This window comes from Geodermatophilus sp. URMC 64, assembly GCF_053502555.1.
Genome location: NZ_CP199955.1, coordinates 2,023,647 through 2,474,144 on the forward strand (window position 1 = coordinate 2,023,647; position 450,498 = coordinate 2,474,144).

Consider the following 450,498-nt stretch of genomic DNA (forward strand, 5'->3'; position numbering starts at 1 on the left):
GCCCGTCGACCGCGCCCTCCCGCACCAGCCGCAGCACCAGGTCGTGGGTGGCGTCGAAGATCGCCGGGTCCTCCACGCGCAGCCCGGCGAGGGTGTTGATCGCGAAGAACCGCCGGTAGTTCAGGTCGGTGTCGGCGCGCCGCCAGTCGACGAGCTCGTAGTGCTGGCGGTCGTGCACCTCCTGGGGAGTCCCGCCGTCCGTGCCGGGCGCGAGCGGGAAGCGGTTGTCGTAGTACCGCAGCTCGCCGTCGACGACCTCCAGCTTCTCGACGTCGTCCGCGGAGCCCAGAACGGGCAGGCGGACCCTGCCGCCGCCGAACTCCCAGTCGATGTCGAAGGCATCCGCATGGGCACTGGTGCGCCCGTTCTTCAGCACGTCCCACCACCAGGGCGCGGCGGCGGGATCGGCGACGCCCATGTGGTTGGGCACCAGATCGAGCACCAGCCCGAGGCCGCGCTCGTGCAGCGCGGCGACGAACCGGTCGAAACCCTCCCGCCCGCCGCGCGCCTCGTCGATGTGCGCGTGGTCGACGGTGTCGTAGCCGTGGTTGCTGCCCTCGGCCGAGCGCAGCAGGGGAGAGGCGTAGCCGTGCGTCACCCCGAGGTCGGCGAGGTAGCCGGCCACGGACGCGGCGTCGTCCAGCGTGAAACCGGCGTGGATCTGCAGCCGGTAGGTCGCCGTCGGCACGCTCCGGCGGCGCTCGACGTCGTCGGTCCCCTCGGTCACGGTGCCGCGCGCAGGACGACGGTGGCGCGGGCGGCGACGGTCACCGACTCACCGGGCTTGAGCTCGTCGGGCTCGAGCTCGCCGTGCTCGGCGGTGTCCAGCACGACCGTCCAGGCGGTGGCGTACTCGCTCGTCGGCAGGGAGAACTCCATCGGCTCGTGGTGCGCGTTGAAGGCCAGGTAGAAGCAGTCGTCGAGGATCGCCTCGCCGCGCTCGTCGGTCTCCCGGATGCCGTGGCCGTTGAGGTACATGGCCAGCGACTTGGCGAAGCCGGCATCCCAGTCCTCGTCGCTCATCAGGTCGCCCGCCGGCGTCAGCCAGGCGACGTCCGGCACGGGATCGCCCTCCGCGCGCCGCACCGGCCGGCCGGAGAGGAAGCGGCGCCGGCGGAACACCGGGTGGTCGGTGCGCAGCTTGATCACCTGCTTGGTGAACTCCAGCAGCTGCTCGTCGACGTCGTCCCAGTGGATCCAGGTGAGCTCGGAGTCCTGGGCGTAGCCGTTGTTGTTGCCCTGCTGGGTGCGGCCCATCTCGTCGCCGTGCAGCAGCATCGGCACGCCCTGGGACAGCATCAGCGAGGTCAGGAAGTTGCGCTGCTGCCGGGCGCGCAGGGCGAGCACCTTCGGGTCGTCGGTCTCGCCCTCGACGCCGCAGTTCCAGCTGCGGTTGTGGCTCTCGCCGTCGTTGTTGCCCTCGCCGTTGGCCTCGTTGTGCTTCTCGTTGTAGGAGACGAGGTCGCGCAGGGTGAAGCCGTCGTGCGCGGTGACGAAGTTGATGCTCGCCACGGGGCTGCGACCGGAGTGCTGGTAGAGGTCCGACGACCCGGTGATCCGGCTGGCGAACTCCCCGATGATCGCGTCCTCGCCGCGCCAGAAGTCGCGGACGGTGTCGCGGTACTTGCCGTTCCACTCGGTCCACAGGGCCGGGAAGTTGCCGACCTGGTAGCCGCCCTCGCCGACGTCCCAGGGCTCGGCGATCAGCTTGACCTGGCTGACCACCGGGTCCTGGTGCACCAGGTCGAAGAACGCCGACAGCCGGTCGACGTCGTGCAGCTCGCGGGCCAGCGTGGAGGCGAGGTCGAAGCGGAACCCGTCGACGTGCATCTCGGTGATCCAGTAGCGCAGCGAGTCCATGATCAGCTGCAGCGCCTGCGGCGTGCGCGCGTTCAGCGAGTTCCCGGTGCCGGTGTAGTCCATGTAGTACTGCGGGTCGTCCTCGACCAGCCGGTAGTAGGCCCGGTTGTCGATGCCCTTGAACGACAGCGTCGGGCCCAGGTGGTTGCCCTCCGCCGTGTGGTTGTAGACGACGTCGAGGATCACCTCGATGCCGGCCTCGTGCAGGGTCCGGACCATGCCCTTGAACTCCTGCACCTGCTGCCCGGCGTCGGTGCTGCTGGCGTACTCGTTGTGCGGGGCGAAGAAGCCGATCGTGTTGTAGCCCCAGTAGTTGCGCAGGCCCTTCTGCTGGAGAGTGTCGTCCTGCACGAACTGGTGCACCGGCATCAGCTCGATGGCGGTCACCCCCAGCTCCTGCAGGTACTCCACGATCGCCGGGTGCGCGATGCCGGCGTAGGTGCCGCGCAGCTCCTCCGGGATCCGGGGGTGGGTCATGGTCAGGCCCTTGACGTGGGCCTCGTAGATGACCGACTGGTGGTACGGGGTCTTCGGCGGGCGGTCCACCCCCCAGTCGAAGTACGGGTTGACGACGACGGACTTCGGCATGTGCGGCGCGGAGTCCTCGTCGTTGCGCTCCTTGGTCTCGAAGTCGTAGCCGAAGACCGACGGGTTCCAGTCGACGCCGCCCTCGATCGCCTTCGCGTAGGGGTCGAGCAGGAGCTTGCTCGGGTTGCAGCGCAGCCCCTGCTCCGGGTCGTACGGCCCGTGCACCCGGTAGCCGTACTTCTGCCCGGGCTGGATGCCGGGGAGGAACGCGTGCCAGACGAAGCCGTCCATCTCCGGCAGCTCGATCCGCTGCTCGTTGCCCTCGTCGTCGAACAGGCACAGCTCGACCTTCTCGGCCACCTCGCTGAAGATCGCGAAGTTGGTGCCGGTGCCGTCGTACGTGGCACCGAGCGGGTAGGCGGCCCCGGGCCAGACCTGCGTCATGCGGTGTTCCTCCTGCGGTGGCCCTCTGCGGGCAGAGGGCAGTGGCCCCCTCTCCCGGACGGGGACAGGGGGTCGGACGGGCGTTGCTCGCGGCTGTGCCCGCGTCCACTGTTCCGCACACCTGGATCACGCGCCGGGAGACGTGTCTCACCTGCGGAGCACGCGGGAGGACGACGACGCCCCCCGCGGCGGGCCGCGAGGGGCCCGGCCGCGAGGGACGGCGTGCGCAGGTCCGGCCCGGCGGGAGGCGCCGGGGCGGGGAGAGCGGCACCCGCCGGGGTCCGACCTCGCCCGGGGACGCCGGGTGGCGCTGGTCCCCGGCGGGTACCGCTGCTGCGACGGCGAACGCTAGGGGGACACGCCGACGAGGACAAGTATCCGGGCACCGTCCGCCGTCCCGCGGGCACCAGCCCCCGCTCGGACCCGTTCTGTCACACCCGCGTCGTACCGTCGTCGGCGTGCGCGCGACCACCGACATCCGGCCCACCCAGGGGCGCTTCCGCGTCGTCAGCGAGTTCGAGCCCTCGGGTGACCAGCCGGCCGCCATCAAGGCCCTGGCGGAGCGGGTCAACGCCGGCGAGAAGGACGTCGTCCTGCTCGGTGCCACCGGCACCGGCAAGTCGGCGACCACCGCCTGGCTGATCGAGCAGGTGCAGCGCCCGACGCTGGTCATGGCGCCGAACAAGACGCTGGCCGCGCAGCTGGCCAACGAGTTCCGCGAGCTGCTGCCGAACAACGCCGTCGAGTACTTCGTCTCGTACTACGACTACTACCAGCCCGAGGCCTACGTCCCGCAGACCGACACCTACATCGAGAAGGACTCCTCGATCAACGAGGAGGTCGAGCGGCTGCGGCACTCCGCGACGATGAGCCTGCTCACCCGCCGCGACGTCGTGGTGGTGGCGACCGTCTCCTGCATCTACGGCCTGGGGACGCCGCAGGAGTACGTGGACCGGGCGCTGCGGCTGCGGGTGGGGGAGGAGCGCGACCGGGAGGACCTGCTGCGCACGCTGGTCACCGAGCAGTACACGCGCAACGACCTGTCCTTCAGCCGCGGCACCTTCCGCGTGCGGGGCGACACGATCGAGATCTTCCCGGTGTACGAGGAGCTCGCCCTCCGGGTCGAGATGTTCGGCGACGAGGTGGAGCGGCTCTACTACCTGCACCCGCTGACCGGCGAGGTGGTGCGCGAGGTCCAGGAGATCTTCGTCTTCCCGGCCACCCACTACGTCGCCGGGCCGGACCGGATGGAGCGGGCGATCCGCGGCATCGAGGCCGAGCTGGAGCAGCGGCTGGCCGAGCTGGAGCGGCAGGGCAAGCTGCTGGAGGCCCAGCGGCTGCGCATGCGGACCACCTACGACATCGAGATGATGCGCCAGGTCGGGTTCTGCTCCGGCATCGAGAACTACTCGCGGCACATCGACGGCCGCGCCCCCGGCAGCGCCGGCTCCTGCCTGCTCGACTACTTCCCTGACGACTTCCTGCTGGTCATCGACGAGTCACACGTGACCGTGCCGCAGATCGGCGGCATGTACGAGGGCGACATGAGCCGCAAGCGGACCCTGGTCGAGCACGGCTTCCGGCTGCCCTCGGCGATGGACAACCGGCCGCTGAAGTGGGAGGAGTTCACCGACCGGATCGGCCAGACGGTCTACCTGTCGGCGACCCCCGGCCCGTACGAGCTGGGCCGGACCGGTGGCGAGTTCGTCGAGCAGGTCATCCGCCCGACCGGCCTGGTCGACCCCGAGGTCGTGGTCAAGCCGACCAAGGGCCAGATCGACGACCTGGTGCACGAGATCCGGCTGCGCACCGAGAAGGACGAGCGGGTCCTGGTCACCACGCTGACCAAGAAGATGGCCGAGGACCTCACCGACTACCTGCTCGAGCTCGGCATCAAGGTCCGGTACCTGCACTCCGAGGTCGACACCCTGCGCCGGGTCGAGCTGCTCCGCGAGCTGCGCCAGGGCGAGTACGACGTGCTGGTCGGCATCAACCTGCTGCGCGAGGGCCTGGACCTGCCCGAGGTGTCGCTGGTCGCGATCCTCGACGCCGACAAGGAGGGCTTCCTGCGGTCGGGCACCTCGCTGATCCAGACGATCGGCCGCGCGGCCCGCAACGTCTCCGGCCAGGTGCACATGTACGCCGACACGGTCACCCCGTCGATGGCGACCGCGATCGAGGAGACCAACCGGCGCCGCGAGAAGCAGATCGCCTACAACACCGAGCGGGGCATCGACCCGCAGCCGCTGCGCAAGAAGATCGTCGACATCCTCGACGGCATCTACCGCGAGGCCGAGGACGCTGAGTCCGAGCTGATCGGCGGCTCGGGCCGGCAGCAGTCGCGGGGCAAGTCGCCGGTCCCCGGGCTGTCGTCGAAGAAGGCGGGCAAGGCCGGGGCGATCGACGTCCAGGGCCTGCCGCGCAACGAGCTCGCCGACCTGATCGCGCAGATGAACGAGCAGATGCTGGCCGCCGCCCGCGAGCTGCAGTTCGAGGTGGCCGCCCGGCTGCGCGACGAGCTGGCCGAGCTGAAGAAGGAGCTCCGCCAGCTCGACGCCGCCCACGCCTAGGGGGGAGCCGACGGCCCGCGTTCCTGGACGCGGCCCGAGAGGCAGTTGATCATGGGCAGCTGGCTGCGTCCGACGGCGTGTCGGTGAGCCACCTGCCGATGGTCGACTGTGCGAGAGGAGCGCCGTGGAGCGCGACGAGCTGGTCGACTACTGCCTGGGCAAGCCGGGCGCCGAGGAGACCTACCCCTGGGGCGACGCCGAGCTGGTGGCCAAGGTCGGCGGCAAGGCGTTCGCCTTCATCGGCCTGGACGGCGGCAGCGTCGGCCTCAAGTGCGGCCGCAACGCCGAGGAGGCGGCCGAGTGGCGCGAGCGGTACCCGGGCGCCATCGAGACCAGCCACTACATCGGGCGCTACGGCTGGAACTCCGTCGACTGGACCGGCAAGGTCCCCGACGACGAGGTCCGCGAGCTCATCGACGACTCCTACGAGGCGATCGTCGCCGCGCTGCCGAGGAGCAAGCGCCCGCCTGCGGGCTGATCGCCCCCGGCCAGCCCCCTGCGCGCGGCGCACGTCCCGCCGCTGCTTGCCCAGGCTCGCCCCCACCCTGATCAGCAGAAACGGCGTCGATGTGCGAGACCCAGACCGTCGCCTGCCGCATCGTCACGCGTTGTCGCGACGGGCGATGACGATCAGGTCGAGGACGACGATCGCGAGGAAGCCGACGGCCGTCACGAACCAGACGCCGAGCGACACGGACGTGAGCACGCAGATCCTCCGGGCGCCGCTTACGTGACGTCGATCGGGGAACGAGAGCACTGCTGCCAGGGAGGCATCGCCTGGAGCATCCGTAGATCAACCGACCGGAGAGCCCGAGACGGCGGCTCCCCGGGTGTGCTCAGGAACACGTGGGGAACGCGCCCGGCCCTGTCGTGCGTTGCACCGATCGGACCCCTAGGGTGTCCCGTGGATGTCCGGTGCGCTGCACCGGGTGTCCGGTCGTGGAGGGGAGTATCCCGCCCGCGGCGGAGTCGTCATCACGAGGTCTGCGACCTCCGGCCCCGCCGGTCGCCGGTGTTCCGGCGACGGGAGAGACCTCCGGTTGCTGACGCACGCCAGTCACCGGAGGTAATTGTCGTATGGATGTCCCCTTCTGGGTATGGGCGATCACCGTCGCGGTGATCGTCGCCATGCTCGTCTTCGATCTCGTCGGCCACGTGCGGACCCCGCACGCGCCGACGCTGCGCGAGGCGGCGCTCTGGTCCGCGGGCTACGTCGGCATCGCCGTCGTCTTCGGCCTGCTGATCCTGTGGTTCTACGGGGCCGAGTACGGCGGGGAGTACTTCGCCGGCTACGTCACGGAGAAGAGCCTGTCGGTCGACAACCTCTTCGTCTTCGTCCTGATCATGTCGAGCTTCGCGGTGCCGCGGGAGCTGCAGCAGAAGGTGCTGCTCTACGGCATCACCTTCGCCCTGGCGCTGCGGACGGTCTTCATCTTCGTCGGCGCCGCGGCCATCGAGCAGTTCAGCTGGGTGTTCTACCTCTTCGGCGCGTTCCTCATCTGGACGGCGGTCGCGCAGGCACGCGGCGGCCACCAGGGGGACGACGACTACAAGGAGAACGGCGTCCTCCGGCTGACCCGCCGGATCCTGCCGACGACCGAGGAGTACCACGCCGACAAGCTGACGACGAAGGTCGACGGGAAGCGCTTCATCACCCCGCTGGCGATCGCCCTCGTCGCCATCGGCAGCGCCGACGTCCTGTTCGCAGTCGACTCGATCCCGGCGATCTTCGGGCTCACCCAGGAGACGTTCCTGGTCTTCGCCGCGAACGCGTTCTCGCTGCTGGGGCTGCGGCAGCTGTTCTTCCTCATCGACGGCCTGCTCGACCGCCTGGTCTACCTGCACTACGGCCTGGCCGTGATCCTCGGCTTCATCGGCGTCAAGCTGCTGATCCACGCGCTGCACACCAACGACCTGCCGTTCCTCAACGGCGGCGAGCACGTGACGCTGCTGCCCGAGATCCCGACCTGGCTGTCCCTGGCGGTGATCCTGGGAACGCTGCTGGTGACGACGGTGGCGAGCCTGGCCAAGGACCGCCGGCACCGCGCGGAGAAGGCCGCACACGACCGGCCGGCGCACGAGACGAGTCGGGTGCCGACGGCCCCCTGACCCCCCGGCGCGGCGGGCACCACGACCCGGTGCCCGCCGTCGCCGAGACCACCCACCACCCGCCCTGCGGCCTCCGGATGCCGCAGAGCCCGGCCCCTAAGGTGTGAACCCGTGGAGCTCCCCGTCTGGTTCGAGATCTCGACGTTCGTGGGGCTCACGGTCCTGCTGTTAGCCGACCTCGCGATCGTCGCCCGCCGCCCGCACGAGCCCTCCATGAAGGAGGCCGGCCTCTGGGTCGGCTTCTACGTGGGCCTGGCGGTGATCTTCGGCGGCGTCCTGCTAGCAGTCACCAACGGCACGTTCGCCACCGAGTTCTACGCGGGGTGGCTGACCGAGTACAGCCTGTCGGTCGACAACCTCTTCGTCTTCGTGATCATCATGGCCCGCTTCCGGGTGCCGCGGCACCTGCAGCAGGAGGCCCTGATGGTCGGCATCATCATCGCGCTGGTCCTGCGCGGCCTGTTCATCCTCGCCGGCGCCGCGCTGATCAATCAGTTCACCTGGGTCTTCTACATCTTCGGCGCGTTCCTGGTGTACACGGCGATCAACCTCGTCCGGCACCGCGACGAGGAGGACGACTACGAGGAGAACGCGCTCATCCGGCGGATGCGCAAGGTGCTGCCGATGACCAACGAGTTCCGGGGCAGCAAGATCCGCATCCAGGAGGCCGGCAAGAAGCTCTGGACGCCGATGATCGTGGTCTTCCTGGCCCTCGGCACCACCGACCTGATCTTCGCGCTGGACAGCATCCCGGCGATCTTCGGCCTGACCCGCGAGCCGTTCATCGTCTTCACCGCGAACGTCTTCGCGCTCATGGGACTGCGCCAGCTCTACTTCCTGCTCGGCGGCCTGCTCAAGCGGCTGGTCTACCTGTCCCTGGGCCTGGCGGTGATCCTCGCCTTCATCGGGGTCAAGCTGGTGCTGGAGGCGCTGCACGAGAACTCGCTGCCGTTCATCAACGGCGGCGAGCACATCGACGCCGTGCCGACCATCCCGATCTGGCTGTCGCTGACGATCATCCTCGGGGTGCTCATCGTGGCCACCGTGGCCAGCCTGATGAAGACCCGGGGCCAGCTCAGCCCGGCACCGGCCCCCGAGGCCGTTTCTCCCCAGGAGGCCGACGCGGTGGGCGCCCGCGGCCCGGAGGCGCTGGCCGAGGCCAAGCCGCGGCTCGCCGCCACCGAGGACGACGAGGCCGTCCAGCGGCGCCGCGGCTGAGCTACCGGGGCCGGACGCCCGCCTCGACCGCGGCGCCGGCGGCGGCGACCAGCTCGCCGTCCCGGTAGACCTCCCGCACCCGGCCCGCCAGCTCGGTGAGGTCCTGCGGGTCGCCGTCCAGGACGACGAGGTCGGCGACCTTGCCGGGCTCGAGGCTGCCGAAGCCGTTGTCGACCCCGAGCAGCCGGGCTGCCTCGAGGGTGGTCGACCGCCACACCTGCTCCGGCGCCATCCCGACGCCGGCCATGAGGGGCAGCTCGCCGAGGTTGGTGCCGTGCGGGCCGACGCCGGTGTCGGTGCCCATCGCGATCCGCACGCCGGCCTCGGCCGCCCGCGCCACCGAGGCGTCGTGGACCTTCTGCACCGCGACCGCCTTGGCCAGCACCGCCTCGGGCAGCGAGGCGCCGGCGGCGACGGCGTCGAGGACCGCGCGCGGCGCGGAGAGCGTCGGCACCAGCCAGGTGCCGCGCTCGAGCATGAGGTCGATCGCCTCGTCGTCGAGGAAGATGCCGTGCTCGATCGAGCGGATCCCGGCGCGGACGGCGGCCTTGATGCCGGCCGTGCTCTGCGCGTGCGCCATCACCGCCACGCCCGCGGCCCGGGCCTCCTCGACCAGGACGTCGAGCTCGGCGGGGCGGAAGTGCGGGTGCTGGGGGTCGTCCCGCGCGGAGAGGACGCCGCCGCTGGTGGCCACCTTGATCACGTCGGCCCCGGCCCGCAGCAGCTCGCGGACCTTGCGGCGCATCTCGTCGGGCCCGTCGACGATCGTGTTCGGCCGGCCCGGGTGCGGCGGCATGTGCGGGACGTCGGCGCCGCAGACGTGCCAGCCGTCGCCGTGCCCGCCGGTCTGGCTGAGCATGCTGATCGCGATCTGCATCCGCGGGCCGGCGACCAGCCCGTTCCGCACCGCCTCCGCGACCCCGAGGTCCGCCCCGCCGGCGTCGCGCACGTGCGTGATGCCCTGGACCAGGGTGCGGCGCAGGTTGTGCACCGCCTCGAAGAACGGGTAGCTGAACGGCGTCTGCAGGTGCCGCAGGACGTCGACGCCGCTCATCATCACGTGCACGTGGCAGTCGAAGAACCCGGGGAAGACGGCCGCGCCGGAGCAGTCGACCGCCTCGTCGCCGTCCAGGCCGAGGCCGACCTCGACCACCCGGCCGTCCTCGACGACGACGTCCGCCTTGGTCGCGGGACCGCCCGTCCCGTCGAAGACCTGCCCACCGGTGAAGAGAACGCGGCTCACGGCCGCACTGTAGGCCTCACCCGTTAGCGGTGCTCAGGATCCACCCCGCGGCGCGCCTGGGCTAGCGTCGATCGTCATGCGGCCCACCGACCTCGCCCTGCTGCGGATCCCGGGGGTCCCCACCGTCTCCCCGGACGGCCGGATCGCGGTCGTGGCGGTGACCCGGCTGGACCTCGACGCCGACGAGTACCGCGGCCAGCTGTGGGCCGTGCCCACCGACGGCTCCGCGCCCGCCCGGCCGCTCACCACCGGCGCCCGCGACAGCGCGCCGGCGTTCTCGCCGGACGGCCGGTGGCTGGCCTACCTGTCCGCCGCGCCCGGCGGGCGGCCGCAGGTGCACGTGCTGCCCACCTCCGGCGGTGCCGCGCGGACGCTGACCGACTGCCCGCTCGGCGCCGCCGCGCCGGTGTGGTCGCCGGACTCCCGGCGAGTGGCCTTCGTCGCCCGCGTCCCCGAGCAGGGCCGCTACGGCACCGTCGACGGGGTCGGGCCGGCGGCCGAGCCGCCGCGGCTGATCACCACGCTGCAGTACCGGCGCGACGACGTCGGGTTCGTCACCGACCGGCGCAGCCAGGTCTTCGTCGTGGCACTGCCCGAGGACGGCGGGGACGACGCCACCGCGCCGCCGCGGCCGGTGCAGGTCACCTCCGGCGACGCCGACTGCACCGACGTCACGTGGCGCCCCGACGGCGCCGAGCTGGCCTTCGTGTCCTCGCGGCACGAGCGCGCCGACCGCGACCTGGTCACCGACGTGTTCGCCGTCCGCCCCGACGGCTCGCAGTTGCGGCGGGTGACGCGGTCCCGCGGCGACTGCTCCCGGCCGGCGTACGACCCGACCGGGCGGACGATCTACCTCACCGCCGTCCCCGACCTCGGACCCGACGGGCTGGGTTTCGTCGGCAGCCAGGCGACGCTGTGCCGGGTGGACGCCGCCGGCGGGCCGCTGGAGCCGCTGCTCGACCCGGAGGGGCACCACCGCGGCGACGAGTCCCCGGCGACGGTGCTCACCGAGGACGCGGCGCTGTTCGGCGTCGAGCGGCGCGGAGCGGTGGAGCTGCTCAGCGTGCCGCTGGACGGCGGCGCGCCGACGGCGCTGGTGGACGGGCCGTTCACCGTCCGCGGGGTCGGCGTCGGCGGGGGCGTCGTCGTCGCCACGGTGGCGCACGACCGGTCGGCAGGCGAGCTGATCGCGATCACCCCTGGGACGCGGCGGCTGCTCACCTCCTTCGGCTCCGGCCTCGGCGCCACCGGCCGGGTGCGCCGGATGGAGGAGCGGACGGCGACCGCGCCCGACGGCCATCCCGTGCACGGCTGGATCACGGTGCCGGACGGGCCGGGGCCGCACCCGGTGCTGCTCACTATCCACGGCGGGCCGTTCTCCCAGTACGGCTGGACGCTGTTCGACGAGACGCAGACCTACGTGTCGGCCGGCTACGCGGTCGTGCAGTGCAACCCGCGCGGCTCGTCCGGCTACGGGCAGGCGCACGGCCGCGCGATCCAGGGCCGCTGGGGCACGCTGGACGCCGACGACGTCCTGGCCTTCCTGGACGCCGCGCTCGAGGACCCGCGGCTGGACGCCGGCCGGGTCGGCGTCATGGGCGGCTCCTACGGCGGCTACCTGACCACGATGCTGCTCGGCCGGACGACGCGGTTCGTCGCCGGCATCAGCGAGCGGGCGTTCACCGACCCGGTGAGCTTCGTCGGCTCCTCCGACATCGGGTGGTTCTTCCCCGACCAGTACCTCGGCACCGACCCCGACCGGATCGCCGCGCAGAGCCCGATGACCACCGTCGAGAAGATCACGACGCCGACGATGGTGATCCACTCGGAGGAGGACTGGCGCTGCCCGGTCGAGCAGGGGCTGCGCCTCTACGTCGCCCTCAAGCGGCGCGACGTCCCCACCGAGCTGCTGCTGTTCCCCGGCGAGGGGCACGAGCTGTCCCGGTCCGGCCGGCCGCGGCACCGCCTGGCCCGGCTCGAGCACGTGCTGCGCTGGTGGGCCCGCTGGCTCCCGACCGACCGGAACCCGGGCGAGGTGGAGCTGCCGGCGGCGGTCGCGACCCCGGAGGTCGATGACGGCGAGGCGGTGGACCCGGCGCCGCTGACCGTGCGCTCGACCCGGGTCCCGTGAGCGACCTCCGCGCGGCGGCCGCCGAGCTCGCCGCCACCGCCCTGCGCACCGTGCAGGCCGAGTTCCCGTACGACCTGCGGGTGGTCTACACCGCGCCGGGCGCCGCGCCCGAGCGGCCGCGGGATCGCCACCCCGCCTTCTACGGCAGCTTCGACTGGCACTCCGCGGTCGAGATGCACTGGGTGCTGCTGCGCCTGCTCCGCCGCTTCCCCGACGAGGTCGACGCCGCCGCCGTCCGCGCCCTCCTCGACGCGCACCTGACCCCGGAGGCGATCGTCGTCGAGACGGCCTACTACGCGGCGAACCCCGGCGCGCAGCGGCCGTACGGCTGGGGCTGGGTGCTGACGCTGCACGAGGAGGCCGCGTCCTGGCCGGACGCGGCGCACTGGGCGGCGGCGCTGCGGCCGCTCGCCGACCACTTCCTCGACGCGCTGGCCGCCTGGCTGCCGGACGCGCCGTACCCGGTGCGGCACGGCGTCCACCCGAACAGCGCGTTCGGGCTGATCCGCTCCCTGCCGGCCGCCCGCCGCCGGGCGTGGACCGGGGACGACCGGGTGCTGCGGGCGATCGAGGACGCCGCGCGGCGGTGGTTCGCCGCCGACCGGGACGCCCCGGTGCGCTGGGAGCCGTCGGGGGCCGACTTCCTCTCGCCGGTGCTCACCGAGGCGGTGCTCATGGCCGACGTGCTGCCGGCGGCGGAGTTCGGGGACTGGGTCACGACGTACCTCCCTGGCATGGACAGGCAGCCGCTGTTCGAGCCCGCCGTCGTCGCCGACTCCAGCGACGGGCAGACCGCGCACCTGCACGGGCTGAACCTGAGCCGGGCGTGGGCGCTGCGCCGGCTGGCGGCACACGCGCCGGGGGCTCGCGACCTGCTGCTCGACACCGCCCGCCGGCATGCGGAGCCGGAGCTGGCCGAGGTCAGCGGCAGCGACTACATGGTTGAGCACTGGCTGGCCGCCTACGCGCTGCTCTACCTGGACGAGGACTACTGACCGGAGGCAGGGTGGGACCGTGGTCCAGCGGCGGGTCCCACGGTGGTCGGAGTTCTCCGAGCTGATCCGGCCGCGCCGATTGCCCGGCGACGCCACCGACCGGCGGCTGGCGCGGGCGGCGACGGTCGGCGACCTGCGCGAGATCGCCCGGCGGCGGGTGCCGCAGGCGGTCTTCGACTACACCGACGGGGCCGCCGGGGCGGAGGTCTCGCTGCGCCGCTCGCGGGAGGCCTTCGAGCGGGTCGAGTTCTGCCCGCGGGTGCTGCGCGACGTCAGCGTCGTCGACACCTCCACCACGCTGCTCGGCGCGCCGTCGGCCCTGCCGATGGTCTTCGCGCCGACGGGCTTCACCCGGCTCATGCACACCGAGGGCGAGACGGCCGTCGGCCGCGTCGCCGAGCGGGTCGGGATCCCGTACGCGCTGTCCACCATGGGGACGACGTCGGTCGAGGCGCTGGCCGAGGCCGCGCCCGGCGCCCGCCGGTGGTTCCAGCTCTACCTGTGGCGCGACCGCGAGGCGAGCAAGGCACTCGTCGAGCGGGCGCGGGCGGCCGGCTACGACGCGCTGGTGCTGACCGTCGACACCCCGGTCGCCGGGCCGCGGCTGCGCGACGTCCGCAACGGCTTCTCCATCCCGCCGGCGCTCACCCTGCGCACGTTCGCCAACGCCGCGGTGCACCCCCGCTGGTGGATCGACCTGCTCACCACCCCGCCGCTGGAGTTCGCGTCGCTGCGCTCGTGGGGCGGCACCGTGGCCGAGCTGGTCGACCGGGTCTTCGAACCGGCCGCCACGCTCGCCGACGTCGGCGCGCTCAAGGCGTCGTGGGGCGGCCCGCTGGTCGTCAAGGGCGTGATGGGGGCCGACGACGCCCGCGCCGTGGTGGACGCCGGGGCCGACGCCGTCGTCGTCAGCAACCACGGCGGCCGCCAGCTCGACCGCGCCCCGACCCCGCTGGAGCAGCTGCCCGCGGTCGTGCAGGCGGTCGGCGACCGCGCCGAGGTCTTCGTCGACGGCGGGGTCGTGGACGGCGCCGACGTCGTCGCCGCGGTCGCGCTCGGCGCCCGCGCCTGCCTGATCGGCCGGGCGTACCTGTACGGGCTCATGGCCGGCGGCGAGCGCGGCGTGCAGCGGGCGGCGGACATCCTCGCGCGGGAGATCGCGCGCACCATGCAGCTGCTCGGGGTGTCGACCGTGGCCGAGCTGACCCCGGAGCGGGCCCGCCTGCGGCGCTGAGGCATTGCCCCGGTGACCTGGGGCTTCCTAGGGTGGCGCATGGACGTCGTCGAGATCGTGCCCACGTTCGAGCAGTACGCGTTCACCTTCGGCGGCGTGGCCCCGCTGCGGCGCATCGCACCCGGCACGGCGCTGCGGCTGTGGTCCGACGACGCGTTCTGCGGCGTCATCCGCAAGGTCGAGGACCTCTCCAGCGAGAAGGTCGACCTGCGCTACGTCAACCCGCAGACCGGCCCCTTCTTCGTCGAGGGCGCCGAGCCCGGCGACACCCTGGCGCTGCACTTCGTCGCCATGGAGCCCGCGCGCGACTGGGGCGCCTCGGCCGCGATCCCGTTCTTCGGGGGCCTGACCAGCACCGACCGCGTCGCCATGCTGCAGGATCCGCTGCCCGACACCACCTGGATCTACGAGCTCGACCGCGCGCGGAACACGGTCACCTTCGCCGCCGGGCGCAGCGACTTCTCCGTCGAGCTGCCGGTCGCGCCGATGCTCGGCACCGTCGGCGTCGCGCCGCCCGGGGGAGAGGTGCGCAGCTCGCTGGTGCCCGAGCGCTTCGGCGGCAACATGGACACCCCGCAGATGCGGCCGGGCACCACCTGCTTCCTCGGCGTCAACGTCGAGGGCGCGCTGTTCTCGGTCGGCGACGGCCACTACCGGCAGGGCGAGGGCGAGGCCTGCGGCACCGCCGTCGAGGGCGCGATGACGACGACGCTGATCGTCGAGCTGATCAAGGGCGGGGCGCCGGCCTGGCCACGGCTCGAGGACGACGCGCACTGGATGACCGTCGGCTCCAGCCGCCCGCTGGAGGACGCCTGGCGGATCGGCCAGGTCGAGCTCGTGCGCTGGTTCGAGGAGCTGTACGGACTGCACCCGATGGACTCCTACCAGCTCCTGTCGCAGATCGCCGAGGCCCCGATCGCCAACGTCGTCGACGCCAACTACAGCGCCGTCCTCAAGGCACCCAAGGCGCTGCTGCCCTCGGCCACCGCCTACGGCGGCCTGCACGCCGACCTGCGGCAGCGCGCCGCGACCCTCTGAGAACAGGAGATCCCCATGGACCTGCAGCTCGCCGGCTCCCGCGTGCTCGTCACGGGAGGCACCAAGGGCATCGGCCGGGCGATCGTCGAGGCGTTCGCCGACGAGGGCGCCGCCGTCGAGTTCTGCGCCCGGGACTCCGCCGAGATCGAGATGACGGAGAAGGCGCTGGCCGGCCGCGGCGCCGGGGTGCGCGGCGCGCAGCTCGACGTCCGAAACGGCCCGGCGCTGGCCGCGTGGGTCGAGGACGCCGCGGAGCGGCTCGGCGGCCTCGATGCCGTCGTCGCCAACGTCAGCGCGCTGGCCGTCCCCGACACCGAGGAGAACTGGTACGCGTCCTTCGAGATCGACCTGATGCACACCGTCCGGCTGGCGCAGGCGGCGCTGCCGCACCTGGAGGCCAGCAGCAACGGGTCCATCGTCGCCATCTCCAGCGTCACCGGCCGCGAGGCCGACTTCGCGTCCGGGCCATACGGGACGATGAAGACCGCGATCGTGGGCTACATCGCCGGGCTGGCGTTCCACCTCGCCGGCCGCGGCGTCCGGGCGAACGTCGTCTCGCCGGGCAACACCTTCTTCACCGGCGGCATCTGGGACGGCATCAAGCACGGCAACCCGGACCTGTACGCCGACTCCCTCGCCCTCAACCCCACCGGCCGGATGGGCCTGCCCGAGGAGATGGCGAAGGCGGTCGTCTTCCTCTCCAGCCCCGTCTCCAGCTTCACGACCGGGACGAACCTCGTGGTGGACGGCGCGCTGACGCGGGGCATCCAGCTCTGACGCCGGTTCTCTCCACCCGGGCCCTGGGCCGGGCGATGCTCGCGCGCCAGCTGCTGCTGGAGCGGGTCGACCGGCCGGTGCCCGGCGTGCTCGAGCACCTGGTCGGGCTGCAGGCGCAGGTGCCGCGGGTGCCGCACCTGGCGCTCTGGGACCGGTTGGCCCCCTACGACCCGGCGGAGCTGGACGGGCTGCTCGTGGCCCGCCGGGCCGTGCGCACCCAGCTGATGCGGACGACGATCCACCTGGTCACCGCCGCCGACGCGCTCGCGCTGCGCCCGCTGCTGCAGCCGGTGCTCGACCGGACCGTCGCGAGCACCGCGTGGGGGCAGCGGCTGCGCGGCCAGGACGTCGCCGCGCTGGTCGAGGAGGCCGAGCGCCTGCTCGCGGAGCGCCCTATGGGCCGGGCCGGGCTGACCCGGGCCATCGCCGCCCGGCACCCGGACGCCGACGCTGAGGCCGTCGCCTTCTGCGTCAGCTACTGGGTGCCCTGGGTGCAGCCGCCTCCCCGCGGCACCTGGTCCGGCACCGGCGCGGCGGTCATGGCGCCGACGTCGGCCTGGCTGGGGGCCGGCGACGGGGCCGCGCCGGTCGAGGACGTCGTCCTGCGCTACCTGACCGCGTTCGGCCCGGCGAGCGCCCGCGACGCGCAGGTCTGGTGCGGCCTGACCCGGCTGGGCGAGGTTGTCGAGCGGCTGGGCCACCGGCTGCGGCGGTTCCGCGGCGAGGACGGCGCCGAGCTGGTCGACGTCCTCGACGCCCCGCTGCCCGACCCGGACACGCCCGCCCCCGTGCGCTTCCTCGCCGAGTACGACAACGTCACGCTCTCCCACGCCGACCGGTCGCGGGTCGTCGCGGACGCCGACCACGTGCCGGTTCCCGGCGGGCCGGGGGGCTGGACCGGCAGCCTGCTGGTCGACGGCCGGGTCTCCGCGACGTGGGGCGCGCGGCGGGACGGCGACGCGCTGGTGCTGCACGTGCGGCCGTCCCTGCCGGTGACCGCCGCGCAGCGTGACGAGATCGCCGCCGAGGGCGCCCGCCTGCTCGCCTTCCTGGCCCCGGGCCGCGACGCCGACGTCCGCTGGGCGGGCTGAGGGCGGGGGACGGACGGGCTGCGGAACGCGTTGATCACGATAGGTTCGCACCGTCCGCCCCCTGCCGCAGGAGCCGCTCGTTGACCGAAGTGCTGATCGCCCTCCTCGTCCTCGCGGTGCTCGCCGGCGTGGTGCTGCTGGTCCTGCGGGCCCGCCGGGCGCGCCCGGCTCCCCGGCGACCGCGGGTGGATCCGCTGGCGAACCAGCCGGAGCTCTACGACCCGCACAAGATCGGCGTGGGTGACGTGATCACCTACGCCGGGATCGACCACGTCGTCCGCGGCACGATCGTCCTCGAGGAGGGCGGCTTCACCTGGCGCGAGCACCTGCTCGACGGCTCGACCGGGCGGCGCTGGCTCACCGTCGAGGACGACGAGGGCGATCTGGAGATGACCCTCTGGATGCGCCGCGAGGGCACGAACCTCACGCCGGACGGCGACGTGATCCTCGACGACCGGGTGCACCGCCAGGTCGAGCGCGGCCGTGCCCGGTACACCGCCGAGGGGACCACCGGCACCGCCCCGAGCGGCGTCATGGACTACGCCGACTACAAGACCGCCGACGGCACGGGGCTGCTCGCGTTCGAGCGCTGGGCGGACACCCAGTCGTGGGAGGTCTCCACCGGCCGGGCGGTGTCGCTCGGCGAGCTGATCGTGTACCACCGGACGTCGGACGAATGACCGTTCTGCTCCTCGACGTCGTCCCCCGCGATGTGCGCGCCGAGGCGCTCGGGCTGGTCCTCGACGCCCCCGCGCCGGCCGCGCTGGCCGAGCTGACGGTGCACGACGGCCGCGGCGGGTCGCTCACCCTCGGGGTGCTCGGCGCCTCCCACGTGGTGACGGCGACGGTGCCCGGTCACGCGCTGACCGAGCAGGTGTCGTGCGACGCGGTGGCCGCCGGCGGCACGCGGCTGCCCCGCTCCGCGCGCTCGGGCGCGCACCGGCTGTCCTCCGAGGTCCGCGAGGTCGTACCGGCCGAGCTGACGGCGGTCGCCGGACGGCTGCACCGGCTGGCCGAGGGCAGCCCGGACTGGCTGTACGGGACCTTCCCCGGGGGGCCGGGGGCGGGCACGGCGCTGAGCGCGGTGGCGCTGCCCGAGGGCGGCTGGGCGTGGGAGAGCTGGCACCTGTACCCGGGGGAGGAGCGGGGCGTGATCGTGACGACGCGCAGCCGGTGGACGCCGTGAGGGCCCGCCGTTGGGTGGGCGCCCTGGCGGTCGCCCTGCTGCTCCTGGCCGGCTGCGGCAGCGGGTCGCGGGTGCGCAGCTTCCTCGACGACACGTACGGCAACGCGACCGGCTCGGGGGACACCCGGACCTACCGCTCGACCGACCCGGTCGGCACGGTGACCGCCCGCATCGCCGACGGGGTCCGCCCGGCGGCGCGCGCCGCCGACGGCGGGAACGAGTACCTGCGCTACGACGACGACATCGTGACCGTCAGCCCGGCGGCGAACGGGAGCACCATCCGGGTGGAGGACCTGGACCGGCGCTACCGCAGCGGCTTCTTCGCCTTCCTCGGTCCCGGTTTCCGCCCGGGCTCGCCGGCCGGTGGGGCGTCCGACGGCGGGCCGGGGGACGCCAAGTGACCGACCACCTGTGGAGGAACGAGTGACCGTGACCGTGCACGCCGTCGACTTCGGGACCGTGAGCGGCGGTGCCCTGGGCGACGGGGTCGTGGCCACGCTGCTCTACTTCGTCGTCGGTCTGGCCGTCCTCGTGGTGGGCTTCGCCGCCCTGGACCTGCTGACGCCCGGCAACCTGCGGGCGCAGGTCTACACCGACCGCAACCCCAACGCGGCGGTGCTGCTGGGCGGCAACCACCTGGCGCTGGCGGTCATCGTGGTGACGGCGATCCTGACCAGCGAGGACGAGCAGGGGCTGGCGCAGGGCCTGGTCGACTCGCTGGTCTACGGCTTGATCGGGGTCGTGCTGCAGGCCGTGGCGCTGCGGCTGCTCGACGCGTTCGTCCCCGGCCACCTGCGCAACCTGGTGAACGAGCCGAAGCTGGTCGGCGCGAGCTGGGCGGTCGCGGCCAGCCTGCTGGCGATCGGCGCGGTCAACGCCGCCGCGCTGTCGTGAGCCCGTGAGCACCGCCCTCGCCCCGCCGGCCCGCATCCGGCTGCTGCGGCCGCTGCTGCTGGCCGCGGTCGCCGTCTGCGCGGCCTGCGGGCTGATCTACGAGCTGGTCCTGCTCACCCTCTCCGCCAGCCTGGCCGGCGGGGGGATCACCCAGACCTCGCTCATCGTGGCCGGCTACGTCGCGGCGCTCGGCGTCGGGGCGCTGCTGGTCAAGCCGCTGCTGGGCCGTGCGGCGGCCACCTTCGTGGCGGTCGAGATCCTGCTCGGGGTCGCCGGCGGCCTCTCCGCCGTCGTCCTCTACGTCGCCTTCTCCTTCTACGGGACGAGCGGGAGCGTCCTCGTGGCCGCCACCGCCGTCCTGGGGATCCTGGTCGGCGCCGAGGTGCCGCTGCTGATGACGCTGCTGCAGTCGGGCCGCAGCGGCCTGGACGCCCGGACCTCCGGTTCGCTGCTCGCCGACCTCAACGCCGCCGACTACGCCGGCGCCCTGCTCGGCGGTCTGGCCTGGCCGTTCCTGCTGCTGCCGCTGACCGGGCAGGTGCGCGGCGCCGCGGTCACCGGCATGGTCAACCTGGGCGCGGCGGCGGTCGTCGCCGTCTTCCTGCTGCGCCCCCAGCTGGGCCCGTGGGCCCGCCGGGGCGCGGCGACCGCGCTGGTGGCGGCCGCCGCGGTGCTCGGGGTGCTGCTCGTCCAGGCCGAGGACATCGAGGTGACCGCCCGGCAACGGCTCTACGACGACCCGATCGTGGCCGCCGAGCACTCCGCCTACCAGGAGGTCGTGCTCACCGAGCGCGGCGGCGACCTGCGCCTGTACCTGGACGGCGACCTGCAGTTCTCCAGCGTCGACGAGTACCGCTACACCGAGGCGCTGGTCACCCCGGTGCTCACCCGCGACCCCCGCCGGGTGCTGGTGCTCGGTGGGGGCGACGGGCTGGCCGCGCGGGAGATCCTCCGCCACCCCTCCGTGGCGGAGGTGGTGCAGGTCGAGCTGGACCCCGCCGTCCTGCAGCTCGCCCGGACCCGGCTGGCCGAGCTGAACGCGCACGCCCTCGACGACCCGCGGGTCGAGGTGGTGGTCGAGGACGCGTTCCGCTGGCTGCGGGACCCGCCGGGGGAGCGGTTCGACGCCGTCGTCGTCGACATGCCCGACCCCGACACCCCGGCCCTGGGCCGGCTGTACTCGACCGAGTTCTACGGGCTGGTGTCCGCCGTGCTCGCGCCGGGCGGGCTGGTCGTGGTGCAAGCCGGCAGCCCGTACTCCACGCCGACCGCGTACTGGCGCACGGTCAGCACCCTGGGCTCGGCCGGGCTGGCGGTGACGCCGTACCACGTGCACGTGCCGAGCTTCGGCGACTGGGGCTTCGCGCTGGCGCATGCCGGTTCCTCGCCGCCGGAGCTCGCGCTGTCGCCCTCGGCGCCGCCGCTGCGCTCCCTGGACGAGGCCACCGTGCGGGCGGCCGGGGTCTTCCCGCCCGACCGGGCGCCGGAGACCCTGCCGCCGTCGACGCTGGACCGGCCGCGGATCGTCGACGACATGCGGCAGGGCTACGTCGGCTGACCACCCGGTCGCCGGGGACCTGCCGCGGGCCCTAGCGTGCACGGATGGCGCTCATCTACCCCGTGCAGGCCGACGCTCCAGAGCCGGAGGACGGGACCGAACCCGACTTCGCCGAGCTGGCCGCCGATCTCTCCGACACCTGGCTGGTCGAGATCGCCGTCGGCGAAGACGGGGACGACGCGTGCTTCGGCCCGCTGTCCGCGCGGGCGGCCTGGGACCTGGCCGTCGACCTCGACCAGCGGCGGCCGGCGTGGACGTTCTCGGTCGTGCCGCTGCACGTCGCGGGGACGCCGGACGAGCTGATCGACCTCTTCGAGGAGGACGACGAGGAGGAGTAGCCGCCGGCCTCAGCCGGTCACCGCCGACGTGCTGATGCTCGCCGACCGGTGCAGCCCGGCCGCCTCCAGCGCATCCCGGACGACCAGGTACGCCGCCGCCTCGGGGGTCCAGTTCTCGATGTGCCAGCTCGCGTCCAGGCGGTCCACCATCTGTCGCGCCACCTCCGCGGGCACGAAGACCTCCAGCGTGACCGCGTAGCCGGTGAGCTGCGGTGGGACGGCGGGCATGGCGTCTCCTGTCGTCGCTACGACGTACCAGAGCGGTCCCGCCCCCCCTCGCGGGGCTGCGGGCGCTGGGCCCCAGAGTGGTGGACGGCCCGTGCCCGGGATAGCCCTCCGCGTCCTCCGGGAGCGCGCCGAACAGCCGCTCCGGTCGTTCAGCCGGGTCGGCGACCGCTGGCGAGGGTGCCCCCCAGAAAGCCGGCGCCCGTCAAGAGAGCGCCGCCGAGTCGCCCAAGCCCGACCCCCAGACCGTGCCGGCCGCGCACGCGGGCAGCCCAGGAGCCGAGGAAGACGAGCGTTGCGACGCCGTTGAGACCGGCGTGCACCATGCCCACCCGCCGGGCGCCGCGGTCGGCCAGCGCCCACTCGGCCCAGCCGGCGAGCGCGGTGGGTAGTGACGCGAGGAGGCCGGCGCTCACGAGGCGGGTGGCGGCCTGCCGTGACCCGGCGTCCGGGAACAGGTCGAGGTACTGCGCGCAGAACCAGGCGCCCAACGGCACGTCGGTGAGTATCACGTGGAGGGGGATGCCGGTCGCGTCCCCGTGCAGGACCCGGCGGATGGCCTGCTTGGCCACGAGTCGCCCGGCCAGGGGTTCGACGGCGCCGATCGCCTCGTCCCACGCCTCGCTGAGTTCCAGGCGGCGCAGCAGGCGGCCGTACGGGCCGGCCGCTCGCTCCCGCCCCGCGGCGGCGGCGTCCCGGATCCCCATCGTGGACCGCTGCACGGAACTCACTTCCCTTCGCCCTGGGGCGCTACGAGAGGAGTGCGCAGCAGCGAAGTTACTACGACTGTAGTGCTCTGTCACTGCGACTATAGTGGTTCGAGTGGCGCAGACCCGGGAGCGCGCGATCGACGCCGCGATCGAACTGCTCGGAGACCAAGGTCTGCGCGCGCTCACGCATGCTCGTGTCGACGAGCGGGCCGGCCTCCCGAAGGGCTCCACGTCGAACCACTTCCGCACGCGGCAGGCGCTCCTGTCCGGCGTCGTCGAGCGGTTCGTGGAGATCCAGATGCCGCAGGCCGACGCCGCGTCCTCCGCCCGCTCGGCCGACGAGCTCGTCGATGCCCTGTGCGACCTGGTCGGGCGTGCGCTCGGTGCGGACCGCACGCGGACCGCCGCGCGGCTGGCCCTCTTCGTCGAGGCCGGGCACAACCCCGCCGTCCAGGAGGCGCTGGCGCGCGGACGCGCCGCTCTGGTGGCGCCGCTCCTCATCACGCTGGCCCGGCTCGGCGCGCGGGATCCGCACGCCGCCACGCGTGCAGTCGTGGCGTGCCTCCAGGGACTCCTCCTGGGGCACATCGCACGGCTGGATGACGTTGATCCGCGGCCGGCCCTGGACCTCGTGGTGCGGGCTGCCCTCTCCTGAACGACCTACCAGCCGCGCTCGCGCCACTCCCCGAGATGCGGCCGCTCGGTGCCCAGCGTGGTGTCCTTGCCGTGCCCGGGGTAGACCCACGTGTCGTCGGGCAGGGCGCCGAACAGCCGTTCCTCGACGTCGTCGATCAGGCTGGCGAACCGCTGCGGGTCCTGCTGGGTGTTGCCGACGCCGCCGGGGAAGAGGCTGTCCCCGGTGAAGACGTGCGTGCCGGCACCTTCGGGACCGCGCCAGACCAGCGCGATGCTGCCGGGGGTGTGGCCGCGCAGGTGCACGACCTCGAGGGTCTGCCCGCCGACGGTGACAGTGTCGCCGTGCCGCACCGGGCGCTGCACGGGCACCGGCAGGTCGCCGGCGTCGTCGGGGTGGGCGACGGTCACCGCGCCGGTCGCCTCCACCACCTGGGGCAGCGCGCGGTGGTGGTCCCAGTGCCCGTGGGTGGTGACGACGGTGCGCACGCCGGCGTCGCCGATCAGCGCCAGCACCTTGTCGGGCTCGGCCGCCGCGTCGACCAGCAGCCCCTCGCCGCTGTCGGGATCGCGCAGCAGGTAGACGTTGTTGGCCATCTCGCTGACCGCGAGCTTGCTGATGGTGAGCCCGGGCAGCTCCCGCACGTCGGCCGGTCCGCCGACCTCGACGTCCCCGGTGTAGGTCATCTGGACTCCGATCGGAAAGTGTCGTCGGCCGCGGTTAGGTTCCTTGGTCATGGACGCTAGCGGAGCCGTGGACCCCGCTCACCCGGTCGCCCGGGTCGTCGGCCTGCCGGCCACCGAGATCGCGGCCCGCGTGCGGTCGGGGGCGCTGACGGCGGTCGACGTCGTCCGGGCGCACCTCGACCACATCGCCGAGGTGGACGCGCGCGTGGGCGCGTTCCGGGTGATCCGTGCTGACGCGGCCCTGGCCGAGGCCGCCGCCGTCGACGCGGCGCCCGGCCGCGCCGACCTGCCGCTGGCGGGCGTGCCCGTGGCGGTCAAGGACAACGTCGCCGTCGCCGGTGAGGTCTGCACCGACGGGTCCCTCGCCTGCCCGCAGGAGCCGGCCGCGGCCGATCACCCGGTGGTCGCCCGGCTGCGGGCGGCGGGCGCCGTCGTCGTCGGGATCACGCGGGTGCCGGAGCTGTGCCTCTACGGCGCGACCGACGGGCCGCACGCGGTCAGCCGCAACCCGTGGGACACCGCCCTCACCCCGGGTGGCAGCTCCGGCGGCAGCGCCGCCGCGGTCGCCTCGGCGTGCGTGCCGATCGCCCACGGCAACGACGGCATGGGCTCGCTGCGCATCCCCGCCGCCGCCTGCGGGCTGGTGACCCTCAAGCCCGGGCGCGGGGTGATCCCCGCGGACCTGGGCTTCGACAGCTGGTCGGGCATGGCCGAGAACGGTGCGCTGGCCACCACGGTGGCCGACCTGGCGCTGGCGAGCTCGGTGCTGGCCGGGCGCGAGCTGGGCCCGGACGATCCCGGGCGTCCGCTGCGGATCGCGGTCTCGCTGCGCTCGCCGGTGCCCGGCGTCCGTCCGGACGCGGTCACCCGCGCGGCGGTCGAGGAGACGGCCGCCCGGCTGCGGGACGCCGGCCACGTCGTCGTCCGCAAGAACCCGGTGATCACGCCGGCCGCGGCGGCGGGCGCGCTCGCCCGGTGGATGGCCGGGGCGCACGACGACGCCGAGGACTTCGGGCTGGACCGGGAGGGGTTGCAGCCGCGCAGCCGCACCCACGCCCGGATCGGCGGGCTGGTGCGGCGGTCCGGCCTCGTCCGGGCGGCGACGGCGGAGCGCTTCCGCGAGCGGACGGCGGCCTTCTTCGACGACGTCGACGTCCTGCTGACCCCGGTCACCAACGGGCCGCCGCTGGCCGCGCGGCCGTGGCACGAGCGGTCCTTCGTGGCCAACATCACGGCCAACACCCGGTGGGCGCCGTGGGCCTCACCGTGGAACCTGGCCGGCGTCCCGGCGCTGGTCCTCCCGGTCGCGGAGCGGTCCGAGGGGCTCCCGGTGGCGGTCCAGTTCGCCGGCCCCCCTGGCGCCGAAGGGCGACTACTCTGGCTAGCCGCGGAGCTGGAACGTCGCCGGCCCTGGCGTCGTCACGCGCCGGTCTTCGACCCCGCCGTGTCATCGATGGCGTCGACCGCCTGAGCTGCACTTCCCCGAGCGGCACCGCCGCCGCACGTCGGGCGTGCCCGCGCCCGGCACCCGCACACGCTCCACCCGAACCATCCGCCCAGCGACCGACAGGGAACACATGGACCGCCTCGTCGTCCGCGGCGCCCGCGAGCACAACCTCAAGGACGTCCACCTCGACCTGCCCCGCGACGCCCTGATCGTGTTCACGGGCCTCTCCGGCTCGGGCAAGTCCAGCCTCGCCTTCGACACGATCTTCGCCGAGGGCCAGCGCCGGTACGTGGAGTCGCTGTCGGCCTATGCCCGCCAGTTCCTCGGCCAGATGGACAAGCCGGACGTCGACTTCATCGAGGGACTGTCGCCGGCGGTCTCCATCGACCAGAAGTCGACCAACCGCAACCCGCGGTCGACGGTCGGCACGATCACCGAGGTCTACGACTACCTGCGGCTGCTGTACGCGCGCGCCGGGCAGCCGCACTGCCCGAACTGCGGCAAGCCGATCTCGCGGCAGACGCCGCAGCAGATCGTCGATCAGGTCCTCGCGATGGAGGAGGGCACCCGCTTCCAGGTGCTCGCCCCGGTCGTGCGGGCCCGGAAGGGCGAGTACGTCGACCTGTTCAGCTCCCTGCAGACGCAGGGCTTCTCCCGCGTCCGGGTGGACGGCGTCGTGCACCCGCTCACCGAGCCACCGAAGCTCAAGAAGCAGGAGAAGCACACTATCGAGGTGATCGTCGACCGGCTCACCGTCAAGGAGAGTGCGAAGCGGCGGCTGACCGACTCGGTCGAGACCGCGCTCGGGCTCGCCGGCGGCCTCGTCGTCCTCGACTTCGTCGACCTGCCGGAGGACGACCCGCACCGCGAGCGGACCTACTCCGAGCACCTGGCCTGCGTGGACGACGGCCTGTCGTTCGAGGCGCTCGAGCCGCGGTCGTTCTCGTTCAACTCGCCGTTCGGCGCCTGCCCCGAGTGCACCGGCATCGGCACCCGCAAGGAGGTCGACCCGGAGCTCGTCGTCCCCGACCCCGAGAAGTCGCTGGGCCAGGGCGCGGTGGCGCCGTGGGCCGGCTCGATGAGCAACGAGTACTTCACCCGGCTGCTGACCGGCCTGGCCGACCAGCTCGGGTTCTCGATGGACACCCCCTGGGAGCGGCTGCCGGCCCGCGTGCAGAAGGCCGTGCTGCACGGCTCGCCCGACCAGGTGCACGTGCGCTACCGCAACCGGTACGGCCGCGAGCGCAGCTACTACGCGGCGTTCGAGGGCGTGCTGCCCTTCCTCGAGCGGCGGCACGAGGACACCGACAGCGACTACATGCGGGACAAGTACGAGGGCTACATGCGCGACGTGCCCTGTCCCGTCTGCCACGGCACGCGGCTCAAGCCGGAGATCCTCGCCGTCAAGCTCACCGGCCGCTCGATCGCCGACGTCACCAGCCTGTCGATCGGTGAGGCGTCGCAGTGGCTGGGGTCGCTGGAGCTGGGGGAGCGCGAGAAGGCGATCGCCGACCGGGTGCTGCGGGAGATCCAGGCCCGGCTGTCCTTCCTCGTCGACGTCGGTCTCGACTACCTGTCGCTCGACCGCCCGGCGGCGACGCTCGCCGGTGGGGAGGCGCAGCGGATCCGGCTGGCGACGCAGATCGGCTCCGGCCTGGTCGGCGTCCTCTACGTGCTGGACGAGCCGTCGATCGGCCTGCACCAGCGCGACAACACCCGGCTGATCGAGACGCTGGTCCGGTTGCGGAACATGGGCAACACGCTGATCGTCGTGGAGCACGACGAGGACACGATCAAGGTCGCCGACTGGGTCGTCGACATCGGCCCGGGCGCCGGCGAGCACGGCGGCGAGATCGTGGTCAGCGGCACCGTCGAGGACCTGCTGGCCTCGGACTCGTCGCTGACCGGCGCCTACCTGTCGGGGCGCAGGGAGATCGCCGTCCCGAAGAAGCGGCGCGAGCCGGAGCCGGGCCGCGAACTGGTCGTCAGGGGTGCCCGCGAGCACAACCTCAAGGGGGTCGACGTCACCTTCCCGCTCGGTGTCTTCACCGCCGTCACCGGCGTCTCGGGCTCGGGCAAGTCGACGCTGGTCAACGACATCCTCTACACGACGCTGGCCAACCAGCTGAACCGCGCGCGGCTCGTGGCGGGGCGGCACCGCACGATCACCGGGCTCGAGCAGCTCGACAAGGTGGTGCACGTAGACCAGTCGCCGATCGGCCGCACCCCGCGGTCCAACCCGGCCACCTACACCGGTGTGTACGACCACATCCGCAAGCTCTTCGCCCAGACCTCCGAGGCGAAGATGCGCGGCTACCTGCCCGGCCGGTTCTCGTTCAACGTCAAGGGCGGCCGCTGCGAGGCCTGCTCCGGCGACGGCACCATCAAGATCGAGATGAACTTCCTGCCGGACGTCTACGTCCCCTGCGAGGTGTGCAAGGGCGCCCGGTACAACCGGGAGACGCTCGAGGTGCACTACAAGGGCAGGACGATCGCCGAGGTCCTCGACATGCCGATCGAGGAGGCGGCGGAGTTCTTCGCGGCCATCCCGCCGATCGCGCGGCACCTGAAGACGCTCACCGACGTCGGCCTCGGCTACGTCCGGCTCGGCCAGCCGGCGCCGACCCTCTCCGGCGGTGAGGCGCAGCGGGTGAAGCTGGCGAGCGAGCTGCAGAAGCGGTCCACCGGCCGGACCATCTACGTGCTCGACGAGCCGACCACCGGCCTGCACTTCGAGGACATCCGCAAGCTCCTGCTGGTGCTCCAGGGCCTGGTCGACAAGGGCAACTCGGTCGTCGTCATCGAGCACAACCTCGACGTCATCAAGAGCGCCGACTGGATCATCGACATGGGGCCGGAGGGTGGGTTCCGCGGCGGCACGGTCGTCGCCGAGGGGCCGCCCGAGTTCGTCGCCACCGTGCCGGAGAGCCACACCGGCCGGTACCTCGCCCTGCACCTCGACCCGGACGCCGTCGCCGCCGCGGCGGCCCCGAAGAAGCGGGCCCGCAAGAAGGCCAGCTGACGCGTCGTCGTGGCCGGCCGCGACGACGCCTCAGCGCCTAGGGTCCGCGTCGGGACCCGCGGCTCCTCCGCAGGGCCTCGACGGCCCGTACGAGGGTCCAGACGCTGAAGTCTTGCGCGGCGACGCGCAGCTCCAGTTCCTGCCGGACCGCGTGCAGATCTTCGACGGTGCCGTCGTGCGCGAGGACGGCGCGCCCTTCCTCGGTGTGCCAACGGGCGGAGCGCCCCATCACCCAGCTGGCCGGCGGCCGGCCGTTCGGCGACCGTTCCTGATCGGGTCGGGCTGTCGGGTCCCCGTGCATCCGCCCAGCCTGGCACGCGGCTCCGACGGGACGACGACGTTGTCCACAGGCGTGGTGGCCTGCGGTTTTCCGCGGCGCGGACTTGCTGGTGGGTGCCTTCGAACGTATGATCGAGTGCATGAACGCCTCCGCTCCTCCCGCCGAGCCCGACGCGGCTGCGTCGGGGTCGGTATCGCCGGAGTGGCCGGTGTTCGGGCCGCCGGTGGCGCTGGCCGAGGGTCCTCTGGGGGTGGTGCAGGCGGCGGATCGGGAGATCGCCCGGCTGACCGCGGTGCGGGCGCGGGCGGTGGCGGGGTTCGCCGCCGGGCGGCCGGCGTCGGCGGATCGGGCGCAGGGGGAGCCCGGGGCGATGAGCGCGGCGCGGTGGGCGGCCCGCCCGGAGGTGCTGCGGCCGGTCAGTGAGTGGGCCACCGCGGAGTTGCAGGTGGCGCTGGCCTGCACCGAGGGGGCGGCGGCGCGGCTGCTGGAGCAGTCGCTGACCCTGGCGCAGCGGCTGCCCGGGGTGCTGGCCGCGCTGGAGTCCGGCGGGTTGCACGCCGGGCATCTGTGGCCGTGGCTGGATCTGGTCGCGCCGATCGCCGCGGACCGGGTGCGCGCGGAGGTGCAGGCGGAGCTGCTGGGCTGGGTGGCGGCCCGGGCCGCGGCGGGGGTGATCACCACGCCGCCGCAGCTGCGGGATCGGGCGCGGCGGGTGGTGGCCCGCCGCGACGCCCGGGCCGCCGCCGACCGCGCCGCCCGCGCGCTCAGGGAGCGCGGGGTGTTCCGGCAGACCGTGCGCAAGGACGACCTCGCCGCCCTGGGGGTGTACGGCTCGGAGCCGGAGATCGCCGCGCTGTCCGCGGCGCTGGGCGCCTACGCCGACGCGGTGGACGACGAGCCCGGCGCCGAGCCGCGCTCCAGGCCGCGGAAGATGCTGGACTGCCTGCTGGATCTGGTGCTGCGCCCCGGTGAGGGCGGGCGGCCGCCGGTGCAGGTGACGCTGACCCTGGTCGCCGCGGTGCAGACGCTGCTGGGCGGGGACGCCCCGGGCGAGCTGAACGGGCAGGTGGTGTCGGCGGACACGGCGCGGCAGCTGCTGCGCGCGCTGACCGGCGCCGAGCTCGGCGAGGAGGCGCTGGCCGGCTACCTCGCCGCCACCGACGGGGCCGACCCCGCCGACCGCGAATCCGCCGACACCGACGGGGCCGAAGCCGAGTCCGCCGACACCGACACCGCCGAGGCCGCGTCGGCCGGCGACGAGTGGCTGCTGGATCCGTGCCCGGACATGTCCGGTTGGACAACGCGGATGCGCGCCGCGCACGCCGCCTGGGAGGCCGAGTGGGAGCGGCGGCTGGCGGCCGGGGAGTTCGACGACCCCGACCCGCTGACCGAGGCCGAGATCATCGCCGCGGCCGAGCGGGCGATCGCCGACGGCGAGATCGACCTGGAGCTGCAGCGGGCGCTGATCGAGGCCGACGAGCGCTGGTGGGCCGACTTCGAGGCCGGCCGGATCACCGACCCCGACCTCCCGGTCGCCCGGCCGGCGGACCCGCCCCCGGCCGATCCGCCGCCCACCGCGGGCTGGTGGGCCGCGGCCGACCGGGCGGTCGAGGACGCCTCCCAGGCCCGGTATCGGGCGCAGCTGGCGCTCGGGCACGCCCGCCGGATGGTGGACACCGCCGAACGGGCCGATGCCGCCGACGAACGCGCCCGCCGGGCGAGCACGGCCGCCCGGGTCGACGCCGCCCGCGACGCCCTCACCGCGCTCGCCGCGGCGGCCGGCGCCGACCGGGCCGCGCTGGCCGAGCTGCTGGCCCGCGGCGGCGGCGGCGGGCTGGCCGACCGGCCCCGGCTCGCCCTGGTCGACGTCCTGTCCGGGGCGCTGGTCTCGCTGACCGACCTGCCCGGGCTGCGCCGGGCGGCGCATTGCGGCGCCGACGCCTGCCGCCGCGCCCCCCACACCTGCGGCCACGGCCTGACCGGCCGGCCCGGCCTGGGCGCCCCCGGCCCGACCGCTGGCTACCGCCCCTCGGCCGCGCTGGACCGGTTCGTGCGCGCCCGCGACCGCCGCTGCCGGTTTCCCGGCTGCCGCCGCCCGGTGGCCACCGGCGAGCTGGACCACCGCATCCGCTACCCCGACGGCCCGACCGCCGCAAGCAACCTGGCCGGCTTCTGCGTGGGCAACCACCGCGGCAAGCACCAGGCCCCGGGCTGGCGTTACGAGGGCACCAGCGACGGCACGCTGACCGTCACCACCCCCACCGGGCTGACCGCCGTCACCACACCGCCGCCCTACTGACACGCCCGGACCGACGCTCCGGTTGACCAGCCGGACCGCGACCGGTAGGTCCTGACCCGGCAACGGCGCCGACGGAACGAGGGGATTCGGGATGAGGACGTCCGCGGACGTGAAGCTCCTGCAGGCGGTCGACCACGTGCGGGTGGTCTACCGGCGATGGCAGCCGGACGGCGACGTCCGGGCGACGGTGCAGATCGTCCACGGGGCCTCCGAGCACTCGGCTCGCTACGGCCGCCTCGCCGACGCTCTCGTCGAGCGGGGCCTCGCGGTGTACGCGATGGACCTGCGCGGCCACGGCCGGACGGCGGAGGGCACCGGCGTCGGCCGGTTCGGCGGCCTCGGCGTGGAGCGGGTGCTGGACGACGTCTGCGGGCTGCACCGGGTGATGTCCGACGAGCACCCCGGCGTGCCGCGGATCCTCGTCGGCCACTCGATGGGCTCGATCATCGCGCTGGCCGCGGCCGAGCGGGACGGCGACGACCTCGCCGGGCTGGTGCTCTCCGGGCCGATCGGCGTCGCGCCGGAACTGGTCGACACGGTCACCGCGCTGGACGCGGCCGTGGCCTCGGGCATGGGAGACCAGGTGCTCGACGCGCTCGGCGCCTTCAACCAGCCGTTCGAGCCGGCGCGCACGCCCTTCGACTGGCTCTCCCGCGACCCCGCCGAGGTGGACGCCTACATCAGCGACCCGCTGTGCGGCGAGCAGATGCCCCTGACCCACGCCTACGCCGCCGGCGTCTTCGGCATGGCCGTCCGCGGGGCGTCCCCCGAGGCCGTCAAGGACCTGCCGGACGGCCTGCCCGTCCTGCTGCTCTCCGGCCAGCAGGACCCCGTGGGCGGCACCGACGGCAGCCGGGTCACCGCGCTCGCCGAGATGCTGCGCGACCGCGGCCTCCCCGTCGAGCAGCACGTGTACCCGGACGCCCGGCACGAGGTCTTCAACGAGACCAACCGCGACGAGGTGACCCGGGACCTGCTCGGCTGGCTCGACGCCCGGCTCGCCGGGGGCTGAGGCCGCGGGCTGGACCTTCCCGCGCGGCAAGGTCCTAGCGTCCGCAGGCGTGGACGAGGGAGACGCGCAGCTCACCATCGGCCAGCTGGCTGCCGCGACCGGCATGACCGCCAAGGCGCTGCGCCACTACGACCGGATCGGGCTGTTCACGCCCGACGACGTCGACGGCGCCACCGGCTACCGCTGGTACGCCGCCGACCGCCTCCCGCAGGCCCGGCTGATCGCCCGCCTGCGCTCGGTCGGCGTGCCGTTGGAGGGCATCGCCGAGTGCCTCGCCGCGGCCGGCGACCCGGACGTCGTCGACCGCGTGCTGAGCCAGCACCGGCGCCGGCTGGAGAGCCGGCTGGCCCGCGTCCGCGGCGACCTGCACCGCCTGTCCCACCTCGCCGACGACGAGGACGACGACCCCGAGGACGGCGGGACGGCGCCGGACCTCCCGCAGCCGCCCCCGGCCGCGAGCGCCCCGGAGGCCGCCGACGAGCGCCGGCTCGCCGTCGACCTGTTCAACGGCGTCTGGGTGCTCATGGAGACCGAGGACCGCACCCCGGCCCAGGACGACCGCATGGTGCACATGGCGCACGCCTCCCGCTACCACTGGGAGCAGGCCGGGACGGCGGTGAACCTGGCCCGCGGGGAGTGGCAGTGCTCGCGCGTCTACGCCGTCCTCGGCCGCGCCGAGCCCGCCCGGCACCACGCCCGCCGCGTCCTCGAGATCTGCCAGGAGAACGGCATCGGCGACTGGGACCTCGCCTTCGCCCACGAGGCGCTGGCCCGCGCCGCCGCGGTGGCGGGGGACCCCGAGGCGGTCGCGCGCCATCTGGCCGACGCGCGCGAGGCGGCCGAGCACATCAGCGACCCCGAGGACCGCGCCCTGCTCGAGAGCGACCTGGCGTCGATCGCCTGACCCGCTCAACCCGCGGGCGCGGCCTCCCGCCCAACCGATGTGCGCGCCTCGACCTCCTGCCAGAAGGCGTCGACCCGGGCGTTCCACCGCTCGGGCACCTCCTGGAAGGGCTGGTGCGACTCGCCGTCCCAGACCTCGAAGACCGCACCCGGGACCGCCGCGGCCACCGCCCGCCCCAGCGCAGGGCGTGCCCCCGGGTCGGCGCCGCCGGCCACCACCAGGGTGGGCACGCCGATCCGTGGCAGCCGGGCCGAGGTGTCGTGCACGAGGAGCGCGTCCAGGAACGCCTGCATGTCCTCGACCGCCTGCTTGTGCGGGAAGGCGAGCACGTCCTCGATGAGGCGCGCGACGGTGCCGTCGGCGTAGGCCCGGGGCGTGTAGATGTCGAGGTAGAAGCCTTCGAGGAAGTCCCGTTCGTCGGGTGCGACCTCGGGCAGCCACCGGACGAACCGCATCCACGCGCGGTAGTAGGGGTCCGGGACCGCCCACGTGCTCTGGAGGACGAGGCTGCGCACCAGGTCCGGTGAGCGCAGCGCGAGCTCCTGCGCCACGACGCTGCCGCCCGAGAACCCGGCCACGTGTGCCGACCGCACGCCGAGGGCGAGGAGCACGGCAGCCGCGTCGTCCGCCATCGCCTCGATGGTGAGCCGCTCGGCGGGCATCCTCGTCCGCCCCGCCCCGCGGTTGTCGAACGCGGTGACCCGATACCGGTCGCGCAGCCCGTCCAGCTGGAACTGCCACGATTCGACGGTGTCGCCCAGTCCGCCGATGAGCAGCACGTCCGGTCCCTCGCCGACCTGCTCGACCCAGACGTCCAGTCCGCCGGCCCGCACGTGTGCGCCCATCGCCGCTCCCGAGGAGTGCCCGGCCCCCGCGCGGCGCCCAGGCTGGCCCGGCGGCCGCTGCGGTGTCAACGACGTCGGCCCCGCGGGGGAACGGCCGTCCACTCGACGACGGTCCACCGCTCGCCCGGCGCGAGTGCGGTCCACCGCCGCGCGGACGACGCCAGTGCGGCGGCGGCGCCGTCCAGGAGCTCGCGCGAGTACCCGACACCAGGTCGTGCGGCAGGTCGACCCCGCCGCCGGCGCCGCGCATCCGGAACACCACGCCGTCGTCCCGCTCGACGAGCGTCTCGACCGGGCGGCGGTCGGCCATGCGCTCGAACGTGATCCGCACGCGCCCAGCATCCCGGGGGGCTCCACCGAATTACCGGCGTGTCAGACCACCGACCTAATCTGGACCCCGTGCCCGACCCGTCCACGTACCGACCGGCGGTCGGCAGCATCCCGGAGTCGCCGGGGGTCTACAAGTTCCGCGACCCGAGCGGCCGGGTCATCTACGTCGGCAAGGCCAAGAGCCTGCGCCAGCGGCTGAACAGCTACTTCGCCGACGTCGCCGGCCTGCACCCGCGCACCCGCCAGATGGTGACGACGGCGGCGAGCGTCGAGTGGACCGTCGTCGGCACCGAGGTCGAGGCCCTCCAGCTCGAGTACAACTGGATCAAGGAGTTCGACCCCCGCTTCAACGTCCGCTACCGCGACGACAAGAGCTACCCGTCGCTGGCCGTGACGCTGAACGAGGAGTTCCCGCGCCTGCAGGTCATGCGCGGTCCCAAGCGGAAGGGCGTCCGCTACTTCGGCCCGTACGCGCACGCCTGGGCGATCCGCGAGACCCTCGACACGCTCACCCGCGTCTTCCCCGCCCGCACCTGCTCCAACGGCGTCTTCAAGCGCGCCGGCCAGATCGGCCGCCCGTGCCTGCTCGGCTACATCGGCAAGTGCTCGGCTCCCTGCGTCGGCCGGGTCAGCGCCGAGGAGCACCGCGAGATCGTCGACGACTTCGTCGACTTCATGGCCGGCCGCACCGACCTCATGGTCAAGCGGCTCGAACGCGAGATGGCCGCGGCGTCGGAGGCCCTGGAGTTCGAGAAGGCCGCCCGGCTGCGCGACGACCTCGGCGCCCTGCGCCGCGCCATGGAGAAGCAGGCCGTCGTCCTCGGCGACGGCACGGACGCCGACGTCGTCGCCTTCGCCCAGGACGAGCTGGAAGCCGCCGTCCAGGTCTTCCACGTCCGCGGCGGGCGGGTGCGCGGCCAGCGCGGCTGGATCATCGACAAGGTCGAGGAGGTCACCACCGGCGAGCTGGTCGAGCAGTTCCTGCTGCAGGTCTACGGCGGGGTCGACGAGGAGACGGGGGTCGGCGAGGCGGGGGAGATGGTCCCCAAGGAGGTCCTCGTCCCGGAGCTGCCGGACGACGCCGACGTCTACGAGGAGCTGCTCAGCGAGCTGCGCGGCAGCCGGGTGAGCCTGCGGGTGCCGCAGCGCGGCGACAAGCGCAGCCTGCTGGAGACCGTCGAACGCAACGCCAAGGAGGCCTTCGCCCGCCACCGGGTGAAGCGCGCCAGCGACCTCACCGCCCGCAGCCTCGCGCTGCAGGAGCTCCAGGAGGCCCTCGACCTCCCCGACGCGCCGCTGCGGATCGAATGCATGGACGTCTCGCACGTCCAGCAGACCAACGTGGTGGCCAGCATGGTGGTCTTCGAGGACGGCCTGCCGAAGAAGTCCGACTACCGCCGCTTCTCCGTCACACACGGAACCGACGACACCGCGGCGATGGCCGAGGTGGTCCGCCGCCGCTTCGCCCGCCACCTCAAGGAGGAGGCCGACCGGCGCGACGAGCAGGGCATCGCCGCCGAGGAGGGCCGGCCGCGCAAGTTCGCCTATCCGCCGAACCTCCTCGTCGTCGACGGCGGCGCGCCGCAGGTGGCCGCGGCGGCCCGGTCGCTCGACGAACTCGGCATCGTCGACGTCGCCGTCTGCGGCCTGGCCAAGCGCATGGAGGAGGTCTGGCTCCCCGGCGAGCCCGATCCGGTGATCCTGCCGCGCACCTCGGAGGGGCTCTACCTGCTGCAGCGGGTCCGGGACGAGGCCCACCGGTTCGCGATCACCTACCACCGGCAGAAGCGGTCGACCAGCATGCTGGTGTCGCTCCTGGACGACGTCCCCGGCCTCGGGGACACCCGGCGGAAGGCGCTGATGAAGAAGTTCGGCTCGCTCAAGCGGCTGCGTGCCGCGACGGTCGAGGAGCTCATGACCGTCCCCGGCATCGGCCGGCGGACGGCGGAGGCGGTGCAGGCGGCCATCGCTGAGCCGTCGGTGGAGCCCGCCGAATCGACGCTGGCCCCCGACGGGCCGGCCGAGCGCGGCGCGCCGACCCCGGACGCCGGCGACACCGCCGAGGTGGGCCGCGTGGGAGCGGCCCGGTGACGCCGGCCGGGCAGCAGGGTCCGCAGAACGACGTCCGCCCCTCGCTCGACCCCACGTCGACCGAGACGCCGCCGCTCGAGGTCGTCGTCGTCACGGGGCTGTCGGGGGCGGGCAAGAACAGCGCCGGCCGGGTGCTCGAGGACCTCGGCTGGTTCGTCGTCGACAACCTGCCGCCGGCGCTGCTGCTGCCGATGGTCGAGCTCGGTGCCCGCGGCGACATCCGCCGCTTCGCCGCCGTCGTCGACGTGCGCAGCCGGGCGTTCACCAGCGACCTGCAGGAGGCGATCCGGGTCCTCGCGGAGGCCGGCCACCGGCCGCGGGTACTCTACGTGCACGCCCGCGACGAGGTGCTGATCCGCCGGTACGAGTCCAACCGCCGGGAGCACCCGCTGCAGGGCAGCGGTCGGCTCAGCGACGGCATCTCGGCCGAGCGGGCGCTGCTCGCCGGCATCGCGGGCGAGGCCGACCTCTGGGTGGACACCAGCGACCTCAACGTCCACCAGCTGCGCGCCACGCTGGAGAACGCCTTCGCCCGCGAGGGGCAGACCCCGCCGCTGACCGCGACCGTGCTCAGCTTCGGCTTCAAGTACGGGCTGCCGCTGGACGCCGACCTGGTGGTCGACGCCCGCTTCCTGCCCAACCCGCACTGGATCCCCGAGCTGCGGCCGAAGACCGGTCGCGACGCGGAGGTCCGCGACTACGTCCTGGGTCAGGACGACGCCACCGAGTTCCTCGACCGCTACACCGACGTGCTGCGCGTGCTCGTCCCCGGCTACCGCCGCGAGGGCAAGCGGTACCTGACGCTCGCCGTGGGCTGCACGGGCGGCAAGCACCGCAGCGTCGCCATCGCCGAGGAGTTCGCCCGCCGGCTCTCCGACGAGGGGGTCGCCGCCGTCGCCCGGCACCGCGACCTGGGCCGCGAGTGACGGGGCCGCACCCGCGGGTGGTCGCCTTCGGGGGCGGGCACGGGCTGGCCGCGGCGCTGGCCGCGTGGCGGCGGATCACGCCCGAGCTCACCGCGGTGGTCACCGTCGCCGACGACGGCGGCTCCTCCGGCCGGATCCGGCGGGAGCTGCCCGTCCTGCCGCCGGGCGACCTGCGGATGGCGCTGGCCGCGCTCGCCGGCGAGGGGGAGCGGCCCTCCTCGATCGCCGCGCTGCTGCAGCACCGGTTCGGCGGCACCGGCGTCCTGGCCGGGCACCCGGTCGGCAACCTGGTCCTCACCGGGCTGGCCGACATGTACGGCGGCGACACGGTGCGCGCTCTCGACGAGCTGTGCGCGCTCCTGGCCGCCCACGGCCGCGTCCTGCCGATGGCCGACGTCCCGCTCGACCTGGTGGCCCGGGTGGAGAGCGTCGACCCCGACGACCCCGCCCGCACGCGGACCATCCGCGGGCAGGTCGCGGTCGCGACCACGCCCGGCCGGGTCCGCGACATCCTCGTCTCGCCGCCCGACCCGCCGGTCAACGGGGCCGTCCTCGACGCGATCGCCGCGGCCGACGTCGTCTCGCTCGGCCCCGGCTCCTGGTACACCTCCGTGCTGCCGCACCTGCTCGTGCCCCGGCTGCGCGCGGCGCTGGAGCGCAGCACCGCCCGGAAGGTGGTCGTCCTGAACCTGGAGCCGCAGCCCGGTGAGACCGACGGATTCAGCCCTGAGGAGCACCTCCGCGTGCTGCAGGCACACCTCGGCGGAGTGGCGTTGCACACGGTGATCGCCGATGAGGAATCGGTGGTTGACCGCCATGGTCTCCTAACTGCAGTGCGCGAGTGCGGCGCCGAGCTCGTCCTGGCTCCGGTGGCCGAGCTCGACGGCACACCACGGCACGATCCCGAGCGGCTTGCCGGTGCCCTGGCCTCCGTGGTCGGGGCACGCTGAAGGAGTAGGTGTGCTCGGCCGGGTATCGGAACGGGCGGTGCCCGGCAGGGGTACGAGGGGGAAAGGAACTCCGCACATGGCGATGACCGCAATGGTCAAGGACGAGCTCTCACGGGTGGAGTGCACGAAGACCTCGGAGCGCAAGGCCGAGGTCACCGCGCTGCTGCGCTTCTCCGGCGGGCTGCACATCGTCGGCGGCCGGGTCGTCATCGAGGCCGAGCTGGACACCGGCTCGGTCGCCCGCCGGCTGCGCCGCGACATCAGCGAGGTGTACGGCTACACGAGCGGGGTGAGCGTGCTGGCCGGCGGCAACATCCGCCGCGGCGTGCGCTACCTGGTGCGGATCGCCAAGCACGGCGAGGGCCTGGCCCGGCAGACCGGCCTGGTCGACCAGCGCGGCCGCCCCGTCCGCGGCCTGCCGCCCGCGGTGGTCTCCGGCAGCATCAACGACGCCGAGGCCGCCTGGCGCGGCGCCTTCCTGGCCCACGGCTCGCTCACCGAGCCGGGCCGCTCCTCCTCCCTCGAGGTCACCTGCCCGGGCCCCGAGGCGGCCATGGCCCTCGTCGGCGCCGCCCGCCGGCTGGGCATCGCCGCCAAGGCCCGCGAGGTCCGCGGCGCCGACCGGGTCGTCGTCCGGGACGGCGACGCGATCAGCGCGCTGCTGACCCGCATGGGCGCCCACGACGCCGTCCTGGCCTGGGAGGAGCGGCGGATGCGCCGCGAGGTCCGGGCCACCGCCAACCGGCTGGCCAACTTCGACGACGCCAACCTGCGCCGCTCGGCCCGGGCCGCGGTCGCGGCCAGCGCCCGCGTGGAGCGCGCGCTGGAGATCCTGGCCAACGACGCGCCCGAGCACCTGCTGGTCGCCGGCCGGCTGCGCCTCGAGCACGGCCAGGCCTCCCTGGAGGAGCTCGGCCAGCGCGCCGACCCGCCGATGACCAAGGACGCCGTCGCGGGCCGGATCCGCCGGCTGCTGGCGATGGCCGACAAGCGCGCCAAGGACCTCGGCATCCCGGACACGGAGTCCGCCGTCACCGACGACATGCTGGCCCAGTAGTAGAAGGACCACCCTGCCCCCCACGCCTCGCGCGCTCGGCGCGGGTCCCTGCAGGGTGGCCGTTCCAGTTCGTCACCGGCTCGCGGCGGGACCCCGCAGGAGGGCCGCTCCAGCACGTCGCCCGGGACCGATAGGGTTTCCCGCGGAGCGAGGCCGCGCGCCATGCGCGGCCCCCTGAGGCGACGACCGCTTCCGACAGAGGCATGGAGGTTCCTCGTGACGGTCCGGGTAGGCATCAACGGGTTCGGGCGCATCGGCCGCAACTTCTATCGGGCGGCTGCCGCCAGCGGCGCCGACGTCGAGATCGTGGCGGTCAACGACCTGACCACCCCCGAGACGCTGGCGCACCTGCTGAAGTACGACAGCATCCTGGGCAAGTTCCCCGAGGAGGTCACCGCCGTCGGCGACGGGATCAAGGTCGGCGGCGCCACCCTCAAGGTGCTCGCCGAGCGCGACCCGGCCGGCCTCCCCTGGGGTGAGCTGGGCGTGGACGTCGTCGTCGAGTCCACCGGCTTCTTCACCAAGGCCGAGGACGCGCGCAAGCACGTGGACGCCGGCGGAGCCAAGAAGGTCGTGATCTCCGCGCCGGCCACCGGCGACGACCTCACGATCGTCATGGGCGTCAACGACCACCTGTACGACGGCTCGCAGACGATCATCAGCAACGCGTCCTGCACCACGAACTGCCTGGCCCCGCTGGCCAAGGTGCTCAACGACGCCTTCGGCATCGAGCGCGGCCTGATGACCACGATCCACGCCTACACCGCGGACCAGAACCTGCAGGACGGCCCGCACAAGGACCTCCGCCGGGCCCGCGCCGCCGCGCTCAACATGGTGCCGACCTCCACCGGCGCCGCGAAGGCCATCGGGCTCGTCCTGCCCGAGCTGAAGGGCAAGCTCGACGGCTACGCCATCCGCGTCCCGGTGCCCACCGGCTCGGCGACCGACCTCACCGTCCAGCTGACCCGCGAGGCCTCGGCCGAGGACATCGACGCCGCGTACCGCGAGGCCGCGGCCGGTCCGCTGGGCAAGTACCTCACCTACACGGACGCCCCGATCGTCTCCTCCGACATCGTCACCGACCCGTCGTCCTGCATCTACGACGCGAAGCTGACCAAGGTCTTCGGTCCGATGGCCAAGGTGCTCGGCTGGTACGACAACGAGTGGGGCTACTCCAACCGCCTCGTCGACTCCGTCGAGCTGGTCGGCAACTCGCTCTGATGCGTTCCCTCGACGACCTGCTCGCCGACGGGGTCTCGGGTCGGCGCGTGTTCCTGCGCGCCGACCTGAACGTCCCGCTGGACAAGAGCACGCGGGCGATCACCGACGACGGCCGGATCCGGGCCAGCCTGCCCACGCTGCGGGCGCTGCGCGACGCCGGCGCACGGGTGGTCGTCGCCGCGCACCTCGGCCGGCCGAAGGGCGCGCCGGACCCGCAGTACTCGCTGGCCCCGGTCGCCGGCCGCCTGGGCGAGCTGCTGGGTGCCGAGGTGCCGCTCGCCGGCGACGTCGCGGGGGACGACGCGCGGGCCAGGGCCGAGGGGCTGAAGGACGGCGACGTCCTGCTCCTGGAGAACGTCCGCTTCGAGGCGGCCGAGACGGCCAAGGACGACGCCGAGCGCGGCGCGCTGGCCGACCGGCTGGCCGGGCTCGCCGACGTGTACGTGGACGACGCGTTCGGCGCCGTGCACCGCAAGCACGCGTCGGTCTACGACATCGCCGAGCGGCTGCCGCACTACGCCGGGCGGCTGGTCGCCCGCGAGCTCGAGGTGCTGCAGAAGCTCACCACCGATCCCGACCGGCCCTACGTCGTGGTGCTCGGCGGCTCCAAGGTCAGCGACAAGCTCGCCGTCATCGAGGCGCTGCTGCCCAAGGTCGACCGGCTGCTGGTCGGCGGCGGCATGTGCTTCACCTTTCTCCGGGCGCAGGGCCACGAGGTCGGCAAGTCGCTGCTGGAAGCCGACCAGGTCGACACCTGCAAGCGGCTGCTCGCCGAGGCGGGCGACCGGATCGTGCTGCCGGTCGACGTGGTCTGCGCGCCGGAGTTCAGCGCCGACGCCCCGACCACCACGGTCGGCGCGGACGCGATCCCCGGCGACCAGCTGGGCTTGGACGTCGGGCCCCGCACGGTCGAGCTGTTCGGCCGCGAGCTGGCCGGGGCGCGCACCGTCTTCTGGAACGGCCCGATGGGCGTGTTCGAGCTGGCGCCGTTCGCCGCCGGGACCGAGGGCGTCGCGCGCGCCGTCGCCGCCGTCGACGGGCTCTCCGTGGTCGGGGGTGGCGACTCCGCCGCCGCGGTCCGGCAGCTCGGCCTCGACGAGTCCGCGTTCGGGCACATCAGCACCGGCGGCGGCGCCTCGCTGGAGTTCCTCGAGGGCCGCGAGCTGCCCGGCCTCGCGGTGCTGGCCGGCTGATGGCGCGCACCGCACCGGCGCCGAAGCGGGAGGGCCGCCGTCCGCTCATCGCCGGCAACTGGAAGATGCACCTGTCCCACCTCGAGGCCATCGGGCTGGTGCAGAAGCTGGTCTTCAGCCTGCCCGAGCAGGTGCTCGACACCACCGAGATGGTCGTGCTGCCGCCGTTCACCGCGCTGCGCAGCGTGCAGACGCTGGTCACCGGCGACAGGCTGCCCGTCGGCTTCGGCGCGCAGGACCTCTCGGTGCACGACTCCGGTGCCTACACCGGCGAGATCAGCGGGGCGATGCTCGCCGCGCTGGCCTGCAGCTACGTCGTCGTCGGGCACTCCGAGCGGCGGGCGCTGCACGGTGAGGACGACGCGCTGGTCGGCCGCAAGGTGCAGGCCGCCCTGCGGCACGAGCTGACGCCGATCCTCTGCGTGGGCGAGGGCCTGGACATCCGCCGCGCGCAGGAGCACGTCGGGCACTGCACCGCCCAGCTCGACGCCGCCCTCGACGGGCTGACCGCCGAGCAGGTGCGGCGCGTGGTGATCGCCTACGAGCCGGTCTGGGCGATCGGGACCGGCGAGGTGGCCACCCCGGACGATGCGCAGGAGGTCTGCGGGGCACTGCGTGCGCGGCTCGCCGAGCGCTTCGGCCCGGAGACGGGCTCGAGCGTCCGTATCCTCTACGGGGGATCGGTCAAGGCCGGGAACACGGCCGGGATCCTGGCCGGGCCGGACGTCGACGGAGCCCTCGTCGGCGGCGCCAGCCTGGACGCCGACGAGTTCGCACAGATCTGCCGGATCGCGGCCGACGGCGGCTGACCGCCGCCCCGCCGCTCCGGCGGCAGGGGGAGTGGCAGTGGGGGGCGTCCTCGAGCGCGTGCCGTCGTGGGCGCGGGGCCGGTCGCGCACCCTGGGTGTCCTCGGCGCCCTCGTGCTGGTCGTCGTGCTGGCGGTCAGCTGCAGCGGCGGGTCCAGCGGCACCGTCGACGTCCCGGTGCAGGGCGGCGGCACGAACGCCGGGATCGACGGCGTCCGCGCGCCCTCGGACGAGACCGGCGGCACGCTCCGGGTGGTCGCCGCGCAGGTCGACAGCCTCGACCCCCAGCGCTCCTACTCGCCGGGCGTGTGGAACCTCATGCGGCTCTACGTCCGCACGCTCGTCACCTACGACCCCGAGCCCGGCGCGACCGGCCGGCTCGTCCCCGACCTGGCCACCGACCTCGGCACCACCCCGGACGGCGGCTCGACCTGGACGTTCACCCTCCGCGAGGGCGTGGCGTTCGAGAACGACCGGCCGATCACCGCGCGGGACGTGAAGTACGGCATCGAGCGCTCCTTCGCCTCCGACGTCGTGGTGGGCGGCCCGACCTACGTCGTCGACCTGCTCGACGACCCGGCCAACCCCTACGCCGGCCCGTACCAGGACGAGGCCCCCGACAGGCTCGGCCTCGGGGCGATCGAGACCCCCAACGACCGGACGATCGTGTTCCACCTGCGCACACCGCAGCCGGACTTCCCGTTCGTCATGGCGCTGCCGTCGAGCAGCCCGGTGCCGATCGAGGCGGACAAGGGCGGGGACTACGGCGCCGACCCGGCCTCCTCCGGGCCGTACGTGATCACCTCGGTCGATCCGCAGACCGGGATCCTGCTCGAGCGCAACCCCAGCTGGGACCCGGCGACCGACGACGTCCGCACGGCGCTGCCCGAGTCGGTCGTCGTCCGGACCGGGCTGACCGGCGTCGAGCGCGACCAGGCGCTGCTCGCCGGCTCGGCCGACGTCGACCTCTCCGGTGCCGGCGTGCAGCCGGCGACCACCGCCCGGCTCGCCGAGGACGGCGACCCGCCGCTGGCCGACCGCGCGGACGACGTCACCACCGGGGCGATGCGGCTGCTCGCGCTGCCCACCAACGTCGCGCCGTTCGACAACCCCGACTGCCGGGCCGCGGTCGCCGCCGCCGTCGACCGCCGCGACCTGCAGAAGGTGCTGGGCGGGGCGGGCAACGCCGTCCGCAGCTCCGTCCTGTGGCCGCGCGGCCTGCCCGGCGGGCCCGAGGACCCCGACCCGCGGCCCGACCTCGACGCGGCGCGGGCCTCGCTCGAGGCGTGCGGGCAGCCCGACGGGTTCCCGACGGTCCTGGCCGTCGCCGACGCGCCGAGCAGCGTGGACCTGGCGAACGCGGTCGCCGGCCAGCTCGGCGAGATCGGCATCGAGGTCGAGGTCCGGCCGCTGGACCCGGCCACCTTCTACGCCAAGGACGTCGGCAACCCGGACAACGTGGCCGCCAACGGCTTCGGCATCGTGCTGGCCACCTGGACGGCGGACTTCCCGACCCCGGGCTCCTTCCTCGCGCCGCTGGTCGACGGGCGCAGCGTGCGGCCGGTCGGCAACACCAACTACGCGCGGCTGACCGACCCGGCCGTCGACGGCCTCGTCGACACCGCCCGGAAGGCGCCCGACGCGGAGGCGGCCCTGACGGCGTGGGCCGACGTCGCGACCGCCGCGGGGGAGACCGCCGCCTACGTGCCGCTGGCCGAGACCCGCATCCAGCTGATCGCCGGACAACGGTTGCGCAACGGGCTGGTGATGCAGCCGTACGGCGGCTACGACCTCGCCACCGCCGGGGTCCGCTGAGCGTCGGATACCCTCGTCGCCATGGTCGAGCTGATCCTGAACGTGCTGCTGGTGCTCAGCAGCCTGCTGCTGGTGGTGCTGATCCTGCTGCACCGCGGCAAGGGCGGCGGCCTGTCCTCGATGTTCGGCGGCGCGGTCTCCTCGTCGCTGGCCGGCTCCTCGGTGGTCGAGAAGAACCTCAACCGGCTCACCGTGTTCTGCGGCGTGATCTGGGCGGTGTGCATCGTCGCGCTGGGCATCCTGCTCAAGGTCTGACCGCCCGGCGCGCGCGAAACTGCGAGGGAGATCGCACGCCGAGGCCCTAGACTGCGCGCGCGGCCCCTCGTCGGCCGCCCCGTTCCAGAGATCAGGGAGCGCTCGTGGCTGGTGGCAACGCGATCCGGGGCACCCGGGTCGGAGCAGGTCCGATGGGTGAAGCCGAGCGCGGCGAGGCTGCGCCGCGGCACCGCGTCGCCTTCTGGTGCGCCAACGGGCACGAGACCCGGGTGGCCTTCGCCACGGACGCCGACATCCCCGAGCTGTGGGACTGCCCCCGCTGCGGCCTGCCCGCCGGCCAGGACCGGGAGGACCCGCCGCCGGCGCCGCGCACCGAGCCGTACAAGACCCACCTCGCCTACGTGCGCGAGCGGCGCAGCGACGCCGACGGCGACGCGCTGCTCGAGGAGGCCCTCAGCCGGCTGCAGGCCCGCCGCGGCGGCTGAGTCCTAGCGGCCGGCCCGCGCCCAGCGGGCCTCGAGGACGTCCCAGTACTCGTCGCGCGGGTGCTCGCGGCGGGGCCGCCGCACGGGCTCGCTCGCCGGTCGCGGGGCGGGGATGACAGCGGCGGCGGTCAGGGCTGCGGTCATGGCGGGATCTCCTTCGACAGTCGGGAAGTGTGGCCCGGCAACAGCGTGCGGTCGACCTCTTGTGCGGCACGTGCGGCTTTCTCGGATCACCGCCGCGCGGCGCGCGCACGCTGTCAGCGGACGCGCACCAGGTGGTCGGTGGTCAGGAACGCCCGGCGCAGGTCGTCGCTGAGGCCGTCGAACGGCGTCGCCTGCGACCGGTGCTCGGCGATCGCCGCCTCGCGGACGTCGAGGACGTCGGCCACGTCGAGGACGTCGGTCACGTCGGCGTCCGGCCGGCCGAGGACGGCGGGGTCGATCGCGTGGTAGGCGTCGTCGGCGCGGGCGGTCTGCGTCTCGGCCAGCCACCGCCGCATCAGCGAGTTGGGCAGGCAGTGCTCGTACAGCGCCGGCCCGGGAGCGCCTTCCAGGGCGCGGTGCACCGCGTCCCGCACGTGCCGGTGGTCGCGGTGCCCGTCGCTGCCGTCGAGGGTGACGACGACGGTGGGCCGCAGGTCGGCGAGCAGGCGGGCGAGGACGCCGGCGACCTCGGCCACCGGCACGGCGCACAGCGAGCCGGCCGGGGCCTCGCCGTCGAAGCCGGAGTCCCGGTAGCCGAGCAGCTCCACGCGATCGGCGCCGAGCCGGGCGGCCGCCCGGTGCAGCTCGGCCTCCCGCACCGCGCCGAGGTCGCCGCACTCCGGGGCACCGGGTCGCAGCTCCCCGGCCTCGCCGCGGGTGGCGCACGCGACGGTCACCCGGGCGCCGAGCCGGGCGGCGCGGGCGATCACCGAGCCGCAGCCGAAGGCCTCGTCGTCGGGGTGGGCCACGACGACCAGCCAGCGGTCGCCGGGCGCGATGGTGGAGAGGGGGTCCGCCTCGGTCATGGCGCCATCGTCGGCGGCGCCTCTGACGCGGCGCTTGCGGTCGGCTGATCCGCTCCGTCCGTCGCCTCCACCGCCCGAGCCCGGATCCGCTCGAGCGCCGGGACCCAGTAGCTCTCGGCGAGCTGGGCGACGGCCAGGCCCGCCTCGCAGAAGGCCAGTGCCTGCGCGGGGTCCCCGGCGCGCAGGACCACGTCGGCGAGCAGGCCGAGCAGCACGGAGCGGCCCCCGGCCAGGCCGTGCCCGACCAGCTCGGCGTGCGCCGCGCGCATCCCGGCCAGCCCGGCCGCCGGATCCTGCGCGGCCGTCAGCCAGTGCTCCGCGAAACGGACGACGGCCGACGGGTAGCGGAGGCGTTCCCACGACCCGCCCAGCGGCAGGTCGACGAGCGCCCGCACCCGGGCGCGGTCGCCGTCCATGAGGGCCAGGACGAGCGCCCAGCGGCGGGCGAACCCGGCCGCGCCCAGCCCGGCGGCCCGGCCCTCGACCAGCGCCCGGTCGGACAGCGCGAACGCCTCATCCCGGCGGCCCACGTGCCAGGAGCACAGGGCCCGCACCACCGCGATCCGGGTGGGCGGCGAGAACGCCAGCGAGCGGCTCAGGTCCACCCGGCCGCGGTCGACCAGCGCCTGGGCGCGGTCGAGGTGGGCCATCGCCTCGGCATAGCGGGCCTGTCGCCAGCGGACGACGGCGGACATGTCCTCGGTGAGGTAGCCGGCGGTGTCGTCGTCCACGGCCGCGGCCAGCCGGGCCATGCGGCCCACGCTGACGTCGGCGTCGTCCATCCGGCCGACCTGGCCCTCGAGCATGGTGGCCACCCAGAGCAGCTCCAGGTCGTCGGGCTCGGGGCCGTCCGGCTCCCAGGCGCGGACCAGCCGGCAGTACTCCCGGATGGACGGGGTGTCGTAGCCGCTGGACCACACGTCGGCGTAGGCGATCCGGCTGCGGGCGCGCAGCTCCCGGCGCCGGTCGCCCGGGCCGGCCACGGTGAGGATCTGCTCGTTCGCCTCCCGCAGCGCGTCCAGCGCGGACATGCGGACGGCCGCGTCCGAGGCCCGCTCGAGCCAGGGAAGCGCCGCGGCGCCGCCGTCCAGCGCGCGAGCGGCCAGGTGGTGGTGGGCGATCCGGGAGGCGGCCTGCGGATCGGCGCCCGCCCGCAGCTCGAGCCGCTCGGCCACGGCCCGGTGCAGCCGGGCCAGCCGGGCGCTGGACAGCGACGCCCGGAGCGCCTCCCCCACGAGGGCGTGCGCCACGGCGTAGCTGCCCTCCCCGGTGTCGGCCAGCAGCCGCGCGGCGAGGGCGGTGTCCAGCAGGTCCAGCGCCTGGTCGGCCGGGACGCCCGCCACCGCGGCCAGGTCGTCGGCGGGCAGCGGCGCGCCGGCGACCGCCGCGGCGGTCAGCAGCTCCGGCCCGCCGGGAGGCAGCCGCAGGAACCGCTGGCGCAGCACGTCGAACACCGGCGCCGGGACGCCGCCCACCGGCCGGCCCCGGCCCGCGCCCGGCGTGCCGCCGCCCGCCGCGACCCGCGCCAGCTCCAGCGCGAAGAACGGGTTGCCGTCGGCGCGGGCGACCAGGCCGGCGACCTCGTCGTCCGCGGCTCCGCGCAGCTGGCCGCGGACCAGCCGGGTGACCGCCTCGGGGGGCAGCGGCTCCAGGTCGAGGCGCAGCACCCGCGGCGGCCGGCCGAGCGCGGCCAGGGCGTCGGCGAGCGCCCGTGAGTCGCCCTCCTCGCCGGTGCGCAGCGCGAGGGCGAGGACGGTCGGCGCGGCGGCGACGTCCGCGGCCAGCGCGGTGACCAGCTGCAGGGTCGCGGGGTCGGCCGCGTGCAGGTCGTCGAAGGCGACGAGTGCGGGCGCGGCGGGGCCCACCGCCAGGGCGAGGGCGTCGGCCAGGTGGAGCAGCACCATGGCCGGGTCCACACCGCCCGCCGCGCCGGCCGGGCGCCCGCCGCGGTCGGGGAGCAGCTCCGCGAGCGGGCCGAGCGCGTCGGCCAGGCGCTGGCGTTCCTCCGGGGGCGCGCCGGCGGCCGCGGCGCGGACCATCTGCAGCACCGGCCAGAACGGGGGCGCGGCCAGCCCGTCGCGGCAGGTGGCCGAGCGGACCGTCCCGCCCGCGGCCGCCACCGCCGCGGCCAGGTGGGCGAGCAGCGCCGACTTGCCCATCCCGGCGTCGCCGGTGATCAGCACGACGCAGCCCGCGCCGCGGGCGGCCCCGGCCACCGCGTCGTCGAGCAGCGCCACCTCGGCCTCCCGGCCGACCAGCGGACCGCCCGCGACCGGGCGGGAGGGCACCGGCTCCGGCCGCGGCTGTGCCGGCGCCAGCGCGGGGTCGTGGTCGAGGATCTGTCGTTCCAGTCGCTGCAGCTCCGGCCCCGGGTCCAGGCCGAGCTCGTCGCGCAGCAGCCGGCGCCCCTCCTGCAGGACGGCGAGCGCGTCGGCCTGCCGGCCGGCGAGGTAGAGCGCCCGGGCCAGCTGGGCGCGGGCCTGCTCGCGCAGCGGCTGGGCGGCCACGTGCGGTCGCAGCTCGTCGACGGCGCGCGCGGTGTCGCCGGCGGCCAGCCGCGCGGCGGCCCGCAGCTCGACCGCGGTCAGCCGCAGGCTCTCCAGCCGCTGCACCGTGGCCTGCGCGAACTCCTCGTCGGCGAACTCGGCCAGCGCCGGGCCGCGCCAGAGCCCCAGCGCGTCGTCGAGCAGCGCCGCCGCCCGGCGCGCGTCGGTCGCGAGCAGGCCGCGGGCCCGCTCGACCAGCCCCTCGAAGCGGTCGGCGTCGGAGTCGACGTCGTCCCGGGCGATCCAGTAGCCGGCCGGGGACGTGCGGATGACCGAGTCCTCGCTGCGCGGGGCCCGCTCCGGCTGCAGCGCCCGGCGCAGGTGGGCGACCTTGGTGTGCAGCGCGGCGGTGGCCTTCGGCGGGGGCGTGCCACCCCACAGCAGGTCGACGATCCGGTCGGTGGGGACCACCTCGCCGCGGGCCACCACGAGGATGGCCAGCAGGGCCCGGTTCATCCGGGCGTTGATGTGCACGGGCACGCCGTCCCGGAGGGCCTCCAGCGGCCCGAGGACGCGCACCTCCATGTCAGGCCGCGGTGTCCAGCCGGCTCGCCGCGGCGGCGTCGAGCAGCCATCTCGTCGCGCGCCGCCCGCGGACGGCGCCGGCGGGCAGCTCCTCGCCCGGCGCCCCCCGGACGCCGCGCGCGACCGCTTCGGCCTTGCCCTCGCCGGTCACGAGCAGCCAGACCTCCTCGGCGGAGTTGATCGCCGTGAAGCCGAGGCTCACCCGCGTCGGAGGCGGCTTCGGGCAGTCGTGGACGGCGAACACCGGCCGCTCGTCCCGGGACGCGGGGGAGCCGGGGAAGATCGAGGCCACGTGGCCCTCGGGGCCCATGCCCAGCAGCAGGACGTCGAAGCGGGGGAGCGGACCGCCGTCGGCCGCCGCGGCGAGCTGCTCGGCGTACCAGGCGGCGGCCTCCTCGGGGGTGCCGAAACCGGCGTCGGAGGCGGGCATGGCGTGCACCCGCTCGGCCGGGACGCCGACCGGGTCCAGCAGCGCCCGCCGCGCACCGAGCTCGTTGCGGTCGTCGCTGCCGGCGGGCACGAAGCGCTCGTCGCCCCACCACACGTCGACCGCCGTCCAGTCGACGCGCTCGCGGGCCGGCTCGGCGGCCAGCCCGGCGACGTGCTCGAGCAGCGCGGTGCCGATCCCGCCGCCGGTGAGCACCACCGACGCGGTGCCGTGCACCGCCTGGGCGGCGGCGAGCCGTGCGACCAGCGCCGCCGCGGCCGCCCGGGCCAGCCGGTCGGCGTCGGGCTCGATGACGATGTCGGGCACCTCGACCCCGGCCTCGGCCAGCTCGGCCGCCACCCGCTCCCCCGGTGAGAGCGACATCAGCGCACCGCCTCCTCGTCGGCCGGGGCGGCGGCCGTCGCGGAGCCGGAGCCCTCGGCCCGCTTGCCGGTGGCCCGCTTGCCCGACGGGCGGCTGCCCGCCGGCCGCGTGCTCGCCGGGCGGGCGGTGCCCGGCCGGGCGCTCGCGTCCGGATCGGCCGGGTCGAACCAGACGTGCTCCCGCACGGGGGAGCGGTCGGCCAGGCCGGAGACCCCGGTCGCGGCCTCCAGCGCCTCGCTGTACGGCTCGTCGGGGTCCAGCCGGCGCAGCTCCTCGCCGATCAGGTCGCCCAGCGGCCGGTCGGGCAGCGCGACGTTGGTGTCCGGGCGGAACGGCTGGGTGATCGTCGCGCCGCCCCGCCGGTCGGCCTGCACACGGATCTCCTCGTCCTCGTCGAGCTCCAGGACGACGGCGTCGACGCCGCTCGGTCCCGGCGTGCGCTGGCCCTTGACCACGCCGACCGAGCAGCCGCAGCGCGAGGAGAGCCACCCGGCGAGCAGTTCGGCGGTGGGGTTGCCGGGGTTGCCCTCGACCCGGCCGCCGCGGACCCGCACCGGCTCGCCGCGCCGGCCGGCCACCGAGTCGACGGTGGAGGTGAGCGTGGCCCGCCATGGCGTGCTGCGGGTCCAGGCCAGGTCCGTGTCGCCGGGGGCGTAGTCGTCCGCGCGCGTCTTCAGAGCCGTGATCGGGTCGGCCGCGATCGAGCTGTCGGTGATCCGCCGGTCGGCGATGACCGCCAGCGGATCGGTGGCCATGCGCTCCGGCGGGTCGGCGTGCCACCACGTCACCACGGGGGCGTCGGCGGCCAGCAGCGGCAGCACCACGGACTCGGCGTGCAGCGCGAGCCGGCCGTACATCCGCATGACGACGGCCTCGCCGGGGCCCAGCCGGCCGCCGATGAGCACCTCGGCGTCCAGCCGCGGCTGCGGGGCGTCGATCTGCCGGCGGACGACGACGAGCAGCCGGCAGGGGTGCTGCTCGGCGGCGGCGGTGGCCGCCTCCTCGGCCTCGGCCACCCGGGACTCGTCGGCGACGACGACCAGGGTCAGCGCGACCCCGGACAGCACGGCACCGCCGGTCCGCCGCTGGGCGGCCAGCTCCTTCACGACAGCGGAACCGGTGGTGTCCCAGAGGGTCGTCATGGCCGGCGCCACCTCCTCTTCTCGGCGGCCAGCATCTCCTCGGCGGCCCGGGGACCCCACTCGCCCGCCCGGTAGAAGTGCGGGGTGGTGCCGGCCCAGAACTCCTCCAGCGGGTCGATCACCCGCCACGACGCCTCCACCTCCGCGTTGCGGGGGAAGAGCGTCGCGTCGCCGAGCAGGATGTCGAGCAGCAGCCGCTCGTAGGCCTCGGGGCTGGATTCGGTGAACTGCTCGCCGTAGAGGAAGTCCATCGCCACGTCGCGGACCTCCATGACGCTGCCGGGCACCTTCGACCCGAACTTGAGGGTGACCCCCTCGTCCGGCTGCACGCGCACGACCAGCTGGTTGTTGCCCAGCTCCTCGGTGTCGGTGGGCGCGAAGGGCAGGTGCGGCGCGCGCTGGAACATCAGCGCGATCTCGGTGACCCGGCGGGGGAGCCGCTTGCCGGTGCGCAGGTAGAAGGGCACGCCCGCCCAGCGGCGGGTCTCCACGCCGAGCCGGACGGCGGCGAACGTCTCGATGTTCGACTTCGGGTCGACGCCGTCCTCCTGCCGGTAGCCCTTGGCCCGCTGGCCGGCCAGCCAGCCCTGCTCGTACTGGCCGCGGACGGCGAAGGTCTGCAGGTCCTCGGGCAGCGAGATCGCCCGCAGCACCTTGAGCTTCTCGGTGCGGATCTCCTCGGCGGAGAACTCGACCGGCTCCTCCATGGCGGTGAGCGCGAGCAGCTGCAGCAGGTGGTTCTGCAGCACGTCGCGGGCGGCGCCGGTCTTCTCGTAGAACCCGGCCCGCCCGCCGATGCCGACGTCCTCGGCCATGGTGATCTGCACCGAGTCGACGTGGTGGCCGTTCCAGATCGGCTCGAACAGCTCGTTGGCGAACCGCAGCGCCAGCAGGTTCTGGACCGTCTCCTTGCCCAGGTAGTGGTCGATCCGGAACACGTCCTCGGGGCTGAACACCGAGTCCACCAGCGCGTTGAGCTCGCGGCTGGAGGGCAGGTCGTGGCCGAACGGCTTCTCGACGACGACCCGCCGCCAGCGCTCCGGCGTGCTCTCGGCCATCCGGGTCCGCTGCATCTGCTTGAGGACGACGGGGAACATCGCCGGCGGGATCGACAGGTAGAACGCCGCGTTGCCGCCGATGCCGTGGCTGCCCTCGAGCTCGTTGAGCGTGCCGGCGAGCTCGTCGAAGGCGTTGTCGTCGTCGAACGAGCCCATCACGAAGTGGACGCTGCTGGCCAGCTGGTCCCACACCTCCTCGCGCCACGGCGTCCGGGCGGCGTTGCGGGCGGCGTCCCGGGCCAGGTCGGCGAAGTCGGAGTCCCCCCAGTCGCGGCGGGCGAAGCCGAGCAGCGCGAAGTTGGTCGGCAGCAGGCCCCGGTTGGCCAGGTCGTAGATCGCGGGGAGCAGCTTCTTGCGGGCGAGGTCGCCGGTGATCCCGAAGACCACGAGCGCGCAGGGCTCGGGGACGCGGGGCAGCCGCCGGTCCCGCGGATCGCGCAGCGGGTTGGTGATCATGTGGTTCCTCGGGGTCGGCAGGCGGGTCCGCCGTCCGGCCCGACGGCGGGCCGGACGGCGGAACGATCAGCGGCAGGTCGGTGCGCGACGCTACTTCTGCTTCTCCAGCTCGCTCCGCACCGACTCGGTGAGCTCGTCCCAGGAGTCCACGAACTTCTGGACGCCCTCGTCCTCCAGGACCTTGAAGACGTCGTCGAGGTCCACCCCGGCGTCGGCGACCGACTTCATGACCGCGGCGGCATCGTCGTAGGCCTTCTGCACCGGGGTGCCGGGCTCGCCGTGGTCGGCGTAGGCCTTCATCGTCTTCTCCGGCATCGTGTTGACCGTGCCGGGCGCGATCAGCTCGGAGATGTAGAGGGTGTCCGAGTAGTCCGGGTTCTTCACGCCGGTCGAGGCCCACAGCGGCCGCTGCGGTACCGCGCCCTTCGCCTCCAGCGCGCGCCAGCGGTCGGAGGAGAAGACCTCCTCGTAGGCCTGGTAGGCCAGCTGCGCGTTGGCGACGCCGGCCCTGCCCTTCAGCGAGGGGTCGGCGCCGGCCTTGTCGAGCCGCTTGTCGATCTCGGTGTCGACCCGGGAGACGAAGAACGACGCCACCGAGGCGATGCCCTCGAGCGACCCGCCGTTCTCGATCCGCTTCTCCAGCCCGGCCAGGTAGGCGTCCATGACCGCCCGGTAGCGGTCGAGACTGAAGATCAGGGTGACGTTGACGCTGATACCGTTGGCGATCGTCTCGGTGATCGCCGGCAGGCCGGCCTCGGTCGCCGGGATCTTGATGAACAGGTTGGGCCGGTCGACCAGCCACCACAGGTGGGCGGCCTCCGCTGACGTCGCGTCGGTGTCGTGGGCCAGGCCCGGGGCCACCTCGAGCGACACCCGGCCGTCGCCGGGCTGACGGTCGGCGACCGGCCGGAGCAGGTCGCAGGCGTCGCGCACGTCGGCGGCGGTGATGGTGCGCAGCGCCTCCTCGCCGCTCACGCTCCGGACGGCCAGCGCGTGCACCTGGTCGTCGTAGGAGTCCGAGCCGCTGATCGCCGCGGCGAAGATCGTCGGGTTCGTGGTCACGCCGACGACGCTGTACTCGTCGACCAGCGACTGCAGGTTCCCGCTCCGGATCCGGTCACGGGAGAGGTCGTCGAGCCAGATCGAGACCCCGGCCGCCGAGAGCTCGGCGAGCCGCTTGTTCTGTGCCATGTCACTGCCTTTCTACGGTCGAGCGGCCCCGCTGCAGGGGCCCGCCGCGAGCTTGCGAGTGGTGGGGGACAGCGGGGTCCTTCTTTCAGCGGTCGCCGGTGGCGTGCGAGAGGCCGCCGGTGGCGGGCACCGGGCCGGCCGGGACGGCGGCGCCGGATCGCGCGGCCTCGATGCTCTCCCGGGCGGCGGCGACGACCGCCTCGTGCGTCAGCCCGAACTCCTCGTACAGAACGCTGTAGGCGGCGCTGGCCCCGTAGTGGGTGAGGCCCACGATCCGCCCGGCGTCGCCGACGAACTCGCGCCAGCCCATGGGCACGCCGGCCTCGACGCTCACGCGGGCCCGCACCGACGGCGGCAGCACCTCGTCCTTGTAGGCCTGGTCCTGGTCGGCGAACCACTCGACGCAGGGCACCGAGACCACGCGGGTCGGGACGCCGTCGGCCTCCAGCTGCTCGCGGGCGGCCACGGCGATCTGCACCTCGGAGCCGGTGCTCAGCAGGATCACCTCGGGCTCGCCGTTCGAGGCGTCGGCCAACACATAGGCACCACGTGCCACGCCCTTGGCGGAGTTCATCACCGTGCGGTCGAACACCGGCAGGTTCTGGCGGGACAGCAGCAGCCCGGCCGGGCGGTCGTTGTGCTCGAGGATCGTCCGCCAGGCCACCGCGGTCTCGTTGGCGTCGGCCGGGCGGACGACGTCCAGTCCCGGCATCGCGCGCAGCGCGGCGTAGTGCTCGATCGGCTGGTGGGTCGGGCCGTCCTCGCCGAGACCGATCGAGTCGTGGGTCCAGACGTAGATCACCGGCAGCTGCATGAGCGCGGCCAGCCGGACCGCGCCGCGCATGTAGTCGGAGAAGGTGAGGAACGTGCCGCCGTAGACGCGGGTGCCGCCGTGCAGCGCGATCCCGTTCATGATCGCGCCCATCGCGTGCTCGCGGACGCCGAAGTGCAGCGTGCGGCCGTACGGACCGCCCGACCACATCTTCGTCTGCCGGTTGGCGGGCAGGAACGACGGTTCGCCCTTGACGGCGGTGTTGTTGCTCTCCGCGAGATCGGCCGACCCGCCCCACAGCTCGGGCAGCGCTGGGTAGAGCGCGGCCAGGACCTCGCCGGAGGCCTTGCGGGTGGCCACGCCCTTCGGGTCGGCGTCCCAGCTGGGCAGCTTCTCCGCGAAGCCCTCGGGCAGGGAGCGGGTGGTCATGCGCTCGAGCAGCGCGGCGCCGTCGGCGTTGTCCGCGGCCCAGGCGTCGAAGCGTTCCTGCCAGGCGGCGTGCTCCTTCCGGCCGCGGTCGACGACCTGGCGGGCGTGCTCGAGGACCTCCGGGGCGACCTCGAAGGTCTGCTCCGGGTCGAAGCCCAGGATCTGCTTGGTGGCCTTGACCTCGTCCTCGCCGAGCGCCGAGCCGTGCGCGGCGCCGGTGTTCTGCTTGTTCGGTGCGGGCCAGGCGATGATCGTCCGCAGCACGATGATCGACGGCCGGCCGGTCTCGGCCTTGGCGGCGGCGAACGCGGCGTCGATCGCGGCGAGGTCCTCGCCGTCGTGGACGTGCTGGACGTGCCAGCCGTAGGCCTCGTAGCGCTTGCCGACGTCCTCGGTGAAGGCGACGTTCGTGTCGTCCTCGATCGAGATCCGGTTGTCGTCGTAGACGAGGACCAGATTGCCCAGCTGCTGCGTGCCGGCCAGGGACGACGCCTCGCCGCTGACGCCCTCCTCCAGGTCGCCGTCGGAGGCGAAGACCCAGATGGTGTGGTCGAAGAGGCTCTCGCCCTCGGGGGTGTCGGGATCGAACAGGCCGCGCTCGCGGCGGGCGGCCATGGCCATGCCCACCGCGTTGCCCACGCCCTGGCCCAGCGGGCCGGTGGTGGTCTCGACGCCGGGGGTGTGGTTGACCTCGGGGTGGCCCGGCGTCTTCGACCCCCACGTACGCAGAGCGCGCAGATCGTCCAGCTCGAGGCCGTAGCCGGAGAGGAAGAGCTGGATGTAGAGGGTCAGGCTGGAGTGGCCCATCGACAGCACGAACCGGTCGCGGCCGACCCAGTTCGGGTCGCTGGGGTCGTGCCGCAGCCACTTCTGGAAGAGCAGGTAGGAGGTGGGCGCCATGCTCATCGCCGTGCCGGGGTGGCCGTTGCCGACCTTCTGGACGGCGTCCATGGCCAGCACGCGGACCGTGTCGATGGCGCGGCGGTCGAGCTCGCCGAAGCCCTCGGGCAGCGTGGGGTTCGGCTGACGGGGCGCGCCGGTCGGGGCGTCGGTGGCGGCCTCGGCCGGGGCCTCGGACTCGGTGCTCTGCGTTCCCATGTCGGTTCGGTGCTCCCTCGGGTCGGGCCTGCGGGCCGCCCGGACGGCCGGTCGGGCCGGGCACCCGGGCGGACGACGGTGCGCGGGGCGGCGGCGGCCTGCGGCACCGTCGTCGTCGACGTCGGCCCTACCCGCTGCACGCGCAGCATCAACGTGACCGAACCCTAGTCATCCCGGCCGGTCCGGCGATGGGCCGAGGGCTACAGTTGGCCCGTTCTCATCCCCGCCTCGAAGGGACCCCCGTGCTGTTTCCCCGCCCGGTGGGGCCCTGCGTCGCTGCGGGGGAGGGTCCCAGGTGACGGCGGTCTCGGAGCGGCCGGCGGTCGCGACCCGCCGGGCCTCCGCGGTGCTGCGCGCCTACGTGGCGCTGACGAAGCCGCGGATCATCGAGCTGCTGCTGGTCACGACGGTGCCCGCGATGATGCTGGCCGCCCGCGGCTGGCCGTCGTGGGGACTGCTGGTGCCCACGCTGGTGGGCGGCACGCTCGCGGCCGGCGCGGCCAACGTTTTCAACTGCTGGTACGACCGCGACATCGACCGGCTGATGCACCGCACCGAGCGGCGGCCGCTGCCGATGGGCGAGATCAGCGCGCGCGGCGCCCTGGTCTTCGGCCTGGTGCTCACCGTCGTGTCGACGGCGCTGCTCGCCGCCACCACGACGCTGCTGGCGGCGGGCCTGGCACTGGGGGCGATCGCCTACTACGCCGTGATCTACACGATGGTGCTCAAGCGGCACACCCGGCACTCGACGCTGTTCGGCGGCGTCCCCGGGGCGGCGCCGGTGCTCATCGGCTGGGCGGCGGTGACCGGCTCGCTGGCCTGGCCGGCCGTCGTCTTCTTCGGGGTCGTCTTCTGCTGGCAGCTGCCGCACTTCTGGGCGCTGGCGATGCGGTTCCGCGCCGACTACGCGCGCGCCGAGGTGCCGATGCTGCCGGTGGTGGCGACCCCGCTGTCGGTGGGCCGGCAGACCGTCGCCTGGACCTGGGCCACCGTCGCCGTCTCATTGCTGCTGTGGCCCGTGGCGGGCGGCTACGGGATCGGCTGGCTCTACACCGCGGCGGCCGCGGGCCTCGGGCTGTGGTTCGCGATCGAGGCGCACCGGCTGCTCTCGCGGATCCGCCGCGACGCCGAGACCCGCCCGATGCAGCTGTTCCACATCTCGATCTCCTACATGGCGCTGCTCAGCGTCGCGATCATCGTCGACGTCCTGCTCTGAGCTCCGCCCCGGGGACGCCGGATTGACGGCGCGGTGACGGGTGCGCACCTACAGTGCGGCGTTCCCGTCCGCAAGGAGCCGGCGATGCGTACTCGGCGATGGGCGACCCTGCTCTTCTCGGCGGCCCTGGTGCTCACCGCCCCGGCGGTGGCCCAGGCCCATGAGCGTCATGGCGGGCCGGCCGAGCCGCATCTGCTCGTGAAGTTCTCCGACGCCGGCTCGGGGAGCACGATCGGTCCCGACGGCGCCCTGTACGTCACGGAGCCCACCGCGGGCGAGGTGTCCCGCATCGACCGCCGGACCGGCAGGGTGACCGTCGTCGCGACCTGTCTGCCGGTCCGGGGCGCGACGGCCTCCAACGGCGGCGCGATGGACGTGGCGTTCCTGAACGGCCGGATGTACGTCCTGGTCGGGCTGCTGCCCCCCGGGGCCACCGAGGCCACCGGGATCTACCGGGTCGACGACGTGAACAGCTGCCGGGTCGTCGCGGACACCGGCGCCTTCTCCATGGCAAACAAGCCCCCGGTGGGCGGCGAGGCAGCCCGTGGCGTGCCGTACGCGATGGAGCCGTTCCGCGACGGCTTTCTGGTCACCGACGGCAACCACAACCGGGTGCTGCGCGCCGAGATCGGCGGGCGCGTGCGCTCGGTCCTGCAGCTGGGCAACGTGGTGCCGACGGGTCTGGACGGCGACGGCCACCGGGTCCACCTCGCGCTGGCCGGGCCCGCGCCGCACCGACCGCAGGACGGGCGCATCGTCTCCTTCCGCGTCGGTTCGGACCGCGTGCGCGACGTCGCGTCGGGCGCCCCGCTCCTGGTCGACGTGGAGTTCGGGCGGCACGACGAGTACGCGCTGTCGCAGGGCGTCTTCCCCGCGGGCGGGACGCCGGCCACGCCCGCCACGCCGGACACCGGGCAGCTGCTGCGCGTCGACGACGGCGGCTTCGACGTCGTCGCCGAGCGGCTGGACCGGCCCACCTCCCTGGAGCTGACCCGCGGCAAGGCCTACGTGGTGACCTACGACGGCGAGGTCTGGCGGGTGGACCTGTCGTAGCCGGGCGCCGGGGCCTCGAGCGGCAGCTCGGACGCCGGGCCGCGCACCGACCACACCAGCCGCGCCGTGTACGCGGCGATCAGCGCCGCGCCGAGCATGTGCAGCAGGACGACGGCGATCGGCAGGGACAGGAAGAACTGCACGTAGCCGATGACGCCCTGCGCCAGCTGGACGATCAGCAGGTCGCGGGCCGCGCGACGCACGCGGCCGGGGGAGTCGGTGGCGTAGAGGGCGACCATCAGCGCGACGGTCAGCCCGATCAGCAGGAAGACGACGTCGGCGTGCAGCTGGCTGACCAGCTCGGGGTCGAAGCCGGTGCGCCCGGCCTTCGGGTCGCCGCTGTGCGGCCCGCTGCCGGTGACGACGGTGCCGATGACCAGGACGAGCGCCGTGACGACGGCGATGCCCGTCACCAGCAGCGGCAGCGGACGGCGGACGAGCAGCTGGCCCACGCCGGGCTCGCGCGAGCGCAGCCACAGGGTCGTGGCCAGCGCGACGAGCACCATCGACAGCAGGAAGTGGACGGCCACGGTCCACGGGTTGAGCCCGGTGAGCACCGTGATGCCGCCGAGCAGCGCCTGCACCGGGATGCCGAGGAAGCTCAGGACGGCGAGCGGGCGCAGGTCGCGCCGGGCGGAGCGCCACACGACCACCAGGACGGCGACCGCGGTGATCGTCAGCAGGAACGTGAGCGTGCGGTTGCCGAACTCGATCACGCCGTGCCCCGCGAGCTCCGGCGTCGGCACGAAGCTCTCGTCGGTGCACCGCGGCCACGTCGGGCAGCCCAGCCCGGACCCGGTCAGCCGCACCGCGCCGCCGGTGACCACGATCAGCACGTTGGCGATCGCATTGGCGAGGGCCACGCGCGAGACGACGGCGGGGGAGAAGGACCGAGGGAGAACCGGCACGGCCCGATGCTAGACAAAGGACCCTCCTGCCCCCCGCCACTCGCAGGCTCGCGGCGGGACCCTGCCGGAGGGCCGGCCGGGGCGGACCCCGCTGGTTGCACGTTGCCGGAAATAGGTCACACTTGTGTTGTGGAAACCAGCTCGGCCGCTCCGGTCCGCTCGTCGGCGGGTGCCGACGACGGCCGCACGCGCCGGCGGGTGACCGCGCTGCTGCTCGAGCGCGGGCCGCAGACCGCCGCCGAGCTCGCCGCCGACCTCGGCATCTCGTCGGCCGCCGTCCGCCGGCACCTCGACGCCCTCGTGGCCGCCGGCCGGGTGGAGGAGCGGGCCACCCACGACCCGCACCGGGGGCGCGGCCGCCCGGCGCGGCACTTCCGGCTGACCGAGGCCGGTCGCGCGACCTTCCCGCACGCCTACGACGACCTGGCCCTGACCGCCCTGCGTCACGTGGCCGCGGTCGGTGGACCGGACGCCGTCCGCGCCGTCGCCGAGGCGCAGATGGCCGGGCTGGAGGCGCGCGCCTCCAGTGCGGTCGCCACCGCCACGAGCGGCGGGACGGCAGGCGACGAGGCGCCCGTCGACCGGGCCCAGGCCCTGGCCGCGGCCCTCACGGCCGAGGGCTACGCTGCGACGGCCTCGGCGATCCGCAGCGGCGGCCAGCTCTGCCAGCACCACTGCCCGGTCGCGCACGTGGCGGCGGAGTTCCCCCAGCTGTGCGAGGCCGAGACGGCGGTGATCGGCCGGCTGGTGGGTACGCACGTGCAGCGCCTGGCCACGATCGCGCACGGCGACGGGATCTGCACCACACACATCCCCGGCACGCCGCCGGCCGGGAACAGAACGACCCTCGCAGGCCCTGTACCGAGGGAGCGGCGGGCGCACGCACGCCTCGCCCCGTCCCCCAGCTCGACCCCCCAGACGCACCGGGAGATGACGCACGCATGACCAGCACCCAGCAGCCGGTGGGCACGCCGCTGACGCAGGACGAGCAGATCGACCAGCTCGGCCGCTACAAGTTCGGCTGGGCCGACACCGACGTCGCCGGGGCCTCTGCGCGCCGCGGCCTCTCGGAGGAGGTCGTCGCCGACATCTCCGCTCGCAAGAACGAGCCGGAGTGGATGCTCGAGCGACGGCTCAAGGCGCTGAAGCTGTTCGAGCGCAAGCCGATGCCCGACTGGGGTTCGGACCTCTCCGGCATCGACTTCGGCAACATCAAGTACTTCGTGCGCTCCACCGAGGCCCAGGCGGCCTCGTGGGAGGAGCTGCCCGACGACATCAAGAACACCTACGACAAGCTGGGCATCCCGGAGGCGGAGAAGCAGCGGCTGGTCTCGGGTGTCGCGGCGCAGTACGAGTCCGAGGTCGTCTACCACCAGATCCAGAAGGAGCTGGAGGACCAGGGCGTCATCTTCCTCGACACCGACACCGCGCTCCGCGAGCACGAGGACATCTTCAAGGAGTACTTCGGCTCGGTGATCCCGTCCGGGGACAACAAGTTCGCCGCGCTGAACACCGCGGTGTGGTCCGGGGGCTCGTTCATCTACGTGCCGAAGGGCGTGCACGTCGAGATCCCGCTGCAGGCCTACTTCCGGATCAACACCGAGAACATGGGCCAGTTCGAGCGGACGCTGATCATCGTCGACGAGGGCGCCTACGTGCACTACGTCGAGGGCTGCACCGCGCCGATCTACAAGTCGGACTCGCTGCACTCCGCCGTCGTCGAGATCATCGTGAAGAAGAACGCCCGCTGCCGGTACACGACCATCCAGAACTGGTCGAACAACGTCTACAACCTCGTCACCAAGCGCGCGCTGGCGCACGAGGGCGCGACGATGGAGTGGGTCGACGGCAACATCGGCTCCAAGGTCACGATGAAGTACCCGGCGGTCTGGATGGTCGGCGAGCACGCCAAGGGCGAGGTGCTCTCCATCGCCTTCGCCGGCGAGGGCCAGCACCAGGACGCCGGCGCCAAGATGGTGCACGCGGCCCCGAACACCTCCTCGACGATCGTGTCGAAGTCGGTGGCGCGCGGCGGCGGCCGCACCTCCTACCGCGGTCTGGTGCAGATCGACGAGGGCGCGCACGGCTCGAAGTCGACGGTGAAGTGCGATGCGCTGCTCGTGGACACGATCAGCCGGTCGGACACCTACCCGTACGTCGACGTCCGCGAGGACGACGTCGCCATGGGCCACGAGGCGACCGTCTCCCGGGTCAGCGAGGACCAGCTGTTCTACCTGATGAGCCGCGGCCTGTCCGAGGACGAGGCGATGGCCATGGTGGTGCGCGGGTTCGTCGAGCCGATCGCCCGTGAGCTGCCGATGGAGTACGCCCTCGAGCTCAACCGCCTCATCGAGCTGCAGATGGAAGGTGCCGTCGGCTGATGCCGAACCCCGACAACACGACCGGCCTCACCACGGAGTCGGCCACCCTGGCCGGCGAGCTCTTCGCCGAGGGGGTCGGTGCCCAGGCCGGGCCCCCGACCACCCCGGCGGCGGGCACCGGCACCGCCGGCCAGGCCGCCCCGGGCGCGCACTCGCACGGCGGGCCGGCGCCGACCGGCTCGCCGGCCGAGCGGTTCACCTCGACCGACCCCGAGGCGTTCGGCAAGCCGTCCGGCCGCGAGGAGGACTGGCGCTTCACCCCGATGCGCCGGGTCCGTCCCCTGCTGAACGGCGAGCCGTCCGACGCGCACCTGACCTGGGACACCGACCTGCCGGAGGGCGTCGAGCTCTCCCGCGTCGAGGCCGACGACCCGCTGCTCAAGGGCCTGCCCGAGCCGGCCGACTACCTCGCCGCGCTCACCCGGCAGCGCAGCGGCGGCGCCGCCGTGGTCCGCGTGCCCGCCGAGGCGCAGCTGGACCGGCCGGTCACCCTGCGGCTGTCCGGCACCGGTGCCGACGACGTCGTGTGGGGCCAGCTGGTGATCGAGGTCGGCGCCTTCGCCAAGGCGACGATCGTGCTCGACCACGCCGGCCTGGCGAGGTACTCCGGCGGTGTCGCCGTCCTCGTCGGTGACGGCGCGCAGGTCACGCTCGTGTCCGTGCAGGACTGGGCGCCGGGTGCGCTGCACGGCGGCCAGTACGACGCCGTCGTCGGCCGCGACGCCACCTTCAAGCAGATCGTGGTGACCCTCGGCGGCGACCTCGTCCGGCTGGTCAGCAACGTGCAGTACGCCGGCCCCGGCGCCGAGGCCGAGCTGTTCGGCGTCTACTTCGCCGACGAGACCCAGCACCAGGAGCACCGGCTCTGGGTCGACCACGCCGTGCCGCACTGCCGCAGCAACGTCCTCTACAAGGGCGCGCTGCAGGGCGAGGACGCGCACTCGGTCTGGATCGGCGACGTCCGCATCCGGCCCGCCGCGATCGGCACCGACACCTACGAGCTCAACCGAAACCTGGTGCTCACCGACGGCGCCCGCGCCGACTCGGTGCCGAACCTGGAGATCGAGACCGGCGAGATCGTCGGCGCCGGCCACGCCAGCGCCACCGGCCGGTTCGACGACGAGCAGCTGTTCTACCTCTGCTCGCGCGGCATCGACGCCGAGACCGCGCGTCGCCTCGTCGTCCGCGGCTTCTTCGCCGACGTCGTCCAGCACATCGGCGTCCCGGAGCTGCAGGACCGCCTGATGGGCACCGTCGAGGCCCGCCTCGGTGCGCTGCCCGGCCTCGACGACCAGCCGGTCGAGGTGGCCTGACATGGCCTTCGAGCGGGTGTGCGCGCTGAGCGACGTCCCCGAGCCCGGCGCGCTGCGCGTGGAGCTCGCGGACGTCGACGTCGCCGTCGTCCGCTTCGATGGCGAGGTCTACGCCCTCGAGGACCTGTGCTCGCACGCCGAGGTGCCGCTCTCCGAGGGCGACGTCGAGGAGTTCAGGGGCGCCCCGACCATCGAGTGCTGGCTGCACGGGTCGTGCTTCGACCTGCGCACCGGCGAGCCCACCAACCTGCCGGCCACCGAGCCGGTCTCCGTCTACCCGGTCCGCGTGGAGGGGGAGGACGTGTACGTCGACACCGAGAGCGACGGCAGCCTCCCGCTCGCGGCCAACAACTGAGGAGCACGACGAGTTGTCCGTCCTGGAGATCCGCGACCTGCACGTCACCGTGGGTGAAGGAGGGCCTGGTTCCGACAATGGGGCCAAGGAGATCCTCCGCGGCGTCGACCTGACCGTCCGCTCCGGTGAGACCCACGCGATCATGGGGCCGAACGGGTCGGGCAAGTCGACCCTGGCCTACTCGATCGCCGGCCACCCCAAGTACACGATCACCGGCGGCACGGTGACCCTCGACGGCGAGGACGTCCTCGCGATGAGCGTCGACGAGCGGGCCCGCGCCGGCCTGTTCCTCGCCATGCAGTACCCGGTCGAGGTCCCCGGCGTCTCGGTGTCTAACTTCCTGCGCACCGCCGCCACCGCGATCCAGGGCGAGGCGCCGAAGCTGCGCACCTGGGTCAAGGACGTCAAGAGCGAGATGTCCGCGCTGGACATGGACCCGGCGTTCGCCGAGCGCAACGTCAACGAAGGGTTCTCCGGCGGTGAGAAGAAGCGCCACGAGATCCTGCAGATGCGGCTGCTCAAGCCGAAGATCGCGATCCTCGACGAGACCGACTCCGGCCTCGACGTCGACGCGCTGCGCGTGGTCTCCGAGGGCGTCAACCGCAGCCGCGAGGACAGCGACGTCGGCGTCCTACTGATCACGCACTACACGCGGATCCTGCGTTACATCAAGCCCGACTTCGTGCACGTCTTCATCGCCGGAAAGATCGTCGACGAGGGCGGCCGGGAGCTCGCCGACAAGCTCGAGGAGCAGGGCTACGCCGCGTACGTGGCCGGCTCGAAGGAGACCGCGAAGGCATGACCGCGACCGTCTCGCGTCCCGCTCCCGGGGCGCAGAAGCCGCCCCTGCCCCTGGACGTCGAGGCGATCCGCAAGGACTTCCCGATCCTGTCCCGGACGGTCCGGAACGGGAAGAAGCTGGTCTACCTCGACTCCGGCGCGACCGCGCAGAAGCCGCGCGCCGTCCTCGACGCCGAGCGGGACTTCTACGAGAACCACAACGCCGCCGTGCACCGCGGCGCGCACCAGCTGGCCGAGGAGGCGACCGACCTCTACGAGGAGGCCCGCCGAAAGGTCGCGCGCTTCATCGGCACCGCCGACGAGCGCGAGGTCGTGTTCACCCGCAACACGACCGAGTCCATCAACCTCGTCGCCTACGCCCTCTCCAACGCCGCCACGGCGAAGGAGGAGGAGTTTCGCACGTACGCTGTCGGCCAGGGCGACGAGATCGTGGTGACCGAGATGGAACACCACGGCAACCTCGTGCCCTGGCAGCAGCTGTGCGAGCGGACCGGGGCCACCCTGCGCTGGCTGGGCCTCACCGACGACGGCCGGCTGGACCTCTCCGACCTGGAGACGGTGGTCAACGAGCGGACCAGGCTGGTCGCGGTCACCCACCAGTCCAACATCCTCGGCACGATCAACCCGCTCGCGCCGATCGTGGCGCGGGCGCGGGAGGTCGGCGCCCTGGTCCTGGTCGACGGCGCGCAGTCGGTGCCGCACCAGCCGGTCGACGTCACCGAGCTCGGCGTGGACTTCCTCGCCTTCTCCGGCCACAAGATGCTCGGCCCCTCGGGCATCGGCGTCCTGTGGGGCCGGTACGAGGTGCTGGACAAGCTGCCGCCGTTCCTGACCGGCGGGTCGATGATCGAGGTCGTGCGGATGGAGGGCAGCACCTTCGCCGCCCCGCCGCAGCGCTTCGAGGCCGGCGTCCCCATGACCGCGCAGGTCATCGGCCTGGGCGCCGCCGTCGACTACCTCGACGCGCTCGGCATGGACAAGGTCGAGGAGCACGAGAAGGCGCTCACCGGCTACGCGCTGGAGAAGCTCGCCGAGATCCCCGGCGTCACCGTGATCGGCCCGCCCGACACCGTGGCCCGCGGGGGAGCGGTTTCCTTCACCGTCGAGGGCATCCACCCGCACGACGTCGGCCAGGTCCTCGACGACCTCGGCATCGCCGTCCGGGTGGGCCACCACTGCGCCTGGCCGGTGGTCCGCCGCTACGGCGTCCCGGCGACGACCCGTGCCACGTTCTACGTGCACACCGGCTACGACGACATCGACGCGCTCGCCGACGGCGTGCGGGAAGCTCAGCGCTTCTTCGGCGTTGTTCCGACGCAGGAGGGCTGAGCATGCAGCTGGAGTCGATGTACCAGGAGATCATCCTGGACCACTACCGGAACCCGCACGGCCGCGGTCTGCGCGAGCCGTACGAGGCCGAGGTGCACCACGTCAACCCGACCTGCGGGGACGAGGTGACCCTGCGGGTGCACCTGGAGGGCGACACGATCGCCGACGTCTCCTACGAGGGCATGGGCTGCTCGATCAGCCAGGCCTCGGTGTCGGCGATGTACGACCTGGTGATCGGCAAGACGGTGCCGCAGGCGCTGGAGACCGGCGAGCACTTCATGACGTTGATGCAGAGCAAGGGCGACGCGTCGGTGGCCGAGAAGCTCGAGGACGAGCTGGAGGACGCCGTCGCGTTCGCCGGCGTGTCGAAGTACCCGGCGCGGATCAAGTGCGCGCTGATGAGCTGGATGGCGCTCAAGGACGCCAGCGCTCGAGCCTGGGGAGGAGCCAAGTGAGCGAGACGACCGAAGAGACCCCCGCCGAGCTGCCGCCGTACAAGTCGGCACTCATCGAGGACGTCGAGGAGGCCATGCGCGACGTCGTCGACCCCGAGCTGGGTGTCAACGTCGTCGACCTCGGCCTGGTCTACGGCATCGACGTCGACGAGAACAACGTCGCCGTCCTGGACATGACCCTGACGTCGGCGGCCTGCCCGCTGACCGACGTCATCGAGGACCAGGCGCGCCAGGCGCTGACCGGCGGCCCCGGCCCCGGGCTGGTCGACGACATCCGGATCAACTGGGTCTGGATGCCGCCGTGGGGACCGGACAAGATCACCGAGGACGGCCGCGAGCAGCTGCGCGCCCTGGGCTTCCGCGTCTGAACCGGCTCCTGGCCCGGCTCGCCGCGGGCGATGCCCCTCCGGCGGATGCCAGCGTGACAGTGCTGCTCGCGCCCCTCGGGGCGCGGGCAGTCGTCGTCGGGGGGACGGCGTGGCACGTCGTCGCCGCGGACGTCGACCCCGCGTGGGTGGCCGCCGAGGTCGCGCACGACCCGATCGCGGCACCGCTGGGCGCCCGCTTCCTCGCCGCGCTGGCCGACCGCGTGGGCGCCGAACCCGGCGTCCTCGACGCCGTGCTGGTCGCGCCGTCCGCCCCCGTCTCGCCGGGGCTCGACCTCGTCCCGGCCGAGGTGGACCACCCCCGGGTGGAGCGGGCGCTGCTGCACCGCCGCGACGTCCGGGTCTGGCGCACGCCCGACTGCGCCGGTCTGGTCACCGTCGGCCGCGGCGTCGCCGGGCGGTGGGAGACGTCGATGGAGGTCGACCCCGCCGCCCGCGGCCGCGGCCTGGGGACGGCGCTGGCCGCCGCCGCGCCCGCCCTCGTGCCGGACGGTGCGCCGCTGTGGGCGCAGGTCGCCCCCGCCAACACCGCCTCGCTGCGCGCCTTCCTCGCCGCCGGCTACCGCCCCGTCTGCGCCGAGGTCCTCTTCGGCCCCTGAGGCCGCCGCCGGACCAGGGAGACTCAGCTCTCCGTTGGCGGCTTCTGACTGGGATCGGTGGGCAAAAAGTCTGCCACATTGTTGAGGAAGCTCACGACGGCTGTGATCAAGGCGGCTAGGCAAGAGTATCCGAAGGTCTCCCAATATCCTGCGCCGAGTATGGCCTGCCCCGGCCCCGCGGCGGGAAATGCCGCGGCTATTCCTTGGATGAGGGTACGGAGGGCGCGCAACGCCGCCAGTCGGACCTTGAGAGGCCAGCCACCTGGTTCGCCACTCCCCCCAGGAGAACTACCGAAGACCACAGCAAGTGTGCTGGCCATTGCGTTCCTCCCCGTTCGCCGCAGATGCCGAGCAGGATGGCGCAATTGAGAAAATCTCGGTAGTCGGATGCGCTTCCTCTTTCGAGCTGTGTTCGCGGCGTTACGGGAGGCGAACTCGTGACAACACTCCAACGTCGTGATGCCTCAGCGGGGCTCCTATCGTGATTGCCCTCCGCGCGGAACGGGATTGTTCGCCTCGCGTTCGGCGGTCAGGCTTCAGCGCAGCTCGGCCAGGCGGGAGGCGAAGAAGGGCGTCGGCGACTGTTCGCGGCGGGCGCCGACGCCGACCAGGACCGCGCCGATCACCAGGGCAGCGGCGACCGGCCAGAGCAGCGTCGCCAGCGCCAGGGCGAGGGCCGTGCCCACGGCGGTCGCCGCGCCGATGACCAGCGGCGCCCGCACACCAGCCGCCCCGGCGGCCACCATCGCGACCGCGCACGCCGTCAGGACGACGACGGGGCGGGTGCTGCCCGGCAGCACCACGGCCATGGCGGCCGACGGCACCGCCGCCACCAGCAGGGCGGGACCCCACGCCGGCCAGGACGGTCCCTCGGCCAGCCGCGGCCCCTGGGCGAGCAGCAGCCCCGTCGCGAGCGGCAGGGTGTACCCCTCGAGCACCTGCACGTCCCGGGTGGCGACGGCCAGCCACGTGGCCACGGTCAGCTGTGCGGCGCTCACCCACCAGGCGGCCGACGGCAGGAACTCGCCGGCCGGCCGGGTGGTCCACACGGCGAACTCCCCGGTCAGCACGCCCTGCGCGCCGAGCGCCACCGCCAGCGACGGCAGCCCCGCCGACGCGGCCAGCCCCAGCGCGGCGACGGCCGCGGCGGCGGACACCACCAGCGTCGGCGGCCGGTCGGCGACCGCGAGCGGCGCACTCGCGACGAGCCCGGCGCCGTACAGGCCGGTGAGCACGGCGGCGGCCGGCAGCGGGTCCAGGATCCCGGCCGGCACCGCGAGCAGCGCGGCCGCGGCCAGGCAGCCGACGGCCCACGGCACGGACGTCGGCCGCTCGCCCGGGCGCCGTGCGGCGATGAACACGCTCGGCACCGCGGTGAGCAGGAACAGCAGCGACAGCGCCGCCCAGTCCGCGCGGGTCGACAGCTGGATCAGCGCCGCCAGCGCCATGGCCGAGCCCGCGGCGGTCGCGGCCGGCCCCAGCAGCCCACGCCGCCACCCGCTCAGGTGGTGCGGCACCGTCGTTGCCAGCAGCACGCCGGCGTAGCCGGCCGCGGTGATCCCGGGGGAGCCCAGCGCGGCCAGCGACCCGGCGACCCCGGCCCCGGCCACGGCCCCCGCCAGCAGCGGAACCGCGACCGGCGGGCCCAGCAACGCATCGAGGTCCGCCCGCAGCCGCGCCGGCAGCAGCCCGGCCGCCGCCGCGACGAGCAGCAGCGCGGCCAGGTGCCGCGACAGCCCGGGCCCGGTCCAGGCGGTCACCGTCCCGCCGACGACGCCGGCGACCCACCACGGCGCCGTCGTGACCAGGGCGACCCGCGCGACGACCCGGCGGCCCCACAGCGCGATGCCCAGGCCGACCAGCGCGACGGCGAGGAACAGGGACGCGGGCAGCGGATCCGGGACGTCGTCCACCGCGCGCAGGACCGCGACCTGCAGCGCGAACCAAGAGGCCAGCGGCCACGCGGCCGTCGACCGCGCGCGGACGTGCAGCCCGAGGCAGACCACCGCGACCGCGGCCGGCGCGGCGGGGTTGCTCTCCCCGAGCGCGCTCGCGGTCAGGCCGACGCCGGCGGCGCAGGCGGCCAGGGTCTCCTCGGTGCTGCGCAGCCCCTCGAGCGCCGCCAGCAGCGAGAACGCGGCGGCGACGACGGCCAGCAGCAGCAGCGCGAGCCGGGCGGCCACGCCGCCGAACGCGCCCACGACCGCCGCGGCCGCGCTGACCACCAGCACCGCACCCACGCCGAGCAGGACCTGCAGCGGCCGGGCGCGGTAGGGCAGGGGAGGAGTGCCCATGCGCTCACCGTAGGGGTGCGCCGGGCCCGGGGCAGCGGGTCAGCGCATCTGCGCGACCCAGGCCACCGCCTCCCGCGCCTGCTGCCGCCGCCGCTCGTACGTGGCGCCGACGAGGAGCAGCAGCAGTCCCGCGGCGGTGAGCGTGATCCAGCGCGGCAGCAGCGGCGCGTAGGGCCCCAGCCGGCCGATCACGACGAACGCCAGCGAGGCGGCGCCGACCACGAACGGCGACTGCCGGTGGGTCAGCACCCCGGCAACGGTGAGCACCGCCGCTGCCGCGACGACCAGCACCAGCCGGAGGGTGGTCGGCTGGGTGACCACCAGGAACGCCGACGGCGCCAGGCCGACCGCGACGGCCGGTCCCTCGGCCGCCCACGACGCGCCCCGCGCGAGCAGCCGGGGCAGCCCGACGAGCAGCAGGCCGGCGGCCGCCGGGAGGGTGTACGCCTCGGCGGTGTCGACGCGGGCCCCGGCCAGGGCGATCCAGGCCGCGATCACCAGGTCCGCCACGGCGACCAGGCCGATCCAGCTGCGCCTGGCCACCAGCGCGTAGCAGGCGGCGGCGGCGCCGGCCACGGCCAGCTGCAGCCCGACCTGCCCCCACGCGTCGACCGTCGCGCTCGTCCCGGCGGCCAGCAGCCCCGCCAGGCCGGCGCCCGCGGCCAGCGGCGTCTCCTCCGGCCGGGCCGCCCGCAGCGCGGCCAGCCCGAACGCCGTCGCGGCGACGAGGACCAGCAGCAGGCCCGCGACCGTCGCCGGCAGCAGGTCCCCGCCGCGCGCGACCAGGACGGCGACCACCGGGGCCAGCACCGCCGCGGCGGCGGCGGGGACCCGCAGCCGGGGCAGCAGGACGGCGGCCAGCGCGGCCGGGACGGTGGCGGCCAGGACGACCAACGACAGCGGCAGCGCGCGACCGTCGGTGGCCAGCAGCCCGACGCCGACGACCCCGGTGGCGGTGCCGCCGGCGACCAGACCCGCGGCCGCCACCCGGGATCCGGCGAGCGGCACGGCGGCGGTGAGCAGGGCGACGCCGGCCGCGGCGGCGACCACCGGGCCGGACTCGCCCGCAATGTCCAGGGAGAAGCCGAGCGCCAGCCCGGTGACGCCCGCGCCCGCCGCCGCCACGAGCGGGGCGCCCGGTAGGAGCGACGCCACCGGCGGCACGCGGAGCAGCAGCAGTGCCGCGGCGGCGGCGACCGCCAGGACGGCCGTCGCCGTCCAGGAACCGGCCGGCGGATCCACGGCCGCGACCGCGACGCCGCCGCCCGCGCCCACGACCAGCCACAGCGGCGCCAGGGCGGCAGGAACCGGCCGCAAGGGGCCCCGCAGCGCCAGCAGCACGGCCACGTCCAGGCCCGCCGCCCCGAGCGCGGCGGCCACCCCGGCCGGGCCGAGCATCGCGTCCTGGGTCAGCAGCAGGAACGGCACCGGCTGGACGGCGAGCAGCGCGACCAGCGGCCAGGTCGCCGTCGTCCGGGTCAGCCGGCCCAGCCCGGCGGCGAGGAGGACGACGATCCCGCAGGCGATCGCCGACCACAGCCGCAGCGGCAGCTCGTCCACGCCGAGCAGGCCCTTGCCGTAGGCGGCGCCGAGGTCGACGGCGAGCAACGCGGCCCCGGCGGCCGCGAGGGCCTCCTCGGTGGCGCGCAGCCCGCGGCGTGCGGTCCAGGCCGACGTGGCGCAGGCCGCCGCCGTCACCAGCACCATGACCGTCGCCTGGAAGGCCAGGCCGAGGCGGGTCCACGCCAGCGCGACGAAGGCCACGGCGCCGGCGACGAGCAGCAGCGCACCGAGGCCGAGCAACACCTGCTGGGGGCTCAGCCGGGGGCGGGGCGGAGCGGGCGGCTCCGGTGCCACCCACTGCGGTGGCGCGTAGTGAGGGGCTGGAGCCGGGGGCGGTGTGGTCGGCGGCGGCGGCGCGTAGACGGGGGGCGGGGGTGCGTGGACGGGTGCCGGCGCCGGCTCGGCGGCACCGGGCGCCGCGGCGCGCAGCGAGGCGAGCAGCGCGTCCCGGTCGCGGGTGAGCTCGGCCAGCGTCGCGCCGATGCGGGCGACGACCAGCGCGGCGTGGCCGACGGCCGGCAGGCCGCAGGTGGTGCACGGGATGCCGGCCGGTCCGGTCGCGAGGGTGCCGCAGACCGGACAGGGCAGCGCAGGAGGCCCGGGCGGTTGCATGGGCGCATCGTGACGCGTCCGCAGCCGCCGCAGAAGCGTTGTCCACATCCCGGGTGACACCGCGCACGAACCGCGAAATGCGGTCGGTGGATCGCCGGCGAGCGCCTACCCTGGGGTCAGTGATCACGACGACCGGCCTCGAGCTGCGCGCCGGCGCCCGCATCCTCATCAGCGACGCCACCCTGCGCGTGCAGCCCGGCGACCGCATCGGGCTGGTCGGGCGCAACGGCGCGGGCAAGACGACGACGCTCACCACGCTCGCCGGCGAGCGGCTGGCGCACGCCGGCAAGGTCGAGGTCAGCGGGGAGATCGGCTATCTCCCGCAGGACCCGCGCAGCGGCGACCTCGACATCACCGCCAGCGACCGCGTGCTCTCCGGCCGCGGCCTCGACGTCCTCCGGGCCCAGATGGTCAAGGCGCAGATCGCGATGGCCGAGCCCGCCGACGACGCGGAGCGCGACCGCGCCGTCCGCCGCTACGGCCGGCTGGAGGACCAGTTCGCCGCCCTCGGCGGCTACGCGGCCGAGAGCGAGGCCGCCCGCATCTGCACCGCTCTCGGCCTGCCCGACCGGGTGCTGGTCCAGCCGCTGCGGACCCTCTCCGGCGGCCAGCGGCGGCGGGTGGAGCTCGCGCGGATCCTGTTCTCCGACGCCGAGACGCTGCTGCTCGACGAGCCGACCAACCACCTCGACGCGGACTCGATCACCTGGCTGAAGAGCTTCCTCGCCGCGCACAAGGGCGGGCTGATCGTCATCAGCCACGACGTCGAGCTGCTCGACGCCGTCGTCAACAAGGTGTGGCACCTCGACGCCAACCGCGCCACCGTCGACGTCTACAACCTCCGCTGGAAGCCCTACCTCGCGCAGCGCGAGACCGACGAACGCCGCCGCCGGCAGGAGCGGGCCAACGCCGAGCGCAAGATCGAGGCGCTCACCGCGCAGGCCGACAAGATGCGCGCCAAGGCGACCAAGGCGCGGGCGGCGCAGAGCATGGACAAGCGGGCCGCGCGGCTGGCCGCCGGCCTGGAGGAGGTCCGGGTCCACGACCGGGTGGCCAAGCTCCGCTTCCCGACGCCGGCCGCCTGCGGTCGCACGCCGCTCATGGCCGAGGGCCTGTCGAAGAACTACGGCTCGCTCGAGGTGTTCACCGACGTCGACCTGGCCGTGGACCGCGGCGCGCGGGTCGTCGTCCTCGGGCTCAACGGCGCGGGGAAGACGACGCTGCTGCGGATCCTCGCCGGCGCGGAGGCCCCCGACACCGGCGAGGTCAAGCCCGGGCACGGGCTGCGGATCGGCTACTACGCGCAGGAGCACGAGACGCTCGACCTGGACCGCACGCTCCTCGAGGTGATGCGCTCGGCCGCCCCCGAGAGCACCGACACCGAGCTGCGCCGCATCCTGGGCGCGTTCCTGTTCTCCGGCGAGGCGGTCGACCAGCGGGCCGGCACGCTCTCCGGCGGCGAGAAGACCCGGCTCGCGATGGCCACGCTGGTGGTCTCCGGCGCGAACGTGCTGCTGCTCGACGAGCCCACCAACAACCTCGACCCGGCCAGCCGCGAGCAGGTGCTGCAGGCGCTGCGCACCTACACCGGCGCCATCGTGCTGGTCACCCACGACGAGGGCGCCGTCCGGGCACTCCACCCCGACAAGGTCATCCTGCTGCCCGACGGCACCGAGGACGCCTGGAGCGAGGACCTCGCCGATCTGGTCGAGCTCGCCTGAGGTGACACGGTCGGCCCAGCGGCCGACACCGGGTTTCGCGTGGCCGTGTCGCAGCTCGTGGGTGATCATGGCTCCGGGATGCCGGTGCCAGCAGGGGCCCCGGCGCCCAGGGGACGAGCTGCCACCACCGGGCCGGCGCGTGCGCCGGGAACGGTCGGCGCCGACACGGAGGGGAGTCATGGCCGACTCGAACACGGCGGACCTCGGCAAGGGCAAGCGCATCACGGGTGGAGACCGGACGTCGCTCGCCGACGAGTTGCGCAAGCGCTACGACGGCGGCGAGAGCATCCGGTCCCTGGCGACCTCGACGAACCGCTCGTACGGCTTCGTGCACCGGCTGCTGTCGGAGTCCGGGGCGTCGCTGCGCAGCCGCGGTGGGGCCAACAGGAGCGCCAAGAAGGCCGGGTAGATATACAGGGCCGTGTGACAGACACGAGTCCTGACGGCTGGGTCCGCACCGACCGGGACGGCGCCGTCCTCACGGTCACCCTGGACCGGCCCGAGCAGCTGAACGCGCAGACGCCGGCGACCTGGGCGGCCCTGCGCCGCGTCGCCGAGACCCTGGACGACGACGTCCGCGTGGTCGTCGTCCGGGGCGCGGGCCGCGCGTTCTCGGCCGGGCTGGACCGCAGCCTGTTCAGCACCGAGGCGGGCGCGGGCACCCTCGGCGAGCTGGCGGCCATGCCCGTCGGCCTGGCCCAGCAGCGGATCCGCGGCTACCAGAGCGCGTTCCGCTGGCTGCGCTCGCCGGGCGTGGTGTCCGTCGCCGCGGTGCAGGGCCACGCGATCGGCGCCGGCGCCCAGTTGGCGCTCGCCTGCGACCTGCGGATCCTCGCCGAGGACGCCCAGCTGCGGCTGCCGGAGGCCACCCTGGGCCTGGTGCCCGACCTCACCGGCACCAGCAACCTGGTCGACCTCGTCGGCTACGCCCGCGCCATGGAGATCTGCCTCACCGGGCGGGCCGTCGGCGCGACGGAGGCGCGGGCGATCGGCGCCGCCAATCTCGTCGTCCCGCTCGCCGAGCTCGACGCCGCGGTGGCCGACCTCGTCGCCGCGCTGCTGGCGCCGCCGGCCGGGGCCCTCCGCGAGACGGCGGAGCTCATCCGGTCGGCCGTGCACAACGACCACGAGACCCAGGACGCCGCCGAGCGGGAGGCCCAGGTGCGCCGCATCGCCGATCTCGTCAGCGGTCGCTGAGACACTGCGTCCCGGGCTTTCTGTACCGAAAGCCCGCGGAACAGACCCGGCCACCGCCGTGTTGGCCGGGCGGAGAGGAGGCGGTGTGGACATGAGCAGTCCCATGACCTCCATGGCGGCGATGCGGTCCTTCCGGCGCGATCCGTCGGTGACCGCCCGCGAGCTGCCCAAGGGCACGGTCCGGCGGATCCTCGGGGTCGCCCGGCCCTACCGGCGGGAGCTGACGTTCTTCCTGCTGCTGGTGGTCGGCTCCTCGGTGATCGGCGTGCTGACCCCGCTGCTGGCCGGCGACATCGTCAACCGCATCGCCCGGCTCGACGGCACCGCGGGGGCGATCGTGCGGATCGCGCTGGTCATCGCGGGCCTGGCCGTCCTCGACGCCGGCATCTCGCTGGCCACCCGCTGGTACTCCGCGCGCATCGGCGAGGGCGTCATCTACGACCTGCGCAGCAAGGTGTTCGAGCACGTGCAGCGGATGCCGGTCGCGTTCTTCACCCGCACGCAGACCGGTGCGCTGGTCAGCCGGCTCAACAACGACGTCATCGGCGCGCAGCAGGCGTTCACGTCCACGCTGTCCGGCGTCGTCTCCAACGCGATCGGCCTCGTGCTCACCGCCGGCGTCATGTTCTCGCTGTCCTGGCAGATCACCCTGCTCTCGCTGGTGATGGTGCCGCTGTTCGTGCTGCCGGCCCGCCGGATCGGCAAGCGGCTGCAGGAGATCACCCGGGAGTCCTACGGGCTCAACGCCTCGATGAACGCGACGATGACCGAGCGGTTCAACGTCGCCGGCGCGTTGCTGGTCAAGCTGTTCGGCCGGCCGCAGGCCGAGGCGGAGTCCTTCCGCGGCCGCGCGGCCCGGGTGCGCGACATCGGCGTGCTGTCGGCCATGTACGGCCGGACCTTCTTCACCGCGCTGACCCTGGTCGCGGCGCTGGCCACCGCGCTGGTCTACGGCCTCGGCGGATGGCTGGCGTTCAACGGCACCCTGAGCCCCGGCGACGTCGTCGCGCTGGCGCTGCTGCTGTCCCGGCTCTACGGCCCGCTGACCGCGCTGTCCAACGTCCGCGTCGACGTGATGAGCGCGATGGTCAGCTTCGACCGCGTCTTCGAGGTCCTCGACCTGCCGCCGATGATCAAGGAGGCGCCGGACGCCGTCCCGGTGCCGGCCGACGACCGGTCGATCGAGTTCGACTCCGTGTCGTTCAGCTATCCGTCGGGCGCCGACGTCTCGCTCGCGTCGCTGGAGGAGGTGTCGCTGCCCGAGCACGGCGGGCCGACGGCGGTGCTGCACGACGTGTCGTTCCGGGTGGAGCCGGGGCAGCTGGTCGCCCTCGTCGGGCACTCCGGCGCCGGCAAGTCGACCATCGCCCACCTGGTGCCGCGGCTCTACGACGTCACCGGCGGGACCGTGCGGGTGGGCGGCATCGACGTCCGGCGGGCGACGCTGGCCTCGCTGCGCGACAGCATCGGCGTCGTCAGCCAGGACGCGCACCTGTTCCACGACACGATCCGCGCCAACCTGCTCTACGCGCGGCCCGAGGCGACCGAGGACGAGCTCTGGGCTGCCCTCACCGGCGCCCGGATCGCCGCCCTCGTGCGCTCGCTGCCCGACGGGCTGGACACGGTGGTCGGCGACCGCGGCTACCGGCTCTCCGGTGGTGAGAAGCAGCGGCTGGCGATCGCCCGCGTGCTGCTCAAGGGCCCGGGCATCGTGATCCTCGACGAGGCGACCGCGCACCTGGACAGCGAGAGCGAGCTGGCCGTGCAGCACGCCCTGGACACCGCCCTGACCGGCCGGACGTCGCTGGTCATCGCGCACCGGCTGTCCACGATCCGGGATGCCGACCGCATCCTCGTGGTGGACGACGGTCGCATCGTGGAGTCGGGCACGCACGAGGAGTTGCTGGCGCTCGGGGGCAGGTACGCCGACCTCTACCGCACCCAGTTCACCGGCGGAGAGCCGCAGACGGTCGACGCCGCCTGACCACTAGCGTCACTCCTGTCCCAGCACGATGAGGAGTTCCGAGTGACTGCCGCCCACCCGCACGACGCCCAGATCCGCACGCTGTACGTCCAGCTGCTCGACGGCTGGAACCGGCGCAGCGGCGCGGGGGTCGCGGCGGCGTTCGCCGACGACGGCGACATCATCGGGTTCGACGGCAGCCACCACAGCGGCCGGCTGTCGATCGCCTCGGACCTGCGGCGCATCTTCGGCAGCCACCAGACGCCGGCCTACGTGGGGCTGATCCGGGCGGTCCGGCCGATCGCCGAGCGGGTCGCCGTCCTGCACGCCCACGCGGGCATGATCCCGCCCGGCGGCAACGACCTGGACCCGGCGCTGCTGACGGTGCACACGCTGGTGGCGGTCGAGGAGTCGCCGGGCCGCTGGAAGATCTCGCTGTTCCAGAGCACGCCCGCGGCCTGGGACGGCCGGGAGGACGCCCGGCAGGCGCTGCTGGCCGAGCTGCGGGGCCTGCTGGCGCCGCAGTGAGCGTGCTGGTCGGCGCCGCTGAGCTGGCGGCCGCGTCCGATCGGCCGGTGCTGCTCGACGTCCGCTGGGCGCTGGGCGACGACCGCGGCCACGACCGCTACCTGGAGGGCCACCTGCCCGGTGCGGTGTTCGTCGACCTCGACGCCGAGCTGGCCGATCCGCCGTCCCCCGAGCGCGGCCGCCACCCGCTGCCGTCGCTGCAGCGACTGCAGTCGGCGGCCCGGCGCTGGGGCATCCGGGCCGGCGACCGGGTCGTCGCCTACGACGACTCCGGCGGCGCCGCGGCCGCCCGGGCGTGGTGGCTGCTGCGCTGGGGCGGCCTGGCCGACGTGCGGCTGCTCGACGGCGGGCTGGCCGCCTGGCGGCGCGCCGGTGGCCCGGTGGAGACCGGCGAGGTCGTGCCCGAGCCGGGGGACGTCGTCCTGAGCGAGGGCGGCATGCCGGTGCTGGAGCTCGAGGAGGCGGCGGCCCTGCCGCGGGACGGCGGCCTGCTCCTCGACGCCCGCGCCGGGGAGCGCTACCGGGGCGAGCTCGAGCCGGTCGACCCCCGCGCCGGGCACGTGCCGGGGGCGGTCAGCGCGCCGACGACCGCCAACCTCGCCGACGACGGGACCTTCCTTCCAGTCACTGCACTGCGGGCGCGGTTCGCCGATCTCGGCGCGGATCCCGGCCGGCGCGTCGGGGTCTACTGCGGCTCGGGGGTCACCGCGGCGCACGAGGTCGCCGCCCTGGCCGAGGCCGGCATCGAGGCCGCGCTGTGGCCGGGCTCGTGGTCGCAGTGGTCGGCGGACCCGGCGCGTCCTGCGGCGACCGGTCCCGAGCCGGGATGACCAGCCCGTCCACCGGCACCTGGGTCGTGGCCGGGGTCTCCGGGGCGGCGCACGGCCTGGTCGGCGTGTTGTACCTGGCCTCCGGGCTGGTGGCCCCGCTCTGGGCGATCGTGCTGCTCGTCGCCTGCTGGGTGCTGCTTGCCGTCCTCCTGATCCGGCTGGCGCGGCGCGGCTCGTGGTGGACGCCGGTCGTCCCCGCCGCCGCGCTGGCCACCTGGTACGCCGTCCTCACGCTGGGGGAGCGGCTGCTGGGCTGGACCGCCTGAGCGCCCTCCTCTCCGGGATCTCCAGCCGGCCGCCGCGCAGCGCCAGCACCCAGCCCACGATGACGACGTTGAGCCCCAGGTCCGTCGCCGTGGCGTAGCGCGCGGCGCGCTCGTCAGCTGCCCGGGTCTGCTCCAACGACGCGCAGAGCCCCGTGCACGTGCCGGCATCCGGCGCCCGCACCTGGTTCCCCGCCGCGTGCGTCGCGTGGATCCGCGCCACCAACTCGGACTGCAGGCGGTAGTCGTAGACCGCGCTGGTCACCACCGCGCCGAAGCCGACCAGGGTGCCGGCCGCGGCGACGAGGAGTGCTGCCGCCACGATCCGCCGTCCGGACCGCAGCGCCGGACCGAGGCGCCGGCGGGCGTGCGCCAGCGCAGCGAGCACGGCGAGCAGGTACACCGGCAGCAGGAGCGTGGAGCTCAGCAGCCAGGTGGCGAACGGCGACTGGGCCCGTTCGATCGCGCCGACCGCGCCCTGGATCGACGTCAACACGAATCCGTCGGCGTAGGCCATGAGCGCGGCGAGCGCGACCACGGTCGGCCAGGGGACCGGCCTCGGCCGCAGCGCCGCGAGGGCCCGCCGGGGGACGGTGCGGAGTGACATCGTGTCCACCGGCTACGGCTTTATCGACCAGCCGAACATCATGGCGTGGTCCTCGTGCGCGAGGTTGTGGCAGTGCGCCACGTACTCCCCGACGAAGTCGCGGAACCTGCGGAAGACGATCACCGACTCGCTCGGGTCCAGGGCCGCCAGGTCCTCACGGGCCTTGTCGTCCGGGTGCCCCGGGTCCGGTCGCTCGGAGACGTCCCGGCCGTTGCGCATGACCGTGCGGTGCTCCTCCTGGTGCAGGTGGACGGGGTGCACCCAGCCGCCTCCGCCGTTGCGGAGCTCCCAGAGGGCCCCGTCGGGGCCCCTCTTCATGGCGGCCACCGGCTGCTGGCCCGCCGGGTTCTTCAGGCTCTTCAGGTCGACGACCGGGTCGAAGGCCTTGCCGTTGATGAGCCACTCGAGCTCGCCGCCGGCGCTGCCGCGCTGCACCTCGAAGATGTGCCGGCCGGAGAGCAGGTCCCGCCAGTTGGCCGGCAGGGTCGGCAGCGGCCGCAGCGGGGTCTGGGCCGTCGGCAGCACACTGTTGTCCTCTGCGTCCCCCGCGATGACGAACTTCAGCAGCGGCACCTTGTACCGGGGATCGGGGGAGAAGCGGGTGGAGCTCGACCACATCCGGCCGGTGGGCATCTTCATGACGTTGGCCAGGTAGATCACGTCGTTGATGCTCGTCGTCTTGCCGTCCATCCAGTGGGCGAAGTCGACGATCACCTCGCGCCGCTTGGCCGGCCACAGCTCGAACGAGTCCCGCGTGATGGCGAACGGCAGCAGCCCGCCATCGGTGGCGATCTCGGTGAACCGCATGCACTGCTGGCCGTCCGGGATGCGGTACTGGCCCTGCAGCTCGTCGTCCGCGAGCCCCAGCGACACCGCGGACTTCGGGCCCTGGGTGGAGGTCATCAGCTTCAGCTCGTAGATCCGGGCGATCGAGGCGTCGAGGAACCTCAGGCGGTACTTGCGTCGCTTGACCTGCATGACGGGGTAAGCCACCCCGTTGACGGTGAAGATGTCACCGACGAACCCGTGGTTGGGGAAGTGCTTGTAGAAGGACTTCCCCCACCACTCCGGGTGCGCCCGGTTGCCGGGCACGGGGTACTCCTGGTCGTGGATGTCGTGGTGCGTGGTGACGCCGTCGTCCAGCCGGACGTCGAAGAGCGCCAGCGGGACGTCGTACTCGACGTCGAAGGAGCCGTCGCCGTAGTCGGTGCGAACACCGGGCAGCCGCAGGCCTTGGCGCTCGTCACCGCCGTCGGTCATGCCCGCGTTGCCCAGGGGCTTGGGGTCGTAGATCGGGTAGAGGCCGACCAGACCCTTGTAGACGTTGGCACCGGTGTGGTCGATGCGGTGGTCGTGGAACCAGAAGAAGCTCTGCTTCTCGGCGTCGTCGTTGCCGGCCGGGAAGTTCAGGTACAGGTTGTCGACGTACTTCCCCGGTGGGTAGCCGTGGACGTCCGGCCCGTAGTGGACCCCGAAGAAGTGCGGATTGCCGTCGCTCTCCGGCGCGGTGTGCCCGTTGTGCAGGTGGATCAGGAACGTGCGGTCCGGGGCGCCGAAGTCCTGGATGTCGAGGTCTCCGTCGTTCAGCTGGTTCCTGAGCCGCACGAGGACCGGCTTGCCGTACTCGGCGTTGATCCGCGGCCCCGGGAAGATGCCGTTGAAGCCGAAGATGACGCTCGGCGGCAGCGCGATGCCGACGGCGGGGTCCACGTCGACCCGCTGGCCGTTCGGGCCGAATGCGTTGGTCGGCTTCCCGTCGGCCGTGATCGGCAGGACCCTCAGGGGCCGTGCCGGGTCCTGCCTCTGGTCGACGAACCGGTGCTCGGCCAGCTGCACCGTGACGTCGTAGAGCATCGGCTCGAAGCGGGTGGGGAAGAAGGCCGGGCCCGGGGGAGTCGGGGGGATCTGGTGGCTCTGGATCTTGCCCTTGTTGTCGAGCAGGTCCGTCTGCGCCGTCAGGGACGGTGCCGGACTCATACTCGTAGCGGGGCGCAGCGCCTTGGGGTTCGTGATCTCGTCGGTGAACGGCTCGAGGATCAGCGGGCTGGTCGGGAACACCTCGGTGTAGATGGAATCGGCCCACGCCGTCGAGGCGGCGCCGAAGACACCGTCCGGTGTCCAGAGGCCGCGCTGCCGCAGGGACGGCTCCAGGATTGACCGGGCGGTGTAGAAGCCGACGGCGGCGGTGCCCAGGGCCCCGACGCGGAGGAAGGTCCGCCGGGTGACCCCGCGGTCCTCAGGGACGGCAGGGGCGTCCGGAGCGGATGGGGATGCGGGAGCTGCGGTGTGCTGGTCAGGAGTCATGGAGGTCCTCTCCATCGGTGCGTGCGGGCTCGGCCCGCACGCGGCGCAGCGGCCGGAAGATCTGTGTTCGGTCGCCCCAGGAGGGGCGCGGCGGAGGTGTCCCTCGGTGCCGCTGATCTGCTGCGGTCAGCGCACCGGCAGGCACCCCGCGGGTAGGGCCGCGGGTCGTCCTTCGCGTCGTCGTCGGTGCCGTCGAGCGGCGGGTTTCAGCCCCGGAGCGCGCGGCGCGATCGCCCGCGGAGGCGGCGGTCGGCGTGTCTGTGCGGGAGCCGGCCTCGCCGGCTGAGTGAGGCGTCGTCCATACGAGCCCCAGTGGATCGGAACGTCTCCCCCGACAGCGAGCAACTGTGTCTCGCAGGAGAGAAAGTTGGTAGCCGCAATCTGGTGGGGTATTCCGGCCCTGTTGTGGAGCGTCGCCACGCGGCGCGCTCGGGATGATGCGCAAGGTCTCGAGCGAGTGGACGCGGGCCAGATGCTAGGGATCGGCTCGAACTCAACTCACCGCGGGTCGATGCCGCCCTGACCGACCTCCATCTGGAACATCAGGTCGTGGTCCTCGTGGTCGGCGTTGTGGCAGTGCTGCATGTACGTGCCCTCGTGTCCCACGAAGTCGCCGATGAGCCGGGCCGTCTCGTTCTCGCAGGTGGACAACGTCCCTGCCACCGCTCTCCTGCGGCGCCGGCGGTCGGCTGAACCGGCTGAACGGGGTCGGTCGCTGCCGGTGGAGCAGCGACCGACCCCGGACGACGGGCAGGTCTCAGAGACCGATCTCCGTGTTCGACCTAGGAGGCGCGGCCAGCCGGGGGTCTGGACCGTCCAACGAGCCGTCCGCCGAACGCACCCAGAACTGGAACATCATGTCGTGGTCCTCGTGTGAGGTGTTGTGGCAGTGCATCATGTACCGGCCGTCGTGCGGTCCGAACCTCATGATGAGGCGGATCCGCTCGCCCTCCCCGAGGTAGACGACGTCCTTGGGGCCCTGCTCGTACGGTGCCGGTGGCCGGCCGTTGCGGTCGACGACCTTGAAGTCCACCAGGTGGATGTGGATCGGATGGAACCAGCCGCCGGAGTTGTTCTGCAGCTCCCACACCTCCGTCGCGCCGAGCCCGGGGTCGGCGATGAAGTCCGTGAACCCGGACGCCTCGACCTCCTCCCACGTGTGCCCGTTGATCGTCCACTCGCCGTTCTGGCGCTCGAAGCGGAGCCGGCGCACCGGCAGGCCGTTCGGCGTGAGGGCCATCAGATCGCGCGTCTCGGGGCTGACCTGAAGCGTCGCGGGCACCGGGCTGCTGTCGTCGGTCACCGTCCCGCCGGCGACGACGAACCGCATCACCTTGCCGGTGTTGTCGAAGTCGACGTTGTTGGGCAACCGGCCGTTGAGGACCTCGAAGCGCCGCCCCTGGAGGCCCGCGAAGTCGATCACCACGTCGTAGCGCTCGGCCATGCCGAGCTTGAGCCGGGACACCGTCGGCGGGGTGGGCAGCAGGCCGCCGTCCGTCGCGATGACCTTCATCTGCAGACCGTTGGTCAGTGACAACAGGTAGCTACGCGCCACGGAGGCGCCCAGGATCCGGAAGCGGTAGCGGCGCGGCTGGACGGTGATCTCGGGCCACGGCAGGCCGTTGACCAGGATGATGTCCCCCATCGGCCCCGACTGGCTGCGGTCGTCGAACAGCAGCTGACCGTCGCCGTCGAGGGCGACGTCGCTGATGATCAGCGGGATGTCGAACTCGCCGCGCGGGAACCGCTGGTCGGGTGCCAAGGGGTCTTCGAGGTGGTACTGCGCGGCCAGTCCCGTGTAGACGTTGTTCGCGGTGTGGTGCACGGCGTGGTCGTGGTACCACAGCGTCCGCGCGTCCTCGGTGTTGTCGTACAGGTAGTCCTTGAACTGCCCCGGGTCGGAGGTGTCGTTGGCGTAGCCGTCGTACTGCGGCAGGGACGGCGATCCATGCAGGTGCGTCGAGGTGGTGAACCTGTAGCCGAAGATCGGGTGGTTCTCCGGCATGTTGTTGATCTGCCGCACGGTCACCCGCTGGTTGCGGCTCACCTTGATGGTCGGCCCGGGGAAATGACCGTTGTAGCCCCACATCTGCGTGTCGATGTCGGGCACCAGCTGGGCGGTGAAGGCGCCTTGTTCGACCACAAAGAGGTCCCGCGGCGGCGCCGTCGGGTCCACCTCGTCGGGCACGGTTCCCGACGGACCCAGCACGGGTGGGACGAACTCGTCCATGCCGTGCGGGACGTAGGGCCGTGGCATCAGATTGCGCGGCAGTTCGGAGCTCTGCGCCGCTCTCAACGAGGGCGCGAACGGGATCGCCAGCACCGTGGCACCCACGGCGGACAGCTTGAGGACATCACGACGGGAGAGGGTGTCATCGGCCATGTTCTGAGCCCAGGGTGTCGTGCTTGTCCCCCGACGGCGGGAATACTGACGCTTTCGGAACGGAAGTCGTAGTACCTCAACCTGGTGAGGTCGTAGGTCCCTGGTCTGTCGAGCGCCGCCACGAGGCGCGTCGGATCGTGATACGCAACGTGCTGTGGGGGAAGCCTCCTCGCCGGCGGGGTGACCGGGTGTCCCGGCGGACTCACCGTGGGACGTCCCGCGGCGCGATGCCCCAGGCGGCCACGACCGCGTTGACCGCGAGATCGGCCGTAGCGGACGCTCGCTGGTCCGCTGCGCAGGCGTTCGGCCCGCGTCGTCAGGCCGGGACGGCGACCGGGACGGCGTGCGGCGCGGGCCGGCGACGGCGGGCGGCCAGGGCACCCGCGCCGATGAGGACCAGCCCCCCGGCGCACCAGGTGACGAGCACGAGCAGGGGCGCGCCGGCGCCCGCCCCGTCGAACCAGGAGACCGACCGCAGCAGCGTGCCCGTCGCCCCGGGCGGCAGCAGCTGGCCGAGGGTGCCCCAGCCGCTCGGCAGCAGCTCGGGCGCGCTCGTCAGCCCCGAGAGCGGGTTGCCGAGGAGGACGACCGCGGCGGCCCCGAGTCCGAGGCCGGGGGCGCCGGCCAGCGACTCCAGGCCCAGCAGCGCCAGCGCCGTGGCGGCCATGCCGAGGGCGACCACACCCGTCGTCGTCCACCAGCCGCTCTCCAGCGAGCCGAGCCAGGTGCCGAGCACCGTGGCGGTCACCATGCCGCCGGCCACCGCCATGGCGAGCGCTGCGACGACGCGGAGGCCGGTGCGGCGCATCAGCCGGGCCACCAGGGCGGCGGTGACGATGCCGCCGAGGGCCAGCGGCAGGGCGGCCGCCGCCAGCCCCGCGCCGCGGGGATCGCTTTCCGGCGTCGGGACGACGTCCTCCACCGGCACGGCCGTCCCCGACGCCGCGCCGAGCCCCGCGGCCACCTGGCGCAGGGACTGGGCGACCAGCGGCGAGGCGGCGGAGGCGACCAGCAGCCGCGGACCGCCGGCGTCGACGACCACGGCGCCGTAGATCTCCCGGTCCTCGATGGCCGCGCGGGCCGCCGGCTCGTCGGGGAGGGAGCGGACGTCGAAGGCGCCCGGCTCGGCCTCGCCCAGTGCGGCCGAGACCTGGGCGGTGGCCGCGGCCGGACCCGCCACGGCGATGGGGAGGTCGTGGGGTGCCGAGCGCACGGCGGGCCACGCGAAGGCGGTGAGCACCACGGTGAGGACGACGGAGACGAGCACGACGAGCGGCACCAGCCGGGCGGCGTCGTGGCGGGGAGCGGGATGCGACATGACGACCTGCCAAAACGAATGACCGTTCGCTTACGGCCCTGAGGTTCCTCCCTCACGGGTGTGCTGTCAAGAACGACCGTTCGTTTTACTATGGCGGGGTGCCCCGCGTCCCCGAGTCCCACCTGACCGCGCGCCGCGACCAGATCCTCGACGCGGCCACCGCGCGGTTCGCCATCAACGGCTTCCAGGCCACCGGGATGGCCGACGTCATCGCGGCCTCCGGGCTCTCCGCCGGCGCGGTGTACCGCTACTTCCGCAGCAAGGACGAGCTGATCGAGGCGATCGTCGACCGCGTCCTGGGCCGCGCGGCGGAGCGCTTCGAGCGGCTCCTGGAGGAGGGGCACGCCCCGGATCCGGCCGAGGCCGTGGCCACGGCCGTGGACCTGGTGGTCACGGTGGGGCAGGCCGGGCCGGTGGACGTGACCCGGGTCGCCGTCCAGGCGTGGGCGGAGTCGCTGCGCAACCCCGCGGTGGCCGCCGTCGCCGGCACCGCCTACGGCACGATGCGCGGCTACTTCGTGGAGGTCGTCCGCCGCGCGCAGCGGACCGGCCGGCTGCCCGCCGACGCCGACCCGGCGTCCCTGGGGGCGGCGCTGTTCTCCCTGGTGCTGGGCTTCCTGCTGCAGCGGCTGCTGCTCGGCGACGTCGAGCCCGAGGCCTACGTCGCCGCGGTCGGCGTGCTGGTCGCCCGGCCCGCGACGGCCGCGTCGTAGCGGTCGAGCAGCACGGCGGCGATGCGCTCGTCGGGCAGCAGGGGCGCGGTCACCGCGTCGGCGCCGGCCGCGGCCAGCTTGCCGGCGAAGTGGCCGGGCGCGAGCAGATAGGCCGCGACGACGACCCGCCCGGCGCCGCCGCGGCGGGCCAGGGCGACGGCGTCCGGCACCGTCGGCCGCGCCGCCGAGCCGAAGCCGGTGGACACCGGGCCGGCCCAGCGCCGCTGCAGCAGATCGGCGGTGTGCGCCACGTCGGCCCCCGAGCGCGGATCGCTGGACCCGGCGGCGGCCAGCACGACGGCGGTGCGCGGATCGCCCGGATCCGCGTCGGCGGCGAGCAGCCGGTCGTGCAGCACCTCGACCAGCCGCTCGTCGGGGCCCAGGGGACGGGCCGCGACCGCGCCGGGATGGGCGGCCACCGCGCCGGCGATGTCGACGTGCACGTGGTAGCCGCCGGAGAGCAGCAGCGGGACGACGACGGCCGGCCGCCCCTCGGCGGCGAGCCCCGCCACGACGTCGACCACCGTCGGCGGCTGCACGTCGACGAAGGCCGCCGTCGTCACCAGGCCGGGGCGCAGCCGGCGAGCGGTGAGGGCGAGCTCGGCGACCAGCCGGCGGCCGGTGGCGTTGCGGGTGCCGTGCGCGCACGCGACCAGCACCGGCTCCCTCATGGTGACCGCAGGCGCCCGCCGTCGACGGCGACGACCGTGCCGGTCACGTAGGACGCGGCGGGGGAGAGCAGGAACGCCGCCACCCGGCCGAATTCCTCCGGCTGCCCGATCCGGCGCAGCGGGATGCCGGCCTCGGTGCCCTTCCGCGCCGCCTCCGGATCGCCGGACGAGGCCCACAGCGAGGTCATCCGGTCGGTGGCGATGGAACCCGGCATCACCCCGAGCACGCGGATCCCCCGCGGTCCCAAGTCGTCGGCGAGCGACTTGATGGTCATCGCCAGGCCCGGCCGCAGCGCATTGGAGATGGCCAGCCCGCGCAGCGGCTCGCGCACCGACGTGGACAGGACGAAGCCGATCGCGGCACCCTCGCCGAGGTGCGGGACCAGCGCGCGGACCAGCCACAGCGGCCCGAGGACGACGCTGTCGTAGGCGGCGCGCCACTGCTCGGGCGTCGTCTCGAAGATCTCGCCGGCCGCGGGACCGCCGACCGAGATCAGCGCGCCGTCCAGCCGGCCGAGCCGCTCGGCCGCCTCGGCGGCCAGCCGCTGCACGGCCTCGCCGTCGGCGAGATCGGCGGTCGTGCCGAACGCCGCCGGCTCGCCGCCGAGATCGGAGACCGCCTTCTCCACCGACTCGGCGCCGCGCGAGCTGAGCAGCACGCGCGCGCCGTCGTCGACCAGGGCCCGGGCGGTCGCGAACCCCAGCCCCCGGCTCGCGCCGGTGAGCAGGAAGCCGCGACCGCCCAGCCCCAGGTCCATGCCGGGATCAGCCCTGCCGCAGGGAGCGCAGGACGTACTGCATGATGCCGCCGTTGCGGTAGTAGTTCGCCTCTCCCGGGGTGTCGATGCGCACCCGGGCGTCGAACTCCACGTCGCCGGCCTTGACCTTCACCGTGCGCGGCGTCTCGCCGTCGTTGAGCGCGGTGATCCCGGTGATGGTGAACTCCTCGTCGCCGGTCAGGCCGAGCGACTCGCGGTTCTGGCCCTCGGGGAACTGCAGCGGCAGCACCCCCATGCCGATCAGGTTCGAGCGGTGGATCCGCTCGTAGCTCTCGGCGATGACTGCCTTGACCCCGAGCAGCGCCGTCCCCTTGGCCGCCCAGTCGCGGGAGGAACCGGAGCCGTACTCCTTGCCGGCCAGCACGACCAGCGGGATGCCCTGCTGCTGGTAGGCCTCGGAGGCCTCGTAGATGGACGTCGTCTCGCCGGTCAGGTGGTTCTTCGTGACGCCGCCCTCGGTGCCGGGCACCAGCTGGTTTCGCAGCCGGATGTTGGCGAACGTGCCGCGGATCATCACCTCGTGGTTCCCGCGCCGGGAGCCGTATGAGTTGAAGTCGCGCCGCTCCACGCCGTGCTCGCGCAGGTACTTCCCGGCCGGGCTGTCGGCCTTGATGGAGCCGGCCGGCGAGATGTGGTCGGTCGTGACCGAGTCGCCGAGCACCGCCAGCGTGCGCGCGCCCTCGATGTCGGTCACCGGGGCCGGGGTCTCCGGCATGCCCTCGAAGTACGGGGGCTTGCGCACGTAGGTGCTCTCCGGGTCCCAGGCGAAGGTGTCGCCGGTGGGCGTCGGCAGGTTCTGCCACTGCTCGGTGCCGGCGAAGACGTCGGCGTAGTCCTGGGCGAACATCTCCGCCGAGATGGCCTCGTCGATCACCCGCTGGACCTCCTGCGGCGAGGGCCAGATGTCGCGCAGGTAGACCCCCTGCCCGTCCTTGCCGGTGCCCAGCGGCTCGCTGGTCAGGTCCAGGTCCATCGAACCGGCCAGCGCGTAGGCGACCACCAGCGGCGGGGACGCCAGGTAGTTCATCTTGACGTCGGGGTTGATCCGGCCCTCGAAGTTGCGGTTGCCCGACAGCACCGACACCACGGCCAGGTCGGCGTCGTTGACCGCGGCCGACACCGGCTCCGGCAGCGGACCGGAGTTGCCGATGCAGGTGGTGCAGCCGTAGCCGACGAGGTGGAAGCCCAGCTTCTCCAGGTACGGGGTGAGCCCGGCCTTCTCGTAGTAGTCCATGACGACCTTCGACCCCGGCGCCAGGGAGGTCTTCACCCACGGCTTGGTCGTCAGGCCGGCCTCGACCGCCTTCCGGGCCAGCAGCGCGGCGCCGATCATCACCTGCGGGTTGGAGGTGTTCGTGCAGGAGGTGATCGCGGCGATCACGACGTGGCCGTGGTCGATCTCGGTCTCCGTGCCGTCCTCCATGACGACCTTGGTCGGCCTCGAGGCGCGCTGCACCGGCCCGGCGGTGACCGCGCCGTGCGGCCGGCCGGCCTCGCCATCGCCGTGCGCGAACGGGCTGGCCGGGTCGGACGCCGGGAAGGTCTCCTCCACCGACTCGTCGACGCTGGACACCGCCTCCGGGGCGACGTCGGGGTCGTGCGAGATCTCCTCGACCTTCGCGTAGGCGGGCAGCGCGTCCCGGAAGGCCGCCTTGGCGTCGGAGAGCGCCACGCGGTCCTGGGGGCGCTTCGGGCCGGCGATCGACGGGACGACGGTGGCGAGGTCCAGCTCCAGGTACTCGGAGAAGGCGGGCTCGCGGGCCGGGTCGTGCCAGAGGCCCTGCTCCTTGGCGTAGGCCTCGACCAGCGCCACCTGCTCGGCCGAGCGGCCGGTGAGCGTCAGGTAGTTGATCGTCTCCTCGTCGATGGGGAACATCGCCGCGGTCGAGCCGAACTCCGGGCTCATGTTGCCGATCGTGGCCCGGTTGGCCAGCGGGACGGCGGAGACGCCCTCGCCGTAGAACTCGACGAACTTCCCGACCACGCCGTGCTGGCGCAGCATCTCGGTGATCGTGAGGACGAGGTCAGTGGCGGTCGATCCCTCGGGCAGCTCACCGGTCAGCTTGAAGCCCACGACCCGGGGGATGAGCATCGACACGGGCTGGCCGAGCATGGCCGCCTCGGCCTCGATGCCGCCGACGCCCCAGCCGAGGACGCCGAGACCGTTGACCATCGTGGTGTGGGAGTCGGTGCCCACGCAGGTGTCGGGGTAGGCGACGACGCGGTCGCCGTCCTGGCGCGGGAAGACCACGCGGGCCAGGTGCTCGACGTTGACCTGGTGCACGATGCCCATGCCCGGCGGGACGACCTTGAAGTTGTCGAAGGCGCCCTGGCCCCAGCGCAGGAACTGGTAGCGCTCGCCGTTGCGCTGGTACTCGATCTCCACGTTGCGCTCGAACGAGTCCGGGGTGCCGAACACGTCGACGATCACCGAGTGGTCGATGACCATCTCGGCCGGCGCGAGCGGGTTGATCTTCTGCGGGTCGCCGCCGATCTCGGCCATCGCCTCGCGCATGGTGGCTAGGTCGACGATGCAGGGCACGCCGGTGAAGTCCTGCATGACCACCCGGGCCGGGGTGAACTGGATCTCCTGGTCCGGCTCGGCGGACGGGTCCCAGTTCGCCAGCGCCCGGACGTGGTCGGCGGTGATGTCCTCGCCGTCCTCGGTGCGGAGCAGGTTCTCCAGCAGCACCTTCAGGCTGAAGGGCAGCTTGTCGGCGCCCTCCACCGCGTCGAGCCGGTAGATCTCGTAGTCGGTGCCCTCGACGCTCAGCGTCGCCCGTGCTCCGAAGCTGTCCTTGCTGGCTGCCACTTGTGCGCCTCACCCTCGCTGGTCGCTCGCGCTCGTTACCACCCTGGATCATCCCAGTCGCGGTCGCAGGGCGGGTCCCCGGGCCGGGCGCGGGTCACCCGTGACCTGCGACACCGGCCCTACGGTGGACGGCGTGAACGGCGAGGTGCCCGATCCGCTGCCCGGCTGGCTGACCGCCGCCGGCCGGATCACCGTCCTGACCGGCGCCGGGATCTCCACGGACAGCGGCATCCCGGACTTCCGCGGGCCGCAGGGCGTGTGGACCCGCGACCCCGAGGCGGAGAAGCTCTCGACGCTGCAGTACTACGTCGCCGACCCGGAGATCCGCCGCCGGGCCTGGCAGGAGCGCCGGCGGCACCCGGCGTGGACCGCCGAGCCGAACGCGGCGCACGCCGCCCTGGTCGACCTCGAGCGCCAGGGCCGGCTGCGGTCGCTGGTCACCCAGAACATCGACGGCCTGCACCAGAAGGCCGGGTCGTCGCCCGCGAGGGTCATCGAGGTGCACGGCACCGTGCACGAGGTGGCCTGCCTGTCCTGCGGCGACCGGACGACGATGCGCAGCGCGCTCGACCGCGTCGACGCCGGCGAACCGGACCCGGCCTGCCTCGTGTGCGGCGGCATCCTGAAGTCCGCGACGATCAGCTTCGGCCAGGCGCTCGACCCCGACGTCATCGACGCCGCCGTGGCGGCCGCCGCCGACTGCGACGTCTTCCTGGCGGTCGGCACGTCGCTGACCGTCCACCCGGCCGCCGGTCTCACCGACGTCGCCGCGCGGTACGGCGCCCGCGTGGTCGTCGTCAACGCCCAGCCGACGCCGTACGACGACCTCGCCGACCTCGTCGTGCGCGAGCCGATCGGCACCGCCCTGCCGCGGCTGCTCGCGGGATAACGTGACGGGGACCACGTCGAGCGGCCGGTCCGCCGGGCCGGCCCTGGCCACCGGGAGCCGGCATGCGCGTGCCCTTGACCACCCGTGACTTCCTCGACCGCGCCGAGCTGATCTACGGCGACCGGGTGGGCATCGTCGACGAGCCCGACCAGCCCGCGCCGTCGCTCGGCGAGGTGACCTACCGCGAGGTGGCCCGCCGCGGCCGGGCGTTCCAGGCCGCCCTCGACGGGCTCGGCATCGCCGAGGGTGAGCGCATCGCCATCGTGAGCCACAACTCCGCCCGGCTGCTGGAGCTGCTGCTCGCCGTCCCCTCGTCCGGCCGGGTGCTGGTGCCGATCAACTTCCGGCTCTCCGAGGAGGAGGTCCGCTACATCGTCGGGCACTCCGGCGCGCGGATGCTGCTGGTCGACCCGGAGCTGGAGACCTCGCTCAAGGGCGTGGACGCCGAGCACAAGTTCGGCACGGGGGAGGAGTACGAGCAGCTGCTGCGCTTCGACACCGAGCCGCGGCCGTGGGCGGAGCCGGACGAGGACGCCACCGCCACGATCAACTACACCAGCGGGACGACGGCCCGGCCCAAGGGCGTGCAGATGACCCACCGCAACATCTGGGTCAACGCGGTCACCTTCGGCATGCACATGCAGGTCAGCGACCGCGACGTCCTGATGCACACCCTGCCGATGTTCCACTGCAACGGCTGGGGCATGCCCTACACGGTCACCGGCCTCGGCGGGCGGCACATCGTGATCCGCAAGATCGACGGCGCGGAGATCCTCCGCCGGGTCGAGCGGCACGGCGTCACGCTGATGTGCGGGGCGCCGGCCGTGTGGAACGCCGTCCTGGAGGCCGCCCAGCACTGGGACGGCGAGATCCCCGGCCGCGACCGCGTCCGGATCGTCGTCGCCGGCGCCCCGCCGCCGTCGCGGACCATCGCCCGGGTCGAGTCCGAGCTGGGCTGGCAGTTCAACCAGATCTACGGCCTCACCGAGACCGCGCCGCTGCTCACCATCAACCGGCCGCGGGAGGAGTTCGACGCCCTCGACGCCGAGGATCGGGCGAAGAAGCTCTCCCGGGCCGGCGTCCCGGCGCTCGGCATCCGGCTGGAGACGAGCGAGGGCGGCGAGGTGCTGGCCCAGGGCAACGTCGTCCTCGCCGGGTACTGGCAGAACCCCGACGCCTCCGCCGAGGCGCTCGACGGCGGCTGGTTCCACACCGGGGACGGCGGCTCGATCGACGACGACGGCTACCTCACGATCTCCGACCGCAAGAAGGACGTGATCATCACCGGCGGGGAGAACGTCTCCTCGATCGAGGTCGAGGACGTCGTCTTCAGCCACCCGGCGGTCGCCGAGGTCGCGGTCATCGGCATCCCCGACGACAAGTGGGGCGAGCTCGTGACGGCCCTCGTCGTCCCCGCCGAGGGTCAGCAGGTCACCGCGGAGGAGATCATCGCCCACTGCCGCGGCAAGATCGCCGGGTACAAGATCCCCAAGCGGGTCGAGTTCCGCGACGAGCTCGCGCGCACCGCCACCGGCAAGATCCAGAAGTTCAAGCTCCGGGAGAGCTTCTGGTCGGCGTCCGAGCGCCAGGTCAACTGACGGTTCGCCTCTTCGTGAGCCCTCACCCCTCGGGGTGAGGGCCACTCCACCGCGCTCCCGATCGATCCGATCTTCGATGCGGTGCCTCCGTGGGGGCGCCGTGTCCGAGGTCGGCGTGCGCACCCCTGGGAGGGCTGCGCACCGGTGGAGAAGAGGTCGGTTTTCGTGCGTGCGCGCAGAGCTCCTGGGCGCGTGGTGGGGACGGCGACCGGCGTCCTGCTGACCGCTGCGCTCACCCTCGGCGTCACCGCCGGACCGGCCTCGGCCGCTCCCCGGCGGCCCACCGACACCCAGGTGCAGCAGGCGCAGGCCGCCGCCGACGCCGCCGCCGACCGGATCGACGCGCTGTCGGCCGAGCTGGCCGACGCACGGACCGCCGTCTCCCGCGCGCAGGCCTCCTCGGCCATCGCGCTGGACGACTACCAGGCCAAGCAGGCCGGCTTCGAGGCCGCGCAGGCCGCCGCGGAGCAGGCCGCGGCCGCTGCCGCGCAGGCCGAGGCCGACGAGCAGGCGGCCGAGGACGCGCTGATCGCGTTCGCCCGCCGCAGCTTCATGTCGCACAGCACCTACGCCGGGGCGGCCGCGCTGGTCACCTCGGCCGACCCGGCCGAGCTCGTCGAGCGGGCCGCCCTGCTCGACGCCGCGGGCGCGCACCGCACCGACGAGGTCGACCGCTTCGCCGTGGCGCGCGAGCAGGCCGACCGGGCCGACGCCGCCGCCCGGAGCTCCCTGGCCGAGGCCGACGTGCTGAAAGAGCAGGCGGCCCAGGCGCTGACCGTGGCCCAGGACGCCGAGCGCGAGGCCCGCGCGAAGGCGGCCGAGGTCGCCGCCGAGCAGGCCGATCTGCAGGACGAGCTCGACCGGGCGGAGGCCGAGCTGGTCGAGCTCGTCGGCGAGCAGCAGGCCGCCGACCGCTTGGCCCGCCAGGTCTCCTCCACCGCGACGGCCGGCTCGAACGCCGACCCGGTCGACCGGACGGAGGCCGGCCCGGGCTCGGCGTCCGCCGCGCAGGCGGCGATCGACGCCGGCATGGCCTACCTCGGCACCCGCTACTCGTGGGGCGGCGGCGGCGCGCACGGCCCGGGCCTCGGCATCGACCTGGACGCGAACGTGGTCGGGTTCGACTGCAGCGGCCTGACCCAGTACGCCTACTACCAGGCGGGGATCTCGATCCCGCGCAACAGCCGGGCGCAGTACGCGGACCTGCCCAAGGTGGCCAGGTCCGACCTGCAGGCGGGTGACCTGGTGTTCTGGGCGAACGACCCGGCCGACCCCGGCACGATCCACCACGTGGCGATCTGGCTGGGCGACGGCACGGTGCTGCAGGCGCCGGAGAGCGGCGACGTCGTCAAGGTCTCGAGGATGTGGTGGACCGGGTACGCCGGCGCGGTGCGCCCGAGCGCATGAACTCGCGCTGACCGGGCCACAAAGACAAAGGGCGTCGGGCAGCCACGGGGGGAGCTGCCCGACGCGGAATCCAGGCTAGCAGTGATCGCGCCCTCCCCGGCAGGGGTGTGCACACACGTCGTGTCGCCCCGGAGGCACAGCGCTCGCTCAGGAACCTGTAGGACACTGGCCGTCGACGGGCACGCCGCCCGTCGACGGCCTTCTGCGCGGAAGGTCGCGGATCGGCAGGACCAGGGAGCCACGTGACCAGCGCCGCCAGCACTCCGCTCGAGACCCCCTCCGGCAGTTCGCCGTCCGGCAGCTCCGCTGTCGGAGCGGGCGCGCCGGTGCCCCCCTCGGCGGACGCGGCGCGGCTGGAGCGGGTCCTGTTCGAGATCAAGCGGGTCATCGTCGGTCAGGACCGGCTGGTGGAGCGCATGCTCGTGGCGCTGCTCGCCCGCGGCCACGTCCTGCTCGAGGGCGTTCCCGGTGTGGCCAAGACCCTCGCCGTCGAGACCCTGGCCACCGTCGTCGGCGGCACGTTCGCCCGCCTGCAGTTCACCCCCGACCTGGTGCCGGCCGACATCATCGGCACCCGCATCTACAAGGCCGGTCAGGACACCTTCGCCACCGAGCTCGGCCCGGTGTTCGCCAACTTCGTGCTCACCGACGAGATCAACCGTGCGCCGGCGAAGGTGCAGTCGGCGCTGCTCGAGGTCATGGCCGAGCGGCAGGTCTCCATCGGCGGCGTCACGCATCCGCTGCCCGACCCGTTCCTGGTGCTGGCCACGCAGAACCCGATCGAGTCCGAGGGCGTCTACCCGCTGCCCGAGGCGCAGCGGGACCGGTTCCTCATGAAGGTGCTCGTCGACTACCCCAGCCCCGAGGAGGAGCGCGAGATCATCTACCGGATGGGCTCGGAGCCCCCGGTGGCCGACACCGTGCTCGAGCCCGGCGACCTGCTGCGCATGCAGAAGACCGCGTCGCACGTCTTCGTGCACCACGCCCTCGTCGACTACGTCGTCCGGCTGGTCGTGGCCACCCGGTCGCCGCGCCAGCACGGCATGGACGACGTCGCGACCTGGGTGTCGTACGGGGCCAGCCCGCGCGCCTCCCTCGGCCTGATCGCCGCGGCCCGTGCGCTGGCGCTGATCCGGGGCCGCGACTACGTGCTGCCGCAGGACGTCCTGGACGTCACCTCCGACGTGCTCCGGCACCGGCTGGTGCTCTCCTACGACGCGCTGGCCGACGGCGTGCCGGCCGACCACGTGGTCAAGCGGATCGTGCAGACGGTCCCGCTGCCGCAGGTGGCGCCGCGCCAGCGGGCCGCCGGCTACGGCGCGAGCGCGCCGGGCGGCCCGCACGTGCCGCAGGGCCCCGTGTTCCCCGTGCCGCCGGCCGGGCCGGTGCACTACGGCCCGCCGGGTCCGCAGGCGGCCGGCCCGCAGCCGCCGACGGCCCCGAACGGCGCGCCCGCTCCGCAGGGCAACGGCTTCGTCCAGGGTCCGCAGAGCTCCCAGGGCTCGTGACCCCGCTGTTCCGCCGGGGTGGCGCACCCGAGGAGGCGCCGCCGGCCGGACCGGCCCATCCCGGGCTGCTGCTGCACGCCGCCGCGGGAACGCCGGGCTCCGGCATCGACCCGGGGGCCGGCGACGGCGCGCCGCCGCGGTTCACCGACGGTCCCGCCGACGTGCTGCTGCGCCGGCTGGAGCTGACCGTCCGCCGCCGCCTCGACGGGCTGCTGCAGGGCGACCACCTCGGCCTCGTGCCCGGCTCGGGCAGCGAGGCCGGCGACTCGCGGACCTACCACCCCGGGGACGACGTCCGGCGGATGGACTGGCCGGTCACCGCGCGCACCCAGGTGCCGCACGTCCGCGAGACGATCGCCGACCGCGAGCTGGAGACCTGGGCGGTCGTCGACCTGTCGGCCAGCCTGGACTTCGGGACGGCGAACTGCCAGAAGCGCGACCTGGTCATCGCCGGGCTGGCCGCGGTCAGCCACCTGACCGTGCACGGCGGCAACCGGCTCGGCGCGGTGGTCACCACCGGCGAGCGGGTGGACCGCTACCCGGCGATGAACGGCCGGCTGGCGGCGGAGCGGCTGCTGCGCTCGGTCGTGGCGACGCCGCGGGCCTCCGGCGGCCGCCGCGGCGACCTGGCCGCGGCGCTGGAGACGCTGCGCCGTCCGCACCGCCGCCGCGGGCTGGTCGTCGTCCTCTCCGACTTCCTGGGCGACAGCGACTGGGAGCGGCCGCTGCGCGGCCTGTCGGCCCGGCACGAACTGCTCGCCGTGGAGGTGGTCGACCCGCGCGAGCTCGAGCTGCCGGACGTCGGCGACCTGACGGTGGTCGACCCGGAGAGCGGGCAGACCCTGGAGGTGCCGACGGGCAACGCGGAGTTCCGCCGGCGCTTCGCCGAGGGGGCCGCCGCGCAGCGCCAGGCGATCGCCGCCGCACTGCGGCGGGCCGGCGCCGGGCACCTGCAGCTGCGCACCGACCGCGACTGGCTCATGGACGTCGTTCGCTTCGTCGCCGACCGCCGGCGCGCCGGCACCGGAGGTGCCTCCCGATGAGCTTCCAGTCCCCGGTCTGGCTGCTGCTGCTCCTGGCGGTCGCCGCGCTGGTCGGCCTGTACGTGTGGCTGCAGCTGCGCCGCAAGCGCTACGCCGCGCGGTTCACCAACGTCGCGCTGCTGGGCACGCTGGTTCCCAAGCGGCCGGGCTGGCGCCGGCACCTGGCCTTCGGGCTGGTCGCGCTGGCGCTGGCGGCGCTCGTGGTGTCCCTCGCCGTCCCGAGCAGCGAGGTCCGCGTCCCGCGGGAGCGGGCGACGGTGATCATGGCGGTCGACGTGTCGCTGTCGATGAAGGCCACCGACATCGAGCCCACCCGGTTCCAGGCGATGCAGACCGCGGCCAAGCAGTTCGTCGACGTGCTGCCGGAGCGGATCAACCTGGGGCTGGTCTCGTTCGCCGGCTCGGCGACCACGCTGGTGCCGCCGACCACCGACCGCGCGCAGGTGCGGGCCGCGATCGACCACCTGGAGCTGGCCGAGGCGACGGCGATCGGTGAGGCGGTGTTCACCTCCCTGACCGCGATCGAGAACTTCCAGGACAGCCTGGACACGCCCAGCAAGGACCTCCCGCCGGCCCGCGTCGTGCTGCTCTCCGACGGCTACAACACCGTCGGCCGCGACGACACCCAGGCGATCGACGCGGCGACCGCCGCGCAGATCCCGGTCTCGACGATCGCGTTCGGCACCGACTACGGCACGCTCGACCTCAACGGCGAGACGGTGCCGGTGCCGGTGGACCGGGCGACGCTGAAGAAGATCGCCGACGAGACCGGCGGCAGCTACAGCGAGGCGGCCAGCGCCGCGGAGCTGGAGAAGGTCTACGCCGACCTCGGCAGCCAGATCGGGTACACGACCGAACCGCACGACATCAGCCCGTGGTTCGTGCGGGTCGGCGTTCTCCTGGCCTTCCTCGGCGCCGTCCTCAGCCTGCTCTGGACCAGCCGCCTGCTCTAGCGCGAGGGGTCCAGGACCAGCTTGCCGGTGGTGCGGCGGGCGAGCAGGTCCTGGTGCGCCTCGCGGACGGCGGACAGCGGGTAGCGCCCGCCGCCGACCGGCTTCAGCACGCCCTCGGCGACCATCGGCAGCAACTCCTCCATGGCCGCGTCCATCATCTCGGGACGGCTCATGCAGTGGGCCAGCCAGAAGCCGATCACCGCTCGGCTGGTCCCCATGAGGGACGGCGCGTTGATCGGCTTCGGGGGCACCCGGCCGGCCATCCCGTAGGCCACGAGGCGACCGAAGGGAGCCAGCGCGGACATCGACCCGTCGAAGACGTGGCCGCCGGTCATCTCCAGCACGATGTCGACGCGGTGCCCGCCGTTGGCCTCCCGCAGCGCGGCGGTGAACTGCTTCGGGTCGTCGTCGGCCAGCGCGGGATCGACGCTGGCGTCGGCGCCGAGTTCCTCGGTGAGCGCGCGCTTCTCCGGGCTCGACGCGGTGGCGATCACCCGGCCGGCGCCCCAGTGCTTGGCCAGCTGGACCGCCAGTGATCCGACGCCGCCCGCCCCCGCGATCACCACGACCGACTCGCCGGGCTGCAGGTGTGAGCAGGTCCGCAGCATGTGCCAGGCCGTCGCGCCCTGCACCACCAACGCGAGTGCCTGCTCGTCGCTGACCGCGTCCGGGACCTCCCAGGTCAGGCGCGGCGGCGCGACCACCTTCTCGGCGTAGCCACCGGCCGGGGCGAGCCCGACCACCCGCGGACCGTCGCCGGCGCGGCCGACGAACTCGGTTCCCGGGATCAGCGGCAGCTCCTGGGCGGCGAGGTAGCTGTTCTCGGTCTGGTGGGTGTCGGCGTAGTTGATGCCGGCGGCGGAGACGTCGTAGAGCTCTTCACCCTCCCCGGGCGTCGGATCGGGGAGGTCGACGACGTCGAGGACCTCGGGGCCGCCGAAGCGGGTGATCTGCACGGCACGCATGGAGGTGAGGCTAGGGCGTGGCCGCGCGGGCCTGCGTCGAGGCGCAGTGCCGCTGTCTCTCGCACCACATCGGGCCGACACGCCGGTCGCCCACCTCCCCTCTGGGTAGTGGCGGCGGATGCCGCAGCCGAAGTTGAAGCCAGTCCGCGATCAGGTCGTCGTCGTGATGGGTGCATCCAGCGGGATCGGTCGCGCGACCGCGGCCACGTTCGCCGCGGAAGGGGCGAAGGTCGTCGTCGCCGCGCGCGGGGAAACCGGACTCCGGTCGCTGGTCGAGGAGATCCGGGCCCGCGGAGGCACGGCCTGCCTCGAGGTCGCGGACGTGACCGACCCCGCCCAGACGCGACGGGTGGCACAGCGTGCGGTGACCGAGTACGGCCGGCTGGACACGTGGGTGCACGCCGCCGCCGTCCTGCTCGTCGCCCCGTTCGAGCAGACGACAGCGGAGGAGTTCCAGCGGGTCGTCGACGTGAACCTGATGGGGCAGGTCCACGGCGCCATGGCCGCTCTCCCGCACCTGAAGCGGCAGGGCGGGGCGCTGATCCACATCTCGTCGATGGGTGCCAAGCGGGGCGTGCCCCTGCAGACCGCCTACTGCGCCTCCAAGCACGGCCTCGACGGGTTCCTCGAGACGCTGCGGACCGAGGTGCGCCGTGACGATCTGCCGGTCAGCGTCACCAACGTCATGCCGGCGACGATCAACACGCCGTTGTTCGACCAGGCCCGGACGAAGATCGGGGTCAAGCCCGTCGCGCCGCCGCCGATCTACCAGCCGGACGTGGTGGTCGACGCGATCCGGTACGCCGCGGAGAACCCCGTCCGGGATCTGGTCGTCGGCGGGTCGGCGAAGGTCCTCATCCTCGGCGAGAAGCTCGCGCCGCGCCTGATCGACGGGCTCATGGTCCGGCTCGGTTTCGAGGCGCACGACACCGGGGAGCCGAAGCCGGCCGATGCGCCGGACAACCTCTTCGCCCCGCTGGACGGCCACGACACCGCACGGGACGGCTTCGACGACAGTGCCTGGCCGCGCAGCCTCTACACGTCTCTGCGGCGGCAGCCGATCGTGAAGCGGATCCCCTTGGCGGCCGAGGCGCTGGCGGTGGCGGGATTCGTCCTGCGGCCGTTGATCCGGTAGTCCATGCAGGCCACGTCCGTCCCACCGCGACCACCCCGCGGCGTCACCCGTCGCCGGCCGTCGCCGCGGCCTCGTCCACGAGGCGGATCACCCGCCCCGGGACGTCGGCGATCCCGCTGTGGCCAGCGAAGGGAAGCACGCGGAATCGGGCGCCGGGCACCAGCACCGCCAGCCACGCGGCCTGGCTCAGCGTCACGACGTCGTGCGTCCCTGTGCGATGAGGAGCAGGCAGCCGACGTCGTGGTAGTCCAGCGTGACCTCGGGCAGGACGGCGTGGCGCAGCAGACGCCAGAAGTCCTCCGCCTCCGCGAAGCCGCGGACCAGATCCGTCGCCTCGTCGGCCGACGTCCGCCATCCACGGGCGCGCGGGAGGCCCAGCGCTGCCGTGCGGAGGACCGCGGAGCGCAGGAGCGGGTCAGCAGCCGGCGCGAGGCCGCTGTGGCCGAGTCGTGCCGCCGCGAGCGCCGCCGCCTGGTGAGCGCGCTCGAGCGGGCTCAGCGGTCCGGTCGGCGCGATCGCGACCACCGTGCGTGCCCGGTGGCGCCGAGCCAGCTCCAGGCCGAGGCGGCCACCGAGGGACGAGTCCAGGACGTGCGGCGGGGGGCACCGCCGGCGACCGCCCCTGCCCCGGCAGGTCGAGAGCCAGGACGTCGTAGCGTCGGGCGAGCGCCGGCGTCACGGCTCGGAACTCCGCCAGGGTGCTGGCCAGCCCGGGCAGGAGCACCAGGGGCGGCCCGCTGCCTTGAACGCAACCCCGATCGGCGCGCCGATCGAGCCCCGGCCGTCGGGTAGGGGGCCGGTGTTCCCGCGTCGAGCCCGCGCATGCGCTCCGGGGGACGCGCCGGCCTCTCCTACCCGACGCCCGCTGTCGCCGACCCTGACGGCGCGCTGGGGATCAGCGAGTGATCGGGATGCGGCGACGCCGGTTCTGCGAGGACTTCGGAACCCGGACGGTCAGGACGCCGTCCCGGAGCGAGGCCTCGACGTGCTCGTCGTCGACCTCGGCCGGGAGGGTCACCGCGTAGTGGAACTTGCCCACCTTGCGGGTGCGCCGGTGCAGGATGCCGGTGCGCTTCTTCTCCTGGATCTCCCCGGAGACGGTCAGGACCCGGTCGTCGAGCTGCACGTCGACGTCGTCACGTGCCAGGCCCGGCACCTCCAGCTCGACGACGTAGGCGTCATCGGTCTCCTCCAGGTCGCCCAGCGGGACCCAACGATCCAGGGCGCTGAGCGGGCCGGCCTCCCACAGCTTCGCGACGCGGTCGTACAGCTCGTCCAGCTCACGGAAGGGGCCCCACCGTTCCGGAGCCCTCTGTCGGTTCAGCACAGGCAGCGTCATCTGGAGTCCTCCTCTCGGAGTGGTCGATACCTACGTACACGAAAACTTCTAGCAGCCGCTGCAGATTCCCGTGTGCGCGCGCGGCGGGCGGAGGCATCCCGGCCGGTCGCAGGGGCTCGGCAGCATCGTCGTCATCCCAGTCCTCCGTCAGCGAGCCTGCTGGGCTGCCCCCAGGTGCTGGTCGAGCCAGCGCTGGATGGTGGTCGCGGGCTGGGCGCCGACGAGCCGTGCCTGCTCCCGGCCGTCGACGAACAGCAGCAGCGTCGGGATGCCGCTCACCCGGAGTCGTGAGCTCACGGCGGGCGCGGTGTCGGCGTCGACCTTGGTCACCTTGAGCCGCCCGGCCCGATCCCGCGCCAGCTGCTCCACGATCGGGGCGACGGTGCGGCACGGCCCGCACCAGGGCGCCCAGACGTCCACCAGCACCGGCAGACGGCTCTCCGTCACGACGGCATCGAAGTCGGCGTCCCCCGCCGCGACCAGCCAGGGCAGGTCGGCGTGGCAGGCCGAGCAACGGGGCCTGCCCCGTGCGGCGGCGGGAAGCCGGTTGCGCCGTCCGCAGCTCGGGCAGATGGTCAGAGCAGGCCGTGCCGTGCCAGTGCCCATCGCAGCTCCCTCCCGGTCGGTTGCTCGAGCCACTGCCCGCCGACGTTCACGACCGGATGGCGCAGGACGCCGCCGGTCATCCAGCGAAGTCGGCGCCCGGCCTCCGGGTGGAGATCGAGGTCGACGTACTGGTAGGGCACCCCGGCGCGGTCGAGGAGCCGGCGGGTCATCTGGGTGATCCCGCACCACCGGTTGCCGTAGACGGTGACCGGCGCGGTCGCGACGGCCGGCCGCACGGTGACGGCCGGTTGCATCGGGACCATGTACGTGGTCGTCATCGAGTCCTCCTTCGGATGTCGCGGCGCCTCCGACGTCAGGCCGCCGCCCGGCGGCCGGCGACCTCGTCGAGCGCGGTGAAGAGTTCGTAGATGTCGGGCAGGTGGTCCACCTGCGGTGAGACGTGCGCCCAGCGGATCACCCCGTCGGCGTCCACCACGTAGAGAGCCCGCTCGCTGAAGCCGTCGGACTCCCGCCACACGCCGTACCGGCGAGCGACCTCTCCGCGTGGGTGGAAGTCCGACAGCAGCGGGAAGGTCAGCCCCCGGACCGCGGCCCACGCGCCGTGGCTGTACAGCGAGTCCACCGAGATGCCCACCAGGGCGGCACCCCGGCGCTCGAACTCCGCGAGTTCCTGCTGGTAGAGCTCCAGCTGCCGACTGCAGCCGGGGCTCCAGTCGAGCGGGTAGAACACCAGCACCACGGGCCGGCCACGGAAGTCCGACAGGCTCACCGGCCGGCCGTCCGCGTCCGGGAGGGTGAAGTCGGGCGCCCGGGTGCCGACGGCCAGGCCGGCCGACTCCGCCGCCCCTCCCATCGGCGGGGCGGTCAGGTAGAGGTCCGCGACATCGCGGAGCGTGGTCTCGCCGTCCGCCGCTGCACCGGTCGCGGAAGAGCCACCGTCGGATGCAGACCGGCTCGCCACCTCCTGCACCATCGCGTGCAGGACCGAGAGCGCCTCGGTCACCGGCGAGTCGTCGAGCCGTTCACCGAGCTCGGCGAAGCGCTGTTCCAGCCGGGCCATCCGGGTCGAGCCCGCCACCGGCCCGGAGATCGTCGTTGCCATCAGCAACCCCCTTGCCAGGTCGTCGCGTTTGCGCGCGACCACCCTTACCTCGATCTTGCGCCATAGGAAACCTATAGTTGGCGCAGGAATTTCCTCGGCCCGTGCAACGTCTGTCGAGGTGCTGCGACAGGGGTTCGGCGAACGTGCCCGGCGGCAGGAAAGGAGTGCAGGCCGATGGCCATGACCGCGGAGTGGCTGGACAAGGACTACTACCGCGTGCTCGGCGTCGAGGCGTCCGCCTCGGACAAGGAGATCACCCGCGCCTACCGCCGCCTGGCCCGCGAGCTGCACCCGGACACGAATCCGGATGCCGGGGACGGGGAGCGGTTCCGGGAGGTCACGTCGGCCTACGAGGTGCTGCACGACCCCGCCCGCCGCCGCGAGTACGACGAGGTCCGCCGACTCGCCCGCACCGGCCGACCGACGGGCGGCCACGACTGGCCGCACGGTCAGTCCGTGCGGGTCACCCGGCGCGGCCCACGGGCGGAGGGACGCCGGGTCACCGTCGAGGACCTGTTCGGCCACGTCACCGCCGAGGACGGCGGGTGGAGTGCTGCCCGACCCCGCCGCGGAGCCGACCTCGAGACCTCGGTGGAACTGCCGTTCGAGGAGGCCGTCCGGGGCACCACGCGCCGGCTCCGGCTGGGGGCGCGCAGCGTCACCGCCCGGATCCCGCCGGGGATCGCCGACGGACAGACCGTCCGGCTGGCCGGACGGGGGCAGCCGGGGGAGAACGGTGTGCCGCCCGGTGACCTGGTGGTCCGCGTGCGGGTGGCACCGCACCCGTACTTCCGGCGGGACGGCCGCGACCTCGCGCTCACCGTGCCGGTGACCTTCCCCGAGGCCGCCCTGGGCGCCGACGTGCGGGTGCCGACGATCGACCGCCCGGTCACGGTCCGCGTCCCGCCCGGGACCAGGAGCGGGACCACCTTCCGGGTCCACGGCCGCGGTGTGCCGGCCCCCGGCGGCGCGGGAGACCTGCTGGTGACCGTCGACGTGGACGTGCCGAGAGAGCTGGACGAGCGCCAGCGGGCTGCCGTGCAGGCACTGGCGGCGGCGATCCCCGGGTCGCCGCGAGCCCATCTGGGGGTGTGAGCCACCGGCTCACACCCCGCCACCCAGACCCCACGACCGTGAGGAGGTGCTCCACCGTGGCCAGCGCATTCGACCCCACCCGCTGGACACGCAAGACCCAGGAGGCCGTCCAGGCCGCCGTCGAGCGGGCTCGGGACGAGTCGCATCCGGAGGTCACGCCCGACCACCTGGTCGCCGCGCTCCTCGGCCAGGACGACGGCGTTGTCCTGCCGCTGCTGCAGAAGGCCGGGATCGGCATCCCGGCGTTGCGTGGGCGCGTGACCGAGGCCCTCGACCGCCTGCCGCACGCCTACGGGTCCGAGCCGCAGATCGGTCGCGAACTGCGTACCGCGATCGAGGAGGCCGACCACGCGCGCCAGCAGCTGCACGACGAGTACGTCTCCACCGAGCACCTGCTGCTGGCCCTCGCCGACCACCTGCAGGTCGCCAGGGAGCAGTTGCTCGCCGGGCTCCAGCAGGTCCGCGGCAGTCACCGCGTCACCTCGCAGGACGCCGAGGAGCAGTACCAGGCGCTGGAGAAGTACGGCCGCGACCTGACCGAGGAGGCCCGCAAGGGCAAGCTCGACCCGGTCATCGGCCGCGACGAGGAGATCCGCCGCGTCGTCCAGGTGCTGTCCCGCCGGACCAAGAACAACCCGGTCCTGATCGGTGAGCCCGGCGTCGGCAAGACCGCGATCGCCGAAGGGCTGGCCCGCCGGATCGTCGAGGGGGACGTCCCGGAGAGCCTGAAGAACAAGCGGCTGATCGCGCTCGACCTCGCCTCGATGGTGGCCGGCGCCAAGTACCGGGGTGAGTTCGAGGAGCGGCTCAAGGCCGTGCTGCAGGAGATCGCCGACGCCGAGGGACAGGTGATCACCTTCCTCGACGAGATGCACACCGTGATCGGTGCCGGCTCGGCCGAGGGCTCGATGGATGCCGGCAACATGCTCAAGCCGATGCTCGCCCGCGGGCAGCTGCGCATGATAGGCGCCACGACGCTGGACGAGTACCGCAAGCACATCGAGAAGGACCCGGCTCTGGAGCGCCGCTTCCAGCAGGTCTTCGTCGGCGAGCCGTCGGTGCAGGACGCGATCGCGATCCTGCGCGGCCTCAAGGAGCGCTACGAGGTGCACCACGGCGTCCGCATCCAGGACGCCGCGCTGGTGGCCGCCGCGGTGCTCTCCCACCGGTACGTCACCGGCCGGTTCCTGCCCGACAAGGCGATCGACCTGATCGACGAGGCGGCCAGCCGGCTGAGGATCGAGATCGACTCCCTGCCCACGGAGATCGACGTCATCGAACGGCGGGTCCGGCAGCTGGAGATCGAGCGGCTGGCGCTGGCCAAGGAGACCGACGACGTCAGCCGCGAGCGCCTGGAGGGGCTCGACCGCGAGCTGGCGGAGCTGCGCGAGCAGTCGGCGTCGATGAAGGCGCACTGGCAGGCCGAGAAGGAGGCGATCGGGCGGATCCGCGGGCTCAAGGAGGAACTGGAGACCCTGCGCGGCGAGGTCGAGCGGGAGACCGACCTGAACCGGGCGGCGGAGATCCGCTACGGCCGCATCCCGCAGCTGGAGCGCGAGGTCGAACAGGCCACCGAGCGGCTGGCCGAGCTGCAGGCGACCCAGAAGATGCTGAAGGAGGAGGTCGACGAGGAGGACGTCGCGGAGGTCGTCAGCCGCTGGACCGGCATCCCGGTCGCGCGCCTCATGCAGGGTGAGGTCGCCAAGCTGGTGCGCATGGAGGACGTCCTGCACGCCCGCGTGGTCGGCCAGCACGCCGCCGTCCGGGCCGTCGCCAACGCCATCCGGCGAAGCCGCTCGGGACTGGCCGACCGCAACCGGCCCATCGGCAGCTTCCTGTTCCTCGGCCCCACGGGGGTGGGCAAGACCGAGCTCGCCCGCAGCCTGGCGGAGTTCCTGTTCGACGACGAGCGGGCGATGGTCCGGATCGACATGAGCGAGTACATGGAGAAGCACTCCGTGTCCCGCCTGGTCGGAGCACCGCCGGGCTACGTGGGTTACGACGAGGGCGGCCAGCTCACGGAGACGGTCCGCCGGCGTCCGTACGCCGTCGTCCTGCTGGACGAGATCGAGAAGGCGCACCCCGACGTCTTCAACATCCTCCTGCAGGTCCTGGACGACGGGCGGCTCACCGACGGCCAGGGCCGGACGGTGGACTTCACGAACACCGTGCTGATCATGACCTCGAACCTGCCCGGCGACCCGGCCGACTTCTTCAAGCCGGAGTTCATCAACCGGGTCGACGAGATCGTGCGGTTCCGGTCGCTCACCGAGGACGACATCGCGCAGGTCCTGGAGATCCAGCTCCGTCAGCTGGAGACGCGGATGGCCGAGCGGAAGCTCGTCCTCGAGGTCAGCGACGACGCCCGACGCTGGCTGGCCCGACGCGGCTACGACCCGGACTACGGCGCGCGGCCGCTGAAGCGGCTGATCCAGCACGCGATCGTCGACCCGCTGGCCCTGGAACTGCTCTCGGGGGTGTACCGGGACGGCGACACGGTCCACGTCGACATCGCCGGTGACGACATCGTCCTGAAGTGATCGTCCTGAAGTGATCGTCCCGGCGTGACGTCACCGCCACGGTCCTGCGGGCGCGGGTCGCAGGGCCGTGGCCGGTGCCGACCACGATGCATCGAAGGAGGAACCGCCCATGGCAGAGATCGGAAGCCGGCTTCCCGAGGACGTCCGCAAGACGGTGGGGGAGTCCCTGCAGGGTGCCGTCGTCGACCTGATCGACCTCGGCCTGGTCGCCACGCAGGTGCACTGGACGGTGGTGGGATCCCACTTCCGCAGCGTGCACCTGCAACTGGACGACGTCGTGGCCACCTCCCGCCAGTACTCCGACACGCTCGCCGAACGGGCGGCCGCGATCGGCGTGCTGCCCGATGGCCGGGTGACGGCCCTGCAGGAGCAGTCCGGTCTCTCGCAGCCGCCACTCGCCTGGATCCCGGCCGGCGAGGCGATCAGCTTCTTCGTCCAGGCCTTCGACGAGGTGATCGGGCGGATGCGAGAACGCATCGACGCGACGCGGGACGATCCCGTGTCGCAGGAGCTCCTGATCGAGGTCACGGGGGTGCTGGAGAAGCACCACTGGATGTGGCAGGCGGAGAACGAGCCCCGCTGAGGCCGGAGCGCCGGGCACCCCGTACCCCGCGACCGGGGCCAGGTGCACCCGTCAGTAGCTGCGCGGGAGGCCCAGCACCTGCGTGCCGATGTGGGCGAGGACGAGCTCCTCCGCGACCGGGATGTTCTTGCCGATCCGCGCGTCGCGGAAGAGCCGCTCCACCGGGAACTCCTTGCTGTAGGCCATGCCGCCGAAGACCTGGAACGCCCGGTCGGCCGCCTCCCACGCCGCCTGCGCGCCGGTCAGCTTGGCCACGTTCGTCTCGGTGCCGCACGGCAGGCCCTGGTCGAACAGCCACGCCGCCTTGTAGGTCATGAGGCGGGCGAGCTCCGTCTTGGCCTTGATCTGCGCGAGCGGGAACTGGACCGCCTGGTTGGCGCCGATCGGCCGGCCGAACACCTGCCGCTCGCGGGCGTAGTCGCACGCCACCCGCAGGGACGCCTCGGCCGAGCCGACACCCCCGGCGGCGGCCAGGATCCGCTCCGGGTTCAGGACGTCCCACAGCACCTCGAAGCCGCGGTCCACCGCGCCCAGCACCCGGGACGCCGGCACGCGGACGTCGTCGAACCAGACCTGGCTCGACGTGACGACGTTGCCGCCTAGCTTGCGGATCGGCGTGTAGGTCAGCGTGCCGGCGGCCACCGCCTCCGCCACGTCGACGAGGAACAGGGTGAAGCCGGAGGTGCGCGGCTTGGCCTCCGGGGCGGGCGTCGTCCGGGTGACGGCGATCATCCAGCGCGCGTTCTCGATCCCCGAGATCCAGACCTTCTGCCCGCGCAGCAGGAAGTCGTCGCCGTCCCGCCGCGCCGACGTCGTGATCTCGAGGGCGTTGCTGCCGGCGTCGGGCTCGGTCAGGGCCAGGCAGAACTGGACGTCGCCGGTGGCGACGCCGGGCAGGATCGCCTCCCGCTGCTCCGCGGTGCCGTGCCGGGCCAGGGTCATCGCCCCGAAGCCGGGCGTGAGGATGTACAGGAAGATCCCGGCGGTCCCGCCGGAGGCGGCGAGCGTCTCGCAGGCCACCGCGAGCTCCAGCATCCCCTGGCCGCCCCCGCCGTACTCCTCCGGCACCGACAGCCCGATCCATCCGCCGTCGGCCAGGTCGCGCCAGGCCTCGACGGGGAAGCGGTGCTCGTCCTCGCAGCGGGACCAGTACGCGTGGTCGTACCGGGCCGCGACGGCGCCGACGCCGTCGCGCACGGCGAGGGCGGTGTCGGGCAGAGTGAAGTCCATGGGGCTCTCCGGCAGGCTCGGGAACGATCCGCTCGTGTCCCAGGGAGGGAACGCCGACGGTACGGCGATGCCCGACGCGGCGCGGCGCAACCACTGGAACAACCACGTCGAGCGGCACGGCTTCGCGGTCCCGGACCGCCCGGCCTTCCGGTTCCAGGGCCGGACGACGACGTGGGCGCAGCTGCGCGACCGCGTGCGGGCGCTGGCCGACGCGATGAGCCGCCGCGGCGTCGCCGCCGGTGACCGAGTCGCCGTCCTCATGGGCAACCGGCCGGAGTTCATGGAGACGGTGCTCGCCGCCAACCGGCTGGGTGCCCTCGCCGTCCCGGTGAACTTCCGGCTCACCGGGCCGGAGGCTGCCTACATCCTGGAGAACTCCGGCGCGCGGCTGCTCGTCGTCGACGGCACCACCGCGGCCCTGGGCCGCGACGCGGTGGACCGGCTGCCCGAGCCGCTGCCGACCGTGGTGGTCGACGGCCCGGGCCGGCCCGGCATGGAGCCGTACGAGTCGCTGATGGAGGAGAGCGGTCCGCCCGCTCCGCCGGTCGACGTGCCCGAGGACAGCCCCGCGCTGATCATGTACACCTCCGGCACGACGGGGAGGCCGAAGGGCGCCGTCCTCACCCATCAGAACCTGCAGTGCCAGGCGCTGACGATCATCCGTGCCTTCCAGCTGAACGGGGAGGGCGAGGTCAACCTGGTGGCCGCCCCGATGTTCCACATCGGGGCGATCGGCTCGATCGTGCCGCTGATCCTCATCGGCGGAACGCTCGTCGTGCTGCCCAGCGGGGCGTTCGACGCCGGGCACGTCCTCGACCTGTTCGAGCGGGAGCGGATCACCAGCGTCTTCCTCGTGCCCACCCAGTGGCAGGCGCTCTGCGCCGACCCGACCGTGGCCGGCCGCGACCTCTCCGCCCTGCGGGTGACCTCGTGGGGCGCGGCGCCCGCGTCGGACACCCTGCTGCGCCGCATGGCCGAGGTGTTCCCCGACGCCCTGAACGTCGCCGTGTTCGGGCAGACGGAGATGTCACCGGTCACCTGCGTGCTGGAGGGGAAGGACGCGGTGCGCAAGCTGGGGTCGGTCGGGCGGCTGGTGCCCACCGTCGCGGCGCGGGTGGTGGACGGCGAGATGAACGACGTCCCCCCGGGCGCGGTGGGCGAGATCGTCTACCGGGGGCCGACCCTCATGGAGGGGTACTGGCAGAACCCGGAGGCCACGGCCGAGGCCTTCGCCGGCGGCTGGTTCCACTCGGGCGACCTGGTGCGGGTCGACGAGGAGGGGTTCCTCTACGTGGTGGACCGCGCCAAGGACATGATCATCTCCGGCGGCGAGAACGTGTACTGCGCCGAGGTGGAGAACGTCCTCGAGGGGCATCCCGCCATCCGCGAGGTCAGCGTCGTGGGCCGTGCCCACGCCACGTGGGGCGAGACCCCGGTGGCCGTGGTCGCGCTGCACGATGCGGCGGCCTCCCTCGACATCGAGGAGCTGCGCTCCTGGGCCTCGCAGTTCCTGGCCCGCTACAAGCTGCCCACCGACCTCGCGGTCGTCGACGCGCTGCCGCGCAACGCCTCGGGCAAGGTGGTCAAGGACGTGCTGCGGCAGCGGGTCGGGCAGGCACCGCCCGCCTGAGATCACTCCGTCGCGGCGGCGAGCACCGCCCGGACGGCTGTGGCGAGGGCCTCCGGCGCCTCCAGCGGCGCGAAGTGCCCGATGCCGGGCAGCGGCGTGACCGCCACGTCGGCGAAGAACTCGCCGAGCCGGTCGCCCCACGCCGGCGGGAACAGCGGGTCGTACTCCGGCCACAGGACCCGCGTCGGCGGGCGGATGCGGTCGGCGGGCTCCGGCGGCCGCTCGGCGAGGGCCGTGGCCACGGTTCCGGAGCCGGCGCGGTACCAGCCGATCGACGCCGTGAACGCGCCGGGCGCGGCGTAGCGGTCGACCAGCCGGTCGAGGTCCTCGTCGGCGAGCGCGAACGCCGGCCCGGACCAGTGGTCCCAGAAGTGGCGGAGGTAGACGCGCAGGGCGTCCCGGCGGCCGTCGAGCAGATGCTCGGCCAGTGGCAGCCGGTGGAAGGGCTGGTACCAGAACTCGCGCTGCGCCTCGGGCGTGAGCACCCGCCGGCCGACACCGGGGACCGGCGGCGTGACCACCAGGGCCCGCACGCGCTCGGGCCGGTCGCGGGCCACCGCCTGCGCCGTCCGGCTGCCGATGTCGTAGCCGACGAGGACGACGCGGTCGAGGCCCAGCTCGTCGAGCAGGCCGACGACGGTGCGCGCCTGCGCCACGGCCGAGTAGGCCTCGCTCGGTTCGGCCGGGAGCCGGTCGGAGTCGCCGAATCCGCGCAGGTCGGGGACGACGACGTCCGCCGCGTCGACGAGCAGCGGCACGAGCGCGCGGTAGTCGGTGCGCCCGCCGGGCCAGCCGTGCAGGAGCACCACCGGCGGGCCCGCGCCCGCGCGGTCGTAGGCGAGCGAGAAGCCGTCGATCGGGGACGAACGCAGCACGGGCGGACCGTAGCCGCCGAGGCCCGGGTCGTCCGCCGCCGACGCCAGGCCGATCCGGCGTCCGGTGGCGACCCGCCCTGACCGTCGATGCACGGGTGGCGACCATCGGCGCGGACACGCGCGGACGGGACGGTTCCGCAGAGGTCGGAGGTCCCGGCCGCGGGCAGGCAGGTGTTGACCGTCCCGGGGAGTGCCCTCACCCTGTGCGCCGGCCAGAGCCGCGCACGGGGCGCGGCCGGCCGGTTCCATGGGGGAGGACGTCATGTCCCATCTCGAGAAGCACCCGGTGATGAAGAAGTCGCTCGCGGCGACCCTGATCGCGTGCGGCCTCATCGTCGGCGGTGCCGGCCCGGCGCTCGCGGACCCGGACTTCGGCCCGGGCAACAGCCAGAAGGGTCCGCATGACCCGGGCGCGAAGTGCCACCCGCCCGGTCAGACCGTCGACGAACCAGGCTGCAAGTAGCACCGCGCCTGATCATCTGACGCGTTCCGGGCCGATCGCTGATCGGTGACCGGCGCGCCGGTCGAGCGGCCCTCGCCCGAGAGCTTCGCGGTTCGCGTGCGAGGGCCGTCGCCTGTCTCGGGCAGGTGTGACCTGTGACCACCCACTAGGTTCGGCTGCTGACGGGTCGTCCGGCGCAGGGGAGTGGCACGTGGGCAGGTCGGTGCTGGTGACCGGTGGCAACCGCGGGATCGGGCTGGCCATCGCCCGCTCGTTCGCCGAGAACGGCGACTCGGTTGCGGTGACCCACCGCGGCAGCGGCGCGCCGGAGGGGCTGTTCGGCGTCCGGTGCGACGTCACCAGCGCCGAGGACGTCGACCGGGCGTTCACCGAGGTCGAGGAGCACCAGGGCCCGGTCGAGGTGCTGATCAGCAACGCCGGCATCACCCGCGACGGGCTGCTGATGCGCATGAAGGAGGACGACTTCGCCGACGTCCTCGACGCGAACCTGACCGCCGCGTACCGGGTGGCCAAGCGTGCCGCGACGCGGATGGTCCGCAACCGCTGGGGGCGGATGGTCTTCATCTCCTCGGTGGTCGGGCTGCTCGGGTCGGCCGGGCAGACCAACTACGCCGCGAGCAAGGCCGGCCTGGTGGGGCTGGCCCGCTCGATCGCCCGCGAGCTGGGCAGCCGCAGCATCACGGCGAACGTGGTGGCGCCGGGCTTCGTGGCCACCGACATGACCGCGGAGCTGCCGGAGGCGCGGCAGAAGGAGATCCTGGGGCAGGTCCCGCTCGGCCGGTACGCCGACGCGGACGAGATCGCCGGCGTCGTCCGCTTCCTGGCGAGCGACGCGGCGGCCTACATCACCGGGGCGGTCGTCCCGGTCGACGGCGGACTGGGGATGGGGCATTGAGCATGGGGATCCTCGAGGGCAAGAAGGTCCTCGTCACGGGGGTGCTGACCGAGGCATCGATCGCCTTCGCGACGGCGCGCCTCGCGCAGGAGCAGGGCGCCACCGTCGTCCTGTCCAACTTCGGCCGGGCCCTGTCGCTGTGCCAGCGGATCGCCAAGCGGCTGCCGCAGGAGGCGCCGGTCGTGGAGCTCGACGTCACCAACACCGAGCACCTGGCCACCCTGGCCGACCGGCTGCGCGAGCACGTCGGCGACACCCTCGACGGCGTCGTCCATTCGATCGGCTTCGCGCCGCAGGAGGCCATGGGCGACGGCTTCACCGAGGTCGCGTGGGAGCACGCCGCGACGGCGTTCCAGGTGTCGACCTGGTCGATGGCCTCGCTGACCCAGGCCTGCCGGCCGCTGTTCGGTTCGTCGGCCTCGGTCGTGGGGCTCACCTTCGACGCGAGCGTCGCCTGGCCGGTCTACGGCTGGATGGGCGCGGCCAAGGCGGCGCTGGAGTCGACCTCGCGCTACCTCGCCCGCGAGCTCGGGCCGGAGGGCGTGCGGGTCAACCTGGTCGCCGCGGGCCCGCTGCGCAGCATGGCGATGAAGTCGATCCCCGGCAGCAAGCAGTTCGAGGACGCGTGGGAGACGCGCGCGCCGCTGGGCTGGTCGGTCACCGACACCGAGCCGGCCGGCAAGGCCGTCGTCGCGCTGCTGTCGGACTGGTTCCCGGCGACCACCGGGGAGATCGTGCACGTCGACGGCGGGTTCCATGCCGTCGGCGTCTGACGTCGAGATCCACCCCGGCCAGCGACCGGACGAGGAGCCGTCGCTCGCCGTCCGCAACAACGGGGGGACGCCGCCCTCCGCCGAGCCCGCCCCGCCCGGACGGCGGGAGGCGCTGCTCGTGCTCTCCTTCGGCGGCCCCGAGGGCCACGACGACGTCATGCCGTTCCTGGAGAACGTCACCCGCGGCCGCGGCATCCCGCGCGAGCGGCTCGAGGCGGTCGCCGAGCACTACCACCACTTCGGCGGGGTCAGCCCGATCAACGAGCAGAACAAGGCGCTGATCGCCGCGGTCGAGGCCGACCTCGCGGCCCACGGCGTCGACCTGCCCGTGTACTGGGGCAACCGCAACTGGGCGCCCTACGTCGAGGACACCTGGCGGCAGGTGACCGACGACGGCATCGAGCACGTCTACGTGTTCGCCACCTCGGCCTACGCCTCGGCGTCGGGTTGCCGGCAGTACCACGAGGACATCGCCCGCGCCCGCGCGGCGACCGGCGGGGGCCCGACGGCGGAGAAGCTGCCGCACTACTTCGACCGGCCCGGCTTCGTCCGCGCCAACGCCGACGCCCTGGCCGCGGCGCTCGCCTCGCTGCCCCTCGAGCACCGGGACACCGCCCGGCTGGTCGCCACCGCCCACAGCATCCCGAACGCGATGGCCGCCGTCGCCGGGCCGCGGGGGCACGCCTACGAGGACGAGCTGCGGGCGACCGCGCAGGCCGTGGTCGACGCGGTGGCCCCGGGGCGGGGATTCGACCTGGTGTGGCAGAGCCGCAGCGGCCCGCCGTCGGTGCCGTGGCTGGAGCCCGACGTCAACGACCACCTGAAGGCGCTGGCCGGGGCGGGGGAGAAGGCCGTCGTCCTCTTCCCGGTCGGGTTCGTCAGCGACCACCTCGAGGTGATCTGGGACCTCGACAACGAGGCGCGGCAGACCGCGACGGACCTGGGGCTGGCCTTCGCCCGGGCGGCGACGGCGGGCACCCATCCCGCGTTCGTCGCCACCGTGCGGGAACTGGTCGAGGAGCGCCGCGCCGGCACCGCACCCCGCCTGGGCACGAACTGCCCCGCAGCGTGCTGCTTCGTCGCCCGCCCGAGCCGCCGTTAGCGGGCTTTCGGTACAGAAAGCCCGCTAACGGGGGACGGCGTTGAAGCTGGCCGTGACCGCCTCGCGGACGGCCTGGGCGAGCGGGCGCAGCGCGTCGTCGCGGGCGGCGGCCTGGGCGTGGTTGACCGCACCGCCCGGTGCGTCGGTCAGCGCCAGGTCGAGCACCGCGGCCAGCCGCTGCGCCCGGCCCAGCACCGAGAGCGCGAGCGGGTCGTGGTCGCCCGGGAGCCCCGGCGCCTTCGTGCCCTTCGCCAGCCCGGCGAGCAGCGCCGGCACCTCCGGGTGCCAGCGGGCGAGGTCGAGCTCGGCGAGGGTGCGCGCGGCGTCGCCGACGGCGAGGTCCAGCGCCCCGGACACCGACCGCAGGGAGCCCTCGGCCGCCGGCGGCACCGGCGAGGCGCCGTCCAGGGGGAACGCCGTCCACGCGACCGCCTCCGGGCCGAGCGCCTCGGGCACCAGCGCGAGCCGCTCGCCCACCGCCGCCTGACCGGACTCCAGCGCCAGCGCGGCCAGCCCGGGGACCCGCGGCAGCCCGCGGACGTCGCCGGGCACCGGCAGCACCAGCCGGAAGCGGCGCTCGCCCAGGCCGCGCAGCGCGGTCAGCGCCCAGCCGAGCGGCACCGCCTCGTCGGTGCCGGGCAGGCCGGCGACCCGGTGCGCGGTGTCGCCGAGCAGGGCGTCGAGGGCCTCGTCGTAGGAGGCACGGCCGGAGAGCCAGGCGGTCGCCCAGACCGCGAACCGGCCGGCGGGGAAGTCGTGCACGCGCCGAGGCTACGTCGTGACCCCCACGAGACCATTCCGGTGAGAAACTCCGGGCGTGGACCCGTGGGTGCTCTGGCTGATCGCGTCCGGCCTGTTCGCGGCCGGCGAGCTGGTCAGCCTCGACCTCGTGCTGCTGATGTTCGCCGGCGGCGCGCTCGGCGGCATGGTCGTGGCGCTGGTCGGCGGGGCCGTGGTGTTCCAGCTGGTCGCTTTCGTGGCGGTGTCCCTGGCGCTGCTCGCCGTCGTCCGGCCGATCGCGAAGCGCCACCTGGAGCAGAGCACGCCGCTGCAGCTCGACGGCGTGGACACCCTGATCGGGAAGACCGCGCGGGTGACGCAGGCGGTCGACCGGCACAGCGGGCGGATCAAGCTGGGCGCCGACGAGTGGAGCGCCCGCAGCCAGTTCGACGGCGACGCGTTCGCCATCGGGCAGACGGTGCGGATCCTCAAGGTCGAGGGCGCCACCGCCCTCGTCGGCGACGCGTTGGAGTGACTCGCGCGCACGGATCGTGACCACGGCGGACGCGGCGGGGCAGGATCGCAGGTGACCGCAGAGAAAGGGGATCCGCCGTGGAGCCCGCCCTCATCGCCCTGCTGGTGGTCGCCCTGCTGGTGATCATCGTGGTGGCCAAGAGCATCACCATCGTCCCGCAGGCGCAGGCGAAGGTCGTCGAGCGCCTCGGCCGCTACAGCCGCACGCTGTCGCCGGGCCTGAACCTGCTCGTGCCCTTCGTCGACCGGATCCGCGCCACCATCGACCTCCGCGAGCAGGTCATCTCCTTCCCGCCGCAGCCGGTGATCACCGCCGACAACCTGCAGGTCGGCATCGACACCGTCGTCTACTTCCAGGTGACCGACCCGCGGCTGGCGGTGTACGGCATCGCGAACTACATCACCGGCATGGAGCAGCTGACGACGACGACCCTGCGCAACGTGGTCGGTGGGCTGAACCTCGAGGGCGCGCTCACCGGCCGCGAGAGCATCAACAGCCAGCTGCGCGAGGTGCTCGACGGCACCACCGGCCCGTGGGGTCTACGCGTGGCCCGCGTCGAGATCAAGGCGATCGAGCCGCCGGCGTCGATCCGCGACTCGATGGAGAAGCAGCTGCGCGCCGACCGCGACAAGCGGGCCATCATCCTCACCGCCGAGGGCGCGCGGCAGTCGGCGATCACCACCGCCGAGGGCCAGAAGGCCGCGGCGATCCTCTCCGCCGAGGGCAAGAAGCAGGCCGCGATCCTCGAGGCGGAGGCCGAGCGGCAGAGCCGGATCCTGCGCGCCGAGGGTGAGCGCGCCGCCCTGTTCCTGCAGGCGCAGGGCCAGGCGAAGTCGATCGAGACGGTGTTCCAGGCCATCCACGAGGGCAAGCCCGACCAGGGGCTGCTGGCCTACCAGTACCTGCAGACGCTGCCGCAGATCGCCCAGGGCGACGCCAACAAGATGTGGATCGTCCCCAGCGAGTTCAGCAAGGCGCTGGAGGGGCTGGCCCGCCTCGGCGGCGCGGACAGCGAGAAGTCCTTCCTCGACGTCCCGGCGTCCGGCAACGGCGGCGGCCCCGCCGGCGACCGGATCGACACCAGCGGCTGGTTCGAGTCCCAGCTGCCGCCCGCGGCCGCGCAGCCGGAGGCGAAGATCGAGCTGCACAGCATCGCCGACCAGGGGCTGCAGATGCCGGCCCCGCCGTCCCTGGCGCAGGTGACCGAGGAAGCGCGGGAGGACGACGTGGCGGCGGCTCTGCCCCCCGCTCCGCCCGCGCCCGGCCAGCCGAGCGCGTGACCGGCGCCCTCGGCGCCGAAAGCCGGCCGGCTTTCGGCGCCGAGGGCAAGGCTCAGTCCTTGAGCAGTCCCTCGCGGAGCTTGGCGAGGGTCTGCGACAGCAGCCGCGAGACGTGCATCTGCGAGATGCCGATGTCGGCGGCGATCTGCGACTGCGTCATGTTCCCGAAGAACCGCAGGATGAGGATGCGGCGCTCGCGGGCGGGGATCGTCGCCAGCAGCGGCTGCAGCGACTCGCGGTACTCCACGCCCTCCAGCGCGGCGTCCTCCTCGCCCAGCGTCGCGGCGAGGGTGGGGGAGTCGTCCTCGCCGGAGAGCCGCTCGTCGAGCGAGCTCGACCGGTAGGCGTTGGCGACGGCGAGGCCCTCCAGGACCTCGGCCCGCGGGATGCCCAGGTGCTCGGCCAGCTCGCTCGGCGTCGGCGCCCGGCCGTTCTTCTGCGCCAGCTCGCCGACCGCCGCGTTGAGCGACAGGTGCAGCTCCTGCAGCCGCCGCGGCACCCGCACCGACCAGCCCTGGTCGCGGAAGTGCCGCTTGATCTCCCCGGTGATGGTCGGGACGGCGAAGGAGAGGAACTCCACCCCGCGGGTCGGGTCGAACCGGTCGATCGCCGCGATCAGGCCGAGCGTGCCGACCTGCAGCAGGTCGTCGAACGGCTCGCCGCGGTTGCTGAACCGCCGCGCGAAGTGCCGGACCAGCGGCAGGTGCTCCTCGACCAGGATCTCCCGCAGCCGCTCCCGGCGCGGGTCGTCCTTCGCCAGCGTCGCCAGCTCGGCGAACAGCGGCGCGGTGCGCTCGGCCCGCCGTCGGTTGTCCGACACCGGCGTGCTGTCGGCCTCCGCCGGCGTCTCCGTCCCGGTGTCCGGATCGTCGTCCGATGCCCGGTTCGACCGGGTGGCCCGCGTGGCCTCCTCGTCGGGAACCTCGACCGGCTGCTCGTGTGCAGGAATGTCGTCCTCCGCCGCTCGGGGGATCACGGACAGCCCCTTCGGGAGGGTGTCCTCGTCGCCGGGAGCTACCCGTGTCACCGCGGTACCGAGAGGTTCTGTCCGGCCCCGCTCACGACCTCGGGGGGCCGCTGGCCGGGCAGGTACTTGTCCATGGAGATCACCGCGACCGGTTCGGCGGTGCCGTTGCCGGCCGGGACCTCGGCCTGGGTGGCCGGCCGGCCCGACACGTTGTCGACCAGGGTCTGCAGCACCGCCCAGCCGAAGCCGTCGCGCGGCACGTCCGCGCCCTCGGCGGTGGGCACCCACGCGTCGATGTGCAGCCCGGCACGGCTGGTCTCGAACACCACGGTCAGCGGCTCGTCGCCCGCGGCCACCAGCACCAGCGTGGCGCACGCCTCGTCGACGGCGAGGCGGAGGTCCTCGACGGAGTCGAGGTCGTAGTCCATCCGCATGGCCAGGTCACCGGCCATCGCCCGCACGGCCGGCAGCTGGGTCGGCGTCGTGGGCACCCGCAGCTCCAGCCGTTCCACGCGCCGTCCGTCCTGCGCGAGGGCACCCCTCGAGTCCGCCATCCGTGTCCGCCCTTTCGTCGCCTGTCGTCGGTGGTCGCACGGGTGCCAGCCCGCGGCTCGACCACCCATCCTGCCGGATCGCCGGGCGCACCCGGTCGGGCGCGCGCGGGCAGCGAACCGGGCTCGCGCCCGAGGGGATGCCATACCCGTGCTGCCGTCGCCGGCAAACGTGGTGCTGAGCACGGTGGAGGTTGCCTCGGGCGCGGTTGCCGACCCCTGCCCGGTGTTGTTGTCTGGCCGCAAATGAGTGCCAGTCCGGGGAGCGCGCCGCCGCCGACCCCACCCGGGGATGCAGGGACGGCCGTCCTGGTCCAGGCGATGGAGTCGGCACCCGCCGGCATCTGGTTCATCGCCGGCGCCGGCGGCGAGCCGGTGTGGGCCAACGCGCGCGCCCGGGCGCTCGGCAGCCGGCCCGGCGAGCTGCCGGTCGTCGGTGGGCACCGGGTGGCCGACCTGGTGGCGAGCGCGCTGCGCACCGGCCGGCCGGAGAGCGTGCACGGTCCGGTCGGGGACGGCGGCCCGGTCGCCAGCGCCGTCGTCCGCCCCCTGCCGACCGCCGGCGGGACGGGCGTCCTGCTGATCGTCGAGCCGCAGGACGCCGGTGGCGAGCAGCCCTGGCCCAGCCCGGAGGCCGACGTCGTCGAGAAGGTGCAGCACACCCTGCTGCCGCCCTCGCTGCCGCTCCTGCCGGATCTGTGGCTGTCCGGCAGCTACCACCGCGCCAGCTCGGTGCGCGCGGCCGGCGGTGACTGGTACGACGCCGTCCCGCTGGGCCGCGGCCGGCTGGCCCTGGTGGTCGGTGACGCGGTGGGGCACGGCGTGCCCGCCGCCGGCGCCATGAGCCGGCTGCGCGGCGCCCTGCGCTCGTGCGCGCTGCTGGACCCCTCGCCGGCCGCGGTGATCCGGGCGCTGGACGCCTTCGCCGGCCAGATGGACGACGTCGAGGGGGCATCGGTCTTCTACGGCGTGCTGGACGCCGCGACGGGACGGCTCAGCTATGCCGCCGCAGGCCATCCCGCGCCGCTGGTCGTCGGCAGGGACGGGCGCAGCTGCTTCCTGCCCGTGGTCCACCGGCCGCCGCTGGGCAGCGTGCCCGACGCGGTCACCCACGTCTCGGAGCACCAGCTCGAGCAGGGCGCCACGCTGGTCCTGTTCTCCGACGGGGCGGTGGTCGGGGCGGCGCAGCCGGGCGACGGGCTCTCCCGGCTGGCGCAGGTGGCGACCGAGGTCCTGACCACGAGCGAGGCGCTGGATGCGGGCGCCTCCGCCGAGCTCGCCGCCGCCGTCGCCGAGGGGGTGCGGACGCCCCAGGGCTGGCCGGACGACGTCGCCGTCCTGGTGGCCCACCGGCGCGCGACGTCCCCGGAGCCGGTGCACCTCGACCTGCCCGCGGTGCCGGCGTCCCTTCCCGGGGTGCGGCGCCGGCTGGGCGGCTGGCTGGCCGACCTGGGCATGGGCGAGCAGGACCGGGTCGGCGTGATGGTCGCCGTCGGGGAGGCGTGCGCCAACGCCGTCGAGCACGCCTACCGCGGCCAGGAGCCCGGCCGGATGTACCTGCGCGCGGGCGTCGACGTCGACGGCGTGCTCACGGTCAGCGTCCGGGACGAGGGCACCTGGCGGCCGCCCGACCGGGATCCGGGTGACCGCGGCCGCGGGCTGCTGATCATGCGGCAGATGGTGGACCGGGTCGTGCTCCAGGAGGAGCAGCACGGGACGACGGTGACGCTCAGCATCCGGCTGCGCCGCACCCCGGAGCTCGACGTCGAGCGCGCGGTGGCCGACGCCGCCGCGAGCGTGACCGTCGACCGCAACGGTGCCCGCCCCGTGGTCCGGGTGGAGGGCGCCGTCGACCAGGTCAGCGCCGAGCTGATGCGCATCCGGCTGCTCGAGGCGAGCGCCGGGGGGACCGCGCCCGTCGAGCTCGACCTCACCGGCGTGGGCCTGTTCACCAGCGCCGGGGTCCGGGTGGTGCTGGCGATCGCCCGCATCGCCCGCGACGAGCACTGGCGGCTGGCCGTGCACTCCCCGGAGGGCGGGATCACCCGGCACATCCTCGAGATCAGCGGCCTGGAGGGGCTCGTCGACCTGCACTGACGGAGGACAGCAGTACGCCGGCGGTTTGGGGAACGGCCCCGGTGCGCATCCCTTGCGGGTGAGACTGCGGCGCAGCGACGTGAACGGCCCCGGCTGGCGGCGTCGCCGTGCGGGCAAGGGCTTCGCCTACTTCGACATCGACGGCTCGCTGATCAAGGACGACCGGCTGGACCGGGTCCGGTCCCTCGCCATCCCGCCCGCCTGGCGGGACGTGTGGATCTGCCCCTGGCCCAACGGGCACATCCAGGCCACCGGCGTCGACGCGGCGGGCAGGCGGCAGTACCGCTACCACGACGAGTGGCGCGCGCGCCGCGACGCGGAGAAGCACGAGCGGGTGCTGGAGATCGCCCACCAGCTGCCCGACGTCCGCGACGCCGTGGTGGACGCGATCACCGGGAGCGGCCTGACCCGGGACCGGGTGCTGGCGGCCGCGGTCCGGCTGCTCGACCTGGGTGCGTTCCGGGTGGGCAGCGAGCAGTACGCCGAGGACAACGGCACCTTCGGCCTGGCGACGCTGCGCCGGGACCACGTCCGGGTGCGCGGGGAGAAGGTGTTCTTCGCGTTTCCTGCCAAGGGCGGCAAGGACTGGGAGCTCGAGCTCAAGGACAAGCCGACGGCCGACGTCGTCCGGGAGCTGCTGAAGCGGCCCGAGGACACGGGGGAGGACCTGCTCGGCTACTGGCTGGACGATCCCGCGGGGGGTGACCCGGTGTGGCACGACGTGACCAGCACCGAGATCAACGCCTATCTCAAGGAGGTCAGCGACGCCGAGATCACCGCGAAGGACTTCCGCACCTGGAACGCCACGGTGCTCATGGCCGCGGCCCTCGCCGAGACCCCGACGCCGCCGTCGAAGACCGCGCGCAAGCGGGTGGTGAAGGCTGCCTACGAGCGGGTCTCGGACTCGCTGGGCAACACGCCCGCGGTCTGCAAGGCCTCCTACGTCGACCCGCGGGTGGTCGACCGGTTCGAGTCCGGCGAGACGATCGCCGAGGCGCTCGAGGAGGCGCAGCACGCACCGGACGACCGGACCCAGCAGCGGGTGCTGGAGCAGGCGGTCTGCCGGATGCTCACCAGCGCCTGAACACGACGAGGGGCCCCGCCGGAACCGGCGGGGCCCCTCGTCGATGGTTCAGCTGGTGGCGCTGTCCGCGATGGTGAACAGGTCGATCAGGCCGGTGACCTCGAGCGGGCGGGTCACCGCGCGGGTGGTCGCGATCAGCCGCAGGCCCACGTCGCGGGAGCGGGCGGCCTTCTGCGTCTCCACCAGGACGGCCAGGCCTGCCGAGCCGAGGAACTGCACGCCCGAGAGATCGATCACCAGCTCGCGCGGCTGCTGCTCCAGCTGGCTGTCCAGGGAGGAGCGCAGCACGGGGGCGGTGAAGGTGTCCACCTCGCCGACGACGGTCACCGTGACCGCGCCGTCCTCACCGGTGGAGGTCGAGAGCGTGATGACGTCGTCGAAGGGCGCCTCCGTGCCCTCGGCCGGCACGTCGCGCTGACCCTCGGCGGGCAGGTCGGAAGTCGTCACGGACAGCAGCTCCTCTCAGCGGCAGAACCCGGCGGCGGTGCCGCACGGTCAATCTACCGCTGCCCGTTCCGGGGACGTCGGCGCCCCGGAACAGGCCTGATCGAACGTGTTACCTGCCGGAACGTGGCGCTCCGGCACGAGACGGCTGCTTCTTCAACCGCAAACCCAAACGTAGACAACCAGATCTTCCCACGCCAACCCGCCCCGGGCGTCCCTCCAGGGGAGGACCCCCGGGGCGGGGAGGGGTCGCGCCGGCTCTAGTCGGTGAGGTGGACCGCACGCTCCTCGGCGCTCTCGCCGCCGACCGGCCGGTCGGCGGTCGCCTCGACGTCGTCGGCGGTGCGGTTGGTGCCGGAGTCGGTGTCCGGCGTGGTGCTCGTGTCCTGCTCGTACTGCGCCATCGCCCGGTCGGGGCTCTCCGACGGGCGGACGTCGGCGGCGTCGTCCGGGATCTCCCGGGCCAGCCGGCCGGTGAGGGACTCGCCCTCCGACTGCTCGAAGGCGGTCGTGCCGAAGTCGACGGTGGCCGTCGGGCGCTCGCCGGGCTCCGGGGCGAACTCCGGGTCCTCGTTCTCGTAGATCGTCGGTGAGTCGTCCTGCGAGATGTCGGGGATCCCGTTGTCCTCGGGGAAGATGTCGCGGGCGGTCTGGCCCTCGGGCTCGCTCATCGCGGAAGTGCCTCCTTTGCACGGTTCGCCCTCCGCCTACCCGCCGGTCCGGCTCTCATGCGGACGCCGGCTCGTGGCATGCCCGGCCGATCGCGCGGGTAGCGGCCCCCCATGGCGATCGGCGAGGAGGTGCAGCGGTTGGGTGATCCAGTTCGTCGCTGGGCCCGGACCCAGAAGCGCGAGTACGCACGGGGTGCCGAGCGCCCCCTCGAGGGGGACCTCGGCGCGATGGGCGTCTACGCGGGGCTGGTCGCCGCGGGCGCGGCCGCGATCCGGGCCTCGGGCCGGGAACTCCCCACCCGCATCCCCCTCGGCGACGCCGTGCTGCTCACCGTCGCCACCTTCCGGCTCGCGCGTCGGCTGGCCAAGGACCCCGTGACCAGCCCGATCCGCGCGCCGTTCACCGCGTTCCAGGGTCCGTCCGGGCACGCCGAGGTCGCGGAGGAGGTGCGCGAGCACGGCGGTGTGAAGCACGCGGTGGGGGAGCTGCTCACCTGCCCCTTCTGCCTGGCCCAGTGGGTGGGGACGGCGTTCGTCTTCGGCTACGCGACCGCGCCGCGGGCGACCCGGCTCGCGGCGCTGACGATGACGACCGTCGCAGGCTCCGACGTCCTGCAGTTCGTGTACGACGCCATCCAGAACGGCGCGCTGCACGGGGACGGCGAGGCCTCCTGAAAGGCGCCGCGAGGAGGACGATGGGGGCCTCCGTCCGGTCCGCGCAGGGCAGGGCGGTCCATGCCCAGGATCACCACCCGGTGACCTCTTCCCCCGAGGGCGTGTCCCTCGTCCGGGGGAGACCGGCGGCCGGTCGACCTGCCGCGGGCACCCGCCCGCCCCTATCCTGCGGATCTTGACCTTCGGCTGGTCTCCCGGGCTGGGTCGCGGAGTGCGTTTTGGGGAAGGGGCGGCATGCGATCGATCTGGCGCGGGGCGGTGTCGTTCGGCCTGGTCAGCATCGGCGTGAAGCTGTACTCCGCCACCGAGGACAAGGACATCCGGTTCCACCAGGTGCACGTGACCGACGGCGGGCGGATCAAGTACAAGCGCGTCTGCTCGATCGACGGGGACGAGGTCGAGTACTCCGACATCGGCAAGGGCTACGAGCTGCCCGACGGCCAGCTGGTGATCCTCACCGACGAGGACTTCGACGAGCTGCCGCTCTCGACGCGGCGGGAGATCGACGTCCTGCAGTTCGTCGACCAGGAGCAGATCGACCCGATCCACTTCGAGAAGACCTACTACCTGGAGCCCGACGGCCCCGCGACGCGGCCCTACGTGCTGCTGCGCGACGCGCTGGAGAACGCCGGCCAGGTCGCGATCACCAAGATCGCCCTGCGGCAGCGGGAGTCGCTGGCCGCGCTGCGGGTGCGCGACGGCGTCCTGGTGCTGCACACCATGCGCTGGCCGGACGAGATCCGCACGCCCGACTTCGGCTTCCTCGACGAGGACATCTCGGTGCGGCCGCAGGAACTGCAGATGGCCGAGGCGCTGATCTCCTCGATGTCGGGTGCCTTCGACCCGGGCGAGTTCACCGACGACTACCGCGCCGCCATGGAGGCCCTGCTCGAGGCCAAGACCAGCGGCGGGGAGGTGCAGCCGGTCCCGGAGGTCGCCGACACCGGCGCGGCGGTCGTCGACCTGATGAGCGCGCTGCGGGCCAGCGTCGAGCGGGCGCGCGGCGGCGGCGACGCGGAGGAGAAGCCGGCCCCGCGCGCGACCGCGGCGAAGAAGGCCGCGCCGGCCAAGAAGGCGGCGCCGGCGAAGAAGACCGCCGCGCGCAGCACGGCCGCGAAGAAGACGACCGCCAAGAAGACGGCGGCCGCCGACAAGCCGGCCAAGCGCGCCCGCCGCAGCGCCTGACGTGCCCGCCCGCCGCACCGCGGCCGCCGATCCGCTCGCCGAGTACCGCGCCAAGCGGGACCCGGCCCGCACCGCCGAGCCGGTGCCGGCGGAGGGGCAGCCGCTGCCCGCGGGGGACGACGACACGTTCGTCGTCCAGGAGCACCACACGCCCCGCGGCCGGGGCGAGCGGGTGCACTGGGACCTGCGGCTGGAACGCGACGGCGTCCTGAAGAGCTGGGCGGTGCCCAAGGGGCCGCCGCTCGAGCCCGGGGTCAACCGGCTCGCCGTCCCCACCGAGGACCACCCGCTGGAGTACGCGTCGTTCGAGGGCGCGATCGCGGCCGGCGAGTACGGCGGCGGGCAGGTCGCCATCTGGGACGCCGGCAGGTACGAGACCGAGAAGTGGGACGACCGGCACGTCATCGTGCACTTCAGCGGCCGCCGGCTCACCGGCCGCTACGTCCTCTTCCCGCTCGCCGACGGCACCTGGAACCTCAAGCGGCTCGACCCCTCCACCGAGCGGCTGCCGGCGCGGGTGACCCGGGAGGGCTTCACGCCGATGCTCGCCACCCCTGGCGAGCTGCCCCCGGCCGCCGAGGACGACCGGTGGGGCTACGAGTTCAAGTGGGACGGCGTCCGCGCGGTCGCCTACGTCTCCGGCGGGCGGCTGGCTCTGCGGTCGCGCAAGGGCGACGACATCACCGTCCGCTACCCCGAGCTCGGCAGGCTGCCGGAGAGCCTGGCCGGGCACGACGTGGTCGTCGACGGCGAGGTCGTGGCCCTCGACGAGCAGGGGCGCCCCGACTTCGGGGCGCTGCAGAACCGCATGCACCGCACCGGCCCCGAGGTGCCGAAGATGGCCGCCGACAAGCCGGTGACCTACCTGGTGTTCGACCTGCTCGCCGAGGACGGCGAGGACCTCCTCGACCTGCCCTACCGCGAGCGGCGGGCACGGCTGGACGCGCTCGCCCCGAGCGGGCACCGCTGGGGTGCCACGCCGTGGTTCGCCGGCGGCGGGGCGAGCATCGCCGCGGCCAGCCTGGAGAGCGGGCTGGAGGGCGTCGTCGCCAAGCGGCTGGACTCCCCCTACCGCCCCGGCGTGCGCGGGCCGGAGTGGCTCAAGGTCAAGAACTTCCGGACCCAGTCGGTCGTCGTCGGCGGGTGGCGGCCCGGCAAGGGCCGGCGGGCCGGCGGGATCGGCTCGCTGCTGTTCGGCGTCCACGACGACGAGGGCAGGCTCGTGTACGCCGGCCACGTCGGCACCGGCTTCACCGACGCCGACCTGCGCGAGCTGGAGGGGCTGCTGACCCGGCGGCGGAGCTCGCCGTTCGACGGCCCGCTGCCGCGGGACGTCACGCGCGACGCGCACTGGGTGGAGCCCACCCTGGTCGGCGAGGTCGCCTACGGGGTGTGGACGGCGGACGGCCGGCTGCGCCACCCGTCGTGGCGGGGGATCCGCGACGACCTGGATCCGGACGACGTGGTCGTCGAGTGGTGATCCTGGGCATGATCACCTCGTGAACCGCCAGCGGGTGCGGGTCGACGGCCGTCAGCTGACCGTCTCGAACCTGGACAAGGTCCTCTTCCCGGACATCTCGTTCACCAAGGCCCAGGTGATCGACTACTACGTGCGCATCGCGCCGGTGCTGCTGCCGCACCTCTCGGGCCGCCCGGTGACCTTCACCCGGTGGCCCGACGGCGTCGAGGGCCAGGCGTTCTTCGAGAAGAACAGCGCCCGCCACGCGCCGGACTGGGTGCGGCGGGTGACCGTCCCCAGCCCCGGCAGCTCCAAGGGCCGGGAGATGCTCGACATGGTGCTGCTCGAGACGGTCGCCGACCTGGCGTGGGCGGCCAACCTCGCGGCGCTGGAACTGCACGTGCCGCAGTGGCAGATCGGCAGCAAGCGGCAGCCGGCCCTGCCCGACCTGCTCGTGCTCGACCTCGACCCCGGCCCGAACGCCGGCATCTTCGAGTGCTGCGAGGTCGCGGAGCGGCTGCGCGAGCGGCTCGTGGCCGACGGGCTGGACCCGGTGGTGAAGACGTCGGGCTCCAAGGGCATGCAGGTCTACGCCCCGATCCGGGTGAGCGACCGCGAGCACCCCAGCCGCTACGCCAAGCACCTGGCCCAGGAGCTGTCCGCGGAGACGCCGGAGCACGTCGTCTGGCGGATGGAGAAGGTGCTGCGGCCGGGCAAGGTGCTGGTCGACTGGAGCCAGAACAACCCCGCGAAGACGACCGTGGCGCCCTACTCGCTGCGGGCCCGGCCCGACGCCACGGTGTCCGCGCCGATCGGGTGGGACGAGGTGGACGCCGTCCTGCAGGGCGACGCCGAGCCGGGCTCGCTGCGCTTCCGCACCGAGGAGGTGCTGGAGCGGGTCGAGGAGTACGGCGACCTGTTCGACGTCGCCGACCGGCAGCGGGCCGGGCTGCCTGCCGTTTGAGACCATGCCCCGCGTGTCAGCACCCGTTCAGCCCGAGGGCCGGTTCCGCGACGTGGGACGCCTCGTCGTCCGCTGCCCCGACCGCCCGGGGATCGTCGCCGTCCTCTCCCGGCTGCTGGCCGACGTCGGGGCGAACATCATCGAGTCGCAGCAGCACTCCTCGGACCCGACCGGCGGCACGTTCACGCTGCGGCTGGAGTTCGTCCTGCCCGGCCTCGCCACCCACCGGCAGCACCTCGAGGGCGCGCTGAGCCTGCTCGCCCGCCAGTGGCAGATGACCTGGCGGCTCAGCGAGGCCGTGCACCGGCCCACGGTCGCGGTGTTCGTCAGCCGGACCGACCACGTGCTGCAGGAGCTGATCTACCGCGTGCGCGCCGGCGACCTGCGCGCCGACATCACCGCGGTCGTCTCCAACCACCCGGACCTCGAGCCGGTCGCGAAGGCCGCCGGCATCCCGTTCCACCACGTGCCGGTTCCGCCCCACGGGAAGGCCGAGGCGGAGGCGCGGGCCCTGGAGCTGATCGGGGACGTCGACCTCGTCGTCCTCGCCCGGTACATGCAGATCGTGTCCGAGGACTTCTGCAGCCGCTTCCCCGAGCGGCTGATCAACATCCACCACAGCTTCCTGCCGGCGTTCGTCGGGGCGAACCCGTACCAGGCCGCGCACGACCGCGGCGTGAAGCTCATCGGCGCGACCGCCCACTACGTCACCCCGGAGCTCGACGCCGGCCCGATCATCGAGCAGGAGGTCGCCCGGGTCGACCACCGCGCGACCGTCGAGGACATGCGCCGGGTGGGCCGCTACGTCGAGCGGCAGGTGCTGGCCCAGGCGGTCACCTGGCACGTCGAGGACCGGGTGATCGTCGAGGGGCACCGCACGATCGTCTTTGCGTAGCGCCCACCGAGGCTTCCTGTACCGAAAGCCCGGCTGGCCGCGTTGTTTTGACTCGTTCAAGAAAAGCTGGTTGGGTGGACGGCGATGGACACGCCGTGGACGCACCAGCTGCGCGCCGCCGGGCTGCGGGTGACCCGGCCCCGGCTCGCGGTGCTGGAGGTCCTGGCGACCCATCCGCACGCCGACGCCGACACCGTCGTCACAGCCGCACGGGACGCGCACCCGTCCCTGTCTCCTCAGGCGGTCTACGGCGTGCTGAAGGCCCTCGTCGACGGGGGCCTGGCCCGCCGCATCGAGCCCGCCGGCGCGCCGGCGCTGTTCGAGCTGCGGGTCGGCGACAACCACCACCACCTGGTCTGCCGGGGGTGCGGGCTCGTCGCCGACGTCGACTGCGCGGTGGGTGGCGCGCCCTGTCTGACGCCGTCGGACACGGCCGGCTTCGTCGTGGACGAGGCCGAGGTCGTGTTCTGGGGTCTGTGCCCGCGGTGTCGGAACGAGAAGAAGCACACATCGGGAAGAGGAGAAGCATGACCGACGTCGCATCGCAGGGACCGGCGCCCAGCGAGGCCGACCGCCCGATCCTGACCAACCGTCAGGGTCATCCCATCTACGACAACCAGAACCAGCGGACCGTCGGCGCCCGTGGGCCCGCGACCCTGGAGAACTACCAGTTCCTCGAGAAGATCAGCCACTTCGACCGGGAGCGCATCCCCGAGCGGGTCGTGCACGCCCGCGGCGTGACCGCCTACGGGTACTTCGAGGCCGACGGCACCGTCGGCGACGAGCCGATCGCGAAGTACACCCGCGCCAAGCTCTTCCAGGAGAAGGGCAAGCGGACCGACGTGGCGCTGCGGTTCTCGACCGTCGCCGGCGGCCGGGACTCCTCGGAGATGGCGCGCGACCCGCGCGGCTTCGCGGTGAAGTTCTACACAGAGGATGGCAACTGGGACCTCGTCGGCAACAACCTGGGCGTCTTCTTCATCCGCGACGCGATCAAGTTCCCCGACTTCATCCACTCGCAGAAGCCCGATCCGGTCACCTTCGAGGCCAACGTCGCCGAGCGCGCGTTCGACTTCTTCAGCCAGACCCCCGAGGCCATGCACATGATCACGCTGGTCTTCAGCCCGCGTGGCATCCCGGCCTCGTACCGGCACATGCAGGGCTTCGGCGTGAACACCTACAAGTGGGTCAACGCCCAGGGTGAGACCGTCCTCGTCAAGTACCACTGGCTGCCGAAGCAGGGCGTGAAGTCCTACACGTCCGCCGACGCCTCCGCCGTCCAGGCGCGGTCGACCGGTTCGCACACCAAGGACCTCTACGACTCGATCGCGGCCGGGGACCACCCGTCGTGGGACCTCTACGTGCAGCTCATGAGCGACGACGAGCACCCCGAGCTGGACTTCGACCCGCTCGACGACACCAAGGTGTGGCCGGAGGAGGTCTTCCCGCTCCGCAAGGTCGGCACGATGACCCTGAACCGGATGCCGGAGGACTTCTTCGCCGAGAACGAGCAGATCGCGTTCGGCACCGGCGTGCTGGTCGACGGCCTGGACTTCTCCGACGACAAGATGCTGGTCGGCCGCACGTTCAGCTACTCGGACACCCAGCGCTACCGGGTGGGCCCGAACTACCTGCAGCTGCCGGTGAACCGGCCGAAGGCCTCGGTCCGCACCAACCAGCAGGGCGGCCAGATGTCCTACGGCCGCGACGACGTGGGCACGAACCCGCACGTGAACTACGAGCCGTCGATCCTCGGCGGCCTGCGGGAGGCGGAGTACCCGACCCACGACGAGCAGGGCCCGGTCATCACCGGCCGGCTCACCCGCAAGCGGATCCCGCGGACCAACGACTACGCGCAGGCCGGCGAGCGCTACCTGCTGTCGGAGCAGTGGGAGAAGGACGAGCTCGTCGCCAACCTGGTGGCCGCGCTGCAGCAGTGCAACCGCGAGATCCAGGAGCGCATGGTCTGGCACTTCCTCATGTGCGAGGACGAGCTGGGCCAGCGGGTCGGCGACGGCCTGGGCATCACTGCGGACGACGTCCGCGGCCTGGCCCCGCTGCAGTCGCAGACCCTCTCCGAGGAGGAGCAGCAGCGCGCCGCCAACCTCGGCAAGAACGGTCGGCGCGACGTCAGCGGTCACCAGATGACGCACTGCGTCCCGAACGAGCGCGTGGTCGTCGCGGGCTGACCGCAGCACCTGCACCCTGACGGCGGGCCGCGACCGGGCTTCCCGGTCGCGGCCCGCTGGTCCTACGGTTCGGCGGCATGAGCTGGATCTCGACGCCGGGCGAGGACGACGGCGGACCGGTCTCGGCGGCCTACGACCGTGACCGCGCCACCCTCGGCTACGTCGCCAACTACACGAAGGTGTTCGCGCACCGGCCGGCGGTCTACGAGGCGTGGCGCGGCCTCAACACCGCGATCAAGGCGTCGATGGACCCGCGCCGCTACGAGCTGGCCACGCTGGCGGCCGCGCTGCGGCTGCGGTCGAGCTACTGCTCGCTGGCGCACGGGAAGGTGCTCGCCGAGCAGCTCGACGCCGCGGCGACGCTGCCCGCGCTGACAGGGAACCCCGCCGCGGCGGAGCTCGACCCGGTGGAGCGGGCGGTGGTGCGGCTGGCCGACGCGGTCGCCGCCGGGGCCGCGGACATGTCCGAGGACGACCTCGCCGAGCTGCGCGGCCTCGGGTGGGACGACGCCGAGATCCTCGGCGTCGTCCTCGCCGCCGCGGCGCGGTGCTTCTTCAGCACCGTGCTCGACGCCACCGGCACGGAGCCGGATCCGGCCTTCCGGTCGCTCGAGCCGGGGATGCGCGACGCCCTGACGGTGGGCCGGCCGATCGCCGCCGGCTGATCAGTCGCGCGGCCGCTTGCGGTCCTGGTCGGCGAGGAAGCGCTCGAACTCGCTGGCCAGCTCCTCGCCGCTGGGCAGGTCACCGGACGTGCCGAGCAGGCCGTTGTCCTCGCGTGCGGCCTGGAAGGCGTCGAACTGCTGCTCCAGCGCGGCGACGACGGCCGTGTTCTCGGGGGACCGGGCGATCTGCTCGTCGATCTCGGTGCGGTTGGTCTCGGCGGCCTCGCGCAGCGACTCCACCGGCAGGTGCAGGCCGGTCAGCGTCTGGAGATGCTCGAGCAGGGTCAGCGAGGCGGCCGGGAAGGTGGTCTGCGCGAGGTAGTGCGGCACGTGCGCGGCCACCCCTAAGGCGTCGACGCCGGCCTCGCCCAGGCGCAGCTCCAGCAGCGCCGAGATGTGGGCCGGGATGCGCATCTCGCCCCAGTAGACGGGATACGACGCGATCAGCTCCCGGCGGCTGGCGTGCGCGGTGACGGTGACCGGCCGGGTGTGCGGCACCGGCATGGGGATCGCCTGCAGCGCCACCGCCGAGGTGACGCCCAGCCGCTCGACCAGGTCGAGGACGGCGGTGGCGAAGCGCTGCCACGCGAAGTCCGGCTCCGGCCCGTGCAGCAGGAGGAACGGCTCGCCGGCGTCGTCCTCCATCGCGTACAGGTCGATCTCCGGCGCGGTGAAGGACTCGTAGTGGTCGCTCTGGAACGTGACCCGCGGGCGGTGCGCGCGGTAGTCGACCAGGCTGTCGACGTCGAACCGGGCGATCCGCCGGTGCGGGAGGCCGGCCAGCAGGTGCGCCCCGGCGAGGGCGGCGGCGTGGGCCGCGTCGAAGTCGCCGGCGAGGTCGTGCACGAGCACCAGGCCGCGGCGCTCCTCGGGCGCGCGCACGGCCGCCTCCCGGGCGAGGAACGGCTCCGCCTCGGGGAGTAGCTCGACGAGCTCCTCCGGTCGCTGTGCCACGGTCCCACCTCCTGCTCGACGGCTCCGTTGTCACCGGTGCCGGTCGGTTCAGCCGACGCGGGGGACGGCGCATTCCCATCGTCCCCCGCGGGGGTCAGAGGCGGTCGTCGTCCGGGGTGCCGGCGGGTTCGGCGACCAGCCGGGTGCCGGTCTCGTCCCCCGCGACCCGGGCGACCGTGCCGTCCTCGGCCACCTCGGGTTCTCGGCGGTCCAGTTGATCGCGCACGTACCGGTAGACGACGGCGATCAGCGCCGCGATCGGCACGGAGAGGAAGGCGCCGATGATGCCGGCCAGGCTGCTGCCCGCGGTCACCGCCAGGATCACCACGGCCGCGTGCAGGTTGAACCCGCGGCCCTGGATGATCGGCTGCAGGACGTTGCCCTCGATCTGCTGCACGACCAGCACGATGATCAGCACGATCAGGGCATCGGTGGGTCCCTCGCTGACCAGCGCGATGAGGACGGCGAACGCCCCCGCGACGAACGCACCGATGATCGGGATGAACGCGCCGAGGAAGGTGATCACCGAAAGCGGGATCACCAGGGGCACCCCCAGCACGAGCAGGCCGACGCCGATGAAGAAGGCGTCGACGAAGCCGACCAGCGCCTGCTGCTTGATGAACTCCGACAACGTCGACCACGCCTGCTGGGACAGCGCCGCGACGTGCGGAGCGGCGCGCGGGCCGGTCTGCGCGGCGAGCCACGGCGTCCAGCGCGGGCCGTCCTTGAGGAAGAAGAAGCTCAGCACCAGGGCCAGCACCAGGTTGATCAATCCGTTGCCGATGGCGGAGGCGGTGGTGAGGGCGTAGCCGGCGATGCTGGTCGCGTTCTCCTGCAGCCGGCCGATGACGGTGTCGATCGCGTTGCCGATCTGGTCCTCGCCGATGTTGAACGGCGGCCCCTGCAGCCACTGCTGCACGTCCTCGAGCGCCTGGACCGTCTGGTCGGCGAGCTCGCCGGCCTGGTCGGCCACCTGCGGCGCGATGACCGCGATCAGCCCGCCGAAGAGGGCGAGGAAGCCCACCAGCACCACGCTGGCGGCCAACGCGGGTGGCCAGCCGTGCCGGCGCAGGAAGCGGGTGGGCGGCCACAGCACCGTGGTGAACAGCAGCCCGAGGACGACGGGCAGCAGGACCACCCACAGCTTGCCCAGCACGTAGCCGATGACGATGACCCCGGCCACGATCAGCAGCAGCTGCGCGCACGCGATCGCCAGGGTGCGGGTCGCCGACCGCACCCGCTCGCCGCGACCCGGCGCGGGTGCCGGCGCGACGGTCGGCCGGGTGCTGCCCGCGCCGGCGTCGGGCATCCGGTCCGCCGTCGCGGGCGGCTGCTCGGCGTCCGTCGCGGCGTCGTCCGGCTCCGTCCGGGAGCCGGGTCGAGGAAGCCTCATGGGCATGATCACAACACAGATGCGGCCCACCCACCGGACGGTGAGCTGTCCCCCCGGCGTCGTAGCGTGCGGCACATGCCCAAGACCGCGACCGCCGACCGCGTCGACCGCGAGACCCTGCTCGAGTTCCTCCGTCCCCGCCACCGCGCCGTCCTGGTCACCCGGCGCGGCAGCGGGGGCCCGCAGCTGTCCCCGGTGACCTTCGGGGTCGACGGCGCCGGCCGCGTCGTGATCTCCACCTATCCGCAGCGGGCCAAGGTCGCCAACGTCCGGCGCGACCCTGCGGTGTCGCTGTGCGTCCTCTCCGACGACTGGGACGGCCCGTGGGTGCAGCTCGACGGCGAGGCGGAGGTGCTCGACCTGCCCGACGCGCTGGAGCCGCTGGTCGAGTACTTCCGGGTGATCAGCGGCGAGCATCCCGACTGGGACGAGTACCGGGCGGCCATGGTCCGCCAGGGCAAGTCGCTGCTGCGGATCGGCATCACCGGGTGGGGCCCGATCGCGACCGGCGGCTTCCCCGCCGAGGTCATCGACAAGCTCTGATCCTTGCTCCGCATGAAGAAAGCTGTCAGGCTTGCGGGGTGCCGTACGTGCTGACCGTCGACCAGCGGGCGAGCCGCCGCGGTCCGGACCGGGTCGCGGATGCGCTGCGCCGGCTGGAGGGCGTGGTGCCCGTGCTGCTGCCCTTCGAGCGGACCGCCGGCGACGAGTTCCAGGGCCTGCTCGCCGAACCGGCGGACGTCGTCGAGGCCGTGCTGCGGCTGGTGCGGCTGGGCGGCTGGAGCATCGGGGTGGGCGCCGGTCAGGTGCAGACGCCGCTGCCGGACAGCACGCGGGCGGGCTCGGGGCCGGCGTTCCTGGCCGCCCGGCGGGCGGTGGACGCCGCCAAGCAGCGGCCGTTCCGGCTGGCCGTGCGCGGCGCCGTGCCCCCGGAGGCGGCCGACGCCCAGGCGGTGCTGAGCGCGCTCGCGGCGCTGGTGGACCGGCGCAGCGAGCAGGCGTGGCAGGCGATCGCCCTGGTGGAGGAGGGGCGCACCCAGGCCGACGCGGCGACCGCGCTCGGCATCTCGCGGCAGGCCGTGGGCCAGCGGCTGGCGGCGGGCATGTGGGAGCTGGAGCGCGAGCTGCGGCCGACGGCGGCCCGCCTGCTCGCGCGGGCGGCGGGATGAGGGGGAGGGCATGACGGTCGCCGTCCTCACGCTGGTGGCGCTCACCGGGGCGGGCGGGCTGGCGCTCACCGCGCTCGGCGAGCGCGTGCGCCCGGCCTGGACCGCGCTGGTGCTCGTCGTGGCCCTGGGGCTCGCGGCCGTGCTGGCGTGGGTGGCCGGCCCGCCGTCGGACGGGATCGTCCAGGCCTCGACGTTGCTGGCCGTGCTCGCCGCGGTCGCCGGCGGCGGTCCCGTCGCGACGGCGGTGCTGCGCTCGGCCGACCCGACCTCGGCGTCCACGGCCGGCGGTCCCGGTGATCCGGAGGTGCTGCGCGGCGGGGCCTGGATCGGGGTGCTCGAGCGGGTCGCGATCGCCGGCACCCTGCTGGCCGGCTGGCCCGAGGGCCTGGCGGTGCTGCTCGCGGTCAAGGGACTGGGGCGCTTCGCCGAGCTCAAGGCGCCCGCCGCGGCCGAGCGGTTCATCCTCGGCACGCTCGCCAGTGCGCTCTGGGCGATCGCCTGCGTCGGCGTCGTCGTCCTGCTGCGGCGGTGAGGCGTTCACGCTTTCGGGTGAGCGCCTCACCTGCGCGTTCGCCCCGGTGACCGGCGGGGAAGGCTGCCCGCCGATCCCTGACCGAGGAGGACCCCGTGAGCCAGGACGACCCGCGCCCGCTCTCGCCCGAGGAGCTCGCCGCCGAGACCGCGGCGCCGCTGCCGGACAAGGAGGTCATCTCGCTGCTCGACCTCAACGCCGACCTGGACCTGGCGATCGACGCGGCGGCGCCGATCGACCTCGCCGTGGCGGCGAACGCCAACGTGGCCGCCCCGATCGACGCCGCGGTCGGTGCGAACGTGCTGTCGGTGGACTCGACCGCGCAGGCGCTGTCCGACCAGGGGGCGCTGATCGACCAGGGCATCACCGGTTCGGCGACCGCGACCGCCCCGCAGGACTCGGCCATCGACCAGGTCGGCAACGACGCCGCCGCGGGCGACGCACCGACCGACCCCGCTCCCGACCCGGGCACCACCGACGCCGGGACCACCACGGTCGGCGACCCGCTCTCCGGCGACCTGCTCGACGTGGACGTCAACGTGAACGCCGACGCCGACATCGCCGCTCCGATCGCCGGCGCGGTGGCCGCGAACGCCAACGTGGCCGCCCCGATCGACGCCGCGGTCGCCGCGAACGTCGGCTCGATCGGCTCCGAGGCGACCGCGGTCTCGCAGCAGGACGCGATCATCACGCAGAACATCGACGCCGACGCCACCGCGACGGCGGACCAGTCGTCCACCATCGACCAGTGACCGCGCGCGGATGAGCGATCCGCGCACCCGGCCGATCGTCGTCCCCGCCGCGCCCCCCACGGCCGCGGCGGGGCCCGACGGCGAGGTGCTCGTGCGCGCCGACGGCGTCGAGCTGCTCGGCGAGGTGCCCGGCTCGGGCTACCGGCGCCCGCCCGCGCTGGCCCGGCGGGGGGACGGCCAGGTCGTGACGCTGACGCCGCTGCTGCAGCAGGTCCTCGCCGCGGTCGACGGCCGCCGGACGGTCGCCGAGGTCGCCGAGGCGGTGGGGACGGCCTCCGGGCGGCTGGTCCGGCCCGACGACGTCCGCGAGCTGGTCGACCGGTCGCTGCGGCCGCTGGGCCTGCTCCGGCTCGCCGACGGCAGTGAGCCCGCGGTGCGGCGGGCCGACCCGCTGCTCGCGCTGCGGTTCCGCCGGGTGGTGACCGATCCGGCGGTGACCCGGCGGCTGACCGCGCCGTTCGCCGTCCTCTTCTCCCCGCTCGTCGTCGTGCCGGTCGTGCTGGCCTTCGCCGCGGTGTCGTTCTGGGTGCTGTTCCGGGAAGGCCTGGCCGCCGCGACGGCGCAGGCGTTCTCGTTCCCGGGCCTGTTCCTCGCCGTCGTCCTGGTCACCGTGCTGTCGGCGGGCTTCCACGAGTTCGGGCACGCGGCGGCGGCCCGCTACGGCGGGGCCACGCCGGGGGCGATGGGCTTCGGCCTCTACCTGTTCTGGCCGGCGTTCTACACCGACGTCACCGACAGCTACCGGCTCGGCCGGGCCGGCCGGGTGCGCACGGATCTCGGTGGCCTGTACTTCAACGCGATCGTCGTCCTGCTCGCCTTCGGCGTGTGGTGGCTGACCGGGTGGCACGCCGTCCTGCTGATCGTCGCCACGCAGGTCCTGCAGATGATCCGGCAGCTCGCACCGCTGCTGCGCTTCGACGGCTACCACGTGCTCGCCGACGTCACCGGGGTGCCCGACCTGTACCAGCGCATCGGCCCGGTGCTCGCCGGACTGCTGCCGGGGCGGTGGCGGCAGCCGGAGGCGACCGCGCTCAAGCCCTGGGCGCGGGTCGTGGTCATGCTGTGGGTGCTGGTCGTCGTCCCGCTGATGGCGGCGTCGTTCCTGCTGATGGTCCTCTCGCTGCCGCGCCTGGTGGGCACGGCCGGGGCGGCGCTGCAGCAGCAGGGCACCTTCTTCACACGGGCCGTCGGGGACGGCGACATCCTGGCCGCGCTGGCCCGCGCGCTCGCCGTCGTCGCGATCGTGCTGCCGCTGCTCGGCATCGCGCTGGTGCTGCTCCGGCTGGTGCGGCGGACGGCCACCGGCGCGTGGCGGCGGACGTCGGGCCGGCCGGTGCTGCGCGGGCTCGCCCTCGCCGTCGCGGCCGCACTGCTGGCGGGGCTGAGCTGGGCCTGGTGGCCGCAGGACGGCCGGTACCGCCCGGTGCGGCCGTACGAGGGCGGCACCGTGCTCGACGCGATCCCCGCCGCGCGGAGCAGCGCCCTGGGCGTGGCCGAAGGGGAGCCGGGGGCAGGGCTGACCATCTGGCCCGACGACGGCCCACTGCCGACCGCGGACGACCCCGCCCTGGCGCTCGTCCTCACCCCCGCCGGTGCCGCCGGCTCCGGGGGTCCGGGCGCGCCGTCCACCGCCGACGCGCCGACCTGGGTCTTCCCGTTCGACCGGCCGCTGCCGCCAGGGGACGGCGACAACCAGGCGCTGGCGGTGAACACCGAGGACGGGTCCGTGCAGTACGACGTCTCCTTCTCCCTGGTCTGGGCCGACGGCGACACCGCGGTCAACCGCAACGAGGCCTACGCGCTCGCCAGCTGTTCCGGCTGCCGCACCGTGGCCGTCGCCTTCCAGGTCGTCGTGCTGCTCGGGTCGGTGGACGTCGTCGTGCCGGAGAACCTGTCGGCCGCGGTCAACTACGCCTGCGTCGACTGCGTGACCTACGCGCTCGCCACCCAGCTCGTGGTCAGCGCGCCCGGCCCGCTGGACGAGCAGGCCGCGCGCGACCTGGCCGCGGTGTGGGCGCGGCTGCAGGCCTTCGGCGAGCAGATCGAGGGCGTGCCGCTGTCCGAGCTGCGGGCGCGGCTCACCGGGTTCGAGGAGGAGATCCTGGCGATCGTGCGGCGGAGCGCGGAGGAGCAGCCGGAGCCGGCACAGGAGCCGGCCGGGGATGTCCCGACCGAGGAGGCATCCGGCGGCGCGGCCGACCCGACCGGCGACGAGCCGGCGTCCACCGAGGTGGCCGCGACGTCCGGCGCGTCGTCGTCCCCGGCGGACGGCGGGACCGGGACGGCGCCGGCGACCACGGAACCGAGCCCGACCGGCACCGTCCCGGCCGAGGAGTCCGGCGCCGCCGCCACCGCCACCGCCACCGGCTGACCGAGCGGGCGGGTCGCCCCGCACCGAGAATGGGCCGGACCGACGTCGTCCGACCCTGGAGGTCCCGTGTCCGAGTCGCCCGCCGCCGGCGGTATCCGCAACCCCGACCTCCTGGGGATCTACTGCAACGACCACCTGATGGCGGCGACCGGGGGGATCGAGCTGGTCAGCCGGATGCTCGGCACGCACCGCGGCAAGCCGTACGAGCCGCACCTCGAGCGGCTGCTCGGCGAGCTCCGCGAGGAGAAGACGGCGCTGCTGACCACCATGCAGGCGCTCGGGTTCCCGGTCCGGCAGTACAAGCAGGTGGCCACCTGGGTGGGGGAGAAGTTCTCCCGGCTCAAGCTCAACGGCCGGCTGCTGTCCCGCTCGCCGCTGTCCGACCTGATCGAGTTCGAGTTCATCGCGACCGCCGTCCTCGGCAAGCGGGCCGGCTTCGAGACCCTCCGCGAGGTCGCCGAGGTCGACGACCGGATCGACAAGGCGCTGCTCGAACGGCTGATCAACCAGGCCGACAAGCAGCACGAGTGGCTCTCCGAGGCTCGCCGCGAGGTGGCCGCGCGGGTCTTCGGCGGCCGGCCCGAGCCGGCCAGCGAGACCGCCGGCGGCTGACCGCGCGGCGCCCGGGCGGCGGCGGTAGAACCGGGGCATGTGCCACGACCAGGACAGTCGCCCGCCCGCGCCGCCCCGGACCGGTGAGGTCGCCGAACGCGGCACCCTCACCCTGACCGCCGCCGACGGCACCGAGTTCTCCGCGGCGTACGCCGCGCCGGCCGGGGAGCCCCGGGCGGGGATCGTCGTGCTGCCCGACATCCGCGGCCTGCACCCGTACTACGTGGCGCTCGCCGAGCGGTTCGCCGAGGCCGGGCTGCCGGCGGTCGCGATCGACTGGTTCGGGCGGACGGCGGGGCTGGCCGGCGGCGGGAGCGGCACCGGTGTCCGCGAGGCCGACTTCGACTGGCAGAGCCACATCCCGCAGACGAAGCCGGAGGCGATCGACGCCGACATCACCGCCGCGATCGGCTACCTGCGCGAGCGCACGCGGCCCGACCTCCCGGTGGTCACCGTCGGCTTCTGCTTCGGTGGCAGCCACTCCTGGCGGCAGGCCGGCGGGGACCTCGACCTGGCCGCCTGCATCGGCTTCTACGGGCGGCCGGCGATGGTGGGCGACGCGGCCGGCCGGGCGCGCAAGCCGACGCTCATGTTCATCGCCGGTGCCGACGCCGCCACCCCGGTCGAGGACCAGCTGGCCCTCGCCGAGACCATGCGGTCGGCGGGCGCCGACGTGGAGACGGCCGTCTACGACGGCGCGCCGCACTCGTTCTTCGACCGCGCGTTCGGCGAGTGGGAGGACGCCTGCGGCGACGCGTGGCGGCGGATGCTCGCGCTGATCGACCGGGTCTCCGCCGGTTGACCGCGATATCGGCCGCGCTGCAGGGTCCCGCCGCGAGCGTGCGAGCGGTGGGGGGGCAGTGGGGTCCTTCCACGGCTCGACGTCTCGAACGGCCCTAGGCTGACTCGTGTGAGCGAGCCCATCGATCCGGAGGTCATCGCCCTGGCGGGCCGTGTCTTCGACCTGGCCCGCGCCGGCGCCACCGACGCCCTCCTGGGCTACCTCGACGCCGGGGTGCCGGTCAACCTGACCAACGACAAGGGGGACACGCTGCTGATCCTCGCCGCCTACCACGCGCACCCGGAGACGGTGGCCGCGCTGCTCGACCGCGGGGCCGACCACAGCCGCGCCAACGACCGCGGCCAGACCGCCCTGGCCGCCGCGGTGTTCCGCCAGTCCGCCGAGGCGGTGCGGCGGCTGCTGGCCGCGGGCGCGGACCCGGACGCCGGCGGGCAGAGCGCCCGCGCCACGGCGCAGTTCTTCGACCTGCCCGAGATGATCGCGCTGCTGGACGGCGCCCGCCGCTGACGGCGCTCACGAGGGAGAACGATGGTCGCGCAGCCGAATCTGCCCGGTCACCGGCTGCCGCCGGCCCACGAGGCGGCGGCGCCGGCCCGCCCGCCCGTGACACGGGCGGAGCCCGCGGCCGACGCCGCGCCGGAGGTGCTCGAGACGCCGGCCGACGCGGTCGAGAGCGCTGCGGCGGCCGCCGCGCCGGTTCCCGAGCCCCCGCCGGCCGGCGGTCTGCCGCGCTGGCTGCTGCTGCTCGTGGGCGGCGCCACCGCGACGATCGCGATCGCCGGGCTGCGCGAGATCTCCTGGCTGGTCGCCCCCGTGCTGCTCGCACTGGTCGTCGTGATCGCGCTCGCGCCGGTGCAGAGCTGGCTGATGCGGGCCGGCTGGCCGCGCTGGGCCAGCGCCACCGTCCTGCTCGTCCTCGTGTGGACCGTGCTGCTCGCCTTCGTCGGCCTGCTCGTGCTGTCGATCGCCCAGCTCGCCGCCCTGCTGCCCGACTACGCCGGCCGCGCCGAGGTGCTCATCGGCGGCGTCGTGGCCGATCTCAACGACGCCGGCGTGGTCTCCGGGCAGCTCTCCGACCTGATCCAGGACATCGACTACAGCCAGCTGGTCGGCGTCGCCACCGGCCTGCTGGCCCGGCTCACCGACGCCGCCAGCACGCTGCTGCTGCTGCTCTCGGCGCTGGTCTTCCTCGCGATCGAGTCCGGCGGCTTCGGCCGGCGGCTGGCGCTGGTCGCGGCCGAGCGCCCGCACCTGCCGATCGCCCTCGGCCTCTTCGCCCGCGGCACCCGCAGCTACCTGCTGGTCAGCACCGTCTTCGGGGCGATCGTGGCGGTCGGCGACGCGATCGGGCTCGCGCTGCTCGGCGTCCCCGCGGCGGTGCTGTGGGGCCTCCTGTCGTTCATCACCAACTACGTGCCCAACATCGGCTTCGTCCTCGGCCTCATCCCACCGGCGCTGCTGGCCCTGCTTGCCGGCGGGTGGGGCAAGCTGATCGCGGTCGTCGTCCTGTACTGCGTGCTCAACTTCGTCGTCCAGACGCTGGTCCAGCCCCGGTTCGTGGGCGATTCGGTGGGCCTGTCGATGACGGTGACGTTCGTGGCCCTGCTGTTCTGGGGCTGGGTGATGGGCGCGCTGGGCGCCCTGCTGGCCATCCCGCTCACGCTGCTGGTCAAGGCGCTCCTGGTCGACGTCGACCCGCGGGGGCACTGGCTCGACGTGCTGCTGCGCGAGGAGCCGCGGGCGCCGCGGACCGACCGCGCCCGCCGCCGGACGCACGCCCGGCGCGCGGCGCTGGCCTCCGTCCGGGCCCTGCACCCGCACCGGCGGACGCATCCGACGGAGCCCCAGGAACACCCCTGACACGCGTCGCGACCTGCGAAAACGGAATGTCGTACCCCCTCCGTACGTTGTGCATGTGTCGGGTGGACGCACCGCTCGGCAGTCGAGGAGGACGGACATGAAGGGCGACCGTGTGGAGGTCGTCATCGACGCCGGTGACGACACCCGTACCTACGAGATCGAGGCCACCCGCGCCGGCCGACGGGTGGAGATCACCCACGGCCGGGGGCTCGTGGAGGTCACCGAGACCACCCGCGGCGGCACGAGGGTGCGCACCGCGCGGTTCATGGCCAACCGCGTGCTGGCCCTGGTGGAGCACCCGGCGTCCCAGGACGCGCTCGCGGACGACGCGGCGGTGACGCAGCTGCGCCAGCCGGCGTGAAGGCCGCGCCCGCGGAGCTCGTCGTCATGACCGGGCTCCAGGGGTGCGGGAAGTCGACGTGGGTGGCCGCGCACCTGGCCGGCACCCATGTCGTCGTCAGCAAGGACCACTGGCCGCGTGCCCGGCGGCGCGAGGCGCGGCAGCGGCGGGTCGTCGCCGAGCTGCTCGCCGCCGGCCGCAGCGTGGTCGTCGACAACACGAACCCGTCGGTCGAGGAGCGGTCGGCGCTGATCGAGGCCGCGCGCGAGGCGGGGGTGCCCGTCCGCTGCGTGTGGGTGGACGCGCCCCTCGCGCCTGCCTGGAACGCAACGAGGCACGTCAGGGCCGGGCCCGGGTGCCGCTGGTCGGGGTCTACGCGACGCGGGGACGGTTCGTCGCGCCCACGCCGGGGGAGGGCTTCGACAGGGTCGACGTCGTCCGGCCGTAACGTGTCGGTCGCCACGAAGCAGACGACCCGACACCGCCCTGCGAGGAGCCGTGACCGCGAAGAGGACCGACGAGGTCGCCGCGGCGCCGGATGCGCCCGCCGCCCCGCTGGGTCCGCTGGCCATCCTGCGGATCCGGCCGTTCCTGGTGCTCTACCTCAACGCCGCGGTCGTCTTCCTCGGCGTGATGGGGCAGGTCGTCGCCCGTACCTGGCTGGCCTTCGAGCTCACCGGCTCCAACGCCGCGCTCGGCGGCGTGCTGCTCTCGTTCGGCGTCACGATGCTGATCGCCACCCCGTGGGGCGGGGTGGCCGCCGACCGGCTGCCGAAGCGGTTCGTGCTGCAGGTGTCCGTGGCCGTGCTGGCCGCGTCCAGCGCCTGGATCGGGCTCGCCGTCGCCTTCGGCGTCATCCAGTACTGGATGCTGCTGGGCGCCGGTGTGCTGCAGGCGATCGGATTCGCCCTGTTCAACCCCGCGCGCATGGCGTTCCTCGCCGAGATCGTGCCCGAGGCGTCGGTGTCCGGCGCGGTGTCGCTGCTGCTGGTGAACGCGGAGGTCAACCGCGTCGTCGGCCCGGCCGTGGCCGGGGTGGTCATCGGGGCGGTGAGCTTCGGCACCGAGGCGGTGTTCCTCGCCGCCGCGATCCTGTCCACGGTCGGCGTGCTGCTGACCGGCGCGCTGCCGCCCGGACGACGCCGGGGCGAGCCGCCGGACCGTTCCCCGATGGGGGAGCTGGCCGACGGCGTCCGCTACGTGCGCCGCCGCCCCGCCCTGGCCGCCCTGCTGTGGTGCGGCATCGGCGTGACGATGGCCGGCCTGCCCTACCTCGCCTTCCTGCCGACCGTGGCCAGCGACCTGTTCGGCCTGGGGCCGGCCGGGTACGGCGTCCTCTCCGCGACCTCCGCGATCGGCGCCGTGGTCACCGGGCTGGTGCTCGGCCGCCGGTCGTACCGGGGCCGGGAGAACCGGGTGCTCATCGTGTCGGGGGCCGTCTTCGGGCTCGGGCTCGTCGCGCTCGCGGTGGCGCCGGTCTTCGCCGTCGCCGTCGCCGTCCTGCTGGTGATCGGCGGCGGGATGCTCGCCTTCCAGACCACCAACCAGTCGATGCTGATCGCGCTGTCGGACATGGAGTACCACGGCCGCATCCAGGGGCTGATCATGCTCAGCTTCGGGGCCTTCGGGATCGCCGCGCTGCCGCTCGGCGTGCTGGCCGACCGGGTGGGCCTGCGCCTGACCTTCGGCGCCATGGGCGCGGCCGTCGTCCTGATCACCGGGCTGTACGCGCTCGTCGGCCGGCGGCGGATCGCGCGCGCCGGCCGGCTGCGCGACCTGGGCTGAGGCCGTCGCCGCTCAGCGCCGCCAGTCGACGCCCGGCAGGGTGGCGCTCCACGACTCGACGATCCGGCCGCCGGCGAGCCGGTGCACGATCAGCCAGGTCACCACGTTGGTCTCCCCGGTGTCGAGGTTGACGCCCTGCGTCGTGGCGCGGGTCCACACCTTGTCGCCGTCGGCGACCTGGTCCTCGATCGTCGTGGCCGGGTCGTGCAGCAGCTGCCAGGCCTCCTTGAGCTCCCGCTTGAACTCCGCCCGGCTCAGCGACCGCGTGCCGGCGGAGGAGTGCCGCACGTAGGGGTCGCCGATCAGCTCGTCGACCACGCCGAGGTCGCGGCGGTGCCAGAGCCCTTCCCAGTACCGGGCGACGATCGTCCGGGGGTCCTCGTCCACGGCCGCGGATCCTAGGGCTCGCCACGCCGGGGGTCCCCGTCCGGTGTGTCGTGGTGGACACCCCGACGGCTCCGGGGGAGGGCTTCGGCGGGGACGGCGTCGTCCGCCCGTACCGTGTCGGGTACGTGCGCGGCCGCGCCGGGCGACGGCGCCCGGTGGCAGGCCGGCAATCAGGACGAAGGGAACGCAATGAGCGAGGCAGGTACGGCCCGCGTGGCCGTCGTGACGGGGGCCGCCCGGGGCATCGGTGCGGCGACGGCCCTGCGGCTGGCCCAGGACGGGTTCGCCGTGGCCGTGCTGGACCTGAACGAGGCCGACGCCAAGAACACCGTCGCGGCCATCGAGGCGATCGGCGGCCGGGCCCTGGCCGTGGGCGCCGACGTCAGCGACACCGAGCAGGTCCAGGCCGCGGTCGACCGGATCGCCGCCGAGCTGGGCGGTCCCACGGTGCTGGTCAACAACGCCGGCGTCACCCGGGACAACATGCTGTTCAAGATGACCGAGCTCGACTGGGACACGGTCATGAACGTGCACCTGCGCGGTGCCTTCCTGATGACCCGCGCGGTGCAGAAGTACATGACCGAGGCCAAGTGGGGCCGGGTCGTCAGCCTGTCCAGCGTCTCGGCGCTGGGCAACCGCGGCCAGGCCAACTACTCGACGGCCAAGGCGGGTCTGCAGGGCTTCACCAAGACGGTCGCGATCGAGCTGGGCAAGTTCGGCGTCACCGCGAACGCCATCGCCCCCGGCTTCATCGAGACCGAGATGACCAAGGCGACCGCCGAGCGCATGGGCATCCCGTTCGACGACTTCATCAAGGGCGCCGCCGCGCAGATCCCGGTGCAGCGCGTCGGCCAGCCCGAGGACATCGCGCACCTGGTGAGCTTCCTCGTCAGCGAGGGCGCGGGCTTCGTGTCCGGCCAGGTCATCTACGCGGCCGGCGGCCCGCGCGCCTGAGACCGCTCGGGGCCCGGACGACCGCGCGTCGTCCGGGCCCTGCGCGTTGTGCTCGCGCGTGGGGTAATGGACCGGCGTGGGACCCATTCCTCTTCAGCTGGCCGTGCTCGGTGACTCCATCGGCTACGGGCAGGGCGCCCGCCGTCCGGAGGACCGGCTCGGCCCGCGGCTGGCGGCCGACCTGACCGCCGAGGGCTTCGCCGTCGACCTGCACGTGCTCGCCGTTCCGCGGTCGGTCTCCGCCGACCTGGCCGCGCAGGTCCGCCGGGCGGCACCGCTCGCGCCCGACCTCGCCGTCGTCGTCATCGGCGCGAACGACCTGGCGCGGTTCGTCCCCCCGGCCGACGCGGCCCGCTCGCTCGCCGACGCCGTGGCCGGGCTGCAGGCCGCAGGGAGCGACGTCATCGTCGTCCCGGCACCGGACATGTCGGTCGTGCCGTTCGTCCCACCGGCGTTCCGGGCGGTGGTGCAGGCGGCGTGCTCGGTGCTGCAACGGCAGCAGGAGGCGGTCACGCGTGCGGCCGGCGCGATCTTCGCCGACGTCGGCCCGGAGGTCGGCGCCGCGTTCGCGGCCGATCCGAACCTGTTCTCCGCGGACCGCTTCCACCCGTCCTCGGCCGGCTACGCCCGCATCGCCGAGGCCCTGGCGCCCACCGTGCTCGCCGCCGCCCGCGCCCGCCGCGACGCGGCCGCCTGACGCGGGCCGGCCTCAGGCGGTGGCGGTCTGCTCGCCGTCCACGTCGAAGCGGCCCTGCTCGACGGCGAGGAACCGGAACTCCTCAGGGGCCGGCCACTCCGCGGAGCCGGCCACCGGCTTCGGCCGCGGCCGCCGGGGCACCGACGCGCCCGCGCCGCCGCCGCGGCCGCGGTAGACCAGCAGGCCGCTCACCCGATCGGGCACCGCGTCGAGCGCGGCGCGGACGGCGGGCAGGTCGCGGTAGCGCTCCAGCGGCTCGTCCTCGGCGAAGACCAGTTCGAGGACGACGCCCCACCGGGTCTCGTGCCACTCCCAGTACAGGGCGCCGTGCGTGACCGCGGCCTCGACGAGGTCGTTGCCGTGGGCGTGCTGCCACAGCGACGCCGGGAAGCCCTCGGCGTCGAGCACCTCGATCGTGAGCCACTCGGCCACGCGGCAACCGTAGATCTGCACCGTTCCCGCGGTCCAGACCCGGTCGGTCCTGACACGCGCTCAGCGCGATCGAGCGCCATCCGGTGTCCCGCTCGCGGAGGCAAATGCTTTGCTCGTGGAATCGACCACCCTGTGTCGAGGAGGCGTTCCGTGCTCATCGACTCCTTCGCCGGCACGAGCCCGCCGACGCGGCCGCTCGGCGACGTGGCGGACGCGCTGCGCGACCTCACCACGGCTGGGTGACGACCGGTGCCGAGGACGCGCTACGCGCACAACGGGGACACGTCCATCGCCTACCAGGTCATCGGCTCCGGGGACTTGGACCTGGTCATGGTGCCCGGCTTCGTGTCCCACTTGGACTGGTTCTGGTTGGGCAGAGGACCGCGCCACCTGATGGAGCGCATGGCGGAGTTCAGCCGGTTGATCGTGTTCGACAAGCGCGGCACCGGGCTCTCAGATCCCGTGTCCGAGCCCGGCACGCTGGAAGAGCGTGCGGACGATCTGCGCGCGGTCATGGACGCCGCTGGCTCGGAGCAGGCGGCCGTGTTCGGCACCTCGGAGGGGGCCGCCATGGCGATGCTGTTCGCAGCGGCGCACCCCGAACGCACCCGGGACCTGGTCCTCTACGGCGCGACGCCGAGGTTCAGCCGCGCAGCTGATTACCCGTGCGGACGGGACGAAGCTGAGCTGGTCCGGTTCCTGGACGCCTTGGTCGCCGGTTGGGGCGCAGGGGTCGGGCTGGAGGTGTTCGCCCCCAGTCACATCGGTGATCCCGAGTTCGAGGAGTGGTTCGCGAGCGCTCAGCGCTCCGGTGCCAGCCCGGCCATGGTCCGCCAGCTCTTCAGCCTGTGGACGCGCATGGACGTGCGGGACGTGCTCAGCGCGATCCACGTCCCGACGCTTGTGCTGCACCGCCGCGGTGACCGCCTGTTCGACGTGTCGGTCGGCCGCTACCTGGCCGACCACATCCCCGGCGCCCGGTACGTGGAGCTCGACGGCATCGACCACGTCCCGTTCTCCGGCGACATCGACCAGCTGACGGCCGAGGTCCAGGAATTCATCACCGGCTCGAGGCCCCGCCTGGCGGTCATCGACCGGGTGCTGGCGACCGTGCTGTTCGTCGACATCGCCGGCTCCACCGAGACGGCGGCACGCGTGGGCGACGCCGTTTGGGCGGCCATCCGGACGAGGTTCCTGGTAGCGGCTCGCGCCGAGCTGGCCCGGTACGACGGCACGGAGGTCGACGTGGCCGGCGACGGGTTGTTCGCGACGTTCACCGGTCCCGCACGGGCCATCCGCTGCGCACTTGCCATCCGGCACACGGTGGCGGACATCGGGATACGGGTGCGCGCCGGGGTGCATGCCGGCGAGGTGGAGCGGGAGGACGGCCGAGGTGTCTCCGGCCTCGCCGTGCACATCGGCGCCCGGGTGATGGCTGCGGCCGAGCCCGGGGAGGTGCTCGTGTCGGGCACCGTGAAGGACCTCGTTGTCGGCTCCGGTCTGGACTTCGCCGACCGCGGTTTGCGCCAGCTGCGCGGTGTCCCCGGGAGCTGGCCGCTCTTCGCCGTCGCGACGTGAGGGCCGCCCGGGGGAGCGCGGCCCGGACTCCCCCCTCCCGATCGGTGGTCCAAACGCGGTCCCGTGATCGAGCGCAGGTGTGCGCCGGCGGGGGCTCGTCGTCGAGGCCGATGACTACAGCGGGCCGTGCGGTTCTACCGCGACGTCCTGGGCATGCCGAGGGAGGGTGCCTTCGCGGCGCCCGGCGGGGCGCACGTGCGATCCTCGACGCCGGCCGAGCCACGCTGGAGCTGGCCGACCCCGCGCAGAAGCGCTACATCGCCGAAGTCGAGGGCGGCCGCCCGGTCCCGCCCGGGCTGACCCGCCCGGCGAGCAGCTCGGCCAGGTGCACGCCCCGACGGCCGGCGAGCTGGTCGAGCTGGGTACGACAGGAGAAGCCGTCGGCGAGCACGACGGCGCCAGGCCCGAGCCCGCGGACGGCGGGCAGCAACTGCTGCTCGGCGATCGCCACCGACACCTCGTGGTGGCCGCGCTCGACGCCCCAGTTGCCGGCCAGCCCGCAGCAGCCGCCCAGCCGGGTGACGGTCGCGCCGGCGCGGTGCAGCAGCCGCTCGTCGGCCGCCCAGCCCAGCACCGACGCGTGGTGGCAGTGCGGCTGGGCCACCACCTCGAGGCCCTCGAGCGACGGCGGCGCCCAGCCCTCGGTGGCGGTCATCAGCTCGGCCAGGGTCCGGGTGGCTGCCTTCACCCGCGCGGCCGCGGGGTCGTCGAGCAGCTCCACGGCCTCGCCGCGCAGCACCGCCGTGCACGAGGGCTCCACCCCGACGATCGGCACGCCGGCGTCCGCCAGCGGCGCGAGGGCCCGCACGGTGGCGCCGAGGATCCGCTGCGCCGCGTCGAGCTGGCCGGTGGTGATCCAGGTGAGCCCGCAGCAGGTGTCGGCGTCCGGGACCTCGACCCGGTAGCCGGCCCGCTCCAGCACCTCGACCGCCGCCCAGGCGACCGACGGCGCGAAGTGGTCGGTGAACGAGTCCACCCACAGCGCCACCGGGGCGCCCGCACCCCCGGACGGCGGCCGGCCCGCCCACTCGTCCCGGAACGTCCGGACGGCGAACGGCGGCAGCTCGCGCCGCTGGTCCATGCCGGCCGACCACTTCGCCAGCCGCCCGCCCAGCCGCGAGCCCATGACCGCGTTCACCGCCCGCGGCGCCCGCGCGGCGAGGTCGGCCCAGCGGGGCAGCCACCCGAGCGTGTAGTGCGGCCGCGGCCTGATGCGGGGGATGGGCCGGCGCCGGTAGGACTGGTGCAGCACCTCGGCCTTGTAGCTGGCCATGTCCACGCCGGTGGGGCAGTCCCGCGAGCAGCCCTTGCAGGACAGGCACAGGTCCAGCGCGGCGTGCACCTCCGGGGAGCGCCAGTCGCGCACCGGTCCGCCCGGCGCGAGCATCTCCTGCAGCACCCGGGCGCGGCCGCGGGTGGTGTCCTTCTCCTCCCGGGTGGCCGGCCAGGAGGGGCACATGACGCCGCCGGCGGACTGCAGGTCGGCCCGGCACTTGCCGACGCCGGTGCAGCGGTGCACCGCCGCGGCGAAGTCGCCGCCGTCGTGCGGGTACGCCAGCGCGAGCCGCTCCCGCCGCGGGCGCACGGCGGCCACCCGGACGTCCTCGTCGAAGCGGGCCGGGCGCACCAGCACGCCGGGGTTGAGCACGTCGTCCGGGTCGAAGAGACCCTTCACCCGCTCGAAGAGCGCCAGCGCGGCCGGTGTGTACATGTGCGGCAGCAGCTCGCTGCGCGCCCGCCCGTCCCCGTGCTCGCCGGAGATGGACCCACCGTAGCCCGCGACCAGACGGGCGGCGTCCTCGATGAACGCGCGGTAGGCCTTGCGGCCCCGGTCGGGCTCGCGGTCGAAGGGGAAGTCGATCCGCACGTGCACGCAGCCGTCGCCGAAGTGCCCGTACGGCACGCCCTGCAGGTCGTGCTCGGTGAGCAGCGCCTCGAAGCCGCGCAGGTACGAGCCCAGCGCCTCCGGCGGGACGGCGGCGTCCTCCCACCCGGCGTGCGCGGGCCGGCCGTCGGACGTGCGGGCGGCCAGCCCCGCGCCGTCCTCGCGGATCCGCCAGATCGCCGCGGCCTGCGCCGGCTCGGTGACGACCAGCGAGTCCAGCGCGGCGGCGTCGGCGAGCACCCCGCGGGCCTTGGCCTCCACCTCGGCCACGGTGTCGCCGGTCAGCTCCACGATCAGCCAGCCCTCGCCGCGCGGCAGCTCCGGGACCGTCGCCGCGGGGACGTCGCGCAGCCGCTGCACGATCCGGGCGTCGAGGCCCTCGACGGCGGTGGGGGCGTGCGGCAGCAGCCCGGGGGTCGCGTCGGCGGCATCGGCCATCGTCGGGTAGCCGAGCACCACCAGCCCGCGCACGGGCGCGTCGGCGACCAGCCGCACGGTCGCGCCGAGCACCAGTGCCAGCGTCCCCTCGCTGCCGACCAGCGCGCGCGCCACGTCGAAGTGCCGCTCCGGCAGCAGGTGCTCCAGCGAGTAGCCCGAGACCTGCCGGCCGAACCGGCCGAGCTCGGTGCGGATCGTGGCCAGCTCGCCGTCCACCAGCCGGCGCAGCTCGTCGAGGACGCCGCCCGGGCCTCCCGGCGCCAGGTGCAGCCGCTCCCCGCCGCCGGTGACCACGTCGAGCGCGACGACGTTGTCCGACGTCCGGCCGTAGCCCAGGGCCCGCGAGCCGCACGCGTTGTTGCCGATCATCCCGCCGACGGTGCAGCGGTTGTGCGTGCTCGGGTCGGGGCCGAAGCGCAGGCCGTGCGGCCGGGCGGCGGCCTGCAGCGCCGCCTGGACCACGCCGGGGTCGACGACGGCGGTGCGGGCCTCCGGGTCGATCGCCGAGATCCCGTGCAGGTGCCGGCTGGTGTCGAGGACGACGCCGGGGCCGACGGCGTTGCCGGCGATCGACGTCCCGGCGCCCCGGGCGGTGAGCGGGACGCCGAGCTCGCGGCACACCTCGAGCGTCGCCACGACCTCGTCGGGATGCCGCGGCCGGACCACCGCGCGCGGCAGCACGCGGTACAGCGAGGCGTCCGACGAGTACAGCGCGCGGGCCAGCCCGGAGTCGTCGACGTCGTCCACTCCGGCCCGGCGCAGTGCCTCGCGCACGCCGACGGTGTCGATGGCCGGCTGCTGCGTCGTCACCCGGCCAGTCTCCGGCCCGGGCCGGGCCGGTGCCTACGGGACCCCGGCGGAGATCTCCGACTGCGGCAGGTTGGCCCGGGCCCAGAGCGCCGCGGACGTGCGGTCCCGGACGCCGATCCGCTGGAACACGCTGGTCAGGTGCGCCTTCACGGTGCCCTCGCGGATGCCGAGGATGCGGGCGATCTGCTTGTTGGCCAGGCCCTGGCCGACGAGGGCGAGCACCTCCTGCTCGCGCTCGGTCAGGTCGCCGGCGGGGGAGGCCGCCCTCCGGTCGCGCAGCAGCGTGCGGGCCACCCGCGGGTCCAGCGGCGAGTCGCCCCGCGCCACGGAGCGGATCGCCTCCAGCAGATCCGCCGGTGCGGCGTCCTTGAGCACGTACCCCAGGGCGCCGGCGTCCAGGGCCTCCACGACCCGGTCGCGGTCGGAGAAGGAGGTGAGCACCAGGACCGCCACCTCCGGGTGGTCCGCGGTGATCCGGGCGGTCGCGGCGATGCCGTCCATGACCGGCATGGACAGGTCCATGAGGACCACGTGCGGGCTCGACGCCGCCACGGCCTCGAGCGCCTGGGCGCCGTCGGCGGCCGTGCCCACGACGCGCATGTCCTCGGCGCCGCTGATCAGCCCGGCCAGGCCGGCGCGCATCAGGGCGTGGTCGTCGACCAGCAGGACGTCGATCACGGCTGGGTCACCTCCAGTCGGGTGCTGGTGCCGGCGCCGGGTGCGGTGCGCAGGTGGAGCCGGGCGCCGGCGGTGGTCGCCAGGTCCTGCAGGACGCTCAGGCCCAGGTGCCCCGACCGGCCGCGGCGGCGCACCGCGTCGAGGTCGAAGCCGATCCCGTCGTCGGTGATCTCGAGGACGACGCGCTTGGTCAGCCGGGTCACCGTCACGTCCACGTGCGTCGCCTGCGCGTGCTTCGCCACGTTGAGCAGGCTCTCCTGCGCCACGCGGAACAGCAACGTCGCCGTGTCCAGGGGGACGTCGAGGGGGTCGGGGACGCGGACCCGGACGTCGATGCCGCGGGAGCCCAGCCGGTCGGCGAGGTCGTCGAGGGCGGTGGCCAGGCCCGCCCGCTCCAGCGTCGGCGGGTAGATCTCGACGAGCAGGGAGCGCAGCGAGCCCGCCGATTCGCGCAGCGCGGTCGCGGCGTCCCCGAGGACACCGGCCACCTCGCAGTTGCCGCGGCCGTCCTCCCGCAGCCGGTCCGCGGCGCCGGCGACGAGCAGCGCGGAGGCCGAGACGTCCTGGACGATCCCGTCGTGCAGGTTGCCCGCGATGCGCCGCCGCTCCTCGGTGGAGGCGTCGAGCGCGCGGGTCTGCAGCAGCTCACGCTCACGATGGGTCGCCCGCAGCTGCGTGACCATCCGGTGGGCGAGGGGCAGCTGCATCGCCAGGAACGCCAGCAGGACCGCCATCGAGATGGGCGCGAACCGCCACCAGATGTCGGACCGCCGCTCGATCACGAGGTCGAACGGGGAGTAGGTCTCCAGCCCGAGGCGCTGGCCGGTCGGCGTCTCGACGGCCCGGTAGACCTCGAGCAGCTTGCCGTTGGCCTTCTCGAACAGGTTCTCGTCCCGGCTGAGGTCGCTGACCTGGGCCTGCGTCGTCCCGTCGGCCAGCGCCCGCCGGTCCTCGTCGTCGAGGGTGAACCGCTGACCGATCAGGCGCTTCTCGTCCGAGTAGACGACCAGGCCGCCGGGCGTCCAGATCTTGACCCGGACGAGGCCGACCTCCTCGCGCCCCGCGAGGACCTGGTCCAGCCGGGCGATCGCGGCCCGGTTCGCCGGGGTCCCCGGCTCGAGCAGCCCCTCGGTGAGGTTGGGCTCCACGACCAGGACGGCGAGGGTGTCGGTCCGCTGCCGGGCGTCGGCGATGCCTTCCTCCTCGGCCGCGGCCCGGCTCGCCCAGATGCTGCCGGTGAGCAGCAGCAGGACCGCGACCACGTTGGCGGCGAGGAAGCGCCCGACGACCCGCCGGGTCGAGGGCAGCGCGCGGGAGCGGCCCGAGGCCTGGCCGTCGACGAGCGCCGTCCAGGGGAGCGGGGTGCGGCCGTCCACGGGCCGGTTGAGCACCAGCGAGTGTTGGCCCACGCCCGGCCCTCCTCGTCGCGTTCGCGTGCGGGATGTCGTGACAGATGGTGACTGGTCCGCGGGCCGGAGCAGATCCCCGAACCGGGGGGTCAGCGGTGCAGCGGCCGCAGGGCGGGTCGCCCGGGCGCCGCCCTGCCCGGCGACCGCCCGGGTGGTCGCGCGCGGCGGCGGGCACCGCCCCGCGGTGCGTCGCGGGCGGCGCCGCCCTCGAGGACGGCGACGATGGCCATCGCCAGGCCCACCGCGTCGTCGGCCGAGACGACCAGGCTCATGGGCTGCCGGCGCCGGGAGTCGAACCGCTCGAAGCAGGACTGGACGGCCGGGGCGGCGCTCGCGCCGGTGAGGACGTCGAGCAGGAGCGCGGGCTCCTCGGCGGCGGCCTCCGGCTCGACCCGGCGCGGCAGGACGAGGGCGCTGCTCGAGCCCGCCGCCTCGGTGGACGCCGGCCCGTGGAAGTGGATCCGGTCCTGCAGGGACAGCGCGCGCACCTGCGCCCGCAGGTCCTCCTCGAGAGGGCCCTCGCCGACCAGGTCCAGGTGCAGGTTCGGGCGGTCGGCGGCGAGCATGCCGAACGCCGTCACCAGCGTGTCGACGCCGAACCCGGCCACCATCGGGGACACGCACAGCACTCGCTGCGGAGACGGCGCGCCGGACGATTCCTGTGCAGGCATCGTTGCCCCTCCTTCGGTCGGCCCCCCGGTGTCGGGGACAGATCATCAGGTCAGGGGTCCAGAACGCCCTTGGACGCCAGTCCTACGACCCGCGGCGGAGGGCCCGGCGCGGGGTGGATCCGCCGGCCGGATCCACCCCGCGTCGCTCACTCGGCGGGCGGCTCGTCCCGGCCGGACTCCTCGGCCTCGTCGGCCTCCTCCTTGGTCCTGTGCACCGCGCCGTCGGCGTGCTCCGGCGGGCCGTAGACGGTGTAGAGGATGAGCGGGTTCTCGCCGGTGTTGAGGAAGTTGTGCTTCGCGCCCGCCGGGACGACGACCAGGTCGCCCTGCGCCACCTTCTTGGTGTTGCCCGAGACGCGGGCCTCGCCGGTGCCGCTGACGAAGGTGAGGATCTGGTCGGTGTCCTCGTGCACCTCCTCGCCGATCTCCCCGCCCGGCGGGATCGTCATGATCACCAGTTGGGTGTTCTTGCCGGTCCAGAGCACGCGGCGGAAGTCCGGGCTCTTCTCGGCCTCGGTCGCGATGGTGTAGCTGATGACGGACGCCATGGGCGAACTCCTCGTCTTCGGACGAACGGTCTCGCCGCTGGTCCTATCCCAAGATCGCGAGGCCTACGCGTCGGGCAGCCGGTGTCCCCCGACCGGGGTCAGCCGTGGTGTTCGAGCAGGCGGAGGAGGACGGCCGCGGCCACGTCGGCGTCCTCGGTCACGCGCTCGGCCTCTCCGCGCTCGACGCGGGTGAGCACGAGCTCGTTGATGCCGCCGACGGCGGCCAGCACCAGCTCGCGGCTGACCGGCCGGATCTCGTCGGGGTGCGCCTCCCGCAGCTCCTCGGCGACCTCGATCAGCAGGTCGACGTAGCGGTCCACCACCGCGCGCCGCAGCTCCAGCGCGGCGCGCCCGGCCGCCTGCACCTCGACGAGGGCGGCCCAGGCCACCGCGGGCCCGGCCGCGAGCACGGCCAGGTAGGCCTCGACGCCCGAGCGCACGCGGTCCCGCCACGGCAGCCCGGCGGCCCGTGCGTCGTCCTGCGCGCGGCGGACCGAGTCGAGCATCGCGTCCGTGGCCCGCCCGTACAGCTCGAGCAGGCACTGCTCCTTGTCCCGGAAGTGGGCGTAGACCACCGTCTTGGAGACCTGGCCGACCCGCGCGATGTCGGACATCGTCGTGGCGCGGTAGCCCTTCTCGGCCATGCACGTGGCGAGAGCCCGGAGGATCCGGCCGCGACGATGTCCGTCGTCCACGGCCGGGTCGTCCACGACCGGTGCGGCTGAGACCCCTGCCCCCATCGGCCCGACTGTATCGGGAACCACCCGTTCCAGGTGCTTCGCGAACCGCCGTGGCGGGCATAGGTCGCGCGTGACCTCATCGCCTGCCAGCCGTTCCGCCCGGCCCGTCCCCGTCCGGACGATCCTGGCCGTCATCGGGCTGGTGCTGGCCACGGCGCTGCTGCTGTACCTGGTCATCGAGACCCGCCGCGTGCTCACCTGGATCGTGATCGGGGCGTTCTTCGCCGTGGCCCTGGCCCCGCTCACCGGCTGGGTGCAGCGGCGGCTCCTGGGCGGCCGGCGGCGGGCACTGGCCACCTTCCTCGTCTTCCTCGTCGTGTTCCTCGTGCTCGCCGGGCTGATCACCGCGTTCGCCGTCCCGCTGGTCCAGGAGGGCACGAAGTTCGCCGGTCAGCTGCCCGGCCTGATCGACGACGCGCGCAACGGCCGCGGACCGGTCGGCGACCTGCTCGAGCGCACGAACGCCCTCCAGTGGGTGCAGGACAACCAGGACCGGATCGGCGAGTTCGCCCAGGGGCTGACCGCCCCCGCCGCCGGCGTGATCGGCAGCGTCGCCACCGGCCTGGCCGGGCTGGCCACCGTGCTGGTGCTCGCCTACCTCATGGTGCTCGAGGGCCCGAAGCTCGTCGACGGCGTGATCAACCTGTTCCCGCCGGAGCGCGGGGAGCGGATCCGGCGGGTCGGCCACGACTGCGCCAAGTCGGTGACCGGCTACATCTCCGGGAACCTGCTGATCAGCTTCATCTGCGGGGGGCTGACCTACGTGGTGCTGCTGATCGCCGGCGTGCCCTTCGCCGGCCTGGTCGCGCTGTTCGTCGGCCTGGCCGATCTGATCCCGCTGGTCGGCGCGACGATCGGCGGCGTCGTCGCGGTCGTCGCGGGGTTCGTGCACTCGGTGCCCGCGGGCATCGCCGTCCTGGTCTTCTTCCTGCTCTACCAGCAGCTGGAGAACCACCTGCTGCAGCCGCTGATCTTCGCCCGGACGGTGAAGCTGAACCCGCTCACCGTGATCGTCGCGATCCTCCTCGCGGTGGAGCTGATGGGTGTCCTCGGCGCGCTGCTGGCGATCCCGGTGGCGAGCATGATCCAGGTGATCCTGCGCGACGTCTGGGACCACCGCCGCGGCCGGCCCAAGGCCGAGCCGACCGTCGGCGAGGAGCGCGACCCGGTCGGGGCGGACGGCGTGGGCAATGTCACCGGCGACGGCGGAAGGATCGGTGCCGCGCACGCGTCGTCCTCAGGGTGACGACGGTGACCGCCCCGACGCCCGTTCGTGCCCCTGCCCGCGCCTACGCGGTGTGGCTGGTCGGCCTGTTCGCCTACGCGGTGGCGGTGTTCCACCGCGGCTCGCTCGGGGTCGCCGCGGTCGAGGCGCAGCACCGCTTCGACGCCGGGGCCTCGGCGATCTCGCTGTTCCTGGTGCTCCAGCTCGCCGTCTACGCCGCGATGCAGGTGCCCGTGGGCGTCGCGCTGGACCGGTTCGGCTCGCGGGCGCTCATCGTCTCGGGCGCGGTGACCATGGCGGCGGGGCAGCTGATCCTGGCGCTGGCCACCGACGTCCCGACCGCCGTCGCCGCCCGCGTGCTGATCGGGGCCGGCGACGCGATGACCTTCATCAGCCTGCTGCGGGTGATCGGGCTGTGGTTCCCCGGCCGCACCGTTCCGCTGATCACCCAGCTCACCGGCATCCTCGGCCAGCTCGGGCAGATCGCCGCCGCCTACCCGCTGGTCGCGCTGCTGCACGCGACGTCGTGGCGCAGCACGTTCCTCGGCGCGGCCGCCGCCGGCGTCCTGGCCGCCGTCCTCGTGCTCGCGGCGCTGCGCGACGCCCCGCCCGGGACGCCGCGCCCCGGGGCGGCCGACCTGGCCGAGGTGCGCCGCCGGCTGGCGGACACCTGGCGCGAGCCGGGCACCCGGCTGGGCCTCTACACGCACCTGGTCACCCAGTTCTCCGGCACCGTCTTCGCGCTGCTGTGGGGCTATCCGTTCCTGGTCGTGGGGCAGGGGCTGAGCCCGAACACCGCGGCCGGCCTGCTCACCCTGCTGGTCGTCGTCGGCATGGGGGTCGGCCCGCTGCTGGGCCGGCTGTGCGGGTACTGGCCGCTGCGCCGGTCCAACCTCGTCTTCGGCATCCTGATGGCGACGGCGACCATGTGGACCGTCGTCCTGCTCTGGCCCGGCCGCGCGCCGCTGTGGCTGCTGGTGCTGCTGGTCGTCGTGCTCGCGACCAACGGACCCGGCTCCATGATCGCCTTCGACTACGCGCGCACCGAGAACCCGGCCGAGCGGATGGGCAGCGCCAGCGGCGTGGTGAACGTGGGCGGCTTCGTCGCCTCCCTGCTCACCATCCTCGCCGTCGGGGCGGTGCTGGACCTGCTCACGCCGGGTGGCTCGACCGCCTACGACCTCGGCGCGTTCCGGGCCGCGTTCGCCGTCCAGTACGTGTTCTGGGCGATCGGGCTGGTCGGCGTGCTGCGGCACCGCCGTCAGGTGCGCGCCCGGATGGCCCGCGACGGCGTGGTGCTGGTCCCGCTGCGCGTGGCCGCCGGGGCCCGGCTGCGCGGGCGGTCGGCCTACCGCTGACCCTGGCCCGCCGCCCGGGAACGGAAGTCGCCGCGACCGGTGTCGTTGCGCCAGTGGGCGAACGACTCACCGCTCAGCTCCTCGAGCAGCGCGATGTCGTCGAGCAGCGGCGCGAGCACCTCGCGCCGCACCTCCACCGGCAGGGGCGGTCGCTTCGCGTGCCCCGCGTGCAGCGCCGCGATCAGCGGCCGGCCGGCCAGCCGCCAGACCTGCGGGGGAGCGAACGCGCCGAGCGCCGCGCCGGCGCGGGCGACGCGGGCCAGTGCCCGGTAGCGCGCCCCATCGGCGACGTAGGGCTTGACGTTCTCCGGCGGGACGGCGTGCGCCTGCCCCCCGGCGACACCGAGGAAGGCGCAGACCCGGTCGAGCGTCTGCTGCGGGGTGTCGACGAGTTCCCGGTAGCGCAGGAGCAGCACGTGCTCGCGCGGGAAGTGGGTCAGCAGGTCCCGCAACTGCTCGCCGTAGCGCCCCAGCCCGCGGTAGTGCCAGAACGGCGCCCACCCGTCGGCGATCCGCCGCTCCTCGGCCCGGACGGCGGTCAGGAAGTCGGCCTCCGGCTCCAGCCCGTCGGCGCGCAGGTGCACCCAGTTGGAGACCGCCCGGTCGACCGGGTCGCGGACGACGAGCACGATCCGGGCGTCAGGCACGTCGGCAGCGATCCGGGCGTGCGCGTCGCGGTCGTACAGGTAGAACGGCGTGCTCTCGCCGCGGACGGCCCTGGCCGGGGCACCCGCGAAGAGGGCGACGTACCGCTCGCGCCGCCAGATCCACTCGCGAGCGCTGTGCGCGTCGCCCGGCCCACGCTGGCGGGAGCGGTCCGGCGGCCGCCCGCCGGTGAGGTAGTACTTCGGCTCCTTGACCGGGGAGAGGTACAGCCCCGGGTGCGTCGCGAGGGCCGCGTGCAGCGCCGTCGTCCCCGCCTTGGGGGCGCCGGCGATGAAGAACTGGGGCAACCGCTCGGCCATGGCGCTATTTCTACCAACTCCACCGTGATGATGCGGATTCTGAGGTACTAACCTGCAGGTACCGCCACCGTCGCCGGGGAGCCGCACGTTGACCAGCAGTCTGTCGTCCGGTTCCGACCTCGTGCCCCCGGCGGGCAGTCTGTTGGCCCAGACCGACCGCTTCTGGGACGACGCCGTGGTGGCCGTCGTCCCCGAGGACGCCCGGCCCGGCGCCTGGGCCGGCGGCCCGTCCGCGCAGCTGGTCGACGGGGTCTGGTGGCTGGCCTACCGCCTGCGCCGTCCGGTGGGCGAGGGCCGCGGGTACGCCAACGTCGTCGCCCGCTCGGCCGACGGCGTCACCTTCGAGCAGGTCGTGCGGATCGCCCGGGACGACTTCGGCGCCGAGTCCCTCGAGCGCCCGGCCCTGGTGCACACCCCGGAGGGGCGGTGGCGGCTCTACGTCAGCTGTGCCACCCCGGGGACGAAGCACTGGCGGGTCGATTGCCTGGAGGCCGACTCGGTCGAGAACCTCGCCGCTGCCGAACACCGGACGGTGCTGCCCGGTAGTGCGACGGCCGCGGTGAAGGACCCGGTGGTCCGCCTCGTCGACGACCGCTGGCACCTGTGGGCGTCGGTGCACCCGCTCGACGACCCCGACGCCACCGACCGCATGACCACCGAGCACGCGACCAGCCCCGACGGGCGGGCGTGGACGTGGGAGGGCACCGCGCTGGCCGGCACCCCGGGCACCTGGGACGCCCGCGGCGTCCGGTTCGCCACGGTGCTCCTCGGCCCCGGAGGTCCCGACGACCCGGCCACCTGGGCGGTCTACGACGGGCGGGCCACCGCGGCGGAGAACTGGGAGGAGCGCAGCGGCGTGGCCCGGGCCACCGGCGACGGCGGCCGCTTCGCCGCCGACCCCGACGGGCCGGCGCTGACCAGCCCGCACGCGCCCGGCGGCCTGCGCTACGCCGACGCCGTTCCGCTGCCCGACGGCACCACCCGCTGGTTCTACGAGGCGACCCGCGCCGACGGCGCGCACGAGCTGCGGACGGTCCTGCTGCCGTCCTGATCGCGGCGCGGACCGCGCGTTCGAGGGGCACACTCCCGGTATGACGTGGGTCACACGGGCCGCAGCAGCCGGCCTCTCCGCCCTGGGCGCGGTGGCCGCCCGCGACCTCCTGCAGCGCGAGCACACCCTGCTGCGCAACTTCCCGATCGTCGGGCACGCGCGCTACCTCATCGAGGCGATCGGCCCCGAGCTGCGCCAGTACCTCGTCGCCGGCAACAACGAGGAACGGCCGTTCACCCGCGACCAGCGGCGGTGGGTGTACGCGTCGGCGAAGAAGCAGAACAACTACTTCGGCTTCGGTACCGACAACGACCTCGAGTACACGGCCGGGTACCCGATCATCAAGCACAAGACCTTCGGCCGGGCGGTGCCCACCACCAACGTGCACGCCGGCAGCGAGGTGGCGCTGCCGTGCGCCAAGGTGCTCGGCGCCGCCCGCGGCCGGGCGCAGGCGTTCCGCCCGGCGTCGGTCGTGAACATCTCGGCGATGAGCTTCGGCTCGCTGTCCGGCCGCGCGGTCGAGGCGCTCAACCGCGGCGCGGCGCTGGCCGGCTGCCTGCACAACACCGGCGAGGGCGGGCTGTCGGTGCACCACCGGCACGGCGGCGAGCTGGTCTTCCAGATCGGCACCGCCTACTTCGGCTGCCGCGACGAGCACGGCCGCTTCGACCTCGCCCGGCTCAAGGACCTGGTCGCGTCGGCACCGGTGCGGGCGCTGGAGATCAAGCTCAGCCAGGGCGCGAAGCCGAGCCTGGGCGGGGTGCTGCCGGCGGCCAAGGTGTCGGCGGAGATCGCCGCGGCGCGCGGTGTGCCGGAGGGCGTGGACTGCATCAGCCCGTCCCGGCACGCGGAGTTCTCCGATCCCGACAGCCTGCTCGACTGGGTGGAGCTGCTCGCGGCGGAGACCGGCCTGCCGGTCGGGATCAAGTCCGCGGTGGGCGACATGGCCTTCTGGCAGGAGCTCACCGAGCTGATGGCCACCACCGGCCGCGGCGTCGACTTCGTGACCGTGGACGGCGGCGAGGGCGGCACCGGCGCCGCGCCGCTGATCTTCACCGACTCGGTGTCGCTGCCGTTCCAGCTCGGCTTCGCCCGGGTCTACTCGGTCTTCGCCCGCGCCGGGCTGCACGAGCAGGTGGCGTTCATCGGCGGGGGCAAGCTCGGCCTGCCGGACAACGCCGTCGTCGCCTTCGCGCTCGGCTGCGACCTGGTCAACGTCGCGCGCGAGGCCATGCTCGCCATCGGCTGCATCCAGGCGCAGAAGTGCCACACCGACACCTGCCCCACCGGCGTCGCCACGCAGAGCCCCTGGCTGGCGCACGGGCTGGACCCGGCCCTGAAGTCGGTGCGCGCGGCGACCTACATCAGCACGCTGCGGCGGGACCTGCTCAAGATCGCCGAGGCCTGCGGCGTCGAGCACCCAGGGCTGATCGACACCTCGTCGGTCGAGGTGCTCACCGGGCGGACGGCGTCGCGTCCGCTGCGCGAGGTCTACGACTACGCGCCGGAGTGGGGCCTGCCGTCGGCGGCCGACCGCGCGGAGATCGTCCGGCTGATGACGGCGGATGCGCCGCAGGGGGGCAGCGCACCGCCGTCCCCCACCGCCGTCGGCTGACCGCCCCGGGAGGAGCTCGGGGGCGGCCACCGGGTGGCGCGCTACCGTCGTCGCGACCTGGGACGAGAGGTTCGCGGCTCATGATGCGGCGAGGGAACCGGTCGGGGGCATGCCCGACCCTGCCCACCGCCGGGCCGTCCGGGGGGCCGTCGTCGCAGGCCCGTGGATGAGCGAACCGACCCTGACGGGACCGGGCGAGACGACGGCGGCGCAGCTGGCGCGCTACCGCGCCCCGGTCGAGCAGGCGCCCGACGCCATCGTCATCCTCGACGTCGGGCTGGGCCGCTTCGTCACCGTCAACCGCGCCGCGGAGGAGCTGTTCGGCCTGGCCCGCGAGCAGCTGCTGCAGTTCGGCCCGGTGGACGTCAGCCCTCCGGTGCAGCCCGACGGCCGCGCGTCGGCCGACGCCGCCCGGGACCACGTCCAGGCCGCGGTTGCCGGGGGCCGGCCGCGCTTCGAGTGGACGCACTGCCGGGCCGACGGCAGCCACCTGCCCTGCGAGGTCACGCTGCTTCGGCTGCCGGCAGAGGACCGCGTGCTCGTCCGGGGCAGCGTCCTCGACGTCAGCGATCGGCTCGCCGCGGACGCCGGCCGCGCCGCCGCGGCGGCCGAGCAGGCGCCGCGGCGCCACCCTCGACGACGGGCTCGCCCGGCTGGCCGCGGCCGCCCGGCCGGCGCGCGGCACCGGGGTGGCCGGGCTGGTCGACGTCGTCCTGGCCGCGCTGCTCCCCGCCGCCCGCGCCGAGGACGACGTCGCCGTCCTGGCCGCCCGGCTGCTGCCGGCCGATCCGGCGCGGCTGCGGGACCTGCGGCGGTCGGTGGCCGGCTGGGCGGAGGAGGCGGGGCTCGGCCCGCGCACGACCGGCGACCTCCAGCTCGCCCTGGGGGAGACCGTCGCCAACGCCGTGGAACACGCCTACGGCACCGGGGCCGGGGCCGGGGCCGTGCGCGTGGCCGCGGCCGCCGAGGACGACGCCGTCGCGGTCACCGTCACCGACGCCGGGACGTGGCGGCCGGTGCCGGCCGACCCGGGGTTCCGCGGCCGCGGGCTGCAGATCATCCGTGAGCTGGCCGACGCGGTGCGGCTGCAGCCGGGGCCGCACGGGACCACGGTCGGCTTCCGGGTCCCGCTGTACTCGGCGCCGGAAGCCGCCGGGGGGTGGGCGCCCGATCGCCCCGCGCGGCCGGCCGAGGTGCGTGTGATCGAACGGGGCGGCGGGCGCTGCGTCGAGGTCGCCGGCGACCTGGACATGGACGGGGTGGGGGCGGTGCGCGAGGACCTGCTGCGGGAGGCCGGCGCGTCCGGCCCGGTGCTGCTCGACCTCACCGGCCTGGGCCACCTCACCAGCATCGGCATCGGCCTGCTCGACGAGCTGGTGCGCGGCACGCCGGGGCTCGACGTCGTCCTGCCGGGCGGCGGACCGCCGGCACCCCTCGTCACCCGGCGAGAGCCGGAGGTAGCGACGCGCGAGCGTGCGTGATCCCGCTCCGGGACACGGGGGTCGCAGTCGGCACCGGGACCGCTAGCTTCGCCTCTTCACCGAGCGCGGTCCGAACCCGTGGGGGCATTCGATTTGGCCGGCTACGTGTACCGGTGCGGGACGTGCGGTCCCTGGGAGGTCCACCGGCCGATCGGGACGGCGGAGCCGACGAGCACGTGCCCCCGCTGCGGTGCGGCGGGGCGACGGATGTACACGCCGCCGCTGGTGAGCCGGGGATCGGGCCCGGTCGCGGCGGCACGGCTGCGCGACGAGGCGAGCAGCGACGCGCCGGAGGTGACGACCGCGATCCCGCCGGCGGCGCGGCGGTCGGCGCCGGCGGACCCGAGGTGGCAGGCCCTGCCGCGACCGTAGCGGCGGGCACCGGTCAGACCGCAGGGAGTGCGGGGGCTCCGCGAGACGGAGAAGGGAGGTCTTCCTCGCCCACCCAGACGGTCCGCTCCGGCGGACCGGACCCTGCAGCGGTAACGAAGATCGGAGAGTGGGGGACATGCCAGACGTCGTCTTCACCGTCGATCAGGCGAAGTCGATGCGCGACCAGGCCGTACCCGGGCACAACCGCTGGCACCCGGACATCCCGGTCGCCACGATGGTGCGGCCCGGACAGACCTTCCGCGTCGAGTGCCGGGAGTGGACCGACGGCCAGATAGGCAACAACGACTCGGCCAACGACGTCCGCGACGTCGACCTGACGCGCGCGCACATGCTCAGCGGGCCGATCGGCGTCGAGGGCGCCGAGCCCGGCGACCTGCTGGTCGTGGACATCCTCGACCTGGGCCCGGTGCAGGCGCCGCAGGAGTACGGCGACGCGCCCGGCCAGGGCTGGGGCTACACCGGCATCTTCGCCAAGGTCAACGGCGGCGGCTTCCTGACCGACTACTTCCCGGACGCGTACAAGGCGATCTGGGACTTCTCGGGTCAGGTGGCCACCTCCCGGCACATCCCGGGGGTCCGCTACACCGGGCTGACCCACCCGGGGCTGTTCGGCACCGCGCCGTCGGCGGAGCTCCTCGCCCGCTGGAACGCCCGGGAACGGGCGCTGATCGACACCGATCCCGACCGGGTGCCCCCGCTGGCGCTCCCGCCCCTGGAGCAGAACACCCTGGGCGGCAGTGCCTCCGGAAGCGATCTGGAGGGGATCGCGCGGGACGGGGCACGCACGGTGCCGGCGCGCGAGAACGGCGGCAACCACGACATCAAGAACTTCAGCCGTGGTTCCCGCGTCTTCTACCCGGTGCACGTGAAGGACGCCAAGCTCTCCGGCGGCGACCTGCACTTCAGCCAGGGCGACGGTGAGATCACCTTCTGCGGCGCCATCGAGATGGGCGGGTTCATCGACTTCCACGTCGACCTGATCAAGGGCGGCATGGACACCTACGGCGTGACCACGAACCCCGTCTTCATGCCGGGCAACGTCGAGCCCCGCTACTCGGAGTTCCTGACGTTCATCGGCGTCTCGGTGGACCACGACAGCAACACGAACAAGTACCTGGATGCCACGCTCGCCTACAAGCGGGCGTGCCTGAACGCCGTCGAGTACCTGAAGAAGTTCGGCTACTCGGGCGAGCAGGCCTACCTGCTGCTCGGCTCCGCCCCGATCGAGGGCCGGATCAGCGGCATCGTGGACATCCCGAACGCCTGCGCGTCGCTGTACCTGCCGACCGCGATCTTCGACTTCGACGTCCGGCCGTCGGCGTCGGGGCCGGTCAAGGCCGACCGGGGGCAGTGCGCCGTCACGTCCTGATCGATCACGGGGCTCGGCGGTCACCCTGCGGTCGACCGCCGCGTCCGCCGCTGTTCAGGACGGGTCCTGGCCCTCATGGGTCCGGACGGTGGGCCGGGCGGTCACGACGACCGGTCCACCGCAGTTCCAGCACCGGGGGCTGGCCCCTCCAGCCCTCGGTGCGTCCTGTCCGGCCACTTCGCAGGGAGGGCAGGTCCAGCACACCTCGACCCGGGTCTCCACGGATCGCTCGCTCCTTCGCCGGTTCCGTGCGGCCCCTGCTGGCTGGGGAGCCGCCGGAGGCATACCCACCCGGAGCCGCCGACTCACCCTGGGTGCGGACACCCCGCACGAGGCGGTCGGCGCGGTGGGCCCCGGGGGAGGAGACTCGGCCCGTGCCCGACGAACACCTGCCGATCGAGCGGCACGAGGCGGTCGACCGGTTCGGCAAGGCCGCGCTGCGGACGGCGCACGACCTCTCCGACGCGCTGGCCGAGGAGGACGGCGGCCCGGCCGAGCCGGTGGTGCTGCGGACCGACGGGCCGCACCGGAGCCTGGCCGGGCTGGCGGCGGTGCTGGATGCGGCGCTCGCCGACGAGGGGGACGACGCCGCGCGCTGACGGCGGCGCTCGTGCGGACCGCGTGCCGGCCCGCACACCCGGTGAGGACGCGCGGGTACGGCGGCGCACCGGCCGGCCGGTGCGGGGCAGACGTTGACTCCGCGCGGCGGTCGGCAAGATCGTCGTCCCGCAGCGGTCGGCAGCGGCGCCGGGCCGCGGGCGCGGCGCATGACCGACCGACAGGGAGGTCGGCGGCCCATGTCCGCAGTCAGGGACACGTGGGGGCGCCGCTGTGGGGGCCCGGGTCCGCGGGCTGGCGCCGGTTCCGCGCGCCGCCGACCCGGCCCGGGAGGTCCGGACGTCCTGGGCCGTCCGGCGCGTCCCGTCGTCTGGCGCGTCGTCGCCACACCGACACGGGGGACCTTTCCGCACCGTCTGGGCACGCAAGGAGATGAGTGCACGTGGGACCTGTCGGACTGCTCTACGTAGGGCCCGTGCTGATCGTCAACGGGCTGATGCTGCTGGGCCGGGTCGACGCCCGGGCGGCCGCGCCGCTGAACCTGTTCGTCGGCGCGCTGCAGGTGGTCACCCCCACCGTCCTGATCCTCACCTCGGGCGGCGATCCCGACGTGATCCTCTTCGCCGCGGGGATCTACCTCTTCGGCTTCACCTACCTGTACGTGGGGATCAACCTGCTGGCCGGCCTGGACGGCACCGGGCTGGGCTGGTTCTCGGCCTTCGTGGCGTGCGCCGCGGTCACGTACTCCCTGCTGAACTTCTTCTTCGCCAACCCGCTGTTCGACAACGGCTTCGGCGTCATCTGGCTCTACTGGGCGGTGCTCTGGGGGCTGTTCTGGGTGGTGCTCGGTCTCGGGCGCGAGGAGTACGGCCGGTACACCGGTGCGATCGCGGTCGTCGCCGGGGTCTTCACCTGCGCGGTCCCGGCGTTCCTGATCCTCACCGGCTCGTGGACGACGAACGTGAACACCTGGGCGGTCGTCCTGGCCATCGTCGAGGTGGGCTCGCTGGTGGCGCTCTCCCCGCTGCTGCGGGCTCGCGCGGCGGTCACGCCGGAGACCTCGGAGTTCGCCGAGGGCGTGCCGGAGGGCATGCCGCTGCCCCGCACAGCCGCGGACCAGCAGCGCTACGGGTCGGAGTCCGGCTCGCGCTGAGCCGGTGCTCCGGGCGGAGCAGAGGGCGGTGCGCCGTCCCCTGCTCCGACGCGGGTCAGTTGCCGCGGAGCAGCTCCTCGAAGGACGGGGTGCCGCCGAACGGGCCCTCGAGCGTGTCCGCGGGAGGAGCGGTCGGCAGGCCGGCGATGAGGTCGGCCAGCTCGCCGGCGGCCCGGCGGACGCGCTCGCCCAGCGCCCGGCTGACGCCGTCCCCACCGGCCCAGTCCTCGGAGGCCGCGAAGACCGCCGTCGGCGCGACCGCCGCCCGCAGGTAGGCGAACAGCGGGCGCAGCGCGAACTCCAGCGCGAGGGAGTGGCGGGCGGTGCCGGCGGTCGCGGCCAACAACGTCGGCTTGCGGGTCAGCGCATCCCGGTCCAGGACGTCGAAGAACGTCTTGAACAGGCCGCTGTAGGAGGCGGAGAAGATCGGCGTGACGGCGATCAGGCCGTCGGCGCCGGTCACGGTCTCCACCGCCGCCCGCAGCGCGGCGTTCGGGAAGCCGGTCACCAGGTTGTCGGCCAGGTCGCGGGCGTGCTCGCGCAGCTCGACGACCTCTACGGTGGCGGTGACGCCGCGCTCGCGCAGCGCCTCGACCGTGGCGGCGGTGAGCCGGTCGGCCAGGAGCCGGGTGGACGACGGGACGGACAGGCCGGCGCTGACGACGGCGAGCGTGCGGGTGGTCATCGCACCTCCACCTCCTCGGCCTCCTCGCCGCGCACCTGACCGGTCACGTCGTCGGCCGGCGCGTGGACCGTCGAGTCCTTGGCCCCGCCGGCGGCGGCGACCAGGCTCGCGTGGGTCGGCGCGTCCGGGACGTGCGCGGGCTTGAGCGCGGCGAACTCGCGGCGCAGCACCGGCACGACCTCCTCGCCGAGCATGTCCAGCTGCTCGAGGACGGTCTTCAGCGGCAGGCCGGCGTGGTCGACGAGGAACAGCTGGCGCTGGTAGTCGCCGACGTAGTCGCGGAAGCCCAGGGTGCGCTCGATGACCTGCTGCGGGCTGCCGACGGTCAGCGGCGTCTCGGTGCTGAACTCCTCCAGCGACGGGCCGTGGCCGTAGACGGGGGCGTTGTCGAAGTACGGGCGGAACTCGTTCACCGCGTCCTGGCTGTTCCTGCGCATGAACACCTGCCCGCCCAGGCCGACGATGGCCTGGTCGGCCGCGCCGTGGCCGTAGTGCTCGAAGCGGCGGCGGTAGAACTCGACCATCCGCTGGGTGTGCTCCGGCGGCCAGAAGATGTGGTTGTGGAAGAAGCCGTCGCCGTAGTAGGCGGCCTGCTCGGCGATCTGCGGGCTGCGGATCGAGCCGTGCCACACGAACGGCGGCACGCCGTCCAGCGGGCGGGGCGTCGAGGTGAAGCCCTGCAGCGGGGTGCGGAAGCGGCCCTGCCAGTCGACGACGTCCTCGCGCCAGAGCCGGCGCAGCAGCGCGTAGTTCTCCACCGCCAGCTCGATGCCGTTGCGGATGTCCTGTCCGAACCACGGGTAGACCGGCCCGGTGTTGCCGCGGCCCATCATCAGGTCGACCCGGCCGTCGGCCAGGTGCTGCAGCATCGCGTAGTCCTCGGCGATCTTCACCGGGTCGTTGGTGGTGATCAGCGTGGTCGCCGTCGACAGCTGCAGCGTCGTCGTCTGCGCCGCGATGAAGCCCAGGGTGGTCGTGGGGGAGGACGAGAAGAACGGCGGGTTGTGGTGCTCGCCCAGCGCGAAGACGTCCAGCCCGACCTCCTCGGCCTTCTTCGCGATCGTGATGATCGCCTTGATCCGGTCCGCCTCGCTCGGCGTGCGGCCGGTCGTCGGGTCGGTCGTGATGTCGCTGACCGAGAAGATCCCGAACTGCATGACAGTCTCCGTTGCTAGTTGAGAGTGCAACTACCTTCGCCCGGCACAACGTAGCCGCACTCTCCTCTATGCCCGCGGCCGCCTGCCCCACCCGGAGAGGTGCTCAGCGACGCCGGTCGAACCGGAAGCGGGCCGCCTGCGGCTCGGAGACATCGGCCCACCGCCGGTGCGCCGCGGCCGGCGTCATCCGCGGGCCTCGGCGCGCCGCTGGATGCCGAGCGGGATCGCGCTGCCTGACGGTGTCGACCAGCGGCACCACGCCGACGAGCCGCAGCATCCAGGCCGGCTGGTAGGGGGCCGAAGCCGGACCTCCTCGCGGACGGTGCGCTCGTTACGGGTAAACCGGGAGCCGCGTATCGAGATACGGACTCCAGTAGTTGTCCTGGGTGTTCTCGTCGAACGCCCAGTAGTAGTCCCAGCATCCCTGCGGATCCCCTGCGTTGTAGCCGTAGTCCGGCATCCCGGAGAACCCGACCAGGAACGCTCCGGCGCGCTCCTCCTTCAGCCCGTGGTCCGGACGCTGTCCCGGCAGCTCGCCGCCTGCGTATGCGGCGGTGAGAGCCTCGTCCAGGTCTCCGGGCGCCAGCAGCTCGCGGTATCCGACGCTGGCGGCCCACACGCCCGCCAGGCAGTCCGCGATCAGTTCGCTCATCGGCTTCTCGGGACGAGTGAATCCGGCTTGCTTGACCATCTCGTCCACGATGTGGTGTCCGTACTCGTGAGCCACCACGTAGGCCGCGGCAAAGTCACCCGGGATCGTGCCCGGAAAGACCTGCGCGTTGTAGATCGCGGCCATCATGCCGACCGGCAGGTAAAGCCCTCCGTCATAGAGGTGCCCGTCCGCACCCAGTGTCTGCTGGTTGCCGCAGTAGAAGACGTTGGGGTAGTTGGTTTCGACCAGGAACGGGATCGATCCCGTGTATGGGTCGATGCAGTTGGCCGACTCCACCTGCCCCGCCGAGATGACGAAGTACATCAGGTCGGGCTCGTTGTAGCCGCTGTTCAGGAACCAGGGCACCCAGACGGCCTCCAGATCAGCCATGATCGTGTGGAGGTAGTCCTCGAGAGTCGCGAACTGCTCCTCGCCGACGATCGCCGAGATCTCCTTGTCCGGACGAGGCGGTTCGGGCACCGCATCGTCCGGAGGAGCCGCCAGACCCTTCAGTTCCTCGATCGGCGCTCGACTCGGGGACGGAGCGGACGCAGTCGCGGCCTCGATCTCGGTCGGTTCCGTCGTCGAGGCCGGTGCTTCGGTGGCGTCGCCTCCGCCGCTCGCCGAAGTCGTACCGCTGCATGCGGTGAGGAGAAGGCTTGCCGTGACGGTGAGGGTGATGAGTGTCTTGCGCGGACGGGTCATGGTCCGCTCCGATGCGGTAGGCGACAGGTGCCAGGCCGGATACCGTAAACACGGACCACAGCATTGTGCAAACCTTTGCGGACGGCACCGGGAAGATTACTCAGCATGACGGACTGCTGTATGCAAGAGCTCGCACGGCGGTCCGGGCAACTTTCTTCGACCTGCTCGATCAAGCGGCACTTCTCACGGCATCGCGGAGCAGATCCGGGCAGTTCCGGCGAACCGCTTCGAGACAGATCCGTCTCGCCGAAACTGCCTTTCTCGATTCCACGCGCGGGTGACCAATCGAAGTTCTGCATCGGATAGTCAGGCGGGACGCGAGATCGTCGCCAACGCCTCCGCCGTGATCACGTACCTGCCCGCTCCGCTGCGGGAGGCGCTGTCCGAGATCCCGCGAAGCCGATGCGCACTCGCCGAGGACGACGGCGAGCGATCCGCGGCGGGTGGCGGAAGCGGACGCCGCCGCGCTCACGGTGCGACGAGCCGGCCGACCAGGTCCCGGGCCCACCGCCGCGCCCGCTCGAGCTCGCCGTCCTTCACCGGCCCCTCGGTGCCGGTGACCGCGAAGCCCTCCGGCTCGGCGGCGAGCTCGTAGCCGGCCCTGCGCAGCCGCTTGGCGATCCCCTTGGCCGCGCTGCCGGCCAGAGGCTTGGCAACCCGCGTGGTGAAGGCCGCCGCGAGCGCGCCGGCCGGGGCGGGCGGCAGCGCGTCGAGCCATTCCCGCACGCCGGTCGCGCTGGCGTGCGCGGCGTCGGCGGCGGCGACGTCCTGCTGCCGGCCGCTCGCGCGCGTCGAGGCGCGGCTCATCCCGAAGGCATGCGTGGGGCCGCCGACCAGCAGCAAGCCGGCCGAGGACACGCGCTCAGGCGGCGCGTCGTCCACCGGCAGCACCGTGACGCGCGCCTGCGGGTCGGCGTCCTGCACCCCCGCGGCCAAAGCGTCCGCGACCGACCGGGTGGTGCCGAAGAGCGTCTCGTACACGATCGCGACGTCCATGCGACGACGCTGGCCGGAAGGCCGCGGCCGCTCCAGGGGGCATACGTCCCGAACCGCGGGCGGAGGGTCCCGTCGTGACCGGATCGTGACCTGGGAGTCCCCGATCGACCACGAGCCGTGACGGCAGCGGCACCGCACGCGTAGCTACGCCGGGGCGGCGTCCGACGCGCCCGTGAGGTCGCGCGGCCGTCGCGGCGTGTCTGTCACTGTGCGGGAAGGTCAGCACGATCCCAGGAGGCGGTAGCCGCATGTTCCGACGCACCGAGGTCGCCAGCGGCGCGGGCCGAGAGCCGGAGGCCCCGACCCCGGCGGGGGCGACCGCCGCGGGCAACTTCGTCGTCGACGACCCCTCGTGGCCCAACTTCTCCGGCGACCTGCACGCGCTGTTCACGACGGCGCCGGTGTTCCGGACGGCGGTGCGCGGCTACGACCGCCTCGAGGTGGACAACTACGTGGCCTGGGCCGAGGCCGAGCTGCGCGCGATGCGGCGGGAGACCGACGACCTGGTCGAGCGCTACGGCCGGGCCTCGGCCGAGCTCGAGATGGCCCGGCGGCTGCTGGCCCGGTCGCCCGAGGGCCAGGAGATGAGCGTCCTCTCCGAGCGCATGGGCCGGATGCTGCGCATGGCGGCCGACGAGGCGGCGGAGCTCACCGCGGCCGGTGCGGCGGAGGCCGAGCAGATCCTCGCCGACGCGCGGATCGAGGCCGACGCCCGGCTGCGCAAGGCGCACGAGATCAAGCAGATGGCGATCGAGGCCGGCGACCGCATCCGCGAGGAGGCGCGGCTGGTCCGCGCCGAGGCCGCGGCCGAGCTGGAGCGGGCGCGGGCGGAGGCGGCCGATCTGCTGCGCGCCGCCGCGGCCGAGCGCGAGCGGCTGGACCGGGAGGCGGCGGAGGCGCGTTCCCGGGCCGAGGCGGACATGGCCCGGTGGCTGGCCGACACGCGCGCCGCGGCCCGGCGGGAGCGGGAGGAGGCGGCCGCCGCCGCCGAGGCGGCGCTCGCCGAGGCGCAGGGGGAGCTCGACGAGCTCCAGCGCCGCCGCGAGCGGGCGTGCGAGTCGCTGCTGCGGCTCGACGAGCAGATCGGCGTCGCCCTGCAGACGGTCGCGGGCGTGGGCGACCTCGGCGACCTCGCCGCGGCGGGGCCGGCGGGCCGCACCGCGATCTAACGCGGCGGGCGCGCCGGGCCGCGCCGTCGCTGGTCAGGCCGACGTCAGCAGGACGTCGTTCCACATGTCGAGGATGTCGTCGACCCGGGCCCGGCACGCGGCCACCCGCAGCCGGGCGGTTGGGGTGTCGTCGGCCCGCGCGGCCCGCTGCGCCTCGGCCAGCTCCAGCCGGGCCAGGTCGAAGTCCAGCTGGATGCTGTCCTCCAGGCTCACGTCGTCCAGGCTTCCGTCGTCGTCGTGCATGGACCCTCCGCATACACACGCTGACGCCGTGATCCTCCACCCGTCGGCCACCGGAACCCAAGGCCCCGGCCACCTCGGTCGCGTGGTCGCCCTGCACGGCATGCCCATTCCGTCGGATTCGTCCGCTTGCCGGCCAGCCTCTGAGCGCGGCTCGTCTCCGGCACCACGGCGTCCGGATAGGTGCCACCCTTGACGCGCTCCGCGTCCATTCCTGGCCGCTATCAGTGAAGTGTCCGGCGCGGGAGAACGGAGGGAGATCGGGCCATGGGAGGGGAATTCCTGATCCCGTTTCCGTCCTGGCCGGGCGGTCCGGTCCCCGGCACTGTCATCTGGGATCAGGCATACCTCACCACGCTCCTCCAGATCGTTCCCGCAACGGTGGTGGCGGTGTTCGTCTTCGCCGCGGCCACCGTGTTCGTCATCGCTCAGGTCATCCACTCGCCGCTCGGCTCCCGTGGCGTCGAGGTACTGCTGAGCAGCAGGCGCAGCCGCTTCGTGCTTCGCGCCGGAGTACTGCTGTTGATAGCCAGCTTGCTCTTCGCGGTCTTCGCGCCGGGCGTACCGAGGGATGACGCCGCGATACGTGGTGTGCCTGCCGTTCTGGCCACAGCTCTGGCTGCGGCAACCGCGCTGTACGCGGGCTGGGCCGTCGTCGTGATCTTCGGCTTGCTGCGGGATTTCGTGCAGCCCGAGCGTTACGCCGACCGGCTGTGCCGTCCCGACGAGCAAGGGTTCCTGGAGTCCGAGGATGCGTACAGGAGCGTCCGCACCATCCGCCAGTGGCTGCGTACCGCGTGCGGCAGCGGGGAGAGCCGTGACATCACCCTTGCCCTCGTGGCCATGCGCAACTTGGTCGAGTGGTACATCCGATCAGCCACCGGCGAGCACAGGCCGGAGAGCGAACAGAACGAGCTGCGTTGCCTACCTCCCCAGGAGTACAAGAAGACCCGAACGGTCGTCGACACGCATTGGCAGGACATCTGGACGCCATCGCCTGAAGTGGCGAACGCGTCGGAAAGCCACGACGAGAGGGGGCGGGACAAAGGCTGGTTCGGCGGTGAGGTCGGTCGTGCCGTGGTGCGCTCGCTGGAGACGGGGATCCGGGCGAGGACGCTTCTCGTTCGTGATGCCGACCGGATCCTGGGGACGACGTTCTGGGCGATTGAGCAGCTTCACGAAGACGGTGTCGGTGTCCTCTGCGAGGAGGTGGAACTCCTCATCGACCGGGTCGCCGAGATCGGTTTGTTCCGCGAGATCGCGGAGGACGGCCTGTATCAGACATGGTGCACGCAGGGCAGCGCCGAGATATTGCGCAACATCGCGTGCAAGATGCTCGATCCTGCGTCTGCAGGCATGCCGGCGGAGATGGAGGCGGAGGCTCGTCGTCGACGATTGCGTGACCGTGCCGTCGCCGGATGGCTACTGATCAAGTACGACACGTACACCCTGCAAGAAGTCCCTGCGCCGCCGGCGAGTGCGGGCGCTGGATCCGTGATCCCCGTGACCTGCAGCCGGTCGGAGAGCACGACCGGGTGGAGGGGAGGGTGGCGTGCCTGGTCCGACATCGAGGGAAGAGCCTGGGGCCTAGCAGTTCCCGACCGCCCCGTCACCTCACCGACCGACGATGAGTCGGACCCGGTCGACAGCGACATGAAGGAGATCCTCCGGCTGGTCTTGCAAGGGGATGCAGCTCAGCCGTCCGAACTGGGGGAGATCACACAACTCGCTCGTCGGATGCTGGACGACCTGTCGTGGTTGGCGGCTCTCCAGCGGGAGCGGCAGAAGACCCCTCGCACGGGAGCCCAGCCGAAGACCCTCGAGGACTTCATCAGAGACATGGCCGCAGAGCTGATGGGTGGCGCTGCGCAGGCTTCGTACGCCAGAGCTGCAGGGGAGGCCGGACAGCAGAGCAACGCTGCTGAGCTGCCGACCAACTGACCCGTCCTCGGCGGCCCGCACGGGTCGAGGGACGACGGCCTGCATCCGCCGGCCCGAGCAGCGCGCAGCAGCACCTCCGTATGACGTCGTGTCGGCACGTCGACATGTCGACGCGGCCCGGCGCCGATCAGAACGCGGCGAGCCGTCGTCCGGGTCGGGGGACGCGGACCGCAGGTCTGGCCGGACGGGGTCTGACAGAAGGTGCTGGCCGTAGCCGGCGCCGCCTCAGGCCGACCAGGTCCAGTCGCGCACCTCGGGCAGGTCCTCCAGCGCCTCGACGACGTAGGAACGGTGCCGGTCCAGCTGCTCGCGGCACAGGCGGGCCAGCCGGTCGCCGCCCTCGGGCACCCGCCGCGAGCGGCGCAGCGCCTCCAGGACGAGGTCGTAGCGGCTCATCCGGTTGAGCACCACCATGTCGAACGGCGTCGTCGTCGTGCCGTGCTCGGTGAACCCGCGGACGTGGAAGCGGTCGACGTCCGGCCGGCCGTGCAGCAGCGGGTGGATCGCCGGCGGGTGGCCGTGGAACGCGACGACGACGTCGACGGTGTCGGTGAACAGGTCGGCGAAGTGCTCGGGGGAGAAGGCCGACGGGTGCGCCCCGGGCGGGAGCAGGCCCATCAGGTCCACCACGTTCACCACCCGCAGCCGCAGGTGCGGCACGTGCTCGCGGATCAGCTGCGCCGCGGCGAGCACCTCCATCGTCGGGACGTCGCCGATCGCGGCCAGGACGACGTCCGGCAGGTCGGCGCGCGACCGGCCGGGCTCCTCGGTACCGGCCCACTCCCACACCGCGGCCCCGGCGGAGACCAGCGTGCGGGCGCCGTCGAGGTCGAGGTACTGCAGGTGCCGCTGCTTGTCGACGACGATCAGGTTCAGCTGCCCGCGGCCGGCGAGGCACTCCCCGGCGACGACCAGCGCGCTGTTGGCGTCCGGCGGGAACCAGATGCGGGTGACGTCGGGCGCCAGCGGGGCCACGGTGTCGATCAGGCCCGGGCCCTGGTGCGAGAAGCCGTTGTGGTCGTTGCGCCACGTCGTGCTGGTCAGCAGCACGTTCAGCGACGGCACCGGCGTCCGCCCCGGGTGGTGCACCGCCAGCTGCAGCCACTTGGCGTGCTGCACGATCATCGAGGCGCTGACCATGGCGAACGCCTCGTACGTGGCGAACAGCCCGTGCCGGCCGGTGAGCGTGTAGCCCTCCAGCCAGCCCTCGCAGAGGTGCTCGCTGAGCACCTCCATGACCCGGCCGTCGGGGCCGAGGTGGTCGTCGCCCGGCAGCCGCGGCAGCTGCCAACAGCGGTCGGTGGCCTCGAACACCGCACCGAGCCGGTTGCTGTTGGTCTCGTCGGGGGAGAAGAGCCGGAAGTCGCCGCCCCCGTCGGTCCGGCTGGTGCGGGTGATCAGGTCGCGCAGCAGCTCACCGAGCGGCCGGGTGGTCTCGTGCTCGAGGACGCCGGGGGAGGGCACCTCGAGCGCGTAGTCCTCCAGGTCGGGCATCGGCAGGGGCCGCACGCGGAAGCGCGGGCCGCCGGCTCGGGGGCTGGCGGAGATGCGCAGGTCGCCTTCGGGCACCAGCGCGGCCAGCTCCGGGACGAGCCGGCCGTCGTCGGTGAAGCACTCCTCGGGCCGGTAGGACCGCAGCCAGTCCGACAGCTGCGCCAGGTGGGCCGGGTTGTCCCGGACGCCGGAGAGCGGCACCTGGTGGGCCCGGAAGGTCCCCTCGACCGGCACGCCGTCCACCTCGCGCGGCCCGGTCCAGCCCTTCGGCGTCCGCAGCACGATCACCGGCCACGGCGAGGTCTCGCCCCCTCCGTCCCCCGACCGGGCGCGTGCCTGGGTGGCGCGGATCGCAGCGTGGGCGCCGGCCAGCGCGGACTCCAGGGCGGGGAAGACCACCGCCGGGTCGTCGCCGGCGACGACCACCGGGTCCCAGCCCTGGCTGCGCAGGAACGCGCAGACGTCCTCGTCCGAGGTGCGGCCGAAGATCGTCGGCCCGGAGATCTTGTACCCGTTGAGGTGCAGGATCGGCAGGACCGCGCCGTCGCGGCGCGGGTTGAGGAACGCCGGCAGCCGCCACGACGCCGCCAGCGGCCCCGTCTCGGCCTCGCCGTCCCCGATCACGCAGGCGACCAGCAGCTCGGGGTCGTCGAAGGCGGCGCCCGCGGCGTGCACCAGCGCGTACCCCAGCTCGCCGCCCTCGTGGATGCTGCCCGGGATGTGGATGCCGGCGTGGCTGCTCACCCCGCCGGGGGTGGAGAACTCCCGGACCAGGCGGATCAGCCCGGGCAGGTCGCGGCTCACCTGCGGGTGCACATCGCTGTAGGTGCCGTCGAGGTAGGCGCCGGCCAGCACGGCCGGGCCGCCGTGCCCGGGACCGGTCACCAGCAGGACCTCGCTGCCGGTGCGCCGGATCAGCCGGTTGAGCAGCGCGTAGACCATGGTCAGGCCCGGGCTGGTGCCCCAGTGGCCGAGCAGCCGCGGCTTGACGTGCTCGCGCCGCAGCGGTTCGCGCAGCAGCGGGTTGTCGCGCAGGTAGATCTGGGCGGCGGTGAGGTAGTTGGCGGCCGCCCACCAGCGCAGGTCCAGGTCGAGCTCGTCGGCGGAGTAGCCCGTGGCGGCCGGTGCGGCTTCGGTGGCGGTCATGGCCCGATGCTGTCGGAACCGGCCGGTCCACGTCCGGGGGCTTTCGTCCCCGACCGACCTGCTTGCGCCCCGAAGGGGGACGACGGCAGCGCGGACGGGACCTTCGACCCTGCGCCGACCGGGACCTCGTGCACCTAGCCTCTGCAGGTCATGAGCGGGGATGCAGCGGCGGCCATCACGGTGTTCCTCCTCGACGACCACGAGGTCGTGCGCCGCGGGGTCGCCGACGTGCTCGAGAGCGACCCGGGCATCTCGGTCATCGGCGAGGCGAAGAACGTGGCGGAGGCGCTGGCCCGCGTGCCGGCGCTGCGCCCGGACGTCGCGATCCTCGACGTCCGGCTGCCCGACGGGGACGGCGTGTCGGTCTGCCGCGAGCTGCGCTCCCGCATGCCCGAGCTCAAGGTCATCATGCTGACCAGCTACAGCGACGACGAGGCGCTGTTCGAGGCGATCATGGCCGGCGCCGCCGGCTACCTGCTCAAGCAGATCCTGGGGCAGGACCTGGTCACCGCCGTGCGGACGGTCGCCGCGGGCGGGTCGCTGCTCGACCCCACCGCCACGACGGTGGTGCTGGAGCGGATGCGCCGCGCGGCCGAGCCGGCCGGCCCGCTGGCCAAGCTCAGCGAGCAGGAGCGCACCGTCCTCGAGCTCATCGGGGAGGGCCTGACCAACCGGCAGATCGGCGAGCGGATGTTCCTCGCCGAGAAGACCGTCAAGAACTACGTCTCCCACCTGCTGGCCAAGCTGGGTCTCGAGCGCCGCACGCAGGCCGCCGTCCTCGCGACCGAGCTGCGCGGCGCGCCGCCGACCCCTCGCTGAGCGCGGTCAGCGCAGCGGTGCCGACCAGCGCAGCCGGGTGCCGCCCTCGGGCAGCGGCTCGACCGACGCCTCGCCGCCGTGCTTCTCCGCGCGCCGTTCGAGGTTGCGCAGCCCGCTGCGGGCGGCCCGGGGGTCGATGCCCCGCCCGTCGTCCACCACCTCGAGCACCACCTCGTCGGCGACGTCCAGGGTGACGGTCACGTGCCGGCCGCCGGAGTGGCGGGCGGCGTTGCTGACCCCCTCCCGGGCGACCGCCTCGACGTCGGCGGCGAGGTCCCCCGTGACCAGGTGGTCGACGGCGCCGGACATGCGCACCGTGGGTTCCAGGCCCACGGCGGTCTGCGTGACGATGTCGAGCAGCCGCCGGCGCAGGCTGTCGCCGGTCGCGACCGCGCCGGTCGTGTGCAGGTCGAAGATCGTGGTGCGGATGTCCCGAACGGTCTCGTCGAGCTGCCCGACCACGAACGCGATCCGCTCGCACACCTCCGGATCGGCGATCCGCGGGAGCACCGCCTGCAGGGCGAGGCCCGAGGCGAAGACCCGCTGGATCACGTGGTCGTGCAGGTCGCGGGCGATGCGGTCGCGGTCCTCGTACACGTCGAGCTGGTGGGCCAGCAGCTGCCGCGCGGCCATGTCGAGCGCGGCGGTGGCCTGGTCGGCGAAGGCGGTGACCAGCGGCAGGACCGACTCGTCGAACGGCGCGGCGCCGGCCCGGCGGCAGGCAATGACGAGGGCGTTCTCGGCGTGCGTCCCGCGCAGCGGGATCGCGATGCACGGGCCCCACTGGCCGACGAGGTCACGGTCCCCGAACTCGACGGCGGTCAGGTCGAGGGTGACGACCCCACCGGCGGCCTCCACAGCCGCCAGCACCGGGTTGGTGGCGGCCGACGTCCGCTCGCCGGTCAGGTCGCGCAGCCCCCGGCGGCTCTGGGCCGCGATGGTGTAGGTCCCGCTGCCGGGCTCGGGACCCAGCAGCAGCCAGGTCGCGTCGGCCTCGGTCAGCTCGGTCAGCCGCTCGGCGATGAGGACCAGGGCGGCCCCGGCCGACGGCGCGTCCAGCAGCACCGCGCGGACGTCGGCGATCGCGGCCAGCCAGCGCCGGCGCACCTCGCTCTCCTCGTAGAGGTGCGCGTTGTCGATGGCGATGCCGGCGGCGCCGGCCAGCGCGGTGAGCACCGCCTCGTCCTCGGCGGTGAACTCCCCGTGCCGCTTCTCGGTCATGTACAGGTTGCCGAACACCTTGCCGCGGACCAGCACCGGCACCCCGAGGAAGCTCTTCATCGGCGGGTGGTGCGGCGGGAACCCGACCGAGCTGGGGTGCCGGCCGAGGTCGCGGATCCGCAGCGGGTAGGGCTCGCTGATCAGCTGCCCGAGCACGCCCTTGCCCTCGGGCAGAGCGCCCATCCGCGCGGCCAGTTCGTCGTCGACCCCGACGTGGAGGAACGCGGCCAGGCCGTCGCCGTCCTGGCGCAGCACGCCCAGGGCGCCGTACTGGGCGTCGACCAGGTCGACCGCCGCCTCGACGAGCCGGCGCAGGGTGCTCGGCAGGTCCAGGCCGGTGGAGACGCTGAGGAAGGCGTCGAGGAGGTGCTGCACCCGGGCCTGCGCCCGCGCCACCGAGGACAGCCGGTCCTGCACCTCGTCGATGAGCTCGGTCAGCCGCATGGCCGACAGCGGCGAGACGTCAGGTCCGCCGCTCTCGGTGTGCCGCTCCGGGCCTGGCATCGCAGGAGCACCTCCCGCGAGCACCGTGCCATCGCGGGCGGCGGAGCGGAAGCGGTTGGCGCGGGGATCCGAGCCTGGGCCGTCACACCGGGAGCGAGGTCCGCCAGCCCTCCACCAGCCCGAGCCGGACCGAGATCAGGCAGACGTCCGGGGCCACGCTGTCGGGCAGGACGTGCGAGGTGCCGACGACGGTCACCGCCCAGCCGGTGCGTGCGCCGCTGTCGTAGACGTCGGCCTCGAAGGCGACGACCGCCCCGCGGACCGCGTCGACCAGCGGGTTCCCCGTCGGGACCGGGATGACGACGTCCCCCCCGCGCAGGAAGAACGACACCGGGCGGATCGCCGGGAGCGCGGCCCGGGTGTAGGCCAGCCGGCCGATGCCGGCACCGGCGAGCAGGCGCAGGCACTCCTCCCGGCCGAGCGTCTCGTGCGCCCGGTCCTCGTCCGTGGTCGGCACCGGCCGCCCCCCGCCGTCCCGAGGGTGCACCGGGACCCCGGTGCGGACGCCGGATGCGTCCGTCTGGAACTCTCGGCCGGGCCGGGCAGTTGGCGTCAGGGACGGACGTCCCGCCCGGCGGAGCCTTGGTCCCTGACGGGTCCGGGTACTGCCGGGCAGCCTGGGAGACACCGTGCGGACGCGAGGAGGACGGCGAGTGGCCGAGGTCTGCGAGGCCGTGACGATCGACGGGGGAGTCCTCGTCGGGCACGACGGGTCGGAGTGCGCGCAGGAGGCGATGGTCTGGGCGGCCGGGCTCGCCGGGCGGGCGGGGCTGGCGCTGCACGTCGTCCGGGCGTGGGGGATGACCACCGCGCCGCGGCCGGCGACCTGGGAACCCGGGTACGTGCCCCCGATGACCGACTTCGAGCAGGCCGTGCACTCCGAGCTGGAGGCCTGCGTCGCCGGCGCGAACCTCGACCCGTCGGTGCGGGTGCGCGCCCACGCAGTCCACCGGCCCCCGGCGAAGGCGCTGGTCGAGGCGAGCAAGGGCGCCGATCTGGTCGTCGTGGGCGCCCGCGGGCGCGGCGGCTTCTCGGGCCTGCTCCTGGGCTCGACCAGCGACCAGGTCGTGCACCACGCCCGGTGCCCGGTCACCGTCGTCCGCGCCGGCTCCTCCCGGCCGTGGTCCCGGGCGGGCGCGTCGACGGGGGCCGCTCAGGCCTGAGCGGCCGGCACCCCGGTCAGGGCCGCGGCGATGTCCGCCGCCCACCCGGCGATCTGCGCCCAGTCCCGGAAGTCGCCGACCGGCGCGCGCATGGCGGTCACCATCGCGCGCTCGCCGAAGGTGAGGCGGGCCTTGTCGAGCCGCCCGGCGAACACGCGGTGCTCCCGGGCGCCGGTCAGGGTGGCCAGCGGGGCGGCGTCGTGCGGGACGTCGGGCGGGAACGGGGGCTCCCCGATCGGCCCGCTCGAGAAGAGCCAGACCGGCCGGGCGCGCAGCGCGTCGGCGTGCAGCGACGCGTACTCGCGGGCGGGATCGAGCCAGCGGCCGGCGTAGACGGCGCTGCCCAGGACGACGGCGGCGAAGGGCGCCGGCTCCGGCCGCTGCTGGGCGGGGACGGCGACCGCGGACAGGCCCGAGGCCCGGCCGGCCGGCGAGTCGGCCAGCCCCCGGGCCAGGGCGTCGGCGATCTCGGCCGTGGCGCCGTGCTTGCTGGCGGCCACGACGAGGACGCGGGGCGCGGTCACCGGGCGGCCTGCGACGCGAGCGGGACGACCGCGACCGGGCAGGTCGCCCGGTGCAGCACGGCGGAGGTGGTCGAGGCCGGCCGGTGGCGGGCCCGGTGGCCGGCGACGAGCAGCTCGGCGGTCATCGCCGCGGCGACCAGCGCGCGGGCCGGCCGGTCGCGGACGACGACCTCGCGGACCTCGACGTCGGGCTCCTTGTCCCGCCAGCCGGCCAGCGCCTCGGCGAGCACCCGCTCCTCGTCGGCACGGACGGCGGCCCAGTCCACCAGCGGCGCGGCGGTGCGCAGCGCGGTCTCCAGGACGGCGTCCTGCCAGGCGTGCACCGCGACGAGGTCGGTGCGCCGGGCGGCCGCCTCGGCGAACGCGAAGGCGAGGACCCCCTCGTCCCCCGGCCGGCCCTCGACGCCGACGACGACCGACCGGCGGCCGCGCACCACCACCGCGGCGTCGTCGGGCAGCACCAGGACGGGGCAGCGGGCGTGCGCGATCACGCCGGCGGCGGTCGATCCCAGCAGCAGGCCGGCCACCCCGCCGGCCCCCCGGCTGCCGAGGACGACGAGTTGCGCTCCGGCGGAGAGCTCGGCGAGCACCGTGGCCGGGTCGCCGTCGCGCACGACGGTCGCGACGCCGTCCTCGCCGAGCACGTCGGCGGCCGCGCGCACGACCGACCCGCCGCTCTCCCGCAGCAGGGCCGGGAGGTCGAGGTCCGGGGGCGGCGCGGTGAGGCCGTCGTACGGCCACGGCACCACGGTGACCAGCTCCAGCGGGGCGTCGCGGCGTCGTGCCACGTCGGCGGCGAGCCGGGCGGCCGCGAGCGCGCGGAGGGAGCCGTCGACGCCGGCGAGCACGGGCAGGGCGGTCATCGCGGTCCCCTTCCCGGGGTCAGGCGGACACCGGCCGGTCGGCCGGCACGGGATCGGTGAGGATCCGGACGCCGACGACGCCGCCCACCGTGGTCGCCAGCGCCCGCAGCGCCCGCTCCTCGACCTCGGCGGAGACCTGTGGGCCGCCGCGGGTGCGCCGGATGGTGGCCATGCCCTCCGCCACCGCCACGTCCCAGGCACCGAGGTCGCCGGTGTAGCCCTCGACGAGCCGGAGCACCTCGGCGCGGATGTCCGCGTCGGACCGCACGAGCGCGCGCAGCAGGTCGCGGCGGCTGACGATGCCGGCCAGCCGGCCGTGCTCGAGCACCGGCACGCTGCGCAGCCGGTCGTCGACGAACAGGCGGGCGATGTCGGCCAGGTCGGCGGTCGCGTCGACCGACCGCACGCGGGTCGTCATCACGCCCCGCACGAGCAGGGACGGCGTCGGCGCGGCGGGCTCGTCACGGCGTGCGTGCAGCCGCGGGTCGTGCGGCAGCCGGTCGCGCAGCACGTCGGCCTCCGCGACGATGCCGACCACCCGGTCGTCGTCCACCACGGGCAGCGCGGCGAACCCGCGCTCGGCCATCACCTCGGCCGCGTACTTCGCGGAGGTGTCCGGTCCCACCGTGACCACCTCGCGGGTCATGACGTCCCTGGCCTGCACGGTCCGCTCCTCGTCGTCGGTGCCCGCGTCGTCGCTTTCGCTCTCGACGCTAGGCAGCGGCCGGTGCCCGGCTCAGGGTCTCCGGGCGCACCGGGCCGGGACCTCCGTCCCTCTGAGCGAGGTGCGGACGTCGGTCAGCGGAACCGGCTGGCCCACAGGGGCTCCACCGCGGCCCAGCCCGCCTCCCAGCGCCGGAACCGGTGCCGCTCCAACTGCCACAGCACGAACAGGTGGCTGCTCAGCCCCGCGATGATCACACCGATGGTGGTCAGCGCGCCGAGCACCACGCCCTGGCCGGTGATCTCCGAGTCGGTCAGCGGCGCCTCGGTCACCCGGCCGTCCGGGTCCACCCAGATCGCGACCGGGGAGCCCGCCCGGGCACCGGCCGGGGCGTCGACGTCGCCGGTGCGGCTTCCGCCGTCCGGCCCTGTCCAGACGGCGGCCGCCGGCACCTTCCTCGGGTAGGAGCCGCTGTGCTCCGGCGCGTCGGAGAGCAGTGTCGCGCTGGCCTGCTGCCGCGTCGCCGCCTGCTCCTCGGCGACGGCGCGCAGGTCCGCGGCGGCGGTGCCCCCCACCACCAGGCCGGCCGGCACGGCCGTCAGCAGCGCCAGCAGGAGCACGAGGCGGGAGAGGAACTCGACCCGGTCCGACGTCCGCTTCAGCGGGCCGGAGCCCAGCACGAACCGCCGCCGCAGGGTGCGCGCGGGCGCGCGAGATCCCGACACGCGATCAGCCTCGCCGTTCCGGGCCTCCCGCGGACGGGGCCGAGGTCCCGAGGCGGGGAGACCTTCGCACCTCACCGCGCCGCGCGCCGGGCTTGCAGGGTCCTGCGCATGGCCGTCCCCGCGCTCGCCCGCCGTTCCGGATCCCGCCGGCGACCGCCCGGTGCCGGCCGCGCCCGGGCGGTCCGCGACGTGGTCGTCGGCGGGGCCGAGGTGCTGGCCGCGCTGCTGCTGCGGCGGCGGCTGGACTTCCCCCCGTCCCGGCGCCTGCTGTGGCGGGTCGTCGCGCCGATCGGCTTGGTCATGGAGCGGCGCATGCTGCGCAGGCTCGCGCGGCGCAGCGAGGGACGCCCCGCGTGAGGCTGCGCTCCGCCGTCCTGGGTGCGGGCCTGCGCCGGCGGGTCACCGCCTTCGGCCTGCCCCTTGGGCCGGGCGATCTGGCGCCGGTGACCGACGCCGACCTCGCGGCGCTGCCCGGCCCGGCGCAGCGGTACCTGCGGTTCACCGGCGCGGTCGGCCGCCCGCGCGACCGGTCGGTGCGGGCGCGGTGGACCGGCTCGTTCCGACTGCGGCCGGGCTCGGGCTGGGCGCCGTTCGTGGCGGAGCAGTACAACACCGCTCCCGTCCCGGGGCGTGTGTACGCGATGCGCCTGGCGCTGGCCGGGGTCGTGCCGATGGTCGGCGTGGACAGCTACCTCGACGGGACCGGCCGGATGCGCGGCACGCTCCTCGGCCTGGTCCGGGTGGCCGACGGCGCGGGTCCCGAGTTCGACACGAGCGAGCTCGTCACCTGGCTCGACGACGCGGTGCTGCTCGCCCCCACGATGCTGATGAGCCCGGCGGTGACCTGGTCCGCCGTCGACGACACCGCGTTCGACGTCGCCCTCACCGACGCCGGGCGGACGGTCACCGCGCGGGTCACCGTCGACGACCGGGACCGGGTGCGCGACGTCAGCACCGAGGACCGGTACGCCACCCTGCCCGGCGGGCCGACCCGGGCCCGATGGACGACGCCGGTCGACGGCTGGACGACGTCCGGCGCGCGTCCCCTGCCCGACGGCGGCCGGGCCGTCTGGCACCTGCCCGAGGGGCCCTACGAGTACGGCCGGGCCCGCGTCGATCCCCGGACCGTCGCCTGGAACGTCGCACCCTGAGCCTCAGGCCGGGGTGGGCACCAGCTCCCGCCGGGGCCGGGGGATGGCCGCGGCGGCGGTCAGCGGTACGACCAGCACCGGGCCGGGAGCGCGGTCCGCGACCGCCGCCACGGTGCCGCCCCGCCGGCCGGGACGGCGGCCGACGACGACGACCGCCGCCGTCTGCGCGGCCTGCACCAGCACCTCCGCCGGCGGCGCGTGCACGACGCGCAGGTCGACGGGGAGGGACGGCGCACCCTCCCGCAGCGGCCGGACGTAGCCCTCGAGCAGCTCCCGCTCGGCCTGCTCCACCGCCGCCTCGACCGTCGCCGAGCCGCCGCAGGGCCGGTCCCAGGCGTGCAGGACCAGCAGCGCCGTGCCGCGCCGGATGGCTACGTCCGCGGCGGCCGCCAGCAGCGCCGCCGTCCCCGGGCCGCCGTCCACGCCGACAACCACGCCGCCCTCGTCGGGCAGCACCCGGGCGAGCAGCACCGGGCAGTGCGCGCCGCGGACGAGGGCCTCGGCGGTCTCGTCCAGCCCCGACCGCGCGCCGCCGGACGGGCCGACGACGAGCAGCGCCGCCGTCCGCGACTCGTGCAGCAGGACGAGGTCCGGTGGCCCGGCCCGGACGACCGCGGTGACCGCGTCGTGGGGCAGGACGTCGGCCACGGCCCGGCGCACCGCGTCCAGCCGGCCGGCCGCCGCCGTGCGGACCGTCTCCGCGCCCGCCGGCAGCGCGCGCACCAGCCGCAGCGGCAGCTGCCGCGCCCGGGCCAGCTCGGCGGCGGCCGCGGCCGCGGCGAGGGACTCCGGTGTGTCGTCGACGCCGACCACCACCGGGCGCGGGTCGGGGTTCATCGCGCTCCTCCTCCGTCGGGCTCCCCCCGCGGGTGCGGGGGCGAGGCGGGTGCGGCGGCCGCGCGCCCGAGCCGCAGCAGCAGCTGCGGGTGGGCGTGCCAGGTGAGCGCCGAACGCAGCTGGGTGCGGGTCAGCGGCACCTCGATCGCCGAGGTCAGCAGTGCGGCCGCCCAGCCCAGGGCGGCGAGCTCGAGCAGCGTCCGCTGCACCGCCTCGCCGCACCGCAGCCAGGCCCGCCGGTCGTCGGTGGGGGTGGCGATCAGCACCAGCGACCCCCCGCCGGGCTCGTCGCGGGCGGACCCGTCGTGCAGCAGCCGGTCGGCGTGCTCGATCAGCCGGGTCACGAGGGCCCGGTGCTCGCTGCGCACCGGGACGAGCAGCGCCCCCTCCTGCGCGGCCGCGGCGGTGAGGCGGCGCAGGAGGGGGACGGGCATCCGGTCCGCGGGCGGTGTGCGGCGTGCACCGGCGGGGGCCAGGGCCGCGAGCGCGGCGTCCGGCTCACCCGGGACCGGCCGGACGACGGCGAGCAGGTCGGGGTCCTCCGGGTCGGGCAGCCGATCGACGTCCGCGGCCCACCCGGCGGCCGCCAGCGCGACCCGGGCGGAGAAGATCCCCGCGCCGGCGCTGCGCACCAGCTGGCGGCCCGCCGGGTCGTCGGCGGGCAGCCGCCGGCGCGGGTCGGTGCGGACGACGAGCCGGTCCGGTCGCGGTTCGAGCAGCCACGGCGGCGGGCCGGGCGCCGCGGCGGCCCGGAGAGCGAGGTCGACGGCCTGCTCCCGCGCCCGCGCCGGGGTCCCCGCGAGAGAGCCGCCGGACGAGGTCAGCGCGAGGGGAGGGGACATCGACGGCTCCTGATCGACGGTCCCCCCACGCTGCGCCCGCGGCCGTCCCGGCGCAGGGGTCGGCGGTCCTCTCGCGGGGAGACCAAGGTCCGTGTCCCCCCGCGCGCGGGCGGCACCAGGCTCGTCCCACCGGTGCGCCGCGGGCGATCGCCGTCCGTCGCCGCCGGCCGAGGAGGCCTGCATGATCGAGAGCCAACGGCCCTATCCCGTGCGCGTCGACGCGTCCCCGGACCCGTCGGCGTCGCGCGGGTTGTGGCTGGTCAAGTGGCTGCTGCTGATCCCGCACTACGTGGTGCTGGTGTTCCTGTGGGCCGCCTTCTGCGTGGTCGGCGTCATCGCGTTCTTCGCGATCCTGATCACCGGGCGCTACCCGCGCGGCCTGTTCGACTTCAACGTCGGGGTGCTGCGCTGGACCTGGCGGGTCAACTACTACGGCTACGGGGCGCTGGGCACCGACCGGTACCCGCCGTTCACCCTCGCCGACGTCGCCGACTACCCGGCGCACTACGAGGTGCCCTACCCGGAGCGGCTCTCCCGCGGCCTGGTGCTGGTGAAGTGGTGGCTGCTGGCCATCCCGCACTACCTGATCCTCGCGGTGTTCATCGGGGGCGGGATCTGGTTCGGCACCCGCGCCACCGACGCCGACGGGATCTGGGACAGCAGCTGGGGCGCGGGCGGCCTCGTCGGGCTGCTCGTCCTCATCGCCGGGATCGTGCTGCTGTTCACCGGCCGCTACCCGCGTCCCCTCTACGACTTCGTCCTCGGCATGGACCGGTGGGCGCTGCGGGTGGCCGCCTACGCCGGCCTGATGACCGACGCCTATCCGCCGTTCCGGCTGGACCTGGGCGGCCCCGACCCGGGCTCGGTCCCGGCCGTCCCGGTGCCGCCCGCGCCGTCCGGGACCCCGGTGAGCGCGTACCCGCCGCCGTCCGCCGCCGCCCGGCCGTCCAGCTGGACCGCGGGCCGGGTCGTGGCGCTCGTGATCGGCGTGATCCTGCTGTTCGCGGCCGCCGGCACGCTGGTCGGCGGGGGCGCCCTCCTCTGGGCCGACCGCACCCAGCGGGACGGCGGCTACCTGATGTCGCCGGACGCGCGGATCAGCACGGACGGGTACGCGGTGGTCAGCGAGACTCTGCAGCTGGAGGGTGAGGGGCTGGACTGGGCCGTCGACTCCGTGATCGGCACCGCCCGCCTCGAGGTCGCACCCGTCGGGGACGGCGACCTGTTCGTCGGGGTGGCCCGCAGTGCCGATGCGGCCGATTACCTGCGCGGCGTCGGGTACGGGCAGCTCGACGACCTGAGCGTCGGCCTGGACCGGGGGGACCCCGACCGGTTCGCGGTCACGGAGCGCTCCGGCGGCGCGCCCGCGCAGTCGCCCGCGGACGCCGGCATCTGGGTGGCGTCGGCGAGCGGGCCGGGCACGCAGTCGCTCACCTGGCGGCCCTCGGACGGCGACTGGACGCTCGTGGTGATGCGGGCCGACGGCGGTGCCCGCGTGACCGCGGACGTGCGCGCCGGTGTCACGGCGCCCAACCTCGGCTGGGTGGCCGCCGGCGTGCTGGCGGCCGGCGCGGTGCTGCTCGCCCTCGGGGGCCTGCTCGTCGGGCTCGCGGCGCGGCGGCCGCAGGGGCCGGCGGCCGAGATCCCGGCGCCGCGGGGCCCGGCCGCGCCGACGGCGCCGGAGGCCGAGGCGGAGGTGGCGCGTCCGCCGACGAGCTGAGCCGGCGAGATGCGTGATCTCGTGGCCATGACGGCGGGGAAGCCACGAGATCACGCATCTCGCATGCGGGGCGACAGCCAGGAACCGGGATGCGGAAGGAGCAGGCCGTGGAGAACGCGGGGCAGCGGGTCGTCGTCGGCATCGACGGCTCGGACGGCGCCCGTGCGGCGCTGGCCTGGGCGCTGACGGAGGCGGCGGCCCGCGACGCCGCCCTCGAGGTGGTCACCGCCTTCCCGGTCGACTTCTACTGGGCCGATCCCCAGCTGCTCGACACCGGCCGGATCGACAGCATCCGCGCCGACACCGAGGCCCGCGCGCGGGCGATGGTCGACGAGGTGCGCAGCGACCCGGCCGCTCCCGCCGTGGAGGTGTCGGTGCTGGCCGTCGCCGGATCACCCGCCCCGCACCTGGTGCAGCGCTCGGAGGGCGCGGCGCTGCTCGTGGTCGGCAGCCGCGGCCGGGGCGCCGTGCGCAGCACGGTCGCGGGCTCGGTCGCGCTGCACTGCGCGGCGCACGCCCGCTGCCCGGTCGTCGTCGTCCATGCGGCGCCGGTGTCGGAACCTGCCCGGGTGGTGGTCGGGCTGGACTCCTCCGAGCACGCCCGGGCCGCGCTCACGACGGCGGTGGCCCAGGCGCGGCGGTTCGGTGCCCGCGTCGACGCCGTCCTGGCCTACGAGGCGCCGAACTACTGGAGCGACCTGTACGCGGTCATGGCCCCGCCGGTCGGGGAGGGCGCCGAGCACGCGCGCACCCGCGGGGAGGCGCTCGTCGCCGAGGTGCTGGGCGAGGACGAGCGCGACGCCGTCCGGGTGGCCGCCGTGGAGGGGCACCCCGGGCACGTGCTCGTCGAGCAGGCCCGAGGCGCCCGGCTGCTCGTGGTGGGCAGCCGCAGCCGCAACCAGCTGCAGGGCGTCGTCCTCGGGTCCACCGCGCTGCACTGCGTCATGCACGCGCCCTGCCCGGTGCTCGTCGTGCACGCGCGCCCGGGCACCCCGGTCGACCGGCCGGCCCGGGCCACCGCGACCGCCGCCGGCTGAGGTCGCGGCGGTGCAGGCCTGGGTGGTCGACCGCCCGGGACCGATCGACGACGGTCCGCTGCGGCGGGTGGAGCGCGCCCTGCCCGAACCCGGTCCCGGCCAGGTGCGGGTCCGCGTCCGCTGCTGCGGCGTGTGCCGGACCGACCTGCACCTGGCCGAGGGCGACCTGCCGCCGCGCCGGCCGGCCGTCACCCCGGGGCACGAGGTCGTCGGCGTGGTCGACGCCCGCGGCGCCGGCGCCGCGCGGTTCGCGGTGGGGGAGCGGGTCGGCGTCGCCTGGCTGGGCCGCACCGACGGCTCGTGCCGGTACTGCCGGCGCGGCGACGAGAACCTCTGCACCGCCCCGGTGTTCACCGGCTGGGACGTCGACGGCGGCTACGCCGACGCCTGCCTGGTTGACGAGGCGTTCGCCTACCGGCTGCCCGGGACGCTGGACGACGAGCAGGCCGCGCCGCTGCTGTGCGCCGGGATCATCGGCTACCGGGCGCTGCGCTGCGCGGCCGTGCCGCCCGGCGGCCGGCTCGGCATCTACGGCTTCGGCGGCAGCGCGCACCTGACCGCGCAGGTGGCACTGGCCCAGGGCATGCGGGTGCACGTGTTCACCCGCGGCGAGCACAACCGCGCGCTGGCCGCCGAGCTCGGCGCGGACTCGGTGGGCGGGCCGGCCGACCCCGCGCCCGAGCCGCTCGACGGCGCGATCCTCTTCGCCCCGGCGGGCGACCTCGTGCCGGTCGCGCTCCGGGCCCTCGACCGCGGCGCCACCCTGGCGGTGGCCGGCATCTGGCTGTCCGCGATCCCCGGCCTGGACTACGCCGCCGAGCTGTTCGAGGAGCGGCGGCTGCGCAGCGTCACCGCCAACACCCGGCGGGACGGCGAGGAGTTCCTGCGCCTGGCCGAGCGGCTCGGCGTCCGGGCGACGACGGTGGCCTACCCGATGGCGGATGCGCCGCGGGCGCTGGCCGACCTCGCACACGGCCGCTTCGGCGGTGCCGCCGTCCTCGTGAACTAGCGGCGGCGGACGGCGCGGGCCACCGCCCAGACCGCGAGGACCCAGCCGAGCACGCCGGCGGCGACGATCCGGTTGACGTCGACGGCGGGGTGCCAGGTGACCGCGCCGTCCTTGACGACGTAGGCGCCCGCCGGCCGGGCGATCAGCCCGAAGCCGCCGCCCTCGCCCTCCTCGCCGGTGTCCTGCTTCCTGCCGGTCCCGCCACCACCGCCGCCGCGGACGGACGCCGCCGGGATCACCGTGACCCCGTCGCGCTCGTACGGCTCCCCGAACACCCGCGACACGGTCATCGCGTCGCGCACGGCGGGGATTAGGGAGGACGGGTTCATGACGGCTCCTTCGTCGACGGGTGTTGCGCATCATCGGGCACCCGGAGCGCCCGCGGCGGGCGTTCCGGCGTCCCTCGGCCCGGGCGCGGCCGACCTTCGGCCCTGCCCGCCCGGCGCCGGCGGGCGGCACCGTCGGCACCATGACGATCGAGCGGGCGAGCGCCGGAGACCTCGCGATGCGGGCCCGGGCCGCGCACAGCCCGGTGCCCGAGCGCATGGGGGCGGTGCTGGTCCTCGACGCGCCGGCGCCCGATCCGGAGGAGCTGCGCCGGGTCGTCGCCGCCCGGCTGGGCGCGGTGCCGCGGTTGCACGAGCGGATGGTGCGCCTGCCGCCCGGCGCCGGCCGGCCGATCTGGGCGGAGGACCCGGGCCTCGACCCCGACGCCGCCGTCCGGGTGCGGCGGTGCCCGGCACCCGGGGACGAGGCGGCGCTGCTGGGCCTGGTGGCGGACCTGGCGGGCGCGCCGTTCGAGCCGGCCGGGTCGCTGTGGACGGCCACGGTGGTGACCGGGCTGGCGGCCGGGCGCAGCGCACTGGTCCTCCTGGTGGACCACACGGTCGCCGACGGCCTCGGGGGCCTCGCGGTCCTCGGGCGGCTGGTCGACCCCGGGCCGGGGCCCCGGCCGCCCGCGACCGCCCGGCCGGGCTACCGGGCCCTCGTGGCCGACGCCGCCCGGTCCCGGCTGGCCGCCCTCGGGCGGACCCCGGCCGCCGTCCGGGCGCTGCGCCGAGCCCGCGGCGCGCTGTCCGGCCCGCCCGCCGAGCCGTGCTCGCTGCTGGCTCCGACCGGCCCCCGTCGGGCGTTCGCCGTCGCCCGCGCCGACCTCGCCGCGGTGCACGCGGCCGCGGCGGCGGCCGGGGCAACCGTCAACGACGCCCTCCTGTCGGCCGTCGCCGGTGCCCTGCGCGACCTGCTCGCGGCACGCCGCGAGGCGGTCGGCGAGTTCCGCGTCGGGGTGGCGGTCGCCGTCCACCGCACCGCGGGCGTCGGGGAGTTCGCCAACGCGGTGGCGCCGCTCGCCGTCGGCGTCCCGTCGGCCGGCACCGCGGAGGAGCGGCTGCGCCGGACCGCCGGCGTCGTCGCCCGGCACCGGGCGGAGATGGCCGATCCGGAGGCCGGCGCCGTCCTCGCGCCGGTGCTGCGCGCCGCTGCCTCGCTCGGCCTCTACCGCCGGTGGCTGCGGCGGCAGCGGATGCTCCACACGCTGGTCAGCGACGTCCCCGGTCCGCGGAGCGCGGTGTCCCTCGCCGGGGCGCCGGTGGCCACCCTGATCCCGCTGTCGGTGGGGGACGGCGGCAACGTCACGGTGTCCTTCGTCGCCCTGTCCTACGCGGGGACGCTCACGGTGACGGCGGTCGCCGATCCGGAGCGGGTCCCGGACCTGCCCGTGCTGGCCCGGGCGCTGCAGGCGGCGCTGGACGAGCTGTGCGCCGCGGCACCCCGAGCGCCAGGTTCAGCAGTGCCCCGACCGTGATCCCGGCGGCCGCCCCGCCGAGGACGTCGAGCGGCGCGTGTGCGCCCAGGTAGACGCGGGCCACCGCGTTCAGCACTGCGACGAGCAGCAGCAGCCACTGCCAGCGGCGCGCCACGTACGGCGCCACGAGCACCACGATCCCGAAGGTGATGATGGCGTGCCCGGACGGGAACGAGACCCCGGCCGACGGGACGTCGCGCAGCACCGCGCCGGGGATCGTCGTCCCCGGCCGCTCCCGCTGCACCAGAGCCTTGAGCACCTCCTTCTCGACGAACAGCTTCAACGGCACCAGCAGCACCAGCCCGGCCGCCAGCCGCCAGTGCCGGGTGAGCGCCGCGACCGCGGCCACCAGCAGCGGCACGCCGAGGACGCCGGCCAGCTGGAAGACCCACAGCGGCCAGCGCAGCGCGTCGGGCAGCCCGTTCACCGCCCGGAAGACCGCCCGCTCCACGGCCCCTACGGTGCCGGAGGACGCGAGGACCGCGCAGCCGGCGGTGACGGCGGCGCCGCCGAGCGCGAGCCAGGCGTCGGCCGGCCGCCGGACCACCGCGGTGCTCACAGCACCAGCCGCCGCTCGAGCCGGTCGCCCAGCGCCCAGCCCAGCGCCGCGGGCAGCCAGAAGGTGAGCACGCGCACGGTGAGGACGGCGGCACCGGCCGCGGCGAGTGGCGCGCCGACCGCGGTCAGGCCGAGCAGCAGCCCCGCCTCGGCGAATCCCGGGGCGCCGGTCAGGGGCAGGACCGCCCACAGCAGTCGCAGGACGGCGTAGACGGAGACGGTGGCCAGCACCGGCACCCGCCCGCCCACGCCGTGCAGCGCCGCCGCCAGCGCCGCGGCCTCGAGCGCGAGGCGGAGCCCTGACCAGCCGACCTGGACCGCCCACGGCTGCATGCCTTCTCCCCGCCCCGGGCGAAGGTCGCGCGGCAGGCCGAGCAACCGCGCGCGCAGCTGGGCCGGCCGCGGCCCGCCGGGTCGGACGTTCCGGCCGGCCAGCAGCTGGCCGGCGAGGGCGAGCAGCAGCGCGGCGGCGCCGACGGCGAGCAGCGCCGCCGGGCGCGGCGGCGCCTGCCAGCCGGACAGCCGCCCCTCGCTCAGGGCGAGGCCGACCGAGCCGGCGGCGACGAGCAGCGTCGCCGCCACCGCACCGGCGTCGTAGCGGTCGATCGCCCGCTCCGCCGACTCCGGCAGCACGCCGGCCCGTTCGAGGAAGCGGACCGCGACCAGCCGCCGGTCGACCGGACCACGGCGCAGCGTCGCGCCGTCGGTGGTGAGGGTGGCGGCGAAGATCCGCCCCAGGGCCAGCCGCCGCTCGACCGCCATCTCGACCGCGGCGGCCGTCGCGCCCCGGGCGAGGACGGCGAGGGCCACGGCGCCGCCGAGCCAGCGCCAGCCGTTGAGCTCCACCGCCTCGAACACCGTGGTCGCACCGGTCAGCCAGGTGAACCCCACCAGCACCACGGCCGCGGCGGCGGCCACCGCCAGCACGGCGCCCGCGCCGGCGGGACCGAACTGCAGCCGGGCCGGGTCCGGGACCCCGACCTGGTGGCGCACCTCGCGGCGCAGCGCCGTCAGCGGCGCGCGGTCGGCCTGCAGCTCGGCGCGGGTGGCGGCGGAGAGCGCCAGCGGGGCGAGCCGGGGCAGCGCCGCCGACACGGCCGCGGTGCCCAGCCGCCGGACGGCGCCCGCGACGACCTCGGCGGGCTCCACCCGCGGGGCCAGCGACGCCATCAGCTCGGCGACGTCCCCGGCGAGCGTGTCGTCGTCCGCACCGGTCTCGGCGTTGCCGAAGTCGACCAGCCACGGGCGGCCGTCGTCGTCGACCAGCACGCTCGACGAGCCGAGGTCGCGGTGCGCGATGCGCGCCGCGTGCAGCAGCGCCACCTGCTCCCACACCCGGTCGAGCAGCTCGGGGGTCAACTCCGCCGCCGGCAGCCGGTCCAGCGTCCGGCCGGTGACGTGCACCTGGACGACGACGGCGCCGCGGTTGCTGCCCCGCGCGAGCAGCACCGGCGGCACGCGGACGCCGCGCTGCGCGGCGGTCAGCGCGGCCACCGCCTCGTGCTCGGCCTGCTGCCCCAGCGGCGCGAGCGCGTCGGCGTCCTTGACCTCGCGCGCGCCGATCACCCGCGCCAGCCGGAACAGCCAGTCCCGCTCGTAGCGGTCCGGGTCGAGGACCTTGACGAACACCCGCCGGCCGCCGCCGTCGACGGCGGTGAAGGGGTGCGAGCTGCGCGCACCCGCCCCGGCCGGGACGACGTCGTCCACGGGCAGGCCCATGCGCCGCAGGATCCCGGCCACCCGAGCCGCCCCCGGCTGCCAGCGGGGCACGCCGAAGCCCCAGTGCACCAGCGAGCCGATCGCCCAGCCGGCGGCCAGTCCGCCCACGACGTCGAGCGGCAGGTGGGCGCCCACGTAGATGCGGGCCAGGCCGACCGTCCAGGCCAGCACCCAGACCACGCGGCGCCACCGGCGGGAGAGGTACGGCGCGGCGGCGGTGGCCATCGCGGCGGCCACCGCGGAGTGCCCGCTGATGAAGCCCGCGCCGCTGGTGACGCCCTCGTGCAGGACCGCGCCGACGGGCAGGCCGGCCGGCCGCTCCCGGCCGACGACGGCCTTCACCAGGTCGGCGGCGAGGTAGGCCAGCAGGCCGGAGATGAGCAGGTCCCGGGCCATCCGGAAGTGCCGGGTGACGGCGGCGAGCGCCGCCATGGTGGGCACGGCCAGGACGTTGCCGAGCTGCATGACCGCCCAGACCACCGGGAAGGCGAAGCCGGGCAGGTCGTTCACGATGCGGAACAGGTCCCGCTCGAACGTCGACAGCTGGCCCTGCTGCGCGAGCAGGAAGCCCAGCCCGAGGACGGCGAGGCCGAGCCCCGCCCGCAGCAGATCCCCGGGGTGCCGCTGCGGTCGCTCGGCCGGGCCGGCGCCGGACGCGGGCAGGGTGGACCGGCCCGCGCCGCGCGCGAGCGTGGCGTCCATGCCGGGGAGTCGACACCGCGCGGACCCGGATCCGGCAGGGTCTTCCGACCCCGGCCGGACGTCGGCAGGACCTTCCGGGCCCGGCACGACGCTCCTGCTCAGCCGGGGGTGCGCGTGTGGTAGATCGCGGTCAGCCAGACGTCGAGGAGCACGTCGACGACGTCCTCCGCCGGGATCGCCGGCCCGTCCCCGCTGAAGGTGCCGTGCAGGGTCCGCTCGTTCATCGAGTTCAGCGCGATCGCCAGCTCCCGGGCCGGCGGCCCCGGGGGAGCGGCGCCGTGCGCGCGCTCGGCCTCGATCAGGGCGGTGCAGTTCTGCACCCACTGCTCGAACACCCGCGCCCAGAGCTCCCGGACCTCCCCGTTGGTCGCGCGGGCCTCGGCCAGGGCCAGCGCCACGCTGCGGTGCTCGCGGAAGGTCTCGTAGTACGCCTTGATCCCGTTCCGCCAGTCCGTGCGGCGGTCCCCGCTGCGCGCGGCGAAGGACTCCGCCGACGCCCGGTCGGCCTCCGCGATGACCCGGTCCAGCAGGGTCAGCAGGACGGCGTCCTTGGAGCGGAAGTAGAAGTAGAAGGTGGGCCGGGAGATGCCGGCGCCGCGCGCGAGGTCGTCCACGGAGATCGCCGACAGGGGGCGGTCGGCGAGCAGCCGCTCGGCGGTCGCGAGGATGGCCAGCTCGCGGTCGTCCCCCGAGGGCCGCGGCGCGCGGCGGCCCCGGGTGCCGGGGCGCGTGCGGGGAGGGAAGGCGACCACCGCCGTACCCTAGCCGAGCTGTGACGCGGGCCTCAACATGCTGTTGACCCTTTCGACGGACTGTCGATAGGGTGACTCGGTGGCAGCGCAGCCCCTCGACGTCCCCGACCTGTCCGACCCCCGCCCCGCAGAGCACGTCGACGTGCTGATCGTCGGCGCGGGCCTGTCCGGCATCGGCGCGGCCTGCCGGCTGCGGACCGAGTGCCCCGGCAGGTCCTTCGCCATCCTCGAGGCCCGTGAGGCCATCGGCGGGACGTGGGACCTCTTCCGCTACCCGGGCGTGCGCTCGGACTCCGACATGTTCACGCTGAGCTACCAGTTCCGGCCGTGGACGGACCGGAAGTCGATCGCCGACGGGCCGTCGATCCGGCGCTACATCGAGGAGACCGCCCGCGAGTACCGGGTCGACGAGGCGATCCGCTACTCCCACCGCGTGGTCGCGGCCGAGTGGTCCAGCGAGGACGCGCGCTGGACGGTCACCGCCGAGCGCACCGACACCGGCGAGACCGTGCAGCTCACCTGCTCGTGGCTGTCGGTCTGCGCCGGCTACTACCGCTACGACGAGGGCTTCCGCCCCCGGTTCGAGGGCGAGGAGCGCTTCGGCGGGCAGATCGTCCACCCGCAGCACTGGCCGGAGGACCTCGACCACACGGGCAAGCGGGTCGTGGTGATCGGCAGCGGCGCCACCGCCGTCACCCTGGTGCCGAGCCTGACCGACCGGGCCGAGCACGTCACGATGCTGCAGCGGACGCCCAGCTACATCGTCTCGCTGCCGGGGGAGGACCCCCTCGCCCGGACGCTGCGCGGCAAGCTGCCGCCCACCGCCGTCTACCGGGTGGTGCGGGCCAAGAACCTCCTGCTCAGCACGCTCATGTACCAGTTCAGCCGGCGCCGGCCCGAGGCGATGAAGGCGCTCGTGCGCAAGGGCCAGGTCAGGGCCCTGCCCGAGGGCTACGACGTCGATACGCACTTCGCGCCGCCCTACGACCCGTGGGACCAGCGGCTGTGCCTGGTCCCGGACGGCGACCTGTTCCGGGCGCTGCGCTCGGGCAGGGCCGAGGTCGTGACCGACCGGATCCGGACCTTCACCGAGGACGGCGTCGAGCTCGAGTCCGGGCGGGCGATCCCGGCCGACATCGTCGTGACCGCGACCGGCCTGCAGGTGCAGCCCCTCGGCGGCATGACCCTGACCGTCGACGGGGAGAAGGTCGACCCGTCCACCCGGGTCTCCTACAAGGGGATGATGTTCTCCGGCGTGCCGAACCTCGACATGGTCTTCGGCTACACCAACGCCTCGTGGACGCTGAAGGCGGACCTGATCAACCGCTACGTCTGCCGGCTGCTCAACCACCTCGACGCGCACGGCTACGTCTCGGCGACGCCGGTGGCGCCGCCCGAGGGGGGCAGCGCGCCGTTCGTCGACCTGACCTCCGGCTACATCCAGCGCAGCCTCGCGCAGCTGCCCAGGCAGGGCTCGCGCGCCCCGTGGCGGGTGTACCAGAACTACTTCCTCGACCGGCGGATCATGAACCGCGGCCCGGTCGAGGACGAGGGGATCACCTTCCAGCGCGCCACGGTCGCACCCCGCGAGGTGGCCGCCTGATGCAGCCCTACGTCTTCGCCGGCGGGACGGCGGCGGTCACCGGGGCGGCCAGCGGCATCGGCGAGGCGCTCGCGCACGCGCTGGCGGCCCGGGGGAGCGACCTGGTCCTGCTCGACCGCGACGCGGAGCGGCTGGTCGGCGTGGCCGAGGCCGTCCGGTCTCGGCACCCCGGCCGGAAGCTGACCACCTACGTCGTCGACCTGGCCACCGACGAGGCGGCGCAGGAGATCGGGTCACGGCTGGCCGCCGAGCACCCCGAGATCACGCTGCTGGTGAACAACGCCGGCGTCGCGCTCGGCGGCCGGTTCGACCAGGTCACCCTCGAGGAGTTCGACTGGGTGATGGCGATCAACTTCCGCGCCGTCGTGCGGCTGACGCACGCGCTGCTGCCGGTGCTCAAGGGGCACCCGGGCGCGCACCTGGTCAACGTGTCCAGCGTCTTCGGCATCTTCGCCCCGCCCGGGCAGGCGGCCTACGCGGCCAGCAAGTTCGCCGTCCGCGGCTTCTCCGAGTCGGTGCGGCACGAGCTCGCCGAGGACGGCGTCGGCGTGACCGTCGTCCACCCCGGGGGCATCCGCACCCGCATCGCGGAGACCGCCCGCACCGGCTCCGGCGTCTCCGAGGAGGAGGTCGCCGAGGGCAAGAAGCAGTTCGCCAAGCTGCTGCGGATCCCGCCGGAGACCGCGGCCGCGCAGATCGTCGCCGCGATCGAGAAGCGCCGGCCGCGGCTGCTGATCGGCGCCAGCGCCAAGATCCCCGACGCCCTGGTCCGCCTGCTGCCCGGCACCTACTGGAAGCTGGTCGCCCGCGGCACCGGCCTCTGACGACGCTCTGGGAGTGATGTGCGCGGAGGGCGCATTCTCTCCGGGCGGTTTCGAGGGGTCGTCGCAACACCTGGGTGGTCAGGCGGCTTGATCGAGTAGATCACGCAGGGCTTCGGCGGGGGTGCGCCAGTTCAGTGTCTGACGGGGGCGGCCGTTAAGTTCGGCGGCGACTGCGGCGAGGTGCTGAGGGGTGTGGGCCGAGAGGTCGGTGCCCTTGGGGAAGTACTGGCGGAGCAGTCCGTTGGTGTTCTCGTTGCTGCCGCGCTGCCAGGGGCTGGCCGGGTCGCAGAAGTAGACGGGCATGTCGGTGGCAATGCTGAAGGTGCGGTGGGCGGCCATCTCCGAGCCCTGGTCCCAGGTCAGCGAGCGGCGCAGGTGCGCCGGCAACGTGATCATGGTGGGGATGAGCTGATCGCGGACGGCCTCGGCGCTGCGGTCACCGCCGGGCAGGTGCACCAGCAACACGTAGCGGGTGCTGCGCTCGACCAGCGTGCCGATCGCCGAGGCGCCGTCGGCGCCGATGATCAGGTCGCCCTCCCAGTGCCCGGGCACGGCGCGGTCGGCGACCTCGGCCGGCCGGTCGCTGATCAGCAGCATCGGGTCGGCGAAGCGGGGCCGGCGGGCGGCTGGGTCACGCTGGGACCTGCGGCGCGCCCGGCCGGTGCGCAGCGCGGTGGCCACCTCCCGGCGCAGACCGCCGCGGGCCTGCAGATACAGGGCCTGGTAGATCGTCTCGTGGCACACCCGCATCTCCGGCCGATCGGGGAATTCGCAGCGTAGGCGGGCCGCGATCTGCTGCGGTGACCAGCGCCGTTTCAGCTTGCGCCGGATCCAGGTGGCCAGCTTCCGGTTGGCCACCAACTTGGCCGTCTTGGGCCGCGGACGACGTCCGGCCGCGGCCCGGTGCGCGGCATGGGGCAGATACCGGCCGCACGGATCGCGGTTGCGCCGGATCTCTCGGCTGATCGTGGACGGGGCCCGGCCGAGCTCGGCGGCGATCTGCCGGATCGAGCGCCCCGCACGGTGCAGATCGGCGATCTGCTCCCGCTCGAGCAGGGATAGGTAGCGAGGATGGAGGTCGGGCACCGGGGCCGGAACCGGGCGAGTACGCACCGAGACGTGATCGGCCAACTGGCCGGAGATTCGCAGCCGCTGTCCCTCGATCTGGACACGGCGGATGCCCAGGTCCCACTCGCCGGCCGCGGTCAGCCCGACCCCCGCCTCGGCTGCGGCCTGGCGACGGGGCACGCCCTCGGACCGCAACTGCAGATAGCGCCGCTTGCCCGGATGCGCCGGTCGTTGCCGACGAGGCAGATCCTTGCGGCGGATCCAGGCGTAACAGGTCCACTTGCTCAGCCCGAGCTGGCGAGCGGACTCGGCCACGTTCCCGGTCTTCTCCCACAGGTCGAAGAACAACTGCACGGTCAACGGGTCGGTGGACTGGTACGGCATCGCAACTCCTCGGCGAACGAGGTGTTGCAACGACCGCTAGAACCGGCCCCGCGGGAATGCACCATCTCCGCACATCATCGTGCCGTTGCACCGCCCGGACGCCGTGTGGCGCCCGGGCGGTGCGGTTGCTACGAGGTACGGCCGAGGGCGGCCAGCTCGCGCTGCACCATCTCCTCGTGCACCCGCTCGTCCTCCCGGGCCTTCCGCGGGCTCCACCGGCCGGCCATCACGAAGACGAACGGCAGGAAGAGGATCTGACCCGCGATGCAGACCCACCACCAGGTCTGCCACTGGCCGGGGATCTCCTCGGCGGCCTCGGCGACCGCCGGACCGTTCTCCGCGAGGTACTCGAGGTCGCCGTCCTCGAACGCCGCCGGAGCGGCCTGCAGGTCCGCGGCGTACTGCCCGGCCGCCTGCAGGTTCGCCTGGACGTCGGCGGAGGCCAGGCTGGTGAGCAGCCCGGTCGCCGTCTGCTGGTCGACGCCGAGGCCGGCCATGATCTGCTGCACCGCCGCACCCTGGGCCGCCTGGTCGAAGGGGTTGGCCTGCAGTGCCGCGAGCGTGTCCGGCGCGATCACCTGCACGGTGGCCAGCTGGCCGTCGCGGACCACCGACTCCACGCCGGAGGCCTCGTCCTCGCTCGCGCCCTCGGCGCGGGCCACCTGACCGAGCAGGGTCGCCAGCGACTCCTGGTCCGTCGGGTCGGACTGGACCTGCGCCGCCAGGTCGGGGTCGATGCCCGTGACGATCGCGAACTCCGTCGGGTGCTCCTCCTGCATCGCCGTGATCCGCGAGCCCTGGTCGACCAGGGTCGAGGTCGCGGGGACGACGAGGGTGAGCACCGCCAGCGACACCGTCACGACGATCCGCAGGATCCAGCCCCACACCGCCAGGCCGGTCGCCGTGGCCGCCGGGTTGTGCTTCTCGACGGTCTCGGTGAACGACGCCATCCACGCGACGTAGGCCATGCCGCCGCCGACGGAGCTGAGCACGAAGTAGACGGCGAAGCTGTAGTAGCCGGTGTCCGGCTCGGTCGCCGCCAGCGTGAACAGCACGCCGCCCACCAGGCTGATCAGCGTGCCCACGACCATGAACGGCTTCCGGACGCGCAGCTTGTCCGACAGCAGGCCGAAGAGCACCAGGCCGATGGCGTTGAAGCCCCAGTACCAGTTGGCCAGCCCGTTGGCCCGCTGCTCGGAGTAGCCGTAGACGGTCGCGAAGTAGACGACGACGAAGCCGACCAGCGCGTAGTACAGGAGCAGGAAGACGCTGATCGCGAACGCCGAGCCGACGATGTCGAAGCGCAGCATCTGCCGCCACGAGCCCTTGACCGCCTGCTCCGGGTCGATGCCGGCCGCGCGCGCCTCGATCAGCGCGCGGTCGCGCATGCTCACCATCAGCTGGTCGCGCAGCGCGGGGGAGAGCTCGCGCAGGCCGACGAGCGCGACCAGGAAGACGACGAGCCCGGCGATGCCGCAGACGTAGAACTGGAAGCGCCAGTCGGGGTGGTCGTCGAGGGTGTTGCTGGAGACCGTGGTGACCACCAGGCTGCCGAGCACCGGGCCGAGGGTCCAGAAGCCCATCGCCACGCCCCGGCCGACCTGCGGCGAGAAGTCGCGGATCAGCGCCGGCGTGGCCACCAGGACGATGCCCTCGACCAGGCTCAGCAGCGCGAACAGGACCGTGTAGACGGTCTTGTTCGGCGCGAGCGGCAGCCCGAACAGGATGATCAGGCCGGTGACCAGCAGGCCCCAGACGACGAGGTTGGCGCGGCCCCAGCGGTCGGCCAGCCCGGCGAAGAGCGACGCGAAGGCGCCGACCGCGTTGCCGATGACCGAGACGAACACGAAGAACGTGAACGACATCCCGAAGTCGGCGATGATCTGCGTCGCGACCGCGCCGCCGATGTAGAGCTCGTAGTACAGGACCACCGTCGCGAGCACGGTGATGCCCAGGTAGAGGGCCCGCGGCCCGTTCTCCGGGTAGTGCGGCAGCGTGCGGTCCCAGAACCGGCTCAGGCCGCCCCGCGGGGGCGCGGGGTCGTCGGCGTTGCGCGGCGGGACGGTGGTGGTCGTCACGGTGTTCCCTTCCCCGGCGACGGTGCCGGGCCCCGAGTGCGAGCTCGCCGGGCCGGAGCGCGGCGGGTGTGGTGCAGACCACACCGCGGGGCAGGCTATCGACGCCGTGTCAGCGCAGTCAACGGTCCGTCGAGTCACCCGACGGGGTGTTTCGCTGACACAGCGTCGCGGGAGGACGTCGAGCAGACTTGGCGGCGTGCCGACCGCCGTCCCCGCCGCCTTCGTGCGGGCGCACACGCGCCTCGCCACGCCGTCGCTCGTGCCCGAGGTGACGCTGCACGTCGCCGACGACGTCGTCGCGCTGTGGGACGCGATGGAGACCGAGCAGGGCCGGCCGGCGGAGCAGCCGCCGTTCTGGGCCGCCGCCTGGCCGGGCGGGCAGGTGCTCGCCCGCTACGTGCTGGACGCTCCGGAGGTCGTGGCCGGGCGCGGCGTGCTCGACCTCGGCTCCGGCAGCGGGCTTGTGGCGATCGCCGCGGCGGCGGCCGGTGCGCGCGAGGTGGTGGCCAGCGAGATCGACCCCTACGGGACGACGGCGATCGCGGTGAACGCCGAGACCAACGGCGTGCGCGGGCTCCGCGTGGTGGGCGACGTGCTCGGGGGGCCGCCGCTCGACGTGGACGTCGTCCTGGCCGGGGACGTCTGCTACGACCGCGAGATGACCGAGCGGGTGATGCCCTTCCTCGACGCGTCGCGCGCCGCGGGCGCCGAGGTCCTCATCGGCGACCCGGGCCGGATGTACCTGCCGGCCGAGCGGCTGGCCGCCGTCGCGGCCTTCGACGTCCCGGAGACCGAGGGGCCGGGGATCCGCCGGTCGACGGTCTGGCGGCTGGGCTGACAGGACGACCTGGTTCCGTTTCGTTCGCCCCTACCCATTCCCGCCGTCGAGAAGCTGTCGCGCGACACTCATCACCCCACAAATCGTCGGCCGTGGATTGTCACGACTGCATAACGGCCTCTACGGTGAAGAGGTCTGGTCGGTCGTCACGTCCCCAGCCGGGGAGTCCGAGCGGACGCCGCCGAGTCGCCCACTGCTCGACCACGAGCAACGGGTGAGCCGGGGACCCACCGAAGTACTGGGGTGAATCCCGCCGACCGGGCACGTGTCCGGCGCGGGTAGGGCTGCTTCCCGCCCGAATCCGTCAGCTAACTCGGTAGGCGGCTGACGGAAGAAACGGAGAGCCGCCCTCATGGCGCGCCCTTGCCCCTCCGCACGACCCCGCAGCGCCCGGCACCGTCGCCTCCGGATGCGCCCGCGCATCTGATCGGACGCGGCCGTCCGCCCGGACGCCGCCCGCGGGCCCACCGCTCCCGAGCACCTCGCTCGACCGGCTGACCAGCCGCTTCCCCGGTGCGCCCGCGCAGGCCCGGCACTCCGGCGGACCGCCGTGACCGCTGCCCCGCACATCCGACGCAGCCCCGCAGCCCCGAACGGGCTCTGCTGCGCCCACACCCCCTCGGAGCACCGCCACTCATGAACCTCCGCAGCACGATCTCCGGCCGCAGTACCGCCCGCCGCCGTCCGCCGGCCGTCGGCCGCCGTCCCGCCCTGTACCTCGGCGCCGCCGCCGCCGGCGCGGTCATGGTCAGCGTCCTGTTCGGCGCCGACCCGGCGGCCCAGGCCGAGGCCGGGACGTCGGAGTCGGTCAGCGTGGCCCAGCAGCTCGGCCTCACCGCGCAGGCCGCCCCCGCCGACGCGGCGCGCGACCTGCAGCCGCTGGAGGACCTCGCCGCCAGCCGCAGCACCCGCGAGGCCGAGCAGGTCGCCGCGCAGCAGGCGCAGGCCGCCGCCGACCAGGCCGAGCTCGACCGGCAGAAGGCCGAGGCCGAGGCGAAGGCCCGTGCCGAGGCCGAGGCCAAGGCTCGCGAGGAGGCCGAGGCCAAGGCCCGCCAGGAGGCCGAGCGGGCGCAGGCGGCGCCGGCTGCGGCGCCCGCGTCGTCCGGGTCCAGCTCCGGTTCGGGGTCCTACCAGGACTACGCGCTGTCCAAGCTCGGCGGTGACACGTCCGAGTTCTCCTGCCTCGAGAACCTGTGGGGCAAGGAGAGCGGCTGGAACCCGAACGCGCAGAACCCGACGAGCACCGCGTACGGGATCCCGCAGTTCCTCAACTCGACGTGGGCGAGCACGGGCATCGCCAAGACCTCCGACCCGTACCGGCAGATCGATGCGGGCCTGATCTACATCAACAACCGCTACGGCTCGCCGTGCGGCGCGTGGTCGCACTCCCAGTCCACCGGCTGGTATTGAGCCGACAGCTCGCCTCACCTGACCGAGGGGTCGCCCGTCCCGGGCGGCCCCTCGGGGCGTTCTGGGACCATGGATCCGTGCGCGGCTGGCTGACGGGGCTCGGGATCGCCGCGGCGGTCATGATCGCCAGCTGGGTGGTCCTCGTCCTGCTGGCCCGCCGCCTGCCCGAGGGCACCGCGAAGGAGCTGGCCCGGTTCCTGCCGGCCTGCGTCACCACGGCCCGGCGGCTGCGCGTGAACCCGGCGGTGCCCCGGCGGGCCAAGCTGGCGGTCGGGTTCGCCGGCCTCTGGGTGCTCTCGCCGATCGACCTCATCCCGGAGTTCCTGCCGGTCATCGGCCCCCTGGACGACGTCGTCGTCGTCGCGCTGGCGCTGCGCTACGCGGCCCGGCAGGTGCCGCGCGAGGTCCTGCTCGAGGCGTGGCCCGGCGACCGGCGGATCATCGAGCGACTGCTGGGCCCACCTCGTGCGACGTCCGCCCCGATCGACCGAGAGCGGTGACCGTGCCCGACGCCCCGTGGTGGACCAGCGCCGTCGTCTACCAGATCTACCCGCGCTCCTTCCAGGACTCCGACGGCGACGGCATCGGCGACCTCGGGGGAGTGCTGCAGCGGCTGGACCACCTCTCCGACCTCGGCGTCGACGTCCTGTGGCTCTCGCCGGTGTACCCCTCGCCGCAGGCCGACAACGGCTACGACATCTCCGACTACCAGGACGTCGACCCGCTCTTCGGCAGCCTGGCCCAGCTCGACGAGCTGATCGCCGCCCTGCACGCCCGCGGGATGAAGCTGGTCATGGACCTGGTGGTCAACCACACCAGCGACGAGCACCCGTGGTTCGTGGAGTCCCGGTCGGGGCCGGGCTCGGCCAAGCGGGACTGGTACTGGTGGCGGCCGCCGCGGCCGGGCCTGGCCGCCGGCGCCCCGGGCGCCGAGCCGACCAACTGGGCGTCGTTCTTCTCCGGGCCGGTGTGGGAGCTCGATGAGGCGAGCGGGGAGTACTACCTGCACCTGTTCGACAGGAAGCAGCCGGACCTCAACTGGGAGAACCCCGAGGTCCGGCAGGCGGTCTACGCGATGATGCGGTGGTGGCTCCACCGCGGTGTCGACGGTTTCCGCATGGACGTCATCAACATGATCTCCAAGGACGTCGCCCCCGACGGTCATCTGCACGACGGGCCGCCGATCCCCGGGACCGGCCTCGGTGACGGCTCCGCGTTCTACCTCTGCGGCCCGCGCATCCACGAGTTCCTCCAGGAGATGCACCGGGAGGTGTTCGCCGGGCACGACTCGCGGCTGCTGCTGGTCGGCGAGATGCCCGGCGTCACCGTGGAGGAGGCGCGGCTGTTCACCGACCCGGCCCGCGCCGAGGTGGACATGGTGTTCCAGTTCGAGCACGTCGGCCTCGACCACGGGGCGTCGAAGTGGGACCTGCGCCCCTTGAGGATGCGCGACCTCAAGGCCTCGTTCGGCCGCTGGCAGGCCGGCCTGGCCGACGTCGGCTGGAACTCCCTCTACTGGGACAACCACGACCAACCGCGCGCCGTCTCCCGCTTCGGCGACGACTCCCCGGAGCACCGGCGCAACTCGGCCACCTGCCTGGCCACCCTCCTGCACCTGCACCGCGGGACGCCCTACGTCTACCAGGGCGAGGAGCTCGGCATGGCGAACTACCCGTTCGCCGGGATCGAGGAGTTCCGGGACGTCGAGTCGGTCAACCAGTACGAGGCGGCGGTGGTCGGAGGACGCGATCCGGGAGAGGTCCTGCGTGGCCTGAGGAAGATGAGCCGGGACAACGCGCGCACGCCCGTGCAGTGGGACGGCTCGCCGTCCGCCGGGTTCACCACCGGGACGCCGTGGCTGCCGGTCAACCCCGACCACGTCGAGTGGAATGCCGAGCGCCAACGGGGGGACGACGGGTCCGTGCTGGCCCACTACCGGCGGCTGATCGCCCTGCGCCACGAGAACCCGGTCGTGGCGCTCGGCGACTTCACCCTGCTGCTGCCGGACCACGACGACGTGTACACCTTCACCCGGGCGCTCGACGGCGACCGGCTGCTCGTCGTCTGCAACGTCAGCGGCCGGCCGTGCGCGCTCGGCGAGCTGCTGCCCGAGGCGGTGGACGCCGAGCTGGTGCTGGGCAACCTGCCGGAGGCCGACCCCGCCGTCCTCGGCCCGTGGGAGGCGCGGGTGCTGCGCCCCCGCTGAGGCCGGCGATCAGTCCCAGTGGTGGTGACCGTGGTCGTGGTGGTCCCAGCCGCCGCCGAGATCGGCGGCGTCGGCCATCGCCGCGGTGAGGATCATGACCAGCAGCACGCCGAGCAGGATGGCGCTGATCAGCACCCACCGCCGCCGCGTCCGGTCGGCCAGCGCCCATGTCGGGGCGCCCATCACGGACGTCCGCGCCTGCAGCGCCGCCGTGGACGCCACCGCCCGCCAGCCGGGGGCGACCGGGGTCGGGTCCGGCAGGTCGGCCGTGAGGGGTGGCAGGTCGTCGACGTAGCGCGCCGCGAAGGCGGCCGACGTCCGTTCGTGTCCCTCCTCCACGGTCAGCAGGCCGGCGCCGACGGCGTCGTGCAGCCGGTGCACGACCGCCTCGCGCTGGGCGTCGGAGGCGCGGACGCGGCGCCCCGAGCCGGGCGGCGCGGTGGTGCCGGGGTCGGTCGGTGCGGTCATCGCGGAGCTCCCCTCGCTCACCCGTCCTGGGGCTGTCGAGGGTGCGCCTCCGAGCTGTGTTCTGTCTATGAATCCTCAGGTCGCCAGCGCAGGCGGCCGGTGACCGACGGCTGGGCGCCCGGGGTGCCGGCGGCCAGCCGTGCGCCGGCGCCGTCCGGGCCGCCGGAGGCGAGCACCGGCCGGCCGGCGAACGACGGGCGCTCCAGGCGGTACTCGAACCCGGAGACCGCGTGGTCGGGGGCGAAGCGACGCGGCAGCTCGAGGAGCAGCAGGGCGAGCAGGGGGCCGTGCACGACCAGGCCGGGATAGCCCTCCACGCCGGTGACGTACTCGTGGTCGTAGTGGATGCGGTGGGTGTTGTAGGTCAGGGCGCTGAAGCGGAACAGCATGCGGGGGTCGGGGTCCACGCGCAGCTGCCAGGGGTCCTCGACGGGCGCCTCCGCCGGCGCCGGCTCGGGTGCGCGGCGCTGCGGGGTGCCGGCGGGCTGGCTGCGGTAGACGACGTCCTGCTCCTCGACGACGGCGAGCTCGCCGTCGCGCTCGTAGCGGTGCCGGACGGTCACGAACACCATCTCGCCGGTGCGCCCGGTGGCCGGGCGGACCCTCACCAGGCGGGAGTGCCGGACCAGCTCGGCGCCGATCGGCACCGGGGCGAGGAACTCCAGCCGGCCGCCGGCGATCATGCGGCGCCGGTCGGGGACGGGCGGCAGGAAGTGCCCGTCGGCGGGATGGCCGTCCTCGCCGAGCGCCGACTGCGGCGGCGCCTCGAGGAAGGAGAACCAGTGCCACAGCGGCGGGAGCTCGTCGGGGGCGGGCTGGTCGAGCAGCGCGGCGAAGGCCGCCACCGGCCAGGGACCGATCCGGTCGACGGCCTCGACGGGACGTGGCGCCCAGTCGGCGAGCAGCTCGGCGAGGCGGTTCACCGCGGGAGGCCGCCGCGCTGGATCAGCTGCCGGGCGATGACGTCGCGCTGGATCTCGTTGGTGCCCTCGCCGACGATCATCAGCGGTGCGTCGCGGAAGTAGCGCTCGACGTCGAACTCCGTCGAATACCCGTAGCCGCCGTGGATGCGGACGGCGTCCAGGGCGATCTGCATCGCCGTCTCGGAGGCGAACAGCTTGGCCATGCCCGCCTCGAGGTCGCTGCGCCGTCCGCTCTCCAGCGTTTCGGCGGCGTGCAGGACCAGTTGCTTGGCCGCGGTCAGCTTGGTGGCCATGTCGGCGAGGTAGTTGCCGATCGACTGGTGCTGCCAGATCGGCTTGCCGAACGACTCGCGTTCCTGGGCGTAGCGCAGCGCGTCGTCGAACGCCGCCTGCGCGACGCCGACGGCGCGGGCGGCGACCTGCAGCCGGCCGGTCTCCAGGCCGGTCATCATCTGCGCGAAGCCCCGGCCCTCCACCCCGCCGAGCAGCGCGTCGGCGGATGCACGGTAGCCGTCGAAGACGAGCTCGCAGCTCTCGACGCCCTTGTAGCCGAGCTTGGGCAGGTCGCGGGAGACGGTGAAGCCGGGGCCGTGCTCCACCAGCAGGATCGAGATGCCGCGGTGCGGAGGTGAGGCCGCGGGGTCGGTCTTGCACAGCAGCGCGATCAGCTGGGAGCGGCGGGAGTTGGTGATCCACGTCTTGGCGCCGGAGACGACGTAGCCGTCGTCGTCCTTCTTGGCGACCGTCGTCATCGCCTGCAGGTCGGAGCCGCCGCCGGGCTCGGTGAGCGCCATGGTCGCGCGGACCTCGCCGGTGGCCATGCGGGGCAGATACTTCTGCTTCTGCGCCTCGGTGCCGAAGCCGAGCAGCAGCTTGGCGACGACGGTGTGCCCGCCCATCGCGCCGGCCAGCGACATCCAGCCGCGGGCCAGCTCCGCCGTGACCAGCGCGTAGCACGGCATCGACACCGGCGCCTCGCCCCACGGCTCGGGGATTGCCAGTCCGAAGACGCCGAGCTCCTTCATCCGGTCGATGAGCGCCTCCGGGTACTCGTTGGCGTGCTCGAGGTCGCGGGCCACCGGGGCCACTTCCTCGTCCACGAAGCGGCGCACGGTGTGGAGGACGAGCTCTTCCTCCGGCGAGAGCTGCGGCATGGGTCCAGACTGCCGTACGGGATGAGTGTGTGGATCGGGACGTCGGGCTGGAGCTACGCGCACTGGGACGACGTCCTCTACCCGCCGGGCACGCCGCCGTCGGCCCGGCTCGGGCACTACGTGCGGCGGTTCCCGACCGTGGAGCTCAACGCGTCGTTCTACCGCTGGCCGCGCACGGCGACCTTCGCCTCGTGGCGCCGGCGACTGCCGCCCGGCTTCCAGCTCTCGGTGAAGGCGCCGCGCGGGCTCACCCACGCCAAGCGGTTGTACGCGCCGGAGGCGTGGGTGCCCCGGTTCCGGGAGTGCTGGCACGAGCTCGGGGACAAGCGGGCGGTCTTCCTCGTGCAGCTGCACCCCGCGCACGAGCGGGACGACGAGCGGCTGGACTTCTTCCTGGCGGCGCTACCGGACTGGATGCGCGTCGCCGTGGAGTTCCGGCACCCCTCGTGGCACGACGACGGCGTGTACGCGCTGCTCGAGCGGCACGACGCGGCCTACGTCGTGATGAGCGGCGCGAAGCTGCCGTGCGTGCTGCGGGCCACGGCGCCGTTCGTGTACGTCCGGATGCACGGGCCCGATCCCGCGCACCTCTACGCCGGCTCGTACTCCGACGAGGACCTGCGCTGGTGGGCATCGCGCATCGGCGAGTGGTCGGGGCAGGGCCGCGACGTGTACGTCTACTTCAACAACGACGGCTTCGGCCACGCCGTCCGCAACGCCGACACCCTGCGCGCCTTCGTCGGTGCCTAGCCGCGGCCGCCCTCGACGAGCGCGGCGAGGCGGGCGAGCGACTCCTGCCAGCCGAGCTCGTTGTCCTCGGGCCGCACACCGCTCGGCAGGCCCTCGTGGACCGCGACGAGGTCGGTACCGCCATCGGGCGCGTCGGCGAGAGTGACGGTGATCGTCATGGCGCCGCGCAACGCCGGGTCGTCGGTCTCGAACTCGTCGACCTCGACGACACGCTCGCCCGGGACCAGCTCGGTGAACCGGCCGGTGTAGGTGTCGGTGTGCGCCTTCGTCTTGCCGGCCCGATCGGGGCTGTCATAGGTGAGCGAGACCCGCAGCCGGCCGCCCTCGCTCGCGTCCCACTCGTGCACCTCGCTGGTCATGCCGGGTGGGACCTTCCACCGGGCCACCGCGTCCCGGTCGAGCAGCGCGCGGAACACCGCGGACCGCGGCGCGGCGATGTGCCGGGTCACCTTCGTCGTGCTCACGCGCGGCACCTCCGGTCGTGTCGTCTACCGCGGACATGTCGGCTCGTCGACATGGGGACGAGCCGACCTGTCTTTCCGTCGTCAGAACGGTGGTGGGTCGTCGGGCGGGTCAGGGGGTGGCGGCGGTGGTGGTCGCCGGCGCATCGTCCACGGTCGGGTGGTGCGGGTGACGCCCGACGGGGTGGTGACGTGCAGCGTGCCGTCGGGCTCCATGGCGAAGCGCCAGCCGCGGAAGAGGGTCTTCAGCCGGTGGTGGGTGCGGCACAGGCAGCACAGGTTGGTGCAGGTGGTCGGCCCGCCGCGGGAGTGGGCGACGACGTGGTCGTGGTCGGCCCGGCCGGCCCGCTGCCCGCAGAACGGATGCCGGCAGGTGCGGTCGCGGGTGCCGATGAACTCCCGCTGCGCGCCGGTCGGGGTGTAGCGCTCAGTGGCCGCCGGCGGGGTGAGCCCCGCGCCGCGGCGGACCAGCTTCTCCAACTCCTCCCGGCTCACCGTGGCGAGCAGCCGGCCGGTCGCGTCGGTGATCGCGAAGGTCAGCGACCCGCCCTCGGGGGTGTGCAGGCCGAGCGCGCCGATCCGGCGCAGCAGCCCGGCCAGGTGCGCCGGGGTGATGGCGAAGCCGTTGACCTCGCCCGGGGCGGTGCTCGCCCCCTCCAGCGCCTCCAGGGCGGCGGTGATCGTCAGGCTGGCCCGGGCACCGGCGGCGCCGATGGCGGCGCCGCGCACCAGCAGGGAGAACAGCTCGGCGCGGAGCTGCCCGATCGGGCGCGGATCGCCGTCGGCCTTGGCCTGCTGGGCCAGGGTGTTGAGGAAGTCGACGCCCTCGGCGGCCTCCTCCGCCGGCAGCTCCGCGCCGAGGGTGGCCCGCCCGGCCGGGCCGGGCTCGACGAACACATCCAAATTCTTCTCTGCCAGCGTGCGGGTCTCGTCGGCCGTCGCGGGGTCGAGGTCGAGCAGCACCTCGAGGATGCGCCGCTTGAGCGCGGCGAAGCCCAGGCCCGCGGCCTCGGGCAGCACCACCGCCTCCCCGGGCGGCCGGCGCCGGGCGGATGTGTTCCAGGGTGTCGGCGAGGATCTGCGCCCGCCGCTCATCCAGCACGCCGCGCGCCAGGGCGGCGCCGGTGGCCGGCAGGCGGTGCCGCCAGCTCCAGGCCCGGCGCAGCCTGTGCGCCGCGGTACCCCGCCCGACGCCGAGCACCAGGCCCAGCTCGTCGGGACAGGACTCGCTGATCCCGGGGAACTCCGGCTCGGTCTGCCGCCAGTCCCGGCTGCGCGCCCCCGGATGATCGTCGGCCGGGTCGTCGTCCTCCGGGCGGTCGGCGGCGAACCCCAGCATCACGTCCGCCTCCCGGGCCGCCAGCCGCGCCCGCTCGCCCTGCAGCCGCTGCAGCTCGGCGGCCTTCTGCTCCGCGGTCAGCCAGGAGACGGCAGCCGCGGCTCGGGCGCCGGCCGGGCGAGCACCCAGTCGACCAGAAAGCCCTCCACCGTGGAGGTGCCCGCCGTCTGCTGCATGACCCCAACATAGGGACGGGGTCCGACAGTTTCGGCAGGTCAGCGGGTCAGACCCGCGGATCTCAGGCCGGAGGCAGCAGGCCGGCGCGCGCCTTCGCGGCCAGCGCCGTCCGAACCGCGGCGTCCACCTTCTTCGCGAACGCTGGGTCGGCGGCGTCACGCGCGAGTACGGCGTCCTGCATCCCCGGCAGGACCGACGCCGTCACTGTGAGCACCAGGGTGCCGCCGGCCTCGAGGAAGCGCACCGCGCGGTCGCCGGGCGCGACGTCCTGGACCGCCACCGCGTTGCCGACGTCGTCGGTGACGACGACGCCGCGGAAGCCCACGTCGCCCCGCAGCACCTCGCCGATCACGACCGGCGAGAACACCGCGGGCGTCGTCGGGTCGATCAGCTCGTAGGTCGCCGACGACGCCATCACGAACGGGTGCGCCGGGCTGCGCGAGAGCGCGCCGAACGCGGCGACCTGGTCGCCGTCCGGCGGCGTCGAGTCGTCCACGACGTCCGCGCTCACGTCGGTGTTCCCCGTGACCGACCCCAGCCCGGGGAAGTGCTTGAGCGTCGCCGTCACGTCGTGCGCGTCGAGGCCCCGGACGACGGCGCCCGCGGCCGAGACGACCGCTGCCGCGGTGTCGCCGTACTGCCGGTCGAAGGCGCCGATCGGGGCGTTGGAGTCCGCCGTCGCGGCCGGGACGACGTCGGCGACCGGCGCCAGGTCGAGGTTGAGTCCGGCCGCGGCGAGCGAGGCGCCCATGCCGTCGGCCAGCTGGTCCAGCGCGGCCGGCGGCAGCTGCCCCTGGGCGAGCGCCGACGGCAGTTCGCCGAACCCTGGCCCGGACAGCGTCTGCACGAGCCCGCCCTCCTGGTCGGCGGCCACCCACGGGCGGACCCCGGCCGCCGACCAGCGGCCGGTCACCGCGGCGAGGTCGGTCGTCGAGATGGCGGAGCGCCCGGCCAGGAACACCCCGCCGACGCCGTCGGCCACCAGCGCGTCGCCGGCCGAGAGGTCCGACAGCGGGACGCCGACCACGAACAGCTGCGCGATCTGCGCCCGCCGGTCCAGCCCGGCCAGCGCGGCGCTCACCTGCGCTGCCTGCGCCGGGGTCAGCCCGTCGGGGTCGGCCGGCGGGGCCGGGGCGGACGACGGCGCCGAGGGTGACGACGCGGGCGCCCCCGAATGCGAGGACGACGAGCACCCGGCCACCGCCAGCCCGGCCAGCACCGCGGCGAGGGCCCGGCGCACGGCCGCGGTCACCGCTGGTCCCGGCGCAGCGGGTGGTCGGCGGGCACCTCGACCAGCACGATGCGGACGCCGTCCGGGTCGGCGAGCCAGGCCTCGACGAGCCCCCACGGCTCCTGCCGGGGCTCGCGGAGCACCGGCACCCCGGCCGCGGCCAGCCGCGCGACCTCGGCGGCGACGTCGCGGACCTGCAGCCACAGCGCCAGCCCGCCGACCGGGCCGTCGGAGCGGCCGGAGACCTCCAGCAGCCCGTTGCCGGTGAAGAACACCAGGCCCGGTGAGTCCGGTGGGCCGAACTCGCGGGCGACCGCCAGGCCGAGCACGTCGCGGTAGAAGGCCTGGCTGCGCGCCGGGTCGGCCGGGCGGAGGAGCACCCGGCTGCTCAGCACGTCCATGCGGCCATCCTCGCCCCAGCACTGCCGGGGTGGGGCGGCGGCCGGCTTCCGGCGAGTCGCACCGGAGCCAGGCCGCCGGACGACGTGCGCGAGTGGACGAGCAGCGGCCGGGCTACGGTCGCGGCAGAAAGGGGACGCCGATGACCGACCAGGAAGGCACCCAGCCGGAGCCGGGCAACTCCGGGCTGGTGGGGCGCTCGATCGAGGAGTTCGTGCACCAGTTGCGCTCGTTCACCGACCGCGCGCGGGGCCTGGCCGCCGGCGCCGTCCCGTCCGGGATCAGCCTGCCGTCCCTGCCCAGCCCGCCGGGCGCGATGTCCGCCGCCCAGCTCCGGGCGGTCGCCGACGCGGTCAAGGCGCAGCGGCAGCAGCTGCAGGCCATGACCGCGCAGTTCCAGGCCTTCGACCAGCAGCTCGCCGTCTTCGAGCGGGTGCTCGAGCCCCTGGTCGAGTGGAGCGCGTCGTGGGCGCGCCTGGAGGAGGGAGTCGCCTCGCTGGTCCGCCGCGACGGCACCGGCGGCGACGACCGGCGCCCCGCCGGAGAGGCCTAACCTGCCGCGGAGCCCGGCCGCGGAACCTCGACGTGCGGCCGGCTCTGCCACAGCGCCCACTCCGCGCTGACCTCGCCGGCGGTGCGCAGCAGCCGCGGCAGGTGGTCGCGCAGGAGCCGCTCGATGGAGGTCTCGGCCGCGTGCACGGTCACGTTCATCGCCGCACGGACGACGCCATCCCGGTCGCGCACCGGCACCGCCACCGACCGCACTCCCGGCGCCAGCTCCTCGTCGGCCAGCGCCCACCCGCGCGCCCGCACCTCGGTCAGCTCGTCGCGCAGCTGCTCCGCCGTCCGTCCGATGTAGGGCGGCAGCCCGGCCCGGCTCGGCTGCGCGAGCGTGGCCTCGAGCTCGTCCGCCGACAGCGCGGCGAGCAGCACCTTGCCCTGCGAGGTCTGCTGCGCCGGGAACCGGGTGCCGATGTCCACGCGCAGCGCGATCAGCTTGGGCACCGACACCCGCGCGACGTAGACGATGTCGGACCCGTCGAGCTGCGCCATCGACGACGACTCGCCGGTCTCGGCGACCAGCCGCTCCAGGTGCGGGCGGGCGATGTCCCACAGCCCGAGCGCGCCGACGTAGGCCATGCCGAGGGTGAGCACCTTGGGGGTCAGCTCGAAGCCCGCGCCGGTGGCGCGGACGAAGCCGAGCTCCTCGAGGGTGAGCAGCAGCCGCCGCGCCGTCGGCCGCGCCAGCCCGGCCGCCGTCGCGACCTCGGTCAGGGACATCGTCCGGTGGCCGGCGTCGAAGCAGGCCAGGACGTCGAGGCCGCGCGCGAGCGCCTCCACGAAGTCCGGGCCTGCCCCGCGCCCCGCCATGATCCGATGCCCCCTCAGCGGCCGAGGACGCGGTCCTCGCCGCCGGCCCGCTTCGACTCGTCCTTGAAGTCGGTGTACTGGTACGGGTTCTCCAGGATCGACTGCTCGGCTTCCGGCATCTCCGGGAACATCCCGGCCTGCCAGACCTCCTCGCCGCACTCCTTCTTCAGGTGGTCGATGGTGTTCTCGATCTCCTGCCGCACCGGCGCGAGGTCGATGCCGACCAGCTTCCCGTCGTGCTTCACGACCCGCCCGTCGACGACGACGGTGTGCACGTCGCCGCGCTGAGCCTGGAAGACGACGTGACCGATCGGGTTCAGCAGCGGGAAGGAGACCGGCGAGTCGTCGTTCTTGATCAGGACGACGTCGGCCTTCTTGCCGGCCTCGAGGCTGCCCAGATCGCGCTCGCGGCCGATGGTGTGCGCCCCGCCCCGGGTGCACCACCGGAGCACGTCCTTCGCCCGGAGCCGCAGGTGCGTGATCGTCTCGCCCTTGAGGTGGGCGTCCATGTGCTCGGACATGCGGTCGGCGTTCAGCGTCGCGCGCATCGCGGAGAACATGTCGCCGCTCCACCACACGCTGGTGTCCATCGACAGCGACACCGGGATGCCGTACTGCAGGACCTGCTCGGTCGGCGCGTGCCCCTGCCCGGCGCTGCACTCCGACTCCGTCGCCACCGAGATCGAGCCGCCGGTCGCGGCGATCCGCTGGTAGGAGTCGCGGGTCAGCGTCGAGGCGTGCACGTACGTCGTCTCCGGCGTCATGAAGCCGCCGTCGTACATCTGCTGGATGCCGGTGTCGCTCGTGGCGCCCCAGACGCCGGCGTGCGTGGTCACCGGGATGCCGAGCTCGCGGGCCACCTCGAACGCCGCCTTCTCCGGGAAGGCCGGGTCGCCGGTGACGTCGAAGGCCATCTGCACGCCCATCATGTCGTCACCGGCGTCGCGCAGCCGCTCCAGCAGCGAGCGGACGGCCGGGTCGGCGCTCCACTCCCAGGGGCCGGCCTGGATGTTCCCGTAGGCCATGACGAACCGGCCGGGCACCGACCGCAGCGCCTCGACGGCCGCCTCGCCGTGGTCGATGGTCTGCAGGTTGTGCGACCAGTCGACGGTCGTGGTCACGCCGGCGTCGAGCGACTCGATGGCCGCCAGCCGGTTGCCCGCGGCGATGTCCTCGGGGCGGAACTTCCTGCCGTGCTCGAGGTAGTACCAGACGAAGTACTGGGTGAGCGTCCAGTCGGCGCCGTAGCCGCGCATCGCGGTCTGCCACATGTGCCGGTGCGTGTCGATCATGCCCGGCATGACGATCCCGCCGCGGGCGTCGATCTCCTGGGTGCCCTCCGGCACCTCCAGGCGGGGGCCGACGGCCTCGATCCGGTCGCCGACGACGAGCACGTCGGCATCGGTCAGGACGGTGGACGCGTCGTCCATCGTCAGGACGGTGCCGCCCCGGAACACCAGCGGCCGGCCGGCCTCGGGTGCCGGGCTCGCGGGATCGGACTGGCTCATGCTGGCCTCCTCGACGTCGTCGTCTGCGGTCGGACGGCCGTCCGCACAGCGGACGGCGGTCTCGGCCGACACCCTGGTGTGACGCCCGGCACATGTCAAGGCCGCGGTGCGGCAGAATGGCCCGCGGCCAGCGGAGCCGATCGCCCCGCTTGACAGTCCGGAGCAGGCGATCCGAGACTGCGGCTGTCACGGACATCTGTCCGCACAGCGGGCGGCAGAACGGAAGGGCACGCAGACAGCGATGACCGACGGACCGCCCCGCACCGGCCCACTCGCGGGGCTGCTCGTCGCCGATTTCTCCCGCATCCTGGCCGGCCCCTACGCGACGATGCTGCTGGCCGACCTCGGCGCCGAAGTGGTCAAGGTGGAGGGCCCCGGCGGGGACGACACCCGCACCTGGCAGCCCCCGGTCCGCGACGGCATCTCCACCTACTACCTGGGCGTCAACCGCAACAAGCGCTCGGTCGCGCTCGACCTCAAGGACCCCGAGGACGTCGCCCTCGCCCAGGAGCTGGCCCGGCGTGCGGACGTGCTCGTCGAGAACTTCAAGCCCGGCGGCCTGGCCCGCTTCGGCCTCGACTACGACACAGTGGCCGCCGCCAACGCCGGCATCGTCTACGCCTCGATCAGCGGCTTCGGCAGCGGCCCCGGCGGGCGCTCGCTGCCCGGCTACGACCTGATCGTGCAGGCGATCTCCGGGCTGATGAGCCTCACCGGCGACCCCGACGGCGAGCCCTACCGGGCCGGCGTCGCCGTCTTCGACGTGATGGCCGGGCTGCACGCGAGCATCGGCATCCTCTCCGCGCTGAACCTCCGGCACGAGACCGGCCGCGGCCAGCACGTCGAGGTCAACCTGCTCGCCTCGGCCATGTCCGGGCTGGTCAACCAGACCAGCGCGTTCGTCGCCGGCGGCGTCGTCCCCTTCCGGATGGGCAACAGCCACCCGAGCCTGTTCCCGTACGAGCCGCTGCCCTGCGCCGACGGCGAGCTGATCGTGACCGCCGGCAACGACGGCCAGTTCCGCAAGCTCTGCGAGGTGCTCGGCGTGCCGGAGCTGCCCGACGACCCGCGCTTCCTCCGCAACGAGGACCGCACCGCCAACCGCGACGAGCTGCGCCCGCTGCTGGTCGAGCGGCTGCGCACCCGCGGCAAGATGGACTGGTTCCGGCAGATCATCGCCGCCGGCGTCCCCTGCGGGCCGATCAACACCGTCGACCAGGGGGTCGCCTTCGCCGAGGAGGTGGGGCTCGAGCCCGTGGTCACCGTGGGGGAGGGGGACGCCGCGGTGCCGTCGGTGCGCAACCCGATCCGGTTCTCCGAGACCCCGCCCGACTACCGGCTGCCGCCGCCGACGCTCGACGAGCACGGTGCCGAGATCCGCCGCTGGCTGGGCGACCGCGAGGAGCGTTCGGCATGAGCGAGCTCCGGTTCCCCACCTCCCTGGGCACGTCGACCGCCGACGAGATCCGGCTGCTCGGGCAGGACCTGACCGCCGACCTCATGGGGAAGGTCGGCTTCGGGGAGCTCGCGTTCTGGCTGGTGACGCTGCGCCGGCCGACGCCGTCGGAGGTCCGGGTCTTCGAGGCCGTGCTCGTCGCGCTCGCCGACCACGGGTTCACCCCGACCGCGATCGCCGCCCGGCTCACCTACCTCTCCGCGCCGGACTCCCTGCAGGGGGCGCTGGCCGCCGGCCTGCTCGGCGGCGGCTCCCGCTTCCTCGGCGTCACCGAGGACTGCGGCACCTACCTGCACGAGGTCCTCAGCAGGCAGGACCAGCTCCCGGACGACGACGCCGGCTGGGACGAGCTCGCCCTGGCCGCGGTCCGGGAGACGAAGGCCGCCGGGCGGTTCGTGCCCGGCCTCGGCCACCCGGTGCACAAGGTCCGCGACCCGCGGACGCCGGTGCTCATCGGCATCGCCGAGGAGGAGGGCCTGCGCGGCCCGCACCTGCGGCTGTTCGAGGCGATCGGCCGGGTGCACGAGCAGGTGCTCGGCCGGACACTGCCGCTCAACGGCGCCGGGGTGTGCGGTGCGGCGCTGGCCGACCTGGGCCTGCCGGTCGAGCTGCTGCGCGGCTTCGCGTTGCTGGCCCGCGCCGCCGGGCTGCTCGGCCAGCTCGCCGAGGAGCGCCGCCGGCCGATCGGCATGGACGCCTACCTCGCCGTCGACCGCAACGCCGTCTACGTCGACCCCTCAGCGGACCCGGAGGCCTGAGCGATGCGCGCCGCCGTCCTGACCCGGCACGGGGAGCCGCCCGCCTACGGCGAGCACCCGGACCCCGCCGGCACCGAGGGCCAGGCCCTGGTGCGGGTCACCGCGGCCCCGGTGGTGCCGCTGGACCTGCTCTGCGCCAGCGGCACCTCGTACTTCGGACCGCCGCCGCTGCCGTACGTCCCAGGGGACCAGGGCGTGGGCGTCGTCGAGCGATCGGCCGTGCACCCCCCGGGCACGCGGGTCTTCTTCGTCACCGCCGCCGGCCGGGTGCCGCGGGACGGCAGTCTGGCCGAGTGGGCCCAGGCGCCCGAGGAGGACCTGGTCCCGCTGCCGCCGGACGTGCCCGACGAGCTCGCCGCCGCCGTGGGTCTCTCCGGCGTCGCCGCCTGGATGGCGCTCACCTGGCGGGCGCAGCTCCAGCCGGGTGAGCGCGTGCTCGTGCTCGGCGGCGGCGGCGCGGTGGGACAGGCCGCGCTGGGCATCGCCCGCCTGGTCGGGGCCAGCCGCGTGGTCGCGGTGTGCCGGGACGACGCGGCGGAGGAACGCGCCCGCAGGGCCGGTGCCCAGGAGGTCGTGCGGGTCACCCCGGACGTCGATGCGTTGGCCGCCCGGCTCGCCGAGGCGGTGGACGGCAGCGTCGACGTCGTCCTCGACCCGGTCTTCGGGCCGGTGGCGTCCGCGGCCAGCCGGGTGCTCGCCACGTGCGGCCGCCTGGTCAACCTGGGCGGGATGGCCGGGGACACCGCCGAGTTCTCCTCGTCCGTGCTGCGCGGGCGCACCGCGGCAGTGCTGGGCTACACGAACAACAACATCACGCCGGAGCAGCGCCGCGAGGCGCTGACCGCCGTCACCACGCACGCCGCGGCCGGCCGGGTCACCGTGGCGGCCGAGCAGCTCCCGCTCACCGACGTCGGGGAGGCCTGGCGGCGCCAGGCGACCGGCGACGCCGGCGTGCGGTTCGTCCTCACCCCCTAACCGCGCAGGAGGAACCCATGCAGCTCGTCACCGAGGACAACATCACCGACCTGGCCGTCGAGCGCTGGGCCACCGCGCACGACCCGCGGACGGCGGAGCTGATGACCGCGCTCGTGCGGCACCTGCACGCCTTCGCCCGCGAGGTGCGGCTGACCGAGGACGAGTGGATGGCCGCGATCCAGTGGCTCAACCGCACCGGGCAGATCAGCAACGAGAAGCGCGAGGAGTTCATCCTCACCTCCGACGTGCTCGGCCTGTCGATGCTCGTCGTCCAGATGAACCACCGGCTGGACCCGCGGGCCACCCCGGCGACCGTGCTCGGGCCGTTCCACATCGAGGGCTCGCCGGAGCTCGGCTACGGCGACGACATGTCCCAGGGCCTGCCCGGCACGCCGCTCTACATCCTGGGCGTGGTCAAGGACCTCGACGGCAACCCGGTGCCGAACGCGGTGCTCGACATCTGGCAGGCCGACAACGAGGGGCTCTACGAGTCGCAGCACGCCGACGCCGACGAGGCGCGGCTGCGCGCGAAGTACACGACCCGCGAGGACGGCTCGTACTGCGTGCGCACCGTCGCGCCGCTGGGCTACACCATCCCGATGGACGGCCCGGTCGGCGAGCTCATGGCGAAGACCGACATCAGCCACTTCCGCCCGGCGCACGTGCACTTCCTGCTCAACGTGCCCGGCTACGAGCCGCTGATCACCCACCTGTTCCAGGAGGGGGCCGACTACCTCGACAGCGACGTCGTGTTCGGGGTCAAGGAGGAGCTCGTCGTCCGGTACGAGGAGCGCGAGCCAGGGGAGACCCCCGACGGCAGCAAGTGCGACCAGCCCTGGTACGAGGCGCGGTACGACTTCGTGCTCCAGCCCCGCTGACCCGCCCCTCGCGTGCCGTCCCCCGCGCCATCGGGAACGATGGGGCCGCGGGGGACGGACCTGGGGGAGGGGGATCGGTTGGGCAGGCACCGGGCACCGGACAGCGAGTCGGCCGAGTTCGACGAGGCGACCAGCGCGGTCACCGACGTCACCGGGGACTACGTCGTCGACGTGCAGCACACCCGGATCGGGATCCGCGCGCGGCACGCGATGGTGACGACGGTCCGCGGCTCGTTCTCGGACTTCGAGGGGGCGGCGCACCTGAACATGGCGGACCCGTCCGCCAGCGCGGTCGCGCTGCGGATCCGGACGGCGACGATCGACACCGGGGTGCCCGACCGCGACGTGCACCTGCGCTCGCCCGACTTCCTCGACGTCGAGCGCTACCCCGAGATCCTGTTCGCCTCCACCTCGGTCGAGCAGCTCGACGACGAGCTGTACCGGGTCACCGGCGATCTCACGATCAAGGACGTCACCCGCCCGGTCTCGGTCGACTTCGCGCTCACCGGGTCGGCCCTGGACCCGTGGGGCAACCTGCGGGTCGGCTTCGAGGGCGCGCTGGCGATCAAGCGCAGCGACTGGGGGCTGACCTGGAACACCGCCCTCGACACCGGCGGGGTGCTGGTCAGCGACCGCATCCAGATCGAGTTCGACGTCTCGGCGATCCGCGCCGCCGGCCACGGCTGACGCCCACGCCCCGTCGAGTGCTCGACCTGCGGTGAAGCAAGCAGTGGCGGACCAGGCCGATCCGCGGTGGACCACCAGTGGCTGGGGCTTCGGCGTCACGTCGCAGGACCAGGCGTTCCGCGCCATCACGCGGATCGTCTCGCTGGCCGCCGGTCGCCGGTACGTCTGGCGGGGCTGCAGCGACCGCTCCGCCCGGATCCGGTCGTCGCTGCTGCGCAGCCTGATCATCGACGAGTCCGAGCCCCTGCCCACCGAGCTCGAGCTGCGCCAGCACGAGCTGGCCGTCCTCCGGGAGGCCCGGCGCTGGGGGCTCACGCGGGAAACGGGGCCGCAGACCTCCGACCTCTCCCTGCTCGTCCACCTGCACCAGCACGGCGTGCCGACGCGGCTGGTCGACGTCACCGACAACCCGATGACGGCGCTGTGGTTCGCGTGCGAACAGGGCGACGAGGCCGGTGTCCTGTTCGCGTTCGACGTCACCGAGTTCCCGACCCACGAGACCCCCGACCTGCCCGCCGCGCCGGAGTGGTCGCTCCGGCACGCGCTGGCGGTGTCGGCGAAGACCGGCGCGCCCTTCCTCGTGCGCCCCACCCTGCCAACCCCCCGCATGCAGGCGCAGGAGGGGCTCTTCCTCTCCGGCGCGGTCCCGCTGGGACCGTCGCCGGCCGGCATCGACGGCCTGCCGCTGCCGTACGCCGCGCCGCCGGGACGCGACAAGCTCGCGAAGCTCTTCGCACCCGACGAGCGCGGCGCGGGGCGGCCCACGCGGCTGCCCTTCTGCGCCCTCGTCATCCCCGGCCGCATGAAGAAGGCGATCCGGGAGCACCTGACCGCGCTCAACCGGCGGCGCAGCACGGTCTACCCCGACGCCGACGGCTTCCGGGACGCAGTGCGCGACGGAGGCGTCCAGCTCTTCCCGCTGCCCGAGGTGATCTCGGCTCACGACGACGTGGACGCCGCCGGCGACTGACGGCGGTCAGGCCGGCGCGGTGAGGTGCCGCGGGTTCGCGACCAGCAGCCGGTCGCGGACGTCGGCGCGCACCGCCTCGACCACCTCGTCCCAGCGCGCGTCGAGGCTGCCGTCGGCGATCGCCCGGCTCAGCGCGGCGTCGTCCGCGCAGCCGAGCCCGTCCAGCCGGGCCCGGTGCCGGGTGCGCGCCGTCGGCCCGAGCAGCAGCTCCCGGCGCACGGTGGCCAGCACGTTGCCGGCCACCCGGGCGTGGAAGGAGACCCGCCCGGTGGTCCCGGGCTGCACGTCGGCGGCGAGGAAGTGCGCGACGGCGTCCACCAGCTCGGTCGCCGTCGGCCGGCCGAAGAGGTCGGTCGGGAAGTCGTCGGCCGGGTCCGCGGGCGGCGCGGCGTCCGGCTCGGCGAGGCCGAGGGCGAGCAGGACGTCGAACTCCTGCTCGGCGGCCCGGCGGCCGATCGCGGCGAACTCCACCGACGGCTCGGTGCCGGAGAGGTGCCGGTCGGCCATGACGCCGCACATCAGGCCCCAGCGGACCGTCGCGTACACCTCCCACCAGTGCAGCTGGTCCGCGGCCGGCCGCCAGCCGGCGACGGCGGCGTACCCGTCCAGCAGCTCGTCGCGGGTGCCGACGCCGCCCGCCGGGTGCGGGGAGCCGAAGCGCCACACCTTCGCGCACAGCCAGCCGAGGTCCTCGATCGGGTCGCCGGTGTGCACCAGCTCCCAGTCGAGCAGCGCGCGCAGTCCGTCCGGGCCGATCATCAGGTTGCCGAGGCGGAAGTCGCCGTGCACCAGCGTCTCGCCGGCCGGCTCCGGACGGGTGTCGGCCAGCCAGCGCAGGCCCAGCGCGAGGCCGGGCGGGGGTACCCGGCCTCCGGTCAGGTAGGCGGCGGCGAGCGCCGCGAGCGGCTCGCCGGCCCGCTCGACCCGCGGCACCTCGGTGAGCGGGACGGCGTGCAGCCGGGCGAGCACCGCGCCCAGCTCCCGTGCCAGCTCCGGCCGGGCCAGCGCCGGGTCGCGGAGGATGCGCCGGGGGATCGTCTCGCCGTCCACCCGTTCCATGAGCAGGTAGGGGCGGCCCAGCAGCTCGCCGCGGTCGACGACGGCGGGAACAGGCACGCCGGCCCGGGCCGCGGCGGTCATGGCCTCGCCCTCGACCGCCAGGTCCACCCCGCCGGTGCCCGCGCCGCCGCGCAGGATCAGCTCCCGGGCGCCGTCGGCCGTCCGGGCGGTGAGCTCCCACGTCTCGCGGCTGGCTCCGCCGGAGAGCCGGGCCAGCCCGTCGACCTCGACGCGCCCGCCCAGCACCTGCGTGAGCCGGGCGGCGAGCTCGTCCTTCATCTCAGGAAGCCGAACAGCTGCCCTGCCACCCGCCGCATCTGGATCTCCTCGGCGCCCTCGGTGATCCGGTAGCGGCGGTGGTGGCGGTAGATGTGCTCGAACGGCAGGTGCCGGCTGTAGCCCATGCCCCCGTGCACCTGCATGGCGCGGTCGGCGGCGTCGCAGACCAGCCGGTTGCCGCGGTAGTTGCACATCGACACCAGGTGGCCGATCGAGACGGCCGGCTCGCCGCGGGCGGTCAGCTCGTCCAGCTCGACCGCGGTCTTGCGGATCAGCGTGCGCACCAGCTCGGCCTCGGTGGCCAGCTCGACCAGCGGGAACTGGATCGCCTGCCGCTCGGCCAGCGGCTTGCCGAAGGTGATCCGCTCCCGGGCGTAGCGCACCGACTCGTCGATGCAGTACTGCGCGGCGCCGACGCCGGAGGCGGCCTGCCGGATCCGGTTCTCGTGCAGGAAGGTCTGCGCGACCGCCAGCCCCTCGCCCTCCGCGCCGAGGATCGCCGAGTCCGGGACGCGGACGTCGGTGAGCGTCACCTCGCCGTGGTCGCTGGGCATGTTGAACGTCCACCAGAAGAAGGGCACGTCGAAGCCGGGGGAGTCGGTGGGCACGATGAACGCGGTGATGCCGCGGGCGTGCCCCGGCTCGCCCGACGTCCGCGCGAAGACCACGTCGTGGGTGGCGGAGTGCACGCCGGTGTTCCACCGCTTGGTGCCGTTGATCACCCAGTCGCCGTCCCGGCGGACCGCCGTCGTCTCCATCCAGGTGGCGTCGCTGCCGTGGCCCGGCTCGGTCAGGCCGAAGGCCAGGCCCCGCTCGCCGGTGATCGACGACTCGAGCAGCTCCTCCTTCTGCTCCGGCGTCCCGAACAGGTGCAGCAGGTGGGGGAAGACCACGTTGCCGACGATGCTGTGCTCGTTCTGCAGGTCGTTGTGCAGCCCCAGCCCGCGGTGCGCGAAGTGCTCGCGGATCACCGCCATGTCGAGGTTCGACCCGTTCCGGCCGCCGAGCTCCTCGGGGAGGCTGTAGCGGAAGAAGCCGGCCGCGTCGGCCCGCCGGCGCACCTCGGCCAGCAGCTCCTCCCACTCGCGCCGGGGCACCCCGCCGTTCTCGACGTCGGTGCGGGCGAACTCGCGGCGGTGGTCGAAGAAGCGCTGGTTGTCGTCCTGCTGCTCGAGGGGCTCGATCTCCTTCGCGATGAAGGCGTCGAGCTCCTCGAGCAGCGCGGTCAGGGCCGGCGGCAGGGTGAAGTCCACGCTGACTTCCTCTCGGGGGAGGGCCCGGCCGCCGGCCGTGCCGCGGTCGGGTGTGTCAGAGACGCTCGATGATCGTCGCGTTGGCCAGGCCGCCACCCTCGCACATCGTCTGCAGGCCGTACCGGCCGCCGGTCTGCTCCAGGTGGTTGACCAGCGTGGTCAGCAGCCGGGTGCCGCTGGCGCCGAGGGCGTGCCCGAGGGCGATCGCCCCGCCGCGCGGGTTGAGCTTCTCGGGGTCGGCGTTGAGCTCCTGGGCCCAGGCCAGCGGCACGGGCGCGAAGGCCTCGTTCACCTCGTAGGCGTCGATGTCGTCGATGGACAGCCCGGCCTTGTCGAGCACCTTCCTGGTGGCCGGGATCGGGCCGGTGAGCATGAGCAGCGGGTCGTCGCCGACGACGGAGAAGGAGTGGAACCGGGCGCGCGGGGTCAGCCCGAACCGCTTGACGGCGGCCTCGCTGACGATCAGCGCGGCGGAGGCGCCGTCGGTGAGCGGCGAGGAGTTGCCGGGCGTGATGCTCCAGTCGATCTCGGGGAACCGCTCGCTCATCGCGTCGTTGCGGAACGACGGCCGCAGGCCGGCCAGCCCCTCCGCGGTGGTCGCGGCGCGCACGGTCTCGTCGGTCGTGTGCCGGCCGGCACCGGGGACGTCGACCGGCAGGATCTCGTTGTCGAAGCCGCCGGCGGCGGCGGTCGCCGCGGCCCGCTGGTGCGAGCGCGCCGAGTACTCGTCGAGGGACTCCCGGTCGAGCTTCCAGCGGGCCGCGATCAGCTCCGCGGAGATGCCCTGGCCGACCAGCCCGTCGGGGAAGCGGGCGGCGACGCCCGGGCCCCAGGGGTCCATGCCGGCGGTCGAGGTGCCCATCGGGATCCGGCTCATCGACTCCACGCCGCAGGCGATCGCCACGTCGTAGACGCCGGCGAGCACGCCCTGCGCGGCGAAGTGCGCCGCCTGCTGGCTCGAGCCGCACTGCCGGTCGATCGTCGTGGCCGGCACGGAGATCGGGAAGCCGGCGGAGAGGACGGCGTTGCGGCCGACGTTCACGGCCTGCTCGCCGACCTGGCCGACGCAGCCGGTGATCACGTCGTCGATGACCGCCGGGTCCAGGCCGGCGCGCTCGACGAGGCCGGTGAGGACCCCGGCCAGCAGATCGACGGGGTGCACGCCGGAGAGCGCGCCCCCGGGCTTGCCCTTGCCGGACGGCGTCCGCACGAGGTCGACGAGAAATGCTTCGGGCATGGTTCCTCCAGGGGGACCGCCGACGGTGGCGGTGCGGGGGGACAGGGGGCCGGCGAGGCGGCTCTCCCGCAGCATGCCCGCATTGACAGTTGACGTCAACGTCGAGTAGTCACAGGAGCATCTGCTCGCAACATCTGGAGGTAACGACGTGGACGTCGCAGGCATCACGGCACTGGTGACCGGAGGGGCGTCCGGCCTCGGGCTCGCCACCGTCGAGCGGTTGGTCGGGGCCGGCGCGAGCGCCGTGATCGTCGACCTGCCGTCCTCGCAGGGGAAGGTGGTCGCCGAGCGCCTGGGCCCGGAGGTCGCGTTCGTCCCGGCCGACGTCACCGACGAGGACCAGGTCGCCGAGGCGGTGGCCGCGGCGCGGGAGCTCGGGACGCTGCGCGCGGTGGTCAACTGCGCGGGCATCGGCAACGCCATCCGCACGGTCAGCAAGAAGGGCGCCTTCCCGCTCGCCGACTTCCGGCGGGTCGTCGAGGTCAACCTGATCGGCACGTTCAACGTCATCCGGCTCGGCGCCGAGGCGATCTCGAAGACCGAGCCGGTCGACGGCGAGCGCGGCGTCGTCGTCAACACCGCCTCCGTCGCGGCCTTCGACGGCCAGATCGGCCAGGCGTCCTACTCGGCCTCCAAGGGCGGCATCGTCGGCATGACCCTGCCGATCGCCCGCGACCTGGCCTCGCTGTTCATCCGGGTGGTCACCATCGCGCCGGGCCTGTTCGACACCCCGCTGCTCGGCAGCGCCCCCGAGGAGGTGCGCACCGCGCTCGGCGCGCAGGTGCCGCATCCGGCGCGACTGGGCCGGCCGGCCGAGTACGCCGCGCTCGTGCAGCACATCGTGGAGAACCCGATGCTCAACGGCGAGACGATCCGCCTCGACGGCGCGATCCGCATGTCGCCGCGCTGAGCGCGCTCCCCGCAGACGCCGACGCCCGGCACCTGACCACGGGTCGGTGCCGGGCGTCGGGCCGTCTCTAGCGCGCGGCGGCGGGAGAGGACAGCCGCTCGCGCAGCGTGCGCTTGAGGATCTTGCCGCTCGCGTTCAGCGGCATGGCGTCGACCACGACCACCTCGGCCGGAACCTTGTAGGCGGCCAGGTGCGCCCGGCAGTGCTCGCGCAGGACCTCCGGGTCCGGCGCGGGCGCGCCCGGGTCGCCGGTCACGAACGCGACCACGACCTCGCCCCAGTGCTCGTCGGCCCGGCCGACGACGGCCACCTGCGCGACCGACGGGTGGTCGGCCAGCACCGTCTCGATCTCGACGGGGTAGATGTTCTCCCCGCCGCGGATGATCATGTCCTTGCTCCGGCCGGCCAGGTACAGGTAGCCGTCGTCGTCCATGCGGGCCAGGTCGCCGCCCCAGAACCAGCCGTCGCGGATCGCCCGGGAGGTCTCCTCGGGCATCTCCAGGTAGCCGTTCATCACCGGGTCCGAGCGGGTGATGATCTCGCCGACCTCGCCGCGCGGGACGTCGCGGCCGGCCTCGTCGACGATCCGCAGCTCCACGCCGAACGCCGGCTTGCCGATCGAGCCGAGCAGGTGCGGGGCCCCGGCCAGCGCGCGCCGGTGGTCGGCGGAGCTGAGCACCGACTGCAGCCCGCCCTCGGTGGCCGCGCCGAAGGCGTTGATGAAGTCGCAGCCGAAGACGTCCAGGGCGCGGCGGAGCAGGGCCGGCGACATCGGCGCCCCGCCGTAGATGATCGACCGGAGGTTCGCATAGGAGCCGGCGGTCACGTCCGGGTGCTCGAGCAGGGTGCTCACCATGGTCGGCACCAGGAACGCGCCGGTCAGCCGGCCGCTCTGCATCCACGACAGGACGGCGGACGGCTCGAACTGCGGCAGGATCAGCGTCGGGAAGCCGCGCCAGACGTGCATGAGGATCATGCCCTGGCCGGCGATGTGGAAGATCGGCGAGGCCGTGTAGCGGAACTCGTCCGGGACGATCTCGTAGTCGATCGACATGTTGACGACCAGCGACTTGACCATCCGCTGCGGCTGCAGCACGCCCTTGGGCAGGCCGGTCGTGCCGCTGGTGAACGCCAGGCCGAGGACGTCGTCGTCGGCGACCGGCACGTCGGGCTCCACGTCGCTGCCTGCGGCCACCAGCTCCTCGAAGGGCACGACGCCCTCGGCGGGCTCACCGTCGGACGCCTCGCCGTCGAAAGCAGAGAGCAGGCCGATGCTCGCCACGCGCGGCGCCAGCCGGCGGCAGACGTCGAGATAGCGGGCGCTGGCGAACAGCGCCCTGGGCTCGGCGCGGTGCAACAGGGTGAGCAGCTCCTCCTCCTGCAGCCGGTTGTTCAGCGGCACGTAGGTCGCGCCCAGCTTCATGCAGGCGAGCAGCACCTCGACGTAGCCGCCGCTGTCGGTGGCCACGATGGCCACCCGGTCGCCCATGGCCACGCCGGCGGCGGTGAGCGCGTCGGCGAGCCGGTTGACGCGGCTGTTCGTCTCGGCGAACGTCTGCTCGGAGCCGTCGCCGAACACGAAGCAGGGCCGGTCCGGGAACCGCTCGGCGGACAGCTTCAGGAACGTCCCGGCGCGGGTCATCGGTCGCACGGGGCGCCTCCAGGGTCGAATGTTGACGTCACGGTCACATTTTTCTAGTGTCCGCCGGGGTGTGACGTCAACCACTCCGGTGGGTCCCCTGAATCTTGGCGGACCGCGAAGTCGTCGTTGACACCGGTCACGGCGCCCCGTAAGAACAAGGTGATATTGACGTCATATCCGACTGCGTCGGAGGCGGGCGGCCGCGGCCGCCGAGAGGGGGAGGGCGGATGGGCAGCGGACCCCTCGCCGGCGTGCGGGTGCTGGAGTTCACCGGCCTGGCCCCGGCGCCGTTCGCCTGCATGCTGCTCGCCGACCTGGGCGCCGACGTCGTCCGCGTCGACCGGCCGGGCCGGCTGCCCGCCCCCGACGGCGAGGTGCTGCTGCGCGGCCGGCGGCACGCGGTCGCGGCCGACCTCAAGGACCCCGCCCAGCGCGACGCCGTCCTGGCGCTGGCCGACCGGGCCGACGTGCTCGTCGAGGGCTTCCGCCCCGGCGTGATGGAGCGCCTCGGCCTGGGGCCGGACGAGTGCCTGGCGCGCAACCCCCGGCTGGTCTACGGCCGGATGACCGGCTGGGGCCAGGACGGGCCGCTGGCCCAGGCCGCCGGGCACGACATCGACTACATCGCGCTGGCCGGCGCGCTGCACCCGATCGGCGAGCGCGGCGGCGCGCCGCTGCCGCCGGCCAACCTGCTGGGCGACTTCGGCGGCGGCGGGCTGCTGCTGGCCTTCGGCGTCCTCGCCGCGCTGGTGGAGCGGGCCGCCTCCGGCCGCGGGCAGGTGGTGGACGCCGCGATGGTCGACGGCGCCGCGCTGCTGTCCACCTACCTGCACGGCATGGCCGCCCGCGGCTTCTGGACCGAGGAGCGCGGGGCCAACCTGCTCGACGGCGGCGCGCCGTTCTACCGGACCTACCGCACCTCCGACGGCGGGTACATGGCCGTCGGCGCGATCGAGCCGCAGTTCTACGCCGAACTCGTCCGGCTGCTGGAGCTGGACCCCGCCGAGCTGCCCGACCAGAACGACCGCTCCCGCTGGCCCGAGCTCCAGGAGGCGATCGCCGGCGCCTTCGCCGGGCGCAGCCGCGAGGAGTGGACGAAGGTCTTCGACGGCACCGACGCCTGCGTGAGCCCGGTGCTCGCGCCGGCGGAGGCGCACGCCCACCCGCACAACGCCGTGCGCGGCACCTTCACCGAGGTGGCCGGGATCGGCCAGCCCGCCCCGGCGCCCCGATTCGGCCGCACCCCGCCGGCCGGGCCGCCCACGCCGCCGTCCGCCGGCGACCCCGCCGTCCTGCTCGAGTGGGGGCTGCGGGCCGACCAGGCCGCCGTCCTCGAGTCCTGATCCACCCGCCTGCGAAGGAGCAACCGGATGACCCCGTCCCGCCGTTCGGTCGCCGACCAGCTGAGCATCAGCCTGGGCGAGCTGCTGCCGCTCTCGGCGCGCCGGCACCCCGACAAGCCGGCGTTCCTCTTCCCCGACGGCGGGGAGCAGAGCTTCGCCGAGACCAACAGCCGGGTGAACCGGCTGGTGTCGGCGCTGCGCGAGGCCGGGGTCGGGCACGGCGACCGGATCGCCGTCCTCGCCCTCGACTCCCACCGGTACATGGAGGTCGTGCTGGCCTGCGCCAAGACCGGCGCGGTCTTCGTGCCGCTGAACTACCGGCTCACCCGGCCGGAGGTCGACGTCCTGCTGGCGCGGTCCGCGCCGGTCGCGCTGTTCTCCGACCCCCGTTACGCCGGCCTGCTCGACGGGGTGCGCGAGGCGCACCCGAGCCTGCGGCTGCACGTGGCCCTGGACGACGAGTTCGAACGGCTGCTGGCGACCGGTGCCGACGTCGAGCCCCCGGTCGTCTGCACCGACAGGGACACCTTCGCCCTGGCCTTCACCTCCGGCACCACCGGCCTGCCCAAGGGCGTCGTGCAGTCCCAGCGGATGCACAAGAACATGATCCAGATCTGCCAGAACGAGTACCTCATGCGCGAGGTCGACGTCCGCTACTGCGCGGCGCCGACCTTCCACGTCTCCGGGGTCTCGGGCCTGCTGGCCGGCATCGCGCGCGGCTTCACGTCGCTGCTGCTGCCGCAGTTCGACGCCGCCACGGTGCACCGCTTCATGGCCGAGGACCGTGTCTCCGCCGTCTTCCTCGTGCCGACGATGATCAGCAGCATCCTCCAGCTGGAGGGGGTGGACCGGTACGACTACGACCGGCTGCAGCTGATCACCTACGGCGCCGCGCCGATCTCACCGACCCTGCTGCGCCGGGCGATGGCCACCTTCCGGTGCGACTTCCTGCAGGCGTTCGGCGCCGGCACCGAGGCGGGCCTGCAGTCGGTGCTCACCCCGGCCGACCACCGCCGGGCGCTGGCCGGCCGCGAGGACCTGCTCCGCTCCGCGGGCCGCCCCTCCTTCGGCGTGGCCATGCGGATCGTCGACGAGGACATGAATGACCTGCCGCCGGGGGCGATCGGCGAGGTCGCCACCCGCAGCGACATGGTCATGGACGGCTACCTCGACATGCCCGAGGACACCGCCCGCGCGTTTCGCGACGGCTGGTTCCGGGCCGGCGACATGGGTTACCTGGACGAGGAGGGCTACCTGTACCTGCACGGCCGGAACAAGGACATGATCATCCGCGGCGGCGAGAACATCTACCCGTTCGAGATCGAGTCGGTGCTGGCCGAGCACCCCGCGGTGCAGCAGGCCGCCGTGGTCGGCGTCCCGGACGAGCACTGGGGCGAGGCGGTGCGCGCCTTCGTCACCCTGCGCACCGGGCAGAGCGTGACGGCCGACGAGCTCACCACCCACTGCAACGGGCGGCTGGCGCGGTACAAGGTGCCGCGCGAGTTCGTCCTGCTCGACGCCATGCCCACCAACGCCAGCGGCAAGATCCTCAAGCGCGAGCTGCGCACGTGGGACCTGCCCGCCGCGGACGCCCAGCCCGTCGGCGCCAACTGAGGGGATCCCCGATGCGCATCGGAACGCAGCTGCAGTACGCCGGCGGCTTCAGGGAGGCCGCCGCCGAGCTCGCCGACCTGGAGAAGGCCGGCCTGGACGTCGTCGCGGTCGCCGAGGCCTACAGCTTCGACGCGGTCAGCCAGCTGGGCTACCTGGCCGCGATCACCGACCGGCTCGAGCTCACCTCGGCGATCATGCAGGCCTTCACCCGGACGCCGACGCTCACCGCGATGACCGCGGCCGGGCTGGACTTCGTCTCCGGCGGCCGGTTCACCCTGGGTCTCGGCGCCTCCGGCCCGCAGGTCGTCGAGGGCTTCCACGGCGTGAAGTACGACGCGCCGCTGGGCCGGCTGCGCGAGATCGTCGAGATCTGCCGCATGGTCTGGCGCCGGGAGAAGGTCGTCTACTCCGGCACGTACTACACGCTGCCCCTGCCCCCGGAGCAGGGCACCGGCCTCGGCAAGCCGCTCAAGCTCATCAACACCCCGGTGCGCGAGCGCATCCCGATCACCATCGCCGCGATCGGGCCGAAGAACGTCGAGCTGACCGCCGAGATCGCCGAGGGCTGGCAGCCGATCTTCTTCTACCCGGAGAAGGCCGCCGAGACCTGGGGCGCCTCCCTCGACGCCGGCAGGGCCAAGCGCGATCCCGAGCTCGGCGAGCTGGACGTCGTCGTCGGCGCCGCGTGCGCCGTCGGCGACGGGCTCGAGCCCCTGCGCGAGCAGGGCCGGGACTCCCTGGCCCTCTACATCGGCGGCATGGGCGCCCGGGGCAAGAACTTCTACAACGAGCTCACGGTCCGCTACGGCTTCCCCGAGGCCGCGGCGACCGTGCAGGACCTCTACCTCGCCGGCCGCAAGGACGAGGCCGCTGCCGCTGTCCCCCAGGAGATGGTCGACGCGACGTCCCTGGTCGGGCCGGAGGGCTGGGTCGCCGAGCGGCTCGCCGCCTTCAAGGAGGCCGGCGTGACCACGCTGATGCTCACCTTCCCGCAGGGCACGCACGCGGACCGGGTACGGACCGTCGAGCAGGTCAAGAAATTGGCGTCGGACCTGTGAGGGCCGGCCTGCACGAGGAACCGGAGACCTCCCGATGACCGCTGTGTCCGACGGCGCGGTGCCCGCCGAGGTGCTCACGGAGGCCGCGCCTCCCGTGCTGCTCGAGCGGGACGGCGACGTCGCCACGATCACGCTGGCCAACCCGCGGCGGAAGAACGCGATGACCCGGGCGGCCTGGCGGGCACTGCGCGCGGCGCTGCGCGAGGTGGCCGCGAGCGACGCCCGCGTCCTGGTGGTGACCGGCGCGGAGAGCGACTTCTGCGCCGGGGCCGACCTCAGCGGGTCGCGCGACGAGCGGCGCCCGCCGCTGGTCGACATGACCGAGGTCAGCGAGGCCTGCCTCGCCCTGCACCGGCTGCCGATCCCGACCATCGCCCGGGTGGACGGCGTCGCCGTCGGTGCCGGCATGAACCTCGCCCTGGCGTGCGACTTCGTGGTCGCGTCGAGCCGGGCGCGGTTCTCGGAGATCTTCGTCAAGCGCGGCCTGTCGGCCGACTTCGGCGGCTCGTGGATCCTGCCCCGGCTGGTCGGGCTGCACCGGGCCAAGGAGCTGGTGCTGCTCGGCGACATCATCGGCGCCGAGCAGGCGCGCGAGTGGGGCCTGGTCCGCGAGGTCGTGGCCCCCGAGGAGCTCGACGCGGCGGTCGGCGGGCTGGCCGGGCGGCTCTCCGCCGGACCGCCGATCGCGATGCGGCTGTCCAAGCGGATGCTCCACGACTCCTTCGAGGCCACCCTCGAGCGCGCGCTGGAGGACGAGGCCCGGTCCCAGCAGATCAACTTCGCCACCGAGGACACCGCCGAGGCCGGCCGGGCCTTCCTCGAGAAGCGCGCCCCGGTCTTCCGCGGCCGCTGACCTTCGACCCCCGAGCAGGAGGCGAACGATGGAGTTCACCTGGACGCCGGAGCAGCAGGACCTCCGGGCGGGCACCCGGAAGCTGCTGCGCAGCCGCGCGCCGCTGGGCCGGACCCGGGAGCTGGCCGAGGCCGGCACCCGGCACGACCCGCAGCTGTGGACGGCGATGGCGCAGCAGGCCGGGCTGCAGGGCATCGCGGTCCCGGAGGAGCACGGGGGCAGCGGCGGCTCGTGGGTGGAGCTCGCGATCGTGCTCGAGGAGATGGGCCGCGCGCTGCTCGGCGGGCCGTTCCTCTCCACCGTCGTCCTGGCGGCCGAGGCGCTGCGCGCCTCCGGGGACGCCGACGCGCAATCCGAGCACCTGCCGCCGCTCGCCGAGGGCGCGCGCACCGCCACCCTCGCGGTCGCCGAGCGCGACGGCCGCTGGGCGTCGGCGAGCATCGCCGCCCGGGCCACCGGGTCCGGCGGGGACGTCCGGCTCTCCGGGGTCAAGGAGCTGGTCCTGGACGGCGCGGACGCCGACCTGGTGCTCGTCCTCGCGCAGGGCGACCGCGGCCTGTCGCTGTACGCCGTCGACCGCGACGCCGACGGGTTGGAGGCCGAGCGGCTGGACACCCTGGACCTCACCCGGCCGATGGCCCGGCTGCACCTGCGCGACGTCCCGGCCCGGCCGGTCGGCGAGGACGGCGGGGGAGCGGCGGTCCTCGAGCACGTCCGGCGGGCGGCCGCCGTGCTGCTCGCCGCGGAGCAGGTCGGCGCGATGAGCACGCTGGTCGAGATGACCGCCGAGCACGCCCGCACCCGGCGGGCCTTCGGCCGGCCGATCGGCGCCTTCCAGGGCGTGAAGCACCGGCTCGCGGACATGGCGGTGCGCCTGGAGATGTCGCGCTCCGCGGCGTACTGGGCGGCCTGGCAGGAGCCCGGCTCGGCCGACGCCGCGATGGGCGCGGCCGTGGCCGCCAGCTACTGCTCGGAGTCGTTCCTGCAGACGGCGAAGGACACCATCCAGCTGCACGGCGGCACGGGCTTCACCTGGGAGCACGACGCCCACCTGTTCCTGCGGCGGGCCCGGGCCGACGCGAGCCTGGCCGGCTCCCCGGCCGAGCACCGCGCCGCGCTCGTCCCCGTCGTCCTGCCCGAGCTCGCGGAGGTGCCGGCATGACCGCCCTGCTCGACCTGTCCCCGGACGCCTCCGAGGAGGAGGTGGCGGCGGCCGCCGAGCGCTGGCTGCACGAGAACCTGCCCCCGGCCTGGCTCAAGGCGGTGCTCGACGGTGACCGCGCGGCCGTGGCCGCGCACCGCGCCGACGCCGAGGGCATGCGCGCCTGGTTCGCGCTGCTCGGCGACTCCGGCCTGGCGACGCCGTCCTGGCCGCGCGAGCACGGCGGCCTCGGCCTGTCCGCCGAGCAGGCCGGCGCGATCTCCGACGTGCTGCTGCGCTACTCGGCCGACCACGACAGCCCCGCCTTCATCGGCCGCGGCCTGGCCGGCCCGACGATCCTGGCGCACGGCACCGAGGAGCAGAAGCGCCGCTTCCTCCCGCCGATCCGGCGCGGCGAGGTGCAGTGGTGCCAGCTGTTCAGCGAGCCCGGCGCCGGCTCGGACCTGGCGTCGCTGGCCACCCGGGCGGAGCGGCAGGAGGACGGCACCTGGCGGGTCAACGGCCAGAAGGTGTGGAACTCCTACGCGCACTTCGCCGACTGGGGCATCCTCATGGCCCGCACCGATCCGACGCTGCCCAAGCACCGCGGCATCTCCTACTTCCTCGTCGACATGCGCACCCCCGGCGTGCAGCCGCGGCCGCTGCGGCAGATGAACGGCGACGCGGAGTTCAACGAGGTGTTCCTCGACGACGTCGTCCTGCCCGAGGACGCCCTGCTGGGCGGGCTGAACAACGGCTGGGCGGTCGGCATCACGACGCTGATGCAGGAGCGCAACGGCCTGTCCGGCCGGCCCGGCGTCGGCGAGGGCAAGGGCGAGGAGCTGGCCCGGCTGGCCGCCCGCACCGGCACCTGGGCCGACCCGCTGCTGCGCGACCGGTTGCTGTCCTACCTGGTCGAGGAGCGGGTGCTGCAGATGACCACCGTGCGCGCGTTCGTCGAGACGGGCACCGGGCCGGTGGGCGCCGAGGGCTCGATCCGCAAGCTGATCAGCTCCTGGCTGCAGGAGCAGGCCGGCGTGCTGGCCGCCGAGGCCGACCCGGTCGGCGTCCTGGGCTGGCCGGCCGGGAGCGGGCTGCCCGGCTCGGCCTACGACTTCCTCACGATGAAGCAGACCAGCATCGCCGGAGGCACCTCGGAGATCCAGCGCAACATCATCGCCGAGCGCGTGCTGGGGCTGCCGAAGGACCCCGATCCGGAGAAGGACCTCCCGTTCAACCAGCGCTCCCGAGGCTGAGAGGAACCCGCGTGACCACCACCACCTCGTCCGTCGACCCAGGGGCCGTGCTGCCCGCCGGGCTGCCGGCCGACCTCACCACCATCCGCCTCGCGGCGCCGGAGCCCGGCATCGTCGTGCTCACCCTCGACCGGCCGGAGCGGCTCAACGCGCTCTCGCACGACCTGCTGCGCGAGCTGCACGCCGTCCTCGACGCGCTCGCCGAGGACCCGTCGGTCCGGGTGCTGGTGCTGACCGGCGCCGGCCGCGGGTTCTGCGCCGGGCTGGACCTCACCGCTTTCGACATGGGCGGCCCCGACCGGGCCACGCGCACCCCGCAGGCGGGGCTGGCCGTGCAGAAGCACATCGCCGCGCTGGTGCCCAAGCTGCGCGCCCTGCCGCAGGTGGTGATCTCCGCGGTCAACGGGCCGGCGGCCGGCGGCGGCCTGGCCCTCGCGCTGGCCTCCGACGTGCGGATCGGGGCGGCGTCGTCCCGCTACAACGTCGCCTTCGTCCGGCTCGGTCTGTCCGGCTGCGACATCGGGGTCAGCTGGCTGCTGCCGCGGCTGGTCGGCGCCTCGCGCGCCTTCGAGCTCCTGCTCACCGGCAGGATCATCGACTCCGCCGAGGCCGACCGCATCGGCCTGGTCACCCGCGTGGTGCCGGACGGCGAGGTCCTCGACTCGGCCCTGGAGACGGCGCGGCTGGTGCTGGCCAACTCGCCGTTCGGCGTCCGCATGACCAAGGAGGTCATGTGGAGCCAGCTCGAGATCGGCAGCCTGCAGGCCGGCATCGACATCGAGAACCGCACCCAGATCCTCAGCTCGTTCACCGGCGACCACCGGGAGGCAGCGACCGCCTTCCGCGAGCGCCGCACGCCCGACTTCCTCGACTCCTGATCCGACACGGCCTGAGAGGGGTGTCCGTGACCGACCGCGACCTCGTCGCCGAGACCGCCCGCCGGGTGGTCGCCGAGCACCCGCCGGCGACCACCCCGCAGCGGGACTTCCTCGGCGCCTGCTTCGACGCCGGACTGGCCTGGGTGCACTTCCCCGAGGGCTTCGGCGGGCTCGGCGTCGCGCCGGGCCTGCAGGCCGTCGCCGACGGCATCCTGCAGGGCGCCGGCGGGCCCAACCCGTTCTGGCTCAACCCGATGGGCTACGGCATGGCCGGCCCGACGGTGATGGCGCACGCCTCCCGCGAGCTGGCTGCCGAGCTGCTGCGGGCGGACTACGTCTGCGACGAGATCTGGTGCCAGCTGTTCAGCGAGCCCGGCGCCGGCTCCGACCTCGCCGGCCTGGCCACCCGCGCCGTCCTGGACGGCGACACCTGGATCGTCAACGGCCAGAAGGTCTGGACCAGCTCGGCGCACAAGGCGCGCCGCGCGCTGCTGCTGGCCCGCACCGACCCGGACCAGCCCAAGCACAAGGGCCTGACCTACTTCGTCCTCGACATGACCGACCCCGGGGTCGAGGTCCGCCCGCTGCGCCAGATGACCGGCGAGGCGGAGTTCAACGAGGTGTACCTGCGCGACGCCCGGATCCCCGACACCCACCGGCTCGGCGAGGTCGGGCAGGGCTGGCACGTCGCGATGACCACGCTGATGAACGAGCGCAACGCCATCGGCGGCGGCAGCAGCGTGCGCGGCAGCGGCAGCATCGGCTCGGCGCTGCGGCTCTGGCGCGAGCGGCCCGACCTGCGCACCCCCGCGCTCCGCGACCGGCTGGTCCACCTGTTCGCCACCGCCGACGCCGCCCGGCTCACCGGTGACCGGCAGCGGGTGGAGGGCGGCGAGAAGATCGGCCCGGAGGGCAGCATCAGCAAGCTGGTCGGCGCCGAGCTCAACCAGGCCGTCTACGAGTTCTGCATGGACATGCTCGGGGTCGAGGCCTCGCTCTACAGCGGGTACGAGACCGGTCCCGACGGCGCGCCGCCGCCCGTGGACGGGGAGGACCTGCAGCGGCGGTTCCTGCGCAGCCGGGCCAACACGATCGAGGGCGGCACCTCCGAGGTGCTGCGCAACATCCTGGGGGAGCGGCTGCTCGGCCTGCCCGGCGACGTCCGGGTCGACACCGGCAAGCCGTGGAGCGAGGTGCCCCGTGGCTGAGCCCTCCACCGGGCCGCTGGCCGGCCGCGTCGCCCTCGTCACCGGCGGCGGGCGCGGCATCGGCGCCGCGATCAGCACCGAGCTGGCGCTCTCCGGCGCGGCCGTCGTCCTCACCTACCGGCGGGACCGCGAGGCCGCCGAGACGCTGGTCGACAAGCTCGCCGGCGAGGGCGCGACCGCGGTCGCGGTCGAGTCGCACGTCGACGACCCCGCGTCGTCGGAGGCGGCGGTGGCCACCGCGGTCGAACGCTTCGGCGGGCTCGACATCGTGGTGAGCAACGCCGGCGTCGCCAGCCGGGGCAAGCCGGTCGCCGAGACCACGGTCGAGGAGCTGTCCTGGGTGCTCGCGGTGCACGCGATCGGGCCGCACCAGCTGGTGCGGGCGGCGCTGCCGCAGCTGCGCCGGGCCGACCGCTCGGACGTCGTGTTCGTCTCCAGCATCGCCGCCTCGACGTGGCACGCGAACGGCGCGCCCTACAACATGGGCAAGGCCGCGGTCGAGGCGCTGGCGCACACCCTGGCCCAGGAGGAGCGCCGCCACGGCGTCCACGTCAACATCGTCGCCCCCGGCCTGACCGACACCGAGATGGGCCGCCGGCTGGCCCGGGCGACCCGCAGCGTCGACGACATCCACGAGCTCGACGAGGGCTCGCCGTTCGGCCGCGTGTGCGCCCCCGAGGACATCGCCCGCGTCGTGCGGTTCCTCGTCGGGCCCGACGGCGCGTACGTCAACGACCAGCGGATCGTCGTCGATGGAGGGACCTTCTGATGGTCGAGTTCGAGTTCACCCCCGAGCAGCGCGACCTGCGGGCCGTCGCCCGCGAGTTCGCCACGGAGCGCTTCGGCGAGCCGGAGGTGCGGCGGCTCATGGAGACCGCCGAGGGGTTCGACCGCGAGGTGTGGCGGCGCCTCGGCCGCGACGTCGGCCTGCTCGGCCTCGCCGTCCCCGAGGAGCTCGGCGGCGCCGGGGCCGGGCTGGTCGACCTTGCCGTCGTCGCCGAGGAGTTCGGCCGCGCGGTCGCTCCGGCGCCGCTGGTGAGCACCGTCGCCCTCGCCGCGACCGCGCTGCGGCTGGCCGGCGACGACGACGTGGCCAAGGAGCTGCTGCCGGCGATCGCCGAGGGCGAGGCGGTGGTGGCGCTGGCCGCCACCGACGACCGCGGCGCCTGGGCGCCGGCCCAGCCGACGGTGCGGGCCGCCAAGGACGACGGCGGCTGGTGGCTCACGGGCGAGCAGGCCCACGTGCTCGACGGCGGCGCGGCCGACACCGTGCTCGTGCTCGCCGCCACCGACACGGGGACCGGCCTGTTCGCCGTCGACGGCGGCGCCGCGGGCCTGACCCGGGAACCGCAGTCGGTGCTGGACCTGACCCGCCGGCAGGCGCGGCTGCGCCACGACGGCGTGCCCGCCCGCGCGGTGGGGGACCCGGGCCAGGCCGCCGCAGCGGTGGCCGGCGCGCGGGACGTCGCCGCCGTCGTCCTGGCCGCGGAGGCGGTCGGCGGGGCGCAGCGGCTGCTCGACCTGTCCGTCGAGTACGCGAAGACCCGGCTGCAGTTCGGCCGCGCGATCGGCTCCTTCCAGGGGGTCAAGCACCGGTGCGCCGACATGCTGGTCGAGGTGGAGCACGCCCGGTCGGCCGCCTACCACGCCGCCTGGGCCGCCGACACCGGCGTCGACGACCCCCGCCTGGCCGCCGATCTGGCCACCGTCGTCACCGCGGAGGCCTACCTGCGGGTGGCCAAGAACACCGTGCAGGTCCACGGCGGCATCGGCTTCACCTGGGAGCACCCCGCGCACCTGTACTACAAGCGCGCCGTCAGCGATGCCGCGCTGCTCGGCGGCCGTGCCGCCGCGGCCGAGCGGCTCGCCGCCGCCGTCCTCGACTGAAACCCCCTACGGACGAAGGAGTCCCATGAGCGACGAGGTGCTCACCGAGGAGGGGGACGGCGTGCTCGTCGTCTCCCTCAACCGCCCCGAGGCCCGCAACGCGGTCAACGAGGCGCTGGCGACCGCGGTCGCCGAGGCCATGGAGCGGCTCGACGAGAGCCCGCACCTGCGCGTCGGCGTCATCACCGGCACCGGCGGCACGTTCTGCGCCGGGATGGACCTCAAGGCGTTCGTCCGCGGCGAGCACCCGGTCGTCGAGGGCCGCGGCTTCGCGGGCCTGGTCGAGCGGCCGCCGGCCAAGCCGCTCATCGCCGCGGTCGAGGGCTACGCGCTGGCCGGCGGCTTCGAGATCGTGCTCGCCTGCGATCTCGTCGTCGCCGCGGAGGGGGCGTCGTTCGGCATCCCCGAGGTCAAGCGCAGCCTGGTCGCGGCCGGCGGCGGGCTGCTCCGGCTGCCCCGGCGCATCCCGTACCACGCGGCGATGGAGCTGGCGCTGCTCGGCAACCACGTGCCGGCGCCGCGGATGCACGACTTCGGCCTGGTCAACCGGCTGGTGCCGAACGGGCAGGCCCTGGACGCCGCGCTGCGGCTGGCCGCGGAGATCGCCGCCAACGGCCCGCTCTCGCTGATCGCCAGCAAGCGGATCATCGTCGAGTCCAAGGACTGGACCGAGGACGAGGCCTGGAGCAAGCAGGACGCGATCGCCCGCCCGGTCGCGACGTCGGCCGACGCCCGGGAGGGCGCCACCGCCTTCGCGGAGAAGCGGCCGCCGGTCTGGCAGGGCCGCTGATGAATCACGTCCTGCTCGTCGAGGCGGCCGACCGCGTCGCGACGGTCACGCTGAACCGGCCGGAGTCGCGCAACGCGCTCTCGGCCGAGCTCATCGCGGCGCTCCGGTCGGCGATGCGCGAGCTGGAGGACGACGACGCCGTCGACGTCGTCATCCTCACCGGCGCCGATCCGGCCTTCTGCGCCGGCCTGGACCTCAAGCAGCTGGGCAGCTCGGCGGACAACCTGTCCGCGGGGTCGCGGGAGGACGGCGTCCCGTCGTGGTTCCCGTGGCCGCCGCTGTCCAAGCCGGTGATCGGCGCGGTCAACGGCGTGGCCGTGACCGGTGGGCTGGAGCTGGCGCTCAACTGCGACATCCTCGTCGCCTCCGAGCGGGCCCGGTTCGCCGACACCCACGCGCGGGTGGGCGTGCTCCCCGGCTGGGGGCTGTCGGTCCTGCTGCCGCTCGCCGTCGGGCGGGGGACGGCCCGGCGGATGAGCCTGACCGGCGACTACCTCTCCGCCGAGCAGGCGCTGCGCACCGGCCTGGTGACCGAGGTCGTCCCGCACGAGCAGCTGCTGCCGGCGGCCCGTGCAGTGGCGGCGTCGATCGTCGGCAACCACCAGCCCGGCGTGCGCCGGCTGCTGCGCTCGTACAAGGACATCGAGCGCGAGCTCGTGGGGGAGGGCCTCGAGGTCGAGGCCCGGACCTCCAAGGAGTGGATGGCCGGGTTCGACCCGGCCGAGGTGGAGAACCGCCGGGCGGGCGTCCTCGCCCGCGGCCGGGCCCAGACCAACGGAGGAGAACCCCGTGCTGACAGGTGAGCAGTACAAGGCGACGCTCGACGACGGCCGCGCGACGTACTTCGAGGGCGAGCGGGTCAAGGACCTCCCCGGCCACCCCGTCCTCGGCCAGGTCGTGCAGAACGTGGCCGACGGCTACGACTGGCTCGCCGAGCGGGCCGTGGACGGCGTCAACCCGGTCAGCGGCATCCCGCGGACGGCCGACGAGCTGCGGCACAAGGTCGAGCTGGTGCACAGCGCCGGGATGATGGCGCACGTCAACTACACCTCGATCATGACGCTGGCCACCGCCGCGGGACGGCTGGCCACGGCCGGCCCGCAATACGTCGAGCGGATCGACGCGTTCACGAAGTCGGCGCAGCACAGCGACATCCGGATCACCCAGTGCATCACCGACGCCAAGGGCGACCGGTCGCTGCCGCCCGCCCGCCAGCACGACCCCGACGCCTATGTGCGGGTGGTCGACCGCTCGCCGGACGGCATCGTGCTGCGCGGGGCGAAGCTGCACATCACCGCGGCCAGCTTCGGCCACGAGCTGATGACCATCCCCACCAAGGCGATGAAGCCGGGGGAGGAGGACTACGCCGTCGCGGCGATGATCCCGGTCAACGCGCCGGGCGTGAAGATCATCAACACCACGTACGCGCCGCGGCACCCCGACCCCCGGCACTTCCCGGTCTCGGGCCTGGAGTCCTTTCCGGAGGGCTTCGTCATCTTCGACGACGTCTTCGTGCCCAACGAGCGGGTCTTCCTGGACGGCGAGGTGGAGCACGCCGCCGTGTTCGCGCACTCGCTGGGCCTGTGGGAGCGGCTCGGCGGGCTCACCTCGATGGCCGACGGCGCCGACGTCATGGTGGGCCTGGCCCAGCTGATCGCCGAGGCCAACGGCCTGACGCGGGTGGGGCACGTCAAGGAGAAGATCTCCGAGATGATCATCCACGCCACCGTGGTGCGTGCCTGCCTGGAGGCGGCGCTCACGCACGCGGAGACGGGGGTGTTCGGCGCGGTCTTCCCGAACGAGCTGTACACGAACGCCGGCAAGTACACCGGCGCGGCCAGCTACAACCTGATGGTCCGGCACCTGCACGACATCGCCGGCGCCGCGGTGGTCACCGCGCCCTCCCTGCTGGACCTGGAGAACCCCGAGGTCGGGCCGCTGGCACGCAAGTACATGTCCACGGGGGCCGACGTCGACGGCGAGTACCGCACCCGGCTGTTCCACGCGATCCGCGACCTGACCGCCGACGCCTACGGCGGCTGGAAGCAGGTCACGAACGTCCAGGCCGGCGGCGGGCTCTACGCCCAGCGGATCGTCACCCGCAAGCACTACGACATGGACGCCGCCAAGCACGCGGCGCTGGTCGTGGCCGGCCTCGCGGACGACGCGCACGGCCCCAGCCGAGGCATCTGAGAGGCCGGCAACAGCACGCATCGGCGGCCGCCGGGAGCACCCGCTCCCGGCGGCCGCCGGCCTGCCCGCGAACGGCCGGCGGCGGGACGCCGAAAAACGCCCGCGGTCCCTTGACAGTGACCGGTGCCACTGCAAATGTGACTTCGACGTCAAGCTCACTCCGGGGCCGTCACCCCACTCCCTCGAGACCGACAGGAGCCTCCGCGGATGCTGACCGGACAGGAGTACAAGGACTCGCTCAAGGACGGCCGGAAGGTCTACTTCGCCGGCCGCCTGGTCGAGGACTTCGCCACGGAGCCGGCGCTGGCCGTGCCCATGGAGGTCGCCGCCGCCGGCTACGACAAGCACTACTCCGCCGAGCCGGGTGCGGTGAACCCGCTCATCGACGGCCCGCGCAGCCCCGAGGAGCTGCGGGACAAGATCCCGGTCCTGCTCGAGATGGACCTGCTGCTCAACGTCACCTACCAGTCGCTGATGACCCTGCTGGTCGCCGCGCCGCGGATCGAGCCGGTGGGGCCGCAGTACGTCGAGCGCATCCACGCCTACGTCGAGGACGCCAAGCGCCGCGACATCCGCATCACCGAGTGCATCACCGACGCCAAGGGCAACCGCAGCAAGCACCCCGCCGACCAGGACGACCCCGACTCCTACGTGCGGGTGGTCGACCGTGGTCCCGACGGCGTGGTGATCCGCGGCGCCAAGCTGCACATCAGCGCCGCCGCCCTCGGCCACGACCTGATGGTCATGCCGACCAAGAACATGAAGCCGGGCGAGGAGGACTGGGCGATCTGCGCCGCCGTCCCGGTCAACGCCCCCGGCGTGCACGTGACCAACACGACGTACCACCCCTACGGCCGCGACGAGCGCGACCACCCGACCAGCTCGCGCGACAGCGTTCCGGACAGCATGGTCATCTTCGACGACGTGTTCGTGCCCAACGAGCGGGTGTTCCTCGACGGGCAGGCGCCCCAGGCGGCCGTCTTCGCGCACTCCCTCGGCCTGTGGGAGCGGCTCGGCGGGACGGCGTTCATGGTCGAGCAGGCCGACGAGCTGGTGGGCCTGGCCCAGCTGATCGCCGAGGCCAACGGGACGGCGAAGATCAGCCACGTCAGGGAGAAGATCGACCTGATGATGATCCACGCCACGCTGCTGCGGGCGGGGCTGGAGGCGGCGCTGCTGCACGCGCACGCCACGCCGGACGGCTACTACTACCCCGACGACATGTACACCAACGTCACGAAGTTCCAGGGTGCCGCGGAGTTCAGCGTGATGGTCCGGCACCTGCACGACATCGCCGGCGGCGCCGTCCTCACCGCCCCGTCGATGGCCGACTTCGACAACGAGACGCTGCGGCCCTACCTCGAGAAGTACATGTCGACGGGGGACGGCGTCAGCGGTGAATACCGCACCAAGCTGTTCCACGCCATCCGCGACACCACCGCCGACGCCTACGGCGGCTGGCACCACGTGACCAACCTGCAGTCCGGTGGCGGCATGTTCGCCCAGCGGCTGGTCACCCGGCGGCACTACGACATCACCCGCGCGAAGTCCCTCGCGCTCAAGGCCGCCGGCCTCGCCGGCGACTGAGCCGACAGCCGGCCGCCCGCTTACCTGACCGTGACGTCAACCAAGTGTTCCTGAGCCCCGCCGAATCCCGGAGTTCCCGATGACCACGCTGATCGAATTCGCCGCGCTCGGACTGGGGCTCGGCGCGGTGTATGTCGGCCTGTCGACGGGGCTGCTGCTCGTCTACCGCGCCACCGGGATCATCAACTTCGCCCAGGGCGCCATGGCCATGTGGGGCGCCTACGTCTTCGCCAAGCTCGTCGACGACGGCGAGCTGATCCTGCCGATCGGCACGCTGTACTTCCCGGAGCCGCCCGGCGTCGCGCTGTCCCTGCTCATCGGGCTGGTCAACGCGTTCCTGCTGGGCGTCATCGCCCACTACCTGGTGTTCCGCCCGGTGCGGCGGGCGCCGGCGCTGGCCCAGGTCGTGGTGTCCATCGGCCTGATGGTCACGCTGCAGGCGCTGGCGGTCATCCGCTTCGGCCCCAACAGCCTGCACGTCGACAACTTCCTGCCGGAGGGCGACCTCGCGGTGGGCGGCCTCGAGCTGCCGGTCCGCGAGCTCGTGATGGCCGCGGTCATGGTGGTGCTGGCCGCCCTCGTCTGGGCCTACCTGCGGTTCACCCACAGCGGCCGGGCCACCCGCGCCGCGGCGGAGAACGAGCGCGGCGCCGTCCTCATGGGCTTCTCGGCCGACCGGCTGGCGCTGATCGCCCTCGTCATGGGCTCGCTGGTCAGCACGGTGGCGGTCATGCTCGGCGGCGTCCTCACCGGCCTCTCCCCGACCAACTACACCCTGCTGGTCGTCCCGGCCCTCGCCGTCGTCCTGGTCGCCAAGCTCGAGTCGATCTGGCTCGGCGTCGCCGGCGCCCTCGCGCTGGGCGTCTTCCAGTCCGAGCTCTCGCTGCTGTCGACCCGCAGCTGGTGGCCCACGTGGGCGCAGTCGGGCCTGGACCAGGTGCTGCCCTTCCTGGTCGTCATGGTGATCCTGTTCGCCTTCGGCAAGCGGCTGCCCGCCCGCGGCACCCTGCAGATGGTCCGGCTGCCCGACGTGGTGATCCCGCGGATCGTCCCGTGGAAGGCGGCGGCGCTGATCGCCGTGGCGGTGCTGTGCCTGGTGTTCTTCAACCCGACCTACCGGTTCGGGCTGACCACCTCGCTGATCGTGGCGATGCTCGCGCTGTCCTACGTGGTCATCACCGGGTTCCTCGGGCAGATCTCGCTGGCCCAGTCGGCGTTCGCCGGGGCGGCCGGCTTCACCCTCTCCAAGCTCACGACCGCGTGGGACGTGCCCTTCCCGCTGGCGATCCTGGCCTGCGCGCTGGTGGCCGCCGTCCTCGGCATGCTCGTCGCGCTGCCCGCCTTCCGGATCCGCGGGGTGCAGCTGGCGATCGTCACCATCGCCGCGGCGTTGGCGATCGAGCGGTTCGTGTTCGACAACTACAGCCTCACGCCGGCCACCGGGAACCCGATCGGCCGTCCCACCCTGTTCGGGCTGGACTTCGCCGTCCGGTCCGGGCGTGACCTGTCCCGGCTGTCGTTCTCCCTGATGGTCCTGGTGGTGCTGGTCCTCGTCGTCCTGCTCTTCGTTCGGATCGGCCGGGGCGACACCGGGCGGGCGTTCCTCGCGGTGCGGGCCAACGAGCGGGCGGCCGCCTCCGCCGGCATCGACGTCCGCCGCACGAAGCTGATCGGCTTCGGCCTGTCGGCCTTCATCGCGGGCATCGCCGGCTGCCTGATCGGCTACAGCCAGGGGCAGCTGTCGGCGGAGTCGTTCTCGGTGGTGGTCGGCCTGACCATCCTCGCCGTCGCCTACCTCGGCGGGATCACCTCGTTCGGCGGCGCCCTCGTCGCCGGCGTCCTCGGCCCGCTGGGGCTGGTCTACACCGCGCTGCACCAGTGGTTCGACCTCGGCAACGCGTACGCGCTGATCACCGGCATCGGCCTGATCACCACGGCGATCCTCAACCCGTCCGGCATCGCGGGGGAGACCCGCCACCAGGTCGAGTGGCTCTCGCGCAAGCTGCGCCGCGGGTGGCGGACCGAGCCGGACCGACCACCGGCGGAGGCCGCCGCCGAGCCCGCCCGTCCCGTCGAGACCCCGAGGATGACCACCGGTGTCTGAGCACTCCGCAGGGCTGCGCACCGAGCGGCTGACGGTCCGCTACGGCGGCGTGGTCGCCAACTCCGACGTCTCGCTGACCGTCGAGCCCGGGCAGGTGGTGGGCCTGATCGGGCCCAACGGCGCCGGCAAGACCACCTTCGTGGACGCCGTCACCGGCTTCACCGCCTCCACGGGGGAGGTGTGGCTGGGCGACCGGCGGATCGACGGGCTGGCGCCGCACAAGCGCCGCGAGATCGGCCTGACCCGGACCTGGCAGTCGGGGGAGCTGTTCGGCAACCTCACCGTCGCCGAGAACATCCTCGTGGCGGCGCGGCCGGGCGGTGTGGCGGCGCTCTGGCGTGACGTGTTCGGCCGCCGCGCCCGGAGCGGCGACGAGATCGTCGCCCGCGCCCTGGCCGCCGTCGGCCTCGAGGGCGTCGCCGGCTCGCTCGCCCGCGACCTGACCCTGGGCCAGCAGAAGCTGGTCGGCGTCGCCCGGGCGCTGGCCGGACGGTGCGAGCTGCTGCTGCTCGACGAGCCCGCTGCGGGGCTCGACTCGCACGAGAGCCTCGAGTTCGCCACGCGCGTGCGCAGCATCGCCGAGCAGGGCCCCGGGATCCTGCTCATCGACCACGACATGTCCCTCGTGCTCGGCGTCTGCGACGTCGTCTACGTGCTCGAGTTCGGCCGGCTGATCTTCTCCGGCAAGCCGGACGCCGCCCGGACCGATCCGGCCGTCGTCGCCGCCTACCTCGGAGTCCCCATGGAGACCGCCGATGTCTGATCCCGCCCGCTCCACGACCCCGACCGCCGAGCCGGTGCTCAGCGTCCAGGGGCTGACCGCCGGCTACAACCGGGTGCCGGCCATCCGCGACCTCAGCTTCGACCTCACCCCCGGCGAGGTGGTCGCGATGCTGGGACCCAACGGCGCCGGCAAGACGACGTCGCTGCTGGCGATGGTCGGCCTCGTGCCGCTGATGTCCGGGTCGGTGACCGCGCTCGGGACGGCGGTGGACGCCAAGCGACCGCACAAGCTGGCCCGCCGCGGCGTGCTGCTGGTGCCCGACGACCGCGGCGTCTTCTACGGCCTCACGGTGCGCGACCACTTCCGGCTGGCCGCCCGCAAGGCCGACCCCGGGCGCGAGGAGGCGGTGCTCGACCGGTTCCCCGCCCTGCGTGGCCTCCTGGGCCGCAAGGTGGGGCTGTGCTCCGGTGGCGAGCAGCAGATGCTCACCATCGCCAAGGCGCTGCTCGGCCGGCCCAAGGTGCTGATGATCGACGAGATGAGCCTCGGCCTCGCGCCGAAGATCGTCCAGGAGATGCTGCCCTCGATCCGCGACCTGGCGAAGGAGGAGGGCATCGGCGTCGTCCTCGTCGAGCAGCACATCGAGCTCGCGCTGTCCGTGGCCGACCGGGGCATCATCCTCAACCACGGGCGCGTGGTGCTGCAGGGCGGCGCCCGCGACCTGCTGGCCCGCCGGGAGCAGGTCGAGGCCGCCTACTTCGGCGCCGACGAGTTCGCCGACACCGACGCCGAGGCCGGCGTCTTCGTCTCCTGAGCGGTCTGCCGGGGGGACCGGCCGAGCGGGGGACCGTGCCGGTCGACGGCACCCCCGTCGCCTGGGAGCGGTGGCCGTCGCCGGGCGGGCTCCCGCTCGTGCTGGTGCACGGCACGTCCGCCCACGCCGGCTGGTGGCACTCCACCGTCCCGGCGCTGCGCGGCGACTTCGACGTGGTCGCCGTCGACCTCTCGGGGCACGGGGACAGCGGCCGGCGGGCGAGCTACTCGATGGCGGGCTGGGCCGAGGAGGTGCTGGCGGTCGTCGACGGCGTCTGCGGCGGCCGGGCGCTCGTGGCCGGCCACAGCATCGGCGGGCTCGTGGCGGCCGGCGCCGCCGCTCGTTCCCCGGACGCGGTCGCGGCGCTGGTGCTCGCCGACTCCATCGTGGAGCCCCCGGACCGGCCGGCGGACGTCGCGGTGCGGCGGCGCGTCACCCGGGTGTACCCGTCGGTGGCCGAGGCCGTGGCCCGGTTCCGCCTGGAGCCGCCGCAGCCGGTGGCCGACCGGACCGTGCTCGACTACGTCGCGGCCCGGTCGCTCCGCGAGGTGGCCGGCGGCTGGGCCTGGAAGGTCGACCCGGCGATCTGGGACGTCGTCGCGCGGCCCGAGGGGCTCACCGACGCCCTCGCCAGGGTGCGGTGCCCGGTCGCCGTCGTCCGCGGCGAGCACAGCTCGCTGGTGGGGGAGGACGCCGCGGCCGCCCTCGCCCGGCTGTGGGGCCGGCCGGTGCCGCAGTACACCGTGGCGGGGGCCCACCACCACCTGATGCTGGACCGGGGCGACGCCTTCACCGGCTGCCTGCTGGCCGCCCTCGGCGACGTGCGGCGGCTCCTCGCGGACGACGCCGGCGGCCCTGGCGCCGGGCCCTCGGCCCTGGCCGGCTGAGCCCGGTCCGAGTCCGGACCAGCGGCCCGGATCGTTCCGGATCACGGCACGGACACGGTCTGAATCGACCATTGACGTCAGCGTCACTTTCGACCAAGCTGCCGACTGTGACGTCAACCACGGAGGTTGGCGCCGGGCATCGACCGCAGCGCCCCAGCGACTCGAAGGAGAGTCATCCATGAAGCGATTGACGACAGGCGCCGGAGCCGCGGCCGCCGCCGTGCTGCTCCTCGCCTCGGCGTGCAGCAAGCCGGAGGCGAGCGCCGACAGCAGCGGCGGCCTCGAGGGGGACCCGCTCACCATCGGCGTGCAGTCCCTGGACACCGGCGCGGTGGCCTACCCGCAGAGCACCTACGGGGCGGAGGCCGCCGAGTGGTACGTCAACAACAAGCTGGGTGGCATCAACGGCCGGCCCCTGGAGCTGGACGTCTGCTCCGGCGACGGCACGCCGGAGACCGGCGTCAGCTGCGCCAACCACTTCGTGACCAGTGACGCCCCGGTCGTCTTCGACGCCTACGACGGCACGAGCATCGGCGCGATGGTGCCGATCCTGTCCGAGGCGAAGATCCCGATCGTGGGCCTGCTCGCCGGCCAGGGCGTCGCCGAGGCGGCCCCGTACGGCACCGCCTACTACTTCTCCGGCCCGCTGGAGACCAGCGCGCTGGGCATGGTGACGGCGCTGGCCAACGACGGCGCCAAGACCGCCGCGCTCGCCGTGACCGACGCTCCGTCCTCGCACGGCTACGTCGACGCGCTGGTCAAGCCCCTGGGCGCCGAGCTCGGCGTCGACGTGACCGGTGTCTACACCACGGTGGACAACCTCAACTACCAGGTGCTGGCGCAGACCGAGCTGGCCAGCGACCCCGACGTCGCCGGTGTCATCGCGCTGCCCGAGGAGGCCTGCACCGGGCTGGTCCAGGCGATCAAGCAGTCCGGCTTCGAGGGCACGACGTTCATGGGCTCCTGCTCGCAGTTCATCGACGAGCTGGGCGGTGACGCCGAGGGCGCCATCGTGCAGCCGCGGCTGTGGGTGCCGCTGTCCCGGGACAACGCGCCGGAGGGTGTGCAGAAGCAGCTCGACGAGTTCGCCGAGGCCATGGAGGCGGTCGGGTACGAGGACGAGCAGAGCGCGCGCTCGCTGTACTCGTTCGCGGGGATCATCAACCTGGCGAACATCCTCTCCGGCATCGACGGGGAGATCACCGCGGACTCGGTCAACCAGGCGATGCAGGCGGTCAAGGACTTCCAGACCTACCTGGGCCCGAAGGTGACCTGCGACGGCGAGCAGTGGCCCGGCCGCCCGGGCGCCTGCAGCCACGAGGCGATCTTCTTCCAGGTCCAGGACGACGGCACCCTGGCCCCGGTCAACGAGGATGGCTTCATCGAGCTCGACACCTCGGTCGCCGAGCGCGCGATCAGCGGCTGAGCCCACTGGTCCCCGGGGCCGGCATCGCGCCGGTCCCGGGGACCGTCCCCTTTTCCCGCTCGTCCCGCCCTCGGAGGTCTCCCGGTGACGTCGTCCCCGTGGCCGATCGGCCAGCTCTTCGCCCACGCCGCGCGGCGGTGGCCGGACCGGCTGTGCTGGGTGGCGACCGACGGCCGCGGCCGCACCTTCCGCGAGGTGAACGAGCGGATCAACCGGCTGTGCGACGCCCTGGCCGCCCGCGGCGTGCGCACGGGCACCCGGATCGCGCTGCTGGACACCGACTCCTTCGACTACGCCGAGCTGCTCGGCGCGTGCTTCAAGCTGGGCGCCACGTACGTCCCGGTGAACTACCGGCTGGCGCCCTTCGAGATCGAGAACATCCTCGGGCGGGCCGAGCCGGAGTGGTTCTTCGTGGGCGGGCGCTACGTCGAGACGGCGCGGTCGGTGGTGAAGACCCTGCCCGGCGACTGCCGGCTGTGGTCGCTGGACGGTTCCCTCGAGGACGACGTCGAGGTCCTGGTGGCCGAGGGCCGCGACGTCGAGCCGCAGGTGGCGCTCGGGGACGACGACGTCCTCGGGATCATGTTCACCAGCGGCACGACCGGGCTGCCGAAGGGCGTCGTGCAGTCCCACCGCATGCTCAAGACGATGATGTGGCTGGGCGGGGAGACCCGGCCGCGGCCCGGCGCCGTCCGCTACACCGCCTCGCCGATCTTCCACATCGCCGGCTGGGTGATCGTGTTCGTCCAGGCGGCGCACGGCGCCACGTCGCTCATCCATCCGCAGTTCGACGCGGAGGTGGTCGCCGAGGCGATCGGCTCGGGCCTGCTCACCGGCGCCTTCCTGGTGCCGACGATGATCCAGCAGGTGCTCGAGGTCGACCGCGGCCCCGGCGAGCACGAGCGGCTCGACACCCTCCAGTACGGGTCGGCGCCGATGCCGCCCAGCCTGCTGCGGCGGGCGCTGCAGCGGTGGCCGGACTGCGACTTCTGGAACCTGTTCGGCGCGGGCACCGAGTCCGGCCTGCAGACCCTGCTGCGGCCCGACGACCACCGCCGCGCGCTGGCCGGCGAGGAGCACCTGCTGGGGTCGGTGGGCCAGCCGATCCTCGGCGTCGACCTGCGGATCCTCGACGACGACGGCACCGAGTGCCCGCCGGGCGTCGTCGGCCACATCGCCGCGCGGACCGACAGCGTGATGACCGGCTACCTCGACATGCCGGAGCTGACCGCCACGGCGCTGCACGACGGGTACTTCTTCGGCGGCGACCGCGGCTGGCTGGACGAGGAGGGCTACCTGTTCCTCGGCGGGCGCAGCCGGGACATGATCGTCCGCGGTGGCGAGAACATCTACGTCGCCGAGGTGGAGGCGGTGCTCACCGACGTCCCGGGCGTCGCCGACGCCGCCGTCGTCGGCCGGCCGGACGAGTCGTGGGGCGAGGTCGTCGTGGCCTTCGTCGAGCACCGCGAGGCGCCCGCGCCGGCGGTTGCCGAGCTCGAGGCGATGTGCCGCTCGCGGTTGGCCGGCTACAAGGTGCCGGTCGAGTACCACGTGCTGCCGGCCCTGCCGCGCAATCCCACGGGCAAGGTGCGCAAGAACGAGCTGCTCGCGCTCGTCGACGGCTGACCCGCGCGACGGGCCGAGATGGTCGTGGACGGTGCATCGAGGCGCGACCCGCGGCGGACCTCGGACCTCCGCAGTGGGAGTGACCTGCGGGACGCTGCTCGCGCGCCCTACGCTCGCCTGGTGCGTCCGGCGAGGGCACGATCACGCTGTTCTGCGATGCGGCGCCGATCGCGTTCGTCAGCCCGAGTGGCCAGGAGGCAGCCGTGACGATCCGGTGGCTGACCGACGCGGACCGGGCAGAGCTGGCGCGTCGCAGGCGCGAGTGCCTGGAGCGGGACGAGTTGTTCTGGCTCTACTGCCGATGGCTCGACGAGCGCGCCGGGCACCCCGGGGGAGTGCTCCCGGTCCCGCCGTTGCCGCCGGAGACGGCGGCGCGGCTGCTGGAGCTGCTGCGGCAGCAGAACGCCGTCGACTCGCCCGGGTGAGCGACCCGAAGGCCCCCCCGGCCGGGCTAGCGCGTCACGCGGTGGCGGAGGTAGACGATCCCCGAGCTGAAGGGGCGGGTCTCGACCAGTTCGAGATCCACCCGGCGTCCGCGCTGGGGATGGAAGGGGATGCCACCACCGACCAGCACCGGGTACACCCTGGCCCGATACTCGTCGATCAGATCCGATGCCGCAGCCTCGGCGGCGAGCGTCGCGCCGCCGATCGCGATGTCGCCGTCCCCGGGCGCGGCTCGCAGCCGCTCGATCTCCTCCGCCAGGCTGCCAGAGGCCAGGCGGGCATTGCCCTGCACCGCTGACAGCGTCGTCGAGAACACCACCTTGGGCAGCGCCTTCCACAGCGCGGCGAACTCGAGGCGTAAGCCCGCGGCGATCCCGGCCTGCTCGAACAGCTCGTCGAGCGACGGATCCTGCTCGGCGGTCTCCCAGTACAGCATCGACTCGTAGAGCCGCCGTCCCAGGATGTGCACCCCGACCTCTTTCAGCTGGTCGGTGGCGAAGCCGAAGAGGTCCTTGTCGGGTGCCGTCCAGTTGAAGGTGCCGTCCGGCCCGACGACGTAGCCGTCGAGGGAGACGCCCATGGAATAGGTCACCCTGCGCATCACGATCGCTCCTCGGTGTCAGCCCTGCCCGTACGACCGCCGCATGCCGCAGGACTCATCGCACCTCACCGGTCGGGGCGAGCGTGGCCGGTGACGGCACTGCCCCGCGTCGCCGGCTACGAGCGGCCGTTGCGCTCGGCGATCGCCAGGAGGCGGGCGAGCGCGTCGTTCGACGTCGGGAAGGGCGTGCCGGTGTCGACGCCGGCGAGTGTGTCGACCACCGCGGCGACGCCGTCGTCGTCGGCCGGCAGCTCCTCGAGGTCGGACTCCACGACCTGCACGCGCGCCACCCGGCCGCCGCCCACCTCGAGGACGAGACCGCTCTGCCGGCACCGTTCCGACACGAGGTGCGCGACGACGGGGGGGACCAGGTCCGGTGCCAGCCCGCGCAGCGCCGCCTCGGGCAGCAGCGGCTCCGTCATGCGGGTCGCGGCCACCGGCGCGATCGCGTTCACCAGCACGCCGGCGCGGGCGCCCTCCTGCGCGAGCACGTTGACCAGGCCGACCAGGCCCATCTTCGCCGCGGCGTAGTTGGCCTGCCCGAACTGGCCGTACAGCCCGCTGGCCGAGCTGGTGAGGACGACGCGGCCCGAGCCCGACGCCGTCAGTGCAGGCCACGCCGCCTTCGCGCAGTACGCGGCCGCCGACAGGTGCACCCGGACGACGGCGTCGAAGTCCTCCAGCGCCATCTTGGCGAACGTGCGGTCGCGCAGGATGCCGGCGTTGGCCACGAGCGCATCCAGCCGGCCGAACGCCTCCAGCGCCGCGTCGACGGCCGCCTGCGCGCCCTCGTGCGTGGCGACGTCGGCGCTCACGGCCGCCGCGGTGCCCCCGGCGGCCTGGATCTCCGCGGCGACCGCCTCGGCGACGGAGGAGTCCCCGCCGCGGCCGTCGAGTTCGGCGCCGGTGTCGTCGACGACCACGGCCGCGCCCCGGGCGGCGAGCGCCAGCGCGTGCGCGCGGCCCAGCCCGCGACCCCCGCCGGTGACCAGGACGACGCGGTCGTCCAGCTCGCCGCTCACGCCCGCCCCGCCGGCCGCGGCGGCTCCGGCTCGCGCAGCCCGAGGGCCCGCGCCCACACCAGCGTCATCGTGGCGATGAGGGCCTCCTCGTCGAAGTCCTTGCCCAGGTTCAGCCACACCCAGCAGGTGTGGTCCACCATCGAGCCGAGCACCTCCGAGGCCAGCCACGGGTCGAGGTCCGGGTCGATCAGCCCCTGGGCCTGCTGCATCCGGATGCCGTGCGCGGTGCGGGCGACGAAGGCCTCGCGCACCGACAGCCGCAGCGCGGCGACCTCCGGCGTCGACTGACCCAGCTGGGCGACCACCACGACCAGGCGCGCCTCGGCCCGGTACGCGGCGACGAACCGGCGCATCGCACGCTCGATCTGCTCGTGCACCGACGCCGGGCGCGGACCCTCCGGCTTGAGCGCGGCGATCATGCGGGCCGCCAGCTCGGCGGCCACCTCGCGGAAGATCGCGTCCTTGGAGTCGTAGTACGTGTAGAAGGTGCCCTGGCTGACGCCGGCCTCCTCGGCGATGTCGGCGACCCGGGCGTCGAGGAACCCCTGCCGCTCGAACACCCGCCGCGCGGCCTCGAGCAGCTCGGCCTTGCGGGCGTGCCCGCGGCCGGTCTGCGGGCCGGCGTTGCGCCGCAGCTGCTGCTCCGGACCCGGGCCGACCCCGACCGACGCGGCGGCGGGCCGCATCAGGCCAGCCACACGATCGTGTCCTCGGCGACGCAGGCCGGCTTCCCGGCGCCCTCGACCTCGACCGTGACACCGAACGTGGCCTTGGTGCCGCCCTCGACCGGGGCGGTGCGCAGGAGCGTCACGCGGCCGCGGATGCGGCTGCCCACCGGCACCGGCGCGGTGAAGCGCACCTTCTCGAAGCCGTAGTGCAGCCCGTAGGTGGCGGTCACCGACACGACCTCGCCGATCATCACCGGCACCAGCGAGAGCGTGAGCATGCCGTGCGCGATCGTGCCGCCGTACGGCCCGGCCGCCGCGCGCTCACGGTCGACGTGGATCCACTGGTGGTCGTCGGTGGTGTCGGCGAAGGCGTCGACCCGGTCCTGCGCGATCTCGCGCCACGGGCTGACGCCGAGGTCCTCGCCCTCGGCGGCCAGGAGTTCGTGCACGTCCTGGAACGAGCGCATGGTCGCCTCCCGGGTGCGGACAATCGGTGGGCAGACAGTACCTCTTTACCTGACGTTGACGTCAAGTACGGACGGCTCCGGTGCACCAGCCGGCCGGGTGCGGCGGGCCGCGGTCAGCAGGAGGACGAGCAGCACCGAGCCGGCGGCCGCCGAGCAGGCCGCGGCGGCCATCGCCCACTGGTAGCTGCCCGACCCGGTGCGCACCGCGCCGACGACGAGCGGGCCGAAGGCCATGCCGCCGCTGACGCCGAGGTTGGACAGCGCCAGGATGCGCCCGAACGAGCGGGCGCCGAACCGCTCGGCCACGAGCAGCGGGTGGAGCACCTGCATGTTGCCGATGGTCAGCCCGAACGTCGCCGTGCAGATGACGACGGCGGCCGTCGACGGCGCGGCACCGATGCCGAGGGTCGCCACGCACTGCAGGCCCAGAAGCACCGCCGTGGTGACGGTCAGCCGCACCCGGCCGAGCACCGCCGAGCCCAGCACCCGGCCGGCGAGGCTGGCCAGCGCCATGACGCTCACCGCGGCCGCCGCGACCACGGCGTCGATCCGCTCGGTGACGGCGTTGAACAGGTGGGACAGCGTGCCCACCTGGCCGAGCATGCCGAGCGTCAGGGCCGCGGTCGCCACCCAGAACCAGCCGGTGCGCAGCGCCTGCCCGACGCCCTCCCCGCCGTCGGTGAGGGGCGGGGGCGGCGCCGGGTCGCCGTCCGGCCAGGCGCCCCGGGACTCGGGTCCGGGACGGACGAAGGCGAGCGTCACCGGGACGACGCCGACGACGTAGGCGCCGGCCAGCCACGGGGCCGCCCCCGCGACGCCGAGCGACTGCACGAGCGCGGCGATCGGCGGTGTGAGCACCGCACCGCCGAGCGGCAGCCCGGTGAAGGCCAGCGACATCGCCACGGCCCGCCGCCGGGTGAACCAGCGGGCGATCAGCGCGCTCGCCGGGATCGTGCCGGTGGCGGCGAAGCCGACGCCGAGTGCGGCATAGGCGAGGACGAGCTGCCCCGGCGTCCGCACCGAGCCGAGCGCCCACAGCGCCGCGCCGGCGAGCACGGCACCGGCGCAGAGCACCCAGCGCACGTCCGCCCGGTCCAGCAGGGCGGCCACCCCGACGCCCGCGACGCCGCCGACGAGCAGGAAAGCGCTCGTCGCCACGGACACCGTGGCCAGCGAGAACGCGCGCGGCCCGCGGGTGAGCGCCTCGAGGTAGACCGACACCCCGTAGAACGAGATGCCGACGGTGACCGCCAGCACCACCCCGAGGGCGGCCACGACCGCCCAGCCGTAGTACGGACGGCGCAGCCGCACCGTCCCGGCCACGCGCGGGCTCAGGCCGGGACGGCGGTGGGGACGGCGCGGGGTGCGTCGCCGAGATGGCGCGCCGCGAGCTGCTCCAGCAGCTCCTCGAACTCGGCCATCGTGCGCCGGACGATCTCGCCGACCGGCAGGATCTCGCCGATCCGGCCGGCCACCTGGCCCAGCTGCTGCAGCGAGGCCCCGAGGTCGCCGCCCTCGTAGGTGTCGCGCACCTTCAGCAGCAGCGGGACCGGGTCGGTCAGGTCGGCCTCCACCTGGCTGACCAGGTCGGTGCGCAGCACCCGCATGGGCTTGCGGTTGTGCCGGTTGAGCAGCACCGTGTCGGTCTCGGTGGCCCGGACGACGGCGTCCTTCACGTTGCCGTGGACGCCGGACTCCAGGGAGGCGAGCATCCGGGTCCCCATCTGCACGCCCTCGGCGCCGAGCGCGAACGCGGCGAGCATCGAGGCGCCGTCGACCATGCCGCCGGCCGCGACGACCGGCACGTCCAGCGACCGGGTGATCATCGGCAGCAGCACCATCGAGGCGACCTCGTGCGGGCTCTTGAAGCCGGCGCCCTCGACGCCCTCCACGACCAGGCCGTCGACGCCGGCGTCGACGGCCTTGCGCGCGGCGTGCAGCGTCGGGACGACGTGGAAGACGATGAGCCCGGCGTCCTTGAGCAGCGGCGTGTACCTCTCCGGCGAGCCGGCCGACGTGGTGACGAACCGGATCCCGGCGTCCACCACGACGTCGACGACGGCCGGGTCCTTGGCGAAGGCGATCGGGATGTTGACCCCGATCGGCCTGTCGGTCAGGTCCTGCGTGCGGGCGATGTCGGCGCGGACCTGCTCGACGGCGAGGGAGCCGGGGACGAGCCCCATGCCGCCGGCCTCGGAGACGGCCGCGACCAGGTCCGGCCGCGCCACCCAGCCCATGGGCGCGGAGAGGATGGGGACGTCAATCCCGAGCAACTTAGTGACGCGGGTGTCACTTTTCATGCTCGGCACGGTAGCGTGGTTCGGCGTCGTCGGTTCGTGACGTGGGTCACAAAGCACGGGCTCACCCGATGGGAGGCCGGTCGCGCTCGCGGCCAGGTGCGGACGGGTGTGGATCGTTACCATCGCGGGCGATCCGCGCGACGATGGGCGCGCGCACACGTGCATGTCGGCAGGAGGGAGGGACGGGTCGTGGTCGCACCTCGTTCCCACGGCGCCGGGGCCGTGCCCAGCATCGGTCAGCAGGAGCGCCGGGAGACCGGTCCCCTCACGGGGAAGGGGCAGGCGCGCAAGGCCGCCCTGCTCGACGCCGCCGCCCGCGTCTTCGAGCGCCGCGGCTTCCTCGACACCCGCGTCGCCGACATCGTCGCCGAGGCGAAGGTCGCCCAGGGCACCTTCTACACGTACTTCGACTCGAAGGACGCCGTCTTCCAGGCGGTCGCCACCCGCGTCGTCGGCGAGATGCTCGTCGCGCTGCACGGCGACCACCCGAGCGCCGGTGCGACCGCGTACGAGCGAGCCTTCGCCGCGATGGAGCGCTTCGTCGACGCCTACCGGCCGCGGGCGCGGATCATCGCCCTCATCGAGCAGGTCGGCACGTTCACGCCGGAGCTGAAGACCCTGCGGCTGCAGGTCCGCGAGGCGTTCGTCGACCGGGCCGCCCGCGGCATCGCCCACCAGCAGGAGCAGGGCATCGCCGATCCCTCGCTGGACCCGGTGCTCACCGCCGAGGTCCTCGGCGCCATGGTCGACCACGTCTGCTACGTCTGGATGAACCTCGGCAAGGACTTCGACCGCGACGCGCTGCTGGAGATGCTGACGCTGGTCTGGATCCGCGCCATCGGCGCCGACGAGCCGGCCCGCGAGCGGGCCGCGGCGAAGGCGCGGCCCGAGGCCGTCCCCTCCGCCTGATCCCGGCGCGGGCGTTCCCGCCCGGCCCCTCCGGCAGGTACCGTCGCGCCCGTCGGAGGGAATTGACGATGGAGTCAACTGACGGGCTGCCGCTCGCCGGGATCCGGGTGCTCGAGTGCGGGGACGCGCTGGCCGCCGCCTACGCCGGCCGGCTGCTGTGCGACCTCGGCGCCGAGGTGGTGAAGGTCGAGCCGGTCGCCGGTGACCCGCTGCGCTCGCTCGGCCCGTTCGTCGCGGGGATCCCCAACCGGGACCTGTCCGCGTCGGCGGCCTACTTCCACGCCGGCAAGCGGTCGGTGGTGGTCGCGCCGCCGGACGACCCCGAGCTCGAGCGCCTGGTGGGCCGGGCCGACGTCGTCCTGCGCAGCACGAGGGACGGCGCCGACTGGGTCCCCGACGACCTGCTCGACCGGCGCGGCGACGACCTGCTCGTCGTCGACCTGTCCACGTTCGGCCGGGTGGGGCGCTCCGGGCCGCACCCGACCGACGACCTGCTCGCGCTGGCCGTCGGCGGGCTGCTGGCGGTCAACACGTGGAGCCTGTCCGACCCCGATGCCGGGCCGCTGCGCTACCGCGGCGAGCTGGCCTCGGTGCACGCCGCGTGCGGCGGTGTGCTGGCCCTGCTCGGCGCGCTGGTCGAACGCGACCGCAGCGGCCGCGGCCAGCGCATCGACGTCTCGGCGCAGGCGGCGGTCAGCAGCGTGCTGGCCACCGCGCTGTCCCGGTACGGCTACACCGGCAGCCTGCCCGCCCGGCAGGGCACCCGCAGCGTCGGGCCGTGGGGCTTCTACGACTGCGCCGACGGCGTCGTCCTCATCCAGTGCACCAAGGACGAGGAGTACCGCCGGCTCGTCCAGCTGCTGGGCGACCCCGAGTGGGGCGGCCTGGAGATCTTCGCGACGATGGCCGACCGCGACGCCAACTCCGACGTCCTCGACGTCTTCCTCGGCGAGGCGCTGGCCGGCTGGTCCCTGGCCGACTTCCTCGCCGCCGCGCACGCCGGCCGCGTCCCGGCCGCGCCGGTGCACTCCGGCGCCGACGTCCTCGCGTGGGACCACCTCCGCGAGCGCGACTCGCTGCGCCCCGTGCGGCTCACCGACGGCAGCCGCTCGGCGGAGCTGCCGGTCCCCGGCCCGGCCTGGCGGTTCGGCGGCGGCGGGCCGGCCCCGCGCGGTCCGGCCCCGCGGCTGGGCGAGGCCGCGGCCGGGCAGCTGTGGGCCGAGGCGCCGGCGCCGCGGCACCAGGGGCGCCCGCCGGCGCGGCGGCCGCTGGAGGGGGTGCGGGTCCTCGACCTGACGTGGGTGTGGGCCGGCCCGTTCTCGACGATGCAGCTGGCGCACCTGGGCGCCGAGGTGATCCGGATCGAGACCACCACCCGGGTCGACGTCACCCGGCTGCTGCCGCCGTACGCCGACGACGTCCCCGGCATCGACCGCTCCGGCTACTTCAACCAGTACAACCAGGGCAAGAAGAGCGTCGCGCTCAACCTGCGCGAGCAGCGCGGCATGGACCTGCTGCGCCGGCTGGTGGCCACCGCGGACGTCGTCGTGGACAACATGGCCGCCGGTGCCCTGGCCCGGATGGGCCTGCCCTGGGAGCAGATGCGCGCGCTCAACCCGCGGATCGTCGCCGTCTCCATGACCGGCTTCGGCGAGACCGGGCCCTACGCCGGCCACATGGCCTACGGCTCGCTCATCGACGCGCTGTCGGGGACCGCCGCGGCCAACGGCCCGGTCGCCGGCGGACCCGCCGACTTCGTCATGTCCCTGCCCGACCCGATGGCCGGCGTCCACACGGCGATCGCCACCGTGGCGGCCGTGCGGCAGGCGCGCCTGACCGGCGTGGGCACGCGGGTCGAGACCGCGATGCTCGAGGCCTGCCTCGCCGCGTTCCCGTGGCCGGTGCTGCACGCCGCCGTCGGCTCGGCGGTGCCGGTCATCGGCAACCGCGACGAGGAGCGCAGCCCGCACGGGGTCTACCGCTGCAGCGGGGACGACGAGTGGCTCGCCGTCGCCGTCGAGGACGACGCCCAGTGGGCCGCGCTGGCGACGGTGATCGGCGGGCCGGCGCTGGCGGCGGATCCCCGCTTCGCCGACCTGCGCGCGCGGCGGGTGCACGAGGACGCGCTCGACGCCGTCGTGGGGGAGTGGGCGGCCGGCCAGGACGCGGCCAAGGCCGCCGACGCGCTGCGCGCTGCCGGGGTGCCGGCCGAGCACGTGCTGCACGTCGACGAGGTCTACCGCTCCGAACCGCTGCTCGCGCGCGGGCACTTCACCCGCCACGACCACCCGGAGATCGGCCCGCGGACGCTGCCCGGCGTGCCCTGGGTGACCTCGCTGTCGGACATGACGCCGGCGGCCGCCGCGCCCGCGCTCGGCCAGCACACCCGCGAGGTGCTCGCCGGCGTGCTGGGGCTCGACGACGCCGCGATCGACGAGCTGGTGCGGGCCGGCGTGACGGTGTGACGCCGGATACAAAAAAATCAGCCGATGGACTGATTCTCTTGCTACGCTCGCTCCGCATCCGTCTCGCTGCGCGCCGCGGACCCCAGAGGAAAAGGCGCGCGGTCCTGCTCGACGAGGAGTGAGGGTGGGCTCTGTGGCGACTTCCGCGATCCCGGTCGACGGCAGCTACCGGCTCGAGGACCGGTTCGAGCGCACGGCCGGCCGGGTCTACCTGACCGGCTGGGACGCGCTCGTCCGGCTGCCGCTCATGCAGCGGCAGCGCGACGAGCTCGCCGGGCTGAACACGGCCGGGTTCGTGTCCGGCTACCCCGGCTCGCCGCTCGGCGGGCTGGACTCCCTGCTACGGGCGCAGCGCGCGATGCTCGCCGAGCGCCACGTGCACTTCGAGCCCGGGCTCAACGAGGACCTCGCCGCGACCTCGATCTGGGGCACCCAGAACCTGAACAACGGGCCGGTCCGCACGCGCTACGACGGCGTGTTCGGCATGTGGTACGGCAAGGGCCCCGGCGTGGAGCGCTCCACCGACGCGATGCGGACGGCGAACTTCCAGGGCACCGCCCGGCACGGCGGCGTGCTCGCCGTCGCGGGCGACGACCACAACGCGCGCAGCACGGTCACCGCGCAGCAGAGCGAGACGCTGTTCATCCACATGCACATGCCGGTGCTGAACCCGGCGACGGTCCAGGAGTACCTGGACTACGGCCTGGCCGGCTGGGCGCTGTCCCGCTTCGCCAGCACCTGGGTGGGCTTCATCGCGCTCAACGACACCGCCGACTCCGCGGCCACCGTCGACGTCGACCCCGCGCGGCCGCGGCTCGTCGTCCCGGAGGGTGTCGTCCCGCCGCCGCCGATGGCCGTGGGCCGCGCCGGTGAGGGGGTGGCCGGCGGCCTGTCCCGGGAGCGGGAGATCCGGACCCTGCGGCTGCCCGCCGCCCAGGCCTTCGTCCGCGCCAACGGCCTCGACCGCGTCGTCGTCGGCGCCGACCGCGGGCGCGGCCGGCTGGGCGTGGTGGCCTCGGGCAAGGCCTACCTCGACGTCCTCGACGCCCTGGGCCGGCTCGGCCTCACCCCCGAGGCCGCCGCGGACCTCGGCATCCGCGTCTACAAGGTCGCCATGCCGTGGCCGCTGGAGCCCGAGGGCGCCGCGGAGTTCGCCGCCTCGGTCGACGAGGTGCTGGTGGTCGAGCCCAAGCACCCGATCATGGAGGACCAGCTCAGCCGGCTGCTGTGGCGGCTGCCGGCGGAGCGGCGCCCGCGCCTCGTCGGCAAGGACGACGAGACCGGCGCCCCGCTGGTCCCCGCGTACGGCGCCCTCGACGCCACGCTGGTCTCCCGCGTGCTGCTGCGCCGCCTCGAGGCGGTGGCCGGGGCGGACGTCGCCGCGCGGCTGCGGCCTCGGGAGTCGATCGAGCTGCTGACCCCGACGCCGCCGAGCGCGGACGAGCCGGTCCGCGCGGCCGGCTTCTGCTCCGGCTGCCCGCACAACACCTCGACCCGCGTGCCCGAGGGCTCGTTCGCCATCGGCGGGACCGGCTGCCACGGCATGGCCGCGGGCCTGACCGTGCCCGGCCGCGAGACGCACCACTTCACGCACATGGGCGGCGAGGGCGCGCTCTGGATCGGCATGGCGCCGTTCGCCGAGCAGTCGCACACCTTCCAGAACATGGGCGACGGCACCTACTCCCACTCCGGCTTCCTGGCCATCCGGGCCGCGATCGCCGCCGACGTGACGATGACCTTCAAGGTGCTGCTCAACGGCTACATCTCGATGACCGGCGGCCAGGCCATCCCCGGCGGCCTGTCCGCGCAGCAGCTCGCCGCGCAGGTCCTAGCCGAGGGCGCCCGCCGGGTCGTCGTCGTCAGCGACGACGTGGGCTCGTACAAGGGCCGCGAGCCGTTCCCCGCCGGCGTGCGCGTGCACGACCGCGAGGAGCTGCTCGCGGTGGAGGACGAGCTGCGCACCGAGCCCGGCGTCACCGTGCTGATCTACGACCAGGCCTGCGCCGCCGAGCTGCGGCGCGAGCGCAAGCGCGGGCGCGCGGTCGACCCGGACAAGCGGACGTTCATCCACGAGACCGTCTGCGAGGGCTGCGGCGACTGCAACGTGCAGTCCAACTGCATCTCGGTGGAGCCGCTGGACACCGACCTCGGGCGCAAGCGCCGGATCAACCAGTCCACCTGCAACAAGGACTTCACCTGCGTCACCGGCTACTGCCCGAGCTTCGTCACGCTCTACGGCGCCACCCCCCGCCGGCGGGGCAAGGCCGACGTCGGCGACCGCGGCGACCTGTTCGCCGCGCTGCCGACGCCGCCGGTGGCCGGGGACACCGGGCCGTACAACATCCTCGTCGGCGGCATCGGCGGCGGCGGCGTCCTCACCGTCGGCGCGCTGGTCGGCATGGCCGCGCACCTCGAGGGCAAGGCGGCCAGCGTCCTCAACGAGTCCGGCCTGGCGCAGAAGAACGGCGCGGTGCAGAGCCACGTCCGCGTCGCCGGCGACCCGGCCGCGGAGCTCTCCCCGCGGATCGGCGCCGGGGCCAGCGACCTGGTGCTCGGCGCGGACATCGTCGTCGCCGCCGGCGCCGGACCACTGGCCACCATGGACCCCGCCCGGACCACCGTGGTGGTCAACCAGGACGTGCGGCCCACCGTCGCCTTCGCCGCGAACGGCCGGCTCGACCTCTCCAGCGGCCCGATGGAGCGCCGGCTGCGCCGGGCCACCGGCGACCGCGTGGAGACCGTGGCCGCCGACGCCGTCGCCACCGACCTCATGGGCGACTCGATCTACGCCAACCTCTTCCTGCTCGGGTACGCCGCCCAGCGCGGCCTGCTGCCGGTGAGCGTCGCGGCGCTCGAGCGGGCGATCGAGATCAACGGGGTCGCCGTCGCGCAGAACCGCGAGGCGTTCGGGTGGGGGCGCCTGGCGGCGGCCGACCCCGAGCGCGTGGCGGCGATCCGCGCGCGGCACGCCGGGCCGGCCCCGGCCGCCCCGCGGCGCGACGAGCCGGTCGAGGACCTGATCGCCCGCCGCCGCGCCTTCCTCGTCGACTACCAGGACGAGGCCTGGGCCCGGCGCTACGAGACAGCGGTCCAGCGCGTGGCCGCGGCCGAGCAGCGGGCCGTGCCCGGCACCGACGTGCTCACCCACGCGGTGGCCGAGAACCTGTTCAAGCTCATGGCCTACAAGGACGAGTACGAGGTGGCCCGGCTCTACCTCGCCCCCGAGTTCACCGCCCGCCTCGAGGACGCGTTCGAGGGCGACTACCGGGTCAAGGTCAACCTCGCCCCGCAGGTCCTCAACCGGCGGGACCGCGGCACCGGGCGGGCGCGCAAGTGGGAGATCCCGCTGGAGGTGGCCCGGCCGGCGTTCGGCGTGCTGGCCCGCGCCCGGCGGCTGCGCGGCACCAAGCTCGACGTGTTCGGCAAGACGGCGCACCGCAAGGCCGAGCGGGCGCGCATCGACGAGTACCTGGCCGTGATGGACGAGGTGACCGGCGCGCTGACCAGGGACAACCACCGGATCGCCGTCCAGGTGGCCTCGCTGCCCGAGACGATCCGCGGGTTCGACACGATCAAGGACGAGGCGGCGCAGCGGGCCGAGGAGAAGCAGGCGGTGCTGCTGGAGGAGTTCCGGGCGCTCACCGTCGCCCGGGCCGGCTGACCGGATGGCGACGACGGACGGCGTCGCGACCAGGACCGTGCCGGTCGGCGTGCTCGGCGGGGTCCTGGCCGACGCCTTCCGGGCCGCGGGGATGGGGGAGCCGGAGGCCGCCCGCGTCGCCGACGCGCTCGTCCGCGCGGAGACCGCCGGCGTCCCGACGCACGGCGTGCTGCGCGTCCCCTGGTACCTCGACGCCCTCGCCGCCGGCAGCGTCCGGCCGGCCGGCGACCTGCCCGTGTGCCGCCGCACGCCGGGCGTCGCGACGCTCGACGGCGGCGGCGCCTTCGGCTACCTGCCCACGTGGGTGGCGCTGCAGAGCGCCCTGGCCATGGCGGGGGAGACCGGCGTGGCCTGCGTGGCCGTCTCCGCGATCGCCGAGTTCGGGCGGGCGGCGTACTACGCCGAGGAGGCCGCGGCGCGGGGGCTGGTCGCCGTCGTCTGCCAGAACACGCTGCCGCTGCTCGCCGCACCCGGGGCCGACGTGGCCACCCACGGCAACAACCCGCTGGCCTTCTCCGGCCCCGGCGCGGACGCCCCGGTCTTCGACGCGGCGTTCTCCGCCCGGTCCGGCGGGGAGCTGCGGCGGCGGGCGCTGCTCGGGCTGCCGCTGCCGCCGGAGTGGGGCTACGTCGACGCCGACGGCGTCCCGACCACCGATCCGGCCCGGGCCATGCTCGCCGCGCAGCAGGCCGTCGGCGGCGCCAAGGGCTTCGGCATCGCCGTGCTGGTCGACCTGCTGGCCGGGGTGCTCAGCTCCTCGGCGAGCGGGCCCGCCGTGCGCCCCGGCCTCCCCGAGGTGGGCGCCCTTGTCCTCGCCCTCGACCCCGCCGCCTTCGGGACGACGCCCGAGCGGGTCGCCGAGCAGTTCGCCGCCGGCGCGCGGGCCGTCCGCGCCTCCGGCGGCCGCTGGCCGGGGGACCGCGCCCGCGCCGCGCGCCGGCGGGCCGAGGAGCACGGGGACGTCGAGGTGCCCGTCCCCGTGCTCGACGCACTCGCCGCCGCCGTGGGCCCTGACCTGGCGGCGCGCCTCGGCTGAACTCAGGCGCCGAGCGGGTCGGTCCCGATGACCTTGTCGCCGGCCAGTTCCCGCAGCTGCTCTGCGGCCACCCCGAGCAGGCCGCCCAGCACGGCCTCGTTCCACTCGCCGAGGTACGGCGCGCGCCGCGGCTCCACGAAGGGCGAGGCGCTCATCCGGAAGGGCTGGCCCGGGTAGTGCTTGGGTCCGACGCCCTCCCGGTCCTGCACGACCCAGAACCCCCGCGCGGCCAGGTGCGGGTCGGCCAGCATGCGGGCACCGTCCACGACGACGCCCGCCGCGATCCCGCGGGCCTGCAGGCGCTGCATGAGGTCGTCGGCGTCCCGCTGCGCCGTCCCGCGGGCGACGTGCTCGCGCACCGCGTCCCGGGCGGCCAGGCGGTCGGCCGTCGTGGCCAGCGGCGTGCTGCCGTCGGAGTCGGCGGCGATGCCGAGCTCCTCGCACAGGCCGGCCCACTCCGCGTCGCTGCGGCAGGCCAGGGCGAGCCAGCTGTCCTCGCCGCGGCACGGGAAGGCGCCGTGCGGGGAGTGCAGCGGGCTGTCGTTGCCGCGCCGGGTCGGCTCGGCCTCCGCGAGCTGCGCCTCGACCAGCGTGTGCGCGGCGAATGCGGTCGCCGTCTCCAGCTGGCTGAGGTCGATGTGCTGCCCCTCACCGGTGCGCCGGCGGTGGTTGAGCGCGGCGAACAGGGCCAGCGTGCCCATCAGCGCCGCCAGCGGGTCGCCGCCCGTCGTGCTGGTGAACAGCGGCCCCGAGTCGGCGTAGCCGGTGAGGTGGCACAGCGTCGACATCTGCTCGGTGGTCCACGCGAACGCGGTGTAGTCCCGCCACGGGCTGTCTCCGCCGAAGCCCGGCATCGACACCATGATCAGGTCGGGCCGGATCTCCCGCAGCCGGTCGTAGTCCAGCCCGAAGTTGGCCATCACGCGCGGTGTGTAGTTCTCCACGACCACGTCGGACCGGGCGACGAGCCGGCGCAGGATGTCGGCCCCGCGCGGGTCGGTCAGGTTGAGCGTGATGCCCTTCTTGTTGCGGTTCACCCAGTTGAAGTTGGGCGACTTCTCCCAGCGCCGCTCACCGCGGCCGCCGCCGCGCCAGCCGTCGACCCGCTGGATCGACTCGACCTTGATCACCTCGGCACCGAGGTCGCCCGCGATCAGGGTGACCATCGGGCCGGACTGGAACTGGGTGAGGTCGACGATCCGCAGCCCCTCCAGCGGGGGGCGCAGGCCGGCGGGGGCCTCGGCCGGCCGGGTCTCGACGTCCAGCTGCGCGGTCACGCGATCACTCCTGCACTCCGAAGGTCGTCGAGCTCGGTGGGGGACAGGCCCAGCAGGTCGCCGAGCACCGACTCGGTGTCGGCGCCGAGCGCGGGCGGCGGTCCGGGGCGGGACGGCGTCGCGCCCATGACGAACGGCACGCGGGGGGTCCGGACCTCGCCCACCCCGTCGATCCGGTGCGTCTCCAGGTAGTCGCGCGCGGCGTGCACCTCCAAGCCGAGGGCGTCGCGCGGGGAGGTGACCATGCCGAACGGCAGCCGCCACAGCTGGGCCTCGTGGAAGGTCTCCAGCGCCGGGCGGGCCGCCAGCGCCTCCTCGATCGCCGCACGGATCTCCGGCAGGTAGGCCAGCCGCCCGTAGTAGTCGGTGGCGAAGCGGGGGTCCTCGGCCATGTCGGGCCGGCCGATGAAGGCGCAGAGCGTCTCCCACTGCTGCTCGGTGAGGACGTTGACGCCGAGGTACCCGTCGCCGCAGCGGACGTGGAAGGAGGGGCCGGTCATGTAGTCGGAGTGCCGGCCGATGCCCTCGCCGTGGTACTCGAACAGCATCGACGGGAAGAAGGCGCAGGTGATCGCGGCCTCCAGCGAGGACACGTCGACGTAGTTGCCGACGCCGTCCCGGGCGCGCGCCTCGACCGCAGCGAGGGCGGCCACCGCGCCGTAGGCGCCGGCCACGGTGTCGGTGATCCCGCCGCCGGCCTGCAGCGGCTCGCGCCCCTCCTCGCCGCAGGTGTGCATCCAGCCGCCGAGCGCGCAGGCGACGAGGTGGCCGGAGGCGAAGTCGCGGTACGGCCCGTCGTTGCCGAAGGGGGAGACCGCCACGACGATCGCGCCGGGGTGCGCGGCTGCGTGCCGCTCGGCGGTCAGCCCGTGCTGCTCCCAGCGGCCGTCGGGGCCGTCGACGACGACGATGTCGTGGCTCGCCACGAGCTCCGCGAGCAGCGGCCGCGACTCCGGGGCGTCGAGGTCGAGGGCGACGCTGCGCTTGCTCGTGTTCAGGTAGAGGAACTCCGGGGAGGCGGCCAGCACCTCACCGGACTGCGCCGTGGTGCGCCCGCGCGCGGGGTCGCCGGCGCCGGGTGGCTCCACCTTGACCACGTCGGCGCCGAGGTCGCCGAGCAGCTTCGCGCAGAACGCGGCGGCCGGGGACGAGCTGAGGTCGAGGACCTTCTCGTCGGCGAGCGGCCCCCGGGGGGCGCGGGAAGGGGATGGATCTGGTAACCGTGTCACGCGAAGAGCCGTTCGTCCTGGGGCCGGCCTGCTCGGCGATGACCCGTCCGGTGCGTGGTTGGAATTCAGTCGGTGGACTGAATATCATGTGACCTACATCTCTCGCAAGGGCCGCCGGGGTTTCCGGCCGCCCCAGGACGGAAGGGGGCAGCCATGGAGCTGCGGACGGGGCAGCGACTGCACTGCGAGGTGTGCGCGGCGAGCGTCGTCGTCGTGCGCGCCGGCGGAGGTCCGGTGGACCTCGAGTGCGACGGGCGGCCACTGGGGACCGACGCCCCGGCGGGCGCCGGGCCGGCGCCCGCGCCGAACGGCGCCGGGACCGTCATGGGCAAGCGCTATACCGACGCCGACGGCGCACTCGAGCTGCTCTGCGTCCGGGGCGGCGCCGGCACCCTCGTGGCCGGCGGTGAGCCGCTGCGGCTCAAGGAGGGCAAGGCGCTGCCCAGCTCGGACTGACGGGTCCGGAATCGATCGGCACCCCCGGCGGCGCCACCTATGCTCGGCGCTCCGGGGGTGTGCGACTTCCGGGAACTCCGGAAGGGAAGCCATGGACGGGATCGTTCGCGAGAAGCGCCGGGTCGGCCGGCCGGCGGGGGCGCAGAGCGGGCAGACCCGCGAGGCGCTCGTCTGGTCGGCCGTGGAGCACTTCGCGCGGGAGGGTCTCGCCCGCACCACGCTGCGCGACGTGGCCGAGGGTGCCGGCCTGACGCAGGGCACGCTCTACCACCACTTCAGCGCCAAGAGCGAGCTCTACATGACCGCCTACGTCTTCGCGGTCGAGCAGCTCTACGCGCGTTTCCGCGAGGCCGTGGCCGAGGAGCACACCCTGCGCGGGCGGCTGTCGGCGCTGCTGGACTGCATGCTGCGGCTGCAGGCCGAGTCGCCCTACCTGATGGTGTTCATCCTGCGCGCCTGGGTGGAGCACGAGTCGGAGTCCGAGCAGCTGCCACCGCTGCCCATCCCGGCCTCGGTCACCGAGTTCCTCGCCCGGCTGTCCGGCGACGCGGTGGACCGCGGCGAGATCGCGGCGGAGGACGTCGACGACCTGATCGCGGTCTTCCGGTCGATCGCCTGGGGCGTGGGGGTGCTCGCCCTGACCAGCCAGCAGCCGGCCGACGCCGCGGTCCGCGGCTTCAAGCGCCTGTTCGCGAACGGCTTGATCCGCGACGTCGTCCGCGACTGAGCCGCGAGGCACTTGACGCACACGTCACACTGAGGCCGCCTCCCCGCACACCGGAGTGCGGGGCCCGCCGCGGAGGTCTGCCGTGATTGTCTGCATCGATCACGTCGGGGTCGTCGCGCGCTCGTACGACGAGGCAGCCGACCTCCTGCTCGGGACCTTCGGCCTGACCCTCGACGACCAGCGCAACCCCGACCCTGGCGTCATCTACATGCCGCAGGAGAACGCCGACATCTACTTCCTGAGAGCCGGCAGCGGGGAGACCCGCATCGAACTCCTGCTCCCGCGCGACGCGTCGGCCGGCATGGGCCGCTGGCTGGAGAAGCGCGGACCGAGCGTGCACCACCTCGCGTTCATGGTCGACGACGTGCAGGCGCACGCCGCCGAGCTGCGCGACAAGGGGCTGCGCCAGATCGACCTGGGGCCCGACGCCGCGGCCGCGTTCTTCTACCCCCGCGACACGATGGGGATCCTCACCGAGCTCGTGGACGTGCGCACCATGCAGCGCCTGCACGAGTCGGCGGCGCCGCCCGCCCGCTGACCCCTCCGCAGAATCGAGATGCGCGTCACCTCTTGACAGCGCCGGGGTTCATCCAAAGAATCAGCTCGCCGAACGATTTGTGGCTCCGATCACTGCCTGGAGCCGCCTGACGGGCCTCGCCGAGGGGTCCGGGTCCTTCCTCCCACGCCTACTAGGCCCTGCCCTGGGGAACTCATGTCTCTTGTCGAGAAGGAGCACCACGGCGACGTGGTGGTCATCCGGATGAACCGTCCGGAGAAGCTCAATGCGATGAACAAGCAGCTCCTCACCGAGCTGGCGTACGCCTTCACCGACTTCCGGGACGACCCGGCCCAGAAGATCGCGATCCTGACCGGGACCGGCCGGGCCTTCTGCGCCGGCGAGGACCTCGTCGAGGCCGCCGAGCGCGGGACCCCGGGGCTCGACCCCGACCTGCCGCCCGACCCCTTCTGGAACGACGCCAAGGGCCCGGCGGAGACCATCGACAAGCCGATCATCGCCGCGGTCAACGGCTGGGCGATGGGCGGCGGGTTCATCTACTCGTGGATGTGCGACCTGCGGGTCGCCTCGCGCAACGCCGTCTTCGAGATCTCCGAGGCACGGCACTGGCTGCTCGGCGCCTACCAGTTCGGCTTCACCGACACGCTGCCGTGGTCGGTCGCGACCGAGCTCGCGCTCGGCTTCCGGATGAGCGCCGAGCGCGCCCACCAGATCGGCTTCGTCAACCGGCTGGTCGACGACGTCGACGAGCTCGTGCCCGCGGCCCTCGAGCTCTGCGACCACCTGCTGAGCATCCCGCCGGCGTCGCTGGCGAACACGCTCAACGTGGCCCGCAAGCTCCGCCCGCAGATCCCGGCGGAGGTCGAGCGGCTCGGCGAGAAGCTCAAGAGCAACGGCAACCTCGACGACGTGATGGAGGCGCGCCGCGCCTTCGCCGAGAAGCGCAAGCCGGTCTTCACCTCGCTCTGAGGACCCCGCCGGCGCGGAGCAACCGTCGTCCGGCCGCCCCACCCGGAAAGCACGTGCCCCGTCCCGGTCCGGAGGCAGCCCGCCCGTCCGGACCCGACCAGTGGAGGACAGCTAGGTGCAAGCGATCAGCACGGAGACGGTCTCCCGGCGCAACTTCCTGCGCCTCATGGGCCTCGGCGGTGCCGTCGTGGTCGGCGGGCCGCTGCTCGCGGCCTGCGGCTCCGGCTCCCAGTCGAACGGCGCGGCGAGCAACGCGCAGGTGGATGCCAACGGGACCCTGACCGTGGCCTACCACCTGGCCACGAACTCGCTCGACCCGCTGCGCATGACCACCGGTCAGTTCGTGACGTTCATGTACCCCATGTACGACACGTTGCTGACCCTGGACGAGAACGCCGACGCGGCGCCGAGCCTGGCGACGAAGTGGGAGTACTCGGCCGACGGCACCACCCTCACCCTGACGCTGCGCGACGACGTCACCTTCCACGATGGCACCAAGTTCGACGCCGACGCGGTGAAGGTGAACATCGAGCGGGTGCTCAACACCGCCGACTCGCCGGTGCGCAGCCAGCTCAGGACGGTCCAGTCGGTGACCGTGCAGGACCCCACCACCGCGGTCATCCAGCTGTCGAGCCCGGACGCCTCGCTGCTGGGCATCCTCGCCGACCGGCCCGGCGCCATGGTCAGCCCGAAGGCGATCGCCGACGGCGTCGACCTCAACACCGAGGACGCCGGCTCGGGTCCCTACCGGCTCACCTCGTTCGCCCAGGGCGACGAGGCGAGCTACGAGCGCTACGACGACTACTGGGACAAGGCGGCCGCGCCGTCGAAGACGCTGGTCATCAAGTCGGTCAACGACGGGCAGGCCCGGCTCAACGGCGCGACCGCCCGCACCTTCGACATCGCCTACCTGACCCCGACCCAGTTCCAGGCTGCCGACAAGGCCGGGCTGCAGACCGCCTCCCAGGAGACGCTCTGGTACATCCAGCTGGCGTTCAACGTGCGCGGGGCCCTGGCCGACCAGAACGTCCGGCTGGCGATCGCGCACGCGATCGACCGCCAGACGATCTGCAAGACGATCTACTTCGGGCAGGCCAGCCCCACGTCGTCGATGTTCCCGTCCTGGTACTGGGCGGCGGACCCCGACATCCCGGCCGACTACTACCCGTACGACCCGGCGAAGGCGAAGAAGTTCCTCGGCGACTCCGGCCTGAGCGACGTCTCCTTCGAGATGATCTTCGCGGCCGGCTCGGACCCGTACCCGCAGTTCGCGGAGATCCTCCAGGCGCAGATGAAGGACGTCGGCATCACGATGAACCCGCGGGCGGTCGACATCAACCAGCTCGCCAGCGAGTTCGCCGGCGGGAAGACCGACTGCCTGATCGGCGGCGGCGGCCAGATGGCCGACCCGTCGCTGGTGTTCGAGACCTACTTCGCGCCGAACGCCTTCTTCAACCCCGCGAAGACCCAGGCACCCGACCTGGCCGACGCCATCTCGCGGGTGCGCACCACCACCGACCGGGACGCCCGGCTGCAGGTGATCAACGAGGCCAGCCAGATGGTGGCCGACCGGGCGCTGTGCGTCCCGATCCTCGCCCCGAAGGTGCTCTTCGCCTACAACGGCCAGCGGGTCGCGACGTACCGCCCCGCCCCGCTGGGCGCGATCATGCCCACCCGCGGCGTCGGGGTCCTGCAGGGCTGACGGGGGATGCGCCATGGCTCACTACGTCCTGAGACGGCTGCTGCTGGTCGTCCCGGTCATGCTCATCGTGTCGCTGCTCAGCTTCTCGCTGATCCTGCTGGTGCCCGGCGACCCGGCGGTAACCATCGCCGGGCAGTCGGCCACGCGGGAGCAGATCGCCGCGATCCGTGAGGCGCTGGGCCTGGACCGGCCGCTGATCGTCCAGTACTTCAGCTGGCTCGGGCACGCGCTGACCGGCGACTTCGGCACCTCGCTGTCGACCGGGCAGCCGGTGGTCGGCTCGATCCTCGAGCGGCTGCCGATCATGCTGTCCCTGGCCGGCGGAGCCCTGGTGGTGGCCGTCCTCCTCGGCTTCCCGGCCGGGGTGGCGGCCGCCGTCCGCCGGGACGGGCTGGTGGACCGGCTGCTGGGGGTCGGCGCGGCCACCGGCCTGGCGCTGCCCAGCTACTTCGTCGGGATGCTGCTGATCATCGTCGTGGCGCTCAACCTCGGCTGGCTGCCGCCCACCGGCTACACGCCGCTGGCCGCCGACCCGGCCGACTGGCTGGCCCACATCGTCCTGCCGTGCGTCGCGCTGGGCCTGGTGCCGGCGGCCGTCCTGGCCCGGCAGCTGCGCGGGGCGATGGTGACCGCGCTCGACCAGGACTACGTCCGGACGGCGGACGCGAAGGGCCTGCTGCGGACCAAGGTCGTCTACAAGCACGCGCTGAAGAACGCCGCCATCGCGCCGCTCACCGCCCTCGGCGCCCAGTTCGCCCTCGTCGTCGGAGGTTCGGTCGTGGTGGAGCAGGTCTTCGGCATCCCCGGGCTCGGCGCCCTCGCGATCAACGCGGTGCAGAACCGTGACATCCCGCTGATCCAGGGGATCGTCCTGTTCACCGCGCTGATGGTCCAGGCGATCAACCTGCTCGTCGACGTCTCCTACGGGTGGCTCAACCCGCGGGTCCGCGTGGCGGTGGCCCGATGACGCAGCCACCGATCACCCAGCCTCCGATGAGCCAGCACTCCCCGGACGCGGCGTCGGACCTCCCGTCCTCCGCCGCGGTGATGCCGGCCGCGGAAGTGGAGCCGGTCGAGGCGCTGGGCGCGCCGCCGGCGGCCACGCCCCGCCGGCGGCTGCTCGGCCGTCCGTTCGTGCGCCGGCTGCTGCGCAACAAGGTGGCGATGGCCGGCCTGGCCTTCATCGCCTTCCTGGTCGTGATCGCGATCATCGGGGACTGGATCACGCCCTACCCGCCAGACGCCCAGGACCCGGCCGCGGCGTTCCTGCCCCCGTTCTCCGACGGGCACGTGCTCGGCACCGACCAGCTGGGCCGCGACGTGCTGTCCCGGCTGATCGCCGCCGACCGGATCGCGCTGGTCGCCGCGGCGCAGGCGCTCGGGCTGGCGATGCTGCTCGGCATCCCGCCGGGGCTGCTGGCCGGCTACGTCGGGCGCTTCGCCGACACCGCGGTGATGCGGGTGACCGACGCGGTGCAGAGCCTGCCGCCGCTGATCATCGCGCTGGGCATCGTCGGCGCCCTCGGCCCCGGCCTGAGCCACGCGATGATCGCGCTGGGTTTCATCTTCGCGCCCAACTTCGTCCGGATCACCCGCGCCGCGGTGCTGGAGCTGCGCGAGGAGACCTTCGTCGAGGCCAGCCGCAGCATCGGGACGCCGGCCTGGCGGATCGTGCTGACGCGGATCGTGCCCAACGCGCTGCCGCCGGTGCTGGTGCAGGTCTCGTTGGTCGCCGGCTTCGCGCTGACCGCCGAGGCCAGCCTCAGCCTGCTCGGCTTCGGCGTCCAGCCACCCCAGGCGAGCTGGGGCAGCATGCTCGGCCAGGGCTACAACTTCATCTACCAGCAGCCGTGGCTGGTGGTCTTCCCCGGCCTCGCCATCGCCCTCGCCGTGCTCGCCTTCAACGTCTTCGGGGACGGGCTGCGGGACGCGATCGGGCGCCGGAAGTGAGGGGGGACGTCGTGACCGCAACCAGCGCAGCGCCGGCAGGAGGCCCGGCCGGGCCGGTGCTGGACGTGTCGGACCTGACCGTCGAGGTGCACACCGAGGACGTCCGGGCGGAGGTCATCAGCGGCGTCTCCTTCTCCATCGGCCGCGGCGAGACGCTCGGCCTGGTGGGGGAGTCGGGTTCGGGGAAGTCCCTGACGTCGATGGCGATCATGGGCCTGCTGCCGAAGCGGACCTTCACCGTGACCGGCGGCCGGGTCTCCCTCGGCGGCGACGACCTCACCCGGCTCGGCCGCAAGGAGCTCGCGTCGGTCCGGGGCAGCCGGATGGCGATGATCTTCCAGGAGCCGATGACCAGCCTGAACCCGGCGTTCACCGTCGGGCAGCAGATCGCCGAGACCCTCGTCCGGCACAAGAAGGTGTCCAAGCGGGAGGCGCGCCGGCTGACCGTGACCGCCCTCTCCGACGTCGGCATCTCCGCGGCCGAGCGGCGGGTGCACGCCTACCCGCACGAGTTCTCCGGCGGCATGCGCCAGCGGGTGATGATCGCCATGGCGCTGTGCTGCGAGCCGGAGCTGCTCATCGCCGACGAACCGACCACCGCGCTCGACGTGACCATCCAGGCGCAGGTGCTCGACCTCATCCGGCACCTGCGCGAGACGGTCGGCATGTCGATCCTCTTCGTCACCCACGACCTCGGCGTGGTCGCCGACATCTGCGACCGCGTCGTCGTCATGTACGCCGGCCAGGTCGTGGAGCAGAGCTCGGTGGACCGGCTCTTCGCGCACCCGGTGCACCCGTACACCGCCGCGCTCCTGCGGTCGACGCCGACCAACGACGCGGCCGGTGACGGCCGCGGGCACCTGCACTCCATCCCGGGCAAGCCGCCCGCGGCCGGCGAGTTCCCGCACGGCTGCCGCTTCGCCCCCCGCTGCGAGCTGGCGCTGCCCGAGTGCAGCGCGCAGGAGATCGAGCTCCTGCCGGTCGTCGACCAGTTGTCCCGGTGCGTCCGCGTCGGCGCCACCGCCGAGCGCAGGGAGGTGCCGGCATGAGCCAGACGGAGCAGTCGCCCATGCTGACCGTCGAGGACGTGTCGGTGGAGTTCACCGCCCGCGTCGGCCGCAAGCGGGTCCCCTTCCGCGCGGTCAACAAGGTCGGGCTGACCGTGGGCCGCGGCGAGACGCTCGCCGTCGTCGGCGAGTCCGGTTCCGGCAAGTCGACCCTCGCCCGCGCCGTGCTGCGGCTGCTGCCGCTGGCCGAGGGCCGCGTGGTGGTCGACGGCGTCGACGTCACGTCGCTGAAGGGCCGGGCGCTGCGCCAGGCCCGCCGGCAGGCGCAGATGGTCTTCCAGGACCCGTACTCCTCGCTGGACCCGTCGAGCACGATCGCCAACATCGTCGGCGAGCCGCTGCGCACCCACCACGGGCTGCGCGGCGCGCCGCTGACGGACAAGGTGCGCGAGCTGCTGGTGTCGGTGGGCCTGCACCCGGACTACGTGAACCGCTACGTGCACGAGTTCTCCGGCGGGCAGCGGCAGCGGCTGGCGATCGCCCGGGCCATCGCGCTCGACCCGGGCCTCGTCGTCCTGGACGAGGCGGTCAGCGCGCTGGACATGTCGACCCAGAACCAGATCCTCGACCTGCTCGTGGATCTGCAGGCGCGGCACGGGATGAGCTACCTGTTCATCTCGCACAACCTCGCCGTCGTCCGCTGGGTCGCGGACCGGACCGCCGTGATGTACCTGGGCCGGGTGCTCGAGGAGGGCCCCGGCAAGCGCATCCACGACCACCCGGCGCACCCCTACACCCAGTCGCTGCTCTCCGCCGTCCCGGTGCCCGACCCGCCGACCCAGCGCACGCGCCAGCGGATCGTGCTGGGCGGGGAGACCCCGGACCCGCTGCACGTGCCGTCCGGCTGCGCGTTCCGCACCCGCTGCCCGTACGCCATGGAGATCTGCGCCGTGCAGGAGCCGCCCGCCGTCCCCGTCGAGGGCGGGGGCTGGGCGGCCTGCCACCTGCTCAACGGGGCGGCGTCCACGCCCGCCCCGGAGAAGTCCCTGGCGGTCGGCTGACCGCCGTCGCCGTCCGTGAACCGACCGAAGGAGAGAGAGTGCGCGACACCCTGGTCGCCGGCCTGACCAACGAGCTCACCCACACGATCACCGCCGAGATGAGCACCGGGCACACCGGCACGCCGGTGCTGTCCACGCCTTCGATGATCGGGTTGATGGAGGGCGTCTGCCTGGAGGCCGCCCAGCCGCACCTCGACGAGAAGGAGGTGACGGTCGGCACGCACGTCTGCGTCTCCCACGTCGCCGCGTCGCAGCTGGGCGAGGAGGTGACGGTCTGGTGCGAGCTCTCCGAGAAGAACCGCCGCCGGCTCACCTTCAAGGTCCGGGCCACCGTCGGTGACCGGCTGCTCGGCGAGGGCACGCACGAGCGGGCCGTCATCGACACCAGCCGGTTCGCCTCCTGAGCCCCGCCGACCTGTCGAAGGAGAAGAGATGACCACCCAGGAACTGACCGAGCCGACCGACGTCGCGATCCCCTGGCGCACCGAGGACCTGCCGAAGCTCACCTCCGACGTCGACCAGGCCCTGGCCGACCTGCAGGCGTGGGGGTTCTGCTACCTGGCCGACGCCCTGCCGCCGGCGCAGCTGGCCACCGTCCGGCAGCGGCTGATCGAGCAGGCCCGCGCCGAGGCCGAGGCCGGCATCGGCCGCTTCGACACCGGCGCGCACCCGTCGAAGTACGAGGGCGCCGGGATCAACCAGCGCGTCGGCATGCTGGTGAACAAGGGCGTGGAGTTCCACGAGGTCATCCAGCACCCCGGCGTCAGCAGGCTGCTGACCGCCCTGCTGGGCGAGCGCTACCTGCTGACCAGCTACACCGCCAACATCACCGCGCCGGGGTGCGAGCGGCAGCTGCTGCACCAGGACCAGGGCTACGTCTCCTGGCCGCAGCCGGCCTACCCGATCGTCACCCAGGTCCTCTGGACGCTCGACGACATGACCGACCTCAACGGCGGGACGCGGATCGTCCCGGGCAGCCACCTGTGGACCGAGCCGCTGCAGGACCAGAACCACCCGACGATCCCCGTCGAGGCGCCGGCCGGTACCGCGGTGCTCATGGACGGCCGGCTCTGGCACGGGGCCGGGGCCAACCGCGCCGACCACCTGCGCCGGGTGCTGCTGTCCAACTTCTGCCGGGTCTGGGTCCGGCAGCAGGAGAACCCGTTCCTGGGCCTCGCCCCCGAGGTGGAGGCGTCGCTGAGCCCGGAGATGCGCCGGCTGCTCGGCTTCCGCGTCTGGGGCACCCTCGGCGGGGTCGGCGAGCCGCAGGCGATCGTCGACGGCTTCGCCACCCGGCCCACCACGTTCACGACCCGGATGTCCTGACCCACCGATCGGAGGCCCTCCATGGCCGGACTCGGCGCCCCGGAGATCGGTCTGATCCTCCTGGCCGTGTTCCTGCTCGTCGGCTACAAGAAGCTGCCCGACGCCACCCGCGCGCTCGGCCGCTCGCTGCGGATCCTCCGCGGCGAGCTGCGCGCACCGGTGGACGCCGGCACCCGCGACGCGGCATGAACCTGACGCTGCTGCTGACGATGGCCGCCGACGCGTTCGGCGACCGGGTGGTGGTCGGGCCGCGCGACGGCGGGCTGACCGCCGCCCGGTTGCGGGACCTGGCCGCGGGCGGTGCGGCCGCGGTGCGGGCGGCCGGCGCCGACGCGATCGTGTACCTCGCGGTCAACGGCCCGGCGTTCCCGGTGGCGCTGTTCGCCGCCGCGTACGCCGGCGTCCCGCTGGTGCCCGTCAACTACCGGCTGGGCGCCGAGCAGGTCGAGGCGCTGCTGGCCCGGCACCCGCGGGCCTACGCCATCGTGGACGACGACCTGCCCGTCCCCGCCGGCCTCGACGCGCGGACGCCGCTCGCCTGGCTGGCGACCGCCGCCGAGCAGGCCGGGGTCGACGAGCCCGAACCCACCGAGGCGCCCGCGGTGGTGATCTACACCAGCGGGACGACGTCGGCGCCCAAGGGGGTGCTGCTGCGGCACGAGAACCTGGTGTCCTACGTGCTCGGCACGGTCGAGTTCGCCGGGGCGGGGCCGGAGGAGGCGGCGCTGATGAGCGTGCCGCCGTACCACATCGCCGCGGTGTCGAACGCGCTCACCAACCTGTTCGCCGGCCGCCGCGTGCTGGTGCTGGAGGCGTTCACCCCGGAGAGCTGGCTGGACCTCGTCCGCGCCGAGGGCGTGACGCAGGCGATGGTCGTGCCCACCATGCTGGCCCGCATCCTGGAGCACGACGGCGACCGCTCGGTGCCGACGCTGCGGTCGCTGGCCTACGGCGGGGCGCCGATGCCGACGCGGGTGATCGAGCGCGCGCTGCGCGAGTGGCCGGAGGTGGACTTCGTCAACGCCTACGGGCTGACCGAGACCAGCTCCACGATCACCGTGCTCGGCCCCGAGGAGCACCGCACCGCGCTGGCCGCCGAAGACCCGGCGGTGCGTGCCCGGCTGGGCTCGGCCGGGCGGGCGGTGCCGGGCATCGAGCTCGAGGTCCGTGACGAGCTCGGGGAGCCCGTGCCGGCCGGCACGTCGGGGCTGATCTGGGTGCGCGGCGAGCAGGTGTCCGGCGAGTACGCCGGCAGCGGCCCGTCGGTCGACGAGCGGGGCTTCTTCTGCACCCGGGACCAGGGCCGGCTGGACGCCGACGGCTTCCTCTTCGTGGAGGGGCGGGTCGACGACACGATCATCCGGGGCGCGGAGAACATCGCGCCGGCCGAGATCGAGGACGTGCTCCTGCGGCATCCCGAGGTCGCCGATGCCGTGGTCGTGGGCGTGCCCGACGAGGAGTGGGGGCAGCGGATCGAGGCAGCCGCCGTCCTCGCCCCCGGCAGCGGACTGACCGAGGAGGAGCTGCGCGCGCACGTCCGCGCGTCGCTGCGCGGGTCCAAGACGCCCGACCGGATCGCGTTCTGGGACGAGCTGCCCCGCACGGTCACCGGCAAGCTGCTCCGCCGGGACGTCGTCGGCCGGCTGACCCGCCAGCTGACCGACGTCTGACGCCGGGACCGGCATGGATCCCGACGAGCTGACCGGCCGGCTGCAGCGCTGGGTGACGGCCGAGGTGCTCCCGGGCGGCCGGGTGGCCGGGCTCGCGCCCATGCCGGGCAACGCCGGGCTGAGCTTCGGCTTCGACGTCGTCGACGACGGCGGCGAGGTGCGCCGGTCGCTGGTCGTCCGGTTCGCCCCGCCGGGCGTGCGCCGCAGCGGCAACACCGATGTGCTGCGGCAGGTGCCGCTGCTGCAGGCCCTGGAGAAGGCGGGCATCCCGGTCGCGCCGCTGGTCTGGTGGACCGGCGACGAGTCCTGGTTCGGCACCGACGCGATCGTGCAGGAGCGGCTGACCGCCCGGTCGCTGACGCTGTGGGGCGCCGATCCGGTTCCCGACCCGGAGCCCTTCCTGCGCGGCGCCGTGGACACCCTCGCCCGCATCCACGCGCTGGACTGGCCGCACCTGCTCGCCGGCTGGGAGCGGCCCCGGCCGATCGCCGAGGAGGTGGGCTTCTGGGAGCGGCTGCTGGCCAAGCACCTCGACCCGGCCTGGACGCAGGCCGGGCAGCGGCTGGCCGCCGCGCTGCTGCGCACCGACCCGGACGCGCACCGCACCGGGCTGTTCCACGGCGACTACCACACCAGCAACATCCTGTTCGACGTCCGGACCGGGGCCGTCGCGGCGGTGGTCGACTGGGAGATCGCCGGCATCGGCGCCACCGGGCTGGACCTCGGCTGGCTGGCGCTGATGACCGACCCGTCGTGCTGGCACCCGTCCTGGCGGGCGGGCATGCGGGTGGTGGCCGAGCCGCGGCAGCTGCGCGCGTGGTACGAGGCGGCGGCGGGCGTCGAGGTGCCGCACGCCGACTGGTACCAGGCCCTGGCCTGCTACCGGTTCGGCGCGATCGCCGGGTTCAACGTGCGCCTGCACCGGACCGGCCGCCGTCCCGACGCGCTCTACGAGGAGATGGCGAGCTCGGTGCCGGTCTTCTTCGCCCGCGGCCTGGAGCTGGTCGGCGGCTGAGCCCTACCGGACCCGCGCTCCGCCGATGAGCACCGCGCGCACCGCGGCGGCGGTGGGCTCGGCGAGCTGGTCGGCCAGCGGCCGGTCGAGCAGCACCAGGTCGGCCGGGGCACCCGGGACGACGCGACGGCCGTCGGTGAGCCGGTCGAGGGCCGCGCCGGGGGAGAGGCGCTCGGCCGCGCCGACGACGCGCCCTGATCGCGTGCGCCGGGTGACCGCCGCGGCCAGCACGGCCCACGGGTCGAGCGGCCCGAACGGCGCGTCGGAGGAGAGGGCGACGGCCACCCCGGCGTCGACCAGCGACCGGCAGCGGTAGAGGTCGTCGTGCTCGTCCGGCGGGACGTCGCGCAGGTAGTCGTCGCCGCGGTCGGCGAGGAAGCCGGGCTGCGTGACCACCGTGAGCCCGCGCAACCGGCCGATGAGCTCGGCCGGGACCAGCGCGGCGTGCTCGACGCGGTCCCCGGGATGCCGTCCCGCGGTGTCGAGCGCGGCCAGCAGCAGCACGAGGGCCTCGCGGGTCACGCAGTGGACGGCCACGGCCCGGCCGGCGGCGTGCGCGGCGCGGATCCGGTCGGCCAGCTCGTCGAGCCCCGGCAGCCCGGAGTCGGCGAGCACGATCTTCTGCGGGCCGGCGGCGAGGTGCGGGGGCAGCGGCCGGTCCAGCGGTGCGCCCAGGACGGTGAGCCGCTGCGGCAGCCCGGCGGCGGCGAGCGCGTCCAGCGCAGCGTCGTCGAGGTCGGGCGTCGCGTCGGTGACTGCCGTTATCCCCAACTCGGCGAGTCGCCGGCCGACCGGCGCGAGATCGGGCGGCGACGCGGGCAGCCGCCCGCGCAGCCAGGCGTCGGCGCGCCAGAGCCGGCCGGTGGGGGTGCCGTCGGGGCCGCGCTCGATGCCGGGGGCGTCGGCGGTGGCCAGCCCGAGCTCCTCGGCGCCCGCGGTGTTGACCACCCACAGCGCGCCGCTGCGGTGCTGCACCCGCACCGGCCGCGCGCCGTGCAGCCGGTCCAGCGCCGCGGCGTCGAGGTCACCGGCCACCGATTCGGCGTAGCCCACACCGCGCACCCAGCCGTCGGCACCGGGAGGGGCGGCGGCGAGGGCGGCGGCCAGGCCGCCCGCGTCGCGCACCTCCGGTGGCCCGCAGCGCACCGACGCCGCCGTGGTCGCGAGGGCCATCAGGTGCAGGTGCGCGTCGACCAGCCCCGGCAGCAGCGCCCCGCCGCGGGCGTCGAGCACCTCCTCGGCCGGCGCCCGCTCCAGCGAGGCCGCGACCTCCGCGACCCGGTCGCCGCTCACCCGCACGTCGGCCCGGTGGCCCGCCACCTCGGCGCCCCGGATCAGCACGGCAGGCCGAGCTCGTGCAGGACGGCGGCGGTGTCGGCCCCGGACGCCGGCGCGGCGCCCTCGACCGCGCGGCGCCGCGGCGGCGCGACGGGCAGGTCCCCGGCCGGCCGGGACGGCGTCCCGTCGAGGGTGCGGGCGACGACGTCGGTCATCGAGACGTCCCACAGGACGCCGGTGCCGTCCGCCGGCGCGGTCGTCGCCAGCACCGCGGCGGTCAGCCCGGTGAGCGGGTCGGCGAGCGCGTCCCCGCAGAACAGCGGCGAGCCGTCGGCGTCGGCGGCGACCAGGCCGGCCGCGGCCGCGACGTCGTCGCCGAACCCCACCCGGCCCGACCCGCGGCCGGCCGCGGTGATCGAGATCCACGTCGTCCCGGCCGCCACCGCCGCCGCGGCATCGAGCCCCCAGCCGGCCAGCGCCCGCGGCCGCGACGCCTCGATCACCACGTCGGCCGCCGCCACCAGCCGGCCCAGCGCCGCCCGGCCCGCGGCGGTCGCCGGGTCGAGGACGACGGAGCGGTGCCCGGCGTGCAGCAGCCGGTAGAACCCCGGCTCCCCGCGGCGGGCACCGTCCGGGCGGGACGGCGTCTCCACCTTGACCACCCGCGCCCCGGCCAGGCCCAGCAGGGACGCGCTCAGCGGGCCGGCCCACAGTGCGCTGAAGTCGACGACCAGCAGCCCGGCGACCGGCCGGGCCGGCAGCTCGGGGAGGGCGGGGCCCGCCGGTCGCGGCCGCACGGGGGCGGCCGCGACGCCCAGCAGCTCGGCGCGCTCGGCCAGCTCGTCGCCGGGATGCGCGCGCAGCCATGCCGCGACCTCCGGCCATGGGTCGCTCGGGAGTTCTCGGCCGACCAGCGCGCCGAGCAGCGCGGGGTCGTCGGGCCGGGTGCAGGAGACGGCGGCCCAGCCGTCGCCGGTGGGCAGCAGCCGGCAGCCGCCGCCGACCGAGACCGCTCCGCGGCGCCGCCCGCCGGTGAACGCCGCCCGCTCGGCCAGCAGCGCCGGCCCGTCGAGGTGCACCCCGGTGCGCGCGGCGAACCGGTCGGCGAGCTCGCGGGCCGCGGTCGCGCCGCGGCCGGGCGGGACGAGCGGGGGCCCGTCCGCGCGGCCGGTGAGCGCGACGACCCCGCTCGCCGCCCAGTCGGCGGCCGGGTCGGTCGGGGCGGGCACGCGGCGACCATACGGGGGTCTAGGCCGATGCGTCCGGGACGCGTATCGTGCCAGGCATCCGTGTGACACTGACGTCAACAACAGGAGCATGCGATGCGCGAGGCAGTCGTCGTCGAGGCCGTCCGCACCCCCATCGGCAAGCGGAACGGTGGGCTCTCCGGCGTGCACGCCGCCGACCTGTCCGCGCTGGTGCTGATCGAGCTGGCCGAGCGCACCGGCCTGGACCCCGACCTGGTCGACGACGTGGTGTGGGGCTGCGTGTCGCAGGTGGGTGACCAGTCGAGCAACATCGGCCGCTTCGCCGTCCTCGCGGCCGGGTGGCCCGAGACCGTCCCCGGCACCACGGTGAACCGGGCCTGCGGGTCCAGCCAGCAGGCGCTGGACTTCGCCGCGCACGCCGTGATGTCCGGCCAGCAGGACGTCGTGGTCGCCGGCGGCGTCGAGACCATGTCGCGGGTGCCGCTGGGCGCGGCCCGGCAGAGCGGCTTCCCGTACGGGCCCAAGGTCATGGCCCGCTACGACGACTTCCCGTTCAACCAGGGGATCGGCGCGGAGTTGATCGCCGAGAAGTGGGGCTTCTCGCGCACGCAGCTCGACGAGTTCGCCGTCCTCTCCCACGAGCGCGCCGCCGCCGCGCAGGACGCGGGCGCCTTCGACGCCCAGCTGGTCCCGGTGCCCACCGACGGCGGCACCGTCACCGCCGACGAGGGCGTGCGCCGGGGCAGCAGCGTCGAGTCGCTGGCGAAGCTCAAGCCGTCGTTCAAGGAGGACGGCGTCATCCACGCCGGCAACGCCTCGCAGATCTCCGACGGCGCCGCGGCGCTGCTGGTCACCACCCCGGAGAAGGCGGCCGAGCAGGGCTGGACGCCGATCGTGCGGTACCACTCCGGCGCCGTCTCCGGCGCCGACCCGATCCTCATGCTCACCGGCCCGATCCCGGCGACGGAGAAGCTGCTGCGCAGGTCGGGGATCGCGATCGAGGACGTCGGCGTCTACGAGGTCAACGAGGCCTTCGCCCCGGTGCCGCTGGCCTGGCTGGCCGAGACCGGCGCCGACCCGGCGAAGCTCAACCCGCTCGGCGGCGCGATCGCCCTGGGCCACCCGCTCGGCGGCTCCGGTGCGGTGCTGATGACCCGGATGGTCCACCACATGCGCGACCACGGGATCCGGTACGGACTGCAGACGATGTGCGAGGGCGGCGGCACCGCGAACGCCACCCTCGTCGAGCTCGTCTGACGACCCCAGAACTCCAGGAGGTAGGGACACATGCAGCTGCGCGTGGGACAGACGCTGGTCAGCCCCGTGGACACGGCGTCCTTCGTCGTCGTGCGGGCGCCGTCGGCGGAGGTGGAGCTGACCTGCGCGGGCGTGCCGCTGTGGGACCCGAAGGGCGGTGGCGACACCCCGGACGGCGCCGCCGACCCCGCCCAGCAGGACGGCACCCAGCTCGGCAAGCGCTACGTCGACGCGGAGCTCGGTCTGGAGCTGCTGTGCGCCAAGCCGGGCCAGGGCACGCTCGCGGCCAACGGCGCGCCGCTCCCGCTCAAGGACGCCAAGGCGCTGCCCGCCTCGGACTGACGGCGCGGCTGGTGCTCGTGACCGCGCTCGACCCCGCCGGCCGGCTGCGCGAACCCGTGGCGTTCGTGCCGCTGGACAGCGCCGGGCCGGACGACGTCGACGCCGCCCTGCGCGACGCCGGCGTGGTCGTGGGCGTGTCCCGCGGCGGCCCGCCCGACCCCGCCGCCGCGGCCGCCTGCGACCTCACCCTGACGGCCGGGGCCGCGCCGCGCGAGGCCGTCGCCGTCCCGGACGTCGACGCGGCGGTCGCCGCGCTGGCCGACCGGGTCGGCGCCTGCCCGCAGGCCGCCGGCGTCCTCGCCGGGCTGCTGCGGTGGAGCGGGCAGCTGCCCGCCGCGGCCGCGCTCGAGGCCGAGTCGCTGGCCTACTCGACGCTGCTCGCCGGCCCGGAGTTCGCCGCGTGGCTGGCCCGCCGGGGCCCGCGGCCGCAGCCGCCGCCGGTGCCCGAGCCGGTGCTGGTCGACCGGACGGACGGCGAGCTGCGGATCACCCTGAACCGCCCTGAACGGCGCAACGCCTACGGCCGGGCGCTGCGCGACGCGCTGGTGGACGCGCTGGCGGTGGCCGAGCTGGACCCGACCGTGGACCGCGTCGTGCTCGACGCCGCGGGGCCCGACTTCTGCTCCGGCGGCGACCTCGACGAGTTCGGGACCGCCGCCGACCCGGTCACCGCCCACCTGGTGCGCACGCGCGCCGGTGCCGCGCTGCCGCTGGCCCGGCTGGGCCCGCGGGTGGAGGCCCGGCTGCACGGCAGCTGCGTCGGCGCCGGGATCGAGCTGCCGGCCTGGGGGGGCCGCGTGCTGGCGGCGCCGGGCACCCGGTTCGTCCTGCCCGAGCTCGCCATGGGCCTGCTGCCGGGCGCCGGCGGAACGGTGAGCATCCCGCGGCGGATCGGCCGCTGGCGGACGCTCTGGCTCGCGCTCTCCGGCGCGGCCCTGGACGTGACGACCGCCCTCGAGTGGGGGCTGGTCGACGAGATCACCGAGACAGAGGAGAACCGATGACGACCACCGCAACGCAGCAGCCGGCCGCGGCCCGGCCGCCCGTGGACGTGTCCCGGCTGACCGTCGGGGTGCTGGGCGGCACCGGTCCGCAGGGCCGGGGGCTGGCGGTGCGGCTGGCCGCGGCCGGGCAGCGCATCCTGCTCGGCTCCCGGGACGCCGGCCGGTGCGGCGAGATCGCCGCGCAGGTGGCCGAGCGGGCGGGCACCTTCGCAGGGGCGGAGGTCTCCGTGCAGGGCGGCACCAACGCCGACGTGGCCGGCGCGGCGGACCTGGTGATCGTCGCGGTGCCCTTCGGCGGGCACGCCGACACCCTGCGGCCGCTGGCCGCGCCGCTGGCCGGCAAGGTGGTCGTGGACTGCGTGGTGCCGATGGGCTTCGACGAGCTCGGCGCCCACGTCATCGACGTGGCGGAGGGCAGCGTCGCCCAGCAGGCCGCCGCGCTGCTGCCCGATTCCACCGTGGTGGGGGCGTTCCACCACCTGTCCGCGGTGCTGCTGGAGGACCTGGCCCGCCCGACCCTGGACGGCGACGTGATGGTGGTCGGGGACGACCGGGCGGCCACCGATCTGGTGCAGGCGCTGGCCGGGCGGCTGCCGGGGATGCGCGGGATCTACGCCGGGCGGCTGCGCAACGCCCGCCAGGTCGAGGCGTTGACGATCAACCTGGTGTCGGTCAACCGCCGCTACAAGGCGCACGCCGGAGTGCGCATCACGGATGTGTAGAGCTCCGGTCGCCGCTCCGGAGGAGCGGGCCTAGCGTCGGGATCATGGCTGAGGACGACGGCCGACCGCGGACGACGACGATCGTGGTCATGGGCGTCTCCGGCGCCGGCAAGTCCACCGTGGCCGCGGAGCTGGTGCGTCGTCTCGGCTGCGCGTTCGCCGAGGGCGACGAGTTCCACCCGCCGGAGAACGTCGAGAAGATGCACGCCGGCATCCCACTGGACGACGACGACCGCTGGCCGTGGCTGCGCCGGCTGGCCGGCTGGATCGGTGAGCACGAGGCCGCCGGGCGCAACGCCGTCGTCACCTGCTCGGCGCTCAAGCGCGCCTACCGCGACCTGCTCCGCGACGGGCACCCGTCGGTCTGGTTCGCCCACGTCAGCGCCGAGCCCGAGCTGATCGCGGACCGCCTCGAGCACCGCAGCGGCCACTACATGCCGCCGTCCCTGCTGAGCAGCCAGTTGGCCACTCTCGAGCCGCTGCAGCCCGACGAGCGGGGGGCGGTCGTCTCCGGCATCGCCCCGCCCGCGGACGTGGCCGCGGACGTGCTCACCGCGCTCAGCAAGGAGCGCGACGTCTCCCTCCCTCCCGAGGAGCGCTCATGACCGTGCTCGCCGCCGTCGACCACACGGGCAGCGACCCGCTGCTGGTGACCGCCGCGGTGCTCGGCATCGCCACCGTCGTCGTGCTGATCACCTGGCTGAAGGTGCACCCCTTCCTGGCTCTCATCCTCGGCTCCGCGGTGCTCGGCGCGGTGGCGCTCGTGGCCCCCGACGACATCGTCACGAGCTTCACCACCGGGGTCGGCGCGACGGTGGGCAGCGTCGGGCTGCTCATCGCCCTCGGCGCGATGATCGGCGGGATGCTCGCCGAGTCCGGCGGCGCCGACCGGGTGGTGCACGCGTTCGTCGACCGGGTGCCGCCCGGCCGGCTGCCGTGGGTCATGGGCGGGGTGGCCGCGCTCATCGGCATCCCGCTGTTCTTCGAGGTGGGCGTCGTCCTGCTGATCCCGATCGTGCTGCTGGCCGCCCGGGAGACCCGGCAGCCGGTGCTGCGCGTCGGCATCCCCGCCCTGGCCGGGCTCTCGGTGCTGCACGGCCTGGTGCCGCCGCACCCCGGGCCGCTGGTGGCCATCGACGCCCTCGACGCCGACCTCGGCCGCACGCTGATCTTCGGGCTGATCGCCGCGATCCCGACGGTGATCCTGGCCGGCCCGGTGTTCGGCAACGTCATCAGCGAGCGGGTGCGGATCGAGGCGCCCGCGCTGGTGGCCGCCGGCGTCGGAGGCCGGGACGAGCCGGGCGAGGCCACGCCCGCCGGACGGCCGGCCACCGGGGGCGGCGGCGTGGACGATCCGCGGGACCCCGACGCGCTCGGCGTCGAGCGGCCCCGCCGGCTGCCGAAGCTGGGCCCGACGATCGCCACGGTCCTGCTGCCGGTGGTGCTCATGCTGCTGCGAGCGATCGGGGAGCTGACCCTCGACGAGGGCAACGGGCTGCGCACGTTCCTCGACATCATCGGGACCCCGGTCGTCGCGATGCTCCTCGGCGTGATCGTCGCGATGTTCACGCTCGGCACCGCCGTCGGCTTCGGCCGGGAGAAGATCTCGGCCACGCTCGGCGGCTCGCTGCCGGGGATCGCCGGCATCCTGCTCATCGTCGCCGCGGGCGGCGGCTTCAAGCAGGTGCTGGTCGACTCGGGCGTGGGCGACCTGGTCGGCCAGGCGGCGGAGGGCGCGAGCCTCTCGCCGCTGATCCTCGGCTGGCTGGTCGCGGTCGGCATCCGGCTGGCGACCGGGTCGGCCACGGTCGCCACCATCACCGCCGCCGGCATCGTCTCGCCGTTGGCCGCCGGGCTGGACGCGAACACCGTGGCCCTGCTGGTGCTCGCCATCGGCGCCGGGTCGCTGTTCTTCTCCCACGTCAACGACGCCGGCTTCTGGCTGGTCAAGGAGTACTTCGGCATGACCGTGGGGCAGACCATCAAGAGCTGGTCGGTGATGGAGACGATCATCTCCGTCGTCGGCCTGGTGGCGGTGCTGCTGCTGTCGGTGGTCGTCTAGCCCCGGACGCTGCGGATGACCACCGTCGTCCCGGCCGGGCTCGGCGTCGCGGTGATGTCGGCGGCCGCGCTCATCAGTGCGGAGCCGCGGCCGCGGTCCATGCTCGGCACCCGCTCGCGCCACTGCCCGTAGTCGCGGACGGCGATCTCGACCACACCGTCGGCGACCTCCGCGGTCACGTCGAAGAACGGCTGTGTCGGCGACTGGGCGTGCTCGACGGCGTTGGTCGCTGCCTCGCAGGCGGCGAGCACGAGGTCGTAGACGTCGTCCTCGTCCAGCCCGGCGCCGGTGAGGAGGCCCTGCAGCCGCCTGCGGACGGCGGGGACGGCGCTGGCGCTCGAGGGGAACCGCCACGCGGCGCGGTCGACGTCCTGCGGCGGCGGGGCCGTGCGCGGGTCCGGCACCGCCGCGACGGGGGACGGGGCGACGGCGGGCGTGGCGACCGGGCGGGGGGACGGCGGGGCGGCCGGACCCGCCGGCAGCGGCTCCCGGCCGGCGGCCCGCTCGAGCAGCACGCGCACGCGGGCCACGAGCTCCGGTGCGTCGAACGGCTTGGCGAGGTAGTCGTCGACGCCCGCGGCGAACCCCTCGACCGCCGCCTCCTGGCCGGCGCGGGCGGTGAGCATGAGGACGGGGATCCGCCGGGTCGCCGGGTCGCGGCGCAGGGTGCGGAGCAGCTCGAAGCCGTCGACGCCCGGCATCATCACGTCGGTCACCACGAGGTCCGGCGGCGCGGCGGCGACGCTGTCCAGCGCGGCGCGGCCGTCAGCGGCGGTGCGGACGGTCCAGTGCGGGGCGAGCAGGCGGGTGAGGTAGGCCCGCATGTCGGCGTTGTCGTCGACCACGAGCACGCCGGCTCCGGACGCGGGCCCGGTCGGCGTGGGCGCCGCGACGTCGTCCCAAGGCAGCGATGCCGCCCCGGCCGCGGCCTCCGACGGCGCCGCCGGGGCCTGCCCGGCGGCGTCCGGCGACCCGTAAGGGATGCGGACGGTGAAGGTGCTGCCCGCGCCGGGCCGGCTCGCGACGTCGACCGTGCCGCCGTGCAGCCCGACCAGCTCGCGGACCAGCGCGAGCCCGAGCCCGCTGCCCTCCCGGCTGCGGGCGGCGCTCTCCGCCACCCGGTGGAACCGCTCGAACAGCCGGGGCAGCTCCTCGGCGGGGATGCCCACACCGGTGTCGGAGACGGTGAGCTCGAACCCGTCGTCGGCCGGGCGGAGGGTGACCGCGATGCCGCCGACGAAGGTGTACTTGACCGCGTTGGCGACGAGGTTGACGACGACCTTCTCCCACATCCGCGGGTCGACGTGCGCCGTCCGGGGCAGCGGTGGGCAGTCGATGTCGAGGCGCAGGCCGGCGCGCTCGGCGGCCGAGCGCAGCAGCCCGGCCAGCTCGGCGGTCAGCCCCGCGACGTCGGTCGCGACCCGGACAGCGGTGGCCCGGCCGCCCTCGATTCGGACGAAGTCCAGCAGGTCGTCGACCAGCCGGCGCAGCCGCCGGCCGTTACGGAGGGCGAGCTCCAGGGGCTCGCGGACGTCGTCGGTCAGCCCGCCGCCGCGCAGCAGGTCGGCGATCGGCGCCAGCAGCAGCGTCAGGGGCGTCCGCAGCTCGTGGCTGACATCGGCGAAGAACGCGGTCTTGGCCCGGTCGAGCTCGGCCAGCGCCTCGGCCCGGCTGCGCTCGGCGGCGTAGGCGCGGGCGTTGACCACCGCGCCGGCGAACTGGCCGGCCAGGAGCGCGTGGAAGGAGCGGTACTCCTCGTCGACCGCGCGGTTGGGGCTCACCCCGGCGAGCAGCACCCCGACCGGCTCGGCCCCGGGGGCCCCGGCCAGCGGCAGCACGACGGCGTCGCGGACGGGGTCGCCCCAGGGGCCGCCGTGCACCCCCAGCCCCTCCACCGTGCCCGCGGCCAGCTCCCCGCTGCGCTGCATGTCCTCCGGCAGCAGGTCGGGGGCGCAGCCCACGACGGCCGCTCGCCGCAGCCGCCCGTCCGGGCCGGACAGGTAGACGGCGGCGAAGGGCACGTCGAGCGGGCCGCCGGCCAGCGCGGCGCACATCTGCTCGACGGTCGACCGCTCGTCACCGAGCCGGCCGGCGGAGGTGGCCACCTCGTGCAACAGGCGCTGCCGGCGCTCGGCGATCACCTGGCGGGTCACCTCGGTGCAGACCGCGTGCATCCCTGCGACCTCGCCGTCGTCGGCGAAGGCGGGGGCGTGCGAGACGGTGAAGTAGGTCTCCTCGCGGTAGCCGGCCCGCTCGAGCAGCAGGAGCAGCTGCGGGATCCACGAGGCCTCGCGGGCGACCATCGCGTGCTCGACCGGCCCCTGCAGGGCGGCCCAGCCCTCGGCGAGGGTCACTCGCAGGTCGTCGCCGATGGCGCCGGGGTGCTTGGCGCCGATCAGCGTGGCGTAGGCGTCATTGTAGAACTGCGTGTAGCCCGGCCCCCACGCCAGGATCATCGGGAACCGCGAGGCCAGCACCGTCCGGACGGCGAAGCGCAGGCTGGCCGGCCAGGTCTCCACCGGCCCCACCGGCGTGCTCGACCAGTCGAACGCGGCCATCAGCCGGCCGTTCTCGCCTCCGCCGCGGAAGAGCTCGGCGCCGTCGGGTCCCGCGGGGAGATCGGGGACCACAGCACCTCCAGCACGGCGACGATCGGGCGACCCGCACCGTACCCGCCCGACCCGAGCGGTGCCGTTCGCGGTGCTCAGGGCCCGCCGTCCCCCGGGTCCTCCTCCTCGGGCCGCCCCCGTCGGCGCAGCATCCCGGCCACCGACCCCATCCGGCTCTGCGCCTGGCGCAGGCCGTGGATCAGCGGCATGAGGTCGTCGTTGATGCGGCGCAGGGTCTCGGGGACCGTGTCGACGACCGGGTCGTCGAGGACCCGCCCCACCCGCTCGAGGCCGGGGCGGAGCGCACGCACCGGCTCCTCCAGCTCCTCGACGAGCGCCTCGAGCCGCTCGGCGGTGCGCTGCGCCGAGGCGATGGTGTCCTTGGCCGCCGTCGTCGCCTCGGTCAGCTGGCGGACCGTGCCCTGCAGGTCGGTCAGCGTGCGCGGCAGCTGGGCCAGCGCCTCGGTCTGCTGCTGCATGAGGGTGAGCAGCTCGGAGAGCCCCGGGATGCGGCCGAGGCTGCGGAATGGGTCCACGCGTGCACCGTCGGGGACGGCGGCGACCCGCGCAACCCGTCAGCCGGCGGGGCGGTGGGCGGCCACCCGGTGGACGACGCCGCCGAACCCGGCCTGGTCGGCCCCGGTGACGGCGAACCCCGCGGCCGCGGCCAGAACCCGGGGCTCGCGCAGCAGGTCGTCGGCCTGCCACCGGACGGCGAGCGGGTTGAGCAGCCGCTGCACGCCGCGCAGCACCCGCCCGCGGGCCGGCCCGTGCTCCACCAGGACCAGGCGGCCGCCCGGCGCCAGCACCCGCCGCGCCTCGCGGAGCACCGCCGCCGGATCGGCCACCGTGCACAGCGAGTACGTCGAGACCACCGTGTCGACCGACCCGTCGGGCAGGTCGACGGCGTGCGCGTCGCCGCGGCGCAGCTCCACCCGGCCGCCGAGGCCCGCGGCGGACACCCGTGCCCGGGCGCGCGCCAGCATCTCCTCCGACAGGTCGACCCCGACGATCCGGACGACGTCGTCGGGATACAGCGGCAGGTTCAGGCCGGTGCCGACGCCCAGCTCGAGCACGGTGCCCCGGGCGCGGGAGGTGGCCCAGCGGCGCTGGTCGCCGAGCAGCCGCCGCTCGACCCCGCCGAACTGGCGGTCGTAGTCGTCGGCGTGCGTGTCGTAGTAGCCCCGGACTCGGGCGGGATCCAGGCCGGTCGCCATCGCCCGAGCATCGGCGCGGGGCCGCGCGGGCCGCAAGACCCGGTGGGCGTCCGGCGGTCCGGCTGGTAGGACGGCGCACATGCCGATGACGACGGTCCCCGGAGCGGCCAGCGCGCCCGAGCTCGACGCCTACCTGGCGGTGCCGGCCGTGGGGGAGGGGCCGTGGCCGGGCGTGGTCGTCGTCCACGAGGCCTTCGGGCTCACCGACGACACCCGGCAGCAGGCCGACCGGCTGGCCGCCGCCGGCTACCTCGCCGTCGCGCCCGACCTGTTCACCGCCGGCGGGGCGCTGCGCTGCCTGCGCGCGACCTTTCGCAGCCTGATGCGCGGGGAGGGAGACGCGTTCGGCGACCTCGAGGCGACCCGGGCCTGGCTGGCGGCGCGGCCGGACTGCACCGGCCGGGTCGGCGTCCTCGGCTTCTGCATGGGCGGCGGCTTCGCGCTGCTGGCCGCTCCACGCGGGTTCGACGCCGCCGCGCCCAACTACGGGATGCTGCCGAAGGACCCCGAGGAGGTGCTGCGCGGCGCCTGCCCGGTGGTCGCCAGCTACGGCGGCCGCGACCGGGGACCGATGCGCGGCGCGGCCGGCCGGCTGCGGACGGCGCTCGCCCAGCTCGACGTCCCGCACGACGTCAAGGAGTACCCGGAGGCCGGGCACTCCTTCCTCAACCGGCACAACGCCGGGCCGTTCGCCGCCCTGGAACGGATCGCCGGGTTCGGCTACCACCACCCGTCGGCCGAGGACGCGTGGGCGCGCATCCTCCGCTTCTTCGACCGCCATCTCCGGGGCTGAGCGGGCCTTCTGTACCGAAAGCCCGGAGTCAGCCCTCGATGGGGAGGCCGGTGTAGTTCTCCGCGAGCTCGCGGGCGGCCGCCTCCGAGGCGCACACCCGCCGCAGCTGGGAGAGCTGCAGCTGCGCGTCGAAGTCGTCGCCGGAGCGGTGCAGCATCGAGGTCATGAACCAGGAGAAGTGGGTGCACCGCCACACCCGCTCCAGCGCCCGCTCGGAGTAGGCGTCGACCAGGTCGGTCTGCTTCTCGTGCAGCAACCGGACCAGCGCGGTGGCCAGCCGGGTGACGTCGGCGACGGCGAGGTTGAGCCCCTTCGCGCCGGTCGGCGGCACGATGTGCGCGGCGTCGCCGGCGAGGAACAGCCGGCCCCGGCGCATCGGCGCGCTGACGAACGAGCGCATCGGCAGGATCGACTTGTCGGTGACCCGCCCGCGGTTGACCGACCAGCCCTCGTGCGCGAACCGGGTGTCGAGGGCGTCCCAGATCCGCTCGTCGGACCAGTCCTCGATCTTCTCGCTCGGGTCGACCTGCAGGTACAGCCGGGAGATGGACGGCGAGCGCATCGAGTAGAGCGCGAAGCCGTCGGGGTGCCAGGAGTAGATGAGCTCGTCGGTCGCCGGCGCCGCCTCGGCCAGGATGCCGAGCCAGGCGTAGGGGTAGGTGCGTTCCCACACCTGCCCCCGCCCGCCCGCGGTGACGACGGGCCGGGAGACGCCGTGGAAGCCGTCGGTGCCGGCGATCACGTCGCACTCGAGCACCTGGGCGTTGCCGTCGGCGTCGGTGAACCGGATCCGCGGGCTGTCGGTGTCGACGTCCTCCGGGACGACGTCGGAGACGCCGAACAGCAGCGGCGGGCCGCCGTCCAGCTGTGCCTTGATGAGGTCCTTGACCACCTCGGTCTGCCCGTAGACCCACACGGTGCGCCCGCACAGCTCCTTGAAGTCGAGCTTGAACCGGGTGCCCGGGTACTGCAGGTAGATGCCGCGGTGCTCCAGCCCCTCGCGCTGGAGCCGCTCGCCCACCCCGGCGGCGATCAGCGTGTCGACGGAGTGCTGCTCGAGGATGCCGGCGCGGATCCGGCCCTCGACGTACTCGCGGGACCGGTTCTCCAGCACGACGGAGTCGATGCCCTGCAGCGCCAGCAACCGCGACAGCAGCAGGCCGGCCGGACCGGCGCCGATGATCCCCACCTGAGTTCGCACGGGGGGAGTGTGACGCCCGCTACGCCGACAGGGCGAGCGGGCGCTTCCGATCAGCGGAAGGCCTCGGCCCGCGCCAGCTCCCGCCCGATGCCGCGGGCGGCCACCTCGAGCACGGGCACGAGCCGGGCGGCGTCGCGCCGGTGGGAGGGGACGACGATGCCGAGCGCCCCGGCGACGACGGCGCTGCCGGTGCGCTCGACCCGGATGGGGACGGCGACCGACAGCGTGCCGAGCGACATCTCCTCCGCGGTGCGTGCGAAGCCCCGGCGGCGGATCTCGCCGATCTCGCGGCGCAGCCGCACCGGGTCGACGACGGTGTGCCGTGTCTCGCGGGTCAGCGAGCGCAGCACGTCCTCGGCCACGTCGTCCGGGGCGGCGGCGAGCAGCACCTTGCCGACCCCGGTGGCGTGCAGCGGCAGCCGGCTGCCCACCTGGCTGACCACCGGCACCGACTCGCGGCCGGAGATGCGCTCCACGTACAGCGCCCGCGTCCCCTCGCGGACGGCGAGGTGCACGGTGTCGCGGGTGGCGGTGTGCACGTCGAGGAGGAACGGCGCGGCCACCTGGCGCAGCTCCAGCTGCACCGGGGCGAGCAGGCCGAGGTCCCACAGCTTGCGGCCGATCTCGTAGCGGCCGTCGCCGCGGCGGGTCAGCGCTCCCCAGGCGGTCAGCTCGGCCAGCAGCCGGTGGACGGTGGTGAGCGGCATGCCGGAGCGCTCGGCGATCTCGGACAGGGACAGCCGCGGGGCGCCCGGGTCGAAGGCGTCGAGCACCGCCAGCGCGCGGGAGGTGACCGACCGCCCGGGGGTGCGGCTGCGTCCGGCCATCCCGCCGTCCTTCCCTTCCGTCCATCGGAAGCGATGGCTTGGGCAGCGTACGGCCGGGCCGTACCTTTCCGCCTATGACCGGGACCACATCCGAGCGCGGGCTGATCCTGCCGCGCTACCTGCGCGAGCCCGCCGAGCGGCGCACGCCCGTCGGTTTCCCCGACTACCGGAGCACGGCGCTGCGCGCTCCGCTGCGGACGCCGGTGGACCTGCCGCACCGGCTCACCGAGGTCACCGGCCCGGTGCTCGGCCAGGACCGGGTCCTGTCCTCCGACGCCGACCTGACGCTGCGCAACGGCGGTGAGGCCCTGGGCCAGCGGATCCTCGTCTACGGGCGGGTGCTCGACAGCGACGGCCGCCCGGTGCCCGACGCGCTGGTCGAGGTGTGGCAGGCCAACGCGGCCGGCCGCTACCGGCACGTCGTCGACAACTGGCCCGCGCCGCTCGACCCGCACTTCGACGGGCTCGGCCGCGTGGTCACCGACAGCCTGGGCCGCTACGAGTTCCTCACGGTCAAGCCCGGCGCCTACCCGTGGGGCAACCACCACAACGCGTGGCGCCCGGCGCACATCCACTTCAGCCTGTTCGGCCGGGCCTTCACCCAGCGCCTGGTCACCCAGATGTACTTCCCGGACGACCCGCTGTTCGGCCAGGACCCGATCTTCAACGCGATCCCGCCCACGGCGCGGCACCGGGCGATCAGCCGCTACGACCTCGAGCGCACGCAGGACAACTGGGCGCTGGCCTTCCAGTGGGACATCGTGCTGCGCGGCAGCGACCAGACCCCCTTCGAGACCCAGGACGACGGAGACGTGGCGTGACCCTCAACCCCCTCGACGTCCCGCCGGACCCGACCACGCCGTTCCAGCCCCGCTCGGGGCGGCGCGGCAGCGGCTTCCTCACCGAGCCGTTCCGGCTGGGCCTGACCCCCAGCGCGACGGTCGGCCCCTACCTCGCCATCGGGCTCACCTGGCCGGACGGCGTCTGGGCCGCGGCCGAGGGCACGGAGGGCGGGATCTGGATCCGCGGGCAGGTCTTCGACGGCGCGGGCGAGGTCATCCCCGACGCGATGATCGAGACCTGGCAGGCCGACCCGGACGGCGGCTTCCCGTCGCCCGAGGACCCCCGCGGGGCGGCGTCCTACCCCGGCTTCCGCGGCTACGCCCGCGCCCAGACGCTCACCGGCCAGTTCGAGGTCTTCACCCTCAAGCCCGGCCGGGTGCCGGACGGCGAGGGCGGCCTGCAGGCGCCGCACATCGACGTCTCGGTGTTCGCCCGCGGCCTGCTCGACCGCGTGGTCACCCGGATCTACTTCGCCGACGAGGCCGCGGCCAACGCCGAGGACGCCGTCCTGCGGACGGTGCCCGAGGACCGGCGGCGGACGCTGGTCGCGGAGAAGACCGACGACGGCTACCGCCTGGACATCCACCTGCAGGGAGACGACGAGACCGTCTTCTTCGCGGTCTGACCCGCTCCGGTAGGAAGGTCGCGTGAGCGGTCTCTGGGACGGCACCTTCGCCCGCGGCAGCGCGGCGGCCGCCGTCTCCGACGAGGCGTGGCTCCGCGCGCTGCTGGACGTGGAGGCCGCCCTGGCCCGGGCCGCCGCGCGCACCGGCCTGGTCCCGACGACGGCGGCCGACGCGGTCACCGCGGCCTGCGCCGACCCGTCGCGGCTGGACCTCGCGACCGTGGTGGCGCGGGCCGCGGACGCCGGCAACCCGGTGCCGCCGCTGGTGAAGGCCCTGCAGGCCGCGGTCGGGGACCGCGACGCGGTCGCCGTGCACGTGGGCGCCACCAGTCAGGACGTCCTCGACACCGCGCTGCTGCTGCTCGCCCGGTCGGCGATCGCGGCCATCGACGCCGACCTGGCCGCGGCCGCCGAGGCAGCCGCCCGCCTGGCCGCCGAGCACCGGGACGCCGTCCTCATGGGCCGCACGCTCATGCAGCAGGCGCTGCCCACGACCGTCGGGCTCAAGGCGGCGGGGTGGCTGGCCGGGCTGGACGGCGCCCGGCTGCGGCTGGCCGAGGTGGTCGCGTCGCTGCCGGTCCAGTACGGCGGCGCCGTCGGCACGCTGGCCGCCAGCCGGGGGTCGGGCCGCGACGTCCGGGCGGCGCTGGCCGACGAACTGGGCCTGGCCGGCACCGCCGCGCCGTGGTTCACGGTCCGGCTGCCGATCGCGGACCTCGCCGGGGCGCTGGGCGCGGCGGCGGGCGTCGTCGCCACGGTCGCCGTCGACGTCGTGCTGCTCGCGCAGAGCGAGGTGGCCGAGGCCGCCGAGGTCGCCGAGGGGCGGGGCGGCTCGTCGGCCATGCCGCACAAGGCCAACCCGGTCGCCGCGATCTCCGCCCGCGCCTGCGCCCGCCGCGCCCCCGGCCTCGTGGCCACGCTGCTCGGCGCGATGGAGCAGGAGCACGAGCGCGCCGCGGGCGCCTGGCACAGCGAGTGGCCGACGCTGACCGCGCTGCTCACCACGGTCGGCTCCGCCGCCTCCTGGCTCGCCGAGAGCCTCGCCGTCCTCCGGATCGACGCCGACCGCATGGCCGCCACGGTGGCGGCCGCCGCCGAGCCCGCCCTCGCCCAGCGGGCCACCGAGGCGCTCGCCGGCACGCTGGGCCGGGCCGCCGCCCACGAGGCGGTCGCCGAGGCGGCTCGGCGGGCGCGCGAGAGCGGCCTGCCGCTCGCCGCCGTCCTGGCCGAGCGGAGCGACCTGGACGGGTCGCTGCTGGCGGCGGCCGGCCCCGACCTGGGCGAGGCCGGTGCGCAGACCGACGCCGTCCTGGCCGAGCACCGCAGCCTGACCGAGGGAGAGAGATGACCGCCGTGGACGTCGCCCACACCGTGGACGGGCCGGAGGACGCGCCCGTCGTCGTCCTGTCCAACTCGCTGGGCGCGGACCGCGGCATGTGGGACCCCCAGGTGCCGGCACTGGCCGAGCGCTACCGCGTGGTCACCTACGACACCCGCGGGCACGGCGCCTCGCCGGCGCCGGAGGGGCCGTACACGCTGGACGACCTCGTCGACGACCTGGTCGCGCTGCTGGACCGCCTCGGCGTCGAGCGCGCGCACGTCGCCGGGGTCTCCCTGGGCGGGATGACCGGCCTGCGGCTGGCCGCGCGGGAGCCGTCGCGGGTGCACCGGCTGGCGGTGCTGTTCAGCTCGGCGAAGACCGAGCCGCAGGGGTTCCTCGACCGGGCCGCCGCCGCCCGCTCCGGGGGCACCGCCGCCCTGGCGCCGGCCGTGGTCGCCCGCTGGCTGACCCCCGGCCACGCGGCCGAGCACCCCGACCTGGTCGCGAAGCTGGAGAGGATGGTCGCGGACGCCGACGACGAGGGCTACGCCGCCTGCTGCGAGGTGGTCGCCGGCCTGGACCTGCGCGAGGACCTCGGCCGGATCGCCGCGCCTACGCTGGTCGTCTCCGGCGCCGAGGACCCCGCGCTGCCGCCCGAGCACCAGCGCGCGATCGCCGACGCGATCCCCGGCGCGGAGCTGGTCACCGTGAGCCCGGCCGCCCACCTGGGCAACCTGGAGCGGACGCTGGAGGTCACCGGCGCGCTGCTGGCCCACTTCGACGCGGCCGGGGGTACCCGATGAGCACCGACGACGAGCGCCGCGAGGCCGGCATGCGCACGCGGCGGGAGGTGCTCGGCGACGCGTGGGTCGACCGCGCCGTCGCGAACACGACGCCGTTCACCGCGGACTTCCAGGACTTCATCACCCGGACGGCGTGGGGCGACCTGTGGCAGCGGCCGGGGCTGGCGCGCCGGGACCGCAGCCTGCTGACGCTGGCGATCACCATCGCCCTGCGGCACTGGGACGAGTTCGCCCTGCACGTGCGCGCGGCGAAGAACAACGGCCTCACCGACGGGGAGATCGCCGAGGTGCTGCAGCACGCCGCGATCTACGCCGGCGTCCCGGCGGCTAACCACGCCTTCAAGGTGGCCGCGCCGATCCTCGAGGAGCTGCGGCAGGCATGAGCCGGGCGGCCGGCTCCCGGCTCCTGCTGGCCGCCGTGCTGCTGGCCGGGTTCAACCTGCGCGGCGCGATCGCCGCCGTCGGCCCGGTCCTGCCCGAGATCCGCGCCGACCTCGGCCTGTCGCCGACGGTCGCGGGACTGCTCACCACCCTGCCGGTGCTCTGCTTCGCCGCGCTGGCGCCGGCCGCCGCCGGCCTCGGCCGCCGGCTCGGGGCCGAGCGGGCGATGCTGGCCGGGCTCGTCCTCCTCACCGCGGCCATCGCCGTGCGCGTGCTCGACGGCGCCGCCGTCCTGCTCGCCGGCACCGTCCTGATCGGTGCGGCCATGACGGTCGGCAACGTGCTGCTGCCGCCGGTGGTCAAGGGGGAGTTCGGACCGCGGGCCGGCACGGTGACCGGGCTCTACACGACCATGCTGGCCGCCGGTGCGGCCGCGACCGCCGCGCTCACCGCCCCGGTGTCCGCCCTGTGGGGCTGGCGCGCCGGGCTGGCCTGCTGGGCGGTGCTCGCCCTGCTCGCGGCCGTCGTGTGGGCCCGGGCGACCCGGCCGGGCAGTCCCGACGCACCCGCGCCGCCGGAGGCCGGGCACGGCCTGCGGGTGTGGCGGTCCCCGCTGGCGTGGGCGGTCAGCGTGCTGCTGGCGGTGCAGTCGGCGCTGTACTACGCCGTCACCGCGTGGCTGCCGAGCCTGCTGCTGGACGAGGTCGGCGGCGTCGACGCCGGGGTGGCCGCCGCGACCACCTTCCAGCTGGTCGGCATCGCCGGCACGCTCGTCGTCCCCCTGGTGGTGCGCCGGTGGGCCGGGCAGCGGGTGCTGGGCGTCGCGGTGGCCGCGGCGTGGGCCGTGCTGGTGGCCGGCCTGCTGGCCGCACCGGCGGCCTGGCCGGTGTGGGCCGCCGTCGGCGGGCTCGCGCAGGGCGCCGGCGTCGCGCTGGCGTACACGCTCATCGTGCTGCGCAGCGCCGACGAGGACCAGGCGCGCCGCCTGTCGGGCATGGCGCAGGTAGTGGGCTTCACCGGGGGCGCGGCGGGGCCGCTGGCCGTCGGTGCGCTGTTCGCCGTCAGCGCCGGGTGGGTGCTGCCGCTGATGCTGCTCCTCACGCTCACCGCGGGGTACGCCGCCGTCGCCCTGGTCGCCGGCCGGTCGGGCACACTGGCAGAACCCCTTCCGCCCCACGGAAGTCGGGTACGCGCGGGCGGGTGACCGCCGTCACGCTTCGAGTCGACGTCGTCTGCGAGGAGGAGCACCGATGACCTCGATCGTCCGCAACCAGTGGTACGTGGCCGCCTACGGCCGCGAGGTCGGCCGGGACCTGTTCAGCCGCACGATCTGCGGTGAGTCGATCCTGTTCTGGCGGACCGAGGCCGGCGAGGTCACGGCCATGAGCGACCGCTGCGTGCACCGGCGGTTCCCGCTCTCACAGAAGCCCAGCCACCTGGTCGGCGACACCGTCGTCTGCGGTTACCACGGCTTCACCTACGGGGCGGACGGCGTCTGCGTGGCGGTGCCCGGGCAGACCCGCGTGCCGCGCACCGCGCGGCTCAAGGCGTACCCGGTGGTGGAGCAGGACGGCTTCGTGTGGGTGTTCATCGGGGACGCCGACAAGGCGGAGAGCACCCGCATCCCGCGTGCGCCGTGGCTGGACCAGGAGGGCTGGACGACGGTCTCGGGCATGGAGCCGCTCGCCGCGCGGGCCAGCCTGCTGGTCGACAACCTGCTGGACCTCTCGCACGAGACCTACCTGCACGGCGGCTACATCGGGACGCCGGAGGTCGCCGAGACCCCGATCACCACCGAGGTCGACGAGGAGGCCGGGATCATCTACGTCTCCCGGCACATGGCCGATGCCGAGTGCCCGCCCTTCTACGCGAAGAGCACCGGCATCACCGGGCGGATCACCCGCTGGCAGGACATCGAGTTCACCCCGCCCTGCCTGTACAAGCTGCACAGCCGGATCGCGCCGGTCGGCGTCCTGCCCAACGACGACGGCACCGACCCCGACGCCTTCCACGTCGAGGTCGTCTACGCGATCACGCCCGAGACGGAGCACTCGACGCACGACTTCTGGGCCGTCGCCCGCGACTTCGCCCTCGACGACGAGTCGGTGTCGGACTTCCTGCGGGAGAACAACCGCACCGTCGTCCTGCAGGACGTCACCGCCCTCGACGTGCTCGAGCAGGTCATCGCCGGCGAGCCGGACGGCTACCAGGAGCTGTCGATCAACATCGACACCGGCGGCCTCGCCGCCCGCCGCATGATCACCAAGCTCGCCGAGCAGGCGCAGCCGGCGCGGGTGGAGGCGGTCCGGTGAACCTGCCGCCGCCCAACGAGGTGCTCGACGGCGAGAAGGTGCTCCGGGTCAACTGGCTGCCCGGCTCCGACCGGCTGCGCGGCCGCTGCCACTGCGGGATGGAGACCGAGGCCGAGGACCCGGTGGCCATGTGGGAGTGGCTGCTCGCCCACCCGGACCACCCGAGCGGCGGCAGCGAGCCGACCCCGCCCGCCGAGCTGCCGCCGCCGCCCGCGCACGTCGTCACCGATCCCGCGCGCATCCGCGACCGCGCGCCGGTGCTCGTCTGAGAAAGGACCCCGCTGCCCCCCACCGCTCGCAGGCTCGCGGCGGGACCCTGCAGCGGGGCCAGGTGGAGGAGAGCCGTGCACGCCACTGGCGACAATGAGGTCGACCTGACCCTGCGCGTCGACCGCCGCACGACCGGCGCCGAGGGCGTCGTCGTCCTGGACCTGCGCGACCCGGCCGGGGGAGACCTGCCGGAGTGGTCGCCCGGGGCGCACGTCGACCTGAACCTTCCCGGCGGGCTGGTCCGCCAGTACTCGCTGTGCGGCGACCCGGCCGACCGGTCCGTGTGGCGGATCGGCGTGCTGCGCGAGCCGCAGAGCCGGGGCGGGTCGGCCCACGTGCACCAGTCCCTGGCCGAGGGCGACGAGGTGGCGGTGCGCGGGCCGCGCAACCACTTCGCGCTGGTGCCCGCGGAGCGCTACCTGTTCGTCGCCGGCGGCATCGGCATCACCCCCATCCTGCCGATGATCACGGCGGCCGGGGCGGCGGGCGCCGAGTGGGAGCTGCACTACGGCGGCCGCAGCCGCCGGTCGATGGCGTTCCTCGAGTCCCTGGAGGAGGTGACGGGCAACCGGGTCGCCCTGCACCCGCAGGACGAGGTGGGGCTCATCGACCTGGACCGGATCCTCGGGCAGCCGCGGCCGGGCACCCTGGTCTACTGCTGCGGACCGGAGCCGCTGCTGGTCGCGGTCGAGCAGCGCTGCGCCGCGTGGCCGCCTGGCTCGCTGCACGTCGAGCGGTTCGCACCCAAGGACGTCGGGGAGCCGGTGCTGACCGGGGCGTTCGAGGTGGAGCTCGCGCTCTCCGGGCGGACGCTGACCGTGCCACCGGAGAAGTCGGTGCTGCAGGTGGTGGAGGAGGCCGGCATCGAGGTGCTGTCCTCGTGCCAGGAAGGGACGTGCGGGACGTGCGAGACGGCGGTGCTGGCGGGCGAGGTGGACCACCGGGACTCGCTGCTGACGCCGGACGAGCAGGCGGCGAACGACACGATGTTCATCTGCGTCTCCCGGGCGGCGTGCCCGAAGCTGGTCCTCGAGCTCTGAACCCCTCGCGGACGGCGGGCGGCAAGCTGCTCGCCGTCCTCGGGTCGTTCACCCGCGAGCGGCCGGCGCTGTCGCTCTCCGACCTCGCCCGGGCCGCCGAGGTGCCGCTGTCGACCGCCCACCGGCTGGTCGGCGAGCTGTGCGCGTGGGGCGCGCTGGAGCGCGACGACGACGGCCGCTACCGCGTCGGGCTGCGCATCTGGGAGCTCGGCGCGCTCGCCCCGCGCGGGCTGGGTCTGCGGGAGGCGGCGCTGCCGTTCATGGAGGACCTCTACGAGGTCACCCACGAGAACGTGCAGCTCGCCGTCCGGGACGACACGGAGGTCGTCTACGTCGAGCGGTTCGCCGGCCGGGACGCCGTCACCGTCTACACCCGCGTCGGCGGCCGGTTCGCGCTGCCGCCGACCGGCGTGGGCCTGGTGCTGCTGGCGCACGCGCCGCTCGAGGTGCAGGAGCGGGTGCTCGCCGGCCCGCTGCAACGGCACACCCCGCACACCATCACCGACCCGCGGCAGCTGCGCCGCGTGCTGGCCGAGGTGCGCCGCACCGGCGTCGCGGTCAGCGACCGGCAGGTCACCACCGACGCCGTCTCGGTGGCGGCGCCGATCGAGCAGCGGGGCACCGTGGTCGCGGCGCTGTCCATCGTCGTCCACGGCAGCTCGCCGGCCGCCGTCCGGCCGTTCACCCCGGGGGTGCGCGCCGCCGCCCGCGGCATCTCCCGCGTGCTCTCCCGCGCCCAGTGACGCGCGCTTTTTCGGGCTAAAGTCCCCGGGCCGCGGGCCAGAGGGCGAGCAGCGTGCGCAGGCCGGTGACCAGGGCCAGCGGCTGGTCGAGCATCGGGTGGTGGCCGGCGTCGGGCACGTCGACGACGGGCAGGTGCTCGGGCACCAGCCGGCCCATCTCGGCGGCCATCTCCGGGCTGACCAGCCCGTGCTCGCAGCGGAACAGCGCCACCGGGCAGGCCAGCTTGGGCAGCAGGTCGCGCAGCAGCAGCCGGCGGCCGAAGAAGCTCGGGTCGAACTTCCACGTCCAGCCGCCCTCGACCTGGCGCAGTGACTCCCGCGCCACGTGCCGGCCGACGTAGGGCAGGACGACGTCCTGCGGCGGCAGCGTGCGGAACCGGCCGACCGCCTCCTCGAGCGTCGGGTAGACCTTGCGCGGACGGCGGCGCTCGGCCAGCCGGGACTCCTCCGGCGGCTGGTCGTTGAGCGGCGAGTCGATGTAGGCCACCGCGGCGACGGCGTCCCCGTGCTCGACGCCGACCGTCACCGCGACCCAGCCGCCCATGCTGTGCCCGACCACCACGGGCCGGTCCAGCGCCTCGGCCTCGCAGACCGTGACGACCTCGCGGGCCCACTGCCGCATGTCGTAGATCTCGCGACGCCCGCTGTCGCCGTGCCCGGACAGGTCGACCGCCACGACGCGGTGCGACGAGAGCAGCGGCCCGATGTGGTCCCACCAGCCCGAGTGCGCCGCGCCGCCGTGGATGAGCACCAGCCCGGGCGCGCCCGGCCGGCCCCAGACGCGGTAGTGCACCCGCGTGCCGTCGACCTCGACGTCCCGGCGCTCGGGCGCCGCCGCGAGGGCGCGCGCGAACCACGCGGGCGCGTCGGTGCCGGGCTGCTCGGTCATGGTCGGTCCTCCTGGGTGCCTGGGTGCCGGTCGATCTTCTCCCGGCGCCGTCCGGGCGCTGCGCCCGGCTAGCCTGCGGGCATGGACGACGCGGCGGCCGAGCGCTGGCTGCGCCATCACCGCTCGGGCAGCAAGCCGGCGGACGCGCTCGCCTTCTTCGACGGGCGCCCGCCGGTGGACGCCGCCGCCATGACCGGCCGGTGGCGGGGGACCGGCCTGCCCACCGGCCATCCCTTCGACGGGCTGCTCGAGGCCCACGGCTGGTACGGCAAACAGGTCGTGGACGCCGAGACGGTGCACCCGCTGCTGTTCCGGGAGGGCGCCGGCGAGCCCCGCCCGGTCGACCCCGCGTACCTCCCGCTCGGTCTGCTGCGCCGGTTCCCGTGGGTGGCCCGCACCTCCGTCGCGCGGCTGGGCTTCGCCGGGGTGAAGCCGCTGCGCCGCACCGGCGCCCCGGCCGCGCGGCTGCGCATGCTCGCGCACCGCGGGGTCGTGTCCGCCGCGGTGGTCTACGACCGGCTGCCGGTGATCGACGTCTTCCGGCGGGTCGCCGCGGGCACCCTGCTCGGGCTCATGGACATGCGCGACGTGGACGAGCCGTTCTTCTTCGTCCTGGAGCGCGAGGACACCTAACCGTGCCGGGGGGAGCGGCCGGAGCCCGGCGCCGCCTCGGCGGCCAGCAGGGGCAGCGTCCGCCACGGCACAAGCACCGACAGGGCGATGACGCTGGTCGAGCGGACGACGTTGGGGGAGCGGCCGAGCTCGACCAGCACCTGCTGCAGCGCCTCGTGCGAGCGGGCGGCCACCCGGCAGAGCACGTCGCCGCTGCCGGTGGTGGCGTGTGCCTCGAGCACGCCGGGGATCGCCTCGAGGTCGGCCCGGACGGCGTCCAGCGCGCCCTGCGCGATCTCCAGGGTGACGAACGCCTGGACGCCGAACCCCGCGGCGGCGACGTCGACGTCTGGGCCGTGGCCGGTGACGACGCCGGCCCGCTCGAGCCGTTCCAGCCGGGCGGTGACCGTGCCGCGCGCGACCCCGGTGCGGCGGGCGAGCTCCAGGTCGCCCGCCCGCGGGTTCTCGCGCAGTGCCGTGAGCAGCGCGACGTCGAGGGCATCCACAGCTGCGCAGTCTGCACAGCACCGACCCGGTACCGCTAGCCCGGGCGGTCAGGATATGCAGCACGCGGAGTACCGCTTGCGCAGGCGAACCCGCCGGAGTGCGCTGGGCCACGCAGCACCCGTGCGCCGGAGGAGGGGCGATGAGCCTGGACCAGATCCTGAACGACGAGGAGCGGCTGGCGGGTCTCGACCTGCGCCAGCTCGAGCAGCTGGTCGGCCTCGTCGAGCACGACGAGTCGACCGACCCGTTCCCGGTGTCCGGCTGGGACGCGCTGGTGTGGGTCGTCGGCAACGCCGTCCAGACCGCGCACTTCTTCCAGTCCGCGTTCGGCATGGAGCTCGTGGCGTACTCCGGCCCGGAGACCGGCAACCGCGACTCCCACGCCTACGTCCTCACCTCGGGGGCCGCGCGCTTCGTCGTCCAGGGCGCCTACGACCCGGCCAGCCCGCTGGCCGACCACCACCGCAGGCACGGCGACGGGATCGTCGACATCGCGCTGACCGTGCCCGACGTCGACCGGTGCATCGCGCACGCCCGGGCGCAGGGGGCGACGGTCGTCGAGGAGCCGCACGACGTCACCGACGAGCACGGCACCGTCCGCCGGGCCGCGATCGCCGCCTACGGCGACACCGTCCACTCCCTGCTCGACCGCTCGCGCTACGCCGGTCCGTATCTGCCCGGGTTCGTCGAGAAGCGCTCCACGTTCGTGAAGCGGCCCGGCGCCCCGAGGCGGCTGTTCCAGGCCGTCGACCACGTCGTCGGCAACGTCGAGCTCGGCGCCATGGACCACTGGGTCCACTTCTACAACCGCGTCATGGGCTTCACCAACATGGCCGAGTTCATCGGCGACGACATCGCCACCGACTACTCGGCGCTGATGAGCAAGGTCGTCGCCAACGGCAACCACCGGGTGAAGTTCCCGCTCAACGAGCCGGCGATCGGCAAGAAGAAGTCGCAGATCGACGAGTACCTGGAGTTCTACGGCGGCCCGGGCGCGCAGCACGTGGCGCTGGCCACCAACGACATCATCGGCACGGTCGACGCGATGACCGCCGAGGGCGTCGAGTTCCTCGCCACCCCGGACTCCTACTACGAGGACCCCGAGCTCCGGGCGCGGATCGGCACCGTCCGCGCGCCGATCGAGGAGCTGCAGAAGCGCGGGATCTTGGTCGACCGCGACGAGGACGGCTACCTGCTGCAGATCTTCACCAGGCCCACCGGCGACCGGCCGACGGTCTTTTTCGAGCTGATCGAGCGGCACGGCTCGCTCGGCTTCGGCAAGGGCAACTTCAAGGCCCTTTTCGAGGCGATCGAGCGCGAGCAGGCGCGCCGCGGGAACTTCTGACGGCCGAAGTGGCCATTTTGGCCCCGGCTACCGCCAGGTGAGCACCCGCACGGTCGTGCCGGCCGGCGAGGAGCGCAGCTGCACGAGGTCGCAGAGCTGGTTGACCAGGTAGATCCCGCGGCCGCCGTGGTCGCCGGTGTCCGGCCGCAGCCGGCCGGTGAGCGGCTCGGTCACGTGGCCGGCGTCGGTGAACTCCAGGACGGCGGCCTCGTCGTCCATCCACATCGCCACGCTGCCCCCGCCACCGCCGTGGCGGATGCCGTTGGCGGCCAGCTCGGAGGCCGCCAGTTCGAGGGCCTCGACCTGTTCGGCGGACAGCCCGCACGAGCGCGCCCACGTGCGCACCGTCCGGCGGACGGCGGGGACGTCGCCGGCCCGGTAGTCGCCGCGCAGCACGGCGCCGGACGGCGGCGGCAGCGGGGCGCCGAAGGCCTCCCGGTCCGCCGCGTCGGTGATCCCGGCGCAGGGGTGGGTGACCCGCGCACCCGCGCACACCTCGGCCGGCAGCCGCGCCTCGTCGTAGGGGCACACCAGCCGCCACGCCGGGCCCTCGGCGAACGCGCGGTTGAGCAGCCGCTCGTGCAGCTCGGCCTCGACCAGCTCGGCCGGACGGCGGCCCACGAAGGCCGGCTCGCCGACCCCCCGCAGCGGCCGGCCCTCGGCGACGGCGCGGGCGAGGGCGCCGGCCCAGACGTCGATGATGCGCGCCGGGTTGCCGCCGATCACGGCCATGTCGAGCCAGGTCACCGCGGCCGCCCGTTCGCCGAGGCTGTCGCGGAGCAGCTCCAGCCGGGGCCGCGGCTCGGCGACCACCACCGTCTCGCCGCGGGCCAGCCCCTCCCGGACGAACCCGCCGATGCCGGTCAGGAACTCCGCGTCGTCCCGGTAGAAGAAGGCGGAGTGCTCGAAGCCCGCCGCGGGCTCCCGGGTGGACAGGCTCATGCGGCCGGCTCCCGGAACGTGACCTCGGCGTACTCGTCGAAGCAGAGGATCCGCCACATCCGCTTGAGCACCCTCGAGCTGCCGACGAGCTCCAGCCGGGCCGACCGGTCCTGCAGGTACCGGGCCCAGCGGGCCAGCGCGCGGCAGCCGCCGACGTCGACGAACTCGACGCGGCTGAGGTCGAGGGTCACCACGGGCCCGTCGACGTGCGAGCCGGTGAGCACGCGGTCGAGCCGGTCGGCGGCGAAGGTGTCCAGCGCGCCCGCGACCGCGAGGGTGTCGCCGTCGAACCAGAGGCGGAACGGCGGCCCGCTGCCGGCGGAGCGCACCACGGGGTGCACCGAGGCGCCGTCGTCGAGCGCGTCGGCGCCGAGGTCGCTGCGGTAGGCGCAGAGCGCGACCATCCCCGACCCCGAGGCGATGTACTCGTCGGCCAGGTGCTCCCAGCGGACCAGGTCGGGACGGCGCTCCGGGTCGGCGGCCAGGACACTGACGTCGGCGACCACCCGCAGGCCGCGGTAGCCGTCCTCGATCGCCGCACGGGTCGCGGCGTCGTAGAACGCGAACTGCTCGTCGGGGCCGAACCCGCCGGAGCCCTCGTAGCCGGCGCGGACGTCGAGCACCTGCAGGACGCCCCGGGCGCGCAGGTCGTCGAGGTCGGCCAGTGGACCGGCGGGCGTGCGCAGGACGGCGCCGTCGCCCTCGCCGATCCACATCAGCCGCTCGCCGCGGGCGAGGCCCTCCTCGAGGTAGCGGCGGGCCGCCTGGGCGAAGTCGTCGTCGTCCTCGTAGATCCAGCAGACGTGGTCGGCACGCGCGGCCGTCATGGGGTCGGCGAGGAGACCTTCGGCGCGCACGACCTCACGGTAGGAGGCCGCGGGTCGGAAAGACAGTCCCCGCGCGGGCGATCAGGACGGTGTCGTTCCGTAGCGCAGTCCGTCCACGAGCAGGTCGAGGAGCCGGCCCGCCCGGTCCCGGTCCCCGGCGGCGAGCGAGATGCCGGAGAGACCGGCGAGCACGTCCGCGGGGTCGGCGTCCGGCCGGAGGGAGCCCGCCTCGGCGCCGGCGCGCAGCAGCAGGCCCAGCGCTTCGGTCATCCGGTCCCGGCTGTGCGCGAACGGGTTGCCGCCCGAGGCGATCACCGCCTTCAGGGCGTCGGCCATCCCGCGTTTGGTGGTCATGTAGTCGACGAAGCGGTCCATCCAGGCGCGCAGCGCGGCATCCGGGGGTGCGGTCTCCAGCAGCTCGCCGGCGGCGTCGCACAGCCGGGCCAGCTCGTTGCGGTACGCGGCCTCCACCAGCGCCTCGCGGGTGGGGAAGTGCCGGTAGAGGGTGCCGATGCCGACGCCGGCCTCGCGGGCGATCGCCTCGAGGGTGACGTCGTCGCCGGCCGCGAAGGCGTGCGCCGCCACCTCCAGCAACCGGTCGCGGTTGCGCTGCGCGTCGGCGCGCAGGGTGCGGCCGCCGGATGCCGGCACGATCGGCCTCCTCGTCGTCGGGGTTGCGAAGCGGAGGCTGCTCCGGATAACGTGGCGCACGTACCGGAGGCGCCTCCGGTCCGATCCTACGGGGCTCTCCCATCTTTCTCGTCCACCCGCAGAGGGGACATCCCGCATGACCGTCCTACCCCGTCTCTCCACCCCCTTCGACGCCCGCTCCACCGCCGCCGAGGTCGTGGCGGACGTCGACCTCTCCGGCCGGCGCGCCATCGTGACCGGCGGCGCCTCCGGCATCGGCGTCGAGACCGCCCGCGCACTCGCCGGCGCGGGGGCCGAGGTCACCCTCGCCGTCCGCGACCGCGCCGCCGGTGAGCGGGTGGCCCGCGACATCACCGACTCCACCGGCAACCCGTGGCTGCGGGTGCTGCCGCTCGACCTGGCCGAGCCGCGCTCCATCCGCACGTTCCTCGACATCTGGGACGGGCCGCTGCACATGCTGGTCGACAACGCCGGCGTCATGGCCCCGCCGCTGCGGCGCACCCGGCAGGGCTGGGAGCTGCAGTTCGCCACCAACCACCTCGGGCACTTCGCGCTGGCCACCGGCCTGCACCCGGCGATGGCGGGGGCCGACGGCGCCCGCGTGGTCTCGGTCAGCTCCAGTGCGCACCTGCGCTCCGGCGTGGTCTTCGACGACCTGCACTTCCGCGCCCGCCCCTACGACCCGTGGCTGGCCTACGGGCAGTCCAAGACCGCCAACGTGCTGTTCGCCGTCGAGGCGCAGCGCCGGTGGGCCGACCACGGCATCACCGTCAACGCGCTGCACCCCGGCGGCATCCGCACCAACCTGCAGCGCCACGTCACCGAGGAGGAGCTGGCGGCGCTGCGGGCACGGATGGGCAACGACGGCCCGGCGTGGAAGACGCCGGAGCAGGGTGCGGCGACGTCGGTGCTGCTCGCCGCCTCGCCGCTGGTCGAGGGCATCGGCGGCCGCTACTTCGAGGACTGCGCCGAGGCCCGGCCGCACCGCGAGGGCACCCGGACCGGGGTCGCGGCGCACGCGCTGGACCCCGAGGCGGCCGCTCGCCTGTGGGACGTCTCGCTGCGGCTCGTCGCGGGCTGACTCGCGGGCTGGTCAGCCCAGCCGCAGCCGGACCACGGGCCGCGCCGGCTGCGGCCGGTGCGCCTCGGTGAACCCGGCGCGCAGGAACACCGACAACGGCCCGTGGTACAGCTCGGCGGCGCTCACCCGCGGCCGCTCCGCCAGGTCGACCGGATAACCCTCGACCTCGTCCGCCCCGCCCCGGCGGGCGAGGTCGACGGCCCCGGCCAGCAGTGCCGACGACAGCCCCGTGCGGCGGGCGGAGCGGCGGACGACGAAGCAGGTCACGGCCCAGACCGACGGGTCGTCGAGGCCGGGGGTGCCACGGAGGAGCTGCCCGTTGGTCAGCCGGGTGTAGGTCGGCCGGGGCCCGACCGCAGCCCAGCCGCTCGGCTCGCCGTCGACGTAGCCGAGCACGCCGGGCGGCGGCCCCTCCCGCACCTGCCCGCAGAGCGCCTCCCGGTTGGCCGCCGCGTGCTCCTGGTCGGCGACGGCGCCGCGGTAGAACCACTGGCACCAGCACCGGCCGGGGTCGCCCGGGCCCTCGAACACCCGGACGACGTCGTCCCAGCGGTCGGCCGTCGCCGGGTGGACCTCGACGCTCACAGCTGGTCGAGCGGCACGTCCGGGTCGGCCAGCCGGTCGGGATCCACCGGCCGGCCGGAGCGGATCAGGTCGCCGATCGGCCCGGTGACGTCCCAGACGTTGACGTTCATGCCGGCCAGCACCCGGCCCTCCGCCGTCCAGAAGGCGACGAACTCGCGGGTGCCGAGGTCGCCCCGGACGACGACCCGGTCGTAGCCGCCCGGCTCGACCCAGCCGGTGTACTCCATGCCCAGGTCGTACTGGTCGCTGAAGAAGTAGGGCAGCCGCTCGTAGCTCGCCTCCTTGTCCAGCATCGCCTTGGCCGCGACCGGCGGCTGGTTGAGCGCGTTGGCCCAGTGCTCGACCCGGATGTGCCGGCCGTAGCGCGGGTGGAAGGCGTTGGCGACGTCCCCGGCGGCGAACACGGCGGGGTCCTCGGTCCGCAGTGAGGCGTCGACGACGACGCCGTCGTCCACGGGCAGTCCGGCGGCGCGGGCCAGTTCGGCGTCCGGCGCGACCCCGACACCCGCGAGGACGACGTCGCCGGCGACCTCCGTCCCGTCCTCGAGCACGAGCGCGCCCGCTCCGGCCTGGCCGCCGGCGCGGGCGGAGGCGATCCGGACGCCGCAGCGCAGGTCGACGCCGTTGTCGGTGTGCAGGTCGGCGAACACGCGGCCCATCTCGGGGCCGAGCACGCGCAGCAGCGGCAGCTCGGCGTACTCGAGGACGACCACGTCGGCCCCGGCGGCGCGCGCCGCGGCCGCGGCCTCCAGCCCGATCCACCCGGCGCCGACGACGACCACGCGGGCGCCGGAGGTGAACGCGGCCTTCAGCCGGTCGCTGTCCTCGATCGTGCGCAGGTAGTGCGGCCGCAGCTCCTCGGCGCCGGGCATCGACAGCGGCCGGGGGACCGCCCCGGTCGCGAGCAACAGCCGGTCGTAGGGCAGCGCGTCGCCGACGTCGAGCTCCACGCGGGAGGCGCCCCGGTCGATCGCCGTGACCCGGGTGCCCAGCCGCAGCGTCACGTCGTTCTCGGCGTACCAGGCCTCCGGGTGCACGAACGCCGACTCCAGCGGGTCCTTGCCCATCAGGTAGCCCTTGGACAGCGGCGGCCGCTCGTAGGGCAGGTGCGGCTCGGCGCCGACCAGGGTGATCGGGCCGTCGTGGCCCTCCTCCCGCAGCGCGGTCACCGCCCGTGCCCCGGCCAGCGCGGCCCCCACGACGACGACGTTCATCTCGGCCCTCCGGTGGTCAGCGACAGGAACTCCGCCCGTGACCGCGGATCCTCCCGCAGCAGGCCCTGCAGTGCGGAGGTGATCGTCGTGGTGCCGGGCGCCTGAACGCCGCGCAGCGTCATGCACATGTGCTCGGCCTCGATCACCACGCCGACGCCGCGCGGCCGCAGCTGCGAGGTCAGCCAGCCGGCGACCTGCGTGGTCAGCCGCTCCTGCACCTGCGGGCGGCGGGCGAACAGCTCGACGACGCGGGCCAGCTTCGACAGCCCGACGATCCGCTCGCCCGGCAGGTAGCCGACGTGCGCGACGCCCCGGAACGGCAGCATGTGGTGCTCGCACACCGACTGCACGGGGATGCCGCGGGCGAGGACGAGCTCGTCGTAGCCCTCGTCGTTCGGGAACGTGGTGAGGTCGAAGGACCGCGGGGTGAGCAGCTCGGCGTAGGCGGCGGCCATCCGGCGCGGGGTCTCGGCGAGCCCCGGCCTGCTCGTGTCGACCCCGAGCGCGGCGAGGAAGGCCTCGGCGGCGACCTCGGCCGCGGCGGCGTCGGGCAGGTCGCGCTCGTCGACGACCCGCAGCCGGGCGCCCGTGGCTTCCTCCAGGGGGGCGGGGGAGGTCATGACCGGACGGCGGAGGAGGCGGAGCGGGCCCAGGCGAGGCGGGTCAGGGCGACCGCGCCGAACAGCAGCCCGAGGTCGCGCAGCGCGATGTCGGCGTGGCCGCCGAGCAGCAGCAGGTCGACGATGATCCCGGCCAGCCAGAGGGCGACGACCGGTGCGCCGATCCGGGGCGCGACCGCGACCAGCAGGCCGGCCAGGATCTCGACGACGCCCACGGCGAGCATCGCCTGGTGCGCCGTGCCCGGCACCAGGTCGTCGATCTGCGGGGCGAGGTAGGTCGACCAGTCGGCGAGGACGTCGGTGAACTTGTCCACGCCGAACAGGACCGGCAGCACGGTGAAGCCGGCGCGCAGCAGGAAGAGGACCTGGGACGCGGCCGCCTCGAACCGGGCGGGGGAGTGAGGTGTGGTGGACCTGTCGAGCAGCGTCATGGCGACCTCCGGTGTAAAGGACGGTAGCATGGACGTTAGAACGGATGGCAGTCTTACGGCAAGAGGTCTGTCTCTTAGAAATGGAGGGCCGTGATGGACGACGACTTCGCGGCCGTCGGCGCGCTGGCCGATCCGGCGCGGCGGGCGCTGTACCGCTTCGTGGCCGCCGCCGACGACGCGGTCAGCCGCGACCAGGCCGCCCAGGGCGTGGGCCTGCCCCGGCACACGGTGAAATTCCACCTCGACCGCCTGGTCGACGACGGGCTGCTGGAGACCGAGTACCGGCGGCTGTCCGGGCGCCGCGGTCCGGGCGCGGGCCGCCCGGCGAAGCTCTACCGCCGCTCGGCGCGGCAGTTCGACGTCTCCCTGCCGGAGCGGCACTACGACCTGGCCGGGCGGATCCTCGCTGGCGCCGTCGACGCCGCGGCCGACGGCGCCGTCCCCGTGCTCGAGGCGGTCGGCGAGGCGGCGTCGGCGGAGGGGCGGCGGCTGGCCGGGTCGCCGTGCGCGCTGGTCGACGTCCTGGCCGGCCTGGGTTTCGAGCCCCGGGACACGGCCGACGGCGTCGTCCTGGGGAACTGCCCCTTCCACGACCTCGCCGCCACGCACACCGCGCTCGTCTGCGGCATGAACCTCGGCATGCTCACCGCGCTGCTCGAGGAGCGCGGCGAGCCCGGGATCCGCGCCGCCCTCGACCCGGCTCCCGGCCGCTGCTGCGTCGTCCTGCAGCGGGGCGCTACAGGACCTTGAGGCGCTACAGGGCCTTGAGGATGTCCTCCACCCGCTGCCGGGCGTCGCCGAAGAGCATCCGCGTGTTGTCGCGGAAGAACAGCGGGTTCTGCACGCCGGCGTAGCCGGTGTTCATCGAGCGCTTGAAGACGACGACGTCCTCCGCCTCCCAGACCCGCAGCACCGGCATGCCGGCGATGGGGCTGGCCGGGTCCTCGAGCGCCGCGGGGTTGACCGTGTCGTTGGCGCCGATGACGAGCACCACCGAGGTGTCGGCGAAGTCGTCGTTGATCTCGTCCATCTCCAGGACGACGTCGTAGGGCACCTTCGCCTCGGCGAGCAGCACGTTCATGTGCCCGGGCAGCCGTCCGGCGACCGGGTGGATGCCGAAGCGCACCTGCACGCCGAGCTCCTCCAGCCGGCGGGTCAGCTCGGCGACCGGGTACTGCGCGTGCGCCACCGCCATGCCGTAGCCGGGCGTGATGACCACCGACTTCGCGGTGCGCAGCAGCTCGGCGGTCTCCTCGGCGGAGATCTCGGTGTGCGTGCCGTAGTCGGTGTCGGCGGCGACGCTGCCCTCGTTGCCGAAGCCGCCGGCGATGACCGATACGAACGAGCGGTTCATCGCCTTGCACATGATGTAGGAGAGATAGGCACCGGAGGAGCCGACGAGGGCGCCGGTGACGATGAGCAGGTCGTTGCCGAGCAGGAAGCCCGAGGCCGCCGCCGCCCACCCGGAGTAGCTGTTCAGCATCGAGACGACGACGGGCATGTCGCCGCCGCCGATCGAGGCGACCAGGTGCCAGCCCAGCGCCAGCGCGAGCGCGGTGATCGCGGCCAGGACCGGCAGGCTGGGCGTGATCACGAAGACCACGGTCAGGACGGCGAAGGCGGCCAGCGCGCCGAGGTTGAGCGCGTTGCGGCCGGGCAGCATGAGCGGGTTCGACCTGATCCGCGCCGACAGCTTGAGGAACGCCACGATCGAGCCGGTGAAGGTGACCGCGCCGATGAAGACGCCGATGCCCACCTCGGCGGAGTGGATGCCGAGCAGGTCGGCCGGCACCTCGGTCTGCGCGGCCCCCTCCGCCTCGACGGAGAGGTAACCGTTCCAGCCGACCAGCACGGCGGCCAGGCCGACGAAGCTGTGCAGCATGGCGATCAGTTCGGGCATGCCGGTCATCGGCACCCGGCGGGCCCGCCACAGACCGATGACGGCGCCCACGGCCATGCCGACGGCGATCAGCGCGACCGCGCCGGCGGTGATGCTGCGGGTGGCCAGCCCGATGGTGGCCGCCAGCGCCACGGCCATGCCGGCGATCCCGAACGTGTTGCCGGCCTTCGCGGTCTCGTGCTTCGACAGCCCGGCCAGCGCGAGCACGAACAGCAGCGCCGAGACGATGTAGGCCGCGGCGGCGGCCGACGTGGCGCTCATCGGGTGAACATGCCGAGCATCCGGCGGGTCACGGCGAAGCCGCCGAAGACGTTGATGCTGGCCACCAGGACGGCGACGAACGCCAGCGCGGTGACCACCGGGTCGTCGTGGCCGATCTGCAGCAGCGCGCCGACCACGATGATCCCGGAGATCGCGTTGGTCACCGACATCAGCGGCGTGTGCAGGGCGTGGTGCACCGACCCGATCACGTAGAACCCGACGACGACGGCCAGGGCGAACACGGTCAGATGGCCGATGAGCTCGTTCGGCGAGAAGCCGGCCAGCAGGAACAGCGCCGCGGCGGCGACGCCGACCAGCGCGAACCGCCGTCCCGGGGGAGCGGGCCGTTTCTCCGGCAGGGCCGGCGGGGCGGGCGGAGGCGCGGCCGGGACCGGGGCGGCCGACACCTGCACCGGCGGCGGCGGCCACAGCACCTGGCCGGCCCGCACCACGGTCATCCCGCGCTGCACGACGTCGTCCAGGTCGAGCACCAGGCGCCCGTCCGAGTCCGGGGTCAGCAGCTTCATCAGGTTGAGCAGGTTGGTGCCGTAGAGCTGCGAGGCCTGGGCCGGCAGCCGGGCGGGCAGATCGGTGTAGCCGATGATCGAGACGCCGTTCGGGGTGACGACGACCTCGTCGGGCACCGTCCCGGCCACGTTGCCGCCCTGCGCCGCGGCCATGTCGACGATCACGCTGCCCGGCCGCATGCTCGCGACCATCTCCTCGGTGAGCAGCCGCGGCGCCGGCCGGCCGGGGATCAGCGCGGTCGTGATGATGATGTCGACGTCCTTGGCCTGCTCGGCGTACATCAGGGCCGCGCGGCGGGTGAAGTCCTCGCTCATCTCGCGGGCGTAGCCGTCCGTGCTGACCTGCGCGGTCCCGTCCGACGTGGCCGCCGGCACGGCCACGTACTCCCCGCCCAGCGACCGCACCTGCTCGGCGACCTCCGGCCGGACGTCGGTGGCGCGGACGATCGCGCCCAGGCTGCTGGCCGCACCGATCGCGGCCAGCCCGGCGACGCCGGCGCCGACCACCAGCACCTTCGCCGGCGGCACCTTGCCCGCGGCGGTGACCTGGCCGGTGAAGAACCGGCCGAAGGTGTGCGCGGCCTCCACGACCGCGCGGTAGCCCGCGATGTTGGCCATCGAGCTGAGCACGTCGAGCGACTGCGCCCGGGAGATGCGGGGGACGGCGTCCATCGCCAGGGCGGTGATCGGCCGGCGGGCCAGCGCCGCGACCAGCGCGGGGTCGAGCGCCGGCGCGAGCTGGCTGACCAGCGTCGCGCCGTCGGCGAGCCGGTCGAGCTCCTCCGGAGTCGGCGGGTTGACGTGCAGGACGACATCGGCGGCCCACGCCTCGGCGTCGGCGACGATCCGCGCCCCCGCCTCGGCGTAGGCCTCGTCGGCGAAGCTGCTGGCCCGTCCCGCGCCCGCGCCGACGACCACCTCGTAGCCGAGACGGCGCAGCGCGGCCACCGTCGACGGCGTGGCCGCCACGCGCGTCTCGCGCGGTCGGGACTCGCCGGGAACTCCGATTCGCATCCGCACTGTGCTCCCTTGCCTCCGGTGCTTCGCCTTCGGATCGTCGCACCCCTCGTTCGGGTGAGCCTGGTCGGTTCGGCGCGACCACCCGTCCGGAGCGGTCGATCACGCCCACGAGGAACCGATCGCGACGGTTCCGCATCGTCGCAACGAGCAGGAGGGAGGACCGTGGCCGCCACGCCCAGCTCGCCGGTCGGCGAGTGCGTGCCACCGGAGGTCGTCTCCTCCATCGTCTACAGCGCCACCGTCTCCGAGGGCATGGCGATCCTCGTCGCCGAGACCGTCGGGACCACCCCGCGGGTCACCTGGGGCAACCAGGGCGCGGTCAAGCTCCTCGGGTACGGGCTCGAGGACCTGCTCCGCCTGCCGGTCGAGAACCTTCTGCCGACGCTGCGCGGCAGCGAGCTCAAGCTGCTCCTGCGCCGCGAGCGGGTCGCGCAGATGACCTTGCCGGTGCGCACCGCGAGCGGCGCCACGGTCGAGTCCGTGGTCATCGCCACGCCTGCGCCCAGCGGGCGGATGTGGACGGTGCGCGTCGTCTCCACCACCAACGACCTCGAGCGGGCGCTGCGGGCGACCGCCGACGCGCACGAGCGGCGGTTCTCCACGCTCACCGAGCGCTCGCCGATCCCGATGCTGCTCTCGGAGCAGGGCATGCGGCTCGCGCACGTCAACGACGCGTTCTGCAGCCTGGTCGGACGCCGGGCCGAGCAGCTGCTCGGCACCGGCTGGATGAGCGCCGTGCACCCCGACGACCTCGACGCGGTCGTCGAGCAGGCCGCGCTGGCCCTCGAGGGCAGCGACGGGGAGGCCACCGCCCGCCTGGTTCGCGAGGACGGCGACGAGCGGACGACGGTTCTCCGCTTCGCCCACCTGATCACCCCCGGCGTCGGCGCCGGCTTCGTCGGCACGATCGAGGACATCACCGAGCGGCTGGCCTTCGAGGAGCGCCTGGCCCACCAGGCCAACCACGACCCGCTCACCGGGCTGCCCAACCGCACGCTGCTGGCCCAGTACGTCGCCGAGCGGTTCGTCGCCGGCCGCAGCGAGCTGGCCTGCCTGTTCCTCGACCTGGACAACTTCAAGGTCGTCAACGACTCCCTCGGGCACGCCGCCGGCGACGAGCTCCTGGTCGAGATCGCGACCCGGCTGACCGCCACGGTCCGCCCCGGCGACCTGGTCGCCCGCTTCGGCGGCGACGAGTTCGTCGTGGTCTGCGAGGGCGTCGACGAGGCCGACGCAGTCACCCTCGCCGAGCGGATCGGGCAGGCCATCTCCGCCCCGGTCGGCCTCGGCGGCGTCGACGTCCGGCCGCACGCGAGCGTCGGCGTCACCGTGCAGACCACGGAGCACGTGGAGGCCGACGAGCTCATCCGCGACTGCGACATCGCCATGTACCAGGCCAAGGCCGGCGGCAAGGGCCGGATCACCGTGCTCGACCAGCAGGGCCGCGCCGAGGCGCGGGACAAGCTGCGCCTGGTGGCCGACCTGCGCGACGCCATCGAGCGGCGCGAGATCACCCTGCTCTACCAGCCCATCTTCAGCGCCGGGGACGGCGAGCCGGTCGCCGTGGAGTCCCTGGCCCGCTGGGAGCACCCCGACCGCGGCCCGATCAGCCCGGCCACCTTCGTGCCCCTGGCCGAGGAGAGCGGGCTGATCGCCGGCCTGGGCCTGCTCGTGCTCGACGAGACCTGCCGTCAGCTCGCCGCCTGGGACGCCGAGCTCGGCCCGGCGGCGCCGATGCGGGCCAACGTCAACGTCTCGGCGCTGCAGCTCGACGAGAACCTGCCCGCGCAGGTGCGCGCGGCGCTGCACCGCCACGCGCTGCACCCGGGCCGGGTGTCGATCGAGATCACCGAGTCGGCCCTCATGGCCGACCCGGCGCTGGCCCGCGGGGTGCTCCAGCAGCTGCGCGACCTCGGCGTGGAGGTGGCCATCGACGACTTCGGCACCGGCTACTCCTCGCTGGCCTACCTGCGGCACCTGCCGGTCGACTGCCTCAAGGTCGACCGCTCGTTCGTCGCCGAGCTGGCCGAGGGCCACGCGGAGATCGCCTCGGCGGTCATCGCGCTGGCGCACACCCTCAACCTCTGCACCGTCGCGGAGGGTGTGGAGACCGTCGAGCAGGCCGAGGCCCTGGCCCGGCTCGGCGCGACCTACCTGCAGGGGTTCAGCCTCGGCCGGCCCATGACCGGGCCGGACACCGCCACCTGGTTCGCCGCCCAGCGGGACGACGCCCCGCCGGCCGATTCCCCGGAGCCCACCCCATGACCCCCCTCGTCGCCGTGTCCGCGCCGTCGTTCGACATCGAGCGGGTGCTGGCCAGCATCGACACCATGGCCGCGCAGAAGCCGGTCGCCGCGCAGATCGTCTCGGTCGCCAACTCCGACGACACCAGCGCCAAGCGGCTGGCGAACATCCTGGCAACCGACGTCGCCCTGGCCGGCCGGGTGATGAAGCTGGCCAACTCCGCCTACTTCGGCATGCGCGGGCGGGTCACCTCGCTTCAGTTCGCGGTCACCGTCGTCGGCTTCACCACGGTGCGGACGATGGCCACCGTCGCGCTGACCGACCTCGACGACGAGTCCCGGCTGCCCGAGGACTTCTGGTCGGTGTCCACCAGCCTCGCCCTGGCCGCCTCCACGCTGGCGCCGCGCTTCGGCGAGCGGCCGCCGGACGCCCTCTGCATCGGCCTGCTCGCGCAGATGGGCGCCGCGCTGCTGCACCACAACGACCGCGAGGGCTACGGGGAGCTGGTCGCGGCCGAGCCGACCTTCCTCGGCCGGCGCGCCGCCGAGGTGCAGCGCTACGGCATCCACGCGCTGCGGCTGACCGCCGTCGCGCTGGAGCAGTGGGGCTTCCCGGCCGGCATGGTCGCGGCGCTCAAGACCGTCGACGACCTCGGCGACCCGGGCGGCAGCCTGCTGCGCGCCTCCTTCGAGATCGCCGCCCGGCTGTGCACCGAGGACTACGAGCCGGTGCCGGTCAGCCGGCTGACCTGCGGTGTGCTGGGCGAGGAGGCGCTCCCGCCGGTGCTCGAGCAGGTCCGCGCCGACGCCGACGAGCTGCGCCGGGCGATGCTGGGGGAGTAGCCGAGGGCCTTCGGCCCTTCGGCCGCCGGTCGCCCGTCTGCCAGCGTGGCGGCGGGAGGACGGCGCATGGCGACGACACAGGCACCTCCGGGCGGCCTCGTGCGCTGGGCGGGGCTCGATCTCGCCCGCCTGGTCGTCGTGTCCGGCCTGATCTTCTTCCATGCCGCGCTGGTGTTCGCCACCGACGACGACTTCTACGTCAAGAACGACCGCACCACTGACGTGCTGACCCCGATGGCGGCGCCGGTCGTCATCTGGGCGATGCCGCTGCTGTTCCTCGTCTCCGGCGTCGGCACGTGGTTCGCGTGGCAGCGCGCCGGCGGGGCCGCCTTCGTCCGCCGGCGGCTGCGGCGCCTCGCCGTCCCGCTCGTCGCCGGCACCGTGCTGCTCGTCCCGCTGCCCGTGTGGCTGCGGCTGCGCGCCGACCCCGGCTACACCGAGTCCTACGCGGAGTTCTGGCCGCGCTTCTTCCGCGTGCGGGTCGACTGGTCGGAGTTCCCCTTCCTGCTGCGCCCGGCGGCCGACGGGCGCGCGTTCGAGACGGGCCACCTGTGGTTCCTCGTGCTCCTGCTCCTGTACTCCCTGGCCGCGGTGCCCGTGCTGAGCCTGCTGTGCCGCGGGCGCGCGATCGAGCGGCTGGCGGCCGGCGTGGGGCGGCGAACGGTGCTCGCGCCCGCGGTCGTGATCGCCGCGGTGACGGCCGGACTCGGCGTGGACCAGGGGATCGCAGCGTGGAACGAGGTTGCCTACGGGCTGTTCTTCGCCGCCGGCCTGGTGCTGGCCGCGGACGACCGGATCCGCGTCGCCGTCCGTCGGGCGGTGCCGGTGGCCGGGGCGGTGGGACTGGCGGCGTTCCTGGCCGCCGGGGCGTTGCTGGTGCTGCGGATGGGCCAGGAGGGCGCCGATCCGCTGGTCGATCGCGACCCGGTCAGCCTGATCGGCCGCGGCTGCTACGGCGTCGCGGGCTGGTGCGTCACGCTCGCGATCACCGGCCTGCTGCTCGGCGGGGGGCGGCCGGCGGACGCCGCGCCGTCGTCGGGGCGTGGCCGCCGGCTGGCCGCCTACGCCCGCCCGGCGGTGTTGCCCTGGTACGTGCTGCACCAGCCGGTGGTCGTGGCCGTCGCCTTCGTCGTCGTCGGGTGGTCGGCACCGCCCGTGGCGAAATACGCGCTCATCTGCGCCTTCTCGGTGCTGATCACGCTGGCCGCCTACGACCTGCTCGTGCGCCGCTGGCGGGTGACCCGGTGGCTGTTCGGGATGTCCTGAGGCGAGGAGGCGTTGGGCGAGCAGCAACTGTCGCCCGCGCGGCACGCGGGCCAGGATCGCCGGCATGGACGCGGTTCCGCGGATGCGGGCGATGCTCAACGGTTTCCAGGTGTCCTACGCGGTCTCGGCCGCCACGAGCCTCGGACTGTCCGACCTGCTCGCGGTCGGGCCGCGCACGGTCGCCGAGCTGGCCGAGGCCACCGGCACCCACGAGCCGACGCTGCGGCGGCTGATGCGCGCGCTCGCCGCGGTGGGCGTCTACGAACACGCCGGCGACGGCAGGTTCGCGCTGACCGAGCTCGGCGCCACGCTGCGCCGGGACGTGCCCGGCTCGCTCGCGGGGTGGGCCGAGCTCATCGGGCGGCCCTCCTACGTCGCCGCCTGGACGGCGCTGGCCGACAGCGTCCGCACCGGGGACAACGCCTTCGCCCGCGTGCACGGCACGTCGGTCTGGGAGTTCCGCGCCCGCCGCCCGGCGGAGCAGGAGATCTTCGACCGGGCGATGACGTCGCTGTCCGCCGCCGTGGCCGACGCGGTGGCCGCCTCCTACGACTTCGGCCGGTTCGGCACCGTCGTCGACGTCGGCGGGGGCCGGGGCGGACTGCTGACCGCGGTGCTCGCCCGGCACCCCACGGTGCGTGGCGTGCTGTTCGACCAGCCCGACGTCGTCGCCGCGGCGGGGCTCGGGGAGCGGTGCACGGCCGTCGGCGGCGACTTCTTCGCCGGCGTTCCCGAGGGCGGCGACGCCTACGTGCTCAAGGCCGTGATCCACGACTGGCCGGACGAGGAGGCGGTGGCGATCCTGGCGAACTGCCGCCGGGCCATGGCGCCGTCCGGGGTCCTGCTGCTCGTCGAGCAGCTGCTCGACCTCGCGCCGGACCCGGTGCGGACGGCGTTCTCGGACCTGAACATGCTGGTCGCCCCGGGCGGCCGCGAGCGCGAGCTGGACGAGTACGGCACCCTGCTGTCCGCCGCCGGGTTCCGGCTGGGCCGGGCCGTGCCCACCGGCACGGACGTGTTCGTGATCGAGGGCTTCCCCGACTGATGCCGGGGAAGCCCCCGATCCTCAGGCGTAGGGCGCGCCGAGCGGGTCGACCGTCGGGTAGGTGTCGACGGCGGCGGCCAGGCGGGCCAGCGCCCAGTCGCCGTCCCCGAGGACGTGGTCGATCGCGGTCAGCCGGCTGGTGTAGTGGCCGACCTTGTACTCCGCCGTGACGCCGATGCCGCCGTGCAGCTGGATGGCGTCCTTGCCGATGTGCCGCGCGGCCCGGCTGGTCTGCAGGCGGGCCCGCTCGGCGGCGGTGACGACGTCCCCGCCGGCGTCGATCACCAGCGACGCCCACAGGACGATGCTGCGGGCCAGCTCCAGCGACACGTACATGTCCGCGGCGCGGAAGGTGAGCGCCTGGAACTTGTTGAGCGTGACGCCGAACTGCTTGCGGGTCTTGAGGTACTCCGTCGTCGTGGTGAGCGCCGTCTGCATCGCGCCGACCGCCTCGTGCGCGTAGGCGATCCGGGCCTCGGCCAGCGCGCGCTCGATCGCGGCCGTCTGGTCCGAACCGCCGGCGCCGAGCGGCTCGGCCGGCGTGCCGGCGAACTCGACCTTGGCCGCCCGGCCGCCGTCGTGGGTGCGGTAGCCGGTGCGGGTCAGCCCGTCGGCATCCCCGCGGACGACGAACAGCCGCGTGCCGCCGCCGGCGACCGCGCTGACCACCAGGACGTCGGCGCGGGCTCCGTTGAGCACGGGCTCCTTGACGCCGGTCAGCCGCCAGGTGCCGCCGTCCTCGGTGGCCTTGACGCCGCTGGCGGTGGGGGTCCAGCGGGTGCCCGGCTCGGCGTGCGCGAACGCCGGGATCAGCGTGCCCTCGGCGAGACCGCCGAGGAGCTCCTCGCGCTGCGCCGGGGTGCCCTCGGCTCCGATCAGGCCGCCGGTGAGGACGACCGCCTCGACGAAGGGCTCGGGCGCGATGACCTTGCCGATCTCCTCGGCCACGATCGCGACCTCGACCGGCCCGGCGCCCATGCCGCCGGACTCCTCGGGGAAGGGCAGCCCGAGCAGGCCCATCTCGGCCATCCGCGCCCAGGTCTTCTCGTCGAAGCCGGGATCGGCGGCCACGACCCGGCGACGCTGCTCGCTGTCGCCGTACGCGCGGGTCAGCAGCCCGCTCACCGCCTCGCGGAGGGCGTTCTGCTCGTCGTCGTAGGTGAAGTCCACGGTGAGATCACAACCCCAGGATCGTGCCGGCGATGATGGTGCGCTGAACCTCGTTCGAGCCGCCGTAGATGGTGACCTTGCGGTAGTTCAGATACTCGGGAGTAGCGGCCCGTGCCCACTCGGGGACGTCGGAGCCGTCGTCGGCGTACGACGCCAGCGACAGCGGGCCGGCGAGGTCGACGAGCAGCTCGGTGGCCGCCTGCTGCAGCTCCGAGCCGCGCAGCTTGAGGACCGACGACGCCGGGTGCGGCCGGCCGTCGGCGGAGTGGGCGACCACACGCAGCGCGGTGAGCTCGAGGGCGAGCAGCTCGTTCTCGAGCTCGGCGATCCGGGCGGTCGTGAACGGGTCCTCCGACAGCGGGGTGCCGCCCACGACGATGCTGCGCGCGTGCTGCTTGGCGTCGCTGAGCAGCCGCTTGGTGTGGCCGACCCGGGCGATGCCGACCCGCTCGTTGCCGAGCAGGAACTTGGCGATCGTCCAGCCCTGGTTCTCCTCGCCGACCAGGTTCTCGGCGGGCACGCGGACGTCCTCGAAGAAGACCTCGTTGACCTCGTGGGTGCCGTCGAGCAGCTCGATCGGCCGCAGGGTGACGCCGGGGCTGTCCATCGGGAAGACGAGCATCGAGATGCCGCGCTGCTTCTTCTCCGCGGTCGGGTCGGTGCGGACCAGGCAGAAGATCCAGTCGGCGTGCTGGCCGAGCGTCGTCCACGTCTTCTGCCCGTTGACGATGTACTCGTCGCCCTCGCGAACGGCGGTGGTCCGCAGCGACGCCAGGTCGGAGCCGGCGTCGGGCTCGGAGAAGCCCTGGCACCACCAGATGTCCATGTTCGCCGTCGCGGGCAGGAAGCGCTCCTTCTGCTCCGGCGTGCCGAAGTGGGCCAGCACCGGGCCGATCATGCTGGCGTTGAAGGCCAGCGGCTCGGGGACGGCGGCCAGCTGCATCTCCTCCCGCCAGATGTGGCGCTGCAGCGGCGTCCAGTCCCTGCCGCCCCACTCGACCGGCCAGTGCGGCACGGCCAGGCCCGCGGCGTTGAGAGTGCGCTGGCTCTCGACGTACTGGTCCTTGGTCAGGTGGCGGTGGGCCGCGACCGTGTCGCGGATCGACTGCGGCACCTGGGTCGTGAAGAAGGTGCGCATCTCCTCCCGGAAGGCCTCGTCCTCCGGGGACAGCTGCAACCGCATCGGACCTCTACTCCCTGACGGCGTCCTCGCCGTCGTCGACCGTGGATTCCCCGACGATCCCACACGTCCTACCGCCCGGTAACCCGGGCGTCGGCGACCGCGGGCTCGGCGCCGGCGGTGCGGCGCAGCAGCGCCCCGGTGAGCGCCGCGGTGACCAGCGCCACCGCGCACGCGACGGCGGCGATGGCGGTGTACCCGCCGCTCGCCGGGACGCCGCCGCCCTCCGGCCTGGCGGCCTCGAGCAACGTGGCGGTCAGCGCGCTGCCGGTGGCGAAGCCGACGTAGCGCAGCACCTGGTTGAGGCTCATCGCGCTGCCGGTCTCGCTCGGCGGGACCGCCTGCGTGATGAGGCCGGGGAACGCCGAGAAGGCGCCGCCCACGCCGACCCCGGAGACCCCCATCAGCACGAACAGCTCCCACAGGTGGCCGCGGGCGGTGGCGAACAGGACCGCGGCGACGGCGACGACCAGCGCGCTGGCCGGCAGCACCAGGTGCCCGCGGCCGCGGACGACGAGCGCGCGGGCGGCCCGGCCGGCGAGCAGGCTCCCCGCCGAGAACGGCAGCAGGATCAGCCCGGAGAGCACCACCGAGGCCCCGAAGCCGTACCCGGACGACGTCGGCGTCTGGGCGAGGAAGGTGACCGCGGCCAGCAGCAGGTAGTTGGCCAGACCGATCAGCAGCGCGGCGGCGTGCGCGACGGCCGCGCTGCGGCCGCGCGCCAGCCGCAGGTCCACGAGCGGTGCGGGGGTGCGCAGCTCCCAGAGCGCCCACGCGGTCAGCGTCAGGACGGCGACGGCGGCGAGGGCGAGCAGCCACGGCGTGCCCCAGCCCTGCGCCTCGCCCTCGCTCAGGTACATCAGCCCGCAGGCCAGCCCGGTGCCCAGCAGCAGCCCGCCGACCGCGTCGAGCCGCGTGGCGGGGCGCCGAGGCGACGGCGGGAGGACGACGGCCGCCGCGACCAGCGCGACCGCGGGCACCGCCGCGCCGAACCAGAACGCCGTCCGCACCCCGCCGAGCTCGGCGATCGCCCCGGTGAGCGGATAGCCCAGGCCCAGCCCCGCGGCCGTGGTGATCGACAGCGCGGCCGCAGTCAACCGGGCCCGCGGGCCGGGCAGCTCGTCGCGGGCCGTGGCGATGGCGAGCGGGGTGAGGCCCAGCCCGAAGCCCTGCAGCCCGCGGCCGGCGATCAGCCAGCCGAGGCCGAGCGGCAGGGCGGCCAGCACGCCACCGGCCACGACGACCGCGAGCACCGCCAGCACGACGGCCCGCCGGTGCCGTCCGTCGCCCAGCCGGCCGACGACCGGCGTCGCGACCGCGCCGACGACGAGGGTGACGGTGAGCGTCCACTGTGCGTCTGCCAGGGAGGCACCGGTGTCGCGGGCGATGGCCGGCACCAGCGGGGCGCCGAGGCTGCTGATCACGGCGACGCAGGTGCTGAGGAAGATCAGCACGGGTACCAGGGCGCGCGGCGCGGCCATGGGGAGCGGGCCCTCCTCGGGGGTAGGGGAGCTGCCGTGATCCTTCGTACTCTCCGCGAGCACGGACTCCTGCGCCCGCCCGGGTTGCAGACCGACGACGAGCGCACCGCCTCGCGGCTCGAGCTCTTCTTCGACCTCGCCTTCGTGCTCGTCCTCGCCGAGCTCGCCGGCCGGCTGCGGGAGGACGTGGGCTGGCACGGGACGCTCGTCTTCGCCGGGCTGTTCGCCACCGTGTGGTGGGCGTGGACCAGCGCCACCCTCTACGCCAACCGCTTCGACCACGACGACGTCCTCTTCCGGCTGTACAAGCTGGGCGGGATGGCCGCGGTCATCGGGCTGGCCGCGAGCGCCGCCGAGGCGACCGGCGCCCGGCTGGGGATCTTCGTCGGCTGCCAGGTGGCGCTGCGGTTGCTGCTGCTCCTGCAGTACGGGCGCGCGCACCGGCACGTCGAGCAGGCGCGGCCGGTCGTCCGGCTCTACCTCGCGGGCACCGCCGTCGGCACCCTGCTCTGGGCGGTCTCGCCGCTGCTGCCGCGGCCGGTGTGCTTCGCCCTGTGGGCGGCCGCCGTCCTGGTCGAGGCGGTGGTGCCGCTGCTGGTCACGCGGGCGAAGACCGACGTCCCCCTGCACCTGGAGCACCTGCCGGAGCGCTTCGCGCTGCTGGTCATCCTCGTGCTCGGCGAGTCGATCGCGGCGATCGCGAACGGGCTGATCGACGCGGAGTGGACGGCGCCGGCGGTGGCGGTCGCCGTCGTGTCGTTCGTCCTGGCCGCCGGACTGTGGTGGAGCTACTTCGACCTGGCCGGCGCCGGGGCCAAGCGGCTGCTCAACCGCACCCGCGGCCACCGCAGCGAGGTCGCCCACGACGTCTACGTCTTCGGGCAGCTGCCGCTCTGCCTGGCCCTGGCCGCGATCGGCGCCGGGATCGAGCTGGGCGTGGTCGAGGGCGGCCGCGGCGAGGTGCCGCCGGCGACCCGGCTCCTGCTGGCCGGCGGCGTGGCCCTGTACTTCCTCGCCATGAGCGCGACCAACAGCGGCATGTCCGGGCGGTGGCGCAGCGGCTGGTGGTGGCCGGCCGGGGCCGCGGCGATCGCCGCCCTCGACGCCACGCTGCAGCTGCCCGCCGTCGTGGTGATCGGCGGGCTCGCCCTGCTGGTGCTCGTCGTGGTCGCCATCGGGACGGTGCAGCGCGCGACCGGCCGGCTGGCGGCCGACCCCGTCTAGGGTTCCGGCCCATGACCAGCGCGGCGGACGGGCTCGTCGTCGTCACCGGGGCGGCCGGTGCCCTCGGGCGGGCGGTGCTCACGGAGTTCCGGTCGGCGGGGCGGACCGTCGTCGCCCTCGACCGGGCGGGGGAGCGGCTCGACGAGGTGGGCCGGGAGGACGGCGTGCACGCGGTCGCCGCCGACCTGGGCGACCGCGCCTCGGTCGCGGACGCCTGGTCGCGGATCGACCGGATCGGCGTCCCCGCCTCGCTGGTCGCGCTGGCCGGCGGCTTCCGGCCGAGCTCGCTGGCCGACCTCACCGAGGAGCTGTGGGACGAGATGTGGCGGTCCAACGTCGCCTCGCTGCTGTGGTGCGCCCAGCAGGCCGCGCCGCGGATGACGGGCGGCGGGACGATCGTGGCCGTCGGCTCGAAGACCGCCGTCGGCGGCAAGGCTCCGCTGGCCCACGCCACGAGCAAGGCGGCGGTCGTGCGCATGACCGAGCTGCTCGCCGAGGAGCTGCGCCCGCAGGGGGTGCGGGCCAACGCCGTCCTGCCGTCGGTGATCGACACCCCGGCCAACCGGTCGTGGATGTCGCCGGAGCTGGCCGCCCGCGCGGTCGCGCCGGCGGCGATCGCCCGGGTGATCGCGTTCCTCGCCGGGCCGGACTCCGCGCCCACGAGCGGGGCGCTGGTCCCCGTCTACGGGGACGCCTGAGGCCGCCGCCCGGGCCCGCCCTAAGCTGCGCCGGCATGCGGATCGAGGGCATCTCGGCACTGGTCACCGGCGGCGCCTCCGGGCTGGGGCTGGCGACGGCGCGGCGCCTGGTGGACAGGGGCGCGGCGAGCGTCGTCCTGCTGGACCTGACCGCGCCGGACGACGACGTGCTGGCCGAGCTGGGCACCGCCGCGGCGTTCGTGGCCGGCGACATCACCGACGAGGCCGCCGTCTCGGCCGCGCTCGACGCGGCCGAGGAGGCCGGCCCGGTGCGCGCGGTGGTGCACTGCGCCGGCCGCGGCGGGGACCGGGTGCGGATCATCGACCGGCAGCGGCAGCCGGGGCCGCTGGAGACCTTCGAGCAGGTGCTCCGGGTGAACCTGACCGGCACGTACAACGTGCTGCGCCTGGCCGCGGCCCGGATGAGCGGCAACGAGATCGAGGACGGCGACCGCGGCGCGATCGTGCTCACCGCGTCCGTGGCGGCGTTCGACGGGCAGATCGGGCAGACGTCGTACGCGGCGTCGAAGGCCGGCGTCCACGGGATCACCCTCGTCGCCGCCCGCGACCTGGCCAGCTGGGCGATCCGGGTGAACACCATCGCCCCCGGCGTCTTCAACACCCCGATGCTCGCGCGGCTGCGCGACGACATCCGCGAGGGCCTGGCCCAGTCCGTGCCGCACCCCAAGCGGCTCGGCGACCCGGAGGACTACGCGCACATGGCGGTGAGCCTGCTGGAGAACGGCTACGTCAACGGCCACACCGTGCGGCTGGACGGGGCCATCCGGATGGCGCCCCGCTGATCGGTACGGTCGCCGACATGACGCAGGCCTCAGGACCGCTCGCGGGCATCCGGGTCGTCGAGCTGGCCGGGATCGGGCCCGGCCCGTACGCCTGCATGCTGCTGGCCGAGCTCGGCGCCGACGTCGTCCGGGTGGACCGGCCCCGCGGGGCGCGGCTGTTCCCACCGGAGAAGGAGGCGCTGCACCGCAGCCGGCCGTCCGCGGCCGTCGACCTCAAGAGTCCCGCGGGGCGGGACGTCGTCCTCCGGCTGGCCGGGTCCGCCGACGTCCTCGTGGAGGGGCTGCGACCCGGGGTGACCGAGCGGCTCGGGATCGGTCCCGACGACTGCCTGGCCCGCAATCCGCGGCTGGTGTACGCCCGGATGACCGGCTGGGGGCAGGACGGGCCGCTGGCGGACCGCGCCGGGCACGACATCAACTACCTCGGGCTCACCGGGGCGCTGCACGCGATCGGCACGGCGGACAAGCCCATCCCGCCGCTGAACATCGGCGCGGACTTCGGCGGCGGCTCGATGTTCCTGGTCGTCGGGGTCCTGGCCGCGCTGCTCGAGCGGGCGACCAGCGGCCGGGGCCAGGTCGTGGACGCGGCGATGGTGGACGGCGCCAGCTCCCTGATCACGATGGTCCACGGGATGCTCGGCGCGGGTCTGTGGCGCGACCGCCGGGAGAGCAACCTGCTCGACGGCGGCGCGCCGTTCTACGACACCTACCGCTGCGCCGACGGCCGCCACATGGCCGTCGGCGCGCTGGAGCCGCAGTTCTACGCGCAGTTCGTCGCCGGCCTCGGCGTGGACCTGCCGGGCGGCCAGCACGACGTGGCGCAGTGGCCGGAGCACCGTCGGCTGATCGCCGAGGCGTTCGCGTCCCGGACGCGGGACGAGTGGACGGCGGTGTTCGACGGGACCGACGCGTGCGTGACGCCGGTGCTGAGCCTCACCGAGGCGCCGCGGCACCCGCACCTGGCCGCGCGCGGCACGTACGTCGAGACGGCCGCCGGCCCACAGCCCGCGCCGGCACCGCGGTTCTCGCGGACACCGGCCGCGGTGCGCAGCGCGCCGCGGGCGCCCGGCCACGACACCGTGGCCGCGCTGAGGTCATGGGGCTTCGCCGAGGAGGAGGTGACGGCCCTGCTGGACAGCGGCGCGGTCGTGCAGAGCGAGAGGGAGGACATGCGGTGAGCGACGAGGTGCTGGTCGAGCAGCGGGACGGCGTGCAGATCATCACGATCAACCGGCCGGAGGCGAAGAACGCGCTGAACAAGGCGGTCGCCGAGGCGGTGGCCGCGGCCGTGGACGAGCTGGACGCCTCCGACGAGCTGCGGGTGGGCGTGCTGACCGGCGCCGGCGGCACCTTCTCCGCCGGCATGGACCTCAAGGGCTTCCTCCGCGGGGAGACGCCGGCGATCGAGGGCCGGGGGCTGTGCGGCATCACGCAGACGCCGCCGCGCAAGCCGCTGATCGGCGCCGCGGAGGGCTGGGCGCTGGCCGGCGGGTTCGAGCTGCTGCTCGCCTGCGACCTCGTGGTGGCGGCGGAGACCGCGCGCTTCGGTGTGCCCGAGGTGAAGCGGTCGCTGGTCGCCGCGGGGGGTGCGGCGCTGCTGCTGCCCAAGCGGGTGCCCTACGCGCTGGCGCTGGAGATGCTGCTCACCGGCGACCCGCTGACCGCGCCGCGGGCGGCGGAGATCGGCCTGGTCAACCGGCTGGCGCCGGAGGGCGGTGCGCTGGACGGCGCCCTGGCGCTCGCGGCGACGATCGCCGCGAACGGGCCGCTCGCGGTGGCGGCGACCAAGCAGATCGCGCGCAGCACGGTCGACTGGGACTTCTCCGAGGGCTGGATCCGTCAGGCGGAGATCACCGGGCCGGTCTTCGCCAGCGAGGACGCGCGGGAGGGCTCGACGGCCTTCGCCGAGAAGCGGGCGCCGGTGTGGAAGGGCCGTTGACCGAGCACAGCGTGCTCGACGTCCTCGACCTCGAGGAGATCGACCGGGACCTCTACCGCAGCAGGCTGCTGTTCGCCGACCCGTTCCCGCTCTACGGCGGGCAGGTGGCGGCGCAGGCCTTGCTCGCCGCCGGGCTGACCGTGCCCGACGGCCGGCTGCCGCACTCGCTGCACGGGTACTTCCTGCGCAGCGGGGACGCCGCCCGGCCGGCCGTCTTCCGGGTGGACCGGGACCGCGACGGGCGGTCGTTCTCCGCCCGCCGGGTGGTCGCGATCCAGGGCGGCGAGGTCATCTTCAACATGTCGGTCTCGTTCACCGGCGAGGGGCGGGGGCCGGACGTCGCCGTCGACCCGGCGCCGCAGGCCGAGCACCCGGACGAGCTGCCGGAGCACACCCTGCCGCGGCTGTTCGCCTTCGAGGGACGGCGGCCGTCGCAGCCCTACGCCGAGGCGCACTGGCCGACCCGGTTCTGGGCGCGCAGCGCCGCACTGCCGGACGACCCGCTGGTGCACGCGTGCGCGCTCACCTACCTGTCCGACATCGGCACCGGGCTGTCGGCGCTGCCCGAGGACGAGGCGAGCCCCGGCCCGAGCCTGGACCACGCGATCTGGTTCCACCGGCCCGCCCGGATGGACGACTGGATGCTCATGGACCTGGTGCCGCGCTCGGTCGCGGCCGGCCGTGGCTGGTACACGGGGACGCTGCACACCGTCGAGGGGGTGCTCGCCGCTAGCTTCGTCCAGGAGTCGCTGTTCCGACCCGGCCCCAACCCGTTCCGCCGGAACGAGCGCTCCTCGTCCTAGAGTGCGAGGCAGTCACAGCGCCGTGGAGAGGCAGAGAACAATGCGGGACGCAGTCATCGTCGAGGCCGTGCGGACGCCGGTCGGCAAGCGCAACGGGGGGTTGTCCGGGGTGCACCCGGCGGACCTGTCCGCGCACGTGCTCAACGCGCTCGTCCAGCGGGCCGGGGTCGAGCCCGGCGTCGTGGACGACGTGGTCTGGGGCTGCGTGTCCCAGGTGGGCGAGCAGACCTTCGACATCGCCCGGACGGCGGCGCTCGCCGCGGGCTGGCCGGAGTCGGTCACCGGGGTGACCGTGGACCGGCAGTGCGGCTCGTCGCAGCAGTCGGTGCACTTCGCCGCGGCCGGCCTGGTCGCGGGGCACTACGACGTCGTCGTCGCCGGCGGTGTGGAGTCGATGAGCCGGGTGCCCATGGGCTCCTCCATCGGGGAGGGCGGCCGGCCGTTCCCGCAGGCCTTCCTCGACCGCTACGACGGCGTCCTCCCGAACCAGGGCGTCGGCGCGGAGATGATCGCCGAGCGGTGGGGCTTCTCCCGCCAGCAGCTCGACGAGTACTCGGTGGCCTCGCACGAGAAGGCCGCCGCGGCTCGCGACGAGGGCCGCTTCGACGCGCAGATCGCGCCGGTGACCACCGACGCAGGCGTGGTGCAGCACGACGAGGGCATCCGCGAGTCGACGGTCGAGAAGCTCGGCACGCTCAAGACGGTCTTCAAGCCCGAGGGCGGCGTGATCACCGCGGGCAACTCCTCGCAGATCTCCGACGGCTCGGCCGCGCTGCTCATGACCACGTCGGAGAAGGCCCGCGAGCTCGGGCTGACCCCGATCGCCCGGGTGCACACCGCCGTCCTGGCCGGCGCCGATCCGGTGATCATGCTGACCGCGCCGATCCCGGCCACGCAGAAGGCGCTGGCCAAGTCGGGGCTCTCGATCGACGAGATCGGCGCGTTCGAGGTCAACGAGGCCTTCGCCCCGGTGCCGCTGGCGTGGCTGGCCGACCTCGGTGCCGACGCCAAGGCGCTCAACCCCAATGGCGGGGCCATCGCGCTCGGTCACCCGCTGGGCGGCTCCGGCGCCCGGCTGATGACCACGCTGGTGCACCACATGCGCGACAACGGCATCCGCTACGGCCTGCAGACGATGTGCGAGGGCGGCGGCCAGGCCAACGCCACCATCCTCGAGCTCCTCTGAGCTCCTGACGGCCACCGGCCGGCGTGCCCTGTGCGCGCCGGCCGGTCGTGCGTTCAGCCGCCGCCCGCTCCCACATGCCATGGACAGGAGGCTCGGATGGCCCAGACGGCGGTGAGCGGGGCGACGGTGGCCGAGGTGATGGCCGAACTGGCCGGGCTCGAGGACCCCAGGATCCGCGAGGTGAACGCCAGGCACGGTGACGACCACGGCGTGAACCTCGGACAGCTGCGCGCGCTGGCCAAGCGGCTGAAGACCCAGCAGGAACTCGCGCGTGAGCTGTGGGACACGGGTGACAGCGCGGCGAGACTGCTGGCGCTCCTGATCTGCCGCCCGAAGGCGTTCGACCGGGACGAGCTGGACGCCATGCTGCGTGAGGCGCGCACTCCCAAGGTGCACGGCTGGCTCGTGAGCTACGTGGTGAAGAAGAGCCCGCATGCCGAGGAGCTGCGCCTTGCCTGGTTCGCCGACCCGGAACCCGTGGTCGCGAGTGCGGGCTGGGCGCTGACCACCGAGCGGGTGGCGAAGAAGTCCGAGGGGCTCGACCTCGCGGGACTCCTCGACCGCATCGAAGCGGACATGAAGGAGGCCCCGGAGCGCCTGCAGTGGGCGATGAACCACTGCCTCGCCCAGATCGGGATCGAGCACGCCGAGCACCGCGCCCGAGCGATCGACATCGGGGAGCGCCTGGAGGTGCTCAAGGACTATCCGACGCCCCCGAACTGCACGTCCCCGTTCGCGCCGATCTGGATCACCGAGATGGTGAGCCGGCAGGTCACCACATGAGCCGCCTGGGCCGCGCATCAGCCGACGAACGCCATGGCTGACGACTCGGGACCCGCGCCGTCGTCCTAGTCCGGTGCGGCGAGGAGCAGCTCGGCAAGCGGCTCCAGAGAGACCATGAGTTCATCGAGCTGGTCAGGCTCGAGGCACTCGTAGGGCTTCGTCGCGAGTTCATCGGTGAGCGCCTCGACCCGCTGCTTGACGGCGCGACCCGATTCGGTCAGCCAGCCGTCTTCCCCGATCAGGTCACGGCGGCGCATCCCGTCGATCACCTCGGCACGCTGAGCAGCAGGCAGGTGGTGGAGGCGTCCGAACTTCTCAGCCGGCATGCCCATGTCGAGGGCAAAGAGGACGTGCGACTCGAGGCCGCCGACGCCCTCGACCCTCAGGGCCGCGATGTGCCCGTCGCCGCGGTGCTCGCGCAGGAGGGACGCTGCGTGAAACAGGCGGCCGACCGCGTCCTCAGGCACCGGGAGCGCGCGGAGCGCGGCGTACATCGGTCGCCCCTCGGACGGGGTGCTGGTCGCCGTCTTCAGCAACAGGTCGGCGGCGCGGGCGAAGGCGGGCGAGTCGATGCGATCGCCGAGGATCCGCCGGAGCGCGTTTCCGCAACCCAACTGACGAGCCGCGATCGCTGCTTCGGGGGTGGTCGTACGCCACACCTTCGGAATGTGGCGGGCCACCTCGCCCGGAGCAAAGTTGTAGAAGAGCGCGTCCACCACCTCTGCCGTAGCGAGGCCCAGGGGTGCCGCGCGTCCGGCGAAGTAGGTGTCCCAGTAGTTGGTGAATCCCAGGGCGAACATCGCCTCGTTGGGTTCGTGGGTCGAGTACGGGACGACACCGATCGGCTCGACGAGTTCGAACATCCGCCGAGCGATCGAACGCATCGTCGACGCCTCCCGCCGTAGGGCCGGCGCTTGATCCTGAACAGTCACGAGCACTTGGACGATCACGCGCCGCTGAACTCATCGCAGAGGGCCGTCCGGCACCTCATCGACGGACCTCCACGATCGCTCGACTGGAGCTACTGGCGTCCCTGAGCGGCCACTTGAGGACAGGTCCTTGAGGTCAGGGCTTCGACCTAGCCGCCGCCATGATCACGCTCGCGATCCCGTCGGCTCGGCTGCGAAGACGCAGCCACGTTGCCAGCGGCGACTTCCCCCCGATGAATGCCGGAGAATTGTACTTCGCGCCGTGGAGGGTCTCCACGGTCAGGCCTGAGTCGGTAGGCGTCACGCTGACGATGTCAGCCAGGGCGATGACCCGAGTAGTGAGCATGTACCGCATGACGAGTTCACTGCGGCGCAACTCCATGCGCCCTCTGAGGGCAAGGGCTGCAAGGACCGCGGCAAGGGCAATCAGCAGCGCGCGATACCCGATGTCCTCGACGTCGTAGGTGCCCGAGCCGTCCGGGGCAGCGCCGTGAACCCCTCGTCCCACGGCACTGCCGCGCCACCAACAAAGAAGACCGCAAAGAGAACCAGGAAGACGCGGGCGAGGACAGGGGCACGCCAACACGCGAGCGCCGTAGGACATACCCACTTCACCGGCCGAGCCCAAGCCGCCGTTCAGGCGAGCCGGCCGGCGTCCCAAAGTGGCCCACTTTGGGACAGTGGCAGGACGGGCCACCAGCCTCATGTCGCCGTCACCCGTTGAGGTGGAAGCGGGCGGGCGAAGTGCGCGGACGATGGCGCCTGTTCGACCGTCGCTGTAGGACCTACGGAATGAGCACGTCGCTGTCGTGGCTGGTGCTGGTGCTCGCCATCCCTCTCACAATCACGCCAACGTTCATGGTTGTTCCTCGGTCGGGTACTCGCCGCGTCCCGTTCGTGGTTGGCGGAGCCCGACCGCCTTGGTGGGCAACCACTCTTTCATTAGTGGGTATACCGCTGTTCTTCCTTGGGGCCCGCGGCGCCGCCGCTGGTGCCAACCCCTGGCCCTACTTCCTCGGAGCCCTAGGCACCTCCCTGCTTTTGCAGCTCGGGCTGGTACTGCGACACAATAGGCGTGCGGAGTCGCCCTGAACGGGTCCACTTTGAGACATCAGCCGCAACGACTCAGCTCGCATTGACGTCCCCCGAGCGAGTGGACTGTGAAGCTCCTAGCTGGACTCCACCCTGTGCGCCGGTGCCGCCTCGTAGATTGTCTCCCATGTCCGCTGACCGCCGCAGCTCTGACGGCTTGAGCGGCCTTGGGTTTCAGGCGGTGCTAGCCGTGCTCGTCATCGGCAACGTCGTCAATTTGTGGTCTCCATCGACTCTCGCGAAGCACTTCGCATCGTTCGTCGCTATCTACTTGGTGGCCTCGATCGTCTCATTCGGGATGACCGGCCGCGCCGCCGGACCCGCGACGGCAGCAAGCCTGAGTGAGTGGCCAGGCGCTCGGGCCGCGTGAAGTCTGCGAGGCCCGGCCAAGCCCGTTGTAGGACTCACGCCGGCGGTATCCCAAAGCGGCCCACTATGGGATTCGGCGTCTCGAAGTGGGACCGCGCTGATGATCTCCAAAACTATGCGGGCAACACAAGGTCGCGCTATGCAGCGATGGAGCCGGAGTGGCCGTCACGCGGCTCAGGCAAACGCCCCTATTCGAGCACGGCGATCCCGGCGATCTCCAGCAGCTGCGCAGGGTGGAACAGCCGCTCGACCTGCAACCAGGTGCTGGTCGGCGCCTGCCCGGCGAACGCCGAGGCGAACACATCGGCGTGCTTGGCGAGCTCGTCCATGTCGGTGGTGTAGACGGTCTGGGACACGAAGTGGTGGAAGGTGGCTCCCTGCTCAGCCAGGCAGCGGCGCAGTATCTCCAGGCACCACTCGAGCTGGGCGCGCATGTCGTTCTCGCCGACGACTTGGAGGTCGGCCAGGCTCCCCCGTAGCGGGGTGACCCCCGAGAAGTAAACCGTGTTCCCGGCCTTGATCGTCTGCGTGAACGAGAAGGTCACGTGCACCTCCTCGGCCAGGTAACCGATGTCGGGGTTGCTGCGCTCGATCATCGGAGTGCTCCCTCCTGTCGCGGGAAGGGCAGCGTATGCCCCGCGCGCGGCACGCGGTCACGCCTTGACCGTCTGCGGAGGAGACAAGCGAGCCCGAGCGCGGCTGCCCCTGAGGCCGCCCTCACGGCCGGGCGGTCCGGTGTCTCATGGCGGCCCACCTAGAGACACACCGTTCGGCTGGAGCATCGTCACGCCAGATAGGTCCATACGGGTCGACTCAAATTGCATGGCGTTCGCTACTCCGCCTGGAGACCGGAGCTTCCCGCAAAAACGCCAAGGATGGCATTGGACCCATGCTTCACGTTATCGAAAGTGATGTTGGCGGCACTGTCCACGGTAGCGTCTTGAAAGTTGGCAGGGCCTAACCTTGTGCCCGCAAACCTGACTTCGCCGCTGATGAATGCAGCTCCTTCGAAACTTACCTCTCGCGCTTTGCTGAAGTCCGTTCGATGGAACTTTACTTCTCCGCCTTCGAATGTCGCCTTGCCGAAGCTTACGCCTGTTCCCTGGAAGACGGTCCCCGTGAGATCAAAGCTTCTGTCGACAAACCGGGCACGATGGAAGCTTACCCAACCGCCCTCGAACCGCGCATGACTAAGGTCGCCATAGTCAAAAATGGCGCCTTCGAAACTGAACACAAGATTCGTCCATCGCTTCCGCCGGTCAGAACCACGAAGGTTGTTCCGGATGATCCGGACTATCGCCCTTCGAACCTCCCGGTCGCCTTCACGATACTTCGGGTCACTGGGATCGACAGCGTGGGGCAAGCGCACATACCCACACAAGACATCTACGCACATCTGACGGTATTCGTGCCAGTCGTCTGCCAGGCCGCTCATAGCATAGGCACCCGCTATCCGAGTGGCCGCTGACTCGGCTCCCAGCTGCTCGGCAGCGGCACTATAGCGGTCAAGGAACTGGCGTTCATCTAATCTTCGCGCCTCGCCTTCCGAGAGGCGTTGCTTGCGATACGCATAAACGCCCGTTAGCACAGCGCCCCAAAAAGCTAGGACCGCGATCGTCGTCCTTATCAGTTCCAGTTCGAGGTTGCTCGCCGCGTTATCGTCGATGGCCACGCCTGTTGAGGAGGACGGTGATTGAGTGCTAATGGAGGGTGAGGTGAATGTCGGGACGGAGGGGGTAGCGGACGGCGGGCTAGTTGGAGCCGGACCTGGGGTGACTGTTGCAGATGTTTGGGGCGGCGACATCTCGCGCTCGGCAATGCCTTGAATGCCACTGTACGCGATCCACGCGAACACCCCAGCGAAGGAGACCGCCGTTAGGACGGCGACCGGGACGGGCCAGAGCCGAGGCGTGTACCTCTTCTTGCGTCTCCAGCGGTCAAGCCAGGGAAAGCGGTCGAGAAATTTATCGAACATGGCACCATCGCTTGCTAACTCGGACCACAACGCCTTGAGGTTGCTGAAGTTCAGAGGGAATGGCGGCTACAAGGATCCGCTAGAGGGGAGTCCCGAGAGGGCGGGACGCACTCTAGCGTCAACCATCGCTGCGACGATGCGCGGCCGTTGCAGGCGCAGAGCGAACTTCGGCGACGCCTTGCCTCGCTGCCGAGAGTGTCCCTAAGGCCGCCCTCAGGGCGAGGTTGCCGTAGCGACATCAGAACGGCGGGGCCTCGGTGGTGGCGGTGATGTCGGAGGGCGTGGTGACGACGAGGGTGCCGTCGTCGGTCATGTCGTAGCGAAAGCCGGGGGCCTGGTGCTTGCCTCGGTGGTCGCCGGTGCAGAGCCCGGCCAGGTTGGTGACGTCGGTGGGGCCGTCCGGCCAGCGCACCCGGTGGTCGAGTTCTCCCCTGGACACGGGCAGCCGACAGCCGGGGAAGCGGCAGCGCTGGTCCCGGAGCCGGAGGAACCGGTCGAGTTCGGCGCTGGGTCGGTAGCCGGCGGTCGGCGGCGGCGCCCCGAGCCCGGGGCGGACGGTGAGGTCGTGCCCGCAGCGCTCGGGGTGGCGGCGGCAGGCACGTCGGCCGCAGTGCGCGACCCGGCGCAACCCGGTCAGGTCGGTCAGCGACACGAGCGCCCCGGAGACGGCGTCGACAAGAGCAATGCGCGGTCTCTCCGCGAGCCCGCCACCGGTGCTGCGGACCAGCAGGTCGGCAAGGGCCTGCCGGTCTGCGTCCGTGGCGACGGCCAACGCCGCCAGCGCGTCCTGCGCGGCGTCCACCCGTCCACCGCTGCCGGCGCGCCAGGCGGTCTCGTCAGCGGCATCGGCCATCGCCGCGGTGCGCACCAGCCGCCGGGCGCGGGCCAGCGCCCTCAGGGCGTCGACCACCGCCTGATTCGCGTCACTCACGGCCTGATCGGCGGCCCCCCACCACGCACACCCCGGCGGCGGGTCGACCGGTGGATCGGACCGGTCCTCCGGAGGATCGGGATCGGTGATCCGACCCGCTTCGAACTCCGCCCACCAGTGGTCCTGCGCATCGGCCAGCTCTCGCTCGAACGCCAGGTCGATCTCACCGGCGGCCAGCCGGGCATCTACCGAGGCGAGCATCGCGGCCTGCGGCATCGGATCCGGATCGTCGAACTCCCCGGCCAGGAGTCGCCGTTCCCAGTCCGACTCCCACTTCGCCAGCGCCGCGCGCATCTCCGGCTCCCACGGCTCCCAGCCGGGATCATCGAGGTACCGGTCTCCGGCGCCCGCGTCGGCCTCGCAGCCGGAGCCGGAGTCCGCGTCGGCACCAGCCGCGGTGTCGGCAGCTCCGGCATCCACCGGCCCGGTGTCGGTGAGGTGGCGCAGCTCCTCGAGAACGCCGTCGCCGAGGCCGGCACCGGCGAGGGCGTTGAGCACCTGCCGCGCCGTCTCTGCCGACACCACCCGCCCGTTCAGCGAGGCCGGGGCGTCTCCACCGAGTGCGGTCTGCACGCTGGCGACCAGGGTGAGCACTACCTGCACCGGCGGGGTCGCGCTCGCGCCCGGCCGCAGCACCAGGTCCAGCAGCACGTCGAGCATCTTCTGCGCCCGGGTGCGGGCATCCGCGGCATCGCGGGGGAGTGCGTCCACACAGGCCGACAGGGCGGCGTGCAGCGCCTCGATCTCCGGCACGGTGCCGACCACCCCCAGGCCGGCCAGGCCCTCACCCCACTCGTGCTGGCGGAACACCCCTCGGTCAGCCATCGCCTTCAGAGCCCGCTGTGCGGCATCGCGGGCGTCGCGCCGGGTCACCACCCGCAGCACCTTGTCCGCCAGCTGGGCCGGCACGGTGATGGTGCTCCTGGCCGCCCGGGCGGCGACCCAGCGCAGCACCTCCGCCTCGATCTCCGCGCGCAGGCGGTCATCGGCGATCACGGCGACGCGCTCGACCAGTGGCCGCAGGTGTTCCGGAGTGAGCAGGCCGCCCTCCAGCGCCGCCAGCGTGCCGGGCAGTTTCTGGACCAGGGTGCGCGATTCGTCCAGCAGCCCCTCGGCGCGGCCCCGCCCGCGGACCAGGCCGATCGAGGCCTCCTGCGCCGCCCACTCGCTGACGGGCCGGAGCGTCTCCGGCCGCGAGGCCCACCGCTCCGGGCTCATCGCCCCGCGCTCGCCCTGCGCCCGGTCCGCCGACGCCGGCCGGCTCTCGGAGAACTCGGCCAGAGCCCGCGCCCGCACCGCGAACAGCCGCGCGATCTCCCGATCCGCCGCCTGTGCCGCACCGAGGGGACCCTCACCGAGCCCGGTCTGCGGGGTGAACGCCGGCCACTCCGTGGAGGATTGCTCGGCGCCGGCGCGGCGGTCGCGCGCCTCCGGCCGGCGTGCGGCGACCGTCCCGCTCGCGTCCTCGGTCACCGCGCCGCCCATGTAGTCGATCATACGTTCGAACCGGGTGCTGGGCAAGTTCTGGAGCCACGAAGTCGCAGGTCAGCGGTCTGTGGGCGCAGGGCCGGAACTGTCAGCGGGGCAGGCTAACTGCGCCGGCGTCGGCCCGTAGGCGAGGCCGGCGGAGCCGGATCGGACGACGGCAGCCCTCGCCGGTGCGGGCCAGGAGGACGACGCCGGCCGCGGCCACCACGGCGGCCGGCAGCCACACGGCCGCGTGCCCCGGCTCCAGGCGCTCGCCGAGCAGCAGCCGCGCCGCCGGCACCGCCGCGACCGGGTCGAGCAGGATCAGCGCCGGCAGCGACCACGCCAGCGAGCCGCGCGAGTAGGCCTGCTGCCCGCCGATCTGCGCGACCACCGCCGTGATCAGCGCACCCCACAGCGCGCTCCCGGCGAGGGCGGGGACCAGCCCCTCGGCCGACAGGGTCCGCAGACCGACGGAGATGAGGACGGCGGCGATCCCCGCGGCGGTGCCGGCGGCCGCCCCGCACAGCAGCGCGCCGTGGGGCCCGTACTTGAACAGGCTCGCCAGCCCCGCCACCAGCAGCACCGCGACGGCGACCGCGACGGCCACGGCGACGGTGGAGGGCAGCCGCTCCGCGTCGTCCTTCGACGGGCGGGCGGCGACCAGGAAGACGGCGAGCCCGCCGGTCGTCAGCACCGCACCGAGCACCTCCAGCCGCACCGGCCAGCAGCGGCGGCGCACCGACCGGATGGCGAGCGCCACGACCAGGCCCCCGGCGAGCACCGGCTGCACGACCGCGACCGGCGCGAACGCCAGCGCCACCACCTGGGACGCCGTCCCCAGCACGGTCGCGCTCTGCCCGGCGATGAACGCCGGCCGCGTCAGCAGCCGGCGCATGCGCAGCGTGCCGTCGACCGTGCTCTCCTCCGCGGCTTCGTGCTGCAGGACCGCGCCGACGGCGAACAGCACCGCGGCCAGCGCGGCGATCGCCGTCCCCAGGCCGTACCCGGCGTCCGGTGCCGCCGCTGCTCAGCCAGCATGCGACGGCTATTCCCCTCCCGGCCGCGGACGTCACACGCGCCACGGGAGCGGCGGCGCGTACAACCGGCCGAGTGGCCGCTGGCGTAGGTTCAGCCCGACATGCGGCGGGAGGTGCCCGCCGGACGAGGCGCAGGAGACGGCGTGACTGATCCCGGTGCCCTCGCGCCGGTCGATGCGGCGCTGCTGGGCCAGGCACTCGACGCGGTTCCCGACGGGGTCGCGGTCTTCGACGGGGACTGGACCTTCGTCTACGTCAACCTGGCCGCCGCCGACCTGCTCGAGCGCCAGCGGGCCGAGCTGCTCGGGCGCAACATCTGGATCGCCCTGCCCGAGCTCGGCGGCACGATCTTCCACAGCTTCCTGCTGCACGCCCGCAGCGTCGGCGAGCGGGTCACCTGGCACGGGTACTACGCACCGGGCGCGCGCTGGCTCAACGCCACCGCCGTCCGGGACGGCGACCGGCTGCACGTCACCTTCCGCGAGGCCAGCGACCACGGCCGGGAGAACGCCGCCCCGCTCGTCGGCACGGACGACGAGCCGACGCCGGACGCCGACCGCGAGCGGCTGCGCTTCCTCGCCGAGGTCAGCGAGGCGATGATCAGCAGCTCGCTGGACACCCAGAAGGCACTGGAGAGGCTGATCGAGCTCGTCGTCCCCCGCCTGTGCGACTGGGCGGTCGTGGCGCTGATCGGCGAGGACCGGCAACCCACCGAGACCGCTCGCGCGCACCGCGACCCCGCGAGGGTCGCGGACATGAACACCTGGCTGGACAAGCCGGCGCAGGCCGGGAACGACGACGACCCCATGACCGTCGCGTTCTTCACCGGCGAGCCGATCCACGTGCACCCGATCCCGCCGGAGCTGATCGAGCCGCAGATCACCAGCGCCGAGGTGCGGGCGGCCTGGGAGCGGCTGGACGCCGGGTCCTTCACGATCGTGCCGCTGCGGGCCCGGGGCGAGACCTTCGGCGGGATCGCCATGGTCAACGACACGAGCCGCGGCCCGCACTCCGAGATGGAGATCGCGACCACCGTGGAGGTGGCCCGCCGCGCCGGGCTCGCGCTCGACAACGCCCGGCTGTACGGCCGCCAGCTCAAGGTCGCCGAGACGCTGCAGCGCAGCCTGCTCACCCCGCCGCCGCAGCCCGACGACCTGGAGATCGCCGTCCGCTACCAGCCGGCGGCCAGCAACATGCACGTCGGCGGCGACTGGTACGACGCGTTCCAGCAGCCCGACGGCGCCACGCTGCTGGTCATCGGCGACGTCGTCGGGCACAACGTCGACGCCGCCGCGGCCATGGGCCAGATCCGCAGCATCCTGCGCGGCATCGCCTACGACCGGCAGGAGGACCCCGCGCAGATCCTCGCCCGCGTCGACGAGGTGGTCACCGGACTGCACGTCGGCACGCTCGCCACCGCGCTGATCGCCCGCATCGAGCAGTCCCCGGACCAGCACCGCGACGGGCTGCGCGTCCTGCGGTGGTCGTCGGCCGGGCACCTGCCGCCCATCGTGCGGCACGCCGACGGCACCGTGGAGACCCTGGCCACCCCGCCCGAGGCGCTGCTCGGCGCCGAGACCTCGCAGGTCCGCTCCGACCACGTCACCCGGCTGCTGCCCGGCGACACGGTGCTCTTCTACACCGACGGCCTGGTCGAGCAGGGCCGCACCACCATCGACGCCGGCCTCGACCGGCTCCTCCGGCTGGTCGAGGAGGTCGGCCACCTGGGCGTCGACGAGCTGAGCGACCAGCTGCTGGACCGCATCGTCGCCCGCCGGAGCGAGGACGACGTCGCCATCGTCGCCGTCCGCTGCCATCCGCAGGACTGAGGCGCCGGTGCGGGTGCTCGTGGTCAACGCGGGCTCGAGCTCGCTCAAGGTCGACGTCGTCGAGGACGGCCGGCGGACGGCGTCGTGGGACGGGCTGCCCGACCGGCCTCCGGACGTCGACGCCGTGGGGCACCGCGTCGTGCACGGCGGGCCCGACCTCACCGCGCCCGTGCTCATCGACGAGGACGTCGAGCGGCGGCTGCACGACCTGGTGGAGCTCGCGCCGCTGCACCAGCCGAAGTCGCTGCGCGGGCTGGCCGCGGCCCGCGCGCTGCTGCCCGGCGTCCCGCACGTCGCGTGCTTCGACACCGCGTTCCACGCCACCCTGCCGCCCGCGGCCGCGACGTACCCGCTGCCGCGGGCGTGGCGGGAGCGGTGGGGGGTGCGCCGCTACGGGTTCCACGGCCTCTCGCACGAATGGGCGGCCCGGCGTGTGGCCGAGCTGGCGCCGGGCAGCCGCCGCGTCGTCACCTGCCACCTCGGCGCCGGCGCCTCGCTGGCCGCCGTCCTCGACGGGCGCAGCGTCGACACCACGATGGGCTTCACCCCGCTCGACGGCCTGGTGATGGCCACCCGCAGCGGCTCGGTCGACCCCGGGCTGCTGCTCTGGCTCGAGGAGCACGAGGGGCTGCGGCCGGCCGAGGTCGCCGAGGCGCTCGAGCACGGGTCCGGGCTGCTGGCGCTGGCCGGCACCGCCGACATGCGGGAGATCCTGGCCAGTGACGACGCCGACGCCCGGCTGGCGCTCGACGTCTACCTGCACCGGCTGGCGACCGGGATCGCCGCCATGACGGTGGCCCTCGGCGGGCTGGACGCGTTGGTCTTCACCGGCGGGGTGGGGGAGCGGGCGGCCGCCGTGCGGGGCGGGACCGCGGCCCGGCTCGGCCACCTCGGCATCGCCGTGGACGCCCGCCTCGACTCCGCGGCGACCGGTGCGGAGGACACCGAGATCACCGCGCCCGGCGCCGGTGTGCGCACGCTCGTCGTCCGTTCGCGGGAGGATCTGCAGATCGCCGCCGGCGTCGAACGGGTGCTCGCGGCGGGGGCGCGGGCCGGGGGTTAGATTCCGGACCGACGGGTTCCGGGGAGGTCGGGGATGGACGAGCGGCGCCCCGGCATGCGCATCTCCGACCGGGACCGCGCGGCGGCCGCCGAGCGGCTGCGGCTGGCCCTCGGCGAGGGCCGGCTCGACCTCGTCGAGTACGACGACCGGCTGGCGCGGGCGTTCGCGGCGGTGACCTACGCCGACCTGGCCCCGCTGTTCGCCGATCTGCCCGAGACCGGCGAGATGACCCTTCCGACCGTCCCCCCGCTCCCGACGTCCGTCAGCGCCGCGCGGCCGGCCCCGTCGATCGCCCGGCTGCCCACCGCGCTCAAGGTGCTGTGGACGATCTGGCTGGCGGTCGTCTCGATCAACCTGACCGTGTGGGTGCTGGTCGGCCTCGACGGCGACCCGGCCTACTTCTGGCCGATGTGGCTGGCCGTCCCCGGCGCGGCGCTGTTCGGGATCTCGGCGGCCACGCTCGGCCTGCGCGGGCCCGAGCCGCCGGCGCCGCCACCCGCCCCGCCGTCCCTACCGCGACCCGACGGAGATGCATGACCGCCACCGACAGCCTCGACGAGACCGGCGCGCGCTCCCGGCGTGGGCCCGTCCTGCTCGGCCTGGTGCTCACCATGGGCCTGGCGGCGATGGACACCACCATCGTGGCCACCGCCGTGCCGCAGATCGTCGACAGCATCGGCGGGTTCTCGATCTTCGGCTGGCTGTTCTCCGTCTACCTGCTGACCCAGACGGTGACGATCCCGGTCTACGGCAAGCTCGCCGACGTCTACGGCCGCAAGCCCGTGCTGCTGTTCGGCATCGTGGTCTTCCTGGCGGGGTCCCTGCTGTGCTCGTTGAGCTGGAGCATGGTCGCGCTGATCGCCTTCCGGGCGGTCCAGGGGATCGGTGCCGGGGCCATCCAGGCCACCGTGCAGACGGTCGCCGGTGACCTGTACGCGCTGCGCGAGCGCGGCCGGGTGCAGGGCTGGCTGTCGAGCGCGTGGGCGGTGTCCGCGGTCGTCGGCCCCGCGGTCGGCGGCCTGTTCGCCGACTACGTCAGCTGGCGCTGGATCTTCCTGATCAACCTGCCGCTCGGGGCGGTGGCGCTGGCGCTGATCGTGCGGTTCCTGCAGGAGGGGCGCGGGCCGGCCCGCCGGCACCGGGTCGACTACCTCGGCAGCGCGCTGGTGCTGCTCACCTGCGGCGGGCTGGTCTTCGCGCTGCTGCAGGGCGGCGTGGCCTGGCCGTGGTGGTCGGCGCCGAGCATCTCCTGCTTCGCCGCCGTCGTCGTCCTGGGGATCGCCACCGTCGTCGTCGAGCGCCGCGCGGCCGAGCCCGTCGTGCCCGGCTGGGTGTGGCGCCGACGCGTGCTGGCCGGCTCCAATCTCGGCTACGTCTGCCTCGGCCTGCTGGTCATCGGGCCGTCGACGTTCCTCCCGACCTATGCCCAGACCGTGCTCGGCTACGGCGCGGTGACCGCCGGCTTCGCGCTGGCCACGATGAGCATCACCTGGCCGATCGCGGCGGCGACCTGCAGCCGGCTGTACCTGCGGATCGGGTTCCGCGACACCGCGCTGATCGGGGCGGGCGTTGCCTTCCTCGGCGTCGGCGGCTTCGTGCTGGCCCCGCCGCAGGCGCCGGGCTGGGCCGTCGTCGCCTCGACGCTGGTGCTGGGCGCCGGGCTCGGGATGATCTCCACGCCGCTGGTGGTGGGGGTCCAGTCGACCGTCGACACCGGACGGCGCGGCGTGGCCACCGGCTCGCTGATGTTCTGCCGGTTCCTGGGGCAGAGCCTCGGCGCCGCGGTGTTCGGGGCGGTCGTCAACAGCACGCTGCAGAACCGGCTGGACACGGCGCCCGCCGCGGTGGCCGGGTCGCTGCCGCGCACGGTCGACGGCGTGGAGCCGGCGATCCTGGCCGGGGACCTGCCCGGCGCGGGCCTGGCCTACCTGCGCTCGGCCATGGCCGCCGCCACCGAGCACCTCTACCTCGGCCTGACCGCGGTGGCGCTGCTGGCGGTCGCCGTCCTGCTGATCGCCCCGCGGCGGTTCCCCGTGCTGGAGCAGCGGACCGAACCGGAGCTCGCCGACGCCCCCGGCGCCGCCTGAGCGGCGTTCAGTCCGCGGACGACGTCGCGGCGGCGGTGTAGAGGTCGGCCATCGCCTGGCGGAGCTTGTACTTGAGCACCTTGCCGCCGACGGTCTCGGGCAGCGCGTCGGCGAAGACCACGGCCTTCGGCGTCTCGAAGCCCGCCAGCCGGCCGCGCGCCCACTCGACGAGCTCGTCCTCGGTGACTGTCGCGCCCGGCGTCCGGACGACGACGGCGGTCACCGCCTCGCCCCAGCGGTCGTGCGCCAGGCCGATCACCGCCGCCTTGGCCACCTGCGGGTGCTCGTGCAGCAGCGCCTCCACCCGGATGCTGGAGACGTTCTCGCCGCCGCTCTTGATGATGTCCTTGTACCGATCGACCATGATCCGCAAGCCGTCGTCGTCCACCACGCAGCTGTCGCCGGAGTGGAACCAGCCGTAGCGGAACGCCTCCTCGGTCGCCGGCCGGTCGCGGTAGTAGCCCGAGCAGACGGCGGGGGAGCGGTAGACCGCCTCGCCGGGGACCCCGGGCTTGCCGAGCAGGTCCGAGCCGTCGACGTCCATGATCGTGGAGGCCAGCAGCGGGTTCGGGATGCCCACGTAGTTGACGCTCGACCCGGCCTGCTCGTACTTCTCGCGCTCGCGGTCCGGCCAGAAGCGGTAGCAGCTGATCGCCTCGGTCTGCCCGAAGATGCCGACCAGCAGGAAGTCCTGCCCGCAGAGCTCCTTCAGCGACGCGAGCACCCCGGGCTCGACCGCGCCCCAGCCGTAGACCAGCACCTTCAGGGCCAGTTCGCCCTCGCCGGAGTCGAGCGCGCCGGCGAAGGCCTTCACCAGCTGCGGCGAGCCGCCCCACAGCGCCGTCACCTGCTCCCGGCGCACCGCGGCCGCCATCTCACCCGGCACCGGCCTGCGCCCGATCACGAACCGGCCCCCGGCGAGGAACGCCGGCAGCGACAGCGCCTGGTCGGCGACGTGGTAGATCACCGGCAGGAACGAGCAGAGCACCAGGTCGGCCTCGACCGGCACGCCGCGGGTCAGCGACAGCGCGAAGGCGTAGGCGCCGAGGTGCGCGTAGCTGTGCGAGAGCATCACCCCCTTGGGCAGCGCCGTCGTCCCCGAGGTGAACAGCAGCTCCCAGATGTCGTCGCCGTGGACGACGGTGTCCGGCTCCTCCGGCGAGGCGCCGGCGAGGAACTCCGGGAACGCGACGCTGGCGGCGACCGGGCCGCCGCCGATGCCGATCGTCACGTCCGGCGTCAGACCGGCCGCCTCGAGCGCCGGCCGCACGGCCGGCCACAGCTCGGCGTCGACGACCGTGAACCGCGGCTCGGCCAGGGCGATGAGCTCGGTGACGACGTCGGCCGCGAGCGACGGGTTGAGCGGCACGTTGACCATGCCGGCCTTGGCGACGCCGACCTTGATCAGGTACGCCTCGACCGAGTTCTCGCACAGCAGCAGCACCCGGTCGCCGCGCCGCAGCCCGCGGGCGAGCAGGCCCTGGGCGACGCGGTTCACGACGTCGTTCGCCTCGCGGTAGGTCAGCCGCTCGAACTCCGGGGTGGCGAAGGCGCCGGGCCAGCCGGTGATCGCCACCCGGTCGGGGCGGCTCCAGACCATCCGCTCCAGCACGTCGCCGACGCACACGCGGTCCCAGCGGTTGTCCGCCCGGCGGTCGTAGAGCTTCTCGACGTCGATGGCCATGGTGGCTCCCGGGTGGGCGCGGATGAAGTGAGTGAATGGTGGTGCACTAAGGGGGTCCTCCGTCAAGCGCTCTTGTGAGCAGCGCCACTGGTAGGGCAGGCTGGCGGCGTCATAGTGAACGGCCGATCACATCGAGGGGCGCACCGTGGACTTCGCCGAGAGCGCCGAGATGCAGGCCCTCCGGAAGACCGTCCGCGACATCGCCGGGCGCTTCGGCGGCGCCTACTACGCGCGCAAGGCCGAGGCGCACGAACCGTGCGTCGAGCTGTGGCACGCCCTCGGCGACGCGGGCTTCATCGGCATCAACGTGCCCGAGGAGCACGGCGGGGGCGGCGCGGGGCTGCGCGAGCTCGCGGCCGTCTGCGAGGAGACCGCCGCGGCCGGCTGCCCCCTGCTCCTGCTCCTGGTCTCCCAGGCCATCTCCGCGGAGGTGATCGGCCGCTACGGCAGCGACGAGCAGAAGGCGCGCTGGCTGCCCGGGCTCGCCTCCGGGCGCAGCAAGGTCGTCTTCGCGATCACCGAGCCCGACGCCGGGTCCAACACCCACGAGCTGGCCACGGTCGCGGTCCGGGACGGCGACGACTGGCTGCTGTCGGGCACCAAGTACTACATCTCCGGGGTGGACGAGGCCGACGCGATCCTCGTCGTCGCCCGCACCGGCTCCGAGCGCGGCCGGGACCCGGCGACGAACAAGCCGCGGCTGTCGCTGTTCGTCGTCCCCACCGACACCCCGGGGCTCGAGGCGCGGCCGCTGCCGGTCAGCGCGCAGATGCCCGAGCGGCAGTTCACCCTGCACTTCGACGAGGCGCGGCTCGGCCCCGAGGCGCTGGTCGGCGAGGAGGGCGACGGCTTCACGCACGTCTTCCACGGGCTCAACCCCGAGCGGATCACCGGCGCGGCGCTCTGCGTCGGCGTCGCCCGTTACGCGCTGGACCGCGCCGCCGACTACGCCCGCACCCGCGCCGTCTGGGACAAGCCGATCGGCACCCATCAGGGCGTCAGTCATCCGCTCGCCAAGGCCAAGATCGAGACCGAGCTCGCCGCGCTGATGACCCGCAAGGCCGCGTGGGCGCACGACCTCGGGCTGCCGGCCGGCGAGGCGAGCAACATGGCGAAGTACGCCGCGGCCGAGGCGGCGCTGGCCGCCGTCGACGCGGCGATCCAGACCCACGGCGGCAACGGCCTGTCCACCGAGTACGGGCTGGTCCCGCTGTGGGGGCTGGCCCGGCTGCTGCGCATCGCCCCGGTGAACCGCGAGATGGTCCTCAACTACGTGGCCCAGCACAGCCTGGGTCTGCCCAGGTCGTACTGATGGCGCACCCGAGGGTCGAGGAGGCCACGGTCCTGCGCTCGTCGCTGGCCACCTCCGACGAGCAGTACCGGACCAACCGGACGGCGCAGCTCGCCCTGCTCGAGCAGCTGGAGGAGCAGCTCGACCTGGCCCGCGCCGGCGGCGGCCCCCGTTACGCCGAGCGGCACAAGGCCCGCGGCCGGCTGCTCGCCCGCGAGCGGCTGGAGCTGCTGCTCGACCGCGACTCGGCGTTCCTCGAGCTCTCCCCGCTGGCCGCGTGGGGCACCGAGTTCACCGTCGGCGCGAGCGTCATCACCGGCATCGGCGTCGTCGCCGGCGTGGAGTGCGTGCTCATCACCCACGAGCCCACGGTGCGCGGCGGCGCGATGAACCCCTGGTCGCTGAAGAAGGTGCTGCGGGCGCTGGAGATCGCCCGGGTCAACCGGCTGCCGGTGATCAACCTGGTCGAGTCCGGCGGCGCCGACCTGCCGACGCAGTCGGAGCTGTTCGTGCCGGCCGGCAAGATCTTCCACGACCTCACCGAGCTCTCGGCGATGGGCGTCCCGACGATCGCGCTGGTGTTCGGCAACTCGACCGCCGGCGGCGCGTACGTGCCGGGCATGTGCGACTACTCGGTCCTGGTCGACCAGCAGGCCAAGGTGTTCCTCGGCGGCCCGCCGCTGGTCAAGATGGCCACCGGCGAGGACGCCGACGACGAGGAGCTCGGCGGCGCCCGCATGCACGCCCGGATCTCCGGGCTGGCCGACCACTTCGCCGTCGACGAGCGCGACGCCATCCGGCTGGGCCGGCGCATCGTCAGCGAGCTCAACTGGCGCAAGCTCGGCCCCGGCCCCTCGCTGCCGCCGGACGAGCCGCGCTACGACCCCGACGAGCTGCTCGGCATCGCGCCGGCCGACATCCGCGTGCCCTTCGACCCGCGGGAGGTGCTCGCCCGCGTCGTCGACGGCTCCCGGTTCGGCGAGTACAAGCCCGAGTACGGCACCAGCCTGGTCACCGGCTGGGCGTCGGTGCACGGCTACCCGGTCGGCGTGCTGGCCAACGCCCGCGGCGTGCTGTTCAGCGAGGAGGCGAAGAAGGCCGCGGAGTTCATCCAGCTGGCCAACCAGGTCGACACCCCGCTGGTCTTCCTGCAGAACACCACCGGTTACATGGTCGGCAAGGACTACGAGCAGGGCGGGATCATCAAGGACGGCGCCAAGATGATCAACGCCGTCACCAACAGCACCGTCCCGCACATCACGATCAACACCGCGGCCAGCTTCGGCGCCGGCAACTACGGCATGAGCGGGCGGGCCTACGACCCACGGCTGATGTTCGCCTGGGTCGGCGCCAAGCTCGCCGTCATGGGCGCCGCCCAGCTGGCCGGGGTGCTGTCCATCGTGGGCAAGGCGGCGGCGGCCGCGTCAGGGCGGCCGTTCGACCAGGCGGCGGACGACGCCCGCCGGCGGGCGATCGAGGCGCAGATCGACGCCGAGTCGCACTCGTTCTTCGTCACCGCCCGGCTCTACGACGACGGCCTGCTCGACCCGCGCGACACCCGCACGGCACTCGGCATCGCGCTGTCCGCCGCCCATTCGGGACCGGTCGAGGGGCGCCGCGGCTTCGGCGTCTTCCGGATGTGAGGAGACCGTGATCCGCAAGCTCCTGGTCGCCAACCGCGGCGAGATCGCGCTGCGCATCATGCGCACGGCGCGGGCGATGGACATCGCCACCGTCGCCGTCTTCTCCGACCCGGACGCGGACGCGCCGTTCGTCGCCGCGGCCGACGAGGCGGTGCGCCTGCCCGGGGCGACGCCGGGGGAGACCTACCTGCGCGGCGACCTGATCGTCGAGGCGGCCCGGGCCACCGGCGCCGACGCCGTCCACCCGGGGTACGGCTTCCTGTCCGAGAACGCCGGCTTCGCGCGGGCCTGCGCCGAGGCCGGGCTGGTCTTCGTCGGCCCGTCGCCGGAGGCGATCGAGGCGATGGGGTCGAAGACGGCGGCCAAGGAGCGGATGGCCGCCGCCGGCGTGCCCACGCTGCCCGGCGCGGTCATCGGCGCCCGCGGGGAACTGAACGAGGCCGCGGTCGCGCGGGCCGCCGAGGGGATCGGCTACCCGCTGCTGGTCAAGGCCGCGTACGGCGGCGGCGGGCGGGGCATGCGCATCGTCCGCACGCCCGGCGAGCTGGCCGAGGCGGTGGCCGGCGCCCGGCGCGAGGCGGCGTCGGCGTTCGGCGACGGCACGGTGTTCCTGGAGCGGTTCGTCGAGCGGCCGCGGCACGTCGAGGTGCAGGTCCTCGGCGACACCCACGGCACCGTGGTGCACCTGTTCGAGCGCGAGTGCTCGATCCAGCGGCGCTACCAGAAGATCGTCGAGGAGGCGCCGTCCCCGGCGGTGACCCCGGAGCTGCGGGCCGAGCTGGGCGCGGCCGCCGTCGCCGCGGCCAAGGCGATCGACTACGTCGGCGCCGGCACCGTCGAGTTCGTGCTCGACCAGTCCGGCCGCTTCTTCTTCCTGGAGGTCAACACCCGCCTGCAGGTCGAGCACCCGGTCACCGAGCTGGTCACCGGGCTGGACCTGGTCCGCGTGCAGCTGCAGGTGGCCGAGGGCGAGCCGCTGCCCGACGAGGTCACCGGCGCATCGATCACCGGGCACGCGGTCGAGGTCCGGCTCTACGCCGAGGACGTGCCGGCCGGCTTCCTGCCCGTGACCGGCACCGTGCACCGGTTCGCCGTCCCGGCGCTGCCCGGGGTGCGGGTCGACGCCGGCGTCGCCGACGGCTCGGTCGTGAGCACCTACTACGACCCCATGCTGGCCAAGGTGATCGCGCACGGGCCGACCCGCGACGCCGCCTGCCGGACCCTGGCCCGCGCGCTGGCCGAGGCCCGGGTGCACGGCGTCACCACCAACCGCGACCTGCTCGTCGGCGTGCTGCGCGAGGCGGAGTTCCGCCGCGGCGAGATCGACACCGGCTACCTGGAACGGCACGACCCGGCGGAGCTCTCCCGCCACCCGCAGGAGGAGACCGCGCTGCGGGTGCACGCGCTGGCCGCGGCGCTGGCGGCGGCCGCCGAGCGGCGGGCCGGCGCCCGGGTGCAGGCGAGCATCCCGGCCGGCTGGCGGAACGTGCCCAACGCCGACCAGACGGCGACCTTCACCTGGGGCGACCGGACGCTCGAGGTCGGCTATCGCGCCACCCGTGACGGGCTGCGCGCGAGCGTGGACGGCGAGCGGCTCGACGTCACCGCCGGTGCGGTCACGGCCGAGCGAGTCGTGCTCACCGTCGACGGCGTCCGCCGCACCGTCGACGTGCACCGGGTCGGCGACACCGTCTTCCTCGACAGCCCGCTCGGGGCGACGTCGCTGACCGAGGTGGAGCGGTTCCCGGAGCCGGTGGCCGAGGAGGAGGCGGGCTCGCTGCACGCGCCCATGCCGGGCACGGTCGTGCGCGTCGAGGTCGCCGAGGGTCAGGAGGTCGCGGCGGGCACGGTGGTCGTCGTCCTGGAGGCGATGAAGATGGAGCACGCCGTCCGCGCGCCGCACGACGGCGTGGTGGCCTCGCTGTCGGCGACGGTCGGGCAGGCCGTCGACACGGGCCACGTGCTGGCCGTGGTGCACGGATGAGCGTGGTCACCTACGAGGTCGAGAACCGGGTCGCCTGGCTGACCATCGACCGGCCCGAGGCGCGCAACGCCCTGTCGGCCGAGGTGCGCGCCCGGCTGTGGGACGGCGTGCACCGGTTCAACGCCGACGACGAGGCGGCGGTGCTCGTGCTCACCGGCGCCGGCGAGCAGGCCTTCTGCGCCGGCGGGGACCTGCGGGAGATGGCCGACTCGGCGATGACGACCGTTCCGGTGGACTTCCTGCCGCAGTTCGGCCGCAACGTCGCCGTCGACAAGCCGACCATCGCCGCGGTCAACGGCGTCGCCTACGCCGGCGGCTTCCTGCTGGTGATGAACTGCGACCTCGTCGTCGCGGCCGAGCACGCGCGCTTCGCCATCACCGAGGCGAAGGTGGGCCGCGGCATGCCGTGGGCGGCGCCGCTGCCGCTGCTGGTGGGGCCGCGGGTCGCCATGCAGCTGTTGCTCACCGGCGACCCGATCGACGCCCGCCGCGCGCACGAGGTCGGCCTGGTCAACGAGGTGGTGCTGCTCGCGGAGCTGCGCGCGACGACGCAGGCGCTCGGCGAGCGGATCGCCGGCAACGCGCCGCTGTCGGTGCGGGCGGCGAAGAAGACGGTCGGGCTGGTCGCCGAGCTGCCGCTGGGCGCGGCCTTCGACCAGGCGGAGGAGATCTGGGCACCGGTCTACGAGAGCGCCGACGCGCAGGAGGGGCCGGCCGCCTTCCGCGACAAGCGCGCCCCGGTCTGGAAGGGGGCCTGATGCCGGCCGACATGGCAGCCCTGACCGCCGACCTCGCCGCCGAGTCGGCCGAGCTGTACGAGGTGCTCAGCGTGCTCGCCGAGCCGGACTGGGGCCGGGACACCCCGGCGGCCGGCTGGACCATCCGCGACCAGGTCACCCACCTCGCGTACTTCGACGGGACGGCGGTGCTCTCGGCGACCGACCCCGACCGCTTCCGCACCGAGGCCGAGCGGGTCATGGCGGAGGGCATGGACTTCCCGGACCGGATCGCCGCGGCGCACCGCGACCTGTCCGGCGCGGAGGCGTTCGCCTGGCTGCAGCGGGCCCGCCGCGACTACCTCGACACCTTCGCCGCCCTCGACCCGGGCACGCAGCTGCCCTGGTACGGCCCGCCGATGAGCGCCGCGTCGTCGGTCACCGCCCGGCTGATGGAGACCTGGGCGCACGGGCAGGACGTGTTCGACGCGTGCGGCCTGGTCCGCCGGCCCACCCCGCGGCTGCGGCACGTCGCGCACCTCGGCGTCCGGACCCTGGGCTGGAGCTTCCGGCTGCGCGGCCTGCCGGTGCCCGAGGCGCCGGTGCGGGTCGAGCTGACCGGCCCGGACGGCGAGGCGTGGACCTGGGGCCCGGAGGACGCCGCCGACCGGGTGACCGGCCCCGCCGAGGACTTCTGCCTGCTGGTCGTCCAGCGCCGGCACCGGTCGCAGACGGCGCTGACCGCCACCGGCCCGGTCGCCGACCGGTGGCTCGACGTCGCCCAGGCCTTCGCCGGCGCGCCCGGCCCCGGCCGCGCACCCATGGAGGCACAGCGATGAGCCCGCCCACCGGCCCGCCGCGCCTGGCCCCGCGCCGCGCGGTGCGGATCGCCAACTGCTCCGGCTTCTACGGCGACCGGCTCGCGGCCGCCCGCGAGATGGTCGAGGGCGGGCCGATCGACGTCCTCACCGGCGACTACCTCGCCGAGCTCACCATGCTGATCCTCTGGAAGGCGCGGCAGAAGGACGCCACCGCCGGCTACGCGCGCACCTTCCTCAAGCAGCTGGAGGACGTGCTCGGCACCTGCCTGGACCGCGGGATCCGGATCGTCACCAACGCCGGCGGGCTCAACCCGCTCGGCCTCGCCGACGAGGTCGGCAAGCTCGCCGCGACGCTGGGCCTCGCCCCGAAGGTCGCCGCCATCACCGGCGACGACCTGCTCGACCGGCTGCCCGAGCTGCAGGCCGCCGGCGTCGACCTGGCCCACCTGGACACCGGCCGCACCCTGGCCGAGGCGGGCGTCCGGCCGATCTCGGCCAACGCCTACCTGGGCGGCTGGGGGATCGCCGAGGCACTGGCCGCCGACGCCGACGTCGTCGTCTGCCCCCGGGTCACCGACGCGTCCCTGGTGGTGGGCCCGGCGGCCTGGTGGCACGGGTGGCGGCGCTCGGACTGGGACGCCCTGGCCGGCGCGGTCGCGGCCGGGCACGTCATCGAGTGCGGCCCGCAGGCCACCGGCGGCAACTACGCGTTCCTCGACGAGGTCACCGACCGCCGGTACCCCGGTTTCCCGATCGCCGAGGTCGACGTCGACGGCAGCAGCGTGATCACCAAGCACCCGGGCACCGGCGGCGTCGTCACGGTCGGCACGGTCACCTCGCAGCTGCTCTACGAGATCGCCGAGCCCGCCTACCTCAACCCCGACGTCGTCGCGCAATTCGACACCGTCGCGCTGACCCAGGAGGCGCCCGACCGGGTGCGGATCAGCGGCACCCGCGGCAGCCCGCCGCCGGACACGCTCAAGGTCGCCCTCAACTACCTCGGCGGCTACCGCAACACGATGACGCTGGTACTGACCGGCCTGGACATCGAGGCCAAGGCGGCGTGGGCGGAAGAGCTGCTGTTCGGCCTGCTCGGCGGGCGGGCGAGCTTCGCCGAGACCGACGTCCGGCTGCTGCGCTTCGACACCCCGGACGCGCCGACCAACGAGCAGGCGACCGCGCACTTGCGGGTCACCGTCAAGGACGGCGACGCGACGAAGGTGGGCCGCCGGTTCTCCGACGCGACCATGGCGCTGGCGCTGGGCGGCTACGCCGGGTTCCACACGACCACCCCGCCGACCGGGGAGAGTGCGTACGGCGTCTACTGGCCGGCGCTGGTGCCCGCCGACGAGGTGGAGCACGTCGTCCACCTGCCCGACGGCACGACCACGACGGTCCCGCACCTGGCCGCGTTCGCGACGCCCGCGCAGCCGGGGTCCGCGCCGGCGGCGCCGGCCGTGGAGGTGCCCGACGGCCCCACGGTGCGGGTGCCGCTGGGGAGGGTCGCCGGGGCGCGGTCGGGGGACAAGGGCGGCAACGCCAACGTCGGGTTCTGGGCGAGGGACGACGCCGCGTACGCCTGGCTGGCCGCCGAGCTGACCCCCGACCGGATCCGCGAGCTGCTGCCCGAGGCGGGGGACCTGGAGGTCCGTGTCTTCGGCCTGCCCAACCTGCGCGCGGTCAACGTGGTGGTCGTCGGGCTGCTCGGCGAGGGCGTCGCCGCGAGCACCCGGCCCGACCCGCAGGCCAAGGGGCTGGGGGAGTACCTCCGGTCCCGTCTGGTGGACGTCCCGGCCGCGCTGGTGCCCTGATGTCGGAGAGCGTGCGCACCCGCGACCCGGACCGCCGGGAGCGGATCCTGCGCGCGGCCGCCGAGCTGGTCGCCGAGCGCGGCTTCCACGCGGTGAGCATGGCCGACATCGGCGCGGCGGCCGGGATCGTGGGCTCGGGGGTCTACCGGCACTTCGACTCGAAGTCCGCTGTCCTACTGGCGCTGCTCGACGAGGGGATGGCGCGGCTGCTGTCCACCGCCGCCGACGCGGTCGGCTCGGGCCGGCCCGACGCCGAGGTGCTCGACGAGCTGGTCCGCGACCAGGTGCGCTTCGCCGTCGACGAGTCGGTGCTGGTCCGGCTGTGGCTGCGGGAGGTGCAGACCCTCCCGGACGGCGACCAGCGGCGGCTGCGCCGGCTCCAGCGGCATTACGTCGAGGAGTGGGTGCACAGCCTGCGCGAGCTGCGCCCGGAGCTCTCCGACGCCGACGCCCGCGCCCGGGTGCACGTGGCGATCGGCGCGATCCAGTCGGCGGCCACCTGGAACGCCGGCGTCCCGCGCGACGACCTCGCCACCCTGCTCACCGAGTGCGCCCGGCGGTGTCTCGCCGCCTAGAGAGGAGACCGCGATGGAGCTGGACCGGAACCTCATCCAGCGGGTCAACGTCGGCGACAGCCTGACCCGGACGGCGGCGGCGCGGCCGGACCACCCCGCGGTGGTCGACGGCGACCGCAGCTGGACCTACGCCGAGCTCGACGCGTGGGTGAACCGGATCGCGCACGGCCTGGCCGACCGCGGCTACGCGCGGGGTGACGCTCTGGGCCTCGCATCGGGCAACAGCGCCGAGTTCCTCGCCGTCTACTACGCCTGCGCCAAGCTCGGCGTGGTCTGCGTGCCGATCAACCTCGGCTGGCGGCCCGACGAGGTGGCCTACGTGCTGGACCACTCGCGGTCGCGCGGGCTCGTCGTGGAGTCGCAGCTGGTGGGGGCCATGACCGAGGCGGTCGCCAAGGTGCCCGAGATCGCCGACGTGATCGTCGCGCCGGGCCTCGGCGCCGACTACGAGCGGGAGCCCGCCGAGCGCTCCTGGACCACGCTCGAGGAGCTGGCCGCCGACGACGCGAGCCAGCCGCAGGTGCTGGTCGAGGACCGGGATCCGCTGAGCTACCTCTACACCTCGGGGACGACGTCCTTCCCGAAGGGCGTCGTCGGCAGCCACCTGGCCGTCTACCTGGAGTCGATGTCGACCGCGCTGGACAACGGCTGGAACGCGCAGGACCGGTTCCTGGCGATGATGCCGCTGTTCCACACCGCGCAGCTCAACGCGTTCAGCACGCCGGCGGTGCTGGTGGGCGCGACCATCCACCTGCTGCGCGGCTTCGACCCGGCGGTCTTCCTCGAGACGATCGAGCGGGAGCGGATCACCCAGGTCTTCGGGCTGCCGATGATGTACCGCGCCGCGCTGGAGCACCCGTCGTTCGGCGAGCGCGACGTCTCCAGCCTGCGGCGGGCGGTCTACGCGATGGCGCCGATGCCCGACGCGCTGATCCGCGCCTGCCTCGCCGGGTTCGACTGCGATTTCGCACTGCTGTTCGGGCAGACCGAGATGAGCCCGTGCACGACGTTCTTCCGGCCGGAGCACCAGCTCACCCACATCGGCGCCGTCGGCACGCCGATCACAGGGGTGCAGGTGGCGGTCATGGGGCCGGACGGGTCGCTCCTGCCCCAGGGCGAGCTGGGGGAGATCGTCTACCGCGGGCCGTCGGCGATGACGGAGTACCTGCGCAATCCGGAGGCGACCGCGGCGGCGTTCGAGCACGGCTGGTTCCACTCGGGGGACGTCGGGCGGTTCGGTGAGGACGGCGTGCTGTGGTTCGCCGACCGGTACAAGGACGTGATCAAGACCGGCGGGGAGAACGTCGCCTCGATCGAGGTGGAGAAGGCGGTCTACGCCGCCGACCCGCGGATCGCCGAGGCGGTCGTCGTCGGGCTGCCGCACCCGCGGTGGAGCGAGGCGATCACCGCCGTCGTCGTCCCGAAGCCGGGCGAGAAGCTCGACGAGCGGGAGTTGCTGGCGGCCCTGAAGACCCGGCTGGACGGCTACAAGGTGCCCAAGGCGGTCGTGGTCGTCGACGAGCTGCCGAAGACCTCGACCGGGAAGATCCAGAAGAACGTCGTCCGCGAGCGGCACGCGGCGCTCTACGGCGGCCACGATCAGGTGACCTGATCGTGAGGGGTCCTACCTCATGGCCGGACGTCAGGTAAGACCCGCTGCGGTGAGCCAAGACGGCGTCAGGCGGGCTGGGCCTTCTGCTGCTCGGCGAGCTGCTCGCGGACCTTGTCCATGTCGAGACTGCGGACGCCGGCGATCAGCTGCTCCAGCGCGGGCCCGGGCAGGGCGCCGGCCTGGTTGAACACCAGGATGCCGTCGCGGAACGCCATCAGGGTCGGGATCGACCGGATGCCGGCCGCGGTCGACAGGGCGTCCTCGGCCTCGGTGTCGACCTTGGCGAACACGATGTCCGGGTGCTGCTCGCTGGCGGCCTCGAAGACCGGTGAGAACGCCCGGCACGGACCGCACCAGGCGGCCCAGAAGTCGACGAGGACGATGTCGTTCCCCCTCACCGTCTCCTCGAACGAGCCGGCGGTCAGCGCGGTGGTGGTCATGAGAGGTCTCCCTGCTGTGTGGTTCGGCGGGTGCAACAGCGCCGGCCCGGCGATGTTTCCCCGCCCGCCGCGTCAGCCGTCCTCGCGGTCCGGGCTCTCCAGGCGGAAGAAGTTGCTCTGGTTCCCGTCCTTGCGCTCCTCCTGATAGATGAAGTTGAGCTTGCGGGCGTCGAAGGTCGCGAACCACTCCTCCCAGCTGACCTGCCGCAGGGTGTCGGAGTCGCCGCCGAAGTCGATGCGCAGCACGCCGAGGTGGTCGCCGTGCTCGGTGCCCTCGACCGTCGCCGGCACGCCGTTGCGCTCCTCGGCCCAGCGCCGGATCACCTCGTGGCTGGTCGTCGCCAGGCTCCGTCCGGGGCGCTCGGGGTCCTCGTCCAGCGAGGTGACCTCCTGGGAGTACTTCAGCGACCGGGAGGTCTGGTCGCCGGTGCGCAGGTGACCCTCGTCCGGGCCGCGGTCTCCGGGCTCTCCCGCGCCGCCGTCCCCGGAGCCGCCGTTCCCCGCGCCGGCGGCCTCCGACACCGCGCGGACGAGCTCTTCCTTCTTCATGTCCGAGGTGCCCTGGACGCCGGCCTCGCGGGCGCGCTCGCGCAGCTCGTCGACCTTCATCTCCCGCAGCTCGGTCTCGCTCAGGCCGGGCGTGTTCGGGGTCTCGTTGCTCATGTCCTCCTCCTCCTCGGTCCGTTGAGCTCGCCGTTACCCGTCCGCGCGCCGCTTGCACGCGGCCCGGCCGGTTGCCGGCCGCGGGCGCGGGCGGCACTCTGCGGCAGGTGACGATCCCTGCCGCTCCTGTCAGCGGGCGCGCGGTCCGCACCATCGGGGTCGCCGAACCCGGCCGTCCGGTGCTGCTGGAGGACGACGAGCCGGAGCCCGGGCCGGGGCAGGCGTGGGTGACGACCGAGTGGAGCGGGATCAGCGCCGGAACCGAGGTCGCGCTGGTCCGCGGCACCGACCCGCACCACCAGCTGCACTGGGACCCCGAGCTGCGGAGCTTCGACCGCGACGGCGCGCCGGCCGGCTATCCCGTCCGGCGCCTGGGCTACATGGAGGTCGCCCGGGTCACCGAGAGCCGTCCGGGTGCGCCCGCCGAGGGGACGCTGCTCGCCCTCGCCATCGGCCACCGGACCGGCGCCTGCTTCGACGCCGCCGTCCGGCCGGTGATCGCCGTCCCCGACGACCTCGATCCGCTGCTCGGGATCTACCTCGCGCAGATGGGCCCGATCTGCGTCAACGGTCTGCTGCACGCGGCCGCCGCCCTCGCCGGGCCGGGCGCGGACCTCGGCGCGGGGGTCCGCGACCGGCACGTGCTGGTCACCGGCGCCGGGGTGATCGGGCTGCTCTCGGCGATGCTGGCGGTGCAGCACGGCGCGGCGTCGGTCCTGGTCGCGGAACCGTCCCCGGAACGGCGTGCCCGGGCGGCCGCGCTGGGCCTGGACACCGTCGACGACGCCGAGGGCGCCGGGTGGCTCGCGGTGAAGGAGGCGTGGCGGCACGGGCCGGGCGACCGCGGCGCCGACGTCGTCCTCCAGTGCCGCGGGCACGACGTCTCGCTGGCCACCGCGCTGAAGTCGCTGCGGCCGCAGGGCGTTGTCGTCGACCTGGGCTTCTACCAGGCCGGCGCCGAGGCGGTCCGGCTCGGCGAGGAGTTCCACCACAACGGCCTGACGATCGTGTGCGCGCAGATCAGCCGCGTGCCGCGGGGCATGACCGCGGCCTGGCCGCGCATCGCGCTGGCGGAGGCGACCGTCGAACTGCTGCGGGAGCGAGGGGACGACGTCCGCCGGCACCTGGTCACCGACGTCGTCCCGTTCGAGCAGGGGCCGGCGCTGCTGGCCGACCTGGCCGCGCGCCGCCGCTCGACGATGACCGCGGTGCTGGCGTTCGGGCCCGTCTGAGCGGTGGACTCAGGCGGTCATCGGGTGCTGCGCCTGGTGACGACCTCCCACGACGGCTCCGGGCCGGGCGGGTCGCCGACGACCAGCCGGGCGCAGCGCCGGCCCTGGTCCTGCAGCGACTGGCGCACGGTGGTGAGCCCGGCCGCGGCCGCGCCGGGGGCGTCGTCCCACCCGGTGACGGCGAGCTCGTCCGGAACCGTGCGGGTGGTGGCGCGCAGCGTGGCCAGGGCTACCCCGTCACCCATCGCCAGCACGGTGTCCGTGCCGGCGGGGAACCGGCCGAACGCGCGCTCGGCCTCGGCCGGGTCGTTGCGGGCGAGGACGACGACCGGGACGTCGGCCCAGTCGAGTCCAGCGGCCGTGACGGCGTCGCGGTAACCGGCCAGCCGATCACGCGTGACCTGGAAGGTCGCCGACCCCGGGTCGGGGCCGACGAGCAGGGCGGGCTCCCGGCGGCGGTCGAGGGGGAAGGCGAGCACGGCGGGCCGGGTCGATCCCCGCAAGCCCACCGCCCCGACGGCGGCCGCGGCGGCGCGGTTGTCGATGGTCACCAGGTGCAGTCCCTCGACCGCCGGCCCGCCGTGGACGACGGCCGGCCGCGTCGAGGCGACGACCGCCGCCAGCACGGGGTCGTCGTCCACCGTCGTCCAGACGACGTAGCCGTCGACGGCGGCCTCGCGGACGCGATCGACGTCGGCCGGCCCCCCGGTGATCGGGATGAGCGTGAGCCCCAGGCCGTGCTCGGTGCAGACCTCGGCGATGCCGGCGAGGAACGCCGTGGCCTGCGGATCGGCGAAGGCGTAGGTGAGGTGTTCGCCCAGGATGACCCCGAGGTTGCCGGTGCGGCCGCGGCGCAGGTTGCGCGCCGCGGCGTCGGGTCCGGGGTACCCCAGCCGGGCCGCCGCTGCCAGCACCTTCTCGCGGGTGGCGGGGGCGACACGGTCCGGCCTGTTGTACGTGTAGCTGACCGTCATCACCGAGACGCCGGCCGCGCGGGCGACGTCCGGCATCGTGATCTTGCGCGGCACCGCCGGAGCGTACGTCCACCGGTAGCGTCCCGGCCGTGGCCGCCCGCGAGCTCGTCGTGCTCGGCACGGCCAGCCAGGCGCCGACCCGGACCCGCAACCACAACGGCTACTTCCTCCGCTGGGACGGCGAGGGCCTGCTGTTCGACCCCGGTGAGGGCACGCAGCGGCAGATGCTCCGCGCCGGCGTCGCGAGCTCGGCGATCACCCGCCTGTGCCTCACGCACTTCCACGGCGACCACTGCCTCGGCGTCCCCGGCGTCGTCCAGCGGCTGTCCCTGGACCGGGTCGCGCACCCGGTGGTGGCGCACTATCCCGCGTCCGGGGAGGCGTTCTTCGAGCGGTTGCGGCACGCCACCGTGTTCCACGAGGTCGCCGACCTGCGGGAGGAGCCGCTGACCGGCGACGGCGCGATCGACCTCGGCCGGACCGGCACCCTCGAGGTGCGCCGGCTCGACCACCTCGTCGAGGCGTTCGGCTACCGCCTGGTGGAGCCCGACGGACGGCGCATGCTCCCGGAGCGGCTGGCCCGGTACGGCGTCGAGGGCCCGGACGTCGGCCGGCTGCAGCGCGAGGGCGCCCTGGCCGTGGCGGGCCGGACCGTCCGCGTCGAGGAGGTCAGCGTGCCGCGGCCGGGCCAGCGGTTCGCCTTCGTCATGGACACCCGGATGTGCGACGCCGTCCTCGCGCTGGCCGACCGCGCCGACCTGCTGGTGATCGAGTCCACCTTCCTCGAGGAGGACGCCGCCCTGGCCGACCGGTACGGCCACCTCACCGCCCGCCAGGCCGGCGCGGCCGCGGCGGAGGCCGGCGTCCGCCGGCTGGTGCTCACCCACTTCTCCCAGCGCTACCCCGACCCGGCCGCCTACCGCGAGGAGGCCGCCGCGGTGTTCGCCGGCGAGATCGTGGTCGCCGAGGACCTCGACCGGATCGCCGTCCCGCCACGCCGCTGACCCGGTGTGCCCCGCGCTCGATCGGGGCACGGCACGCCCATGGCGAGGAACCAGGACGAGGACGCCAAGCGGGCCGCGGTGCGGCAGGCCAAGCGGGAGGGCGAGAGCCCCAGTGCCGCCGGGGCGACGACCGGGGCGTCGAAGCAGACGCGTCACGTGCGCACGGGCGACGACCGGCACGAGCACTCCGACGCCCAGGGCAAGAGCAAGACCTGATCAGCGACCGGACGGCGCCCAGGCCCGCTCGGCCAGGGCGCCGATCGCCGCGGCGCCCAGGGCGTCGACCTCGGCGGCGAGCCGGCGCAGCGGCAGGGGCTCGACCGAGCGCAGCAGCGCCGCCAGCCGCGCGGCGGCCGCGGCCACCCGGGCCGCGCCCGGCCCCGGCAGGTCCGGGGGCGGGACGGCGTCCCACGGCTCGTCGAGCTCGGCCGAGAGCCCCGGGTACCGGCGCAGGAACTCGGCGCAGCCGGCCGCCAGCCGCCACCACGTGCCGCTCTCCAGGACGGCCGAGCCTCCGGTGTCCGCGGTCGCCCAGCGGAGCAGGCGCACCACCTCACCCCACACCACGTCGGACACCACGCCCTGCACGGCGGTAGGAACGGCCGGGCGCCGGGCGAGCACGAGGTCGTGCGCGGCGGCCGGGTCGAACAGGCGGGCGCGCAGGTCGTCGTCCATGCCCTCGACCCTGCCCGCCGATCCCGACCAGCGGGTGAACGGCGGCTGTGGGTCCCCTGACGCCGGGGCTTCAGGCGCGGACGACGGCGTCCTGCTCGGCCCGCACCTCGGCGCGCATCCGCGAGTGCCGGTGGCCGTAGGCGAAGTAGAAGACCAGCCCGAGCGCCATCCAGGCGAGGAACCGCAGCCAGGTCTCCACGCTCAGGTTGGCCATGAGGTAGAGGCAGGCCAGCGCCGACAGGATCGGCACCACCGGCGACCACGGCACGCGGAACCTGCGGTCGAGGTCCGGCCGGCGCTTCCGCAGCACGGGTACGGCGATCGAGACCAGGACGAAGGCGAACAACGTGCCGATGCTGACCAGGTCGGCCAGCGTCTCCAGCGGCACGAACGCCGCCATCACCAGGACGACGGCGGCGTAGGCGAGCGTCATGCGCACCGGCGTGCCCGTGCGCGGGCTGACCTTCGCGATCGCCGGCGGCAGCAGGCCGTCGCGGCCCATGGCGAAGCCGATGCGGCTCACCGTCACCAGGTCGACGAGGATCACCGAGGTGAGCCCGGCGACCGCGGCCAGCGACACCAGCGCCGAGGCCCAGCCCAGGCCGTTCTGGTCGAACGCGTCGGCGATCGGGGCGCCCTCGTCGATGTCGCTGTACTTGACCATCCCGACCACGACGAACGAGACGCCGACGTAGAGGGCGGTCGACAGCGCCAGCGTGCCGAGCAGGCCGAGCGGCAGGTCCCGGCCCGGCCGCTTGGTCTCCTCGGAGAGGTTCGCGACCGCCTCGAAGCCGGTGTAGGAGAAGAACACGACGGCGGCGGCGGTGAGGATGCCGCCGATGCCGAACGCCGCCGGCTCGAGCCCGGCGATCGCGGAGATCAGCGGCTGCTTGACGCCGCCCGCGACGTCCACCGTCTGGCCGTCGGGGATGAACGGCGTGAGGTTGGCGCCGGTGACGAACCAGGCGCCGGCCACGACCACGAAGACGCAGATCGCGACCTTGACGATGACCAGTGCGCCGGTGACCCGGGCGGACTCCCGGATGCCGAGGACGGCGATGATCGTCAGGACGACGGTGATGAGCACGGCGCCGACGTTGACCGTCGACTCCTCGCCGAACAGCGAGGTCGGCAGGTCGAGCAGGTTGCCGACGTAGCCCGACCAGCCGCGGGCGACGACCGCGGCGCCGAGCGCGAACTCCAGGAACAGGTCCCAGCCGATGATCCAGGCGACCAGCTCGCCGGCGGTGGCGAACGCGTAGGAGTACGCGCTGCCCGCGGTCGGCACCGAGGAGGCCAGCTCCGCGTAGCAGAGCGCGGCGAGGACGGCGACGACCCCGGCGATGACGAACGAGATCACCACTGCCGGGCCGGCGTTGTTCTTCGCCTGCACGCCGGTGAGCGTGAAGATCCCCGTGCCGATCACCACGCCGATGCCGAAGCCGACGAGGTGCCGCGCGGACAGGTTGCGCCGGAGCTTGCCGACGCCCGCCGCGTCGCCCTCGGACTCACCGAGGGACTCGACCGGCTTGGTGCGGAACAGGTGCAGGGCCACGACGGGCCCCCGTACCCGTGAGCTCACCGCCGCCACACGTGACGTCGGCCGCGGCCGCGGCGCAGAGTGGAGGCGTGTTCGACGTCGACTGGATGGGCCTGCTGACCCGCGAGGTGCTGCGCGAGCGGGTGCCCGCCCTGGTCGCCGAGGCCTGCGCGTGGAGCGTCGGGCTCTCCGACCAGCCCCACCACCTGCGCCACCGCGGCCGGCTGGTCGCGACCGGCACGACCATCGGCGTCCGCGCCGCCAGCGGCCTGGCCCTCTCCGGTGAGGAGGACGGCCGCCTGGAGCTCGGTGACGCCCGGCCGGGCAGCTTCGCCGACGCGCTCAACGCCGTCGCCGCCGACGGCGGCACCTACGTCGACCGGCTCGACCGCGAGGTGCTGGACCCGTTCGTGCGGCAGACCTGCGTGCTCGCCGCCGAGCGGGCCCGCGCCACCCGTCGCCGGGCGTGGACCGAGCTGCTCGACGAGCTGGGGGAGGACGGCGCCGACCTCGACGAGGTCGTCCGCGCCGGCGACTGGGAGACGCCGCTGAAGATCGAGGCCGAGCACCTGCTGTTCGCCGCCCTCGGGCACGTGCCGCTGGCCGAGGTCGAGGCGGAGGGGCTGCCGCTGTCGGTGGTCCGCGCGGCCGAGGCGGCCGCCCGGTCGGCCGCTCCCGCTCCGGCTCCGGCACCCGGGGACGACGACCTGACCGGCGCGCTGTTCCTGGCGGAGGCGGCGCTGACCGCCTCGGGGCTGTCCCTGCCGGTGCCGCCGGCCGAGGCGGGGCGGCTGCTCGAGCTGCTGCTCGGCGAGGGGCTCGAGCCCGACGAGATCCCGCCCCTGCTGGACCGCCTGCCGGTCGAGCCGGCGACCGCGGTGCAGGTAGCCGCGACGCTCGCCGCCGCCGGCGAGGAGCCCTACCGCTAGGAACCCCTGCCGGTGGCACCATGCCGGTGTGCCGGCCCCGGACCTGAGGCTCATCACCGGGAGCCGCGCCGCCCTCCGTTCGGGCGACGCGGCCACCGCCCGCGCGCTGTTGGCGCGTCTCGAGGACGCCGACCGGGACGGCGAGGTGCGGGAGCTGCGGGGCGCGGCCGCCTACCTCGAGCTCGACTTCGCCCGCACGGCCGACGAGTGGGAACGGGCGTACGCCGCCTACCGCCGCGAGGGCGACCACGCCGGAGCCGTGCGGGCCGCCCGCATGCTCGGCTGCGTCCACATGATGGTGCTGGGCAACTCCGCGGTCGCCGGCGGCTGGCTCGGCCGGGCCCAGACGCTGCTGTCCGGCGCGCCGGACTCCCGCGAGGCCGGCTGGGTCGCCCTCGACGTCGGCATGTTCGCCGGTGAGCGGGCGCGCAAGGAGGAGAGCTTCCGGCGGGCGCTGGAGGTGGCGCGCCGGATCGGCGACCCCGAGCTGGAGTTCGCCGCGCTGGCCTACCTCGGGGCCTCGATGGTGCACGCGGACCGGATCGACGAGGGCATGGCGCTGCTCGACGAGGCGCTGGCCGCCGTGGCCGGTGGCGAGGTCGACGACTTCTTCGTGCTGGAGGAGATCTTCTGCCAGCTGTTCGCCGCGTGCGAGCACGCCTGCGACGTCCGGCGGGCCGAGGAGTGGATCGCCGTGGGGGAGGAGGTCGCCCGGCGCCGGAACCTGCCGGCGGTCTCCGCCTTCTGCCGCACCCACTACGGCGGCGTCCTGACGACCGCCGGCCGGTGGCCCGAGGCCGAGGAGGCGCTGACCGCGGCCGTCCGGCTGTGGGGGCTGAGCCGACGGTCGGCGCTGCGCATGGGCGCGCTCGCCCGGCTGGCCGAGCTGCGGGTCCGCCAGGGCCGGGTCGACGAGGCGGCGCAGCTGCTGGCCGAGCTCGACCCCGCCGCGGCCGGAGAGGCCGCGCGCCCGCTGGCCGCGGTCCACCTCGCCCGCGGGGAGCCGGACCTCGCCGCCGACGTCCTGGAGCGCGCGCTCGTCGGTGCCGACCCCGACGGAGCGGCGGCCGCGCCGCTCTGGGCGCTGCTCGTCGACGTGCACCTCGCCGCCGGTCGGCTCGATGCCGCGCAGGCGGCGGCCGAGCGGACCGTCCGGTGCGCCGAGCGGGTGCCGCGCCCCCACCTGGTCGCCCTCGCCGCGCTCGCCCGCGGCCAGGTGTGCGTCGCGGCGGGCACCGACCCGGCGGCGTGCCTGCGCGAGGCCCTCGCCGGGTTCTCCGCGGCCCGGATGCCGATGGAGCTGGCCCGGGCCCGCCTCGCCCTCGCCCGTGCGGTGCACGCCGAGCGGCCGGCGGTGGCCCTCGCCGAGGCCCGCGCGGCGCTGGAGGCCTTCCGGCGGCTCCCCGCCGCGCGCGACGCCGACGCCGCCGCGGCGTTCCTGCGCGAGCTGGGCGTGCGCGCGCCGGTGACCCGCCGCGGCGAGGGCCTGCTCACCGCCCGCGAGGCCGAGGTCCTCGACCTGCTCGGCGCCGGCCTCTCCAACCCTGAGATCGCCGCCCGGCTGTTCATCAGCCGCAAGACCGTCGAGCACCACGTCGGCAACGTGCTGGCGAAGCTCGGCCTGCGCAGCCGCGCCGAGGCGGCCGGGTACGCCGCCCGCGCGGGTTCAGCCGCGAGATAGGGGAGTTCACCGATCCCTCCGACGGGCCGGCCCGGCAGCGTGGCGCCGTCCGACCCCGCGAAGGAGGAATCCCATGGAGTACGACGCGATCGTCGTGGGCGCCCGGTGCGCCGGTGCCCCCACCGCCATGCTGCTGGCCCGCGCCGGGCACCGCGTGCTGCTGGTCGACCGGGTGACCTTCCCCAGCGACACGCTGTCCACGCACGCGATCCACGCCCCGGGCGTCGCCGCGCTGCGCCGGTGGGGGGTGCTGGACGCCGTCCTCGCGACGGGGTGCCCGCCGATCGGCGTCTACTCCTACGACTTCGGGGCGTTCACGCTGGCGGGCACGCCGCGGCCGTGCGACGGCAGCTCCACCGCCTACGCCCCGCGGCGCTACCTGCTCGACACGATCCTGGTGGAGGCGGCGGCCGCCGCGGGCGCCGAGGTCCGGCAGCGCTTCTCGGTCCAGGACCTCGTCGTGGAGGACGGCGTCGTCGCGGGCGTGCGCGGGCACGACCCGGACGGGCGCGCGGTCACCGAGCGCGCGCGGGTCGTCGTCGGCGCCGACGGCCGCAACTCGCACGTGGCCAAGCTGGCCGGGGCCGCCGCGTACGCGGAGCGGCCGCGGCAGCAGTACGCGTACTACACCTACTGGCAGGACCTGCCTCTCGACTCGTTCGCCACCTGGATCCGCCCGGAGCGCGGCTGGGGCGCCTTCCCGACCAACGACGGGCTCACCCTCGTCGTCCTCGGCTGGCCGTACGCCGAGGCGGCGGCCTACAAGGCCGACGTCGAGGGCAACTACCTGGCCACCCTGGAGCTGGCACCGGAGTTCGCCGAGCGGGTGCGCGCGGCCACGCGGGTCGCCCCGTTCGCCGGCGGGGCGGTGCCCAACTTCCTCCGCACGCCGTACGGGCCGGGATGGGTCCTCGTCGGTGACGCCGGGCTGACCATGGACCCGATCACCGCGCAGGGCATGACCGACGCGTTCGCCGACGCCGAGCGGTGCGCCAGCGCCCTCGACCGGGTGTTCCGCGGCGAGGCGTCGTTCGACGGAGCGATGTCCGCCGTCCACCGGGACCGGGATGCGCAGGTGCGGCCGATGTACGAGTTCACGACCGGACTGGCCTCGATGGCGCCTCCGCCGCCGGAGCAGGCCCAGCTGCTGTTCGCCGCGCAGGGCAACCAGGAGGCCATGGACGGCTTCGCCTCCGTGATCGCCGGCACGCTCTCGCCGGCCGAGTACTTCGCGCCGGACAACGTCGGCCGCATCCTCGGCGCCGTCAGCGCTGCTTGAGGTTCTCGATCTCGAACGCGGCCACCCGCTCCCGGTCGCCGATGATGTCGATCGCGGTCACGAGACCGTCCTGGACCGTGAAGGCGAAGACCACCTGCGGCTCGCCGCGCAGCGACCACACCCAGCCCGGCGCGCCGTCGACCAGGACGAGACGTGCGGCCCGCGCCTTGCCGGAGAGGAACCCGGCGACCGCGTCGGCCCCGCGCAGATCGGTCGCGGCGCCCATGCTCGCGGCGGCGGCGTCGTAACGCAGCACCGCCTCCGGGTGGAGCAGCCCGACCAGCGCGGTGAAGTCGCCGTCCTTGGATGCGGCGAGGAACGCGGCCACCACCTCCCGCTTGCGGGTGGCGTCGTCCACCGGCTCCGCCCCGCGCACGCGGCGGCGCGCCCGGCTGGCCAGCTGGCGGGCGGCGGCGGGGGAGCGGTCGAGGATCGGGGCGATCTCCTCGAACGGCACGTCGAACAGGTCGTGCAGCACGAACGCCAGCCGCTCGGCGGGGGTCAGGGTGTCCAGGACGGCGAGCAGCGCCAGCCCGACGGAGTCGGCGAGCACTGCTTCCTCGGCGGGGTCGGGGACGGCGTGCAGGTGGTGCGGCGGGGCGTCGTCGAGGGGGTCCTCGCGGCGCGAGGTGCGGCTGCGCAGCTGGTTGAGGGAGACGCGGGCGACGACGGTGGTCAGCCAGCCGGCGAGGTTGTCGACCTCGCTGCTGTCGGCGCGGCTGACCCGCAGCCACGCCTCCTGGACGGCGTCCTCGGCCTCCGCGCGCGAGCCGAGCAGCCGGTGCGCGACGGCGGTCAGCCGGTTGCGGTGCTCCTCGAACTGCGCGGCGAGCAGATCCTTCTCGCTCATCGGTGTCACATCCCTCGGTCGACGGGTGTCAGAGAGGTGGAAGGACCTGAACCCGACGACCCGAGGAGCACATCATGACCTCCGGACCGCACACCATCATCTACCCCGTCAGCGACCTGGCCCGGGCGAAGACGCTGTTCAGCACCCTGACCGGGGCCGAGCCGGTCGCGGACGCGCCGTACTACGTGCAGTTCTCCGCCGACGGCCAGGACGTCGGGCTCGACCCGCACGGCCACCGGCACGGGCAGTCCGGCCCGGTCGTCTACTGGCACGTGGACGACGTCGCGAAGAGCCTGGCCGCGCTCGTCGATTCCGGCGCCGAGGAGGTGCAAGAGCCCACCGACGTCGGCGGCGGCGCCCGCATCGCGCTGGCGCGGGACGGTGACGGCAACCTGATCGGCCTGCGCCAGGCGTGACGTTCACGGCGGTCCCGCCGGGTAAGGGGCCGGGGTGCGACCCGCCGACGAACCCCGCGAGGGGACCATCAGCCTCCGCGACGGGCGGACCCTCGCCTACGCCGAGTGGGGCGACCCCTCCGGCCGGCCGGTGCTCGGCTGCCACGGCTCGCCGAGCTCGCGGCTGGAGCGCCACGTCGAGGACGTCGAGGACTACCGGCGCTGGGGCGTCCGGCTGATCGTTCCGGACCGGCCGGGCTTCGGGCGCTCGGACCCGCAGCCCGGCCGGCGGGTGCTGGACTGGCCGGCCGACGTCCGTGAGCTCCTCGACGACCTCGGCGTCGACCGGTTCGCCGTCCTCAGCCTGTCCGGGGGCGCGGCCTACGCGCTGGCCTGCGCGCACGAGTTCGGCGACCGCGTGCACGCGGTCGGCGTCCTCGGCGGGGCGCCGCCGCCCGACGTCCCGTGGCCGTGGCCGCGCTGGGTACCGGGACCCTGCGCTCGGCCGTGCACCGGCCGACGACGTCGGCGGTGCTGCTGCAGCCGGTGTTCGCGCCGATCGCCCGCCGGCCGGCGCTGATCCCGCGGTACCTGCAGGCCCGGCTCAACCCGGCGGACCGGCGGGTGCTCGGCCGCCCCGCCGTCCGGCGGATCCTGGCCACGACGTTCACCGAGGGCCTGCGCAACGGCGCCGCCGCGCTCGCCGAGGACCGCGCGCTGCTCTTCCGCCCGTGGGGCTTCCCGCTGGCGGCGGTGCGCCAGCACGTGCACGTGTGGCACGGCACGCAGGACTGGCAGGTCCCCGCGGCGCTCGGCCGGGTGCTGGCCGCGATGCTGCCCAGCGCCTCGCTGCACTGGTTCGCCGGCGAGGGGCACTTCCTGGTGTTCGACCACGCCCGCGAGGTCTACGCCGCGCTGCGCCCGTGAGGACCGGGTGGCAGGGACTTTGGACCCTAGGGAGTTCCGGACGGAAGCGTCACGGTTCTCTGCATGAGCCAAGACGCGGCGGATCCCCTGGCCCCCACGTTCCTGGACACCGGGTCCGCCCAGGCGCCGCTGCTGGTGCTCCGCGCGGATCCCGTCCGGGGCACCGTCCGCCTCCGCGGATGCCTCGACCGGGTCGGCGCCGAGCTGCTGACCGACCGTCTGCTGGAGCTGCGCCGGCTGGGCCACCGGGAGGTCACGGTGCAGCTGCCGTCGGGCTCCGATCGCGACGCGGCGCTGCTGCTGGCCGAGGTGGCCGGGCGCGTCGCCGCGGACGGCCTGCACTTGACGGTGGAGGAGGGGACGCCGCCGGTTCCGTGACGGCACGTCGTGACGGCCGACGTCACGCCTCCCGGGTGTTCGATCCGCTCGCACCCCGGAGGCCCCGATGACCGCCACCGTTCCCACCACTGCTGACTCGCGTGCCCTCGCCGACGGCTTCGTCACCTACCTGGAGACCGGGCGGGCGGCGCCGGGGCTGTTCGCGCCCGACGTGTTCGTCGACTTCACGATGCCGACCTGGCGGCTGCAGGCGCAGGGGGTCGAGGACGCCCTGGCGCTGCGCAGCGGCGGCCACCCCGGGACCGGCGCGGTGCTGCGGTCGCGGTTCGACCCGACACCGACCGGCTTCGTCCTCGAGGTGGAGGAGGCCTGGGACGACGGCGGCGAGCACTGGTACTGCCGCGAGCTGTTCCGCGCCGACGTCGGGCCGGCCGGCATCACCGAGCTCGCCGTCTACTGCACCGGCGACTGGACCGCGGCGCGGGTCGCCCAGCACGCGCGGTCGGTGACGCTGATCCGGCCCTGAGGCGGCCCTACAGTGCCGCCGTGGAGGACGCCTCCGGCCGCCCGGCGGCCGTGCGCGCGTACGAGGAGGCCCGGGCGGCCGGGGACGTCGAGGCGATGACCCGCGCCGCGCTCGGCCTCGCCGCGGGCCAGAGCTTCGGCACCGTCCCCGGCCGCGTGCCGGCCTTCCTGCACGAGGCGTACACCCTGGCGAGCGGGGTCCAGCGCGCCCGCGTGGCCGTCGCGCTGGCCCGCGCCTGGGTGTACGGCGGGGACGCCGCTCGTGCGGTCGGGTTCGCCCGCGAGGCGGTGGCGACGGCGGAGGCCGCGGACGACGCGGCGCTGCTGGCCGAGGCGCTCGACGCGCAGCTGCTCGTGCACTGGGGCCCGGACCAGCTCGCCGAGCGGCTGGCGATCACCCGCCGGCTCGAGGACGCCGTCGTCCACCTGACCGACGTCGAGGCGCGGCTGACCGCCTACCTCTGGCGGCTGACCACCGCGGTCGAGACGCTGGACCTGCCGGGCACCCGGCGCCAGCTGCGCGCGCTCGACGCGCTCGCCGAGGAGTCCGGCTCGGCACGGGTGCGCTTCTTCGCCGCCGCCCGGCGCGGCATGGCCGCGCTGCTGACCGGGGACCTGGCCGCCGCCGCGGCGGCCCGGGACGCCGCCGTCGCCGCCGGCACCGCGGCGGGGGAGCGGGACACCGAGGCCATCGAGCGGTCGCTGAGCTCGGGCATCGCCCGGCAGGCCGGCGACCGCGCGGCGCTCGCGCGGGAGGCCGCGCTGTACGAGGGGTTCGGCACCGGCGAGGGCGTGCTCTCGATCGCCGCGGAGGCGGCGGTGCTGTGGCTGGCCGCGGGGCGCGCCGACCGGGCGGAGGCGCTGCTGCACCAGCTCGCCGGCGGCGACCTCGGCGCGGTGCCGCGCGACGTCGACTGGCTGCTCACCGTCACCTGCCTGACCGAGGTGGCGGCCGGCACCGGCGCGACCGACCTCGCCGCGGTCGCCGTCGAGCTGCTGGCGCCCTACGCCGGGCGCGGCGTGGTCAACGCCGGCGCCGTGGCGTTCGCCGGCGTCGTCGACGACTTCCTGGCCCGGGCGCTGCTCGCGCTCGGCCGGACGGAGGAGGCCGCCGCGTGCCGCTCCGCCGCCGCGGCGGCCTACCGACGGATGGGCGCGCACTGGTGGCTGGGACGGGTGGCCTCGCAGCCGTCCCGGGCCGAGCTCCTCCCGGAGGTGGTCCACCTGCACCCCACCGCCGGAGGGGTCTGGACGGTGGGCGCGGACGGCGCGGCGGCCGCCCTGCCCGACAGCAAGGGACTGCGCTACCTGCGGCTGCTGCTGGCGCGACCCGGTGTCGACGTCTCCGCGCTCGAGCTCTCCGACGCCGTGGCCGGGCACCCCGGCGTCTCGGTGCGCGAGGGCGACCTGGGGACGGCGCTGGACGGGCAGGCGCTGGCCGCCTACCGGGCCCGGCTGGCCGAGGTGGACGAGGAGCTCGACGAGGCCCGCGCCTGGGCGGACCCGGTGCGCGCCGACCGGCTGGCGGAGGAGCGCGCGGTGCTGCTGGCCGAGGTCGCGCGGGCCACCGGCCTGGGCGGGCGGCCGCGGCGCGGCGGGGACGCCGGGGAGCGGGCGCGGGTCGCCGTCCGCAAGGCCATCGCCGCCGCCCTCGCCCGCATCGCCGACGTCGACCCCGGGCTGGCGCGGCTGCTGCAGGACGTGGTGCGCACCGGCGGCTGGTGCCGGTACGAGCCGGACCCCGGCCGGCCGGTGCGCTGGGTGCTGGACGACCCGGTCAGTTCGGCGTGATGACCACCTTGAGCGCCTCGTTGGCCGCGGCGTTGGCGAACACGTCGTAGGCCTCGTCGATCTGCCCGAACGTGAACGAGTGGGTGCCCATCTTCTCCGCGGGGATCCGCCCGCTCGCCACCATCTTCAGCAGGGTCGGGATGGAGACCGTGTCGACCAGGCCCATGGTGAGTGTGACGTTCTGGATCCACATCTCCTGCAGCGGCAGCTCCACCGGGACGCCGTGCACGCCGATGTTGGCGATCGAGCCACCGGGCCGGACCAGTGCGCAGGTGGTGCGCAGCGTCTCGGGGTAGCCGACGGCCTCGATGGCGACGTCCACGCCGTCCCCGCCGGTCAGGGCGCGGACGTCGTCGACCGTGCCGGGCCCGACCTCGACGGCGTCGGTGGCGCCGAACTCGAGCGCCTTCTCCAGGCGGAACTTGTTGGTGTCGACGGCGATCACCCGGGAGGCGCCCCAGAGCCCCGTGGTGAGGACGGCGGCCAGCCCGACCGCGCCGACGCCGACGACGGCGACCGTGTGCCCGGGCCGCACGTTGCCGGCGAGCACGCCGACCTCGTAGCCGGTCGGCAGCGAGTCGGCGAGGAAGATCGCCTGCTCGTCGCGTACGCCCTCGGGCACGCGGTACAGCGAGGTGTCGGCGAACGGGACGCGGACCAGTTCGGCCTGGGTGCCGTCGATGAGGTGGCCGAAGATCCAGCCGATGCCGCCGACCGTCCGGCAGTGCGACGGCATGCCGCGCTGGCAGTAGTCGCAGCGGCCGCACCGGGTGATCGCCGGGACGAGCACGCGGTCGCCGACGGCGAACCCGCGCACCGCGTCGCCGACGGCGGTGATCGTGCCGACGGCCTCGTGCCCGAGGACCCGTCCGTCGGTCACGGCGGGCACGTCCCCGTGCAGGATGTGCAGGTCGGTGCCGCAGATCGTGGTCGTCTCCACCCTGACGACCGCGTCCGTGGGGTCCTGGACCACCGGGTCGGGAACGTCCTCCCAGGCCTTGCTCCCTGGTCCGTGGTAGACGAGCGCCTTCATCTCGAGCCTCCGGTCCTCCCCGTGCGGTTCGCCGACGGTAGGCGGGGGCGCGGCGGACGACTGTCGCAGATTGAGATGACGTGGCTCGCCGCGTGACCTCCGGCACATGTCGGGACCTCGGGCCCTACGCGGAGGAAGCCCATGTACAGATGATTGGCGAACGTTTGCATGTGCCGGGAGGAGACCCGCGACTCGATGAAGCTGGAAGACATCCTGCGGTCGATCGGCAACGACGACCCGATGGGCCTCGAGGAGCTGCGCCACGCCGTCGTCGTCCTCCGCGAACACGCCCACACCGGCACGCCCGGCGTCCTCGAGGCGCGGCTGCGGGTCGCTACGCGGCTCGAGCGGCTGTCGCGCTAGGCGCCGCCGGTCGGCCGGCTCCGCGCGAGACTCGTCGCGCCAGCTGCCACACCCAGGCGAGGAAGCCGGCCAGGAAGGCGTACCACCCCGGCGTCCCGCCGACCGCCGCCGCGGCGGCCAGCGCCCCGGCCAGGACGACGTCGGCGCGCCGCCGGGAGGCGGCGATCGCGAGGATCCCGGCCAGCCCGGCCACCGCGAACCCGCTGGCGTGCACGACGGCCGGCCACGAGTGGATCCATGACGCCAACGCGCCCGGATCGCCGTCCGGGAGGTCGAGCGGGAAGGCCGCGGCCAGCAGCCCGGCGCCGCAGGCGGCCAGGAGACGGGCGCGACCGCCGCGGGGGAGGGCCGCGGCGAGGGCGACGAGCGAGGCACCGGTGCCGGCGAAGGCCAGCGTCTGCAGCCAGCCGCCGGGCAGCAGGGCGAGGCCGCTGGGCCAGGGCACGCCGGCGTGGTCGAGCGGGGTCCAGCCCCACGCCCGGAGCCCGTTCCGGTCGGCGACGCTGAGCGCCGCGGCGGTCAGCAGGAAGGCGGGGGCGGCTCCCAGGGCGGGGCGGGCGAGCGCCGGGATGGTGACCATGACCGTTCCTCCAGGGCGGCAGGGGAGCTGACGGTCGGGATCGTCGGCGCGCCGGCGACCGCCGCCCACCCGCTGGACGGAGGGTTTTCGCGGGGATGTAATGCGCCATGGCTGCGCTCTCGGCGCGGGGACGGCGGGCGCTGGAGCAGGTGCGGCTGATCGCGGCCGATGCGTCCGACGCCCGGCTCCTCGCTGACCGCGCCCTCGCCGTCCTCGAGACGGCGGTGCCGTTCGACGACGGCGCCCTGTTCGCGGTGGACGAGGGATCACTGCTGTTCACGCGGGTGCTGGCCTATCGGGGCGGCGCGGCCGACGCCATGCGCGCGTGGCTGCGCGACACGTACCTGGTCGCGGGGGAGCCGCCGCCGCTGCACTTCCCAACGCTGCTGCGCTCCGGGGGTGGTGCCGGCGCGTTCCACGAGGACGGCGGCCGCTGGCTGCGCGCGGTGCCGCCGCCCGTGTCGGCGACGGAGCTGCGCGCGGCCTGGCGGCTGTGGGAGTCCCCGCCGGGGGGCGCGCTCCGCTACGGGCTGGCGCACCGGCACCGCTGGGTCGGCGCGCTCCAGCTGGCCCGGCTCGACCCCGGCCGCGGGTTCCGGCCCGCGGAGCTGGAGTTCCTCGACCGCGCCGCGCCGGCGCTGGCCCGGGCCCTGGCCGACCGGCTCGCGTCGTCTCCGCCGGCGGGCCTGGAGCCGTTGCCGACCGGTCAGCTGACCTTCGACGAGGAGCGGCGCCTGGTCTCGCTCAGCGCGTCGGCCGAGCGGTGGCTCGCCCGGCTACCGCCCGACGCGGTGGCGCCGGCCGTTCCGGTGGCGGCGCAGGCCCTGGTCGGCCACCTCGCCGGCTCGGGTGCGCCGGCGGGCACCCTCACCGCGTTCGACGTCGATGGCGGCCGGCTGCGCCTGACCGCCGAGCCCGCGATCCGCCTCGATCCGTCGGGTGACCCGGGGCGGGGCTGGGCGGTGACCATCGGCGGTGCGCCGCCCGGGCCGGGCGCGGGCGGACTCACCGGCGCCCAGTGGGCGGTCGCCCGCGCGGTCGCCCAGGGCGACAGCGACCGCGACATCGCCGCGGCGCTCTGCCTGTCGGTTGCCACGGTGCACGAGCACGTCGCGGCGCTGCACGATCGGCTCGGTACGAGTACCCGTCCGCGGCTGGTCGCCGTCCTCGCCGGAAGCCTCGCTGTCGACGCATGAGCAGCATCTGTCGACTGGTCGACATGACGGCCAGCCGACATCCGGTTGCTGGTGCCGCGTCCACTGCCGCCCGCCCGGCAACGCTCGCCCTGAAGGCGGCTTCAGGGACACCAGGAGGGCGGCCCCGCCGCCCCTGTTCTGGAGCGGCGGGGCCTGACCGCAACGGACACCGCGGGATCCGCTGCGGCTGCTCGTGAGTCTCCGCAGGCCTCCGGCTCAGGCGACTCGGTGAGTGGTGGACGACGTCAGCGCGTCCCGGAGAACCAGTTCCCCGGGGGCAGCTCGCCGGTGTGCACCAGGTCGTCGGCGACCATCCGCAGCTTGCGGTTGGTCTTCATCGACATCTGCGCCAGGATCTGGAACGCCTGGTGGGCGGTGAGCTTGTGGCGGTCCATCAGGATGCCTTTGGCCTGGTCGATGATCCCCCGGGTCTCCAGCGCAGCCTGCAGGTTGGTGATCTCGTTCCGGGCGGCGTGGTAGGTGTGCAGGTTGCCGGCAGCGACCGCGGCGTAGGGGGCAAACCGCGTGGCCGCGGTCCGGCTGTCCTCGTCGAAGGCGTTCGGCCGACGGGCGTAGATGTTCAGCGCGCCGGTGACGTCGTCGGCGTCGATGGCCAGCGGCACGGACAGGGAGCTGAGGGCGCCGCGCTCGACGGCCCGGGGCATGTAGTCCGGCCAGCGCCCGTCGGTGCGGGTGTCGGCGACTTCGGTCAGCTCGCCGGTGCGGGCGGCGTGCAGGCACGGGCCGTGGTCGCGCTCGTACTGGGTCTCGTCGAGGTCGATGGCCAGCTGCCCGGTCGAGGCCACCGTCGTCGGCTGTCTCTCGACGAGCAGCGACACCGAGGACTCTGGGTTGCCGGGCATCACCGTCTTGGTCGAGTCGGCGATCAGCTGCAGCAACTCCTCCATCGACACCGTGCGCAGGGACAGCGAGCCGAGGCGCTCGAGCGCCTGCACGGCGGGAGTGGGTGAGGAGGTCTGGTCACTCGCCACGGCGGGTCCCCCGGTCTGTTCATACCGAAGGTGGTGACCTCGGCCGCGGTCCTCGATCTGGGGGCCGTGCATGAGACGCCGGCTGTGTGACGTGCCATCGACGCCGAGCGATCCGGCGTCATGGCTGACGCTACTCCCGTGGGCGGCCTTCCGGGCTCTGAGGTGTCCCTGAGTGGGCCGTCTAGGGACAGCAGGTCACACCGACTGTGAGGGCGATGGGCCTGGTATCCCGTCCGGCAGCAGTCGGGCCAACGGCCTCCGGCCGGGCTATCCCGTGCCAGGGTCGCGGCATGCCCTTCTCCGACCCGCCGGCGGTCGCGGCGTGGGTGCACCAGGAAGCCCGTACGGGGTTCGAGGTCGTCGGCATCCAGCAAGGTCACGACGGGTGGGTCCTCAACGGCTGCACGGCCGCGGTGGAGGACCGGGAAGCGTGGGTGGTCGACTACGAGATCTACGTATCGGCGGACTGGGGCACCGTGGGAGCCCGCGTGACCCGCCGCGTGGGCGCGGTCAGCCGCAGCGCCACGGTGGAGCGGGACGGACATGGCCGCTGGCGGATTGATGGCGTCCTCCGGGAGGACCTACACGGGTGCCGCGACGTTGACCTGGAGTCCTCGGCGCTGACCAACGCCTTTCCGGTGCATCGCCTGGCCCTCCAACCGGCGCAGTCAGCCAGCGCGCCGGCCGCCTACGTCCGCACCTCGCTAGCCGTGGAGCGGCTCGAACAGACCTACACCCGAGTCGACGGCGAGGACAGTCACCAGCGCTACCGGTACCGCGCTCCAGCCTTCGACTTCGAATGCGATCTTCTCTATGACGCTTCCGGCTTCGCGCTCAGCTATCCCGGAATCGCCATGCGAGCACTCTGAGAAACCGGCTGCAGTGACCGCCGACGGCGGACGCACGCGAAGCAGCCGGTGAACGGCTGCCGACACCGTCCCAGGCAGCCCACAGCACGGGGGGAGATGTCCCTGAGTGGGCCGCTACGGGACACGGGACCGGCCTCAAGTTGGGTCGTGTTCATAGGGAGCTTTCGTTTCGGTTAGGTGAGTCTTGAACGGTGACGCGGCAGGATGTCTGTGACGAGCGCGCGCGCCGGGACTTGACGTCGCACTTGCATTTTGCAAGTGTTGACCGCATGAGCCTCTTCATCACCTGCCCGGTCGAGAACGTCGAGCGCGCGACCGCCTTTTACACCGCCCTCGGCTGGACCCTCAACGCCGAGATGTCCGATCACAACGTGTCGTGCTTCGCGATCGCGCCCGAGCAGTACGTCATGCTCGGCAGCCGCGAGATGTACGCGAGCGTCGGCGGCGTCGAGGAGCTGGTCGGTGGACCCCACACGCCCTCGAAGGTCACGGTCTCGTTCGACCTCGGCAGCCGCGAGGCGGTCGACGAGCTCACCGAGCGCGCCGGCGCCGCCGGCGGGCGGATCGGTGACACCGATGACTACCCCTTCATGTACCAGCGCCAGTTCGACGACCCCGACGGCTACCACTACTCGCCCTTCTGGATGAAGCCGGCCGCCGATCCGACCGCGTGAGCGACCTCGCCGCGGCCCTCGACATTGTCGGAGCCCGGTGGGCTCTGCTTGTCGTGGAGCGGCTGCTCGACGGGCCGCAGCGCTACGGCGATCTGCAGCGCGACCTTGGAGTGCCGACGAACATGCTCGCGACCCGCCTGCGCGAGCTCGAAGCGGCCGGCGTACTGACCCGTCTGCCGCTCCGGCACAACACCCGGGCCTACGCGCTGACCGATCGCGGGCTTGCCTTGCGCGAGGCGATCGTTGCGCTCGCACGCTGGGGCGCCGAGCAGGCCTAGGTGTGGCGCGGAATCGCGATGCGCTACAGGGGCTCAGCCGTGGCGGGGCCTGTCTCATAGTGGGCCGCTCAGGGCGACGGGAGCCCCGGCTCAGTCTCAGATCGACCGGCGGGAACTCCCAGCATTGCTTCCGCGCAGTGACGCCGGACATCCGGCGGCCGATCATGAGGGTGCCACGACACCAGGATCTCGTCGTCGCCGATGCGGACCCTCACCTGCGCCATGTCCAGATCTACCTGCTGGAACTCGGGACGTTGCAGCGTCATGGGTTTCCTCGTCACCCGACAGCACGGCCGATGAGCTCGTGGCTCCCGGCCGGTCCAAGCTCGTGACACCCGAGGAAGGACACCGCCATGTCGGAGCTTCTCGTCGATTTCATCACCTCCCTCGACGGCTACGCATCGGGAGAGGGATGGCCTGGGTTCTGGGGCCTCGAGGGCCCGGAGTACCTCGCATGGCTCGGCGAGCAGCCCGAGGTCACCTACCTGATGGGAGCGAACACCTACCGCCTGATGTCGGGTTTCGCCGCCGGCGAGGTCCCGAATGGCCAAGATGAGTTCAGGCCCGAAGAAGAGGCGTCCGTCGACGAGCTCACGCAAGCGTCCAAGGTGGTGTTCTCCTCCTCACTCGAGGAGCCACTGACGTGGGCCAACTCCACGCTCGTCCGCGACGACGCCGTCGAGGCGGTCCGCGCCATGAAGTCGAGTGGCTCGGGGCTCCTCAGCACGATCGGCAGCCTCAGCCTGTGCCGGTCCCTGCTGCGAGCCGGACTCGTCGACCGCTTCCGGGTCGGGATGTTCCCGGTGATCACCGGCGCCACGGGCGCAGAACGCATCTACGACGGCTATCCGGACGTCGCCCTCGAGATGATCGAGCACCGCACCTTCGACGGCCGCATCCTGCTGGTCGAGTACAAGCCGCGCGTGCTCGAGCACCCGCCGCTCGGCGCCCCTGCGTGACGTCGCCCCGTCCGCCGGTCTGGACGGCCGCCCGAAGTACGGACCGCGGTCGACCGGCTTGGTCATGAGACAGCCCAGCGTCTGACCACCTCGCTCGGCGATGATGGCGCCTGTCTCGTCCGCCAGCTCGCGTGAGGTCGTGGCAGCTGTCTCGCGGAAGGCGCTCGACTCAGAGCGAACAGCGCCTGTCAGCGCCCCTTGCACTTCCGCATCGGTCCTGAGGTAAGCCGGCAGATGCAGCCGCTCCACGGCACCTGAGCTTCGCTACCTTCGGCCGCCCAGCTGCTTCAGACCCCGCAACTTGCTCAGCCTTGATGCGTGTCCCATAAATTGCGTCGCTCCGGGACGCCAGGGCGGCTCTGACGTGCGCAGACGGGGCTGCGTCAGTGTTCGTGTCGGATAGCGCGGGTCGACAACTGAGGGCCATCGAGTCAGGAGGGCACTTCTTCGGCCGTCGCGGGTGTTCCGTCACGCCGACCGCTTGGTCAGCATGGAAGCGTGGGCGGATACGTGCACGGGCATGGGGACCCAGTTCTGCAGGTTCACCGCCAGCGGACGGTGGCGAACTCGGCGGCCTACCTCGCGCCCCGCCTGCGTCCCGGCCTCGACGTGCTCGACGTCGGTTGCGGGCCGGGAACGATCACCGTCGACCTCGCCAGACGAGTAGCGCCCGGCCGGGTGGTCGGCATCGACCTTTTCGACGCACCGTTGGTGGAGGCGCGGGCCCTGGCCGATCGCGAGGGCGTTCCGGTGACTTTCACCGTCGGCGACGTCTACGCCCTCGAGGCTGCCGATCACTCCTTCGATGTCGTGCACGCCCATCAGGTACTCCAGTACTTGACCGATCCGGTCGCCGCGCTGCGGGAGATGGCGCGGGTCTGCCGCCCGGGCGGGGTGCTCGGGATCCGCGAGGGCGACTACGGGGGCATGGTCTGGCATCCGCCTGACGAGGAACTGGACCGGTGGTTGCAGATTTTCGCCGGGATCGTCCAGCGCAACGGTGGAGAGCCTGAGGCCGGCCGCCGGCTCGTGTCCTGGGCGCATGCCGCCGGACTGCGCGACCTCGCACGGAGCGCGTCCGCCTGGTGCTTTTCGACGCCGGCCGAGCGGGAGTGGTGGGGCCGGGCCTGGGCCGGACGAGTCACCACCACGTCGTTCGCCGAACAGGCTGTCAGCTATGGCCTGGCCACGCGTGGGCAACTCCACAGCATCGCCGCCGCTTGGCAGCGCTGGGTCGACGCGGACGACGGCTGGTTCGGCATGCTCCAGGGCGAACTGCTCGTCAATGTCTGAGCGGCCGGTCTTCACCCGAATGTTGCCGGTAGCGGAACTAGAACGGTGGTGGGTCGTCGGCCGGGTCGGGGGGTGGCGGCGGTGGTGGTCGCCGGCGCATCGCCCACGGTCGGGTGGTGCGGGTGGTGCCGGACGGGGTGGTGACGTGCAGGGTGCCGTCGGGGTCCATGGCGAAGCGCCAGCCGCGGAAGAGGGTCTTCAGCCGGTGGTGGGTGCGGCACAGGCAGCACAGGTTGGTGCAGGTGGTCGGCCCGCCGCGGGAGTGGGCGACGACGTGGTCGTGGTCGGCCCAGCCGACCCGCTGCTCGCAGTAGGGCATCCGGCAGGTGCGGTCGCGGGTGCCGAGGAACTCCCGCTGCGCGCCGGTCGGGGTGTAGCGGTCGGTCGCCGCCGGCGGGTTCAGGCCCGCGCCCCGCTTCACCAGGCGCTGCAGCTCGGCCAGGGACGCGGTGGCGAGCAGCCGGCCGGTCTCATCGGTGAGCGCGAAGGTCAGTGACCCGTCGGGCGGGGTGTGTGCAGGCCGAGCGCGCCGACCCGGCGCAGCAGGTCGGCCAGGTGCGCCGGGGTGATGGCGAAGCCGTTGACCTCGGCCGGGGCGGTGCTGGCGCCCTCCAGCGCCTCCAGGGCGGCGGTGATGGTCAGGCTGGCCCGGGCACCGGCGGCGCCGATGGCGGCGCCGCGCACCAGCAGGGAGAACAGCTCGTTGCGGAGCTGCCCGATCGGGCGCGGATCGCCGTCGGCCTTGGCCTGCTGGGCCAGGGCGTTGAGGAAGTCGAAGCCCTCCGCGGCCTCCTCCGCCGGCAGCTCGGCGCCGAGGGTGGCCCGCCCGGCCGGGCCGGGCTCGACGAACACATCGGCGTTCCTCTCCGCCAGCGTCCGGTTCTCGTCGGCCGCGGCGGGGTCGAGGTCGAGCAGCACCTCGAGGATGCGCCGCTTGAGCGCCGCGAAGCTCAGCCCCGCCGCCTCGGGCAGCACCACCGCCTCCACCCGGGCGGCCAGCGCCGGGCGGGTGTGTTCCAGGGTGTCGGCGAGGATCTGCGCCCGCCGCTCATCCAGCACACCGCGCGCCAGGGCGGCGCCGGTGGCCGGCAGGCGGTGCCGCCAGGTCCAGGCCCGGCGCAGCCTGTGCGCCGCGGTACCGCGCCCGACGCCGAGGACCAGGCCGAGCTCGTCGGGAAAGGACTCGCTGATGCCGGGGAACTCCGGCTCGGTCTGCCGCCAGTCCCGGCTGCGCGCACCCGGGTGATCGTCGGCCGGGTCGTCGTCCTCCGGGCGGTCGGCGGCGAACCCCAGCATCACGTCCGCCTCCCGGGCGGCCAGCCGGGCCCGCTCGCCCTGCAGCCGCTGCAGCTCGGCCGCCTTCTGCTCCGCGGTCAGCCAGGAGACCGGCAGCCGCGGCTCGGGCGCCGGCCGGGTCCGCACCCAGTCGACCAGAAAGCCCTCCACCCTGGAGGTGCCCGCCGTCCGCTGCATGACCCCACGGTAGGGAGGGGGTACGACAGAAACGCCCTGGTCGGGGACGCGTGGCCGACCGGTGACCGAGGGCCCTCGATGAGGACGCCGGCCGGTCGTAGCGTCGTCCTCCCCACGGGGGCCACGGGACCACGGGAGCACGGCAGCAAGGAGGCTCGCCATGTTCGCTCAAGTCATCCAGGGCAGGACGTCGAACCCCGACGGGCTGCGCGCGGCGACGGACCGGTGGGTGGAGGAGCTGTCCTCCGGCGCGGTCGGTTGGCTCGGCAGCACCGAAGGCGTCACCGACGACGGCCAGGTCGTCGTGGTCGTCCGGTTCGAGTCGGCCGAGGCTGCGCGGCGCAACTCCGAGCGTCCCGAGCAGGGGCGCTGGTGGGAGGAGACCCAGCGGCTCTTCGACGGCGAGGTCACGTTCCTGGACAGCGAGGACGTCACCGTCGAGCTGATCGGCGACCCGGACCGGGCCGGCTTCGTGCAGGTCATGCAGGGACAGGTCAGCGACCCCGAGCGCGCCAAGGAGATCATGGCCGGCCTGCCCCCGGAGAAGATGGCGGAGCTCCGCCCGGACATCCTGGGCAGCGTGATGATCGGCCACGACGACGGCCGGTGGACCCAGGTCATCTACTTCACCTCGGAGGCCGAGGCGCGCGAGGGCGAGCGCAAGGAGCCGCCGCAGGAGATGCAGGGGGCCATGGAGGAGCTGGGGCGGCTCAGCGTGGGGGAGACGCGGTTCCTGGATCTCCGGCGGCCGGTCCTGACGTCGCGGCGCTGAGCCGGCCGTCGACCCACACCCGGTCGCGGCGCGGCGCCCGCCGTCCGCAGCTGGTGGGCTGACCGGGTCAGGTCGGCAGGGCCATCCCGAGCGCCTCCTCGTTGGGGACGCCGACCGAGCTGTGCCCGTGCACGAGCCGCCACTCGCCGTCCTCCCGGTGGAAGACGGCGGTGCTGCGCATGGTGACCGCCGTGCCGTCGGGCAGGACGAGGCGGGTCTCGTCGGCGACCCAGCCGACGTCGCCCTCCTCGTAGGCGCGCACCCGGATCGGCTCGTAGCGGGCGCTGTCGAGGCCGGCGTCCATCTGCTCCTGCCACCGCTCGCGGATGGTGGGGCCCTCGTACCACTCGGCGGGGTCCGTGCCGATGGTCAGCAGTGCGTCGGACGACGACAACAGCCCGGACAGCCATTCGACGTCGCCGTCCGCCAGCGCGGTGTACATCCGCTCGATCAGGGCCGCCAGCTCCGGGGACTCCCGCACGGGAGCACTGTGGCACCGGTCGGGATCGACTGCACGGCCGAGCGGATCAGCCGGCCGCGACCAGACCGTCGGGTCCTGCACCTGCTCTCCGGGCCGCGGCTGCAGCAGCGGTACTCGCGGACCGCGCTACGCCGCTCCGCCGTCACCGGCGTCCCGACAGGGCTGTGGCGCAGGTGTGGACGGCGGCGACGAGCTCCCGGTCGTCGGCCAGCGCGGGGTCCAGCGCGGCAAGGACGGCGGGCACGGCGTCGGCGAGCGATCCCGCGGCGAGCGCCTGCAGCTCGGCACCGCGCACGTCGGTGACCGGCGTGCCCGCACCCCCCGCGACCGGCAGCCCAAGGCCGCGGCGTTCGCGCTGCGCCGCCGGTGGCGGCGCGAGGAGGGCTGACCGGCCCCGCTCAGCGGGTCGCGGCGGCGGTCTCCGCGGCGACCGGCCGGGGCCCGCGGCCGACGACGACGTCGAGCACGGCGTCGACGTCGGCGTCCGCGGTGCCGCGCCACGCGACGTGCTGGTCCGGCCGGACCAGCAGCAGGTCGCTGCCGTAGAGGGTGCGCAGCTTGGGCAGGTGCACCAGGTCGAGCAGCCGCATCGGGACGGCGGCGCGCGCGGCGGCGTCGAGGAACGGCGCGGCGTCGGCGGCCGGGGCGAGGCGGATCAGGGTGTACCAGTCGCCGAGCAGGTCGTAGACCGACGAGCCGTCGGGCAGCCAGGTGTGCGGCAGCCGGGCGCCGGGGGAGGACGACGGTACGTACTGGGTGACCTCGGGCGCCGGGCGCGGCTCCCCGCCGGCGACCACGATCGGGGAGTGCGGGTAGTCGGAGCCGAGCACCAGGCCGAGGCTGTGGAACTCCGGGTCCTTGACCTGCAGCGCCTCGGCCACCCGGGCGCGCAGCGCCTCCCCGGCCGGGCCGTCGGCGCCGAGCTCGGCGGCCGCGAAGGACGGCGCGAGGAACGCCTCCTGGCCGCCGGCCGCGTCGATGGTGCGCTGCGCGATCGGCCGGCGCTCGGGCTCGTAGCTGTCCAGCAGCGACGCCGGCGCCCAGCCCTGCAGCACCGCGGCCAGCTTCCAGCCCAGGTTGACCGCGTCGCCGACGCAGGTGTTGAAGCCGTGCCCGCCCCACGGCGGGTTGAGGTGCGCGGCGTCGCCGACGAGGAACACCCGCTCGCCGCGGTACCTGTCGGCGAGCAGCATGCGCGCCGACCACGGGTCGGTGGCCAGCACGTCGACGTCGATGTCGGCGCCGACGAGGTCGCGGACCAGGGCGACCGGGTCGACGTCCCTGGTGTTCTCGTCGACGCCCTGGACGATCGCCCACCACGTGCCGTCGAGGTCGAGCCGGCCCATGAGACCGCCGCGCTTGGCGCCGATCACCCAGTAGTGCACGCCGAGCGCGCACAGCGGGCGCTCCTCGAGCGCGCGGCTGCGGAAGGTGACCGACATGTTCGGCACCACGCCCGAGGAGCCCTCGTAGCGGGCGCCGATCGCGGCCCGGCTGATGCCGCTGCTGCCGTCGCAGCCGAGCAGGTACTCGGCGACGACCTCGTGCCGGCTGCCGTCGGGCGCCTCGAGCGCGGCGCGGGCCTCCCGCGGCCCGTCGAGGACCGACACGGCCCGCCAGCCGGAGAGCAGGGTGACGCCGGGCAGCGCGGCGGCGGCCTCGGCCAGCACGTCCTCGACGACGTTCTGCGGCGCCTGCTGGCTCGGCTCGGCGGCGATGTCCTGCGGCGTCGTCCAGAGGCCGAAGGCGTTGCGGAAGCGGGTGATCTCGTGGCCGAACAGGCCGGTGCAGAAGACGACGTCCTGCGCGTGGCTCACCGGCAGGGGAGCGGCCGCGCGCAGCCGCTCGGCGATGCCCCAGCGGCGCAGGTGCTCCATCGTCCGCACGCTGGTGGTCTTCGCCCGGGGCCGCAGCGGGTCGCGCTCGGTGCGCGGCTCCACGACGAGCACCTCGATCCCGCGCCGGCCGAGCTCGATCGCGGCGGCCAGGCCGCTGGGGCCGCCGCCGACGATCAGCACCGGGACGCGGGCGGGCACGGCGGTCATCGGATCTCCTGTGTTCGGGGGATGCTGCGCCGGGGCCGGATCGGCCTCGCTCGACGCCTCCTCAGCATCGGTGGCGCGGGTCACCCGTTCCGACCCCGTTGCCATTGGCCGGAAGGGTGACGCCGGAGTTTTCAGACCGGCCGGTTCCGCTCCTGCCACTGCCGCACCCAGGCGCGGCCGTAGTCGTTGCCGTGCGGCGTGCGCAGCACGGTGTGGACGTGGAAGGGCTGCGGGGTGTCGTAGTCCAGGAAGACGCCGCAGTGGTGGTCGAGCTCGGCGATCAGCACCGGCGACTGCAGCCGGTAGTAGAAGACGTCGCCGGGCCGCGCGCCGCCGATCCAGCAGAACCACGTCTCGCCGAGGTGGGCCTCGATCTCGCGCATCCGCGCCTTCCGCGGGCCCTCGGGCAGCAGGCGGACGAACGACTCCGCGATGGCCAGGGCCGCCTGCTGGGCTGCCTCGGGCAGCTCGGCCACGCGGACCCCCTCGAACGGGATGACCCGGTTGTCCTGGAAGGCGCCGGCGAGGTGCCGCTCGTCGCCGGGGTGCACCCGGCCCTCCGGCATCGCCGGGTCGACCATCTGCGCGAAGACGGTGGCCTGCCTCCGCTGCTCGCCGGTCAGCGCCGCCATCAGGTCGAGGCCGTGCCGCACGCGGTCGGCGAACAGGTCGCGCAGGCCGGCGTGCGGACCGGCGTCGATCTCGTCCGGCTCGGCGCCGAGGAACACCGGCGAGAGCACCATGCGGCCCTCGACGACCAGGCAGTTGACCGCGCAGTGGTGGCCGTACAGCTGCCAGCCCCACGGCGCCCGGAGGTCGGGGTCGCCGTAGAGGGCGATGTTGTAGCTCCACTCGTTGAGCACGGTCTCGAGGTCGACGACCTCGCCGAGGAACCCGTTGACCAGCATCATCGCGTGGGCCTGCGCGAAGCCCTCGGGGGAGAGCGAGGCGCGCACCAGCGCCAGCGCCTTCTCCCGCACGGCCTCGGGCTGCAGGTCCAGCCGCAGGCCGGTGTCGAACTGCATGAACTCCGGGTTGGCCCAGGTCTGCCACTCCGGTGCCGCGACGTCGAAGCAGATCCGCTCGCGCTGCTCGTCGTCGAGGACCTCGAGCAGGTCGTTCGCGGCGGCGACCATCGCCTCGAGCGGCGCCTCCTCGCCCGGCTCGGCCGGCGTCAGGTCGTAGAGCCCCTCGCGGAGGACGCCGTCCTCGGTGACGCCGCGGAACTCGTTGCGGTACAGCGGCGTCCAGCCCTCGACCAGGCCGCCGGTGAACGTGCCGGGCTTCTTGGCGAACTCGCCGTAGGCGTACGGGTCCATGCCGCGGACCTCGGCCAGCCGCGGGTGGTCGTGCGGGAACAGGTACTGGCGGTACTCGCCGGACACGTCTCAGGCCTTCCGGGTCTCGTTGCCGACGACGGGGTTGGTCAGGACGCCGAGGCGCTCGACCTCGACCTCCACGACGTCGCCGGGGTGCAGCAGCCACTGCGGCTCGCGGGCGTAGCCGACGCCGGACGGCGTGCCGGTGGCGAGGAGGTCCCCGGGACGGACCGTGAACGTCCGGCTGATCAGGGACAGCGTGTCGCCGACGGTGTAGACCATCTCGTCGGTCCGGCCGTCCTGGACGACCTCGCCGTTGACCCGGGTCTGCACGCGCAGGCCGTCGCGCAGGTCGCCGACCTCGGCCGCCGGCACCAGCGGGCCGAGCGGGCCCGAGTTGTCGCCGTTCTTGCCGAGGATCCACTGCGAGGTGAGCTTCTGCGCCCGGCGCGAGGTGAGGTCGTTGAAGGTCGAGTAGCCGACGACGGCGGCCAGCGCCTCGTCCGGGGTCGCGTCCACCAGCGGCGCGCCGACGTAGGCGACGACCTCGCCCTCCCAGTCCAGCCCGTCCTCGTTCGACGGCACGGGCACCGCGGCGCCGCCGACGGTGAGCGACTGCGTCCAGCGGGCGAACAGCGTCGGGTACGGCGGCAGCTCCTGGCCGGAGAACGAACCCTCGGCCACGTGCTTGAGGTAGTTCAGCCCGATGCAGATCACCCGGGCGCCGGGCAGCACGGGCGGCACGAACTCCACGTCGGCCGCGGCCGCGGTCTGCCCTGCCGGCGTGCGGGAGAGGTGCCCGGCCGCGTCGGCCCAGAACTCCTCGAGCCCGGCGACCACGGTCACCTGCGCGCCGTCGTCCGACAGCGCGGCCACCTCGACTCCTCCGCCGTCCCGGCGGATGCCGACGATCCTCATCGTTGCTCTTCCTCTCAGCGGACGCCGAAGCGCCGGCGCAGGACGTCGATCGTGCGGACGAGCGCCTGCTCGGCCGCCTCGGGGGAGCCGAGCCACATGTGGTCGGCGTCCGCGTACAGGTCCAGCTCGGCCGCCACGCCGGCCTCGACCAGCAGGCCGTGCAGCCGTTCGCTCTGGACCGCGGGGATGAACCGGTCGGCCGCGCCGTGCAGCAGCAGGAACGGCGGCGCGTCCGGGGTCACGTGGGTGACCGGGCTGGCCTGCGCCGCCCGCTCGGGAACGTCCGGAGCCGGGGCGCCGAGCAGCTGCGCCTCGCGGGTCGACGGGTCCGACGGGTCGGTGCCGGCGTCGGCCGCGAAGCCGACGAGGTCGGTGGGCGCGTACCAGGCGACGACGGCGGCGACCGCGCTCGACGTCCCACTGATCCCGACCTCGCCCTCCAGCGCGGGGTCGGTCACCAGGCCGAGCAGCGCGGCGAGGTGGCCGCCGGCCGACTCGCCCCACGCGGCGATGCGCTCGGCGTCGATGCCGAGCTCGCCGGCGCGGGCGCGCAGCCAGCGGACGGCGGCCTTCGCGTCGTGCAGCTGGGCCGGCCAGGTCGCCTCGCCGGAGAGCCGGTAGTCGACGCTGGCGACGGCGATCCCGGCCTGCGCCAGCCGCTCGAACGGGGTCGGGTCCGCGCCGCGGTAGGCCGGGCCGGCCGCGTGCCGGCTGCCGAGCCGCCAGCCGCCGCCGTGGAGGAAGGCGGCGACCGGCACGGGACCGTCGGACTCCGGCGGCAGCACCAGGTCCAGCTCGAGCGGGCGGATCCCCGGGATGGCCGCGTACGGGACGCCGAGGAGCAGCCGCGTGCCCCCCGCGCCGGCGTGCGGCGTGGGCAGCGGGAGCTCGTGTGCGGGCGGGGGGAGCGGGAGGGCCGGGGGCGTCAGTCCTGCGTCGGCCACGTGTAGTCCGGCATGAACTGCATGTTGTGCTGCTGCGCCGCGGCCTGCATGCGCGGGAAGTCGGGGATGAAGGGCGGCTGGTCCTTGGTGGCGTGGTCGGTCGGCGTGCCCATGTGCTGGAAGAACCGCTCGAAGCCGCCGGAGAGGGTGCCCATCATCCGGGCGTCCTCGACGATCTGGTACGCGTGCGCGAAGCCGGCCGGCACGAACCCGAAGTCGCCGGGGGTGAGCAGCGACGACTGCTTCTGCCCCTCTTCGTCCTCGAAGAACAGCCGGACCTTGCCCTCGAGCACGTAGAAGGTCTCGTGGGTGGCGTTGTGCGAGTGCGTGGGGATGACGTCGCCGGCGGGGGAGTCGGCGGTGATGATGCCGAACTGGTTCTCGGTCTCGTCGCCGGAGAGCAGCACGGTGAACAGGTCGCCGAAGAGCATCGCGGTCTCGCCCTCGCCGCGGCGCAGCACGTAGGGCTTGGGCTTGCCGGGGAGGGCGCCCTTCCACCGCGGGCCCTTCGCGGGGTCGATCAGGTACTCGAAGCTCATGCGTTCTCCCGGTCCGGGTCGGCGGTGACCCGGGAAGCATCGGTGACCGCCGTCACCGCGTCCCAGCGGGGTGCCATTGAGCGGCAACGATCCTGATGCCACGCCGCCGGGCAGGTCACAGTGGCCGGCGTGACGTTCCCGCAGTTGCAGCTCGGCGTGCAGAGCCGGGTGGTCGTCGACAACGACTGGTCCGGCGACCCCGACGGACTGGTCGCGCTGGCGCACCATCTGCTGTCGCCGACCAACCGCGTCGTCGCGGTGACCAGCTCGTTCATCAACCCGGTCTTCGGGGCGCCGGAGGGCGCCTCGGACGGCGCCGTCCTGGCGCAGGAGCTGGTCGACCTGATCGGGATGCCGGAGCCGCCGCCGGTGCACGCCGGCAGCAACGGGCCCTTCGGCGACTCCGCCTCCCCGGCGGCGGACGCGATCGTGGCCGAGGCCCTCCGGGACGATCCGCTGCCGCTGTTCCTCGTCTGCGGCGGTCCGCTGACCAACGTCGCGCAGGCCCTGCGGCAGGAGCCGGCCATCGCGCAGCGGCTCACCCTGGTCTGGATCGGCGGCGCGCTCGACCCGGGCGCGGCCGAGTACAACCGGGACACCGACCCCGCGGCCGCCGAGTTCGTCCTCGCCACTCCCGGACTGACGATCTGGCAGTTCCCGCTGGAGACCTACCGCCGCTGCGCCTACTCCGTGGCCGAGCTCGAGCACGACCTCGGCGGCAGCGGCCGGGTCGGGCGCTGGCTGTGGACCCGGTTCGCCGAGCTGCCGCTGCCCGACTTCGTCGAGCTCGGCGGCGTCTGGCCGCTCGGCGACAGCCCGCCGGTCCTGGTCACCGCCCTGGGGGACGAGTCCAGCGAGTTCCGGACGACGCCGAACGGCCGCGTCTACACCTCCGTCGACGTCCGGATGCTGTTCGCGGACATGCTGGCGAGGCTGCGCCTGCACGAGCGTCGCCGCTGACGGGCGCTGTGCCGCCGGTCAGGGCCCGGTAGCGAGGTGGGCAGGAGGGCCGGAAGCCGAGCACGATGAGGGCATGGCTGATCTGTTCACCGGCGTCGGCGTGGCGCTGGTCACCCTGTTCGACGAGGACGGCGCCCTGGAGGCGAAGGCGACCGCCGAGTTCGCTGCGCGCCTCGTCGACCTCGGCGTGACGGCCGTCCTGGTCGCCGGGACGACGGGGGAGGCGGCGACCCTCACCCCCGATGAGCGGACCGAGCTCGTCGCCGCCACGCGCGCCGCGCTGCCGGCCGGCGTGCCCGTGATCGCCGGCACGGGCGCACCGACCGGCCGGCAGTCGGCGGCGCTGACCGAGCGGGCCTTCGACGCCGGCGCCGACGCCGTCCTGGCGCTGTCCCCGCCAGGGGTCGCCGACCCGCGGCGGTACTACGACACCGTGGCGAAGGCCGCGTCCGGACCGCTGCTGGCCTACCACTTCCCGGGCGCCTCGGCGCCGGGCATCCCGGTGCACCTGCTGCCGGAGCTGCCGGTGGCCGGGCTCAAGGACTCCTCCGGCGACGCCGCCCGGCTGCTGCACGAGCGGCAGATCTTCGCCGGCGACCTCTGGACCGGTGCGGCGAGCCTCATGGGACTCTCCGGCGCGATCGGCGCCGCGGGGGCGCTGGTCGCCGCCGCCAACGTCGCGCCCGAGGAGTGCGTCGCCGCCTTCGCCGGCGACGGCGCGGCCCAGGTGCGGGCGGCCGCCGCGGACCGCGCGGCCTCGGTCGACTTCCCGGCCGGCTACAAGCGCGCGGCCGCGGAGCGCTTCGGCACCTCCGTCGTCACCCGGGTGGGCGGCTGACCGCGCTCAGTGCGACTCGCGGCTGACCTCCGAGCCGCTCGAGCCGACGAGGAAGTCGAGGTCGGCGCCGGTGTCGGCCTGCAGCACGTGGTCGACGTAGAGCCGCTCCCAGCCGCGCCGGGGATTCGCGAACCCGGTGAGCGTGGCCTCGTTCGGCGTGCGGGCGGCCAGCTCGGCGTCGTCCACCTCGACGTCGATCCGCCGGGCCTCGACGTCCAGCGTGATGACGTCGCCGGTGCGCACCAGGGCCAGCGGGCCGCCGGCGGCGGCCTCGGGCGCCACGTGCAGGACGACGGTGCCGTAGGCGGTGCCGCTCATCCGCCCGTCGCAGACCCGGACCATGTCGCGGACGCCGGCCTCGAGCAGCTTCTTCGGCAGCGGCATGTTGGAGACCTCGGGCATGCCGGGGTAGCCCTTCGGCCCGCAGCCGCGCAGCACCAGCACCGAGTCGGCGTCGACGTCGAGGCCGGGGTCGTCGACGCGGGCGGAGAAGTCCTCGATCGAGTCGAACACGACCGCCCGGCCGCGGTGCCGCATCAGGTGCGGTGACGCCGCGGCCGGCTTGATCACCGCGCCGTCGGGCGCGAGGTTGCCGCGCAGCACGGCGATGCCACCGTGCTCGACCAGCGGCTCCCGGCGCAGCCGGATGACCTCCGGGTCCCAGACCGGCGCGTGGTCCAGGTACTCGACCAGCGGCTTGCCGGTGACGGTCAGCGCGCCGGGGTCGAGCAGGTCGCGCACCTCGGCGAGGACGGCGAGCAGGCCGCCGGCGCGGTGGAAGTCCTCCATGAGGAACCGGCCGGCCGGCAGCAGGTCGACCAGCACCGGCACGCCGGAGCCGATCCGGTCGAAGTCGTCGAGGGTCAGGTCGATGCCGAGCCGCCCGGCGATCGCGAGCAGGTGGACGACCGCGTTGGTGGAACCCCCGATCGCGGCCAGCGCGACGATGGCATTGGCGAACGATGCCTTGGTCAGGAACGTCGACGGCCTGCGGTCGGCGGCGACCATCTCCACGGCCAGCCGCCCGGTGCCGTGCGCGGCCTCGAGCAGCCGGCTGTCCGCGGCGGGGGTGCCGGCCACCCCGGGGACGACGGTGCCCAGGGCCTCGGCGACCAGCGCCATGGTCGACGCCGTCCCCATCGTGTTGCAGTGCCCGCGGCTGCGGATCATCGCCGTCGCCGACCGCGCGAACTCCTCCGCCGAGAGCGTGCCCGCCCGCACCTCCTCCGAGAGCCGGAAGACGTCGGTGCCGCACCCGATGGGCACGCCGCGGAAGGTGCCGGTCAGCATCGGCCCGCCGGGCACGACGACGGCCGGCAGGTCGACCGAGGCCGCGGCCATGAGCAGCGACGGGATCGTCTTGTCGCAGCCGCCGAGCAGCACCAGCCCGTCGACCGGGTTGGCGCGGAACATCTCCTCCATCTCCATCGCCGCGAGGTTGCGCCAGAGCATCGCCGTCGGCCGGACCTGCGTCTCGCCCAGGCCCAGCACGGGCATCTCCAGCGGGGTGCCGCCGGCCGCGAGGACGCCGTCGCGCACGGCGGCGGCCACCTCGGTGAGGTGGGAGTTGCACGGCACGAGGTCCGAGGCGGTGTTCGCGATCGCGATCTGCGGCCGCTCGAACGCGTCGTCGGGGATGCCGCGGCGCATCCACGCCCGGTGGATGTAGGCGTTGCGGACGTCGCCGGAGTACCACTGCGCGCTGCGAAGGGTCACGACCGCCATCCTTGCTCCTGTGTCCTCGTCCCGTGTCCAGACCATGCGCGCGGTCGTGCTCTCCGGACCCGGCGACTGCGCGGTGCACGAGGTGCCCGTCCCGGTCGCCGCGCCCGGTGAGGTGGTGGTCGACGTCGAGCGGGTCGGCGTGTGCGGCACCGACGTCGAGCTGTTCACCGGCGAGCTGTCCTACCTGCAGACCGGGCACTCCTCCTACCCGCTGCGGCCGGGGCACGAGTGGTGCGGCCGGGTCGCCGCGGTCGGGGACGGCGTGGACGCCGGCTGGCTGGGCCGGCGGGTCATGGGCGACACGATGCTCGGCGACCGGACCTGCCGGCGGTGCCGCCGCGGCGACCAGCACGTCTGCGAGGCCCGCCAGGAGGTCGGCATCCGGGGCGGCCGGCACGGCGCGCTGGCCGAGCAGCTCGCCGTCCCCGCCTGGTCGCTGCACGAGCTCCCGGACGCCGTCGACGAGTCCCTCGGCGCGCTGGTCGAGCCGGGCGGCAACGCCTGGCGGGCGGCGCGCGCCGCCGGCGCCGGGCCGGGCGACCGGGCACTGGTCATCGGCCCCGGGACGATCGGGCTGCTGACCGCGATGTTCCTGCGCGCGGCCGGGGCCGAGGTGCACCTGCTGGGCGTCACCGAGGCGTCGCTGGCGTTCGCCCGCGACCTCGGGTTCGCCTCGGCCTGGAGCCGGGACACCCTGCCGGACCTGCCGTTCGACGCCGTGGTCGACGCCTCGACGCACGTCGCCTCTCCCGCGTTCGCCCTCGACCTGGTGGAACCCGCCGGCCGGGTCGTCTACATCGGCATCGCCGGCACGCCGAGCACGATCGACACCCGCACGCTGCTGCTCGGGGACGTCACGGCGGTCGGGATCCTGTCGGCCTCGCCGGGCCTGGAGGCCACCATCGCGGCCTACGCGAGCGGCGAGGTCGACCCGCGGCAGCTGGTCGCGGCCACCGTCGGCCTCGAGCTGGTGGCCGACGTCCTGGCCGGACGGCGACCGGAGGGCTCCGGGCCCGGTCCGAAGGTGCACGTCGACCCGGGCGTCGTCCCCGCGGGATGAGGCCTGCGGCCGGCGGCGGCGCCCCCCAGGCCGGCCGTCCCGCGGTTTTCGTCGGTGGCCGCCCGTACGGTGCCGTCGTCCGAGCCAGGGAGGCGAGGTGGACGGCGAACTGCGGTGGGCGGTCACGGACGGGCCGGAGGGCTCGCACGCGGTCGTGCTGCCCGACGACGTGCCGGGTGCGCGCCGGCTCGTGGCGCACTACCGCGGCCGGTTCTGGTGCTCCACGCGGGCCGGTGGGTGCGGCGAGCGGCTGTTCGCCGGCGCCGGCTTCCGCCACCGCGCCGCCGACTCCTGGTGCCGGTTCGCCAGGTCCGGTACCGACGCCGGCCTCGCGTACGAGCACCTGAGGTACGAGCCCGCCCTGACCAGGTGGCTGGCCGGGCAGGGACACCAGCCGCGGGCGCGCACGCTGCTCGGGCCGGCGGGAGCGGCCGACCTGCAGCTCGTCGTGGACGAGCTCGACGCCGTCCTCGAGGTCCAGCTGGCGCCGCTGCCGGACGCCGCCTGGCGGGAGCGCGACGACGCCGACCGGCGGCAGCACCGGCACGTCACCTGGCTCTACGGCCCCGGCGCCGGGGACGCCGCGGCCACCGAGGCCGCGGTGCGCGGGTTCTCCCTGGAGCTGCGGCGCCAGAACCGGGGGCTGCTGGTGGGGGTGCGGGACGTCGACGGAGGGATCCGCTGGATCCCGGTGACCGCCTGCCGGCTGTCCGTCGACGGCTTCACCGCGCCGGGCATCGCGGAGGCCCGGCTCACGCACGCCCGGCGGATGAGCGAGCGGCGTGCGGCGGCGCGGCGGGCCGCCCGGCACGCACCGGCCAGGACGGGCGCCCTGGACCAGCTGCCGTTCCCGGCGTGAGGGCCCGTCAGCCGCGGGCACTCCGGTAGAGCCAGCCGGCCAGCGCGCGCGACAGGCGCGGCATGACGACCCAGGTCATCAGCGCCACGAGGGGGACGATCACCGCAGCGGTGCGGAGGAACAGCGGCCAGTCGCCGACCAGGGGCCGCAGCGCGGTGGAGATCAGGAACTGCAGCAGCAGGATGACGCTCGCCGTCATCACGAAGGTCTTCCAGCGCGGCGGGGGCTTGGGCGCGGCCGCCGGCGGATCGAACCAGGTCTCCATCCCGTCCAGCCGGCGGACGGCGACGGTCTCCATGAACGCCGACCCCTGCTCCAGCAGCCGGCTGCGGATGGTCGAGCGCTCCCAGCCGGCCAGCCGCTCGGGGGACTCGAACCGGTAGACCACGTGCCACACCGAGCCCCCGGCCACCGGCTTGAGCACGCCCGAGCCGAGGTAGCCGGGGAAGCGCCGGGCGGCCCCGAGGAGGTCGCCGACCCAGCGGTGGAACTCCTCCTCGTGACCGGGCGCCACCTCGCGGGCGACGACGACGGTGATGCCGTCGGTGCCGGTTCCGGTCATGGTCACATGGTCACCGCGTTCCGGCGGGCGACGCCGCCGAGCCACGCCAGGCTCGGCTTCGGCGTGCGGGCGAACGTCTCCCGGTCGACGGCGACCAGGCCGAACGTCGGCCGGTAGCCCAGCATCCACTCGAAGTTGTCGAGCAGGCTCCAGTGCACGTAGCCGCGGACGTCGGCGCCGCCGGCAATCGCCCCGGCCAGGCCGGTCAGCGCGTCGGTGGTGAACCGGATCCGGTCCTCGTCGTCGGCGGTCGCGATGCCGTTCTCGGTGACCAGGATCGGCGTCCCGGGCAGCACCTCGGCGGCGCGGGCGACCGCGGCGCCGAGCGCCTCCGGGCGGCGTTCCATGCCGTGCGCCAGCGTCTGCAGCTCCGGCGGGGGCGGGACCAGCCCGTCCGGGCCGAAGCGGGCGCAGGTGTAGATCTGCAGCCCCACCCAGTCGTCGCCGTCGGCCGCGCGGAGGAACTGGTCCTCGAACGCGGCGCGCTCCTCCCACATGCGCTCCTCGCCGCCGTCCTCGGCGATGTTCTCCCGGCCGATCAGGGTCATGCCCGTCCGCAGACCGGCGCCCCGGAACACCTCCCGGGCACGGTCGTGCAGGCCGAGCAGCGCCTCGGCGACGCCCTGGTCGGGGCGGGGCAGGCCGTGGATCGGCTCCCCGCGCCTGGCCATGCCGGCGAGCACCGGCTGGGCGGCCATGAGGTTCGGCTCGTTGATCGTGGCGACGTACGCGGCGTCCTCGAGCGCGGGGAGCGCGAACTCGGCGAAGCGGGCGATCCGGTCGCCGGTCTTCGGGCCGGTCCAGCCGCCGTCGTGCAGCAGCCAGCGCGGCTGCGTGAAGTGGACGAGCGTGACGATCGGGGCAAGTCCCCGGTCGTGGCAGCCGTCGACCATGCGCCGGTAGTGGTCCAGCGCCGCCCGTGAGAACTCGCCTTCCTCGGGCTCGATCCGGCTCCACTCCAGGCTGAACCGGTAGCTGTTCAGCCCGGCGCCGGCGACCAGGTCGAGGTCCTCGGGCCACCGGTGCCAGGAGTCGCAGGCGTCCCCGCTCGGCTCGGCGAACGGCGAGTGCGGGACGTGCTCGAGCTCCCAGTGGTCGTTGTTGACGTTGCCGCCCTCGACCTGGTGGGCGGCGGTCGCCGCGCCCCAGAGGAAGCCGTCGGGGAAGGTGGTCATGTCGTGATCTCCTCGGTGTCGCTGCCGCGGTAGCGGAAGTCGGCGAAGGTGACGGTGCCCTCGGTGGCGTAGAGGCCGACGACGCGGCCGGTGAAGGACTTGGCGACCTCGAAGGTCCAGTAGCGGCCGTCCAGCTCGGTGAGGACGACGTCCTGCCCGCCGGACGAGGCGACCAGCCGGATGCGGTCGCCGCCCACGGCGCCGGCCGAGAAGTCCGACGGCGGCGGCGTCATCTCCAGGCGCAGCTCCACGTCGCCGGCCGGGAGGACGGCCACCCACGTGCGGTCCAGCCCGGCGAGCCGCGCCCGCGCGGTGACCGTGCCGTCGGGTGCGGCCTCGATCGCGAACCAGTGGTCCTCGCCGTAGCGGGAGGCCAGGCCGCCGGTCCCGGCGGACGCGTCGACCGTCGTGGCGACGGTGGCGCGCAGGTGGCGCTGGCGGCGGCCGACGAACGACGGCCGGGGCCCGTCGAGGCCGGTGCTGTCCGCGGTGATCGCGAGACCTCCGGCGGTGGGCTTGCCGACCTCGCCCGGCGTCCGGCGGACGGCGAGCCAGCCAGGGTCGTCGAGCGCGGCCGGGTCGGCGAGGTCGAAGGACTCCTCGGTGCCCCGCCCCGGCGCCGGCTCCGGCAAGCGCGCCTGCGGCCACCCGTCGACCCACTCGACCGAGGTCAGGAACGTCTCCCGGCCGAGCGGCGAGTACGCCTGCGCCAGCCCGACCGGCCGGACGCCGAGGTGCACCATCGCCGTCCCGCCGCCGGGGGTGTCGACGAGATCGGCGTGGCCGGTGTTCTGGATCGGAGAGCCGGTGCCGGCGGCGGTGAGCAGAGGATTCGCCGGGCAGCTCTCCCACGGGCCCTGCAGGGACGGGCCCCGGGCCACGGTGACGGCGTGGCCGCGGTCGGTGCCGCCCTCGGCGACCAGCAGGTACCAGTGCTGGCCGCGCCGGTACAGGTGCGGGCCCTCCGGGGAGTACAGCCCGCTGCCGGCCCACAGCGCTCGCGGCTCCTCCAGCGCCTCTCCCGTGGCGAGGTCGACCTTCACCTGCCGGATCGCGTGGGGGTGCTCGGCGTAGGTGACGTAGGCGGTGCCGTCGTCGTCCCAGGCGAGGTCGGGGTCGATGCCGTCGACCGCCGGGATCGGCGTTCCCTCGCTCCACGGCCCGGCCGGGTCGGTCGCGGTGAAGACGACGCAGCCGCGGCCGCCGAGGAAGACCGTGACGATCACGAAGAAGACACCGTCGCGGTACCGGATCGTCGGTGCCCAGACGCCGCCCGGCGTCGGCACGTGCTCGAGGTCGACCTGCTCCGCGCGGGTCGCGACGTTGCCGATGTGCTCCCACGTCTCCAGGTCGGTGCTCCGGTACACCGGCAGCGCCGGCAGGTACTCGAACGTCGAGGTCACCAGGTAGTAGGCGCCGTCGACGGCGACGATGCTGGGATCGGGGTTGAACCCCGGGATCAGCGGGTTCACGCGAGGACCCGCACGCGGCCGCCGGCGACGACGTCGGCCATGAGGTCCAGCGCCTGCCCGACCGGCTCGATGTCGGGGCGGGTGTTGAGGAAGCCGTGCAGCATGCCGACCGCGGTCACCTGCCGGACGTCGACCCCGGCCAGCGCGCACTGCGCGACGAACGCCTCGCCGGAGGCCCGCAGGTCGTCGTACTCGGCGTTGATGACCAGCGTCGGGCACAGCCCCTCGAGCACGGCCTGGGCGCCGAACGCGTAGCCGTCGGCGGTCGACAGCGGCCCGCCGAGGTAGTTCTCGTTGAACCAGCGGGTCTGCGGCGGGAAGAAGCGCAGGACGTCGGGGACCTCGGCCATCTTCGCGGCGAGCGACGCGGACGCCGGCGGGACGACGGCGTGCGCCACCGGGTAGATCGGCAGCAGCGCGGCCGGCGGCGCACCGTCCTCGTCGCGGAGCTTCAGCGCGGCGCCGATCGCCAGGTTGCCGCCGGCGCTGGCGCCGCCCAGCGAAACGCGCGCCGGGTCGACGCCGAGCTCGGCGGCGCTGTCGCGGACCCAGCGGAAGGCCGCGACGACGTCGTCGTGCGGCACCGGGTAGTGGATCCCCTCGTTGCAGAGCCGGTAGTCGACGCTGACGACGACCGCACCCGCGCGCTCGCAGATCTGCCGGGCGGTCCAGTCGGCCTCGGGCATCTCCAGGTCACCGCCGACGAACGCGCCACCGTGCACCCACACGAGGGCCGGCCGGTCCGGGCCGGGCTCCGCCGGGACGTAGACGCGCACCGGCACGGGGCCGTGCGGGCCGGGAGCCGCCTCCTCGCGCGTCTCGACAGCAGGCGGCTGCGGCGCGCCGGTGATCGACATGAACTCGTCGAGCAGCGCCCGCTGGACCGGGTCGGCCATGGCGGTCTCGAACGACGCGATGCCCTCGAGCAGGTGCAGCTTCGAGGCGATCGCGGGGTGGATGGGCACTCATGTCCTCCGGGCGCGAAGCGTGGGGTGGGCGGGCGGAGTCACGGCGGGGCCGGATGTGGCGCCCGCCACGGGCGCTCTCGCGAGCATCGCCCGCGCGCCCGGGCGGATCCCACGGTTCTGCCATTGAGCGGAAGGGCGGCTCAGGCGCCGCCCGCGAAGCCGATCGAGCGGCGGGCGCCGAGGCCACGGGAGATGGAGCGGGCCGCCGTCCGCACGGCGGGGCCCAGCAGCCGCGGCTCCGCGTTCTCCTGCGGCACGACCACCGACAGCGCGGCCGCGATGCGGTCGTCGGCGCCGAAGATCGGCGCGGCGACGCTGACCAGCGGCTGCGGCGTGCGCCGGCGCAGCGTGGCCAAGCCCTCGCGGCGGATCTCGGCCAGCGTCCGGCGCAGCGCGGCGGGGGAGACGGCGACGTTCTCGGGCTGGTGCATCAGCGGCTGGGCCAGCGTCGACTCCTGGAACGCCGTCTCGGCGAACGCGAGCAGCACCAGGCCGACCCCCGTCGAGTGCAGCGGCAGCCGCCCGCCCACGCGGTAGAGCACCGCCATCGCCCCGTGCGCGGACAGCCGCTCCACCAGCAGCGCCTCCTGACCCTCCCGGACGGCGAGCAGCACGTGCTGGCGGGTGACCTCCTCGAGGTCGCCCATGAACGGCAGCGCCACCTGCTTGAGGCCCTGGCCGCGCGGCGCCAGCGAGGCGACCTCCCACAGCCGCAGCCCGATGGTGAACCGGCCGTCGACACCCCGTTCCAGTGCGCCCCAGGCCATGAGCCGGGTCGCCAGCCGCAGCGTCGAGCTGGTCGGGATGCCGCTGCGCCGGCTCAGCTCGCCGAGCGTCAGCGACCGGTGGCCGGCGTCGAACGCACCGAGCAGGGCGAACGCCCGGTCGACGACGGGATCGCCCTGCGGCGGCCGCTTCCCGCGGACCCGGGCCGGCTCAGCAGAGGCGCCGGTCACCGGAGGGATTCCTGATCGTCACCCATGAGGCGGGCGCCACAGTTGTTTTCCATTGAGCGGCATTGTGCCTGACGCCCCTGTGACCCGGACCGCATCGTTGGCGCCCAAGCCGAGCGGGTGCTCCGGCCCGGCCGAGCCCGGCCCCCACATGACCCCTCCGTTGTCAGGCGAAGGAGCCACCACAGCATGAATCGATTCACGTTCCGGACCGGCGCGGCGCTGGTCACGGCCGCGGCCGTGACGTCGCTCGCCGCGTGCAGCGGCGGGGGCGGCGGTGGCGGCGGCAGCAGCCAGAGCGCCGAGAACACCGTGACCGTCGCGAGCGACGCGGACTACGCGCCGAACGGCTACGACGCGCTGCTCTACTCGCAGGGCCAGTTCACCTTCTACGCCGCGCTCTACGACTCGCTGTTCGTCACCCAGCCCGACGGCACCGTCGAGGGCAGCCTGGTGTCCGACTTCTCGAACAGCCCGGACAACCTGCAGACCACGCTGACGCTGCGCGACGACGTCACGTTCACCGACGGCAAGCCGCTGGACTCGACCGTGGTCAAGGCCAACCTCGACCGCCGCAGCGACCCCGACCTCGAGGCCTACGGCTCGATCGCCCCCGGCCAGGCCGCGGAGATCACCGACGTCCAGGCGCCGGACCCGCAGACCGTCGTCATCACCTGGAAGGCGCCGCAGGCGACGCCGGAGAACAACCTGGTCGACACGGCCGGCATCATCGTCGGCCCCGACGGCATCGCCGACCCGACCTCGCTGGAGACGACGCCGGACGGTTCGGGCGCCTACGAGCTCAACGCCGACGAGACCACCAAGGCGAGCACCTACACCCTGGACAGGAAGGCCGACGCGCACGACGCGGGCGACTGGGCCTACGACACGATCGTCTTCGACATCATCACCGACCCGCAGGCGCTGGCCAACGCCGTCGTCTCCGGCCAGGCCGACGTCGCCGGTATCCTCGACCCGACCACGATCGACCTGGTCGAGTCGCGGCAGAGCACGGTGAGCCAGGGCGGCACGATCGTCGGCTTCCCGGTGACCGACAAGACGGGCGCCACCAACCCGGCGTTCGGCAACGAGCAGGCCCGCCAGGCGATCATGTACGCGATCGACCGCGACAAGCTGGTCAGCGACCTGCACGACGGCTCCCGGCCGACCTCCCAGCTGTTCCCCGAGGGTGCCGCGGGCTTCGACGAGGCGCTCGACGAGGAGTTCGGCTACGACCCGGACAAGGCCAAGCAGCTGCTGGCCGAGGCCGGCTACCCCGACGGCTTCGAGTTCAACGTCACCGTGCTCGGCCAGCCCGACGAGGACCAGGTGGCGATCCAGAGCCAGCTGGCCGAGGTCGGCATCACCATGAACTTCGTCGTCGCCACCTCCACCGATCAGGTCTTCGCCGCGGTGAACACCGACCCGGTGCTCTGGGGCCCGTTCGCCGTCGGCGCCCAGCCGGCCGGCTTCGTCGCCGGTGTGGTCTACGGCGGGTTCATGAACACCCAGGGCGCGAAGGAGCCGGCGATCGAGGGCGCCCTCGGCGGTGCCCTCGGCGCCACCGGTGACGCCCAGGAGCAGGCGCTGACCGCGCTCAACCGGGCCCTCACCGAGCACGTCTGGTACATCCCGGTCTACGAGGACTTCACCTACTACGGCTACAACGCCGAGAAGGTGGCCGAGCCCTCGTTCGCCGGCGCCAACAACTACCTGGCGCTCTCGGCGATCCAGCCGGCCAGCTGAGCGACGGCCGGTGGCCGCGGGACGACCCGCGGCCACCGGCCTCCGAAACCCCTAGCCCACCCGAGCGGACGAGGACCCCCAGATGCTCACCTACGTCGCCAAGCGGCTGGCCCTGGCCGTCGGGACGATCCTCGCGGCCGTGCTGATCAGCTTCCTGCTCGTGCACCTCGGCGACGGCAGCCCGGGCGCGGTCAAGGCCGGGCCGGGCGCCACCGCCGCCGAGATCGCCGCGGAGAACGAGGCGCTCGGCTGGAACCGGCCGCTGTTCGTGCAGTTCTTCGACTACCTGGGCCAGCTCTTCCGGTTCGACCTGGGGACGTCGCTCATCGACGGCCGGGACATCGGCTCGGACCTGGCCGACCGGCTGCCCGTCACCGGGTTCATCGCCCTGTTCGCCACGCTGCTGTCCGGCGTCGTCGGCGTGCTGCTCGGCGTGACCGCCGCCGTGCGCGGCGGCCGCTTCGGCAAGTTCATCACCTCCGGCGCCGGCGTCGCGCTCTCCCTGCCCGCGTTCTGGGTCGGCGTCCTGCTCGTCTACGTGCTGGCCATCCAGCTCGAGCTGCTGCCGGCCACCGGTTACGTGGAGTTCTCCGCCGACCCGGCCGCCTGGTTCGACAGCCTGCTGCTGCCGGTGCTCACCCTGGCCGTCGGCGGGGCGGCGATCATCGCCCGCACCGCGGCTGCCGGCATGCGGGAGGCGCTCGGCCAGGAGCACATCCGCACGCTGCGGGCCATGGGGACGCCGAGGTGGCGGATCCGCTACGTGCACGCGCTGCGCTTCGCCAGCGTGCCGGTGGTCTCGGTGCTCGGCATCCAGTTCATCGCGCTGTTCGGCGGCTCGGTGATCATCGAGAACCTCTTCGCGCTGCCCGGCCTCGGCCAGGCCAGCCAGCAGGCGGCCAGCAGCCACGACTTCCCGGCGCTGATCGGCGTCGTGGTCATCGCCACCGTGGTGGTCGTCGTCATCAACCTGCTGCTCGACCTCGTGGTCGCGGCACTGGACCCGAAGGTGCGTACGGCATGAGCGTCCTGCCCCTCGACGCGGCCGACGAGGTCGCCACCGAGCCCGTCCCGCCGGCCCGCCGCCGTGGTCTGCCCGGCTTCCTCCGCCGTCCCGGCGGCGTCTTCGGCGCCGTCTGGCTGACCTTCGTCATCGTCGCCTCGCTCACCGCGGCGTGGTGGCGGCCCTACGAGGTCACCGAGCAGGACACCGCGAACCGGCTCGCGCTGCCCTCCGCTGCGCACTGGCTGGGCACCGACCCGCTGGGCCGCGACCTGCTGTCCCGGATCTTCACCGCCGGCGCGCTGCCGCTGCTCTCGTCGGCGCTGATGCTCGTCGTGGCCTTCGGCATCGGCGTGCCGCTGGCGCTGATCGCCGCCGAGCGCGGGCCCCGGGTCGAGCGGGTCATCAGCCGCATCACCGAGGTCTTCCTCGCGCTGCCCTCCACGATCATCCTGCTCGCGGTCATCGGCGCCATCGGCAACAAGCTCTACGCGGTCATGGCGATCCTCGGCGTGCTGATCTCCGCCGCGGTCTACCGGGTGATGCTCGGCGTGGCGCAGTCGGTGCGGCAGCGGCTCTACGTCGACGCCGCCCGCGTCAACGGCCTCGGTTCGCTGCGCGTCAACCTGCTGCACGTGCTGCCGTCCATGGCGACGGTGGTCGCGGTGCAGGCCGCGCAGCTGTTCGGCATCGGCCTGCTGATCGTCGCCGGCCTGGCGTTCCTCGGCTTCGGCCCCGGCGAGCCGGAGCCCAGCTGGGGCTTCATGATCCAGGACGCCTCCGGGCACGTCTTCGACGCGCCGTGGCTGCTGGTGCCGACCGGCCTGGTGCTGGCGCTGACCGTCGTGGCGGCGAACGAGCTCGCCGACGCGATCGCCGGCAAGGCGTCGGTGGAGAAGCTCCGCGTCCGCCGGAGGAAGCCGGCCGTGGCGCCTCCGCCGGTCGATGCCCCGGCAGACGCGGACGCCGTGCTCGAGGTGCGCGACCTGTCGATCTCGGTGGACGAGGGGCCGCAGCTGGTGAGCGACGTGTCGTTCACACTGCGCCAGGGCGCAGTGCTGGGGCTCGTCGGCGAGTCCGGCTGCGGCAAGACGATGACCGCGCGCTCGCTGATGGGCCTGCTGCCCGACGGTGTCTCGGTCTCCGGCGGCTCGATCCGCTGGCAGGACCGCGAGCTCGTCGGCCTGTCGGAGAAGGACCTGACCGCCGTCCGGGGCCGGGAGATCGCGATGATCTCCCAGGAGCCGATGGTGGCCCTCGACCCGATGTTCTCCATCGCCTACCAGCTGACCGGGCCGATCCGCCGGTTCCGCGGCGTCGGCCGGGGCGAGGCCCGGCGGATCGCCGCCGAACTGCTGCAGCAGGTCGGCATCGTCGACGCCGAGCGGGTGCTGAAGAGCTACCCGCACCAGCTGTCGGGCGGCATGGCGCAGCGCGTCTGCATCGCCCTGGCGCTGACCGGCCAGCCCAAACTGCTCATCGCCGACGAGCCGACGACGGCGCTCGACGTCACGGTGCAGGCGGAGATCCTGTCGCTGCTGCGGGCGCTGGTCCGCGACACCGGCCTGTCCGTCGTGATCGTGTCCCACGACCTCGGCGTGGTCGCCGACATCTGCGACGACGTCACCGTCATGTACGCGGGCACGGTCGTCGAGTCCGGGACCGCCGCGCGGGTGCTCGACGACCCGGCGCACCCGTACACGATGGCGCTGCTCGGGGCGAACCCGCACGTGCCCGACGGCGAGCCGGTGCCCGAGCGGCTGGCCTCCATCCCGGGCACCGTCCCGCCGCCCGGGTCGTGGCCGAACGGCTGCCGGTTCGCCGGCCGCTGCCAGTTCGCCCAGGAGAAGTGCACGGTGCCGTTCCCGGCCCTGCCCGCGCACGGCGACGGCTCGGTGCTGTGCATCCGGGTGGACGAGCTGTCCCGCGCGCACGTCACCTGGGAGGCCGAGGAGGCCGGCGCCGAGACCGTGCCCGGCCACGAGCAGCTCGAGCCCGCCGACGAGACCGCCCCGACCGCTGGAGTGTCCTCATGACCGCCGCCATCCACGACCAGGCTGCGGGCCCCTCGTCAGCCACCGCTCCCGCTCTCGAGATCCGCGACCTGGTCGTCCGCTACGGCTCCGGCCGCAAGGCGAAGAAGGCGACCCCGGCCGTGGACGGCGTCAGCTTCGACATCATGCCGGGGGAGACCGTCGGCCTGGTCGGTGAGTCGGGCTCGGGCAAGTCGACGATCGGCAAGGCCGTGCTGGGCCTGCACCCGCCGGCGGCCGGCACGGTCAAGCTGCACGGCCGAGACATCACCTCGATGTCGCTCAAGGAGCGCAGCCGGCTGGTGGCCGACCTGCGGGTGGTGTTCCAGGACCCGTACTCCTCGCTCAACCCGGCCCGCACGATCGGCCAGACGCTGGTCGAGCCGCTGCGGCTGATGGGTATCAAGGGGGACGCCGCGCTGGCCAAGGCGCGCGCGGGCCTCGAGTCGGTCGGCCTGCCCGGCGACGCGATCGACCGCTACCCGTCGCAGTTCTCCGGCGGGCAGCGGCAGCGGATCGCCATCGCCCGGGCGCTGGTGTGCGACCCCGAGGTCGTCGTCCTCGACGAGCCGGTGTCGGCGCTGGACCTCTCCACCCAGGCGCAGGTGCTCAACCTGCTCGCCGACCTGCGCGACCAGCGCGGCCTGGCGTTCCTGTTCATCGCCCACGACCTCGGCGTCGTCCGGTTCCTGGCCCAGCGGGCGGTGGTGCTCTACCGCGGGCAGGTCATGGAGACCGGGCCGGTCGAGCCGGTCACCCAGGCCCCGCGGCACCCGTACACCGTCGCCCTGACCGCGGCCGCGCCGGTGCCGCGGCCGGCCGAGCAGGCCGCTCGCCGGGCCGCGCGTGAGGCCGCCGGGTTCGGCACGGCCGGCGCCGCGCAGCCGTCGTCCGTGGGCTGCCCGTTCGTGCCGCGCTGCCCGCTGGCCACCGACGTCTGCGTCGAGCAGCGGCCGCCGCTGCGGCTGGTCGGCGACAGCCTCACCGCCTGCCACCACGCGGAGCGGGTCCCCGCCGCCCTGTAGCGCCACCCCGAGCGTGCTTTATCGGGATAAAGCACCCGTACCGTCCCGAACTGGAGAGCTGTGCCCTCGTCCCGTGCCCTGACCGACCTCGACCTCGATCTCGACGGCCTCGTCGGGAAGCTGGACCTCGAGACCAAGGTGCGCCTGCTGTCCGGGGCGGGGGTGTGGACGACGCAGGCGGTGCCCGGGATCGGGCTGCGGTCGATGACCGTCTCCGACGGGCCGATCGGCGTCCGCGGCGGCACCGACACCGAACTGGACCCCTCGGCCGCGCTGCCGTCCAGCTCCGCCATGGCGGCGTCCTGGGACGAGGACCTGCTGAACCGCATCGGCGGGCTGCTGGCCGGGGAAGCGGTGCGCAAGGGCGTGGACGTCGTCCTCGGCCCGACGATCAACCTGCACCGCTCGCCGCTGGGGGGCCGGCACTTCGAGTGCTTCAGCGAGGACCCGCTGCTCTCCGGCCGGCTGGCCACCGCCTACGTGCGCGGCCTGCAGGAGCGGGGGATCGGCGCCTGCCCGAAGCACTACGTCGCCAACGACGCCGAGACCGACCGCATGTCGGTCGACAACGTCGTCGACGAGCGCACGCTGCGCGAGCTGTACCTGGCGCCGTTCGAGGCGGTCGTCGAGGACGCCGACCCGTGGCTGGTCATGGCCGCCTACAACGGCGTCAACGGCGCGCCGATGACCGAGAACGACCTGCTCGCCGAGCCGCTGAAGGGGGAGTGGGGCTTCTCCGGCGTCGTCGTCTCGGACTGGGGCGCCCTCTACGACGGGGAGCCCGCCGCCCGCGCCGCGCTGGACCTCGCCATGCCGGGCCCCGACGCGACGTGGGGCCAGGCGCTGGTCGAGGCGGTGCGGGCCGGCCGCGTCGCCGAGTCCGACATCGACGCCAAGGTGCGCCGGCTGCTGCTGCTCGCCGCGCGCACCGGGGCGCTGGAGGGCTGGGACGCCGGCAAGCCGGCTCCCGGCCGGATCGAGGACGCCTCGCCGCTGGCCCGCGAGGCCGCGGCGGCCGGCACGGTCCTGCTGCGCAACGACGGCGTGCTGCCGCTGCGCGCCGAGGAGCTGCGGCGGGTGGCCGTCGTCGGCCCCGGCGCCCGCGACGCGCGCGCCCTGGGCGGCGGCTCGGCCACCGTGCCGCTGCCGTACCTCGTCACGCCGGTGGCCGGGCTGGCACAGGCGCTCGCCGGCCGCGCCGAGGTGGTCGCCACCGTCGGCACGGCGCTCTCGGACAAACTCCGCCCGGCACGGGCCGACGAGCTCGGGGGCGTCCGGCTGCGCTGGCTCGACGCCGACGGGAACACCGTCGAGGAGCAGGACGCCGGGACGGCGATCCTCGTCACGCTGGCCCGCGACGTCCCGGCCGGCGCGGTCGCGGTCGAGATCACCGCGCGGTTCCGGCCGGACGAGGACGGCGACTGGCGGCTCGGCGCCACCGGCTTCGGCGAGTGCGCGCTCGAGGTCGACGGCGCGCACGTCGCCGGCGGCGTCGTCCACCAGGCCGCGCCGGACGTCGAGGAGATCTTCCAGCGGGGTCCGCAGCACGCGGCCGTCGTGCCCCTGCGCGCCGGGGAGACCGCCGAGGTCCGCATCCGCTACCGCTGGCCGGCCGGCGCCTTCCTCTTCCGCGCCGGTCTGGTCGTCGGGCTCCCGCTGCGCCCGGCCGACGAGGAGCTGGCGCACGCGGTCGAGCTGGCCCGCACCAGCGACGTCGCGGTGGTCGTCGTCGGCACCAGCGAGGACGTCGAGAGCGAGGGCTTCGACCGCACCTCCCTGACCCTGCCCGGCCTGCAGGACGAGCTGGTCCGCGCGGTCGCCGCGGTCAACCCGCGCACGGTCGTGGTCGTCAACGCCGGCGCGCCGGTGGAGGTGCCGTGGCGGGACGAGGTGGCCGCGGTCCTCGTGGCCTGGTTCCCGGGCATGGAGTTCGGCAACGCGCTGGCCGACGTCCTGCTGGGGGAGGTCGAGCCCGGCGGCCGGCTGCCCACCACCTGGCCGAAGGCCATGACCGACGCCCCGGTGCTCGGCACCACCCCGGCCGACGGCCGGCTGGAGTACGCCGAGGGCCTGCACATCGGGCACCGCGGCTACCTAGCCGCCTGGACCGAGCCGGCCTTCTGGTTCGGCCACGGCCTCGGCTACACCACCTGGGAGTTCGAGTCGATCGAGGCGCCCCACTCGTGGGCTTTCGGTACAGAAAGCCCGGAGCTGACGGTCACGGTGCGCCTGCGGAACACCGGCGCGCGGCGCGGCAAGCAGGTCGTACAGGTCTACGCCTCCCGGCCGGAGTCGGCGGTCGACCGCCCGGCGTGCTGGCTCGCCGGCTTCGCCGTCGCGCACGCCGAACCCGGCCAGACCGTGGAGGTCCCCGTGCAGATCCACCGGCGGGCGCTGCGCCACTGGGACGACGGCTGGGTGGTGGAGCCCGGCCCGGTCGTCCTGACCGCCGGCCCGAGCGCGGGGGAGGGCCGCGCGTCGGCCACGGTCACGGTGACCGGGGCATGAGCGGCGCCCCGCACGGGCTGCGCGTCGAGCACCTCGACGAGGCCCTCGGCATCCGGACGACGGCGCCGCGGCTGTCCTGGCGGCTGCCCGACGGCGCCCGCGAGCAGCACGCCTGCCGGATCACCACCGACAACGGCTGGGACACCGGCTGGGTGGACAGCCACCGCAGCCTGCTCGTGCCCTACGCGGGCCCGCCGCTGTCCTCCTCGCAGCGCGTCGAGTGGCGGGTGCAGGTCGAGACCGACCTCGGCCAGAGCCCGGTCTCGGCGCCGGCCGCGTTCGAGACCGGCCTGCTCTGGACCGAGGACTGGCGGGCCTCCTGGGTCGAGCCCGGGGTCATGCCCGACGGCCCCAAGGGCGAGCGCCCGGCGGCATTGCTGCGGTTCGAGTTCGACGTCGACCGCCCGGTGGTCGCCGCGCGGCTGCACGCCACGGCGCAGGGGCTCTACGAGGCGTTCTTCAACGGCTCCCGGGTGGGCGACGCCGAGCTGACCCCGGGCTACACGCAGTACGACGCCCGGCTGCAGGTGCAGACCGTCGACGTCACCGCGGCGGTGCGCGAGGGACGCAACGCGCTCGGCGTCGTCCTCGCCGACGGCTGGTTCCGCGGGCAGACCGGCATCACCCGGGCCGACCGGCAGTGGGGGGACCGGCTGGCGCTGCTCGCGCAGCTGCACCTCGTGCACTCCGACGGCGAGGTCACCGTCGTCGGCACCGGGCCCGGCTGGCGCAGCGGGGTCGGCCACGTGGTCGCCGCCGACCTCATCGCGGGCGAGCGGTGGGACCTGACCCGGCGCCCCGACGGCTGGGACGCCCCCGGCTTCGACGACACCGCCTGGGACGACGTCGCCGTCGTCGAGCACGGCTTCGCCGGCCTGGTCGACTCGCCCGCCCCGCCGGTGCGCCGGGTCGAGGAGCTCGTCCCGCGCTCGGTGACGCGCCTGCTCAGCGGCGCGCACCTGGTCGACCTGGGCCAGAACATCAACGGCTGGGTCCGGCTGACCGACCTCGGACCGGCCGGCACCTCGCTCACGCTGACCCACGGCGAGTGGCTCGGCCCGGACGGCGACCTGACGGTCGAGAACCTGAAGCCCGCCGTCCCGTTCCTGCCGCACCCGCTGCCCGCCGGCCAGGTCGACGCGGTCGTCTCCGCCGGCGTCCCCGGCGACGTCTTCGAGCCGCGGCGGACGACGCACGGCTTCCGGTACGTCCGCATCGAGGGCCACCCCGGCGAGCTCACCGTGGACGACGTCCGCGGCGTCGTCGTGCACACCGACCTGCGCCGCACCGGCTGGATCACCAGCTCCGACGAGCGGCTGAACCGCTTACACGAGGCGGCCGTCTGGAGCTTCCGGGACAACGCCTGCGACATCCCGACCGACTGCCCGCACCGCGAGCGGCACGGCTGGACCGGCGACTGGCAGCTGTTCGTGCCGAGCGCCGCGTTCCTCTACGACGTCGCCGGCTTCTCGACCAAGTGGCTGCGCGACGTGGCGGCCGACCAGTGGCCCGACGGCACCGTCGCCAACATCAGCCCGACCCCCCGCGCCGAGGGCAGGGAGGGGCCGATCGCCTTCCTCAACGGCTCCGCCGGGTGGGGCGACGCGGCGGTGATCGTCCCGTGGGAGATCCACCGGGCCTACGGCGACGTGCAGGTCCTCGACGAGCTGTGGCCGACGATGGTGCGCTGGCTGGACCGCGCCGAGCAGATGGCCGCCGGGCAGCGGCACCCCTCCCGCGCCGAGCGCCGTCCCGAGCCCGCGCCCCACGAGAAGTACCTCTGGGACACCGGCTTCCACTGGGGCGAGTGGCTGGAGCCGGGCAGCGGCCCCGCCCCGATGGACGAGTTGATCGCCGCCGACAAGGGTGACGTCGCCACCGCCTACCTCGCGTACAGCGCGGGCCTCATGGCCCGGATCGCCCACCTCCTCGGCAAGGACGACGAGGCGGTCCGCTACGCCGACCTGGCCGAGAACGTCCGGGCCGCGTGGCAGGCGGAGTACCTCGACGGGGACGGCCGGCTCACCCCCGACACCCAGGCCACCCACGTCCGCGCGCTCGCCTTCGGCCTCGTGCCGGACGGGCTGCGCGCCGCCGTCGCCGAGCGGCTGGTCGAGTTGATCCGCAAGGCCGACACCCACCTGGGCACCGGGTTCCTCGCGACGCCGTACCTGCTGCCGGTGCTCGCCGACACCGGCCACCTCGACGTCGCCTACGAGCTGCTGCTGCAGGACAGCGAGCCGTCGTGGCTGGTCATGGTCGACCGCGGCGCGACCACCGTCTGGGAGTCGTGGCACGGGGTGGACGCCGACGGCGTGCCGCACGAGTCGCTCAACCACTACTCCAAGGGCGCCGTCGTCTCCTTCCTGCACCGCTGCACCGCAGGTATCGAGCCGGTCGAGCCCGCCTACCGCCGCTTCCGCGTCCGGCCGCGACCGGGCGGCGGGCTGACCTCTGCCGAGGCGGCGCACGAGTCGCCCTACGGCCGGATCGAGTCGGCCTGGCGTCTGGACGGCGGCAGGTTCTCCCTCCGCGTCGCCGTCCCCGCCGGGACGACGGCCGAGGTCGTCCTGCCCAGCGGCACCACGTCCACCGCCGGACCCGGCGAGCACACCTTCGAGGAGAACGCATGAGCGCACCGACCACCGAGTGGGCCGGTCCCGTCCGGTTCCTGCCGCCGCACGAGCCGAGCCGGCGGGACGACGGTGCGCTGCACTACAGCTCGCTGACCTACGCCGTCGCCTTCGGCTACCGCCCGCTGCAGCTGGACCTGTGGGTGCCGCCCGGCGAGGGCCCGGCGCCGCTGGTCGTGTGGGTGCACGGCGGCGGGTTCATGTTCGGCGACCGGCGCATCCTGCCCGAGACCTTCCGGCCCAACCAGGTGTTCGACGCGCTGCTCGACGCCGGGCTCGCGGTCGCCACCATCGACTACCGGCACGCGCTGGAGGCGCCGTTCCCGGCGCAGCTGCAGGACGCCAAGGCCGCCGTCCGCTACCTGCGGGCGTTCGCCGGCGAGCTCGGCATCGCCACCGAGCGGATCGGCGCGATCGGTGAGTCCGCGGGTGGGCACATCGTCGCCGCGCTCGGCCTCACCGCGCACCGCGCCGACCTCGAGGGCACGCACGGCGTCCTCGGGCAGTCGAGCGGGGTGCAGGCCGTCGTCGACTGGTACGGCGTCGCCGACCTGACCACCATGCCCCGGCACACGCTCCCGCCGGAGATCGCCGCCAAGCTCCCGCCGGAGCTGGTGACCCCGCCGGAGGACCAACTGACCCGCGGCCTGGAAGGCTCGGCCCTCGCCGACGCCAGCCCGATCACCCACGTGACGCCGGACGCGCCGCCGTTCCTGCTGGTGCACGGCACCGCTGACTGGCTGGTGCCCTACGCGCAGAGCGAGGCGCTGCACGCCGCCCTGACCGCAGCCGGCGTCGACGCCCGGCTGGTGCCGGTCGACGGCGCCCAGCACATCTTCGACGGCCACGACGACGTCGACGGCGTCGTCAAGCTGTCGGTCGACTACCTCGCGGAGGCCTTGCGTTGAGCGACCTCACCGTCCTGCCCGTCACGTTCGAGCACCACCGCGAGCCGTTCGGCATCGGGGAGCCGCGGCCGCGACTGTCCTGGGTCGTGCGCACCGAGCTGCCCGGCTGGCGGCAGGCCGCCTACGAGCTGGAGATCGCGCCGGAGGACGGCGCGCCGTGGTCCTCGGGGCGGATCGACTCGGCCGACTCGGTGCTCGTGCCCTGGGACGCGCCGGCGCTGGCCAGCCGCGAGCGGCGGACCGTGCGGGTGCGCGTGTGGGGCGAGGAGGCCGGCGAGGACTCGGCCTGGAGCGAGGACGCCGTCGTCGAGGCCGGGCTGCTGTCGGCGTCCGACTGGTCGGCGACGTTGGTCCAGCCGGTGCTGCCCGAGCCCGGCGGCACCGGCGAGCCGGTAGCCCTGCTGCGCCGGGAGTTCACCCTCGACAAGCCGGTCGTCCGCGCGCGGCTCTACGCCACCGCGTTCGGGATCTACGAGGCCGAACTGGACGGCGCGACCGTCGGCGACCACGTCCTGGCCCCGGGCTGGACCAGCTACCGGCACCGCCTGCGCTACCAGACCCACGACGTCACGGCGCTGCTCGCGGAGGGCACGCACGCCCTCGGGGTCACGCTCGCCGACGGCTGGTACCGCGGGCACCTCGGGTTCACCGGCGGGCGGCACCTCTACGGCGACCGCACGGGCGCCTTCCTGCAGCTCGAGGTCGACCACCCGGACGGCACGCGCACGGTCGTGACCACCGACGGCTCGTGGCGCTCCACCCTCGGTCCCGAGACGCGCGCCGACATCTACAAGGGCGAGACCGTCGACTTCCGCCGCGACCTCCCCGGCTGGTCCAGCCCGGGGTTCGACGACGCGGGGTGGACGCCGGTGGAGGTCGGCGAGCTCGACGTGACGACGCTGGTGGCGCCGACCGGCCCGCCGGTGCGCCGCATCGAGACCGTCCCCGCCCAGCAGGTCTTCACCTCCCCGTCGGGCAAGACCCTCGTCGACTTCGGTCAGAACCTGGTGGGCCGGATCCGCTTCTCGCTGCCCGACGCCCCGGCCGGCACGGAGATCACCGTCCGCCACGCCGAGGTGCTCGAGCACGGCGAGCTCGGCACGCGGCCGCTGCGCAAGGCCGACGCGACCGACGTCATCGTCCTGGACGGGCAGGGTCCGCGGACGTGGGAGCCGCGGTACACCTTCCACGGGTTCCGCTACGCGGAGGTGGAGGGCTGGCCGGGCGAGCTCGGCACCGGCGACCTCGAGGCCGTCGTCGTCCACACCGACATGCGCCCGACCGGCACGTTCACCTGCTCCGACCCCGACGTGACCAAGCTGCACGAGAACGTCGTGTGGGGGATGCGCGGCAACTTCGTCGACCTCCCCACGGACTGCCCGCAGCGCGACGAGCGGCTGGGCTGGACCGGCGACCTCGAGGCCTTCGTGCCCACCGCCACCTTCCTCTTCGACACCGCCGGGATGCTGCGCTCGTGGCTGGCCGACCTGGCCGTGGAGCAGCTCGAGGACCTGGACGGGATCCCGCCGCTCTACGTGCCGTGGATCCCGCTGCTGCCGTTCCCCGTGCAGGCCGAGGCCGGCTGGGGGGATGCCGCGGTCGTGGTGCCGTGGACCCTCTACGAGACGCACGGCGACGCGCGGCTGCTCGCCGACCAGTGGCCGTCGATGACCGCGTGGCTCGACGTGTTCAGCCGGGCGGCCGGACCGGACCTCGACTTCCCCGGTGTCCCCTTCATGCTGGGCGACTGGCTCGACCCCGCCGCGCCCCCGGACCGGCCCGGCGACGCGCGGACGCCGTGGCCGCTGGTCGCCACTGCCTACCTCGCCCGGTCGGCGCGGATCATGGCGCAGGCCGCGGAGGTGCTCGGGCACGACGGCAGCGAGTACGCCGCCCTCGCCGAGCGGGTCGCGGAGCGCTTCCGCAGCGAGTACGTCACGCCGAACGGTCGGGTCGCCTACCCGGCGCAGACCGCCTACGCGCTGGCGCTGGAGTGCGACCTGCTCACGCCGGAGCAGCGGGGGCACGCGGGCCGGCTGCTGGCCGGTCAGGTGCTGGCCGACGGGTTCCACATCGGCACCGGCTTCCTCGGCACCCCGTTCGTCACCGACGCGCTGGTCGACGCCGGCGAGGTGGCGACGGCCTACGAGCTGCTGCTGCAGCGCGAGAGCCCGTCGTGGCTCTACCCGGTGACGATGGGCGCGACGACGGTGTGGGAGCGCTGGGACTCCATGCTCCCCGACGGCTCCATCAACCCCGGCGAGATGACGTCGTTCAACCACTACGCCTACGGCGCGGTCGCCGACTGGCTGCACCGCACGGTCGCCGGCCTCGCGGCGGCCGAGCCGGGCTACCGGAAGCTGCGGATCGCGCCGCGCCCGGGTCCCGGCATCACCTCGGCGGCGGCGACGCACGAGACGCCGTACGGGCCGGCCGCTGTGTCGTGGACCCTCGACGGGTCGGCCTTCGCGCTGGAGCTGACCGTGCCGCCGAACACGACCGCCGAGGTGTCCCTGCCCGACGGCAGCGCGCCGTTCGAGGTCGCGGCCGGCCGGCACGCGTTCGAGCGCACCGTCGTCCCGGTGGCCCCGGTCGAGAAGCCGCAGGACGTCAACTGGCACCCGGAGGACTGAGATGCGAACGGCAGAGGCCCGGGATCCCCGCGATCCCGGGCCTCCGCCGTTCACCGCTCGGAGACCTCCGCCCGGGTCACCGTCACGTCGGCGGCCTCGTCGACGACCGCGGGACGCCTCGGCAGCGCCCGGCCGAGCACGAGCGCGCCGAAGCCGGCGAGCACCACCGCGAGGAGGGCGACCCGTAGGGAGGTCGCGTCGGCCACGGCGCCGATCAGCGGCGGGGAGACGAGGAAGCCGATGCGCAGCAGCCAGTTGATCACCGCCAGCCCGACGCCGTGCGGCAGCCCCGGCAGCTCGTCCGCCGCCTGGTACACGGCCGGGATCAGGGTGGCGACGCCGAGTCCGGCCAGTGCGAACCCGACCAGGGTCGTGGGCACGGACGGCAGCGCCAGCGCCAGCCCCATCCCGGCCGCGGTGAGCGCGCCACCGGTCCGGGCGACCCGCCGCTGGCCGAACCGGTCGACCACGCGGTCGCCGGTCAGCCGGCCGACGGTCATCGCGACCGCCAGGGCGACGAAGCCGAGCCCGGCGGTGGCCGCCCCGGCGTCCAGCTCGGTGCGCAGGTAGAGCGTGCTCCACGAGGCGCCGGCGTCCTCCACGAAGGCGCCGCACGCGGCGAGCACGCCGAGCACGGCGAGCGCCGGGACGGCGGCCCTCCGGCGCGGGCGCTCCCGCGGCTGGTCGCCGGCCGGCTCGGCGTCGTCCCGGCCCGGCAGCATCGCCCGCGAGACGACCAGCGCGAGCACGCCGAAGACCACGGCGGCGCCGCCGAGGTGGGCGGCGAGCGGCACGCCCAGCCCGGCCGCGGCCGAGCCGAGCAGCCCGCCGGCGACCGCGCCGATGCTCCATACGCCGTGGAACGCGTTGAGGATCGAGCGCTGGTACAGCCGCTGCACCCGCAGCCCGTGCGCGTTCTGCGCGACGTCGATGATCGCGTCCAGGGCGCCGACGACCAGCAGCGCCGCGGCGAGGCCGAGCCAGTTCGGTACCCCGGACACCGTCCACACCGTGACGCCGAGCAGCACCAGGCCGGTGGAGGCGACCGGGCCGGAGCCGAACCGGCGGATCAGCGCGGCCGACGACAGCCCGGCCAGCAGCGCGCCCAGCGGCAGAGCGGCCAGGGCCGCGCCCAGAGAGGTGGCGCTGAGACCCAGCTCCGCCTTCACCTCCGGCAGCCGCGGCACGAGCCCGGCGTAGAAGACGGCGTTGAGGAAGAAGCAGGCGGCGACGGCCAGGCGGGCGCGGCGCAGGCGCGCGGCATCGACGGTCGGGAGAGCGACGGACACGGCGAGTTCCAGGGGTCAGCCGGCGAGCCGGGAGAGGGCGGAGCGGATCTGGTCGGCGTTCATCGGGTCGGTGGACAGGGCGCTGTGCAGCACCAGCCCCTCCACCAGCGCGTCGACCTCGCGGGCGGTGACCGGGTCGAGGTGGCGCTCGAGGCTGCGGCGGCTGCGGGACATCCAGTCCTGGGTGACCGCGCGCAGCGCCGGGTCGCGTGCCGCGGCGACGTAGAGCTCGACGGCGAGCACCAGGTCGCGGGAGGAGCCGAGCAGGTCGCCGGTGAGGTACTCGACCAGCGCCTCGAGCGCCGCGGCGCGGTCCGGTGCGGCGCGCATGCGCTCGTCGAAGCGGGCGGCGACGGTGTCGACGTGCCGGGTGAACGCCGCGGCGAGCAGCTCGGTCAGCGAGCCGAAGTGGTAGGTCAGCGAGCCCAGCGGGACGTCGGCGGCGCGGGCGATCGCGCGGTGCGTGGCCGCGGCGACGCCGTGCTCGGCGATGACGTCGAGCGTGGTGTCCACCAGCCGGTCGCGCCGGTTCGGGTCGTACCGGCGGGCCCGCCGGGCGGGGGCCTCGGTCACCCGAGGGTGCGGACGACGCGGGCCGGGTTGCCGACCGCCACCACGTTCGCGGGCAGGTCGCGGGTGACCACCGCTCCGGCGCCGACGACGGTGTTGTCCCCGATGGTCATGCCGGGCAGCACGATCGCGCCGCCGCCGAGCCAGACGTTGTCGCCGAGGGTGATCGGCTCCGCCGCCTCCCACTTCGCGCGCCGCGGCTCCGGCTCGACGGGATGGGTGGGGGTGAGCAGCTGGACGTTCGGGCCGATCTGGACGTCGTCCCCGATGGTGATCGGCGCGACGTCCAGGGCCACGAGGCCGAAGTTCGCGAAGCAGCCGGCGCCGATGCGGATGTTGCCGCCGTAGTCGACGTGCAGCGGCGGGCGGATCTCGGTGCCCTCGCCGACGGCGCCGAGCAGCTCCTCGAGGAGCTGCCGGCGCAGCGGACCCTGGCGGGCCGTCGTGGCGTTGTAGGCGGCGGCCAGGTCCAGCGCCCGGACGCTCTCCTCGGCGATCTCGGGGTCGTCGGCGATGTAGAGGTCGCCGGCGAGCATCCGCTCGCGCATGGTGCGGGTGTCGTCGGCGTCGGGCCGGGAGGTCATAAGAACAACCGTACACAACGGGGCCGTGGCCGCGTCGGCGGACGCCGGCATGCGGGCCGTCGCCGACCTGCTCGTCGGCTCGATCAGCGGTCGATGAGCCGCTCGAGCTGCTCGGGGTAGCGGGCACCCTGGATCTCGACCGCGGCCGCGGCCTCCGCGATCTCCCGCAGGTCGTCGTCGGTCAGCTCGACGCCGGCCGCCGCCGTGTTCTCCTCGAGCCGCTCCAGCCGTTTGGTGCCGGGGATCGGGACGATCCACGGCTGCTGCGCGAGCAGCCAGGCGAGCGCGATCTGGCCGGTCGTCGCGTTCATCCGCCCGGCGATCTCCGCCAGCCGGTCGACCAGCGCCTGGTTGGCCTGCCGGGCCTCCTCGGTGAACCGCGGGATGGTGCCGCGGATGTCGCCGCTGCCGAACGTGGTCGTCGCGTCGACGGTCCCGGTGAGGAAGCCCTTGCCGAGCGGGCTGAACGGCACGAACCCGATGCCGAGCCCGGCCAGCGTCGGCAGGATCTCCGGCTCCGGCTCCCGGAACCACAGCGAGTACTCGCTCTGCAGTGCCGTCACGGGCTGGACGGCGTGCGCCCGGCGGATGGTGCGCGGGGAGGCCTCCGAGAGCCCGAAGTGGCGCACCTTCCCCGCCTCGATCAGCTCCTCGACCGCGCCGGCGACGTCCTCGATCGGGACGTCCGGGTCGACGCGGTGCTGGTAGTACAGGTCGATGACGTCGGTCCGGAGCCGGCGCAGCGAGCCCTCTGCGGCCCGCCGGATGTCCTCCGGCCGGCTGGACAGGCCGGTCTGCCGGCCGTCGGCGTCGAAGGCGAACCCGAACTTGGTGGCGATCACCACCCGGTCGCGCACGGGGGCCAGGGCCTCGCCGACGAGCTCCTCGTTGACGAACGGCCCGTAGACCTCCGCCGTGTCGAAGAACGTGACGCCGCGGTCGACGGCCGCCCGGATCAGCGCGATCGAGTCCTCGCGCGCGGGCACCGGGCCGTAGCTCTGGGAGAGCCCCATGCAGCCGAAGCCGAGTGCCGAGACCTCCAGGCCCTGCCCGAGGATGCGGGTCGGAAGCGTCATGCCGAGGTCCCCTCCGGGTAGCCGTACTCCTCGTCCGTCACGAGGTCCCCCCACGTCGTCTCGTCGCCCTCCCAGATGGCGGTGTGGACCATGAAGCGGTCCGGGGCGGCGCCGTGCCAGTGCTCCTCGCCCGGCGGCGTCCAGATCACGTCGCCGGGACGGATCACGAGCACCTCGCCGCCGCGCGACTGGACCAGCCCCACCCCGTCGGTGACGTGCAGGGTCTGCCCGCGGGCGTGCGAGTGCCAGGCGGTCCGGGCGCACGGCGCGAAGCGCACCGTGTTCACCCGCGCCACCTCGCTGCGGGCGATGACGTCGAAGTGCACGTCGCCGGTGAACCACTCGGCCGGCCCCTTGGTGGTCGGCTGCCCGCGAACGATCTCCACTGTTCCCTCCTCGGGGGTTGACGCCTCCAGGGAACCCCCGTTCGCGGGACTGAGGGAGGGCCTGCCGGGAGGGGGACTGGCCAGACCCCCCTGAGCACGGCTGAGGCCCGGAACCGGGGTCGGTTCCAGGCCTCGGCCGTTCGACGGTGGCTACGCGGGGACGGGGGTCTCGCGCGCGTCGTCGTCGCGGTCGGTCCGCGCGGCGGCCACCCGCTGCTGCTCGTCGTCCATGACGCGGGCCAGCTCCTCCTCGGACTCCACGGCCTCGCCGCGGGCGACCATGCCGGCGATCTCGGCCAGCGGGATCTCCTTGAGGAACAGCGCCAGCACCAGGGCCACGGCCAGGATCGGCACCAGGTACCAGAACACCGGTGCGAGCGAGTGGGCGTACGCGTCGACGATCGCCGCCTTCAGCGGCTCGCCGGCGGCCTGCACCGCCGCGGGGGTGAGGGTCTCCGGCGACGTGATGCCGGCCTGCACCGCCTGCTGCCCGTTCGCGGTGAGCGCGGTGACCAGGTTGTCGGCCAGCCGGCTGGTGAACAACGTCCCGAAGATTGCCACGCCGAGGGTGGCGCCGACCTCGCGGAAGTAGTTGTTCGTCGAGGTCGCCGTGCCGATCTGGTTCGCCGGGACGGCGTTCTGCGCGGCCAGGACGACGTTCTGCATGATCAGGCCCAGCCCGGCACCGAGGACGAAGAACATCCCGCCGACCGTCCACAGCGAGGTGGCCCCCGACAGCGTCGTCATCCAGGCCAGCGCCGCCAGGATCACCGCCACGCCGGCGACGGTGAAGACCTTGTAGCGGCCGGTCCGCTGGATGAACCCGGCCGAGCTCTGGATGGTCAGGATGATGCCGGCGGTCATCGGCAGCATGAGCAGCCCGGAGTTGGCCGCCGACAGCCCCGAGCTCATCTGCAGGAACGTCGGCATGAACGCGATCGCGGAGAACATGCCGAGACCCACCGCCAGGCCCAGGGCCGTGGCGACGACGAAGGTCCGGTTGCGGAACAGCGTCATCGGGATGATCGGCTCGGCCGCGCGCAGCTCGATCGCCACGAAGATGACCGCCGAGACGACGAACGCGCCCACCAGCCACAGCGTCGTCGCCGCGCCCCAGCCGTCGCTGCCGCCGAAGTCGGTGAACAGGATCAGGGACGTCGTGGTGGCCGACAGCGCCACGATGCCGGCGTAGTCCAGCGGCGTCGTGCTGCGCTTGCGCGGCAGGGTCAGCGTGAACCAGCCGATGAGGAACGCGGCCAGGCCGACCGGCACGTTGATCCAGAAGCACCACTGCCAGCCGAAGGTTGCGGAGTCGGTGAAGAAGCCGCCCACGAGCGGCCCGGCGACGGCCGAGAGGCCGAACAGAGCGCCGATCGGGCCCATGTACTTCGCCCGCTCACGCGCCGGGACGATGTCGGCGATGATCGCCTGCGACAGGATCATCAGCCCGCCGCCGCCGAGGCCCTGCACGCCCCGCCAGACCACCAGCCAGGTGAAGTCGGGCGCCAGCGCGGCGCCGAAGCTGGCGATCGTGAACAGCCCGATCGCGACGAGGAAGAGGTTCCGGCGGCCCCACAGGTCGCCGAACTTGCCGTAGACCGGCATGACCAGCGTGGTCGCCAGCAGGTAGGCGGTGGTCATCCACGCCATGTGCGAGACGCCGCCGAGGTCGCCGACGATCGTCGGCATCGCCGTCGAGACGATGGTCTGGTCCAGCGCCGCCATGAGCATGCCGGCGAGCAGGGCCGAGAAGATGAGGTTGATCCGCCGCCGCGTGAGGACGATCGGCGGGGCAGAGCTGTCAGCGGGCGGGGCCTGCACGAGGTACTCCAGGGGTCGAACGACGGTGCCGCGGGTGCGCGGCACCGAGGGGCGAGCGGACGGCGGCGGCCGCTCGGAGAGATCTAGGCGGGTGGTGCGGGCAGGCCGGCGGCCAGGGCGTCCCAGGCCTCGTCGACGAGGTCGGGCAGCGAGGCGGTGAAGTCGGTGGTCAGCCAGCGGTGCAGCGCGGTGCGCACCGCCACGCCGGCGACCCCGGCCAGCAGGGTGGGGTAGACGTCGACGCCGACGCGGGTGCCCGTGCGCGCGGCGATCGCCTCGGCCAGCGCGCGCTCGGACTCGCCGAAGACGCCGGCCAGCCGGCCGACGAGCACCGGGGAGGCGTCGATGACCTTCAGCCGCAGCGGCCAGAGCTCGGTCTCCTCGGCCATCTCGGCCGCCTGTCTGCGCTGCACCGCGCGGAGCGCCTGCAGCGGTGTCTCGTCGGCCGGCCGGTCGCGGAACGCCTCGACCTGGCGGCCCGAGGCCCCCGGGTCCAGCCCCAGGACGGCGTCGTCCTTGGAGGAGAAGTAGTTGAAGAAGGTGCGCGGGGAGACGTCGGCGCGCTCGGCGATGTCGTCGACCGACACGTGGTCGAGCCCTCGCTCGGCGACGAGCCGGAGCGCCGCCTCGTGCAGCGCGAGGCGGGTGGCGAGCTTCTTGCGCTCGCGCAGTCCGGAGGTCACCCGGTCATGATGCCGCTAAACTTGCATCCTCTGCAAGTTTGCGGAGTCTGCACGGCGTGTCGCGTCGCTCACGTCGTCGCCACGAGCCCCTCGCCGGCGGTCGCCGCGTGGAGGGCGAACGTCCCGTCGGGGTCCAGGCGCCGCAGGAGGGTGGCGGCGATCGCGGACAGCTGTTGGACCTGCTCCGGCGTGAGCGCGTCGATGACGTGCTCGCGGACGTTGGCGACGTGCCCGGGCGCGGCTTCCCGGACCTTGCGCCAGCCGGCCTCGGTGAGGCGGGCGTTGGTCGCGCGGCCGTCCTCGGGGCAGGGGAAGCGCTCGACCAGGCCGCGGTCCTCCAGGCGGCGCACCACGTGCGAGAGGCGCGGGAGCGTGGCGTTGGTCCGGGAGGCGATCGCCGTCATGCGCAGCGTCCACTGCGGCGCCTCGGACAGGATGGCCAGCACGTAGTACTCGTAGTGGCTGAGCTCGGCGTCCCGGCGCAACTGGGCGTCGAGCGCGCCGGGGAGCAGTTCCACGACGGCGACCAGTCGCATCCACGCCCGGAGCTCGTCCTCGGTGAGCCAGTTCGCGTCCACGGCACCATTCTCGCACCCGATAGTTGACGTTTCAAGTTTTCTCGCCTACGTTCACTTGCAGCTTCAACCAACTGGAGGACCCGCCATGACACTGCTGTCGGAAGACCTCGGCCTCACGCCGCTGCCGGCCGCCGTGCGCACCCAGGTGACCGTGCCGCTGCGGTTCCCCGACGGTTACGCGACCAGCGCCGACGTCTTCACCTTCGCCGGCCTCGCCGACGGCAAGGAGCACCTGCTGCTCGGGCTGGGCGACTGGCGGGGAGCCCTGGAGGCTGCTGTCGCCGGCGGGCCGGCGCCGCTGGTGCGCCCGCACAGCGAGTGCCTGACCGGGGACGTGTTCGGCTCCCAGCGCTGCGACTGCGGTCCGCAGCTGCGCGAGGCGGCCGAGCGGATCACCGAGGCCGGCGGCTTCCTGCTCTACCTGCGCCAGGAGGGTCGCGGCATCGGCCTGTACGCCAAGCTCGACGCCTACGCCCTGCAGGACGCGGGCCTGGACACCTACCAGGCCAACCTGGTCCTGGGCCACGGCGAGGACGAGCGCGACTACACCGCCGCCGCGCAGATGCTGCACGCCGTCGGCGCCGACCGCATCCGGCTGCTGTCCAACAACCCGGACAAGGCCGCCCAGCTCGCGCTGCTCGACGTCGCCGTCACCGAGCGCGTGCCCACCGGCGTGCACCTGTCGGCGGCCAACGCCCGCTACCTGACCGTCAAGCGCGACCACACCGCGCACACCCTCGACCTGCCGCTGGCCGGCTGAGCACCCGGAGCCCGACACGATGAGCACGACCAGCACGGCCGCCGCCGACGCCCTGATCGACCCGCGGCACCCGTTCGCCGCGCACCTGCGGCACGTCGCCGCCCGCGACGCCGCCGAGGCGCACCGCGTCTGGACGCCGGACGACGGCCCTCTGCCGGCGCTGTACCTGTCCCACGGCGCGCCGCCGACCTTCGAGGACGGCCCGTGGATGCGCGAGCTGCACGACTGGGCCCGTGCGCTGCCCCGGCCGAAGGCGGTCCTCATCGTCAGCGCGCACTGGGAGTCCGACAGCCTGGGCATCACGAGCACCGCGCCGACCGAGCTGGTCTACGACTTCGGCGGCTTCCACCCCATGTACTACCGGATGCGCTACGACACCCCGGACCCGTCGGCGCTCGCCCGACAGCTGCTCGCGGTGCTGCCGGACACCGAGCACCTCTACGAGCACCGCGGCCGCGGCCTGGACCACGGCGCGTGGCTGCCGCTCAAGGTCATGTACCCGTCGGCGGACATCCCGGTGCTGCAGCTGAGCCTGCCCACCCACGACACGACCGCGCTGCTGGCCCTCGGGGAGCGGCTGCGGCCGCTGCGCGAGCAGGGGGTGCTGGTCATCGGCTCCGGGTTCATGACCCACGGCCTGCCGTACCTCGACTGGTCCCGGCCCGACGTCGTCCCCGGGTGGTCGGCGGACTTCGACGCCTGGGCCGCCGACGCGCTGGCCCGCGGGGACGTCGAGGAGCTCGCGCACTTCCGGCTGCGCGCGCCCGCCCTGCGCTACGCGCACCCCACCGTCGAGCACTTCACGCCGCTGTTCGTCACGCTCGGCGCCGCGACCGACCCCACCGCACCGGCCACGACTGCGATCGAGGGGTTCGCGATGGGCCTCGCCAAGCGCTCCGTCCAGGTGGCCTGAGCCAGGGACGCCCCATCCGCGCATCCCGGAGCGGCTCCTAGTCCTCGATCACGTCCAGTCCCTGCTCGCGCAGCTGCGCGAGGTGGTCCAGCATCCCCTTCAGCACCTCCGGGTCGTGCCCCGTCCACTCGTCCACCTCGCCGACGACGCGCAGCGGATGGCGGGTGCGGTAGGACTGCGTGGGGTTGCCGGGGAATCTCTTGTTCGTCACGTTCGGGTCGTCCTCGAACGGGCCCAGGGGCTCCACGACGTAGATGCGACCGCGCTCCCCGCTCCCGGCCAGCGCGGTCGCCAGCTCCGCTCCCCAGGCGGCGGTGTCCACGAGCGCGGTGAAGTAGATGTGGTTGGACACCCGGCCCTCCTGGAAGTTGGAGCCGTAGCCGGGAACCAGCTCGTCGCCGACCTCGAGCGCGGACTTCGTCCCGTGGTAGAAGGGGCCGCCGATGTGCGCGCAGCGTTCGTAGGTCACGGGCACGTGGGTGCCGCCGTTCTCGCTCATCGCCGCCTTCTCCTCAGGCATCCGGTCGGCCCTGCTCCGGCGTCAGCCAGTGGGCCGGGTCGGCCACGACGCCGGCCAGCGCCCGCAGCGCCGCGCCGGTCGCGCCGGCCGCGGGCGCGGCGTCGGCGGCCTCGATCCGCAGGGCCCGCCACCGGGCGGAGAGCACCCGGCGGGCCAGCTGTTCCTCCAGCTCCGGGCGCAGCAGGTCGGCGAGCTGGCCGAGGTGCCCGCCGAGGACGACGGTCGGGATGTCGAGCACGTTGACCACGCCGGCGAGCGCGACGGCCAGCGCGCGGGTCGCCGTCGCCAGCGCGCCGCGGGCGGCCGGGTCGCCGTCGAGCGCCCGCGCGCGCAGCGCCTCCGGGCCGGCGTCGAGCGGCAGCCCCGCCGCGCGCAGCAGCGCGGACCGGCCGGCGTACTGCTCGAGGCAGCCGGTGGAGCCGCACCGGCAGGCCGGCCCGTCGGGGTCGACGCAGACGTGCCCCATCTCGCCGGCCCAGCCGGAGCTGCCGGCCATCACCTGCCCGGCCAGGACGGCGGCGCCGCCGATGCCGATCTGCCCGGAGAGGTAGACGAAGTCGCGATGCGGGCCGGGGCGGCCCGGGGCGACCTCGGCGACCGTGCGGGCTGCGAGGTCGGCCTCGTTGCCGAGCACCGGGACCAGCCCGTCGGGCAGCAGCAGGAGGAGCAGCTCCGCGGGCCGCAGGTCGGACCAGCCGAGGTTGGGCGCCCGCAGCAGGACGCCGGCGTCGACGTCCACGATGCCGGGCAGCGCCAGCCCGGCCCCGACCAGGCGCAGGTTCGGGGGCAGTCCGGCGAGCAGTGCGGAAGCCAGCCCGCCCAGCCGGGGCAGCGTCGCCACGGGGTCGCTGCCCACGAAGTCGCCGTCCTCCACCGTCTCGGCGACCACGCGGCCGCGCAGGTCGAGCACCCGGGCGGCCAGCAGGCCGGCGTCCACCTGCAGGCCGAGCGCCGCGATCCGCGATCCGGCACCCAAGGGCGTGGCCGGACGGCCGCGGCGGGGGAGCACCACGCGCTCGACCTCGTCGAGCAGCCCAGCGGCCACCAGCTCGTCGACCAGCCGTGCCGCGGTGGCCCGGCTCGTCCCGATCGCGGCCGCGACGTCGGCGCGCGACAGTGGAGCCGGTGCGGCGCAGACCGTGCGCAGCACCAGCGCCAGGTTCGCGGCGCGCACCGTCGACTGCCGCGCAGCGATCGCCTCCACCCCTTGAGGCTAGCCGTGGCATGGATTATGTTCCAGCACAGAACAAATCGATTCACCACCTCGGAGGAGCCGTCTTGAGCACCCCGCAGCCCACCCGCGACGACAAGTTCTCCTTCGGTCTCTGGACCGTCGGCTGGCCGGCGCGCGACCCGTTCGGCGACGCCACCCGCCCCGCCCTGGACCCGGTGGAGAGCGTGCACCGGCTCGCCGAGCTCGGCGCCTACGGCGTGACCTTCCACGACGACGACCTGATCCCGTTCGGCAGCGACGAGGGCGCCCGCGAGCAGCACATCAAGCGCTTCCGCGCCGCGCTGGAGGAGACCGGCCTCGTCGTCCCCATGGCGACCACCAACCTGTTCACCCACCCGGTGTTCAAGGAGGGCGGCCTCACCGCAAACGACCGCGACATCCGGCGGTTCGCGATGCGCAAGGTCATGCGCAACATGGACCTCGCCGCCGAGCTGGGCGCCCAGGTCTACGTGCTGTGGGGCGGTCGCGAGGGCGCCGAGGTCGACACCGCCAAGGACCTGCGCGCCGCGCTCGACCGCTACCGCGAGGGCATCGACACCCTCGCCCAGTACTCGATCGACCGCGGGTACGGCCTGCGCCTCGCGCTGGAGCCCAAGCCCAACGAGCCGCGTGGCGACATCTTCCTGCCGACGATCGGCCACGCGCTGGGCTTCATCTCCACCCTGGAGCACGCCGACCTGGTGGGGCTCAACCCGGAGGTCGGCCACGAGCAGATGGCCGGGCTGAACTACACGCACGGCATCGCCCAGGCGCTGTGGCAGGGCAAGCTGTTCCACATCGACCTCAACGGCCAGAAGGGGCCGCGGTACGACCAGGACTTCGTCTTCGGCCACGGCGACCTGCTCTCCGCGTTCGCCACCGTCGACCTGCTGGAGAACGGCTTCCCGTCCGGCGGCCCGCGCTACGAGGGCCCGCGGCACTTCGACTACAAGCCGCTGCGCACCGAGGACGTCGACGGCGTCTGGACCTCCGCCGCCGCCAACATGCGCACCTACCTGCTGCTCAAGGAGCGGGCCGCCGCGTTCCGCGCCGACCCCGAGGTGCAGGAGGCCCTGGCCGCCGCCCGCGTGGCGGAGCTGGCGCGGCCGACGCTGGCCGAGGGCGAGACCTACGAGGAGCTGCTCGCCGACCGCTCGGCGTTCGAGGACTTCGACGTCGACGCGGCGGCCGCGCGCGGCGCCGGCGCCGTCCGTCTCTCGCAGCTGGCGGTGGAGCACCTGCTCGGCGCCCGATGACGCCGGCGGACGCGGCCGGGCCCCGGGGCCCGGCCGCGTCGGCCTCAGCGGGTCGCGGCCTCGGTCACCGCGTTCCGGCTCGCCGCGATGAACTCGCGGACGACGGGGTAGATCTCGCCCTCCCAGCGCGATCCCGCGAAGACGCCGTAGTGGCCGACGCCCGGCTGCAGGTGGGAGCGGTGCCGGTCGGCCGGGATGCCCGTGCACAGGTCGTGCGCCGCGGCGGTCTGGCCGGGGGAGCACATGTCGTCGTCCGCCCCCTCGACGGTGAGCAGCGCGGTGCGCCGGATGGCGGCCGGGTCGACGGCCTTCCCGCGCCAGGTGAACCGGCCGGTGGGCAGGTGGTGCTCCATGAAGACGCGCTGCAGGGTCTCGAGGTAGAAGTCCGCGGGCACGTCCATGACCGCGCCGTACTCGTCGTAGAAGCCGCGGGTGTGCGCCGCCTTGGCGTCGTCCCCCGCGATCAGCGCCCGGTAGAGCGCGAGGTGGGCGCCGAGGTGGCGGCGCGGGTTCATCGACATGAACGCCGACAGCTGCGCGACCCCCGGGTACACTCGCCGTCCCTTGCCGGGGTAGCGGGCGGGCACGGTCGTGGTGAGCACGTTCCGGTAGAAGGACAGCGGCGTCCGGTCGGCCATCGCGTTGACCCGGTTGGGGTTGATCCGGGTGTCCACCGGGCCGGCCATGAGCGTGAGGCTGCTCGGCTGCGCCGGGTCGTCGTCCTCGGCGAGCAGGGCGACCGCCGCCAGGACCAGCGGGGCCGGCTGGCACACGGCCAGGACGTGGGTGTCGGGGCCGAGGTGCCGCAGCGCCTGCAGCACGTGGTCGATGTACTCGTCCAGGCCGAACCGGCCGTGCTCCAGGGGGATGTCGCGGGCGTTGTGCCAGTCCAGGACGAACACGTCGTGGTCGGCGAGCAGCGTGCGGATGGTCGGCCGCAGCAGCGTCGCGAAGTGCCCCGACATCGGCCCGACGACGAGCACGCGCGGCTGGCCGGTGACCGCCGGCTTGGCGAAGTGCACCAGGGTGGCGAACGGCGTGGACGTCTCCGCCTGGGGGAACACGTCGGCGTCCCGCCCATCGACGACGACCGACTCGATGTCCCAGTGCGGGCGTTCGTGGGTCGGGCGGGAGCGCGCCACGATGTCGCACGCCGCGCGCAGCCGGCGCGCGCTGGGCAGTCCGGCGAGCGGAACGGGCAGGCCCTGCAGGGCCCGCGCGGTCAGCTCGGAGGTGATCCTGGTCGGCGCGCTCAGCCGGCGCTGCCACTCGTAGGCGGTGTAGAGCACAGTCCTGCCCGTCGTACGTCGCGGTGGATGGAGATGTGGCCGGGGCCACAGAGCGGGACGGTAACCACGAATGTGCGGAGTTCGCGCGGCGAAGGCGTGCGACACGCCCGCCGGAGCCTTTCCAGGGAGGACGATCGATGACGTTGGTGGCGGGGGTCGACTCGTCGACGCAGGCGTGCAAGGTCGTCGTCCGGGACGCCGGGACCGGGACGCTGGTCCGGTCCGGCCGCGCGCCGCACCCCCCGGGGACGGAGGTCGACCCGGCGGCGTGGGAGGCCGCGCTGACCACCGCGCTGGCCGAGGCCGGCGGCCTGGACGACGTCGCGGCGCTGGCCGTCGCCGGTCAGCAGCACGGCATGGTCTGCCTGGACGACGACGGCGCCGTGGTGCGCCCGGCGCTGCTGTGGAACGACACCCGCTCGGCCGGCGCCGCCGCGGACCTGATCGAGGAGCTCGGCGGGGGAGCGGCCGGCCGCACCGCCTGGGCCGAGGCGGTCGGGCTGGTGCCGGTCGCCTCGTTCACGGTGACCAAGGTGCGCTGGCTCGCCGAGCACGAGCCGGCGAACGCCGCCCGCACCGCCGCCGTGTGCCTGCCGCACGACTGGCTGACCTGGCGGCTGGCCGGCTCGCCCGCGCTGGACGCGCTGGTCACCGACCGCGGCGACGCCAGCGGCACCGGCTACTGGTCGGCGGCGACCGGGGAATACCGGCTCGACCTGCTGGAGCGCGGGCTGGGGCACCGGGCCGTCGTCCCGCGGGTGCTCGGCCCGGCGGAGGCGGCCGGCCGGGCGGGGGACGTCGTCCTCGGCCCGGGCTCCGGCGACAACGCCGCGGCCGCGCTCGGGCTGGCCGCCGAGCCCGGCGACGTCGTCTGCTCGATCGGCACCTCCGGCGTGGTCGACATGGTGACCTCGGCGCCGGTCGCCGACCCGACCGGCACGGTGGCCGGGTTCGCCGACGCGACCGGCCACTACCTGCCGCTGATCGCCACCCTCAACGCCGCCCAGGTGCTGGACGCGACCGCCCGGCTGCTCGGCGTCGACCACGCGGAGCTCTCCGGGCTGGCGCTGTCCGCCCCGGCCGGCGCGGGCGGGCTCGTGCTGGTGCCGTACCTGGAGGGGGAGCGGACGCCGAACCGGCCGGACGCCACCGGGGCCCTGCACGGGCTCACCCAGGCGACCGCCGACCGCGCGCACCTGGCCCGGGCCGCGGTGGAGGGCCTGCTGTGCGGCCTGGCCGACGGGCTGGACGCGGTCGCCGCCGGGGGGACGCCGGTCCGCCGGGTGTTCCTGATCGGCGGCGGGGCGCAGTCGGAGGCGGTGCGCCGGATCGCGCCCGCCGTCCTGGGGGTGCCGGTCCTGGTGCCGCCGCCGTCCGAGTACGTCGCCGACGGCGCCGCGCGGCAGGCCGCCTGGGTGCTGGCGGGGGGTGCCGCCCCACCGGCCTGGCCGGCGCCCGGGACGGCGGTGCACGAGGCGGATCCGGTGCCGTTCGTGCGCGAGCGCTACGCGGAGGTCCGGGAGCTCACGGCGGCGCGGCAGACGTCCTAGCATCTGTTGCGGAACAGATCCGCACGCCGCATGCTGTCGGCGGGCGGGACCCCGGGGCGCACCTCGGGTGCGCCCCGCCCGCCAGACTTCGCGGGACCTTGGTCCCGGGGACGTTTTGCCGGCCCGCGTGTCGGGCACTTCCGGTGCCCGACCGGCCCCGGCGTGGCCGTGAAATCCCCGCGCCGGGGCCGTGGCGTGTCCACGGCCGGTCGTGTGCAGCTGGCGCCCGCCGAGAAGGCGATCCGTGCACGTGACACGCGGCGACGCGCCGCGGGAGCATGCATGGATCGCCTTCTCGCATCGTCCCGCCCGACCCGGGGGAGAGCCCATGACGCACCGTCGTGCCCGGTGGCGCACCGCCGCGGCGGGGATCGCGGTCGCCGCGTCCGCCTTCACCGTCGCGGCGTGCGGCGAGGCCTCCGACGACGACGGCGGCGGAGGCCGGGAGCAGGTGGAGCAGGAGGACGAGTCCGGCGACGACGGCGGTGGGCCCGGGAGGGGCGGCGGTGGGTCCGGCGAGGACGAGGGCGGGGAGGACGACGACTGACCGCCGCTGACGACGACGCGGCCCGCCTCCGGGGAGGCGGGCCGCGCGGTCGGACGGGTCAGCGGACGCCGACCGGCTCCTTCTCCGGGGCGGCGTGGGACGCCTTCTCCAGCCCGGCGCCCTCGACGTCGAGCGTGGGCAGCCAGCGCAGTCCGCGGGGCAGCCACCAGGCGGCCCCGCCGAGCAGGGCCAGCGCGGCCGGCACGATCACCATGCGGACGACGAAGGCGTCGAACAGGATGCCCATGGCCAGCGCGAAGGCGATCGACTTGACCGTGGCCTCGCCGGCCGGCACGAAGCCCGCGAACACCGAGAACATGATCAGCGCGGCCGCGACCACGACCGGGGCGGCCTGGCGGAAGCCGGTGCGGATCGCCTCGCGCGGCGCGGCGCCGTGGCTGTGCGCCTCGTGCATCCGGGAGACCAGGAAGATCTGGTAGTCCATCGCGAGCCCGAACAGGATCCCGATGACCAGGATCGGTGTGAGGCTGATCAGCGGGCCGGCCCCCTCGAGGTTGACCACGTCGGCCAGCCAGCCCCACTGGAACACCGCGACGGTGGCGCCGAGCGAGGCGCCGACGGTGAGCAGGAAGCCCAGGACGCCGACGAGCGGGACGAGCAGCGACCGGAAGACCAGCACCAGCAGCACGAGCGCCAGGCCCACGACCAGGGCCAGGTAGACCGGCAGCGCCTCGTCGAGGGCCTGCGCGACGTCGACGCTGACCGCGGTCTGGCCGGTGACCGCGGCCTCGAGCCCGTCGAGCCCCGCGAGCTCGGCCCGGAGGTCGGCCACCAGCTGCTCGGTCGCCGGGTCGGTCGGACCGGACTCCGGGATGACGGTGAGCAGGGCGGCGGTGGCGTCGGCGTTCGGGATCGGCGGGATGACCAGCGCGACGTCGTCCAGGCCGCCGATCGTCCCGGACAGCCCCGCGGCGGCCTCGGCGGCGCCCTCGCCCTCGAACAGGACGGTGATCGGGCCGTTGAACCCCTCGCCGAAGCCGCTGCTGAGCAGCTCCTGCGCACGCTCCTGGGTGGACCCCTCGGGCGCGCTCTGCACGAGCGTCGTCTGCATCGAGAAGAACGGGATCGAGATCGCGCCGAGGGCCACCACGGCCAGCAGCAGCGACACGACGCGGCGCCGGGTGACGGTGGCGACCCAGCCGGCGAGGAAGCCGCGTCCCTCGGCGGCGCGCGCGTGGCGGCCGGGCGCGTGGGCCGGGGCTGCGCGGTACCTCTTCGGCAGCGCGCGCAGCCCGAGGAAGCCCAGCGCGGCCGGGACCAGGGTGAGGGCGACGAGGACGGCGACGACGATGGTCGCCGCCGCGGCGATGCCCATCTGGGTGAGGAACGGGATGCCGACGACGAACAGGCCGGCCAGCGCGATGACCACGGTCAGGCCCGCCGTGACCACCGCCGAGCCGGCCGTGCCCACGGCGGTGGCGATCGCGGTGGGGACGTCGGCGCCGTGCCGCAGCTCCTGCCGGTGGCGGGTGACGATGAACAGCGCGTAGTCGATGCCGACCGCCAGGCCGAGCATCGCCGCCAGCGTCGGGGTGGTCGACGACAGGTCGATGAACCCGGTGGCGAGGGTGACGCCGAGGACGCCGATGCCCACGCCGACGACGGCGGTGAGCAGGTTCATGCCGGCGACGGCGAGGGAGCCGTAGGTCAGGGCGAGGACGACGAGGGCGACCACGACGCCGAGCGCCTCGGTGATCCCGCCGACGTGCGGCGGCGCCTGCACCGCCTCACCGCCGACCTCGACGGTGAGCCCGCTGTCGCGGGCGTCGTCGACGGCGGCCAGCAGCGCGTCCTGTTCCTCCGGGGTCACCTCACCCGGCCCGACGCCGTAGGTCACCGTGCTGTAGCCGGTGGTCTGGTCGGCGTTGACGGTCGGTGCGGCCGGGTCCAGCGGGTTGGTGGCCGACACGACGCCGGGGAGGCCGCCCAGCGTGGCGACCAGCCCCTGCACGGTCGCGGCGTTGTCCGGCGCGGTCAGCGTGGCGCCGTCCGGGGCCTGCACGACGACCCGGGCACTGGCCCCGCCGCCGGCACCGAACTCCTGCTCGATCCGCTCGAGAGCGGTCGTGGACTCCTGCCCGGGGATCGAGAAGGCGTTCGACGTCTCCCCGGCCAGGGTGACCGCGCCGACCCCACCCCCGAGGAGGACCACCAGCCACACGAGCACCACGGGGACCCGGCGCCGGTAGGCGAAGGCGCCGAGTCGGGACAACAGCACAGCCATGGGGGTTCAGGCCTCCACCTGGTCGGGGTCGGGAAGAGCGGCGACAGGACGGCGGTGGCCGAGTGCGTCGAAGCAGGTGGCGACGATCGACGTCCGCCACTCGGTGGTCCGGTTCTGGGAGTTGGCCGCGAGGGTGAGGACGGCGAGTGCGCCGAGGGCGCCGACGACGCGGACGCTGCGCTCCGACGGGGCCGCCTCGGGGTCGACGCCGAACGCCCGCAGCGCCGCGGCGGAGGCCGGGTCCGGCTCCGGTGCCGTCGAGCCGCCCTGCAGGACCGGCGCCAGCAGCAGCGCGACCAGCCCTGGGTGGGCCAGCGCGACGTCGACCATGAGCTCCAGCGCGCGCCGGTCGCGGGTGGCGCCCAGTGGCAGGTCCCGCACGGGATCGAGCACCCGCTGCCCCAGCGCGCCGGCCTGGGCGAGCACCGCCTCGTGCAGCGCGTCCTTGCTCGGGAAGTGGTGCAGCAGGCCCGCCTTGGACAGGCCGACGGCGTCCGCGACGTCCTGCACCGAGGTCTTGGCGAAGCCGCGCCGGGCGAACAGGGCCGCGGCGCGGTCGACGATGCCCTCGTCGATCTGCTGCCGGAACGGTCGAGCCACGGCGCCCAGGCTACGGGCCTGCCGACTGGATCGGTTGGCCTACCGACCGAAACGGTCGGTCATCTCGATCACAGCAGCGGATGGATCGTGCTGTGCTCGGCGCCCGGCATCGAGTAGCCGCGCTCGGCGTACGGGAAGCCGTCGAGCTCGGTCGTCTCCGGGCGCAGCTGGTGGTAGGAGCGGATCTCGTGGATCAGCCCGTCCGCGCAGGTGAACCACTCCGAGCCGCGGGTGGCCACGCGCTCGGTCGCGCCGTCCGGCAGCCACCACATGGTCCACTCGATGACCGCCTGCTCCGGGGTGGCGCAGATGCTGTCGACCACCCAGCGCGCCTGCCGGAGGGCGGCCACCTTGCGCCAGTAGCGGGCCAGGTGCCCGGCGCCGTCCACGGCCGTCGACCCGGGGTTCGGGGCGAGGAACCAGTGGACGACGTCGGGGTGCAGCGTCGTCAGCATCAGGTCGACGTCACCGGCGCTGCAGCCGTCGTAGTAGCGGCGGATCAGCGCGAGCCAGGCGGCGGTGGGGTCCTCCGCCGTCCGCGGATCGGCGAGGTCGGCCATGCCGTCAGCTCACGGCGGCGAGCGGGGCGCTCCGGCGGACGTCCACGGCCAGCACGCTGGGTAGGCGCAGCAGGCGGGCCTCGAGGAGCTCGGCGCCGTCGCCGTCCAGGACGGTGTCGACGCCGACCCGCCAGCGGCCGGCGCCGGCCTCCTCGGCCTCGAAGCGGGTGAGGACGTAGGCGCGGCCGGTCAGCAGGGTCAGCACGCGCTGGACGCAGGCCAGATCGGTGACGGTGACGTGCAGCTTGGCGGTGTACGAGGTGGCGAGGGACATCGGGTTCCTCCGAGCCGAGCGGCTCCGGTCGGGCGGGATGCTCTCGAGGGCAGCGCCTCGGACCCGTCGACCGAGAGTCAGGAGCCGACGGGCCCGCGGGTAATCAGCCGGATCGCCACGCCAGGCAGGGTACGACGGCCGGTCTGGTGCGGACCAGGGGCTCCCGCCACGCTCCCGCGGAGGAGTCGCGCTCGTGAGCGGGCGGCCCGGCCGGGCGCACCGCCGGGGTGGCGCTGGTCCGGCGCGGCGTGGAGGCGCTGGACACGCGGTGCTGGTCGAGGCGTGCCTCGAGCGCGGCTACGTGCACCGTGAGATCGACGTCTGCGACGCCCAGGGCCCCGTCGGCACGTCGTCGCGCCACCGTCGCCGGTCGAGGGCAAGCCGGCCATGGTGGCGATCTCCCGCACGCACCTCGCCGAGGTGCTGTTCGACGTCGGCCACCCCACCACTGCGCACGTCGCCTACGGCGTCGACGCCTCGGTGCAGCGGGGGAGCGGGAGGAGCTCCCGCCCGCGGACCGCCCGCCCGGGGCAGCTCACCGGCCGGGCGTTGGGGGCGCTCGCCGCGCCCTACTGACCTCTGCGCGCGTACCGTCCGCGGCCTCGGCGGCGCGGCGGGGGAGGAGAGCGATGGCGGGCGAGGCGACTGGAGCGGACGGCGTCGTCCGGGCGCTCATCGCCGCGCAGGACGCGCACGACGTCCCGGCGATCCTGCGCCTCATGACCGAGGACGTCGTCTACGAGGACACCACGCTCGGTGTGCGCAGGCAGGGGCACGAGGGCGTGGGCGCGATGCTGCGCTCGGTGGCGGAGGTCCTCTCCACCGACTACCGGATCACGGCCGGGCAGGTCGTGGTGACCGCCGACGGGTACGCCGTCGAATGGGTCATGGAGGGCACGAACGACCGCGACGACCCGGGCAACGGCCTGCCGGCCACCGGTCAGCGGTTCGCCCAGCCCGGAGTCCCCATCGGCCGGCTGCGGGACGGGAAGATCGCCGAGAACCGCGACTACTGGAACCTGGCCGCGTTCCTCACCCAGGTGGGCCTCATGCCCGGGGCCGGCCCCGCCGGCTGACCGGCGGGGCTCAGATGGTGTGCAGCTGGTCGAGCCAGCTGATCTCCCAGGCGTTGCCGTCGGGGTCGGCGAAGCTGCCGGTGTAGGAGGCGTCGCCGTCCCGGGCCGGGAGCCACGAACGCCCGCCGGCGGCCAGCGCCTTCGTGACCAGCTCGTCGACCTCGTCGCGGGTGCCGGCCGTCAGCCGGTGGACCACCGTGGTCGCCCGCGCCGGGTCGCCGACCTCGCCCGGCACGAGCTCCGCGAACCGGTCGCGGGTGTGCAGCATCAGGACGACGTTCTCGTCGACGGTGACCGCGGCGCTGCCCTCGTCGGAGAAGTGCTCGTGGATGCCGAAGCCGAGCGCGGTGTAGAAGGCCCGCGCCGCGGCGAGGTCCTCGACGGGCAGGTTGACGAAGATCATCCGCACGGTGGTGCTCCTCTGCGCCGGGGAAGGGACGACGACGCCGCGCCCGGGGCCCCGGCTCGTCCGGGCGCGGCGTCCGTCTCAGGAGCGCTTCAGCTCGGCGAAGGTGTCGGCCACCCAGTCGGCGATGAACGTGCTCACGTAGGGCAGGTGATCCAGGCCGATGTGCTCGGTCGCGCCCTCCTCCGGCGTGAACACGCGCAGCTCGCGCTTGGGGGAGTTGACCGCCTGCTCGTAGGAGCGGTGCGCGTACTCCAGCGGGATCTGCCGGTCGTTCGCGCCGTGCGCGACGAGGAACGGCACGGTGATCTTCTCCACGACGCCGTCGAGGTGGACGTCGTCGGCGAAGTCGAGGAACGCGTCGAGGTGGTGCTCGTCGCCCTCCTTGCCCCACACCCAGAGCACGTGCTCCCAGTAGTGGGGCACCGGGCGCTCCCCCTCGCGCTCCTTGCGGCGGCGCTGCACCGCGCCCCAGTTGTGGTTGGCGCCCCAGGCCACGCACAGGGCGAGCCGCTTCTCGAACGCGGCGGCGCGCGGGGCGTAGTAGCCGCCCAGCGACCAGCCGACGATGCCGATCCGGGTGGCGTCGACGTCGTCGCGGGTCTCGAGGTGATCGACGGCCGCGCCGGCCCAGGCCTCGGTGTCGATGCGCGCGGGCAGCCGCTGCAGCCGCAGCGCCTCGCCGGTGCCGGGCTGGTCGAGCATCAGGCACGAGATGCCCCGGGCGGCCAGCTCCTCCCAGTGGTTGGAGGAGTACATGTGCTCCTTGGTCGAGTCCAGCCCGTTGACCAGGACGATCACCGGGGTCGGGCCGTCGGCGGTGGCCGGCGCCGCGCTGAAGTAGGCCGGCAGCGTGGTGCCCTCGTAGGGGATCGCGACCCGGGAGACCGACGGGCTGTGGGTGTCGAACGCCTTCTGCGCCAGCTCCAGCAGCCGTTTGTAGGTGGGCACCCGGTGGGGGTCGGAGTGGGCCAGCATCCGCTCGGCCTGGGCCAGGTAGTTGCTGGCGCGGAAGTACAGCTGCCCGGCGGTGCGGGTGTGGCCGGCCTTCTCCGCCTCCTCCGCCTGGCCGACGAGCTGGTCGGTCAGCTTCGTCCACGCCGCCAGGAAGGCGGGGGTGCCGGCGTCCTCGCCGCCCGCGGCCGCCTCCTTGATCGGCCGGCAGGCCCGGTCGACCTCGTCGATGAGCCCGCCGGAGTTCAGCGTGGCGACGACGGACAGGTTGTACGTGTACGGGCCGGTCGGGAAGTACTCGAACACTGCGGTTCCTCTCGGGTGGTTCAGGACGCGGTGCGGACGGCGTCGCTGATCGACTTGACGCCGCCGTGCGCGGTGAGGCCGCGTCGACCGGGATCTCGGCGCCGGTGATGAACGAGGCCTCGTCGCTGATCAGGAAGAGCACCAGCGGCGCCACCTCGTCGACGCTGCCGGTGCGGCCCAGCGGGGTCTCGGCGACGTTGGCGTCGCGGAACGCCGGCGCCGCCGAGGCGGTCATCGGCGTCTCGATGTAGCCGGGGTGCACGGTGTTGACCCGGATGCCGCGCGAGCCGAGCTCCAGGCACGCCACCTTGGCCAGCCCGCGCAGCGCCCACTTCGACGCGGTGCAGGCGGCCGGGAAGTGCCCGGTCAGCCCGGCGACCGAGCCGACGACGACGATCGAGCCGCCGTCGGTCATCAGGGGGCTGAGCGCCTGGATGCCCAGCAGCGTCCCGGTGACGTTGACCTGCTGCACCCGGGACAGGTCGTCGGGCTGCAGCTCGGCCAGCCGCGCCCGCCAGTGGAAGGACCCTCCTGCCCCCCAGCACTCGCAAGCTCGCGCCGGGCCCCTGCAGGAGGGCCATAGCGCCGTCCAGCCGGCGGTGTCGGTGACGTCGAGCTGCCGGTAGTCGATCCCCGGCAGCTCCTCGGCCGGCTCCGCCTTCAGGTCGACGGCGACCACCGTCGCGCCCTCGGCCGCGAGCAGCCGCGCCTCGGCCGCGCCCTGCCCCTGGCCGGCGCCGGTGACGACGACGACCTTGCTCCCGACCCGGCTCACGACAGCCGCTTGCGCGCCCGCGGTCGGGGCCGAGCGGCCCGCACCGGCGGGAGGTCGATGCCCTCGACGACGCGGTTGCGGATCGTGCCGATGCCCTCGACGGTCATCTCCACGACGTCGCCGGGCCGCAGCGGGGGAGGGGACAGCTCCCCACGGCGGCCCCACAGCTCGCCCAGGCAACCGCCGTTGCCGCAGGTGCCCGAGCCGAGCACGTCACCGGCGCGCACCCACGTGCCGCGGGAGGCGTAGGAGATCAGCTCCTCGAACGGCCAGCCCATGTTCGAGAGCAGGTCCTGGCCGACCTCGACGTCGTTCACCGACACCCGCATGTCGAGGGCCAGGAAGCCGTCGGCGTCCCGGTAGGGCTCCAGCTCGTCGGCGGTGACCAGCCACGGGCCGAGCGTCGTCGCCGAGTCCTTGCCCTTGGCCGGTCCCAGCTGCACCTTCATCTCGCGCGCCTGCAGGTCGCGGGCCGACCAGTCGTTGAGGACCGTGTAGCCGAAGATCGCGTCGCGGGCCTGCTCGGGCGACAGCGACGCGCCGTCCTGCCCGACGACGACGGCGACCTCGAGCTCGAAGTCGAACCGCTGCGACCCCGGCGGGACGGCGACGTCGTCGTGCGCGCCCACGAGCGCGTACGGGTTGGTGAAGTAGAAGGTCGGCGCCTCGTACCACTCCGGCACGACGCCGGCACCGCCGGAGACGCTCTTCACCACGCCCTCGACGTGCTCCTCGAAGGCCACGAAGTCACGGACGGTCGGCGCCTGCAGCGGCGGCAGCAGCCGTACGGCGTCGAGCGGGACCGGCGGCGCCGAGAACGCCGCCGTCCCCGCGTCGAGCGCGGCGGGCAGCCCGGCGCGAACGAGGTCGAGCACCGTGACGTCGGCGGGCAGCGCGTGCAGCCCGTGCTCGCCGACGACCCCGGCGGTGACGATCCCGCCGTCCTCCCAGGTGGCGAAGCGCATCGGCTCAGACCGGGGGAGCGACGAACAGACCCTTGTCCGGGTCGTTGAACGACTTCTGCGCGACGAACTCGTTCATCGCGTTCGCCGTGCCCCACTGGTCGGAGACCTCGGGCTGGGTGAAGTCGTAGAGGTGCGGGTGCCAGGTGTCCTCGTCGATCTGCTCCAGCTCCGTCGTGTACTCCATCGTGTTGCCCGACGGGTCGAGGAAGTAGCTGAAGGTGTTGTTGCCGGCCAGGTGGCGCCCCGGGCCCCAGATCTTCTCCACGCCGGCGCGCAGCAGCCGGCCGGTGCCGCGCATGTACTCGTCGATGCCGCGCATCTCGAACGAGGCGTGGTGCAGCGACGGGTGCGGGCCCCGGGCGATGGCCATGCTGTGGTGCCAGGAGTTGATCCGCATGAACCACATCATGTTGCCCATGCGCGGGTGCATCAGCGTGTCCGACAGGGCGAAGGCCAGGTGCTTCTCGTAGAACGCCTTCGTGCCCTCGGGGTCGGCGGAGTTGATGACCACGTGCGAGAGGCGGACCGGGATCGACTCGCCCTCCTCGATCGCGCGGTGCCGGCGCACGGCGACGTCGGAGCTGATCTCGACGGTGCGGCCCTCGTTGTCGAAGAACCGGAAGCCGTAGCCGCCGCCCGGCGTCTGCAGGTCGCCCGGCTCGGCGATGAGCTGCACGCCGTCGGCGGCCAGCTGCCCGGCGAGGGTGTCGACGTCGGCCGCGTTCGCGGCGCCGAAGGAGATCAGGTCGATCCGCTTGTCGGCGTCCTTGCGCAGCCGGACGACGTACTGCTCGGGCGAGCCCTCCGCGGCCAGGAAGGTCAGGCCGGAGTCGGTGTGCTCGGCGTTGAGGCCCCAGGCGTTGGTGTAGAAGTCGAGCTGGGCCTGGTAGTCCGGCACCGCCAGGTCGACGTGCCGCAGATGGGTGATCAGGCGCTGGGTCATGACGAGGTCCTTTACGCGGGCTGGCTGGTGAGGACGGCGATCGAGCGGATGAGGCCCGGGATGTCGCCCTGGACGTGGTCGAGCTGCCACTGCGCGAGCTGGTTCGATGCCTCGACGACGGTCGTGGCGCGCTCGAAGCGGCGGGCGTGGAAGGCGTCCCACAGGTCCTGGTCGAGCGCGTCCCGCTCGGTCAGCAGCTCGGCGAGGACGACGGCGTCCTCCAGGGCCATGGCCCCGCCCTGCGCGATGGTGGGCGGGCAGGTGTGGGCGGCGTCCCCGATCAGGACGACACGGCCGCGGTTCCACGGCACGTCGAGGACGTGGGTCTCGAACCAGGTGTAGTTGACGCGGGACGGGTCGGTGAGCGTCTCGCGGATCTCGTCCCACGGGCCGTGGTAGGCCTGCGAGAGCTGCTTCATCGTCGCGAGCTGCTCCTCGGGGGAGAGGCCGCTGCGGTCCTGGGCGTCCTCGACGATGTAGGCGTAGAGGCTGTCCTCGCCGGTCGGGCAGTAGCCGGCGATGTAGGACGGTCCGCCGTAGTACAGGTCGGTGCGGGTGACGCTCGCCGGGCGGGGGCCGAAGGCCCGCCAGATGCCCATGCCGACCGACCTGGTCTGCAGGTTGATGCCGAGCGCGCGCCGGGTCCAGGAGCGGACGCCGTCGGCGCCGATGACGAGGTCGTAGCGGCCGGTGGAGCCGTCGGAGAAGGTGACGTCGACGCCCTCGTCGTCCTGGGTCAGCTTGGTGAAGGTGGTGCCGAAGCGCAACTTCACGCCGACCTCGGCGGCCCGGTCGGTCAGGATCCTCGCCAGCTCGGGGCGCGGCATGCCCATGACGGCGGGCAGGTCGGGGCCGCCGGTCTTCGCGTCCGGGATCTCGGCGACGACCGAGCCGGCCGGGTCCGGGGCGCGGATGCCGGTGACGTCGAAGGCGTAGCCGGCCGCCTGCACCTGCTCCCACACGCCGAGGGAGCGCAGCTCGCGCAGGGCGTTCCCCTGCAGCGTGATGCCGGAGCCGAGGGCGGCGACCTCGGGCTTGATCTCGACCAGGTCGACGGCCACACCGGCCTTCGCCAGGTGGATGGCGGTGCCGGCGCCGGCCAGGCCGGCACCGACGACGAGCACGTTGTTGACGGCGGGCACGCGAGCTCCTACTTGACGGCGATCGGGTTGACCGGGGCGCCGACGGCGCCGGTCACGGGCAGGGGGGCGGCGGTCAGGAAGAACTCCCACACGCCGTCGGCCGCACAGTCGGCGGCGAGGGCGTCGAGGTCCCACATCTCGCCGATGAACAGGCCGATGTTCGGGATGGCGACCTGGTGCAGCGGCTGGAAGGCGACGTCGAACTCGTTGGGCCGCACCTCGAAGCCCCACGTGTCGGTGGCGATGCCGGCGATCTCGGTGCCGTGCAGCCAGTCGGCGGTGGTGAACGACAGGCCGGGGGCGGCGCCGCCGGCGTAGTCGCCCCAGCCGCGGCCCTCGGCGATGTCCCGGCGGGCGCGGGCGAGCCTGCCGGTGCGCACCAGCAGGAGGTCGCCGCGGCCGACGCGGGCCGACGCGCCCTGGGCCTCGATGGTGGCCTCGAGGTGCTCGGCGGTGATCGCGAAGCCGTCGGGCAGCTCGCCGTCGTCGCCGATCGCCCGGCCGACGTCGAGCAGGACGCCGCGGCCGGCGAAGAGCGCCGCGGTGGTCTCGATGCCGGTGACCTTGTCGCCGTCGCTGGTGACGACGTCGCCCGCGCGGCGGCCGTTCCAGGCCATGCCGTGGTCGAAGATGTGGCCGAGGCCGTCCCACTGGGTGGAGGCCTGCAGCGGCATGGCGATCACGTCGTCCGCGCCGCCGAGGCCGTGCGGGAAGCCCTGGACGCCACGCTCGGCGTCGGTGCCGGTGTCGAGCATGGTGTGCACCGGGTTGGTGCGGCGGCGCCAGCCCTTCTGGGGGCCGTCCATGTCGAAGCGCAGCGACAGCGAGAAGCTCGCGCCCCGCCGCACCAGCCGGGCGCCCTCGAGCCGCTTGGCCTCGTCGAGGAAGTTCAGCGTGCCGAGCACGTCGTCCTCGCCCCAGCGGCCCCAGTTGGAGCAGCGCTTGGCGGCCGCCGCGATCGCGCCCGCCGGATCGGTGCGGTCGAGATCAGCGGGGGAGATGCGGTCGGGCACGTCGGGTCCTCTCTGAAGCGACGCACACCACAGTCGGTCAGCCCGAAAGGGTTGGGAAGACGAGATGTGTGATGACGGGCATCAGCGCCGTCGATACGGTGACGTCGTGAACCTGGCGAGCCTGGATCTCAACCTGCTCGTCTCGCTCGACGCCCTGCTCCAGCAGCGAGGCGTGACGCGTGCGGCGGCGCAGATGGGGCTCTCCCAGCCGGCGCTGTCGGCGTCCCTGGCCCGGCTGCGCCGTCACTTCGGCGACGAGCTGCTCACCCGGGTCGGCAACGAGTACCGGCTGACCCCCCTGGCGGTGCAGCTGAAGGAGCTGACCCGGATCGCGCTGTCCGGGGTCGAGCGGGTGTTCACCGCGCAGCCGGAGTTCGACCCGACGTCGTCGCGGCGGGAGTTCACCTTCCTGGTCAGCGACTACTGGGTCGCCGTCCTCGGCGACACCGTGGCCGAGCTGCTCGCCGAGGAGGCGCCGCACGCCCGCCTCCGGTACACGGCCAACACGCCGTCCGCGGTGGACCGGGCCGACCAGATCATGCTCACCACCGACCTGCTCGTGCTGCCCCACGGCTTCGTCACGGGCCTGTCGCACCGCGACCTGTACCGCGACGAGTGGGTCTGCGTGGTGGCCGCCGACAACCCCGCCGTCGAGGAGGGGCTCACCGTCGAGCACCTGGAGACGCTGCCGTGGGTGATCACCTTCCACGGGCCGACGGCGGCGACACCGGCCGAGCGGCAGATGCGCATGCGCGGCATCGAGCCCCGGGTGCAGGTGGTCACCGAGCAGTTCCTGACCGTGCCCGGGCTGATCGCCGGCACCGACCGGATCGCGCTGCTGCAGCGCCGGTTGTTCGACGTGCTCCCGCTGAACCTGGGCATCCGGGCGCTGCCGCCGCCGGTCGAGGTCGGCCAGCTCGTCGAGGCGATGTGGTGGCATCCGGTGTTCGACGACGACCCGGAGCACGCCTACCTGCGGGACCTCGTGAGCCGGGCGGCGGAGCAGGTTCTGGGGCCCGCGACCGCGCAGCTATAGGCCCGGCTGATGCCCCTGGCTCAGCCGATGACCACGTTCCAGTCGCGGATCGTCCAGTCCTTCACCAGCCCGTGCTGCACGTAGGGGTCCTGCTCGACGAAGCGCTCGACGACCTCGCGCGGCGCCGTCCAGATCAGCAGGGCCCGGTCGTACGGGTCGGGCAGGGCGCCGGCGAGCAGCAGCTCGCCGCGCTCGTGGGCGTCCTTGGCGAGGCGGAGGTGCTCCTCGCGGAGAGCCGCCCGGCGCTCCAGGTAGTCGTCGACGAGGGCGTACTCCAGGACCAGGTGCATGTCGCTCCTCTAGACCGCGGCCGTGCCGATGAGGCCGTTGCGGCTGACCAGCCCGGCCAGCCGGTCCTCGGCCATCCCGTCGGTGCCCTCCGGACGGCGCGGGACCACGAGGTACCGCGACTCCGCGCTGGCGTCCCACACCGTGATCCGCGTGGCCGCCGGCAGCTCCAGGCCGAACTCGCGCAGCACGCCGCGTGGGTCGCGGACCACGCGCGAGCGGTAGGCCTCGCTCTTGTACCAGCTCGGCGAGGGCCCGAGCAGGGCGATCGGGTAGCAGGAGCACAGCGTGCAGACGACGACGTTGTGCTCGTCGGCGGAGTTGGCGACCGCCTTGAGCCGCTGCTCCTGCAGACCCCCGCCCATCGAGAGCCCCAGTTCGCCGATCGCGGTGTTGGCGTCGGCGAGCAGCCGCTCCCGGAAGCCCGCGTCGGTCCACGCGCGGGCCACGATCCGGGCCCCGTTCAGCGGCGACCCGCCCGCCAGGAAGGCCTCGATGCGCGAGTCGATCTCGCCGGCGTCGAGCAGCCCGCGCTCCTCGAGCAGCGCCTCGACGTGCCGGACCCGCGCCGCGACCGGCGCGCTGCCGTGGTCCCCGCTCATGGCCGTCCCCTCCCGTGCCGTTCGACCGGTTCCAGGTAGCTCTCCCACAGCTCCACCGTGACGGCGTGGTCGCCCTCCCCGAACAGCTCCGCCGCGGGGAAGCGCACGTGGTAGACCGCCTGCGGCGGACCGCCGCGGCCGCGGGCGCGCTCGTCGGCGAGCGGGTGGTGGCCGGCCACCTGCACGACCTCGCCCACGGCGCCGCGGGCGTAGCGCGGCAGCCGGGTGTGCCCGGCCGGGTCGCGGCTGGACGTGCGCACCAGGTCGCCGGGGCAGAAGCGGTCGCTCATCCGGCCAGCTCCTCCGCTGTCGCGACACCCTTCTCGGCCAGCAGCGTGGTGATCGCGTGCAGCCAGCGCTCGTAGTAGGAGGCGGCGAGATAGGCCTGCGGCGGCATCCGCTCGATCGCGTCGCGGAACTCGTCGAGGTTGTAGACGCCGCGCCGCAGCAGCGCGCCGTTGAGCGCGAAGACGTGCGCCTCCCAGTCGGCGTGGAAGGGCGGCTCGTCGGGCTCCTCGACGACGGCGGGGAACCCCTGCAGACCGCCGACGTCGTTGATCCGGCTCACGGCTGCGCTTCGGCCTCGTCGGCGGCCAGGCCGGCGTGCACGTCGCGCAGCTCGCGCTTGAGGATCTTGCCGCTCGGGTTCTTGGGCAGCCCGTCGGCGAGGACGACGTACTTCGGCCGCTTGTACCCGGCCAGCCGGGCCTTGGCGTGCGCGTGCACGTCCTCGACGCTGATCGTCGCCCCCGCCTTGGGGACGACGACCGCGGTCACGGCCTCGACCCAGTACGGGTGGCTGATCCCGAAGACGGCGACCTCCGCGACGCCGTCGAGCTCGTAGATCGCCTCCTCGACCTCCCGGCTGGCCACGTTCTCGCCGCCGGTCTTGATCATGTCCTTCTTGCGGTCGACCACCGAGAGGTAGCCGTCCTCGGTCATGACCCCGAGGTCGCCGGAGTGGAACCAGCCGTCGCGGAAGGCCTCCGCGGTCTTCTCCTCGTTCGCGTAGTAGCCCAGCGCCGCGTGCGGGCTGCGGTGCACGATCTCGCCGATCTCCCCGGGCGGCACCGGGTGGCCGTCGTCGTCGACCAGCCGGGTCTCCACGTTGAGCGCGGCCCGCCCCGCCGAGCCGGCCCGCTCCAGCTGCTCGTGCGGCCGCAGGATCGTGGCCAGCGGCGACATCTCCGTCTGGCCGTAGAAGTTCCACAGCTGCACGTCGGGCAGCCGGCGCTGCAGCTCGCGCAGCACCTCCACCGGCATGGGGGAGGCGCCGTAGTAGCCCTTGCGCAGGCTGGAGAGGTCGGTGGCGTCGAAGTCGGGGTGGCGCAGCAGCGAGATCCACACCGTCGGCGGGCAGAACAGCTTGGTGACCTTCTCCCGCGCGATCGTCGCGAGCAGCGCCGCGGGGTCCGGCGCGGGCAGGATGATGCTGGTCGCGCCGAGGTAGACGTCGACGGAGAAGAAGCAGTCCAGCTGCGCGCAGTGGTACATCGGCAGCGCGTGCACCTCGACGTCGTCGACGCTCATCCCGCCGTCGACGATGCAGCTGACGTACTGGCTGACCAGCGAGCGGCTGGAGAGCATCACGCCCTTGGGCCGGGACTCGGTGCCCGAGGTGTACATCAGCCGCAGCGGGTCGTCGTCGGCGACGTCGACGTCCGGGGTGCTGGCATCGCCCTCGCGCCACCACGGGTCGACGTCCTCCCAGCCGGCGGACGGCGCCTCGCCGGCCAGCGCGATCCAGCCGCGCAGGCCGCCGGCGGCCGGCGCGGTGGCCAGCGCCTTCTCCGCCGTCGGCGCGAGGGCGTCCTCGGCCACGATCCCGCGCGCGCCCGAGTGCTGGAGGATGAAGGCGATCTCCTCCGGGCCGAGCATGAAGTTGACCGGGACGAGGACGACGCCGAGCTTGGCGGTGGCGAACGCCAGCACCGCGAACTGCCAGCAGTTGTGCGACAGCAGGGCCAGGCGGTCGCCCTTGGCGAAGCCGTGGTCGGCGAGGGCGTGCGCCGCCCGGTTCACGGCGGCGTCGAACTCTGCGTAGCTCACCCGCAGGTCCCCGGCGACGACGGCGAGCTTGTCCGGGTAGCGCCGCGCGGTGCGGTGCAGCAGGTCGCCGAGCGCGTGCTGCCGGGCGCGCTCGATCGCGGCCGTCGTGGCGGTGCTGAACATCGGTTCCATGGCGGCGTCGCCTCCGGATCGCATCGGATCTGCTCCGTCCGCCATCTTCACGGACCGGACGCCGGACCGACAGGGCGGGATCTCGACGGCGGCGGCCGCAGCCCGCAGGATGCGGGTCAGTGCAGTGCCGCACCCGAGGAGGACGTCGTCCGTGAGCGTGACCCAGCAGCCCGCCCCGACCGAAGCCCGCCCGCGCACCCGCCCCGGCCGCACGATCGACCGCGGGCTCGGCCGCCTGCTGAAGCTGCCGGAGGCGACCGGGGACTACACCGTGCGGCGCGCGCTGCGGGTGCCGATGCGCGACGGCGTCGAGCTGCTCGCCGACCACTACGCGCCCACCGGCCCGGCGCTGGGCACGCTGCTGGTGCGCGGCCCCTACGGCCGCGGCGGGCCGTTCCCGCTGCTGTTCGCCCGCATCTACGCCGAGCGCGGCTACCACGTCGTCCTGCAGAGCGTGCGCGGGACGTTCGGCTCCGGCGACGCCTTCGAGCCGATGCGGCACGAGGTGGACGACGGCGCCGACACCGTCGCGTGGCTGCGCGAGCAGCCGTGGTTCGGCGGCCGGTTCGCCACGGTCGGGCTGTCCTACCTCGGCTTCACCCAGTGGGCGCTGATGACGGACCCGCCGCCCGAGCTGGCCGCCGCGCTGGTCATGGTGGGCCCGCACGACTTCCACGAGAACGTGCACGGCGACGGCTCGTTCAAGCTCAACGACTTCCTCGGCTGGAGCCACGCGGTGGCCCACCAGGAGGAGGGCGGCGCCGTCCGGATCCTGGCGCGCCAGGCACTGGCCCCCCGGCGGCTGCGGCCGGCGCTGGCCGGCGTCCCGCTGGTCGAGGCCGGCGAGCGGCTGCTCGCCGGGGGCGCGCCCTGGTACCGCCACTGGGTCTCGATCTCCGACGGCGCCGACCCGTTCTGGGCGCCGATGCGGCTCGACGCCGCCCTGGAACGGGTGCAGGTGCCGGTGCTGCTCTTCGGCGGCTGGCAGGACCTGTTCCTCGAGCAGACCCTCGCCCAGTACCAGCGCCTGCACGAGCGCGGGGTCGACGTGGCGCTCACGGTCGGGCCCTGGACGCACAACGAGCTGCTGACCAAGGGGGCGGCGCTGACCACGCGGGAGACCCTCGACTGGCTGGCCGAGCACCTGGCCGGCACGGGCACCCGGCAGCGGCCCGCCCCGGTGCACCTGCACGTCACCGGGGTGGGCGAGTGGCGGTACCTGCCGTCGTGGCCGCCGCCCACGACCGAGCGGGTGCTGCACCTGCAGCCGGGCGGCGGCCTGGGCGACGACGAGCCGCCTGTGGACGCGCCGCCGTCGACGTTCACCTACGACCCCGCCGATCCCACGCCGACCGTCGGCGGGCGGCTGCTGGAGCGCGGCGGCTACCGCGACCAGAAGGAGCTCGAGGCGCGGGCCGACGTCCTCACCTTCACCGGCCCGGTGCTGCTCCAGCCGCTGGAGGTGGTCGGCGCCCCGGTCGTCGAACTGGTGCACACGACCGACAACCCGCACGCCGACCTGTTCGTGCGGCTGTGCGAGGTCGACGCGAAGGGACGGTCCCGCAACGTCAGCGAGGCCTTCCGCCGGCTCGACCCGCAGGCGGCGAGCGGCGTCGTCCGGCTCGAGCTCGACGCGTGCGCGCACCGCTTCGCCCCCGGCACCCGCCTGCGGCTGCAGGTGGCCGGCGGCTCCCACCCGCACTGGGCGCGCAACCTCGGCACCGGGGAGCACCCGGCCACCGGGAGCGCGATGAAGCCGTCGCACCGCACGATCGCACACGGCACCGGAGGCGTCTCGCGGCTGCTGCTGCCGGTGACGAGCGGATAGGGGACCGGCCATGCCCATCTACGACGTCAACAAGGACGCCGTCACCCAGGCGCGGAAGCTCATCGACGCCGGGACGTACGACGACACCACCGAGTGGTCGGAGGCCGCGCCGTCCACCGAGCAGGCCAACGAGGTGCTGGAGAAGAAGGGCTGGGACGAGTTCGCCCGCTGGCACCTGGCCGTCGACCCGGACGCCGGCGAGGAGACCAAGGGCCGCTACGCCTTTCCCTACGGCGACTTCCGGAAGGTGAACCGGGCGGCGCTCATCCACGCCAAGCAGCGGGCCAGCCAGAACGACCACGCCGCGATCGAGAAGGCGGCCGGCGAGCTGCTCGACCGGCTCGACGCGAAGCGCGGCTAGCCGGCCAGGACCCAGAAGTCCGGACCCCGCTCGGCCTCCAGCGCGGCCAGCTGCTCGCGGTGGATCTCCCGCACGCGGGCGGGGGTGATGGCCTCGGAGGGGTCGACCTCCTCGATCTGCAGGCTGGTCTTGTCCTCGTAGAGGTGCTCGCCGGCCAGCCGAGCGCGCTCGTCGTAGGGCCAGATGAAGGCCTGCCGGCTCGACACGTGGAAGAGGCCCTCCGGCGTCCCGACGTCGTAGCCGATGGCCTGCAGGTCCGCGCCGCGGGCGAGCTGGTGGAAGGTGATCTCGTCGGCCACGCCCCAGTCACCGACGGCCAGCCGGTCGTCGGAGTGCCAGAGGACGGCCTCGCCGACCGAGTTGTAGAAGGCGAGCACGCCCTCCTTGCCCTCGATCACCGCCGGGTTGGCGCCCCAGGTGACCCGGTAGACGGGGTGGTCGACCATCATGTCCGACGCGACGATCTTGTCGAACTCGCCGGCGCCCTCCAGGTGCACGTGCCGCCACCAGTTGAGCAGGATCGCGCGGTGCAGCGGATCGGTGGTGCGGTCCAGCAGCTCGGCGGTGGGCCGCATGCACTCGGACACGGCCTTCTCGAAACGGTTCACGACGGACCTCCCGGGGGGACGGCGCTGTCCCGGCCAGCCCAGCACGGGTCGCCGGCCGGCGCGAGCGCGCCTTCCGTCAGGCGGACGCCGGCTACGAGGCGTCGGCCTCCGTCGACGCGTCGGCGATCGGCGGCATGTCGGCCAGCAGCTCGGCGACCCGGTTGTGGAAGATCCGCCACGGCCGCTCGTTCTCGTGCACCAGGCCGGCGGACTCGCTGAGCAGGTCCGCCGCCCGGTCGATCAGCTCGGCCGTGCAGTGCAGCAGGTGCGGGAACCGCGCCTCCCCGGCGAGGTCCGCGCGCACCGACGCGGGGGTGAGGTCCATCCGGTCGAGGATGTCCGCCGCCCGCTGCAGCAGCCGCCCGACGACGGTGTTGAGCCCCGCGGCCTGCCAGTCGTTGGCGATGATCCGGTGCCGCTCGCCGATCAGGTCGGCCAGCGGCGCGATGTCGAGCAGCGCCAGGGCGGCGTCCCAGGACGTCTGCATCGCCGCGGCCATCCAGTCGCCGGTGGCCAGCGTCTCCTCGCCCCGGATCCGCAGCTCCCGCTGGATGTGCTCGAGCTCCGGCGGCACCCCCTGCCCCTCGAGGAACAGCACGCCGTCGAGCTCGACGGCGGTGCGGTCGTTGAGGTCCTCGGCCCCCTCGTACGGATTGCGGGACGGCGAGTGCGTCGGCATCGGCCGCGACCAGCGGTCGGCCAGCGCGTGCAGCGTGCGCGCGTGCCGCTGCAGCTCGATGGCCTGCTCGCGCGGGGCGGCGGCGTAGAACTTCTCGTGCTCGCGGTGGAACTCCGCGAGGTTCTCGACGGTGTGCAGCAACAGCGACAGGGGCTCGGCCGCGGGGGTCATGGACCATTCTCCACCCCGCCGGGCGGCACCGGCCAGGGCCGGATGTCCCTTTCCGGACGGTCCGGTCCGTTGCCGGCGCCGTGCCCGCAGCGGGCAGGATGCGGACCATGGCTGCGCGACCCCTGCCCTCCTCCGGCGTCCTCGGCTCCGCGGGCCGGGTGAGCGCGCCCGGCGACGCGGTGGTGCGCAGCGACGGTCTCCGGCTGGCCGGCGCGCCCCTGCCGGTGGTGGGGACGGCGCGCATCTACACCTGCGGCATCACGCCCTACGACGTCACCCACCTCGGACACGCGTCGACCTTCGTGTGGGCCGACGCCCTCGCCGCCGTCCTGCAGGCGGTCGGCGCCGAGGTCGTGAGCGCCCGCAACGTCACCGACGTCGACGACGTGCTGACCCGGGCCGCCGGCGCGCGCGGCCGGCACTACGACGAGTTCGCGCTCAACAACGAGTACCTCTTCGAGCAGGACATGGCCGCGCTGCGGGTGCACCGGCCGACGGTCGCCCCGCGGGCCCGGCACCACGTGGGGCACGTGCAGCAGCTGGCCGCGGCCCTGCTGGCCGGCGGCGCGGCCTACGAGCGGGACGGCGCGGTGTGGTTCCGCGGCGCCGGGGTCGCCGAGCGCGCCGGCCTGGACCGCGACCGGGCGCTGGAGCTGGCCGCGGCGTTCGGCGAGGACCCGGCCGACCCGCGCAAGGAGGACCCGCTCGACGTGCCGGTGTGGCGCCCGTCCGGCGAGACCGACCCGGCCTGGCCGAGCCCCTGGGGGTGGGGGCGCCCGGGCTGGCACGCCGAGTGCGCGGCGATGGCGGCCGCCACCCTGGGCCTGTCCGTCGACGTCCTCGTCGGCGGTGCCGACCTCGCCTTCCCGCACCACGCCTACCAGGCCGCGATGGTGGAGGCCGCGGTCGCGGTGGACCCGTTCGCGCGCCGCACCCTGCACGTCGGCACGGTGCGCAAGGACGGCGCCCCGATGGCCAAGTCGACCGGGAACCTCACCCTGGTCGCGGACCTGCTGCGCGAGCACGCGCCGGCCGCCGTCCGGCTGCTGCTGCTCGACCGGCGCTGGGACGCCGGGTGGGACTTCGAGCCGCGGCTGCTCACCGAGGCGGCCGGCCGGCTGGAGCGGCTCTACGGCGCCGCGGCGCGCAGCGGCGGCGAGGCCGCGGGCCAGGAGGCCGTCCTCGGCGCGCTGCTCGACGACCTCGACGTCCCCCGGGCCCTGGACCTCGCCGAGGAGGAGGGCGGCGCGGCCGCCCGGTGGCTGATCCGGGTCCTCGCGCTCGGCTGAGCGAGTTCATCCGTCCGGGCGACGCGCTCACGCACGGTGAGCACGGACGATGAGCGGACGCACTGCCGACGGGGATGGACGGTGATCGTGGACGCGCAGCGCCCAGCCGCGACTCGCAGCGCCGCGCTGCTCGTGCGCGTGTGGCTCGAGGACGGGCCCGACGCGTTCCGGGCCCGCCTGACCACCAGCGACACCTCGGACGGCGCAGCGGCCGAGGTGACCGTGGCCGTCGCCTCGGCGCCCGACGCCGTGGTGGACGCCGTCCGGGCCTGGCTCGACGACTTCCTGGCGGCCGGCACCTCCTGACCGCGACGTGGGGTGAGCGTCCCTGCGCCATCGGTGCTGGTCTGCCCGTGTCGGTGGCGGGCCGTGCGCGATTTGATTGACAGTGCGTTACGGCACTACCCAGGATCGCGCCGGCGACAGCCCGTGGGCGCGTCCGCATCACGAAGGGGGCGCTGCCGGAAGGGGGTGCCGGATGGACGCTCGCCAGAACATCCGCGTCTCGTTGCTGGATGGATTCACCATCCGGCTCGGCTGTCCCGGCCCGGCCGCCGACGTGGGCGAGCTGCCGCGCGGCGTGCAGCGGCTGGTCGCGTCGCTGTGCCTGGCGGGCCGGCCCGCGCGCACCGCGATCGCCGGCCAGCTGTGGCCGGACCTGTCCGAGCCGCACGCGCAGGGCAGCCTGCGCTCGGCGCTGTGGCGGCTGCACAAGACCGCGCCGGGACTGGTCGAGGCCTCCGGGGGCGCGCTGTGCCTCGCCCGGGGGGTGCGCGTCGACGTCCGCGAGTTCCGCGAGTGGGCCCGGCAGGTGCTCGACCCCCGCACCGACGTCACCGCCCTGCCCACCCCGCTGGACTGGGCGACCGGGGACCTGCTGCCGGGCTGGTACGACGACTGGGTCCTCTTCGAGCGCGAGCAGCTGCGCCAGCTGCGGATGCACGCCCTCGAGGTGCTCGCGCACAAGTTCGCCGCGGCGGGCCGGCACGCCGACGCGGTGCAGGCGGCCTACGCGGCGGTGCGGGTGGAGCCGCTGCGGGAGAGCGCCCACCGGGTCGTCATCCGCGTGCACATGGCGGAGGGCAACGTCACCGAGGCGGCCCGCGCCTACGAGAACTTCCGCAGCCTGCTCGCCGACGAGCTCGGCGTGCGCCCCACCGCGCAGATGGAGGACCTGGTCCGGCGCATCCCGCGGCGCGCCCGGGTCATGGGCCCGTCGGTCGCGGCGGGGGCGCGGTCCCGCTGACGACGGCGGCCGCGGCGGCGTCCAGGGCCGCGGCCGCGGCCCGCCACGACGTGCCGGCGGGGAAGTCGCCCAGGAGGACGACGACGCGGCCGTCGGCGAGCACGCCGGCGGAGTGCAGCTGACGCCGGCCGCCGACACAGCACATCCAGCCCTGCTTCGCGGCAACCGGACCGGCCGCCCCGGCGGCGGGGGAGAGCAGGCCGAAGAGCTGGTCGAAGCCGTCCGCGGCGCGCGGCGTGGTGCCCTGCAGCCAGCCGATCAGGGTGGCCGCCACCTCCTCGCCGTACACGTCGTCGAGCCGGCTGAGGAAGGTGGCGAGGTCGGCGGCGGTGGCGGTCGCCTCGCCCCACTGACCCACCCGCGCCGGCGGCGCGGTGCCGGTCAGGCCCAGCCGGGTCGCGGCCGCGGTGACCAGGGCCGCGCCGTCGTGGCGCACCCACAGCGTGCTCATCGCGCCGTCGTCCGAGGCGGTCGACGCCCGCGCCATCAGGTCCAGGTCGCCGGGGGCGAGGGCGAGCGCGCCGGTCTGCTGGCGCTCGAGCAGCTCGGCGACGACGAGGGGCTTGATCAGGGAGGCGGTGAGCAGCGGGCGGCCCGCGTCGGGACCGGCGAGCAGCTCGCGCTCGTAGGCGTCCTCCACCACGACCGCGATGGACCCGCCGGCCGCGGTGGCCGCCTCCTGCACCCGGGCCAGGACCGCGGCGTCGTCGACCGGGGCGGGCGGCGGCGGCAGCGGCCGGCGGTCCAGCCGGTCCGGGACGGCGGGCTCGATGTCGCCGGCCGGCGCCACCGCGCTCACCGCGGACATCGGGGAGGAGCTGTCCACGCACCCGAGCAGCACGATGCCGGCCAGCGAGCCGGCGAGCAGCGCGCAGACGCCTCGCCGAACCCGCCGGCCGGCGAGCCGGGGGCCGGGGGCCATGCCCTCAGGGTGCGCCCCCTGCTGGATGAGCCGTCAAGTAATTTCGCCTGTTCAGGCAGGCAATGGCGTCGGGGCGTACGCGAGGAGCCGCCATCCGGTCACCGTGCGTGTCCAGACGGCCAGCGCCAGGTTGTCGATCGTCTTCGCGGTGCCGCCGGCGTGGATGTCGGCGGTCATCCGGCCCACCACGATCGCGGTGTCGCCCACGACCTCCACGCGCTCCACCGGGTGGTCGACCCGGTGGTAGACGTAGTAGCCGCTGCGGATCTTCTCGAAGTACTCCGCCTTGGTGTCGCGGACGCCGCTGGAGTGCGCGTAGCTCACCTCGTCCGCGCACAGCTCGTCGAGCGTGGCGAGATCGGCGTCGAGCATCGCCTGGTAGCGGCGGTCCTCGGCGGCCAGCACGTCCTTGACGTCGATGTCGTCGGTCACGCCGGGGATCATGCCCCCACCGGGCGCAGCCAGGAGAAGTCCGCGGCGTCAGCCCCGGCGGATCGCGCGGGCGGCGGCGACCTGGCGCTTTGCGGTGACCAGCCAGGGGTCCAGCTGCGCGGGATCGTCCCACGCCCGGTCGATCAGGTAGAGGCCCTTGGTGGGCGCGGTCGCGCCGAGCTCGACCAGCACCGGCTTGAGCAGCAGCTCGGGGGCGAGCGCGTGCGTCGGGCCGCCGCCGAGCATCAGGGGGACGGCGACCACGCCGGCGAGGTCGCCCGTGCCGATCTGGTCGAGGAAGAGCTTGAGCAGGCCGGTGTAGGTGGCCTTGTAGGTGGGGCTGGCGACGACGGCGACCTCGGCCGCCCGGAGCGCGGCGACGGCGTCCTCGACCGCGTGGTCGCCCCAGCCGAGCAGGCCGGCGCCGAGCTCGACGACGTCGACGACGCGGTCCGGCGGCGCGCCGGTCAGCCGCTCGACGACCAGCTCGGCGGCCGCGCGGGTGCGGGAGTGCGGCTTGGGGTTGCCGACGACGGCGATCGTGCTCATGCCGACACCTTGGCAGCCTCGATGGGCACGGTGAGACCTCCGGGGGCGAGGGAACGCGACCAGTAAACGTCACCAAGCCGATGGAATTTGACGGGATGCCTGCCGGATGGCACCCTCGGCCTCGGTCACGAGTGCCAGCGCGAAGCCCCGGCTCGCTGGCCGGCAACCCTCCTCCGCGACGGGGTGCCCCGGGTGACGACCAGGCGGCCGCCGACCGGTGGTCGCAAGCGCGGACCCGCTCCCCGGGTCCCCGGCCCGTCTGGAGCGCCTGCATGTCCACCGCCGTCCTGTCCTGCCGCCCCGCCGTCGCCTCGGCGCCGCTGCTGCCGCTCGTCGGGTCGGAGACCCGCGTGCCACTGGCCCC

At 74.2% G+C, this 450,498-nt stretch carries 430 protein-coding genes, 5 pseudogenes and 2 riboswitches (2 of these 437 running past the window's edge); of the genes and pseudogenes, 259 read left to right on the top strand and 176 right to left on the bottom strand.

The annotated features are described in order from the left end of the window. A protein-coding gene (gene treY / locus ACWIYF_RS09985) for a malto-oligosyltrehalose synthase (protein ID WP_448627969.1) crosses the window boundary here: on the bottom strand, positions 1 to 727 show its beginning. 1,604 nt of this gene lie to the left of the window's left edge; only the first 727 of its 2,331 coding nucleotides appear in the window; it begins with the start codon at positions 725 to 727; the stop codon falls past the left edge of the window. Continuing rightward, positions 724 to 2,832 (bottom strand): glycogen debranching protein GlgX, encoded by a 2,109-nt coding sequence (glgX, locus tag ACWIYF_RS09990; RefSeq protein ID WP_448627970.1) that lies wholly within the window; start codon positions 2,830 to 2,832, stop codon positions 724 to 726. The genes treY and glgX overlap by 4 nt, the downstream gene beginning before the upstream one ends. Positions 2,833 to 3,290: 458 nt before the next feature. On the opposite strand from glgX, the gene uvrB reads away from it, so the two are divergent. From uvrB to ACWIYF_RS10010, 4 genes are all read left to right on the top strand, one after another. Beyond that, positions 3,291 to 5,402 (top strand): excinuclease ABC subunit UvrB, encoded by a 2,112-nt coding sequence (gene uvrB, locus ACWIYF_RS09995; RefSeq protein WP_448627971.1) that lies wholly within the window; start codon positions 3,291 to 3,293, stop codon positions 5,400 to 5,402. A 124-nt stretch (positions 5,403 to 5,526) separates the two neighbouring features. Continuing rightward, positions 5,527 to 5,880 carry an MmcQ/YjbR family DNA-binding protein gene (locus ACWIYF_RS10000; RefSeq protein ID WP_448627972.1) on the top strand — a complete coding sequence of 118 codons (354 nt, stop codon included), beginning with the start codon at positions 5,527 to 5,529 and terminating at the stop codon, positions 5,878 to 5,880. Positions 5,881 to 6,479: 599 nt separating this feature from the next. Further along, positions 6,480 to 7,511: a TerC family protein gene (locus tag ACWIYF_RS10005; RefSeq protein WP_448627973.1), complete on the top strand. Its 1,032-nt coding sequence runs from the start codon at positions 6,480 to 6,482 to the stop codon at positions 7,509 to 7,511. A gap of 111 nt (positions 7,512 to 7,622) precedes the next feature. Further along, positions 7,623 to 8,729, top strand: coding sequence for a TerC family protein (locus ACWIYF_RS10010; RefSeq protein ID WP_448627974.1), 1,107 nt, complete (start codon positions 7,623 to 7,625; stop codon positions 8,727 to 8,729). 1 nt (position 8,730) lies between these two features. Here the strand turns inward: ACWIYF_RS10010 and ACWIYF_RS10015 are convergent, their stop codons facing one another. After that, complete coding sequence (locus tag ACWIYF_RS10015; protein WP_448627975.1) at positions 8,731 to 9,972, bottom strand: amidohydrolase family protein; 1,242 nt, start codon at positions 9,970 to 9,972, stop codon at positions 8,731 to 8,733. Positions 9,973 to 10,048: 76 nt separating this feature from the next. Between ACWIYF_RS10015 and ACWIYF_RS10020 the strand changes: the two genes are divergently transcribed. The 12 genes from ACWIYF_RS10020 to ACWIYF_RS10075 all read left to right on the top strand — a co-directional run bounded on the left by ACWIYF_RS10020 (position 10,049) and on the right by ACWIYF_RS10075 (position 21,214). Beyond that, positions 10,049 to 12,103, top strand: a complete 2,055-nt coding sequence (locus ACWIYF_RS10020) for a S9 family peptidase (protein ID WP_448627976.1) — start codon at positions 10,049 to 10,051, stop codon at positions 12,101 to 12,103. Then, the gene (locus tag ACWIYF_RS10025) at positions 12,100 to 13,098 is read left to right on the top strand and encodes a DUF2891 domain-containing protein (protein ID WP_448627977.1); all 999 of its coding nucleotides are present in this window, start codon (positions 12,100 to 12,102) and stop codon (positions 13,096 to 13,098) included. Before ACWIYF_RS10020 ends, ACWIYF_RS10025 begins: the two co-directional genes overlap by 4 nt. Positions 13,099 to 13,117: 19 nt before the next feature. Next, positions 13,118 to 14,332 (top strand): alpha-hydroxy acid oxidase, encoded by a 1,215-nt coding sequence (locus ACWIYF_RS10030; RefSeq protein WP_448627978.1) that lies wholly within the window; start codon positions 13,118 to 13,120, stop codon positions 14,330 to 14,332. 39 nt (positions 14,333 to 14,371) lie between these two features. Beyond that, positions 14,372 to 15,370, top strand: coding sequence for an acetamidase/formamidase family protein (locus ACWIYF_RS10035; RefSeq protein WP_448627979.1), 999 nt, complete (start codon positions 14,372 to 14,374; stop codon positions 15,368 to 15,370). A 15-nt stretch (positions 15,371 to 15,385) separates the two neighbouring features. After that, positions 15,386 to 16,147, top strand: coding sequence for an SDR family NAD(P)-dependent oxidoreductase (locus tag ACWIYF_RS10040; RefSeq protein ID WP_448627980.1), 762 nt, complete (start codon positions 15,386 to 15,388; stop codon positions 16,145 to 16,147). A 35-nt stretch (positions 16,148 to 16,182) separates the two neighbouring features. Further along, the gene (locus ACWIYF_RS10045; protein ID WP_448627981.1) at positions 16,183 to 17,238 is read left to right on the top strand and encodes a winged helix DNA-binding domain-containing protein; all 1,056 of its coding nucleotides are present in this window, start codon (positions 16,183 to 16,185) and stop codon (positions 17,236 to 17,238) included. 89 nt (positions 17,239 to 17,327) lie between these two features. Next, positions 17,328 to 17,918, top strand: a complete 591-nt coding sequence (locus tag ACWIYF_RS10050) for a DUF4178 domain-containing protein (RefSeq protein WP_448628741.1) — start codon at positions 17,328 to 17,330, stop codon at positions 17,916 to 17,918. Continuing rightward, on the top strand, positions 17,915 to 18,424 hold the full coding sequence (locus tag ACWIYF_RS10055; protein ID WP_448627982.1) for a DUF2617 family protein: 510 nt from the start codon (positions 17,915 to 17,917) through the stop codon (positions 18,422 to 18,424). Before ACWIYF_RS10050 ends, ACWIYF_RS10055 begins: the two co-directional genes overlap by 4 nt. Beyond that, complete coding sequence (locus ACWIYF_RS10060) at positions 18,421 to 18,825, top strand: DUF4247 domain-containing protein (protein WP_448627983.1); 405 nt, start codon at positions 18,421 to 18,423, stop codon at positions 18,823 to 18,825. The genes ACWIYF_RS10055 and ACWIYF_RS10060 overlap by 4 nt, the downstream gene beginning before the upstream one ends. 22 nt (positions 18,826 to 18,847) lie before the next feature. Beyond that, positions 18,848 to 19,318, top strand: a complete 471-nt coding sequence (locus tag ACWIYF_RS10065; RefSeq protein WP_448627984.1) for a DUF350 domain-containing protein — start codon at positions 18,848 to 18,850, stop codon at positions 19,316 to 19,318. Positions 19,319 to 19,322: 4 nt separating this feature from the next. Further along, the gene (locus ACWIYF_RS10070; protein ID WP_448627985.1) at positions 19,323 to 20,876 is read left to right on the top strand and encodes a polyamine aminopropyltransferase; all 1,554 of its coding nucleotides are present in this window, start codon (positions 19,323 to 19,325) and stop codon (positions 20,874 to 20,876) included. Positions 20,877 to 20,920: 44 nt separating this feature from the next. Further along, positions 20,921 to 21,214 (top strand): hypothetical protein, encoded by a 294-nt coding sequence (locus ACWIYF_RS10075; protein ID WP_448627986.1) that lies wholly within the window; start codon positions 20,921 to 20,923, stop codon positions 21,212 to 21,214. 9 nt (positions 21,215 to 21,223) lie between these two features. On the opposite strand, the gene ACWIYF_RS10080 is transcribed toward ACWIYF_RS10075, so the two are convergent. Continuing rightward, positions 21,224 to 21,442, bottom strand: coding sequence for a hypothetical protein (locus ACWIYF_RS10080; RefSeq protein ID WP_448627987.1), 219 nt, complete (start codon positions 21,440 to 21,442; stop codon positions 21,224 to 21,226). Positions 21,443 to 21,591: 149 nt separating this feature from the next. Further along, on the bottom strand, positions 21,592 to 22,161 hold the full coding sequence (locus ACWIYF_RS10085) for a DUF2231 domain-containing protein (protein WP_448627988.1): 570 nt from the start codon (positions 22,159 to 22,161) through the stop codon (positions 21,592 to 21,594). A 100-nt stretch (positions 22,162 to 22,261) separates the two neighbouring features. On the opposite strand from ACWIYF_RS10085, the gene ACWIYF_RS10090 reads away from it, so the two are divergent. Continuing rightward, complete coding sequence (locus tag ACWIYF_RS10090) at positions 22,262 to 22,804, top strand: TetR/AcrR family transcriptional regulator (protein WP_448627989.1); 543 nt, start codon at positions 22,262 to 22,264, stop codon at positions 22,802 to 22,804. Between the two features lie 5 nt (positions 22,805 to 22,809). On the opposite strand, the gene ACWIYF_RS10095 is transcribed toward ACWIYF_RS10090, so the two are convergent. Beyond that, entirely contained in the window at positions 22,810 to 23,469 is a 660-nt protein-coding gene (locus tag ACWIYF_RS10095) for an MBL fold metallo-hydrolase (RefSeq protein ID WP_448627990.1), read from the bottom strand. Positions 23,470 to 23,518: 49 nt separating this feature from the next. Here ACWIYF_RS10095 and ACWIYF_RS10100 point away from each other — a divergent pair, with 49 nt between their 5' ends. The 5 genes from ACWIYF_RS10100 to ACWIYF_RS10120 all read left to right on the top strand — a co-directional run bounded on the left by ACWIYF_RS10100 (position 23,519) and on the right by ACWIYF_RS10120 (position 32,433). Continuing rightward, complete coding sequence (locus ACWIYF_RS10100) at positions 23,519 to 24,940, top strand: amidase (protein WP_448627991.1); 1,422 nt, start codon at positions 23,519 to 23,521, stop codon at positions 24,938 to 24,940. Between the two features lie 106 nt (positions 24,941 to 25,046). Continuing rightward, positions 25,047 to 27,938 (top strand): excinuclease ABC subunit UvrA, encoded by a 2,892-nt coding sequence (uvrA, locus tag ACWIYF_RS10105; protein WP_448627992.1) that lies wholly within the window; start codon positions 25,047 to 25,049, stop codon positions 27,936 to 27,938. 419 nt (positions 27,939 to 28,357) lie between these two features. Then, positions 28,358 to 30,517, top strand: coding sequence for a DUF222 domain-containing protein (locus tag ACWIYF_RS10110; RefSeq protein WP_448627993.1), 2,160 nt, complete (start codon positions 28,358 to 28,360; stop codon positions 30,515 to 30,517). A gap of 91 nt (positions 30,518 to 30,608) precedes the next feature. Next, positions 30,609 to 31,529 (top strand): alpha/beta fold hydrolase, encoded by a 921-nt coding sequence (locus ACWIYF_RS10115; protein WP_448627994.1) that lies wholly within the window; start codon positions 30,609 to 30,611, stop codon positions 31,527 to 31,529. A gap of 49 nt (positions 31,530 to 31,578) precedes the next feature. Next, positions 31,579 to 32,433, top strand: a complete 855-nt coding sequence (locus ACWIYF_RS10120) for a MerR family transcriptional regulator (protein ID WP_448627995.1) — start codon at positions 31,579 to 31,581, stop codon at positions 32,431 to 32,433. Between the two features lie 5 nt (positions 32,434 to 32,438). Here ACWIYF_RS10120 and ACWIYF_RS10125 read toward each other — a convergent pair whose 3' ends face one another. Next, positions 32,439 to 33,278: an alpha/beta fold hydrolase gene (locus ACWIYF_RS10125; RefSeq protein WP_448627996.1), complete on the bottom strand. Its 840-nt coding sequence runs from the start codon at positions 33,276 to 33,278 to the stop codon at positions 32,439 to 32,441. Between the two features lie 399 nt (positions 33,279 to 33,677). On the opposite strand from ACWIYF_RS10125, the gene uvrC reads away from it, so the two are divergent. The 10 genes from uvrC (at position 33,678) to ACWIYF_RS10175 (ending at position 44,369) form a co-directional block, all read left to right on the top strand. Continuing rightward, positions 33,678 to 35,699, top strand: coding sequence for an excinuclease ABC subunit UvrC (gene uvrC, locus ACWIYF_RS10130; protein WP_448627997.1), 2,022 nt, complete (start codon positions 33,678 to 33,680; stop codon positions 35,697 to 35,699). Next, positions 35,696 to 36,625, top strand: coding sequence for an RNase adapter RapZ (gene rapZ / locus ACWIYF_RS10135; protein WP_448627998.1), 930 nt, complete (start codon positions 35,696 to 35,698; stop codon positions 36,623 to 36,625). Before uvrC ends, rapZ begins: the two co-directional genes overlap by 4 nt. Continuing rightward, complete coding sequence (locus ACWIYF_RS10140; RefSeq protein ID WP_448627999.1) at positions 36,622 to 37,575, top strand: gluconeogenesis factor YvcK family protein; 954 nt, start codon at positions 36,622 to 36,624, stop codon at positions 37,573 to 37,575. Before rapZ ends, ACWIYF_RS10140 begins: the two co-directional genes overlap by 4 nt. Before the next feature lie 76 nt (positions 37,576 to 37,651). Beyond that, complete coding sequence (gene whiA / locus ACWIYF_RS10145; RefSeq protein ID WP_448628000.1) at positions 37,652 to 38,632, top strand: DNA-binding protein WhiA; 981 nt, start codon at positions 37,652 to 37,654, stop codon at positions 38,630 to 38,632. A gap of 216 nt (positions 38,633 to 38,848) precedes the next feature. Then, positions 38,849 to 39,853 carry a type I glyceraldehyde-3-phosphate dehydrogenase gene (gene gap, locus ACWIYF_RS10150; protein WP_448628001.1) on the top strand — a complete coding sequence of 335 codons (1,005 nt, stop codon included), beginning with the start codon at positions 38,849 to 38,851 and terminating at the stop codon, positions 39,851 to 39,853. After that, positions 39,853 to 41,046 (top strand): phosphoglycerate kinase, encoded by a 1,194-nt coding sequence (locus ACWIYF_RS10155; RefSeq protein ID WP_448628002.1) that lies wholly within the window; start codon positions 39,853 to 39,855, stop codon positions 41,044 to 41,046. Before gap ends, ACWIYF_RS10155 begins: the two co-directional genes overlap by 1 nt. Then, positions 41,046 to 41,855, top strand: a complete 810-nt coding sequence (gene tpiA, locus ACWIYF_RS10160) for a triose-phosphate isomerase (RefSeq protein WP_448628003.1) — start codon at positions 41,046 to 41,048, stop codon at positions 41,853 to 41,855. Before ACWIYF_RS10155 ends, tpiA begins: the two co-directional genes overlap by 1 nt. A gap of 37 nt (positions 41,856 to 41,892) precedes the next feature. After that, on the top strand, positions 41,893 to 43,668 hold the full coding sequence (locus tag ACWIYF_RS10165) for an ABC transporter substrate-binding protein (RefSeq protein ID WP_448628004.1): 1,776 nt from the start codon (positions 41,893 to 41,895) through the stop codon (positions 43,666 to 43,668). Between the two features lie 21 nt (positions 43,669 to 43,689). Continuing rightward, on the top strand, positions 43,690 to 43,923 hold the full coding sequence (gene secG, locus ACWIYF_RS10170) for a preprotein translocase subunit SecG (RefSeq protein WP_448628005.1): 234 nt from the start codon (positions 43,690 to 43,692) through the stop codon (positions 43,921 to 43,923). A 104-nt stretch (positions 43,924 to 44,027) separates the two neighbouring features. After that, entirely contained in the window at positions 44,028 to 44,369 is a 342-nt protein-coding gene (locus tag ACWIYF_RS10175; RefSeq protein WP_448628006.1) for an RNA polymerase-binding protein RbpA, read from the top strand. A 3-nt stretch (positions 44,370 to 44,372) separates the two neighbouring features. Here the strand turns inward: ACWIYF_RS10175 and ACWIYF_RS10180 are convergent, their stop codons facing one another. From ACWIYF_RS10180 to tkt, 8 genes are all read right to left on the bottom strand, one after another. Next, positions 44,373 to 44,513: a hypothetical protein gene (locus ACWIYF_RS10180; protein ID WP_448628007.1), complete on the bottom strand. Its 141-nt coding sequence runs from the start codon at positions 44,511 to 44,513 to the stop codon at positions 44,373 to 44,375. Between the two features lie 113 nt (positions 44,514 to 44,626). Further along, positions 44,627 to 45,379: a PIG-L deacetylase family protein gene (locus ACWIYF_RS10185; protein ID WP_448628008.1), complete on the bottom strand. Its 753-nt coding sequence runs from the start codon at positions 45,377 to 45,379 to the stop codon at positions 44,627 to 44,629. After that, a complete protein-coding gene (locus tag ACWIYF_RS10190; RefSeq protein WP_448628009.1) occupies positions 45,376 to 48,450 on the bottom strand; it encodes a BTAD domain-containing putative transcriptional regulator in 3,075 nt (1,024 codons plus the stop codon). Before ACWIYF_RS10190 ends, ACWIYF_RS10185 begins: the two co-directional genes overlap by 4 nt. A gap of 1 nt (position 48,451) precedes the next feature. After that, complete coding sequence (pgl, locus tag ACWIYF_RS10195; RefSeq protein WP_448628010.1) at positions 48,452 to 49,261, bottom strand: 6-phosphogluconolactonase; 810 nt, start codon at positions 49,259 to 49,261, stop codon at positions 48,452 to 48,454. Beyond that, a complete protein-coding gene (locus tag ACWIYF_RS10200) occupies positions 49,261 to 50,403 on the bottom strand; it encodes a glucose-6-phosphate dehydrogenase assembly protein OpcA (RefSeq protein ID WP_448628011.1) in 1,143 nt (380 codons plus the stop codon). Before ACWIYF_RS10200 ends, pgl begins: the two co-directional genes overlap by 1 nt. Further along, the gene (gene zwf / locus ACWIYF_RS10205; protein WP_448628012.1) at positions 50,400 to 51,917 is read right to left on the bottom strand and encodes a glucose-6-phosphate dehydrogenase; all 1,518 of its coding nucleotides are present in this window, start codon (positions 51,915 to 51,917) and stop codon (positions 50,400 to 50,402) included. Before zwf ends, ACWIYF_RS10200 begins: the two co-directional genes overlap by 4 nt. 90 nt (positions 51,918 to 52,007) lie before the next feature. Beyond that, positions 52,008 to 53,108 carry a transaldolase gene (tal, locus tag ACWIYF_RS10210; RefSeq protein ID WP_448628013.1) on the bottom strand — a complete coding sequence of 367 codons (1,101 nt, stop codon included), beginning with the start codon at positions 53,106 to 53,108 and terminating at the stop codon, positions 52,008 to 52,010. Positions 53,109 to 53,193: 85 nt separating this feature from the next. After that, a complete protein-coding gene (gene tkt, locus ACWIYF_RS10215; RefSeq protein WP_448628014.1) occupies positions 53,194 to 55,407 on the bottom strand; it encodes a transketolase in 2,214 nt (737 codons plus the stop codon). A gap of 295 nt (positions 55,408 to 55,702) precedes the next feature. Here tkt and ACWIYF_RS10220 point away from each other — a divergent pair, with 295 nt between their 5' ends. Beyond that, complete coding sequence (locus ACWIYF_RS10220; protein ID WP_448628015.1) at positions 55,703 to 56,623, top strand: heme o synthase; 921 nt, start codon at positions 55,703 to 55,705, stop codon at positions 56,621 to 56,623. A gap of 84 nt (positions 56,624 to 56,707) precedes the next feature. After that, on the top strand, positions 56,708 to 57,676 hold the full coding sequence (locus ACWIYF_RS10225) for a ScyD/ScyE family protein (RefSeq protein WP_448628016.1): 969 nt from the start codon (positions 56,708 to 56,710) through the stop codon (positions 57,674 to 57,676). Here ACWIYF_RS10225 and ACWIYF_RS10230 read toward each other — a convergent pair. After that, positions 57,640 to 58,584, bottom strand: a complete 945-nt coding sequence (locus ACWIYF_RS10230) for a COX15/CtaA family protein (RefSeq protein WP_448628017.1) — start codon at positions 58,582 to 58,584, stop codon at positions 57,640 to 57,642. The genes ACWIYF_RS10225 and ACWIYF_RS10230 overlap by 37 nt on opposite strands. 129 nt (positions 58,585 to 58,713) lie before the next feature. Between ACWIYF_RS10230 and ACWIYF_RS10235 the strand changes: the two genes are divergently transcribed. The 9 genes from ACWIYF_RS10235 to ACWIYF_RS10275 are packed head-to-tail and all read left to right on the top strand — an operon-like array spanning position 58,714 to position 66,203. After that, positions 58,714 to 59,529, top strand: coding sequence for a helix-turn-helix transcriptional regulator (locus ACWIYF_RS10235; protein WP_448628018.1), 816 nt, complete (start codon positions 58,714 to 58,716; stop codon positions 59,527 to 59,529). Then, on the top strand, positions 59,526 to 60,965 hold the full coding sequence (sufB, locus tag ACWIYF_RS10240; protein WP_448628019.1) for a Fe-S cluster assembly protein SufB: 1,440 nt from the start codon (positions 59,526 to 59,528) through the stop codon (positions 60,963 to 60,965). Before ACWIYF_RS10235 ends, sufB begins: the two co-directional genes overlap by 4 nt. Further along, entirely contained in the window at positions 60,965 to 62,278 is a 1,314-nt protein-coding gene (sufD, locus tag ACWIYF_RS10245) for a Fe-S cluster assembly protein SufD (protein ID WP_448628020.1), read from the top strand. Before sufB ends, sufD begins: the two co-directional genes overlap by 1 nt. A 1-nt stretch (position 62,279) precedes the next feature. Further along, complete coding sequence (locus ACWIYF_RS10250; RefSeq protein ID WP_448628021.1) at positions 62,280 to 62,633, top strand: non-heme iron oxygenase ferredoxin subunit; 354 nt, start codon at positions 62,280 to 62,282, stop codon at positions 62,631 to 62,633. 13 nt (positions 62,634 to 62,646) lie between these two features. After that, on the top strand, positions 62,647 to 63,435 hold the full coding sequence (sufC, locus tag ACWIYF_RS10255) for a Fe-S cluster assembly ATPase SufC (RefSeq protein ID WP_448628022.1): 789 nt from the start codon (positions 62,647 to 62,649) through the stop codon (positions 63,433 to 63,435). Beyond that, complete coding sequence (locus tag ACWIYF_RS10260) at positions 63,432 to 64,763, top strand: cysteine desulfurase (RefSeq protein WP_448628023.1); 1,332 nt, start codon at positions 63,432 to 63,434, stop codon at positions 64,761 to 64,763. Before sufC ends, ACWIYF_RS10260 begins: the two co-directional genes overlap by 4 nt. 2 nt (positions 64,764 to 64,765) lie before the next feature. Further along, complete coding sequence (gene sufU, locus ACWIYF_RS10265; RefSeq protein WP_448628024.1) at positions 64,766 to 65,218, top strand: Fe-S cluster assembly sulfur transfer protein SufU; 453 nt, start codon at positions 64,766 to 64,768, stop codon at positions 65,216 to 65,218. Further along, complete coding sequence (locus ACWIYF_RS10270) at positions 65,215 to 65,586, top strand: metal-sulfur cluster assembly factor (protein WP_448628025.1); 372 nt, start codon at positions 65,215 to 65,217, stop codon at positions 65,584 to 65,586. The genes sufU and ACWIYF_RS10270 overlap by 4 nt, the downstream gene beginning before the upstream one ends. A gap of 53 nt (positions 65,587 to 65,639) precedes the next feature. Beyond that, positions 65,640 to 66,203, top strand: coding sequence for a GNAT family N-acetyltransferase (locus ACWIYF_RS10275; RefSeq protein WP_448628026.1), 564 nt, complete (start codon positions 65,640 to 65,642; stop codon positions 66,201 to 66,203). A 536-nt stretch (positions 66,204 to 66,739) separates the two neighbouring features. Here ACWIYF_RS10275 and ACWIYF_RS10280 read toward each other — a convergent pair. Both ACWIYF_RS10280 and ACWIYF_RS10285 read right to left on the bottom strand, forming a co-directional pair. Beyond that, complete coding sequence (locus tag ACWIYF_RS10280) at positions 66,740 to 68,497, bottom strand: SCO7613 C-terminal domain-containing membrane protein (protein WP_448628027.1); 1,758 nt, start codon at positions 68,495 to 68,497, stop codon at positions 66,740 to 66,742. Between the two features lie 39 nt (positions 68,498 to 68,536). Next, complete coding sequence (locus tag ACWIYF_RS10285) at positions 68,537 to 70,672, bottom strand: DUF2157 domain-containing protein (RefSeq protein ID WP_448628028.1); 2,136 nt, start codon at positions 70,670 to 70,672, stop codon at positions 68,537 to 68,539. 119 nt (positions 70,673 to 70,791) lie between these two features. Between ACWIYF_RS10285 and ACWIYF_RS10290 the strand changes: the two genes are divergently transcribed. From ACWIYF_RS10290 to ACWIYF_RS10320, 7 genes are all read left to right on the top strand, one after another. Next, positions 70,792 to 72,393, top strand: a complete 1,602-nt coding sequence (locus ACWIYF_RS10290) for an ABC-F family ATP-binding cassette domain-containing protein (RefSeq protein WP_448628029.1) — start codon at positions 70,792 to 70,794, stop codon at positions 72,391 to 72,393. Positions 72,394 to 72,571: 178 nt separating this feature from the next. Continuing rightward, on the top strand, positions 72,572 to 72,802 hold the full coding sequence (locus ACWIYF_RS10295; RefSeq protein ID WP_448628030.1) for a helix-turn-helix domain-containing protein: 231 nt from the start codon (positions 72,572 to 72,574) through the stop codon (positions 72,800 to 72,802). A 14-nt stretch (positions 72,803 to 72,816) separates the two neighbouring features. Beyond that, positions 72,817 to 73,590: an enoyl-CoA hydratase/isomerase family protein gene (locus tag ACWIYF_RS10300; RefSeq protein ID WP_448628031.1), complete on the top strand. Its 774-nt coding sequence runs from the start codon at positions 72,817 to 72,819 to the stop codon at positions 73,588 to 73,590. Between the two features lie 91 nt (positions 73,591 to 73,681). Beyond that, a complete protein-coding gene (locus ACWIYF_RS10305; RefSeq protein WP_448628032.1) occupies positions 73,682 to 75,574 on the top strand; it encodes an ABC transporter ATP-binding protein in 1,893 nt (630 codons plus the stop codon). A gap of 42 nt (positions 75,575 to 75,616) precedes the next feature. Beyond that, on the top strand, positions 75,617 to 76,081 hold the full coding sequence (locus ACWIYF_RS10310) for an SgcJ/EcaC family oxidoreductase (protein ID WP_448628033.1): 465 nt from the start codon (positions 75,617 to 75,619) through the stop codon (positions 76,079 to 76,081). Beyond that, positions 76,078 to 76,911 (top strand): sulfurtransferase, encoded by an 834-nt coding sequence (locus tag ACWIYF_RS10315; protein ID WP_448628034.1) that lies wholly within the window; start codon positions 76,078 to 76,080, stop codon positions 76,909 to 76,911. Before ACWIYF_RS10310 ends, ACWIYF_RS10315 begins: the two co-directional genes overlap by 4 nt. Further along, on the top strand, positions 76,908 to 77,177 hold the full coding sequence (locus ACWIYF_RS10320) for a hypothetical protein (protein ID WP_448628035.1): 270 nt from the start codon (positions 76,908 to 76,910) through the stop codon (positions 77,175 to 77,177). Before ACWIYF_RS10315 ends, ACWIYF_RS10320 begins: the two co-directional genes overlap by 4 nt. Here ACWIYF_RS10320 and ACWIYF_RS10325 read toward each other — a convergent pair. The 5 genes from ACWIYF_RS10325 to ACWIYF_RS10345 all read right to left on the bottom strand — a co-directional run bounded on the left by ACWIYF_RS10325 (position 77,140) and on the right by ACWIYF_RS10345 (position 83,786). Beyond that, the gene (locus tag ACWIYF_RS10325; protein ID WP_448628036.1) at positions 77,140 to 77,781 is read right to left on the bottom strand and encodes a hypothetical protein; all 642 of its coding nucleotides are present in this window, start codon (positions 77,779 to 77,781) and stop codon (positions 77,140 to 77,142) included. The genes ACWIYF_RS10320 and ACWIYF_RS10325 overlap by 38 nt on opposite strands. A 12-nt stretch (positions 77,782 to 77,793) precedes the next feature. Continuing rightward, the gene (locus ACWIYF_RS10330) at positions 77,794 to 80,085 is read right to left on the bottom strand and encodes a multicopper oxidase family protein (protein WP_448628037.1); all 2,292 of its coding nucleotides are present in this window, start codon (positions 80,083 to 80,085) and stop codon (positions 77,794 to 77,796) included. A gap of 498 nt (positions 80,086 to 80,583) precedes the next feature. After that, on the bottom strand, positions 80,584 to 80,748 hold the full coding sequence (locus tag ACWIYF_RS10335) for a multicopper oxidase domain-containing protein (protein ID WP_448628038.1): 165 nt from the start codon (positions 80,746 to 80,748) through the stop codon (positions 80,584 to 80,586). 94 nt (positions 80,749 to 80,842) lie between these two features. Further along, positions 80,843 to 82,468 (bottom strand): multicopper oxidase family protein, encoded by a 1,626-nt coding sequence (locus ACWIYF_RS10340; RefSeq protein WP_448628039.1) that lies wholly within the window; start codon positions 82,466 to 82,468, stop codon positions 80,843 to 80,845. Between the two features lie 316 nt (positions 82,469 to 82,784). Next, positions 82,785 to 83,786 (bottom strand): hypothetical protein, encoded by a 1,002-nt coding sequence (locus ACWIYF_RS10345; RefSeq protein WP_448628040.1) that lies wholly within the window; start codon positions 83,784 to 83,786, stop codon positions 82,785 to 82,787. A 98-nt stretch (positions 83,787 to 83,884) separates the two neighbouring features. On the opposite strand from ACWIYF_RS10345, the gene ACWIYF_RS10350 reads away from it, so the two are divergent. Next, the gene (locus ACWIYF_RS10350) at positions 83,885 to 84,499 is read left to right on the top strand and encodes a TetR/AcrR family transcriptional regulator (RefSeq protein ID WP_448628041.1); all 615 of its coding nucleotides are present in this window, start codon (positions 83,885 to 83,887) and stop codon (positions 84,497 to 84,499) included. Here ACWIYF_RS10350 and ACWIYF_RS10355 read toward each other — a convergent pair. Genes ACWIYF_RS10355 through ACWIYF_RS10365 form a run of 3 tightly spaced genes read right to left on the bottom strand, consistent with a single transcriptional unit; the run spans position 84,445 to position 88,761 of the window. Continuing rightward, complete coding sequence (locus tag ACWIYF_RS10355; protein WP_448628042.1) at positions 84,445 to 85,170, bottom strand: sirohydrochlorin chelatase; 726 nt, start codon at positions 85,168 to 85,170, stop codon at positions 84,445 to 84,447. The genes ACWIYF_RS10350 and ACWIYF_RS10355 overlap by 55 nt on opposite strands. Then, positions 85,167 to 85,928 carry an SDR family oxidoreductase gene (locus ACWIYF_RS10360; RefSeq protein WP_448628043.1) on the bottom strand — a complete coding sequence of 254 codons (762 nt, stop codon included), beginning with the start codon at positions 85,926 to 85,928 and terminating at the stop codon, positions 85,167 to 85,169. The genes ACWIYF_RS10355 and ACWIYF_RS10360 overlap by 4 nt, the downstream gene beginning before the upstream one ends. A 7-nt stretch (positions 85,929 to 85,935) precedes the next feature. Further along, positions 85,936 to 88,761 carry an aconitate hydratase gene (locus tag ACWIYF_RS10365; protein ID WP_448628044.1) on the bottom strand — a complete coding sequence of 942 codons (2,826 nt, stop codon included), beginning with the start codon at positions 88,759 to 88,761 and terminating at the stop codon, positions 85,936 to 85,938. 133 nt (positions 88,762 to 88,894) lie between these two features. Here ACWIYF_RS10365 and ACWIYF_RS10370 point away from each other — a divergent pair, with 133 nt between their 5' ends. The 6 genes from ACWIYF_RS10370 (at position 88,895) to ACWIYF_RS10395 (ending at position 96,159) form a co-directional block, all read left to right on the top strand. Further along, on the top strand, positions 88,895 to 89,650 hold the full coding sequence (locus tag ACWIYF_RS10370) for an SIR2 family NAD-dependent protein deacylase (protein ID WP_448628045.1): 756 nt from the start codon (positions 88,895 to 88,897) through the stop codon (positions 89,648 to 89,650). Positions 89,651 to 89,712: 62 nt separating this feature from the next. Next, on the top strand, positions 89,713 to 91,248 hold the full coding sequence (locus ACWIYF_RS10375) for an AMP-binding protein (RefSeq protein ID WP_448628046.1): 1,536 nt from the start codon (positions 89,713 to 89,715) through the stop codon (positions 91,246 to 91,248). 192 nt (positions 91,249 to 91,440) lie between these two features. After that, positions 91,441 to 92,655, top strand: a complete 1,215-nt coding sequence (locus ACWIYF_RS10380) for a C40 family peptidase (RefSeq protein WP_448628047.1) — start codon at positions 91,441 to 91,443, stop codon at positions 92,653 to 92,655. A 326-nt stretch (positions 92,656 to 92,981) separates the two neighbouring features. Beyond that, positions 92,982 to 94,163 (top strand): AAA family ATPase, encoded by a 1,182-nt coding sequence (locus ACWIYF_RS10385; RefSeq protein WP_448628048.1) that lies wholly within the window; start codon positions 92,982 to 92,984, stop codon positions 94,161 to 94,163. Continuing rightward, positions 94,160 to 95,206 (top strand): DUF58 domain-containing protein, encoded by a 1,047-nt coding sequence (locus ACWIYF_RS10390; protein WP_448628049.1) that lies wholly within the window; start codon positions 94,160 to 94,162, stop codon positions 95,204 to 95,206. Before ACWIYF_RS10385 ends, ACWIYF_RS10390 begins: the two co-directional genes overlap by 4 nt. Next, the gene (locus ACWIYF_RS10395; RefSeq protein ID WP_448628050.1) at positions 95,203 to 96,159 is read left to right on the top strand and encodes a VWA domain-containing protein; all 957 of its coding nucleotides are present in this window, start codon (positions 95,203 to 95,205) and stop codon (positions 96,157 to 96,159) included. The genes ACWIYF_RS10390 and ACWIYF_RS10395 overlap by 4 nt, the downstream gene beginning before the upstream one ends. On the opposite strand, the gene ACWIYF_RS10400 is transcribed toward ACWIYF_RS10395, so the two are convergent. Next, a complete protein-coding gene (locus ACWIYF_RS10400) occupies positions 96,156 to 97,124 on the bottom strand; it encodes a quinone oxidoreductase family protein (protein WP_448628051.1) in 969 nt (322 codons plus the stop codon). The genes ACWIYF_RS10395 and ACWIYF_RS10400 overlap by 4 nt on opposite strands. 118 nt (positions 97,125 to 97,242) lie before the next feature. On the opposite strand from ACWIYF_RS10400, the gene ACWIYF_RS10405 reads away from it, so the two are divergent. Further along, positions 97,243 to 98,259, top strand: coding sequence for an SDR family oxidoreductase (locus ACWIYF_RS10405; RefSeq protein WP_448628052.1), 1,017 nt, complete (start codon positions 97,243 to 97,245; stop codon positions 98,257 to 98,259). A 43-nt stretch (positions 98,260 to 98,302) separates the two neighbouring features. Here ACWIYF_RS10405 and ACWIYF_RS10410 read toward each other — a convergent pair whose 3' ends face one another. The 7 genes from ACWIYF_RS10410 to ACWIYF_RS10440 form a co-directional block, all read right to left on the bottom strand. Then, the gene (locus tag ACWIYF_RS10410) at positions 98,303 to 98,455 is read right to left on the bottom strand and encodes a hypothetical protein (RefSeq protein WP_448628053.1); all 153 of its coding nucleotides are present in this window, start codon (positions 98,453 to 98,455) and stop codon (positions 98,303 to 98,305) included. Then, positions 98,452 to 98,784 carry a hypothetical protein gene (locus ACWIYF_RS10415; protein ID WP_448628810.1) on the bottom strand — a complete coding sequence of 111 codons (333 nt, stop codon included), beginning with the start codon at positions 98,782 to 98,784 and terminating at the stop codon, positions 98,452 to 98,454. The genes ACWIYF_RS10410 and ACWIYF_RS10415 overlap by 4 nt, the downstream gene beginning before the upstream one ends. Continuing rightward, positions 98,675 to 98,983, bottom strand: a complete 309-nt coding sequence (locus ACWIYF_RS10420; RefSeq protein ID WP_448628054.1) for an alpha/beta fold hydrolase — start codon at positions 98,981 to 98,983, stop codon at positions 98,675 to 98,677. Before ACWIYF_RS10420 ends, ACWIYF_RS10415 begins: the two co-directional genes overlap by 110 nt. 171 nt (positions 98,984 to 99,154) lie before the next feature. Further along, on the bottom strand, positions 99,155 to 99,598 hold the full coding sequence (locus ACWIYF_RS10425) for an Hsp20/alpha crystallin family protein (RefSeq protein WP_448628055.1): 444 nt from the start codon (positions 99,596 to 99,598) through the stop codon (positions 99,155 to 99,157). Between the two features lie 147 nt (positions 99,599 to 99,745). After that, positions 99,746 to 100,204 (bottom strand): thioredoxin, encoded by a 459-nt coding sequence (trxA, locus tag ACWIYF_RS10430; protein WP_448628056.1) that lies wholly within the window; start codon positions 100,202 to 100,204, stop codon positions 99,746 to 99,748. Continuing rightward, a complete protein-coding gene (locus ACWIYF_RS10435) occupies positions 100,174 to 100,482 on the bottom strand; it encodes a glutaredoxin family protein (RefSeq protein WP_448628057.1) in 309 nt (102 codons plus the stop codon). The genes trxA (ACWIYF_RS10430) and ACWIYF_RS10435 overlap by 31 nt, the downstream gene beginning before the upstream one ends. Before the next feature lie 35 nt (positions 100,483 to 100,517). Beyond that, on the bottom strand, positions 100,518 to 101,267 hold the full coding sequence (locus tag ACWIYF_RS10440; protein ID WP_448628058.1) for a peroxiredoxin: 750 nt from the start codon (positions 101,265 to 101,267) through the stop codon (positions 100,518 to 100,520). Positions 101,268 to 101,441: 174 nt separating this feature from the next. Between ACWIYF_RS10440 and ACWIYF_RS10445 the strand changes: the two genes are divergently transcribed. The 3 genes from ACWIYF_RS10445 (at position 101,442) to ACWIYF_RS10455 (ending at position 105,485) form a co-directional block, all read left to right on the top strand. After that, positions 101,442 to 102,362 carry a DnaJ C-terminal domain-containing protein gene (locus tag ACWIYF_RS10445; RefSeq protein WP_448628059.1) on the top strand — a complete coding sequence of 307 codons (921 nt, stop codon included), beginning with the start codon at positions 101,442 to 101,444 and terminating at the stop codon, positions 102,360 to 102,362. A 56-nt stretch (positions 102,363 to 102,418) separates the two neighbouring features. After that, on the top strand, positions 102,419 to 104,902 hold the full coding sequence (locus ACWIYF_RS10450; protein WP_448628060.1) for an ATP-dependent Clp protease ATP-binding subunit: 2,484 nt from the start codon (positions 102,419 to 102,421) through the stop codon (positions 104,900 to 104,902). Between the two features lie 109 nt (positions 104,903 to 105,011). After that, positions 105,012 to 105,485, top strand: coding sequence for a Dps family protein (locus ACWIYF_RS10455; RefSeq protein WP_448628061.1), 474 nt, complete (start codon positions 105,012 to 105,014; stop codon positions 105,483 to 105,485). Positions 105,486 to 105,536: 51 nt separating this feature from the next. Here ACWIYF_RS10455 and ACWIYF_RS10460 read toward each other — a convergent pair whose 3' ends face one another. Beyond that, the gene (locus ACWIYF_RS10460) at positions 105,537 to 106,715 is read right to left on the bottom strand and encodes an acyl-CoA dehydrogenase family protein (protein ID WP_448628062.1); all 1,179 of its coding nucleotides are present in this window, start codon (positions 106,713 to 106,715) and stop codon (positions 105,537 to 105,539) included. A gap of 67 nt (positions 106,716 to 106,782) precedes the next feature. On the opposite strand from ACWIYF_RS10460, the gene ACWIYF_RS10465 reads away from it, so the two are divergent. Next, positions 106,783 to 108,345 carry a long-chain-fatty-acid--CoA ligase gene (locus tag ACWIYF_RS10465; RefSeq protein ID WP_448628063.1) on the top strand — a complete coding sequence of 521 codons (1,563 nt, stop codon included), beginning with the start codon at positions 106,783 to 106,785 and terminating at the stop codon, positions 108,343 to 108,345. A gap of 2 nt (positions 108,346 to 108,347) precedes the next feature. Here ACWIYF_RS10465 and ACWIYF_RS10470 read toward each other — a convergent pair whose 3' ends face one another. Continuing rightward, on the bottom strand, positions 108,348 to 109,220 hold the full coding sequence (locus tag ACWIYF_RS10470) for an alpha/beta fold hydrolase (protein WP_448628064.1): 873 nt from the start codon (positions 109,218 to 109,220) through the stop codon (positions 108,348 to 108,350). A 262-nt stretch (positions 109,221 to 109,482) separates the two neighbouring features. Between ACWIYF_RS10470 and ACWIYF_RS10475 the strand changes: the two genes are divergently transcribed. The 4 genes from ACWIYF_RS10475 to ACWIYF_RS10490 all read left to right on the top strand — a co-directional run bounded on the left by ACWIYF_RS10475 (position 109,483) and on the right by ACWIYF_RS10490 (position 112,453). Further along, positions 109,483 to 109,683, top strand: coding sequence for a hypothetical protein (locus tag ACWIYF_RS10475; protein ID WP_448628065.1), 201 nt, complete (start codon positions 109,483 to 109,485; stop codon positions 109,681 to 109,683). A 190-nt stretch (positions 109,684 to 109,873) separates the two neighbouring features. Beyond that, positions 109,874 to 110,578, top strand: a complete 705-nt coding sequence (fabG, locus tag ACWIYF_RS10480; protein ID WP_448628066.1) for a 3-oxoacyl-ACP reductase FabG — start codon at positions 109,874 to 109,876, stop codon at positions 110,576 to 110,578. Between the two features lie 2 nt (positions 110,579 to 110,580). After that, positions 110,581 to 111,351: an enoyl-ACP reductase FabI gene (gene fabI, locus ACWIYF_RS10485; protein ID WP_448628067.1), complete on the top strand. Its 771-nt coding sequence runs from the start codon at positions 110,581 to 110,583 to the stop codon at positions 111,349 to 111,351. After that, positions 111,335 to 112,453 (top strand): ferrochelatase, encoded by a 1,119-nt coding sequence (locus ACWIYF_RS10490; protein WP_448628068.1) that lies wholly within the window; start codon positions 111,335 to 111,337, stop codon positions 112,451 to 112,453. The genes fabI and ACWIYF_RS10490 overlap by 17 nt, the downstream gene beginning before the upstream one ends. Before the next feature lie 24 nt (positions 112,454 to 112,477). Here the strand turns inward: ACWIYF_RS10490 and ACWIYF_RS10495 are convergent, their stop codons facing one another. Then, positions 112,478 to 113,215 carry a hypothetical protein gene (locus tag ACWIYF_RS10495; protein ID WP_448628069.1) on the bottom strand — a complete coding sequence of 246 codons (738 nt, stop codon included), beginning with the start codon at positions 113,213 to 113,215 and terminating at the stop codon, positions 112,478 to 112,480. A 55-nt stretch (positions 113,216 to 113,270) separates the two neighbouring features. Between ACWIYF_RS10495 and ACWIYF_RS10500 the strand changes: the two genes are divergently transcribed. Both ACWIYF_RS10500 and ACWIYF_RS10505 read left to right on the top strand, forming a co-directional pair. Continuing rightward, a complete protein-coding gene (locus tag ACWIYF_RS10500) occupies positions 113,271 to 113,708 on the top strand; it encodes an NfeD family protein (RefSeq protein ID WP_448628070.1) in 438 nt (145 codons plus the stop codon). Positions 113,709 to 113,785: 77 nt separating this feature from the next. After that, the gene (locus ACWIYF_RS10505) at positions 113,786 to 114,988 is read left to right on the top strand and encodes an SPFH domain-containing protein (RefSeq protein ID WP_448628071.1); all 1,203 of its coding nucleotides are present in this window, start codon (positions 113,786 to 113,788) and stop codon (positions 114,986 to 114,988) included. A 52-nt stretch (positions 114,989 to 115,040) separates the two neighbouring features. On the opposite strand, the gene ACWIYF_RS10510 is transcribed toward ACWIYF_RS10505, so the two are convergent. Both ACWIYF_RS10510 and ACWIYF_RS10515 read right to left on the bottom strand, forming a co-directional pair. Then, positions 115,041 to 115,964: an RNA polymerase sigma factor SigF gene (locus tag ACWIYF_RS10510; protein ID WP_448628072.1), complete on the bottom strand. Its 924-nt coding sequence runs from the start codon at positions 115,962 to 115,964 to the stop codon at positions 115,041 to 115,043. A gap of 47 nt (positions 115,965 to 116,011) precedes the next feature. Beyond that, positions 116,012 to 116,467, bottom strand: coding sequence for an ATP-binding protein (locus ACWIYF_RS10515; protein ID WP_448628073.1), 456 nt, complete (start codon positions 116,465 to 116,467; stop codon positions 116,012 to 116,014). Between the two features lie 360 nt (positions 116,468 to 116,827). Here ACWIYF_RS10515 and ACWIYF_RS10520 point away from each other — a divergent pair, with 360 nt between their 5' ends. Continuing rightward, the gene (locus ACWIYF_RS10520) at positions 116,828 to 118,603 is read left to right on the top strand and encodes a SpoIIE family protein phosphatase (protein ID WP_448628074.1); all 1,776 of its coding nucleotides are present in this window, start codon (positions 116,828 to 116,830) and stop codon (positions 118,601 to 118,603) included. A gap of 58 nt (positions 118,604 to 118,661) precedes the next feature. Then, on the top strand, positions 118,662 to 119,687 hold the full coding sequence (locus ACWIYF_RS10525; RefSeq protein ID WP_448628075.1) for a DNA topoisomerase IB: 1,026 nt from the start codon (positions 118,662 to 118,664) through the stop codon (positions 119,685 to 119,687). 48 nt (positions 119,688 to 119,735) lie between these two features. On the opposite strand, the gene ACWIYF_RS10530 is transcribed toward ACWIYF_RS10525, so the two are convergent. After that, positions 119,736 to 120,134 (bottom strand): STAS domain-containing protein, encoded by a 399-nt coding sequence (locus ACWIYF_RS10530; RefSeq protein ID WP_448628076.1) that lies wholly within the window; start codon positions 120,132 to 120,134, stop codon positions 119,736 to 119,738. 257 nt (positions 120,135 to 120,391) lie between these two features. Continuing rightward, entirely contained in the window at positions 120,392 to 120,802 is a 411-nt protein-coding gene (locus tag ACWIYF_RS10535) for a hypothetical protein (RefSeq protein WP_448628077.1), read from the bottom strand. 111 nt (positions 120,803 to 120,913) lie between these two features. Here ACWIYF_RS10535 and ACWIYF_RS10540 point away from each other — a divergent pair, with 111 nt between their 5' ends. The 8 genes from ACWIYF_RS10540 to ACWIYF_RS10575 all read left to right on the top strand — a co-directional run bounded on the left by ACWIYF_RS10540 (position 120,914) and on the right by ACWIYF_RS10575 (position 128,834). Next, positions 120,914 to 121,477: a DUF1360 domain-containing protein gene (locus ACWIYF_RS10540; RefSeq protein ID WP_448628078.1), complete on the top strand. Its 564-nt coding sequence runs from the start codon at positions 120,914 to 120,916 to the stop codon at positions 121,475 to 121,477. Between the two features lie 234 nt (positions 121,478 to 121,711). After that, entirely contained in the window at positions 121,712 to 122,662 is a 951-nt protein-coding gene (ku, locus tag ACWIYF_RS10545; RefSeq protein WP_448628079.1) for a non-homologous end joining protein Ku, read from the top strand. Between the two features lies 1 nt (position 122,663). After that, positions 122,664 to 124,142, top strand: a complete 1,479-nt coding sequence (gene ligD / locus ACWIYF_RS10550) for a non-homologous end-joining DNA ligase (RefSeq protein WP_448628080.1) — start codon at positions 122,664 to 122,666, stop codon at positions 124,140 to 124,142. A gap of 19 nt (positions 124,143 to 124,161) precedes the next feature. Beyond that, positions 124,162 to 125,085 (top strand): non-homologous end-joining DNA ligase, encoded by a 924-nt coding sequence (ligD, locus tag ACWIYF_RS10555; protein WP_448628081.1) that lies wholly within the window; start codon positions 124,162 to 124,164, stop codon positions 125,083 to 125,085. Between the two features lie 13 nt (positions 125,086 to 125,098). After that, positions 125,099 to 125,980, top strand: coding sequence for a formyltetrahydrofolate deformylase (gene purU, locus ACWIYF_RS10560; RefSeq protein WP_448628082.1), 882 nt, complete (start codon positions 125,099 to 125,101; stop codon positions 125,978 to 125,980). Positions 125,981 to 126,064: 84 nt separating this feature from the next. Continuing rightward, positions 126,065 to 126,511, top strand: coding sequence for a Fur family transcriptional regulator (locus tag ACWIYF_RS10565; RefSeq protein ID WP_448628083.1), 447 nt, complete (start codon positions 126,065 to 126,067; stop codon positions 126,509 to 126,511). Beyond that, a complete protein-coding gene (locus ACWIYF_RS10570; protein ID WP_448628084.1) occupies positions 126,508 to 128,169 on the top strand; it encodes a catalase in 1,662 nt (553 codons plus the stop codon). Before ACWIYF_RS10565 ends, ACWIYF_RS10570 begins: the two co-directional genes overlap by 4 nt. A 77-nt stretch (positions 128,170 to 128,246) precedes the next feature. Then, positions 128,247 to 128,834 (top strand): carboxymuconolactone decarboxylase family protein, encoded by a 588-nt coding sequence (locus tag ACWIYF_RS10575; protein ID WP_448628085.1) that lies wholly within the window; start codon positions 128,247 to 128,249, stop codon positions 128,832 to 128,834. On the opposite strand, the gene ACWIYF_RS10580 is transcribed toward ACWIYF_RS10575, so the two are convergent. Together ACWIYF_RS10580 and ACWIYF_RS10585 are read right to left on the bottom strand one after the other, a co-directional pair. Beyond that, positions 128,835 to 129,788, bottom strand: coding sequence for a proteasome assembly chaperone family protein (locus tag ACWIYF_RS10580; protein WP_448628086.1), 954 nt, complete (start codon positions 129,786 to 129,788; stop codon positions 128,835 to 128,837). A gap of 94 nt (positions 129,789 to 129,882) precedes the next feature. After that, positions 129,883 to 131,181 carry an AI-2E family transporter gene (locus ACWIYF_RS10585; RefSeq protein WP_448628087.1) on the bottom strand — a complete coding sequence of 433 codons (1,299 nt, stop codon included), beginning with the start codon at positions 131,179 to 131,181 and terminating at the stop codon, positions 129,883 to 129,885. Between the two features lie 75 nt (positions 131,182 to 131,256). On the opposite strand from ACWIYF_RS10585, the gene ACWIYF_RS10590 reads away from it, so the two are divergent. From ACWIYF_RS10590 to ACWIYF_RS10645, 12 genes and pseudogenes are all read left to right on the top strand, one after another. Next, positions 131,257 to 131,724 (top strand): PPOX class F420-dependent oxidoreductase, encoded by a 468-nt coding sequence (locus tag ACWIYF_RS10590; protein WP_448628088.1) that lies wholly within the window; start codon positions 131,257 to 131,259, stop codon positions 131,722 to 131,724. Between the two features lie 38 nt (positions 131,725 to 131,762). Then, entirely contained in the window at positions 131,763 to 132,350 is a 588-nt protein-coding gene (locus ACWIYF_RS10595) for a hypothetical protein (protein ID WP_448628089.1), read from the top strand. A 10-nt stretch (positions 132,351 to 132,360) separates the two neighbouring features. Next, positions 132,361 to 132,882: a hypothetical protein gene (locus ACWIYF_RS10600; RefSeq protein ID WP_448628090.1), complete on the top strand. Its 522-nt coding sequence runs from the start codon at positions 132,361 to 132,363 to the stop codon at positions 132,880 to 132,882. Positions 132,883 to 132,977: 95 nt separating this feature from the next. Continuing rightward, on the top strand, positions 132,978 to 133,634 hold the full coding sequence (locus ACWIYF_RS10605; RefSeq protein WP_448628091.1) for a hypothetical protein: 657 nt from the start codon (positions 132,978 to 132,980) through the stop codon (positions 133,632 to 133,634). Positions 133,635 to 133,644: 10 nt separating this feature from the next. Then, complete coding sequence (locus tag ACWIYF_RS10610; RefSeq protein ID WP_448628092.1) at positions 133,645 to 136,005, top strand: hypothetical protein; 2,361 nt, start codon at positions 133,645 to 133,647, stop codon at positions 136,003 to 136,005. Positions 136,006 to 136,071: 66 nt separating this feature from the next. After that, positions 136,072 to 136,617 carry a hypothetical protein gene (locus tag ACWIYF_RS10615; protein ID WP_448628093.1) on the top strand — a complete coding sequence of 182 codons (546 nt, stop codon included), beginning with the start codon at positions 136,072 to 136,074 and terminating at the stop codon, positions 136,615 to 136,617. A 37-nt stretch (positions 136,618 to 136,654) separates the two neighbouring features. Further along, positions 136,655 to 137,419: a dienelactone hydrolase family protein gene (locus ACWIYF_RS10620; RefSeq protein WP_448628094.1), complete on the top strand. Its 765-nt coding sequence runs from the start codon at positions 136,655 to 136,657 to the stop codon at positions 137,417 to 137,419. 108 nt (positions 137,420 to 137,527) lie between these two features. Then, a complete protein-coding gene (locus tag ACWIYF_RS10625) occupies positions 137,528 to 137,926 on the top strand; it encodes an ankyrin repeat domain-containing protein (protein WP_448628095.1) in 399 nt (132 codons plus the stop codon). Positions 137,927 to 137,947: 21 nt separating this feature from the next. Then, positions 137,948 to 139,279: an AI-2E family transporter gene (locus ACWIYF_RS10630; RefSeq protein WP_448628096.1), complete on the top strand. Its 1,332-nt coding sequence runs from the start codon at positions 137,948 to 137,950 to the stop codon at positions 139,277 to 139,279. A 97-nt stretch (positions 139,280 to 139,376) separates the two neighbouring features. Continuing rightward, positions 139,377 to 139,640 carry a hypothetical protein gene (locus ACWIYF_RS10635; protein ID WP_448628097.1) on the top strand — a complete coding sequence of 88 codons (264 nt, stop codon included), beginning with the start codon at positions 139,377 to 139,379 and terminating at the stop codon, positions 139,638 to 139,640. A gap of 26 nt (positions 139,641 to 139,666) precedes the next feature. Then, positions 139,667 to 139,873 (top strand): annotated as a pseudogene (locus ACWIYF_RS10640) (AAA family ATPase); the annotation flags it as partial. 244 nt (positions 139,874 to 140,117) lie between these two features. After that, positions 140,118 to 141,404: an MFS transporter gene (locus tag ACWIYF_RS10645; RefSeq protein ID WP_448628098.1), complete on the top strand. Its 1,287-nt coding sequence runs from the start codon at positions 140,118 to 140,120 to the stop codon at positions 141,402 to 141,404. A 12-nt stretch (positions 141,405 to 141,416) separates the two neighbouring features. On the opposite strand, the gene ACWIYF_RS10650 is transcribed toward ACWIYF_RS10645, so the two are convergent. Then, positions 141,417 to 141,791, bottom strand: coding sequence for an ester cyclase (locus ACWIYF_RS10650; protein WP_448628099.1), 375 nt, complete (start codon positions 141,789 to 141,791; stop codon positions 141,417 to 141,419). A 189-nt stretch (positions 141,792 to 141,980) separates the two neighbouring features. Between ACWIYF_RS10650 and fabG (ACWIYF_RS10655) the strand changes: the two genes are divergently transcribed. Together fabG (ACWIYF_RS10655) and ACWIYF_RS10660 are read left to right on the top strand one after the other, a co-directional pair. Then, a complete protein-coding gene (gene fabG, locus ACWIYF_RS10655) occupies positions 141,981 to 142,745 on the top strand; it encodes a 3-oxoacyl-ACP reductase FabG (RefSeq protein WP_448628100.1) in 765 nt (254 codons plus the stop codon). A gap of 76 nt (positions 142,746 to 142,821) precedes the next feature. Next, entirely contained in the window at positions 142,822 to 143,442 is a 621-nt protein-coding gene (locus tag ACWIYF_RS10660; protein WP_448628101.1) for an SGNH/GDSL hydrolase family protein, read from the top strand. A gap of 12 nt (positions 143,443 to 143,454) precedes the next feature. Here ACWIYF_RS10660 and ACWIYF_RS10665 read toward each other — a convergent pair whose 3' ends face one another. Then, positions 143,455 to 143,874, bottom strand: coding sequence for a hypothetical protein (locus tag ACWIYF_RS10665; RefSeq protein ID WP_448628102.1), 420 nt, complete (start codon positions 143,872 to 143,874; stop codon positions 143,455 to 143,457). A gap of 249 nt (positions 143,875 to 144,123) precedes the next feature. Between ACWIYF_RS10665 and ACWIYF_RS10670 the strand changes: the two genes are divergently transcribed. Then, positions 144,124 to 145,452 carry an adenylate/guanylate cyclase domain-containing protein gene (locus ACWIYF_RS10670; protein ID WP_448628103.1) on the top strand — a complete coding sequence of 443 codons (1,329 nt, stop codon included), beginning with the start codon at positions 144,124 to 144,126 and terminating at the stop codon, positions 145,450 to 145,452. Positions 145,453 to 145,705: 253 nt separating this feature from the next. Here the strand turns inward: ACWIYF_RS10670 and ACWIYF_RS10675 are convergent, their stop codons facing one another. From ACWIYF_RS10675 to ACWIYF_RS10700, 6 genes are all read right to left on the bottom strand, one after another. Beyond that, the gene (locus ACWIYF_RS10675) at positions 145,706 to 148,585 is read right to left on the bottom strand and encodes an FAD-binding and (Fe-S)-binding domain-containing protein (protein ID WP_448628104.1); all 2,880 of its coding nucleotides are present in this window, start codon (positions 148,583 to 148,585) and stop codon (positions 145,706 to 145,708) included. Positions 148,586 to 148,618: 33 nt separating this feature from the next. Next, positions 148,619 to 149,263 carry a response regulator gene (locus ACWIYF_RS10680; protein WP_448628105.1) on the bottom strand — a complete coding sequence of 215 codons (645 nt, stop codon included), beginning with the start codon at positions 149,261 to 149,263 and terminating at the stop codon, positions 148,619 to 148,621. Next, positions 149,260 to 150,672, bottom strand: a complete 1,413-nt coding sequence (locus ACWIYF_RS10685) for a sensor histidine kinase (RefSeq protein ID WP_448628106.1) — start codon at positions 150,670 to 150,672, stop codon at positions 149,260 to 149,262. The genes ACWIYF_RS10680 and ACWIYF_RS10685 overlap by 4 nt, the downstream gene beginning before the upstream one ends. Positions 150,673 to 150,761: 89 nt before the next feature. Then, positions 150,762 to 151,343, bottom strand: coding sequence for a glycosyltransferase (locus ACWIYF_RS10690; RefSeq protein WP_448628107.1), 582 nt, complete (start codon positions 151,341 to 151,343; stop codon positions 150,762 to 150,764). A 146-nt stretch (positions 151,344 to 151,489) separates the two neighbouring features. Then, on the bottom strand, positions 151,490 to 151,891 hold the full coding sequence (locus ACWIYF_RS10695; RefSeq protein ID WP_448628108.1) for a cupin domain-containing protein: 402 nt from the start codon (positions 151,889 to 151,891) through the stop codon (positions 151,490 to 151,492). 98 nt (positions 151,892 to 151,989) lie between these two features. After that, entirely contained in the window at positions 151,990 to 152,631 is a 642-nt protein-coding gene (locus ACWIYF_RS10700; protein WP_448628109.1) for a TetR/AcrR family transcriptional regulator, read from the bottom strand. A gap of 70 nt (positions 152,632 to 152,701) precedes the next feature. Between ACWIYF_RS10700 and ACWIYF_RS10705 the strand changes: the two genes are divergently transcribed. Together ACWIYF_RS10705 and ACWIYF_RS10710 are read left to right on the top strand one after the other, a co-directional pair. After that, positions 152,702 to 153,877 (top strand): AI-2E family transporter, encoded by a 1,176-nt coding sequence (locus ACWIYF_RS10705; protein ID WP_448628110.1) that lies wholly within the window; start codon positions 152,702 to 152,704, stop codon positions 153,875 to 153,877. A gap of 5 nt (positions 153,878 to 153,882) precedes the next feature. Further along, the gene (locus tag ACWIYF_RS10710) at positions 153,883 to 155,214 is read left to right on the top strand and encodes an MFS transporter (protein ID WP_448628111.1); all 1,332 of its coding nucleotides are present in this window, start codon (positions 153,883 to 153,885) and stop codon (positions 155,212 to 155,214) included. Here ACWIYF_RS10710 and ACWIYF_RS10715 read toward each other — a convergent pair. Next, positions 155,205 to 156,179 (bottom strand): sulfotransferase family protein, encoded by a 975-nt coding sequence (locus ACWIYF_RS10715; protein WP_448628112.1) that lies wholly within the window; start codon positions 156,177 to 156,179, stop codon positions 155,205 to 155,207. The genes ACWIYF_RS10710 and ACWIYF_RS10715 overlap by 10 nt on opposite strands. Positions 156,180 to 156,267: 88 nt before the next feature. Here ACWIYF_RS10715 and ACWIYF_RS10720 point away from each other — a divergent pair, with 88 nt between their 5' ends. The 7 genes and pseudogenes from ACWIYF_RS10720 to ACWIYF_RS10750 all read left to right on the top strand — a co-directional run bounded on the left by ACWIYF_RS10720 (position 156,268) and on the right by ACWIYF_RS10750 (position 163,799). Next, positions 156,268 to 157,230 (top strand): hypothetical protein, encoded by a 963-nt coding sequence (locus ACWIYF_RS10720; protein ID WP_448628113.1) that lies wholly within the window; start codon positions 156,268 to 156,270, stop codon positions 157,228 to 157,230. A 40-nt stretch (positions 157,231 to 157,270) separates the two neighbouring features. Then, positions 157,271 to 158,845 carry an FMN-binding glutamate synthase family protein gene (locus ACWIYF_RS10725; RefSeq protein ID WP_448628114.1) on the top strand — a complete coding sequence of 525 codons (1,575 nt, stop codon included), beginning with the start codon at positions 157,271 to 157,273 and terminating at the stop codon, positions 158,843 to 158,845. A gap of 166 nt (positions 158,846 to 159,011) precedes the next feature. Then, positions 159,012 to 159,416: pseudogene (locus ACWIYF_RS10730) on the top strand (PAS domain S-box protein); the annotation flags it as partial. Positions 159,417 to 159,534: 118 nt separating this feature from the next. After that, positions 159,535 to 160,326, top strand: a complete 792-nt coding sequence (locus ACWIYF_RS10735) for an ATP-binding protein (RefSeq protein ID WP_448628115.1) — start codon at positions 159,535 to 159,537, stop codon at positions 160,324 to 160,326. A 508-nt stretch (positions 160,327 to 160,834) separates the two neighbouring features. Continuing rightward, positions 160,835 to 162,088 (top strand): formamidase, encoded by a 1,254-nt coding sequence (gene fmdA / locus ACWIYF_RS10740; RefSeq protein ID WP_448628116.1) that lies wholly within the window; start codon positions 160,835 to 160,837, stop codon positions 162,086 to 162,088. Between the two features lie 374 nt (positions 162,089 to 162,462). Further along, complete coding sequence (locus ACWIYF_RS10745) at positions 162,463 to 162,687, top strand: hypothetical protein (protein ID WP_448628117.1); 225 nt, start codon at positions 162,463 to 162,465, stop codon at positions 162,685 to 162,687. Between the two features lie 401 nt (positions 162,688 to 163,088). Further along, positions 163,089 to 163,799 (top strand): AmiS/UreI family transporter, encoded by a 711-nt coding sequence (locus ACWIYF_RS10750; RefSeq protein WP_448628118.1) that lies wholly within the window; start codon positions 163,089 to 163,091, stop codon positions 163,797 to 163,799. A 55-nt stretch (positions 163,800 to 163,854) separates the two neighbouring features. On the opposite strand, the gene ACWIYF_RS10755 is transcribed toward ACWIYF_RS10750, so the two are convergent. From ACWIYF_RS10755 to ACWIYF_RS10770, 4 genes are all read right to left on the bottom strand, one after another. Then, positions 163,855 to 164,484: an FMN reductase gene (locus tag ACWIYF_RS10755; RefSeq protein WP_448628119.1), complete on the bottom strand. Its 630-nt coding sequence runs from the start codon at positions 164,482 to 164,484 to the stop codon at positions 163,855 to 163,857. Next, a complete protein-coding gene (locus ACWIYF_RS10760) occupies positions 164,481 to 165,641 on the bottom strand; it encodes an LLM class flavin-dependent oxidoreductase (protein ID WP_448628120.1) in 1,161 nt (386 codons plus the stop codon). Before ACWIYF_RS10760 ends, ACWIYF_RS10755 begins: the two co-directional genes overlap by 4 nt. A 331-nt stretch (positions 165,642 to 165,972) precedes the next feature. Continuing rightward, positions 165,973 to 166,998 (bottom strand): neutral zinc metallopeptidase, encoded by a 1,026-nt coding sequence (locus tag ACWIYF_RS10765; protein WP_448628121.1) that lies wholly within the window; start codon positions 166,996 to 166,998, stop codon positions 165,973 to 165,975. A gap of 468 nt (positions 166,999 to 167,466) precedes the next feature. Further along, on the bottom strand, positions 167,467 to 167,994 hold the full coding sequence (locus tag ACWIYF_RS10770) for a flavodoxin family protein (RefSeq protein ID WP_448628122.1): 528 nt from the start codon (positions 167,992 to 167,994) through the stop codon (positions 167,467 to 167,469). A 248-nt stretch (positions 167,995 to 168,242) separates the two neighbouring features. Between ACWIYF_RS10770 and ACWIYF_RS10775 the strand changes: the two genes are divergently transcribed. Next, positions 168,243 to 169,163: a DivIVA domain-containing protein gene (locus ACWIYF_RS10775; RefSeq protein WP_448628123.1), complete on the top strand. Its 921-nt coding sequence runs from the start codon at positions 168,243 to 168,245 to the stop codon at positions 169,161 to 169,163. A gap of 33 nt (positions 169,164 to 169,196) precedes the next feature. Here the strand turns inward: ACWIYF_RS10775 and ACWIYF_RS10780 are convergent, their stop codons facing one another. Further along, a complete protein-coding gene (locus tag ACWIYF_RS10780) occupies positions 169,197 to 169,406 on the bottom strand; it encodes a hypothetical protein (protein WP_448628124.1) in 210 nt (69 codons plus the stop codon). 264 nt (positions 169,407 to 169,670) lie between these two features. On the opposite strand from ACWIYF_RS10780, the gene ACWIYF_RS10785 reads away from it, so the two are divergent. Next, positions 169,671 to 171,344, top strand: coding sequence for a hypothetical protein (locus ACWIYF_RS10785; RefSeq protein WP_448628125.1), 1,674 nt, complete (start codon positions 169,671 to 169,673; stop codon positions 171,342 to 171,344). A 225-nt stretch (positions 171,345 to 171,569) separates the two neighbouring features. Here the strand turns inward: ACWIYF_RS10785 and ACWIYF_RS10790 are convergent, their stop codons facing one another. Continuing rightward, positions 171,570 to 173,984 carry a phosphoketolase family protein gene (locus tag ACWIYF_RS10790; protein ID WP_448628126.1) on the bottom strand — a complete coding sequence of 805 codons (2,415 nt, stop codon included), beginning with the start codon at positions 173,982 to 173,984 and terminating at the stop codon, positions 171,570 to 171,572. Between the two features lie 150 nt (positions 173,985 to 174,134). Between ACWIYF_RS10790 and ACWIYF_RS10795 the strand changes: the two genes are divergently transcribed. Then, a complete protein-coding gene (locus ACWIYF_RS10795; protein WP_448628127.1) occupies positions 174,135 to 174,803 on the top strand; it encodes a response regulator in 669 nt (222 codons plus the stop codon). Positions 174,804 to 174,809: 6 nt separating this feature from the next. Here ACWIYF_RS10795 and ACWIYF_RS10800 read toward each other — a convergent pair whose 3' ends face one another. Both ACWIYF_RS10800 and ACWIYF_RS10805 read right to left on the bottom strand, forming a co-directional pair. Continuing rightward, positions 174,810 to 176,528, bottom strand: a complete 1,719-nt coding sequence (locus ACWIYF_RS10800; RefSeq protein WP_448628128.1) for a GAF domain-containing protein — start codon at positions 176,526 to 176,528, stop codon at positions 174,810 to 174,812. An 82-nt stretch (positions 176,529 to 176,610) separates the two neighbouring features. Next, positions 176,611 to 176,985, bottom strand: coding sequence for a pyridoxamine 5'-phosphate oxidase family protein (locus tag ACWIYF_RS10805; protein ID WP_448628129.1), 375 nt, complete (start codon positions 176,983 to 176,985; stop codon positions 176,611 to 176,613). Positions 176,986 to 177,181: 196 nt separating this feature from the next. Between ACWIYF_RS10805 and ACWIYF_RS10810 the strand changes: the two genes are divergently transcribed. Beyond that, the gene (locus ACWIYF_RS10810) at positions 177,182 to 177,691 is read left to right on the top strand and encodes a universal stress protein (protein WP_448628130.1); all 510 of its coding nucleotides are present in this window, start codon (positions 177,182 to 177,184) and stop codon (positions 177,689 to 177,691) included. On the opposite strand, the gene ACWIYF_RS10815 is transcribed toward ACWIYF_RS10810, so the two are convergent. The 4 genes from ACWIYF_RS10815 to ACWIYF_RS10830 all read right to left on the bottom strand — a co-directional run bounded on the left by ACWIYF_RS10815 (position 177,682) and on the right by ACWIYF_RS10830 (position 180,467). Then, complete coding sequence (locus tag ACWIYF_RS10815) at positions 177,682 to 178,215, bottom strand: flavodoxin domain-containing protein (RefSeq protein WP_448628131.1); 534 nt, start codon at positions 178,213 to 178,215, stop codon at positions 177,682 to 177,684. The genes ACWIYF_RS10810 and ACWIYF_RS10815 overlap by 10 nt on opposite strands. Continuing rightward, on the bottom strand, positions 178,212 to 179,078 hold the full coding sequence (locus ACWIYF_RS10820) for a universal stress protein (RefSeq protein ID WP_448628132.1): 867 nt from the start codon (positions 179,076 to 179,078) through the stop codon (positions 178,212 to 178,214). The genes ACWIYF_RS10815 and ACWIYF_RS10820 overlap by 4 nt, the downstream gene beginning before the upstream one ends. 19 nt (positions 179,079 to 179,097) lie before the next feature. Then, complete coding sequence (locus ACWIYF_RS10825) at positions 179,098 to 179,742, bottom strand: CBS domain-containing protein (protein WP_448628133.1); 645 nt, start codon at positions 179,740 to 179,742, stop codon at positions 179,098 to 179,100. 134 nt (positions 179,743 to 179,876) lie between these two features. Then, entirely contained in the window at positions 179,877 to 180,467 is a 591-nt protein-coding gene (locus tag ACWIYF_RS10830; protein WP_448628134.1) for an Rv1733c family protein, read from the bottom strand. A 108-nt stretch (positions 180,468 to 180,575) separates the two neighbouring features. Here ACWIYF_RS10830 and ACWIYF_RS10835 point away from each other — a divergent pair, with 108 nt between their 5' ends. Beyond that, positions 180,576 to 180,824: a hypothetical protein gene (locus tag ACWIYF_RS10835; RefSeq protein WP_448628135.1), complete on the top strand. Its 249-nt coding sequence runs from the start codon at positions 180,576 to 180,578 to the stop codon at positions 180,822 to 180,824. Beyond that, entirely contained in the window at positions 180,821 to 181,618 is a 798-nt protein-coding gene (locus tag ACWIYF_RS10840; protein WP_448628136.1) for a DUF6544 family protein, read from the top strand. The genes ACWIYF_RS10835 and ACWIYF_RS10840 overlap by 4 nt, the downstream gene beginning before the upstream one ends. Before the next feature lie 3 nt (positions 181,619 to 181,621). On the opposite strand, the gene ACWIYF_RS10845 is transcribed toward ACWIYF_RS10840, so the two are convergent. Further along, on the bottom strand, positions 181,622 to 182,455 hold the full coding sequence (locus ACWIYF_RS10845) for a universal stress protein (RefSeq protein WP_448628137.1): 834 nt from the start codon (positions 182,453 to 182,455) through the stop codon (positions 181,622 to 181,624). Next, entirely contained in the window at positions 182,452 to 183,297 is an 846-nt protein-coding gene (locus tag ACWIYF_RS10850) for a hypothetical protein (protein WP_448628138.1), read from the bottom strand. Before ACWIYF_RS10850 ends, ACWIYF_RS10845 begins: the two co-directional genes overlap by 4 nt. Before the next feature lie 181 nt (positions 183,298 to 183,478). On the opposite strand from ACWIYF_RS10850, the gene ACWIYF_RS10855 reads away from it, so the two are divergent. The 3 genes from ACWIYF_RS10855 to ACWIYF_RS10865 all read left to right on the top strand — a co-directional run bounded on the left by ACWIYF_RS10855 (position 183,479) and on the right by ACWIYF_RS10865 (position 187,063). After that, positions 183,479 to 185,017: a DUF4389 domain-containing protein gene (locus ACWIYF_RS10855; RefSeq protein WP_448628139.1), complete on the top strand. Its 1,539-nt coding sequence runs from the start codon at positions 183,479 to 183,481 to the stop codon at positions 185,015 to 185,017. An 89-nt stretch (positions 185,018 to 185,106) separates the two neighbouring features. Beyond that, positions 185,107 to 186,054: a universal stress protein gene (locus ACWIYF_RS10860; protein ID WP_448628140.1), complete on the top strand. Its 948-nt coding sequence runs from the start codon at positions 185,107 to 185,109 to the stop codon at positions 186,052 to 186,054. 10 nt (positions 186,055 to 186,064) lie between these two features. Further along, entirely contained in the window at positions 186,065 to 187,063 is a 999-nt protein-coding gene (locus ACWIYF_RS10865) for a zinc-dependent alcohol dehydrogenase family protein (RefSeq protein WP_448628141.1), read from the top strand. On the opposite strand, the gene ACWIYF_RS10870 is transcribed toward ACWIYF_RS10865, so the two are convergent. Next, positions 187,060 to 187,392 carry a hypothetical protein gene (locus tag ACWIYF_RS10870; protein WP_448628142.1) on the bottom strand — a complete coding sequence of 111 codons (333 nt, stop codon included), beginning with the start codon at positions 187,390 to 187,392 and terminating at the stop codon, positions 187,060 to 187,062. The two genes, ACWIYF_RS10865 and ACWIYF_RS10870, sit on opposite strands and share 4 nt — an antisense overlap. A gap of 140 nt (positions 187,393 to 187,532) precedes the next feature. Between ACWIYF_RS10870 and ACWIYF_RS10875 the strand changes: the two genes are divergently transcribed. Further along, positions 187,533 to 188,867 (top strand): wax ester/triacylglycerol synthase domain-containing protein, encoded by a 1,335-nt coding sequence (locus ACWIYF_RS10875; RefSeq protein ID WP_448628143.1) that lies wholly within the window; start codon positions 187,533 to 187,535, stop codon positions 188,865 to 188,867. Between the two features lie 10 nt (positions 188,868 to 188,877). Here the strand turns inward: ACWIYF_RS10875 and ACWIYF_RS10880 are convergent. The 3 genes and pseudogenes from ACWIYF_RS10880 to ACWIYF_RS10890 form a co-directional block, all read right to left on the bottom strand. After that, a pseudogene (locus tag ACWIYF_RS10880) lies at positions 188,878 to 189,426 on the bottom strand (phosphatase PAP2 family protein); the annotation flags it as partial. Further along, entirely contained in the window at positions 189,423 to 191,846 is a 2,424-nt protein-coding gene (locus tag ACWIYF_RS10885; RefSeq protein WP_448628144.1) for a phosphatase PAP2 family protein, read from the bottom strand. The gene ACWIYF_RS10885 and the pseudogene ACWIYF_RS10880, both read right to left, overlap by 4 nt. A gap of 98 nt (positions 191,847 to 191,944) precedes the next feature. Continuing rightward, entirely contained in the window at positions 191,945 to 192,598 is a 654-nt protein-coding gene (locus ACWIYF_RS10890; RefSeq protein WP_448628145.1) for a TetR/AcrR family transcriptional regulator, read from the bottom strand. Positions 192,599 to 192,677: 79 nt separating this feature from the next. On the opposite strand from ACWIYF_RS10890, the gene ACWIYF_RS10895 reads away from it, so the two are divergent. Then, complete coding sequence (locus ACWIYF_RS10895) at positions 192,678 to 194,201, top strand: flavin-containing monooxygenase (protein WP_448628146.1); 1,524 nt, start codon at positions 192,678 to 192,680, stop codon at positions 194,199 to 194,201. Next, positions 194,201 to 195,025 carry an SDR family NAD(P)-dependent oxidoreductase gene (locus ACWIYF_RS10900; RefSeq protein WP_448628147.1) on the top strand — a complete coding sequence of 275 codons (825 nt, stop codon included), beginning with the start codon at positions 194,201 to 194,203 and terminating at the stop codon, positions 195,023 to 195,025. The genes ACWIYF_RS10895 and ACWIYF_RS10900 overlap by 1 nt, the downstream gene beginning before the upstream one ends. A gap of 78 nt (positions 195,026 to 195,103) precedes the next feature. Here the strand turns inward: ACWIYF_RS10900 and ACWIYF_RS10905 are convergent, their stop codons facing one another. Both ACWIYF_RS10905 and ACWIYF_RS10910 read right to left on the bottom strand, forming a co-directional pair. Further along, positions 195,104 to 196,294: an IS30 family transposase gene (locus ACWIYF_RS10905; RefSeq protein ID WP_448628742.1), complete on the bottom strand. Its 1,191-nt coding sequence runs from the start codon at positions 196,292 to 196,294 to the stop codon at positions 195,104 to 195,106. Between the two features lie 311 nt (positions 196,295 to 196,605). Then, complete coding sequence (locus tag ACWIYF_RS10910) at positions 196,606 to 198,555, bottom strand: MFS transporter (RefSeq protein ID WP_448628148.1); 1,950 nt, start codon at positions 198,553 to 198,555, stop codon at positions 196,606 to 196,608. 196 nt (positions 198,556 to 198,751) lie between these two features. Between ACWIYF_RS10910 and ACWIYF_RS10915 the strand changes: the two genes are divergently transcribed. The 4 genes from ACWIYF_RS10915 (at position 198,752) to ACWIYF_RS10930 (ending at position 203,009) form a co-directional block, all read left to right on the top strand. Then, positions 198,752 to 199,393: a class I SAM-dependent methyltransferase gene (locus ACWIYF_RS10915; RefSeq protein ID WP_448628149.1), complete on the top strand. Its 642-nt coding sequence runs from the start codon at positions 198,752 to 198,754 to the stop codon at positions 199,391 to 199,393. A gap of 184 nt (positions 199,394 to 199,577) precedes the next feature. Then, a riboswitch (cyclic di-AMP (ydaO/yuaA leader) is annotated at positions 199,578 to 199,731 on the top strand. A 298-nt stretch (positions 199,732 to 200,029) separates the two neighbouring features. Next, the gene (locus ACWIYF_RS10920) at positions 200,030 to 200,803 is read left to right on the top strand and encodes an aggregation-promoting factor C-terminal-like domain-containing protein (RefSeq protein ID WP_448628150.1); all 774 of its coding nucleotides are present in this window, start codon (positions 200,030 to 200,032) and stop codon (positions 200,801 to 200,803) included. Positions 200,804 to 200,880: 77 nt separating this feature from the next. Next, positions 200,881 to 201,303, top strand: coding sequence for a YkvA family protein (locus ACWIYF_RS10925; protein WP_448628151.1), 423 nt, complete (start codon positions 200,881 to 200,883; stop codon positions 201,301 to 201,303). Then, positions 201,300 to 203,009, top strand: coding sequence for a glycoside hydrolase family 13 protein (locus ACWIYF_RS10930; RefSeq protein WP_448628152.1), 1,710 nt, complete (start codon positions 201,300 to 201,302; stop codon positions 203,007 to 203,009). The genes ACWIYF_RS10925 and ACWIYF_RS10930 overlap by 4 nt, the downstream gene beginning before the upstream one ends. Positions 203,010 to 203,018: 9 nt before the next feature. Here ACWIYF_RS10930 and ACWIYF_RS10935 read toward each other — a convergent pair whose 3' ends face one another. The 3 genes from ACWIYF_RS10935 to ACWIYF_RS10945 all read right to left on the bottom strand — a co-directional run bounded on the left by ACWIYF_RS10935 (position 203,019) and on the right by ACWIYF_RS10945 (position 205,554). Continuing rightward, positions 203,019 to 203,477, bottom strand: coding sequence for a DUF1707 SHOCT-like domain-containing protein (locus ACWIYF_RS10935; RefSeq protein ID WP_448628153.1), 459 nt, complete (start codon positions 203,475 to 203,477; stop codon positions 203,019 to 203,021). A gap of 65 nt (positions 203,478 to 203,542) precedes the next feature. Next, positions 203,543 to 204,400: an FAS1-like dehydratase domain-containing protein gene (locus ACWIYF_RS10940; RefSeq protein WP_448628154.1), complete on the bottom strand. Its 858-nt coding sequence runs from the start codon at positions 204,398 to 204,400 to the stop codon at positions 203,543 to 203,545. Further along, the gene (locus ACWIYF_RS10945) at positions 204,397 to 205,554 is read right to left on the bottom strand and encodes an acyl-CoA dehydrogenase family protein (RefSeq protein WP_448628155.1); all 1,158 of its coding nucleotides are present in this window, start codon (positions 205,552 to 205,554) and stop codon (positions 204,397 to 204,399) included. The genes ACWIYF_RS10940 and ACWIYF_RS10945 overlap by 4 nt, the downstream gene beginning before the upstream one ends. Positions 205,555 to 205,575: 21 nt before the next feature. Between ACWIYF_RS10945 and ACWIYF_RS10950 the strand changes: the two genes are divergently transcribed. Next, the gene (locus tag ACWIYF_RS10950; RefSeq protein ID WP_448628156.1) at positions 205,576 to 206,304 is read left to right on the top strand and encodes a DUF72 domain-containing protein; all 729 of its coding nucleotides are present in this window, start codon (positions 205,576 to 205,578) and stop codon (positions 206,302 to 206,304) included. Here the strand turns inward: ACWIYF_RS10950 and ACWIYF_RS10955 are convergent. The 4 genes from ACWIYF_RS10955 to ACWIYF_RS10970 form a co-directional block, all read right to left on the bottom strand. Next, complete coding sequence (locus ACWIYF_RS10955) at positions 206,301 to 206,768, bottom strand: SRPBCC family protein (RefSeq protein ID WP_448628157.1); 468 nt, start codon at positions 206,766 to 206,768, stop codon at positions 206,301 to 206,303. The two genes, ACWIYF_RS10950 and ACWIYF_RS10955, sit on opposite strands and share 4 nt — an antisense overlap. 81 nt (positions 206,769 to 206,849) lie before the next feature. Then, the gene (locus tag ACWIYF_RS10960; RefSeq protein ID WP_448628158.1) at positions 206,850 to 207,785 is read right to left on the bottom strand and encodes an HNH endonuclease; all 936 of its coding nucleotides are present in this window, start codon (positions 207,783 to 207,785) and stop codon (positions 206,850 to 206,852) included. Positions 207,786 to 208,342: 557 nt separating this feature from the next. Next, a complete protein-coding gene (locus tag ACWIYF_RS10965) occupies positions 208,343 to 209,533 on the bottom strand; it encodes a glycoside hydrolase family 3 N-terminal domain-containing protein (protein WP_448628159.1) in 1,191 nt (396 codons plus the stop codon). Next, the gene (locus tag ACWIYF_RS10970) at positions 209,530 to 209,913 is read right to left on the bottom strand and encodes a VOC family protein (RefSeq protein ID WP_448628160.1); all 384 of its coding nucleotides are present in this window, start codon (positions 209,911 to 209,913) and stop codon (positions 209,530 to 209,532) included. Before ACWIYF_RS10970 ends, ACWIYF_RS10965 begins: the two co-directional genes overlap by 4 nt. Positions 209,914 to 210,053: 140 nt before the next feature. Between ACWIYF_RS10970 and ACWIYF_RS10975 the strand changes: the two genes are divergently transcribed. Beyond that, the gene (locus tag ACWIYF_RS10975; protein ID WP_448628161.1) at positions 210,054 to 210,464 is read left to right on the top strand and encodes a hypothetical protein; all 411 of its coding nucleotides are present in this window, start codon (positions 210,054 to 210,056) and stop codon (positions 210,462 to 210,464) included. On the opposite strand, the gene ACWIYF_RS10980 is transcribed toward ACWIYF_RS10975, so the two are convergent. Together ACWIYF_RS10980 and ACWIYF_RS10985 are read right to left on the bottom strand one after the other, a co-directional pair. Next, on the bottom strand, positions 210,461 to 211,282 hold the full coding sequence (locus tag ACWIYF_RS10980; RefSeq protein ID WP_448628162.1) for an IclR family transcriptional regulator domain-containing protein: 822 nt from the start codon (positions 211,280 to 211,282) through the stop codon (positions 210,461 to 210,463). The two genes, ACWIYF_RS10975 and ACWIYF_RS10980, sit on opposite strands and share 4 nt — an antisense overlap. 14 nt (positions 211,283 to 211,296) lie before the next feature. Then, positions 211,297 to 212,790: an amidohydrolase family protein gene (locus ACWIYF_RS10985; protein WP_448628163.1), complete on the bottom strand. Its 1,494-nt coding sequence runs from the start codon at positions 212,788 to 212,790 to the stop codon at positions 211,297 to 211,299. 241 nt (positions 212,791 to 213,031) lie between these two features. Between ACWIYF_RS10985 and ACWIYF_RS10990 the strand changes: the two genes are divergently transcribed. From ACWIYF_RS10990 to ACWIYF_RS11015, 6 genes are all read left to right on the top strand, one after another. Then, a complete protein-coding gene (locus ACWIYF_RS10990; protein ID WP_448628164.1) occupies positions 213,032 to 214,207 on the top strand; it encodes a CaiB/BaiF CoA transferase family protein in 1,176 nt (391 codons plus the stop codon). Further along, positions 214,204 to 215,004, top strand: a complete 801-nt coding sequence (locus ACWIYF_RS10995; protein ID WP_448628165.1) for a citryl-CoA lyase — start codon at positions 214,204 to 214,206, stop codon at positions 215,002 to 215,004. The genes ACWIYF_RS10990 and ACWIYF_RS10995 overlap by 4 nt, the downstream gene beginning before the upstream one ends. A 3-nt stretch (positions 215,005 to 215,007) precedes the next feature. Then, positions 215,008 to 215,979, top strand: a complete 972-nt coding sequence (locus tag ACWIYF_RS11000) for a quinone oxidoreductase family protein (protein ID WP_448628166.1) — start codon at positions 215,008 to 215,010, stop codon at positions 215,977 to 215,979. Positions 215,980 to 215,996: 17 nt separating this feature from the next. Beyond that, entirely contained in the window at positions 215,997 to 216,857 is an 861-nt protein-coding gene (locus tag ACWIYF_RS11005; RefSeq protein ID WP_448628167.1) for a dioxygenase family protein, read from the top strand. 78 nt (positions 216,858 to 216,935) lie between these two features. Next, positions 216,936 to 217,544: a YceI family protein gene (locus tag ACWIYF_RS11010; RefSeq protein ID WP_448628168.1), complete on the top strand. Its 609-nt coding sequence runs from the start codon at positions 216,936 to 216,938 to the stop codon at positions 217,542 to 217,544. A 43-nt stretch (positions 217,545 to 217,587) separates the two neighbouring features. Further along, a complete protein-coding gene (locus tag ACWIYF_RS11015; protein WP_448628169.1) occupies positions 217,588 to 218,514 on the top strand; it encodes an FRG domain-containing protein in 927 nt (308 codons plus the stop codon). Between the two features lie 6 nt (positions 218,515 to 218,520). Here ACWIYF_RS11015 and ACWIYF_RS11020 read toward each other — a convergent pair whose 3' ends face one another. The 3 genes from ACWIYF_RS11020 to ACWIYF_RS11030 are packed head-to-tail and all read right to left on the bottom strand — an operon-like array spanning position 218,521 to position 222,342. After that, entirely contained in the window at positions 218,521 to 219,852 is a 1,332-nt protein-coding gene (locus ACWIYF_RS11020; protein WP_448628170.1) for a phosphotransferase family protein, read from the bottom strand. After that, a complete protein-coding gene (locus tag ACWIYF_RS11025) occupies positions 219,849 to 221,105 on the bottom strand; it encodes an acyl-CoA dehydrogenase family protein (protein WP_448628171.1) in 1,257 nt (418 codons plus the stop codon). The genes ACWIYF_RS11020 and ACWIYF_RS11025 overlap by 4 nt, the downstream gene beginning before the upstream one ends. Before the next feature lie 55 nt (positions 221,106 to 221,160). Then, complete coding sequence (locus tag ACWIYF_RS11030; RefSeq protein WP_448628172.1) at positions 221,161 to 222,342, bottom strand: thiolase family protein; 1,182 nt, start codon at positions 222,340 to 222,342, stop codon at positions 221,161 to 221,163. 148 nt (positions 222,343 to 222,490) lie between these two features. On the opposite strand from ACWIYF_RS11030, the gene ACWIYF_RS11035 reads away from it, so the two are divergent. Beyond that, complete coding sequence (locus ACWIYF_RS11035; RefSeq protein WP_448628173.1) at positions 222,491 to 223,252, top strand: 3-hydroxyacyl-CoA dehydrogenase; 762 nt, start codon at positions 222,491 to 222,493, stop codon at positions 223,250 to 223,252. Positions 223,253 to 223,319: 67 nt separating this feature from the next. Here ACWIYF_RS11035 and ACWIYF_RS11040 read toward each other — a convergent pair whose 3' ends face one another. Continuing rightward, complete coding sequence (locus ACWIYF_RS11040) at positions 223,320 to 224,894, bottom strand: class I adenylate-forming enzyme family protein (RefSeq protein WP_448628174.1); 1,575 nt, start codon at positions 224,892 to 224,894, stop codon at positions 223,320 to 223,322. Positions 224,895 to 225,121: 227 nt separating this feature from the next. Here ACWIYF_RS11040 and ACWIYF_RS11045 point away from each other — a divergent pair, with 227 nt between their 5' ends. From ACWIYF_RS11045 to ACWIYF_RS11145, 21 genes are all read left to right on the top strand, one after another. Continuing rightward, a complete protein-coding gene (locus ACWIYF_RS11045; protein ID WP_448628175.1) occupies positions 225,122 to 226,237 on the top strand; it encodes a CaiB/BaiF CoA transferase family protein in 1,116 nt (371 codons plus the stop codon). A gap of 27 nt (positions 226,238 to 226,264) precedes the next feature. After that, positions 226,265 to 227,851: a class I adenylate-forming enzyme family protein gene (locus ACWIYF_RS11050; RefSeq protein ID WP_448628176.1), complete on the top strand. Its 1,587-nt coding sequence runs from the start codon at positions 226,265 to 226,267 to the stop codon at positions 227,849 to 227,851. 11 nt (positions 227,852 to 227,862) lie between these two features. Then, on the top strand, positions 227,863 to 228,909 hold the full coding sequence (locus tag ACWIYF_RS11055) for an LLM class F420-dependent oxidoreductase (RefSeq protein ID WP_448628177.1): 1,047 nt from the start codon (positions 227,863 to 227,865) through the stop codon (positions 228,907 to 228,909). Between the two features lie 34 nt (positions 228,910 to 228,943). Next, positions 228,944 to 229,762 (top strand): enoyl-CoA hydratase/isomerase family protein, encoded by an 819-nt coding sequence (locus tag ACWIYF_RS11060; RefSeq protein ID WP_448628178.1) that lies wholly within the window; start codon positions 228,944 to 228,946, stop codon positions 229,760 to 229,762. Positions 229,763 to 229,790: 28 nt separating this feature from the next. Continuing rightward, positions 229,791 to 230,924: an acyl-CoA dehydrogenase family protein gene (locus ACWIYF_RS11065; RefSeq protein ID WP_448628179.1), complete on the top strand. Its 1,134-nt coding sequence runs from the start codon at positions 229,791 to 229,793 to the stop codon at positions 230,922 to 230,924. Next, positions 230,921 to 232,159, top strand: a complete 1,239-nt coding sequence (locus tag ACWIYF_RS11070) for an acyl-CoA dehydrogenase family protein (RefSeq protein ID WP_448628180.1) — start codon at positions 230,921 to 230,923, stop codon at positions 232,157 to 232,159. The genes ACWIYF_RS11065 and ACWIYF_RS11070 overlap by 4 nt, the downstream gene beginning before the upstream one ends. A gap of 11 nt (positions 232,160 to 232,170) precedes the next feature. Beyond that, entirely contained in the window at positions 232,171 to 233,037 is an 867-nt protein-coding gene (locus tag ACWIYF_RS11075) for an enoyl-CoA hydratase/isomerase family protein (protein WP_448628181.1), read from the top strand. 26 nt (positions 233,038 to 233,063) lie between these two features. Beyond that, positions 233,064 to 234,245 carry an acyl-CoA dehydrogenase family protein gene (locus tag ACWIYF_RS11080; protein WP_448628182.1) on the top strand — a complete coding sequence of 394 codons (1,182 nt, stop codon included), beginning with the start codon at positions 233,064 to 233,066 and terminating at the stop codon, positions 234,243 to 234,245. Further along, positions 234,238 to 235,014 (top strand): SDR family NAD(P)-dependent oxidoreductase, encoded by a 777-nt coding sequence (locus ACWIYF_RS11085; protein ID WP_448628183.1) that lies wholly within the window; start codon positions 234,238 to 234,240, stop codon positions 235,012 to 235,014. The genes ACWIYF_RS11080 and ACWIYF_RS11085 overlap by 8 nt, the downstream gene beginning before the upstream one ends. Beyond that, on the top strand, positions 235,014 to 236,132 hold the full coding sequence (locus tag ACWIYF_RS11090) for an acyl-CoA dehydrogenase family protein (protein ID WP_448628184.1): 1,119 nt from the start codon (positions 235,014 to 235,016) through the stop codon (positions 236,130 to 236,132). Before ACWIYF_RS11085 ends, ACWIYF_RS11090 begins: the two co-directional genes overlap by 1 nt. Before the next feature lie 25 nt (positions 236,133 to 236,157). Then, positions 236,158 to 236,922, top strand: coding sequence for a crotonase/enoyl-CoA hydratase family protein (locus tag ACWIYF_RS11095; protein ID WP_448628185.1), 765 nt, complete (start codon positions 236,158 to 236,160; stop codon positions 236,920 to 236,922). Then, on the top strand, positions 236,922 to 237,725 hold the full coding sequence (locus tag ACWIYF_RS11100) for an enoyl-CoA hydratase (protein ID WP_448628186.1): 804 nt from the start codon (positions 236,922 to 236,924) through the stop codon (positions 237,723 to 237,725). Before ACWIYF_RS11095 ends, ACWIYF_RS11100 begins: the two co-directional genes overlap by 1 nt. Then, positions 237,712 to 239,115, top strand: coding sequence for a 4-hydroxyphenylacetate 3-hydroxylase N-terminal domain-containing protein (locus ACWIYF_RS11105; RefSeq protein ID WP_448628187.1), 1,404 nt, complete (start codon positions 237,712 to 237,714; stop codon positions 239,113 to 239,115). The genes ACWIYF_RS11100 and ACWIYF_RS11105 overlap by 14 nt, the downstream gene beginning before the upstream one ends. A 207-nt stretch (positions 239,116 to 239,322) precedes the next feature. Continuing rightward, on the top strand, positions 239,323 to 240,702 hold the full coding sequence (locus ACWIYF_RS11110) for a 4-hydroxyphenylacetate 3-hydroxylase N-terminal domain-containing protein (protein ID WP_448628188.1): 1,380 nt from the start codon (positions 239,323 to 239,325) through the stop codon (positions 240,700 to 240,702). Positions 240,703 to 240,781: 79 nt separating this feature from the next. Then, entirely contained in the window at positions 240,782 to 242,806 is a 2,025-nt protein-coding gene (locus ACWIYF_RS11115) for an ABC transporter permease (RefSeq protein WP_448628189.1), read from the top strand. Beyond that, positions 242,799 to 243,569, top strand: a complete 771-nt coding sequence (locus ACWIYF_RS11120; protein ID WP_448628190.1) for an ABC transporter ATP-binding protein — start codon at positions 242,799 to 242,801, stop codon at positions 243,567 to 243,569. Before ACWIYF_RS11115 ends, ACWIYF_RS11120 begins: the two co-directional genes overlap by 8 nt. Further along, positions 243,562 to 244,344 carry an ABC transporter ATP-binding protein gene (locus ACWIYF_RS11125; RefSeq protein ID WP_448628191.1) on the top strand — a complete coding sequence of 261 codons (783 nt, stop codon included), beginning with the start codon at positions 243,562 to 243,564 and terminating at the stop codon, positions 244,342 to 244,344. The genes ACWIYF_RS11120 and ACWIYF_RS11125 overlap by 8 nt, the downstream gene beginning before the upstream one ends. Positions 244,345 to 244,379: 35 nt before the next feature. Further along, positions 244,380 to 245,231: an alpha/beta fold hydrolase gene (locus ACWIYF_RS11130; RefSeq protein WP_448628192.1), complete on the top strand. Its 852-nt coding sequence runs from the start codon at positions 244,380 to 244,382 to the stop codon at positions 245,229 to 245,231. Between the two features lie 178 nt (positions 245,232 to 245,409). Continuing rightward, positions 245,410 to 246,657 carry an ABC transporter substrate-binding protein gene (locus ACWIYF_RS11135; RefSeq protein ID WP_448628193.1) on the top strand — a complete coding sequence of 416 codons (1,248 nt, stop codon included), beginning with the start codon at positions 245,410 to 245,412 and terminating at the stop codon, positions 246,655 to 246,657. An 84-nt stretch (positions 246,658 to 246,741) separates the two neighbouring features. Beyond that, complete coding sequence (locus tag ACWIYF_RS11140; RefSeq protein WP_448628194.1) at positions 246,742 to 248,283, top strand: class I adenylate-forming enzyme family protein; 1,542 nt, start codon at positions 246,742 to 246,744, stop codon at positions 248,281 to 248,283. Between the two features lie 203 nt (positions 248,284 to 248,486). Then, positions 248,487 to 248,708 (top strand): hypothetical protein, encoded by a 222-nt coding sequence (locus tag ACWIYF_RS11145; RefSeq protein ID WP_448628195.1) that lies wholly within the window; start codon positions 248,487 to 248,489, stop codon positions 248,706 to 248,708. Between the two features lie 26 nt (positions 248,709 to 248,734). Here the strand turns inward: ACWIYF_RS11145 and ACWIYF_RS11150 are convergent, their stop codons facing one another. From ACWIYF_RS11150 to ACWIYF_RS11175, 6 genes are all read right to left on the bottom strand, one after another. Further along, a complete protein-coding gene (locus ACWIYF_RS11150) occupies positions 248,735 to 249,328 on the bottom strand; it encodes a dihydrofolate reductase family protein (protein ID WP_448628196.1) in 594 nt (197 codons plus the stop codon). A 116-nt stretch (positions 249,329 to 249,444) separates the two neighbouring features. Then, positions 249,445 to 250,350: an SDR family NAD(P)-dependent oxidoreductase gene (locus ACWIYF_RS11155; protein WP_448628197.1), complete on the bottom strand. Its 906-nt coding sequence runs from the start codon at positions 250,348 to 250,350 to the stop codon at positions 249,445 to 249,447. Continuing rightward, positions 250,347 to 251,048, bottom strand: a complete 702-nt coding sequence (locus ACWIYF_RS11160; protein ID WP_448628198.1) for a TetR/AcrR family transcriptional regulator — start codon at positions 251,046 to 251,048, stop codon at positions 250,347 to 250,349. Before ACWIYF_RS11160 ends, ACWIYF_RS11155 begins: the two co-directional genes overlap by 4 nt. Then, entirely contained in the window at positions 251,036 to 251,485 is a 450-nt protein-coding gene (locus ACWIYF_RS11165) for a MaoC family dehydratase (protein ID WP_448628199.1), read from the bottom strand. Before ACWIYF_RS11165 ends, ACWIYF_RS11160 begins: the two co-directional genes overlap by 13 nt. A 45-nt stretch (positions 251,486 to 251,530) precedes the next feature. Continuing rightward, entirely contained in the window at positions 251,531 to 252,808 is a 1,278-nt protein-coding gene (locus ACWIYF_RS11170; RefSeq protein ID WP_448628200.1) for an MFS transporter, read from the bottom strand. Positions 252,809 to 252,816: 8 nt separating this feature from the next. Continuing rightward, on the bottom strand, positions 252,817 to 253,785 hold the full coding sequence (locus ACWIYF_RS11175; RefSeq protein ID WP_448628201.1) for an NAD(P)H-dependent flavin oxidoreductase: 969 nt from the start codon (positions 253,783 to 253,785) through the stop codon (positions 252,817 to 252,819). Between the two features lie 189 nt (positions 253,786 to 253,974). On the opposite strand from ACWIYF_RS11175, the gene ACWIYF_RS11180 reads away from it, so the two are divergent. The 4 genes from ACWIYF_RS11180 to ACWIYF_RS11195 all read left to right on the top strand — a co-directional run bounded on the left by ACWIYF_RS11180 (position 253,975) and on the right by ACWIYF_RS11195 (position 261,856). Further along, on the top strand, positions 253,975 to 254,694 hold the full coding sequence (locus tag ACWIYF_RS11180) for a TetR/AcrR family transcriptional regulator (RefSeq protein WP_448628202.1): 720 nt from the start codon (positions 253,975 to 253,977) through the stop codon (positions 254,692 to 254,694). Positions 254,695 to 254,762: 68 nt separating this feature from the next. Then, the gene (locus tag ACWIYF_RS11185) at positions 254,763 to 257,159 is read left to right on the top strand and encodes a CoA transferase (protein ID WP_448628203.1); all 2,397 of its coding nucleotides are present in this window, start codon (positions 254,763 to 254,765) and stop codon (positions 257,157 to 257,159) included. 133 nt (positions 257,160 to 257,292) lie between these two features. Beyond that, the gene (locus ACWIYF_RS11190) at positions 257,293 to 260,820 is read left to right on the top strand and encodes an indolepyruvate ferredoxin oxidoreductase family protein (RefSeq protein ID WP_448628204.1); all 3,528 of its coding nucleotides are present in this window, start codon (positions 257,293 to 257,295) and stop codon (positions 260,818 to 260,820) included. A 4-nt stretch (positions 260,821 to 260,824) separates the two neighbouring features. Further along, positions 260,825 to 261,856 (top strand): Ldh family oxidoreductase, encoded by a 1,032-nt coding sequence (locus tag ACWIYF_RS11195; protein ID WP_448628205.1) that lies wholly within the window; start codon positions 260,825 to 260,827, stop codon positions 261,854 to 261,856. A 2-nt stretch (positions 261,857 to 261,858) separates the two neighbouring features. On the opposite strand, the gene ACWIYF_RS11200 is transcribed toward ACWIYF_RS11195, so the two are convergent. Both ACWIYF_RS11200 and ACWIYF_RS11205 read right to left on the bottom strand, forming a co-directional pair. Continuing rightward, on the bottom strand, positions 261,859 to 263,133 hold the full coding sequence (locus ACWIYF_RS11200; RefSeq protein WP_448628206.1) for a CaiB/BaiF CoA transferase family protein: 1,275 nt from the start codon (positions 263,131 to 263,133) through the stop codon (positions 261,859 to 261,861). Continuing rightward, positions 263,130 to 264,362, bottom strand: a complete 1,233-nt coding sequence (locus tag ACWIYF_RS11205) for a CaiB/BaiF CoA transferase family protein (RefSeq protein ID WP_448628207.1) — start codon at positions 264,360 to 264,362, stop codon at positions 263,130 to 263,132. Before ACWIYF_RS11205 ends, ACWIYF_RS11200 begins: the two co-directional genes overlap by 4 nt. 153 nt (positions 264,363 to 264,515) lie before the next feature. Here ACWIYF_RS11205 and ACWIYF_RS11210 point away from each other — a divergent pair, with 153 nt between their 5' ends. The 14 genes from ACWIYF_RS11210 to ACWIYF_RS11275 all read left to right on the top strand — a co-directional run bounded on the left by ACWIYF_RS11210 (position 264,516) and on the right by ACWIYF_RS11275 (position 276,762). Next, positions 264,516 to 264,818, top strand: a complete 303-nt coding sequence (locus ACWIYF_RS11210) for a hypothetical protein (protein WP_448628208.1) — start codon at positions 264,516 to 264,518, stop codon at positions 264,816 to 264,818. Between the two features lie 91 nt (positions 264,819 to 264,909). Further along, entirely contained in the window at positions 264,910 to 265,545 is a 636-nt protein-coding gene (locus tag ACWIYF_RS11215; protein WP_448628209.1) for a TetR/AcrR family transcriptional regulator, read from the top strand. An 82-nt stretch (positions 265,546 to 265,627) separates the two neighbouring features. Beyond that, the gene (locus tag ACWIYF_RS11220) at positions 265,628 to 266,083 is read left to right on the top strand and encodes a VOC family protein (RefSeq protein ID WP_448628210.1); all 456 of its coding nucleotides are present in this window, start codon (positions 265,628 to 265,630) and stop codon (positions 266,081 to 266,083) included. 174 nt (positions 266,084 to 266,257) lie between these two features. Then, on the top strand, positions 266,258 to 267,031 hold the full coding sequence (locus tag ACWIYF_RS11225; protein WP_448628211.1) for an enoyl-CoA hydratase/isomerase family protein: 774 nt from the start codon (positions 266,258 to 266,260) through the stop codon (positions 267,029 to 267,031). A gap of 115 nt (positions 267,032 to 267,146) precedes the next feature. Continuing rightward, on the top strand, positions 267,147 to 268,733 hold the full coding sequence (locus tag ACWIYF_RS11230; protein ID WP_448628212.1) for an ABC transporter substrate-binding protein: 1,587 nt from the start codon (positions 267,147 to 267,149) through the stop codon (positions 268,731 to 268,733). Between the two features lie 13 nt (positions 268,734 to 268,746). Further along, positions 268,747 to 269,700 carry an ABC transporter permease gene (locus ACWIYF_RS11235; RefSeq protein WP_448628213.1) on the top strand — a complete coding sequence of 318 codons (954 nt, stop codon included), beginning with the start codon at positions 268,747 to 268,749 and terminating at the stop codon, positions 269,698 to 269,700. Continuing rightward, a complete protein-coding gene (locus tag ACWIYF_RS11240; RefSeq protein WP_448628214.1) occupies positions 269,697 to 270,683 on the top strand; it encodes an ABC transporter permease in 987 nt (328 codons plus the stop codon). The genes ACWIYF_RS11235 and ACWIYF_RS11240 overlap by 4 nt, the downstream gene beginning before the upstream one ends. Positions 270,684 to 270,694: 11 nt before the next feature. Further along, a complete protein-coding gene (locus ACWIYF_RS11245; protein ID WP_448628215.1) occupies positions 270,695 to 271,732 on the top strand; it encodes an ABC transporter ATP-binding protein in 1,038 nt (345 codons plus the stop codon). Then, entirely contained in the window at positions 271,729 to 272,751 is a 1,023-nt protein-coding gene (locus ACWIYF_RS11250; RefSeq protein ID WP_448628216.1) for an ABC transporter ATP-binding protein, read from the top strand. Before ACWIYF_RS11245 ends, ACWIYF_RS11250 begins: the two co-directional genes overlap by 4 nt. Positions 272,752 to 272,789: 38 nt before the next feature. Continuing rightward, positions 272,790 to 273,155: a thioesterase family protein gene (locus ACWIYF_RS11255; protein WP_448628217.1), complete on the top strand. Its 366-nt coding sequence runs from the start codon at positions 272,790 to 272,792 to the stop codon at positions 273,153 to 273,155. A 28-nt stretch (positions 273,156 to 273,183) separates the two neighbouring features. Further along, entirely contained in the window at positions 273,184 to 274,077 is an 894-nt protein-coding gene (locus tag ACWIYF_RS11260) for a phytanoyl-CoA dioxygenase family protein (RefSeq protein WP_448628218.1), read from the top strand. Between the two features lie 21 nt (positions 274,078 to 274,098). Continuing rightward, positions 274,099 to 274,266 (top strand): twin-arginine translocase TatA/TatE family subunit, encoded by a 168-nt coding sequence (locus tag ACWIYF_RS11265; RefSeq protein WP_448628219.1) that lies wholly within the window; start codon positions 274,099 to 274,101, stop codon positions 274,264 to 274,266. Continuing rightward, on the top strand, positions 274,263 to 275,747 hold the full coding sequence (locus tag ACWIYF_RS11270) for a class I adenylate-forming enzyme family protein (RefSeq protein ID WP_448628220.1): 1,485 nt from the start codon (positions 274,263 to 274,265) through the stop codon (positions 275,745 to 275,747). The genes ACWIYF_RS11265 and ACWIYF_RS11270 overlap by 4 nt, the downstream gene beginning before the upstream one ends. Before the next feature lie 13 nt (positions 275,748 to 275,760). After that, complete coding sequence (locus ACWIYF_RS11275) at positions 275,761 to 276,762, top strand: phosphotransferase family protein (RefSeq protein ID WP_448628221.1); 1,002 nt, start codon at positions 275,761 to 275,763, stop codon at positions 276,760 to 276,762. A gap of 3 nt (positions 276,763 to 276,765) precedes the next feature. Here ACWIYF_RS11275 and ACWIYF_RS11280 read toward each other — a convergent pair whose 3' ends face one another. After that, positions 276,766 to 278,103 (bottom strand): amidohydrolase family protein, encoded by a 1,338-nt coding sequence (locus ACWIYF_RS11280; RefSeq protein WP_448628222.1) that lies wholly within the window; start codon positions 278,101 to 278,103, stop codon positions 276,766 to 276,768. Next, complete coding sequence (locus ACWIYF_RS11285; protein ID WP_448628223.1) at positions 278,097 to 279,269, bottom strand: CoA transferase; 1,173 nt, start codon at positions 279,267 to 279,269, stop codon at positions 278,097 to 278,099. The genes ACWIYF_RS11280 and ACWIYF_RS11285 overlap by 7 nt, the downstream gene beginning before the upstream one ends. A gap of 93 nt (positions 279,270 to 279,362) precedes the next feature. Between ACWIYF_RS11285 and ACWIYF_RS11290 the strand changes: the two genes are divergently transcribed. From ACWIYF_RS11290 to ACWIYF_RS11315, 6 genes are read left to right on the top strand one after another with little or no spacing between them, the layout of a single operon-like run. After that, a complete protein-coding gene (locus ACWIYF_RS11290) occupies positions 279,363 to 280,505 on the top strand; it encodes a thiolase family protein (RefSeq protein WP_448628224.1) in 1,143 nt (380 codons plus the stop codon). Between the two features lie 30 nt (positions 280,506 to 280,535). Beyond that, complete coding sequence (locus ACWIYF_RS11295) at positions 280,536 to 280,847, top strand: hypothetical protein (RefSeq protein ID WP_448628225.1); 312 nt, start codon at positions 280,536 to 280,538, stop codon at positions 280,845 to 280,847. 17 nt (positions 280,848 to 280,864) lie between these two features. Further along, positions 280,865 to 281,851, top strand: coding sequence for an enoyl-CoA hydratase/isomerase family protein (locus ACWIYF_RS11300; RefSeq protein WP_448628226.1), 987 nt, complete (start codon positions 280,865 to 280,867; stop codon positions 281,849 to 281,851). Continuing rightward, on the top strand, positions 281,848 to 282,573 hold the full coding sequence (gene npdG / locus ACWIYF_RS11305) for an NADPH-dependent F420 reductase (RefSeq protein WP_448628227.1): 726 nt from the start codon (positions 281,848 to 281,850) through the stop codon (positions 282,571 to 282,573). Before ACWIYF_RS11300 ends, npdG begins: the two co-directional genes overlap by 4 nt. A 44-nt stretch (positions 282,574 to 282,617) precedes the next feature. Next, positions 282,618 to 283,178: a gluconokinase gene (locus ACWIYF_RS11310; RefSeq protein WP_448628228.1), complete on the top strand. Its 561-nt coding sequence runs from the start codon at positions 282,618 to 282,620 to the stop codon at positions 283,176 to 283,178. Further along, positions 283,175 to 284,635: a GntT/GntP/DsdX family permease gene (locus ACWIYF_RS11315; protein ID WP_448628229.1), complete on the top strand. Its 1,461-nt coding sequence runs from the start codon at positions 283,175 to 283,177 to the stop codon at positions 284,633 to 284,635. The genes ACWIYF_RS11310 and ACWIYF_RS11315 overlap by 4 nt, the downstream gene beginning before the upstream one ends. Here the strand turns inward: ACWIYF_RS11315 and ACWIYF_RS11320 are convergent. The 3 genes from ACWIYF_RS11320 to ACWIYF_RS11330 all read right to left on the bottom strand — a co-directional run bounded on the left by ACWIYF_RS11320 (position 284,632) and on the right by ACWIYF_RS11330 (position 288,461). Then, a complete protein-coding gene (locus tag ACWIYF_RS11320) occupies positions 284,632 to 287,265 on the bottom strand; it encodes an ATP-binding protein (protein ID WP_448628230.1) in 2,634 nt (877 codons plus the stop codon). The genes ACWIYF_RS11315 and ACWIYF_RS11320 overlap by 4 nt on opposite strands. 74 nt (positions 287,266 to 287,339) lie before the next feature. After that, entirely contained in the window at positions 287,340 to 287,780 is a 441-nt protein-coding gene (locus ACWIYF_RS11325; protein ID WP_448628231.1) for a hypothetical protein, read from the bottom strand. 39 nt (positions 287,781 to 287,819) lie between these two features. Beyond that, positions 287,820 to 288,461 (bottom strand): class I SAM-dependent methyltransferase, encoded by a 642-nt coding sequence (locus ACWIYF_RS11330; RefSeq protein ID WP_448628232.1) that lies wholly within the window; start codon positions 288,459 to 288,461, stop codon positions 287,820 to 287,822. Positions 288,462 to 288,540: 79 nt separating this feature from the next. Between ACWIYF_RS11330 and ACWIYF_RS11335 the strand changes: the two genes are divergently transcribed. Continuing rightward, complete coding sequence (locus ACWIYF_RS11335) at positions 288,541 to 289,254, top strand: dienelactone hydrolase family protein (RefSeq protein WP_448628233.1); 714 nt, start codon at positions 288,541 to 288,543, stop codon at positions 289,252 to 289,254. Positions 289,255 to 289,282: 28 nt separating this feature from the next. On the opposite strand, the gene ACWIYF_RS11340 is transcribed toward ACWIYF_RS11335, so the two are convergent. Beyond that, the gene (locus ACWIYF_RS11340; RefSeq protein WP_448628234.1) at positions 289,283 to 290,455 is read right to left on the bottom strand and encodes a 4-hydroxybenzoate 3-monooxygenase; all 1,173 of its coding nucleotides are present in this window, start codon (positions 290,453 to 290,455) and stop codon (positions 289,283 to 289,285) included. Between the two features lie 50 nt (positions 290,456 to 290,505). Further along, positions 290,506 to 291,282: an IclR family transcriptional regulator gene (locus ACWIYF_RS11345; protein ID WP_448628235.1), complete on the bottom strand. Its 777-nt coding sequence runs from the start codon at positions 291,280 to 291,282 to the stop codon at positions 290,506 to 290,508. Positions 291,283 to 291,356: 74 nt separating this feature from the next. Between ACWIYF_RS11345 and pcaH the strand changes: the two genes are divergently transcribed. The 10 genes and pseudogenes from pcaH to ACWIYF_RS11395 all read left to right on the top strand — a co-directional run bounded on the left by pcaH (position 291,357) and on the right by ACWIYF_RS11395 (position 299,620). Then, a complete protein-coding gene (gene pcaH, locus ACWIYF_RS11350; protein ID WP_448628236.1) occupies positions 291,357 to 292,103 on the top strand; it encodes a protocatechuate 3,4-dioxygenase subunit beta in 747 nt (248 codons plus the stop codon). After that, a complete protein-coding gene (gene pcaG / locus ACWIYF_RS11355) occupies positions 292,100 to 292,750 on the top strand; it encodes a protocatechuate 3,4-dioxygenase subunit alpha (RefSeq protein WP_448628237.1) in 651 nt (216 codons plus the stop codon). The genes pcaH and pcaG overlap by 4 nt, the downstream gene beginning before the upstream one ends. 22 nt (positions 292,751 to 292,772) lie before the next feature. Then, on the top strand, positions 292,773 to 294,098 hold the full coding sequence (gene pcaB / locus ACWIYF_RS11360; RefSeq protein ID WP_448628238.1) for a 3-carboxy-cis,cis-muconate cycloisomerase: 1,326 nt from the start codon (positions 292,773 to 292,775) through the stop codon (positions 294,096 to 294,098). Next, on the top strand, positions 294,095 to 294,874 hold the full coding sequence (pcaD, locus tag ACWIYF_RS11365) for a 3-oxoadipate enol-lactonase (RefSeq protein ID WP_448628239.1): 780 nt from the start codon (positions 294,095 to 294,097) through the stop codon (positions 294,872 to 294,874). The genes pcaB and pcaD overlap by 4 nt, the downstream gene beginning before the upstream one ends. Then, positions 294,871 to 295,257 carry a 4-carboxymuconolactone decarboxylase gene (pcaC, locus tag ACWIYF_RS11370; RefSeq protein WP_448628240.1) on the top strand — a complete coding sequence of 129 codons (387 nt, stop codon included), beginning with the start codon at positions 294,871 to 294,873 and terminating at the stop codon, positions 295,255 to 295,257. The genes pcaD and pcaC overlap by 4 nt, the downstream gene beginning before the upstream one ends. Further along, positions 295,254 to 296,459, top strand: a complete 1,206-nt coding sequence (locus ACWIYF_RS11375) for an MFS transporter (RefSeq protein ID WP_448628241.1) — start codon at positions 295,254 to 295,256, stop codon at positions 296,457 to 296,459. Before pcaC ends, ACWIYF_RS11375 begins: the two co-directional genes overlap by 4 nt. Positions 296,460 to 296,505: 46 nt before the next feature. Next, positions 296,506 to 297,567: a Rieske 2Fe-2S domain-containing protein gene (locus ACWIYF_RS11380; protein ID WP_448628242.1), complete on the top strand. Its 1,062-nt coding sequence runs from the start codon at positions 296,506 to 296,508 to the stop codon at positions 297,565 to 297,567. Beyond that, positions 297,564 to 297,836 (top strand): hypothetical protein, encoded by a 273-nt coding sequence (locus ACWIYF_RS11385; protein WP_448628243.1) that lies wholly within the window; start codon positions 297,564 to 297,566, stop codon positions 297,834 to 297,836. The genes ACWIYF_RS11380 and ACWIYF_RS11385 overlap by 4 nt, the downstream gene beginning before the upstream one ends. 138 nt (positions 297,837 to 297,974) lie before the next feature. Next, positions 297,975 to 298,877 (top strand): annotated as a pseudogene (locus ACWIYF_RS11390) (PDR/VanB family oxidoreductase); the annotation flags it as partial. Then, complete coding sequence (locus tag ACWIYF_RS11395; RefSeq protein WP_448628244.1) at positions 298,850 to 299,620, top strand: IclR family transcriptional regulator; 771 nt, start codon at positions 298,850 to 298,852, stop codon at positions 299,618 to 299,620. The pseudogene ACWIYF_RS11390 and the gene ACWIYF_RS11395, both read left to right, overlap by 28 nt. Positions 299,621 to 299,636: 16 nt before the next feature. Here ACWIYF_RS11395 and ACWIYF_RS11400 read toward each other — a convergent pair whose 3' ends face one another. Beyond that, on the bottom strand, positions 299,637 to 300,509 hold the full coding sequence (locus ACWIYF_RS11400) for an alpha/beta fold hydrolase (protein WP_448628245.1): 873 nt from the start codon (positions 300,507 to 300,509) through the stop codon (positions 299,637 to 299,639). A gap of 81 nt (positions 300,510 to 300,590) precedes the next feature. Here ACWIYF_RS11400 and ACWIYF_RS11405 point away from each other — a divergent pair, with 81 nt between their 5' ends. Further along, on the top strand, positions 300,591 to 301,142 hold the full coding sequence (locus ACWIYF_RS11405; protein WP_448628246.1) for a DUF4334 domain-containing protein: 552 nt from the start codon (positions 300,591 to 300,593) through the stop codon (positions 301,140 to 301,142). Here ACWIYF_RS11405 and ACWIYF_RS11410 read toward each other — a convergent pair. Next, the gene (locus tag ACWIYF_RS11410; protein WP_448628247.1) at positions 301,139 to 301,627 is read right to left on the bottom strand and encodes an Lrp/AsnC family transcriptional regulator; all 489 of its coding nucleotides are present in this window, start codon (positions 301,625 to 301,627) and stop codon (positions 301,139 to 301,141) included. The two genes, ACWIYF_RS11405 and ACWIYF_RS11410, sit on opposite strands and share 4 nt — an antisense overlap. A gap of 140 nt (positions 301,628 to 301,767) precedes the next feature. Here ACWIYF_RS11410 and hppD point away from each other — a divergent pair, with 140 nt between their 5' ends. After that, positions 301,768 to 302,973 (top strand): 4-hydroxyphenylpyruvate dioxygenase, encoded by a 1,206-nt coding sequence (gene hppD, locus ACWIYF_RS11415; protein WP_448628248.1) that lies wholly within the window; start codon positions 301,768 to 301,770, stop codon positions 302,971 to 302,973. A 27-nt stretch (positions 302,974 to 303,000) separates the two neighbouring features. Here the strand turns inward: hppD and ACWIYF_RS11420 are convergent, their stop codons facing one another. Genes ACWIYF_RS11420 through ACWIYF_RS11430 form a run of 3 tightly spaced genes read right to left on the bottom strand, consistent with a single transcriptional unit; the run spans position 303,001 to position 305,393 of the window. Next, positions 303,001 to 303,915 carry an anti-sigma factor RsbA family regulatory protein gene (locus ACWIYF_RS11420; protein WP_448628249.1) on the bottom strand — a complete coding sequence of 305 codons (915 nt, stop codon included), beginning with the start codon at positions 303,913 to 303,915 and terminating at the stop codon, positions 303,001 to 303,003. Further along, a complete protein-coding gene (locus ACWIYF_RS11425) occupies positions 303,912 to 304,772 on the bottom strand; it encodes an MEDS domain-containing protein (protein WP_448628250.1) in 861 nt (286 codons plus the stop codon). Before ACWIYF_RS11425 ends, ACWIYF_RS11420 begins: the two co-directional genes overlap by 4 nt. Positions 304,773 to 304,823: 51 nt before the next feature. Next, the gene (locus ACWIYF_RS11430; protein WP_448628251.1) at positions 304,824 to 305,393 is read right to left on the bottom strand and encodes a TetR/AcrR family transcriptional regulator; all 570 of its coding nucleotides are present in this window, start codon (positions 305,391 to 305,393) and stop codon (positions 304,824 to 304,826) included. Between the two features lie 136 nt (positions 305,394 to 305,529). Here ACWIYF_RS11430 and ACWIYF_RS11435 point away from each other — a divergent pair, with 136 nt between their 5' ends. After that, positions 305,530 to 306,474 carry an SDR family NAD(P)-dependent oxidoreductase gene (locus ACWIYF_RS11435; protein WP_448628252.1) on the top strand — a complete coding sequence of 315 codons (945 nt, stop codon included), beginning with the start codon at positions 305,530 to 305,532 and terminating at the stop codon, positions 306,472 to 306,474. Between the two features lie 12 nt (positions 306,475 to 306,486). Here ACWIYF_RS11435 and ACWIYF_RS11440 read toward each other — a convergent pair whose 3' ends face one another. Genes ACWIYF_RS11440 through ACWIYF_RS11455 form a run of 4 tightly spaced genes read right to left on the bottom strand, consistent with a single transcriptional unit; the run spans position 306,487 to position 309,324 of the window. Next, the gene (locus ACWIYF_RS11440; protein WP_448628253.1) at positions 306,487 to 307,059 is read right to left on the bottom strand and encodes a GNAT family N-acetyltransferase; all 573 of its coding nucleotides are present in this window, start codon (positions 307,057 to 307,059) and stop codon (positions 306,487 to 306,489) included. Beyond that, entirely contained in the window at positions 307,056 to 308,273 is a 1,218-nt protein-coding gene (locus ACWIYF_RS11445) for an NAD(P)/FAD-dependent oxidoreductase (RefSeq protein ID WP_448628254.1), read from the bottom strand. Before ACWIYF_RS11445 ends, ACWIYF_RS11440 begins: the two co-directional genes overlap by 4 nt. Beyond that, the gene (folE, locus tag ACWIYF_RS11450) at positions 308,270 to 308,893 is read right to left on the bottom strand and encodes a GTP cyclohydrolase I FolE (protein WP_448628255.1); all 624 of its coding nucleotides are present in this window, start codon (positions 308,891 to 308,893) and stop codon (positions 308,270 to 308,272) included. The genes ACWIYF_RS11445 and folE overlap by 4 nt, the downstream gene beginning before the upstream one ends. Continuing rightward, a complete protein-coding gene (locus tag ACWIYF_RS11455; protein ID WP_448628256.1) occupies positions 308,890 to 309,324 on the bottom strand; it encodes a hypothetical protein in 435 nt (144 codons plus the stop codon). The genes folE and ACWIYF_RS11455 overlap by 4 nt, the downstream gene beginning before the upstream one ends. Positions 309,325 to 309,417: 93 nt before the next feature. Between ACWIYF_RS11455 and ACWIYF_RS11460 the strand changes: the two genes are divergently transcribed. After that, positions 309,418 to 310,074, top strand: a complete 657-nt coding sequence (locus ACWIYF_RS11460) for a helix-turn-helix transcriptional regulator (protein WP_448628257.1) — start codon at positions 309,418 to 309,420, stop codon at positions 310,072 to 310,074. Positions 310,075 to 310,078: 4 nt separating this feature from the next. On the opposite strand, the gene pntB is transcribed toward ACWIYF_RS11460, so the two are convergent. After that, positions 310,079 to 311,485, bottom strand: coding sequence for a Re/Si-specific NAD(P)(+) transhydrogenase subunit beta (gene pntB / locus ACWIYF_RS11465; protein ID WP_448628258.1), 1,407 nt, complete (start codon positions 311,483 to 311,485; stop codon positions 310,079 to 310,081). Then, positions 311,482 to 313,026, bottom strand: a complete 1,545-nt coding sequence (locus tag ACWIYF_RS11470; RefSeq protein ID WP_448628259.1) for a Re/Si-specific NAD(P)(+) transhydrogenase subunit alpha — start codon at positions 313,024 to 313,026, stop codon at positions 311,482 to 311,484. The genes pntB and ACWIYF_RS11470 overlap by 4 nt, the downstream gene beginning before the upstream one ends. A gap of 168 nt (positions 313,027 to 313,194) precedes the next feature. On the opposite strand from ACWIYF_RS11470, the gene ACWIYF_RS11475 reads away from it, so the two are divergent. The 4 genes from ACWIYF_RS11475 to ACWIYF_RS11490 all read left to right on the top strand — a co-directional run bounded on the left by ACWIYF_RS11475 (position 313,195) and on the right by ACWIYF_RS11490 (position 318,429). Beyond that, complete coding sequence (locus tag ACWIYF_RS11475) at positions 313,195 to 315,297, top strand: putative bifunctional diguanylate cyclase/phosphodiesterase (protein ID WP_448628260.1); 2,103 nt, start codon at positions 313,195 to 313,197, stop codon at positions 315,295 to 315,297. Then, on the top strand, positions 315,294 to 316,118 hold the full coding sequence (locus tag ACWIYF_RS11480) for an HDOD domain-containing protein (protein WP_448628261.1): 825 nt from the start codon (positions 315,294 to 315,296) through the stop codon (positions 316,116 to 316,118). Before ACWIYF_RS11475 ends, ACWIYF_RS11480 begins: the two co-directional genes overlap by 4 nt. Positions 316,119 to 316,184: 66 nt before the next feature. Beyond that, positions 316,185 to 317,384 carry an acyltransferase family protein gene (locus ACWIYF_RS11485; RefSeq protein WP_448628262.1) on the top strand — a complete coding sequence of 400 codons (1,200 nt, stop codon included), beginning with the start codon at positions 316,185 to 316,187 and terminating at the stop codon, positions 317,382 to 317,384. 64 nt (positions 317,385 to 317,448) lie between these two features. Beyond that, complete coding sequence (locus tag ACWIYF_RS11490) at positions 317,449 to 318,429, top strand: methyltransferase (RefSeq protein WP_448628263.1); 981 nt, start codon at positions 317,449 to 317,451, stop codon at positions 318,427 to 318,429. A gap of 21 nt (positions 318,430 to 318,450) precedes the next feature. Here ACWIYF_RS11490 and ACWIYF_RS11495 read toward each other — a convergent pair whose 3' ends face one another. From ACWIYF_RS11495 to ACWIYF_RS11505, 3 genes are all read right to left on the bottom strand, one after another. Then, positions 318,451 to 319,599, bottom strand: a complete 1,149-nt coding sequence (locus tag ACWIYF_RS11495; protein ID WP_448628264.1) for an acyl-CoA dehydrogenase family protein — start codon at positions 319,597 to 319,599, stop codon at positions 318,451 to 318,453. Between the two features lie 7 nt (positions 319,600 to 319,606). Beyond that, entirely contained in the window at positions 319,607 to 320,782 is a 1,176-nt protein-coding gene (locus ACWIYF_RS11500) for an acyl-CoA dehydrogenase family protein (RefSeq protein ID WP_448628265.1), read from the bottom strand. A gap of 68 nt (positions 320,783 to 320,850) precedes the next feature. Continuing rightward, positions 320,851 to 322,260, bottom strand: coding sequence for an MFS transporter (locus ACWIYF_RS11505; RefSeq protein ID WP_448628266.1), 1,410 nt, complete (start codon positions 322,258 to 322,260; stop codon positions 320,851 to 320,853). Between the two features lie 36 nt (positions 322,261 to 322,296). Between ACWIYF_RS11505 and ACWIYF_RS11510 the strand changes: the two genes are divergently transcribed. The 8 genes from ACWIYF_RS11510 to ACWIYF_RS11545 all read left to right on the top strand — a co-directional run bounded on the left by ACWIYF_RS11510 (position 322,297) and on the right by ACWIYF_RS11545 (position 329,696). Then, on the top strand, positions 322,297 to 323,484 hold the full coding sequence (locus ACWIYF_RS11510) for a low temperature requirement protein A (protein ID WP_448628267.1): 1,188 nt from the start codon (positions 322,297 to 322,299) through the stop codon (positions 323,482 to 323,484). Between the two features lie 11 nt (positions 323,485 to 323,495). Continuing rightward, on the top strand, positions 323,496 to 324,182 hold the full coding sequence (locus ACWIYF_RS11515) for an SDR family NAD(P)-dependent oxidoreductase (RefSeq protein ID WP_448628268.1): 687 nt from the start codon (positions 323,496 to 323,498) through the stop codon (positions 324,180 to 324,182). 35 nt (positions 324,183 to 324,217) lie between these two features. Further along, the gene (locus ACWIYF_RS11520; RefSeq protein ID WP_448628269.1) at positions 324,218 to 324,985 is read left to right on the top strand and encodes an SDR family NAD(P)-dependent oxidoreductase; all 768 of its coding nucleotides are present in this window, start codon (positions 324,218 to 324,220) and stop codon (positions 324,983 to 324,985) included. Positions 324,986 to 325,002: 17 nt separating this feature from the next. Beyond that, entirely contained in the window at positions 325,003 to 326,163 is a 1,161-nt protein-coding gene (locus tag ACWIYF_RS11525; protein WP_448628270.1) for a CaiB/BaiF CoA transferase family protein, read from the top strand. Then, complete coding sequence (locus tag ACWIYF_RS11530) at positions 326,160 to 326,924, top strand: crotonase/enoyl-CoA hydratase family protein (protein ID WP_448628271.1); 765 nt, start codon at positions 326,160 to 326,162, stop codon at positions 326,922 to 326,924. The genes ACWIYF_RS11525 and ACWIYF_RS11530 overlap by 4 nt, the downstream gene beginning before the upstream one ends. Beyond that, a complete protein-coding gene (locus ACWIYF_RS11535; RefSeq protein WP_448628272.1) occupies positions 326,921 to 327,727 on the top strand; it encodes an acyl-CoA thioesterase in 807 nt (268 codons plus the stop codon). The genes ACWIYF_RS11530 and ACWIYF_RS11535 overlap by 4 nt, the downstream gene beginning before the upstream one ends. A 40-nt stretch (positions 327,728 to 327,767) precedes the next feature. Further along, positions 327,768 to 328,913 carry a thiolase family protein gene (locus ACWIYF_RS11540; protein ID WP_448628273.1) on the top strand — a complete coding sequence of 382 codons (1,146 nt, stop codon included), beginning with the start codon at positions 327,768 to 327,770 and terminating at the stop codon, positions 328,911 to 328,913. Positions 328,914 to 329,039: 126 nt separating this feature from the next. Next, entirely contained in the window at positions 329,040 to 329,696 is a 657-nt protein-coding gene (locus tag ACWIYF_RS11545; RefSeq protein ID WP_448628274.1) for a DNA alkylation repair protein, read from the top strand. A gap of 65 nt (positions 329,697 to 329,761) precedes the next feature. Here the strand turns inward: ACWIYF_RS11545 and ACWIYF_RS11550 are convergent, their stop codons facing one another. Next, a complete protein-coding gene (locus tag ACWIYF_RS11550; protein ID WP_448628275.1) occupies positions 329,762 to 330,646 on the bottom strand; it encodes an SCO6745 family protein in 885 nt (294 codons plus the stop codon). Between the two features lie 115 nt (positions 330,647 to 330,761). After that, positions 330,762 to 331,133, bottom strand: a complete 372-nt coding sequence (locus tag ACWIYF_RS11555) for a hypothetical protein (RefSeq protein ID WP_448628276.1) — start codon at positions 331,131 to 331,133, stop codon at positions 330,762 to 330,764. Between the two features lie 711 nt (positions 331,134 to 331,844). On the opposite strand from ACWIYF_RS11555, the gene ACWIYF_RS11560 reads away from it, so the two are divergent. Further along, positions 331,845 to 332,087, top strand: a complete 243-nt coding sequence (locus tag ACWIYF_RS11560) for a hypothetical protein (RefSeq protein WP_448628277.1) — start codon at positions 331,845 to 331,847, stop codon at positions 332,085 to 332,087. A gap of 187 nt (positions 332,088 to 332,274) precedes the next feature. Here the strand turns inward: ACWIYF_RS11560 and ACWIYF_RS11565 are convergent, their stop codons facing one another. The 4 genes from ACWIYF_RS11565 to ACWIYF_RS11580 all read right to left on the bottom strand — a co-directional run bounded on the left by ACWIYF_RS11565 (position 332,275) and on the right by ACWIYF_RS11580 (position 337,459). Then, a complete protein-coding gene (locus ACWIYF_RS11565; protein ID WP_448628278.1) occupies positions 332,275 to 332,682 on the bottom strand; it encodes a RidA family protein in 408 nt (135 codons plus the stop codon). A gap of 236 nt (positions 332,683 to 332,918) precedes the next feature. Continuing rightward, positions 332,919 to 333,758 carry a pentapeptide repeat-containing protein gene (locus ACWIYF_RS11570; protein ID WP_448628279.1) on the bottom strand — a complete coding sequence of 280 codons (840 nt, stop codon included), beginning with the start codon at positions 333,756 to 333,758 and terminating at the stop codon, positions 332,919 to 332,921. Positions 333,759 to 334,299: 541 nt separating this feature from the next. Then, positions 334,300 to 336,489 carry an HNH endonuclease gene (locus ACWIYF_RS11575; RefSeq protein ID WP_448628280.1) on the bottom strand — a complete coding sequence of 730 codons (2,190 nt, stop codon included), beginning with the start codon at positions 336,487 to 336,489 and terminating at the stop codon, positions 334,300 to 334,302. Between the two features lie 79 nt (positions 336,490 to 336,568). Further along, on the bottom strand, positions 336,569 to 337,459 hold the full coding sequence (locus ACWIYF_RS11580) for a DMT family transporter (RefSeq protein ID WP_448628743.1): 891 nt from the start codon (positions 337,457 to 337,459) through the stop codon (positions 336,569 to 336,571). A gap of 183 nt (positions 337,460 to 337,642) precedes the next feature. Between ACWIYF_RS11580 and ACWIYF_RS11585 the strand changes: the two genes are divergently transcribed. Genes ACWIYF_RS11585 through ACWIYF_RS11600 form a run of 4 tightly spaced genes read left to right on the top strand, consistent with a single transcriptional unit; the run spans position 337,643 to position 342,478 of the window. Next, the gene (locus ACWIYF_RS11585; RefSeq protein ID WP_448628281.1) at positions 337,643 to 339,328 is read left to right on the top strand and encodes a SpoIIE family protein phosphatase; all 1,686 of its coding nucleotides are present in this window, start codon (positions 337,643 to 337,645) and stop codon (positions 339,326 to 339,328) included. Positions 339,329 to 339,335: 7 nt separating this feature from the next. After that, positions 339,336 to 340,391: an acetate/propionate family kinase gene (locus tag ACWIYF_RS11590; RefSeq protein WP_448628282.1), complete on the top strand. Its 1,056-nt coding sequence runs from the start codon at positions 339,336 to 339,338 to the stop codon at positions 340,389 to 340,391. Between the two features lie 33 nt (positions 340,392 to 340,424). Beyond that, positions 340,425 to 340,928: a DUF1707 SHOCT-like domain-containing protein gene (locus tag ACWIYF_RS11595; protein WP_448628283.1), complete on the top strand. Its 504-nt coding sequence runs from the start codon at positions 340,425 to 340,427 to the stop codon at positions 340,926 to 340,928. Then, positions 340,925 to 342,478 carry an MDR family MFS transporter gene (locus tag ACWIYF_RS11600; protein ID WP_448628284.1) on the top strand — a complete coding sequence of 518 codons (1,554 nt, stop codon included), beginning with the start codon at positions 340,925 to 340,927 and terminating at the stop codon, positions 342,476 to 342,478. Before ACWIYF_RS11595 ends, ACWIYF_RS11600 begins: the two co-directional genes overlap by 4 nt. Positions 342,479 to 342,485: 7 nt before the next feature. On the opposite strand, the gene ACWIYF_RS11605 is transcribed toward ACWIYF_RS11600, so the two are convergent. After that, positions 342,486 to 344,162, bottom strand: coding sequence for an AMP-binding protein (locus tag ACWIYF_RS11605; protein ID WP_448628285.1), 1,677 nt, complete (start codon positions 344,160 to 344,162; stop codon positions 342,486 to 342,488). Between the two features lie 145 nt (positions 344,163 to 344,307). Here ACWIYF_RS11605 and ACWIYF_RS11610 point away from each other — a divergent pair, with 145 nt between their 5' ends. Genes ACWIYF_RS11610 through ACWIYF_RS11645 form a run of 8 tightly spaced genes read left to right on the top strand, consistent with a single transcriptional unit; the run spans position 344,308 to position 354,615 of the window. Beyond that, complete coding sequence (locus tag ACWIYF_RS11610; RefSeq protein WP_448628286.1) at positions 344,308 to 345,474, top strand: acyl-CoA dehydrogenase family protein; 1,167 nt, start codon at positions 344,308 to 344,310, stop codon at positions 345,472 to 345,474. Further along, positions 345,474 to 347,096, top strand: coding sequence for an acyl-CoA carboxylase subunit beta (locus ACWIYF_RS11615; protein WP_448628287.1), 1,623 nt, complete (start codon positions 345,474 to 345,476; stop codon positions 347,094 to 347,096). The genes ACWIYF_RS11610 and ACWIYF_RS11615 overlap by 1 nt, the downstream gene beginning before the upstream one ends. Before the next feature lie 7 nt (positions 347,097 to 347,103). Beyond that, positions 347,104 to 349,080: an acetyl/propionyl/methylcrotonyl-CoA carboxylase subunit alpha gene (locus ACWIYF_RS11620; protein WP_448628288.1), complete on the top strand. Its 1,977-nt coding sequence runs from the start codon at positions 347,104 to 347,106 to the stop codon at positions 349,078 to 349,080. Next, complete coding sequence (locus ACWIYF_RS11625; RefSeq protein ID WP_448628289.1) at positions 349,077 to 349,838, top strand: enoyl-CoA hydratase/isomerase family protein; 762 nt, start codon at positions 349,077 to 349,079, stop codon at positions 349,836 to 349,838. Before ACWIYF_RS11620 ends, ACWIYF_RS11625 begins: the two co-directional genes overlap by 4 nt. Next, on the top strand, positions 349,838 to 350,635 hold the full coding sequence (locus ACWIYF_RS11630; protein ID WP_448628290.1) for a TIGR03084 family metal-binding protein: 798 nt from the start codon (positions 349,838 to 349,840) through the stop codon (positions 350,633 to 350,635). Before ACWIYF_RS11625 ends, ACWIYF_RS11630 begins: the two co-directional genes overlap by 1 nt. Beyond that, entirely contained in the window at positions 350,632 to 352,428 is a 1,797-nt protein-coding gene (locus ACWIYF_RS11635) for an acyclic terpene utilization AtuA family protein (RefSeq protein WP_448628291.1), read from the top strand. The genes ACWIYF_RS11630 and ACWIYF_RS11635 overlap by 4 nt, the downstream gene beginning before the upstream one ends. After that, positions 352,428 to 353,003, top strand: a complete 576-nt coding sequence (locus ACWIYF_RS11640; RefSeq protein WP_448628292.1) for a TetR/AcrR family transcriptional regulator — start codon at positions 352,428 to 352,430, stop codon at positions 353,001 to 353,003. The genes ACWIYF_RS11635 and ACWIYF_RS11640 overlap by 1 nt, the downstream gene beginning before the upstream one ends. Before the next feature lie 13 nt (positions 353,004 to 353,016). Next, complete coding sequence (locus ACWIYF_RS11645) at positions 353,017 to 354,615, top strand: AMP-binding protein (RefSeq protein ID WP_448628293.1); 1,599 nt, start codon at positions 353,017 to 353,019, stop codon at positions 354,613 to 354,615. 65 nt (positions 354,616 to 354,680) lie between these two features. Here the strand turns inward: ACWIYF_RS11645 and trxA (ACWIYF_RS11650) are convergent, their stop codons facing one another. Both trxA (ACWIYF_RS11650) and ACWIYF_RS11655 read right to left on the bottom strand, forming a co-directional pair. Next, positions 354,681 to 355,055 (bottom strand): thioredoxin, encoded by a 375-nt coding sequence (gene trxA / locus ACWIYF_RS11650; protein ID WP_448628294.1) that lies wholly within the window; start codon positions 355,053 to 355,055, stop codon positions 354,681 to 354,683. Positions 355,056 to 355,127: 72 nt separating this feature from the next. After that, positions 355,128 to 355,718 carry a Rho termination factor N-terminal domain-containing protein gene (locus ACWIYF_RS11655; RefSeq protein ID WP_448628295.1) on the bottom strand — a complete coding sequence of 197 codons (591 nt, stop codon included), beginning with the start codon at positions 355,716 to 355,718 and terminating at the stop codon, positions 355,128 to 355,130. Between the two features lie 107 nt (positions 355,719 to 355,825). On the opposite strand from ACWIYF_RS11655, the gene ACWIYF_RS11660 reads away from it, so the two are divergent. Beyond that, positions 355,826 to 356,950: a zinc-dependent alcohol dehydrogenase gene (locus tag ACWIYF_RS11660; protein WP_448628296.1), complete on the top strand. Its 1,125-nt coding sequence runs from the start codon at positions 355,826 to 355,828 to the stop codon at positions 356,948 to 356,950. 17 nt (positions 356,951 to 356,967) lie between these two features. Here the strand turns inward: ACWIYF_RS11660 and ACWIYF_RS11665 are convergent, their stop codons facing one another. Beyond that, positions 356,968 to 357,978 (bottom strand): LacI family DNA-binding transcriptional regulator, encoded by a 1,011-nt coding sequence (locus ACWIYF_RS11665; RefSeq protein WP_448628297.1) that lies wholly within the window; start codon positions 357,976 to 357,978, stop codon positions 356,968 to 356,970. A 35-nt stretch (positions 357,979 to 358,013) separates the two neighbouring features. Between ACWIYF_RS11665 and ACWIYF_RS11670 the strand changes: the two genes are divergently transcribed. Together ACWIYF_RS11670 and ACWIYF_RS11675 are read left to right on the top strand one after the other, a co-directional pair. Continuing rightward, positions 358,014 to 358,928, top strand: a complete 915-nt coding sequence (locus ACWIYF_RS11670; RefSeq protein WP_448628298.1) for a ribonuclease Z — start codon at positions 358,014 to 358,016, stop codon at positions 358,926 to 358,928. 39 nt (positions 358,929 to 358,967) lie between these two features. Next, on the top strand, positions 358,968 to 359,144 hold the full coding sequence (locus ACWIYF_RS11675; RefSeq protein WP_448628299.1) for a hypothetical protein: 177 nt from the start codon (positions 358,968 to 358,970) through the stop codon (positions 359,142 to 359,144). On the opposite strand, the gene ACWIYF_RS11680 is transcribed toward ACWIYF_RS11675, so the two are convergent. Both ACWIYF_RS11680 and ACWIYF_RS11685 read right to left on the bottom strand, forming a co-directional pair. Further along, complete coding sequence (locus ACWIYF_RS11680) at positions 359,145 to 359,603, bottom strand: hypothetical protein (RefSeq protein WP_448628300.1); 459 nt, start codon at positions 359,601 to 359,603, stop codon at positions 359,145 to 359,147. Positions 359,604 to 359,673: 70 nt separating this feature from the next. Further along, the gene (locus tag ACWIYF_RS11685) at positions 359,674 to 361,158 is read right to left on the bottom strand and encodes an amino acid permease (RefSeq protein ID WP_448628301.1); all 1,485 of its coding nucleotides are present in this window, start codon (positions 361,156 to 361,158) and stop codon (positions 359,674 to 359,676) included. A gap of 74 nt (positions 361,159 to 361,232) precedes the next feature. Here ACWIYF_RS11685 and ACWIYF_RS11690 point away from each other — a divergent pair, with 74 nt between their 5' ends. From ACWIYF_RS11690 to ACWIYF_RS11700, 3 genes are all read left to right on the top strand, one after another. After that, a complete protein-coding gene (locus tag ACWIYF_RS11690; protein WP_448628302.1) occupies positions 361,233 to 362,072 on the top strand; it encodes a hypothetical protein in 840 nt (279 codons plus the stop codon). Between the two features lie 28 nt (positions 362,073 to 362,100). After that, on the top strand, positions 362,101 to 363,753 hold the full coding sequence (locus tag ACWIYF_RS11695; protein ID WP_448628303.1) for a LuxR C-terminal-related transcriptional regulator: 1,653 nt from the start codon (positions 362,101 to 362,103) through the stop codon (positions 363,751 to 363,753). Positions 363,754 to 363,826: 73 nt separating this feature from the next. Next, on the top strand, positions 363,827 to 365,032 hold the full coding sequence (locus ACWIYF_RS11700; protein WP_448628304.1) for an FAD-dependent oxidoreductase: 1,206 nt from the start codon (positions 363,827 to 363,829) through the stop codon (positions 365,030 to 365,032). Here ACWIYF_RS11700 and ACWIYF_RS11705 read toward each other — a convergent pair. Beyond that, entirely contained in the window at positions 365,019 to 365,882 is an 864-nt protein-coding gene (locus ACWIYF_RS11705; protein WP_448628305.1) for a sigma-70 family RNA polymerase sigma factor, read from the bottom strand. The two genes, ACWIYF_RS11700 and ACWIYF_RS11705, sit on opposite strands and share 14 nt — an antisense overlap. 74 nt (positions 365,883 to 365,956) lie before the next feature. Here ACWIYF_RS11705 and ACWIYF_RS11710 point away from each other — a divergent pair, with 74 nt between their 5' ends. The 6 genes from ACWIYF_RS11710 (at position 365,957) to ACWIYF_RS11735 (ending at position 369,859) form a co-directional block, all read left to right on the top strand. After that, positions 365,957 to 366,298 carry a VOC family protein gene (locus ACWIYF_RS11710; RefSeq protein WP_448628306.1) on the top strand — a complete coding sequence of 114 codons (342 nt, stop codon included), beginning with the start codon at positions 365,957 to 365,959 and terminating at the stop codon, positions 366,296 to 366,298. Positions 366,299 to 366,332: 34 nt separating this feature from the next. After that, complete coding sequence (locus tag ACWIYF_RS11715) at positions 366,333 to 366,857, top strand: alpha/beta fold hydrolase (RefSeq protein ID WP_448628307.1); 525 nt, start codon at positions 366,333 to 366,335, stop codon at positions 366,855 to 366,857. Continuing rightward, positions 366,809 to 367,204 (top strand): alpha/beta fold hydrolase, encoded by a 396-nt coding sequence (locus ACWIYF_RS11720; RefSeq protein ID WP_448628308.1) that lies wholly within the window; start codon positions 366,809 to 366,811, stop codon positions 367,202 to 367,204. Before ACWIYF_RS11715 ends, ACWIYF_RS11720 begins: the two co-directional genes overlap by 49 nt. A 63-nt stretch (positions 367,205 to 367,267) precedes the next feature. Further along, positions 367,268 to 367,582 (top strand): hypothetical protein, encoded by a 315-nt coding sequence (locus tag ACWIYF_RS11725; RefSeq protein WP_448628309.1) that lies wholly within the window; start codon positions 367,268 to 367,270, stop codon positions 367,580 to 367,582. 67 nt (positions 367,583 to 367,649) lie between these two features. Continuing rightward, entirely contained in the window at positions 367,650 to 368,069 is a 420-nt protein-coding gene (locus tag ACWIYF_RS11730; protein ID WP_448628310.1) for a hypothetical protein, read from the top strand. Positions 368,070 to 368,089: 20 nt separating this feature from the next. Beyond that, positions 368,090 to 369,859, top strand: a complete 1,770-nt coding sequence (locus tag ACWIYF_RS11735) for a hypothetical protein (protein WP_448628311.1) — start codon at positions 368,090 to 368,092, stop codon at positions 369,857 to 369,859. Here ACWIYF_RS11735 and ACWIYF_RS11740 read toward each other — a convergent pair. After that, the gene (locus ACWIYF_RS11740; RefSeq protein ID WP_448628312.1) at positions 369,846 to 370,892 is read right to left on the bottom strand and encodes an alcohol dehydrogenase catalytic domain-containing protein; all 1,047 of its coding nucleotides are present in this window, start codon (positions 370,890 to 370,892) and stop codon (positions 369,846 to 369,848) included. The genes ACWIYF_RS11735 and ACWIYF_RS11740 overlap by 14 nt on opposite strands. A gap of 195 nt (positions 370,893 to 371,087) precedes the next feature. Between ACWIYF_RS11740 and ACWIYF_RS11745 the strand changes: the two genes are divergently transcribed. Then, positions 371,088 to 371,255: a hypothetical protein gene (locus ACWIYF_RS11745; RefSeq protein ID WP_448628313.1), complete on the top strand. Its 168-nt coding sequence runs from the start codon at positions 371,088 to 371,090 to the stop codon at positions 371,253 to 371,255. Here ACWIYF_RS11745 and ACWIYF_RS11750 read toward each other — a convergent pair. Continuing rightward, on the bottom strand, positions 371,227 to 371,835 hold the full coding sequence (locus ACWIYF_RS11750; RefSeq protein WP_448628314.1) for a hypothetical protein: 609 nt from the start codon (positions 371,833 to 371,835) through the stop codon (positions 371,227 to 371,229). The genes ACWIYF_RS11745 and ACWIYF_RS11750 overlap by 29 nt on opposite strands. 107 nt (positions 371,836 to 371,942) lie before the next feature. On the opposite strand from ACWIYF_RS11750, the gene ACWIYF_RS11755 reads away from it, so the two are divergent. Then, positions 371,943 to 373,031, top strand: coding sequence for a helix-turn-helix transcriptional regulator (locus tag ACWIYF_RS11755; protein WP_448628315.1), 1,089 nt, complete (start codon positions 371,943 to 371,945; stop codon positions 373,029 to 373,031). Positions 373,032 to 373,276: 245 nt separating this feature from the next. Here ACWIYF_RS11755 and ACWIYF_RS11760 read toward each other — a convergent pair whose 3' ends face one another. Beyond that, positions 373,277 to 374,023: an ANTAR domain-containing protein gene (locus ACWIYF_RS11760; RefSeq protein ID WP_448628316.1), complete on the bottom strand. Its 747-nt coding sequence runs from the start codon at positions 374,021 to 374,023 to the stop codon at positions 373,277 to 373,279. A gap of 290 nt (positions 374,024 to 374,313) precedes the next feature. Here ACWIYF_RS11760 and ACWIYF_RS11765 point away from each other — a divergent pair, with 290 nt between their 5' ends. The 5 genes from ACWIYF_RS11765 (at position 374,314) to ACWIYF_RS11785 (ending at position 378,096) form a co-directional block, all read left to right on the top strand. Then, complete coding sequence (locus tag ACWIYF_RS11765) at positions 374,314 to 374,892, top strand: putative glycolipid-binding domain-containing protein (RefSeq protein ID WP_448628317.1); 579 nt, start codon at positions 374,314 to 374,316, stop codon at positions 374,890 to 374,892. Between the two features lie 269 nt (positions 374,893 to 375,161). Further along, positions 375,162 to 375,566 carry a VOC family protein gene (locus tag ACWIYF_RS11770; protein ID WP_448628318.1) on the top strand — a complete coding sequence of 135 codons (405 nt, stop codon included), beginning with the start codon at positions 375,162 to 375,164 and terminating at the stop codon, positions 375,564 to 375,566. Beyond that, entirely contained in the window at positions 375,563 to 375,844 is a 282-nt protein-coding gene (locus ACWIYF_RS11775; RefSeq protein WP_179717690.1) for a winged helix-turn-helix transcriptional regulator, read from the top strand. Before ACWIYF_RS11770 ends, ACWIYF_RS11775 begins: the two co-directional genes overlap by 4 nt. A 353-nt stretch (positions 375,845 to 376,197) precedes the next feature. Next, on the top strand, positions 376,198 to 376,803 hold the full coding sequence (locus ACWIYF_RS11780; RefSeq protein WP_448628319.1) for a dihydrofolate reductase family protein: 606 nt from the start codon (positions 376,198 to 376,200) through the stop codon (positions 376,801 to 376,803). Between the two features lie 498 nt (positions 376,804 to 377,301). Next, positions 377,302 to 378,096 carry a class I SAM-dependent methyltransferase gene (locus tag ACWIYF_RS11785; RefSeq protein WP_448628320.1) on the top strand — a complete coding sequence of 265 codons (795 nt, stop codon included), beginning with the start codon at positions 377,302 to 377,304 and terminating at the stop codon, positions 378,094 to 378,096. A 37-nt stretch (positions 378,097 to 378,133) separates the two neighbouring features. Here ACWIYF_RS11785 and ACWIYF_RS11790 read toward each other — a convergent pair whose 3' ends face one another. Both ACWIYF_RS11790 and ACWIYF_RS11795 read right to left on the bottom strand, forming a co-directional pair. Next, the gene (locus tag ACWIYF_RS11790; protein ID WP_448628321.1) at positions 378,134 to 378,517 is read right to left on the bottom strand and encodes an HNH endonuclease signature motif containing protein; all 384 of its coding nucleotides are present in this window, start codon (positions 378,515 to 378,517) and stop codon (positions 378,134 to 378,136) included. 68 nt (positions 378,518 to 378,585) lie between these two features. Next, positions 378,586 to 379,569, bottom strand: coding sequence for a DUF222 domain-containing protein (locus tag ACWIYF_RS11795; protein ID WP_448628322.1), 984 nt, complete (start codon positions 379,567 to 379,569; stop codon positions 378,586 to 378,588). Positions 379,570 to 379,729: 160 nt separating this feature from the next. Here ACWIYF_RS11795 and ACWIYF_RS11800 point away from each other — a divergent pair, with 160 nt between their 5' ends. Then, complete coding sequence (locus ACWIYF_RS11800; protein WP_448628323.1) at positions 379,730 to 380,341, top strand: hypothetical protein; 612 nt, start codon at positions 379,730 to 379,732, stop codon at positions 380,339 to 380,341. Positions 380,342 to 380,408: 67 nt separating this feature from the next. On the opposite strand, the gene ACWIYF_RS11805 is transcribed toward ACWIYF_RS11800, so the two are convergent. Then, positions 380,409 to 380,822 carry a nuclear transport factor 2 family protein gene (locus tag ACWIYF_RS11805; protein WP_448628324.1) on the bottom strand — a complete coding sequence of 138 codons (414 nt, stop codon included), beginning with the start codon at positions 380,820 to 380,822 and terminating at the stop codon, positions 380,409 to 380,411. Positions 380,823 to 380,997: 175 nt separating this feature from the next. Between ACWIYF_RS11805 and ACWIYF_RS11810 the strand changes: the two genes are divergently transcribed. Then, complete coding sequence (locus ACWIYF_RS11810) at positions 380,998 to 381,210, top strand: hypothetical protein (protein ID WP_448628325.1); 213 nt, start codon at positions 380,998 to 381,000, stop codon at positions 381,208 to 381,210. A 10-nt stretch (positions 381,211 to 381,220) separates the two neighbouring features. On the opposite strand, the gene ACWIYF_RS11815 is transcribed toward ACWIYF_RS11810, so the two are convergent. The 5 genes from ACWIYF_RS11815 to ACWIYF_RS11835 form a co-directional block, all read right to left on the bottom strand. Next, complete coding sequence (locus ACWIYF_RS11815; protein WP_448628326.1) at positions 381,221 to 382,867, bottom strand: FAD-dependent monooxygenase; 1,647 nt, start codon at positions 382,865 to 382,867, stop codon at positions 381,221 to 381,223. A 131-nt stretch (positions 382,868 to 382,998) separates the two neighbouring features. Continuing rightward, on the bottom strand, positions 382,999 to 384,252 hold the full coding sequence (locus ACWIYF_RS11820) for a DUF3500 domain-containing protein (protein ID WP_448628327.1): 1,254 nt from the start codon (positions 384,250 to 384,252) through the stop codon (positions 382,999 to 383,001). Positions 384,253 to 384,255: 3 nt separating this feature from the next. Then, positions 384,256 to 385,104 carry a fumarylacetoacetate hydrolase family protein gene (locus ACWIYF_RS11825; protein ID WP_448628328.1) on the bottom strand — a complete coding sequence of 283 codons (849 nt, stop codon included), beginning with the start codon at positions 385,102 to 385,104 and terminating at the stop codon, positions 384,256 to 384,258. Between the two features lie 14 nt (positions 385,105 to 385,118). After that, a complete protein-coding gene (locus ACWIYF_RS11830; RefSeq protein WP_448628329.1) occupies positions 385,119 to 386,048 on the bottom strand; it encodes an alpha/beta hydrolase fold domain-containing protein in 930 nt (309 codons plus the stop codon). Continuing rightward, positions 386,030 to 386,587, bottom strand: a complete 558-nt coding sequence (locus tag ACWIYF_RS11835) for a quercetin 2,3-dioxygenase (RefSeq protein WP_448628330.1) — start codon at positions 386,585 to 386,587, stop codon at positions 386,030 to 386,032. The genes ACWIYF_RS11830 and ACWIYF_RS11835 overlap by 19 nt, the downstream gene beginning before the upstream one ends. A gap of 129 nt (positions 386,588 to 386,716) precedes the next feature. On the opposite strand from ACWIYF_RS11835, the gene ACWIYF_RS11840 reads away from it, so the two are divergent. Both ACWIYF_RS11840 and ACWIYF_RS11845 read left to right on the top strand, forming a co-directional pair. Beyond that, on the top strand, positions 386,717 to 387,547 hold the full coding sequence (locus tag ACWIYF_RS11840) for a nucleoside hydrolase (RefSeq protein ID WP_448628331.1): 831 nt from the start codon (positions 386,717 to 386,719) through the stop codon (positions 387,545 to 387,547). Between the two features lie 73 nt (positions 387,548 to 387,620). Further along, on the top strand, positions 387,621 to 388,385 hold the full coding sequence (locus ACWIYF_RS11845; RefSeq protein ID WP_448628332.1) for a dihydrodipicolinate synthase family protein: 765 nt from the start codon (positions 387,621 to 387,623) through the stop codon (positions 388,383 to 388,385). A gap of 6 nt (positions 388,386 to 388,391) precedes the next feature. Here ACWIYF_RS11845 and ACWIYF_RS11850 read toward each other — a convergent pair whose 3' ends face one another. After that, positions 388,392 to 390,110: an IlvD/Edd family dehydratase gene (locus tag ACWIYF_RS11850; RefSeq protein ID WP_448628333.1), complete on the bottom strand. Its 1,719-nt coding sequence runs from the start codon at positions 390,108 to 390,110 to the stop codon at positions 388,392 to 388,394. 10 nt (positions 390,111 to 390,120) lie between these two features. On the opposite strand from ACWIYF_RS11850, the gene ACWIYF_RS11855 reads away from it, so the two are divergent. Together ACWIYF_RS11855 and ACWIYF_RS11860 are read left to right on the top strand one after the other, a co-directional pair. Further along, positions 390,121 to 391,170, top strand: a complete 1,050-nt coding sequence (locus ACWIYF_RS11855) for a zinc-dependent alcohol dehydrogenase (RefSeq protein ID WP_448628334.1) — start codon at positions 390,121 to 390,123, stop codon at positions 391,168 to 391,170. 97 nt (positions 391,171 to 391,267) lie between these two features. Next, the gene (locus ACWIYF_RS11860) at positions 391,268 to 392,029 is read left to right on the top strand and encodes a hypothetical protein (RefSeq protein ID WP_448628335.1); all 762 of its coding nucleotides are present in this window, start codon (positions 391,268 to 391,270) and stop codon (positions 392,027 to 392,029) included. Between the two features lie 7 nt (positions 392,030 to 392,036). Here the strand turns inward: ACWIYF_RS11860 and ACWIYF_RS11865 are convergent, their stop codons facing one another. From ACWIYF_RS11865 to ACWIYF_RS11885, 5 genes are all read right to left on the bottom strand, one after another. Then, complete coding sequence (locus tag ACWIYF_RS11865) at positions 392,037 to 392,591, bottom strand: antibiotic biosynthesis monooxygenase (protein ID WP_448628336.1); 555 nt, start codon at positions 392,589 to 392,591, stop codon at positions 392,037 to 392,039. A gap of 2 nt (positions 392,592 to 392,593) precedes the next feature. After that, the gene (locus ACWIYF_RS11870; RefSeq protein ID WP_448628337.1) at positions 392,594 to 393,766 is read right to left on the bottom strand and encodes a family 1 glycosylhydrolase; all 1,173 of its coding nucleotides are present in this window, start codon (positions 393,764 to 393,766) and stop codon (positions 392,594 to 392,596) included. Continuing rightward, complete coding sequence (locus tag ACWIYF_RS11875) at positions 393,763 to 395,238, bottom strand: family 43 glycosylhydrolase (RefSeq protein ID WP_448628338.1); 1,476 nt, start codon at positions 395,236 to 395,238, stop codon at positions 393,763 to 393,765. Before ACWIYF_RS11875 ends, ACWIYF_RS11870 begins: the two co-directional genes overlap by 4 nt. Then, positions 395,235 to 396,203, bottom strand: a complete 969-nt coding sequence (locus tag ACWIYF_RS11880) for an alpha/beta hydrolase (RefSeq protein WP_448628339.1) — start codon at positions 396,201 to 396,203, stop codon at positions 395,235 to 395,237. Before ACWIYF_RS11880 ends, ACWIYF_RS11875 begins: the two co-directional genes overlap by 4 nt. A 143-nt stretch (positions 396,204 to 396,346) precedes the next feature. Continuing rightward, entirely contained in the window at positions 396,347 to 397,162 is an 816-nt protein-coding gene (locus ACWIYF_RS11885) for an IclR family transcriptional regulator (protein WP_448628340.1), read from the bottom strand. A 186-nt stretch (positions 397,163 to 397,348) separates the two neighbouring features. Between ACWIYF_RS11885 and ACWIYF_RS11890 the strand changes: the two genes are divergently transcribed. The 8 genes from ACWIYF_RS11890 (at position 397,349) to ACWIYF_RS11925 (ending at position 411,648) form a co-directional block, all read left to right on the top strand. Further along, a complete protein-coding gene (locus ACWIYF_RS11890) occupies positions 397,349 to 398,905 on the top strand; it encodes an ABC transporter substrate-binding protein (protein ID WP_448628341.1) in 1,557 nt (518 codons plus the stop codon). 82 nt (positions 398,906 to 398,987) lie between these two features. Then, positions 398,988 to 399,929: an ABC transporter permease gene (locus ACWIYF_RS11895; protein WP_448628342.1), complete on the top strand. Its 942-nt coding sequence runs from the start codon at positions 398,988 to 398,990 to the stop codon at positions 399,927 to 399,929. Next, complete coding sequence (locus ACWIYF_RS11900) at positions 399,926 to 401,944, top strand: dipeptide/oligopeptide/nickel ABC transporter permease/ATP-binding protein (RefSeq protein ID WP_448628343.1); 2,019 nt, start codon at positions 399,926 to 399,928, stop codon at positions 401,942 to 401,944. The genes ACWIYF_RS11895 and ACWIYF_RS11900 overlap by 4 nt, the downstream gene beginning before the upstream one ends. Then, positions 401,941 to 402,966, top strand: coding sequence for an oligopeptide/dipeptide ABC transporter ATP-binding protein (locus tag ACWIYF_RS11905; protein WP_448628344.1), 1,026 nt, complete (start codon positions 401,941 to 401,943; stop codon positions 402,964 to 402,966). The genes ACWIYF_RS11900 and ACWIYF_RS11905 overlap by 4 nt, the downstream gene beginning before the upstream one ends. A gap of 60 nt (positions 402,967 to 403,026) precedes the next feature. Further along, the gene (locus tag ACWIYF_RS11910; RefSeq protein WP_448628345.1) at positions 403,027 to 405,474 is read left to right on the top strand and encodes a glycoside hydrolase family 3 C-terminal domain-containing protein; all 2,448 of its coding nucleotides are present in this window, start codon (positions 403,027 to 403,029) and stop codon (positions 405,472 to 405,474) included. Next, positions 405,471 to 408,107, top strand: a complete 2,637-nt coding sequence (locus ACWIYF_RS11915) for a family 78 glycoside hydrolase catalytic domain (protein WP_448628346.1) — start codon at positions 405,471 to 405,473, stop codon at positions 408,105 to 408,107. Before ACWIYF_RS11910 ends, ACWIYF_RS11915 begins: the two co-directional genes overlap by 4 nt. Further along, positions 408,104 to 409,015, top strand: a complete 912-nt coding sequence (locus ACWIYF_RS11920) for an alpha/beta hydrolase fold domain-containing protein (RefSeq protein ID WP_448628347.1) — start codon at positions 408,104 to 408,106, stop codon at positions 409,013 to 409,015. The genes ACWIYF_RS11915 and ACWIYF_RS11920 overlap by 4 nt, the downstream gene beginning before the upstream one ends. Continuing rightward, positions 409,012 to 411,648: a family 78 glycoside hydrolase catalytic domain gene (locus ACWIYF_RS11925; protein WP_448628348.1), complete on the top strand. Its 2,637-nt coding sequence runs from the start codon at positions 409,012 to 409,014 to the stop codon at positions 411,646 to 411,648. The genes ACWIYF_RS11920 and ACWIYF_RS11925 overlap by 4 nt, the downstream gene beginning before the upstream one ends. 50 nt (positions 411,649 to 411,698) lie before the next feature. Here the strand turns inward: ACWIYF_RS11925 and ACWIYF_RS11930 are convergent, their stop codons facing one another. From ACWIYF_RS11930 to ACWIYF_RS11965, 8 genes are all read right to left on the bottom strand, one after another. Further along, on the bottom strand, positions 411,699 to 412,937 hold the full coding sequence (locus ACWIYF_RS11930; RefSeq protein ID WP_448628349.1) for an MFS transporter: 1,239 nt from the start codon (positions 412,935 to 412,937) through the stop codon (positions 411,699 to 411,701). Positions 412,938 to 412,952: 15 nt separating this feature from the next. Continuing rightward, a complete protein-coding gene (locus ACWIYF_RS11935; protein ID WP_448628350.1) occupies positions 412,953 to 413,510 on the bottom strand; it encodes a TetR/AcrR family transcriptional regulator in 558 nt (185 codons plus the stop codon). Then, positions 413,507 to 414,091: a sugar O-acetyltransferase gene (locus tag ACWIYF_RS11940; RefSeq protein ID WP_448628351.1), complete on the bottom strand. Its 585-nt coding sequence runs from the start codon at positions 414,089 to 414,091 to the stop codon at positions 413,507 to 413,509. The genes ACWIYF_RS11935 and ACWIYF_RS11940 overlap by 4 nt, the downstream gene beginning before the upstream one ends. Before the next feature lie 83 nt (positions 414,092 to 414,174). Next, positions 414,175 to 415,167, bottom strand: a complete 993-nt coding sequence (locus tag ACWIYF_RS11945; protein WP_448628352.1) for an aldo/keto reductase — start codon at positions 415,165 to 415,167, stop codon at positions 414,175 to 414,177. Then, the gene (locus ACWIYF_RS11950; RefSeq protein WP_448628353.1) at positions 415,164 to 415,553 is read right to left on the bottom strand and encodes a (R)-mandelonitrile lyase; all 390 of its coding nucleotides are present in this window, start codon (positions 415,551 to 415,553) and stop codon (positions 415,164 to 415,166) included. The genes ACWIYF_RS11945 and ACWIYF_RS11950 overlap by 4 nt, the downstream gene beginning before the upstream one ends. Positions 415,554 to 415,703: 150 nt before the next feature. Then, positions 415,704 to 417,419, bottom strand: coding sequence for an MDR family MFS transporter (locus ACWIYF_RS11955; protein WP_448628354.1), 1,716 nt, complete (start codon positions 417,417 to 417,419; stop codon positions 415,704 to 415,706). Between the two features lie 38 nt (positions 417,420 to 417,457). Beyond that, complete coding sequence (locus ACWIYF_RS11960) at positions 417,458 to 418,057, bottom strand: TetR/AcrR family transcriptional regulator (RefSeq protein WP_448628355.1); 600 nt, start codon at positions 418,055 to 418,057, stop codon at positions 417,458 to 417,460. Positions 418,058 to 418,125: 68 nt separating this feature from the next. Further along, complete coding sequence (locus ACWIYF_RS11965) at positions 418,126 to 418,635, bottom strand: MarR family winged helix-turn-helix transcriptional regulator (protein ID WP_448628356.1); 510 nt, start codon at positions 418,633 to 418,635, stop codon at positions 418,126 to 418,128. Between the two features lie 85 nt (positions 418,636 to 418,720). On the opposite strand from ACWIYF_RS11965, the gene ACWIYF_RS11970 reads away from it, so the two are divergent. Together ACWIYF_RS11970 and ACWIYF_RS11975 are read left to right on the top strand one after the other, a co-directional pair. Then, the gene (locus ACWIYF_RS11970) at positions 418,721 to 419,395 is read left to right on the top strand and encodes a GTP cyclohydrolase II (protein ID WP_448628357.1); all 675 of its coding nucleotides are present in this window, start codon (positions 418,721 to 418,723) and stop codon (positions 419,393 to 419,395) included. A 19-nt stretch (positions 419,396 to 419,414) separates the two neighbouring features. After that, the gene (locus tag ACWIYF_RS11975) at positions 419,415 to 420,308 is read left to right on the top strand and encodes a dioxygenase family protein (RefSeq protein ID WP_448628358.1); all 894 of its coding nucleotides are present in this window, start codon (positions 419,415 to 419,417) and stop codon (positions 420,306 to 420,308) included. A gap of 37 nt (positions 420,309 to 420,345) precedes the next feature. Here the strand turns inward: ACWIYF_RS11975 and arr are convergent, their stop codons facing one another. Further along, on the bottom strand, positions 420,346 to 420,807 hold the full coding sequence (gene arr / locus ACWIYF_RS11980; RefSeq protein WP_448628744.1) for an NAD(+)--rifampin ADP-ribosyltransferase: 462 nt from the start codon (positions 420,805 to 420,807) through the stop codon (positions 420,346 to 420,348). Between the two features lie 13 nt (positions 420,808 to 420,820). Further along, positions 420,821 to 422,032, bottom strand: coding sequence for an ROK family protein (locus ACWIYF_RS11985; protein WP_448628359.1), 1,212 nt, complete (start codon positions 422,030 to 422,032; stop codon positions 420,821 to 420,823). A gap of 74 nt (positions 422,033 to 422,106) precedes the next feature. Between ACWIYF_RS11985 and xylA the strand changes: the two genes are divergently transcribed. After that, complete coding sequence (gene xylA, locus ACWIYF_RS11990) at positions 422,107 to 423,297, top strand: xylose isomerase (protein WP_448628360.1); 1,191 nt, start codon at positions 422,107 to 422,109, stop codon at positions 423,295 to 423,297. A 44-nt stretch (positions 423,298 to 423,341) separates the two neighbouring features. Here the strand turns inward: xylA and ACWIYF_RS11995 are convergent, their stop codons facing one another. Continuing rightward, the gene (locus ACWIYF_RS11995) at positions 423,342 to 424,586 is read right to left on the bottom strand and encodes a polyhydroxyalkanoate depolymerase (RefSeq protein ID WP_448628361.1); all 1,245 of its coding nucleotides are present in this window, start codon (positions 424,584 to 424,586) and stop codon (positions 423,342 to 423,344) included. Between the two features lie 137 nt (positions 424,587 to 424,723). Between ACWIYF_RS11995 and xylB the strand changes: the two genes are divergently transcribed. Then, positions 424,724 to 426,136, top strand: coding sequence for a xylulokinase (gene xylB, locus ACWIYF_RS12000; RefSeq protein ID WP_448628362.1), 1,413 nt, complete (start codon positions 424,724 to 424,726; stop codon positions 426,134 to 426,136). A 328-nt stretch (positions 426,137 to 426,464) separates the two neighbouring features. Continuing rightward, the gene (locus ACWIYF_RS12005; RefSeq protein WP_448628363.1) at positions 426,465 to 426,683 is read left to right on the top strand and encodes a hypothetical protein; all 219 of its coding nucleotides are present in this window, start codon (positions 426,465 to 426,467) and stop codon (positions 426,681 to 426,683) included. 58 nt (positions 426,684 to 426,741) lie between these two features. Here the strand turns inward: ACWIYF_RS12005 and ACWIYF_RS12010 are convergent, their stop codons facing one another. The 4 genes from ACWIYF_RS12010 to ACWIYF_RS12025 form a co-directional block, all read right to left on the bottom strand. Next, positions 426,742 to 428,928, bottom strand: coding sequence for an MMPL family transporter (locus tag ACWIYF_RS12010; RefSeq protein WP_448628364.1), 2,187 nt, complete (start codon positions 428,926 to 428,928; stop codon positions 426,742 to 426,744). 6 nt (positions 428,929 to 428,934) lie between these two features. Next, positions 428,935 to 429,528 carry a TetR family transcriptional regulator gene (locus tag ACWIYF_RS12015; RefSeq protein ID WP_448628365.1) on the bottom strand — a complete coding sequence of 198 codons (594 nt, stop codon included), beginning with the start codon at positions 429,526 to 429,528 and terminating at the stop codon, positions 428,935 to 428,937. Positions 429,529 to 429,596: 68 nt separating this feature from the next. Then, entirely contained in the window at positions 429,597 to 430,088 is a 492-nt protein-coding gene (locus ACWIYF_RS12020) for a nuclear transport factor 2 family protein (protein WP_448628366.1), read from the bottom strand. Positions 430,089 to 430,092: 4 nt separating this feature from the next. Continuing rightward, a complete protein-coding gene (locus tag ACWIYF_RS12025) occupies positions 430,093 to 430,362 on the bottom strand; it encodes a hypothetical protein (RefSeq protein ID WP_448628367.1) in 270 nt (89 codons plus the stop codon). Between the two features lie 387 nt (positions 430,363 to 430,749). On the opposite strand from ACWIYF_RS12025, the gene ACWIYF_RS12030 reads away from it, so the two are divergent. Beyond that, positions 430,750 to 430,938, top strand: a complete 189-nt coding sequence (locus ACWIYF_RS12030) for a hypothetical protein (RefSeq protein WP_448628368.1) — start codon at positions 430,750 to 430,752, stop codon at positions 430,936 to 430,938. 53 nt (positions 430,939 to 430,991) lie between these two features. Further along, a complete protein-coding gene (locus ACWIYF_RS12035; protein ID WP_448628369.1) occupies positions 430,992 to 431,438 on the top strand; it encodes an ester cyclase in 447 nt (148 codons plus the stop codon). A 10-nt stretch (positions 431,439 to 431,448) separates the two neighbouring features. Here the strand turns inward: ACWIYF_RS12035 and ACWIYF_RS12040 are convergent, their stop codons facing one another. The 7 genes and pseudogenes from ACWIYF_RS12040 to ACWIYF_RS12070 form a co-directional block, all read right to left on the bottom strand. After that, positions 431,449 to 431,841, bottom strand: coding sequence for a VOC family protein (locus tag ACWIYF_RS12040; protein ID WP_448628745.1), 393 nt, complete (start codon positions 431,839 to 431,841; stop codon positions 431,449 to 431,451). 84 nt (positions 431,842 to 431,925) lie between these two features. Continuing rightward, complete coding sequence (locus ACWIYF_RS12045) at positions 431,926 to 433,104, bottom strand: alpha/beta hydrolase family protein (protein ID WP_448628370.1); 1,179 nt, start codon at positions 433,102 to 433,104, stop codon at positions 431,926 to 431,928. Positions 433,105 to 433,243: 139 nt separating this feature from the next. Next, positions 433,244 to 433,879 (bottom strand): annotated as a pseudogene (locus ACWIYF_RS12050) (SDR family NAD(P)-dependent oxidoreductase); the annotation flags it as partial. Continuing rightward, positions 433,876 to 434,844 (bottom strand): fumarylacetoacetate hydrolase family protein, encoded by a 969-nt coding sequence (locus tag ACWIYF_RS12055; protein WP_448628371.1) that lies wholly within the window; start codon positions 434,842 to 434,844, stop codon positions 433,876 to 433,878. The pseudogene ACWIYF_RS12050 and the gene ACWIYF_RS12055, both read right to left, overlap by 4 nt. Positions 434,845 to 434,848: 4 nt before the next feature. Then, positions 434,849 to 435,787, bottom strand: a complete 939-nt coding sequence (locus ACWIYF_RS12060; protein ID WP_448628372.1) for a VOC family protein — start codon at positions 435,785 to 435,787, stop codon at positions 434,849 to 434,851. Between the two features lie 11 nt (positions 435,788 to 435,798). Continuing rightward, positions 435,799 to 436,929, bottom strand: a complete 1,131-nt coding sequence (locus ACWIYF_RS12065; RefSeq protein ID WP_448628373.1) for an FAD-dependent oxidoreductase — start codon at positions 436,927 to 436,929, stop codon at positions 435,799 to 435,801. 8 nt (positions 436,930 to 436,937) lie between these two features. Further along, the gene (locus ACWIYF_RS12070) at positions 436,938 to 437,942 is read right to left on the bottom strand and encodes a cyclase family protein (protein WP_448628374.1); all 1,005 of its coding nucleotides are present in this window, start codon (positions 437,940 to 437,942) and stop codon (positions 436,938 to 436,940) included. 106 nt (positions 437,943 to 438,048) lie between these two features. On the opposite strand from ACWIYF_RS12070, the gene ACWIYF_RS12075 reads away from it, so the two are divergent. Continuing rightward, a complete protein-coding gene (locus ACWIYF_RS12075) occupies positions 438,049 to 438,978 on the top strand; it encodes a LysR family transcriptional regulator (protein ID WP_448628375.1) in 930 nt (309 codons plus the stop codon). Between the two features lie 20 nt (positions 438,979 to 438,998). Here the strand turns inward: ACWIYF_RS12075 and ACWIYF_RS12080 are convergent, their stop codons facing one another. The 5 genes from ACWIYF_RS12080 to ACWIYF_RS12100 are packed head-to-tail and all read right to left on the bottom strand — an operon-like array spanning position 438,999 to position 442,040. Beyond that, complete coding sequence (locus ACWIYF_RS12080; protein WP_448628376.1) at positions 438,999 to 439,268, bottom strand: YciI-like protein; 270 nt, start codon at positions 439,266 to 439,268, stop codon at positions 438,999 to 439,001. A gap of 9 nt (positions 439,269 to 439,277) precedes the next feature. Further along, positions 439,278 to 439,868: a nitrile hydratase subunit alpha gene (locus tag ACWIYF_RS12085; protein ID WP_448628377.1), complete on the bottom strand. Its 591-nt coding sequence runs from the start codon at positions 439,866 to 439,868 to the stop codon at positions 439,278 to 439,280. Next, a complete protein-coding gene (locus ACWIYF_RS12090; RefSeq protein ID WP_448628378.1) occupies positions 439,865 to 440,158 on the bottom strand; it encodes an SH3-like domain-containing protein in 294 nt (97 codons plus the stop codon). Before ACWIYF_RS12090 ends, ACWIYF_RS12085 begins: the two co-directional genes overlap by 4 nt. Further along, positions 440,155 to 440,436 carry a hypothetical protein gene (locus tag ACWIYF_RS12095; protein WP_448628379.1) on the bottom strand — a complete coding sequence of 94 codons (282 nt, stop codon included), beginning with the start codon at positions 440,434 to 440,436 and terminating at the stop codon, positions 440,155 to 440,157. Before ACWIYF_RS12095 ends, ACWIYF_RS12090 begins: the two co-directional genes overlap by 4 nt. Further along, on the bottom strand, positions 440,433 to 442,040 hold the full coding sequence (locus ACWIYF_RS12100) for an acyl-CoA synthetase (protein ID WP_448628380.1): 1,608 nt from the start codon (positions 442,038 to 442,040) through the stop codon (positions 440,433 to 440,435). Before ACWIYF_RS12100 ends, ACWIYF_RS12095 begins: the two co-directional genes overlap by 4 nt. A 160-nt stretch (positions 442,041 to 442,200) precedes the next feature. Here ACWIYF_RS12100 and ACWIYF_RS12105 point away from each other — a divergent pair, with 160 nt between their 5' ends. After that, positions 442,201 to 443,877, top strand: coding sequence for a CocE/NonD family hydrolase (locus ACWIYF_RS12105; RefSeq protein ID WP_448628381.1), 1,677 nt, complete (start codon positions 442,201 to 442,203; stop codon positions 443,875 to 443,877). A gap of 10 nt (positions 443,878 to 443,887) precedes the next feature. After that, positions 443,888 to 444,238 (top strand): hypothetical protein, encoded by a 351-nt coding sequence (locus tag ACWIYF_RS12110; RefSeq protein ID WP_448628382.1) that lies wholly within the window; start codon positions 443,888 to 443,890, stop codon positions 444,236 to 444,238. On the opposite strand, the gene ACWIYF_RS12115 is transcribed toward ACWIYF_RS12110, so the two are convergent. Further along, positions 444,235 to 444,846 (bottom strand): hypothetical protein, encoded by a 612-nt coding sequence (locus ACWIYF_RS12115; RefSeq protein WP_448628383.1) that lies wholly within the window; start codon positions 444,844 to 444,846, stop codon positions 444,235 to 444,237. The two genes, ACWIYF_RS12110 and ACWIYF_RS12115, sit on opposite strands and share 4 nt — an antisense overlap. 91 nt (positions 444,847 to 444,937) lie before the next feature. After that, positions 444,938 to 445,696: a hypothetical protein gene (locus ACWIYF_RS12120; protein WP_448628384.1), complete on the bottom strand. Its 759-nt coding sequence runs from the start codon at positions 445,694 to 445,696 to the stop codon at positions 444,938 to 444,940. A gap of 107 nt (positions 445,697 to 445,803) precedes the next feature. On the opposite strand from ACWIYF_RS12120, the gene ACWIYF_RS12125 reads away from it, so the two are divergent. The 3 genes from ACWIYF_RS12125 (at position 445,804) to ACWIYF_RS12135 (ending at position 448,231) form a co-directional block, all read left to right on the top strand. After that, positions 445,804 to 446,985, top strand: a complete 1,182-nt coding sequence (locus ACWIYF_RS12125; protein ID WP_448628385.1) for a cysteine--tRNA ligase — start codon at positions 445,804 to 445,806, stop codon at positions 446,983 to 446,985. Positions 446,986 to 447,066: 81 nt separating this feature from the next. Continuing rightward, positions 447,067 to 447,291 (top strand): hypothetical protein, encoded by a 225-nt coding sequence (locus ACWIYF_RS12130; RefSeq protein WP_448628386.1) that lies wholly within the window; start codon positions 447,067 to 447,069, stop codon positions 447,289 to 447,291. A gap of 172 nt (positions 447,292 to 447,463) precedes the next feature. Then, on the top strand, positions 447,464 to 448,231 hold the full coding sequence (locus tag ACWIYF_RS12135; RefSeq protein WP_448628387.1) for an AfsR/SARP family transcriptional regulator: 768 nt from the start codon (positions 447,464 to 447,466) through the stop codon (positions 448,229 to 448,231). Here the strand turns inward: ACWIYF_RS12135 and ACWIYF_RS12140 are convergent. The 3 genes from ACWIYF_RS12140 to ACWIYF_RS12150 are packed head-to-tail and all read right to left on the bottom strand — an operon-like array spanning position 448,191 to position 450,134. Further along, the gene (locus ACWIYF_RS12140) at positions 448,191 to 449,153 is read right to left on the bottom strand and encodes an LppW family protein (RefSeq protein ID WP_448628388.1); all 963 of its coding nucleotides are present in this window, start codon (positions 449,151 to 449,153) and stop codon (positions 448,191 to 448,193) included. The two genes, ACWIYF_RS12135 and ACWIYF_RS12140, sit on opposite strands and share 41 nt — an antisense overlap. 51 nt (positions 449,154 to 449,204) lie before the next feature. Further along, a complete protein-coding gene (locus ACWIYF_RS12145) occupies positions 449,205 to 449,585 on the bottom strand; it encodes a nuclear transport factor 2 family protein (RefSeq protein ID WP_448628389.1) in 381 nt (126 codons plus the stop codon). Between the two features lie 48 nt (positions 449,586 to 449,633). Next, the gene (locus tag ACWIYF_RS12150; RefSeq protein ID WP_448628390.1) at positions 449,634 to 450,134 is read right to left on the bottom strand and encodes an NADPH-dependent FMN reductase; all 501 of its coding nucleotides are present in this window, start codon (positions 450,132 to 450,134) and stop codon (positions 449,634 to 449,636) included. Between the two features lie 123 nt (positions 450,135 to 450,257). After that, positions 450,258 to 450,370: riboswitch (SAM riboswitch) on the top strand. A gap of 36 nt (positions 450,371 to 450,406) precedes the next feature. Between ACWIYF_RS12150 and ACWIYF_RS12155 the strand changes: the two genes are divergently transcribed. Then, positions 450,407 to 450,498, top strand: partial view of an aminotransferase class V-fold PLP-dependent enzyme gene (locus ACWIYF_RS12155; protein ID WP_448628391.1) — the beginning only. Its footprint extends 1,267 nt past the window's final position; only the first 92 of its 1,359 coding nucleotides appear in the window; its start codon is at positions 450,407 to 450,409; its stop codon lies off the right edge, out of view.

Coding starts and splice junctions, on each gene's coding strand:
- ACWIYF_RS12025 (WP_448628367.1), bottom strand. CDS start 430,362: ATGTCCCTCGCCACCTCGTACACCGCCAAGCTGCACGTCACCGTCACC.
- ACWIYF_RS10115 (WP_448627994.1), top strand. CDS start 30,609: ATGAGGACGTCCGCGGACGTGAAGCTCCTGCAGGCGGTCGACCACGTG.
- ACWIYF_RS10125 (WP_448627996.1), bottom strand. CDS start 33,278: ATGGGCGCACACGTGCGGGCCGGCGGACTGGACGTCTGGGTCGAGCAG.
- ACWIYF_RS10775 (WP_448628123.1), top strand. CDS start 168,243: ATGTTCCGACGCACCGAGGTCGCCAGCGGCGCGGGCCGAGAGCCGGAG.
- ACWIYF_RS11435 (WP_448628252.1), top strand. CDS start 305,530: ATGACCGTCCTACCCCGTCTCTCCACCCCCTTCGACGCCCGCTCCACC.
- ACWIYF_RS12135 (WP_448628387.1), top strand. CDS start 447,464: ATGGACGCTCGCCAGAACATCCGCGTCTCGTTGCTGGATGGATTCACC.
- ku (WP_448628079.1), top strand. CDS start 121,712: ATGCGATCGATCTGGCGCGGGGCGGTGTCGTTCGGCCTGGTCAGCATC.
- ACWIYF_RS10900 (WP_448628147.1), top strand. CDS start 194,201: ATGCAGCCCTACGTCTTCGCCGGCGGGACGGCGGCGGTCACCGGGGCG.
- ACWIYF_RS10285 (WP_448628028.1), bottom strand. CDS start 70,672: ATGCAACCGCCCGGGCCTCCTGCGCTGCCCTGTCCGGTCTGCGGCACC.
- ACWIYF_RS10780 (WP_448628124.1), bottom strand. CDS start 169,406: ATGCACGACGACGACGGAAGCCTGGACGACGTGAGCCTGGAGGACAGC.
- ACWIYF_RS11150 (WP_448628196.1), bottom strand. CDS start 249,328: ATGCGCAGGGTGACCTATTCCATGGGCGTCTCCCTCGACGGCTACGTC.
- ACWIYF_RS11455 (WP_448628256.1), bottom strand. CDS start 309,324: ATGACGCTGCTCGACAGGTCCACCACACCTCACTCCCCCGCCCGGTTC.
- ACWIYF_RS12080 (WP_448628376.1), bottom strand. CDS start 439,268: ATGCACCTGGTCCTGGAGTACGCCCTCGTCGACGACTACCTGGAGCGC.
- ACWIYF_RS10075 (WP_448627986.1), top strand. CDS start 20,921: ATGGCGCTCATCTACCCCGTGCAGGCCGACGCTCCAGAGCCGGAGGAC.
- ACWIYF_RS10755 (WP_448628119.1), bottom strand. CDS start 164,484: ATGACCACCCGCACGCTCGCCGTCGTCAGCGCCGGCCTGTCCGTCCCG.
- ACWIYF_RS11375 (WP_448628241.1), top strand. CDS start 295,254: ATGAGCCGGGCGGCCGGCTCCCGGCTCCTGCTGGCCGCCGTGCTGCTG.
- ACWIYF_RS11525 (WP_448628270.1), top strand. CDS start 325,003: ATGACGCAGGCCTCAGGACCGCTCGCGGGCATCCGGGTCGTCGAGCTG.
- ACWIYF_RS11800 (WP_448628323.1), top strand. CDS start 379,730: ATGTTCGCTCAAGTCATCCAGGGCAGGACGTCGAACCCCGACGGGCTG.
- ACWIYF_RS10405 (WP_448628052.1), top strand. CDS start 97,243: ATGCCGCAGCCGAAGTTGAAGCCAGTCCGCGATCAGGTCGTCGTCGTG.
- ACWIYF_RS11850 (WP_448628333.1), bottom strand. CDS start 390,110: ATGGCGGTCGTGACCCTTCGCAGCGCGCAGTGGTACTCCGGCGACGTC.
- sufB (WP_448628019.1), top strand. CDS start 59,526: ATGACCAGCACCCAGCAGCCGGTGGGCACGCCGCTGACGCAGGACGAG.
- ACWIYF_RS11195 (WP_448628205.1), top strand. CDS start 260,825: ATGGCGACGACGGACGGCGTCGCGACCAGGACCGTGCCGGTCGGCGTG.
- ACWIYF_RS11055 (WP_448628177.1), top strand. CDS start 227,863: ATGCGCATCGGAACGCAGCTGCAGTACGCCGGCGGCTTCAGGGAGGCC.
- ACWIYF_RS11970 (WP_448628357.1), top strand. CDS start 418,721: ATGACACTGCTGTCGGAAGACCTCGGCCTCACGCCGCTGCCGGCCGCC.
- ACWIYF_RS10305 (WP_448628032.1), top strand. CDS start 73,682: ATGAGCAGTCCCATGACCTCCATGGCGGCGATGCGGTCCTTCCGGCGC.
- ACWIYF_RS10225 (WP_448628016.1), top strand. CDS start 56,708: ATGCGTACTCGGCGATGGGCGACCCTGCTCTTCTCGGCGGCCCTGGTG.
- ACWIYF_RS10325 (WP_448628036.1), bottom strand. CDS start 77,781: ATGTCACTCCGCACCGTCCCCCGGCGGGCCCTCGCGGCGCTGCGGCCG.
- ACWIYF_RS10460 (WP_448628062.1), bottom strand. CDS start 106,715: ATGGACTTCACTCTGCCCGACACCGCCCTCGCCGTGCGCGACGGCGTC.
- fmdA (WP_448628116.1), top strand. CDS start 160,835: ATGCCAGACGTCGTCTTCACCGTCGATCAGGCGAAGTCGATGCGCGAC.
- ACWIYF_RS10855 (WP_448628139.1), top strand. CDS start 183,479: ATGATCGAGAGCCAACGGCCCTATCCCGTGCGCGTCGACGCGTCCCCG.
- ACWIYF_RS11185 (WP_448628203.1), top strand. CDS start 254,763: ATGGAGTCAACTGACGGGCTGCCGCTCGCCGGGATCCGGGTGCTCGAG.
- ACWIYF_RS10425 (WP_448628055.1), bottom strand. CDS start 99,598: ATGACGCTGCCTGTGCTGAACCGACAGAGGGCTCCGGAACGGTGGGGC.
- ACWIYF_RS10375 (WP_448628046.1), top strand. CDS start 89,713: ATGCGCGTGCCCTTGACCACCCGTGACTTCCTCGACCGCGCCGAGCTG.
- ACWIYF_RS10610 (WP_448628092.1), top strand. CDS start 133,645: ATGAGCGATCCGCGCACCCGGCCGATCGTCGTCCCCGCCGCGCCCCCC.
- fabI (WP_448628067.1), top strand. CDS start 110,581: ATGGGGATCCTCGAGGGCAAGAAGGTCCTCGTCACGGGGGTGCTGACC.
- ACWIYF_RS10355 (WP_448628042.1), bottom strand. CDS start 85,170: ATGAGGGAGCCGGTGCTGGTCGCGTGCGCGCACGGCACCCGCAACGCC.
- ACWIYF_RS11095 (WP_448628185.1), top strand. CDS start 236,158: ATGAGCGACGAGGTGCTCACCGAGGAGGGGGACGGCGTGCTCGTCGTC.
- ACWIYF_RS10975 (WP_448628161.1), top strand. CDS start 210,054: ATGACCGACCAGGAAGGCACCCAGCCGGAGCCGGGCAACTCCGGGCTG.
- ACWIYF_RS12040 (WP_448628745.1), bottom strand. CDS start 431,841: ATGATCTTCGTCAACCTGCCCGTCGAGGACCTCGCCGCGGCGCGGGCC.
- npdG (WP_448628227.1), top strand. CDS start 281,848: ATGACGACCACCGCAACGCAGCAGCCGGCCGCGGCCCGGCCGCCCGTG.
- ACWIYF_RS10635 (WP_448628097.1), top strand. CDS start 139,377: ATGAAGGGCGACCGTGTGGAGGTCGTCATCGACGCCGGTGACGACACC.
- ACWIYF_RS10770 (WP_448628122.1), bottom strand. CDS start 167,994: ATGGACGTCGCGATCGTGTACGAGACGCTCTTCGGCACCACCCGGTCG.
- ACWIYF_RS10945 (WP_448628155.1), bottom strand. CDS start 205,554: ATGCCGCAGCTCTCGCCGGAGGAAGAGCTCGTCCTCCACACCGTGCGC.
- pntB (WP_448628258.1), bottom strand. CDS start 311,485: ATGAGCGCCACGTCGGCCGCCGCCGCGGCCTACATCGTCTCGGCGCTG.
- ACWIYF_RS11005 (WP_448628167.1), top strand. CDS start 215,997: ATGCAGCTCGTCACCGAGGACAACATCACCGACCTGGCCGTCGAGCGC.
- ACWIYF_RS10790 (WP_448628126.1), bottom strand. CDS start 173,984: ATGACCGCCACCGAAGCCGCACCGGCCGCCACGGGCTACTCCGCCGAC.
- pcaD (WP_448628239.1), top strand. CDS start 294,095: ATGACCGCCGTGGACGTCGCCCACACCGTGGACGGGCCGGAGGACGCG.
- ACWIYF_RS11600 (WP_448628284.1), top strand. CDS start 340,925: ATGACCGCCACCGACAGCCTCGACGAGACCGGCGCGCGCTCCCGGCGT.
- ACWIYF_RS11710 (WP_448628306.1), top strand. CDS start 365,957: ATGACCTCCGGACCGCACACCATCATCTACCCCGTCAGCGACCTGGCC.
- ACWIYF_RS10045 (WP_448627981.1), top strand. CDS start 16,183: ATGCTCGCGCGCCAGCTGCTGCTGGAGCGGGTCGACCGGCCGGTGCCC.
- ACWIYF_RS10585 (WP_448628087.1), bottom strand. CDS start 131,181: ATGAGGCTTCCTCGACCCGGCTCCCGGACGGAGCCGGACGACGCCGCG.
- ACWIYF_RS11260 (WP_448628218.1), top strand. CDS start 273,184: ATGACCACCCAGGAACTGACCGAGCCGACCGACGTCGCGATCCCCTGG.
- ACWIYF_RS11605 (WP_448628285.1), bottom strand. CDS start 344,162: ATGGCCATCGACGTCGAGAAGCTCTACGACCGCCGGGCGGACAACCGC.
- ACWIYF_RS10445 (WP_448628059.1), top strand. CDS start 101,442: ATGGCCATGACCGCGGAGTGGCTGGACAAGGACTACTACCGCGTGCTC.
- sufU (WP_448628024.1), top strand. CDS start 64,766: ATGCAGCTGGAGTCGATGTACCAGGAGATCATCCTGGACCACTACCGG.
- ACWIYF_RS11920 (WP_448628347.1), top strand. CDS start 408,104: ATGAGCGCACCGACCACCGAGTGGGCCGGTCCCGTCCGGTTCCTGCCG.
- ACWIYF_RS11115 (WP_448628189.1), top strand. CDS start 240,782: ATGACCACGCTGATCGAATTCGCCGCGCTCGGACTGGGGCTCGGCGCG.
- whiA (WP_448628000.1), top strand. CDS start 37,652: ATGGCGATGACCGCAATGGTCAAGGACGAGCTCTCACGGGTGGAGTGC.
- tpiA (WP_448628003.1), top strand. CDS start 41,046: ATGGCGCGCACCGCACCGGCGCCGAAGCGGGAGGGCCGCCGTCCGCTC.
- ACWIYF_RS10020 (WP_448627976.1), top strand. CDS start 10,049: ATGCGGCCCACCGACCTCGCCCTGCTGCGGATCCCGGGGGTCCCCACC.
- ACWIYF_RS11490 (WP_448628263.1), top strand. CDS start 317,449: ATGGACGCGGTTCCGCGGATGCGGGCGATGCTCAACGGTTTCCAGGTG.
- ACWIYF_RS10620 (WP_448628094.1), top strand. CDS start 136,655: ATGTGCCACGACCAGGACAGTCGCCCGCCCGCGCCGCCCCGGACCGGT.
- ACWIYF_RS11675 (WP_448628299.1), top strand. CDS start 358,968: ATGGCGAGGAACCAGGACGAGGACGCCAAGCGGGCCGCGGTGCGGCAG.
- ACWIYF_RS11945 (WP_448628352.1), bottom strand. CDS start 415,167: ATGACGCTTCCGACCCGCATCCTCGGGCAGGGCCTGGAGGTCTCGGCA.
- ACWIYF_RS10995 (WP_448628165.1), top strand. CDS start 214,204: ATGAGCGAGCTCCGGTTCCCCACCTCCCTGGGCACGTCGACCGCCGAC.
- ACWIYF_RS12030 (WP_448628368.1), top strand. CDS start 430,750: ATGGTGGCGATCTCCCGCACGCACCTCGCCGAGGTGCTGTTCGACGTC.
- ACWIYF_RS11460 (WP_448628257.1), top strand. CDS start 309,418: ATGGACGACGACTTCGCGGCCGTCGGCGCGCTGGCCGATCCGGCGCGG.
- ACWIYF_RS10435 (WP_448628057.1), bottom strand. CDS start 100,482: ATGACGACCACGTACATGGTCCCGATGCAACCGGCCGTCACCGTGCGG.
- ACWIYF_RS10490 (WP_448628068.1), top strand. CDS start 111,335: ATGCCGTCGGCGTCTGACGTCGAGATCCACCCCGGCCAGCGACCGGAC.
- ACWIYF_RS11290 (WP_448628224.1), top strand. CDS start 279,363: ATGCGCGAGGCAGTCGTCGTCGAGGCCGTCCGCACCCCCATCGGCAAG.
- ACWIYF_RS11700 (WP_448628304.1), top strand. CDS start 363,827: ATGGAGTACGACGCGATCGTCGTGGGCGCCCGGTGCGCCGGTGCCCCC.
- ACWIYF_RS10535 (WP_448628077.1), bottom strand. CDS start 120,802: ATGAGCGAGCCCGAGGGCCAGACCGCCCGCGACATCTTCCCCGAGGAC.
- ACWIYF_RS11615 (WP_448628287.1), top strand. CDS start 345,474: ATGGCGCACCCGAGGGTCGAGGAGGCCACGGTCCTGCGCTCGTCGCTG.
- trxA (WP_448628056.1), bottom strand. CDS start 100,204: ATGGGCACTGGCACGGCACGGCCTGCTCTGACCATCTGCCCGAGCTGC.
- ACWIYF_RS10760 (WP_448628120.1), bottom strand. CDS start 165,641: ATGCAGTTCGGGATCTTCTCGGTCAGCGACATCACGACCGACCCGACG.
- ACWIYF_RS11135 (WP_448628193.1), top strand. CDS start 245,410: ATGAAGCGATTGACGACAGGCGCCGGAGCCGCGGCCGCCGCCGTGCTG.
- ACWIYF_RS11225 (WP_448628211.1), top strand. CDS start 266,258: ATGTCTCTTGTCGAGAAGGAGCACCACGGCGACGTGGTGGTCATCCGG.
- ACWIYF_RS11940 (WP_448628351.1), bottom strand. CDS start 414,091: ATGACCTCCCGGCCCGACGCCGACGACACCCGCACCATGCGCGAGCGG.
- sufD (WP_448628020.1), top strand. CDS start 60,965: ATGCCGAACCCCGACAACACGACCGGCCTCACCACGGAGTCGGCCACC.
- ACWIYF_RS11335 (WP_448628233.1), top strand. CDS start 288,541: ATGCCGATGACGACGGTCCCCGGAGCGGCCAGCGCGCCCGAGCTCGAC.
- ACWIYF_RS11505 (WP_448628266.1), bottom strand. CDS start 322,260: ATGGCCGCGCCGCGCGCCCTGGTACCCGTGCTGATCTTCCTCAGCACC.
- ACWIYF_RS12005 (WP_448628363.1), top strand. CDS start 426,465: ATGACGCACCGTCGTGCCCGGTGGCGCACCGCCGCGGCGGGGATCGCG.
- ACWIYF_RS11265 (WP_448628219.1), top strand. CDS start 274,099: ATGGCCGGACTCGGCGCCCCGGAGATCGGTCTGATCCTCCTGGCCGTG.
- pcaC (WP_448628240.1), top strand. CDS start 294,871: ATGAGCACCGACGACGAGCGCCGCGAGGCCGGCATGCGCACGCGGCGG.
- ACWIYF_RS10795 (WP_448628127.1), top strand. CDS start 174,135: ATGAGCGGGGATGCAGCGGCGGCCATCACGGTGTTCCTCCTCGACGAC.
- ACWIYF_RS10360 (WP_448628043.1), bottom strand. CDS start 85,928: ATGGACCTGGGGCTGGGCGGTCGCGGCTTCCTGCTCACCGGCGCGAGC.
- ACWIYF_RS10200 (WP_448628011.1), bottom strand. CDS start 50,403: ATGACGACCCTCTGGGACACCACCGGTTCCGCTGTCGTGAAGGAGCTG.
- ACWIYF_RS11020 (WP_448628170.1), bottom strand. CDS start 219,852: ATGAAGGACGAGCTCGCCGCCCGGCTCACGCAGGTGCTGGGCGGGCGC.
- ACWIYF_RS12060 (WP_448628372.1), bottom strand. CDS start 435,787: ATGACCCAGCGCCTGATCACCCATCTGCGGCACGTCGACCTGGCGGTG.
- ACWIYF_RS11730 (WP_448628310.1), top strand. CDS start 367,650: ATGACCGCCACCGTTCCCACCACTGCTGACTCGCGTGCCCTCGCCGAC.
- ACWIYF_RS10700 (WP_448628109.1), bottom strand. CDS start 152,631: ATGGGGGCAGGGGTCTCAGCCGCACCGGTCGTGGACGACCCGGCCGTG.
- ACWIYF_RS11210 (WP_448628208.1), top strand. CDS start 264,516: ATGGAGCTGCGGACGGGGCAGCGACTGCACTGCGAGGTGTGCGCGGCG.
- ACWIYF_RS10155 (WP_448628002.1), top strand. CDS start 39,853: ATGCGTTCCCTCGACGACCTGCTCGCCGACGGGGTCTCGGGTCGGCGC.
- glgX (WP_448627970.1), bottom strand. CDS start 2,832: ATGACGCAGGTCTGGCCCGGGGCCGCCTACCCGCTCGGTGCCACGTAC.
- ACWIYF_RS10920 (WP_448628150.1), top strand. CDS start 200,030: ATGAACCTCCGCAGCACGATCTCCGGCCGCAGTACCGCCCGCCGCCGT.
- ACWIYF_RS10985 (WP_448628163.1), bottom strand. CDS start 212,790: ATGAGCCAGTCCGATCCCGCGAGCCCGGCACCCGAGGCCGGCCGGCCG.
- ACWIYF_RS10400 (WP_448628051.1), bottom strand. CDS start 97,124: ATGCGTGCCGTGCAGATCACCCGCTTCGGCGGCCCCGAGGTCCTCGAC.
- ACWIYF_RS12140 (WP_448628388.1), bottom strand. CDS start 449,153: ATGGCCCCCGGCCCCCGGCTCGCCGGCCGGCGGGTTCGGCGAGGCGTC.
- ACWIYF_RS11750 (WP_448628314.1), bottom strand. CDS start 371,835: ATGGTCACCATCCCGGCGCTCGCCCGCCCCGCCCTGGGAGCCGCCCCC.
- ACWIYF_RS10345 (WP_448628040.1), bottom strand. CDS start 83,786: ATGTCGCATCCCGCTCCCCGCCACGACGCCGCCCGGCTGGTGCCGCTC.
- ACWIYF_RS11380 (WP_448628242.1), top strand. CDS start 296,506: ATGACCTCGATCGTCCGCAACCAGTGGTACGTGGCCGCCTACGGCCGC.
- ACWIYF_RS11250 (WP_448628216.1), top strand. CDS start 271,729: ATGAGCCAGACGGAGCAGTCGCCCATGCTGACCGTCGAGGACGTGTCG.
- ACWIYF_RS11040 (WP_448628174.1), bottom strand. CDS start 224,894: ATGACCCGCGCCGGGACGTTCCTGAAGCTGTCCGCCGAGCGGTTCCCG.
- ACWIYF_RS12085 (WP_448628377.1), bottom strand. CDS start 439,868: ATGAGCGGGGACCACGGCAGCGCGCCGGTCGCGGCGCGGGTCCGGCAC.
- ACWIYF_RS11780 (WP_448628319.1), top strand. CDS start 376,198: ATGTCGGAGCTTCTCGTCGATTTCATCACCTCCCTCGACGGCTACGCA.
- ACWIYF_RS11835 (WP_448628330.1), bottom strand. CDS start 386,587: ATGAGCTTCGAGTACCTGATCGACCCCGCGAAGGGCCCGCGGTGGAAG.
- ACWIYF_RS11500 (WP_448628265.1), bottom strand. CDS start 320,782: ATGCGGTTGCAGCTGTCCCCGGAGGACGAGGCCTTCCGGGAGGAGATG.
- ACWIYF_RS10190 (WP_448628009.1), bottom strand. CDS start 48,450: ATGGAGGTGCGCGTCCTCGGGCCGCTGGAGGCCCTCCGGGACGGCGTG.
- ACWIYF_RS11315 (WP_448628229.1), top strand. CDS start 283,175: ATGACCGTGCTCGCCGCCGTCGACCACACGGGCAGCGACCCGCTGCTG.
- ACWIYF_RS11400 (WP_448628245.1), bottom strand. CDS start 300,509: ATGACCGAGCAGCCCGGCACCGACGCGCCCGCGTGGTTCGCGCGCGCC.
- ACWIYF_RS10715 (WP_448628112.1), bottom strand. CDS start 156,179: ATGGCCGAGCGGTTGCCCCAGTTCTTCATCGCCGGCGCCCCCAAGGCG.
- ACWIYF_RS11975 (WP_448628358.1), top strand. CDS start 419,415: ATGAGCACGACCAGCACGGCCGCCGCCGACGCCCTGATCGACCCGCGG.
- ACWIYF_RS11630 (WP_448628290.1), top strand. CDS start 349,838: ATGCCGGCCGACATGGCAGCCCTGACCGCCGACCTCGCCGCCGAGTCG.
- ACWIYF_RS10990 (WP_448628164.1), top strand. CDS start 213,032: ATGACCGACGGACCGCCCCGCACCGGCCCACTCGCGGGGCTGCTCGTC.
- ACWIYF_RS11725 (WP_448628309.1), top strand. CDS start 367,268: ATGAGCCAAGACGCGGCGGATCCCCTGGCCCCCACGTTCCTGGACACC.
- ACWIYF_RS11865 (WP_448628336.1), bottom strand. CDS start 392,591: ATGACCGGAACCGGCACCGACGGCATCACCGTCGTCGTCGCCCGCGAG.
- ACWIYF_RS10095 (WP_448627990.1), bottom strand. CDS start 23,469: ATGACCTACACCGGGGACGTCGAGGTCGGCGGACCGGCCGACGTGCGG.
- ACWIYF_RS11565 (WP_448628278.1), bottom strand. CDS start 332,682: ATGATCGAGCGCAGCAACCCCGACATCGGTTACCTGGCCGAGGAGGTG.
- ACWIYF_RS11755 (WP_448628315.1), top strand. CDS start 371,943: ATGGCTGCGCTCTCGGCGCGGGGACGGCGGGCGCTGGAGCAGGTGCGG.
- ACWIYF_RS10330 (WP_448628037.1), bottom strand. CDS start 80,085: ATGACTCCTGACCAGCACACCGCAGCTCCCGCATCCCCATCCGCTCCG.
- ACWIYF_RS10340 (WP_448628039.1), bottom strand. CDS start 82,468: ATGGCCGATGACACCCTCTCCCGTCGTGATGTCCTCAAGCTGTCCGCC.
- ACWIYF_RS10575 (WP_448628085.1), top strand. CDS start 128,247: ATGAGCTGGATCTCGACGCCGGGCGAGGACGACGGCGGACCGGTCTCG.
- ACWIYF_RS11540 (WP_448628273.1), top strand. CDS start 327,768: ATGCGGGACGCAGTCATCGTCGAGGCCGTGCGGACGCCGGTCGGCAAG.
- ACWIYF_RS11480 (WP_448628261.1), top strand. CDS start 315,294: ATGACCCCCCTCGTCGCCGTGTCCGCGCCGTCGTTCGACATCGAGCGG.
- pgl (WP_448628010.1), bottom strand. CDS start 49,261: ATGTCGCTCTCACCGGGGGAGCGGGTGGCGGCCGAGCTGGCCGAGGCC.
- ACWIYF_RS11445 (WP_448628254.1), bottom strand. CDS start 308,273: ATGAACGTCGTCGTCGTGGGGGCCGCGCTGGCCGGGGCACGGGCGGTG.
- arr (WP_448628744.1), bottom strand. CDS start 420,807: ATGAGCGAGAACGGCGGCACCCACGTGCCCGTGACCTACGAACGCTGC.
- ACWIYF_RS10280 (WP_448628027.1), bottom strand. CDS start 68,497: ATGGGCACTCCTCCCCTGCCCTACCGCGCCCGGCCGCTGCAGGTCCTG.
- ACWIYF_RS10320 (WP_448628035.1), top strand. CDS start 76,908: ATGACCAGCCCGTCCACCGGCACCTGGGTCGTGGCCGGGGTCTCCGGG.
- ACWIYF_RS10520 (WP_448628074.1), top strand. CDS start 116,828: ATGGAGTCGGCACCCGCCGGCATCTGGTTCATCGCCGGCGCCGGCGGC.
- ACWIYF_RS10110 (WP_448627993.1), top strand. CDS start 28,358: ATGAACGCCTCCGCTCCTCCCGCCGAGCCCGACGCGGCTGCGTCGGGG.
- ACWIYF_RS11640 (WP_448628292.1), top strand. CDS start 352,428: ATGTCGGAGAGCGTGCGCACCCGCGACCCGGACCGCCGGGAGCGGATC.
- ACWIYF_RS12150 (WP_448628390.1), bottom strand. CDS start 450,134: ATGAGCACGATCGCCGTCGTCGGCAACCCCAAGCCGCACTCCCGCACC.
- ACWIYF_RS11065 (WP_448628179.1), top strand. CDS start 229,791: ATGGAGTTCACCTGGACGCCGGAGCAGCAGGACCTCCGGGCGGGCACC.
- pcaH (WP_448628236.1), top strand. CDS start 291,357: ATGACCGGGACCACATCCGAGCGCGGGCTGATCCTGCCGCGCTACCTG.
- ACWIYF_RS12090 (WP_448628378.1), bottom strand. CDS start 440,158: ATGAGCGACCGCTTCTGCCCCGGCGACCTGGTGCGCACGTCCAGCCGC.
- ACWIYF_RS10475 (WP_448628065.1), top strand. CDS start 109,483: ATGTCCCATCTCGAGAAGCACCCGGTGATGAAGAAGTCGCTCGCGGCG.
- ACWIYF_RS10845 (WP_448628137.1), bottom strand. CDS start 182,455: ATGAACCCCGACCCGCGCCCGGTGGTGGTCGGCGTCGACGACACACCG.
- ACWIYF_RS12035 (WP_448628369.1), top strand. CDS start 430,992: ATGGCGGGCGAGGCGACTGGAGCGGACGGCGTCGTCCGGGCGCTCATC.
- ACWIYF_RS11110 (WP_448628188.1), top strand. CDS start 239,323: ATGCTGACCGGACAGGAGTACAAGGACTCGCTCAAGGACGGCCGGAAG.
- tal (WP_448628013.1), bottom strand. CDS start 53,108: ATGGCACAGAACAAGCGGCTCGCCGAGCTCTCGGCGGCCGGGGTCTCG.
- ACWIYF_RS10455 (WP_448628061.1), top strand. CDS start 105,012: ATGGCAGAGATCGGAAGCCGGCTTCCCGAGGACGTCCGCAAGACGGTG.
- ACWIYF_RS11485 (WP_448628262.1), top strand. CDS start 316,185: ATGGCGACGACACAGGCACCTCCGGGCGGCCTCGTGCGCTGGGCGGGG.
- ACWIYF_RS11175 (WP_448628201.1), bottom strand. CDS start 253,785: ATGAAAAGTGACACCCGCGTCACTAAGTTGCTCGGGATTGACGTCCCC.
- ACWIYF_RS11815 (WP_448628326.1), bottom strand. CDS start 382,867: ATGACCGCCGTGCCCGCCCGCGTCCCGGTGCTGATCGTCGGCGGCGGC.
- ACWIYF_RS11635 (WP_448628291.1), top strand. CDS start 350,632: ATGAGCCCGCCCACCGGCCCGCCGCGCCTGGCCCCGCGCCGCGCGGTG.
- ACWIYF_RS11520 (WP_448628269.1), top strand. CDS start 324,218: ATGCGGATCGAGGGCATCTCGGCACTGGTCACCGGCGGCGCCTCCGGG.
- ACWIYF_RS11240 (WP_448628214.1), top strand. CDS start 269,697: ATGACGCAGCCACCGATCACCCAGCCTCCGATGAGCCAGCACTCCCCG.
- ACWIYF_RS11470 (WP_448628259.1), bottom strand. CDS start 313,026: ATGCGAATCGGAGTTCCCGGCGAGTCCCGACCGCGCGAGACGCGCGTG.
- ACWIYF_RS10035 (WP_448627979.1), top strand. CDS start 14,372: ATGGACGTCGTCGAGATCGTGCCCACGTTCGAGCAGTACGCGTTCACC.
- ACWIYF_RS10295 (WP_448628030.1), top strand. CDS start 72,572: ATGGCCGACTCGAACACGGCGGACCTCGGCAAGGGCAAGCGCATCACG.
- ACWIYF_RS12125 (WP_448628385.1), top strand. CDS start 445,804: ATGGCTGCGCGACCCCTGCCCTCCTCCGGCGTCCTCGGCTCCGCGGGC.
- ACWIYF_RS11870 (WP_448628337.1), bottom strand. CDS start 393,766: ATGACCACCTTCCCCGACGGCTTCCTCTGGGGCGCGGCGACCGCCGCC.
- ACWIYF_RS11890 (WP_448628341.1), top strand. CDS start 397,349: ATGAATCGATTCACGTTCCGGACCGGCGCGGCGCTGGTCACGGCCGCG.
- ACWIYF_RS10100 (WP_448627991.1), top strand. CDS start 23,519: ATGGACGCTAGCGGAGCCGTGGACCCCGCTCACCCGGTCGCCCGGGTC.
- ACWIYF_RS11655 (WP_448628295.1), bottom strand. CDS start 355,718: ATGAGCAACGAGACCCCGAACACGCCCGGCCTGAGCGAGACCGAGCTG.
- ACWIYF_RS11765 (WP_448628317.1), top strand. CDS start 374,314: ATGCCCTTCTCCGACCCGCCGGCGGTCGCGGCGTGGGTGCACCAGGAA.
- ACWIYF_RS10395 (WP_448628050.1), top strand. CDS start 95,203: ATGAGCTTCCAGTCCCCGGTCTGGCTGCTGCTGCTCCTGGCGGTCGCC.
- ACWIYF_RS10250 (WP_448628021.1), top strand. CDS start 62,280: ATGGCCTTCGAGCGGGTGTGCGCGCTGAGCGACGTCCCCGAGCCCGGC.
- ACWIYF_RS10590 (WP_448628088.1), top strand. CDS start 131,257: ATGCCCAAGACCGCGACCGCCGACCGCGTCGACCGCGAGACCCTGCTC.
- ACWIYF_RS10465 (WP_448628063.1), top strand. CDS start 106,783: ATGCCCGACGCGGCGCGGCGCAACCACTGGAACAACCACGTCGAGCGG.
- ACWIYF_RS12020 (WP_448628366.1), bottom strand. CDS start 430,088: ATGGCCGACCTCGCCGATCCGCGGACGGCGGAGGACCCCACCGCCGCC.
- ACWIYF_RS11030 (WP_448628172.1), bottom strand. CDS start 222,342: ATGCCCGAAGCATTTCTCGTCGACCTCGTGCGGACGCCGTCCGGCAAG.
- ACWIYF_RS11595 (WP_448628283.1), top strand. CDS start 340,425: ATGGACGAGCGGCGCCCCGGCATGCGCATCTCCGACCGGGACCGCGCG.
- secG (WP_448628005.1), top strand. CDS start 43,690: ATGGTCGAGCTGATCCTGAACGTGCTGCTGGTGCTCAGCAGCCTGCTG.
- ACWIYF_RS10875 (WP_448628143.1), top strand. CDS start 187,533: ATGACGATCGAGCGGGCGAGCGCCGGAGACCTCGCGATGCGGGCCCGG.
- ACWIYF_RS11000 (WP_448628166.1), top strand. CDS start 215,008: ATGCGCGCCGCCGTCCTGACCCGGCACGGGGAGCCGCCCGCCTACGGC.
- ACWIYF_RS11900 (WP_448628343.1), top strand. CDS start 399,926: ATGAGCGTCCTGCCCCTCGACGCGGCCGACGAGGTCGCCACCGAGCCC.
- ACWIYF_RS10970 (WP_448628160.1), bottom strand. CDS start 209,913: ATGGACGTGCTGAGCAGCCGGGTGCTCCTCCGCCCGGCCGACCCGGCG.
- ACWIYF_RS11575 (WP_448628280.1), bottom strand. CDS start 336,489: ATGATCGACTACATGGGCGGCGCGGTGACCGAGGACGCGAGCGGGACG.
- ACWIYF_RS10600 (WP_448628090.1), top strand. CDS start 132,361: ATGACGGTCGCCGTCCTCACGCTGGTGGCGCTCACCGGGGCGGGCGGG.
- ACWIYF_RS11845 (WP_448628332.1), top strand. CDS start 387,621: ATGGCTGATCTGTTCACCGGCGTCGGCGTGGCGCTGGTCACCCTGTTC.
- ACWIYF_RS10850 (WP_448628138.1), bottom strand. CDS start 183,297: ATGTCCCCTCCCCTCGCGCTGACCTCGTCCGGCGGCTCTCTCGCGGGG.
- ACWIYF_RS11070 (WP_448628180.1), top strand. CDS start 230,921: ATGACCGCCCTGCTCGACCTGTCCCCGGACGCCTCCGAGGAGGAGGTG.
- folE (WP_448628255.1), bottom strand. CDS start 308,893: ATGACCTCCCCCGCCCCCCTGGAGGAAGCCACGGGCGCCCGGCTGCGG.
- uvrA (WP_448627992.1), top strand. CDS start 25,047: ATGGACCGCCTCGTCGTCCGCGGCGCCCGCGAGCACAACCTCAAGGAC.
- ACWIYF_RS10185 (WP_448628008.1), bottom strand. CDS start 45,379: ATGACCGAGGCGGACCCCCTCTCCACCATCGCGCCCGGCGACCGCTGG.
- ACWIYF_RS11680 (WP_448628300.1), bottom strand. CDS start 359,603: ATGGACGACGACCTGCGCGCCCGCCTGTTCGACCCGGCCGCCGCGCAC.
- ACWIYF_RS11045 (WP_448628175.1), top strand. CDS start 225,122: ATGGGCAGCGGACCCCTCGCCGGCGTGCGGGTGCTGGAGTTCACCGGC.
- ACWIYF_RS10950 (WP_448628156.1), top strand. CDS start 205,576: ATGAGTGTGTGGATCGGGACGTCGGGCTGGAGCTACGCGCACTGGGAC.
- ACWIYF_RS10690 (WP_448628107.1), bottom strand. CDS start 151,343: ATGCCTGCACAGGAATCGTCCGGCGCGCCGTCTCCGCAGCGAGTGCTG.
- ACWIYF_RS10870 (WP_448628142.1), bottom strand. CDS start 187,392: ATGAACCCGTCCTCCCTAATCCCCGCCGTGCGCGACGCGATGACCGTG.
- ACWIYF_RS10980 (WP_448628162.1), bottom strand. CDS start 211,282: ATGGCGGGGCGCGGGGCAGGCCCGGACTTCGTGGAGGCGCTCGCGCGC.
- ACWIYF_RS12120 (WP_448628384.1), bottom strand. CDS start 445,696: ATGACCCCCGCGGCCGAGCCCCTGTCGCTGTTGCTGCACACCGTCGAG.
- ACWIYF_RS10055 (WP_448627982.1), top strand. CDS start 17,915: ATGACCGTTCTGCTCCTCGACGTCGTCCCCCGCGATGTGCGCGCCGAG.
- ACWIYF_RS11405 (WP_448628246.1), top strand. CDS start 300,591: ATGGACGACGCGGCGGCCGAGCGCTGGCTGCGCCATCACCGCTCGGGC.
- ACWIYF_RS10565 (WP_448628083.1), top strand. CDS start 126,065: ATGGACACGCCGTGGACGCACCAGCTGCGCGCCGCCGGGCTGCGGGTG.
- ACWIYF_RS11515 (WP_448628268.1), top strand. CDS start 323,496: ATGACCAGCGCGGCGGACGGGCTCGTCGTCGTCACCGGGGCGGCCGGT.
- ACWIYF_RS11560 (WP_448628277.1), top strand. CDS start 331,845: ATGTCCGCTGACCGCCGCAGCTCTGACGGCTTGAGCGGCCTTGGGTTT.
- ACWIYF_RS11645 (WP_448628293.1), top strand. CDS start 353,017: ATGGAGCTGGACCGGAACCTCATCCAGCGGGTCAACGTCGGCGACAGC.
- ACWIYF_RS10630 (WP_448628096.1), top strand. CDS start 137,948: ATGGTCGCGCAGCCGAATCTGCCCGGTCACCGGCTGCCGCCGGCCCAC.
- ACWIYF_RS10800 (WP_448628128.1), bottom strand. CDS start 176,528: ATGCCAGGCCCGGAGCGGCACACCGAGAGCGGCGGACCTGACGTCTCG.
- ACWIYF_RS11625 (WP_448628289.1), top strand. CDS start 349,077: ATGAGCGTGGTCACCTACGAGGTCGAGAACCGGGTCGCCTGGCTGACC.
- ACWIYF_RS12100 (WP_448628380.1), bottom strand. CDS start 442,040: ATGTTCAGCACCGCCACGACGGCCGCGATCGAGCGCGCCCGGCAGCAC.
- ACWIYF_RS11420 (WP_448628249.1), bottom strand. CDS start 303,915: ATGAGCCTGTCCACCCGGGAGCCCGCGGCGGGCTTCGAGCACTCCGCC.
- ACWIYF_RS11740 (WP_448628312.1), bottom strand. CDS start 370,892: ATGAAGGCGCTCGTCTACCACGGACCAGGGAGCAAGGCCTGGGAGGAC.
- ACWIYF_RS11795 (WP_448628322.1), bottom strand. CDS start 379,569: ATGCAGCGGACGGCGGGCACCTCCAGGGTGGAGGGCTTTCTGGTCGAC.
- ACWIYF_RS12110 (WP_448628382.1), top strand. CDS start 443,888: ATGCCCATCTACGACGTCAACAAGGACGCCGTCACCCAGGCGCGGAAG.
- ACWIYF_RS12055 (WP_448628371.1), bottom strand. CDS start 434,844: ATGCGCTTCGCCACCTGGGAGGACGGCGGGATCGTCACCGCCGGGGTC.
- ACWIYF_RS10835 (WP_448628135.1), top strand. CDS start 180,576: ATGGCCGTCCCCGCGCTCGCCCGCCGTTCCGGATCCCGCCGGCGACCG.
- hppD (WP_448628248.1), top strand. CDS start 301,768: ATGAGCCTGGACCAGATCCTGAACGACGAGGAGCGGCTGGCGGGTCTC.
- ACWIYF_RS11060 (WP_448628178.1), top strand. CDS start 228,944: ATGACCGCTGTGTCCGACGGCGCGGTGCCCGCCGAGGTGCTCACGGAG.
- ACWIYF_RS11100 (WP_448628186.1), top strand. CDS start 236,922: ATGAATCACGTCCTGCTCGTCGAGGCGGCCGACCGCGTCGCGACGGTC.
- ACWIYF_RS10260 (WP_448628023.1), top strand. CDS start 63,432: ATGACCGCGACCGTCTCGCGTCCCGCTCCCGGGGCGCAGAAGCCGCCC.
- ACWIYF_RS12010 (WP_448628364.1), bottom strand. CDS start 428,928: ATGGCTGTGCTGTTGTCCCGACTCGGCGCCTTCGCCTACCGGCGCCGG.
- ACWIYF_RS11050 (WP_448628176.1), top strand. CDS start 226,265: ATGACCCCGTCCCGCCGTTCGGTCGCCGACCAGCTGAGCATCAGCCTG.
- ACWIYF_RS11705 (WP_448628305.1), bottom strand. CDS start 365,882: ATGAGCGAGAAGGATCTGCTCGCCGCGCAGTTCGAGGAGCACCGCAAC.
- ACWIYF_RS11165 (WP_448628199.1), bottom strand. CDS start 251,485: ATGCGCTCGTTCCAGGACGTGCACGAACTCCTGGCCGCCGAGGGCGAG.
- ACWIYF_RS10540 (WP_448628078.1), top strand. CDS start 120,914: ATGGCGATCGGCGAGGAGGTGCAGCGGTTGGGTGATCCAGTTCGTCGC.
- ACWIYF_RS11125 (WP_448628191.1), top strand. CDS start 243,562: ATGTCTGATCCCGCCCGCTCCACGACCCCGACCGCCGAGCCGGTGCTC.
- ACWIYF_RS10695 (WP_448628108.1), bottom strand. CDS start 151,891: ATGGCGTCCGTCATCAGCTACACCATCGCGACCGAGGCCGAGAAGAGC.
- ACWIYF_RS11330 (WP_448628232.1), bottom strand. CDS start 288,461: ATGGCGACCGGCCTGGATCCCGCCCGAGTCCGGGGCTACTACGACACG.
- zwf (WP_448628012.1), bottom strand. CDS start 51,917: ATGATCACCAACCCGCTGCGCGATCCGCGGGACCGGCGGCTGCCCCGC.
- ACWIYF_RS10440 (WP_448628058.1), bottom strand. CDS start 101,267: ATGGCAACGACGATCTCCGGGCCGGTGGCGGGCTCGACCCGGATGGCC.
- trxA (WP_448628294.1), bottom strand. CDS start 355,055: ATGACCACCACCGCGCTGACCGCCGGCTCGTTCGAGGAGACGGTGAGG.
- ACWIYF_RS11215 (WP_448628209.1), top strand. CDS start 264,910: ATGGACGGGATCGTTCGCGAGAAGCGCCGGGTCGGCCGGCCGGCGGGG.
- ACWIYF_RS10080 (WP_448627987.1), bottom strand. CDS start 21,442: ATGCCCGCCGTCCCACCGCAGCTCACCGGCTACGCGGTCACGCTGGAG.
- ACWIYF_RS10785 (WP_448628125.1), top strand. CDS start 169,671: ATGGGAGGGGAATTCCTGATCCCGTTTCCGTCCTGGCCGGGCGGTCCG.
- ACWIYF_RS11295 (WP_448628225.1), top strand. CDS start 280,536: ATGCAGCTGCGCGTGGGACAGACGCTGGTCAGCCCCGTGGACACGGCG.
- ACWIYF_RS11310 (WP_448628228.1), top strand. CDS start 282,618: ATGGCTGAGGACGACGGCCGACCGCGGACGACGACGATCGTGGTCATG.
- fabG (WP_448628100.1), top strand. CDS start 141,981: ATGAGCGAGGCAGGTACGGCCCGCGTGGCCGTCGTGACGGGGGCCGCC.
- ACWIYF_RS11915 (WP_448628346.1), top strand. CDS start 405,471: ATGAGCGGCGCCCCGCACGGGCTGCGCGTCGAGCACCTCGACGAGGCC.
- xylB (WP_448628362.1), top strand. CDS start 424,724: ATGACGTTGGTGGCGGGGGTCGACTCGTCGACGCAGGCGTGCAAGGTC.
- ACWIYF_RS11905 (WP_448628344.1), top strand. CDS start 401,941: ATGACCGCCGCCATCCACGACCAGGCTGCGGGCCCCTCGTCAGCCACC.
- ACWIYF_RS11745 (WP_448628313.1), top strand. CDS start 371,088: ATGAAGCTGGAAGACATCCTGCGGTCGATCGGCAACGACGACCCGATG.
- tkt (WP_448628014.1), bottom strand. CDS start 55,407: ATGGGAACGCAGAGCACCGAGTCCGAGGCCCCGGCCGAGGCCGCCACC.
- ACWIYF_RS11090 (WP_448628184.1), top strand. CDS start 235,014: ATGGTCGAGTTCGAGTTCACCCCCGAGCAGCGCGACCTGCGGGCCGTC.
- ACWIYF_RS11345 (WP_448628235.1), bottom strand. CDS start 291,282: ATGGCCGGACGCAGCCGCACCCCCGGGCGGTCGGTCACCTCCCGCGCG.
- ACWIYF_RS10005 (WP_448627973.1), top strand. CDS start 6,480: ATGGATGTCCCCTTCTGGGTATGGGCGATCACCGTCGCGGTGATCGTC.
- ACWIYF_RS11275 (WP_448628221.1), top strand. CDS start 275,761: ATGGATCCCGACGAGCTGACCGGCCGGCTGCAGCGCTGGGTGACGGCC.
- ACWIYF_RS10180 (WP_448628007.1), bottom strand. CDS start 44,513: ATGACCGCAGCCCTGACCGCCGCCGCTGTCATCCCCGCCCCGCGACCG.
- ACWIYF_RS11825 (WP_448628328.1), bottom strand. CDS start 385,104: ATGAGGATCGTCGGCATCCGCCGGGACGGCGGAGGAGTCGAGGTGGCC.
- ACWIYF_RS11895 (WP_448628342.1), top strand. CDS start 398,988: ATGCTCACCTACGTCGCCAAGCGGCTGGCCCTGGCCGTCGGGACGATC.
- ACWIYF_RS10765 (WP_448628121.1), bottom strand. CDS start 166,998: ATGACCCGTCCGCGCAAGACACTCATCACCCTCACCGTCACGGCAAGC.
- ACWIYF_RS10040 (WP_448627980.1), top strand. CDS start 15,386: ATGGACCTGCAGCTCGCCGGCTCCCGCGTGCTCGTCACGGGAGGCACC.
- ACWIYF_RS10860 (WP_448628140.1), top strand. CDS start 185,107: ATGCGGAAGGAGCAGGCCGTGGAGAACGCGGGGCAGCGGGTCGTCGTC.
- ACWIYF_RS11270 (WP_448628220.1), top strand. CDS start 274,263: ATGAACCTGACGCTGCTGCTGACGATGGCCGCCGACGCGTTCGGCGAC.
- ACWIYF_RS10820 (WP_448628132.1), bottom strand. CDS start 179,078: ATGACCGCCCTGCCCGTGCTCGCCGGCGTCGACGGCTCCCTCCGCGCG.
- ACWIYF_RS11235 (WP_448628213.1), top strand. CDS start 268,747: ATGGCTCACTACGTCCTGAGACGGCTGCTGCTGGTCGTCCCGGTCATG.
- ACWIYF_RS10725 (WP_448628114.1), top strand. CDS start 157,271: ATGACGTGGGTCACACGGGCCGCAGCAGCCGGCCTCTCCGCCCTGGGC.
- ACWIYF_RS10935 (WP_448628153.1), bottom strand. CDS start 203,477: ATGACCGCACCGACCGACCCCGGCACCACCGCGCCGCCCGGCTCGGGG.
- ACWIYF_RS10570 (WP_448628084.1), top strand. CDS start 126,508: ATGACCGACGTCGCATCGCAGGGACCGGCGCCCAGCGAGGCCGACCGC.
- ACWIYF_RS11770 (WP_448628318.1), top strand. CDS start 375,162: ATGAGCCTCTTCATCACCTGCCCGGTCGAGAACGTCGAGCGCGCGACC.
- ACWIYF_RS10885 (WP_448628144.1), bottom strand. CDS start 191,846: ATGGACGCCACGCTCGCGCGCGGCGCGGGCCGGTCCACCCTGCCCGCG.